Origin of the sequence: Natronococcus roseus (assembly GCF_043677095.1) — an archaeon.
In the GTDB taxonomy this organism is placed as follows: domain Archaea; phylum Halobacteriota; class Halobacteria; order Halobacteriales; family Natrialbaceae; genus Natronococcus; species Natronococcus roseus.
The window spans coordinates 1-439,375 of the sequence record NZ_JBHLJR010000006.1 but is presented as its reverse complement, the minus strand read 5'-3'; the positions used below and the strand labels follow the sequence as shown (position 1 = coordinate 439,375).

The following is a 439,375-nucleotide window of genomic DNA, read 5'->3' as shown; positions in this document are numbered from 1 at the left end:
GTTCCATCCGAATCCCCGTATGTACTTAAGGCCGTCGGATCGGCCCGTCCGGAACTCGCATCCGGAAACTCGACCGACCGTAGCCATCGAAGTCAACTACCGCCCCCGTATGGGGACGGTCGGAACGGGATGGAGCGCCTGCCTCCGCGCCGGGATTCGGCCGGAGGGAACGCGGCGGGTGCGCCACGTCGTTCGCATTACTGACGAGTGCCCGGCGTATATATAAGGCCGTCGTCTCGGCCGGCGAGTGAGCCACGTTGGTCGTTCCCGAACGAGCGAATCACGAAGGGTGAGATCATCCTACGCTCGAGCGAGCGAGTGGTTCGATCGCGCTCCGGAAGGGGAGTAAGCGAAACGCGCACGAGACGGCAAGATCGACTCGAGACTAGCCCGATCCCGATCTCGAGCTAGACACCCACCGGGTCCGAGGTCGTCCGTTCCGTCCCCCCTAACAGCGATCGGTACGATTTAGCGGTAACGGGCTGTAGGGTCGCGTATGGATCGTTCGGGGTTCGTTAGACTCGCCCTCGTCGCGCTCGGACTCGTCGTCCTGAGTTTCTTCGTTCGCGGGTTCAGTCAACTTCTGTTCGGTCGTGGCGTCGCGGAGGTGCTCCAGGCGCCGTTCGCCGTGGGCGGGTTCGCGTTGCTGGTCTATCTCTTCCTTAGAGCGACTCTCGACGCGACCGGAATCTGGCCGATCGAACGCTCGGAGTCGTGATGGAAACGGTTTTTCGAACGCCGCGCAAAGGGCGGGATATGACAGTCGAGATGCGGGAGATCGCCGATCTCGGACCAAACGACCGGGTCGCGTTCTTCGAGCGCGACGCCGGTATCGAGGCCGTCAGAGGCGACGTCCGAGAGATCGTCGACAGAGTACGGGAGGAGGGTGACGTCGCCGTTCGGGAGTTCACGAGCGAGTTCGACGGCGTCGAGGTCGGCAACCTCGAGATCACCGACGATTGCGAGCGCGCCCTCGAGGCGGTCGACGACGACCTGCTCGAGGCCATCGAGACGGCCGCAGCGAACGTCCGGGAGTTCCACGAGGCCCAGCTCCCCGAAGACTGGCGCGAGGAGTTCGGCGACGGACGGGAACTGGGACGGCGATTCCGTCCGCTCGAGCGGGTCGGCGTCTACGTCCCCGGCGGCTCGGCGGCCTACCCCTCGAGTGCGATCATGGGCGTCGTTCCGGCGGTCGTTGCGGGCGTCGACCACGTCGTCGTCGTCACCCCGCCCGCGGAGGAACTCAGTCCGGCGACCCTGGCGGCGATCCACGTCGCGGGCGCGGACGAGGTTTTCAGCGTCGGCGGCGCGCAGGCCGTCGCGGGGCTGGCGTACGGAACCGAGACGATCACGAACGTCCAGAAGGTCGTCGGACCCGGAAACAAGTGGGTCACGGCGGCCAAAGCCGAGGTTCGAGGTGACGTCGAGATCGACTTTCTCGCGGGTCCGAGCGAGGTCGTCGTCATCGCCGACGGCACGGCCGACCCGGAACTCGTCGCGAGCGAGCTGGTCGCCCAGGCCGAGCACGACCCGAACGCGTCGGTCGTAGCCGTCACCGACGACGAGGCGACCGCGGCGGCCGTCGCCGACGCCGTCGACGAGCAGGCGAGCGCACGCGAGCGCGAAGACGTGATCAGAGACGCGCTCTCGAACGACGCCAGCGGCGTCCTGCGTGCCCGCTCGATGAGCGAGGCGATCCTCTTCACCGAATCGTACGCGCCAGAGCACCTGTCGATCGTTGCAGAGGACGACGAGTCGATCCTCGAGCGAATCGACAGCGCGGGTAGCGTCTTCCTCGGCCCGGAGACGCCGGTCGCAGCGGGTGACTACGCCAGCGGAACGAATCACGTGCTGCCGACGAACGGTTCCGCCCGGATCACCGGGGGGCTCTCGGTCGAGACGTTCCTGCGGTCGACGACCGTCCAGCGCCTCTCCGCCGGGGCTCTCGCTGACCTCGGGGAGACGGTGACGACCCTCGCCGACGCGGAGGGACTCGAGGCCCACGCCGAGAGCGTTCGGCGTCGACTCGACCGGAACCGGGACACGTAGCCCGATCCTACGCGCGGTAGGCACTGTCGATACACATCACTAATCTGTAATTGGATTTACGTAGCTGCGGAAAAGAGTACCAGAGGAAATGGAGCCGTGTCAGGTCGATCCGACCGATGCACGCGTCCTCGAGCGAAACTACGATTACGCACAGAAGAACGTTCGACTGCTCTCGATGTGGTACGAGTGCGAACTCGAACGGATAATCGAACTGCTCGCAGAGAACGACATCGAACTCTCGGCGAACGACGAACGGCTGTTCGGGACGTACTATCGGTCGGTTCAGCAGCGCCCGCGCGTGTAGGGCAAAAACGGGGTATCGATGGTTGAGGACGGGTTCGGAGCCGTGCGAACAGCGAGTCAACTCGATCTCGAGGGTCGGGAATTCGGCGTCAAGGTTAACACCGTTGCGCGGGAAGGGACGTACATGAGCACCGATAGCGTGGACGGCGCGAGCGCGGAGACGCGTCCAGAGATCGAGGTAACCGAGTCGGCAGCCGAGCAGGCGCTGTCCCTGCTCGAGAGCGAGGGGCTCGACGCCGGGGTGGCCGGCCTTCGGCTGTTCGTCCAGCAGGGCGGCTGTGCAGGACTGTCCTACGGGATGCGGTTCGACGACGCGCCCGACGAGGACGACACGATCTACGAACACCACGAGCTACGGGTGTTCGTCGATCCGGCGAGTCTGAAGTACATCGAGGGAAGCATCCTCGACTACGAGAGCGGGCTGCAGGCCGAAGGGTTCCACGTCGAGAACCCGAACGTCGTCAGCGAGTGTGGCTGTGGCGAGTCGTTCCGGACGTAGTTAGTCCTCGAGTTCGAACGCGACCGTTACTTCCGCCTGGTACTCCCGGTTCTCGGCGCTTGCGATCTCGACGCCGAGTTCGTCGACCTCGACCCAGTAGACGTTCTGGAGGGTGTTCTCCGCGCGATCGATCGCGTCGTCCGCGGCGTCGTCGAAGCTCTCCGTACTCGTGCCGATCAGCGTGATCTTCTTGAATACCATCGCCCGTAATCGTACACCGCTGCGGGTATTCAATGTATGGTCGGTGATAGCAAGACGCCGGTGGACGAGACGGTCTCCGCTGCCCCACAGACGGTTCGTCAACGCTTTTGGCGTCCCCACCGCAGTACGGGATATGAACGGCTTCGACGACTCGATCGACGTCACCGAGGTCGGTGAACTGACCCCACCGAACCGGACGCTGATGGGACCGGGTCCCAGCGACGTCCACCCCCGTGTGTTGCGAGCGATGAGCACCCCGCTCGTCGGCCATCTCGACCCCTCGTTCGTCGAGATCATGAACGAGGTACAGGAGCTGCTGCGATACACGTTCCGGACCGACAACCGGTGGACGATCCCGGTCTCGGGGACCGGCTCGGCCGCGATGGAGGCGGCGATCGGCAACGTCGTCGAACCCGGCAATACGATGCTGGTGCCGACGAACGGCTACTTCGGCGGCCGGATGGCCTCGATGGCTCGCCGCGCCGGCGGCGACGTCGTCGAGGTCGACGCGCCGTGGGGCGAACCGCTCGAGCCGGCGGCCGTCTCGGACGCGCTGGCCGAACACGATCCCGACGTCTTCGGCTTCGTTCACGCCGAGACGAGTACGGGCGTGCTCCAGCCCGACGTTGCCGAACTCACGGCAGCGGCTCACGACCACGACGCGCTGGTGATCGCCGACACCGTCACCTCGCTGGGCGGGGTCGAACTCCGCGTCGACGAGTGGGACATCGACGTCGCCTACTCCGGCCCCCAGAAGTGTCTCTCCTGTCCGCCCGGCGCGAGCCCGCTGACGCTGTCCGAGACGGCGATGGAGAAGGTCCTCTCCCGCGAGGAGGAACCCCGGTCGTGGTACCTCGACCTCTCCCTGCTCGAGGGCTACTGGGGCGACGAGCGCGCGTACCACCACACCGCACCCGTCACGAACGTCTACGCGCTGCGGGAGGCGCTCCGACTGGTTGCCGAGGAGGAAATCGAACAGCGCTGGGAGCGCCACGAGCACCTCGCCGGCGCGCTGAAAGCCGGCGTCGAGGGGATGGGACTGGAGATGAACGCCCCCGACGAGTACTGGCTCCCGAGTCTGAACGCCGTCCGAGTTCCCGACGGTGTTAACGACGGCGAGGTCTGTACCGAACTGCTCGAGCGCTACGACCTCGAGGTCGCGAACGGACTCGGCGATCTGGAGGGTGAGATCTTCCGCGTCGGCTGTATGGGCTACTCCGCGCGACCCCAGAACGTGATCTACGCGGTGACGGCGTTGGGTGACGTCCTCGAGTCGATGGGGGCGGACGTCGACCCGGGCGCCGGTGTAACTGCGACGCGCGGGGCGCTGGAATAACGTTGCTCGGAGAAGGGAACGCGGGTATCAGGCGGAGACGGGCGGTCCGGACGGAACGCGTTCGACCTGATAGTCGTCGCCGTCGACGACGATGATCGCCCACTCGTAGCTCGGATTCGTGCGCTCGAGTTCGCGCTCGAGTGAGTCGGCGTCCTCCGGTCGGGCGACGAAACAGTGGAACTGTCCGGCCGCGGACGGAAGCGTTCCGGGCTCGAGGACGGGATTGACGTGGACGACCTTCCACTTTCGTTCGGCGCGAAACACGGGGCCAGTACCTTCGACGGTGTAACCCAGGTCGGCGAAAATCGACTTGGCCTGTTCGACGAGACGCATGTTAACAGGTCCCATTCAATACAGAGTATGTGACCCACCCTCATAAATCTAGGTCTGGCACATGCATTCGGCTCGGGAGCAAAAAATCGCGAACTAATATCGACGATCGGACAACGACTACAAGCCGACTGTCCGTCCGAACGACAGTAAGCCACGATTGTCGTCGGTAGTCGCCGAACGTGGCACGTCGCCGTTCGGGTCAATCGCGGTTACTCGTGGGCGGCGTCCCACTCGGTCGGCTTCCGGAAGTTCCCGCATTGGTTACACTGGATGCGCCCCATCGAGTCCATCGCGTTGTCGAAGCTCTCGCAGTTGGTACAGAACCAGCCGTACCGTCGCCGCGCCTCGGGCGACTCGTAGGCGACGAGAAACGGTCCCTTGGATCCTCTATCCCCGTTGGTCTCGGAGACGTAGACGGTGTCGCCGTCGGCAGTCGACCTCGTTTCCATACCCACCGCTAGTATCGCTCGGAGTAAAGGACTGTCTCTCCGAATCCGTGCGAGTTAGTTTCTCCCGTGTGAAAAATTGGCGTGTAGAACTGTCCCAACTGAAAGGTTTACCCGGGCGGCTATCGTTCGATTGTGTGATGACGCTGGTCGTGGTCCCCGTCCGATACCCCCTGTCGAAACACTCCAGACGAACCCTCGAGCGGGCGATCGAGGTCGCTCGCGAGCGCGACGCGGAGCTGACGATTCTGCACGTCGATCTCTACCAGAACGGGAAGAAAGTGAGCCGCATCGACCTCAAGGATGCCGTCGAGTCGACGTTCGGTCGGATCGAGAACGCCCGGTACGTCGTCCGAACGGGCTTTCTCGTCGAGGAGAGCATTCTCGACGAGGTCGCCGCCGAGGAGGCCGACGCCGTCGTTATCGGAACCAAACAGGCGAGCCGGCTTCGCCGCCTCTTCCGTCGGTTTACCGACAACCCCGACATCGACGGCTACCTGCGAACGCACCTCGACTGTGAGGTCATCACCGTCGAGGGAGCCCGCGCGAGGTAACGACTACCCGTCCGGGTTGGCGGCGTCGCCGTCGGCGTCGACGGAGGGACCGACGTCCGGACGGACCGACCGGGGATCGTCGACGACCACTCTCGCGGTTCCGCTGTCGCCGTCGAAGACGTGGTGACGGTGGGGGTAGGCGAACTCGATATCTGCGTCGGCGAAGCGTTCGCGGACCGCCGTCCGCACCGCCGACCGGGCGACCGCCTGCTTGTACGGGTGTTGAACCCAGAAGAACAGCTCCAGCACGATGCCGTTGTCGGCGTAGTCGCGGACGTTACAGATCGGGGCGGCGGCGTAGCGCGCGCTTCCGATCCGGATATCGGGCCCGCCGGTGATGACGACGTCGACCGACCGCGCCGCCCGCTTGGCGTGGCTGCGGGCGGCTTCGAGGTCGCTCTCGTAGGTGATCTCGAACTCGAGGGAGAGCCGCGTTCGCTCGTCCTCCGCCGAGTAGTTGATCACGTCCCGCTGCTGGATCTCGGAGTTTGGAATGACGATGAAGGTGTTCTGGACGGTGAAGATCTTCGTGTACCTGATCGTGATGTCCTCGACGAACCCGGTGTGGCCCTCGTCGACGATCTCGATCATGTCGCCGATCTCGTAGGGTCTGTCCGCGAGGACGAACAGCCCGTTGACGAAGCTACTAACCAGCGGCGCGAGCACGACCGCGACCACCGCGGAGATGACGGTCACCGAGAGGAGGATCTGCGTGTCGCCGACGCCGAGGATGCCGGCGACGACGACGAGCGTCATGACCAGGACCGAGAACCTGACGGCTCGCAGGGCCGTTCGGGTGACGCTCGGCCGTTCGATGCGGCGCGCGACGGTCCGACCCGTGAGTCGAACGACGAGCTTCGAGAGGTACCAGCCGACGACGAACACGATCGCCGCGAGGAGCAGCTGGCCGACGATTTCGGGGATCACCTCGGGAAGTATCTCGTTGGTCCGCTCGAGGGCGTCCTCCTCCGGCGCCTGTGCGACCGCCAGCATGGCAACACACTCATGGCCGGCGTGGTTAAGGGTTCTGACCGTCATCGACGCCGAACGGTGACTCGATTTCCGAATCCGGTAGTACTCGCGTTGTAATAAATCATTTATCCGTCCGAATCCTGCCATCGGGTATGGCACCAGACGAACTTCGCTCGACCGTCGAGCGAGTCGGGGATCGGTTCAACCTCGGCGAGTACGAGATCGACGCCTACCTGACCGTCCTCGAGCAGGGACAGCTGACCGCAAGCGAGATCGCGGATCGAACCGAGATTCCTCAGCCCCGCGTCTACGACACCGTTCGTAGCCTGAGCGATCGGGGGCTGGTCGAGCTGCGCGAGTCCCGACCGATGAAGGTCGTCGCGATCGATCCAGCCGACGCCTTCGACGAGGTCCAACACTCCCTCGAACAGATGATCGACGAACTCGAGGCTCGGTACACGGCGCCCGCGCGAGACACGGAGGCGGTGTCGCTCGTCAAGTCCCGCTCGACGATCCTGCGCTATCTCGAGGAGATCATCGTCGACGCCGAGTACGAGCTCTCACTGTCGCTGACGCCCGATCTCCTCACCCGATTCGAGGACGAACTTTCGGGGGCGCTTGACCGGGGCGTGAGTATCGATCTAATCGTGACCCCGGCCGCAGAGGCGCCCGCACCGGACGATTTCGACTACACCGCTATCGCGACGACGACGCGTGCCCGACGCGGGATCACGACGCCGGTGCTCGCCGTCGCCGACGGTAACTACTCCATCTACGCGACACAGGACGCGCTCCGGGACGACAAGGACCGCTACGGCGTTATCTTCAACCGCTCTGCGCTCGGGTTTCTGGTGTCGGGCTTCTTCGGTACCGTGCTCTGGACGACCGCCGAGGAGACGCTCGGCGAGGACGCGGATCCTCGAAGCTACCCGCGAAAGTACGCCTCGATCCGACGCTGCGTGAAGGACGTCATCGAGGAGGGGGGAGAGTTCTACGCGACGATCGTCGGCCAGGACGTCGCCGTCGGCGGTCAGCGGGTCGTCCGCGGCCAGATCATCGACGTCTCCTTCGAGGTCAGCGAGGAGGTCGCCGCGATCACCCTCGAGAACGAGGACGGCTCGGAGGTGACGGTCGGCGGCCGGGTCGCCGCCCTCGAGGACGTCGAGGCTCACGAGATCCACATCGGCCGGCACCGACCGCCCGAACTCGAGGAGTAGTCGCTCGAGTGTGATCTTCTCGGAGAGGTTGAATCTCCGATCGTAACGGTATTCAACGATTACGCGGTCCGTTCGTGGAGATTTTCAGTACATTGTGACCTTTATACGCCAACGATTAAGGTTCTGAGCGTGGTCCCGAACAGGGATGGTGCAAGACAGGTGTGAGCATACAACACCCACCAGCGTCTCTCGCCGATCGTTCGTCGCGGCGGCCTCGGTGGCCGGCGCCGGATCGGTCGGGATAGCGGGATGTCTCGGCCGCGGTGCGGAGGAGGGAGCTGTCGTCGTCTACGGCGACACCGACTTCCAGGACATCATGGATCCGGAGGGGGAGCTCCATCGGGCGCTCTGGGACGCGGGTCTCGACGAGGCCATCACTGTCGCGGTCCGCACCGGACCGGACGAGACCGAGCAGCGCAGATCCGCCGCACAGTCCGCGCTCCAGGCGGGGCGATCCGAACCGGACATCTTCATGATGGACAGCGGGTGGACGATCCCGTTTATTCTGCGCGGCCAGACGGTCGACCTCGAGGATCGGCTCTCGAGTGACACCCTCGGCCTGATCGAGAACGACTACCTCGAGGCCGCAGTCGAGACCGCTCGCCACCCCGAGAGCGGAGAACTGCACGCACTGCCGCTGTTTCCCGACTTCGGAACGATGCAGTTTCGACGGGATCTCGCCGAGGACGCGGGCTACGACACCGACGACTGGGGGACCGAGCCGATGTCCTGGCAGGAGTTCTCCGAGGTCGCGGCCGACGTTCGCACCGACGCCGGTGTCGACTTCGGGTTCACCACGCAGGCGGCCGCCTACGAGGGGCTGGCCTGCTGTACGTTCAACGAGGTGATGAGCACCTGGGGCGGCGCGTACTTCGGCGGCCTCGACGAGCTGTTCGAGGCGGGTAACCGCGAGGTTACGGTCGACGAGGAGCCGGTCCTCGACGCCATTCGGATGATGCGGACGTTCGTTCGCGGCGCCGATGACGAGTACGCCCTCGAGGGGTACGAGCAGATCGCCCCGACCGCGATCGCCCAGTACACCGAGGAGGACGCCCGCGGTCCCTTCGCGGCCGGCAACGTCGTGATGCATCGCAACTGGCCGTACTCGATCGCGATCGCTCACGACGACGGGATGGGCGACCAGGTCGGGATGATGCCGATGCCCTACGGCGTCGAGGAGGACGAGGCCGCCTACGACGGGGTCGGAGGGACCGCCGCTGCACTCGGTGGCTGGCACCTGACGCTGAACCCCGCAAGCGAGAATCAGGAGGAGGCGCTCCAGGTGCTGGACGCGTTCGCGACCGAGGAGGTCATGCTCACGATCTTTGCGATCCAGGGCTGGATCCCGCCGATCGTCGAGCTGCTCGAGGAGGTCGATCCCGAGGAGACCGGGCCCGTCGCGGAGTACGCCGAAACCATTCAAATTGCGGGTGAGAACGCCGTTCCGCGACCCGTAACCGACATCTGGCCGGAGCAGTCGGCCCACATCTACCAGGAGGTGAACAGGGCCTACCGGGGCGTGAAGTCACCCGAGGAGGCGATGACCGACCTGGCGGACCGACTCGAGGCCAGCGAGGCCGACGTAGGTGAGCAAGATGTCGAGTGATACTGGAATCGGCAGCGAGACCCCCGAACGCGAACGAACTGGCAACGCCGTCGTCAACTGGATGGAGGGGCTGAGCGAGGCGGCCTACGCCTACCTCCTGTTGATTCCGTCGTTCCTGTTGCTCGCCTTCATCGCCTTCTACCCCCTGTTGATGACGTTCGTCATGTCGCTGCGGGAGGATCGAACGCGGGGTGCGGAGACCCTGGGCGGGTTCGTCGGCGTCGAGAACTACGTCGACGTGCTCACGGGCGACGTCAGGCTGGCCCAGCAGTTCCTGGACGTGTCGCTGTCGGCGTCGTTTCCCTTCGTCGACTTCGGCGTGCCACTCCTCCAGCAGGCGCTGTTCGTCACCCTCGGCTTCGCCGTCATCAGCGTCTTTTTCGAGACGGTCTTCGGCTTCGGGCAGGCGCTGATCCTCGACCAGGAGTTCCGCGGCCGGCGCTGGGTCAGGGTCGCGATCATCCTCCCGTGGGCCGTCCCGATCGTTATTCAGGGGATGATCTTCTTCCTGCTGTTCCAGCCGGAGGTCGGCTTCGGGACGGACCTGATGCAGTGGCTCGGCCTGTTCGGGCCGAACCCGCTCGCGGACAGCGGGGACGCGTTCGTCATCGTCCTCGTCGCCGACATCTGGAAGTCAACGGCGTTCATGGCGCTGCTGATCCTCGCGGGGCTCCAGAGCGTCGATCGGAGCCTCTACGACGTCGCGCGCGTCGCGGGCGCCTCCCCCTGGCAGCGGTTCAAGCTGATCACGCTGCCGCTGATTCTGCCCGCCCTGCTGGTCGCAATGTTGTTCCGGACGATGGACGCGATGCGCGTGTACGGGCTGATCGAGTCGAGCGTCGGCTGTACGACGGTGCCGTCGCTGACCTGCATGGTCGTCGAGGCGATGTTCGGCGGCACGCGCATCTTCGGGACCGCGGCGGCCGTGGCGTTCATGACGGCGCTGGTGATCGGACTGTTCATCTCGGTGTACATCGCCCTGTTCCGGGACACGGAGGCGGGATTCTACTGATGAGCCCGAACGACCGCAGACGGAACGATGACGGAACCGATCCTAGAGAGGGCGACCGCGTCCCCGGACCCTGCCGAGACGGGAGGAGATCCGACCGATACCGTCCGGACGGGGTCCCTCGAACCCGGCTCGCCGACGGTGGCGCGACACTCGGGGCCGGCGGCGACGCCGAACTCGATCGCGGCCCGTTCTCGCGGTGGGTCGACCGCTCGATTCAGGATCCCCAGCGCGTCTACCGGGCGATGTTCTACGTTGCGGCGATCTTCTTCCTGTTTACGACGCTGTTTCCCTTCTACTGGCTCCTGATGGTCGCGCTCACGCCCGAGGGGCAGCTTCAGGACATCGTCTTCACGCCGAACGGGTTCAACCCGGGCGCGTTCGTCGAGGTGTTCCAGACCCTGCCGTTCCACTGGTACATGTTCAACAGCTTCGTTATCGCGACGGCCTCGACGGTGCTGGTGCTGGTCGTCGCGAGCCTGGCCGGCTACGCCTTCGGTCGGCTCGAATTCCCGGGGAAGACGCCGCTGATGCTGCTCGTGTTGGTCGTATCGTTCTTCCCGCCGGCGGCGTTTTTCATCCCGCTGAACGACCTGTTCAACACCCCCGTCGAGATCCTCGAGCCTGTCATGAGCGATGGGACGCTGTACAACACGCCGGGCGCGATGGTGATGCCGATCTCGGCGATCTTCATGCCGCTGGCGATCTTCATCCTCACGACGTTCTACGCCCAGATCCCCGACGGGCTCGAGGACGCCGCGAGGGTCGAGGGAACCACCCGATTAGGCGCGCTGTTTCGGGTCATCATCCCGCTGTCGGCGCCCGGGGTCGCGACCGCCGGCGTGTTGACGTTCATCGCGGTGTACAACGAGTTCTTCTTTTCGTATCTGATGACCGACGGCGAACCGGCGAACTGGGCGCCGATCCTCGAGGGCATTCTTGGCTACCAGGGCCAGTACGAGATCCTGTTCAACCTGATGGCCGCCGCGAGCATCATCGGCGTGCTCCCGGTCGCGATCCTCGTGATCGTGGCCCAGGAGAAGATCGTCAGCGGGCTCACCGCGGGCGCGCTCAAGGAGTAAGACACTATGGCACGAGTACGACTCGAACACGTTACGAAACGCTACGACGACGTCGTCGCGGTCGACGATATGAACGTCGAGATCGAGGACGGGGAGTTCGTCTGCCTCGTGGGCCCCTCCGGCTGCGGGAAGTCGACCACGATGGAGATCATCGCCGGGTTGACTCGTCCCTCGGAGGGAACGGTGTACATCGGCGACACCGACGTCACGAACCTCGCACCCAAGGATCGGGGCGTCGCGATGGTCTTCCAGAACATCGCGCTGTTTCCACACATGGACGTCTTCGACAACGTCTCCTTCGGCCTCCGCTTGCGGACGTTCGACGACGAGGAGGTCGAACGTCGCGTCGAGGAGGCCGCCGACATCGTCCAGCTCGAGGGAATGCTCGATCGGATGCCCGACGAGATGTCCGGCGGCCAGCGCCAGCGGGTCGCGATCGCCCGGGCGATCGTCCGCAACCCGGACGTCTTCCTGATGGACGAGCCGCTCGCGAACCTGGACGCCAAACTCCGGGTTCACATGCGAACCGAACTCCAGCGACTCCACCGCGAACTGGAGACGACGATCATCTACGTCACGCACGATCAGGCCGAGGCGATGACGATGTCCGATCGGATCGCCGTCATCAACGCGGGCGAACTCCAGCAGATCGATCCGCCCCTGGTCTGTTACAACGAGCCCGCGAACCTGTTCGTCGCCGGCTTCATCGGCTCGCCGTCGATGAACTTCGTCCAGGGCGGGGTCGTCGCCGACGGCCTCGAGACGAAGAACTTCACGCTCGAGTTCGACCCCGCGGGAGTGGCCGGCGTCGGCGTCGGCGACGACGTGACACTCGGGGTCCGGCCCGAGGACGTCCACCTCTCGAGGGACGCCGACGATCTCTCCCGACCGACGAAGGGGATCGAGGTGACGACCGACGTGCTCGAGCCGATGGGCGACGAGATCTTCGTCTACCTCGTGCTCGACGAGGGGGCCGAACGGACGATGGAGGAGGACCCGCTTGACTCCCCGGATCAGCTCCTGATGAGCGTCTCGCCGGACACCGACATTCGAGAGGACGAGACCCTCGAGGTCGTTCTGGACGGGTCGAAGATCCACCTGTTCGACACCGCGAGCGGCGAGGCGCTCGTTCACGGGATCGCCGATCAGTCGGGATCGGAGCCGGGAACGGCGCCGACGGAAGCCGAAGACTGAGTTTCGTTTCGTTACCGATCCGATGGTTTCGACCGCAACCGGACGGCAGCGGCGGGCCGATAGACTCACCTACATCGAGGATAGCTATCAGTAGACACAGCGAAACGCGTTCGTGCCACGGGAGGCGTCAGTGAACGAACGACGGAACAAAGGAAATCGAATACAAAGCTCCGCACGAATCCCGGATTCGAACCGCCGAGCGAACCACCACACCCCCAACGCATACCACATGACAACACCACGAGGCGACATCAGAACCGGTATCGTCGGACTCGGGAACATCGGGCGCTACCACGCCGAACGCCTCCTCGAGCTCGACGTTCCGCTGGTCGGCGGGATGGACGTCGCGGCCGACGCACGAACCCGTTTCGCCCGTCGATACGACGTCGACGTCTACGACGATCACCACGAACTGTACGACGCCGTCGACGCCGTCATCATCACGACGCCGAACAAGTACCACGAGGAGTACGCGGTCGACGCCTTCGACCGGGGCCTGCACGTCCTCCTCGAGAAGCCGCTCGCTCACTCCCTCGAGAGCGCCGAACGGATCGCGAGCGCTGCGGCCGACAGCGACGGCTACTGCATGGTCGGGTTCAACAATCGGTTCGCGAACACGGTTCGGATCGTCAGAAACCGGATCGAACGGGGCGAGCTCGGCGACGTGTCACACGTCGAGGCGAACTACGTGCGCCGACGGGGAATACCGGGACGCGGGTCGTGGTTCACCCGGCGCCAGATCGCGGGCGGCGGCGCACTGATCGACCTCGGCGTTCACGCCATCGACCTCTCGCTGTACCTGCTCGGCGACCCTCCCATCGCGGAGGTAACCGGCGTCACCCGCGGCGAGTTCGGCTCTCGAGAGGAGTACGCCTACCTGGACATGTGGGGCGACGACGCCGGGCCGGCCGGCTTCGACGTCGACGACTCCGCCAGCGCGTTCATTCGGACCGACGACGACCGAACGATCTCGCTCGAGGTCGCCTGGGCGACCAACCGCCCGGAGAACAACGAGTTCGTCGTCCGCGGAACCGAGTCCGCCGCGGTGTTCGATCTCCTCGACGGCGATCTCTCCGTTCACTCCGCGAGCACCGCCGGCCCGGACCACCTCGAGGATACCTCGATCGAGACCAGACAGAACGACACCCACACCGAGGAGCAGCGATCGTTCTTCGATTCGATCGCAGCCGGCGAGGTCGGCGACGAGAGCATCCAGCAGGCGCTTACCGTTCAGCGGGTGATCGACGGGATCTACCGCTCGAGCGAGACGGGACGGACGGTCGCGATCGGCGAGCAGGAGTAAGGCTCACTCGCGAAAGCGGTCGGCGATCGTCTTCCCCGTCGACGGATCGGTCACGTCGACCCTGCCGTTACCGGAGACGGTGACGTCGTATCCGGCGTACTCGAAGGAGAGTGAGAGCTCGGTCGATGGATCGCTCCGGAACAGTGCGTCGAGCGCCTCGGGATCAACGACGGCGTACAGCGGTTCGTAGGCCGGCGGCTCGATCGCCGTCACGTCGACCACCTCGTGTTCGGCGACTGCCTCGATGATCGCCCGCGTCGGACGGTCCGCTCCGTCGGCCGCCGACGGATCGCTCGGAGCGGTCATACGAGCAGTACCAGACACCTGCGAATAAGGGTAGTGGTCCGTGTACGTTTCTGACAACCGTCCAGTACGGTCCGCCTACTCCTCGTCGCGGGCGTCCTCGAACGTCGCGATCGCCTCCTCCCGCCTGTTCGCGTGGTCGACGATCGGCTCGGGGTAGTCGGGGGCGAGTTCGGCTCGTTCCTCGGTGTCGAGGTCGGGCCACTCGTGGATCCGATCAGCCGGGACGTCCTCGAGTTCGGGGACGTGTTCCCGGATGTAAGCAGCGTCGGGGTCGTACTCTCGACCCTGTTTCGTCGGATTGAACACCCGAAAGTACGGCTGAGCGTCCGCTCCGGTCGAAGCCGCCCACTGCCAGCCGGCGACGTCGCTCGAGGTCTCGTGATCAGCGAGGTAGTGCCGGTACCAGTCGTACCCCTCGCGCCAGTCGACCAGCAGATCCTTCGTCAGAAACGAGGCGACGAGCATCCGGACCCGGTTGTGGACCCATCCCTCGGACCGAAGCTGGCGCATTCCGGCGTCGACGATCGGGTACCCGGTCTCACCAGCCCGCCAGGCTGCCAGTTCGTCCGGATCGTTTCGCCACTCGAGGTCGCTCTCGTAGCCGCTGAAATCCTCCGTGACGGTCTCGGGGTTGAACGCCAGCAGGTGAACGTAGAACTCCCGGAACGCTAGCTGCCGGCGAAACGCGACGACGCTCTCACGGGCGTCCTCGTCGGGCGCGTCCTCGAGCGCCCGTTCGGTTTCGACGGACACCTCCCGGGGGCCGATCGTTCCCCACTTGAGGTGCGTCGACAGGCGGGAGGTCGTCCCGGCCGCGGGAACGTCCCGTTCGTCCGCGTAGCGGTAGATCGCGTCCGAGCAGAACGTCTCGAGGCGTTCCCGCGCCGCGTCGCGGCTTACTGTTGGGGGGTCGGCGTCGGGCTCGTCGAACCCGAGTTCCGAGAGTGACGGGATTGGGTTGGCCTCGCTCTCGCTTGCGTCCTCGAGGTCGGCGAGCTCGTCGGCTGTCGGCGCCGGCGCGGGATCGGCCTTCTCCCGGTCGCGCCACTTCTTCCAGAAGTAGGAAAACACCGAGTAGTGGTCGCCCTCGTTCGGCGAGATCGATCCTGGCTCGTGGTGAAGGCCGTCCGTGACCGAGTCGTGATCGATCCCCTCCTCCTCGAGGGCCGCCCGGACCGCCTCGTCGCGCTCGGCGGCGAGTCCGCTGTAGTCCTCGTTCCAGACCACTCGAGCGGCGTCGCGCTCGGCTGCGAGTGAGGGAATCACCTCCCTCGCGTTCCCGCGGACGACGAGGAGATCGGAGCCGCGGTCGCGGTACCACGCCCGGAGGTCGGCGAGCGCCTCGAGGAGACAGGCGACGCGGATCGGCGAGGCGTACTCGAGAATCGTCGGGTCGAGAACGAACACGGGGACGACCCGATCGGCTCGGGCAGCCCGGGCGAGGGCGCGGTTGTCGACGCCCCGCAGGTCCTTGCGGTGCCAGTGAACGATCATATTCGGTGCGACACGGCTAGGGGGCAAAGTTTTGGACCCTTACTCGATTGGGACTCACTCGCTCCCTGGCTTCCCGAGCCGATCGAATCGTCTGGCGAGGTATCGGCGGCCGGTGGAGACGATCCCGTCGACGGTGTAGTTGACGCCGATGTAGACGCTGACCAGGGCAAGGACGGTCCCCGCGACGACGTCTAGGAACCAGTGAATACCTAAATACATCGTCGACAGCGCGACGCTGACGGCGAGAAAGCCCGACAGCGGAACCCACAGCGGGTACCGGTCGCGAGTCAACCAAGCTAGGAAGAACACCGTCATCGATAACGACGTGTGCAGCGAGGGGAAGACGTTCGTGTTCTGGTTGACCTGATTGGTGAGCGTCCGCGACTGCGGGAAGGCGTCGTACAGCAGCGGTTCGAACACCAGCGGATCGAAGTTCCGGGGACCGTAGGCGATAAAGAGCATGTAACAGACCAGGCCGATCCCGTAGTTGGCCGTAAACGCGAGCAACAGCGTCGACAGCTCCTCCATCTCCTCGAGCGCGAAGTAGGCGACGATCGGGAACAGCAACAGGAACGCGTAGCCGTAGATGTAGATGAAGACGAAGAACTCCGTCAGCGCCTCGGTCTGGATCGACTGGAGGAGGACGACCGGCGTCTCGCCGAGCAGTCGCTGCTCCAGTGCGAACAGCGTGTGAGTGATGTTGTGTCCGACCACCCGACGCTCGAGACGCAGGACGACGTCCCGGGTGGACCACCGCAACGCGAGCACGACTCCGAGCGCGGCGATCGGCAGCAGGCAGGCCTCCAGTCGCCATCGATAGCCCCGAACCGCGGCGACGAGACGGCGGGGCCCGACGAACACGAGCGTCGCCGTGACGAGCATCGTCGTCACGACGAGCGCGAGCTCGAGGACGACCTGGGCGAGGGTCATACGGGATACGTACGTCGCGGGAGACATTAATACGGCCCGGTCGGATCATCGCCGACTCGTACGGGCGACTGGACATCGCCGTCGGAGCGAGCGCGAGCCGTGCGACGGTCGTTCCGGCTACTCGGGACGGCAGACCGTCCGGGTACTCGGGACGATAGACGGTCTCACTCGAGCAGAGCGCCGTCCTCGTACCGATAGTTTTCGGCCTCGAAGAGCGATCGTGCCTCCTCCGCGTCGACCTCGCCGTCCGAGCCCGGAAACGCGGTGAGTTCGGTCTCCTCGTCGGTCAGTTCGCTTTCGCGAACCCCGAACAGCGAACTCAGCGATCGGGCCGGCTCCGCGAATCCGTCGAGCAACTCGGCAGCGGCGTGATCCCGGTCGAGCAATCGCGAGAGAAGCCGGCGGAAGTTGGGGTTGCCGAGCTGTTCGTGGTGGCTGTTGTAGCCGATCATGTAGAACTCGTCGGTCTGTTCGGTTAGCACGGACCGACCCGGAAGATCGCTGACCCGTCCGGTCTCGTCGGCCGGAAGCGGGGTCCCCGTGAGGTCGATCTCCTCCTCCTCGAGCAGGTCGACGACTGCCCCCGAGTTCGGCGCGACGACGAACCTAATCCCGTCGAACTGCGGAAACTCCTCGAGGACCGAGGGCCGATCGTCCGCGTCGTAGAAGACGTGATCGGTAAACGGAACCAGCTCCACCTCGGTGTCGTCGGTGACTGCCTCGAGTTCGAACAGTCCAGAACCGATCGGTTCCTCGTTGTCGTGGACGAGCGCCTCGGTCTGGCGTTCGCCGACGACGGTCGACCGGGGTTCCCAGACGTGAGCGGGCAACACCGGAATCTGAAGCGCACGGATCGCCGTCTCTCGGTTCGTGGTCCGAAGCGAGAACTCGACCGTCCGGGAGTCGACCGCCTCGACGCTCTCGACGAGACTCTGCTGGCCCCGATACTGGGGTGCGGGGACGCCGCTCTCGGTCTCGCCGAGGGACGTATCTCGAAGGAACCGATGGGTGAACGCGACGTCCTCGGCATCGAGAGACTCCCCGTCGTGCCAGCGCTGGTCGTCTCGCAGGGTGACTCTCGCCTCGAGCAGCGAGCCGCCATCCCACTCGACGTCCTCGGCCAGCCAGGGGATCGCCCCGTCGTCGGTTCGATACACGAGCGGGTCGTAGAGCAGCGCCAACAGCGCGGGAATCTGGTTGGAGTCGACGACGATCGGGTTCAGTCGGCTGGTGAGCGCCTCGCCGAAGACGCCGACCTCGAGCGGGCGGTCCTGTGGCCCCTCGTCGGGAGGCTCCGAGAGAATCTCGAGGTAGTCGATCGGTTGGTACGGCGGGCCCGAAACGGTCTCCGACAGCGTCGCTCCGACGGCGCCGATTCGGGACGGAAAGGCGACGGTCGTGTACGGGACCGTCTCGGTGAGGTGGTCGAACAGCTCCGAAATCACCCGGTCGCGGTCCTCGTCCGCGGTGGTAAGCTGGGTCTCGAGCAGATCGTCGGCGGTAACGTCCGAGAACTGAAACGGGTTCTGCCAGCCCGCTTCGGTGGCGTACCGAGAGTGCAACAGCCCGCGAAGCGCGTCGTACTCGTCGATCCCGTCGTGTCTGGTGACGAAGACGTCGTAATCGCCCTCCAGCAGAACGTTGCGGTGTAACTCCGCTTTGGCGATCGGCTCGAACGTCGCGTCGATTCCGGCAGTCTCGAAATTCTCCCGGAGCTGGCTCGCGATCTTCGCGGCGATGATGTCGTCGTCCGCGGGGACCGCCTTGATCGTCAGCGAGACCTGGTCCGGACCGGGACTCTCGGCGCGGGACCAGAGCCTCTCGGTGCAGCCGGCGAGCGAGCCGGCGATACCGGTGGCGGTCCCCGCGAGTACTCTCCGACGCGTCGTCGGAGAACCGACGTCCTCCATATACGGAACGGTATGGTACCGCGGTGTATAGGACTTACTCTCGAAGCGACAACTCGTATATCCACTGTATGAGGGATCTACCGCGCCATATCACGACCTGGAGCAGCTCTGCTAGGCGGAGGAAACGTTAAGAGAGTTGATTGTGTACGTCAGATCCGTCTCCCGTCGCGACTCCTGACTGGGACCGATCGGTCCGCGATCGAACGCGTCGGAGGCCGACAGCGTGATTCCGATGACAGACAGAAGCCTTCACCTTCCGGTCGCAGCACAGCCCTCGGTTGACTCGCTCGTCGAACTCGCGGCGCTCGGCGAGTCCCACGGCTACGAGTACGCCTGGCTCCCCGAGACGTGGGGCCGGGACGCGGTCACCGTCCTGACCGCGATGGCTCGAGAGACCGACGAGATCGGGCTCGGCCCGAGCATCGTCAACGTCTACTCCCGATCGCCAGCGTTGCTCGGCCAGACGATGACGACCCTCCAGGAGGTCGCCGACGGACGGCTTCGGGCCGGAATTGCGCCGAGCGGCCCCGCCGTCATCGAGGGCTGGCACGGCGTCGAGTTCGACCGCCCCCTCCGGCGGACCCGCGAGTACCTTGAAATCATGCGCGCGGTGATGAGCGGAGAGACGGTCAACTACGACGGTGACATCTTCTCGCTGGCGGGGTTTCGACTGCGCTGTGAGCCCCCGTCCGAACCCGTCCCGATCGACGCCGCGGGAATGGGACCAAAATCTGTCGAGCTCGCCGGACGGTTCGCCGACGGCTGGCACGCCATCGTCTTCACCCCCGACGGGCTCGCGGACCGTCTCGAGGATCTCCGGCGCGGGATGGAACTCGGCGACCGCGATCCCGGCGACGTTCGGGTCACGCTTTCGGTGACGGCGTGTGCGCTCGAGGACGGCGACCGCGCTCGCGATCTCGCACGCCGGCATCTGGCGTTTTACGTCGGTGCGATGGGAACATACTATCGGGAGTCACTCGCCCGTCAGGGGTACGAGGAGGCGGCCAACGAGATCGCCGCCGCGTGGGCCAGCGGCGAACAGGACCGTGCCGTCGATCGGATCCCCGGTGCGCTGCTCGACGACCTCGGCGCCGCGGGAACGCCGGAGCGCGCCCGCGAGGAACTCGAGAAGTTCGCGGCTATCGACGGCGTCGACGATCTCGCGATCGGGTTTCCCCGCGGCGCCGACCGCGACGAGATCGAGGCGACGATCGAAGCGCTCGCACCCGACCACTGAAAGGGCGGACGAGTGCCGTCGCTACGGGGAGAGCGAGGGCAGGGACGGACCCGTAGCCGACACGAGGAGCTGCAAAACGGAGCGGAAATCCCTCGGTGCAGAGGTCGATCGCTGCAAGCATCGGGTGCCGGTCCTGTTACCGTGACGAGATCCCGTAATCGACGTGTACTTCGGGTGTGCTCGCCGAGTCGGACATCTCGACGCCGTTCCAGTCGACGACGTAAACGTTGGCCATCTGGCCCGAGAAGCGAAACCGCTGGACGCCGACCTCGATCGTTCCTTCCGCGACGCCACCCGAGACGACCGTCCCTTCCGCAACGGGATCGTCCGCGAGCATCTCGATCTCGCCGTCGACCGCGATCTCGAAGTTCGACGGCACCCCGCGGCCGACGATCGTAACCAGATTCGGAAGCCGATCGTCCCGGCTTCCGGAAGCGTCGTTCTGCACCGAAGTGTCTGATGACATAATTCCATAAGTTGAGCATTCCGGCATAAGCTTTCTTGTGCAATAAAAAGTAGCTCAAAATTAAATACAACGTTTCGAACGGAACGGCCCCGGAAACCACCAGTCGTGGTTACTTCGTCCGCTGGACCGTGTGTCCGCTGCTATCGAAAGAGTGTTCATCGTACACCATAATAAGGATTTCTGATACTGTACTGCGGGTGAGGCGTCCGCGGTGTCACGTTGCCGACCGATGGTGGGTCGTCTCGAGGGGTGAACACGGCAAGCTCATTCGATCGGGAGCGGGGTCGTCTCGATGCTCCCTCGCCGTCCGTCTAGCACGTCGAACCGCTCCCCCCGCCGGCGCTCGAGCCAGTGCAGCAGTCGCTCGGCCCACTCGAGTTTGCGGGCTTTCGTCGGGCCGACGGACGGGTCGTCGAACGTCCAGCCGACGAACCGGAGCCGGGCGGCCCCCAGGTGATCCGCGAGAAAGGCGGCCCGGTCGCCGTCGGTAAAGCCGCCGAGATTCCGAACCGGACCGCGAGGCGCGACCTGCGTCGTCGGCAGGAGCCACTCGCCGCGACAGCCGGGAACGACTGCCCGAAGCTGCGCCACGTTGTCGCCGTGAGCGTGAACCGCAACAGGCGTCTCCCGCTCGGTCAGTCGCCTGACGGTGTCGGGGTTCTTGTCGAGATCGGTGACCATGCAGTCGACGCCGACGCCGGCTTCGAGAAGGGTGTCGGCGGCCGTCGAGGCGGCGAAGACGACGTCAGCCTCGCGGGCGTCGTCGAGTTCGTCCGACAGGTTCGGGCCGGCCCCCGCGATCGCGACGGTCGCTCCGTCGGCCGCGTCGAGTCGCTCGAGGTCGAACGGCTCCGTGAGTGAGGCCAGGACGTCCCGTGCGCGCTCGTCGCCGTCGCGGTCGTAGCCGAAATCACGGCGGATCGCCTCGTACACCGGTTCCCACTCGTCGAACTCCATACGCGTACTTTACCCTGCTGGCGTATGTGTCTGTGCGTTCCACTGATGGCGTGTGTGTCTGTGCGTTTCGCTGCCAGTATCTGTATCCGTGCGTTCGGCGGAGATCGGCGTCGTCACTGGTCGACGTAACGCCACAATAATTCCGTGTTGTGGGCCGGGCGTCGCCTCCAAAGTACCCCTACCCGGGAGACCGCCCGGCGTCCATCACGTCCTTTCGGAGCCTCCGACATAAGCTTTCTCTTGACTTACCAGTTCGATTGAACGGCTCGGAGCGGACCGATACTGCTCGCTCTCCGCGTAAATGGCGTCGAGGACGCAGATCGCCGAGCGGTCTGCGTTCCTCAGTCGGTCCGCCCGCCGAACGCGTCGGCGATCACGGCCGCGTCCCGCGTCTCCGCCACGTCGTGAGTCCGGACGACGTCGGCGCCGCGTTCGATCACCATTGCCGTTGCCGCCAGGCTCGCCGGGAGGCGGTCCTCGGTCTCCCGGCCGACGAGATCGCCGAGGAAGTTCTTCCGGTTGATCGAGACCAGGATCGGTCGCTCGAGGGCCCGAAACTCCGCCAGCCGACGGAACGTTTCCCGGTCGTCGTCGACGGTCTGGGCCTCGCTCCAGCCGCCGAAGGCGGGGTCGACGATCGTCCTGTCGGTGAGACCGTTCTGTTTCAGCGCCTCGTACACCTGATCGACGTAGTCGGCCTCGGCGGCCCAGTCCGGCGACTTCCGGGTGGCCCAGTCGGTTTCCTCGACCGCACCGGGTCGCTCGAGATCCGGTGGACTGGCCATCTTCGCGACGACGGCGTCGTGGGCCTTACAGACGGCCGGCATCTGTGGATCCGCGAATCCGCAGATGTCGTTGACCATGTCGAACCCCCGCTCGAGGGCCGCGTCGGCGACCTCGTGGTATCGGGTTTCGATCGAGAAGACCGCCTCGCCCTCGACGCGGTCGATCGTTTCGCAGGCGACGTGGAGCCGCTCGAGTTCCTCCTCGGCCGACAGCACCTCGAAGCGCTTGTTCGCCGACTCGAGGCCGACGTCGACGATGTCGGCACCCTCGCCGATCAGTTCCTCGTCTACGTACCGGGCCGCCTCGCCGGGGTCGTCGTAGACGCTCGGGTCGTACGGCGACTCCTCGCTGACGTTCAACACACCCATGATTCGGGTCGGATGGCCGTCACCGATCCCAAGTCCGGCCGCGTCGACGCTGTACATACCGCCACTGAGGAGGCGAGGTAAAAAGCTACCGCGGTCCCGGCGAACGGCGAGCGCAAACCGTATCGCGAACGGCCAGCAGTACTCGATCGGCTACGAGTCGCTCTCGAGCGGAGCCAGCCGGGAGTCCCGGAGGAGGACCTTCTTGACAATGGCGGGGTTCTCGAGCAGGCGGTGTTTCGCATGGGCGCCACGACCCCGTCCCCGACCCTCGCGTTCGGACTGGATGACGTTCAGGAAGTTCTGCTCCTGAAGGATCTCCTGAACCCGTCGCTCCGAGAGGACGTCGAAGTCGAGCCGGCGGGCGACCTCCTTGTACTGGTTGTAGATGATCTTCGTCGGGAACTCCTTCTCGGAGCTGTTCTCGGTCAACAGCGTTAGCGAGTAGAGGATCGCTTTCGCCTGCTGGGGCGAGCCCTCGATCAGCTCGTTGAACCGGTCGGCCTCGGTCTTCTCCTTGGCGTCGCGAACGTGGTCGGCAGTGACGCGGTCGGCGTTCTGTTTCTTCGCGATGCGACCCGCGTTTCGAAGGATGTCGATCGCCTTGCGCGCGTCGCCGTGTTCCTGGGCTGCCAGCGCGGCCGTCAGCGGGATGACGTCGCCCGAAAGCACCTCGTCGTGGAAGGCGTCGCGGCGTTTTTCCAGGATCTCGACGAGCTGGTTGGCGTCGTACGGCGAGAAGACGAGTTCGTCCCGCGAGAGGCTGGACTTGACCCGCTCGGAGAGATGGTCGGGGAAGTCGATCTTGTTCGAGATGCCGATGATCCCGATGCTCGAGTCCGAGATTCGGCGGTTCTCGCCCGCTCGCGAGAGCTTTCGCAGCACCTCGTCGTTCTCGAGCATGTCGATCTCGTCTAAGATGACGATAGTGACGTCCGTACAGCGATCGACGGCCTGCCAGAGCCGCTTGTAGTAGTCACCGGTCCCCAGCCCGCGGTCGGGAACGGTGATTCCGCTCTGTTCGGGGTCGTTGACTAACTGGGCGATCGTTTTGACGATCGACGCCTCGGTGTTCTGTTCGCCACAGTCGATGAAGGCGTAGTTGACCGTAACGTCGTCGCGCTTTGCCTCCGATATTACCCGCTTGGTCACCGACCTCGAAATCAGGGACTTGCCGGTTCCGGTCTTCCCGAAGATAAACAAGTGGTTCGGCTCACTGCCGAAGATAGCGGGGTTCAAGGCGTCCGCAACGCGTTGCATCTGCTCGTCGCGACCGACGATCCGGTCCGGACCGGGCAGGTGCGTGATCTCGAGCAGCCGCTCGTCGGCGAAGATCGGATCGTCGTATCGGAAGAGCGGATCACGGTCGTCGTTCGCGGACATTGCAGTACCCCGTCCCTTCCAACCGGACTAAAATAAAGGTATGGAGATCACTCGCGGATGTAAACCAAACGCGTGAGGGGCGCTATACCGCATCCAAAGGCCGTCCACTCGGTCCAGCCGATATCGCCGGCCTCGCGCTTGTGAACGGGGCGGACGCGTGGGAACCTCCGACGGGCACCCCCCTCGCGGATGTAACGGGTTCCGAGCCCCGCTACCCTACGGGAACCTCCGGCCACCTTCCCGACCCGGAAGGGAGGAGGAATCCGGGAGATCAGTATTGACCGTATGAGAGGTCGAAGGCAGCGTTATTACCGGTTCCTGTTCGTGTCAACCGATCCGCGGGAGGACACACACCCCCGTCGCGGATGTAACGCCGAACGGGCGGGGGGTCTCGAGCTAAGAGCCGAAATTCGACGGATTCTGTCGCTGAAAGTATACATTTACAACCGCGACGGAGGTGTGTAGCCGATCAGAACCTCCCCACACCTGTACGGCGTTACAAACGCGAAGGGGGTGTGTCCCCTCGGAACGGAACGCTCGACCCGGGTGGACCGCCTCGAGAAGGTCGAAACCGTCGAAGAAGGGAAGAAGTGAACGGACGGAGGGAGTTCTCTCACGGCCGAGAGCGATCAGGGACGGCGATTAGCAGTAGATACGGGAAGTCGAACGACGCTTCGGGAGTTGGCCTCAACGTACTACTACTAGACTAGTTCTTCTTACTAGACTAGTTCTCTCTTCCTCTCCACCCACCTATCCACCTATTGCAGCTATTGGACCCATTATACCCATCACATAATCTCTACAACTCACACCTATCTATTCTATCGTAGAAACCTGCAATTCCCTTCTATTCACCGCGACGAGGAGGTCGCTTACCGAGAGAGACACCTTCTCGTGACGACGACGCCAGCCCGGATCACTCTCGCTACCGATCGAGGGGGAGCGCTCCCTCTCGAGTCAGCTTCCGGCTCGAGACGCGTCCGGGACCAGTCGACTTTTGCGAGCGGCCTCGCTACCGACGGTATGAACTGCCGACTCCAGTCTCTTCCTCGAGTCGACGCTCGCACTCGAGTACGCCGAAATAGCTTCCGCCAGCGACGGCCGAACCATGACTGAACCGACCGAAGCAACCACGGACGACCCGAACGCGACCGCCGCCGACCGAACGCCGCCATCGGTCGCCATCGTCGACGCGAAGACGCCGGGCAACGTCGGCACCATCGCCCGCGCGATGAAGAACTTCGGATTCGAGGACCTCCTGCTCGTCGATCCCCCGGAGCTCGACCCCGACGGCGAGGCGTACGGATTCGCCGGGCAGGCTCGAGAGGATATCCTCCCGAACGCGACCGAACTCTCGTTCGACGAGCTCGCCGAGAGCTACCATACGATCGGCTGTACCGCGGTCACGAACGAAGACGACCGCAGCCACATGCGCTATCCCTACTCGACGCCAGCCGATTTAGCCGAGCGACTGCCAACCGTCGAGGCACCGACGGCGGTGGTCTTCGGCCGCGAACGGGTCGGACTCACCAACGAGGAGCTCGCGCGGATCGACGAGATCTGTGCGATCCCCGCGAGCGAGGACTACCCCGTACTGAACCTCGGCCAGGCCGCGACGGTGACGCTGTACGAGCTTCGCACCCTCACGCTCCCTGCCGACGGAACGCAGCTGCCCGACCTCGAGCGCACCCGGGCGCCGGAGCCGACCCTCGATCGGCTCTACGACCAGTGGGGCGCCCTGCTCGAGGAACTCAACCATCCCGACGAGAAACGCGACAAGACGATGCGGATGCTCCGGCGGGTGTTCGGCCGCGCGGATCTGACCGAACGCGAGGCGAACACGCTGCTCGGGGTTCTCCGCAGAGCGACGGAGCGCCCCGCCGAGGACTGAGATCCGTTCGGTGTCCGAAGACGAACCCCTTCCCTATCTAATCTCGAACCCCTTCCCTATTCGAAGACGAACCACGCTCCTCTCGAAAAACGGATCGTCGAGCGTGAACGATCGACGCTTCGCAGTTCTACAAATTCGGAGTTTGGCGGCTCTATCGATCCGGAACCGCACGGACGGGTTTCCGATCGGAGACGCGTTCGACCGACGTCCGCGTGTAGCCGCCGTCCTCGGCGATCGTCCCGATCCACCCGCAGTCCGGACAGGTCACCAGTCCCTGTCCGTCGACGAGCCGTTCACCGCAGTCGGGACAGCCATCCGATCGCGGCGACGGTGCCGACTCGGCGCCGGTGTCATCGCGCTCGAGACCGTTCGCCTCCACGTCGCTACCGATCGGATCCGCCGATACGAGATCCTCGCCACACCGGATGCGGGCGATCACGTCCTCGGTCGTGATCGTCTCTTCGTCCGTCGAGTGTGGGTAGACGGCGACCAGTTCGTCGTCGGCGTAACACTCGAGACACAGCAGCGGGGTCACGAGGACCTCGCGACGCTCGTCGGTCACCTGCGAGGTCGCCGTCCGGGTTCGGAACGGCGGCCGGATCGAGACGTTTCGTCGGTCGGCCCACTGCTCGAATCGATCGTAGGTCTCGAGGACCTCCTGGTAGGGACTGTTCTCGGACAGTCGCACCTCCTTCGGCCAGCTCCGCACCAGCAGTTCATCGATCGTTCCCTCCTCCTCGCAGGCGCGCAGGCTCTCGACCTGACTGTCGACGGGCTCAAGCAGCAACGGTGCCCGCACGTGGCACACTACGGTTAGCGTTCGTGTCTGTTTCATACTGGATCCCCTCCGTCGTGTGAGCTAGCCGACATTATTTTGTATAAACCTTTGTGAGAGTATTTCTCGAGGCATTCGGTACCAGTTACCGTGAGACGTGTCTCGTCGTCGGTTCCGAGCCCTCAGTCGGCTCTCGACTCGGGACTGACCGCCTCGGTGTCGCGAGGGACACCGCCGTCGGTTCTGGCCTCGGCGGTGGGCGAGCGACGAGTTTCGGTCGAATTTCGCAGCGTCCGAATCGCGGCGGTCGGGCGTCGGAGCATCTCGGGTCGACGCTCGAGGACGCGAGCGAGCCGTCGGCGCTTGATGACGGCGAAGCCGGCGAGGATCGTCACCAGCCCCAGTATCGTCAGCGAGTCGACGACGTATCCCAGTAGAACCCAGCTCACGCCGATCGCGACGGCGGGCTCGGCGTACCCCACCAGCGCGACCTGGGTCGGCCCGGCCCGGTCGAGCAGCTGGAAGTACAGCAGGAAGGCGAACACGCTCGAGACGAGCGTCAGGTAGGTAAACGAGAGCAGCGCCGTCGGCGTTACGTCGATCGCGGCGACCGACTCGCCCCGGAGCGGGGCGCCGACCAGCAACACTGCCGCGCCGACGAGCATCGCCCAGGCCTGCAGCGTCTCGAGGGGGAGCCCGGCGTCGAGCGGCCGCGCGAGGACGGTCCCGACCGCGAACGCAATCGCGGCGCCGAAGACGAGCCCCGCACCCAGCAGGAGCTCGGTGTCGAGCCCCGCCGGCGAGGGTCGAACGACGGCGACGACCCCGATCAGGCCGAGCACGAGCCCGACGACCCCCGCGGACGAGAGTCGCTCGCGCGGCAGGATCGCCCCGGCGAACGCCGCGGTGAGGATCGGCGCGGTGCTGGCGACCGTCGCCGCGATCGCACCCGGAACGTACAGTTCGCCGACGTACAACAGCGCGTGGTAGAACGCGATGAGGAAGATTCCGGCGACGCCGACCGAGAGCCACTCGGCCCGGTCGACGGGTCGGAGCCGATCGGTCACGACGGCGGCGTAGCCGAAGACGATCAGTCCCGCGACCCCATAACGGAGCCCGGCGAACAAGAGCGGCGGCACGTACTCGAGACCGATCTCGATCGCGACGAAGGAGGTTCCCCAGCAGATCGCGAGAATCGAGAACAACACTAAATCTCCGTATCCAGACCGAAAGAGCGCGCGTCGAATCATAGAACGTTCGAAATCAGTCGACGTACTTAGACCCTTCTACAATAACACTCACGAGATCGGATGCAGAATTACACATATGAATTCGATCCGAGCCAGTCCCCGAAAAGAGGGGTTACTATTAGAGAAATATCCAACCTCGAGCGTCTGAGTCGAAAGGCCGATCACGTCATCGCTCGAACTCGCGGTATGGATGAACGCGACGTGCGCCTGCTGAAGGCAATCTCCGAGCGCGAGACGGGCAGCCCCGAAGCGCTCCACGAGGCGACGGGAATTCCAGTGTCGACGATCCACTACCGGCTCAACAACCTCCGCGAGGAGGGGATCATCGCGAACGACCGCTACGAGATCGACCTCGAGGAGCTCGGCCTCGACGTCACCGTCATCGTCGAGATCCACGCCGACTACAGGGGTTCCTACGAGGAGTTCGCGGACCGCCTGCTGACCGTCGAGGGCGTGACGAACGTCTACTTCACGATGGGCGAGACCGACTTCATCGTCGTCGCCCGCCTCAGCGAGAGCGGGATGGTCGAACGGCTGATCGCCGAGTTCGAACAGCTCGAGGGCGTCGACCGCACCGACTCGACGTTCGTCATCTCGGCGATCGAGGAGCGGGAGGCCTTACAGAGCTACGAGTTGGAAACGTTGCTCGAGGAACTGGTCGACTAAGCGGATCGATAGCGCCTTCGAACTTGATCATCGTCGCCGTGGTTCCGAGGACCGGTACGTAGCGAGTATGCACTGAACGGATGGGGCCACTCAAATCTATGTTTGATCTTGAAGAAGGTACTTAGTGAAATCTTATTAAGATCTAACAGTAATCGTCGCAGGCTCCCTGTTGGTGCTGGAGCGTACATAACTACCGTTGTAGATTCGACATTCTCTAAAATATCTTCAGATAGGGAGACTGCGTTAAATATCCTATAACGATGCAGGGTTGTACGAACTATACCCAGAAATAAAGTACAATAGCCCAATTCCGGTTGGTCAAGATTGATATTCGTAGAGTCTAACACGGTATCTGATGAAGGAAGAACTGGAAAGAAAGGCGATCAAAGGTGGATCGACAAATGACAAGGGGGTCGAGGCCTCAGCTCGCAGCTCGCCCCTTGGCCGACGGTCCGTACTGAAAGCCGCGGGCGTGGCCGGCGCCGGGAGCTTGGTGGCCAGCACCGCTGCCATGGGAACATCGGCATCCGAGTCGTTCGACCTGCTCGAGACGACCGTCGCGGAGGTACACGCGGCCTTCGAAGGCGGCGAACTGACTGCGCGGGAACTCACCGAACGCTACGTCGAGCGAATCGACGCCTACGACGACGAGCTCAATTCGGTCATTACGCTCAACGAGGGCGCGATCGACCGGGCCGAGGAACTCGACGAGGCGTTCGCGGAGTCGGGGCCAGTTGGCCCGCTCCACGGCATCCCCCTGATGGTCAAGGACATCTTTAATACAGCTGACCTACCGACGTCGGGCGGGAACGTGCTGTTCGAAGACACTGTCCCGCCCGCGGACGCCTTCGTCGTCGAGCGCCTTCGTGAGGCCGGTGCGGTCGTCCTCGCGAAGGTGAACACAGGGGAGTTTGCCTCCGGGTCGTTGAGTTCGCTCGGCGGCCAGACGTACAACCCCTACGACACGGAGCGGAACCCGTCGGGCTCGAGCGCGGGGACGGGGGCGTCGGTCGCGGCGAACCTCGGGACAATCGGCATCGGGACAGAAACGAGCGGGTCGATACTAGGTCCAGCGACGTCGAACTCGCTGGTCGGGATTCAGCCGACGACGGGGCTGATCAGTCGTGACGGGATCATCCCGCTCAGCAGCACGCTCGACACCGCCGGACCGATGACCCGAACCGTCGCCGACGCCGCGCGGCTACTCGACGTCATGGTCGGCTACGATCCGGCGGATTCCGTCACCGCCGAAGGGGTCGATAACATTCCTGAGGATCCTTACACGTCGTTCCTCGAACCCGGCGGGCTCGAGGGCGTCCGAGTCGGCGTCCCTCGTGAGCTCATTCCCGACGACCCCGAAGCGACCGGAATCGATGTCGGACAGCCCGCACAGGTCGTCGAGCGCTTCGAGTCAGGTCTCGAGACGATCGAAGCCTGCGGTGCAACAGTCGTTGATCCCGTCGAGATCCCCGAGGAGCTCCAAGAGATTGCGAGCGGGCTGGCCGGCGACCTCATCACCTACGAGTATCGCCGCGAGTTCAACGCCTATCTTGAGAGTCTCGGCGACGCGGCGCCGGTCGACTCGATGCAGGAGGTCCTCGACTCCGAGACGATCGAAGGCTCGATCCTCGGACTGTTCGAAGCCGCCCTCGAGGTCGACCCGGAGGGGCTCGACGAGAACGTCGATTATCTGGGGGCGCTGCGCGACCAGCAAACGCTCCGTGAGGGGATGTTCGCCGTGCTGGCCGACGACGACCTCGACGCGCTCGTCTACCCCACGGACAACCGCACGCCGGCGGTCGTCGGTGAGGATCGGGAGATTCCCGACGACATAAGCCCCTCTATGCGAACGTTCAGTCCTGCGGCCAACTTCCCCAGTATCACCGTCCCCGCGGGGTACACTTCCGATCCCGCGCTTCCGGTCGGGCTCTCGTTTCTCTCGCGGCCGTTCAGCGAACCGGACCTGATCGGGATGGCCTCAGCCTACGAACGGGCCTCGGCCCTGCGCCGTCCACCCCAGGGGTTCGGCGCGCTGTAGGCGGCCCGGTTCCCGTCCGATAGGTCTACCTGTCCGTAAAGTAGGTGTAGTGGAGTGGTTTACGAGCCGACAATCCGACGGTCAACGACGCGGTTCGGTGGATACTCGACGACGATCACTCGAATCCCACGAAAATCCGATGAATGGCGACGTTATCGTCGGGGTAGTTAGAACTCGCTGCTTCAGCAGATAGAGACCCTCTACATTTTTTATGCTGAGAAGCAATCCGTTGCATGAAGATGGGAGACGCTCCTTCTTTGTCGAGTTTGCTCCCATTGCTCGCCCACCACTCTCTGCTCACGGACGCGTAGCCTCATTCACGGCTCACTCGGTTCCTTGTTCACATCGCGGTTTTCGCTTACTGCGTTCTTTCCGAACCGCACACCGTTCGTACGGTATGCGAGGGCTTTGGTTTCGTACTATTCGCGTGGTCAGTGGGACGGGCGGTCCCACTCGACTCTAAAAAGCTACGTTAAAAGGCCGCTCGCTCCCGATGGTCTCCCGCGGGTGCTACGATTGCTGCTCTTTCACAGTAGTACCGTCTCTGCCTATGCGGAACGAGTTGCCGTCTCGAGCACACTACGACCCTCTACGTAGATCACCGATTCCGCTGGAACTTTGATCCGGTACCGTTCCACTCTGTACCATGGCACAGGAGCAAGCCGAGGTCGCCGGCCCGCTCGACGCGTTTCGGCAGTTCTTCTCGCTACAGCGGGACGTGCTGGTGCTGTCGCTGGCGATGTTCGCGTTCAGCCTGGGCTTTCAGATGACGAACCGCTTTCTTCCGGACTACCTCGTGTACCTCGGCGCGGGCGGGTTCGTCGTCGGGCTGTTCGCCACGCTCGGCAACGTCATCGGTGCCGTCTACCCCTACTACGGCGGGATCGTCTCCGATCGGGTGGGCTCGCGGTACGCCCTGACGGTCTTCGGCTTTCTCTCGACGTTCGGCTTCGCGATCTGGCTCGGCTCCGCGTACGTCCCGGCGATCGATCTCGGCGTCGTCGTCCTCGAGCCGTGGGTGTGGGTGTTCGTCGGCCTCCTGCTCGCCCAGTGCTGGAAATCGTTCGGCATCGGCGGCCACTACGCGATCGTCAAGCAGGCGACCGAGCCGAGCCGGCTGGCCCGCGGGTTCGCTAGCACGGAGACGTTCCGCCGGACGGCGTTCCTGATCGCCCCGCTGATCGTCGCAGCCCTGGTCGCCGACGAACTCATGCCCGGCTTCCTCTGGGTGCTCGTAATCGCGATCGTCTTCGCCGTCCTCGGGACGATCGTCCAGCACTTGCTGTACGAAGCCGACGCCGACTCCGTTGGCAAGGAGTTCGAGGGGGTCGGCCAGATCGTCGACGACCTGCAGGCGCTGCCGGACCCGCTGCGACCGCTGCTCGTGGCAGACACGTTCGTCCGCTTCGCCAACGGAATGGTCTACGCCTTCTTCATCCTCGTGATCACCCAGCTGCTCGAGATCGGACTGACGCTCTCCTTGCCTCTTGTGGGGACGATCGACCTCTCGCCCGCGGCCTTCTTCGGCGTCCTCCTGGGAGTCGAGATGTTCGTCGCGCTGTTGACGATGGCACCGACGGCCAAGGTCGCCGAGTACGTCGGCCTCAAACCGGTCGTCGGGCTCGGATTCTTCGTCTACGCGATCTTTCCCGTCCTGCTGATCTTCGGCCCCCAGTACGTCGCCGGGAACGAAGCCTGGCTCCTGATCGCGCTATTTGCCTTCTCGGGACTGCGCTTTGCGGGCCTCCCCGCACACAAGGCGCTGGTCGTCGGCCCGGCCGAACAGGGGGCCGGCGGCCGCGTGACGGGTTCGTACTACCTGATCCGCGGCGCGATCGTGATCCCCAGCGGCGCGCTGGGCGGGTTCCTCTGGCAGTTCGTCAGCCCCGAACTCTCCTTTACGATCGCCACGGTCGTCGGGATGATCGGCGTCGTCTACTTCGCACTCTTCGGCCAGGAGTTCGAGGCCTACCAGTAATTCGTCCGTTTTCGCTCGATCCCGTCCTCTCGCTCGGTGAACGCGAACCGAGGATCCCAGCTGTTCGGTTCTACACGCCAAGCGCACGGACGGTCCGTCCGAGAATATCCGGCCGATCGGCCAGCCGATGATCGAGCGACCACTCGCCGGGGCCGACGATCAGGACGAACACCGACGTGACGAACATCGTGAAGTCGAGTCGCCACGCGTACAGGAAGCCCCACAGGCCGGTGAATTCCTGGCTCACGCCGACGAACGGACCGATCGGCGTCCCGAGCAGTACCGGGATCTTGGTGAGCAGTATCGCGTGCAACGCGGCGATCGCGAGCAGGAGCGCCGCGAGCCGACTCAGCAATCCGACCAGGAGCAACGCGCCGCCGACGATCTCGAGGACGGCGACCGACCCCGCGACGAGCTCGGGGGCGGGAAAGCCGAGGTCCGCGAACCGGCCCGCACCGCGTTCGCCCGGATTGACGAACTTGTTGAGACCCTCGGTGAGAAAGACGAACCCGACGGCCAGTCGAACGAGCACGAACCACGGCGAGTTCTCCGACTCGACGAGATCTGCGATACGCACGTATTTTGCGTGACGACACAGGCTGGTAGTAGCCGTCCCCTGTTCCCGGAACGTAGGAACTCGAGTAGGACGTATCCGCGGACGGCCTCGGCTGTAGTCGCCGTTTCCCCACCGGCTTCGGCCCGCCAGCGTGTCAGCCGACCGGCTCGAGGGACGCTCCCGGAGAGGGTGGCCGTTCCGGTTGCGACCGATCTCGCTTCCAGTCGGGTCGGGACCGGGACACGAGCGCCCGGACAGTCCGGCTCAGGCCCGCTGCTGGATCTCCTCGCGCAGCAGTCGACTGACGAGGTCGCCGTCGGCCTTCCCGCGAAGCGTGCCCATACACTCGCCCATGAGTCCGGAGAACGCCTGCATCCCCTCCGCTTCGACCTGATCTTCGTTTCGCTCGACGACCTCGACGACGGCCTCGCGGACCTCGCTTTCGTCCGCGCCGCCGAGACCTTCCGCCTCGGCGGCCTCCTCGGCCGTGCGATCGGGCTCCTCGGCGAGCGCCGCGAGCAGGTCACCCACACCCTCGTTGGGGAGGTCACCGCTGTCGGCCATCTCGAGCACCGCCTCGAGGTGCTCGCGCTCGAGGTTCTCGACGGGGACGTCGTCCCGCCGCAGCTCGGTCAGCGTCGACTCGAGGGTCGAGGCCGCGAGCGTCGGGTCGATCCCGTCGGCGACGATATCCTCGAACAGCGACATCCGACGACCGTAGGCGACCTGCTCGGCCAGCCCCTCGCCGAGGTCGAACTCCGCCTGATAGCGCTCGACCTTCTCGGTCAGAAGCTCGGGCTCGGGCACCTCGCTCGGATCCGGCTCGACGGGCGGGACGTCCGTCTCGGGATACATCCGCGCCGCGCCGGGCAGCGGACGCAGGTAGCGGGTCGTTCCGTCGTCGTTCGCGCCGCGAGTCTCCTCGGGGACGCCCTCGAGGGCCGTCCGGGCGCGCTCGGCGACCGCCTCGATCGCCGACTCGGCGGTCGCGGTGTCGTCGGCGACGACGGCGACGGCGTCCTCCGGCTCCGCACCGACGGCTTCCCGGAGCTCGGCGACCTCCTCGTCGGTGACGCCGTAGGCGGGCAGCTCGTCGGTGTGGAAGATCCCGCCCGCACCGTGGCGCTTCGCGTGGTCCGAGAACTCGGTACCGAGACGGCGGTCGGGGGCGATCTCGCGACCCACGAGACCGTCGAACCCCTCGAGGAGAACCGCCATCACGGACCCGCCGGAGCTCAGGGCACCGCCGATGACGCCGCTGTCGGTATCCTCGAAGACGTCGCTCGTATCCTGGATCGCGCCTACGGACGCCTCCCGGTCCGCGAGTTCGCCGCGGATCTCGACGAGTTCGACCTGGCGGGCGACCTCGTTGCGAACGATGTCGTCAATGTCGTCCAGACTCTGAACGCCCTTGATCTCGACGCGAGCGCCCTCGGCGATCGAGACGTTGACGTCCTGGCGGATCGTCCCCAGACCGCGCTTGACCTTCCCCGTCGAGCGAAGCAGCATCCCGATCCGCTCGGCGGCCTCGAGGGCCTGCTCCGGCGACGAGATGTCCGGACTGGTGCCGATCTCGACCAGCGGGATGCCGAGGCGATCGAGGCTGTATCGAACCCCGTCGTCGGTCTCCTCGACGCGCTGGGCGCTCTCCTCCTCGAGCAGCAGGTCCTCGATCCCCACTGGACCGTCGCCGGTCTCGATCTCACCGCCGGTGGCGATCAGCGTCGAGCGCTGGAACCCCGACGTGTTCGAGCCGTCGACGACCAGCTTTCGCATGACGTGGGCCTGATCGACCGGGTCCATCTCCATCAGCTGGGCCACCTCGAGGGTCGTCTCGAGAGCCTCGTCGTCGAGCTCGTGGGGCGGCTCGTCGTCCTCCTCGACGAGACAGGTCGAGTCGTACGCGAGGTACTCGAACTCGCGGTCGACCTTGCTCTCCTCTAAGGCCGCGTCGTCGATCTCGCCCAGCTCGCTGCGAGTGGGGTGAAGATAGCGCGTGAACCGCCGCGTCGATTCCTCGGGTTCGCGCAGTTCGGTCGGACACTGGCAGAACAGCTTCGTCGCCGTGTCGAGTTGCTGGTGGATCTCCAGCCCGGCGACGAGTCCGAGCTCGTCGTAGTCGTACTCGGTCATTGACGGCCACTCTGGCGCGCGAGGGTAAAAAACCGTTCAGTCCGGCCCGCGGGTCGAGACGCCAGCAGTGGCGAGACCGGGTCGGTCGTTTTCGTCGTGGTGGTGATCTCCGTTATCGTGCTGTGGACCGCGGCGATCCTCGTCACGATCGCGTCTCCGAGAGCGATCGAACCCGCCGTTTAACTCGACGTCGCCGCGCATCGAGTCGGGGTGGAATCCGCAGTAGTACTCGTCGATCTCGTCCGACGCCTCGACGGTCATCGACACTGCCTCGCCCGCCGTCTCCGTTGCGTCCGAGACCGCGAACTCCTCGCCGTCCTCGGACTCGAGAACCAGGTCGTGCTCGGCTCCGTCGAGGTTGATCCAGACGAGTTCGTACGCCTCGCCGTCCGCAAACTCGAGGGTCGGATTCTCCTCGCCCTCGATCGCCTCGGGAGCAACGCCGTACCAGTACTCCGACCGGGCGCCGAGAACGATTGGGAGCCGATCGGTGTCGTCGTCCGCTCCCTCGTCGTCGTCCTCTTGTGCCGCGACGGTACCCACTCCCCCGGCCGACGCCGCCGCAGCGGCGGCGATTTGCAGCACCGTCCTGCGCGTGTGGCTGCTCTCGATCATGGATCGACTCCCCACGCCGGCGAGCAAAAACCCGGAGCTTCGTTCCTCCGAGCAGACCTCGGTTAGCTCGCTGAAATAGCCCGTTAGGTGGATCCAACGGGCTGTTGTCCGTCCCTCCCTCCAGATGGACTTGCTGTCCGTCCGTTACAGTGGACCGACGAGTCCACGGCTCCGCCTCTCGCGTGTCGTGCTCAATCGTCCGTTGAGGTGACCGCATCCGTCGACTGCGACCGGGCGCGTTCGCTCGCTTCCCCGATCGCCTCGAGGACCCGATCTACCGAACTCGTCGTTCCGCGTCGCCGGCAGCGCTCGTACAGCGCCCGCGCCCGGTCGCCCGCGTGGTTTCGCTCGGCGAACGGACGGTCCTCGACGACGACGAGCGACTCTCGATCGGCGAGTTCCTCGAGTAACAGCTGGTTTCCGGCGCCGACCTCGAGGTCGGCGACGACCGTCACGCCGGCGGCCTCGATCGCTCCGCGGACCGCCTCCCGGTCGTCGTCCGAGAGCGGGGCGAACGGCTCGACCGAGATCGTCTCGAACCCCTGTCCGCGGGCGAGCTCGGCGACGGCGTCGCCGCCCGCGACCGGGCCGACCGTACACGTACAGTCGGCCGCGGCGAGTTCGGCGACGACGCTCGCGGCGGTCGAGCTACCGCCGACGACGTGGACCCGATCGGGAACGGTCGCCTCGGCGTCGGTCGCCCGAAGCGCGCTCACCGTCGGCGTCCTCGTCACCGGGCTCTCGGTTACGACGGCATTCGCGTCGAACGCCGCGGCGAGGACGTCCCGGTTCAGCACCGACTCCGGTGGGCCCGACTCGAGGACGGCCCCATCAGAAAGGATGACGAGTCGATCGCAGTACCGCGCGGCCAGGTTCAGGTCGTGGATCGCGGCGACGGCGGTGCGGCCCTCCGCGACGAACCCGCGAACGAGTTCGAGGGTTTCGATCTGGTGGTTGACGTCGAGGCTCGCCGTCGGCTCGTCGAGCAGGAGAACGGGGGTCTGCTGGGCGATCGCCCGCGCGAGGACGACCCGCTGGCGCTCCCCGCCGCTGACCTCGTCGATCGGTCGGTCGGCGAACTGCGCCGTGCGAGTGCGCTCGAGGGCGCGATCGACCGCCGCCCGATCGGCCTCGCCGGGCGGCGAGAAGCGCGAGCGGTGGGGGTACCGTCCCATCTCCACGACGGTCCGGACGTCGAACGAAAACGAGAGGCGGGTGTTCTGGGGGACGACCGCGACCAGCCGGCTCGCGGCCTTCGAGGACCGCTCGCGCAGCGGCGCGCCGTCGACGGCCACCGCTCCGCGATCGGGCTCGAGCGCGCCGCTCATCGCTCGAAGCAGCGTCGTCTTCCCCGCGCCATTGGGGCCGACCAGGCCGACGAACTCGCCGGGTTCGACCGACAGCGAGACGGACTCGAGGACGTCGGTGTCGCCGAGCGAGACCGCGACGTCCTCGAGTTCGATCTGTGCGCCGTCGGTCGCGGCGAGAGACCGCGCGTCGTCGCTCACAGCGCGTGCACCTCCCGGCTCGTCAGCAGATAGAGGAAGAAGGGCGCGCCGACGGTCGCGGTGACGATACCGACGGGGACGATGGGGAGGCCGAAGGCGCCGACGCGGGCGACGGTGTCGGCGATCACGAGGAAGGAGGCTCCCGCGAGCGCGCTGGTCGGCAACAGGATGCGGTGATCGGGGCCGACAATCAGGCGCATCATGTGGGGGACGACGAGACCGACGAAGCCGATGACGCCGGCGACGGCGACCCCCGCGGCGGTGACGAGACTCGCCAGCGCGAGCAACAGGAGCTTGGTTCGTTCGACGCTCACGCCGAGGTTCTGGGCGTCCTCCTCGCCGAGCAGGAGGACGTTCATCTCCCGGGTGTAGGCGCCGAGCACGAGAACACCGACGACGGTGACTGGGAGCGCGAAGCCGACGTCGCCCCAGCTGCTTCGATGGAGGTGGCCCATCATCCAGATGACGGCCTCCCGGAGGTTCTCGCCGCTGTGGACGACCATAAACGAGATCACCGCGCCGAGAAACGCCTGGATCGCGACCCCCGCGAGCAACAGCGTCGCGACCGGCGTCCGCCCGCCCTCGGTCGCGATGGCGTAGACGAGGAAGGCGGTGACGAGCGCGCCGACGAACGCGGGCAGGTGGACGCTCCCGATCGGCACCAGCGCCGGAAACGCGATGGCGGCGACGGCGCCGACCGCGGCGCCCGAGGAGACGCCGATGATCGACGGATCCGCGAGTGGGTTTCTGAAAAAGCCCTGCATGACCGTTCCCGCGGCCGCCAGCGCGAAGCCGACCGTCGCGGCCAGCAGGATGCGGGGCAGCCTGACGTCCGCGACGATCGTCTGGTGGGTCGCCGGCACCTCGTGGACGCCGACGCCCGCGAGGTTGAGGATCGCCCGCGAGACGGTCAGCGGATCGATCCGAACTGGTCCGAGCGCGGCGCTCCCGACGACGACGCCGACCAGCAGCGCCGAGAGCGCGACCGACCACGAGACGAGACGACCCGGACGAAACACGGCTGAAACCTCGCTTGCAGTAGGCAAATATTTGTTGGAGTAGGTGCCACGATTCGATCGATGCGCAATTCAGTGATCGTTTTCGTCGCCGTACTCACGGCGCTGGCCGCGTTTGCTCCCGCCGCCGCGGCGGGAGGGGGGGTAGCCGACGTCGCACAGGAGGAACCGACCTGCGAGTTTCCGTTCGAAGGAGAGGACGCCACCGGGGAGGCGGTAACCGTCGATGAGGAGCCCGACTCGGTCGTCGCCCTGCAGCCCAGTGACGCACAGGTGATACACGAGATCGGGGCCGAGGAGAAGCTCTCGGGCATGCCGGTCGGCGAGTACACCGACTACCTCGAGGCCGACGAGGAGCTCGACATCACCGAGGACGACGGCGTCACGCCCGTCACCGAGGAGATCATCGACCGCGATCCCGACGTCGTCCTCGCGGCGAACGCCCTCGAGGGCGACGACGTGATCGACCAGCTCCGGGACGCCGGACTCGACGTCTACGTCTTCCCGACCGAGGAGTCCCTCGACGGCGTCGCCGAGAACGTCCGCCTGACCGGCGAGATCGTCGGCGAGTGCGACGGTGCCGAGGACACCCTCGAGGAGTTCGAGGAGCGCCTCGAGACCATCGAGGCGACCGTCGAGGACGAGGAGCACCCGCTCGCGTACTACGAGATGGGCGACGGGTTCACCGCCGGTGAAGGCACCTTCCAGGACGAGATCATCACCACCGCTGGCGTCGAGAACCTCGGCGCGGAGGCCGGCATCGAGGGCTGGGCCGAGATCAGCGACGAGGTCGTCGTCGAGGAGGATCCCGAGTGGATTATCTACGGCGAATCCTGGGGTGACGAGCCTCCGGTTAGCGAGGCCGCGATGGGCACGACCGCCTACCAGGACGAGCAGTTCGTCGCGGTCGACGACCAGTTCATGAGCCAGCCCGGCCCGCTCGTCGTCGAGGCGATCGAGGAGATCGTCGCCGAGGTCCACCCCGAGGCGTACGCCGAAGCGACCGACGAAGCCGAGGACGAGACCGACGATGCAGACGACGAGGCGGACGCTGACGAGGCGGATGCCGACGACGCGGTCGACGAACCCGCGGACGACGCAGCCGAGGACGACGACTCGATCCCCGGCTTCGGCGTTCCCGCGGTCGTCGCCGCGCTGATCGCCGTCCTCGCCGTTCTCGCTCGTCGTCGGTAACGCCGATTCGCTCGCCGCCGCCGACCGACCACCCGCGCTTGAGGGATCGACTCGAGCGCGGACCCGACGCTTTTGAAAAGTGTTTACCCGGAGGCCTCCCGAGTCGGGAGTATGGTCGAGAACGTCATCTGGCCCGCCTATCTCGATGCCGACCTCTCCCGGGCCGAGGGACGACGCGTCGCCGAGGAGCTGGCCGTCGAGGAGCCGACGGTCGACGAGATCGCAAAGGCCGTCCAGCAGATCGGCTACGACGCCACGATCGAGCGGGACAAATCCTACTCCCGAGAGCACTGGGCCGACCGCGGCCGGGTCGTCGTCCGGGGTTCCGACGACTCGAAGAACGACCTCGTCCAGGCCGTCGCGGCGTACGTCGTCGCGATGCGGGACTGATGCGCCGGGTCGGACAGGTTGTCCGAACCGCCCAGGGGCTCGCAATCTTGCGGGCGAACGCGGACGCCGACGACGATCGACTCCGCGAGGAGATCGGGACGATGGTGCTCGACGACTCCCTGGAGTCGGTCGGCCGCGTCGTCGACGTCTTCGGCCCCGTCGACGGTCCCTACCTGGCGGTGACCCCGGACGACGACGTCCACCTCCCGTCGCTGGTCGGGTCGGCGCTGTACGCGCGCTGATCCCTGACGAGGGCTCGAGGGGGTAACGAAAAGCACCAAGAGGAGCGGGTGCGAACGCCGCGCCATGGACCATCGGACCCGGGTGCTCGCGGCCGTCGGCGCGACCGTGGCGCTGTTTCTGGCCGTGCAACTCGGCGCGCTGGCGCTGATCGAGCCGTTCCACGACGCCGACCGGCAGGCCGTCGAGGATCCGGAGAACCCGACCAACAGCCTGGTCTACTTCGCGGTGATCCTCGTCGCGACCGGCTTTATGCTCGCGACCTTCCGGTACGACCTCGAGTGGGTCATCAGGGCGCTGGTCATCGGCGTGAGCGTCTTCCTCGCCTGGTTCGTGCTCACTGAACTCGTTCCGCCGGTGGTTACGGCAGGGCCGATCAACGTCGTCGCCGTCGGCGCAGCCCTCGGCGTCGGCGCCGCGCTCCTGTTGTACCCGGAGTGGTACGTCATCGATCTCACCGGCGTTCTGATGGGGGCCGGCGCCGCGGCGCTGTTCGGGATCAGCTTCGGCCTCCTGCCCGCGATCTTGCTGCTCTCGGCGCTGGCGATCTACGACGCCATCAGCGTCTACCAGACCGAACACATGCTCGACCTCGCCGAGGGCGTGATGGACCTGAAGATTCCCGTCGTGCTGGTCGTTCCGACGACGCTGTCGTACTCCTACCTCACCGACGGCTCCGAGGCGTCGCTCGAGGACGACCGGGGAGACGGGGAGTCGACTCTCGAGGGGTCGGACTCGAGTCGGGCCGACGAGGGACCGACCGACGGGACGCCGACCGTGGGAAGCGAACCCGACTCCGCCGACGACGAGGTGCCGGCCGACGCCGGCCGCGACGCGCTGTTCATCGGGCTGGGCGACGCCATCATCCCGACGATCCTGGTCGCCAGCGCGGCCTACTTCCTTGAGGCGGGCACCCTCGATGTGCCCGGCATCGCGCTGAACGTGCCCGCGCTGGGGGCGATCCTCGGCACGCTGGCCGGGCTGCTCGTGCTCATGGGAATGGTTCTGAAGGGGCGACCTCACGCCGGACTCCCCCTGCTCAACGGCGGTGCGATCGGGGGGTACCTGCTGGGTGCGCTCGCGAGCGGCGTCTCGATCGCGACCGCGCTCGGCCTCTAATCGGAGAGCGGCTCTTCTTCCTCGCTGGTTTCGACGATCTCCGCGTCGACGTCGTCGTCGTGCTCAAGCCCCTGGACCATCGCGTCGATCCGATCGCGCTCGGAGTCGATCGGGAAGTCCTCGAGGTCGGGGTAGACGCCGACGATCACGAGGTAGTCGTCGTCGTGTTCGAGCTGGGCGATATCGAGCAGGATGTCGATCCCGTGTTCGCCGTGTAACACCGCCTCGCCCTCGAAGGTCTCGAGCGTGATCGTCTCCTCGAGCGCGCTCACCGATCGCTCCCCGACGGACTCCTCGATCCGCAGCTCCTCGTACTGGGTCTGGATCTCCTGAACGAGCTCCTCGTTTTCCATCTCGCCGACGGGATTGAACTCCTCGCCGGCGACGCTGACCTGCGGCGTCGAGATGACGGCGAACACGCCGGCCTCGATCTCGCCGCCGAAGATGTCGAGCGGGAGGTCGATCGGCCGGGTGTACTCGGAGCCGTAGCTGGTCACCTCGATCTCCTGGCCGGCGACGGATTCAGTGGAGACGATCTCCTCGGTCCCCTGGTACTCGTAGCCGGTGTCGTCGGTCGCGCTCTCGGCGACGACCGCCGGCGTGGCCGAAAACGTCGTCGCGTCCTCGAGGAACTCGTCCAGACATCCGGCCGAGAGACCGACGCCGCCGACTGCACCCGCGGCGACGAACTGTCGTCGATTCATTTAGTCTGAAAGAACCGCCTGGTGGCCATAAGTGGCGCGGCCGACTCGAGGCGTCCGTTTCGTGATCAGCAGTTCGGCAGAAGAAATTCACCAATTCTCCTCACCGGTGACTGTTCTACGTCCCGACATGAGTAGTATGGACCGTCCGGCGTTGTGTCTGCAGTGCGAATGGAACGGCCGGCATTGGTCTGCAACCCTGACGGACCACCGCTGGGCGGGACTGAAAGGGGCTGGCGTTCGCGGTAATACCGACAGAAGCAGACTCTGCTCGCACGAACACAGGGGATCGCCACGCCCTCCCCAGCCGATTCACTCACTTCCTGCGGTCGTTCGCTCAGCCACTGGCAGAGCACGCTCTGCCAAGCCATTCGCTCGTGCTATCTGCTCACGGGTCACTCCGTTCCCCGTTCGCTCTTTCGAGGCGCTCCCTGCGGTCGCGCCTCGCCGACAGCGCGCGCCACCGCAGAAGAAAGGGGCAGACCGAGCTGAGACGTCGTTCACCTATACTCAGCACCCTCCTCTTGACAGCTATCGGATGAGTTGGTTGCTGCGTGAAAATGTCATAGAATCGGTTGCACATCTCCGCTCTGAATGGTGAGTACGGGCGATATGTTGCCCCTTAAATCCGATATGCTCCCGTCTGCACCGTCACAAACAATGTGTGGCTTTATAGTAACAACTGAAACTGTTTGCACACCAATCGCACAGCCGTCGTGCGGTCGGGTGCGCACTGACTTTCAGTGGCTACTATAGCTTACAATACCCTCACTCAATAGTGAGGTCACCGGTATCGGTTCCGTTTTCGTCCCACTCCAATTCGAACTCGAGTTCAATCTCCGGCGAACCCCCCGACGTCGATGTCTCGCGTTCGACCTCAACCTCGAACTCAACGCGTCCCGGTGGAGCGAGTGTTACCGACTCACTACCGGATTCAAGAGTGAATTCGTCGCCCGATTCGAGATGTTCTGCGACCGTTCGAAGGTACTGTGCGACTTCGGTTGTGTCCATATCCCGCTCGGACTCAAACAGTGTTTCTTCGGGCATCCCTCTGGTTACGAGGCCCAGGCTATTAATTTGGAAGGGGTGATAAAACGCCATCAAGACGCTACGCGTCTGAGGCCGAGTCCACGTACGAACACGCGTGTTCCTTGTACTGAGTCTACGCCTCGTCATTGCAACCACAGACTCTGAACGTGGGGAGACCATCGGTCGAGTTTCGATATAACAGGATGCGGTTTACGCGACGCAGAGTGGACAGTCCGAGGACGACCGTCGATCTCATCACTCGAGAAGTTCACCGAACGAGAGAGGCGCGAAACCGATCCGACCGGAAAAGAGGTCTCGACCGCTACTCGCCGGAGGGGAGCCGATAGCTCGCCCCCTCGTCGGTGTCCTGGACTTCGACGCCGAGCCCCTCGAGCTCGTCGCGGAGCTCGTCGGCCCGCTCGTAGTTCCCCGCCTCGCGCTCGTGCTCGCGCACGTCGAGCACGAGTTCGACGACGTCGCCGGCCAGCTCCGCGCTGCCGTCGGTCTCGCCGGTAAAGGAGAGCCCGAGTACGCTGCCGAGTTCCTCGAGGGTCTCGACGGCCTGGCGCAGTCCGCGGTAGTCGGCCTGCTCGCCCTCGCCGACCTCGAGGTGGCGGTTGATCGCCGCCGCGATCTCGAGCAGGGCCGACTGGGCCTCGCGGGTGTTGAAGTCGTCGTTCATCGCCTCGGTAAAGGCCTCGCGAGCGTTCGAAACGCTCTCGCGGAGTTCGTCGTCGGCGACCTTCGACCCCGCTTCCGGGGAGTCGATCGCCGCGGTCGCTGCCTCGTAGGCGCGCTCGAGGCGGTCCCACCGTTCCTCGGCCTCGGCGATCGTCTCGTCGGAGTACAGCTGCTGGCTGTTGTACGAGCCCGCGGTGAGAAACGTTCGGACGACGTTCGCTCCCCAGCGGTCGACCGCCTCGTCGACGGTGACGAAGTTCCCCAGGCTCGAGGACATCTTCTCCTCGTCCATCTGGAACAGCTCGCAGTGAAGCCAGTACTTTGCGAACTGCTGGTCGGTCGCCGCCTCGGACTGGGCGATCTCGTTTTCGTGGTGGGGAAAGACCAGATCGCGGCCGCCGACGTGGATATCGAGGGTGTCCCCGAGGTGGGTCGTGCTCATCGCCGAGCACTCGATGTGCCAGCCGGGTCGTCCCTCGCCCCACGGCGACTCCCAGGTCAGGGCGGTCTCGCAGGCCTCCTCGGCCGGCGCGGCTCCCTCGTGGCGGTGTTCCGCGATCGCGTCGGCGTCGACGCCGTCGGCCTTCCAGAGCGCGAAGTCCGCGGGGTTTCGCTTCTCGGAGCGCTCGTCGGGGTCGCCCTGGGATTCGATCTCCTCGAGGGCCTGGTTCGACAGCTTGCCGTACTCCTCGAAGCTGGTGACGTCGAAGTAGACCGAGCCGTTCGCCTCGTAGGCGTACCCCTTCTCCAGAAGGGTTTCGACGAGGGCGACGATTTCGGGGACGTGCTCGGAGACTCGCGGGTAGACCTCCGCCCGCAGGAGGTTCAGCGAGCGCATGTCCGCGAGGGTTCGATCGATGTAGGTCTCCGCGACCTCGCTTTCGTCGTCGCCGAGGTCGTCCTCGCCGACGCGGGCGACGATCTTCTCGTTGACGTCGGTGAAGTTCTCGACGTGGCGGACGCCGTAGCCGAGCCGTTCGAGCCAGCGGTGCATGACGTCGACGTGGACCCACGAGCGGGCGTGGCCCAGGTGGGGCGGGTCCGAAACCGTCAGGCCGCAGTAGTAGAGCAGAACGTCGTCGGGGTCCTCCGGCTCGAACGGCTCCGTCTCGCCCGTCAACGTGTTCGTCACGTACAGGGTCATTACCCTGATTTTTCCCGGACGGCAGTTAAGCGGCACGGTGCCCGCCGAATCCGCCATCGGCCGACCGACGCCCGCTCACTCGTCGGCTCGCTCGTCGAGAAATGCGGCGGCCCGCCGCTCGCCCTCCGCGACGAGCTCCTCGAGGAACTGCGGATCGCGATCGAGCTTCGTCGTCTGATCGTATCCCGAGAGCTCGATGCGCCTGATCGTCGTCGTCGTGTAGTCGGGGTGCTCGAGGTGGCCGCCCTCGATCCACTCGTTGACCCGTTCGATCGTCCGGAGCTCGTTGTTCAGCGAGATATTCCCCGCGAGTTCGTTCCGACGATCGGCGATCTCCGGGAGCGAGGTCGGGGTTCCGGGTCGGGTCTGCGGGTTGATCTGGACGACCCACAGTTCGTCGGGAGTGCGTTCCCCCGGAACCGAGATCAGATCCTTGACCGGCGGATTTTGGGAGAGCAGCCCATCCCAGTAGCGGCGACTCTCACCGTCGGTCGTTGATCGATCGGTCGAGGGACACCTCTCCGCCGGAATTTCGACGGCCTCGAACAGCTCCGGCACCGCGGCCGACGCGAGCACGGCGTCGACGGTCACGGCCTCGTTGGTGAACGTCACGAACTCGCCCGCGTTGATGTCGACCGCGCCGACGACGAGTTTCGGGACGTCGGCCGCACAGAGTTCGGGGATCGCATCGAAGTCGACGTGGCGCTCGAGGAGGCGACCGAGGTGCCGCTGGCTCAGTCTGGCGGCCGGCGAGTAGTACGGGCTCACTTCCGGCAGCCCGACGCCGGTGCTCGCAATGCGGGCGTACGTCGTCACCCAGCTGTTGAGTAGCCGATCGGCGGCGTCGCTGGCCGCGATGTCGTCCCACAGGGCGTCCAGCGTCGCGATCGCCGTCTCCTCGTCACCGGTGACCGCACCGTACCAGACTGCCAACGCGTTGAATGCACCCCCAGAGCTGCCGCTGATCCCGACCAGCTCGAACTCCTCCTCGCGAGCCGGCCACTGCGAGAGCAGCTCCCGGAGCACGCCGGCAGTAAAGGCCGTGTGACTGCCGCCACCCTGGCAGGCGATCGAGACTTGCGTTCGATCGTCGGCCGCAGGTCGAGCGTCGCTCATCCGGCGTTTCCCCCACGCTCGGCAGAAACGAGCGTTCCTCTCGGCGATCGGCTACTGAGCACGGATCGGAACGGTCTCGAACGTGGCATCGGGCTACGTCCATCGAGCGGACAAAAATAGGTTTCCGGCCCTCGGCTACGACTCGGGAACGGCCTCGAGGGCGTCCTCGACCGTCCGAAGGGCGTCGGCTCCCGCGACCCCTTCCACGACGAGCATCATCGCCCCTTCCCCGACGCCGGCGGCAATCGGCTCGATCCCCTCGATCTCGAGTCGTCCCAGCGTCGTCCCGAGCGCGACCGCGTCGACGTCGCCCGTCGCGACGATCGCCGTCAGGTCGCCGCTGTCGGACCTGAACGACGTCCCGCCGATCGCGAACAGCGCCGTCTCGGGCTGGGAGCCGTCGATCGCGGCCGGTGTGATTCCGCGTTCCATCCTGACCCGGACCTCTCGCGCGTCGGTCCCGTAGGCCGGAAGCTCCTCGGCGTAGCGGCGGATCGCCGTCGCGACCGCGTCGATCTCGCCGTCGACGTCGAGATACCGGGCTGCCGCGGTGTAGTTGACGACTCCGGCCCGCAGTGCGTCGACGAGAAACGGGTTCCCGTCGACGGCTCGGCGCGTTTCGCTCGCGAGCGACATAGGTGTACAGCTGTGACACACAACCGTGAAGGGATAAGCCTCGTGGTCGGCGGCGACCGCGGCGCTTTTGCCGCGAGCGCTCCATCGATCGAGTATGAAACCCGACGACGTCGAAGCCGTGATCGAGTCCGAACTCGAGGGCGCCGAGGCAACCGTCACGCACGCACGTGACAAACACGATGACGATCACCTCGCCGCGACGGTCGTCTCGCCGACGTTCGAGGGTGAGTCGCTCGTCGGCCAACACCAGCAGGTGTACGACGCCCTCGAGGACCACATGACGACCGATATCCACGCCCTCGAGCTGTCGACGTACACGCCCGAGGAGTACGACGACCTCGAGTAGCCGGCGTCGGTCGGCCCTCCGACCCGCCTTCCGATCCGTCTCCACCGACGGTCGAACCGCAGGATACTCGTGTTCGCTCGCGAGAACGTTCGTATGGAGTCGCTTCACCCGCGAATCAGGCTGTTGTGGATCGCACAGACGGCGATCCTGGCGGCCGTGCTCGGCGCCGTCCTCGTCGCCGTCGACCGATGGCTCGTTCCCGTGCCGACGGCCGGACTGGTCGGGATCGTTGCCGTCGCGGCGGTCCTGGGTATCGCCTACGCTGTCCGACTCTACCAGATCTGGCAGTTCGAACTGCAGGGCGACGCCCTCTATCTCGAGCGCGGCGTCATCACGTTCGTCGAGACGGCCGTCCCGTTCGTTCGGGTCCAACACGTCGACACGCAGTTCGGCCCGATCGAACGAACGCTCGGGCTCTCGAGCGTCGTCGTCTACACGGCCGGCTCGCGAAACGCCGACGTCCGGATCCCCGGTCTGACGCCGGATCGCGCCCGGAAGCTACAGGATACGCTCCGAGAGCTCGCCGTCGAGAGCGAGGCCGACGACGCCGTATGAATCGGCTCCACCCCTTCAGCGCGGTCGTCTACGCGCTCCGGTACGGCCTGCTGTGGCTGTGGGTTCCGTTCTTCCTCGTCACCGCCCTCGCGGGGACCGTCGCGGCCGTCAGCATCGCCTGGCTGCCGGTGGTCACGGCGCTCGGTTTCCTCTTTGGCGCCGCGTACGGTATCGTCTACTACTACCGGTTCGAGTACGGAATCACGCCGGACACGTTCGACGTCGCCTCCGGGGTCGTCGCGCGTCGCTCCCGCGAGATTCCCTACCGGCGGATCCAGAACGTCGACGTCCGCCAGGGCGTGTTACAGCGCGTCCTCGGGCTCGCGGTCGTCACCGTCGAAACCGCCGGCGGCGGCAACAGCGAGGCCGCGCTCCAGCTCGTGAGCAAGTCGGAGGCCGACCGCCTCCAGCACCAGATCCGCCGCCGAACCGCCGGCGTCGACGCCGACGACCACGACCGATCCGCCTCCGAGGCATCCGAAGACAGTCGACCGGTCGGCGATGAACCGCTCGACGAGCAGCCGCCTCGAGTCGATGGGGCCGCCGATGCGCCGCCAGCTCCCGAGACGCGACCCCGGCGCGAGCCGACCGAACCGAGCCGAAAACGGCTGTTCGCCCTCGGCTCTCGGGAACTCCTCCTCTACTCGCTGACGACGCTGCGACCGGCCGCCCTCGCCGCCGTTGGGTTCCTGTTTTTCTTCGCGACCGATACGATTCTCGACTTCCTCGTGACCCTCTCGCAGCCGTTCGGCGGCCCGCAGGACCTCCAGACGGGCGACACGCAGAGCTACGGCGTCCTGACCGCCGTCTCGATGGTCAACGGGATCGTCATCACCTACCTCGTCAGCGTCGCCTACACGTTCGCGACGTACTACGACTTCCGGCTCGGCCGGGTCGACGAGGACTTCGTCTACGAGCGGGGGCTGCTCCAGCGCTACAGCGGCTCGATCCCGGCAGAGAAGGTGCAGTCGGTCACGATCACCGACAACCCGCTCCAGCGGCTGATCGACTACGCCGGGCTGTGGGTCGAGACGGCCGGCTACGGCCCCGACAGCAGCGGCGGCAGCCAGTCGGCCGTTCCCATGGCCCGCGCGGCTCACGTCCACCGGTTCGCGGAGAACCTCACGCACGTCGAGACCCCCGCGTTCGCGAGTCCGCCGCCGATCGCCCGCCGTCGATACCTCGTTCGCTACTCCCTGATCGGCGCCGTCGTCGTCGCCGGCGCCCTCGCACTCGCGCAGGTAACGCCCCTCGAGCGGTGGTATCTCGCCGCGGTCGTCTTCGCGGCGGTCCCACCCGCGGCCCACCTGCGGTACGTCCATCTTGGCTACTACGTCGGCGAGGACCACCTGGTGATCCGCCGTGGATTCTGGCGCCGCCGGACGACGGTTATTCCGTACTTCCGGATCCAGACCGTCTCCACCCGACGATCGATCTTCCAGCGCCGGCTCGGCATCGCCTCGCTGGTCGTCGACACCGCCAGTTCGCGAACGCTGTTCTGGGACACACCGACGATCTACGACGTCGATCTCGAGGACGCCCGCGGCGTCCACCGCACCGGCCGGAAACGCCTCCAGTCGGCTCTGCGAGAGCGGGCTCGTGCCGACGACGCCGGCTTTTCGGTGGATTTTACCTAACCGCTCTCGAGGTGTCGGGTATGACACGCGACGACGAGTTCCGCACCGAGGAGGACAGTCTCGGCGAGATGCAGGTGCCGGCCGACGCCTACTGGGGCGCCCAAACCCAGCGCGCGATCCAGAACTTCCCGATCTCCGGGATCTCGTTCAGCCGCCGGTTCGTCCGCGGGCTCGGCGTCGTCAAGAAGGCCGCCGCACAGGCCAACCGCGACCTCGACCTGATCGAGGACGACGTTGCCGAGGCGATCGTCGAGGCCGCAGACGAGGTCATCGCCGGCGAGCACGACGACCAGTTCCCGGTCGACGTCTTCCAGACCGGCTCCGGGACCTCCTCGAACATGAACGCCAACGAGGTCATCGCCAACCGCGCCGCCGAGCTCATGGGCGCGGAGATCGGCGACCGCGTCGTCCACCCCAACGACCACGTCAACTACGGCCAGTCGAGCAACGACGTGATCCCGACCGCGATGCACGTCGCTTCCCTCGAGGCCGTCGAGAAGGACGTCATTCCCGCACTCGACACGCTTCGAGAGGCCCTCGAGCGCAAAGAGGAGGAGTTCGACGACGTCGTCAAGACGGGTCGAACCCATCTCCAGGACGCGACGCCGGTGACGCTCGGCCAGGAGTTCGGCGGCTACCGAACTCAGGTCGAGAAGGGACTCGACCGCGTCGACAAGGTTCGGAACCACCTCGCGGAGCTCGCGCTGGGCGGGACCGCCGTCGGGACGGGCCTGAACACCCACGAGGAGTTCCCCGGACGTGCAGCGGAGTACATCACGAAGGAGACGGGGGTCCAGTTCCGCGAAGCCGACAACCACTTCGAGGCTCAGGCCGCTCACGACGCGATGTCCGAGGCTCACGGTGCGCTCCGCGTCGTCGCGGGCTCGCTGAACAAGATCGCCAACGATCTTCGACTACTGGCCTCCGGCCCGCGTAACGGACTGGGTGAGATCGAACAGCCCGAGAACCAGCCCGGCTCCTCGATCATGCCCGGCAAGATCAATCCCGTCGTCGCCGAGGCGGTCAACCAGGTTCACAAGCAGGTCGTCGGTAACGACGCCGCCGTCTCCGCCGGTGCCGCCGAGGGCCAGATCGACCTGAATCTCTACAAGCCCGTCCTCGCCCACAACTTCCTCGAGTCCGCGGAGCTGATCGCGAACTCGAGTCAGATCTTCGCCGAGCGGTTCGTCGATCCGCTCGAGGCAAATCGCGAACACTGCGAGGAGCGCGTCGAACAGTCGATGGCGATGGCCACCTCGCTGAACGTTCACATCGGCTACGACAAGGCCAGCGAGGTCGCAAAGACCGCACTCAAGGAGGACAAGACGGTCCGCGAGGTCGTCCTCGAGAAGGGCTACCTCGACGAGGACGAAGCCGACGAGGTGCTGGATCCCCGGAAGATGACCGAGCGGGGCATCCTGGGCCGCGAGGAGTGACCCCGCCGTTCCGAACGGGCGTTTCGTAGCTCACCTCCAGATCGATTCGAGTATCGTCTCATCCGTCACAATCCTGTCATAGGTTGACAGGGGTCAACCGCTCGAGGGCGAGTTCTCGGGAACGTCTCGCGAAACGAAGCACACGGACTCGAGTACTATCGACGGCTGATCGTTCTTTCTTGTCTGTCGGTCGAAGTCAAACCGACCGAATGAGGCCGAATCAAGCGTGATACGGACGCAAGAAAAGAACCCAAGCAGTTTTTACGGATGCTCGCGTCAGACGAAATATGCACACCTGTCGTAACTGCAACCAGTCGTTCCAGACCGAACTCGCCCTCGAACTCCACCGGGATACCTGCGAGAAAGCCCAACTGTTCTGTCAGGTATGCGGCGACCGATTCCGCGAGCGGGACGCGACCGAAGACGGGTGGCACTACGAGTGTCCGAGCGAAGACTGCAACGGAGAGGGGCTCCGAGAGGACCTCTATCAGGTCGACGACGTCCGAGCGGCGACACACTGACCACTCCGCCCGGTTTTCGACTCTCTTTCGACTCGACGTTCTCTCTGCTCCTCGCTCCCGCTCGATCCCGAGATCCGACTTTTTATTCGCGCCCCCTCCCTTCGGTTCCTCATGGAGCGACTCAATCCCCGGGTCCGCGTCGTCTGGCTGTTCTTGGCGGTGTTTCGGGCCGGAATCGTCGGCGGATTTCTCGTCGGCGCCGCGCTGGTACTCTCGGAGACAGGGCTGTGGGCGAACTCGCCGGATCTACTGGTTCCGGGCGCGATCGGTCTCGCGGTCACCCTCGGACTCGTCCGCGTCGTCGTCGCCTGGCGACGCTACGCCGTCTGGCGCTTCGAGGTACAGGACGACGGCCTCTACATCGAGCGGGGCGTCTTCACCCGGATCAAGACCGTCGTCCCCTACGTCCGCGTCCAGCACGTCGACTCGAGGCGGTCGCCGATCGAACGGACGACCGGGCTGGCGACCGTCGTCGTCTACACCGCGGGCTCGCGGAGCGCCGACGTCGCGATCCCCGGACTGACCCCCGAGCGGGCCGAGCGACTCCGCGAGGACCTGCGCCGGCTCGCGATCGAGAGCGAGGGTGAGGACGCGGTATGAGAAAACTTCACCCGCTCTCGATCGCGGTCCGATCGATCTCGCGCAGCGTCAACGTCGGGCTCCTCTTTTTTATCGCCGGCGTCTTCGCCTCGCCCGGCGGTGCCGGAGGGACGCTCCTCTCCGTCGCCGGGATGGTGTTGCTCGGAATCGTCGTCGCGGTCGTCTACGAGGTCGCCTACTACGAACGATTCCGGTACGAACTCACGGCGGACACGTTCGACGTCGCCTCCGGCGTCCTCGCGAGGCGCGACCGGGAGGTCCCCCTGCGACGAATCCAGAACGTCGACGTCCGTCAGCCGGTTCTCAGCCGACTGTTCGGGCTCTCAGCCGTCCACATCGAGACCGCCGGCGGCGGCCAGACCGAGGTCTCCCTGCAGTACGTCGACGAGGAGGAAGCTCGACGGCTCAGGCGCCAGCTTCGCCGCGGCGCGCGAGCCGAACGCGACGAGGACGACGAGTCGGCGTCGGAGACTCGAGACGCGGGCGACGAGGACGAGGAGGAACTCCTCTTCGAGATCCAGCCTCGCGAACTCGCGATCCTCAGCGTGTTCACGATAGACCCCGGAGCCAGCCTGCTGGGCGGAATCGCGCTGTCCTTTCTCAGCGGGTTCGATCCGACGAGGCTGATCCCGGCCGACCTGGTCGACGGACTACCCGGCGCCGAGGGCGGACTCGTCGCCCTCGCGTGGCTCGTCGTCCTGTTCTTGCTCGCGGCCTGGGTCGTCAGCGCCGTCCTCACGTTCAACCGCTACTACGGGTTCCGACTCACCCGCGTCGGCGACGAACTCCACTACGAGCGGGGGCTCGTCCAACGCTACAGCGGAACGATCCCCCTCGAGAAGGTCCAGACGCTGACGATCACCGAACGGGTGCCGTTCCGGTGGTTCGGCTACGGTGCGCTAGCGGTCGAAACCGCCGGCTACGCGCCCGGGCAGGGCTCTCGAGGGACGGAGTCGGCGATCCCGCTTGCCGGCTACGACCGCGTCGTCGGGTTGGCCCGATCGATCGAGCCCTTCGGCGAGGTCGACCTCGAGGTCCCACCCAAGCGCGCACGGGAACGGTACGGCGTTCGGTACCTGCTGGTCGTCGGTGCGGTAGTCGGCGCCGGCTACCTGCTCACGACCGCGACGGCACTCGAGCGGTGGTACCTCCCCGCTGTCCTGATCGTTTTCGTCCCCGTCGCCGCCCACCTGAAGTGGCGCAATCGGGGCCACCAGCTCGGCGACCGCTACGTCTTCGCCCGAACCGGGTTCTGGAACCGGACGACGAAGGTCGTCCCCTACTACCGCGTGCAGGCCGTCGTCCACACCCAGTCGATCTTCCAGCGACGGCGCCACCTGGCGAGCGTCACCGCCGACACCGCCAGCTCGGCCTCGCTGCTCGGCCGTGCAGCGACCGCCTACGACGTCGATGAGGAGCGGGGGCTCGAGATGCAACTCGAGATCGAGGAGCGACTGCAGGAACGACTTCGCGCGCGAAAGCGAGAGCGGACGGTCGGGGAGTGGTTTCAACACGACCTCTCGAACGACGAGCCAGCCGGTGACGAGTCGGCGTAGCCCACACCCGCCGTCCGCCGAACTCGAGCCCAACGTTTTCGGGTACGAACCGAAGACCCGACTCGATTGGATATATCGAAATAGAGTTTAGATGATGGCCGTCCACCATCTGATACGCGAAAACATCAGTTCGAATGAGTGTGATGCTGGAACCCTCCGTCAGTGTGAGCCGTCGAGTCAGACGGGTGACGAACGAATAGGTGCGAGACGTCTCGCTCGGTCCGAACGGGAACGGCTGGAATCGAGCGCTACGGACCGACCGGAAACGAGCGTGTGAACTGCGATTCGTCCGGACGCCTCGAGGCCCCTAACCTCGTTGCTATCGAAGCTGGCGAAACTACCGATTCAAATCTCGTCGCGCTCTGTTACACCTGTCGGCCCGCCTCACAACCAACACCTCTCACCCCACCGAAGTTCGGGACCGCCTTCGCAACGCAGCCGTCCCGTAACCCGTATCTGGTGACCTCACACAGCTACTACGGAGTCGTTACTGAGGAATCTACGACTCGAAACTCGCCGGGTGTGCGGTATCGCGAAGAGCGGTCAAACGGGATAGATATTGCCGTTTTCGCCCCGCTCCGGTCTCTCCTGAAACTGTTTACATACTGATCCCGCGGCTCGCGGGTCACTCCGTTTCTCGTTCGCTATTCTGTGGTCCTCGCTCACGCTGTTCGTTTCGAACTGCGCCTCCGTCCTGCGATCGATGTAAACAGTTTCAGTTGTTACTATACTATCGTTCCCCAAGAGAGGGGACGCGACCACCACCACTCGCATCCCGACGTCCGTACGAAGTCGAAACGCAGCTCGTTGGATATCAGTAGCGGTACAGCGCGGAAGCCTCGGCTGTAGCCGTCCGCAGAACGCTACACGTTCCGCAGTCGAGACGAATCGAAGATTCGCCGAGCTTCGGGGAACAAAACTCTCCAAACGGCTCCACGAGACCGGGGGCCTGCGAACGTGGGAGAAAGTGCGGAAGCACTAGTCGAGTTCGGATGCTACCGGAGGGGAACGTCCTACAGACCCAGAGCTAGCCGGTGGGACGAAACTCTCTCTCGAAATTCGGATGGCTGACTGTACCGTTCCGACTTCCGTGCTGAAGCCTTCTGAGAAGACCCTCGAGTGAAGTACCACGGGCGCGGTGGCCCGTGGCTTCGCCGTGGTTTCTGGCACGAAGCCAGCGGAACGGCCGATGGCGAATTTAATTCCGTCCACTCTGGCTCCTGCAGAAAATTGCGCTGCTTTTGTTTAGAACACCGGGGACGTAGCGCTTTCGTGAGGGGGTGAAAAGTACGGGAGTTCGCTCCCAAGCCCACGAACTCGTACGGTTTACTGTCGCCATTTCCGGCGCAACCGCGACCCGGGCGGCAGTTGCGCCGGGACATCGGTACAGCAATCCGGATCACTCGTGGGAGCCGACCGAATCCGTCCCGTCCCGATAGCTGACGGATTCGAGGGTTTTCCTCGGAACCGGAAGTCAGTGGGTGGCCAATTCCCCAGGCCATTCTGCCCCGCAGTGGCCGAGAGCGTCGGTGAGTGTTACGGCTCGGTGAATACCCTTGTATCGCGTCCCGTACTGCGAGGTCTCTCGCCCGACGATAAGGGACCGAACGATTCGGACCGAGACTCCGGATGCATGGCCGGAGCGATCTTTCATCGGAGCGGTTGGTCCAGTAGGAGGCGTCGAATCACCCTCGAGCGTCGTTGTTCGCGAGAGCCTTCGATCACTTCCGAACAGCAACTCGGTGGCCCGTTGGCGATTCGGTTCGGCTCGAGCGTTCGACGACCGAACGGCAGCGTAGCTAACCGCCGCTTGGCTGTTCGTGTCTTCCGTAGTCGTTCTCGATCGAAGCGACTACCGTTCTCGGAAGAACCGAGATTCGTTCACGTCCCCTTCCTCGCCCTCTAGCTATATCTTGATCTTTGGTCTCATCCGTAATCTAATTGTATACGGAATTGCAGGCCCACTACTATCTAAATACGAACTCGTGACCAAAATATTCCGCGATAACTAAGTCACGAACTCGAGATAAGGATCGTTATCCCGAAGTACAACAAGATTAAAGGTCGGCGCGTCTGATAGTCGTGTATGGCTGACTCGACGGAGACGTCTAAATCGTCTGTCAGAACGTACGTTCCTACCTACCAGAAAGAAGCGTGGCAGTCTCACGCCGACGACCTCGGAATGAGTCAAAGCGAGTTCGTTCGGACGATGGTCCAGGCCGGACGACGCGGGTTCGAGGGCGATCGCGAGGAACCCGGTTCTCCGGACGCAGACCCTGGGGGTAACGCCCTCGAAACACGTCTCCTCGAGTTACTGTCCGCTGACACCTACACGTGGGAGGAACTCCTCGAGGCGGTCAGCGACGACATCGAGTCCCGCCTCGACGAGACCCTCGAGGAGCTCCAGGCCGAGAACCGGGTTCGCTACAGCGGGCGCCACGGCGGGTACACGATCGTGGGTGACGATGGCGAGTAGCGCCGACGCCCCCGACGCGATCGAGGATCCGATCGCGTACTTCCTGGACGACCAGCGCTACCACGGCAAGAGCGAGCGCACGCTCGAGGCCTACCAGCGAGTCCTCCGACAGTTCGAGAGGTTCGTCCGCGAGCGCTTCGACGCCGAAGACGTATCTTCGGTCGGTCGTCGGGAGTGTATGGCCTGGGTCCACTCGCTTCGCGAGCGCTTCGAATCGAGCACGATTGCAACCTACGCCTCCTACCTCAACCGCTTCTACGAGTATATGAATCGTGTCGGCGCGTTCGAGGAAAATCCCATGGTGCTCGTGATGGAGGAGTTGTCCGAATCGATCGACGCGAACCCCACCCGACGGGATATCTCGGTCCCGGAGATGCGCGAGTTCGTCTGCTCGATCGCTCACCCTCTCGAGCGCGCCGCGGTCGTCACCCTCCTGAAGACGGGGATGCGGGTGGGCGAACTCTGTAACCTCGATTTACGGGACTGTCACCTCGCGATTCCGGAGCTCGATCTCGAGTGGACGCCGCGGGTGGAACTCGAACGACGCCCGGCCTCGCTGTTCGTCGACTCCGAGCCGGCTCGGGGCCGGACGGTAAACGGCGAGGAGCGCACGGCCTCGAACAAACGAAAGCGAGAGACGGTGATTCCCGTCGACGACGAACTTCGCCGAGCGCTGCTCGAGTGGCTGGCGATCCGACCGGATCCGGTGTCGCCGGCCGATCCTCTCTTTCTCGACACCCGCGACAGCTGGGGCGAGCGACTCGAGCCCGCGGACGTCCGGTACGTCGTCGAGAAACACGCCCGGGATAGGGGCTGGTACCGAACGGGCGGCGGTGCGACGGAGAACGTGACGCCCCATTACTTCCGGCACTTCTTCACGACCCACTTGCGGGATCGGACGGGCGATCGGGGGATCGTCAAGTACCTCCGCGGGGACGTCGCAAGCGACGTGATCGACACCTACACCCACAACTGGGGCGATCAGGTCCGGACGGTATACGAGCGGAATATCTATTCACTGTGCTGAGCGTCCGGCGATCGAATCCGGGTCGACCCTCGAGCGAGGGGGTCGGGGGACTGCGGGAGACGCTCGAGAGCGGTGGCCGTCGATCGATCTCCTCGAGGTACGTACTCCCGACCGCGATCTCGGTTCGGTTGCCGTCGACTCGCCGGAAGCCGGGGGTACCTAAAGTCACTGCCGGAAGGCATGGGGTCGTAAACGTCCGACGTGAGAGCCACTGGGATGCCGTCGGTCGGCTACCTTGATCGGCCCGAATTACTCCCTCGGGTGAGGATCGGCGAATCGCTCGGGTCGACGGGCACTGGAAGGGGTTTCGCCGGCACATCTACAGACCGGACTCGCGGTCGCGGACGGTCTCGGTATCACCCAGACCACGGATCGGTTGTCCGCTTCCCGTTGGCCGATGGTGTACCGGGGGGCAGTCGGTACCGAAGACCGAGCAGGGTCGTCGTCACCTCGGGGATCGTCGGTCGGGAACTCCAGCCCTCGAGAGACGTCCGTTGCGCCGAACCCTGGGACGTCGTTCACTTCCGACGGCGACCACGGCTGTTCTCTGTGAATTAGTTCCTCCAAATCCGAACGATCTCCTTCGGACAGGTAAATCACATACCGATATACCAAATTCGGCGGTCGATCTCAGTAATAGAGGTTTGAGATTCGGCCGGAGCAGACGCTCTCGAGCCGGGTGTCGGGCAAGTAAGAACCAGAGAGTTAGTTCGGGAGCGCGAGTTCGGTCTCGGGGGCACCGCTCGTGAGCGCCGATCGCACCGCGGCGACGGCGTCGGTTACCTCCGACCCGTTCTCGAGCAACACCGTCTCGCTGGGGAACAGCTGTTCCCCGAGTACGAGTCCGTGCTCGCGGGCGGTCGAACCGGTGACCGTCAGGTAGACGCCAAGCCCCGCGTCGGCGATCGCGGCCTCCTCCTCGCGGCCCTCTGTGGGGTAGCGAAAGTCGACGCCGTCGAGCGTCTTCGTTCCTAGCACGGCCTGTACCAACCGTTCGTACCGGGGCTCGATACAGAGCGGTCCCTCGTAGCCCTCGAGGAAGTCGCGGTCGATCGGCGCCTGCTGGGGCGCCGTCTCCGGGGTCGCCATCAGCGTGTGATAGACGGTGTCGCCGAGTCCCGTGACGACGCGGACGTCGGTGTCGACGGGATTGATCCGGGCGTTGACGTCGGCGATCCGGTTCAGCGGTTCGGGACGGAGTTCGACGACCTCCTCGAGCACCAGGTCGGCGCTGTCGAACCCGAGTGCGAACTCGTGGGTCCGCAGCGCACGGAACGGCTCCTCGCGGCCGACGAGCTGGATCTCGGTGCCGTTCCCGTCCTCGAGAGGAATCGTGACGCTGTCGAAGACGATCCGTCTGGGCTTGCCGGCCCGGTCGTCCCGCAAGAGGGTGTACTCGGGCTCGGTCGGATCGTTGACGGTGCTGTAGGTGGCGAGGCGATGGTAGACGTCCGCCTCGGCGTCGAGGCGTCCTTTGGTGAGGGCCTTTTCGTGGCGGAGCGTCGAGGTAACGTCGTCCGCGAGGGCCGGCACGTCGAGGCGCGCAGCGATGCGATCGAGCACGCACTCGAGCGGGCGGCCCTTTCGCGGAACGGCAATCGGAATCGTCTCGCCCATCGACCGGTTCTCGGCCATCGAGCGGTAAACGAGTTGCGTTTCAGGAAGGAATGTTACAGATCGACACGATCGCCGATCTCGACGAGCTCGAGCCGATTCGGATACTCGAAGCTCTTGGCGTGGTGGTGGAGCACCTTCGGATCGGACGTCAGGCCGCGCCACATGTCCCAGTGACTAGGCAGCAGGGCTTCGAGCTCGAGATCGGTGGCGGCCTCGACGATCTGGTTCTCGTCGTTGTACCACCGCGTCCGCTTCGGTTCGCCGGTTTCTTTGTCGGGAATCCGCCCGACGGTTCCGAACGCGAGCGCGCCGAGGTCGATGTCGTACGCCGAACCGATCCGCTCGAATTCCTCGGACGGTTTGGTGTCGCCGCCGTGAAAGAAGGTGCCGGCCTCGTGGTCGACGACGTAGCTGACGGGGTGGGTCGCGTCGGGATCGTTGGCGTCCTCGACGTGGACCGTGAACTCGCCGATATCGATCGTCTCGCCCTCCGCTACCTCGACGAGTTGGTCGTCCGCGACGTCGTACTCCTCGGTCCAGGACTCCTCCTCGCGGGCGACGGTCAGGCTGTCGTCGGGCGCGTAGAACGTCGCGCCCGCGTTCTCGAGGACCGGCGCCTGGCTCGGTCCGTGGACGTGGTCGGTGTGTTCGTGCGTCGCGAGGACGGCGTCGGCCTCGCCGACGTCCTCGGGGTCGAACGGCACGGGAATCATTCGGACGGTTCGAGGCGGATCGCCAAGCCCGACGTACGGATCGATGAAGATCGTCGTCCCGTCGCTACCCTTGAGCACGAACCCGTTACAGCCGAGATACCAGACCGCGACGCCCTCGGGGGCGGCGTCCTCGATCTCGCGGACCAGCCAGTCGTCCCAGTCGCTGGATGTCATACTCGAGGATGTGCGAACCGGCTGGGTAAGTGTTGTGTCTCCCTGCTCGGCTACCGGTCGACGGCTCGCTCGAGCCTCGCCTGACCGACGATTGATTCAACCGCAGTTCGTTATTAGTTGCGGACTTTCGACTGCCGGGTGAATCTTGATGCGAAGCCGTACTGGTGTGTCTCACACATGTCGAACGATTCGATCCTCCCGACCGGACAGCGACGAGACGTCCTCCAGACCGTCGGCGGGCTCGCCGGATTCGCGCTCATCGGCTCGACGTCGGCGGCCGGTGTCGGCGACGACGGTGACGTAGAGGGGGACGGTGCGACCGAGAACGGACGGTACGCGCTTCCCGAACTCCCCTACGAGTACGACGCCCTCGAGCCCCACATCGACGAACGTATCATGGAGCTCCACCACAGCGTCCACCACCAGGGGTACGTCGACGGCGCGAACGCCGCCCTCGATACGTTCGAGGAGATGCGCTCGGAGAGCGACTACGAGGACGTTAAGGCCGCAAAGCGGGACTACTCGTTCAACCTCTCGGGGCACATCAACCACACCATTTTCTGGCAGAACATGAGCCCCGACGGCGGCGGCGAGCCGGACGGCGAACTCGGGGCCGCGATCGACGAGCAGTTCGGCTCGTTCGAGGCGTTCCGCGAGGAGTTCACCGCCGCGGCCGAGAACGTCGAGAGCAACGGATGGGCGATGCTGTTTTACGAACCGGTCGCCGACCTGCTGGTGATCGGGCAGGTCGAATCGCAGAACGGGCTGGCCCACCAGGGGTCGATCCCGATTCTGACGCTGGACGTCTGGGAACACGCCTACTACCTCCAGTACGAGAACGAGCGCGGAAGCTACGTCGAGGAGTGGTGGAACGTCGTCGACTGGGACGACGTCTGCAATCGCTACGAGTTCCTGACCCAGACTCGAGCCGACGAGGTGTCGGAGGGAAAGGCGAACGAGGACAAGGACACAGATTACGAGGAGTAACCGACTTCGGGAGCCGCCTTCACGGATAGTCAGCAGGACACCGCGGACGACTGCGAGTTCGGGGTCGGTTCTCGAGGTCCCGGACGCCGACCCTACCAGGTGCCGTGGAACGTGTCGAAGGAGAGGTCCTCGAGCGGTTTGTTGCCGACGGCGATCTCGTACTCGCCGGGGGTGAGCATCGGCTTGTGGAACTGCGGACCGTCGTCGGTCGTGATCCGCGGACAGCCGGTGTTGACGAACGCGTCCATATCGAAGTTCCGCAGGCGGTCCGGCGTCACCTCGTCCATCGTGATGAGGTAGGCGTCGTCGTTGTCCGCGAGGATCTCCTGGGCCTGATCCCAGCGACCCTGTCCGATCTTCGTACAGAAGATGACGCCCCACTTCTGGGCGTCCATCGCCTTGTGAACCGAGGCGTAGCGCTGTTTCAGGAACTTTTCCGTATCGGCGACCGTGACGACGTTGTTGACGGGGTCGGCGATGACGACGTGTTTCTCGGGGTGTTCCATCGCTAGCCCGAGCGGGTGGAACTTCCCGCCGCCGACGTACAGCACCTGATCGGCGGGGACGTCCGCGCTGGCGTAGTTACAGCCGAGCACCTGCCCCTCGTGGGTGAGTCGTTCGTCGCCGCGCCGACTCTGTACCTCGTACCCTCGCTCTTCCAGGAACTCGGTCATCTCCTCGTAGCGGTTCATGTGCTGGGCGGTGGTGACGAGGCCGACGCCCTCCGTTTCGTCGGGATCCTCGAGCGTGTCGAGGGCCTCCTCCATGATCGGTTGGACCTCGACGTTCGAGAACAGCGGCACGTAGATCACCTTGTCCGTGTCCTTCATCGGTGAGTGGCCGAAGTGAACGAACACGTCGGTGCGTTTCATCAGGTAGGTGTCGAGGTCGCAGGCGCCGTAGCAGGGCTGGCCCGAGAGCATGAACGTCACGTCGTCGCCGGCCAGCTCCCGGAGGTCGTCGGCCACTTTCGGGCCGCGGCGTTTCAGTCCCTCCGGGAACTGCAGGCCGACGGTCTCGGCGTCTCGTTCCTCGATCGCCTCGATGATTCGCTCGAGTTCGTAGTCCCACTCTCGGTCGTGCTTGAGGCTCATCCCCACGTTTCTGAGGTCTCCCTCGCTGTACTCCGACTCCTGGCTCATTGTCTCCGGTTACGGCCACGGACGTATAACGGCGGCGCTTCCCGGACGACTGCCGACTACTCCGATGAGAACACACTCATCATTTTATATATTATCAAACCAAAAAGTCATGGTGATGGAGTTAAAATCAGGGAGGCATGACAACGGAACAGTCCCCTGACGGCTACCTCCTCGAGCTCTACCGGCGGTACGTCGGCGAGCCAGAGGGGTACACCGACGTTTACGTCGGGTTCGGCCTCTTCTTCGGCGGAATCGGCATCGGAGCGACGGCTCTCCTGCTGTTCCTCTGGGGAAGCACCCACGAGGCACGGACCCTCGAGAGCGCCTACTACGACCTGCTCCAGCCGGCGTACGCGCTGGGGCTGCTGTCGCTACCGGCGACGATGCTCGGCGTGGTTGTCCTGTTGCCCTCCGATCGGCGAACGCTGTACGCCGCGGCCGGCGGTGCGACGATCACGGCTCTCGCCGTTGCCGGCTTCGTGTACGCGTACCCGTATCACTGGTACTTCGTCGGCGACGTCGACTACACGGTAGAGATCGTCACCGCGTACGCGGTCGGTCTCACCGGACTCGTCGCCTCGACTGGCGCCGCGCTGGTCGGCCACTATCTCGAGCTGGCACGCCGGGCGGAGTCGGCCGAAGCCGACGAGGACGACGAGGCCGACGACGGGCTCACGATGGCGGACATCCGCGAGGACATCGATGCAGCGATGGCTAGCGTCGACCTCTCCTGGGGCGGCGTCGAGAAGACCGACCACAAGCGCCTCGAGTTCGACGACGACGGGTTCGACGACGTCTCGATGGATCCCGGACAGGGGACGACGACGACCCGTTCGTCGGGGGTCGACGACGCCGTCGCGGGCCTGAAGGGGCTTCAGGGCCGGGAGACGAAGACGACGGCCTCGAGCTCGACCGTCGACGACCAGACGGCGAAGCTGACCGAACTCCGCGAGCGAAAGCGGGAGGAGCGAAACCGAGCGGATGCCGGCTCGAACGGCGTCCTCGGCCGGGTAGTCGCTCGCGTCCGCGCGCTGCTCGAGCGATCGTAGTCCGCCGCTTCTTCCCACACAGTTCATAAATCAATATATTCTCGCCATTAAACTTATAACCTGATAGGTACGTTTCCCGGTATGGCCAAAGGCCTAGACGTCGGCACGATGAACATCCTGTCGGCACAGCAGGACGGAAACGACACGGTGTTCGTACAGCAACGCAACTCCTTCGTGGAGATCGGCTACTCGGATATGGCCGAACAGATGCTCGCCCGGAGCGAGGTGTTGCACATCCGCAAGGACGACAAGGTGTACGTCGTCGGCGACGACGCCCTGAACTTCGCGAACATCTTCAACAAGGAAACCCGCCGCCCGATGAAACACGGGATCCTCTCGAACGACGAGCAAAGTGCGATCCCGATGATGAAACTCATCATCCAGCAGGTCGTCGGCGAGCCCGACCGCCCCGGCGAGAAGGTGTACTTCTCGACGCCCGCGGATCCGATCGACTCGGAGCTCTCGACGCTGTACCACCAGAAGACGATCGAGTCGTTCCTCGACGATATGGGGTACGACGCCGAACCCATCAACGAGGGGATGTCGGTCATCTACAGCGAGCTCGCGGACAACAACTTCACCGGGCTGGGGATCAGCTTCGGCGCCGGGATGACGAACGTCTGCCTGGCGTACTACGCGGTACCGGTGATGAAGTTCTCGGTCGCCCGCGGGGGCGACTGGGTCGACGAGCAGGCCGCCCGCGCGACCGGGACACCGGTCGACAAGGTCACCTCGATCAAGGAGGACGACTTCGAACTCGACTTCACGACCGACGTCGGCGGGGTCGAGGGCGCACTGTCGATCTACTACGAGAACCTGCTCGACTACGTCATCGAGAACATCGTCAGCGAGGTCGACGAGGAGGACATCGAGGAGGGACTCGACATCCCGGTCGTCGTCACGGGCGGAACCTCGAGCCCGCTCGGGTTCGAGAAGCTGTTCCGCGACCACCTCCGCGAGGCGAGCATCCCGTTCTCGATCAGCGGCGTCTCCCACGCCAGCGAACCGCTGTACAGCGTCGCTCGAGGGGGACTGGTCGCCGCCCGCTCCGACGAGGACGTCGATCACGAGGAGTCCGAACCCGAACCGGAGCCGGAAGCGGAACCGGCGCCGCCGAGCGAGTGAAGCGCTGCGGGCTGTCTTTGCACTGAACGTTTTCTCGAGCCAGCCCGTTCGTGCTCCGGGCTGGCTCGGTACGCTGTTTTCGACCGAATAACGTCCATTGAGGTCGTTCTCGTCGGTCGATCGCCGTCCCTGAGCCTCGCCGTTCGGCGTCGCTGTATTACTTCTACGCATCAGAAATGTTTTTGTATGCAGGACATGTATGCACTCGCAATGAGCACGACGTCCGGTCCCGAACTCGAGTCGCCGATCGACCGCTGTCGACCCGCAGACGTCACGCCCGTCACGATCGAGGCGACCGCACTGGAATCGACCGCGCCGGAGTACCTCCGGGATCTCAAGCGCGACCTGCACGACGAGGGGCTCTCGCCGACCGAGCTCACCCTCGAGGCCCGTTTCGGCGAGGACTGCTCGCTCGCCACCCAGGACGAGGCCGATCGCATTCGGAGCTACGTCCGCGCCGGCGCGTTCCTCGGCGTCGACGCCGTGACGGTGTCGGCCGACGCCGTCGCGAACGCCGGAAAGGTCCGGCCCGCGCTCGCGGCCTGCGCCGAGCGCGCGGATCGAGAGGGGATCGCGCTCGAACTCGACGCACCCATTACGCTCGAGCGCTGACGCCGGCGTAATGTCCGGTCCCTCCCGGCGCACGCTCGCCCGACGGCTCGAGTCGCTAACCGACTTCGCCGAACCGTCGGCCTCGCTCGAGCAGTACCTGACGCCGCCGGAGATCGCCGCCCACATCTGTCACCTCGCCGGACTCCAGAACGACCTCGAGCGCCGGGTGATCGATCTGGGCACCGGAACGGGGATGCTCGCGATCGGGGCCGCCCTGGCCGGCGCCGATCGCGTCGTCGGCGTCGACGTCGACGCCGGCGCGCTCGCCCTGGCCCGCGAGAACGCCGCGCGGGTCGGCGTCGCCGACCGTATCGACTGGCTCCGCGGGAACGCGACGCGAGCTCCGCTGGTTCCCGCGGAGGCGACCGTCGTCTCGAACCCCCCCTTCGGTGCCCAGCGGGGCAACCGCCACGCCGATCGGGCCTTCCTCGAGACCGCCCGCGAGATCGGGGCCGTCTCCCACACGATCCACAACGAGGGGAGCCAGTCGTTCGTCGAGTCGTTCGTCGCCGACGCCGGCGGCGACGTCACCCACGCGTTTCGCGCCGAGTTCCCGATCGAGCGGCGCTTTGACTTTCACACCGAGAGCGAGCGCACGCTCGAGGCCGAAGTTTTCCGGATCGAGTGGGATTAGTCGTACGTCTCCTCGACCGCGACTGGAACCTCGGTCCCGTTCGAAACCGCGTAGATCGTCCCGTCCTCGCGTTCGAACGCGAGCCCGTCCGCGGTTGCCGACTCGTTTTCATCGGGTACCGGCACGGTCACGGTCTCGCCCTCGTCCGATTCGGCCACCTCGAGCAGGAACTCGCCGTCCTCGGTCGCGACGGTCACGTTTTGGCCGTCGATCCGCGCGTCGGCGGTCGACTCGTTCGACTCGTGGGCGAGCTGGCGGTCCTCGCCGCCGCCCTCGATCCAGACCTGGTAGACCGTCTCGTTGCCGACGGGCTCCCAGCCGGTTCGCTCGACCGTGACGCCCTCCCGCCAGCCCGGCCCGCCGACGTACACCGTCTCCTCGCCGCTGAACGCGAGCTGCTGGCTCGACACCGCGTCGAGCCAGACCTGGTGGCGGTCGTTCGAGACGATCACCCCGCTGGACTCCATCGAGACGGCCTCCTCGAGCGGACCGACAGCGACGGGCGAGACGAGTTGGTTCTGAGCGCCTTCCTCGTAGGTGACGGTGTAGCCCTCGATCTCGACGGCGGCGTCGGCGGTCGTCTCCCCGTCGATCACGAGGAGGTTCGTCGGGACGGCGACCCCCGCCAGCGAGGCGGTGACGAGAAGGACGGCCAGAAACGCCGCCCGCTTGTGGTGTCGACGCCCGGCGTTCGCTCCTCCGCCGGCGATCGCGGCGACGCGCTCGAGGCGGGCCCCGGTCCGGTCCGCACTGTCGCGGGCCAGCTCGAGCGCGCGGTCGGCTGTCGTTCGGTCGACCGATCCCTCGCTTCGGCGGAGGCGACGCGGGAGCAGCGGCGTCGCGGAGCCGGTGACCGCGACCGTGACGACGACCGCGAGGATCGCCACGACGACGATCCCGGGCCCACGCAGCAGGACGAACGTGTTCTCGCCGCCGAACCAGTAGATCGCCCACAGCGACTTGCCGAAGCCGAACAGCAGGACGGCCAGCCAGAGGTGTAACGGGTTCGGCCGTCGGCTTCGTCGCTCGAGTACCAACACACCGAGAACGATGCCGATGAAGAAGCCGAGGCCGTGGCCCTGGATGGCGATCGTCGCCCACGACGGCGGCTCCGGGGGGCTCGCCTCGACGATGTGGACGGTGATCGGGCTCTGGAGGGCCTGCAACACCGTCAGCAGCGCTCCCTGCAGGCCGACCGTCCCGATCAGGGTCGCGATCGGGTAGTGGACGATCGCGAAGCCGGCGAACGCGAAGACGATCCCCGAGAAGCCGATCACCGGGCCGAGCGCGAAGAGGCTGGTCGCCAGTCCGACGGCGACGACGACGAGGGGGAACACGACCAGCGCGCGCACTCGAGGGTCGGCCAGCCGCGAGTCCCGCTCGTCGTCCGGGTAGTGTCCCCAGGCGTACTCGGCGATCGGCGCGACGACCGCGGCCCCGGCCAGGTTCCCCAGCAGGTGGCTCGGGCCGGCGTGGGAAAAGGACGCGGTGAGCATCCCCAGCGGGGCGAAGTACGACCAGGCGCGGTAAGGGATCGTGACGGGATCGGCGAAGTCGGTGATCCCGTCCTGGACGAACAGGTAGCCACAGCAGACGCCGACGAGGACGACGACCGACCCCCAGGGAACGCCCCAGACGAATCGGGCCCGTGCGGCCTCGCCCCAGGGCCGCTCCGGGCGGTAGAGCCGTCTGACGACCGCCACCGAACCCAGCAGCGTCGCCAGCACGACGAGTCCGAAGCCGACCGCGATCGGATCCATATTCTCTGGTTCGACCGAACCCGTATAGGAATTGCTGCCGCGCGGGGGTCGAAAAGGAAAGGTACAAGCGCCCGACGGCCCCACTGGCGGGTATGGAACTGCGGGTCACCGAGAGCAGTGAGAACGAACTCTCGATCGAGATCGCCGGCGAGGACCACACCTTCATGAACGTGCTGAAGGGGACGCTCCTCGAGCGCGAGGACATCGCCGCGGCGACCTACGACGTCAACCCCGAACAGTCGGGCGGCCAGACCGAGCCGATCCTGACGATCAAGACCGAGGGCGGCGTCGACCCCCTCGAGGCGCTCGAGGCGGGCGCGACCGACGTCCGGGAGAAGACGACGGCGTTTCGCGACGCGTTCGAATCGGCCGCGTAGACCGGTTTTCGACTGCTCTCTTCGGTACTGTTTCCGAACGGGGAGCTACGCGTTCGATCAGCAGGCGGCGTAGACGACGTGAATCGTCCCGTCGACGACGTGGACGTCGAGCCCCTCACCAGGTGGCCCGGCCAGGATCGCGTCGCCGTCGTCCGCTCCCGCCAGCGCGGCCGCGACGTCGTCGGCGAGCGCGGCCTCGTCGTCGTAGTCGTCGACCGGAGACTCGAGTGCGAACTGGACGCCGACGAACTCCGCCTCGCAGTCGACCCCGAACTCCCCGGGATCGGCGGGGCTCGGCTCGGCGTCGTCGTACTCGCTCGCGACGAACGCCCGATTCTGGTACTCCGCGAACGCCGCGAGATCGTCGTCGTACGCGCTCGAGCCGTCGGTTCGTTCGGCCTCGAGTCGCTCGTGGACCGCGAGTTCGGTCTCCTCGAGGTCGATCCCGGCCGCCTCGGTACCCTCGCCGGGCGCGTCGGGCGGCGAGGGCGAGCCGATCCCCGGCAGCACCGACGGCGAGATGATCCCCGTCGCAAAGAGCAGGACGACGACGCCGATCACGGCGAACACCGGCAGGTAGGGTTTCGCCACGTCGAGCCAGCCGGGGACGTCGAGATCGCGGTCGACGCCGTCGTAGCGCTGTTCGACTTTCTCGAGGTCGTGACCGTTACAGCGCGAACACGGCGGATTGTTCTTGACGTGGTCCCGACCGCAGTTCTGACAGCGCCAGACGTAGGTCGTTCCGGTGTCGACCGTTTCCGTTCGCGGCGACTCCTCTTCGCCTTCCCGGACGACCGCCTTCTCGAAGCTGTTGTGTCCGCACTCGCGACACGGGGGGTCGTTCGCTTCGTGTGGTTCCCCACACCAGGTACACCGCCACTTCACTGGTAGAAGGGCACGACCGCGACGAGATAAGCGTACTGGATCGCGAGGTCTTCGCTCGGGACCGCCATCGCATCCGTGTGCTCGCAGCGCGGGAACAGCCTTTCGGCGCTCGCCGCCGTCCTCGGCGTATGCAACCGACGGAACGGGCGTTCCTCGAGCGCGCCCGCGTCGGACGGCTGGCGACGGTCGACGACGGGGCCCGACCCCACGTCGTCCCGATCTGTTATGCCCTTCCCGACGGGTCGCGACTCGTCTCCGCGGTCGACGAGAAGCCGAAATCGACCCGAGAGCTCCGTCGCGTTCGAAACGTCAGGTCGAACCCGCGGGTCGCGGTGGTTGTCGACCGGTACGTCGAGGACTGGGCGCGGCTCGGGTGGGTACAGGTCCGGGGCCGAGCGACGGTCCTCGAGTCGGACGCGACGTCTCACGGCGAGGCCGTCCGGGCCCTGACGGAGAAGTACGATCAGTACGCCGACCACGACCTCTCCGGACGACCCGTCCTCGAGATCGAGATCGGTTCGACGGTCTCGTGGGGGAGCCTCGACGGGGTTCCGTAGCTACTCGAGTCGGACCGGAACGCCGCGCTCGTCCAGGTACTCCTTCGTGTCCTCGATCGAGTACTCGTCGAAGTGGAAGATCGAGGCCGCCAGCCCCGCGTCGGCGTCGGCCTCGGTGAACACCTCGTACATGTCCTCGGGGCCGCCACAGCCCGAGGAGGCGATGACGGGGGTGTCGACGGTGTCACAGACGGCCTTCGTCAGCGGCACGTCGTAGCCGTTCTTGGTGCCGTCCTTGTCGATCGAGTTGACGAACAGCTCGCCGGCACCCCGCTCTTCGGCCTCGGCGGCCCACTCGAGGACGTCGATCCCGGTTCCCTCGCGACCGCCCTTTTTCGTACACTCGAACCAGCACGACTCGCCGTCGACCTCGACGTAGTGCTCGCCGTCCTCGTCGAACCGCCGTCTGGCGTCGACGCTGATGACGATACACTGGCTGCCGAAGGCGCGGGCGCCCTCGGTGATGAGTTCCGGTCGCTCGAGGGCGCCGGTGGTGATCGAGACCTTGTCGGCCCCCGCCCGCAGCGTCTCCTTGATGTCGTCGGTCGTGCGGATTCCTCCGCCGACGGTGAGGGGAATGAACACTTCGTCGGCGACGTCGTTGACGACGTCGAGCATCGTCTCGCGGCCCTCCGCCGACGCCGTGATGTCCAGAAAGACGAACTCGTCGGCGCCGGACTCGTTGTACGCCTTGGCCATCTCGACGGGGTCGCCGGTGTACTCGAGGTCCTCGAAGTGGACGCCGGTGTACACCGCCGGGTTCCCGTCCTCGTCGAGGTCGACGTCGATACACGGGATGACGCGTTTGGTCAGGGTCATTCGTTGTGCGAGGGTTGGCACCCCGGGTAGTAAAGCCGTCTGGATCGGGCAGTCACCGCTCTTCGTCGTCGGCGCGTGTAGGTGTCTTTAAGAAGCCGACTCGAGTAAACGCGAGTATGGCAGACGACAGCGAGACAGATCCGGCGGTTGATCACGACTCGGGAGCCGACGTCGGCCACGACCTCGAGGCCGAACGGACCACCGCACCGATGGGTGAGTACACCGCACGCGACGTCGGGATCGGCTTCGTCGTCGCGCTGGTTGGGCTCCTGGTGACGTTCGGGATCCCCCTGCTTGCCTTCTAGAAGACGTACTCGTCGTCGTGGCCCATCATTCCGTCGTCCTCGAGGCCACCGCCCATTCCCTCGTCGTCGTCCTCCATCGGACCGCTCGTCTTGTACGCCTTGATTCCCGTCGACAGGAGGTCCTCGATCGCTTCCTCTCGGTTGACGAACTCTCCCCGCTCGACCATCTGTGCGATCTGCATCTCGAGATGTTCGGGGATGGTGATCTCTACTTTCGGCATCTGATTCGGCTTTCGGCGAGGGGGTATTTAGCTCTGGCGGGGAATCTACGCCGACGTGAAAGAAAAGATCTCTCGGGTGCAACTATTGTTTCCGGCTCCGTAGCGCCGGGAGTCGACACCGGGCGCCGGCTATCGGTTCCGGCAACGGCGCGCCCGCGGCCGTGACGGCTCTCACTTGTTCCCCATCATCGAGTCGATGGCGTTCTTGAGCGTCGTTCCGGGTCGGGTGATCGACTCGAGCTGCCGGCGCATCTTCCGCTGGTTGAAGTAGCTCGCGAACGCGAGGATCGTCGGCGGCCAGAGACCGACGAAGATCCCTCGCTCGTGGTCGCCGCGAACGAAGTAGTAGTACAACGAGAGGCCGACCGATGCGAGGGAGGCCATGAATGCGGGCCCCATCGCCTCTTGCCCGACTGCTTCGACCGACTGTTCGGACATCTCCCGTTCCGTCATCTGTTGTTTGCTTTCCATACGGAAGCCTGGTCCACGAGACTACACTAAGGGGTAGCGAGGGTTTCGCGACGCAGTTCCGGATTACCGGCCTGTTTCGACCGTTTCGTTCCGTTTCGTCGGGTCCACCCTCGGGCGAATCGACGGTTTTGCGCGGCCGTTCTCGTCTCCGGCAACGTCAGACCTACGTCAACGGACGCCCTGCATCCGCATATGAGCGACGCAACCGACGTCACGGATCTTTACCTCGAGTTCGGCGACGAGCGCCTCCCGCCGGGCCAGCGCGAGACGACGGCGTTTCCGGTGCTCTCGAAGAGCGGGACGCCGGAGTTCGACCCCGAGACGTGGGAGTTCACCGTCACCGGGGCGGTCGAGGAGGAACTCGCCCTCTCCTGGGCGGAGTTCCGCGAGCTGCCGACCGTGACCCAGCGTCAGGACTTCCACTGCGTTACCGGCTGGAGCAAGTTCGACTGCGAGTTCACGGGCGTTCCCTTCACGGAGCTGGCCGAGCGCGCCGGGGTTCGAGACGACGCCGTCCACGTCATGTTCTCGGCGCTGGACGATTACACGACCGACCTCCCGCTCGAGGACTGCCTGCGCGAGGAGGTGTTGCTGACCTGGGCGTACGACGGCGAGGAGCTGCCGGCCGACCACGGCGGCCCGCTCCGGGTCGTCACGCCTCACAAGTACGCCTACAAGGGCGCCAAGTGGGTCGATGGGATCGAGTTCCTCACCGATCCCGAGCCGGGGTACTGGGAGCGACGCGGCTACTCCGAGACGGCCGATCCCTGGAACGAGGAGCGATACAGCTAGACTCGTTTCTGGCGAATAGTTAGGCTGAAGGCGGGCCAGTCCTGACGTTCCGTCGATGGACCGAACGTTGGGCGGGCGACAACCGACCGGCGACTCGAGGCCCGCAGACGGGAGCGACGACACCGGGCTAGCGAGTCGGAGTCGCGAACTCGAGGACGTTTCCTTCGGCGCGATCAGCGAGGCCGACGGCGCCTGTCGCGTCCAGTGGGCGACCCCGGAGGGGCTCGAGGTCGTCGGACGCGGCGTCGCGGCTCGGCTTACGGCCCGCGGCCCCGAGCGGTTCGAGACGATCCGCGAGCGGGCTACGTCGGTCTTCGGAGGACTGGACCACACCGGTCCGGACGCCGCTCGCCCGCGCGCGTTCGGGGGGTTTTCGTTTCACGACGGCCACGAGGCGGTCGCTCCCTGGACGGGGTTCGAGGCCGCCTCGTTCGTCGTCCCCGAAATACTGGTGAGTCGGAGCGACGAGGGGACGTGGCTCACCGCGGTTGGTGACGACGCCACGGAAGCGACACGCCGACTCGAGGAGTGGTACGACGGCCTGCTCGAGCTGCCGGCGATGCGTCCGAGCGGAGCGGGGCCGGGCGTCGCCGAGACGCGACGGACCACCCCGATCGAGTCCTGGCGGACTCAGGTCGAGGCCGCCCTCCAACGGATCGACGCCGGCGAGCTCACGAAGGTCGTCCTCGCGCAGGCGCTGTCGGTCGACCTCGAGGGACCGATCGACGTCCCCGCGACCGTCGAGCGGCTGCGTCGGCAGTATCCGAACTGCTACCGGTTCCTGATCGGCGACGGAACCAGCGGCACCTTTTTCGGCGCCCCGCCGGAACGGCTGGTGTCGAAACGCGGCGACCGAGTCGAGACCGAGGCGCTTGCGGGCTCGGTGCCCCGCGGCGAGACTCCCGAGGAGGACGACGACCACCTCGAGCGGATGCTCGACAGCGAGAAGCTCCGCCGCGAGCACGGACTCGTCGTCGAGTCGATCCGCAACCAGCTCGCCCCGCTGGCGAGCGAGCTCGCCGTCGACGATCGAACGGTGCGCCGACTGGCGACGATCCAGCACCTGCAGACGCCGATCGAGGCCACCCTCGAGGCCGATCAACACGTCCTCGAGCTCGTCGAGGCCCTCCACCCCACGCCAGCTGTCGGTGGCGTCCCCCCCGAGACGGCTCTCGAGACGATCCGCGAGACCGAATCGTTCGACCGGGGGTGGTACGCCGCGCCGATCGGCTGGTTCGACGCCGCCGGCGACGGCGAGTTCGCGGTCGGCCTCCGATCGGGCGTCGCGACCGACGAGACCGTGACGCTGTTTGCGGGCAACGGGATCGTCGCCGACAGCGATCCCGACGAGGAGTGGGAGGAAGTACAGCTGAAGTTCCGTCCCATCCTCGACGAGCTGCGATGAGCGCCCCCAACCGCGCGACGCTGTGGGGTCGGACGCTCGTCGACGAGCTCGCGAAGGGCGGGCTCGAGGCGGTCTGCATTTCGCCGGGGAGCCGATCGACGCCCCTGACGGTCGCCTTCGCCGAGAGCGATATCGAGGTCTTCTCGCACTTAGACGAGCGCTCGGGGGCCTACTTCGCCCTCGGTCGGGCCCGGCGCACGGGGAAGCCGACCGCGCTGGTCTGTACCTCCGGCACCGCGGCCGCGAACTTCCACCCCGCCGTCATCGAGGCGAATCAGGCCCGGGTGCCGCTGCTCGTCCTCACCGCCGATCGACCCCACGAACTGCGCGACAGCGGCGCCAACCAGACGATCGACCAGGTCAAGCTGTACGGCGACGCCGTCCGCTGGTACGCCGAGCTTCCCGACCCCGAGGCCGACGAGCGGAAGGTCCGGAGTCTGCGGACGACCGCGGGTCGCGCGCTCGCCGAGACCGTCGGGACCCCCGCGGGCCCGGTCCACCTCAACTGCCCGTTCCGGAAACCCCTCGAGCCGACCGACACCGAGGAGGTCCCCGACTCGTTCGCGGGGACGCTCGCCGGACAGGGACGGGAGAGCGCGTTCGTCGAGACCGCCCGCGGACGGCCGACCCTCGAGGCCTCGAGCGACGCGGTCGGCGGGCTCGCAGAGGCGCTCGCGACGGCCGATCGCCCGCTGTTCGTGGCGGGCCCCGCCGATCCCGTCGACCTCGTCGAGCTCGAGCCCGCGACGGTTCTCACGCTCGCCGACCGCGTCGGCGCCCCGGTGCTCGCCGATCCGCTCTCGGGACTGCGGTTCGGCGAGGACGTCGCCGACGAACCGGTCTACGGCGGCTACGACGCCTACGCCGACGTCCTCCCGGAGCCCGACATCGTCGTCCGGTTCGGCGCCTCGCCGACCTCGAAACCGCTTCGACAGGTCCTCGCGGCGGCCGACGCTGACCAGTACCTGCTCGACCCCGCCGGGGAGTGGCGCGAGGCGTCCTTTACTGCGACCGACCTGCTCGCCGCGACGCCGGAGTCGGTGTTCGAAAGCGTCCGCGAGCGTCTCGAGGAGTCCGGCGAGGACGCCTCCATCGGTGCCGACGACGAGTGGCTCGAGCGTTTCGAGCGGGCCGAACGCGTCCACGGGGAGGTTCTCGAGGGCGCCCTCGAGGCCGAGGCGCTCGAGCGCGATCCGTTCGAGGGGGCCGTCCTCGCGACCGTCTTCGAAGAGGCGCCCGATCCTGCGACGGTAGTCGTCGCCAACAGCATGCCGATTCGAGACGCAGACCGGTTCGCTCGGCCCCGAGAGGCCGATCTCACCGTACTCGGAAACCGCGGCGCCAGCGGGATCGACGGCACCGCGAGCACGGCCCTCGGCGCCGGCAGCGCGACCGACGACCCGCTCGTGCTCGTCACCGGCGACCTCTCCTTCTATCACGACTCGAACGGGCTGCTGGCCGTCGATCGCTGCGGCGTCGACGCGACGATCGTCCTGCTGGACAACGACGGCGGCGGAATCTTCCAGAAGCTGCCGATCGCCGACTTCGAGCCGCCGTTCACCGACCAGTTCGAGACGCCCCACGGCCTCGAGTTCGAGCCCCTCGCGGCGCTGTACGGTCTCGAATTCGAGCGCGTCGAACCCGCCGACTTCGCGACGGCCTACCGACGGTCGCTCGAGCGAGCGGGAACGCAAGTGCTCGCCCTCGAGTTCGATTCGCAGGCGAACCACCGGCGCCGCGAGGAGCTGGAGACGCGGCTCGAGGCCGCGCTCGTGGAGAAGTAGAACGCCGCGACCGCGGTCGAAACGGAACGGATACACCACGTTTCGGTTTACCGAACCGGGTACATTTCGCCACGGACGAGCGTCGGGAGAGCCGATAAAATCCCGCTGTTCGACCGCTTTCAGCCGATCTGCCAGCGAAATCCCGCGGTGCTCTTATCCGTTCGACCGTCCACAGTGTGTCCATGGAACAGACGGGAGCGCCCTCGCGGGAACTCGACCACGGTCTCGGCGACCAGCTCGTCACGCCGATTCGCATGGACGAGGTCAGCGACTCCCACGAGCACCTGGCCTCGATCTACCGAACTCGCGACCAGCAGTTCGAGGCCGCGATTCCCTTCGTTCGAACCGGACTCGAGCGGGGCGAACGCTGCCTCTACATCGCGGGCGAGACCGGCCGCGAGGAGGTCCTCGAGGCGATGGCCGGCCGCGGGATCGACGTCGAGCGTGCCCTCGAGAGCGGCGCGCTCTCGATACACACGCCGACGGAGGTCTACGGCGGGACCGAGCGGGAGTTCGACGCCGACGACGTGCTGGCGTTTCTCGAGTCGACGGTCGATTCGGTCACCCGAGAGGGGTACGAGGCGCTGCGGATCACCGCCGAGATGTCCTGGATCCTCGAGGGGTGGGCCGACCTCGATCAGGTGATCGCCTACGAGCGGGCGGTCAACCGCTTCTATACGGACCGCGACGCGATCGCGCTCTGTCAGTACGATCGCCACGCCTTCCCCGACGACTTTCTCACCACCGTCATCGAGAACCACCCGCACATCGTCTACGACGGGACCGTCGGCGGAAACGTGTTCTATGCGCCCCCCGAGGAGTTCGAGCCGACCGGGACGAGCCGCGAGGTCGACAGGAAACTTCAGACGATCGCGTCCCGGGCCGAAACCCGATCCCGACTCGAGCACCGCGACCGAGGGTTGACGAGGCTGACGACGGCTACCCGGAAGCTGATGCGGGCCGACGCGGACGAGATCCACGGGTGTGCGACCGAGGTCGTCCGAGAGGTACTCGGGGTTCCGAGGGCCGACGTCTGGCTGTACGATTCCGAGCTCGGTACCCTGCGACCGGCCGACCGCACCCGCGACCGCTCCGGATCGACGGCGCGCTCGGCGGTCGAGGACCCCCTCTGGGAGGCGTTCGTCGACCGGGAGTGTCGAACCCTCGAGGACGGCGGGGACGACCCGACCGCCGGTGGGTCCGTCGCCGCGCCCCTCGGCAAACACGGTGTGCTCCGCGCGGAAGCCGACACAGCCGGAGCGTTCGACGACGTATCGATGGACCTGCTGCAGACGATCGCCGCGAACGTCGAGGCCGCCTACGACCGCGCCGAGCGCGAGACCCAACTCCGCGAGCAGACCGACCGCCTCGAGCGACTCGAGCGGATCAACGGCGTCATCCGCAGCATCGACCGGGGAGTCGTTCGGGCGAACTCGCGCGACGAGATCGAACGGGTCGTCTGTGCGTCGCTTGCCCGATCGGACGCGTACGCGTTCGCCTGGATCGGCGAGCCGTCGCTCGAGGCCGGGCGCGTCGAACCGCTCGAGTGGGCAGGAGCGGGATCCGACTACCTCAACGAACTCGCGGGCACCGTCGACGACCGGCTCGAAGCCACGCCCGCCGGCCGGGCAGCCGACGCCGGGTCGGTGCGGATCGTCGACGACGTCGTCACCGACCGCTCGTTCGACGCGTGGCGTTCGATCGCGATCGAGCACGGGTTCCGGTCCTGCGTGAGCGTTCCGATCACCTACGAAGATACCCTCTACAGCGTCCTTTCCGTGTACGCGACGGATTCGGCGATGACCGGGCTGGACCAGGAGGTGCTGGCCGAACTCGGCGAGCTCATCGGCGACGCGATCCACAACACCGAGACCGAGACCGCGCTCGGCTCCGCGACCGTCACCGAACTCGACCTGGCGATCGACGGCACCGAAACCGTTCTCTCGCGACTCGCCCGCGAAACGGCCTGCGGGATCGACGTCGAGGGGTACGTTCCGGCGGCCGAGACGGACCGCCTCTTCGTCACCGTCCGAGACGACGACGCCGATCGGATCGCCGACGCGGCTGCGGAACTCGTCGGGGTCGACCGAGTTAGGCGTATCACCTCTCACAACGACGAGTCTCGATTCGAACTCTCGGTAACCGCCCCGTCCGTCGCCGCGGCGGTCGTCGAACGCGGCGGAAAGATCCAGTCGATCGAGATCGACGAAACGGACACCGGCGTCACCGTCGAACTTCCGCCATCGGCCGACGTTCGCGACTTCGTCGACGAGCTACAGCGCGCGTTCCCGGGCACCAGGCTGGTCGCCCGTCGCTCTCGGGAGCGACCGGACCCCGCTTCGGTACGGAACTCCCTCGAGGAGCGACTCACCGACCGACAGCGGGAGGTCCTGCAGACGGCCTACCTGAGCGGGTACTTCGAATCGCCCCGACGGAGCACCGGCCAGGAGGTGACGGAATCGCTCGGGGTCTCCCACCCGACGTTCGCACAGCACCTCCGGGCGGCCCAGCGGAAGCTCTGTGACTCGCTGTTCGAGTAGCGGCGCCGGCGAACGGGTTCACTATCTAGGTATCCCCCGGCGGTACCGTTCAGTAACTAGCTCGTATACGTTTCCCCGGGGGCCGACAGGGAGCAAACGAATGAACTGCGATCGCGATTCGTACTCGCAAGTGGAGGGGTTCGAGGGGCTTCCCGGGGAGGAAACGATACTCGAGGCGCTGGCGGACCCGATACGGTGGGCGACGATGGCGAGCCTGCTCGAGGGGGAGTCACCGCGTCCGGTAGCCGACCTCGCAGACGAGGTGGCGAATCGAGTAACTGCCAGAACGGGCGGCCGAACGCGCTCGGTCGAGCGAGTCCGATCGGAGCTCGTCCACGTCCACGTTCCGACGCTCGCGGGGGCCGATCTCGTCAGCTACGATCGCTCCGACGGCCGAGTGTGGCCGGACGGGGACGCAGACCGGATCGCCGAGCTCGTCCGAGAACGGGACGGGTTTCCCGAGGCGCTGCCCGCGCTCACCGATCCGCGAGGTCGAGCCGCGCTCTCGCTTCTCGCGAGCCGTGACGAACCGCTCTCGCTCGAGCGGCTCGGCCGCCGCCTCCGCGAGGAGCGTGCGGTCGAGGTCCCGCTCGAGACGCTCCTGATCGAACTCCACCACCGACACCTGCCGAAGCTCGCGGCGCGCTCGCTCGTCGAGTACGACGCGGAACGCCGTACGGTACTGCCGCTCGGGAAAGCGAACGAACTCCGCACCGTCGGCGACGAATAGCGGTCCGCGACGAGTCGTCGGCCGTGCAACCTATCGACGCTCGAGGAGCCTCGATGACTGATTTTCTTCCCGATCGGGAGGTCGTAGGTTCCGAAACGGTTTTGCGTACGAGTAGTGAGTGTCCGGATGGCAGAAAAGTCATGTCACGAGATGACAACCCACGGCGAGCGGAGGGACAGACGGGCAAACGGGCGACCTCCTCGAGGCTTCGGCGTCGGGCCTTCCTCTCGAGTGCGGGGGTCGCTGCGGGGGCGCTGGCGTTCGGGACGCCGACGGTCGCGGCCGACGACTACCAGTCGGTTACCGACGTTCCCGGCTTTAGCTGCGACGATCCGCAGTTCACCTGCGGGCGAGAGGTCACCGCAGCGGACGGGATGGTCTCGACGGTCGATCCGATCGCCTCGGGGGTCGCAGCGCAGATCCTCCGGGAGGGCGGGAACGCGATCGACGCGGCCGTCGCGATCCAGTACGTACTGACGGTGACCCAGCCCCACGGGTCGGGGATCGGCGGCGGCGGGTTCATGGTCGTCTACGACGCCGACTCGGACACAGTCGAGTGCGTGAACAGCCGAGAGCGGGCCTCCCAGACCGCCTCGCCGGAGCTGTTTCGACACGACGGCGAGTACGACCAGGACATCGAGACCGGCGAGGCGATGGGGACGCCGGGGACGGTCAAGGGCCTCGAGACGGCCCGCGAGCGGTACGGATCGTGCTCGCGCCGGCGGCTGATCGACCCGGCGATCCGCCTCGCGCGCGACGGGTTCACCGTCGACTGGTTCCTCGCCGAGGAGATCGCCGAAAACACCGACAAGTTCAACGACGCGGCCATCGAGACCTACAGCGACGATCAGGGCAACCTCTACGAGGAGGGCGACACGATGACCAACCCTGACCTCGCCGAGACCCTCGAGTGCATCCAACGGCGAGGGGCCGACGGCTTCTACGAGGGCCCGGTCGCGGCGGACATCGCCGCGACGATTCAGGAGTACGCCCGCGACCCCGACCAGGTCGTCGACGAGGACGACCTCTCGAGGTACGACGTCACGATCGACGACCCGGTCCGCAAGGAGTGGCGCGACGTCGAACTCGTTGGCCAGCCGATGCCCACCTCCGGCCCGACGGTCGTCGCGATGGTCCTGCGGATGCTCGAGTTCCTCGAGGTCGAGGAGTACGACGTCCGCTCGGCGGAGAAGTACCACCTGATCGCCGAGTCGATCTACTCCGCCTGGGCCGATCGGATGGAGTACATGGGCGACGACGAGTTCGTCGACGTTCCCGTCGACGCCCTGCTCGACGACGACTACCTCCAGTCGCGGGCCGACCCCATCGAGTTCGGGGAGACGGTCTTCCCCGACGACGACGAGATGGGGCCGGGCCAGCCCGGCGAGACGACCCACTTCTCGGTCATCGACAAGTGGGGCAACGCCGTCTCCTATACGTCGACGATCGAGCAGTTCATGGGCTCGGGCAAGATGGTGCCCGGACGCGGGTTCCTGCTCAACAACGAGCTCACCGACTTCGACGACGAACCGGGCGGCCCGAACGAGCCCGACGCCTGGAAGCGCCCGCTGAGCAGTATGAGTCCGATGATCGTGATGCGGGACGGGAAGCCGGAGTTTACGGCCGGCTCGCCGGGCGGCTGGGCGATCGTCAGCGCAACCTTCCAGTCGATCCTCCACCGCTACGACTACGGACTGAGTCCGCTCGAGTCGATCACCGAGCCGTCGATCTACACCCACCACATGGGCGGGATCGAGTGGGACGAGGGCGTGCCACAGGAGGCCCGCGACACGCTCGCGGAGTGGGGCCACGAGGTCGACGACGAGCCGAGCGAGATCGGCAACGTCCAGGTCATCGCCAGCGAGGACGGCCTGTTGACGGGTGCGGCAGACCCGAACCGTGACGGGCAGGCCGTCGGCTTCGATCGGGCTCCCGGGCAAGGGAGCGACGACTGACGGACAGGGCGTCCTCGGTCGTGTACCGGACGAGTTGATTCGGAAGCGGATTCGAGCTAGAATCTCCTTCTTTCCGAGTGTGGGACGAGAAGTCCAGTAGCTAGCTTTATTCGGATTGCATGCATTGATGCATACATGAGCACCTCGATCCGTCTTTCGGAGGAGGCGAAGTCGCGGTTAGATCGATTCAAACGGGAGGGCGAGAGCTACAACGACGTGATCCTCCGTCTCACATCGGAGGATAAGTGGGCCGGGTTCGGGATCGCGTCGAGCGATTCGGAGCGGTCGAAGGAGGGAATGGAGGAGATTCGAGAGCAGATGCGAAGCCGCATGGATCACCGAGTCGAGGAGAGCGATCAATGACAGTGCTCGTCTTCGACAACAACCTTCTCAGTGACTATCTCAACGGCGTCGACGACGCGAGATCGTTCCTCGAAGAACACGAACGAGATCCGTGGGGTGTGCCGTCTATCGTTCTCTTCGAAGCCCTCATGGGGAGTCTGTACGGATATATCGACGCGACTCCGGAGGAAATTATCCACTCCGTAACGACATCTATGGAGGTCCTCGAAACCACCCGGGAAACGGCAACCGAAGGCTACGAGCTGCAGCAAGCGCTCCAGAAACGAGGCGCACCCGTGGATCAACTCGATGCGTTGATCGCGGCGTCCGCTCGAGAGCACGGCGGGCGATTTGCAACGGCTGAAAAGCAGTTCTGGACGGACGACGTCCGGGCCGTATTGGACGTCGAGGAGTACGACCCGTACTGACGGAGGGTGTCTCGTTCGAGTACGCTCTCGACCGGCGACGCGAACCTATTTGACGCGACGGCGACCACACTCGAGCGATGGTTTCGGAACTCTTCGACGAGGCGCGCTGGGAGCCGATCGAGGACATTGATCGGGACTTTCGCGACATCACGTACCACCGGGCGGTCGACTCGGGAACGGTCCGGATCGCCTTCGATCGGCCCGACGTTCGCAACGCCTTCCGGCCGGGAACGGTCGACGAGCTGTACGACGCCTTAGAGCACGCCAAGCGCCAGACGGACGTCGGCTGCATCCTGCTGACGGGCAACGGCCCCTCGCCGAAGGACGGCGGCTGGGCGTTCTGTTCGGGCGGGGACCAGACGATTCGCGGGGAGGACGGCTACCAGTATGAAGGGAATGAGGAACGAGCCTCCGAGCAGGGACGACTGCACATCCTCGAGGTCCAGCGGCTGATCCGCCACATCCCGAAGGTCGTGGTCTGTGTCGTCCCCGGCTGGGCCGTCGGCGGCGGCCACTCGCTGCACGTCGTCTGCGACCTCACGCTCGCGAGCGAGGAGCACGCGAAGTTCCTCCAGACCGATCCCGACGTCGCGAGCTACGACGCCGGCTTCGGCTCGGCGTACCTCGCCAAACAGATCGGCCAGAAGAAGGCCCGCGAGGTCTTCTTCCTCGGGAAGACCTACAGCGCCGAGGAGGCCGCGGAGATGGGGATGGTCAACGAGGCCGTCCCCCACGACGAGCTCGAGGAGACCGCCCTCGAGTGGGGCGAGCGCATCAATTCGAAGAGTCCGACGGCGATGCGGATGCTCAAGTACGCGTTCAACATGACCGACGACGGGATGGTCGGCCAGCAGGTGTTCGCCGGCGAGGCCACCCGGCTGGGCTACATGACCGACGAGGCGGCGGAGGGCCGGGACGCCTTCGTCGAGGGCCGCGAGCCCGACTTCGACGACTACCCCTGGCACTACTGACGAAGGATCGTCGGTACCGGCGACGACCGTCCCCATACCGTCGCCGACGGCGGTCGAAATGGACGGCGTGAGAAACCCATATGGCGACCACGCCCCGACAGTGGGGTAGTGTCCCTCCCCGATCGATCCGCGCTCTCCCGCCGCGAGTACGTTCGTGCGCTGGTCGCCACCGGCGGAGCGACGGCGCTGAGCGCCTGTCTGGACCTATCGGACAGCGAGAACGAGGACGAAGACCCAGTTCCCGCGGGCGTTGACGACCCGTCGTCGCTGCCCGAGCGCCAGCACGCCTGGGACGAGTCCCTCCCGGCAGACGGGGACGAGAACGTTCGCCCCGCCGAGCACCACGTCCTGGTCGCGCTGTCGCTGGACGACGGCGTCGCGAACGGAGACGGTGTCGATCCCGACGCCCGGGAGACCGTCGAGAACGCCCTGCGAACGCTCGAGCGGGCCTACGAGGGCAACAGCGACGGCCTGCTGTTTACGATCGGCTACACGCCGGCGTACTTCGCCCGGTTCGAGGAGTCGCTGCCGGAGTCGGTCGACCTCCCCGAGCCCGAGCCGCTCCGCGAGGGTGAGACGCCCGCGTTCGACGAGTTCGACGCCCTCCTACACCTCGCGAGCGATCGGCCCGAGGTCGTCCTCGAGGCCGAGGAGGGGTTGTTCGGCGAGCGGGAGTCGATCAACCGGATCGAACTCGAGGCGGAGCTCTCGGGAGTTTTCGACCGCGAGGACGACCGCCGTCGGACGGGGTTCGTCGGCGACGGACTGCCGGCCGAGCGGACCGACGTCCCCGGCGTTCCCGAGACCGTCCCCGAGGACGCGCCCTTTTTCATGGGGTTTCGCTCGGGGTTCGCCGACAGCCAGGCGAGCGAGGACCGCGTGACGCTCGAGTCGGGCCCGTTCGCGGGCGGGACGACCCAGCAGGTGTCCTCGATGGAGATCAACCTCGAGCAGTGGTTCGACCAGGAGAACCACTACCAGCGCGTCTCGAAGCTGTTCGGCCCCGAACACGCCGACGAGGAGGCCGTCGGCGAGGTCGGGGAGGAACTGGGCGCGACGAACGGGCTGACCGACGAACGCATCGCGGCGACCGAGGACGACGCCCGAGGGCGAGGCGTCGTCGGCCACGCCCAGAAGGCCGCGCGGGCTCGAGAGGACGGCGAGCCCCCGCTCCTGCGGCGGGATTTCAACACCGTCGACGGCGACCGACCCGGCCTCCACTTCCTCTCGCTGCAGCGGGAGATCGCCGACTTCGTCCGGGTTCGCGAGGCGATGAACGGACCCGACCTGGACGTCGCGACGGCGAACAACGGCATCCTGCACTACCTCTTCGTCGACCAGCGCGGGAACTACCTCGTCCCGCCGCGATCGCTGCGGGCGCTCCCGCCGGCCGATCCGAGCGGCGATAGCTGATCACGGTGTGACACATGACTCAGGAACGACACGACACGCGACGAACGATCGATCGCCGGACGCTCGTCCGGCGAACTGGCGCGCTCGCCGGAGCGGTTGCGCTCGCGGGATGCACTGGAACCGACGGAGACGAGACGGACGACGAGAACGGAGCCGACGACGTCGAGGCAGTCCCCGAGATCATCGAGGTCGAAGATCCGCCCGAGGCCGTCTACGTCCCGACCCACCGCGAGCAGATGCGCGTGCTCGAGCCGATCGAGGACGGCGACGTCGCGATCGCGCCGATGCTGTCGTACCCCCACCCGTTCTGGATCGTCGCCGGTGGCGACGAGGACTCGGTCGAGCGCGTCGACCCGGAGGAAGGCCACGGCGTCCACATGATGTTCACCGCCTGGGAGCGGGAGACGGGGACGGTTCTCCCGGTCGACGACGGGGCACAGCTGCGGGTACTCCAGGACGGCGAGCAGGTCGGCTCGCCGCTGTCACCGTGGACGATGCTCTCCCAGGAGATGGGCTTTCACTTCGGCGACAACGTCTCTTTGCCCGGCGACGGCAGCTACACCGTCGAGGTCGAGTTGCCGGCGCTCTCGACCCGGAAGACCGGTGACCTCGAGGACCGGCTGACCGAGGCTGCGAGCGCCAGCTTCGAGTTCGAGTACGACGAGGCGTTCCGCGAGGAAGTCGTCGGCGGGGTCGAGTACTTGGACGAGGAGCTGTGGGGCGAGCGGGGCGCGCTCGAGCCGATGGACCACGGGGATCCCTCGCGGTCGCCGAGGACGCGGAAGCGACGAGCGAGACGGTCGAGGTCGCCGACGCGTCGACGACGCTGGTCACGGACTACCCCCAGGCGTCGTTCGAGTACGACGCGACGATCCACGTCGACGGCGGCGACAGAGACATGGCGGACGACGAGGCCGACGATGCCGAGACCGACGGTGTGACTCTCGCCGAGGACGCGAACGATGACGACGACGCGGGAGCCGACGAGGATAGTCCGGACGACTCGAGCGATGCCGACGGGGCCGACGAGACCGGGACGACCGACGACGCTACGGACGACGCGGAGTCGAGCGCCGACGCCGACTCCGTGCCCGGCTTCGCCGTTCCGGCCGCCGTCGCCGGACTCACGCTCACGATCGCGCTCCTCGTCGCTCGCCGCCGAATCTGAGAGACGAGGCCGCGTCGGGAGCGAGGGCGGTTCGACCGCGAGCTGAACGTCCGGTCGGCGTCAATGCCAACGTTGACACTTCCTCGAGTCGGAGTACTCGGACAATGAGTACGGCGGAGTTCGACATTTCGCGGACGAAGGCGTGGGTGATGGCCGCGCGCCCGCAGACGTTGCCCGCGGCGGCGGCGCCGGTCATCGTCGGGGTCGGGATCGCGATCCACGAGGGCGTGTTCGCCCCGCTGCCGGCGCTGATGGCCTTCGTCGGCGCGGCGCTGATCCAGATCGGCACCAACTTCGCGAACGACTACTACGACGCGATCAAGGGAGCCGACACGGAGGATCGTGAGGGGTTCACTCGAGTCACTCAGTCGGGGCTGATCCCGGCCGAGCGGGTCAAGCTGGCGACGGTCGTCACCTTCGGGCTGGCGATCCTCTCGGGGACCTACCTCGTCTACGTCGGGGGCGTGCCGATCCTCGTGATCGGCCTCGTCAGCGTTCTCTGTGGCTGGGCCTACACGGGCGGTCCCTACCCGCTGGGGTATCACGGTCTCGGGGATCTGTTCGTGTTCGTCTTCTTCGGACTGGTCGCGGTGGTCGGCACGTTCTACGTCCAGGCTGCGGCCCAGCTCGAGCCGTTCATCACGACGCTACCCGAGGGAACGGTCACCCGAGAGGCGATCCTCGCGAGCCTCCCGATCGCGGGGCTCTCGACGGCTATCATCGTCGTCAACAACGTCCGCGACAGGGAGACCGACGCCGAGACCGGGAAGCGGACCCTCGCCGTTCGGCTGGGGTACCGGTGGAGTCGCCTCGAGTATCTCGCCCTGCTCGGGCTGGCGTATCTCGTCCCGCTGTGGTTCTGGTTCGGCGAGGGGTTCGGCCCCGCGGTCCTGGTGCCGTTGGTCACCCTCCCCTACGCTGCGATGGTCGTTCACACGATGCTGACCCGCACCGACGGCGAGGCGCTCAACCCCGCCCTCGAGCAGACCGGAAAGCTGCTCGCGCTGTACGCCGTCCTGTTCGCCGGAGGGCTGGTGCTGGGATGAGCCGATACGACCTCGAGTACCGCTCGTTCTCGCTGTCGTTGGCCGAGCCCCTCGAGACGGCGAGCGGGACGATCGACTCCCGCGACGGGTTCCTCGTCCGCGTGACCCGCGAGGACGGCGCCGTCGGCTACGGCGAGGCGACTCCGCTGTCGGGGTGGACCGAGTCGCTCGCGGACTGCGAGGACGCCCTCGCACGCGCGCAGGCGGCGCTCGACTCCGATGACGAGGACGACGTCCTCGAGGCCGTCGACGAGGCCGTCGCCGCCCGATACGGCGTCTCGCTGGCGCTGGCCGATCTCGAGGCCTCGAGCGAGTCGACCCCGCTGTACCGGTACTACAGCCCGGACGCGCTGGTCGCCCGGGTGCCGGTGAACGCGACCGTCGGCGACGGGTCGACCGAGGAGACCGTCGCGGCCGCACGCGACGCCGCCGAGCGCGGCTTCGGCTGCTGCAAGCTCAAGGTCGGTCGCCGGAGCGTCGGGGCCGACGTCGAGCGGATGCGACGGGTCCGAGAGGCAGTCGGCCCGAAGATCGAACTCCGCGCCGACGCGAACGGCGCCTGGGACTACGAGGAGGCGCTCGAGGCGGTCGAGGCCTTCGACGACCTCGAGGTCTCGCTCGTCGAACAACCCCTTCCCGCGGGCGCCCTCGAGGGCCACGCCGATCTCCGGGGGCGGGGCGTCGGGATCGGTCTCGACGAGGGACTGCTCGAGCACGGCGTCGACGCGATCTGCGAGGCACAGGCCGCCGACGCCGTCGTCCTCAAGCCGATGGCGCTGGGCGGGCTCGACGTCGCCCAGCAGGTCGCGACGTGGGTCGACCAGCTCGGCGTGACGCCGCTGGTGACGACGACGATCGACGGCGTCGTCGCCCGCGCCGGCGCCGTCCACCTCGCGGCGTCGCTGCCCGATCCGCCGGCCTGCGGGCTGGCGACCGGCGACCTGCTCGCCGAGGACCTCGGCCGGGATCCCGTCCTGTTCGAGAACGGCGCGGCGGTCGTCCCCCAGGCCAAGGGGCTGGGCGTCGAGGGGGTGTGGGCGGAGTGACGCCCCTCGAGTGGCCCACCCGCGACCTCGCGAGCCACCGCGTCGCCTCGACGCCCGGGCGGACCGCCGTGATCGACGTCGACGCCGACGAGTCGTGGACGTTTCGCGAACTCGACCGACGGGTCGAGACGGCCGCACGCGAGCTTCAGGAGCTCCTCGGGGACCCCCGCGAGGACCGCCTCGGACTCCTGCTCGATACCCGGCCCGCGTTCGCGACGCTGTTTTTCGCCGCGATGCGACTCGGAACGACCGTCGTCCCGCTGAACGTCCGCGAGACGACCGCCGAACTGGCCGGGAAGGCCCAACGCACCGGGATCGACGCCGTCGTCTGTGAGAGCGGGACGGAGTCGGCCGCACTCGAGCTGGCCGACGCGCTCGAGGGCGCTCCGACTCCGGTTCGCTCGGTCGACGAACCGATGTCGGGTCGGGTGCGGACGCTCGCGGTCGGCGGGGAGCCGACACACGGCGAGTCCCGCCCCGCCGTCGAGCCCGCCGCGCTCGAGCCCGACGACACCCAGCTGATCCTGTTTACCTCCGGCACCTCCGGCGAGCCGAAGGGGGTCAGACTGACCGTCGGCAACCTCGTCGCCAGTGCGACGGCGTCGGCGTTTCGCCTCGGCGTCGACCGCGAGGACCGGTGGTTGTGCTGTCTCCCGATGTACCACATGGGCGGGCTCGCGCCCGTCGTCCGCTCGGCGCTGTACGGCACCCCCGTCGCGATCCAGCGGAAGTTCGGTCCTCGGAGGACGGCCCGAGCCCTCGAGGGCTTCGAGGCCACCGGGATCTCGCTGGTGCCGACGATGTGCACGCGGCTGCTCGAGGCCGGCTGGGAACCCCCGGAACGGCTGCGGTTCGTCCTCCTGGGGGGTGCACCCGCCTCGAACGAGTTGCTCGAGCGCTGCCGCGAGGCCGGCGTTCCCGTCCACCCGACCTACGGGATGACCGAGACCGCCTCACAGATCGCCACCGCGACGCCCGCCGAGACCGCAACCCACGAAGGAACCGCGGGCCAGCCGCTTCTGTTCACCGACGTGACCGTCGTCGACGAGTCGGGCGAGCCGGTTCCCCGGGGTGAGATCGGGGAGTTCGTCGTCTCCGGGCCGACGGTCACCCCGGGCTACCTCGAGGCCGAGCGCACCGAGGCGGCGTTCGGCGACCGGGGACTGCACACAGGGGACGTCGGCTACACGGACGAAGACGGCCGGCTGTGGGTACTCAACCGCCGGAGCGACCGGATCGTCACCGGCGGAGAGAACGTCGATCCGGGCGCGGTCGCCGACGTCCTCCGAACTCACCCCGAGGTGGCGGACGCGGCCGTCGTCGGGCTCGAGGATCCCGAGTGGGGCGAGCGCGTCGCTGCGCTGCTCGCCGCCGAGTCGGAGTCGGTCGACCTCGAGTCCGTCCTCTCCCGCTGTGACGCCCGTCTCGCGGGATTCAAACGGCCGAAGACGATCGCCGTAACGGCGTCGCTGCCCCGCACCCACTCGGGAACCGTCGACCGCGAGGCCGTCAGGACGCGGTTGCTCGAGTCCGGGACGGACGTCTCGGGCTGGTCGCGCTCGGCGTAAGCGAGGCTCGCCGAACGAGTCTTCTTTCGGAGTCACCCGTAGCGCTTGTGGTAGGTGCACGTGATCGGATCTCGTTGAGGCCGGCCGAGCTGTCCGGGATGGCACACGCTGGAGGACGGCGAGCGAAAAGCGAGTCGTCGTTCGATATCGTGCGAGGGATGAGCGAGCGACGCGAGCGTAGCGCGGAACCGCAGGTTCCGCGGACCATGCAAACGGGTACGAAGTGCCCGTGAGCAGAAATCGGCTGGGGAGGACGTGGAGGGTTCCCGTGGCCGGAGGTGGTAGAGCGCTTTGGGTAATTGGAACTCCGCTATAGCAGTAGTTGGTAGTACGGTTTCTTTATTCAGTTATAAGAGTGAAAATCAAGCCGCTTCTAATCACACGTCCTTACTATGAACAACTCACCGAGTACATCTCTAGAGTCAGATAGTTCAATAGCAGTAGATGGAGTACGATTTCTTTGTTCAAGCGCGTACTTGAAACTGAATCGGAGCAGTTCGGTCACTACACGTGCGGACATACTGCTGAGTTACCTTGTCAACAATACCTACACCGAGTGTTTATACTGTGCTAAACACGCATAGCACACATGACCGGGAGTGGCACTGTCGAACAGATTTTTATCGCACCTGAAGCCGAAGCGGAGATGGAAAAACAGACCGATGTTGAAGCAGTTGCCGGAAAAGGTCTTCGAGGTGATCGCTACTTTAGCGAGATTGAGACGGGGACCTTCGTTGAGTGGGAGTCAGATGAAGAACGCCACGATGGGTACGACCTCACGTTGATCGAGCAGGAGGCCGTCACAGCAATCGAACGTGAAGCGGGAATCGAACTCGCACCGGGAGAACACCGACGAAACATCGAAACCCGTGATGTCGCACTCAATCATCTCGTTGGGCAACGATTCCGAGTCGGTGACGTCATCTGTCGAGGGGATCGGCTGTGTGAACCGTGTAATCATCTTCAGCGCATCACTCAGGACGGTGTATTGCAGGCACTCACTCACCGAGGTGGACTCCGAGCGGATATTCTCGAAGATGGGATAATTCACCCCGGAGACGTAATCGAACCGCTCGAATGATTTGCACTCTTTCGTATAGGGACAGTTTGTATCCCTGCTTGCGGATCGGACAGTCGGAGAAAAGGGGAACGTACGCTACGGTAGTGCCTTTTGGAGGTCCTCACAGAGGTCATCAGCGTCTTCGAGGCCAACGGATACCCGGACTAACGTCTCGGGAACCTCCGCTGAATCCTCACTACGACTGAACTCGTCGGGGATCATCAGTGACGGTACCTCGACGAGGCTCTCGGCCCCACCGAGACTGGCTCCCGGCGTGAAGACCTCGAGTCCCTCGATGAACGCCTCAAGCTCGATGAGTGTGCCGTCAAACTCGAAGGACAGCATTCCGCTGTACCCCGACATCTGCTCGCTCGCAAGGTCGTGTTGTGGGTGGCTTTCAAGACCTGGATAGTAGACACGAGCGACCCGGTCGTGGCTTTCGAGGAATCGGGCAACTGCCATCGCGTTCCGCTCGTGATGTTCCATCCGCGCGGGCAGCGTCTTGATGCCTCGCGCAACGAGGTAGCAGTCAAACGGCGAAAGCATATTCCCAAGCCCAACCCGTTGCGAGAACGCCAATTGCTCGTAAACTCCCTCGTCGTCGGTGATAACGGCACCGCCGATCGAGTCAGAGTGCCCGTTGAGGTACTTAGTGGTGCTGTGAACGACAACGTCAGCACCCAGTTCGAGTGGAGCTTGGTAGTACGGACTCGCAAAGGTACTGTCCACGCCGAACAGGGTATCGTGGTCATCGGCGATGTTGGCTATCGTTTGGATATCGCATAACCTAATCAAGGGGTTCGACGGTGTTTCTGCCCAGATCAAGTCAGTGTCTGCGTTGACTGCATCGGCGATGTTGTCGGGGTCACGGGCGTCAACAAAGTCGATGTCAACACCGAGATGTCCGGCCATGTGCTTGGTGAGCAGTTTTTCGCTTCCGCTATAGATGGTGTCCGAGGAAACGACGTGGCCTCCTGGGGGAATCAGCGACAGCATCGTCGTCGATGTAGCGGCCATTCCAGAGGCGAACGTCAACCCATGCTTGCCGCCTTCGAGGCTGGCTAACTGCTCTTCGAGGGCTGCCCGCGTCGGATTGCTCTCGCGCGAATAGTCGTGTTCATTGGCGTCCTCTCCGCTGGCCCACTCAAACGTAGTCGAAAGGTGGATTGGTGGAACAACGTCGTTCGTTCCATCTCTGTGAGGATGCGTCGCGGTTTCAGTTGCACCGACTGCGATGGTTGCGAACCGATTCCTGTCGGACTGGCTATTGTGTCGTGTCATCAGATACTCACTACGGGACCCACTCGGACCCGATCTAGAGGGGTGTTCATAGGAATGTTCTCAGTTGCGAAGGATAGGTGTGAAGTTCCCGGCGAGGGTGGCCAGAAACCCAAACCCAACTTGGGTGTAGATCAGCGAGTTGTCGGTTGCTAACCGTTGTCTGCTCTCAGGGAAAGCGTCTTGTTCGCGTGGACGAGTGAACAGTCCTTACCCTATACTGACCACCAGTTTCACAGACAATTCTGAATAAAGAACCCGTACTTCCAACTACTACAAACTATCATATTTAAGATAGTTATCGGAGTTCCGATTCTGAATCAGTCACTCAATAAGAAAATAGACTGCACATCTATTCTGCTCTATTTCTGAATAAAGAAACCGTACTACTATCTACTGATAGTAACAACTGAAACTGTTGTACATCGATCCCACAGCAGTCGTGCGATCGAGTGCGCACTGACTTTCAGTGGCTACTATCGCTGACCGATGCGGCTCCAGGCGGTATATGATGACTCGATCAACTCGAGTTCGCGGCGACTCGAGAACCGACGCTTCGGCTGCACGGTGTCGAACGCGACGTTAAGGCCCCCGCGTCCCTACCCCTGCCCGTGTGCACGCTTACGCTCGCCTGGCAGGTCTTCGAGGACGCCCCGGTGGCGGTCGCCGCCAACCGCGACGAATCGCTCGAGCGCGAGTCCGTTCCACCCGGCGTCTACCGCGAGGACCCGCGGGTCGTCGCCCCCCACGACGCCGAGGCCGGGGGGACCTGGATCGGCTCCAACGAGCACGGCCTGTTCGTCGGCGTCACGAACCGCTGGGGGACGCCCGAACTCACTGGCGAGCGCTCCCGCGGGTTACTCGTCGCCGACGCCCTCGAGGCCGAGTCGGCGGCCGAGGCGGCCGCACTCGTCGAAGAGGAGACCGCAGCACGGGAGTACGACGGCTTCTACCTCGTCCTCGCCGACGAGCACGACGCCGTCTGCCTGCAGTGGAACGGCGCTCTCGAGCGAACCGACTTCGAACCGGGGGTCCACGTCGTCGTCAACGCCGCGGTCGACGACGACGTTCGGCTTCCGCCCGAGCGAACCGAGGTCGCCCGCGAGCAGGCCGACAACGCCCGCAGGGTGCGCCGGGAGCTGACCGCCGATCCCGGGGAGCGCGTCGACGACTGGCTCGAGCGAGCGGGCGGGGTCCTCGGCGATCACGACTACGGCGTCTGCGTCCACGGCGACGGCTACGGCACCCGCTCGTCGTCGCTGATCGCGCTCGGCGACGAGTCGCGGTACCTGTTCGCCCCGGGACCGCCCTGCGAGACGGTCTACGAGCCCGTCGCCGTCGCGGATCCCGGCGGTGACCGCGAAGGGCACATTTAAGCGGCTCGCTCCACCTGATACAGGTATGCACGCACTTGCGCCCGTAGCGGCGAGCACGGGGTGGTCGCAGTGAGCGTCTCCGAAATCGAGGCCGAGCTCTCCGCGGACGAGCGAGCCGGACTCGAGCTCGTCCGCGACAGCGGCGGGATCCACCAGAGCGACTTCTGGAAGGAGCTCGACGTCTCCTCGCGGAAAGGGAGCCGGATCGTCGAATCGCTCGTCGAGAAGGGGCTGGTCGACCGGGAGGACACGATCTACAACGGGCACAACACCTACTACATCACGCCGATCGCCCGAGACCTCGATTTCACCCTGTTGATGGCCGGGGATATGCTCTCGCCGTTTATCGGCGAGGACGAGGTCGACCCCAACAGCGACGCCTTCTCGCAGTGGATCATGAACCTCGCCTACGAGGAGTGACGGCCCTCGAGGGATCAGCTACCTGTTCCGTTCGAACCGTTCGATAAGCACGAACGGCTCCGTCTCGGAGCCCGACGGCTCGCCGACGATCGCCTCGAGCAGCCGTCGGTGAACGTCTCGAGCCGCCCGCCGTTCGGCGACCTCGAGGCCGTGGCGCTCTCGAATCTCGGCCCAGAACCCCGACTCGAGCCACAGCACCGTCTCGTCGTTTGACCGGTAGCAAACGTCGCGATCCGGGAGCGTGCCATCGATCGCGGACTGCCGGGCGCTGAGCTGGACCCGGGCGAGCACGGCGACGAGCTGGGGGCGCGAGACGGGCGCCTCGAGCGCGACGGCGTCGACGGTCTCGCCGAAGTACGCCGCGACGAGATCGCAGGCTCGAGCGAACTCGTCGAACCGAACCGTCTCGTCTGCCGTGAGTCTCATACTTGACCGGCGACGCACCGATAGGTCACCGGTTGTCAGCGAGTTAGCAAAAAGCTGCGGGCCGATCCCGATCGCTCACTCGAGCGCGCTTGCGGTCCGGATCAGGCGCTCCTCGCCGAAGGCGGGGCCGACCAGTTGGAGCCCGACGGGGAGGCCGTCGGTCTCGCCCGCGGGAACCGAGATCGCCGGCAGGTCGGCGAGGTTGACCGGGACGGTGTTGGCGTCCGCGAGGTACATCTGGAGGGGATCCTCGAGGCTCTCGCCGCGCTCGAACGGGGGAACGGGCATCGTCGGCGAGGCCAGCACGTCCGCCTCCTCGAGGGCCTCGTCGAAGTCCTGCTTGACCCAGGCACGGGCGTCCTGGGCCTTCTTGTAGTACTTGTCGTGGTAGCCGGCCGAGAGGGCGTAGGTGCCGAGCAGGATCCGTCGTTTGACCTCGTCGCCGAACCCCTCCTTGCGGGCCTGTGCGAAGGTCTCGTTCCAGTTGCCCTCGCTCTCGACGTCGTGGCCGTACCGCACCCCGTCGAACCGGGCGAGGTTCGAGGACGCCTCCGACATCGCGATCACGTAGTAGGCCTCGACGGCGTGTTCGACCGACGGCAGCGAAACCTCGCGGTACTCCGCTCCCTGCGACTCGAGGTCGGCAATCGCGTCCCAGAACGTCTCGACGACGCCCTCGTCGGCGCCCTCGAGCAGCTCCGTGGGGACGCCGATCGTGAGTCCGTCGACGTCGCCAGTCGCGGCCTCGGCGTAGCTCTCGCCCTCGAGTTGCGGCTCGCGCGTGGTCGCGTCCCGGTCGTCCGATCCCGCGACGACGTCCAGCAGCGCGGCGGCGTCCTCGACGGCGTTCGCGAACGGACCGATCTGCTCGAGACTGTTGCCGTAGGCGACGAGCCCGTACCGCGAGACCAGTCCGTAGGTCGGCTTGATTCCGACGACGCCGCAGAAGGCGGCGGGACAGCGGATCGAGCCGCCCGTATCGGAGCCCAGCGCGAGGTCGGCCTCGCCGGCGGCGACGGCGGCGGCGGAGCCACCGGAGGAGCCGCCGGGAACCCGTCCCGGCGCGGCCGGGTTCTTGGTCGCGCCGAAGTGCGACGTTTCGGTCGTCGACCCCATCCCGAACTCGTCCATGTTGGCCTTGCCGACGATCGTCGCCCCCGCGTCCTTCAGGCGGGAGACGACCGTTGCGTCGTACGGCGGGACGTACTCCTCGAGCATCCGCGAGCCGCAGGTCGTCCGTACCCCCGCGGTGGAGATGTTGTCCTTGACGGCGACGGTCTGCCCGGAGAGGGGGCCGTCGTCGTCGCTCTCGATCGTCTCCTCGGTAATAAAGATGTTCTCGCTCATGAGACGTTCGGCCCCTTGAAGTAGCCGTCCTCGGTCTCGGGCGCGTTCCGCAGCGCCTCGGCCCGATCGAGGGAGTCGCGTTCCTCATCGGGTCGCATCACGTTCGTGAGGTCGGCCTCGCGGTCGACCTCGGGCACCTCGTCGAGGCTGTCGAAGTACTCGAGGACGTCCGCGAACTGTCGGGTGAACTGGTCGACCTCCTCGTCGGTCAGGTCGACGCGAGCCAGCTCCGCGACGTGGCGGACCTCCTCGGCACTGACGGCGTCGTCGGTCATACCAGATCCCACCGGCCTCCGGAGAGTAAGGGTTTCGATACCGCGGGAACGGCGATCGGTGTCCCCCACCCATCGTAATCACGGATTACCGTTCGGGCGCGGCGGAGACGATCGGAGTACTTAACTCCGTCGAATCCTTGGAACGGGAACGGAACGGTCTCCGGTCGGCACACCGGCCGGATTCTCCCACGATGACAGACTCACGAATCCGATCCCGGAGCGACGAGCGACGCTCGAGCGAGCGTGAGGAGTCGTCCGAACAGGACGAACGCGAGCGGTGTCCCGAATGCGGCGGCCGACTGCGCTCCGATAGCGAACACGCCGAGACGGTGTGTCAGGACTGCGGGCTCGTCGTCGACGAGGGCGAGATCGACCGCGGCCCCGAGTGGCGCGCCTTCGACTCGAGCGAGAAAGACGAGAAGAGCCGCGTCGGCGCCCCGACGACGAACATGATGCACGACCAGGGGCTCTCGACGAACATCGGCTGGCAGGACAAGGACGCCTACGGCCGCTCGCTCTCGAGCCGCCAGCGCCAGAAGATGCAGCGTCTGCGCACCTGGAACGAGCGCTTTCGCACCCGCGACTCCAAGGAGCGTAATTTGAAGCAGGCCCTCGGTGAGATCGACCGCATGGCGTCGGCGCTCGGCCTTCCCGAAAACGTCCGCGAAACTGCGAGCGTGATCTACCGTCGCGCCCTCGAGGAGGACCTTCTGCCAGGGCGCTCGATCGAGGGCGTCGCGACCTCGGCGCTGTACGCCGCGGCTCGCCAGGCCGGTACTCCTCGGAGTCTGGACGAGATCGCTGCGGTGTCGCGGGTCGAGAAGGACGAGATCGCCCGCACCTACCGCTACGTGATCCGCGAACTCGGGCTCGAGGTCCAGCCCGCCGACCCCGAGAGCTACGTGCCGCGGTTCGCCAGCGAGCTCGAGCTCTCCGACGAGACCGAACGGCGAGCCCGACAGCTCCTCCAGACGGCCAAGGAGGAGGGCGTCCACTCGGGGAAGTCGCCCGTCGGGCTCGCGGCCGCCGCCGTCTACGCTGCCGCCCTGCTTACCAACGAGAAGGTCACACAGAACGACGTCAGCGAGGTCGCCAGCATCTCCGAAGTGACGATTCGGAACCGATACCACGAGCTGCTCGAGGCCGAGGGCGGCGCCCCCGTCTGAAGGTGCTCCGTGGGATCGGGACGGGCCGTCGAGTGCGTCGAGGCGCTCGAGGGTAGTTCGACGCTCGGTGACCGTTTCCGCGACCAGTACGTAAATCAGCCGTCGGCTCGCATCGTCGCTCGTGCAGACGACACCATCGCCCCTCGAGACGGACGCCTCGCTGCTCGCGTTCGACGGCGCGCGATCGACCTCGCGGGTCGTCAACGGACTCAGAGAACACGTCGTCGTCGCCGGCGAGGCGGACGATCCGCTGGTCGTCCTGTTACACGGGTTCCCGGAGTTCTGGTACGAGTGGCGCGAGCAGATCGAGCCGCTGGTCGAGGCGGGCTACCGAGTCGTGGTGCCCGACCAGCGGGGGTACAACCTGAGCGAGAAACCCCGAAAGGCTCGGGCGTATCAGCTCCGGGATCTCTCGCGGGACGTCGCCGATCTGATCGCGAGCGAGGGACGGGAGCGCGCTCACGTCGTCGGCCACGACTGGGGCGGGGTCGTCGCCTGGGACCTCGCGCGTCGCTACCCCGACCGGGTCGACCGCCTCGGGATCATCAACGCACCCCATCCGACCGCCTACCGCCGACAGCTCCGGTCGAACCTCGAGCAGCTCCGCCGGAGCTGGTACGCGATGGCGTTTCAGCTCCCGTGGCTGCCCGAACGACTCTGCCGGTACGACGACTTTCGCCTCCTCGAGCGCGCCCTCCGGGACACCGCGGCTGAGGGGACGTTCACCGAGCGGGAGCTGACCCACTACCGGCGAGCCTGGGCCCGCAAGGGCGCGCTGACGGGCTCGCTGAACTGGTACCGGGCGATGGCGCGACATCCGCCCGAGGCGTCCCGGGATCGAGTCGAGCAGCCGACGCTGGTGATCTGGGGCGAGGCCGACGACGCGCTCGTACCGGAGCTCGGTCCGGCGAGCGTCCGGTTCTGTGATCGGGGACGTCTCGAGCGCCTGCCGGAGACGAGCCACTGGGTGCCCCACGAACGGCCGGCCCGGACGACCGAGCTGCTGTGTGATCACCTCGGCGAGAGCGAGGACTGAGCTCGACAGCCGTCGGAACCGATCGTACTCCACGATATGTGGCTCGAAAACGCCCGTACGTTCCATTCCCACGCGATAGGAATCGTAGGGGATATCTTGCTTTCGTGTCCCATAGGTTCTACCCGAACTGGTTCGCATGGCCCAGGCAACACTCACCATCACGCTGCCCGAACAGGTCTGGATCCAGCAGGTGTCGACGGCGTACCCGGAGGCGACGTTCCGTGTACTCGCCGCCGTTCCCGGCAACGAATCCGGGTTCGCACTCGTTCGCCTCGCGGGATCGGCGGTTCCCGAGATGATCGACGAGATCGAGGCCCACCCGCAGGTCCTCGAGATCACGGTCGTCCAGCGGAGCGAACGGGAGGCGACGATCCACTTCGAGACGACGGCGCCCCTGCTGTTGTTCTCCTCGCAGGAGTCCGGCATCCCGATCGAACTCCCCGTCGAGATCCGGGGCGGCGAGGCGACCATCGAGGTCACCGGCTCGCGCGAGCGTCTCGCGGAGCTGGCCGAGCAGCTCGAGCAGTTCGGGCTTCAGTACCGCATCGAACGGGTCCAGGAGCGACTCCACCAGAGCCAGCTCCTCTCCGAGCGCCAGCTCGAGGTCGTCGCCGCCGCCGTCGACGAGGGGTACTACGACACGCCGCGGCGCTGTTCGCTGACCGAGCTGGCCGGCCACCTCGGGATCGCCAAATCGACCTGTAGCGAGACGCTCCATCGGGCGGAGGAGGCAATTGTCAAACACTTCGTCGAGGACCTCCCGGCGCTCCACGACGACGACGACGAGATGATCGAGAGACCGCTCGCGGGAGACTGACCGAGATCGCCTTCCAACCCCGGATCCGCACCCGAGTTCGATCCGTCCAGCGAACGCCGTCGCGAATCTCGATACCGAACCGAACGGGTGGTAAAGGGTTTCGGTCCCAGTCAGTAATATACTGTCGAACATGTTCGTACTCGTTCTCAGAAGTTGGAAATCGCCTCGATGGTTCAACACCATCTAGTTGCGAGTGCGGGATAGAGGCTACAGATATGGCTGTATTCAACTTCGTACCGACGTGTAATCGAACGGTTCCGACGAGAGGTGTTCTCGGGGAATGAGTGCGGACGACGAGTCGTTCCACCCGCTCGGCGAGGAGTGGGAGAACGACCTGGAGGGGATGCTCGACGACACCGAGTACGACACCGATCTCGGGATGGCGATGGCAGAGGACGCCATGCGGGTCACTCGCGGCGAACTCTCGGAGGCCGACTTCCACGAGAAGTACCACGAGGACGTTCTCGAGGAGTTCGGCGAGGACAACCGCCCGACCCAAGAGGCCTACGAGAAGGCCCAGGAGGAAGCGAAGGGAACCGTCGGCAGGATGCTCTCTCGCTTCGACGGCGACGGCGAGGAACCCCGCCGCGACGTAATGAAGAAGATGGGTGCCGGCGCGGCCGCAGTCGGTCTCGGCGCCTGGGCGACCGTCGACGACGGCGAGCAGCAAGCGGCCGCCGCCCAGGACGACGAGGACGAGTCCGGCGCGCCCGAGGGCGGCGAGGGCGACGTCCAGTGGGGAATGGCCATCGACCTCGAGCGCTGTGACGGCTGTCTCTCCTGTGTGACCGCCTGCTCCTCGGAAAACAACCTCGACCAGGGTGTCAACTGGATGTACGTCCTCGAGTTCGAGGACCCCGGCGCGTCGAGTTCGACGAGCCGGAACCGACTCGTCCGACCGTGTCAACACTGCACCGACGCGCCGTGTGAGAAGGTCTGTCCGACGACGGCCCGCCACACGCGGGACTCGGACGGCCTCGTGCTGACCGACTACGACGTCTGTATCGGCTGTCGGTACTGCCAGGTCGCCTGTCCCTACGGCGTCAACTACTTCCAGTGGGACGAGCCCGACATCTCGACCGACGAGATCGCGGAGTTCCACGAGGACATGGACGGCGATCACATGACGACCGACGACGGCTACGGCAGCGAGCGCTGGGTCGACAGCCGCGCGCCGCGAGGCGTCATGAGCAAGTGTACCATGTGTCCGACCCGTCAGGACGGCCAGATGGGCGACGAGATGGTCGGGACGACCGCCTGCGAGGAGGCCTGTCCGCCGGACGCGATCCAGTTCGGCAACATGCACGACGAGACGAGCGACCCGCAGGCGTACGCCGCCAACCCGGCTCGAGGTCGGACCCTCGCACAGATCAACCCGCCGTCGGCCGACGAACTCGAGGAGGACCTCGAGGGCGCCGACGACGACCTCGAATCGGTCCTCGAGGCGGCCGACCTCGACGAGGAGGAACTCGGTCTGATGATCGCGGTACAGCTCACCGGCGGCGACGAGATGGGCGACGGCGACGGCGACGTCGCAGAGCTCGAAAACGACGTCACCGAGGCGCTGGCAGCGATCGAAGACCACGGTCTCGGCCTCGCGAACCAGGAGGTCCTCGCGGAGCTCGACCTCGCCGACGAACCCGACCTCGACGAGCCGGCCGACGGCGACGAGGAGGGTGTCGACGTCGACGAGGAAGACGCCGACGCCGACGACGAAGCGGAGGAAGAAGAGGGCGAAGACGACGAGGAAGAAAACGACGACGAGGACGACGACGAAGACGACAACGGGTTCGAGCCGGACGAGGAAGCCGCGCAGTTCCTGCTCGAGCAGTTCGCCGGCACGCCGGCCTCGAACTTCAAGCTCCTCGAGGAGCAGGGAACGAACCCCAACATCATCTACCTCGGCAACGAGCCCGGCCCGCAGGCCGAACAGACCGAGCCGACGGGATCGGGCGTCAACTACGAGGACATCAGCTACGAGCGCGCCGACGGCGAGTCCGTCGAAGCCGTCGACAACCGCAAGGACGTCCTCGACGAGGGCACCGTCGGTGACGCCGGGGTGTCCCTATGAGCACCAAGTCGCCGACCGAGGCGGACATCCTGCGTCCGATCCAGAACGTTTCGAAGACGTACTTCATCATGTTCGCCGTCGCCGCGCTGGCGCTCGGCGCGTTCCTGGTCGGCTGGGCCTACCAGCTTCAGCAGGGACTCGTCGTCACCGGCCTCTCCGACTGGGGGAGCGGTGGCGGCGTCACCTGGGGACTGTACATCGGCGCGTTCATCTGGTGGGTCGGGATCGCCCACGGGGGGATCATCCTCTCCGCGGCGGTCAGACTCCTCGGGATGGACCGCTACATGCCCGTCGCCCGCCTCGCCGAACTGCTGACGCTGGCCGGTCTCTCGGCGGCCGGCTTCTACATCCTGGTCCACATGGGCCGCCCGGACCGGATGGTCACGAGCGTGCTCGGTCACTACCACATCACGGTCAACAACTCGCCGCTGGTGTGGGACGTTACCGTCATCACCGCCTACTTCGTGCTGACGGCGACCTACCTCGCGCTGACGATCCGCTACGACGTCACGCGGCTGCGCGACCAGCTGCCGGACCGCTTCGATCCGATCTACGACGGGCTGACCCTCGGCTACTCCGAGAAGGAGGATCAGATCATCGATCGGATGGTCTGGTGGGTCGCCCTCGCGATCATCATTATGGCCCCGCTCCTGCTTCACGGCGGTGTTATCCCGTGGCTGTTCGCAGTGCTGCCGAACTACCCCGGCTGGTTCGGCGCGGTGCAGGGCCCGCAGTTCCTCACCATCGCGTTGACCTCCGCGATCAGCGGCGTGATCCTACTGTCGGCGGCCTTCCGACGCGCCTACGACTGGGACCACATCATCACTGACGACATCTTCCGCGGCCTCCTGCTGTGGCTCGGCTTTTTCTGCCTGCTGTTCCTCTGGCTCCAGCTCCAGCAGCTCACCGCCGGGAGCTTCCACCCGACGGTCGACCACGGCGCGGCGACCGCCTCGAAGTTCACGCACCCGCTGTACGTCATCCCGATTCTGGGCGTCCTCGGCGTGCTGGGCTTTATCTTCGCGACGACGGTCCGTCCCGCGCTGTTTACGAAGCTCCGAGCGATGATCGCCAGCGTGATCGTGCTGACGGCGACGCTGGCCGAGAAGCTCTACTTCGTCCTCTCGGGCTTCTGGTACCCGACCTTCAGTATCTACGAGGCGACGCCCGGCGACTACTTCCCGAGCGCGATCGAACTCTCCTCGCTGCTCGGCACGATCGGACTGGTCGTGTTGTTCTTCCTGGTGGTCGCGAAGGTGATCCCCGTGGTCGAACTCCACGCGATCGAACACCTTCGTGGCGATCACGGACACGGTCACGAACACGAGCACGAACCGGTAGAGGAAAGTACGAAGCAGCCGGAGGTTGAAGCATGATCTCGGCACCGGCTGTCGCAAACGCCCTCTCCCATATCATGTACCACGGGTACGACGGCACCGAGGGTCTCACCGGGTTCCCCAACATCGGGACCTACCTGATCTTCGGGGTCGTCCTCGTGCCGGTCTACGTGATGGTCGCCGCGTGGTTCCTCGGCGAACCCCGCGATACGAGCACCGGACTGCTCGGCGTCGGCTACCTCGTCGGAATCACGGCCCAGATGTGGATCGGGATGTTCATCCTGACCATGATCATCGGGGTCGTGTTCTACGGCGGACTGCCGGAACCGCTCGCGTCGCCGGGTCCGTAACCCGGTCGATCGAGCCGACCGAACCGACGTTCCTTTCTTTGCGGCGATACCGACCGAGCCCCGCGTTCGCCCCCGCTGGTCGTCCTCAGCCACCGTTTCGCCCGCCGAACCATCACACGTATCCCGTTGCACACCCTACCGATCGTCGAACACGCCTCCACCCAGTATGAGCATCACAGAATACGAACTCAAGATCGAACTCGAGGGCATCGAGGACCCGGACATCGACGAGGACATCGTCACGCTCGGCCTGGTCAACGACGTCACGATCGACGACGAGACCGCCCGGATCTCGCTCGCGTTCAACACGCCCTACGCTCCCGCCGAGATGGAGATCGGCAACCGGATCCGCGAGGTCGTCCAGGAGGCCGGCCTCGAGCCCGACCTGCGCGCCCACGCCGGCGCCGAGCACGGGTTCGACGACGAGGTCCTGCCGCGGGTTCGTAACGTCATCGCGGTCTCCTCGGGGAAAGGCGGCGTCGGCAAGACGACCGTCGCGGCCAACCTCGCGGCGGGCCTCGAGAAGCGCGGCGCGATGGTCGGCATCTTAGACGCGGACATCCACGGGCCGAACATCCCCCGCATCCTGCCCGTCGAGAGCGACCCCGGCGTCACGCCCAACGAGGACATCGTCCCGCCGCGTTCGGACGGCGTCCGCGTGATCAGCATGGGCTTCATGATGGAAGAGGAGGACGACCCGGCGATCCTCCGGGGACCGATGGTCAACAAGTTCATGATGAAGTTCTTGGACGGCGTCGAGTGGGGCCGGCTCGACTACCTCATCGTCGACCTCCCGCCGGGCACCGGCGACGCCACGCTGAACCTGTTGCAGTCGATGCCCGTCACGGGAGCCGTCGTCGTCACCACGCCCCAGGAGATGGCCCTGGACGACACCCGAAAGGGGATCCAGATGTTCAACAAACACGACACGCCCGTCCTCGGCGTCGTCGAGAACATGAGCACGTTCATCGCCCCGGACACCGGCAAGGAGTACAGCCTCTTTGGCACCGACGGCGCCCAGCAGATCGTCGACAAGTACGACGTCCCGCTGATCGGCCAGATCCCGATCCACCCCGACTTCGGCGCGGACGGCAGCAAGGGAACCCTCGTCAAGGACGACGACAGCGAGGTCCAGGAGACCCTCGAGGAGCTGGTCGCCAACGTCGCCGACCGCGTCAGCGAGTCCAACCGACGGACCGTCTCGGAGAACACCTCCGATACGCCCGACGACGCCCTGCCGACCGAACTCGAGGACTAGACGGACTGTCGGAACGATTTCTCCGGGTTACTGCTCGTCGCCGGCGTCAGGCTCGTCGATCGCAGTCGCCGGAAGCGCGAACCGCCCGGCGTCGGTGAACTCGCCGCCGAAGAACGACTGCAGGGTGAGGATCGCGACGCGCGGGCTCTTGCCACCAGTCTTGACCCGTTCCGTGCCGAGTCATGACCGACACTTTTGGCCGCGGGGACCGAATCCGAACCCGATGACACTCGATAGCTACACCGACGCGGTCGCCGACCTCGAGCCAGCGGACGGCGAGGTCGAGAGCACGGAACTGGTCGTCGAGGACGACGTCCTCGTCAAGGCGTTCGCCCTCGGGCCGGGCGCCACCCTCGAGCCCCACGAGCACGGCGACAGCACGAACGTCTTTCACGTCCTCGAGGGGACGGTGACGGTGCTGCGGGACGACGAGCGCGAGGAGATCGAGGCGCCGGGCGTGGTGCTCAACGAACGCGGCGTCGAACACGGCGCGGAGAACGAGACCGACGAGACGGTAATCTTCACCGCGAGTCTCTGCCCGCTGCCGTCCTGACGGACGCTACTTGGGATTCGGTCGCGACGCTCCTCGAGAGGACAGTTTTGTCGGCCGAACGGTCGTCGCTGCCGACAGCGCTGGCTGTCGTCTGTGAGTTCTCAAAAAACGAATCGCCGTTCACCGTTTCACAACGGAGAGAAGCGAGCTTAGTTGCGGACGACGTTCGTCGCGCGGGGGCCCTTGGGGGCCTGGTCGATGTCGAATTCGATCTCTTCGCCTTCCTCGAGGTCCGGGCCGCCGACGTCTTCCATGTGGAAGAAAACGTCCTCGTCCGCGTCGTCCGTGGAAATGAAACCGTAGCCGCCTGTGTCGTTGAAGAAGTCAACGTTACCTTTCGCCATTACAAACAACTGTAGGGTCAGTTCCCGGATAAGGGTTCCGAGGGTCGCGGTATCACGACTGCCGCCTGCGCTTCGTACGTTCTCAGGCCTCGAGCAGCGACTCGACGTACTTCGTCACGTGGTCGTCCATCCGCCGTTTGTACCCCGCCTGGCGGGCCAGCCGATCGAGTTCGCGGGCGACGAGGCTGCCGTACTGGACGGCCTTCTTGTCTCGCATCGCCACCGCCTCGGGCAGGTACTCGCCCGCCACCCGTCGGAAGCCGCGCTTTCTGACCGCCTCGTCGGCGAGCAGTTCGTCGGGTAAGCGGAGCGCGGCGTCGACGACGCCGTCGTACAGCAGGGGGGCGACGGGCTCGAGGCCGGCCGCCTCGACGGCGCGGACGTCTCGGGGAAGCTGCTCGGGAAGGCTGTAGATTCCCTCGCGGACCGCCCCCCGGGTGGTCTCGGCTTCGACTCTGTGGTCGAGGCGGACGACCTTCTCGTAGCCGCCGAACAGCTCGTCGGCGCCCTGGCCGACCGCGAGCGCGTCGAAGCCGTCCGCGGCGACGCGCTCGCCGACCAGGTACAGCGGGAGCGCGATCTGAACGTCCATCGCGTTCGTCCGTCCGATCGCCCGCGCGACCTCGGGAACGGCTCGCTCGAGGTCGGCGGGCTCGAGCTCGACGACGGTGAGCTCGCGGCCCATCGCGTCGGCCGCCGTGCGGGCGGCCTCGACGTCGTGGCTGTCCGGGAAGCCGACGACGTAGATCGGAGCGTCGAGGAGTTCGGCGACTAACGCGGAGTCGACGCCGCCGGAGAAGGCGACCCCGATCTCGAGGTCACGCTCGCGGACGCGGTCGATCGCCGTCCGAAGCGCGCGGTCGAGGTCCTCGAGGGCCGTCTCGGGCTCGTCGGGCGTCGGCTCGGGAAGCGACCAGACGCCCGAGGGCGCCTCGCCGGGAGCCGCGACCGAGCCCGCGGGGAAGAGCGCGGGGTCCTCGAGGACGTCGGGTTCGAAGGCCCACGCGTCGGCCGCGCGGTCGGCGCCTCGCTCGACGAACAGCGGAAACCGTCCGAGGACGTCCCGGACGAGTCGGCCGTCGACCTCGCCCGCGAAGCCGAACGTCCCCGGCAGCGACTCTCCGGTCTCGAGGGCCTCGCGAACGGTGTCGGGATCGGTCCCGCGAAGGGTCATCTGAGGAGCCCGAGGGCGGCGTTTCTGATGCGTCGCGTGACGCCCCCGCCGAACTGGCGGAAGCTGATGTGCCACGGCGTGCGTTTCCCCTCGACCGACGTCTTGCCCTCGCGGATCGCCTCGAGGATCGCCGCGGCCGAGCGCTCGTCGGCGTCGACGCGGGTGACCGCCTGGCCGACCATCTCGCTGATGTGGGCGTCGCTTCCCGCGGTCATCGGCATCCCGTGGTCCCGGGCGAACCGCCTGGCCTGGCGGTTGGCTCGCCCGGTCAGCAGCCGCGAGTTGTACACCTCGATCGCGTCCGCCTTCGTGAGCTCCGCGGACGCGATACGGGCGGTCACGCCGTGGCGCGACTGCTGGAACGGGTGTGGGATCACCGCCAGCCCGCCCTGCTCGCGAATTCGCTCGAGGGTCGTCTCGTAGGACAGCCCCGGCGGCACGGCCTCCTCGATGCCCAGCCCGAGGACGTGTCCGGCCGCACTCGAGATCTCGATCGCCGGAACGCCGACGAGTCCGTACTCGGGAGCACGTTCTGCGGCTTCGAGGCTCGCGTCGATCTCGTCGTGATCCGTGATGGCGATCGCGTCGAGGCCGACGGCCTCCGCTTGCTCGAGGATGAGCTCGACGGAGTCCCGGCCGTCGTAGGACAGTGACGAGTGGGCGTGAAGTTCGACCGACAGCACGAGTAGGTCTTTCCGCCGGTCGGTCAAAAACACCCCGATCGGCGGCTCGAGTCCGTCGGCCGAAGCGACGCACGACGGGCACCGATCGGCCACGAATCCAGGACTCACCTCGAGCGGGATCGGCTTTGCCGATCCAAAGAGGGGTACGAGTGGGCGTCCTGGACCGTCGGTCCGCCTCACTGATAAAAACGCAAACGAAGGCGTAAACGAAACCGAAAACAAAACCGCTCTTGCGACGTTCGTCGCGAAGCGGCAAGGGAGAGCCCCTTCGACCCACTCGGTGACCACGAACGTGCATATAGAAACCCATATACTGCCCGACTTTCACCACCTAGATGAATGAGCCTTGCCGATTCGGACCGCGAACTCGTCGTCGAGGAGCTCGGACGGGAGCCGACGCCGGCCGAGGCGGCGCTGTTCGAGAACCTCTGGAGCGAGCACTGCGCGTACCGCTCCTCGAGACCCCTGCTGTCGGCGTTCGACAGCGAGGGCGAGCGGGTCGTCGTCGGGCCGGGCGACGACGCGGCGGTCGTCGCGCTGCCGGACCCCGAGACGGGCGAGAACAGTGACACCTACGTCACGCTGGGGATCGAGAGCCACAACCACCCCTCCTACGTCGACCCGTTCGACGGCGCCGCGACGGGCGTCGGCGGGATCGTCCGGGACACGCTCTCGATGGGCGCGTACCCGATCGCGCTCGCGGACTCGCTGTACTTCGGGAGCTTCGACCGCGAGCACTCGAAGTACCTGCTCGAGGGCGTCGTCGAGGGAATCAGCCACTACGGCAACTGCATCGGCGTCCCAACCGTCGCGGGTAGCGTCGACTTCCACCCCGACTACGAGGGGAATCCGCTGGTAAACGTCGCCTGCGTCGGACTGACCGACGAGGACCGCCTCGTCACAGCCGTCGCCCAGGAGCCGGGTAACAAGCTGGTTCTCGTGGGTAACGCAACCGGACGTGACGGCCTGGGCGGCGCGAGCTTCGCCAGCGAGGACTTGGCGGAGGACGCCGAGACGGAGGACCGACCCGCCGTCCAGGTCGGCGACCCCTACGCGGAGAAGCTGCTGATCGAGGCCAACGAGGTCCTCGTCGAGGAGAACCTGGTCGAATCGGCACGAGACCTCGGCGCAGCCGGACTGGGCGGCGCCTCGAGCGAACTCGTCGCCAAGGGCGGCCTCGGCGCCGAGATCGACCTCGAGCGGGTTCACCAGCGCGAGCCGAACATGAACGCCTTAGAGATCCTGCTCGCGGAGTCCCAGGAGCGGATGTGTTACGAGGTCACGCCGGAGAACGTCGACCGGGTCCGCGAGATCGCGAAACGGTTCGATCTGGGCTGTTCGGTCATCGGCGAGGTCACCGACGGGAACTACACCTGTACCTTTAACGGGGACACGGTCGTCGACGTCGGCGCCGAGTTCCTCGGCGAAGGCGCGCCGATGAACGACCTGCCCGCCGAGGAGCCCACCCAGCCCGAGACTGACCTGCCCGACGTCGCCCTCGAGGACGCCCTCGAGACCGTCGTCTCGAGCCCGAACACGGCCTCCAAGCGGTGGGTCTATCGTCAGTACGACCACGAGGTCGGCGTCCGGACGGCCGTCGGACCGGGCGACGACGCGGCGATCATCGCGATCAGGGAGGCAAGCGCGGAGCGTGGCTCCGCGGACGAGTCGAGCGGTGGTAACCGCGAGACCGAAACGGGACTCGCGATCTCCTCGGGCGCCGCTCCGAACTGGACGAGCACCGCGCCCTACGAGGGCGCTCGAGCGATCGCCCTCGAGAACGCGACGAACGTCGCGGCCAAGGGTGCGACCCCGCTCGCGGCGGTCAACTGTCTCAACGGCGGCAACCCCGAGAAGCCCGACGTCTACGGCGGCTTTACGGGGATCGTCGACGGTCTCGCCGAGATGTGCGCCGAGCTGTCGACCCCCGTGGTCGGCGGAAACGTCTCGCTGTACAACGACTCCGTCGCGGGGCCGATCCCGCCGACGCCGACGCTGGCGCTCGTCGGCACGAAGGCGGGGTACGACGCCCCGCCGCTGTCCGTCGAGTCCGAGGGCGATCTCCTGCTCGTCGGCGACCGGGGCCTCGAGGGCGACGAGTTCCGCCTCGGCGGTTCGGAGTACCTCGCACGGTTCGACGGCAGCGACCGATTCCCCGCCCTGCCCGAGGAGCCGGCGGCCCTCGTCGAGACGCTCGCCGACGTCGCGAACGCCGACTCGACGCTCGCGGTTCACGACGTCAGCCACGGCGGACTCGTCGTTTCGCTCGCGGAGATGATCACGGAGACGGCGGGCCTCGAGGTCACCGTCCCCGGCGACGATCCGACCGGCGCGCTGTTCCACGAGCAGCCGGGTCGCGCGCTGATCCAGACCGACGATCCGGACGCCGTCCGCGAGGCGTTCGACGGCGTCGCCCCGGTCCGCAAACTCGGCACCGCGACGACCGACGGGAGACTCTCCGTTCGGGACGCCGACGACGAACTGTTCGAAGTCGGCGCGGCCGCGGTCGCCGACTGGCGGGCGACGATCGAGCGCGAACTCCACTGACCACCTCCCGCGACTGAAGCCGTGAAGGAGCGCGCTGCATCCGCGTACCGCTCGGCGGACGGGCCCGGTATCTTGATATACGATCGGGCCGAAAGCTACGACAAACTGATAGCTTCAGGTGCGTTCATCAGATGGATACCGACACCCCCTCCGTGCTGATCGTCGAGGCCGAGCCCGACCTCGCCGAGCTGTACGCCTCCTGGCTCGAGGATTCTTACTACGTCGAAACAGTCCGCGACGAGTCGGCGGTCGACGCGGTCGTCGACGGGGGGTTCGATGTCGTCGTCGTCGACCGTCGCCGACTGCCGGACGGGCCGAGCGGCGAACTGCGCGATGCGATCGGCGCCGAAGCACTCGACAGCAAAGTCGTGGCCGTCACGGGGGCCGAACCCGCCGTCGACTCCGACGACGCGGCGTTCGACGACTACCTCCTCAAACCGGTCTCGCGGGGCGATCTCCGGCGCAGCGTCGAGAACCTGCTGTTGCGACGCACCTACGACGAGCAGCTCGGCGCGTACTTCGAACTCGTCTCGAAGAAGGCGGCGCTCGACGGACGGCTCAGCGAGGCCGAACTCCAGTCGAGCCAGGAGTACGCCGAGCTCGAGGATCGGATCGCGGTTCTTCGCACCAGGGTCAACGAGACGCGCTCGCAGCTCCTCGAGCGCGACCGCAATCGGCGGCTCTATCGGGACGTCTCGTCGGCCCCCGACTGACCGCCCTCCTCGCTACACTCGAGGGTCGCGATCCCAGCGAGTTCGATCCGTCTTCGGCCTCGCTCGTCGCGATCGATCGCGGGTCGCCAGCCGTGAGCGCGGGCGATCGCCTCGAGGACCGCCAGCTCGAGCCCGCGGGCGTCGCCGACCCGGTCTTCGGGATCGGCCGCGTCGTCGCGAACGACGAGTCCGCGCGATTCGGACTCGAGCAGTCCGATCTCGACGGTCACGTCCGCGCCGTCGGCTCGCGTCGCGATCTCGTCGAACGCCGACTCGAGGAGGTGGCCGAACCGCTCGCGGTCGGCCCGGAGCGTCGCCGACTCCTCGAGGACGACCGCGTCGGCTTCGAGCCGCGAGGACGCGACCGCCGACTCGATCGCGGTCCCCAGATCGATCCGGGAGCGCGCGCCGACGGCGGAGGCCTCGCGGGCGAGTTCGCGAACGTCGTCGACGAGCCGATCGGTTCGCTCGAGGGAGGCCTCGATCTCGGATTCGGCCAGCGGGAGCTCCCGCCCGTCGTCAGCGTCGAGGATCGAGGCCACCTGCTCGAGCTGGTACTGCAGATCCCCCGAGAGGGTCCGGGCGATCTCCTCGAGACGTTCGGTCTGCCGTTCGATCCGCTCGGTTCGCTCGCGGAGGACCCGTTCCCTGTCGGTTCGGTCGAGTGCAGCCCGGGTGTTTTCGACCAGCGTCGAGAGCAGCTCGACGTCGGTCTCGTCGAACGCCCTCGGCTCGAACGATCCCGTCATGAGGACGCCGTGGGTGCCGATCGGCGCGATGATCTCCGAGCGCAGCGGCGTGTCGGGGTTGTACAGATCGTCGACGGTTCGGAGGTCGTCGAAGCGCTCGATCCCGCCGTCCTCGAACACGTCCCAGACGATCCCCTCGCCCGGCCGAAACCGGGGGAACCCGCCGAACTCGTCGTACGCCTCGGCGGTCCCGGCGACCGGCTCGAGGTAGCCTTGCTCCTCCTCGAGCAGCCAGACGCCGCTGATCGGCAGGTCGAGCAGGTCGCTGCCGGCGCGGACGGCGACGGCGCAGATCTCCTCGGGGTCGTCGGCCTCGAGGAGCCACCGGGTCACCTCGTGGAGGGATTCGACGACCCGTTCGTACTCGCGGCGATCGGTGACGTCCCTGACGACCGCCGCGGCGGTCGCAGTTCCGTCCCGAACCGGGACGATCTGCAGTTCGCCGATTCGTTCGCTCCCGTCGCAGTCGGTGATCGGGAGCTCGAACCGGCGCTGTCGGGCCAGCCCCGACTCGACGTCGCTGATCCCTCGGCGGATCGCCTCGCAGTCGTCCTCGCTGACCCCGGCGAGCTCGGCCAGCGTCTCGACGCGTTCACCGACGAGCGAGCCGCGGTCGGCGTCCAGGAACTCGGTCATCGCCTCGTTGACGGCGACGATCCGCCGGCTGCCGTCGATCGTCACGACGCCGTCGTCGATCGCCTCGAGGACTGCGGCGTGGTGGTCGACGCTTCGCCGTCGGTCGTCGAGTTCGAGCACGAACGCGGAGAGCCCCTCCTCGGAAGGGTACGCTCGCAGCTCGAACCGCGCCTCGCGCTCGTGGTGATAGAACTCGAACGTCGTCGGAAGCTCGTCGTCGATCGTCCGGTAGAACGCCTCGGGGAACTGACTCTCGAGGGTCGCGGGAACTCCCTCCCGAACGGAACGGCCCAGCAGCTCCTCGCTCGAGGCGTCAAACAGCGCCGCCGCCTCGTCGTTGAGATACGTGAATCGGAACGACGCGTCGAGCGCGAAGACGCCGTCGGCGATCCGATCGGCGAACGGGACCGAGCGAACCGTCACGGCCGTTCCCCCCGCTCGTCTCGTCTTCGGCCGTCACCTCGAGTCGAACGGGTTCGGATTCCGATCATCGATACAAAAAACCGTTCGGGACGGGGGGATTTGAGTTCCGCGGCCGCACCTGCCACGTCGGGCCTACAGCGGGTTCTCGGTCCCGAGGTCGGCCTCGAGCGACCGATCGTAGACGAACCCCGCCGTCGCGGCGTCGAGCACCGCGGAGCCGACGCTGGCGGCCACGACGACGTCGTCGGCTGACTCCCGACCGAACTCCCCCGCGAGGACCCCGCCGAGGGGCACCAGTTCTCGATCGCCGTGCTCGCGCAGATCGCCCGTCTCGGCGGCCTCCTCGGGGACGTCGGCCACGATCGTCGCCGCACGGTCGACCGTCGTCGCGTCCAGCTCTCGCATCTCGGGCGTGTAGGCCCCGACCGCGACGACCAGCGTCCCCGCCGAAAGCGCCTCCCCCGGGAACACCGGTTCGGTGCTCGTCGTCGCCGTCACGACGACCGACGCCGCCGAGACGGCCTCGCGGGCCGTCCCAACCGCGCTCGCCGAAACGCCGAGTTCGGCCTCGAGCTCCTCGGCGCAGGCGACCTTCGAGTCGCTCGGCGAGTACACCCGGATCGACTCGAGCCGGGAGCCAATCGCGGCCGCGATCGCTCGCGTCTGCCAGCGGGCCTGCGTCCCCGCGCCGATCACGCCCAGTTCGATCGGTCCCGACGGCGCCAGCTCCCGGGCGGCGAGCCCGCCGATACAGCCCGTCCGGGCGCTGGTGATCCGGTTCGCGGCCATGTACGACAGGGGCTGCCCGGTCTCGGCGTCGGTGAGTGCGAGCTGGGCCGTGACCGTCGGCAGTCCGCGGTCGCGGTTGTCCGGACAGACCGTCGCCAGCTTCGTGGCGGCGTAGGGCTCGCCGTGGATGTACGCGGGCATGCACAGCCCCGTGCCGGTGGGCTCCGTCGGCGCGTCGGGATCGAGCCCCGTCCCGATCGGGTAGTGGGGCCGCTCCGGCCGCTCGACTTCCTCCGCGTACTGTTTCTCGAAGGCCCCGGCGAGAACCGGAAGCAGCTCCTCGAGCTCGAGCACCGACGCCACGTCCGAATTGGAGAGTACGCGTACCATATGCCGACTATCGTCGGCCCCCCACTTCAGTGGCGCGAGCGCGGCGGGAAACGACTGTATTCCCGGCCCCCGAAGGGAGCGTATGCACACCGTCATCGTCGGCGGCGGGATCGTCGGCACCGCGATCGCCGCCCGCCTCGGCCCGACCGACCGCGAGGTCACCGTCCTCGAGCGATCCGAAATCGGCGAGGCGACGACGGCCGCTTCCGCCGGACTGCTGATGCGGACCGTCGTCGATCCCGACCCCTTCGACCTGCGGTTTCGGGAGCGGGCCCACGAGCGCTACCGGGAGCTCCGCGAGGACGGCCTCGAGGCCGATCGGATCGGCATCGTCTACGTCGCCGAAACTGCGGCGTTCGCCGAGCGTCTCACCGACTCCTCGAGGGCGCTTCGCGAGGCCGGAGTCGACGCTTCGTTTCTCGAGTCCGACGAACTCGTCGGACTGGGGATCGAGCCTGACGGCCTTGAAGGCGGGCTTTACACGCCCGAGGATCGGGTCTGCGATCCCGCCGCCGTGGCGACCCTGTTCGCCGAGAGTGCGCGCTCGGCAGGCGTCGACGTCCGGACCGGAATCTCGGTCTCCGATGTCGAGACCCGCGACGGCGCCGTCGCGGCCGTCGAGACGAGCGAGGGTCGGATCGCGGCCGATCGGGTGATCAACGCGACCGGTCCGTGGGCGCCGCAGCTGAACGAAGCGGTCGGGATCGAGCTCCCGCTGTGTCACACCCGCGGTCCGATGCTCGCGGTCGAGACGAGCGAGCCCCTCGAGGGACCCACCGCTATCTTCGAGTCCAAGCGGTACGTCCGGCCCACCGAAATGGGCGCTTGGCTCGGCGCCTACCGGACCGACTACGTCGAGGGCCAGCGCTACGACCTCGCGGACCGCTCGCTCTCCGCGTCGTTTCGCGACTCCGCGCGGGAGCTCGAGGCGTTCCTCCCCGGCCTCGAGGACGCGACGGTCGTCGACGACTGGGTCGGCTACCGGACCGTCACGCCCGACGGCCGCCCGCTGGTCGGCGAGACCGAGGTCGGGGGCTACCTCGTCGCGGTCGGGCTGAGCGGCCAGGGGATTACGCTTGCGCCCGCGGTCGCCGACGTCGTCCACGGGCTCCTCGAGGGCGACGTCGACCCCGAGTACCGCCGTCGGCTCTCGCCGACCAGGTTCTGAGACGGACGACGAACGCTTATCCCGTCCCGTGCCAACGTACCCCGTATGCACACCGTCGTCGTCGGTGGCGGGATCGTGGGGCTCGCGAGCGCGCTCGAGCTCGCCGAGCGCGGGCTCGAGGTCGTCGTCTGCGAGAAAGGTTCGATCGGGAGCGGCAGCACGGAGCGGGCCGCGGGCGGGATCCGGGCGCAGTTCTCGACGCCGACGAACGTCGAGCTCTCGGTCGCGAGCATGGCCGTCTGGAGCGAGTTCGAGGAGCGGTTCGGGACCGACGTCGACTACCGGACGAACGGCTACCTGTTTCTCGCGCGAACGGCCGAAACCGCCGCGGCCCTCGAGACGGCCGTCGAGATGCAGAACGAACGCGGCGTTCCCAGCGAGCTGCTCGAGCCCGAGGCTGCCCGCGAGCGCTGTCCGGGAATCGATCCCGAGAGGTTCGTCGCCGCGACGTACTCACCGACCGACGGCTTCGCGGATCCACATCTCGCGCTGCAGGGCTACGCCCGAGCTGCCGCCGACGCCGGGGTCGACATTAGGACGGGAACGCCCGTCACCGACGTTCTGCGCGAGGACGACGGAACCGAATCGGGCGGCCGCGTCACCGGCGTCGAGACGCCCGACGGCCGCCTCGAGGCCGAGTACGTCGTCAACGCCGCGGGGCCGTGGGCGCGTCGGGTCGCCGCGATGGCCAGCGTTGACTTGCCGATCGCGCCCAAGCGCCGCCAGATGATGGTTGTCGACCCCGAGACGTCCGTTCCCGAGACCGACCCGCTGACGGTCGACCTTGAGACGGGCACCTACTTTCGACCCGAGCGCGACGGCGAGGCGCTGGTCGGGGGCCACCTCGACGGTCCGGATCCCGACCGGGACCCCGACGGCTACGACCGCGGGATCGACTTCGACTGGGCCGCCGACGTCCTCGAGACCGCCTCCGAGTGGGCGACGTACTTCGGGCCGGAGTCCCGGATCAAACGGGGGTGGGCGGGGCTGTACGCCGTCACTCCCGACGACAACGCCGTCCTCGAGGAGACGGTCCCCGGCCTGATCACGGCCGCGGGCTTTTCGGGCCACGGCTTCCAGCACGCCCCCGCGACGGGGCGGATCGTCGCCGAACTGATCGCCGACGGCGAGGCCTCGCTGGTCGACATCGGGGCGCTCTCGAGCGATCGGTTCGGGACCGAGCGCGAACGACTCGAGCGGAACGTCGTCTAGATCCCGCTTTCGAGCCGTGCCGGGCTGAAGACGGGAAGCGAACCTGTAGCGGGTGCGTGCCGACTTTGCTATCCGATCTCGCGAGGGAGCACCTCACTCCACGTGCTTGTCGAGGCTGAAGAGCGCGTATTCGGCAGACAGTTCCCGTTGAAGACCGAGGCAGTACCGAGAGGTCGTCCTCTCGAGGGTCACTTCCGTAGTTGGTTCACCCACGCCGCTGAACAGCCGTTACGAGTTGGCTTTTTGGGAGCCACTCGTCGGCGAGGCGGGGGGCATCGTCCCGGTTTTCGAACGTTTGTCGGGTGTCGCGAAGGCGGTCCTCCAACCACTCCTGGCGGTCGGTGTCGGCCTCGGTAGTTTCGAGCCCGTTTTCGAGCGAGTGAATCCTGTGTGCGAGTTGCAGTAGCGGCCGGGCCGCTGCTGACTCCTTGAAGAGGATCGCGTCCTCCGTTTCCCGGGAGATCCGCCCGACGAACAGTGTCGGTGTGGCTCCATCCGTGAAACCGATCTTCTCGTCGGTTAACCACTCCGGAAGCTGAACGAGAAGAGTATTCTCCTCGAGGAGGCCCAACAATTGCCACAATTGTCGGGTCTCCTGTTCGTTGAGGAAACCGCGCTCCCGGGCTTCTTCGAGAGAGACGTCACGGTCGGTGAGGGTCTCCGAATGCAGCTCGCGGGCGAACACGTCATAGTCGGCGTATTCGGTAATCAGGTCAGTCACTCCATCACAGTAGGACGTTGCGAACACATTAACTCCTCGTCCCGTTACTGACCAGCGGGCGCAGCGACTGGAAAGTGCACCACTCCACGGGAGACCGAGTTTCGCACCGCTACCGCATCGGCCGGTACAGTTCGCGAGTCGTTCCGCGACCGTTCTCAAAAGTGGTGGCCGAGGTAGACGTCGTCCTCGGGATAGAGTCCCGAAAGCACCGTCGCGGTCTCGGCGTCGGCCTCGAGCCGCCCCGTGGACGCGAGCGCGCTCGCCGACCGCGCGCCGACCGCGAGCTGCGAGAGGGCGCCGACGTCGAGGGCCGCGTCGGGGCCGCCGTCCGTGCCGTCGCCGGCTCGCTCGCAGGTTGCGGTTCCGTCGGTCGTCTCGAGGACGAACCGATCGTCGTTCCAGTCGACGAGCGGGTCCTCGACCTCGATCTCGAGTGCGGCGTCGGCCTCGCCCGCCGTCAGCGCGGGAAGCCCCTCGGCGACGTCGACGAGCCGGACCATCGGTCCGTTCTCGAGGGAGGTATCGATCTCGTCTGGATCACGCGCAAGTTCCCGGACGGGAACGGTCTCGGAAACCCGCAACTCCACGCGGTCGACCTGGGAGTCGTGGTCGGCACAGAACGCAAACAGCGCGAGCAGCGCCTCGCGGTCGACCGCCGCCAGCTCCGAGACGCCCATCGTTCGGGTGCCCTCCTCCCGTTCGATCCGGTAGACGAGATAGCCCGCGGGCTCGCCGTCGCGCTCGTAGACGTAGACGAACGGGTCGGTGTCGTGGCCTCCGAAGATCCGATGGCGCCACCACCGTTCGTCGCGCTCGAGCGCCAGGCCCTCGCTCGCGGCGTTGTAGACGGGCTCGAGGACATCGTACTCGTCGGCCCCGAGGGAGCGAAACGAGCCCTCGTCGGCGCCTCTGGCGAACGCGAAAACGTCTGGCGACGCGGCGTGGGTGACGATCCGGTTGGCGGTGTCCCAGCCGTACTTGCGGTAGAAGCGGTACTGGAACGGCCAGAGGATCGAGAGGCGATCGCCCCGGTCGCGGTACTCCTCGAGCGAGCCCGCCAGCAGCTCGCGGACGTTGCCCTCGCGGCGGAACTCGGGAGGTGTTGCGACCGACGCCAGCCCAGCCACCGGATAGGTGTCGCCACGGACGCGGGCCTCGAGCCAGTAGTGACGGCAGACGGTTCGCGGTCGGTCGTCGCCCTCGGCGAAGATGCCACGACGGTCGCCCCGTGCGTCCCGAACCGTCTCGTGCTCGTCGGGATCGTACGCGGGAACGCCCTCCTCGGGTCTGAAGGCGTAGCTGCGGTACTCGTGGAAGATCTCCCGGTCGTCCGGGATCGGGCGGTAGTCAGCCATACGAACGACCGCGTCGGCGGCGGAAAAGAAGGTTCTGGAGCTTAGACGTTGTTCTCGACGAACGCCTCGATGCGGGCCAGCGCCTTCCGGAGATCCTCGAGGCCCGTCGCGTACGAGATCCGCAGGTGGCCCTCCCCGCCGGGCCCGAAGACGTCGCCGGGGACGACGGCGACGCCCTCCTCGCGGAGGACTCCCTCGGCGAACTCCTCGGCGGTCCAGCCCTCGGGCACCTCGGGGAAGCAGTAGAACGCGCCCTTGGCCTCGAAGACGTCCATTCCGATCTCGCGAAAGCGCGAGAGCACGAACCGTCGTCGTCGGTCGTACTGGTCGACCATGTCGCGGACGTCGCTCTCGCAGGACTCGAGGGCCTCGAGCGCGGCGTGCTGGGCCGTCGTCGGCGCCGACAGCATCGTGTACTGGTGGATCTTGTTCATCGCGCCGATCGCCTCGCTCGGGCCGAGCGCGTAGCCCAGCCGGAGCCCGGTCATGGCGTGGGCCTTCGAGAACCCGTTGAAGACGATCGTTCGCTCGCGCATCCCGGGTAGGGTCGCGATCGACGTGTGGTCGACGCCGTCCTCGCCGTCGCCGCCGTAGGTCAACTCGGCGTAGATCTCGTCGGACAGGACCGTCATGTCGTGCTCGCGGACGAATTCGGCGATCGGTTCGAGATCCTCCTCGCGCATGATCGCCCCCGTCGGGTTGTTCGGGTAACAGAGCACGAGGACGTCGGCCTCGTCGGCGCCGGCCGCCTCGAGGGCATCGACGGTGAGCCGGAAATCGTCCTCCTCTTTCGTCGGCACCGACAGCACCTCGCCGCCGGCGAAGATCACGCCGGGCTCGTAGGAGATGTAGGAGGGCTGGGCGACGGCGACGGTGTCGCCGGGATCGACGAACGCGCGGAACGCCAGATCGACGGCCTCGCTCGCGCCCGCGGTGACGAGGATCTCCTCGGCCGGGTCGTACTCGAGGTCGAACCGATCGCCGACGTACTCGCCGATGGCTTCGCGGAGCTCCCTCGTCCCGCGGTTTGCGGTGTAGGAAGTCCGCCCCCGCTCGAGGGAGGCGATCGCGGCGTCGCGGGCGGCCCACGGCGTCGAGAAGTCGGGCTCGCCGACGCCCAGCGAGATGACGTCGTCGCGTTCCTCGGCGATCTCGAAGAACCGCCGGATACCCGAGGGTGGCACCTCCTGGACCCGCTCGGAGAGTTCGAACGTCATGGCGAGAACGAGAGCCGGTCGTCCTCCTCGCCGTCGCCGAACTCGATTCCGTTCTCCTTGTAAGAGGTCATCACGTAGTGGGTGACCGTCTGCGTGATCTCGGGGACGGGAGCGACCTTCTCGCTGACGAACTGCGAGACCTCCCGGATCGAGTCGCCCTCGACCTCCATGTCGAAGTCGTAGTCCCCGCTGACCAGCCGCAGGGCGGTTACCTCTGGGAATCGTGCAAGGCGCTCGGCGATCTCCCCGTAGCCGGTCTCGCGGTCGAGGTGGACGTTGAGTTCGACCTCCGCTCGGACGCGTTCGTCCTCGAGTTCGTCCCAGTCGACGACGGCCTGGTAGCCACGAACTACGCCCGCCGCCTCGAGCTCCTGGATGGTCTCCTGGACCTCGCGCTCGTCGAGATCGGTCATTCGGGCGATGTCGTCGGCCGAGTACCGCGCGTTCTCACGGAGCAACTCGAGCACCTCGCGTTCGCTCATATCCCTCCCAAGCGCGAGGGCGAAGTAAAACGTTGTCCATCCCCGGTTTTTTGCGTTCGGCGGGTCGCGGACTGTTCGGCCGGCTCGTCCCTACCGGTAGTTCTTGAACAGCAGCGCGCGAACGTCGTCTTTCGTCTGGACCGTCTCGACTGAGCCGTCCGGGAGCGTGACGGCGTACCTCGCGTCGCCCGACGACGCCTCCTCCCACTTGTCCTCGTGGGTCCGGAGGAGGTTCATCATCTCGTCTAACATCTCGTCGTCGTCGGCGACGCCGTCCGTGCCGTCCCCGACCGGTTCGGGGTCGTCGTCACTGTCCGTGCCGTCCTCGAGTGGTTCGGAGTCGTCGCCAGGATCGCCGTCGGCCGGCACGCCGGGCGTTCCCGCGAGCCCCTCGTCGGAGGGTGTGGCCGTGCCGTCGGCGTCCTCGCCGACGACCGGCTCCGCATTCGATCCGTCGCCGTCGATCGGTTCGTCGGAGTCGACGGCGGAGGCATTCCGGTTCTCGACGGGTTCGGCGTCGCGTTCCTCGTCGACCGACTCCGTCTCGTCGTACGAGACCGTCTGCAGGTCCGTGCCATCGTCGGCGGCGACGTCCTCGCCGACCTCGACGTCGTCGCCCGCGGTTCCGGGTTCAAGCTCGAGCTCGTCGTGGAGATTGTCGATCAGGAACTGCACGGCGTCGCGTTCCCGGACGTGGCCGTACTTGCCGACGACGTGATCGCCGATCTCCTCGCGTAGCTGCTGGATGATCGCGTACTGGTCGTCGGTTACCTCGAGTGTCTGCATACCGAACCAGTCATCCTGCTGGTACAAATATATTCCTGGAGCCTCAGTGCAGAATACTATAACGTGAGTGAGCGGGGCGTCGCCAGGGGACGGTCGGTCCCGACGCGGCGACGGCGACTCGACGGCCGACGGCGTATCCTATAAGGGCGAATGGCTGTTACGTGCGGGTATGGCACTCCAGTCCGATTCCGAACTCGAGGCCGGTGACGCCGCCCCCGACTTCGAACTCGAGGGCGCGGATGGCGAGACGCACACGCTCGAGGAGTTCGCCGACAGCGAGGCGCTGCTCGTGGTCTTCACCTGCAACCACTGTCCGTACGCGGAGGCGAAGTTCGACCTGCTGAACGAGCTAGCCGACGAGTACGACGACGTGTCGGTCGTCGGGATCAATCCCAACGACGCCGAGGAGTACCCCGAAGACTCCCTCGAGAAGATGCGCGAGTACGTCGACGACGGGACGATCCGATACGACGCCTACCTCCGGGACGAGAGCCAGGACGTCGCTCGAGCCTATGGCGCAGTCTGTACGCCGGATCCGTTCCTGTTCAGTCGCGAGGACGGTACGTTCCGGCTGGTCTACCAGGGCCGACTCGACGACGCGTTGAATCCCGAAGACGAGCCGACCCGATTCCACATCCGCGAGGCCATCGAAAGCGTCCTCGCCGACGAGGACGTCGACCTCGAGTGGCAGCCCTCTCAGGGCTGTTCGATCAAGTGGGCCGACGACGAGTAGCGTCGACGGCGTCGGCGAGCCGGTGGAGCGATCCGCCCGCCGTCGGACCGCAAGAGCTTCATTTGCGGACCCCCGTTCGTCTGACAAGTTCCGCTTTCATGGCCGTCGATCCCTCCACCCTCCCGTCGTCGCTCCCGCTCGAGCTGGTGCTCCAGCCCGACGCTGTCGAGTGGATTCAGGAGACGTACCTCGACACGCTCGGTCCGAAGCTACTCGCAACGACCCTGCTTGTCATCCTGATCCTGTTCGGCGCCGCAAGCGCCTCTCGAGTTTACGACGCGCTCCACCGTCGGTATGGGCCGAAACTCGGCGAGGTAGTGTCGCTTCTCATTCTGGGACTCGTCGTCGCGGTCGTCGTCTACAGCTTCAGCGCGATCTGGGAGGTGCTATTCGTCCTTGAGTTCACCCTTCAGTCGGCGACGATCGACCGGTGGGAGGCCGCCCAGCAGATCACCACGCTCGGGATCGCCGCCACCGCGTACCTGGCGATCCGCTTTGTCAACCGGTCGATCGATACGCTCGCCGAGACGCGAGCGCTCACGAAACACCAGAGCGAGGTCGCCCACCACGTCGCCGACGTCGCGATCATCGCCGCCGCGGCGACGGTAGTCCTCTCGCTGTGGGGGATCAACCTCACGAACATCTTCCTCGGCGCGGGGGCGATTACGGCGATCGTCGCGCTGACCGCCCGCGAGACGCTGGCGGCGATGCTCGCGGGCTTCGTCCTGCTGTTCTCCCGGCCGTTCCACGTCGGCGACTGGATCGAGGTCAACGAAACCAACGGGATCGTTACCGACGTCACCATCTTCACGACCAAGATCCAGACATTCGACGATAAACACGTCCTCGTCCCCAACGACGAGGTGACGAGCAGTCAGCTGACGAACTACTCGCGGAACAACCAGCTCCGCGTCGAGGTCGAAGTCGGCGTCGACTACGACGCCGACGTCTCGCAGGCTCGAGCGATCATCGTCGAGGCGGTCGACGACCTCGAGATAATCAAGAGTTCGCCGAACCCCCAGGTCGTCACGAAGGCGTTCGGCGACTCCTCGATCCTGCTCGAGTGTCACGTCTGGATCGGGAACCCGACGAAGCGCCGCACCCACGACGCCCGCACCGCGGTCATCGAGGCCGTTGCGGACGCGTTCGACCGAGAGGGGATCTCGATCCCCTACCCCCATCGCGTTCACTCGCCGCGCGGGGACGGGTTCCGGATCGAGAGCGGGACTCGCGAGGAGGCGGGAATCTCGACGACCGACGACTGAGGTCCGTGTCGGTCGCCGTCACGAGCCGTTCGGCGTCGCGTGCCGGTCGATTCGTCTCGAGGTTCGATCGGATAACCACCCCATCCGGTCGGAAAAGCGCTACTCGACGCGGATCTCGCCTTCCATGCTGCCGTGGGGTCGACACCGGTAGGCGGCCATTTCCTCGGTGGCCGTGATCGTGAGGATCTGGTCGTCGCCGGGGTCGTCGGTGAGGTCGGTCTCGTAATCGTCGACGACGTCGCCGTCCTCGTCCCAGATCTCGATGTTGTGCCGGACGCCGTCTCCCTCCGGCCAGCCGACTTCGTACTCTTCTCCCTCCTCGAGGATCAGCGTCGGGTTCTGCTCGTCCTCGATCGCTTCGGGCTCGATACCGACCCAGCCGCTCGTCCGCCCCTCGAAGTGGATCGTCGTTCCGGGCTCGATCTCGTAGCCGTCCTCGGTCTCCTCGGCGCCGCCGTCGTCGTCGCCGTTGCTGGAACAGCCGGCGGCCGCCGTCACGAGGAGAGTAGCACCTACACCCTTTAGCACCGTTCGTCGCGTCGGTCGCGTCATACCCACCCTTGGTATCGAGGAGCCAGAACGTTATCGATGACTCCCGGAAAGCGGGAGCGGTTCGACCGCGATCCGAGTTCGACTCGAGTACTCGAGCCGGCCCGAGCTACTCGACGGCGCGTCGGTACTGGATCGGCCAGGACTCGGGCTCATCCGCCAGTTCGTCGGCGGCCCGGAGCCCGAAGTACGGGTTACGCAGGAACTCTCGTCCGACGAGGACGAGATCCGCGCGGCCGTTCCGAACGATCGCGTCGGCCTGCTCGGGTTCGGTGATTCCGCCGACCGCGCCGACGGCGATCCCGGTCTCCGCCCGGATCCGCTCGGCCAGGGGGACCTGGAAGTTCGGTCCGCCGGGCGGGTTCTGGTCGGGGTGGAGCCCGCCCGAACTGACGTCGATCAGGTCGGCGCCGAGCTCCTCGAGCTCCCCGGCCAGTCGAACGGACTGCTCGATGTCCCACGAGGGGCGGTCGTCGAGCCAGTCGGTGCCCGAGATCCGCACGAACACGGGTTTGTCGTCGGGCCAGACCTCCCGGACGGCCTCGGTCACCTCGCGGACGAGCCGCGTGCGGTTCTCGAAGCTCCCGCCGTACTCGTCCTCGCGGCGGTTCGTCGCCGGCGAGAGGAACTCGTGGAGCAGGTAGCCGTGGGCCGCGTGGACCTCGGCGATCTCGAAGCCGGCCGACAGCGAGCGCTCGGCCGCGGTCCGGTAGGCGTCGATCACGCCCTCGATATCGTCGTGAGTCGCCTTCCGGATCGAGGGGTCGTCACCGTCGAACGGCGGGTAGCCCGCTGGCGAAGGCGAGAGCACCTCCCAGGCCTCGTCGTCCTCCTCGGGTCGGATCGGGACGTTTCCATCCCACGGACGGGTCTTGCTGGCCTTGTGGCCCGCGTGAGCGAGCTGGATCGCGGGGACGCCGCCCTGCTCGCGGACGAACTCGGCGATCGGCTCGAGCGCCTTGGCGTGCTCGTCGCTCCAGATCCCCAGGTCGGCGGGCGTGATCCGCCCGCGGGGTTCGACGGCCGTCGCCTCGGTCATCACGATCCCGGCGCCGCCGACGGCGCGGCTGCCGAGGTGGACCCGGTGCCACTCCGTCGCCAGCCCGTCTGGCTCACAGGAGTACTGGCACATCGGCGAGACGGCGAGCCGGTTCGGTACCTCCAGATCGCGCAGCGACAGCGTCGAGAACAGCTCTGACATCAGTCGTCGTTACGGCTCTCGAGGGTTAACCACCCCGGAGGCCGACGCGTTTGCCGGTGTGAGACGGGAGAACGGACCGCTTATTCGGGTCGCGGGAACAGTGCCGGTATGACCAGGGACTTCCTCGAGCGCTTCGACGCCTCCCGTCCCGTTATCGGAATGGTACACCTTCCCCCGCTCCCCGGCGCGCCGGGGTACGACGTGGACGACGGTCGGGAGGCGATCCGCGAGCGAGCTCTCAAGGACGCCCGTCGGCTCGAGGCCGGCGGGATCGACGGGATCGTCGTCGAGAACTTCGGGGACGCACCGTTCTACCCCGAGGACGTGCCGACCCACACCGTCGCGGAGCTGACCGCTATCGCAGCCGAACTGACCGACGCGGTCGACGTCCCGGTGGGAGTCAACGTCCTCCGCAACGACGCCGAGGCCGCGCTGTCGGTCGCCGCCGCCGTTGGCGCCGACTTCGTCCGGGTCAACGTCCACGTCGGAACCGCCGCCACGGATCAGGGCGTCCTCGAGGGCCGGGCCCACGAGACCGTGCGCCTCCGCGAGCGGATCGCTGCCGACGTCGCGATCCTTGCAGACGTCCACGTCAAGCACGCGGCGCCCGTCGGCGAGGACGATATCGGACTGGCGGCCCTCGAGACCGCAGAGCGGGGCTGTGCCGACGGCGTGATCGTCTCGGGGCCCGGAACGGGCGCGGAGACGGCCCTCGAGGACGTCGAACGCGTCGCCGAGACGCTTTCAGAACACGGGCTCGAGGTGCCGGTGCTCGTCGGCAGCGGCGTGACGAGCGAGACGCTCGGGGACTGTCTCGCAGCCGGCGCCGACGGCGTCGTCGTCGGCACGGCACTCAAGGAGGGCGGCGAGACGACGAATCCAGTCTCGAGCGAACGGGTCGAGGAGCTCGTCGCGGCTCGAGGAACAGCGGGATCGTGAGACGGGGCGGACGTCACTCCCAGTTGTGCAGTGCGTCCCGGAAGATGTCGGCGGCGTCCTCCTTGGTCACGGGTCGAGGGTTACACCGCAACAGCCGCTGCTGGGTCTCGACCGTCTGATTCGCGAGCCAGTCGACGTCCTCCTCGTCGACGTCGGCGAGTTCGGCGAGCCCGCTCGGGATGACGTTCAGGTCCTGCTGGAGCCGGACGTACTCCGACCTGGCCAGGTCGGCCGCCGCCCGCGTTCCGACGCCGTCGGTGTCGGCGCCGAGCATCTCGGCGACCTCGGCGAACCGTTCGGGGTCGCTCGCGGTGACGAGGTTCCAGACCGGGATCTCATCGTAGTCGAGGTCCGGGTTCGGCTCGTCGTGACTGGCGAGCGTCTGTCCCTCGATCATGTAGTTCTGGTCGCACTCGAGTCCGCCGCGGTACAGGACGTCGATAGTAGCGTCAACCATGGATGCTCGAGTCGTGCGACACCATTCCTAACTATTAATAATTTGCATACGCGGAAACGTATCCGGCTGACGGGTCGATGCTACGTCGCACCGCAACTGACCGTTAGACGCCGAGCATCAGCGGCCCGATCAGCACCCCCATCAGGTGGACCCGTCTGGCCCGGAGCCGAACCGGAACCATCCCGATCGCCGCCGCGACGACGAAGACCAGGATCCCGAGAAGGCCGGTGAAGAGATAGGAGAGGACGACCAGCAGACCGAGAACCGCCGCCGAGATCTTCCAGTACTCCGTCCGGCCGACGAGTTCGAGGTAGGCGTCCCCCGCGGTAATCACGACGACGAAGCCGACGACGCCGGCGATGAGCACGCCCGACAGCAGGACGGGAAGCTCGAGGGGTGCGCCGACGTTCTCGAAGGCGACCATCACCCCGGTTCGGGGCTGACCGATCGCGAGCAGGGCGAACAGCGCGAATATGGTATTCGCCGTGTCGACCCCGCTGGTGGCGACGATGTACCCCCGATCGCCCGCGTCGCCAGGGACGAACACGAGCACCGCGACGGCGGCGATCGCAGCGGAGATCCCCGGCAGGTAGCCGACGACCGCGCCCGCGACGGCGCCGGCGAGCGCGGTCGCGCCGACGAGCCAGCGCGGCATCGCGATCGTCGCCGACTCCTGGGACGGGATCCCGCTGCCCCGGATCGCGTCGATCAGCACGGGCGCGCCGAACAGCCCCGCGAACAGCGGTGCGAGGGTGCCTCCGGCCTCGAGGGGCGCGTCAGGTGAGAGATCGAGCGTCGCCGCGCCGAGGATCGCCGCGAGCCCGAAGGAGAGCGCTCCGCCGGCTCGGCCGCGCCAGGTCCGCTCGGAGGCGATCAACGCGACAACGATCGCCGCGAGCAACAGCGAGAGGTTGCTCCTGATCGTCGGATACGCCGCGGTCACGCCCCAGGTGATCGGCACCGCGAGCGGGATCGCGACGAGGACGGCGAGCAGACTGCCGAGCGCCGAGAGGCGGATCGCCTCGTACCCTCTCCCCGCGAGCACCATCCGGTGGCCCGGCAAGGCGGTGACGGCCATCTCGGCGTCGGGAACGCCGAGCGCCATCGCGGGCACGGCGTTCAGAAAGGTGTGGACGACGCCGGCCGCGAGCATTCCCGCGCCGACGAACAGCGGCGGCCCGGGAACCGCGGGGGCGACCCCGGCGAGCAACAGCGCGAAGTTGTTGGCGTGGAGCCCCGGTACGAGCCCGCTCAGCGTACCCAGTGCCGAGCCCGCGAGGATCCAGGCGAGCAGGTGTAGCGCCAGCCCCGGATCTCCGACGAGCTCGACCATCGCCGTCGTTGGCCCCGGCTTCGGATTTAAACTCGAGCACCGATCCGTTGCGCGGCGCTACCGCTGAAACGTAGCAGCTCGAAAAATACGGGATCAGTCGAAATCGTCGCGTCGCGACTTAGCCGAAGAGTTCGCCGAGGCCCTCGCCGCCGGCCTCCTCGTCTTCGTCGTCGTCGTCGTCTTCTTCTTCCGCTTCGGCCTCGCCGGCCTCGTCGGCTTCCTCGTCGGCTGCGCCCTCGTCGGCTGCAGCGCCACCCGCGGCGGCGCCGCCAGCGGCGGCACCGCCAGCGGGGACGGCGGCGGCTTCCGAGACCGCGTCGTCGATGTCGACGTCCTCGAGCGCGGCGACGAGCGCCTTGACGCGGGACTCCTCGACGTCGACGCCGGCGGCGTCGAGCACGTTCGTCAGGTTGTCTTCGTTGATCTCTTCGTCCGTCTCGTTCAGGATGAGTGCAGCGTAAACGTATTCCATTGTAGTTACCTCGAGTTAGTTATCCGAACATCGCACCGAGCCCTTCGCCGCCACCGCCGTCCTCGTCGTCGTCGTCATCGTCGGTGTCGGCCTCGTCGGCCTCGGCTTCCTGGTCGTCTGCCGATTCGTCGTCCTCGTCCGCGTCGTCAGCCGACGCGGACTCGGCGGGTGCCTCGACGCCCTGCAGTTCCTCGGGCAGGGCCTCCTCGTCGTCGATCTGGGCCGCGAGCGCGCGAAGCTGCGCGTCGGCCTTGCCGACGAGGTCGGGCATGAGCGCCTCGTCCTCGATCGCGGCCTGCAGGCCGAGGCTCTTGGCCTCGCCCGTGGCCTTGGCGATGAGGGTCGGCGCCGTCGCCTCGGTCGGGTAGCTCGCGTTGATCGAGAGGTTCCGGGCGCCGGCGGCCGCCGCCTGGATGTCGCTCTCGTAGGCCTCGACGTCGATGTCGAGATCCTCGGGGTCGAAGAGGGTCCCTTCGGCCACGACGGCGCGAAGGTCGAGCCCGACTTCCTTGGGCTCAATACCCAGCTCGTTGAGGACGTTCGCGAGGTCGGCGGTAACCTCCTCGCCGGCCTCGAGGACCGTCGAGTCCTCCATGACCTTGATCGAGCCGTCCTGAATCCGAGCGTTGGCGCCGATGCTCTGGAGCTCACCGACGAACGGCCCCGGGTCGACACCGGTGTCCCCTTCGGGGATCACGATGTCGTTGGGCGCCACCTCGCCCTCGTTGATCGGGGCGGGGGTCTTCGACGCCTCGAGCTCCTTGTAGAGCGCGAACGGGTTGTCGTTCGTACCGACGAGCCCGACCTGTCCCTCGATCTGTTCGACGAGGTCGTCGAGGTCGGCCTCCTCGAGCGCACGGACCTGCAGGGTGTTACGGCTAACTCGCAGCTCGGCGCTGCCGTGCAGGTCGCGACGCATGTCCTGGAGCTGTTTGCTCGGAATGCCGGCGATGCCGACGATGCCGACGCTCTCGTAGCTCTCGATGAGTTCGCTGAGCTCGTCGACCTCCTCTTTCTTCCACTGGGGAAGGTTCTGGGTCTTGCGCTCGGCCTCTGCGCTCATCTCAGGCCACCTCCACGGACGGGCCCATCGTCGTCTTCACGTAGACGGTATCGATGTTCTGGGGCCCCTTCTCGAGGTCGGCGTGCAGGCGCCGGAGGATCACGTCGATGTTGTCCGAGATGTCCTCGGCGTCCATGTCCTCGGCACCGACGCGCGTGTGGAACGTGCGGCGGTCCCGGGAGCGGATTTGCACGGTGTTTTTGAGCCGGTTGACGGTCTCGACGACGTCGTCGTCGGGACCGAGCGGGTCCGGCATCTTCCCTCGAGGACCCAGGACGGTACCCAGGTATCGAGCGATATCTTGCATCATCGCCTCCTCGGCGATGAAGAACTGAGTCTCGTCCGCGAGGTCTTTGGCCTCGTCGTCGTCCAGATCGGCCACGTCGCTCTCCGAGAGTACCTCGTCCGCGACCTCTTCGGCGCGGACTGCGGTCTCGCCCTCGGCGATGACGACGATCTTGGTCTCTTGGCCGGTTCCGGACGGCAGGACGACCGACTCATCGACACGGTTCGACGGTTCGTTCAGGTCGAGATCGCGCAGGTTAATCGCGAGGTCGACCGTCTCGGTGAAGTTCCGATCGGGTGCGTCCTCGAGTGCGCGAGTGACTGCTGTTTGAATATCCGAATCTGCCATCGTTCACCTCCGTAGTACGCAGGAGTGCTCCTACGGGTCAGTGAAACAGGCTGCGCCTGTCTCTGTTGAACGAAGTGGGATGCCGGACTTAAACCCGTCGAACTGTCCTGCCCGTGTGTCTCCGGCCCGTAGCCGGGCGACGAGCCCGCGCGCCGAAAGGCGTTTTTCCCCGCCTCCGGTACGTTCGGTATGGCCGACCCCGCCGCCGACCTCGAGTTCGAGTCGCTCACGCCGACCCACTGGGCGGCGATCGGGCTGGCGGCGGTGACCGCCGCGGTCCACCTGCTCCTCGGACTCTCCTTTCTGCCCCACTGGATGGGCGGCGCCTTCCTGGTCGCGACCGCGGGGTTCCTGCTCGGACTCTGGTTCGTCCTCACCGACCGCCGACGCCGTCTCGTCTATCTCGTCGGCATTCCCTTTACCGGCGCCCAGATCGTCCTCTGGTACGTCGTCAACGAGCCGACGGGAATCGCCGACGTCACGGCCGCCGGCGCGGTCGACAAGGTCGCACAGACGCTGTTGATCGTCGCGCTCGTCGTTCTGCTGGCCCGTGGGGAGCGAGAGCCGTGACGACCGATCCCCTCGAGCGACGACGCCCGACGGTCCCCCAGTGGGGACGGGCCACGGCGGGCTGTGTCACGGCCGCGCTCCTCGCGCTGTTCGCCCTCGAGATGATCTGGCCAAATGGACCGACGATCACCTTTCTGGGGATCGTCGCGGGCGTTCTCGTCCTCGAATCCGTGCTGTTGTTCCGAACGATCGATCGCGCCAGCACCCGACCGCTTACATCCGCGACGTGGGTGACCCTCGCACGCGGTGGAGCGGTCGCGGTTCTGGCCGGCTTCCTCGTCGTCCCGACGCCCGACGGCCCGGCCGCGTGGGCGCCGGCGGTTCTGTTCGCGCTCGCGGCCGGGCTCGACGCCGTCGACGGCCTCCTCGCGCGGGCGACCGATTCGACGACCGAACTCGGGGCGCGACTCGACGTCGAGATGGACGGACTGGTCGTCCTCGTCGGCTCGGTCGTCGCCGTCGTCGCCGACGCGGTCCCGCTCGCGTTCCTTGCCGTGGGTGCGGCGCGGTACCTGTTCGTGCTGGGCTCGTGGTGGCGACGGCGACGCGGCCGGCCCGTCCTCGAGTTGCCGCCCAGCCGGGTGCGGCGCCCGCTCGGCGCGCTGGCGATGGCCGCCGTCTGGCTCGCGCTGGCGCCGGTCCCCGGACGGTCGATCTCCTACGCGGTCGCCGCGGTCGTCACGGTGCCGTTCCTCGCGAACTTCTGTCGGGACTGGCTCGCCGTCTGTGGCTACGACCTACCGTAGCACGGACAACGACCAAGTATCTCCCCGCGGAACCGTCCCGTACCGTGATTGCTCCCCACCACGAACCGGACGCCTCCGCTGACGTCGACGCCGACCCCGGGAGGGGCGGATGAACGCGCGTCGACTCTCCTTTACCGCCCCCGGCTCGGTAGCCGTTCGGACCGCCCCGGTTCCGGGACCCGGCCCCGACGAGGTGCGGGTCCGAACGGCCGTCTCGGCGATCAGCGCCGGTACAGAAGGACTGCTCTACCGGGGCGAGGCACCCGCCGATCTCGAAGCCGACGCCGAACTCGACGCTCTCAACGGGGATCTGTCCTACCCACTTTCGTACGGCTACGCGGCCGTCGGCACCGTCACCGCGGTCGGCGACCGGGTCGACGGTGACTGGCTCGAGCGCCAGGTGTTCGCGTACAACCCCCACGAGAGCCACTTCTGTCGCTCCCCCGACGAACTGCTTCCGATTCCGGAGACCGTCGACCCCCGCGAGGCCGCGCTCTTTGCGACCCTCGAGACGGCGGCCACGTTCGTCCTCGATGGCCGTCCGCTGCTGGGCGAACGGGTAGCCGTGTTCGGACAGGGCGTCGTCGGCCTCCTGACGACGGCGCTGCTCGCCCGCTTCCCCCTCGAGGAACTCGTCGTCTTCGACCGGTACGAGCGGCGCCGCGAACTCGCAGCGACGTTCGGCGCGGATCGGGCGCTCGATCCCGAGGGAGGCGACGCCGCCGAGCGGTTCGACGAGGTCGCCGGCGGACGGGCGGATCTCACCTACGAGCTGTCGGGCAACCCCGACGCGCTCGACGACGCGATCTCGACGACGGGGTTCGACGGTCGGGTCCTCGTCGGCTCGTGGTACGGGACGAAGCCGGCGACGGTCGACCTCGGCGGTCGCTTCCACCGCAATCGGATCGACGTCCGGAGCAGCCAGGTGAGCACCATCGCGCCCGACCTCTCCGGGCGGTGGGATCGAGACCGCCGTCACGAGACGACCTGGGATCGACTTCGGGAGCTCGAGCTCCCCGGACTGATAACCCACGAGTTCCCGCTCGAGGACGCCGACGAGGCCTACGAGCGCCTCGAGAACCGGCCCGAGTCGACGATCCAGGTGCTGTTGACGTACGACTGACGGTCGCCGACCGCGACGACGATCGACACGAGCTCCGACGGCACGCGGAGGCGTTCCGGCACAGCAGTTTACGGGATCCGCCTCGTAGGCTCTCGCATGTACGCCGTCTCGGTCGACCGGTCGCTCGTCGCCCAACACTACCTGACCGTTCCCGATCCGGGCCCGGAGGGAGCGCCCCACTCCCATCACTTTGCCGTCGAGGCGACCTTCCGGGGGCCGGAGCTGAACCGCTTCGAGTACCTGGTCGACATCGACGCGGTGACGGCCGCGATGGACGCCGTCGCCGACCGCTACCGGGATCGGCTGCTCAACGACCTGCCGGAGTTCGAGGACGCGAACCCGAGCGCCGAGCGGTTCGCCCGCGCGTTCGGCGACCGGCTGCTCGACGAACTCGAGCCCGACGGTGCGACCGAGCTCCGGATCGAAATCGCCGAGGACGATGTCGCCCGCGTCGCCCACGAGCGGGACCTGTAGATGGAGGTCGGACTCGTCGTTCCCGACGACCTCGAGACGACCTCGGGGGGGTACCGGTACGATCGCCGGCTCGTCGCCGAACTCCGGGCCCGGGGAGACGACCTCGAGGTGATCGTCCTCTCGGAGACGACCGGGGACGACCTCCGCTCCCGACTCGATCGTCGGTTCGACGTCCTCTTGCAGGACGAACTCTGCTACGACCGCCTCGCCGCCCACAATCCGAACCTCGAGTCGCCCGAGCTCGTCGTCTCGCTCGTCCACAACCTCCAGTCCGACGACCCCTCGCTCGCGAACCGAAAGCGAGAGCGGCTCCGCGACCGCGAGCGACGCTACCTCGGGACCGTCGACGCGGCCGTCTGCACGAGTGCCCATACCCGCAGCCGGATCGGATCACTGGTCGACCTGCCGACGGTGGTCGCTCCCCCCGCAGGTCGCCACGAGACAGTCCCAGTCGACCGCTCGGCGGTCGTCGCCCGCGCGCGAGAGAGCCCGCTGCGGATCGCGTTCGTCGGGAACCTCGTTCCCCGAAAGGGTCTCGAGGCGCTGCTCGAGGCGGCTTCCCGGCTCGAGGGCGACTGGGAGCTGACGGTCGCCGGAAGCCCCGACGCAGACCCTGCGTACGCGACACGGATGCGCGAGCGAGCCCGAACGCTCGAGGTCGCCGATCGGATCGAGTTCGCGGGCCGCGTTCCGGACGACGCCCTCGAGTCGATCTACGAACGGAGCCACGTGCTCGCGGTCCCCTCCCGACACGAGGCGTTCGGCATGGTCTACCTCGAAGGAATGGAGTACGGCGCCGTCCCGATCGCCAGCCGGAACGGGGGTGCGAGCGAGTTCGTCGCCGACGGCGAGAACGGCTTTCTCGTCGCACCCGAAGCCTCCGATCGCATCGCGGCCCGTCTCGAGGAACTCGTCGCCGACCGGGACCGGCTGGCGAGCCTCGGTGTCCGAGCGCTCGAGACCGCGACCGCCCACCCCTGGTGGGCCGAGACCGCGACGACGGTTCGGTCGTTCCTGCAACGCGGGCTCGAGAGTGAATTCGAGTCACACGGCGCCGAGAGTGAGGAGGCGAGCCCGTGACCGACCAGCGAACGTACCTCGAGGTAAAGCGAACCGTCGACGACCGGGCGCTGAATCGTCGAGTGCTCGAACGCTTCGTCGCAGAACTCGACGGACGCTCGAGTCCGGTGCGGATCGTCGAGATCGGCGCCGGGATCGGCACGATGATCGCCCGACTGGCGGCGTGGGACTGCCTTCCGGAGGAGGTCGCCTACCGGGCCGTCGACCGGGACGCCGAAAGCGTTCGATACGCACGCGAGCGCGTCCCCGACTGGCTCGAGGACGCGGGCTACGCGGTCGAACGACTCGAGGACGAGCGGGGAGAGACGACGCTGCTCGCCCGCTCCGACACTACTCGGATCGAGGTCACGCTCGAGGTCGCAGACGGGTTCGGGATCGAGGACCGGGCCGACGCCGTGATCGCATCGGCGGTGCTGGATATCGTCGACTTCGAGCGGGCGATCCCGGCGATCGAGGGATTGCTCGAGCCCGACGGCCTGCTGTACGCCCCGATCACGTTCGACGGCGGGACGACGTTCGCGCCGCGGGACCCGGCCGACGACCGGATCGAACGCCGCTATCACCACCACATGGATGCAGTGCGATCGGCGGGCGGAAGTCGGGTCGGTCGCGAGTTGCTGTGTCGACTTCCGGACGCCGGCTGGTCGGTGCTCGAGGCCGGCGGCTCGGACTGGGTGGTCCGGCCCCGCGCCGAGGGGACGGAAACGGAGACAGAGATGGGGTATCCCGGCAGGGAACGAACGTTCCTCGAGGGCCTGCTCGAGACGATCGACGGCGCGCTCGCCGAACTCGAGACCGACGAACGCGACTCCGGGATTGCGGACCTCGAGCCCGCCGAGCGACGACGCTGGCTCGAGCGGCGACGGAACGAGCTCGAACGCGAGGAGCTGGTGTTCGTCGCGCACAACTTGGACCTCCTCGCTCGTCGGCCGGGGTGAACGGCCTCGTGGCGAACCCACAGGTAGCCGTCGCGACGGCTGGCGCTCGAGGGCGAGCGGAAAGCCGCAAAACGAAAGAGCCGCGTTACGCCGACAGCGCGTCGTCGTACTCGCCGGCGTCGACCTTCTCCTTGAACTCGCGGGCGTCCTCGCCCTCGATGGTGACGCCCATCGAGGCGCAGGTGCCGACGACCTCCTTCGCGGCGTTTCGCGTGTCGTAGGCGAGCAGGTCGGGATGTTTCTGCTCGGCGATCGTCTTCACCTGATCGATCGAGAGGTCGGCGACGAAGTCCTTCTGGGGTTCGCCGCTGCCGGTGTCGAAGCCGGCTTCGTCCTTGACCAGTGCGGCCGTCGGCGGGACGCCGACGTCGATCTCGAAGGAGCCGTCGTCGTCGTAGTCGACGGTGACGGGCACTTCAGTGCCGTCGAACGCTTCGGTCTGGTCGTTGATCTCCTGTACGACCGCCTGCACGTCGACGGGGGTCGGTCCGAGCTCGGGACCGAGCGGTGGGCCAGGGTTGGCCTGGCCACCCGGAACGAGCACTTCGATGGTTCCAGCCATACCCGTCACAACCCGTGCGCGAGTTTTAAGGATTGCTTTTTCGGGTAGTCGAGCCTGTCACCGACTGGCGCACGCTACTCGACGCTGTCGGCGCGCCACTGGGCGAACGACTCGAGGACGTGCGCCTCGTCGAACCGCTCGATACAGGGGACGTCGTAGGGATGCAGCTCCCGAACGCGATCGACGAGCTCGTCGTAGGCGTCGTCGGTCGTCTTGGCGAGCAACACTACTTCTTCGTCGCGGTGGATCTCCCCTTCCCACCGGTAGGTCGACGTCGTCGATAACTCGTTGACGCAGGCTGCCAGTCGTTCCTCGAGCAGCGTTTCGGCGATCCGTTCGGCCGCCTCGGGCGGCGCCGTGACGTAGACGGTCGGCATGCTCGCGAGTACGTCGGTGACGGACAAAAGCGTGGTCGATCGGCGATTCGGCCGGTCGAGACGCGCTCAGCTGTCGCCGTTTCCGACGACCGGATTGAACGTCCCGGTGATATCCCACTCGTGAATACAGTGGGGGTTGCCGACCCGTTTCTCCCCGTCCTCGAGAACCAGCTGCCACGCTCCGAGGTCTTCGTCCCATCGTTCTGCTCGTTCGCACTCCTCGCATACTCGCATCGTCGGTTTCCGTACCTGTGCGTTCATTACCAGGTGTGCGAACTCGACGCACATAACGGTGTCTCTGCGCGGCAATTGCTGCCACTTGCTTCGAACTCGGACGGTATCGACGCCGTGACGGTACGAGCCCCGTAACTATACGATTGGGACGAGTCAACACGGGGCAGTGCGGGCGGGTCGCGAACAGCCGCGGCTCGAGGTCGCAGTTATCGAAAAATTGTAATTCGAGCGTCGTCAGCAGGCGGTGGCTGCCTTCTCGTCGTTCGCGTTAACGGGCTCCTCGACGGCGTCGTTCTCGTCAATCGGCTCCTCGACGGCGTCGTCATCCGCCGGTTCCTCTGCGGGCTCTTCCTCAACCGGTTCTTCCTCTACAGGCTCTTCTTCAACCGGCTCCTCCTCTACAGGTTCTTCCTCAACCGGCTCCTCCTCTACAGGTTCTTCCTCAACCGGCTCCTCCTCGAGTTCGCCGGCGTCGACGATCATGACGAAGATGGTCGCCTCTTCGATCGTCACCTGTAGCACGTCCTCGTCGGGTGCATCGACGGGTTCGTCATCGACATCGTTCTCGTCGGTCGGTTCCTCTACAGGCTCTTCATCCGCCGGTTCCTCCGGGTCGACCGGTTCTTCGGGCTCAGCCGGTTCCTCTACGGGCTCTTCGTCAGCTTCGTCGTTGTCGTAGTCGTCAGCTTCGTCGTTGTCGTAGTCGTCGGCTTCGTCGTTGTCGTAGTCGTCGGCCTCGTCGTCCTCGTAGTCGTCAGCTTCGTCGACCGGTTCATCCTCGACCGGTGCGTCCTGGTGGACGCCGAGGTCGACGATGGTCGCCTGTTCGATGGTTACCTCGATCGTTCCCTGGTAGACGTACATGCCGTCGTCCTCGTCGACGCCGTTGTCGTCGACGGGTTCGTCGTCAGCGTAGTCGTCCTCGACGCCGTTGTCCTCGAGTTCGTCGTCTTCAACGTCGTTTTCGTCGGCGTAGTCGTCCTCGGCGTCGTTGTCATCGATCTCGTCGTCTTCGACATCGTTCTCGTCGGCGTAGTCGTTCTCGATGTCGTTCTCGTCGATCTCGTCGGGGAGGTCGTCGACGTCTTCGACGATAACGAAGATGGTCGCCTGATCGATCGTCACCTGCTGGTCGTCAGGTGCCTCGGCAGGGTCGTCCTCGAGTTCGTCTTCTTCGTCGACACCGTTCTCGTAGTCGTCGGCCTCGTCGTCCTCGTAGTCGTCGGCCTCGTCGTCCTCGTAGTCGTCAGCCTCGTCGTTGTCGTAGTCGTCGGCCTCGTCGTCCTCGTAGTCGTCGACCTCGTCAGCCGGTTCGTCCTCGAGTTCGTCCTCCTCATCGACCGGTTCCTCGCCAACCGGTTCCTCATCGACCGGATCCATGGCCGGCTCCTCCTCGAGGAGGACGAGCGCGGTCGCCTGGCCGATCGAGATCTCCTGGGCGTCGTCGATGTCGTTCTCGTCGACGCCGTTCTCTTCGAGATCGTTCTCGTCGATACCGTTGTCTTCGAGGTCGTTCTCGTCGATAGCATCGTCTTCATCGACCTCGTCGTCGTCCGCGTAGTCGTCCTCGAGTTCGTCGTCTTCTTCGTCGACGGCGTCGTTCTCTTCGTCGGTCTCGTCGACGTCCTCATCGAGTTCATCTTCCTCGTCAACCGGCTCCTCCTCGAGTTCGTCGGCGTCCTCGATCAGGACGAAAACGGTCGCTTGTTCGATCGTCACCTGTAACGCTCCGTCGTCAGGCGCATCTGTCGGTTCCTCGTCGGCTTCGTCGTTCTCGTAGTCGTCGACGCTGGTTACAGCGGGGCCCGCTGCAACGGCTGCGGCTCCGCCCGAGCCCAGCACCATCAGCGCGACAACTACGACGAGTATGTTACGTACGCTCATGTCCCGCGTTCGTGATACGGGGAGTCGTGGCGCTTAAACTGGGACTGCCATTTCAGTGATAAATATCCCGTTCCGCCGGGTAACCCGGGCGCTATTGGCCACTGGCCACAGAAAATGCCAATTACGTTTACCTTTCTCACCCGGCAGATTTCGGGCGACAGTACGGTGATGAGCCGTCGAACGATATCCCTAGTATCTCTTTCCCGACTACTCGAGTACGCCTCTCAGATCCCGTTTCCTTCATCGACTCACGTCGATCAGTATCGATACGGATACCGAATCCTGAACGACGGTTCGACGCTCAGTACACCGACTCGAGGATCTCCTCGCGGAGCTCGTCGAACTGTGCGAGATACTCCCGGCGTTCCCGTCGTAGCTCCGCCAGGGCCGCGTCGTAGTCGTCGACGTAGTCGGGGACGTAGTAGTCCTCGACGTCGATGCCGGGAACCGATTCGGGAATCGTTAGCCCGGTCGCGTCGTCGTCGGTCCACTCGACGGTTCCGCGAGCGGTCTCAGTGAGGATCGTCACCGACTCGGTGACCCCGACGTCCTTCGCGTCGTCGCCGAGATACCCCGTGTTGAGCAGGTAGCAGTCGACCCCGAGCGCCTCGATGAGGTCCTTGAACAGGTTCCCCTCCTCGCCCTCGGGACCGACGATGAAGGGGTTCGTCCCGACGACGCGGATCGACTCGCCGGCCCGCGATGGATCGCCGGCGCTGGTTTCGATCGACTCGCCGAGCATGAACGCCGCGGCGGCCTGGGCGGTCGAGAGCTTCGAGACAGGCGGCATCAGCGGGTTCCGCGTGATGAAGAAGACCTGGTCGACCCGGTCGAGGTCGATCTCGTCGGCCGCACTCGAGAGCTCGTCGCGCTGGACGGTCGCGCGCGCGTTGGTCGTGTACCGGGGCTCGTCGAAGTCGACCGTCCCGTCGTCGTCGACGGCGACGTTCTCGAGGATCGCCGACTCGTCGGTCGCGGCCTCGTACAGCGCGGGCTGTTCGTCCTCGCCGAGTCCGATCGTCTTGATGAACAGTCCCTTCCCCTCGCTGCCGGGCACCGTTCCGTCGGGTAACAGGGCGCAGACGTCGTCCTGGAGCATGGTCGCGCCCTCCTCGTCCTCGAGCCAGCAGCCGTGGGCGGTCAGCGTCGACTTGCCGGTCGCCGACAGTCCCATAAAGAGCTGGCCGACGTCTCGCAGGTCGCCGTTGGCGTCGCGAACGCGGACGCGTTTGCTTCCGGCGTGGAGCCCGAGCCCACCCTGCTGTTTGATCCGGTACATGAACAGCCGGAGGAACGACTTCTTGGCCTCGCCGGTGTAGTCGCTACCCAGCACCGCGGTGAACCCCTCGTCGGGGAGGATCCGGATCGCGGTCTCGTCGTGGTCGGGCAGCTGTACGGTCTGGAGGTCCGGCTCGCGGCCGTCGCTGGGTTCGAACAGGCTCGCCCAGGCGAACGCGATCCGGGCGTGTTCGACGGGAACGTAGAGCCGACAGCAGAAGGTCGCTTCCGGGTGACGTCCCATCAGGCGGTCCACACAGAGCAGCTCGCGGGTTTCGGTAGCGTCGACCGCGGTCTCGACCAGGTCGTGGTCGCGCTCGCCGAACGCGTGATCGACGGCGTTTTTCGTTCGATCGGAACTCCGCGAGCGAACGTCGCTGACGTACGACGGCGAGCCGAACTCCGTCGTCGTCTCCTCGTGTTCGGCGAGCTCGCGCAGCTCCTCAAGCGACGGATCGTACCGGACGTTCGATGCGGTCGCTGGGTCGGGAAGCGCTCGGCTCGGCGGACGCGGCTCCGCCCCGGTTTCGGACATACGGTTCGGTCATCATCTTCCTTATGTATAAACATGGTGGCCTTTGATTCGAGCGTGTCAGTTTCTATCGCACGACTAAGAGAGATAGGCTAATCCTACGTATTACTGGCCGAACTACCGAATACCGCACGGTCGGATAGTAGTCAAACATCAGATAACAATGGAAGTGAACTCGACTCAGAAGTAATTCTAATTCGGTTTCGAACGAGGGTACTCTCGTCTCTACGAGAGTGACAGCTTAGCGAAATAGCGATCGAAGAAGTTCGTCAGTCGGCGATCCAGTTCCAGTTCGTTGCCGTCCGGCTACTCCTCGAGGATGCCGTCGTCCTCGACGTTCGGCGCGCCGACGACGAGCACGCGGCTCTCCTCGGCGGCTCTGAGCTGTCGCCACGACTCCGGCGGGACGACGAGCACCTCGCCGGGGGTGAGTTTGACGACGTCGCGTCGGTCCTCGCGTTCGATCGTAACGTCGACGGTCCCCTCGAGGACGACGTACAGCTCCTCCTGTTCGTCCTGGCGGTGGTAGGCGTTCTCCTCGCCTTTCCGGTAGTGCCAGACGCTCGGTCGCATCCGTTCGGCGTCGAGGTCGGAGCCGATATCGAGCAGCGTCGGCGCCTCTCCGTCGAACTCGCGAGTGTCGGCGTTCTCGGGATCGATCAACGAGTACATGGTCGCCGGTTCGAGGACCGAACGCAAAAAACCGATGCCGGCGGGGACGCGTCCCCGTGTCGCCCGTCCGGCGTCGTCCTGTAGAGAGGGGTTGACGTCCGAACTCGAGTAGCGGCCACGTTACCAATATCCTCTCGGGTCGAAGGTCGAGTATGGACCCGTACTTCCCCAGTCCGAACCCACCCTGCGCCCCGAAACCCTGCCAGCGGTGTGAGACGCGCGTCGACGGCGACGAGACTGAGGGGTGGTGGCTCGAGCGCCGACAGTGGCAGGGGCCGAACTACTACCAGCTGCTGTGTCTGTCCTGCTGTGTCGCCGTGATGAACGAGGAGCCGATCCACCCGGACGTCGCCCACGAGGCCGACGTCCGTGACGTCCTCTACGACTGACCGGGAAGGGGGAACCGGGAAGTGACGGGGGAGCCAACGGCTGCGTATGGGTTTTCACACGTTTCCGCTCGAACGCGCCGACGAACTCGAGGATCCCTCGCGGTACCGGTACTGCTCGCGCGAGGAACTGCTCGAGTTGCTCGCGCCGACCGCCGAGGAGGCCGTCGCCGATCTGGGTTCGGGAACCGGGTTCTACACCGACGACGTCGCGCCGTTCGCCGGAACGGTGTACGCGGTCGACGTCCAGTCGGCGATGCACGACCGGTACCGGGAGAAGGGGGCGCCCGAGAACGTCGAGTTCGTGACCAGCGGGGTGTCGACGCTGCCGTTCGCCGAGGACGAACTCGACGGGGCGTTCTCGACGATGACCCACCACGAGTACGCGACGCCGCCCGGATCCGACTCGTCGGACGGCGCGCTCGAGGAACTCGCGCGGGTCCTCCGGCCCGGCGGTCGGCTCGTTACCGTCGACTGGTCCGGCGATGGGGACGGCGAGGACGGGCCCGCCCTCGAGGAGCGGTTCTCGCTCGAGGAGGCCGTCGACGGGCTCGAGGCGGCCGGCTTCGAGGTCGAGACCGCTCGAGACCGACCCGAGACGTTCGCGCTGGTTGCAGTCCGGTAGCTCGGACGCTGTCACTGTCGGCATCTGGACGATCCTCCAGAATTAAAGGATATTCCTCCGATAACAGTGTTCGTATATCGCATTCGTGTGTTCATACGAAACAGATTTTCGTGTCATCTACTGCCATGATCGTATGGTCGTCGATCCGTACACCCCGAACGAACCGCGCTACGAATGTGCCGGCTGTGGCTACAGGGGTAGCCCCGACTCGAGCGAGCTGTGTCCCGACTGCGGCGGCCAGCTCAGAAACATTGCGGTCGCCCGGGAGTAGCGCGGCTCAGTCGAAGTCCGGCAGGTCCTCGGGGGGTTCGTACTCGGCCTCCCAGTCGATGTACTCCTCCTTGAGGATCACCGAGACGATCTGGCCGAACTCGGTCAGCTCGGCGTTGATCGCCGAGACGGTGCCCCAGGTGTCAAGTTCGGGGTGGTACTCCCGCTCCTGCCAGTCCTCGGGGATGCCGGGAGCGTGGTAGCCGACCCGGTCGGCGAAGTCGTCCCAGAAGAAGTCGAACTCGGCGAAGAGATCGAGATCCCGGGCGATCCCGTACTCGTCGTCGTCGAGGTCAGTGTCCTCACGCCACTCCGCGAACGCCTCGTCCCAGGCGCCCTCGCGGAGAAACCCCTGTAGCTCCTCCCGTCGGTAATCGATCTCGGTCGGATCCTCGGCGCTGATCGTCGCGTCGTCGTACTCGTTCGGATCGACGAACGACAGCTCCGGCGGCTCCGGCGGATCGACCTCGAGTGCCATAACCGCCCGTACGGCCGGTCGTCGGATAAGGATTCCCACAGAGATCGTACGGACTCGCGTACTCGCTTCCCTAGCAACTTCGAGACGGCTCACGGTCGCTCCGAAAACCGGTACAGGGTACCATATCAGACGATTCCGAGCGCGGAGAAGCCGGCGACCGAGGTGACCGTCAGCACGACGGTCCAGACGGCGATTCCGGCAGTCATCCAGGTCGCGACGAGCCGACCCCGGCTGCCGGCGAGCAGGGCCACCAGGGCGGCGATGTGGACGCCGGTCATCACCGGACCAGCGAGAGAGACGCCCGGAAGCCCGTACTGATCCCAGAGCCGACGGGCTCGTGCGTAGCGGTCGCTGGGCTCGTCGCTCCCGGTACGGCTCTGCCACCACGCCAGCAGCCGTCGATAGCTCAGGATCAGCGCGTACACCGAGCCGACGTTGCCGATGAAGGCGACGACGGCCGTCATCACCGGGTTCAGCCCGAGTCCGATCGCGACCGGAACGACGACGAGGATCTCGACCACCGGAATCGCCGCGAACAGGAACACGAGCGCGTACTGGACGATACCCGTCGATTCCTCGAGGGCTGTCCCGACGTCGACGAGCAGCGGTGCAATCATCATTCGAACGCCTCTTCTCGGAGGTACGCCCCGTTTCGGTCAAGTACCTGCCGTTGTAGTACCAACCGAAACGGTTCACACCACCGACTTTTCGCGACTCCGATAGCTCGCGGATCCGAACACTCAACCGCGCTCTTCCCGTACGTCCGGTGATGACAGGCTACGAGGCGGCGATCCTCGACGTCGACGGGACGATCGTTCGGGGGGAGGCGCTCCTTCCGGGCGCGACCGACGGGCTGACGGCCCTCGACCGGGCCGGCTGCGACCGATTGCTTTTCTCGAATAACCCGACGCGGGGCAGCGCCCACTACCGGGAGAAACTCGAGCCCCACGGAATCGCGGTCGAGCCCGAAAAGGTCCTGACGTCGGCGACGGTCTCGGCGGAGTACCTCGCCGCGACCCACCCCGACGCGACGGTGTACCTGGTCGGCGACGATCGCCTCGAGTCGATCCTGGCCGACGCGAACGTCGCGCTCGCCGACGACCCCGAGGCGGCCGACGTCGTCGTGGGCTCGTTCGACAGCGACTTCTCCTACGGGACGCTGTGGGAGTCGCTGCGGGCGCTCGAGAACGGGACCGAGTTCTACGGAACCGACCCCGACACCACGATCCCGGTCGACGACGGGCTGATGCCGGGCTCGGGGGCGATCCTCGCGGCGATGGGCGCCGTCGCCGGCCGCGAACCCGACGCGATCCTGGGCAAGCCCTCGAGCGTCGCGGCCGAGGCGGCGATCGATCGGCTCGGCGCAGACCCGGCGGACGTCCTCGTCGTCGGCGACCGCCTCGACACAGATATCGCGCTGGGCGAGCGCGCCGGAATGGAGACCGCGCTCGTGCTCACCGGAATCACCGACGAGGCGACCCTCGAGTCGGCGAGCGTCGAGCCCGACCACGTCCTCGAGTCGCTGGCCGAGGTCGAGCGGCTACTGTAGCCTACTCCTCCGGCGTCTCGAGGAGCTTCGCGACCGTCACGAACGCATCGAACTCGGGGGGCGAGCCGTTGATCTGGACGGCGTTGCGGTCCGGATCGTACTGGATGAACTCCACCTCCGCGGATTTCGGCAGGTGGACGTGCTGGAGTTCCAGGGCGATCTCGTCGAAGGAGTCGCCCTCTGGATCCCCGTCGGGGGCGTCGTCTTCCCACTCCTCGACCGTCTCGACGACGTTTTCGACCGCGACGGGGCCGTTCCGCTCGTAGAGGTAGTACAGCGCGTACCTGCGGCGTTCGTCGCTCAGAAGCTCGAAGACCGTCTCCAGCTCGACCATGGGAACGGTTGGCGCAGTAGCGGTTTAGCTCTTGTCGCTATTTCCGTCGGTTTCTCCGTCGAGAGCGTCCCGCCGGAGCCGTTCTCCCGTCTCGCTGTCGACGGTTAGCTCCGGGACGGTCGTCGGTCGGTTCTCGTCGTCGATCGCGACGTAGACGAAGTACGATTCGGTGGTCTTCTCGCGCTCGCGGGTTCGGAGATCCTCGCGCTCGGTGACCAGACGAACCTTCACGCTCGAGGTCCCGGCATCGTATACGTAGGCGGTGATGTAGGCCGTGTCGCCGACGGGGATCGGGCGCTCGAAGTCCATCCGGTCGACCCGGGCGGTGACGCAGGTCTCGCCGGAAAAGCGCATCGCCGACATCGCGCCGACCTCGTCCATCCACTTCATCACGTTCCCCCCGTGAGCGACCTCGAGCATGTTCGCGTGGTTGGGCTGGACCATCTCGCGGTTCTCGATCAGCGTCTCTAGCAGGTCGGTCATCGACAGGAGTTTCCCGCCTCGGAAGTTAGGGCTGCCGGGAGCGCGTCGTCGGCTGTGAACAGATCTCATTCGGGCCTTCGATACTGGTAAAAGTCGGCGACGAGTTGGCACTCCTAATGAGTGATGCAGGCGACGCCGACGTTCCGGAGCCCCCTACCCCGGATGAGGGGCGGGGCTCCGTCGACGTCCTCGGGACCGCCCACGTCTCGAAGGCGAGCGTCGACGAGGTCCACGAGACCGTCGACGAGCGGGAGCCGGACGTCGTTGCCGTCGAACTGGACGAGAACCGATACCGCCAGATGCAGGGCGGCGCCCCGGACGATATCGAGGCGAAGGATCTGCTCTCGGGTAACACCGTCTTTCAGTTTCTGGCTTACTGGATGCTCTCGTACGTCCAGTCGCGGCTCGGCAGCCGGTTCGACATCGAGCCCGGCGCGGACATGCGGGCCGCGATCGAGGCCGCCGAGCGAAACGGCAGCGGCGTCGCGCTGGTCGATCGGGACATCCAGATCACGATCCAGCGGTTCTGGACGCGGCTGTCGTTCGCCGAGAAGCTCAAGATGGTCGGCGGGCTCGCGCTCGGCGTCACCGACCCGCGGACGATCGGGCTCACCTTCGGCGCGGCGCTCGGCGCGTTCTTCGGGCTCGTCTTCGGCGCCTTTCTCGCACCGGCGTTCGGCCTCGGCGACCTGCTCGCCCTGGGGATCACCGATCCCGCGACCCTGCAGTACGTCGGCGCGGGCGGAGTCGGGATCGTCGGCGGACTGCTCGTCGGGCTGATCTTCCTGCCTTCCCTCGAGTCGGCCGGTCGCTCCGCCGGCGGACTCGTCAGCGGCTTCTCGCTGCGCTTGCTCGCGGGAGCCGTCCTCGGGGTCGTCGGCTGTCTCGCGCTGGTCGCGACCGGAACCGGGATCGGCCCGCTCTCCCCGGGGAGCTTCGAGAACTGGGGCGGCTACGCCGTTCGCGGCGGCGTCGGCGCGGTTGCGGGACTCGGGATCGGCGTCTCCCTCGGCGCCGTCGTCGGCTTCGTCCTCGACGGGCTCGCCGAAGACACCGAGGAGTTAGACGAGATCGACATCGAGGAGATGACCGACGGCGACGTCGTCGCCGCGATGATGGAGGAGTTCCGCCGGTTCAGCCCCCGCGGGGCCGAGGCCCTGATCGACGAACGCGACGCCTACATCGCCCACAAGCTCCACGGACTCCGCGAGCAGGGGTACCACGTCGTCGCCGTCGTGGGCGCGGGCCACAAGGCCGGTATCGAGCGCTACCTCGAGAATCCACAGGAACTGCCGCCGATGGAGTCGCTGACCGGCACCGCGTCGGGGCGGCGGTTCTCGCCGGTGAAGATCGTCGGCTACCTGGTGATGTTCGCCTTCGTCGGCTTCTTCTTCCTGCTGATCATGGCGGGGGTCCAGAACACGTTCCTCCTGCAGCTGTTCCTGGCGTGGTTCGCGTTCAACGGGATCTTCGCGTTCGCGCTGGCCCGGCTGGCCGGCGCCCGCTGGATCAGCGCCGGCGTCGGGGGGTCGGTCGCCTGGCTCACGAGCATCAACCCGCTGCTGGCGCCGGGCTGGTTCGCCGGCTACGTCGAGCTCAAGTACCGCCCGGTCAACGTCCGGGACGTCCAGCAGCTCAACGAGATCATCGGCGACGCCGACCGCCCGATGGGCGAGGCGATCGAGGAGATGTTCGACGTCCCGCTGTTCCGGCTGATCATGATCGTCGCGCTGACGAACATCGGAAGCATGATCGCCACGTTCCTCTTTTTCATCGTCGTCATCCCGTGGCTCGCACCCGAGATCGGCGGCGTCGACGCGCTGATGAGCGAGCTGATTCGGGGCGCCGAGAACAGCCTCGAGCTCATCCGCGGGGTGGTGGCGTGAGTTACTCGAGTCGAACGTCGGAGCTGACGTTCAGCGACAAGGAGCTGTTCGACCTCGCCGTGGCGTGGGTCGCCCTGAGCGTCGCGTTCGCGCTGTTGCTGGCGCCGATCCACCGCTTCGACATCGAACTCGGTTGGTTCCTCACGATGATCGGGCTGAGCTTCGTCACCGTCGGCGTCGCCTTCCTGCTCCACGAGCTCGCCCACAAGGTCGTCGCGATCGAACACGGCCAGACCGCGGAGTTTCGCGCCGACTACCAGATGCTATTTTTAGCGATCATGAGTGCCCTGATCGGCTTCCTCTTCGCCGCGCCGGGTGCGGTCTACCACCGGGGCCGGATCACGGTCCGGGAGAACGGCCTGATCGCGCTCGCGGGACCGGTGACCAACCACCTGCTCGCGCTGCTGTTCCTCCCGCTGATGCTGTTTCCAGGCATTATCGGACTCGTCGGCCATCTCGGCGTGTTGATCAACCTCTTCCTGGCCGCGTTCAACATGATCCCGTTCGGTCCGCTCGACGGGAAGTCGGTCCTCGAGTGGAACAAACCGATCTTCGGGGCCGTCTTCGGGCTGAGCCTGTTGCTGTTGGCGGGCTTTTACGTCGTCTTCGGCTTTCCGGCGCTGTTCGGATGAGGTCGTTCCCTTCCGGGGACCGGTGATCTTTTGCTCGCCCCACGCAGTCGTTGAGCCATGACGGACCACGACGAGGACGGGAGCGAGGGGGACGAACTCACCTACGCCGACACCGGCGTCGATATCGAGGCCAGCGAGGATGCGACGGCGGCCTTGCTCGAGGCGTTCGGCAGCGACCTGACGACCGAGTACGCCGGTCTGCTCGACATCGGCGATCGGTACCTCGCGCTGGCGACCGACGGCGTCGGCACCAAGCTGCTCGTCGCCGAGGCGATCGAGGACTTCTCGACGATCGGAATCGACTGCATCGCGATGAACGTCAACGATCTGGTCGCGGCGGGGGTCGAGCCCGTCGCCTTCGTCGACTACCTCGCGATCGACGAGCCCGACGACGACCTCACGAACGAGATCGGCGAGGGGCTCGCGGTGGGCCTCGAGGAGGCTGACCTCACGCTGCTCGGCGGCGAAACGGCCGTGATGCCCGAGGTCGTCACGGGCTTTGACCTCGCGGGGACCTGCGCCGGCCTCACCGGGAAAGACGAGATCCTCGAGGGCGAAGCGGCGGTCGGCGACGCGCTCGTCGGCTTCCCCTCGAACGGGATCCACTCGAACGGGCTGACGCTGGCTCGGGAGGCCGTCACCCGCGACCACGAGTACGCGGATTCGTTCCCGCTGAACCCCGAGGTGTCGATCGGCGAGGAGCTGCTGCGACCGACCCGGATCTACACCGACCTGCTCGAGCCGATGCGCGACCACGACGTCCGCGCGGCGGCCCACGTCACCGGCGGCGGCTGGACCAACCTCTCGCGGATGGGCGAGCGCCGGTACGTGATCGACGATCCGCTGCCGGCTCAGCCGATCTTCGAGTTCGTTCAGGAGGAGGGCGACGTCTCCGACGAGGAGATGCACCGCACGTTCAACATGGGGACGGGGTTCGTCGTCGCGCTCCCGGCGGATCGAACCGAGTCGCTGGTGGCCGAAACCGACGGGCAGGTTATCGGCCGCGTCGGGGAGGGCAACGCGGTCGAGATCCGCGACCTGACGCTGTGATTACGGCGTCGTGACTACCGATCGGCCTCGCTCTCGTCTTGCTGCGATTCGGCCGCCTCCACGGTCGCCGCCCGGATCGCGTCGTACTCCTCGTCGCTGTAGCCGATGAGTCGAACGTCCTCGAGCGACCCGGGATCGTAGCCGTCGATCTCCTCGCCGATGATCCCGACGCCGTCCTCGAGGTCGAACCCGGCGACGCCGCAGCCGAGCGCCGGCAGCACGAGCGACCGACAGCCCAGCTCGTCGGCCGTCTCGAGGGCGTTGCGGGTCGCGTCGCGGATGCTCTCTTCGCTCGCCCGTCCTTCACCGTAGTGGGGCATCGCCGCGGCGTGAACGACGTACTCGGCGTCAAGGTCGTAGGCGTCGGTCGCGACCGCCTCCCCGAGATCGATTGGCCCTTTCTCGGTGGCCGCCTCGTTGAGTTCCTCGCCGGCCCCGCGCCGGAGCGCGCCGGCGACGCCCGAGCCCATCTCGAGGCTCGTGCCGGCGGCGTTGACGAGCGCGTCGGCGGACTGTTCGGCGATGTCACCCTGAACGACGTCGAACTCCATACGCGCGATTACGACGGTATCAGGCTTGAAAGTACGCCCGACCGGGAGAACGCGTCTCGAGATGTTGTCGTTCCCACGGTCTTAGGCCGACCAAAACCTTTTATATTTAGGTCTACCTAATCCCTCGTAATGGACGTACCCGCCCGCAGGGAGGAGACGGACACCGAGGAACCGACCGAAGAGCCGGCCGCAGTCGTTTCCAGTCACGAACCCCGCCCAGGCAAGCTCGTAATCACCGAACGCGACAACAAAGAGGGCTGGATCGCGACCGACTGCGCCGTCGACCTCGAACCGTAACGGCCCCGGCACTCTCGTCGCTCGAGCTGTCGAGAGCGGGCTCTCTCCTTCTGACGGGCGCAAAAAACGCGAGTGCGAGTACCGTCGCCGTACCGTCGGTCGACCGTTACTTCGTCGCCTCTTCGAGGACGAGCGTGTCGTCCTCGAGGTAGTGCTCGAAGTGGTGGCCGTCGTCCTCCAGGGTCACGAGAATCTCGCGGAGGATCTCGGCGGTCGCGTAGTCGCCGAGGTTCTCGGCGAGTTCGATGCTGTCGCGCATCGACTCGATGATGTCGCCGTACATCTCGAGGTCGTTCTGGAACATCGTTCGGACGTCGTAGACGTCCTCCCCTTCGAACTCGACAGTCGCGCGGGCCTCCTGGTTCGACGGACCGGAGACGGGAACGCCGCCCAGCGCCTGGGCGCGCTCGGCGATGACGTCGGCGCCCTCCTCGACGTGTTCGTAGGCCTCCTCGAGGAACTTGTGAAGCGGGAGGAACTCCGCACCCTCGACGACCCAGTGGTGTTTCTTGAGCTGGTGGTACAGTACGTACGCGTTCGCCAGCTCCGTGTTCAGCGCCTCGACGACCTGCTCGGCCTTCTCCTGGTCGAGCCGAAGCTCGTTCTCCTCGACGACGTCTGCCTGCTGACGGACGGTCTTCTGGGTGCTCATCGTACTACACGATACAGGCGCCTCGTTCTTAAACCTTCCCCATGCAAAAATATTTTTTGCGAATCTGGAAAGATAACTTCTCAGTTCCCCCTCCATACGGAGGGTCCGGCGGAGCAAATCGAGTCGGCGAGGGTGCTTCGACCCCTACGTCCACCGCGGGCGGTCAGTGCAAGCGGGTGATCTTTCACCCCTCGAGCGAATTCGTACCGTATGTCCAGCGACACCCAGGGTGCCGTCCCGTTCGCGAAATCGGTCGTGGCGGGAATCCAGGAGAAGAACGTTCCGTTCATGGCTGCGAGCATCGCATACCACGCGTTCATCTCGTTGATTCCGCTGCTCGTCCTCCTGTTCTTTCTCGTCTCGTTGCTCGGCGACGAACAGCTTGCGGCCGACGTCGCCGCGACGACCGAGGGAGTCCTCCCCGAGAGCGGCCAGATCATGCTCGAGGACGCCCTCACGGAGTCACCGGCGACGGCAGGGGCGTCGATCATCGGGCTCGTCACGCTCGTCTGGGGGTCGTTGAAAATCTTCCGCGGGCTCGACACCGCGTTCTCCGAGATCTACGGGACGACCGCGGAGAGCTCCCTGCTCGGCGAGGTTCGTGACGGAATCATCGTCCTCGGCGCGATCACCCTGGCGCTGGTGGCCGCGTCGGCGGCGACGATCGCCTTCGCGATCCTGCCGGACGTGCCGTTTCTCGGCCTGATAAACCCGCTCCTGTTGATCGTGGGGCTCTCGATCGCGTTCATGCCGATGTACTACTTCTTCCCCAAGATGGAGGTTACCGTCCGCGAGATCCTCCCCGGGGTCGCCGTCGCCGCGGTCGGCTGGGCCGCGCTCCAGTCGCTGTTCCAGGTGTACGTCTCGCTGGCGGCCGACTCCGAGTCGGGGGGAGCGATCGGCGCCATCCTGCTGTTGCTCACCTGGCTGTACTTCGGCGGCATGATCCTGCTCGTGGGCGCCGTCGTCAACGCGACCCGATCGAACGAGGTCACCCTCGCCGAAGACGACGACGAGGTCACCGTCCAGAAACGGAAGTTCGACCGGAGCCGACGCACTAATGAGCGGCTCCGAGCGGAACTCGAGGAGCTCCGTCGCGAACGAAACAAGCTTCGCCAGGACCTCGAGGCCCACCGGAGCCGACGGTACGACCTCGAGGACCGCGTCGACGACCTCGAGCACCGGACCCGAACCCTCGAGGACGAGAACGAGCGGCTCCGGGCGGACCTCGAGGTGCGCGAGGAGCCCAAGTGGAAGCAGGCGGTTCGGGAGGCGGCGTCCCGGATCGAGACGATCAACGTCGGAACGGTTCGCGAGCGACGACGGTAGCACGCGAAAGTCGTGAGAGCTTAGTGGGAGCCCGTGGCAGTGACGGTCGTGTCTCACCCCGTCCGGGCGACCCGACGCCGGATCCAGCGCGAGTGGGGAGCCGTCGTCGAAGGCGTCGACGACTGTGCGGATCTGGTCGCCGAACCCTGGGATACCTCCCGGACGACAAACGCCGAGCGGGTCGTCGTTCCGCTGCGAGCCGCCCTCGAGTCAGCCGGGCTGCTCGAGCAGCTGTCGGCCCTGCTGGTCGACGCCGTCGACGCGGCCGGCTGCGAACTCGGAGCGAGCCCGGTTCCCGCCCCGCCCTATGTCACCGTCACCAGTCGGGGACCGATCCTCCGGGCGACGATCGATCCCGGACGCCTCGTGATCCGGTTCGACGCGTTCGAGGTCGTCCGCGACCCGGGTCCCGCCTACCGACGGCTCGACGGCGTCCGCCTCGACGTCTCGCTCGAGTAGCAGGTTTCCGTCCGACGACTTTTTGGCGTGCGTCTCGGTGGTGTAGCGCATGCATCCGCGCGCAGCGACGTTCGCCGAACGGGCTCGCGAGGCCTACGAGTTCGAGCCCGATGTCGAGGAGTTTCCGGAAGGGACGAAGACTGCGGAGGACGCGGCCGACGCCGTCGGCTGTGACGTCGGCCAGATCGCCAGCTCGCTGGCTTTCGACGTCGACGGCTCGCTGGTCGTCTGCGTCACCAGCGGCGCGAACCGTGTCGCCGAGTCGGCCCTCGGCGCCGCCTTCGACGCGTCGGCCGAGGACGTCGAGATGGCCGACCCCGATCGGATCAGGGAAACCCTCGGCTGGTCGATCGGCGGCGTTCCGCCCTTTTGTCACGACCGGGAGGTTCCCGTCGTGATCGACGAAACGCTGCTCGAGTTCGACACCGTCTGGGCGGCAGCGGGGACGCCGACGGCGGTCTTCCCGATCGATCCCGACCGACTGCGCCGGTACGCCGACGCCGAGCCGGCCGCCGTCGCCGACTGAGCCGTCGATCGGTCGACTCCGGCGGCTTTCGAACCTACCGCGCCCAAAAGCATTTTATTCTGTGTAGTTCAGAAATCTAGTAATGTATCTAGATTCGTCGTTCGCTGATCGTCCTCTCGATCGCCCGCTTCGGGACGCCTCGAGCGATGGCGACTGAACGGACCCGGCGAGCGGTGCTCGCGACGTCCGGCTCCCTCGCGACGCTCGGCCTCGCCGGCTGTTTCGGCGACGACGACGAGGAGTCCGAAGAGTACGTGACCGTCGAGGCGTTCGCCCTCACGGATCCCGAAACGGGGGAGTCGCTCACAACGGTCGACGGGGACGGGTGGGAGGTCGGGCCGCTCCACGTTCCGCTCGAGGGACGACTCTTGGTCGGCGCTCAGGTCGAGGACGCCGAGGGCGAGCTGCCACTCGGCGAGGACGGGAGCTACCACGTCGGTGCCGTCGCCGTCGAGGAGGGTGACGAGACCGTCGCGATCGAACCCGGCGGCGACCAGGTCGGTCTGGTCGGTCGGTCGGCGGGGACCACCGAGATCGCCGTCGAGCTCTGGGACGGCGATCGGTTCGGGTGGGACTCCCCTCCGCTCGAGGTCGAGGTCGTCGACGATTTCGATGGACCCGTGGACCACACCGGCGACTAGCGGTTCGACTCGTCGGCGCCGTCTCCCTCTCGAGACGGACCGGGGAGCGCTCCGTCGTCGTCCCGGTCGGTATCCGTGTACGAGCGCACTCCGCGCGCTACGGAACTGCGAGGAGAAATCCCCGCGCTTCAGGGCGGGGAGGATGTCAAGTCATTTGCTACGCGCTACCAGTATCATTCGGTCGTCGCCGCAGCGATTAATAATATCGTCAGGTTCATTATCAACTACTCTCACTTTACGAGTGGTATCTAACAATGACGATCGATCGCACCAGCCCGACCCGTCGAAAGCTGCTCGCTGCGTCCGGTTCCCTCGCGGTACTCGGTCTCGCCGGCTGTGTCGGCGACGACGACGAGGACGACGGAGCAGGCGCTGATGACGGCGACGACGATCAGGACGATCACGACGACGATCATGATGACGACGATCACCACATGGAGGTCGAGGAGTTCGAGCTGCTCGACCACGAGTCCGGCGAGCAGCTCGCGTACGTCCACGACGACCACTGGGATCACGGCCCGCTGTACGTCCCGCTCGAGGACGCCGTCGCCGTCGAGGCCCACGTCGAGGACGCCGACGGCGAAGAGATCGCCTTCGGCGAGGACGAGGAGTACCAGCTCGAGGCCGAGATCGTCGAGGGCGCCGAGGAGAACGTCGAGATCGAGTCCCACGGTGACCACGTCGAGCTAACCGGCGAGGAGGAGGGGATCACCGAGCTCGTCTTCCAGATCTGGCACGACGACCACTCCGACTGGGATTCGCCGGAGCTCGAGGTCGAGGTCGTCGAGGAGTTCGATGCCGACGAGAACCACGCCGACGACGACCACCACGACGACGATCCCGACCACGACCACGACGACCACGCCGACGACGACCACGCCGACGACGACCACCACGACGACGATCATCACGACGACGACCACTAGCGACTCGGCTCCGCCCTCCCGTACCCGTAACCGACTTTCGTGTCTCCCCGTTCCGCCCGCCGACGGTCCCCCTCTTGTCCGCCGCGCTCGAGACCCTCGTTCGTTGTTATCACACAGCCGATCGCTGCAACGGGTTATTAACTAACTACGACCACATAATAACACTTTTATCCACCCGCTCGTATCTCCCTGTATGACACGGTCACGCCGCGCAGTGTTGCGCTCGAGCGCCGGTGCGCTCTCCCTCGGCGTTCTCGCGGGCTGTCTGAGCGAGCCCGACGGCGAGGGCGGAGACGCGGACGAGGGGTACGCCGCCTTCTTTGCACTCGCCGACTGGACGGAACACGTCGTCGGCGACGAGCTGCCGATCGAGAACCCGATCGAAACCGGAGAGATGGGCCACGGCTGGGAGCCGCCGGTCGACCTCCAGCGCGAGATCGCGGAGTCGGCGTTTTTCGTCTACCTCGATACGCCCGAGTTCGCCTGGGCCCAGGACACCGCGGCCGACCTCGAGTCCGAGGACGTCGCACTGATCGACGCCCTCGAGGCCGTCGAGAGCCAGCTGATCCCGATGGACCGCGAGACCGACGACGATCGAGACCCCGTCGAGGAGTACGACGACGATCCGGACGCCGTCGAGGTCGCGGAGTTCGAACTCTACGACGGGCGCACCGGCGAAGAGGTCGCCTACTGGCACGACAACCACTGGCACGGTGGCGTTCCCGACGTCCCGCTCGACGGACGGATCGCGATCGAGACCGTCTTCGAGGACGCGGAGGGACGCGTCCTCCCGCTGGGTGAGGACAAACCGTTCGCGCTCGAGGCCACGGTTCCCGACGGCGCCGATGCCGACGCGATCGAGATCGAATCGCAGGGCGATCGCGTCGAATTCCACGGCCTCGAGGAGGGTCGAACGATGGTCGTCTTCGAACTCGTCGCCGACGACGAAGTCGTCTGGGACACGAGCGCGGACAACCTCTCGGTCGCGGTCGCCGAGGACGACGACGAGGAAGCGACGGAGTTCGCCGACCCCCACGTCTGGGTCGACCCCGTCCTCGCCCAGGAGATGGTCGAGACGATCGCCGCCGAGCTGGGCGAGATCGATCCGGACAACGCCGACACCTACGAGGAGAACGCCGCCGACTACACCGATCGGATGGACGACGTCCACCGGGAGCTCGAGGAGGTCGCCGAGAACGCGAGCCGGGACGTCGCGGTTCTGGCGGGCCACGACTCGTTCGGCTATCTCGAGGAGCGTTACGACTTCGAGATCCAAACCCCCGTCGGCGTCTCGCCCGACGCCGTCGAATCGAGCGAGGACGTCTCCGAGCTGATCGAGGCGATCGAGGACGAGGACATCGATACGGTCCTCTACGATCCCTTTGAGAGCACCGACGGCGACGTTCCGCAGATGGTCGAGGTGCTGCTCGACGAGACCGACGCGACGGACGCCGAACCGATCACGCCCGCGGAGGGAACGACCGAGGAGTGGAACGAACAGGGGTACGGCTGGATCGAGCAGCTAGAGGAAATCACCGTACCGTCGCTCGCGAAAGCACTCGGCGCCGAGTAGAACGCCGAAATGGAAGACATAAGCATATCCGCGTTCGATACGCGAGTGAGAGTTCCGTGAGTTCGATCGTCGACATGGAGCACGTGACGTTTTCCTACGGCGAGACCGTCGCCATCAGAGACGTCTCGCTGACGATCGAGGCGGGCGACTTCCTCGGACTGGTCGGCCCGAACGGCTCGGGGAAGACCACCCTATTGCACCTAATGCTCGGCCTGCACAGCCCCGACAGCGGACGGATCGAGCTCTTCGGCCAGCCCGTCGACGAGTTCGACCAGGGCGGACGCATCGGCTACGTCTCCCAGAAGGCCACCAGCCGGGGCGGAACGATGCCCGTCACCGTCCGCGAGGCGGTGACAATGGGGCGGTTCGCCCACGCCGGCCACTCGCGGCTAACCGACGACGACCGCGAAATCGTCGACGACGCCCTCGAGACGGTCGGCATCACCGATCTCTCGGACCGACGGATCAACGAGCTCTCGGGCGGCCAACGCCAGCGCGCCTACATCGCGCGGGCGCTGGCCTCCGAGGCCGACCTCCTGGCACTGGACGAACCCACCGTCGGGGTCGACGCCGAGTCCCGTGACGCGTTCTACAAGCTGCTGGACTCGCTCAACGACGCCGGAATCACGATCGTCCTGATCGAACACGACATCGGTGTCGTCACCGATCGCGCGGATCGGGTCGCCTGCATCAACACGGAGCTGTTCCACCACGGGGATACGGAATCGTTCGTCGAAAGCGACGCCTTGGAGCAGGCGTACGGATCGACCGGACAGGTCGTCCACCACCACCACTGATGGAGCGGACAACCAGACGCCACCTCGAGCGGGTCGGAATCGCCCTCACGGGGGCGTTCGCGGTCGTAATGATGGTGTTTCTGGCCCTCGAGTGGCTCCAGGAATACCCCTACGCGGGGACGCTGTACGACCAGTACACGGTCGCCGGGATGTGGCTCGACTACTACCTCGGGACGAGCGTCTTCGGCTACTCGTTTATGCTGCGGTCGATCGCGACGGGCGTGCTCGTCGGGATCGCCGCCCCGCTGGTCGGCACCTACCTCGTCCACCGAGAGATGGCCCTGATCGGGGAGACGCTCGCCCACACCGCGTTCGCGGGGGTCGCCATCGGACTGCTCTTTAGCGCGACGACCGACTGGGACGGCTCCCTGCTCGCCTCAGCGCTCGTCGTCGCCGTGATCGGCGCCCTGCTCGTCCAGTTTCTGTCCGAACGGACGAACACCTACGGCGACGTGCCGATCGCGATCATGCTCACCGGCAGCTTCGCCGTCGGGACGCTGATCATCAGCTACGGCCGCGGCGGCTTCTCGGGGGTGAGCATCGAGGATTACCTGTTCGGGAGCGCGGCCGTCATCCCCGCCGAGGGCGCGCGGCTGGTCGCGATCCTCACGATCGCCGTCGTCGGCGTCGTCGCGCTCACCTACAAGCAGCTGCTCTTCATTACGTTCGACGAGCAGGCCGCCCGCGTCGCTCGACTCAACGTCACCTGGTACAACACGCTGCTTATCGTCATGACCGCCGTCGTCGTCGTCGGCGCCATGCAGATCATGGGGGTGATCCTCGTCGCCGCGATGCTCGTCATCCCGGTCGCGGCCGCCTCCCAGGTCGCTCACGGCTTTCGCGAGACGCTCTCGCTGTCGATCCTGTTCGGCCAGCTGTCGGTGCTCGGCGGCTTTGGCTTCGCGATCTCGCAGGGGCTGCCCCCCGGCGGCTCGATCGTCGTCGTCGCGATCGCGATCTACGGGCTGGCGATCCTCGCTTCGAGCCGGGCCGGCAGCGCGATCTCGATGCATTAGGTTCCCGGACTGCGGGAGCACGCTACACGTTTAACCCGCTGCCCGGCGAACACTCGAGCGATGGGACGGTTATCCGACCTCTTTGCACCCGAGACCGTCGCCGTGGTCGGCGCCACCGATCGCGAGGGCGCCGTCGGTCGGGCGATCCTCGAGAACCTGCGAGACGAGTTCGCAGGCGAGGTGATCCCGATCAACCCCAACCGCGACGAGGTCCTCGGGCTCGAGTGTTACCGCGACGTACAGGCCGCGCCGCCGATCGACTTGGCGGTGGTCGTCGTTCCGCCGACGGTCGTGATCGACGCCATCGAGGACGTCGCCGAGGCGGGCACCGACGACGTCGTCGTCATCACCGCCGGCTTCTCGGAGACCGGGGGCGAGGGCGCCGAGCGCGAACGGCGCCTCCGCGAACTCGCCGCGAAGCACGATCTCAACGTCGTCGGTCCGAACAGCCTCGGCGTGATGTCGACCCCGAACGGGATGAACGCGACCTTCGGCCCCGAGAACGCCCTCGAGGGCTCGATCTCCTTTATGAGCCAGTCGGGGGCGTTCATCACGGCCGTGCTCGACTGGGCCAACGAGCAGGGGATCGGCTTCCAGGACGTCGTCTCGCTCGGCAACAAGACTGTGCTCGACGAGACCGACTTCGTCCGCGAGTGGGGCAAGGACCCTGACACGGACGTCATCATCGGCTATCTCGAGGACATCGACGACGGACAGGAGTTCGTCCGGGCGGCCCGCGAGGTGACCGACGACACCCCGATCGTGCTCGTCAAGTCCGGCCGCACTGACGCCGGCGCGCAGGCCGCCTCCTCGCATACGGGGGCGATCGCCGGCAGCGAGCGCGCCTACGAGGCCGGCCTCGAGCAGGCGGGCGTCGTGCGGGCGACGTCGGTCCAGCAGCTGTTCGACTACGCCCGGGCGCTGTCGGGGCTGCCCGTACCCGAAACTGACGGCGTCGCCGTCGTCACCAACGCCGGCGGCCCCGGCGTGCTCACGACCGACGCTGTCGGGGACTCCTCGCTCCGGATGGCCGACTTCACCGACGAGACGATCGGCGCGCTCGCCGAGGCGATGCCCGACGAGGCCAACGTCTACAACCCGATCGACGCCATCGGCGACGCCGACATCGAGCGCTTCCGCGAGGCGCTGGACATCGCGCTCGAGGATCCGAACGTCGGGAGTGCGGTCGTCGTCAGCGCGCCGACCGCCGTATTGCAGTACGACAAGCTCGCCGAGGTCGTCATCGAGAAACGCGAGGAGTACGGCACGCCGGTCGTCACCTGCCTGATGGGCGGTGACCGCGCACGGGCCGCCGAGGAGGTGCTCCGGGAGTTCGGCATCCCGAACTACTTCGATCCCTCCCGCGCGGTTGCGGGACTCGACGCGCTCGCGCGCCACCGGGACATCAGTGACCGGGTGATCGACGAGCCGACCGAGTTCGACGTCGACCGCGACCGGGCCCGAGAGATCCTGGAGCGGGCCCGCGACCGCGACGACAACCGCCTCGGCGTCGAGTCGATGGATCTACTCGAAGCCTACGGCATCCCGACGCCGGAGGGGGAGATCGTCGACGACCCCGACCGGGCCCGGGACGTCGCCGAATCGATCGAGGGCGACGTCGTGATGAAGATCGTCAGCCCCGACATCTCCCACAAGAGCGACATCGGCGGCGTCAAGGTCGGAGTCAGCGACGAGGACGTCTACGACGCCTACGAGGACGTCGTCGCGCGGGCGCGCAACTACCAGCCCGACGCGACGATTCTCGGGGTGCAGGTCCAGGAGTTGCTCGATCTCGAGGAGTCGACCGAAACGATCGTCGGCATGAACCGCGACCCGCAGTTCGGCCCCCTGCTGCTGTTCGGCCTGGGGGGAATCTTCGTCGAGATCCTGGAGGACACCTCGGTCCGGGTCGCCCCGATCGGCGACGGTCAGGCCCGGGAGATGGTCGACGAGATTCGGGCGGCGCCGCTGTTGCGCGGCGCCCGCGGGCGCGAGCCGGCCGACGTCGACGGCGTCGTCGAGACGATCCAGCGGCTCTCCCAGCTCGTGACAGAGTTCCCGTCGATCCTCGAACTCGACGTGAACCCGCTCGTGGCCGGCCCCGATGGCGTACAGGCGATCGACCTCCGACTCACCGTCGACACCGACGAACTATGACTGACACCGACACCGACACCGACACGGACAGCGAACCGACCGCCGACAGCTCACAGCAACCGATCCTCGTCGCCTCGCTCGAGGAGAGCACCGGGAAGACGGCGATCGCGCTGGCGCTCGCCAGCCTCGCCCGCGAGCGCGGCGAGAGCGTCGGCTACATGAAACCCAAAGGCACCCGCCTGCAGAGCAACGTCGGGAAAACCTTGGACGAGGATCCGATGCTCGCCAAGGAGCTGCTCGAGCTCGAGGCCGGGATCCACGACCTCGAACCCGTGGTCTACTCGCCGACGTTCGTCGAGCAGGCGGTCCGCGGCCGCGAACAGCCCGCGGAGATCCGCGAGCGCGTCCGGGAGGCGTTCGACGCGCTCGCGGCCGACCACGACCGGATGATCCTCGAGGGCGGCGGCAGCTACGATGTGGGCGAGATCGTCGAACTCGCCGACGCCGACCTCGCGGAGCTGCTCGACGCCCGAGTGTTGCTGGTCGCATCCTACGAGGTCCCCGGCGACGCCGACGACGTGCTCGCGGCGGCCCGGACGTTCGGCGACCGACTGGCGGGCGTCGTCTTCAACGACGTTTCCGACGCGGCCTACGACGGGCTCGAGACCGACGTCGTCCCCTTCCTCGAGGGCCGGGGAATCGACGTTCACGGCGTGATCCCGCGCGAGCGGACGCTCGCGGGCGTCACCGTCGCCGAGCTGGCGAACGAACTCGGCGCGTCGACGCTCGTCGACGCGGGCGACGACGCCTACGTCGAGCGCTTTACCGTCGGGGCGATGGGCGCCGACAGCGCCTTGCGACACTTCCGCCGGACGAAAGACGCCGCGGTCATCACCGGCGGCGACCGCGCCGAGATCCACACGGCCGCCCTCGAGGCGCCCGGCGTCCGCTGTCTCATCCTCACGGGCGGGCACCGCCCTTCGGGCGCGATCGTCGGTCAGGCGACCGAGAAGGGGATGCCGATCCTCTCGGTCCAGACGGACACCCTGACGACGGTCGAACGAGCCGAGGACGTCGTCAGGAGCGGGCGCACCCGCGACGCCGGGACGGTCGAGCGGATGGCGGAACTGCTGGCCGATCACGCGACCGTCGACGAACTCCTCGAGGAGTAAGGCCCCCGATCGGCGCCACTCAACTCGTCTGACCAAGAGTTAAGAGTCACCCCTGCATGCCACCTACCATGGACGACACGCACCAGGAGGTCACCTCGCTCGTCGGCCGCGAGGTGTACTCGAACAACGGCGTTTTCGTCGGCGAGGTCGAGGATCTCCAACTCAACATCAGCGAGGAGACGATCGAAGGACTCGCGCTCGGCCAGCTGAACGAGGAGCTGTTCCCGGAGGAGTCTCGCGCCAGAAAGGGCGTCATCGTTCCCTACCGATGGGTCCGGTCGGTCGGCGACGTCATCCTGATCAACGACGTCGTCGAGCGCGTCCGCGACCCCGACGACGAGGAAGAGGACGAGATCGTCGCCTGATCAGTTTCCGTTCGATCCTTCGCTCCCGTCGACGCCCATCGCGTCGAACAGCGTCCGCTTGACGGCCTCCTCCGTGAGCTGAAGCAGGGTGTCTCGAGTGCCCTCCGAAATCTCGATCCCGGTGAAGATGCCCAGCGGGATCTCCGCGCTGGCCTGCGTGGAGTGGCCCGCGGTCTCGCCCATCTCGCCGTAGGCGTCGTCGAGGACCTTTCCGATGTTGATGCGGATGTCCTTCGAGCGACCCGCGAGGAAGATCGTCTCGTCGGCGATGCCGAAGACGGCGGTCGTCGTCACGCCCTCGAGATCGAGCAGGTGGCCCGCGGCCTGGGTCAGCGCCTCGCGGTCCCGGACGAAGCCGGCGTTCGAGACGAGGTGGCTCCCCTGGACGTCCCGGTTAGTGATCGCCTCGGCGAGGACGTCCAGCGTCTCGGGGGACATCGACGGCGATTCGACCTGCTCTAAGGTGTCGTGGTTCGCGAAGGGATAGAGATAGGCGGCAGCGGTGAGGTCGGCGGGGGTCGTGTCGCGTTTGAAATCCAGGGTCTCCGCGCGGATCCCGTACAGCAAGGCAGTAGCGACCTCCTCGGAGACGTTCATATCGAACTCCTGGATGTACTTCGTCATGATCGTCGACGTCGAGGACATGTTCGGGCGGATGTCGACGAACTCGGGGTCGTAGGTCTCCTCGCCCTCGTGGTGGTCGATGACGATGTCGATATCGAGGTTCATCTCGGAGGAGGTCGCGTGATCGACCAGCGCGACCGTGTCGTACACTCCGGTGTCGTCGATCTCGTCCCACTGGACCAGATCGATCCCCAGCAGGTTGACGAACGCCCTGTTCTCCTGGTGGCCGACGTCGCCGAGATAGACGATGTCGGCCTCGACCTCGAGGTGGTCGGCGATCGCCTGCAGGGCGGCGGCGCTGGCGATCGAGTCCGGATCCGGGCTGTCCTGCGTGAGTATCGCCATCCGCGAGTCGGTCTCCTCGACCAGCCGGGCGAGTTTCCCCGCGTTGTACTCGAGTTCGCCCGACTCGAGCGCCCGCAGGGCGGACTCGGCGATCACCGACGAGGGATTGATGACGATATCGGCACCGAGCTCGGAGAGCTCGTCGCCCGAGACGGGGTCGCTCGCGCGTGCGACGAGGAACTGACTCTCGTCGTTTTTCGTGCGAATGTGCTCGACGGCGGCCTTGTTCGCTTCGACGTCGGAGGCGAGAATCAGGACGACGTCTCGCTCGGCGACGAGGTCGGCGGCCTCGGGTTCGCGGATGTCGGCGGTGCGGGCATCCAGATCCTGGTCGCGCAGGGATTCGACACGGCTCTCGTCGCGATCGATGATCACGACGTCTTTCCCCTGCTCGACGAGTTCTTCGGCGACGGCGTAGCCGACGCTCCCGCAGCCGAGAATCGCATAGTCCGAGATCGACGAGATAGTAACCCCCGTGCTCATGTGAGAGTGTGGTCGAACCGACCGTACTTAACGGTCCCGAAGATTGGAACGTCGGCGCACGCTCGAGGAGAAGTCGTTTGGAGACGCCTGACACGGCGCCTCCCAAGGGAAACGTATATTTATCCAGGTCCGAAAATCGGAGGTACAGGGCCGGTAGCTCAGTCCGGCAGAGCGTCTGACTCTTAATCAGACGGTCGCGTGTTCAAATCGCGCCCGGCCCGCTTTTGCGACGAACAACTTCGTGAGGAGCAAAGCGGCCCCGCTATTTGAAGTAGACGAGTCGCAGCCCGCGCAACGAAGTGAGCAGGAACGTCTCGGCGTAGTTCACAATCGCGCCCGGCCCGCTACCCTCAAGCAAACTCGCACGTGGCTCCGAAATTCGAACGAAGCCGGAATCACACGGTGCAACGAGCAGCTCCGGTCGGACTTTTCGACCGCGTCCGGCCCGCCTTCCTCGAGAACCACCCCCTCGAGCGCTCCGCAAGAGCGATATCGGTTCCGGCGGAGTAACGGACGAATGAGTCTCATCGCGGAGTTCACCGTCCCGTCCTCGGAGTTCGTCTTCGGCGACGTCTTCACCGAGGCGCCGGACACCACCATCGAACTCGAGCGCATCGTCCCGGCGACGGGGTCGATGATGCCGTACTTCTGGGTTCGGTGTGACGACCCGAAGGAGGTCGAACGGGCGATCCGAAGGCATCCGGCGGTCCACGATCTGACGCGGCTGGATTCGGTCGACGACTACGCGCTCTACCGGGCGACCTGGGACGGCGACGTCCACGACCTGCTGTACGGGATCGGCGAGGCCGACGGGGTGATCCTCGAGGCCTACAGCACCGACAGCTGGTTCTTTCGGCTGCGGTTTCCGAACCACGACGCGCTCGCGGGCTTTTACAACTTCTGTACGGATCACGAGATCTCGGTTCACCTCGAACGAGTGTACTCGCTGTCCGAACACGTCAACTCGGGGCGACAGCTGGGGCTGACGCCCGAACAGCGCACGGCGCTCGTGCTCGCGCTCAATCGGGGGTACTTCGACACGCCGAGCGAGGCCTCCCTGTCGGAGCTCGGCGCCGAACTCGGCATCACCCAGCAGGCGATGTCCAAACGGATCCGGGGTGGGACCAAGCAGGTCCTCACGACGGTGTTGCTCGATTCGGTCGATCGGGCCCCGAGATAGCCTCCCGGTTATAGTTCCGTTGTTCGGACTACCCCTCGTACTATTTCGGTTTGTGCCGGACGCGTTCGTACGGAATGAGTGGTACCCACCCCGCCGATGTCGGCGTCGAACCGCCCGTCTCCCACCCTCGCCGACGGATACTCCGACTCCTTCGCTCGAGGGACGAGCCGCTATCCGTGACCGATCTCGCAACGCGTCTCGCCACGAAGGACCCGTCGCAGGAACTCGAGGACGGGACGTGCGAGCGGATGCGAGTCGCCCTCGTTCACGTTCACCTCCCGAAGCTGGCGGATTCCGGGCTCGTCGACTGGGATCGCGAGCGTCGGGTGGTCCGGGCGGCTGACGGTCGAGAGTGTGACGACGATACCGGACACGACACGGATCGAGACCACGGGCAGTCCTGCGACGAGCGTCGGCTCGGGGCGTGGCTGTGCTGTCCGAACTGCGGCCGCCGCGACGTGACTCGCGTTCGCGCCGGAGCCGACCTCGAACTCGAGTGTCACGACTGCGGACGCGGTGAGACGCTCTCGCTCGAGCGACGGCCCGAGGGACAGTTCGGCGATTCCGAGCCGAACCCGTCCACGGGTGGCGACAAGAACGCTCGCGAGCGGGCGCTCGAGGCGTCGAACAAGCGCTTAGAGCAGTTCGCCTACGCCGCCAGTCACGACCTCCAGGAGCCGCTGCGGATGGTCTCGGGGTACCTGCAGCTGATCGAGGGGCGCTACGGGGGCGAACTCGACGCCGACGGCGAGGAGTTTCTGGCGTACGCGGTCGACGGCGCCGATCGGATGCGCGAGATGATCGACGGCCTGCTCGCGTACTCGAGGATCGAGACGCAGGGAACCGCGTTCGAACCGGTCGCGCTCGAGGCGGTGCTCGAGGACGTGCGCAAGGATCTGGAGGTCCGAATCGAGGAGACCGACGCGGACGTGACGATCGGATCGCTGCCCCGCGTCGAGGGCGACGAGACGCAGCTGCGCCAGCTCTTTCAGAACCTCCTCTCGAACGCCCTCGAGTACAGCGGCGACGACCGACCGATCGTTCGGGTCGAGGCCGACCGCGACGGCTCCGAGTGGCTCGTCGCCGTCCGCGACGAGGGAATCGGGATCGAACCGACGAACCAGGAGCCGATCTTCGACGTCTTCGAGCGGCTTCACGGCTACCACGAACGGCGGGGGACGGGCATCGGGCTCGCGATCTGCGAACGGATCGCCGAGCGCCACGGCGGCGAGATTCGGGTCGACTCCGAGCCCGGCGAGGGATCGGCGTTCGTACTGACGCTGCCGGCACCCGGGTGTCGCCCGTGATCGTCTCCTCGACCGAACCACGATCGAGAGGATCGAACCCGAACGGCTATTGTCGAACGGTGACCACGTCCGCGCGTGAACGCTGTAGCCCACGAACGACTCCCACCGAGGAGACGGCTATGAGAGTCGTCTCTCTCACGGGACCGAGCGACTCGGGGAAGACGACGCTCGTCGAGAAGCTCGTTCCACGACTGGCCGAGGGAGGTCGAGTCGCGACCGTCAAGTCGATCCACCACGATATCGAGATCGACACCGCGGGTGCCGACACCCACCGCCATCGAACCGCGGGCGCCGAGACGGTCGTCGGCGTGACGCCCGAGCTCACCTTCGATATCACCGCTCGAGGGAAACGCGACCCGCCCGACGAACCCGGCGAGGAGTTCTTCCGGACGGACGACCCCGAACTCCGGGCGCTCTCGAGTACCCTCGGCCGACTCGAGCGCCGCGGCTACGACATCGTCGTCGTCGAGGGGTTCTCGGCGGCGCCGCTGCCGACGATCCTCGTCGGCGATCGGGATCCCGAAGCGGTCGGCGGTGAGGTTGTCGGTAGGGGAAGCGAGGATCTCGCCGATCTCGTCGAGACGATACTGGGACTCGAACCCCTCGCGACGCGTGTGGAGTCCTCGGACGCGGACGAGTCCTGATTCGCCGAGTCGTCGATGCCGAAGATGGTACTGTAACACGTCCCAACGACGCTGTTGGCTTTCGCGGACCGCCATGCTCGCAGCCATCGTCGACCGGCTTCGTTCGTTCTGTCCTGCAATGTATAGACAAGCCAGACTGTTATTTTTAATTGATTTTCAATTCTACAGATGCTGATAAATTTGGAAGTGCGGTTATTGTGTTTCCTCCTGTATTCGTGAGTGAGAACAATGACATCCATTGCGGACCTCGAGATTCCGGGCGACGGAACCGGACTGGCCGAGCTGTTCGACGCCGTCCCATCGCTCACCTGCGAGATGGAGCAGGTCATCGCCTCGAGCGGTCACGGACTGTGGCTGTCCGGCCCGTCGAAGGCGGAGATCGAAGCCGCGATGGCGGACGCCGCGGCGATCGAGAACTACTCGCTGATCAGCAGCGACGACGACCGCTGGCTGTACGACATCGAGTTCGACCCTGAAACGGTCGACCCCCTGGAGCTCGTCCTCGAGGAGGACGGCACCGTCCTCAGCGCGTCGGCCTCGGGCGGCTCCTGGCTCCTGAGCGTCCGCGTCCTCGAGCGCGAGGACGTGAGCTCGCTGTACGACCGCCTCGTCGACAACGACGTGACGCCGACGATCGTCCGCCTGTTCGACGTCGCCGACGAGAGCCACTCCCAGTGTGGCCTCACCCAGCGCCAGTACGAGACGCTGGTCGCGGCGATCGACCACGGCTACTTCGAGATCCCCCGCGAGGTCTCGATGCAGGAGCTCTCCGAGGAGCTCGGCATCTCCCACCAGGCGCTCTCCGAGCGCCTGCGCCGGGCCTACCGAGCGCTGGTCACCTCCGAACTCAACGTCGCCGAGGAGGAGGCGACCGCCCCGCCGGTCCCGTCCGACTGACGACAGCACCGTCCCCGGCCCGCTCTCGAGTTCTGCTCCTCGCGTTTTGCCGTAACGGCCGCGCAACTGACCACGCCGCGTACGAACCGACCACACCGCGTACTGTTATTAGCCGTCCGCGACGTGTTGGCGTATGCACGTCGATACCGACGACGGCGTCCTCGAGATCAGGTTCGATCGACCCGGCGTCCTCAACGCGATGAGTCAGGCGGTCGCCACGGAACTGGCCGAAACGATCGAGCGGGCAGATCCCGACGACCACCACGCGATCGTCATCTCAGGAGAGGGCGACGCGTTCAGCGCCGGCGGGGACATCGAGGCGATGGCCGAACCGCCCAGCCCACCTCGTGAGTCCTACGAGGAGGTCACCGAGACGTTCGGCCGAGTCGTCGAGGCGATGCTCGAGTCGCCGGTGCCGATCGTCGCGAAGGTAAACGGCGACGCCATCGGGGCGGGGCTGGCCGTCGTCGCCCTCTCGGATATCGCCTACGCCAGCGCGGACGCCACCTTCTCCTGTGCGTTCGTCAGGGTCGGGCTCATCCCCGACACCGGCGGCACGTTCATGCTCCCCCACATCGTCGGCCTGCGGGCCGCCAAGAAGCTCGCGTTCACCGGGGAGTTCTTCGACGCCGAGCGGGCGGCCGACCTCGAGCTGGTCAACGAGGCCGTTCCCGCGGACGAGCTCGACGACCGAGTCCGAGAGACGGTCGAGCGACTCGGGCGCCGGCCGACCGACGTAATCGGGATGACCAAGCAGGCGCTCCACGAGAACATGGCCCGCCACTGGCGGGAGGCCGCCGACTACGAGAACACGCTGCAGGTCCAGGCCCGGGGCTCGGACTCCCACGAGGAGGGCGTCGCGGCCTTCCTCGAGGGGCGTGAACCGGAGTTCGACGAGTAGTTGACGGACGTCCGATTTCGCCCGCGAGAACACTCGAGTCGCAAGCCACCGCAAGCAACACCATTGTACGGTTCTTCGTCGTGTTTCAAATCGCAATGTCCCCAGAGTTTACCGACGACGACATCGGAAAGACAGTGATCAACGCCGACGGCGAGGAGGTCGGTCTCGTCGCCGACGTCGAACACGGCACCGCGCACGTAGAACCGGATCCCGGAATCACGGACACGATCAAGGCGAAACTCGGCTGGGGTGACTCCGACGGGGACGCCTACCCCCTGCAGGAGCCCGCAGTCGCCGAGGTAACCGACGACGAGATTCACCTCGAGCGCGACCTCGACTCCAGTCCCGGAGCGGACACCGGCGCAGCCGGTGCCGGGACGACGGCGGGTGCCGAATCGGCGACCGGCGCCACCGACACGGCGGATCGAGGCGACGACGATGACCTGATCGGCGACGACGACGACGAGTTCGTCGACGACGATGACGACGACCTCATCGGTGACGACGACGATGATGACCTCATCGGTGACGACGATGACGACGACCTCATCGGTGACGACGACGATGATGACCTCATCGGTGACGACGATGACGACGACCTCATCGGCGACGACGACGATGATGACCTCATCGGTGACGACGATGACGACGACCTCATCGGTGACGACGACGATGATGACCTCATCGGCGACGACGATGACGACGACCTCATCGGCGACGACGATGATCGTCGCGACACGCGATAACGTCGCAGCTACGATCCTCGTCCGAGCGAAGCACGCCTTCCCGATCTATCGCCGTTCGGATGACCGATCAGTACCACAGGGGACGTTTCGAACTCGAGAACCGCGTTCCGAGGACGGAGGGCCGTCTCACGTCTCGAGACGGTGTCGAACCGTCAACACCGGAACGTCCGAGAGCCGAACGACTTTCTCGGTGACACTACCGACCAGATACCGGTCCAACCCCGTTCGACCGTGCGTTCCCATCACGATCAGGTCGACGTCGTGGTTCTCCGCGTAGGAGAGAATGCCGTCGTGGGGGCGGCCGTGGACGACCGTGCCGACGGTCCGTTCGTGGCCCCGCTCGCGAAGTCGCTCGACGAGGTTCTCGACGGTCGCCGATCCGGTTCGCTCGGCCTGCTCGAGCGCGGGTCCGGTTTCGACGTTCGCGGCGACCCTCGTCGTGTCGACGACGGTGAGGACGCGGAGCTCCGCGTCGTAGCGCTCGGCGAGGTCGAGCGCGGCCTCGAGCGCCCGCTCCGGAGGGTCGCCGACGTCGGTCGGAAACAGCACGCGCTCGTACACGAACTTGGGTTCGACCCCGAGGACCAAAAGCTGTGTGTCAGCTGTCACCACTGTGCGACGGTGGAACCGAACGTCGGTTACCGACGCCGGGCGGCACTCCGCACTCGATCCCCTTCAGGCGCCGTCGGGATCCCCGTGGGTGACGCCGTCGCGCTCGTCCGCGCTGCGGCGGCGCAGCGCGGCCCGGGCGTTCGACGCCTGGTAGCCGAAGAAGACGTTCGTCCCGTAGGCTTCCGCGACCTCCGTCGCGTGGATCAGGTTGTCGACGTCGACGTCGACGGCGTACAGCTCGATGCTAAACGGCGTCTCGAGCGCGCTCTCGAACCCCTTGGCGATCGTCTCGAGCCAGTAGGTCGTCTCGTAGGCGGTATCGTACAGGGGGACGACGAACTCGTCGACGTACTCTTCGAGGGCCTCGAGGTCGATCCCGGCGCGCTCGTAGAGATGGCCGGGGTACGGATCGGGATACAGCGTCATGTAGACTCGGCCGGGGATGTGCTCGACGGCCTCCGCGACGAACTCGGTGATGACGCTGGCGCGCCACTCGAGGCGATCGTCGTACTCGCTCTGCTGAAAGTTCTGTTCGCAGACGCCACAGCGACAGTACTCCTCCCGGGGAAAGCCGATATCGTCCAACCGCACGTCCTCGTTGGCCGCGGCGCAGTCGTCGATGATCTCGAACAATCCCTCGCGGTAGTCCTCGCGGGAGGGACAGACGTACGCCCAGTCGAAGTACTTGCGATCCCGCGTGGCGGGCCGACCCAGGTCGTCGACCGGGACCAGCGACGGGTCGGCGTCGGCCGCGGCGTTGTCGCCGAAACAGGAGACCATGTTCACCGCGTCTTCGATCGGTTCGGCGGACCTGCCGGTGACGTCTTTGACCTCGTAGAAGCCGCGGTCGAACTCCGGCCACCGTACCTCCTCCTCGTTTCGGGTGACGACGCCGTGCATACGAACGGTGTACGGCTACGGGGCCGTAAGCCGTTCGGATCGACTACCGCTCCGGTTCGTACTCGTACTCGACGTCCGAGGAGCCGCCGAAGGCGACCTTCCAGACGAGCGCGACGACGAACGTGACGATCAGGATGGTGCGTACGCGGGACATGTTCGTCCGAAGGGTCGAACGGTGCTTACTTATCGATTTCGGGCACGTTCCGCCCGAGGACGTCGAACGTCCCGTACGGGCCGCTGTAGGTCGTTACCGACGCACTCGAGACCCGTCCGGCGTGTGGGCCGATAAACGGTTACAGCACTCCGTCTCAGTGTTCGATCAGCGACGCGATCCCCTCCCGGACGATCGTCCCGCAGTACGAACACCGAACCCCGTCGTCGACGACCTCGAACCGCGAGTCGACGGGTTCCTCGCCGGTCGAGATACAGCCGTCGTTCGGACAGGAGAGGACCCCCACGACGACGTCGGGGCGCTCGACGCGGTGTTTCTCGACGACGTCGTACTCCCGGACGATGTTGATCGTCGCGTCGGGCGCGATCAGCGAGAGCACGTCGACCTCGTCCTGGCTCAGCTCCCGTCCCTCGACCTTGACGATGTCCTTGCGAGCGAGCCGATCGGAGGGGACGTTCATTCCGACCGAGATCTCCTCGCCCTGGCTGCCGTCGATGCCGAGGATCGCGAGGACGTTCAGCGCCTGTCCGCCGTTGATGTGGTCGATGACGGTTCCGTTGTGAATCTTGCTGACTCGCAGTTCGTGCTCGCTGCGGTCGTCACCACCGTTACTCATCGCTCACACCTCCCTCGCTCAGCAGGAGATCGAGCAGCGCCATCCGAACCGGGACCCCGTTGTGGGCCTGCTCGAAGTAGGCCGCGTACTCCGTGTCGTCGACCTCGGGCGCGATCTCGTCGACCCGCGGAAGCGGGTGCATCACCGTCAGGTCGTCGCTCGCGGCCTCGAGCGTCTCCCTGTCGATCTGATACTCGCCCGCAACCTTCCGGTACTCCGATTCGTCGGGGAACCGCTCGCGCTGGATCCGGGTCACGTAGAGGACGTCCAGGTCGCCGAGCACCGCCTCGAGGTGCTCGTGTTCGCGGATTCCCGTCCGGCCGCCCTGTTGCTGGTGGAGGTCGTAGACGACCTCCCGGGGAAGCTGCAGGCTCTCCGGACTGATGAAGTGCTGGCGGGTGTCGAAGTTCGACAGCGCGTAGGCCAGCGAGTGGACGGTTCGGCCGTACTTCAGATCACCCATGATTCCGATCGTGAGGTCGTCGAGGCCGGCGTTCTCCCGGATCGTGTACAGATCGAGTAGGGTCTGTGTCGGGTGCTGTCCGGCCCCGTCGCCGGCGTTCAGCAACGGAACGTCGACGAACTCGCTGGCCATCGTCGCGGCGCCCTCCTTGGGGTGGCGCAGGACGAGCGCGTCTGTGTAGCCTTCGATCACTCGAACGGTGTCGGCGAGGGTTTCGCCCTTCGTGACGCTCGAGGACTCGACCGAACCCATGTCGACGACGTCCCCGCCCAGACGTTTCATCGCCGTCTCGAAGCTCAGCTTCGTTCGCGTGCTCGGCTCGAAAAAGAGCAGGCCGAGCAACGCCCCGGCGTGGCGATCTGCGACGGCCGACGGATCGGCGGCGATCTCGGCCGCTCGGTCGAGAACGGTCTCGACGTCCGCCCGCGAGAGGTGTTTGCTCGTGATCACGTGGTCGTGGCGCATCTCGTTGGATACGGGGCCTGCAACCCCCTTGAATCTCCCTGTTCGCCGAGGGTGGGTTCGTCGACGGATAAAGAGTTATGCCGTGGCTGTGACAACGTCGCCGATCGTATGGCCGATCGGCTTCGGACCGGGATCGACGCGCTGGATCGCAGACTCGAGGGCGGCCTTCCGAGGGGAGCGCTCGTCGCCTACACCGCCGAGCCGGCCAGCCAGTCCGAACGCCTGCTGTACGAACTGACGGCCGCGTGCGAGACGCGGTATCTCTCCACCGAACGGTCGGTTCGGGCCGTCCGATCGTCGCTCGAGGTCGCCCCCGCGGCGGTCGCCGAGACCCGGGTCGAGCGGCTCTCGGCCGAACGACTCGAGGACGCCTCACGGATCGTCGCCGACCTGGACGAGGAGCGGCTCCTGATCGTCGACACGGCCGATCGCCTCGAGCGATCCGATCCGGACGACTACGTCGCCTTTTTGAACGAGCTGAAGGGGGCGCTGCTCGAGGCCGACGGGGTCGCCGTCCTCCACTGTCTGCGCGGCGCGAAACCCCGAAACCGGACCCGAACCCTCCACGCCGCCGACGCGGTCTTCGAGCTTCGTACCGATCGCGCGGGGGGCCGCCTCGAGACCACTCTCGCGATACCGAAGTTTCGCTACGACGGCCAGCCCGCCGAGGCGATCACGCTCGAACTGACCGACGGAGTCGCGATCGACACCAGCCGAGACATCGCCTGACTGCCCGCCGACGCACCCGCTTTGCACTCTCCAGCCAGGGTTCGCGCTCCTCCTCAGGGAGGAGCAGTCGGGTCGAGACGGACGCGGGATCCGTCGGTTCGGAAAACGGTCACGCGTGTACGGTTGTTCAACGAACGAACGTACCTGAAAACGTGGATTTATGGCCCCCCTCGTACAGGCACGGTAACATGGATCGAAGGGTGGTGACTCGACGCACCACACTCGCGGCGATCGGGGGAACTGCAATCGGACTGACAGCCGGCTGTCTCGGCGGAACCGACGACGAGGACGTCCTCGGAGATCCGGAGTACGTGGAGGGGCGTTCGGACCCCGGCGGGGTATCGATGGAGGACCTACCCGACCTGAGCGGCGAGCTGACGGTGTACTCCGGCCGGAGCGAGCCCCGGATCGGCGAACTGATGGAGCACATCGAGTCGGAGTACGACGAGTTCTCACTCGAGGTGCGCTACGACGACACCGCCGACCTCGTCGGTGCGATCGAGGCCGAGGCCGAGACGCCGGCGGACGTCTTCTACGGGAGCGAGAGCCAGTCGATGACCGACCTGAGAGACGACGGCTACACGGTCGAACTCGCCGACGATGTTCTCGATCGCGTCGACGAGGGGTCCCGGGATCCCGACGGCCACTGGATCGGGTTCACGAGACGGTATCGGGCGATTGCGTACAACACAGAGGCGTACGACGCCGACGACCTCCCGGACGACATCTTCGCCTACGCCGAGGACGACCGGTTCGCCGGTGACATCATGTGGCCCCCAGATCAGGGATCGACCCAGGCGTTCCTGACGGCGATGATCGTCATCCACGGCGAGGACGAGACCCGGGAGTGGGTCGAGACGCTGACCGAGGACCAAGACGCCGAGATCTCCCCGGGCGGGGACAGCGGGCTGGCGCAGGCGGTCACCGACGGCGAGGTTAGCGTCGGGCTGACAAACCACTACACGCTTGCCGACAGCCCCGGCGACGCCTACGACATCACGTTCACGAGCGGCGACGCCGGGGCGATGTACAACGTCACCGGCGGAGCCGTCATGGCCGACAGCGACGACCAGTCGACCGCGGAGGCGTTCGTCGAACACCTCGTCTCGGCGGAGGCCCAGGAGTACTTCGCGACGACGACCTGGGAGTACCCGACGGTCGACGGCGTCGAACCGATCGAGGAGGTGCCAGGAACCGACGAGTTCGAACCCCCGGAGTTCGACCTCAACGAGCTGGCCGACCCCGAACCGGCCCAGGAGATCCTGCGGGACGTGGGCGTGCCGTTCTGAGCACCGTCGCCTCCCATGTCCTCGCTTTCCCCCTTCGAGACCGTCGACGACTACCCGGACGAAGAGCACCGGCGACGCGAGGACGGCCCCGACGAGGACGACGACGAGCGGATGCCGGTCGGGCTCACGCTCCTGGCCGGCGCGGTCGCCGCGACGGTCGTGATCCCGGTGGTCTGGATCGGCGTCGTCGCGCTCAGCGTCGACCTCGATCGGGCCGCCTCCATCGTCCTCCGGCGGGGAATGCTCGACGTGTTGCTCAACACGGTCGTCCTGATCGTCGCGGTGACGACGCTGTCGGTGCTGATCGCGGTGCCGCTTGCCTTCCTCACCGTCCTGACCGACCTGCCGTTCAAGCGGTTCTGGATCGTCGCGCTCTCCCTGCCGCTCGTGGTTCCCAGCTTCGTCTCCGCGTTCTCGTTCGTCTCCGTCTGGGGTCCTCAGGGCCGGTTACAGTCAGCGCTCGCGCCCTTCGGCGTCGAATCCCTTCCCGAAATATACGGGATGCCGGGGACCGTGTTCGTCCTCACGCTGTACAACTACCCGTTCGTCTACCTCACGACGATCGCGGGGCTCCGGGCGCTGGACAAGACCTACGTCGACGCCGCCCGGAGCCTCGAAACCGGAATCCGTGGCGTGTTCGTCCGGATCGTCCTCCCGATGGTGAAACCGGCTATCGCGGCCGGCGCATTGCTCACCGCCCTCGAGACCGCCGGCGACTTCGGCGTTCCGGCGATCCTCCGGCTCAGCGTGTTCACCCGACAGATCTACCTCGAGTACAACGCGCTCGCCCACGACTACGCGGCGATGCTTTCCCTACATCTCGTGGCCATTACGCTCGTGATCCTCCTCGTTGAGTCCCAGGTCCGCAGCCACGAGCGGATCCACGGCAGCGCCCGCGGGAACTCGGGCCCGTACACGATCCGGCTCGGCCGCTGGCGCTGGCCCGCGCTGATCGTCCCCGCCGTGATCGTCGCGCTCGCGATTCTCGTTCCGGTCGGGTTTCTGTTCTCCTGGCTGGTCACCGGGCCCGACGCCTACGCCGGCAGCTTCGGGTTCGAGCCCGGGTACGCGATCAACTCCGTCTACGTCTCCGCGCTGGCCGCGGCCGTCGCCGCCTGCCTCGCGCTCCCGGTGGCGTACCTCGCCGCGCGACACCCCGCCCCGCTCTCGGGAACCCTCGAGCGGGCGACCTACGTCGGCTTCGCCGTTCCCGGGGTCGTCATCGGGCTCAGCCTCGTCTACTTCGCCACCCGCTACCTCCCCTCGGTTTACCAGACGGTGCCGCTCGTGGTCTTCGCCTACGTCGTGCTCTACCTGCCGCTGGCCGTCGGCTCGACCCGGGCGGCGATCCTCTACGTCAACCCGCAGTTCGTCGAGGCCGCCCGATCGCTCGGGAACACGCCGTTCCAGGCGTTTCGCCGGATCACGCTCCCGCTCGTGTTTCCGGGGGTGGTCGCCGGCGCGGCGCTGGTCTTCCTGCACGGGATGAAGGAGCTGCCCGCGACGCTGTTGCTTCGCCCGATCGGGTTCGACACGCTCGCGACGTTCATCTGGGCCGCGGAGCGAAACGCCTACTACGGCTACGCCGCCGTGCCGGCGCTGGTGCTCGTGTTCATCTCCGGGCTCTCGATCCTCGGGGTGGTCTCCCGGGAGTATCCCGACGCGCTGGCGGCCCTTCGCAAGTGGCGCCAGAATCGCGGCGACGCCGCGGACGTCGGAGAAGAGCCGTTCCCCGGTCCGGACGGGACGGGTGACCGGGCGGTGATGGACGGCGGGACGACCGTCGACGCCGCGAGAACCGGCTCGAGGGCGGGCAGTACGGACGACGAGGACTCCGGGGAACGGGAGGTCGTCCTCGAGCTCGAGGACGTCCGGAAGCGCTACGACGGCCGTCCCGCGGTCGACGGGATCTCGCTGTCGGTGCGCCGCGGCGAGATCCTCACCCTCCTCGGGCCTTCGGGCTGCGGGAAGACGACGACACTGCGACTGATCGACGGACTCGAGCGCCCCGGCGGCGGGACGATCCGGATCGACGGGGAGACGGTCGCGAACGAAGAGACCTACCGCCCCGCCGAGGAGCGCGACGTCGGCATCGTCTTCCAGGAGTTCGCGCTCTTTCCCCACAAGACCGTCGCCGAGAACGTCGCCTTCGGGCTCGAGGACGACGACGGGGAGCGGGCGAACGCGGTCGCGGAACTGCTCGAGCTGGTCGGCCTCTCGGCGTACCGCGACAGCTACCCCGACGAGCTCTCGGGCGGGCAGAAACAGCGGGTCGCGCTGGCCCGGTCGCTCGCGCCCCGCCCCGAGGTGTTGTTGCTCGACGAGCCGCTCTCGAACCTCGACGCCGGGCTCCGAGCCCGGATGCGAAACAGCGTCCAGCGGATCTTAGAGGAGGTCGACGTCACCGCCGTCTGGGTCACGCACAACCAGGAGGAGGCGCTCTCGGTCGGCGACCGGACGGCCGTGATGAACGCCGGCAGGATCGAACAGCTCGCGTCGCCGCGGGCGCTGTACATGGAGCCCGACTCGCGGATGGTCGCCGACTTCCTCGGTCGGGGTGACTACCTCCCCGGTCGCCTCGAGGGAGGAGTCGTCGAGACGCCCCTCGGGGCGTTCGAGCCCGACCGCGTCTCCCTCCCCGAGACCGAACGGGCGATCGAGGTCCTCGTCCGTCCCGACGACGTCGCGATAGCGCCGTCGTCGACCGGCGACGGACGGATCGTCGGCCGCCAGTTCAACGGGGAGACGGTCCGCTACCGGATCGAACTCGAGGGCGGCGAGCGCGTCTCGAGTCGCCAGTCCCACGACGACTGGTACGACGTGGGAACGTCGGTCGACGTCTCGGTGACGGCGACCCACGCGCTGCCGGCGTTTCCCAGGGCGTAGCCACAGTATCGGACGACCCGATCGGAGAACTGGGGATACTCTCAGTAGTTGGTAATACGTTTCCTTATTTAGTTTGGCCTGTGAACTGAACGGCGAATCGTTACGTAAATGCCGCCTCTTCTATCAACTAATAGGGGTTTTGAGGAAGTCGTGCTGAATACAGCGCGCGTATGGAACGGAGAAGCATACGCCGAGCGAAGCGAGGCGTTTCACCGACTGCGAGCCCCGTGGGCGAGCCGTCGGCCTTTTCTCATCGAAGCTTTTTGCCGGGGGTTGAGGCTGACGCCTTCGGCGTCAGCCGATGTCCTCGGTAAAAAAGTTCGCAGGATTCAGCACGCAGTTTCTGACAGAATCTGAGTAGAACGTTCAGCCTTTGCTGAATACAGAGCGCGTGTCATGTATTTGCGAATGCTGCTCTCTCAATCGACAATGCCTAGCAGTTCGCCGACAGCGACCACCGCTCGCCGACGATAGCGTCCCAGCCTGAGCAATAGAGAATACTCCAACCCGAGCGGAAACTCATACTCCTCGCGGAGCTACGGATCGGCCAACCTTACTGACAGTTTGCGATGGTATCGAGGAGATGGAACCGCTTGCGACAGCTAAAATCGATGACTATGTTCTGTTTGGTGATATCCGATCAAGTATTACAGTACGTTGTATACTCTGCATCGAATTCTCGTGGCGGTGGTTGCTGGAATTGTGAACACATATCCTTCGATCTGTAGGGGTTTTCCAATACGGTCAATAACCCCTCGAACTTGGATAGATCCCCAGTTTCGAGATACTCATCCAGTGCCTCTTCAACTAGGTAGTTGCGGGGGATATACCGTGGGTTGGCTTCCTGCATCAACTCCTCATCTAGGCCGACAGCAGCCAATTTCTTCCTAAGCTGTTCGAATTCTGCAGTTGCAAACACTGGGTCATCAAACGTACCGGGCGTCTCTAATTCGAGGAACGTATTGGTATAGTCTGCGTTCGATTTGCGAAGCCATTCCAGGAACTCATCGACGAGTTCTTCCTCATCATCCGAGCTGATCCCCAGTTTCTTCCGCATCATCGTGTAGTATTGCGCATCAAATCGATCCTCGAATTCGGTTAGTTTGGCTTCGAGTTCGTCATACGTGAGCGCTGATTGTGTACACAGCGGTTGGAGTGCCTCTGCGAACCGTTCAAGATTCCACCGCAAGATGGGGCGCTGGTTTCCGAACGCATACCGCCCGTGCTTATCGATCGAACTGAAGACCGTCTCCTCATCATAGTAATTCATGAACGCACAGGGTCCGTAATCAAACGTTTCTCCGTCGATACTCATGTTGTCCGTATTCATGACGCCGTGGATGAATCCGACACGCAGCCAGTCGACAACCATCTCGATCGACGACTGCATGACTGCATCGAAGAACTCCAGGTATGTGCGATCCTTTGCAGTTAGCTGCGGGTAATGCCTGTCGATAACATAGTCGGTGAATCGCTGTAGTTCGTCGGATGTTTGGCCTGCAACGTACTGGAAGGTCCCGTATCGAATGTGGCTGTTCATCACTCGGACGAGGATGGCTCCAGGTTCTGTCCGTCGTCGGTCGACTGCTTCGTCAGTTTCGACGACCGACAGGGCTCTCGATGTGTTGATGTTTAGATTCTGCATCGCATACGAGTACAGATACTCTCTGAGCATCGAGCTGACAGTTGCCTTGCCATCGCCCCGTCTGGAGTACGGCGTTCGACCAGAGCCTTTCAGTTGAATATCGTATCTATTCCCATCGTGTACGTGTTCGCCGAGTATCATCGCTCTCCCATCGCCCAGGACGGTAAAACTTCCATACTGGTGGCCCGCATATGCCTGGGCGATCGGTTCTTCCAGGAGGTCCTGGCCTGCTAGAATTTCAGCATTGAGCTCCGCGGTATCCAATCCAAGATCAGCACATAGTCCGTCATTAAGAAGCAGAATTTCGGGATCAGCGATACTTTTGGGCGTTACCCTCGAATAAAGGCTTGAGTCTACATTTTTGTAAGTGGTATCAAATGAAAAGGGCATTTAGTTTCATGCGGGATTATCTCGCTTGCGTTATTAATGTTATCTTTGAAAATGCTAAGAGTCGATCGGTTAGAGAGGGTCAAAGGGGCGTGTGCTACATACACGCTCTCTATTCAGCAGGCCCCTCTTGATAGCTATGGGAGAACCCGATTGCTGCTCCGTTGCCTGTTCGACTTGTACGGAACGCGAGTCTCATACCCCACTCTGAATAACGAAATCGTGCTTACTGGTATAGACGGCTCGAGCCGTCCGAAGGGAACGAACAGCGATGTGTCTGGAGGGGGTTTACGAAAACTGCAAAAACGGAACCGTTACTCCTCGGCGCCTTCGAGCTCCTCGACGATCTCGTCGGCGTCGACGTCGGCCTCCTCGAGGGCCTCCTCGATGTCGGCTTCGCCGCCTGCGCCGCCGCCCATACCGCCCATCATGCCGGGCATGCCCATGCCGCCCATGCCGTCGATGACCTCCTGGACGATGACGCGGTCGACGCCCAGCTTGTCGATGACGTCCTGGCCGATCTGCTGTTTGCCCATCATCCACTGCTGGTTCATCGTCATCTGGGGCGTGGCCTCGAGGTAGAGCGTCTCCTTCTCGACGACCTCCGTCTCGAACTCGGGCTCGGCGTCCTCGTCTTCCTCGTCCTCGTCGGACTCGACGGGGACCTCCTCCTCGACCTCGTCGGTCTCGATCCAGAGATCGGGCTCCATCCCGAGGTACATCTCGAACAGGCCGGCGGCCTGCTGTTCGATGTCGTCGACCTCCTCGACGACCTCGTACTCGTACTCGACGTCCTCACCCGCGAGCGGGTGGTTGAAGTCGACGCGGGCGCGGCCGCCGACGATCGTGCTGATGTAGCCCTGCTTGCCGTCGATCTGGACGTTCGCGCCGGGGTAGCGGTCGTCCTCGTCGATCTTCTCGGCGCTGACGGTCTGGACGTCGTCCGGATCGTACTCGCCGAAGGCCTCCGCGGCCTCGATCGTGACGGTGCCGGAGTCGCCGACCTCGCCGCCGATGATCGCGTCCTCGACCTCGTCGAAGATGTGGCCCTCGCCGAGGACGAGCGTTCGCGGCTCGAACTCCTCGGCCTGGTCGGCGACGCCCTCCTCCTCGGCGACCTCGGGGTCGGTCGTGTCGACCAGCTGGTCGTCCTCGGTGGTGTAGGCGGTGTAGGCGAGCGTTACGAAGTCGCCGGCCTGAAGCCCCTCGGCTTCGTTGGCGTCTTCGTTCTCGTCGACGTCATCGGCCTGCGCTTCGGCTTCGGCTTCCTCTTCCTCGGTCATACGTTGTACGTCCGCCCGTCCACATTTAAGTACGACGTTTTCTCCCGAGAGCAACTGTTACTTAGGACCCGTCCACCTTTTCCGACGTATGTACGAGGTTGAGGTCAAAGTGCCCGCCGATCTCGAGGCCGTCCGCGCTCGGCTGGACGAACTCGAGGCGACGCCGACGGGCGCCGTCGTCCAGGCGGACACCTACTACGACGCGCCCCATCGTTCGTTTCCCGAGACCGACGAGGCGCTTCGGATCCGCTCGGAGCGCCCCGAGGACGACCCCGACGAGACCCGCCTCACCTACAAGGGACCCCTCGTCGACGACGCCTCGAAGAGTCGCGAGGAGGTCGAAACCGCCGTTGGCGACGGGGAGAAGGTCGACGCCGTCCTGACGAAGCTCGGCTTCGAGCCCGCCGCGACGGTCCGCAAAGAGCGCGACCGATTCGAACTCGAGGGGTACGCGATCACCCTCGACTCGGTCGACGGCGTCGGCGAGTACGTCGAGGTCGAGACGGAAGTCGACGATGAAGCCGACCTCGAGGACGCCCGCGAGGGCGCCTTCGGCGTCCTCGAGCGACTCGGACTCGATCCCGACGATCAGCTTCGGACGTCGTACCTGGAGCTGTTGCTCGAGTCCGGATAGGCGACTCGCCGAACGTCACGCGGAAGGGACAACCCGTCGCAACCACCAAGATTGGTCATCGATGTACCGTATCCGACAGTATTACCCCTCAGCATTTTCTGGTCGGAATCTGTTTCCGCAAGTTATAGAACCACGCTCGGTCAACTCCCAGTAATGAGTCAGCGGAATATCCGGGTCGAGCCGATCGACCGCCAGGCAGTAGAGGATCAGGAGGTCGAAATCGTCGAGCGAAAGGGGATCGGTCACCCCGACTCGATCTGTGACGGCGTCGCCGAGAGCGTCGCCGGGGCGCTCGCCCGCGAGTACATCGACCGCGTCGGCGAAGTGCTCCACTTCAACACCGACGAAACCCAGCTGGTCGCCGGCGAGGCCGCGCCCGCCTTCGGCGGCGGCGAGGTCGTCGATCCCATCTACCTGCTGATCGTCGGCCGCGCGACCAAGCGCTACGAGGGGCAGGCGATCCCCGCCGAGACGATCGCGCTGCGGGCCGCCCGCGAGTATCTCGAGGAGACGATCCCGCAGCTCACCTACGGCGAGGACATCGTCGTCGACGTCAAGCTCGGCGAGGGCAGCGGCGACCTTCAGGAGGTCTTCGGCGAGGACGAAGTGAGCGTCCCGATGGCCAACGACACCAGCTTCGGCGTCGGCCACGCGCCACTGACCGAAACCGAGCAGATCGTCCTCGAGGCCGAGCGCCGGCTCAACGGCGAGTACGCGAGCACCCACCCCGAACTCGGCCCCGACGTGAAGATTATGGGCAAACGGGAGGGCGATCGGATCGACGTCACCGTCGCCGCGGCGATGGTCGACGAGTACGTTGCCGACATCGACGAGTACGCCGACGCGGTCGAGTCGGTCCGCGAATTCGTCGGCGAGGTCGCGGACGACCACACCGACCGGGAGGTCGACGTTCACGTCAACACCGCCGACGACTACGAGGAGGGGTCGATCTACCTCACCGTGACTGGGACCTCCGCCGAGCAGGGCGACGACGGCTCCGTGGGCCGGGGCAACCGCGCGAACGGCCTCATCACCCCCAACCGGTCGATGTCGATGGAAGCGACCAGCGGGAAAAACCCCGTCAACCACATCGGGAAGATCTACAACCTGCTCTCGACGTCGATCGCCGAGTCGGTCGTCGACGACGTCGACGGGATCCGCGACCTGCGCGTTCGGCTGCTCTCCCAGATCGGTCGCCCGATCGACCAGCCACACGTCGCCGACGTCCACGTCGTCACCGACGAGGGCGTCGCCCTCGAGGACGTCGAGGAAGACGTCGAGACGATCGTCGACGCCGAACTCGGCGACGTCACCGAGATCACCCGCCAGGTGATCGACGGCGAGCTGACCACGTTCTAGCGCTGTTTCGCGTTCGGCCGTCGTTTTCGGCCACCCGGTACCGGCACGATCTCCGTCGTTCGGAATAATCAAGATCGGGTCCGGCCTATCGAGTTACGAATCGAAACACTGGCATGTCCGAAGCGTCCTCCGACTCGAGCGAACCGCTCGACGTCTCCCCCCGGTCGGTCGTCCTCGCCGTCGTCGCGAGCACCTTCTTCGTCGGGTTCGGCGGCGGCGTCATCTTCCCGATCCTGCCGAATCTCGGGGAAGTGCTGGGGATCTCGGCGTTCATGGTCGGGGCGATCCTCGCGGCCAACCGCTGGACCAGACTGGTCGCGAACGCGCCCGCGGGCGTGCTCGTCGATCGGATCGGCACCCGGAAACCGTTCATCGCGGGGCTGGCGATCGAGGGCGTCGCGACGTTCGGCTACGTCGTCGCCCTGCTGGCGGCCCACCCGTCGCTGTGGTTCCTCCCGGACGTCCCCGAGGCCTGGTTCATGGTCGCCCGGGTCCTGTGGGGCGTCGGCAGCGCGCTCGTGTTCGCGACGGCGTACACGATCACGGCCGACGTCAGCGACTCCGGCTCCCGGGGAACGAGCATGGGGATCGTCCGCGCGGGGATCACCTTCGGCTTTCCCGCGGGACTCGTGCTGGGCGGCGTCGTCAGCGAGACCTACGGCAACGCCGAGGCGTTCGTCCTCGCGGCCGCCTTCGCCGGGCTGGCGAGTATCATCGCTTACTTCGTCGTCCCCGAGACCCACGTCGAGGAGCGCGACTCCTCGGTCAAACCGTGGGACCTCGAGCTGACCGTCCCCGCGCTCACCGTCGGGCTGGTCAACTTCGGGCTGTACTTCGCGTACGTCGGCGTCCTGTTCTCGACGCTGGTGATCTACCTGCAGATCGAGGCGCTGACGATCTCGACGACGGTCCTCGGCTACGACCTCGAGTACGGCGCGCAGGGAACGTCCGGGATGCTGATGGCGGTTTCGGTGCTGGCCGGTGCGGTGTTTACGATCGTCGGGGGCGCGCTGAGCGACTCCGTCGGCACACGGGTTCCGATCCTCGTCCTCTTTCTGGTTACGGCCTGCGTCGGCTTCGCGGTTCTGACGGTGGCGCCCTCGCTACCCGCCGTCGTGCTCGCCTGTGCGCTGATCGGTGCCGGTCAGGGCGGCGTCGGCGGCCCGCTGACCGCCTTGCTGGCGGATCTCACCGAGGAGGATCGGATGGGACGGGCGATGGGGACGAACAACGTTCTCGGCGACGTCGGCGGCGGACTCGGGCCGATGATCGCGGTGCCGTTCGCCGAGACGATCGGGTTCGAGGTGATGTACGCGGTGAGCACCGTCGTTCCGCTGCTGGCCGGCGTCGTCCTCGTCGCCGGCGTCTACAGCCATACCGGGAGCCTGAGCCCGACCGTCGAGGAGTCGGCGGCCTGATCGTCCGGGGTATCGCCGCGAGGGCAACGATTTTCACGCGAGCGATACTGCCCCCACCATGGACCTTCACGACGCACTCAGCGGGATCGGCTGTCCGACCATCACGCCGTTCGACGACGGCGAGATCGACGAAGCCGCGCTCGTCGACCTGCTCGCACACCTCCGCGAGGGCGGGGTCGATAGCGTCTTCGCCTGTGGCACCTCCGGGGAGTTTCCGAGTCTCACTCCCGAGGAACGCCGCCGCGTGATCGAACTGACCGTCGACCACGCCGACGGCCCGGTGATCGCCTGCTCGGGCGCGACGAGCGTCGGCGAGGCCGTCGACCACGTCGACAACGCCGCGGACGCCGGCGCGGACGCGGCCGCGCTGGTCCCGCCCTATTTCACCCCGGCGAACGCTCCCAGCGGAAACGAGCGATTCTTCGAGCGGATCGCCGAGGAGACGACCCTGCCGATCGTCCTCTACAACATCCCCCAGTACACGGGCCAGCGAATCGAACCCGAGACGGTCGCGGCTCTCGCCGAACGGGACGAGTTCGTCGGAATCAAGGACTCGAGCGGCGATCTGACCTACTTCCAGTCGCTCGTCCGAGAGACTCCCGAGGCGTTCCGCTGTCTGATGGGGTACGACTCGCTGCTCGTCCCGTCGATTCGGCTGGGCGGGGACGGCGGAATCAACGCGCTGTCGAACGTCGTTCCGCGGACGTTCCGCGAGGCGGTCGACGCGGCCGAAACCGAGCGCGGACAGGATCTCCAGGCCGAGGCCATCGCCCCGCTGTTCGAGACCTGCGGCGCCTACGGCTTCGCCCAGGCGACGAAGACGGGGCTGGTCCACCGCGACGTGATCCCCTCGGACGAGGTCCGCCCGCCACTGGTCTCGACCGACGACGCCGCGGCCGACGAGATCCGGACGGTGCTCGAGGAGAGCCTCGCGGTCGCCGAGCGCTAACGCCCCCGGCTCGTAATCCCCTTATACTCGCACCCGGCTACGATTCGGTATGCACCCGCCGGGAGCCGACACCGTCCTCGTCCGCCACGGGGACATCAACACCAAGAGCAACACCGTCAGGCGGTACATGGAGGGACTCCTCGCTGAGAATCTCGAGGCGATCCTCGACGACCGGTCGGTTCCCGGGGAGGTCGAGCACCGGTGGAGCCGACTCCTGATCCACACGACCGAGGAGGCAGTCGAAGACGCGACGGCCGCAGCGGCCGACACGTTCGGGGTCGTCTCCGCCAGCCCGTGTCTCACGGTCGGCACCGAGCAGGCGGCGATCCTCGAGGCCCTCGAGGAGATCGCACGCGCCCGCTACGACGGCGGCAGCTTCGCCGTCGACGCGCGACGAGCCGACAAGGAGTTGCCCTACGACAGCGAGGACCTCGCCCGAGAGGGTGGATCGACCGTCTGGGATAGCGTCGCCGACGAGTTCGAGCCCGAAGTGGACCTCGACGACCCCGATCTGACCTTCGGCGTCGAGGTTCGCCGGGAGGGAGCCTTCCTCTCCCTCGAGAAGCGGTCCGGCCCGGGCGGGCTTCCGCTCGGCGCCCAGGAACCGGTCATCGCGATGATCAGCGGCGGGATCGATTCGCCCGTCGCGGCCTACGAGATGATGAAACGCGGAAGCCCGATCGTCCCGGTGTACGTCGATCTAGGGCCGTTCGGCGGAATCGACCACGAAGCCCGGGCGATGGAGACCGTCCGCGTCCTCTCGCGGTACGCCCCGAACTTCGACACGCAGGTGTACAAGATTCCCGGCGGGGAGACGATCTCCGTCCTCGTCGAAGAGATGGAGGAAGGACGGATGCTCTCGATGCGACGGTTCTTCTACCGGGCCGCGGAGGTGCTGGCCGAACGCGTCGACGCCCACGGGATCGTCACCGGGGAGGCCGCCGGCCAGAAGTCGAGCCAGACGGTCCAGAACCTCGGCGTCACGAGCCGCGCGACCCGCCTGCCGATCCACCGGCCGCTCCTGACTCGAGACAAGAACGAAATCGTCGCCCAGGCTCGCGAGATCGGAACCTTCGTCGAGTCGACGATCGACGCCGGCTGCAACCGCGTCGCGCCCGACAGGGCCGAGACGAACGCTCGGCTGAAACCCCTGCTCGCGGCCGAGCCGGACGACCTCTTCGAGCGAGCCGAGGCGGCCGCACGGGGCGCTGAACTGGTCGAACCCTGACGCGTCGATCCTCCGCAACCCACGCCGCTATAGCTTTCCGTCCCTTCCGCTCCGGGTGGGACTGAAAGGGGCGTCCCGGCTCGAGTTCGAGGACTCGAGCCGGGACGGGGCTTTCGATAGTCCCCACCGTTCGGCAGTTCAGACCGCCACGACGAGGAGACGAAACGCCCATTACCCAGACATACCCACCACCGAACAGTGACTCGCGTCTGTCTCGTCGGCGATCCCGAGGTGAACCTCCAGTACGAACTGCTCTCGAGGGAGACCTCCCGCGAGGCGCTCGCGACCTACGACCTCGAGCGGCCCTTCGAGAACGCTCTCGCCGTTCGAACCGTCAGCGTCGGCGCGGCGGTCTCGCTGCTGAACGATCTCGACTGGTATCTCACCCGGTTCGTCGACGAGGCGATCGTCCAGGAGCCCTCGGTCAGCGAGACGGAGTGGCTCTCGCGGTCGCTGGCGACCGAGCTTCGAAACGGCGCCCTTGAGGCCGGCGACACCGGGAAGTTCTGCAAGATCTACGGGCTCGAGCGCCCGGAGGAACCAGACGGGGATCAGGACGACGAGACGGCAGACGGTCCCGAGAGCGCCCCGGCAAGACCGCGGCTCGTCGAGCCGCTGTACGTTCGTCGCACCGACGGCGAACTCCCCGAGTACGACCTTCGGGACGTCACGGACACACTGGTCGTCCGACTGACCGAAGCGGAGCACTCGCCGTAGCCGACGGTCTCGGTTCCCGATCGCTCCTCACTCGTCGGCACCGAGGTCGAACTCGTGGGCGTCTCCGGAACGGTCGACGATCGTCGCGGATCCCTCACCGACCGGATCGCTGCCGTCGGAGATCCGGACCAGCCGACCCACCGTCACCTCCTGTTGTGCGCAGCTGTCGGCGTCGTCACCGTCGTCGGCGACCGCCTCGAGTCGGATCGCTCCCGCTTCGAGTGCCGCCGACTCGAGACCGAGTTCGTAACAGAGGTTCGGCCCGCGGGCCTCGAGCGCGACGAGCGAGGCCTCGTCGAACGCGGTCTCCTCGAGAAACGTCTCGGCTTCCTCGTCGACGTCCCGTTCCGCGAGCCACGCGTCGGCGTCCTCCCGGTCGGCCAACAGCGTCGCGGCCGGCTCCGAGCGCGGCTCGGTGGTGGTAAACGCCGCGTCCTCGATCGACGGACTTCCGTCCTCGTCCCCGTCCCCTCCCCCGTCGTCGTCGGTTTCCTCGCCGTCGTCCGCCCCGGTATCTTCGTTCTCGTCGTCGTCCGCACCGTCCTCGCTCTCCCGGTCGTCGTCGGTCGACGTCTCGCCGTCTGTGGTTCCGTCGTCGTTCGTTCCGTCGTCAGCGTCCGACGGGTCGTCGCCGATGCAGCCGGCGAGGAGGGCGATTCCACCAGCCGTCCCGGTCAACAGCTCGCGTCTGGAGCGACGTTTCATACATCCGACTGATGGGGCGTGAGATAAAGAGCGTTCGCCAAGGTGAAAGAGCGACTGTAGCGACCGCTAGTCGAAGAGGCCGGTCGAGAGGTAGCGCTCGCCGCTGTCCCAGAAGACGGTGACGACCAGCGGACAGTCCTCGAGGGTCCCGCCGTCGGTCTCGGGGGCCGTCTGGGGCTGTCGGTCGAAGACGTCCGGAACCTCGGGACAGCCGGCCTCGGGTTCGGCGATCTCCGCGGCGATCAGGTTCGCGACGAGGCTCGTCGCGCCGCTGGACTGGCCGACGAGGATCCCCTCCTCGCGGGCCAGCCGGCGACACTCGTCCTCGGCGTCCTCGAGGCGAACCGTCTCGACGCGGTCGATCAGGTCGACGTCGAGGTTGTCGCTGACGAAGCCCGGCCCCATCCCCTGGAAGTCGTCGTTACCGGGTTTGCCCGTCGAGAGGACGGCGTTCTCGGCCGGCTCGACGGCGACGACATCCATCTCGGGGAACTCCTCGCGGAGTCGTCGCCCCGTCCCGGAGAGGGTGCCGCCGGTGCCGACGCCGGCGACGAAGGCGTCGACCTCGCGGTCGCCGACCTGGTCGAGGATCTCCTCGCCGGTCGTCCGGTAGTGGGCCTGCGGGTTGGCGGGGTTCTCGAACTGGCCGAGCTGGACCGCTCCCTGGGCCTCGAGCTCGTCGGCGCGCTCGCGGGCTTCCGTCATCTCGCCCTCGACGAGCTCGAGCTCGGCGCCGTAGGCGGCCATGATCCGCCGTCGCTCCTCGGATTTCGAGGCCGGCATCACGATCGTCAGATCGTAGCCGCGAGCGGCCGCGACCAGCGCGAGGCCGATCCCGGTGTTGCCGCTGGTAGGCTCGACGAGCCAGTCGCCGGGCTCGATCAGTCCCTCCTGCTCGGCCGTTCGAATCATCTCGAGGGCCGGCCGATCCTTGGCCGACCCTCCGGGGTTGAAGGATTCGACCTTGGCGGCGACGGTCGCTCCCTCCGGCGAGTCGACCTGGACGAGCGGCGAGCCGATCGTGTCCAGGATGCTTCCCTTCATTGCGAGCGCGTAGGAAGCCAAGACGTAAACCCGTACTGGCCCTCGCAGGACGTGCCGGTGTCGGCGGCCGGGAGCGAGCGGGCTCGACGGACTACGGCTGTGGCACCGACTGCGACTCGCCGTCCGCGCCCGCGATCCGCTCCTTGGCGTAAGTCTCGGCCGCCTCGAGGACGGTCGTTCCCTCCTCGTCGGCGCGTTCGATCATCCCGCGCAGCCGTCCCTCGATCGCCTCGGCCTCCGCGTAGGCCTCCTCGTAGCTGCCGCCGAAGTGGTCCTTGGCGACGGTGATCAGGCCGCCGGCGTTGATCACGTAGTCGGGCGCGTACAAGATGCCGCGCTCGCGAAGCGCCTCCGCGTGGCGGCGTTCGGCCAGCACGTTGTTCGCGGCGCCCGCGACGATGTCACACTCCAGCGTGGGGATCGTCTCGTCGTTCAAGATACCGCCGATCGCACACGGCGCGAAGACGTCACAGGACTGGTCGTACACCGCGTCGGGTTCGACGGTGTCGGCGCCGTGCTCGGCCGCGAACGCCTCGAGGGCTTCCCGGTTTACGTCCGAGACCGTCACCGCGGCCCCGGCCTCGAGCAGCTCCTCGGCCAGCGATCGCCCGACCTTGCCGAGTCCCTGGACGACGACCTCGAGGCCCTCCAGATCGTCGTCGCCGTAGACGTGGTCGACGCAGGCCCGAATTCCGCAGAACACGCCGTGTGCAGTCACGCCCGACGGATTCTCTAGCCCGTCGCTCGCGCCGACGACGTGGTCGGTCCGGCGGGCGACGACGTCCATCTCCGCGGCGCTCGAGTTGATGTCGACCGACGTGATGTACCGTCCGCCCAGACGGTCGACCGCGCGGCCGTAGGCCTCGAGGGTCGCCTCGGTTTTGACCTCGTCTGGGTCGCCGAGGACGACCGCTTTCCCGCCCCCCAGCGGGAGGTCGGCCGCGGCCGCCTTGTACGTCATCGCCTGAGAGAGTCGCAGGACGTCCTCGAGGGCCGCCTCCTCGGAGTCGTAGTCGAGGATCCGCGTGCCGCCCAGCGAGGGCCCGAGCGTCGTGTCGTGGATCGCGACGATCGCTCGCAGCCCCGTCTCCGGATCCGTGAAGTACGATACCTGCTCGTGGCCGGCGTCGCCGATCGCGTCGAATACCATACTTAATATCTCTTTCGCTTCCCGTAAAAATGTCATCGGTCCGCTCGCCGAAGCGCGGCGGTTAAGCCCCCGGAGACGGAACTCGAGGGTATGAGCCTCGAGACCATGCGACCGAACCCGACGTGGGACGCCGCCTCCTACGATGACGCCGTCGACACCCTCGCGGCCCACCGTGACGAGGTGACCTACCGGGTCTGGGCCGGCGACTGGTGTAAGGACTGCCGAGCGCTGCTTCCCGACTTCGCCGCGGCGCTCGAGGCAGCCGAGGTCCCCGAGGAGCGAATCGAGGAGATCAGCCTCGACGAAAACAAGGAGGGACCGAAGGTCGACGCCTACGACGTCGAGTACATTCCGACGATCGTCGTCGAGGACGACGACGGCGCGGAGCTCACCCGGTTCGTCGAGGAGGAGCGCGTCCCGCCGGCCGTCTGGATCGCGGGCCAGCTCGAGCAGGAACTCGAGACCGAAACGGTCTGAGCCGTTAGAACGGCACGTCGTCGCCCAGCTCTCCGTCGGCCTCCGACGCCGCGAGCCAGTCGAGGGCCTCGTCGGCGTCGTGGGTCGGCGGCGAGCAGGTTCGATTTCTGCAGACGTACAGCGTCGGCTCGCCGTCGCGAGCCTCGCGGCCGGCCCAGATCGGGGGTGCGTCCTCGAGTCCCAGCGCCGCGAGCCACTCCTCGAGCCCCTCGGCCGTCGGCGGTCGGAGCGCGAACTGTCGATCGGGCAGGTACCGCGAGCCGAACGCCTCGCGCCACTCGTCGGGCAGTTCGTCGGCCGCGACCGTGATCTCGAGGGGTCCCGCTTCGAGGCGATCGGCCGCCAGACACAGCGTCACGTGCTGGAGGGCGTTCGACTCGAGGCGGCCCGCGTGGGTTCGCAGGACCGACGCCGCGATCCCCTCGAACTCGTCGTCCTCGTCGGCAAAGTCCTCGAGCGCGAGCAGGGTCTCGACCGCGACCCCCGCGGCGGCGGGCGTCGACTGGTCGGTCAGCTCCTGGGGCCGGGTGACGAGCGACTCGCCGCTCTCGGGCGTGAAGTACAGCGTCTCGCGCTCGGCGTCGTAGAACTCGGCCTCGATGCCGCGAGCTAGCTCGAGCGCGAAGGCGAGGTGGTCGACCTCGCCGGTGGCCTCGTAGCAGCCGAGCGCCCCGCGGGCGAGGAAGGCGTAGTCCTCGAGGTAGCCATCGACCGCTACGTCTCCATCTTTGAATCGCCGCGAGAGCCGACCCTCCTCGGCGTTCCAGAGCCGGTCGCGAACGAACTCGAGGGCGTCTGTCGCCATCTCGGCGTAGGCGTCCTCGCCCAGTGCGAGGGCGGCCTCGGCGCAGGTCGAGATCATCAGGCCGTTCCACCCCGCGAGCACCTTCTCGTCCCTGTTGGGTCGCGGACGCTCCTCGCGAGCTTCGAACAGTTGTTTGCGTGCGCTCTCGAGACGCTCCTGGACCTCGCGCTCCTCGAGATCGAACCGGTCGGCGAGTTCGGGAATCGAGGCCGCGAGGTTGGGCTGGTTCCGTCCCTCGAAGTTGCCCGACTCCGTGACGTCGTACCGGGCACAGAAGAGGTCGGCGTCGGTTTCGTCCCCGAGGACGGTCCGGACCTCCGCGGGCGTCCAGACGAAGAAGGCGCCCTCCTCGCGCTCGCCGGTTTCGGGATCCTCGCTCTGGGCGTCCAGCGTCGAGAAGAAGCCGCCCTCGTCGTGGGTCAGCTCCCGGGAGACGAACTCGAGGGTCTCCCGGACGGAGTCGGCGTAGCGCTCGTCGCCCGTGAGCCGGTAGCCCGCGAGCAGCGCTCGGGGGATCTCGGCGTTGTCGTACAGCATCTTCTCGAAGTGGGGGACCGTCCAGTCGGCGTCGACGCAGTACCGGTGAAAGCCGCCGCCGACGTGGTCGTACAGTCCCCCCTCGATCATGGCGGTGAGCGAGCCCTCGAGGACCTCGCGATACTCGTCGCGTCCGGTGCGGTCGTACGCCCGGGCGAGGACTCGCAGTCGGGCGGGCTGGGGGAACTTCGGCCCGCCGGAGCCGAAGCCGCCGTTCTGGCGGTCCGCGCCCCGGAGGGCGGCGTCGGCCGCCCGTTCGAGCACGTCGCTGGATGGCGGCTCCGCGGCGCCGATCGAGTCGGGCGTCTCCTCGAGCTGATCGCGGGCGGCCTCGGTCCACTGGTCGGCCCGGTTCTCGATCTCCTCACGGTCGGTCTCCCAGGAGTCCGCCAGCCCCTCGATGAGGTCGAGAAAGCCCGGCTGGCCCCGCTTCGAGCGCTTCGGGAAGTACGTGCCGACGTAGAACGGCTTCCCCTCGGGCGTGAGCCAGGCCGACAGCGGCCAGCCGCCGCCGCCGCTGACCAGCTGGCAGACGGTCATGTAGATGCTGTCGACGTCGGGTCGCTCCTCGCGGTCGACCTTGATGGGGACGAAGCGTTCGTTGAGCAGGTCGGCGACCTCCTCGTCGGCGAAGCTCTCCTCCTCCATGACGTGACACCAGTGACACGCCGAGTAGCCGATCGAGAGGAAGATCGGTTTGTCCTGTTCGCGCGCGGTCTCGAGGGCCTGCTCGTCCCAGGGCTGCCAGTTGACGGGGTTGTCCGCGTGCTGGCGCAGGTAGGGACTCTCCTCCTCGTCGAGCCGATTGCGCTCGGTCGGGGTGGTCATGGGATGACCTACGATCGGACGCCGGAAAAGCCCGACGTACCCGCGAACGCGATCATGGCGTGACGACGCGCTCGAGCCCGCGCTCCTCGCGGCCGGGACGCGGCGCCGCCGTTCAGGTCGGATCCTCGAGTTCGAACTCGATCCGTTCGACGTCCTCGCCCTTCGAGACGTGGTCGGTGACGCGTATCCGCCCGATCTCGCCGAGTCGGGAGACGTGGGTGCCGCCGCAGGGACACAGATCGAACGCCTCGATCTCGACCACGCGGAGCGGGTCGACGGAGTCGGGGATCAGATCCAACAGTGCGCGACCCTCGTCGACCGCGTCCTCGACGGCTGGCCGCGGACGGTTCTCCTTGGTAACTGGGAGGTCGCGCTCGATCGCCTCGTTCGACCGCCGTTCGATGCGTGCGAGATCCGCGTCGTCGAACGACGCGGGCTCGAAGTCGATCCGCGATCGATCCGGGTAGACCTGGTTGCCGGCGGTGCCCGCCCCGTACTCGTCGAGGACGACGCGAGAGACGACGTGTTGGGCGGTGTGCATCCGGCTCAGTTTGCGGCGACGCTCCTCGTCGATCCGACCCTCGACCGTCGTCCCCTCGGTCGGGAGTTCCCCCGCTCGGAGCTCGACGTCGTGGCGCACGTCGCCGTGGTCCTTCCGGACGTCGACCACGTCCGCGCGGCCGCCGTCCCACTCGAGGACGCCGCGGTCGGCGGGCTGGCCGCCGCCCTCGGGATAAAAGTAGGTCCCGTCGAGGAAGACGCCGTCCTCGCTCGTCTCCGTGATCGTCGCGGTGAACGCGGTCACGCCGTCCGCGTCGGGGAGGTATCGCAGGTCGGTCATCGATCGACGTTGCGTGCGGAGCCCCAAAGACGCTGACGCTCGCTCTTCGGCGGGCGTCCCTCTCCCTCGCGCTCGTCGGGTTCGGGCGAGCCGCTAAAAGAATCGGTGTCGGTCGGGATCAGTTCGTCTCTTCTCGCAGCAGCCGCCGCAGCACGAGGTGGAGGACGCCGCCGTTCTCGACGTACTCGACCGCCATCGGCGTGTCGACCTGTGCGGTCACCGCGAACTCCGTCGTCTCGCCGTCGTCGTCGGTGGCGGTGACGGTCAGTTCGGCGTTGGGCTCGAGGCCGTCCTCGAGTCCCTCGATCGCGTAGTGCTCGTCGCCCTCGAGGCCGAGCTCTTCCCAGCCCTCGCCCTCGTCGAACTGCAAGGGCAGGACGCCCATGCCGATGAGGTTGTCGCGGTAGATCCGCTCGTAGCTCTTGCCGATCGTCGCGCGGACCCCGAGCAGGTCCGTGCCTTTCGCAGCCCAGTCACGACTCGAGCCGGTGCCGAGCTCCTCGCCGGCCATGACGATCAGCGGGGTGTCCGCCTCGCGGTAGCGCTCGGAGGCCTCGAAGACGGTGGTCTCCTCCCCGGTCGGGTGGTGAACGGTGTAGCCGCCCTCTTTCCCGTCGAGCAGCTCGTTCTCGATGCGGACGTTCGCGAACGTCCCCCGCATCATGACCTCGTGGTTCCCGCGGCGGGAGCCGTAGGTGTTGAACTCGTGGACCGGCACGCCGCGCTCGCTGAGCCACTGGCCGGCCGGCAGCTCCTCGCCGAACAGTCCCGCGGGGCTGATGTGGTCGGTCGTGACCGTGTCGCCGAGGGTGAGCAGCGCGCGGGCGTCGGAGACGTTGTCGACGCCCGGTTTCTCGAGCGGGAAGTCCTGGAAGAACGGCGGCTCGCGGATGTAGGTCGACTCGTCGTCCCAGTCGTAGACGTCGCCCTCGGGGGCGTTCAGGGCCTCCCAGCGCTCGTCGCCCTCGTAGACGCTGGCGTACTTCTCCGCGAACATCTCGGGGGAGACGGCGTCGTGGATCGTCTCGCGGATCTCTTCGGCGTCCGGCCAGACGTCCTCGAGGAACACCTCCTCGCCGTCGTCGTTCGTGCCGAGCGGCTCGGTCTCGAGGTCGACGTCCATCTTGCCGGCGAGCCCGTAGGCGACGACCAGCGGCGGGCTGGCGAGGTAGTTGGCCCTGATCTTCGGGTGAATTCGGGCCTCGAAGTTCCGATTTCCGGAGAGGACGCTCGTCGTCCAGAGGTCGTGCTCGTCGATGGCGTCCTCGATCGGCTTCGGGAGCGGCCCGGAGTTGCCGATACAGGTCGTACAGCCGTAGCCGACGACGTGGTAGCCCAGCTCCTCTAAGTCGTCGAGCAGGTCCGCCCGCTCGAGGTACTCCGTGACGACGCGGCTGCCGGGCGCGAGGCTCGTCTTGACGTAGTCGGGCACCGCGAGCCCCTGCTCGGCCGCGTTGCGGGCCAGCAGGCCGGCGGCGACCATCACCGACGGGTTCGAGGTGTTCGTACAGGACGTGATCGCGCTGACGAGGACGTCGCCGTGGCCGATCTCGACCTCACGGCCGTCCTCGAGTTCGACGGGCACCTTCTCGTCGAGCGCGAGCCCCGGGCCGGCGTCAGTCGCCTCCGCCGTGGCCGTACCGCTGCCGTCACTAATGGCGGGCTCGCCGCCCGCACCCAGGACGCCCTCCTCCCGGAGCAGGTTCGGGAAGTGCTCGTCGAGGTCTCCCATCGGGATGCGCTGGTGGGGCTTCTTGTGGCCCGCGAGGCTCGGCTCGACGTCGCCGAGGTCGAAGTCGACGGTCTCGGTGTACTCGGGCTCCTGCTCGCCGAACAGGCCCTGGGCCTCGAGGTACTCGCGGACGAGCTCGACGTGATCGGGATCCCGGCCCGTGAGCTCGAGGTACTCGAGGGTCTTCTCGTCGACGGGGAACATACTGATCGTCGACCCCTGTTCGGGGGCCATGTTCGAGATGGTCGCCCGGTCGGCGACCGAAAGTTCGGCGACGCCGGGGCCGTAGAACTCGACGAACTTGTCGACGACGCCGACCTCGCGCAGTTTCTCGGTGATGTGGAGCACGAGGTCCGTCGCCGTTGCCCCCTCGGGGAGTTCGCCCTCGAGGCGGACGCCGACGACCTCCGGCAGGCTCATGTTGATCGGCTGGCCAAGCAAGGCGGCCTCGGCCTCGATGCCGCCGACCCCCCAGCCGACGACGCCGATGCCGCCGATCATGGGGGTGTGGCTGTCGGTGCCGACGAGCGTGTCGGGGACGAGCCACTGCTCCCCGTCTTCCTCGCGCTCGTGGACGACGCGGCCGAGGTGTTCGAGGTTGACCTGGTGGACGATCCCCGTTCCCGGCGGGACGACGTTGAACTTGTCGAACGCCTGCTGGGCCCACTTGATCGCGCGGTAGCGCTCCTCGTTGCGCTCGTACTCGATCTCGACGTTCTTCTCGTAGGCATCGGCGCTGCCGAAGTGGTCGACCTGGACGCTGTGGTCGATCACGAGGTCGCAGGGGACCTCGGGTTCGACGACCGTCGGGTCGACGCCCTTGCGGTCCGCAGCCGAGCGCAGCGCCGCGAGGTCCACTACTGCAGGAACACCGGTCAGGTCCTGCAGGACGACCCGCGACACCGTAAACGGCACCTCGGCGTCCGGCACGTCCGGTTCCCAGGATGCCGCGGCGCGGATCGAGTCGGCGTCGATCTGGCCGCCGTCGGCGTTTCGCAGCACGGACTCGAGCAGGATCCGGATGCTCACCGGCAGCTTCTCGAGGTCGCAGAGTCCCTCCTCCTCCAGCACCGTGAGGTCCGCCATCTTGTACGTCTCGCCGTCGTGTTCGAACTCCCGGATCGCCTCCGAAAACTCATCAACTACCATACTCGAGCTGCGAACCCGTGGTATTTGAATCCCTCGAGAATATTCCCTAGAGAACATATACTCCCTATATTTGGCGGCTCGGAGGACCGTTTCAAACGCTCGAGGTGTCCGACGGGAGCGGGCGGGATCGAGGGTCGCTCGAGGAGTTCGTTCCCCCTTGGTCGGAGTTAGTACCCCAGCCGCTCGAGCGTCGCCTCGAGCCGCCCGGAGTACCGACCGCCGAAGAGGTGGGCGTGGACGAGCAGCGGATAGAGCCGGTAGACGTACCGCCGCCGGTCGAAGAAGCCCGCCTCGATTCCGCGGCGCTCCCGGTAGCGCTCGAAGAAGGGCTCGCCGAAGGTTCCGGTCCAGTCGACGTAGGCGAGTTCGACCTCGGGATGAGCGTAGTACATCGCGGGGTCGAGAAACGCCGTCACCTCGCCGCCCCGAGAGAGCACGTTCGTGGTCCAGACGTCGCCGTGGATCAGCGCGGGCGCCGCGGGCTCGGAGAGCAGCTTCTCGAGCTCCGAGTAGAGTGTCTCGAGCCGTTTCGCGAGCGAGGGCGACAGCGACCCCGACTCGAGCGCCAGGTCGGCGACGTGCGCGAGGCGCCGGTCGCGGTAGAAGTCGATCCAGGAGTCGGTCCGCGGATTCGGCTGCCGAACGGGACCGGTGAGGGTGTCGCGTTCGAACCCGAACGCCTCGGCCTCGACGCCGTGCAGCCGGGCCAGGTGGTCCGCCGCGTCGCGCGCGACGGTAGGACCGTGGTCGGTCGTCCCCGGGACGTGCTCGATCACCAGCAGGTCGGAGTCGGAGTAATACACGCCGGGTACCGGGAGTTCGCTCTCCGCCGCGAGCGCCTCGAGCATGAACGCCTCGACCTCGAGGGGCGTCTCGCCCGTCTTCGCGACCACCGACGAGCCGTCGGCCAGCTCGACGCGGTGAACGGAGCCGATCTGGCCGCCCTCGAGCGTAGCGGTGCCGACGACGTCGGCCCCGAGCGCGCGAGCGACGGCGTCGGCGATCGACCCCTGCATCGGTTACCCCTGGCGGACGTACTCGACGAACGCGAACCCGTCGCGCTCGTCCCGATCGACCTCGGTCCAGTCGTCGGGGTTCCAGTCGGGGAACTCGGTGTCGCCCTCCGGATCGCGGTGGACTTCCGTGACGATCAGGCGATCGAGCGCGGGAAGGAGCTGCTCATACACCGTTGCACCGCCGGCGACGAACGCTGTGTCGGCTCCGTCGTGGCGCTCCTCGGCCGCGCGTTCGGCTTCCTCGAGGGCGTCCTCGAGGCTCCCGGCGACGACGGCGTTCTCGGGGGTCTCGAGCTCCCGGCTCGTCAGCACGACCGTCGTCCGTCCCGGCAGCGGCCCATCCAGTGCCTCGAGGATGCCCTCGTAGGTTACCCGCCCCATGATCACCGGGTGGTTCATCGTGGTCTCCTTGAAGTGTTCCAGGTCCTCCGGGAGGTGCCAGGGCATCTCGCCGTCCCTCCCGATGACGCCGTTGTCGGCGACGGCAACGATGGCGGCGAGTTCGAGCCCGGTCCCGAGTTTTCGCTCCGTCATTCTGCCACCGCAAAGCGGAGCCCCTCGTGGGAGTCGTACCCCCGCAGCTCGAGATCCGCCACCGAGAACTCGTCGATCGAGGCGTCGCCGATCTCGAGGGTCGGCCGCTCGAGCGGCTCTCGAGAGCATTGCTCGAGCAGCCCGGGGACGTGATCGAGGCGTTCGTCGCCGTCGGCCTCGGCGGGGGCTTCGGACTCGAGCCACTCACGGATCTCGCGGTACTCCTCGCGGTCGTCGACGTCGGCGAGCCGGGACTGCAGAGCCTCGAGGTTGTCGGCGTACCACTCGCCGCGTTCGCCGCGACCGCAGTAGACGTGGGCGTCGACGACGGTGTGAGCGAAGGTTCCGGGTTCGAACCCGGTCTGCTGGGCGACGACCTTCGTCAAGAGTGCGTAGGCCGCGATGTTGAACGGGATCCCGAGCGCGACGTCGCCCGAGCGCTGCGTGAGGTGGCAGTTCAGCCGATCGCCCTGAACGTTGAACACGAACGAGTAGTGACACGGCGGCAGCGTCGAGACGGCCGCGTTCGCGGGGTGCCAGGCGTTGACGACGAGCCGTCGGGAGTTCGGCGAGTCCGAGAGCGTGTCGACGACGTACTGGAGCTGATCGAACGTTCTTTGATCACCCTCCTCGGTGACCCAGCGGTGACTCTCGTCGGGCCAGGACTCGCCCTCGAGCTGGCTCTCGTCGTCCGGAACCGGATACCGCCGCCAGAACCGGCCGTAGGCGGTGTCGAGACGCCCCTCGTCGTCGGCCCACGCGTCCCAGATCTTCGTCTCCTCGCGCAGCTCCCGGATGTGCTCCTCGCCCGAGAGGTACCAGGCGACCTCGTGGAGCATCGAGTTCCAGCGGTAGCCGTCCATCTTCTTGGTCGTCAACAGCGGGAACCCCTCCCGTAGGTCGACCTCGTAGTGTTCGCTGAACGACGAGATCGTGTCGACCCCGGTCCGGTTGGGTTTGTGGGTCCCGTCCGAGAGTACCGAGTCGACGAGCTCGAGGTACTGATGCATTGTGTCTGCCTTTTCGATACTCGGTCTTGTGGGTTCCGAGATCCCTCGGTCAGTAAGAGTCGATATCGAGCCCGTCGATGCGCTCGAAGTGTGCGACGTTTCTCGTGAGCACGGGCTCTTCGTGGACGAGCGCCGTCGCTCCGACGATCGTATCGCCGATGCCGATCGCTCGCCCCGCCGAGGCGAGGCGACCATCGATTCTCCCTGCCTTTTTCATCACCGTGCTGTCGGCAGGGTACACCGTCCGCGTATCGAGAACGAGTTCGATCTGTCGACGACGTTCGCCGGCGTTCTCGACGCGCTCGAGGCTGTGATAGAGCTCGAACTGCGACACCGCCGAGATGCGAAGCGGAACGCCGCGTTCCTCGAGGGACGCGATTTTCCGTTTCGCCACATCGCGGTCCTGCATCACGTCGATAAGGACGTCGGTGTCGACGATCACGAGTCGAGGTCGTCGACGAGGCGATCGAGTTCCTCGCGGGACCGGTCGTCGCGTTCGTGGATCGCCTCCCGCATCTCCTCGGCTTCGTTCTCGGAGAGGATTCCCGACAGGTCGAGCAGCGACCGCTCGCCGGCGATTCGCTCGACGGTGTCGGAGAACGACTCGCCCGCTCGCTTGTGGCTCTCGAGCCGCCGGTACGCCTCCTCGGTGAGCCGAACGTTTCGGTACTCCGTGTCGGCCATGTATACACGTGTGTGCAGCCGGCAGTTAACCGTTGCGGCGCCGACCGTCGGCATCGTCCACTTTCACCGCGCTGTCCAAACCCTCTTTGTCCGCCCGCCCGTCTCCCCGGCCGATGACGAGTCATGCCGGGGCCCGCCTGCTCGCCCTACCGCCGTCAGCCGTTCTCGGGCGCCCGGCCGAGATCCTCGCAGACGTGGACGCGACCCTCGAGCCCGACGCGATCTGGCTGCTCGGTCCCGAACGCGAGGCGCGGGCATTCGCGCAGACGCGACAGGCGTTCGACGCGCCGGCGTTTCACCCACCGCTCGAGACGAACGGGGAAGTCGTCTCCCGTCAGCCGATCGGAACGGAACTCGAGGTTGCGGTCGTTCGGAGTCTCCGCGCGCTTCGCGCGTCTCCCGCGGACGTCTCGAGTGTGCTGTCCGACCCGCGTTCGCGTTCGAGTCCGATCGCGGTCGTCTGTGACGACGTGACGACGACGACGCGACCGACGGCGCTCGAGACGGCCCTCGAGGGGGCAGCCGAACTCGCGGCTGCACTGCCGACCGGTCGGGTGACGACCGTCCTGAGCGGCAGCATCCCCGCCGGCTACGACGAGCTGTGGCACCTCGAAGCCGAGACGGGTACGGTTCGGGCCGTCGAGCACGAGCCGCAACTCGAGTGCGAGCCGGCTGGCGACGATTGTGTCTCCGTTCGGGTTCGAGGTATCGGTCCCGTCGAGGGCTACGGCGGCTCGGCGTCGCTGGCCGTCCTCGAAGTCGACGAAACCGGTGTCGCGGCCGTCGACACGTCGGAAACCTCGAACTTCGGCCTCGAAGCGGTCTCCGGCATCGGTCCGAAGACGGCCGAGCGACTCGCCAACGACGAGGTGACGACCAGAGCCGAACTGCTCGAGACGCCGATCGACGAACTCGCAGACTACCCCGGCGTCGGTCGGGACGGCGCTCGCCGGATGCACCGCCACGCGACCGTGCTCGAGACGGGCGAACCCCGGCGGCTCACCGACGAGTCGCTCCCGGCCGAGGGCGGTCGACCGCCGCTGTGTCTCGACATCGAGACCGACGGACTCTCGCCGACGATCCTCTGGCAGATCGGGGTCTACGACCCGGCCGACGACTCCTACCGGGCGTTCGTCGAGTGCGACGAGCCGGACGATCCGGCGCCGGTGCTCGAGGCCCTCTGTGACTGGCTGTTCGCCAGCCACTCCGACAGAGCGCTGCTCACCTGGAACGGCTGGCGCTTCGACTACCGCCACCTCGGGGCGTTCGTCGCGCGCCACGTACCGTACTACGTCGAGGAGTGGGAGTCGGTACCGAAGTTCGATCTCTACGACTGGGCCGTCCGCGAGGGGCACGCGCTCCTCCCGGGTCGGACGAACAAACTCGAGGACGTCGCCGGCGCGCTCGGCTACGAGGGCACGGGAACCGGCCTCGACGGCGCGCGGACGGCGGCGGCCTACCAACGGTTTCTGCGAACCGGCGAGGAGCTCGACTGGGGTCGCCACGAGGCCTACTGCGAGGACGACTGTCGAGCGCTGTGGCACGTTTACGAGCGACTCCGGGACGCGCCGCGGGCGGCGGATCCGAGCGACGCGTCCCCGGCGGAGGCCGAGGGAGCAACCCCGGCCGGAACGACGGGCGGCGAGCAGACCGGACTGGGTGATTTCTGAGCATGGACACGGACGACACCGCGACCGACGGGAGCCGAGAGGACGTGCCGATCACCGGCGACGAGTTGCTCGAGACCTTCCCCCGCTACCGCGACGAGGAAGACGTCTCCGTCCTCGAGATTCCCGGCCGTGAGGCGTCGACGGTGCCGAACGACGAGGTCCTGCGGCCCGAGCTCGCCGGCCCCCTCGAGCACGACCTGTACGCCCACCAGGCCGAGGCGCTCGCGGCGCTCGAGCGCGACGAGAACGTCTGCGTCGCGACGAGCACGTCGTCGGGCAAGACCCGGATCTACGCCCTCGAGATCGCGCGGAACGTCCTCGAGGCGCGCGCACGCGGCGAGCGTTCGACCGCGTACGTCCTGTACCCGACGAAGGCGCTCTCGCGGGATCAGGAGCGGGAGCTGAACGACTTCTTCGACGGACTCGGACTCGATATTTCGGTTCGGGTCTACGACGGCGACACGGACCCCGGCGAGACCCGACGGCAGATCCGCGAGGAGGCCGACGTCATCATCTCGAACTTCGCGGGCGTGAACACGTACCTGCACGATCACGACCGCTGGGCGCGCTTTCTCTCGACCTGCGACCTCGTCGTGGTCGACGAATCCCACACCTACACCGGCGTCCACGGTATGCACGTCGCCTGGGTGATTCGTCGGCTGAAGCGGGTGCTCGAGTACTACGGCGCCGACCCGCAGTTCGCGCTCACGAGCGCGACGATCGGCAACCCAGGCGAGCACTCGAGCGCCCTGATCGCCGAATCTGTTACCGTCGTCGACGAGGACGGCTCTCCGACTGGACCGCGGGAGCTGGTGCTCTGGAACCCGCCGGCTCGAGCGCGAGCGGACGGTACGGACGACGATTCGACGACCACCGGCGGGAGCGAGGACGAAGCTGACGACGCCGTCGTCGACCGCGTTCCCGCGAGCGTCGAGGCGCCGAAGCTCCTCTCACACCTGTGCTATCACGACGCCCAGACGCTGCTGTTTACGCCCTCGAGGAAGCTCGCCGAGCTGTCGATCAGGCGGGCGTCGACCCACCGCCGCGACCGAAGCCGGTACTACGCGAACCCCGATCGGGAGAGCGAAATCGAACCCTACCACGCCGGCCACTCCCGGGCCAACCGCCACGGGACCGAACACCGACTCAAGACGGGCGCGCTCGACGGCGTCGCCTCGACGAACGCCCTCGAGCTGGGGATCAACGTCGGCGAGATGGACGCGACGGTCCAGCTCGGGTATCCGGGCCAGCGCCAGTCGTTCTGGCAGCAGATCGGCCGCGCGGGCCGCGGGACCAAGCGGGCACTGTCGGTGCTCGTGGCGGGGCATCGTACCCTCGATCAGTACGTTGCGACCAACCCCGACTACCTGCTCGAGACCGACGTCGAGGACGCGGTCGTCGACGTCGACAACGACGCGGTGTTCGCCCGGCACCTCCTGTGTGCGGCGGACGAACTCGCCCTCGACGAGCGCGACGTCGGCGCGTTCGCCGACCGCGACCGACTCGAGCGCGCCGTCGAGATGTGGCGTCGCGCGGGCCGGTTGGCGGGCCACCTCGAGACCGGGGTCTCCCACGTCGGCCCGCCCCGCCCCCAGGGGTCGATCTCGCTGTACGCGACGTCGGGCGAGGAGTACGCGGTCGAACTCGCCGACGGCGTCGACGAGCGCCACGATCCCGAGATGGAGCCCCTCGCGGAGGAGCGAGTCCTGCGGGACTTCCACGAGGGCGCGGTCAGGCTCCACGAGGGCCGGCAGTACGAGGTGTGCGCGGTCGACCACGACTCGCCCCGACCCACGGTGACGCTCCGGCCGACGGACGCCGACTGCTACACCCGGACCCGGACCGACGTAACGGTCCTCGACGCCGTTCCGGAGGCGTCTCGCGAGATCGGCGACTTCACGCTCCACTTCGGGCGCGGACGGGTGCTGGTCTACCACGGCACCTACGACCGGGTCGACGTCGACAGCGGCAAGCCCGAAGAGCAGGGGATTCCGACGGAGAACCCGCCGCTGTCGATCGACACGCAGCTCTGCTGGCTCGAGGTACCCGCCGCTCTCGAGCGGGCGCTCGTCGAGCGCTACCGCGAGTTCTCGCTTGAGGACAAGGACGAAATCGCGGCGACGGCCCACCTCGGCTACGCGGGCGGCCTCCACGCCGCCGAGCACGCGACGATCGGCGTCGCACCGCTCGAGCTGATGGTCGACAAGCGCGACCTGGGCGGGCTCGCGACGCTGTCGATCGACTCACACCTCGAGCGGGAACGGGGCGAGGACGGGACGGCGGGCGAGGCTCCGCGCAACGTCGCCGCGGCCGAGGCGACCGTCAGAAAGATCGCGGACGGGCTCGAGCACGAGCCGAAAAGCGGCTGGTTCATCTACGACGGGATCGACGGCGGACTCGGCTTCTCGCGGGCGATCTACGAGAACTTCGAGGCCGTCGCCGAGCGCGCGCGGGAGCTGATCGCGAACTGTGACTGCGGCCGCGTCGACGGCTGTCCGGCCTGCGTGATGGACGACCAGTGTGGCAACGACAACCGACCGTTACACCGCGAGGCCGCCGTCGACGTGCTGGATCGGTTGCTCGGAAACGAGAGTGGAGAGGCGCTCGAGGTCGACGCGGCCGAAAGCGAGTCCGGCAGGGATCGGCGTCCCCCGCTGTTCTACTCTTGATTCGCGGCACAGCACGACGACTACGGTTCGACGTACTCGACCTCGAGTTGCTCGAAGCAAAACGACCAGACGTCGAGTTGCTCCTCGACGACCATCCAGGTCGGCTTGCCTGTCCCGTGGCCGGTGTCGCGGTTCGTCTTACAGAGGAACGGGCCGCCGTCGGCGACGGCCTGCATGCGGGCGGCCATCTTCCAGGCGTGGACCGGGTGAACGCGCGTGTCGCTCTCGGCGGTCTCGAAGAGGACGGCGGGGTACTCGGGGCCACCCTCCTCGGACGGCTCGAGGTTGTGGTACGGCGAGTACTCCTTGATCCACTCGTACGCCTCGGGATCATCCGGCGACCCGTACTCGCTCGTCCAGGACGCGCCGAGCAGGAACGTGTGGAACCGGAGCATGTCGAGTAGGGGGACCTGACAGCAGACCGCCGCCACCAGCTCCGGTCGCTGGGTCAACACGGCGCCGACGGTCAGTCCGCCGTTCGAGCCGCCCCGGATCGCCAGTCGGTCGCTCGAGGTGTACCTTTCCTCGATCAGGTACTCGGCGGCGGCGATCATGTCGTCGAACGTGTTCTGTTTGTCCTCGTGGCGAGCCGCCTCGTGCCACTCCGTGCCGAACTCGCCGCCACCTCGGAGGTTCGCCTGGGCGTAGACCCCACCCGAACGAAGGAACTCCCGTCCGAACGTCTGAAAGGTCGGCGTCAGGCTGTTCTCGAAGCCGCCGTAGCCGTACAGCAGCGTCGGACTGTCGCCGTCGCGCTCGAGGTCGGCGCGGCGGACGACGAACATCGGAACCTCGGTGCCGTCGGCGGACTCGTACCGAACCTGTTCGACGGTTACGTCGAAGCCCAGCGAGACGTCGGGGCGGTCGAGTTCCGCGACGTCGCCCGTCTCGAGATCGTACCGAAATACCGTCGGCGGCTGGTCGAACGACTGGTAGCTGAAGAACGCCTCGGGGGCGTCGCGGTTGCCGCTCAGCCCGGCGACCGTTCCCGCTCCGGGCAGCTCGACGGATCGCAGGTGGTCGCCGTCGAGGTCGAACACCTCGAGGTCGGCGACGGCCGCGCGCTCGTACTGGATCAGCAGGCGGTCGTCCGCGACGGTCGCGCCTTTGACGATCCCGTCGCGTTCGGGAACGACCTCCGGCAGCTCGGCGGGATCGACCTCGCTACCGCCGTCGGAGAGGTCGAGCTCGAGGAATCGGTAGAAGGGTGCCTCGAGGTCGGTTCGCAGGTAGGCCGTCTCGTCGTGGATCAGCGGCGTGTAGAAGTGGTCGGCGTCGGTGATGACGGGCGTCAGCTCCGTGTCGCCGACGGCGGCGTAGAACAGATCGCTTCGCTCCCAGCCGATCGCGAGCGCGACGAGCAGGTGACGCCCGCTCCTGTCGGTAGTGAGGAGCGGCCACGTCGCGGGATCGTCGATTTCGCGGACGAGCTCGTCCGCGTCGAGGGCGTCGCCGTGCTCGTGGTAGCGGATCTCCTTTTCGAGCTGGCTCTCGTCCTCGAGACCCGTGCGACCGTAGTAAAATCCCTCGGGCGTCCACGCGAACATCCCGGGGTTCACCCGGCCGAGGTCGGCGAGCTCCTCGAGAACGGTTCCGTCGGGCACCTCGAGAACCGTCACGTCGTACAGCTCGTCGCCGCCCTCGTGGACGCCGTAGGCGAGTCGCTCGCCGTCGGGAGAGACGGTCCACCAGCCCATCGACTTCGTTCCGTCGTCGCTGAACTCGTTGGGATCGACGAGGACCGCCCGGTCCGACTCGAGGGACTCCCGGAAGTACAGGATCGGCTGATCGTCCTCGGGGCGTTCGACCTCCTGGAAGTACCCCGTCGGCGCAGCCGTGACCGTCCCGTAGTCGGTCGTCCGCGCCAGCGATTCGAAGCGCGGCCGTAGCTCCTCGCGAACGTCGATCGACTCGAGGAACGCGTCGGCGTACTCGTTTTGACGGTCGACCCAGTCGTCGACCGCCTCGCCGCCGTCCTCGAGCCAGAGATAGGGATCGTCTACGAGGTCGCCGTGTCGTTCGTAGCTCGTGTTTTCGCGCTTCGTTGGCGGAGGACCAGCCGAGTTCATACCGACCGTATTCGATGCTGATACCTTGAAGCGACCGGTCGCGGAACCTCGTCTCCGGTCCGGAAGCGACTGTGACGACGCAAGCGCTGCGTCCCGACGCCACACGAATCGATGTGCCGTACGCGGTCCGGGCAACTCACTCGAACCGGGCCAGCCCCTCTCCGGGGGAGCCGACCCCGTTCGACCCGCCGTTTCCGACAGCTGCACCGCTCGAGCTCTCGCCGAAACAGCAGCTGTCGATACCGTATTCGTCGATCGACGGCAGTTTGATAGAAAAAGATGAGTTATACGTCTGGACCGAAGTTGGGCACATAGCGGCCACCATAACAATGTCTGGCAAGTACGACCTCGTTATCGTCGGCGGCGGTATCAGCGGCGCCTCGTTGCTGTACACGACCGCGACGTTCACCGATATCGACTCTATCGCACTGATCGAGAAGGAAGACGAGATCGCGGCGATCAACTCCGATCACACCAACAACTCCCAGACCCTCCACTTCGGGGACATCGAGACCAACTACACCCTCGAGAAGGCTCGGGAGGTAAAGGAGGGCGCGGAGATGCTCGCGGGCTACCTCGAGAACCGCGACCCCGACCGGGAGATGCACGACAAGCGCAGCAAGATGGTGCTGGGCGTGGGTCGCGAGGAGGTCGCGGAGCTCGAGCGACGCTACGAGGGCGACGGCTTCGGTGACCTGTTCCCGAAGCTGCGCTCGATCGGTCGCGAGGAAATCGCCGAGATCGAGCCGAAGGTCGTCGAAGGACGGGATCCTGACACGGAGCTGCGGGCGCTCCAGACACCCGACGGCTACGTCGTCGACTACGGCGCGACGACCCAGTCGTTCGTCGAGCTCGCGCGCGAGGAGGCGGGCGTCGACGTCTACACCGGGACGAAAGTCGAGGACATCACGCCGACGCTCGACGGCTACACGATCGAGACGACCGACGGCCGCTTCGACTGCGAGGCGACCGTCGTCGCCGCCGGCTCCCACAGCCTCCAGATCGCCAAGGAGCTGGGCTACGGAGAGAACAAGATCCTGCTCCCGGTCGCGGGCAGCTTCTTCCTCGGGGACGATCTGCTCAACGGGAAGGTCTACACCCTCCAGATGAAGAAGCTACCCTTCGCCGCGGTCCACGGCGACGCCGACGTTCACGACGCCTCGATCACGCGCTTCGGCCCGACCGCGAAGCTCGTTCCGACCCTCGAGCGGGGACGCATCTCCACCGTCACCGACTTCTTCGACGTCTTCGGGCTCAACGCCGCGGCGTTTCTCAGCTACGCGAACGTCCTCTCGGATCGGATCCTCCTGCCGTACGTGCTCCGAAACCTCCTCTACGACGTTCCGAGCGTCGGCCCGAAGCAGTTCCTGCCCCACGTTCAGAAGGTCGTTCCCAGCGTCGAACTCGACGACATCGAGCGCGCGAAGGGGTACGGCGGCGTTCGCCCCCAGATCGTCGATACCGAGCGGAAGTCCCTCGACATGGGCGAGGCCAAGATCGTCGGCGACGACATCATCTTCAACATCACGCCCTCGCCGGGCGCCTCGACCTGCCTGAAGAACGCGCGCCGGGACACCCTCGAGGTGCTCGAGTTCCTCGAGGGCGAGTACGAGTTCGACGAGGAGGCGTTCCGCGAACGGACGATCGAGCAGTTCCCGCGTCCGGACGGGATCGACGAGGGTGACACCGACGAGGACGCCGGCGCCCCCCTCGAGCCCTCGCCTGCCGGCGACGACTAAAGGTCGAGACCGACCGCGACGGCGGACTTCGACGAAGCATACCCGTACTCGTGCATATTTCTCGCTCGCGCAAAGGGTAACGCTTACAGGTTCGTGCGTTTCGCTATCGAGCATGGCAGAGCACGTGCTCCTGATCGGCGGCGGCGGGCGCGAACACGCGATCGCGCGGGCGCTCGAGAGTAGCGAGGCGCGACGCGCCTCGAGCGGTCGGACGGAGTCCGACGACGGCGAGGTCGACCTCTACGCCTGCGCCGGCAACCGAAACCCCGGCATCGCCCGGCTCGCGACAGAGTTCGAGACCCTCGAGACGACCAACCCCAAGGCCGTCCGCGAGTACGCCGAGGACGTCGGGGCGACGTTGGCGGTCGTCGGCCCCGAGGCGCCCCTCGAGGCCGGCGTCGTCGACGAGCTCGAGGATGCGGGGATCTACGCCTTCGGCCCGAAAGCCGAGGAGGCCCGCATCGAGACGGACAAGGCGTTCCAGCGGCGCTTCATGGCCGAACACGACGTCCCCGGCTGTCCGGAGTTCGAGACGTTCGACGAGATGGACGCGGCCTGCGAGTTCATCGACGAGTACGACGGCGACCTCGCGATCAAGCCCGCCGGACTCACGGGTGGAAAGGGCGTGAAGGTCATCGGCGATCAGGTCTCGGCAGAGGAGGGCAAAGCGTACATCCGCGACTCCGACTACGACCGGATCGTCTTAGAGGAGCGGCTGGTCGGCGAGGAGTTCACCGTCCAGGCGTTCGTCGCCGACGGCGAACTCCGAACCGCACCCGCTGTCCAGGACCACAAACGGGCCTACGAGGGCGACGAGGGGCCGAACACCGGCGGGATGGGATCCTATAGCGATGCCACGTTCGAACTTCCCTTCATGACCGAAGCCGACTACGAGGAGGCCGTCTCGATCATGGAGGCGACCGTCGACGCCCTCGAAGAGTACCGTGGTATCCTCTACGGGCAGTTCATGCTCACCAGCGAGGGCCCGAAGGTGATCGAGTTCAACGCCCGCTTCGGCGATCCCGAGGCGATGAACACACTGCCCGTCCTCGAGACGCCGTTCCTCGACGTCCTCACGGCCGCCCGCGACGGCGACGAGCTACCCGAACTCGAGTTCGCCTCGCAGGCGACCGTCTGTAAGTATGCCGTTCCAGAGGGGTACCCGACGGATCCGAAGGCGGGTGCGAAGGTGCAAGTGGACGAAGAGAGCGCCGGGGACGCCCTGCTGTACTACGCGAGCGTGGACGAGCGCGACGACGGCATCTACACGACGACCTCGCGGGCCTTCGCCGTCGTCGGCGTCGCCGACTCGATCACCGCAGCCGAGGAGATCGCGGAAGAGGCCCTCGAGGTCGCCGGTGAGGAAGGACTCCACGTCCGCCACGATATCGGCAAACCCGAACTCGTCCAGCAGCGGATCGACCACGTCGCGGAGCTGCGAGGGAATCAGTAAACCGGGTTCAGTATTCGAACTCGGAACGGACACTGGAGCACTCCTCCTCGAGATCGGCGTAGAGTTGTATCAATCCACAGCTAGGACAGAGAACCGCGTCGAGAGATGTGCTCTCACCGATACCGAGTCGTTTGAGTATTCCGCCCTCCCGTTCAGTATTGACATAGAGGCCTCCGGTCTCCGCCGTAGTCACGGCAGTTGCCTCCATCTCGACGTCACACTTCGGGCAGTACCGGCAGGTCATAGCACGAACGAGACCGTCCACCCCCTGATAGTTTCCGCCGAACGGGCGATTCCGCATCCGGTTCGCACGCGGACGTCGCGGTGCCGCTGCTATCCGTCGGTAGGTGGCGCCTCATCGGTCGCAAGCGACTCCCGAGTCCGCTCCCGGAACGCCGCCTCGAGCTCCGTTCGCACCGTCGCTCGAACGTCCCGCGAGGACCGACCGATCTCGAGGGCGTACTCGCCCGGATCGACCGTCCACTCGTTTTCGCCGTAGCGAGCGAACGCGAGCTCCTCGAGGTCGACCGCCACCGAGACGCGCTCGCCGGCCGGAATCGAGACGCTCTCGAAGCCCGCGAGTTCGCGAACGGGGCGGTCGACATCCGCGACTGACGGCGGGCGGACGTAAACCTGGACGACCTCTCGGCCGTCTCGATCGGCCGTGTTCTCGACTGTGACGTGGACCGTTCCGCCCTCGAGGTCCAGGTTGGCGTCGACGTACTCGTAGTCGGCGTAGCTGCGGCCGTGGCCGAAGGGGTAGGTCGGCTCCCGCCCGGTCGAATCGAAGTGGCGGTAGCCGACGAAGACGCCCTCGTCGTAGCGGGCCGTTCCGTCGACCCCCGGGTAGCGCTGTTCGTCTGCCGTCGGGTAGGCGTCCTCGGGCGCGAACGTCACCGGCAGCCGCCCGCCCGGATCGGCGTCGCCGTAGAGAACCGACGCAACTGCGTCGCCGTGGGCCTGTCCGGGGTACCAGTTCTCGAGGACGGCCGCGACCTCGTCGCGCCACGGGCACTCGATCGGCCCGCTCGAGTTGACGACGACGACCGTGCGGTCGTTGGCTGCGGCGACCGCCTCGATCAGCTCCTCCTGGCGGTCGGGCAGGCGCAGGTCCTCGCGGTCGATCGCCTCGCTCGCGGTGTCGCGAACGAAGACGACCGCGACGTCGGCCTCGCGTGCGGTCGCCGCGGCGCCCTCGAGGTCGGGCTCCCGGCTCGGGTCCGCGCGGTCGTCCTCGCTGCCGGCGGTGAACTCCTCGAGCATCGACACCGCCTCGATTCGCGGAAGGCCGTACGCGACCGTCACCTCTCCCTCGGCGCGCTCGTCAATTCCGGTTTGCGGATCGGTCTCGACGACGGGCGTCGTCTCCGAAGACCCGCCGCCGCCGAGAACGGGCTCGTCGACGTTCGGGCCGATAACGGCGACGTCGGCGTCGTCCGAGAGCGGGAGGACGCCGTCGTTCTCGAGCAGGACCGTCCCCCGCGTCGCGACGCGTGTCGCGAGCTCGCGGTGAGCGGGCGTATCGACCGCTCCGTCGTCGGATCCCGTCGGGTCGCCCGAGGCGCGTCGCGCCTCGCCGTCCTCGAGCAGGCCGACCCGATCCATCGTTCCGAGCACTCGAGCGACCATGTCGTCGAGTCGTCCCTCCGGGACGGCGCCCGACTCGACGGCCTCGACCAGCGAGTCGGCGAACCGCTCGCAGCTCTCGGGGTCGGGCATTCCCTCGGCGATGGCGTCCGGGAGTTCGCCCGCTTCGCCGTCGCCGTCTCCGTCCGCGGCGTCGGGCGCGTCGGCGTCGTCGCCCGCCATCGCGGACTGCATCTCCGCCATCGTGATTCCGGGCATCTCGACGTCGAGTCCCCCGTTCGCCGCATCGGCAGCCCCCTCGGTGCCGAACCAGTCCGAGACGACGTACCCTTCGAACCCCCACTCGCCTTTCAGCACGTCCCGAACCAGCCGCTCGTGGTCGCTCATGCGCGTCCCGTTGACGTCGTTGTAGGCGGTCATGACCGAGCCCGCGTCGGCCTCGACGGCCGAGCGGAACGATGGGAAATACAGTTCCCGCAGCGGGCGCTCGTCGATCTCGGCGTCGACGGCGGCGCGGGCGGTCTCCTGGCTGTTCGCGACGTAGTGTTTCGGCGTCGCGACGACGTCCTGGGACTGGATCCCCGCGACGACCGCTCCGGCGAACGACGCCGAGAGGACGGGGTCTTCCGCGAAGTACTCGAAGTTTCGCCCGTTGTGGGGGACCCGAACGAGGTTGGCGCCGGGCGCGAGCAGGACGTCCTGGCCCTTGCCTCGGGTCTCCCGTCCGAGCGCCTCTCCGTGCTCGCGCGCGAGAGTCGTATCGAACGTCGCGGCGAGCGCGATCGATGCGGGAAACGCCGTCGCCGACTCGTCCGGGATCCGCACACCGAGGGGGCCGTCGGCCATCCGAAGCGGGGGTATTCCGAGTCTGTCGACACCCGCCACGTAGCCCGTCGCCCGCCCCTCGGGGTCGTTCGCGCCGTAGGTGAGCCGAACCTTCTCCTCGAGCGAGAGCTCCTCGACGAGTCGTCGGATCCGCGGTTCCTGTGACATCTACCGGCGCTTTGCAGCGGCTGCAGGATAGTGTTGCGGTCGTCGGGGCGACCGACCGCGGTCGTTAGTTCGACGCGCTCGAGTCGTCCGGCGAGTCGTCGAGGTCTGAGCCGTCGCTCTCGTCGGTCGGACCCAGTTCGGCCTCGAGGGCCTCGTCGAGGGATTCGGCGTCGGCACCGCCGCTTAGCGCCCGGCGAACGGCGACGTAGCCGGCCACGAAGATGGCGCCGGAGACGATCGCCCCCGGAACCCCGTAGCGTTTGTAGCCGAACAGTAGCATCTTCTTGCCGACGGTGAAAGCACCGATCATCGTACGCGTAGTAGGCGAAGTAGCGGTATGAACGTGGGGCTTTCGTCTGAGTCGCGACCGCTACGTCGAGGCGGCTTCGCTCGCCTCGAGCAGCAGTTCGACGCCGAGGTCGATCTCGCGTTCGGTGACGTCCAGCGGCGGCAGCAGTCGCAGCGACTTGTAGCCACAGCCGAGGGTGAGCAGGCCGCGCTCGAAGGCGGCCTCGACGACGGCCTCCCGTCGCGCTTTGGTGTCGAACTCGACGGCGAGCATCAGGCCGCGTCCGCGGAGGTCGATCGCTCCCGGCAGCTCGGCTCGCTCGAGTCGACTTCGGAGCTGTTCGCCGCGTTCGCGGACGTTCTCGAGCAGGTTTTGTTCGTGGATCGCGTCGATCGTCAGGACGCCCTGCATCGCGGCGATCACGTCGCCCGCACCCCACGTCGAGGAGATCCGGCCCGTCTCCGCGGGAAAGACGCCCGATCGCGAGATCGTCGCGCCGACGCGCAGCCCCTTCGCGCTGGTGATGACGTCCGGCGTCAGCTCGAGGTGGTCGACGCCCCACAGCTCGCCCGTGCGCCCGAGTCCGGTCTGGATCTCGTCGGCGACGATGTTCAGGTCGTAGCGCTCGCGCAACTCCTCGAGGTCCCGGGCGAACGCCGGATGGGCGACGCGGTAGCCGCCCTCGCCCTGGATCGGCTCGAGGATGAGGAAGGCGACCTCGTCGGGATCGATCACGCCCCTGTCGGGGTGGAGCTTGTCGGCGACGACGTTCCCGCCGGGACCGTCGGTCAGCCAGTCGGTCTCGTACGCTTCCTGACTCGAGGGGTAGGGGACGCTGACCACGCCGGGAATCTCGGGATACCCCGTCCGGTGGACGGCCTTCGAGCGGTTGAGCGAGAGCGCCCCCAGGGTGCGGCCGTGGAACGCGCCGTCGAAGGTGAACGCGCGGTGGCCGCCCGAGGCGTAACAGATCTTGATGGCGTTCTCGATAGCTTCAGCGCCGGAGTTCGAGAGGAACACCCGGTCCATATCGTAGTGGTCGGTCATCGCGATCAGTCTGTCCTGAAGCTGAGTCGGGCTGGGGAACTCAGGGTCCTCCGGCGGCCAGCCGCCGCTCGCGTAGAAGTCCTGGCCGGCGATCTTCAGCGGGTCGACGATATCGAACGCCTCGATCTTCTCGCGGACGATGGGGTTGTTGTATCCAAGCGGGGCGGCGGCGACGTGGCTCGTGAAATCGAGCAGGACGTTGCCGTCGACGTCGGTACAGAACGGCCCGACGGCGTCGCCCTGCGTGTCCCAGACGAACTCGTAGACGTACGTACTCGGCGCGGCGTAGCGGTGGTGGTACTCAGCCCAGCGTTTCGCCCGCTCGCCGGGAATCGTCCCTCCCTTCGGTTCGACCGTATCGCGGTCCATGCGGGCGATTGGGATGCCGACGAGTTAAAGAGATACTCCTCGTCTCGCGGGAGACGGAACGATTGACGTCTCGAAGCCACCGGCGAACAGGAGGGCCACGCCGTAGAGCGCGACCCAGTAGTGAAACGGGCGTTCGGGAACGACTCCGCGAGCACGATTTGAGCGACGGCGGCGTCGCGTCGGCTCCATCAGAGCCGCTCGACGCCGTTCACGTGACGCCGCTGCGACGGGTGAACGCAAACGATCTGTCGACGGCGACCCACCTCCGAAGCGCGTCGTCTCGGCGCGAACGCCCGCTCGAGAGTGGCAGTGCTCGGGCGACCGACAGGAGCGAACCGCGATGGGAACTGGCGGAGTAATCGAGATGAAACCGCTAGAGATCGACGTACTGCGCTTCCCACTCCCGGCGGGCCTCGAGTTCCCGGCGGCCCCGGCGAGTGACCGTATAGAAGTTGGTCCGCCGGTCGCGGCTCCCCTTCTCGACGAGCCCCTTGTCGACGAGGGTATCGAGGTTCGGATACAGCCGGCCGTGGTGGATCTCCTTCTCGTAGTACTCCTCGAGTTCCTCCTTGATCGCCAGTCCGTGTGGCTCCTCCTCGCCAGCGATGACGTAGAGTAGATCCCGCTGGAATCCTGTCAGGTCGTACATTGGGAAAGTACCACCGGTACTTACTGTCGAATTTTAATAAGGCTATCGGGTTGTTTCGAGTGAAACAGCCATATTACCATCGAAGATAGCTGTTTCGCCGAGTTTCAAATGATAACGGGAGCGAGGGGATGCCCGGTCGCCGACCGTAACTCCGCTTTCATGTCTCCGATCGTCCAGTTCGAACTGTCGGTTACGTCGGTGTTCGGCTCACCGACCGCTCACGTGGCGGTCGCTCGACGGTAGTAGTAAACAGGAAAGCAAGCCGCGCGACGGAAAACTGTCGCGCGGCCGCTTGCCGCCCTGAATTGGTCCCCGCTGACGCTTCGGCCCTCCAAGCGAAGCGTCACTCGAAAGATTCCGTTCTCCGTACTTAACTCTGTCGCAAGCGGGACGGATAGTGATAGGTTCCGATCCGTGAGACTCCTCAGATGTGTTCTTCCTCGAGGACCCACCCGAGCGCGCGTTTGTAGTAGGTAAACATCTCCCTGACGCCGTCGTGGCGCATCTCCTCGCTCTCGAGGTGCTCTTCGAGGAACTCGTACTGCTCTCGGATTTCTTCCTCGTCTCGCATACCCACAGTTAGCGGAGCGGGCGCAAAAAAGGTCGCGTGGAAACGCTAATTCGCTATTGGAACTCTCCGCGACCGGCGACGCGTCCCGGCGACGGTCCGTTTCACGAATAAGCGGCGGTTTTCCAGCCACTAATCTTCCCCCGTGACTGAAGTCGTGGGCCTTCGCGCTGTAGTCGTCTACCGATGAGCACCCACCGTCGCGGGCGGTGATCCGTGTTTACTCCTCTTCGTCGTCCTCGTCGTCCTCCACCGCGTCTTCGTCGTCCTGCAGCTCGTTGTCGTCTTCGTCCATCCGCGCGTCGCCCTCGTCGGATATCTCGCCGTCCTCGGCGAAGTCCAGCGTGATCTCTTCGTCGTCGCCGTCGATCTCGACCTCGTCTTCGGCTTCCTGGTCCTCGTACTCGGCGGCAACCGTGTACTCCCCGTCGTGGAGGTCCTCGAACTCGACTTCGCCGTCCTCGTCGGTCTCGTCCTCCCAGTCGTCCTCGTCGGCCGTGTCATCCTCCTCGTCGTCCACGACGTCGTCGTCTTCGTCATCCATGGCCTCGTCGTCGTCCTCGAGGTCATCATCTTCGTCGTCCATGATGTCCTCGTCGTCCTCGGCCTCGTCATCGTCCTCGAGGTCGTCGTCTTCCTCGTCCTCGTCATCCATGACGTCCTCGTCGTCCAGACCCTCACCCTCCTCGATGCCCTCGTCCTCGAGGAAAACGGTCGCACCCTCGACCGGTTCGCCGTCGTCCTCGAGGGTTACCGTCAGCGTATACGTCTCATCATCCTCTTCGTCGTCTTCCGGTTCTTCGTCCGCTACGTCGTCCTCGCCGTCCATCGGATCCTCGTCGTCTTCGAGACCGTCGTCCTCGTCGTCTTCGTCTCCGGGACCTTCATCGGCACAGCCGGCCAGGACGAGTGCGCTCGTGGCACCCGCTGCGGCGACGAACTTCCGTCGGTTGAGTCGTTCTTGGGACATACACACCGATAATAGCTTCGCGCTAGTGGTGATGTGGCCTGCAGCTGCCGTACGTTAATGACCTATTAGCAATCGGACACGTTCCAATGACGGTCATCGGTTCCGGAGTATTTTCGGGTTAAAACTACAGCGACGAGAATTAGTTCGGCGGGAGCCAATCGTCTCGGGTCGGCGGTCGACCGGTCGCGCCCCGGATCCGGCACGCGCCGATCCACAACGTAATTGAACACCTGCTGTGATGGTATATTTATGAAACGGCGGATCGTCGTCGGGTTCGTATTCGCCGTCTTCCTTCTGGCAATTCTGGTCTACACTGTCGGTAGCGACGACCTCATCGCGGAGCTGTTCTCGGCTAATCCCGCGATGCTCACGCTCGGAGTCCTTTCGGGAGTTCTCGCGCTGACCTTCCGCGGAGTGGTGTGGGAGCAGTTTCTCTCGCTGGTCGACGAGGGGCTCTCCCGGACCCAGATCGGCGGGCTGTTCCTGACAGCGATGTTTCTCAAGTACATCACTCCGTACGGGCAGATCGCGACGGAACCCCTCGTCGCCTACCTCGTCTCGAAGGACGAGTCGATGGCCTACGAGGACGGCCTCGCGAGCGTCCTCTCGGCCGATCTGTTGAACTACGTCCCGTACTACACGTTCGGGTTCGTCGCGCTCGGGCTGTTGACCGTCGGCGACGCGCTCGGAGACGGGCTGATCGACCAGTTCGTCGCCTTCGGCGCCCTCTTTTTCACCCTCGTCGGAATCGTTTCCCTAGTCGTCTATCGGCCCTCGATCGTCTATGCGGTCGTCGTCAGTCTGACGGGCCTCGTTCGACGACTCGTCGGTCGGTTCAGTAGCCGACTCGACGACCCCCTCGCTCCGGAGTCGGTTCGGGATCGCCTCGACGGCTTCTACCGGACCCTCGAGACGATCTCCGCCGACAGGCAAACGCTGCTGATCGCCGTCGCCGCCGCCCACGTCGGGATGGTGTTTCTCATGCTCCCGGTCTACATCGGGGCGATCGCGCTCGGTTATCAGCTCTCGTTCGCAGTCGTCGCGGTGGCCGTCGCGTTCGGGAAGCTCGGATCCGTCGTCCCCGCTCCCGGGGGCACCGGCGGCGTCGAGGCGATGGTCACCGCGACGCTAACGACCCTGGGCGGGCTCGATCCGGCGGCCGCGTTGACGATCGCACTGATCTACCGGCTCTGTACGTACTGGCTCACGGTGACGATCGGCGGGGCTGCCGCGGGAGTTCTCCTGATGGGGGAGTCGTAGTCGGTCCGGTGGATCTTTTTGCCGCTCCGATCGTAGTCGCCGCGTATGAAGATCAGGGGCGAGCGCGAGTGCACGGAGTGTGGAACTCGGTGGTCGTACTACGAGACGGGAAGCGTCGGCTGTCCGGGCTGCGGAAGCCTGCGCAGCGTCGGTCTCGACGACCGAACCGAGCACACGGATCTCTCCGTCGAGTTCGATCTCACCTCGGTCAGAAACGACATCGACGAGGCCTCGGTCGACGACCTCGCGAAACGCGCGCGCGACCGCGCGAGGGAACACACGAAGCGACGAGGATTTATCAACGCCGGCAACCTCCGCGACCTCGACGATCGCTACCTCGCGGCGGCCGAACTGCGCCACGTCGCCGACGTCGTCGGCCGCAGACGCGATCTCGAGGACCGCGAGGAGCTGTACTTCCTCTCGTTGCTCCGGGGAGCCGACGCGGGGGAACGACCCGCAACCGACGAGGTGCCTCCCACGCTGCGAGGGGCTCGCGGGCTCGCGTACGCGAACGCGGTTCGAGAGTACCGGCGGGACGTTCGAAACTGGACCCAGGACCGGGAGCTGACCGGTGCCGAACGGGGCGCCCTCGAGACGCTGGGCGATCACGTCAAGCGGATCCGGATGCTCGACGGCGACGTCGACCCGGAGACGGCCGAGCGTCTGCTCGAGGCGACTCGCGACCTCGCGAACGGACTCCGGGGGGACGAACTGGCGTTTACGCAGGCCCAAGACCGGCTCGAGGAGCTCGAGCCGGGTGCGTACTGATCGCTCTCGTCAGGGCAGATCGACGTCCACGTCCGCCTGCAGACTCGCGGCCCTGACAGTGTTGTACAGCAACATCGCGCGGGTCATCGGGCCGACACCTCCGGGAACGGGTGTTATCGCGCTCGCGTGCTCCCTCGCGCTCTCGAACTCGACGTCGCCGACGAGCTCGTACCCCTTCTCGGTGTCCGCATCTACTCGGTTGACGCCGACGTCGATTACGACTGTACCCTCGCCGATCATCGAGCCGTCGATCAGTTCGGGAGCACCCGCGGCCGCGACGACGATATCGGCTCGACGGGTTTTCTCCGGGAGGTTCTCGGTTCGCGAGTGACAGACCGTCACCGTGGCGTTGCCGTCGTCGGCCTTCTGGATCAGCAGGTTCGCCAGCGGTTTGCCGACGATATCCGATCGACCGACGATGGTCACGTCGGCGCCCTCGAGATCGACCCCCGCGTGGGCGAGCAGCTTCTGGACGCCGTGGGGGGTACAGGGTCGAAAGCGGGCGTCGCCCGCGACGAGCCGACCGACGTTCTCCGGGTGGAAACCGTCGACGTCCTTCGCGGGGTCGACCCGGCGGATCACCTCGCGGTAGTCGACGTGGTCGGGGACCGGCGCCTGAACGATGTAGCCGTGGATCTCGGGGTCGTCGTTGAGATCGGCGATCGCGTCGTACAGCTCCTCGGCTGGAGCGTCGCCGTCGACGTCGACGTGCGTACTCTCGATGCCGACCTCCTCGCAGTCGCGCTGTTTCATGTTCACGTAGGTCTGGCTCGCGGGATCGTCGCCCATCAACACCGTCGCCAGTCCCGGCCGCGCGTCCGCGTCGGCCAGTCGTTCGATCGCGTCCGTCAGGTCGTCGCGGATCTCGCTCGCGACGGCCTTCCCGTCGATGATCTCGGTCATACTCGAGAGGGCGGCCGCGAGGCTAATCAACGCTCGGATCCATGTCACCGTTCCGTCGCGGGGAAGCTCGATACCTACGACCGTGGACAGCTCGAGGATCAGCGACTCTCGGCTCGAGCCGTCTCGCCCATCGTCGCCATCCGAACGTCGTGCTCGTAGGCGTCCCGGATCCCGTTGGTGACGTACGCGAACGCGAGTCCGTCCTCGGGATCCGCCCAGGAGATGCTGCTGCCGAGCCCGGCATGGCCGTAGGTGGCTGCGGGATCGGGGACGCCGTGGCGGTCCGGGACGGTGCCGCCGAGCTGGAACCCCAGCCCGTACCGCTGTGCGGTGCCGACGCCGCCCTCGGGTCCGACCTCGGCCTGGGGCGCGGCCGCCTCGTCGACCGTTTCCGTCTCGAGCAGCCGGGTTCCCTCGAGCTCGCCGCCGTTGACGTAGCAGGCGTAGAAGCGGGCCAGATCGCTCGCAGTGCCGACCCCGGTCGCACCCGGCACGACGCTTCGCCGGACGTCCTCGCGGTTGAACTCCGCAGCGGCTTCCTCGGTGGTGTAGCCGACGATCGGCTCCGGTTCGCCGACGCGGTCGAACGGCTCGAATCCGACGAGCGTCGCGACGTCGTCGGGCTCGTCCTCGGGGAGTCCGATGTGGGTTCGGTCCATCCCCAGCGGCTCGAACACCTCCTCGCGCGCGAACCGGTCGATCCGTCGACCGTCGATTCGCCGGACGAGCCCGGCGATGATCCACCCGAAGCTGAAGACGTGGTACTGAGCTGTCTCGCCGGGCTCGAAGGCGAGGTCGGCCTCTTCGACCGCGCAGTCGATCTCATGCGGATCATCCCACAGCTCTGGCGTTTCGTCGACGTCGACCGCCGGGATTCCGGCCTGGTGGCTCAGGACGTGTCGGATCGTCGTCTCGGCTTTCGGCGACCCCGACTCGGCGTACTCGGGCCAGTAATCGACCACGCGATCGTCGAAACCGATCTCCCCGCGGTCGGCAAGGATGTGGAGACACGCCGCGGCGTACGGTTTCGTACACGAGAACAGCAGAAACCGGGAGTCGTCGGTTACCTCGTCGCCATCAGGACCGTCGACGCCCCCTGCGAGATCGGCGACGAGTTCGCCGTCCTCCCACACCGAGAGCTGCGCACCGTGGTGCAGCCCTAGCTCGAGGTGGTACTCGAAGGTCCGATCGATCCGTTCGACACCGTCGGGAACGATCGCCGGTTCGTCGCTTCCCGCTCCGGACTCGTCACCGCGAGCCAGCGATCCTCGCGTCGCTCCGCCCCTTCCGGTGAGGCCGGCGATTCCTGCGGTCCCCACGGCCGAGAGCACTGTTCGACGACCGACAGCCGTTCGATCGAATGGCATATGTTCCCGACCATCACGCTCTTCTATAAGTCATCTGCATGCAACGACTCGCCGAATCGCTCGAGGCCCACTCGAGCGGGCGGCTACGAGACTAATCGGTACCGTATTCGTTCCATGATCACCACCAGCCTCGAATATAATGAGACACTTGTGGGAAGATCTCCCGTGAAATCGACTATTCCGAGACCGGTAACCGGATAGTCGAAGTAGTCGCCGATCCGTCACCGACCAATACCTCCCATCGAAGTTGACGGGGGACTCTCATAGCAGAGCCAACCAGTATTCGTTACCAGCACGTACTCTGAACAGTATCAGGCTAACTCGCTTCCACCCTTCCGATCTCCACTAGTAGTTGGCGTATAAACAACAATGTTAATATCTGACTGCTTGGTATTGACTTGCATACTATCGATGTCTGAGGACGAGTTCAAGCTGATCAACGAGCGGGTCGGCCCGATCGCCGCAGTAGCGTTGCTCATCGGGACGGCGGTGGGAATGAGCATCTTCATCGTACCGACACAGATGGCGGTCGTCGCGGGGCCGAGCATCGTCGTCGCGATCCTGCTATCGGTGATCCCGATGATCCTGGGAATCCTCCTGCTGTTGCAACTCGGCGGGGCGATCCCGGTCGCCGGGGGTACGTACGTCTACGCCTCGCGGCTGGTCGGTCCGTACTGGGGGTTCCTGGGAGTCGCGGTTCCGGTGATGGCGGTCTGGGCGTATCTGCTGTTCGCCGCGCTCGGATTCGCCGAGTACGTCCCCGTGTTCGTCGAACTCCCGACGCTGGTCTCGGTCTACTTGCTGTTGGGTGTCTTCCTGACGTTCAACTACGTCGGCGTGCGACTGGCCGCTGGCGTCCAGATCCTGCTGGTCTGTCTTCTGATGGCAGCGATGGTAACGTTCATCGCCGGCGGACTCACCTCCTTCGAGGCGTCGAACGTCACGCCGCTGTTTCCGGCGGGCGAGGGCGAACCGTTCGCCGACGGCTACGCACCCTTCTTCCTGGCTGCCGTGACGCTGTATATCCCCTTTCAGGGCTTCGCCATGATCATCGAGATCGGCGAGGAACTCGAGAACCCGGCGAAGAACATCCCGCGCGTGCTGGCCGTCGGGATGGCGCTCGTCGCCGTCCTGACGATCGGAACCGTCGTGGCGCTCGTCGGTGCGGTTCCGTGGGAGTCGATCGTCGGTGAGGACGGACAGGCCGTCGAGGGCGGTCTCGCGGCCGTTGCAGACGGCATCATGCCCGGGTGGGCGATCGCGTTCGTCGCGCTCGGCGCACTCGTCGCCGCGGCGACGACGACCAATACGCTGTACACCTCCTACTCGCGAACGATCATGCGTGCGGCCCGCGACGACGTCGTCCCCGGCTTCTTCGCGGGGATCCACGATCGGTACAATACGCCCCATCGCGCGCTCCTGTTGCTCAGCCTCCCGCCGCTGCTCGCCGCGCCGCTGATGGGACCCCTAGACGGAATCCTCGCGGTCGACGTCCTCGACTGGCTCGTCACCGTGACGGTCACCGGCATCTTTATCAGCTTCATGATCAGCGCCGTCGCGCTGTGGAACCTGCCGAAGACGTTCCCCCAGCGCTACCAGTACTCGTTCTACAAGCTCCCGCCGTGGCTGCTGAAGGTCGTCGCCGTCGGCAACGTCGTCGTCTCGGGCGCGTTCATGATCTTCGTCGCCCTCGGTGCTCCGTCGGCGCTCGTACTACAGGCCGTCTGGATCGGATTGGTGTCGCTGTTGTACGTCTATCGTGTGCGAACCTACGGCGAGGAAGGCGAAGACCTCCGCGAGAGGATGACCTTGCTCCACAAACACGAGGCCATCGACGAAAACAGCGGTGGCAACGACGACTAGGACGCCACGCGTGCCACATGTGACCGTGCCAGGTGCACATTCGGACACGAGTCACCGGTGGAAACGAACGCGACAAGCCGAACGCAATCGGTCCGAATCGGGCCGACTACTCGTACAGCGGGTTCTCCGTACACAGCGCCTCGACGTCCTCACGGACCTCGGCGATGACGTCCTCGTCGTCGGGGGCATCGACGACGCGAGCGATCAGGTCCGCGACCTCGCGGCAGTCGTCCTCGTCGAACCCTCGGGTCGTCAGTCCGGCCGTGCCGGCGCGGATCCCCGAGGGGTCGAACGGCGAGCGGGTCTCGCCGGGAACCGTATTCCCGTTGAGGACGATGCCGGCGTCCTCGAGGGCCTCCTCTGCGTCGCCGCCGGAGGTGTCGGGATGGCTCTCACGGAGGTCGACCAGCACGAGGTGGTTGTCGGTTCCGCCCGAGACCAGCGAGAAGCCGTGCTCCGAGAGTCCCTCGCCGAGCGCCTTCGCGTTGGCGACGGTCTGAGAGGCGTACTCCTCGAACTCGGGCTCGAGGGCCTCCTTGAAGCCGACGGCCTTGCCGGCGATATTGTGCATCAGCGGGCCACCCTGTCCGCCGGGGAAGACGGCGGCGTCGATGTCGTCGGCGTACTCCTCGTCGCACATGACGATGCCGCCCCGTCCCGAGCGGATCGTCTTGTGGGTGCTGCCGGTGACGAAGTCGGCGACGCCGACGGGCGAGGCGTGAACGTCGGCGGCGACCAGTCCCGTAATATGGGCGATGTCCGCAAGGTGGTAGGCGCCGACCTCGTCGGCGGCCTCCTGAATGCGCTCCCACTCGACCTCCCGGGGGTACGCCGAGTACCCCGAGACGATGACGTCGGGTTCGAACTCGGCGGCGTGGTCGGCCAGCCCCTCGTAGTCGAGGTAGCCGGTTTCGGGGTCGACCTCGTACTGCTCGACGTCGTAGAGCTGACCGACGAAGTTCGCGGGGTGGCCGTGGCTCAGGTGGCCGCCGTGGTTCAGATCGAGCGAGAGGATCTTATCGCCGGGCTCGAGCATCGCGAAGTAGACGGCCTGGTTGGCCTGGGTGCCCGAGTGGGGCTGGACGTTGACGTGCTCGGCGCCGAACAGCTCCGTGGCGCGGTCGATCGCCAGCTCCTCGACGTCGTCGGCGTACTCGCAGCCGCCGTAGTAGCGCTCGCCGGGGTAGCCCTCGGCGTACTTGTTCGTCAGGGCGCTCCCCTGGGCGTCGATGACGGCGCGACTGACGTGGTTTTCGCTGGCGATCATCTGGAGCGACTCCCGCTGTCGATCGACCTCTCCCTCGAGTGCGTCGGCGACGGCGGGGTCGACGTCCCGGACGTGCTCGTGATCCATATCTGGTGTGCGGTCCGGTGGGCGCATAAGTGTACCCGTCTACGGCAAGTCGAGCCAGTAGCTCTCGTCCGGCGAAACGTTCCGGATCGGAGGACACGTCCGATACACCTAACTAATCGGGCGGGTATTGAGCATACCGAATGATCGAGTGGGCGACGGCCGGGGAAACGCTCCACGTGATGGACACGGATAACGCCGAACTCACCGTCGTCGGGAGCGACCTCTCCGTCGTTGGCTCCGGTCGGGAGATACCGCGCCCGGTCGACGAGACGATCACCGTCACGACCGAGGAGCTTCGGTTCCCGAACGCCGTCGTCTACGCGTTCGCGCTCGGCTCGAGCGCGCGGTACGAGCTCGATCCGGGCGGCGAACCCCTCTCCCTGCCGCCCGACGAGTACGTGATCGACGTGGACACGGAGATCAAGAGCTACCTCCGCTTTTCCGGACGCGCGACGATCCGGAAGACCGACGACTTCGAGTCGATCGTGGTCTCCTTTCCGGAGCCGATCCGTGTCATCGTCGGCCTTCGAAGTCGTCACGAGCGCCCCGCCGGAACGATCACCGTCCCCGACTCCCCGTCCGAAATCGCGACGGCTATCTCCCATCTCGCATCGTCGTACAAGACCACCAGCCCCGACCGCACGTATCCGACGCTGCGCGGTCATCCGCCGCTGATCGAGTTCGGCGACGAACTGGAGATCCCCGATGGGATCCGATCCGAGCACCGAGAGAGCGGCATCGAGTTCGTCGTCCCGCCCAACTACGAGTCGCTGTACGCTACCGCGTCGCTCGCGTACTACCTCCAGGCGACGGTGCGAACGACGACCAGCGACGACATCGTCGGAACGCGTCCGCGGCTTCGCGTTCCCGACCGGGGCGTCGAACGGGAGCTGTCGCCCATGCCCGGCCTCGAGCGAGACGTCGAACGGCTCCTCCGGAAGACGTTCTTTCTGGACTGTCTGGCCCGCAACGTCGGCCCGTACGGGACTCAACTCGCCGAGTCCAGCCTGCTCGACGTCCTCGAACTCGACGCCGAACGGCTCTACGATGCGACGCCCGCGACGCGGCTCGCGACCTACCTCGACGTTCCCTACGAGGCGGTCGAGCACCGTCTTCCGGAGTGGCACCTCGCGACGTACGTCGCTCCCGAGTACGAAACCGTCGAGACGCTGCCGTTCCTGCTCGACCGAATGAGCCTGCTGTACACGCCCCGCACCTCCGAGCTCGAGGGCCAGGAGCTGATCGAACGCTCGCTGACCGACTTCTATCGCGGCGGAAACGGCTCACCGGGGGGAGCTCACTCCGGACAGGTCGCGTCGGTCGACATCGTCAAACCCGATCTCCGGGACGCACGGGTTCACGGCTGGCTCGCCGACGGCGTCCCGATCGACGTTTTCAAATCGACGGCGGCCGCCTACCACAACCGACTGGAGTACCTCGAGCGCTCGAGCGAGTCGACCTCGATCTGCGTCGTCCTGAACGATCCCGAGATGGCCGGGGAACACGACGACGTCGCCGAGATATACCGGCGACGATCGAACGAGGTTCGCATGGACATCACCGTCGAGGAGGGACTGACGAGGGCCGAACTCGCGACGGTGTTCGAGAGCGAGTACGACTTCGTCCACTACATCGGCCACTGCGAGACCGACGGCCTCCGCTGTACCGACGGGACGCTCTCGGCATCGAGCCTCGAGCAGTGTTCCGCACAGACGTTCTTCCTCAACGCCTGTGGCTCCTACTACGAGGGCATGGAGCTGATCGAGAAGGGAAGCGTCGCGGGCGCGGTCACGTTCCGGAAGGTGTTGAACGATCACGCCATCAAGGTCGGATCGACGTTCGCCAAACTCCTCGTCCGGGGGTTCAGTATCGAGCGCGCGCTTCGACTCGCCCGCCGCCGGATCATGATGGGCAAGGACTACGCCGTCGTCGGCGACGGAACCCACTCGCTCACCCAGAGCGACAGCCGGCTCCCGACGACGATTACCCTCGAGGAACTCGAGAGCGACCGGTATCTGGTGACGTTCGACTGCTACTCAACGCGTGCGACGGGATCGTACTACGTGCCACACACGACCGGCAGCGAGTACGCCTACCTCTGTGGCAACGAATCCAGTTTCACGTTGGATCGATCGGAACTTTTGTCACTGCTCAAGGATACGGAGTCGTCGGTCATCTACGACGGCGATATCTACTGGTCCGGAGAACTGTGGTCGCGGTTAGTCTGAACCGCTACGGGCCGCTGTACGTGCTGACGCCGCTCGCTCGGAGGAGCGAGCGGTCGTCGCCGCTAGTTCGTACTCGTCGTTCGACACCCATCTGCACCGCCTCGATTAGGTTACCAAATGCACCCATGCAACCCTACAATAACAGAAGGTGAACATAAGTTTTGTCGTAATTTCAAATATAAATATAGATGTAGGGAGATATAATACTAATTTACTGTCACTAAATATAGACATAAATAAGCGGTCGGACGAGCCTCGGACGGCCTGATTCGACGGTGGTCTCGCGATCCCCCTGTCTCGCCACAGCGGAAACCGTCGGTTCTGCCGGGAAAAACGGCCACCAAAATTAAGTAACTGTACCTCGTTTACTTCTGTATTGGCATGACCTCGAATTTACTCAATCACCAGATTGACGATATCCTCGAATCGGTACTCGAAGACGCGAGCGGCGACGTGTACATGGTAAACCCCTCCCGGGATGCCATCGAACAGTTCGTCTCCGTGGCGACCGCCTTCGAGGGCGACCTCCCGTCGGTACACATGCTCGCCGACGAGCGGACACTCAAAGACGTCATGGACGACTTCATCGTCGCCTCGAACGCAGCCGACCTCGTCAGCCAGGGCGCGCTCTCGCTGCGCTCGCTCGAGGAGGCCCCCGAGAACTCCCTGCTGGTCACCGAGGACAGCGTCGTCGCCATCGTCCACGCTAACGACCGCGTCGGCGGACTCGTCACCGACGACGAGAGCTTCGTCGAGGACACCCACGACGCCTACGCGACCCGCTGGGAGGACGCCTCGCAGTTCAACCTCCGGACGCCGCCGATCTCGGACGTCCAGAACACGCTCTCCGAGGAGATCAGCCCCGACGCACAGGAGGACTTCAGCGCGATCCTCGACTCGCTCGAGACCGCCCGCGGCGACGGCGACGGACTCGACGAGGTCACGATCTCGCTACTCGTCGCCGCGAAAAACGAGGCGCTGCTGTACGACATCAGCAAGTGGGGCGAGGACGTCGGCATCGCCAGCAAGGCGACGTTCAGCCGAACGAAGACCAAGCTCGAGGACATGGGCCTGATCGACACCGAGAAGGTTCCCATCGACGTCGGTCGTCCGCGCCTGCGCCTGAAGATCGGCGACGAGCGACTCACCGAGGCCGACAACGGCCAGCTCGCAACTGTGGCGCAGTCGATTCTCAACTAACAACCTTTTACTCTGCGGTCTTGCACGCTGACGGCAGCAGAGCTGCCGCCAGCGCGCTGTCCCTCGGTAAAAGGTTGATCAAAAGCACTCCTCCCTCCGTTCTCTCACTCCTTCCAGTCGTTCGTTCACATCGGTCGTCGGCCCGCTCGCTCACCCACCGGGTTCGCTCGCGGTCGGTTGCGGTGTGATCGCCTGCCCTTCCCCGTTGAGCGAACGCTGCGCGTTCGCGATGCTCGGAAGAACTTGCTCTTCCGTTGAGTCGCGCGCTCGCCGAATTCGGCGAGCGCGCTCCCGGCCGTAATCCGTTGCTCGATGATCTGTTGCTCGAGGGAGTCGGGTGAGCGCGTGACGCAAACCCCAAGTCGCGGCCCCGAGAGCATTCGAGTATGTACGAGGCCGTCCGCGCCCACCCCGAGGGACAGAGCACGGTCGCCAGGCTCGCGAAGCGGGCGGCCGACTACGGCTACGAGGGCGTGGTCGTGCGCAACCACTCCGGCGCTCGAGCCGACTACGACGCCGACGCGATCGCCGACGAGTACGGGATCGACGTCGTCGACGGCGTCGAGATCCGGGCCGACGACCCGGAGCAGGCGAGCGGCTCCGTCGGCAACTTCCGTCCCTCGCATACGATCCTCGCGCTCGAGGGCGGGACCGACGCCCTGAACCGGTTCGCCGTCGAGCAGGCGAAGGTCGACGTGCTGGCGGGCCCGATGGCCGGCGACGGCGACGTCAACCACGTGCTGGCGAAGGCGGCCGTCGAGAACGGCGTCCGCATCGAGTTCGATCTCTCGGGGGTCCTTCGAGCAAGCGGCGGCCGGAGAGTGCGGTCGATCCAGTCGCTGCGGAAACTCGAGGAGATCGTCGACTACTACGACGCGCCCTACGTCGTCAGCGCCGACCCGGCGTCGCACCTCGAGCTGCGCGCACCCCGCGAACTGCGGGCGCTGGGCGAGGAGGTCGGCCTCTCGAGCGACTTTATCGAAGACGGGCTCGCCGAGTGGGGACGACTCGCCGAGCGCAATCGCCGGATCGACTCCGAGTCGTTCATTGAGCCGGGGGTTGAATGGGGACAGTACGAGGCCGACGATAGCTGACAGTTCTGAGATTACTCGAATAGCGGCACGCGATCCATCGGGAGCCACGGCGGACGGCCCGCTCGCAAATCGAGTGCGAGTCTGGCGACTACGTAGGTGGCTCCGAGGAAAACGAAACTCGCGGCAATCCCCTCTAATCCTGCCTGATAGACCGTATAGGTCACGAATGCCCAGAGTCCGATGACCGTCAGTTTCGCGGCAACCACACCGATGATACTACCACGCCGAATCGATGGTGATTTGTCAAATTCCGTTGCGATGACTCGCCGAGTCGGCATCCATGGCCGTCGTCCCTTCCGCCAGTCGGCTACCGCCTCGACGAGGAGATAGAGCCCGCCACCGATGCCGAAACTGAGGGCCAACCATTCGAGTCCAGCCTGGTAAACCGCAAGCGTCACCCAAACGCCGTACACAACGAGTCCAATTTTGAGGGCGGCTGTTCCGGCGATAATCCACTGTCGGTACCGCTCGAGTGAGTTATTGTCCGTGCTCATATACGTTCTCCAACCCGTTCTTTCCGATAGCACTATTCGACTGTAGAAGTTTCACATAAATCCTTATCGTAGATGGCATTTTGTTATATCAAATCGTTAATCACAAATACCTGCTCCGACGCAGATCGTCCCGGGAGCGGCAGTGCAGGTGAGCGTCGTAGCGTTTTGAACGACGTAGAGGCAAAACGCCGCCGCAGCACCGCCCGCCCACGGATTGAATGCGCCAGCCGATACTGCGGCCTTCGCACAGGATGTTTGGGTGATACGAGAAGAGCCTACACAGGCGGTCGCAATGATCGTAGTACACATCTCACAACCGACGGAACCGTGAATCGATTGTGTCGAAACGGAATCCTCACGCGCTGGTGTGTCTGCCGTGGTTTCAAGGAGCCCTAATCCAGACGTTTCGTTTTCGCCGAATACCTTCATTTCGACCGACACTTCTGTCCCGTCGGATGATTGAGTGCTAATTTTGTCTTCGGTTTCTTCTCTCGTGATCCCCATCGCCTGAATCGGGACACGATCGTCTCCGTGGTCAACGACCAAGGCCATGAGGACGCCACCATTATCAACAGTGTATTCTTCATCGTCCGAAGCAAGCGGCAAGTGAAGGATAGCGGGATTACGATTATTCACCGACGGATCGGACGTTACCAACTCAATAGCGATGAACGCGTCGTCGCTGAGGCCAAAGTTCGTACTACTGTTGATTTCATCACTCAATTCAGTTACCGTCTCATCATCTAACACAGCGTGTGCATCCTTATGTGCCTCCGAGTGGGATTTGGCTGCTGAGTCTAGTATCTCCAAATCCGTCTTCGGGCCGTTTCCATTGTTCTTCGCGCCAGGATTGCCTGAGGCGGACCCCATCGCAATTGGAACGCTGCCTGCTGTGACACCTTTCAGGATTGTTCGCCGTGATGGTGTTTGGTCTACCACAACCTGTACCTATTATGCCTTTGCTTATATCTAATGGTTATCGCCCATACACTCGCACTTAAATTCGATAGAAGTGTATAAGATACGTAATTGATGGGAACAAGGGGAACCCCATACGGCACCTCATTCGCATCGTTCATTGAGCCGGGGATCGAACGGAGCAAGTATGAAGAAGAGTCCTGAGGAACACGCCGCTCGCTTCGACGAGAAAGCGGGCGAGTACGACGAGTCGAAATCCGACGAGTACCGCGCCTGCGCGAACCTGGTGATCGAACACGCCGCGCCCGACGCCGAGGACGTCGTCCTCGATCTGGGAACCGGAACCGGCGCCATCGCGCTCGCGCTCGCGCCCGACGCCGAGCGGGTCGTCGGCCGGGACATCAGCGAGGGGATGATGGACGAGGCGAGAACGAAGGCCCGGGATGAGCGTCTCGAGAACGTGGAACTCGACCGCGGCACTTTCCGCGAACCCGAGTACGACGGCCCCGTCGACATCGTCACGTCGAACTTCGCCATGCACCACCTCTCGGACGAGGAGAAACGGGAGGCGATCGAGGTGATCGCCGGCCTCGAGCCCCGAACGTTCGTCCTCGGCGACGTGATGTTCTTCGGCGAGCCCGACCCCGAGGCGCCGTTTTACTCGCCCGACGTCGACGACCCGGCGACCGTCGGCACCCTCGCGGACGCGTTCACGAGCGCGGGCTTCTCGCTGACGGCCGTCGAGCGGGTCCACGACCAGGTCGGCGTACTGGTCGCCGAGCGGAGTCCGGTCGCCGAGGCCGAGACTCCCGACGCGGACTCGGGCGAATGAAACACCTCCCGAAACACCTCCAGCCCCGGTGGCGCTACCTCGCCCTCGAGCTCGAGGGCTGGCCCGACGCCGAGATCGGCCGGCGAGCCTTCCAGCGGGAGTGTTGGTACGCGGGACAGAACCTGCTCGGCGATCCGGGCAGCGCCGCGGCCGATCTGACCGTCGTTCGCTTCGAGTTCGAGGACGGAACCGGTTCCGCGATCGTCCGGGTCCGTCGGGGCGAGACCGAACCCGCCAGAGCGGCAATCGCCTGTATCGACGAGATCGACGGCGCTGCGGTCGGGATTCGGGTCCGCGGTATCAGTGGCACGATCCGTGCCGGTGAAGAAAACTATTTAGGACGCCGCCGGCAAGAATCGAAGGAGAGAAACGTCGTGTTCCGGAACGAGGAGCGAGTCGCCGTCGTGCGCGACGGGTCTGCAGACGTGCGACTCGATGACGCGTTCGTGGGCGCGACAGACCTCGATTGCAGTTTCGCGTGATACTATGCAGGGACAACAACAACAGCAGGCGTACGACCGCGGCATCACGATCTTCTCGCCCGACGGCCGACTGTACCAGGTCGAGTACGCTCGCGAGGCGGTCAAGCGAGGCACAGCAAGCATCGGCGTGCGAACCAGCGACGGCGTCGTGCTCGCCGTCGACAAGCGAGTTCCCTCCCCGCTGCTGGAGGACTCGAGCGTCGAGAAGATTCACAAGGCCGACGACCACGTCGGCATCGCGAGCGCCGGCCACGTGGCCGACGCCCGCCAGCTGATCGACTTCGCCCGTCGGCAGGCGCAGGTCAACCATCTCCGCTACGGCGAGCCGATCGGCGTCGAGACGCTAACGAAGGAGGTCACCGACCACATCCAGCAGTACACCCAGGTCGGCGGGGCGCGGCCGTTCGGCGTCGCCCTGATCGTCGGCGGTATCGACAACGGCGAGCCGAGACTGTTCGAGACCGATCCCTCGGGGACGCCCTACGAGTGGAAGGCCCTGGCGGTCGGCTCGGACCGCGGCGAACTCCAGGAGTATCTCGAGGAGAACTACGACGACGAGGCCGACCTCGACGGCGGCATCGCCCTCGCGCTCGACGCGCTCGCGTCGGTCAACGACGGCTCCTTGCTGCCCAACGAGGTCGGACTCGCCACGATCGACGTCGAGAGCGAGTCCTTCGAGCAGTTCGACCACGACAAGATCGAGACCCACCTCGAGGAGAACGAGCTGCTCGACGACGGCGAGGACGAGGAAACCGACGAGTAGTCGCCGAAACGCCGGCAGGAAAAGCTCTTTTACCCGGCCGGAGGTATGCTCCGGTATGATATCGCTCGACGAGGCGGTGACGGCGCGACTCGAGTCACACGGGGCGCGTTTCGAAGTGCTTGTCGATCCGGACGCAGCGCTGGCGATCAAACGCGGCGACTTCGAGGGCGACCTCGAGGACGTCATCGCCGCCGAGGACGTCTTCGAGAACGCCTCCCGCGGGGACCGCCCCGCCGAGGACGACCTCGAGAAGGTGTTCGACACGACCGATCCGATGGAGATCATCCCCGAGGTCATCAGGGAGGGAGAGATCCAGATCACGGCCGACCAGCGCCGCGAGATGCAGGAGCGAAAGCGCAAGCAGCTGATCGACACGATCACGCGAAACGCGGTCAACCCGCAGATGGACAACGCCCCCCATCCGCCCGAGCGGATCGACAACGCCCTCGAGGAGGCCGGCTTCACCGTCGACCCGATGGAACCCGCCCAGCAGCAGGTCGACGACGCGCTCGACGACCTGCGGCCCGTAATCCCGATCCGGTTCGAGGAGGTGACGATGGCAGTCCAGATCCCCGCCGAGCACGCCGGCAGCGCGCAGTCGAAGATCCGCGAGTTCGGCGACCTCGAGCGCGAGGAGTGGCAGGCCGACGGCTCCTGGATCGGCGTGCTCACCTTCCCCGCGGGACTGCAGAACGAGTTCTACGACACCGTCAACGAACACTCGAGCGGCGAGGCCGAGACGGAACTCATCAAGGACAAGGACGACCTCAACACGCGGTAGGCCGCGTCGTCGGTTCTTCCGCGGAGGCCGGCTCCGTCGACGGTTCTCCGTCGTGCACTGGATTCAAGACGATCCACCGCGTACGCAGGGGTATGCTCCGCGACCGTTCAACGGAGGTGTTCGACCGCCATCAGTAGCGTCTCCGGACGCGCGCGTCGTCGCTCGAGCGACGGCCCCGGGACGACTGCGGCCGACCGCACCGACGACGAGCGCCCCGCCTCGAGCGACCACCGCCCGACCTACACACGAGTATCCGCATGAACGCGATTATCGCCAAACGAGTCGACTCCGGCACGCCAGACACGACCGAGATCCGTGAGCTCGCGGCGGCGGCCGGCTACACCGTCGTCGGCGAAGTGACCCAGTCTCGAACCGCCGACGCGGCGCTTCAGCTCGGCGAGGGGAAAGCCGAGGAGCTCGCCGACGTCGCCGACCGATCCGAGGCGACGACGGTGATCTTCGACAACCGGCTCGGTCCCTACCAGACGTACAACCTGGGCCAGCTGCTGCCCGAGGGCGTCGAGGTCATCGACCGCTTCACCCTGATCCTCGAGATCTTCGGCCAGCGCGCCCAGACCCGGAAGGCCCAGCTCCAGGTCGAACTCGCCGAACTCCGCTACGAGCTCCCGCGAGCCGAGGCCAAGACGAGCCTCGCCAAGCGCGAGGAACACCCCGGGTTCATGGGGCTCGGCGAGTACGACGAGAGCCGCGAGCGGGACATCAAGGCCCAGATCAGCCGCATCAAGGACGAGCTCGAGCAGATCGAGCAGACAGAGGAACACCGCCGCGAGCGCCGACGCGACTCCGGGTTCGATCTGGTTGCGCTCGCCGGTTACACCAACGCCGGAAAGTCGACACTGCTGCGCCGGCTCGCGACCGACCTCGAGGTCGAGGAGAACGAGGATCTCCACCCGGATCTGGACGCGACCGCCGAGTCCCAGGACCGGCTGTTCACGACGCTGGGAACGACGACCCGAAAGGCCGACATCGAACCGCGGGACGTGCTGGTCACCGACACCGTCGGCTTCATCAGCGACCTCCCTCACTGGCTGGTCGAGTCGTTCAAGTCGACGCTTGACTCGGTCTACCGGGCGGACCTGGTCTTGCTCGTCGTCGACGTCAGCGAGGACGTCGACGAGATCCACGAGAAGCTCGTGACCAGCCACGACACCCTCTACGAGCGCAACGAGGCGCCGATCGTCACGGTGTTGAACAAGATCGATCAGGTGAGCGAGGAGGAACTCGCCGAGAAACGCGAGGCGCTGGCCGCGCTCGCGCCGAACCCGGTCACCGTCAGCGCGAAGGAGGGAGTGAACGTCGACGGCCTGCTCGAGCGCATCGACCGGGAGCTTCCCGACTGGGAGGAAGAACGGCTCGTCCTGCCGATGACCGACGACACGATGAGCGTAGTCTCCTGGCTCCACGACAACGCCCACGTCGAGGACGTCACCTACGGCGACGAGGACGTCCTGGTCGCCTTCGAGGCCCGGCCCGCGGTCATCTCGCAGGCCCGTTCTCGAGCGAGCGACTTGCAGACGGCCGCGGCGGAGTCGGCGTAACTCGCTTTCCGAGCCCGTTACGCCGAGAAAACACTTATTCTCGCGGTAGAGACGAACCGTATGAACAAGCGAACGAGACGCGGCTGGCTCGCGACGGTCGGTGCGATCGGCGTCGCGGGGTGTTCGTCGGCGAGCAACGGCTCGGAGTCGGACGATGGCGAGCCAACGATCGACACGACGTCTCCGGACGGGTGGCCGGTGGCCGGTCACGACGTAACGAACACGAGACACTCGCCGGCCGACGGACCGAAGAGCGGCGTCGAACCACGGTGGACGTTCGACGGCGTGTCACTCGAGTTCGACGATCCGGCACTCGCCGTCGCCGACGGAGCCGTCTACGTCGGGACCGAGAGTGGCCAGGTCCGAGAGCTGGATTCCGAAACCGGCGACGGGTCGACGCTCGCGGATCTGGACGACAGCGAGCACCGATCCGACGACGTTCCGGTCCGGGCGGTGACGGCAGCTGGCGATCGGCTGTACCTCGTCAGCGACGGCGTGTACGCGGTGGACGCAGCGACGGGCGAGGAGCTGTGGACGTTCGAGGAAACGGCACTGGAGTCCGGATCCGGGATCGAGACGCCGGCGGTGGTCGCCGACGGGACGGTGTACGCCGGCGGCTACGGCCTCTACGCGATCGACGCCGAAAGCGGTGAGGAGCGGTGGCACTTCGAGACCGAGACGCTTCCCGAAACGGCCGACGGGTTCGACGGCTCCGTCGGCTGGCTGGTCTCGAGTGCGCCGGCGGTCGCTCGAGGGACGGTCGTCTGCAATACGGCGCTGTCGATTCTCTACGCGATCGACGTCGAGACCGGCGAGGAGGTGTGGTCCCTCGAGAGGGCGGATCGGCTCCGTGGAACTCCCGCCGTCGACGACGACGTAATCTATCAGGCCGAAGACGGCGGCGTCTCCGCTATCGACCTCGAAACCGGGGAGACGCACTGGCGGACCGAGACGTCGGAGCTATCCGTCCAGGGGTCGCCCGCGGTCGCCGACGATACCGTCTACCTCGCCGGCGGGCCGCTGGTCGGGTTCGACGCCGAAACCGGCGATGAGCGCTGGCGCGTCGACCTCGACTCGGAGTACGAGCGAACGGTGACCGTTGGTCGAACGAGTCCGATCGCGACCGACGAGGCCGTGTACGTCGCCGAGGACGATCGGAGCGCGGTATTTGCGGTGTCGATTGCTGACGAGGCCGTCCGCTGGAGTACCGAGCCGACCGACAGGATCGGAACGCACGGCGGGCTGGCGCTCGCGGACGGTCCCGTCTACGCGCTCCGTGCCGACGGCACCCTGGTCGCACTCGAGGGGGAGTGAGCCGACGGCAAACGCCTACTCGAAGCCACCGACGGCCGACGAACGCTGCCGCAATCCCTCCAATATAAATCATTGACTTGAGTCGGGTAGGGTATGGAACGCGTTGCAATCATCGGCGCTTCGATGACCAAGTTCGGGCAACGCGAGGAGTGGGTTCAGGAGCTCCTCGCCGAGGCCGGGCTCGACTGTCTCGAGGACGCGGGCGTCGACGCCGAAACGGTCGAACACCTGTACGTCTCGAACATGGCCAGCGGCGAGTTCGAGGGACAGACCGGCGTGATGAACGGGCTGGCCCACGACATCGGTGCGATCCCGGCCTACACCCAGCGTATCGATCAGACCAGCTCGAGCGGCGGGGCGGGAATCTACGCCGCCTGGCAGTCGGTGGCAAGCGGGGCCAGCGAGATGACGCTGCTCGTCGGCGGCGAAAAGATGACCCATCGGACGACGGGCGAAGCGACCGACGTCATCGCCTCGCTCACCCACCCCGTCGAGTACAAAACTGGCGTGACGCTGCCCTCCTTTGCCGGGATGACCGCGCGTCACTACCTCGAGCGCTTCGACGCGCCTCGAGAAAGTTTGGCGAAGGTCGCCTCGAAGAACCACAAAAACGGCGTCGACAACCCCCACGCGCAGTTCCAGAAGGAGGTCGACGTCGACACCGTCCTCGAGTCGCCGATCGTGGCGGACCCGCTGCGGCTGTACGATTTCTGTCCGATCACCGACGGCTCGGCCGCGCTGATGTTGTGTCCCGAGTCGGTCGCCCAGGAGTACACGGACGAGTACGTCGTCATCTCGGGGATCGACGGCGCCACCGATACACACGTCGTCCACGAACGCGAGGATCCGACGGTGATGGGCGGGGTCGTCGAGAGCGGCAAGGGCGCCTACGAGATGAGCGGACGCGACCCCGACGATATCGACGTCGCCGAGCTCCACGACATGTTCACCATCCTCGAGTTCCTGCAGATGGAGGGGTTAGGGTTCGCCGAGCAAGGCGAGGCCTGGGAGTTAGTCGAGGAGGGGTACACCGAACGGGATACGGGCGAGCTACCGGTCAACACCTCCGGCGGACTCAAGTCGAAGGGCCATCCGCTCGGCGCGAGCGGCGTCGCCCAGGGCGTCGAGATCTACGAACAGCTGATGGGCGAGGCCGGCGACCGCCAGGTCGACGCGGAGGTCGGGCTGTGCTGTAACGTCGGCGGCTTCGGCAACTGCGTTATTACGACCATTATGGAGGCACGACAATGACGATGGAAGCGACCCGGTACGACGACGGCACGATCAGCTACCCCGGTCACCCGCGCAGCAGAAACGGTGCGGAACCGGTCGAGACGATCGATCTAAGCGAGTACACTGCCGAGATCGTGACGTGGACGACAAGCACCGCGACGCCGCCGGGGGTCCGGGAACCCAACCACCTCGCGATCGTCGAGTTCGACGTTAGCGAGGTCGTCGAGACCTCGGAAGGCGATGCGATCGGCGACGGTGAAGACGGCGAGACGTCGGTCCGCGCACTCGTACAGCTCACGGACGGGGATGCGGAAACCGGCGACGAGGTCGAACCCGTCTACACGGAGGAACTCCGCGAGCCCGGCGCCGGCATCAGGGAACCCGACAGTCAGGACTGGGACGGCTACCGGTTCGAACCGGTCTGAGGATCGTCGTCTCCGGAGTCGTCGGTTTCTTCTTCGCCGGTTTCGTTACCGCCTTCGTCGTCGTTACTCTCGGGTTCCTCCGAATACCGATCCTTGAGCGTCTCGAGCTCCGCGTCTACGTCGACGCTCGAGTCAGGGTCGTCGCCGTCCTCGTCCGCCTCCGTCGTTCCGTCGGGCTGATCGATGTCGATCCGGATGGGCCCGTCCTCGTCGGATTCGCCGCGGCCCTCGACGGCGCGTCGCAGTCGCCCGTCGACCTCGTCGCGGAGCTCGCGGGCCTCGACGAGCAGCTCTCGGGCGTCCTCGTCGGCGGGCAGCGAACCGTCGGAGGCCGCCCGCTGGAGCTCCGCGAGGACGGTGTCGAGCTGCGAGAGCGTCGCCCGGCGCACCTCGTTCGCGCGCGCTCCGGCGCGGTCGGTGCTCTCGTCGACGCGGTCGCGGACCTCCCGTTCCGTGCGGACGATCTCGAGGCCGCGCTGGAGGGCCTCGAGGGTTCGGACGCTCGACTCGAGCGTCGCCAGCAGCGCCGGGATCGCGACCTCGTCGGCCACGCGGAGCAGCTCTCGAGGGGTCGGCGGGCGGGGCGCGGGAAACCGGGGACCGCGGCGGGAGGATCCCTCGAGTTCGGTTTGGAGCTCCTCGATCGTCCGGGTGAGCTCACGGATCGCGGCCGCGAGGTCGTCGTCGTGGTCGGGATCGGTCATACTCCTCCTACGGAGGCCGGGACCAAAAGCCGGGCGTTCGGACCGGTCGGGAGAGCGATCGCTCGCTCGCGCGGAACCAAGCGCTTTTGACCGACTGGTTCCCCTACACTGGTGTGCGAATCGAGAACAGCTTCATCCCGGTTCGTGGCGTCGGAGAGACCACCGAGCGCCGGCTCTGGGAGAACGGGGTTACCCACTGGGAGGAGTTCGACGGCAGCGTCGTCGGCGACACGCTCGCCGACCGGATCGAGACGTTCATCGACGAGGGGTGGACCCACCTCGAGCGCGGCGACGTCTCGACGTTCGCCGAGGCGCTGCCGGCCGTGAGCCGGTGGCGCCTCTACGAGAACGTCCGCGAGGAGACCGCCTTTCTGGACATCGAGACGACGGGTCTGAGCGCCGATCGCAACGACGTGACGACGGTGTCGATCCACCGCGGCGACGAGACGAAGACGTTCGTCCAGGGACGGGACCTGACCGCCCGGCGCCTCGAGGCCGAACTCGAGGAGTCGGCGCTGCTGGTGACGTTCAACGGGCAGCGCTTCGACGTTCCGTTCCTCGAGACGTGCTACGACCTCGACGTGACGGTCCCTCACGTCGATCTCATGTACCCCTGCAAGAAAGTAGGACTCGACGGCGGGCTGAAGGCGATCGAACGCGAGCTGGGGATCGGTCGCGACATGCCCGACCTCAGCGGTCGGGACGCGGTTCGGCTCTGGCACGAGTACGAGAGCGGCGACGACGCCGCTCTCGAGCGCCTCGTCGAGTACAACCGCGCCGACACGGAGAACATGAAGCCGCTACTGGAGACGGTCGCCGGTCGACTCCACGAGTCGGTGTTCGAGACCGCCTGTCGGGACGCGTGACCTCCTCCCACGACTTCAGTCGTGGGTTTTCTCCTGTCTTCCCTGTAACCGTCGCTCCTCGTCAACCGACGGCGTGGCGAAAACAGTCGTCTCGGTTCGAACGGCTCGGTCTACTCGAGTTCCCTGACGTCGACGTCGCCCTCGCTGGTTACGACGACGTGGTAGCCACAGTAGTCGAACTCGATCCGTCCGCTGGCCCGATGCATCCCGTTCTCTCGGGGGGCAAACAGCGAGTCGAGCGCCTCGGGGTTGATGACCTCGTAGAGTGCGTCGTACTTCGGCGGTTCGATGTCAGTCGGTTCGACACCCTCTCGGTCGGCGACAGCGGCGACGACTTCGTAGCTCAACGACGCGGCAGAGGCTGTGTCGGAACGGTCGACTGAGAGTAGCATTAGCCGGAGTCTTTCCGTCATCGTATATAAGCTCTCTGTCCTCTACTCGACCTGAGCGTACAACGTAGGACACTATACGACAAATACGTTCTATAGAGAATATATTCGCACACCACATACGGATCGAATCTGAGACGCTCTTTTTTCCGAGAATTCCACCGGAGGAAGTACCGTGTGCTATCCAGACGATCCGTACGATCCGACACTGACGGTGTCGGTACCCAAACAAAAGAACGAACCACCCTTCGATCGATATCCGTTCTCGATCCCTTCCCTTAGCTCGAGTTATCGACGGTCGTCGACACCGTCGGGGAACTCGTTGTTCTCCATGGTGACCGAACTCGAACCACTCTGGATGCGTACCGAGTTGCCGCCGTCGGCGGCCTCTGCGGTGGTGTTTTCGATGGTGACGTCGCTCGCGTTGTGGACGGTGAGCGGAACGTGGCTCGTCTCGAACTCGCTGTCCGCGATGAGGTAGTCGCTACCGCGAACTTCGAGTCCGCGTCGGCGACCGTCGCCGAGTTGTTCGACCGAGAGCCCTTCGAACTGGCAGTTGTTTCGCTCACAGAAGATCGCCGGCTGGATCGGGGATCCGCTGGCGCTCCCGAGGATGTTGACGTCCTCGAGCGAAACGGCACCGGGGCTGTCACCGAGGAGACGGAAGGCGTAGGAGCTGCCGTTGATTTCGACTTCGGAGTTCACGAAGTCGACCTCACCAGCACCGCTGTCGACGCGGACGGCCGCGCTCTGGCCCTCGACGGAAACTCGAGTGTTGGAGATCGTGGTCGACTCGGCGCCTTGCATAATGCGGATCGCTTCGCCGTTTTGCTGTGGAACGTCGACGGTGACGTTCGAGACGGTGAACTGATCTGCCTGGTCGAGACGAATCGCGTGCTGTCCCTCCGCCTGAACGCTGTTCTCGTCGACGGCAATGATCGCATCCTCGATCGAACCCTCGTTTCCGCTGAGGCGGATCGACGCGGTGGCGCTGTTCTCGTACCAGCCACCCTCGACGTCGATTCGACCGTTGTCGCCGGACGCGTATAGACCGTTGTCGGGGAATCCGCCGAGTATGCAGTCCTTGAACCGGATATCTCCCTGGTGGTTGTCGTTGAGGATAATCCCCGTTGCACCGCGCCATCGACCGCCGTTCGGCGTATCGTCGACGTGTACCGCGCCGTCGAACGCGTGGAAGCAGTCGACGATGCCGGAGCCGTCGGAATCCGTGATGTTGAACAGCGCAGGACCCCAGGTGCCGCTATCGTGGACGCCGTGGACGAAAATGTCTCGGACGACGAGTTCGTCCGTGACCTCGGCGCTGATCACGCGGATACCAGTGTCAGATGCAGTCTGGTCGACCTCGAACCCCTCGAACCAGACCGATCCACCGGGACTATCGCTCGTCCCGAGTCGGAACAGTCGGGCCCGCGAGCTACCGAACGTGTGGTAGTCCGCCGGAACCAGCGTCGCGCCGTTTCCGACGATCCCAACGTTGTTGAACCCGGTGAACCGCACCTGGTCGTCCATGTAGTACTCCCCTTCGGGGAACCTCAGGAGCGTGTCCTCTGCGATGTTCTCCCGAATAACGGGGGTGACCGATTCGTTGCCGTTCGGATCGGCGCCCGCTTCAACCATGTCGACTACGTTGCTGTAGTCGCTTTCGCTCGCACTCGCGTCCGTGGATGCGGACGCCATTCCGGCTACGGAAAGCGTTCCGAGTCCCGCAAGACATCCCTTCAAATACGTTCGTCGACCTGTCAGCCAGTTACCAGAGTCGTTCGACATTACGACTTTCCGTACAAACGGGTCGGTTATACATATACTCGAAGTAATTTGACTTGAAAGTATCTCAGCTCGCGAACGACCCCGCTCAACAGTTTCAAGCCCGACGAAGCGGGTCGAGACGTTCCCAGCGAGTGGAACGAGAAATCCGAGGTTATCGCGGAAATAAGCGCGTCAGACCGTGTGAATCGTGGCGAAGAACAGTTTCGAGAGAGATCGGGCCGAGTACTTATACGGACTAAGAAGTTGTGCGTATTGAAACAGTCCTCCTACGGGTTTTTCACCCGGTTCAGCGGGTCGATTGCGGAACTATATCCGATCGACCCCGAATTAGTCCGCCATGAATCGGCACGGTTTGGAGCCGTACGCGCGTTCGAGACGATTCGGTGATCGACCAATAGCTGAATCACTCGAAGAAAATGAAAGTCGGCTCGAGCGGTACGCTATCTCGAGATGGACAGACCTGTGTGTCAGGTAACCAAAGCCGAACCGATCGGTGAGAGCTCGATTCGCGCTCGCGACGCCAAGCCAGGGGTGGGATTTGAACAACGGTCACGGCGAAACCGTTCTCTTCTCCAAACCCACGTGGCTGTTCGTCGCTCGCGGGATTGCTCGCGACGCCAAGCCAGGGGTGGGATTTGAACCCACGAAGTCTCGATTACAAGTCGAGTGCATGAACCGCCCATGCTCCCCTGGCGCAGCAGTGAGTTACCGTTCCTCCTTTGAGTGTGTATCGTTTTCCGATCGGTCCTCGAGCGACCGTCGCATCGACACTCTGTAGGGTTCGTACGCGCGATCCTCGTAGAACCGTCTCGCGGCCTCGTTGTCCGACAGCACCTCGAGGATCACGACCTCGGCACCCCGGTCGGCGAGTGCGTCCTCGGCGGCCTCGAGCAGCGCGGTTCCGACCCCGCGGTCGCGGTAGGCGGGTGCAACGTAGATGTTCGAGAGCAGCCCCCGTGTCGCGTCGAGCTCGAGGGACCCTCGCTCGAGCGAGTAGGTGACGAAGCCGACGATCGACTCCCCCTCGCGTGCGACGAGGAGCCCGTCGGTGTGGAGGTGTCCGGCGAGCGTCTCCCGCATCGTCTTCCGGTTTTCCTCGCCGCGGACGAACGAGCCGTGGTCGCGCTGATCGCGAGCCAGCCGCACCCACAGCTCGGTGATCGCCGGCAGATCTCCCTGTGTCGCGGGCTCGACGACCGGTGAGTCCGGAGTCATTGTCCTCCGGTCGATAGCTGCGTCCAAAAGCTCTTCTTATCTCTCGCCGTCGCGCCCGGAACGGGCTTTCGGCGGTGAGCTCAAACCGATCGACAGTCCGAACAGACCAACCGACCGTTGGCATCCCACAGCGAGTCGGCGAGCGACCCGCAGGCCTCGCAGACGCCCTGCGTGGAGAACTCGTCGCCGCCGTTTGGCAACAGTTCGGTCTCGAGCTCGTCGCCGGGACGCGAGGATCGGGACTGCTCGAGGGGGCGTTCCGACTCGAGGGAGGTGTCGGGGCTGCTGCTCGCCGCCCCCTGGAAGGAGCCGGCGGCGGTGATGACGTCCCGCTGGGTGAGCACGCCGACGACCTCGTCGTCGTTCTCGACGACCAGGTTCCGGATGTTCTGTCGGCTCATCGTCGTCGCGGCGTCGGCCAGCGACCAGCCCGCGTTGATCGAGATTACCGGGCTGGTCATGACCTCCCCGACGGTCGTTTCGGCCGGATCGTCCTCTTCGGCGACGAGGCCGAGCACGTCCCACTCGGTCACGATTCCGACCGGCTCCGAGCCGCGAACCACGAGGGCACAGCCCGCCCGTTCTTCGCGCATCAGCCGAACGGTACCCAAGACGGGATCCGACTCGCTGACGCCGACGTATTCGGTCGTCAGGACCTCCCTGACGGACAGTTCCGGTTCCATATGTGTACACATCCCACGGACTGGCTAAAAACTATCTCCGGCACGGTTAAGTGAACGCGTGACAAACGTATGAGGTTCGACAGTGCCTGCGAAGATTCGCAAGAACGGACGCGAGTGCGACCGCGAGCCGCCTCACCAGCCCAGTTCGATTCTGGTTCCGTCGGCACGGCAGTCCTCGAGGGCGTGTTTGGCGGCGATGCCCGCCTCGTGGGCGCTTCTCCCTCGGCCGGCGCCGACCTGAAGTTCGACGTCGACGTCCTCCTGGACGTGATAGATCGCCTCCTCGTACTGGGCTTCGTCGAGGTCCGGACAGACGACGATGACGTTGTCGCCGCCGACGAAGAAGGCGAGGCTCTCGTGGGCCCGTCGCATGTGGCGCATGAGCGAGGCGTACCCCTGCTCGATCTCGATGAACGTATCGAAGGCGTTGAGCTCGTCGGTATACTCGCCCGTCGCGTCGATAACGTCGAAGTGTGCGATCTGGACGTCCTCGCCGGTACGGTGGGCGTCGTCGATGGTTCGGCCCTCGAGACACTCGCGTCGGTTCTTGTCCTGTGCGCTGCCGGCCTCCTGGATCAGCGCGGTCGCGTCCGAAAGTGCCTGTACCGGGGTTGTCCCGGTCGCGACGCCGAGGCTGACCGTCACCGGGTACCGGTTGCCGACGGACTCCTGGAGGAGCGCGTGGTCCTCGCGTGAAAGTCCGTTCGTGACGGCGATCATGTTGTCGAAACGGGTGAAAAAGACGTAGCCGTCGCGGTTGCCGACAAACTGGGAGACGTCGGCGTACAGCCGCGACTGGAGCGTCTGGAGATCGGCTTCCCGGCGCGGTTCGGGCGTTACGGTCCAGGGACCGTAGTTGTCGATCTGGAGGAGCGTAACCTGCGTGTTCGTCACGGTACCCGAAGGTTTCGATCGGCGTCGTATAAGTGGTACGTAATCCAGATCCGTGACGGCTCAGGCGGGCTTTTTCTCCGGGTCGCTCCCCTTCGGGTGGTACTCCCAGAAGTCGCCTGCCCGCATCGCCGCACCGACGGCCTTGTGCATGTCGAGTATCGTCTCGAACTCCTCGACCTCGACGTACTCGAAGATCTCGCGCATCGGGACGACGCGCTGGTAGTTGATCCGGATCGGATCGTCGCCGTGCTCGGCGACGAACTCGTCGCGGTTCATCGGGAAGTCCTCCTCCTCGTCGACCTTGTCGGCGATGATCCGCATGTCGAACTTCCGCATTCCCTCGCTGCCCTGTTCCCCGTCGGGGTCGAATGGCCAGTCCATACTCCGAGGTGTGTGTGGGGACCGCAAAAGGATTACTCTCCGATCCGAGCGCGCCGCGAGGCGGCTCCGCGGGGAGCTGTCCCCCTCGTCGCCGATCAGTCGTCCGCAGCCGTTTCGGCGTCGGTTCGCTCGAGTTCGCCGTCCTCGAGCAGTTCCTCGCGGTGTTCGTCGAGCAGCGGCGCCCGTCCGCCGGGTTCGGGCGGCGTCTCGGTCATCTTGATCGGGGAACCCGCGATCTCGACGGTCTCGTCGGTGCCCGGCTGTTCGACCGGCACGAGCATCTCCCGATCGCGGACGTGGGGATCCTCGAAGATCTCGTCGGTGCTCTGGACCGGTGCGACCGGAACCCGTCCCTCGAGGGTCTCGACGAGGTCGGCGGTCTCGAGTCCGGCGGCCCAGTCGGCGATCTCCTCGCGAAGTTCCTCGCGGTGCTCGAGGCGATCTGCGGCGGTGGGGTACTCCGCGGCGAGCTCCTTCCGGCCCATTGCCTCGCAGACCTCGTTCCAGTGGTTCGTGCCGAAGGCGGCGATCACGGCGTGGCCGTCGCGAGTCTCGAAGGCGTCGTAGGGGAACAGCGTCGGGTGGGAGTTGCCCCGCCTCGAGGGCGCCTCGCCGGTGTAGGAGTGCTGGTAGACCGCTCGCTCGGTCATGCTGAGCATCGCGTCGTACATCGCGGTGTCGACGTACTGGCCCTCGCCGGTTCGGTGGCGGTGGTTGACGGCGGCGAGGATGCCGATACAGTTCAGCGTCGCGGTAAAGAGGTCGCCGATTCCGGGGCCGACCTTCGTCGGCGGGCCCTCTTCCTGTCCGGTGATCTCCATCACACCGCCTAACGCCTGCGCGATGAGGTCGAAGGAGGGCTGGCCCTGTCGGTGGGTCTCGCCCGTGCGCGGATCGCCGAAGCCGCGAATCGAGGAGTAGATTAGCTCCGGGTTGCGCTCTTTGAGGGTCTCGTATCCCAGGTCGTACTTCTCCATCGTCCCCGAGCGGTAGTTCTCGACGACGACGTCGGCCTCCTCGACCAGCGAGAGGAAGTCCTCGCGATCGTCGGGGTCGTTGAAATCGAGCTCGAGGCTGCGCTTACCTCGGTTGACGCTCTGAAAGTACCCGCCGTAGGCCTCCGCCTCGGCGTCGGCGACGAACGGCGGGTTCGACCTGATCAGGTCACCGCCCGGGCGCTCGATCTTTACGACGTCGGCGCCCATATCCGCGAGCAACATCGTACAGTACGGGCCGGCCAGCACCTGCGTCAGGTCGATCACGCGCAGGTTCGACAGTGCGCCCATGGAGGCGACTGTCTGCGGACAGGCGCAAAAACCTTTGCAATAGATCATGAAGGTGTGGTTGTCTCTCAAGGGGGTGGTGCTAGGCTGTATAAGGAGTATTATCATGATCAACCATTAACTTTATACGGCAATTCATCATGGTTCTGAACACGATGTCCCGAACGGTCGTCCTCGGCGTGATCGGCTCCGACGCCCACGTCGTTGGCATCACGATCCTAGAGCAGGCCCTGAGTGCAGCTGGCTTCGACGTCGTCAACCTCGGCGTCCAGACCTCCCAGGAGGACTTTGCGGAGGCAGCGGTAGCCCACTCGGCGGAGGCGGTACTCGTCTCCTCGCTCTACGGTCACGCCGAGCAGGACTGTCAGGGGTTCCACGAGGTCCTCGAGGAGGCCGACGTCGACGCGATGACCTACATCGGCGGCAACCTCGCCGTCGGGCAGGACGACTTCGATCAGACGCGGGCCACCTTCGAGGAGCTCGGGTTCGATCGGGTCTTCGACTCCGAGACCGACCCCGAGGAGGCCATCGCCGCCCTCGAGCGGGACCTCCACGTTACGACCACGGAATCCGAACGGGTTACCGTCAGCAGCTAACCGGTGCTCGATGATACGAGACGAACGCATTCCATCCGACGAGCTACGGCGTATCGACGACGAGATCCGGTCCGGCTGGTCCACCGGCGAGGCCGTCGACTTCGAGGAGGCGATTGCCTACCACGAGTCGCTGCCGGCGAGCAAACGCTTCGCCGACGTCCTCGAGTCGGCCGACAGCCCCCTCCTGCAACCCCGTGCGGGCGTCCCGCGACTCGGCGATCAGATCGAGCTGCTCGAGTACCTCCATGGCGAGGGGAAAGCAGACCTCTTGCCGACGACGATCGACTCCTACACGCGCGACAACGAGTACGGGAAGGCCCAGGAGGGTCTCGAGAAGGCCCGCGAGACCGGCGAGGACACCCTCAACGGCTTTCCCGCCGTCAACCACGGGATCGAGGGCTGTCGGGAGCTGATCGAGGCGATCGACGCCCCGATCGAGGTCCGCCACGGCACCCCCGACGCCCGCCTGCTGGCGGCGATCACCTTCGCCGGCGGCTTCCAGAGCTTCGAGGGCGGCCCGATCTCCTACAACATCCCCTACACGAAACGCCACGGGCTCGAGGAGACGATCGAGAAGTGGCAGTTCGTCGACCGACTGGCGGGCGCCTACACCGAGCGGGGCGTGCGGATCAACCGCGAGCCGTTCGGCCCACTGACGGGGACGCTCGTGCCACCGTCGATCGCGATCGCGATCATGATCGTCGAGGGCCAGCTCGCCGCCACCCAGGGCGTGCGCTCGATCACGCTGGGCTACGGCCAGGTCGGTAACGTCGTCCAGGACGTCGCCGCCCTGAACGCCTTACAGAAGCTCGGCGACGAGTACCTCCCCGACGAGGTGTGCGTGACGACGGTCTTCCACGAGTGGATGGGCGGCTTCCCGCCCGACGAGGCCCGCGCAAACGGCGTCATCAGCCTCGGCGGGATGACCGCCGCCATCGCGCAGCCGGACAAGGTCATCACGAAGTCGCCCCAGGAGTTCCAGGGCGTCCCGACGAAGGAGGCAAACGCTTCCGGACTCCGCACGACGCGACAGGTCATCGACATGGCGATCGAGCAGAACATCGACATCGACGGCATCGCGGAGGAACAGGACCTGATCGAGCGCGAGACGCGGTGTCTCATGGACACGATCCTCGGCCACGGCGACGGCGACGTCGTTCAGGGAACGATCAAGGCGTTCGACTCGGGAGCGCTCGACGTCCCCTTCGCGCCGAGCGACAGCGCGAAAGGCGCCGTGTTGCCGGCCCGCGACGACGACGGCCGGGTGCGGATCTTCGAGTGGGCCGACCTCGAGATGGACGACGACATTAAGGAGATCCACAAGGCCCGGCTCTCACAGCGGGCCACCACCGAGGGCCGCGAGGAGTCGTTCCGCATGGTCGCCGACGACGTCGACGCGATCAGCGACGGGAAGCTCATCGGCCGCCCCCAGGACAAGGGAGGTGTCGGCAGTGCGGATTGAGGCGATCCACGCCACGCCGGGGTACAGCGGGTTCTTCTTCGACGACCAGCGCGCGATCAAGGAGGGAGCCGTCCAGGACGGCTTCACCTACGACGGCGATCCCGTCACCGAGGGGTTCGACGAGATCCGTCAAGCCGGCGAGACGCTGATCGTCGACGTCGAACTCGCCGACGGCAGCGTCCACCGCGGCGACTGCGCGGCGGTCCAATACTCAGGCGCGGGCGGGCGCGACCCGCTCTTTCGGGCCGCCGAGTACGCCCCGGTCGTCGAGGGACCCGTCGCCGAGGAACTTGTCGGCCGGGACGCGAGCGACTTTCTCGCGAACGCCGACCTGCTCGAGGACGGCGAGTTCGACGGGGATCGCCTCCACACGGCGATCCGCTACGGTGTCTCCCAGGCGCTGCTGGCGGCGGCAGCCCACGATACCGGAACCACGAGAACCGACGTCCTCGCCGACGAACTCGGCACGGAGCCGGCGACCGAACCCGTGCCCGTCTTCGGCCAGTCCGGCGACGACCGCTACGTCAACACCGAGAAGATGTTCGTCAAGGGCGTCCCCGTCCTGCCCCACGGCCTCATTAACAGCGTCGAGAAGATCGGCGAGGACGGCGAGACCTTACTCGAGTACGTCGAGTGGCTCGCCGAGCGCTCGCAGGCACTCGGTCCCGACGACTACGATCCCCGGTTCCACATCGACGTGTACGGAATGATCGGGGAAATTTTCGGTGCCCCCTACGACCGCGAGGAAGTGGTCGACTACTTCCGGGCGCTCGAGGACGCCGCCGCACCCTATCCGATCCAGATCGAGGGGCCGATGGACGTCGGCGACCGGAAGGGGCAGATCCAGGCGATGGTCGAACTCCGCGAGGGGCTCGCCGACGCCGGCGTCGGCGTCGACATCGTGGCCGACGAGTGGTGTAACACCCTCGAGGACGTGCGGACGTTCGTCGATCGGGGCGCGGCCGACGTCGTCCAGATCAAGACCCCCGACCTCGGCGGGATCCACCGCAGCGGGCAGGCGGTCAGGTACTGCGAGGGTACCGATACCCGCGCCTACCTGGGCGGCACCTGCAACGAGACGGAAACGTCCGCGCGCGCCTGCGCGCACGTCGCGCTCGCGACCGACGCCGCGCAGGTGCTCGCAAAGCCCGGGATGGGGTTCGACGAGGGATACATGATCGTGGAAAACGAGATGCGCCGAACCGTCGCCAGACGAAACAGAGAGCAGCGACCGACGAACGCAGACGAGGTGGCCGCAGATGACTAGGGAGTCGCAAGGCGACTCCGGAACAGAGAGCGGCGAGCGAAGCGAGCCGCGATCGATCGACTGGACCGACACCGAGACGTTCGCCCGCGCGCTCGAGCGCGCCGACACCCGCGAGAAGGGAAACTTCTTCGAAGCGTTCGCAGAGGGCGACCTGATCGAACACGATCCCGGACTCACGCTCACGCGGTGGGGTAACGAGGCCTGGATGAGCCAGACGCTGAACCACGATCCGGCCTACTGGCGAACCGACGCCGCCCGCGAGCGGGGGTTCGAGGAGCCACCGATCCACCCCGACTACCTCACCGCCGCGACGCTCGGCATCACCGTCGAGGACTTAAGCGAGAAGGGCGGCTACTTCCTCGGGCGCACCGACGTCCGATTTCCCGGCGCCCCCGTCTACGCCGACACCGAACTGCGCGTCGAGAGCGAGGTCGTCTCGACCGCGACCTCGAGCTCCCGGCCCGAGTACGGGATCGTCACCTGGCGCACCCGCGGGCGGGATGCCGAGACCGACGAGGTACTGTGTTCCTACGAGCGGACGAACATGATCCCGCGACGCGAGCCGGTGGCAACCGACGGCAGTGGCGGGAGCGCTGCGGCGGCCGAAGAGCCCGACGAGCCCGCACTTCCGAGCGAGTTCGTCACTCCCGACGGCGGCACCTTCGAGGACTTCGTCGAGGCCCTCGAGCGCGCCGACGACCGGGACGCCGCGGTCGCCTACCGCCACGAACGCGGTCGTACCCAGGACGACCTGACCGTCGCCGGGCTACCGCTTACGACGCTGAACACCGCCAAGCAGCACCACAACGCCGACGTGATGGCCGACTCGCCGTCTGGCGACATCGTCACCTACGGCGACGTCACCCGATCGACGGCGCTGGGCCACGCTCGCTCCGACGAGCGAACGTTCCGTGAAGTCGGGTTCGACGACGAGACGTTCCACACGTTCGTCACCCCCGGCGATACCGTCTACGCGTTCACGCGCGTGCTCGAAGCGACGGACGACTCCGACCGCGACGAGGCGGGAACCGTTCGCTTCGAGCACATCGCGTTCAACCAGGACGAGGAACCGGTGTACTCCGGCACCCGAATCGCGGAGATCCGCAAACGCTCGAGCTGAACCGCCCGCCGACTAGCAGTTCCCGATCACAGCAGACACATCCACACGCATGACCGACGACACCGAGATCCGACTCTGTCGCACGTTCCAGACCGCACCCGCCGCCGTTCCCAAAGACGAGACGGCGAAATACCTCGTCTCCGCCCTCGAGGCGGAGGGGTTCCAGGCGCCCGACTGGCTCGTCCCCGACCTCGAGGACGGCACCGCGCCCGATATGAAAGCCGAGGGGCTCGAGAACACGATCGATCGAGTACCGGAGTACGAGTTCCCCGGCGAGATCCACCCGCGCGTCGAGTGGGCCTACGACGACGACCGATTCCGGAAGAAGGGCCGCGAGCAGATCGACCGACTGGTCGCCGAGATCGGCGACGAGATCGACGGCGTGGTCGTCCCGAAGGTCGGTCGCCTCGAGGACGTCGAGCGCGCCGCCGGCGTCGTCGCGGAGGCCGAGCGCGAGCACGGCTACCCCGACGGCTCGATCGACCTTTCGATCATCGTCGAAACCGGACGCGCCCGCTCGGACCTCCGCGAGATCGCGAAGTTCGGCGCCGACTCTCGGCTCACCGCCCTGATCTTCGGGCCCGTCGACTACGCGGCCGAGCTGGGCGGCCGCGACCTCGGCGACGGAATGCCCCGCTGGGACGGCCTGCTCGAGGCGCTGTCGAACGAGGCCAGCGCGGGCGGGCTGCTCGCGATCGGCGGTCCGTTCGACGACCTGTTCAAAGAGCGGGCGGGGCTGACCTACTACAACGCGGATGCGTACGCCGACCAGGTCGAACGCGAGGCCCAGGTCGGCCTCGACGGCTCCTGGTCGCTGTACCCCAAACAGACGATCCAGGCGAACACGATCCACATGCCCACCCCCGAGGAGCTCGAGCGCGACGTCCACAAGATCGAGCGCTTCAACGAGGCCAAACGCGAGGGCACCGGCGCCGTGACGATCGACGGCCAGATGGTCGACGAGGCGACGTTCAAGAACTTTCGCAACACCGTGCGGACGGTGCGGGCGATCCACGACCGCCGGCCGGACCAGACCGACGAGCGCTACGACGGCGAGCTGTTGAGCCGAGCGCTCGACCTCGAGCTCTCCTATCGGTAGTCGCTGAGTCGTCGTCCCGACTTTCGTTCGATCTCCGGTTCGAGCCAAGCGAATTAGCGGGTAGCGCACTCGAGGATCGCTATCTGGCGTTCGATACCGCAGTCCGTTCTCGAGGGTGTTCTCCCACTTGGTCTCGAGCGAGTTTGATCTCCCACAAGACACACATACATTCACTCGTTCTTACTGTTCTATGCCCGCAGCCGTGATAAATAGCGACACCATGTGCAGCCCGAACGATTTCCGTTCCGCCCCCCTCCCTCGAGACGGGTTGGCATGACGGACTCGAAACTACCGGCGGGCAACATCCGGTGGGGGTGGCGGTGTCCGCGGTGCGATACGGACGTCGCGGTCGCGCGGAACCCGCAGACGGGGACGTTCAGCTGGGTGTGCGAGGAGCCGGAGTGCGTCGCGGTCGGATTCGGGTTCCGCTCGCGGCGCCGCGCCCGGCTCGGCGTGCTCGAGTACCGCGAGCGCTATCGGAGCGTCTACCGCTAATCACACCGCGCTTCGGTCGAATTGCGGGCCGCTACGCGTCGGCCCAAAGATACTTGTCGTTCTGTCTAAAATTCAGAACCAATGACCGACGAGGACGTCCTCCTTCGGCTGAACGTTATCATCGGACTCCTGGTCATCCTCCTCGCGATTCAGCTGTTTGCTATCTTCCCGTTCGGAGTCCTGCCGTTCGTGATCGCGCTGGCGATCCTGTTCGCACCGGGGCTGTTCTTGCTGTTGCGCCACTCCGAATCGGCGCCCTCGGTGCGGTGAGTCGGACGACACATCCGACCCGTCCATACCGGCGTCCTCGCTTCGTTCGTCGTCGATTGCAGAAAGAGACGGTGTGGATGGGATTCGAACCACGGTCGTTCCGCTCGCCGTGCTCGCTCCACTCCCTGATTCAAATCCATCGTCCACGCTTTGCTCCTCACGTATTGTTCGTCGCAAAAGCGGTGGGGATGGGATTTGAACCCATGAGGCTTGACAGCCACCTGCTCTCAAGGCAGGCGCGTTAGGCCGCTCTGCCACCCCACCTCACTCCCCCGTTCACCACCCGTTCAAAAAGGGTTATCGGTCTACTCGCGCTCGAGGGACTCCCCCTCGCCGACGCCCACCCCGATCTCGTCGACGACCGCCGTCGTCGTCGCCCCTTGGGAGCGGTCGGCGACCGCTCGAGCCCGGCCGCCCGCGATCGTCGCACAGAGGCCGGATTCGGTCGCGATCGTCGGTACCGTCGGGGCGAACCCGACGCCCAGTCCGGCGTCGTCGGCTCGCTCGGCGAGCGTCGCCAGTTCGGGCACCGCGTCGGAATCCGTGAAGTCGATCGGCTCGCCGAATCCGGCGAAGTACGTTCGGCCGCCCGAGGAGGGGCCGAGGACGACGTCGTGGCGCCGCAGCGACATCGCCGCGCCGTCGATCTCGGTGCGGCCGATCAGCGGCGCCGTCGGCTCGAGGACGCCGACGCTGGTGGCGTCTTCCTGCTCGAGCAGGTGGGTCACCGTGTTCCCGATCCGCGCGGCCCGCGTCGAGCCGACCTGGCGCTCGAACCGGACGTCCTCGAGGTCGCCGAGCGCCGCGGTGGCGAGCTCCCGAATCTCGGCCTCGGGATCTCCCGAGAACGAGTCCGGCAGGGTCTCCTCGACGCGGTAGTTTACGAGCAGGTCACCGCCGCTCGCCGCGACCGAGCGGAGGGTGTCGACGACGGCGGCCTCGTAGAGTTCGACGGCCTCCGGCTCGGTCAGAACCGTTCGATCGACGAGCGACGACAGCACGAGTCCCTCGCGGGGCGGGGAGGCGGGAACGACGACGATCATACCCGGTCTCGGGTGCGGCGGGCCTTGAACGCGACGGCTCCCGCTCGAGGCGCCATCGGCGACGTAGAGTTATGTGGATGGCGCCCGCTCGTCCGGTATGGACGCGCGCTCGAGCACCGGTCTTGTCGGAACGCTCGTAATCGCCCTGCTGGTCGGGATCGGCGTCGGCGGCTTCCTCGCCGGCTACGTCATCGACTCGCCCGGCGAGTGGCTCGTACCGACGGTCGGTTCGCTGGCCGTCGCCGCCGTCGTCGTCGGTGCGCTGATCGCGCTCGGGTCGGGATCGACGCGACGGCTAAAGAGCCCGTACTGGTAGCCCAACTGCCGTTAACGTTCCTGCCGGCCTTTCGTCTGCCTGTAGTCCGAGGCCATCAGTTCGACGAAGCGCTCGAGCCACGCCTGGGTCTGCTCGTCGGTCTGCTCACGGGGTTCGACCATGGGAACGAGCTCGAAGCCCCGACCGCGGATCGTCCTCGCGTGATCGGCCTCAAGTTCGAGCTCCTCGACGGGCGTCGTCGTGTACTCGACGCCGATCTCCGAGAGCGCGCGCTCGCCGACGGGGACGATGATCTCGGGGTTGATCATCCGAATCTCGGCGTTCAGATACGGTTCGCAGTTGCCGATCTCCTCGTCGGTCGGCTTCCGATCGGGGTCGCGACACCGGGTGAGGTTCGTCAGGTAGACGTTCTCGAGTTCGGGTCGGTCGTCGGGCGAGGTCGAATCACAGAGCGCCAGCCGCTCGAGGATTCGGCGCAGGGAGGTTCCCCCCTCGTCATCGTTCGACCCGCCTTCGGCGAGAAACGGCACCCCGATCTCGTCGGCCCTGGCGGTCGGTCGCTCGCCGACGAACAGAAAGTCGGCTCCAACGTCGCCGTAGCCGTGGACGACCTGGGTCCGGGTCTCACAGAGCGCCGGGCAGTTCCGGCAGTCCTCGTCCATGCCGTACGGGTTCGCGCGGGTTCGCTGGTTCGCGTCCACAGTTGTCTCTCGTGGCAGGGAACCAAAAGCCACGCGTCTGTTTGTCGTGTCGAAACGAAGCGGACTGTCGCGATCAGCGCTCGAGTCCGCCGCGCTCGGTGACCTCGAGGATGAACTTCACGTTACGGACGATCTCCTCGGGCGAGGTGTCCTCGCTTTCGTCGTAGAGGTCGCTGGTCCGGTAGAGGATGTTCGCGAGCTGTTTGCGCTCGCTGCTCTCGCCGCGGATCTCGTCGGCGATCTCTCGGAGCGCGGCGACCCGTTCGGGGTCGGGTTCGAACTCGGGATCCTCGGCGTCGGTCATCGCTCCGAGACGCGGGTTCCCGTCCCGCTCGGCTGCGAGGCGCCGCGTCGGTGGACGATCCCCGTGTTGTTCGCGACGTTCTCGGTGATCGTTCGGAACGCGTCCCCGGTTTCGCCGTCGTCGGAGACGACGGTCGGCTTTCCGCCGTCGCCGCCCTCGCGGACGGTCGGATCGAGCGGAATCGACCCCAAGAATGGCATGCTGTGGGTTTCGGCGAACTCCTCGCCGCCGCCCGAGCCGAAGATGTCGTGTTCCCCGCCGCAGTCGGGACAGGCGAACGTCGACATGTTCTCGGCGATGCCGAGCACGACGGTGTCGTGTTTGGCGAACATCTCGAGTCCCTTCCGGGCGTCGTCGAGCGCGACGTCCTGTGGCGTCGTGACGATCACCGCACCCGTGACGGGCATCGTCTGAAGCATCGTCAGCTGAGTGTCGCCGGTGCCCGGCGGCAGGTCGACGATCAGGTAATCCAGGTTCCCCCACTCGACGTCCTCGGTGAGCTGGGTGATGACCTTGTGGACCATCGGTCCCCGCCAGATGACGGGATCGTCCTCGCCTGTAAGGAAGGCCATGCTCATCAGCTTCACGCCGTACTTTTCGGGCGGAACGAGGGTCTCGTCCTCGGTGGCCATCGGCGGCTCGTCGGCGTCGAACATCCGCGGGACGTTCGGTCCGTAGACGTCGGCGTCGAACAGGCCGACCTGGGCACCCAGTTGCGAGAGGCCGGCCGCGAGGTTCGTCGCGACGGTCGACTTGCCGACCCCACCCTTTCCGGAGGCGACGGCGATGACGTTCTTCACTCCCGGGAGCACCTGTTCGTCCCCCCCGCTATCCCGGTCGGGAATGCTCGCCGAGAGGTTCGGTTCCAGCCCCTCCTCGAGGAGGAGCTCCCGGATCTCGCCGGCGATGTCGGTCTCGGTCGGGGAGTAGGGTGCCCCGAGCGCGAGATCGATATCGACCTCGTCGCCCTCGACCGAGAGCTCGTTGACGAGCCCGAGCGAGACGATATCCTCGCCCAGTTCCGGATCCTCGACCGTCCGAAGGCGGTCGCGAACGGCGTCTTCGTCCATGCTCGAAGGGTGTGGCCCACCGTCGAAAAGGGTTGTGTTCGGATACCGAAGCGCCGTGGGAGCGACGAAATCGAGCTACTTCCCGAGCGATTCCAGCCGCTGTGCCGTCGGGAGGCTCCAGTCGTAGGTCACCGCGACCAGCCGAGTCACGACCGTCACCCCCGCACACGCCGCGGCAGCGGTTCCTCCGGTCGCTCCGAGGGTTCCGACGAGCCAGTAGGCGCTCCCGCCCAGGACCGCACAGCTCGCGTAGAAGTCCTCGAGGAGGATGAACGGCGATCGATCGAGGAGGATATCGGCGACCGCACCGCCCCCTGCCGCGTTGATCGTCGCGATCGCAACGACGCCGAACGCCGAGACGCCCGTCTCAGTCGCGACGATAGCGCCCGTCGTGGCGAAGGCCGCGAGCCCGATCGCGTCCGAAACGAGCGTGATCGGGTGATCGTCCGGCGAGCGCAACACGACGCTCAGGACGATCGCCAGGCTCACGCCGAGCAGTCCGAGCGCGATCTCGATCGGCGACTGCAACGCCAACGGGACGCGGGCCACGAAGATATCCCGCGTCACGCCGCCGGCAAAGGCCATCGCCAGTCCGACCACGGCGATCCCGAACACGTCGAACCGCTCCCGGATCGCCTTGGTCGAGCCGACGAGTGCGAAGGCGACCAGCCCGATCGTGTTCATGACAGCGAACGGGTCGCCGAACAACACCGCGATGAGATCCTGGGGCACTGCCCGCGGCTACGAGCAAAGACGCCTTGAACGCTACGTATACGAGAATTGTTGCGGTTTCGCTCGGGGGCTCGAGCGTGGTTACCGGCGATCGGCTCGAGCCTCGAGGTGTCCGTGTTGCAGAGAGATGGCCACGTACCGCTTTCCACCTCGAGATTCCTCGCTGCGTTCGGACCGCGGGACGTGAGGCTTAACCGCCGCCCGCGACTACCGATTCGTATGTCGACCGTTACGCTCATCGGCTCCCGCCTGGCCGAGCCGGGGACCGAGTTCGTCTACCACGGCGAGGCCGACGGCTGTGCGGGCTGTCCGTACCGCAGCCAGTGTCTCAACCTCTCGCCCGATACGAAGTACCGCGTCACCTCGGTCCGCGAGAACGCCCAGACCCTCGAGTGCGCCATGCACGACGGCGGCGTTCGCGCGGTCGAGGTCGAACCGGTCCCCGTACGGGCGAACATCCCGACGAAGGGCGCCTTCGCCGGCAGCAAGGCGAGTCTCCAGGGTCCCTGTCCGTACGTCGAGTGTCCGAGCCACGAGTACTGCGAGCCCGACGGCGTCGAGTTCGACGAGGAGTACCGCATCCGAAAGATCGTCGGCGATCCGCCACACGACGTCTGTCACCTGGATCGCTCGCTCCAGCTGGTCGAGGTCGAAGCGAACGACTGAGCGCTGGATACGGGTCGGTGAGGTGACAGGCAGACACCCAAACGGTTCCTCGAAGACGGTGGCGACGAACTCGAGACGCGTCCGGCGGGCGTAGACGAGTCGTCGAACGGCGAGTGGAACGCGGCCGTCGAACCGGCGTGGCTGCACTACCGGGAGGCGGCGGCGTTCGCCGACGCGGTCCCGGCGACGCTGGCGCTCGTGACGGCGTGATCACCGCCGGAGAATCGGTCCCGTCGCTATCCGTCGATCTCGAGCGTCTCGCCCTCGAGCCAGCTGTCGGCCCAGCAGGAGATCTCCTCGAAGACCGGCTCGAGGGACTCTCCCTTCTCGGTGAGGCTGTAGTAGGTCGCGATCGGGGCGTCCTCCTCGAGGCGGCGCTCGACGAACCCCATTTCGCCGAGGTCGTCAAGCACCCGCGAGAGGGTGCGGGCGTTGGCGCCCGTCTCCCGTTTGAGCTCGTTGAATCGGTGTTCGTCCTCGAGCAGCGTGTGAAGAACGGCGAGTCGCCACTGGGAGCCGATCTGTTCGATCGATTCGACGACCGGGCAGGCCTCCTCCTGGCGCTCGGCCGAGTTCTGCGATTGCGGGGTTGCCATTACCCGGTCGTAGGACAGCCCGCCGTATAGCAGTTCGGATGCGAACCAGCTAACCGAGAGATACCGCGATACGACGCTACGGCGTTGCGACCTCGTCCTCGAGTAACGACTCGATGCGCTCGAGTGCGCGCAGACAGACCGGTGCGTAGCCCGCTCCGCTCGGCGGGAGTTCGAAGACGACCCGACAGCGGTCCGGGCCGAGTTCGTCGACCCGGTGGCCGGTCGCGGAGATCCGAGCTACGCGCCACGTCCACCGCCGATCCGCACAGTCAGTTACCTCGAACGGCAGCCAGGCGCCGGGGATCCGCACCTGTCCCGTCGTTCCCGCTCGAACGCGGGCGTCGGTCGCGTCGACGCCGCTGATCAGTGGCGACCACTCCGGCCACCGCCTGGTGTCGACGAGCAGTTCCCAGGCCGACGCCGGCGGGACCGCGAGGACGTGGGAGGCCTCGAGCCGACGGCCGTCCGGCGTCGACACGAACTGGAGCCGTGTCATACCCGAACGACGCGAGCCAGCGACAAGGACGTTCTGCCCGGGGAACCGTTCGAAGTCCGATTCGGCAACCTGGTGGCGGCGCCGTCTGATTTCGACGCTGACAGTTATGGCGATGGCGCCGAATCGTGAACCAGTGCCATCCTCCACCACGCGCCGCGGTCTCCTCGCCGGCGCCCTCGCCGCCGGCGTCGGCGGACTCACGCTGACCGGCGCTCGAGAGCTGCTCGGCCAGTTCGCACCGCTCTCGGGAACCGCCTGGGATGCGGCCGACAGGTCGCTCTCCGAGCGCGTTGCGAGCCCCTACGGCGAGGCGACCGTTCGCTACGACGAGTACGGAGTGCCGAGCATCGAGGCCGACGAAGATCCCGCAGCCTACTTCGCCGTCGGCTACGTCCAAGCGTTCGACCGGCTCGCCCAGCTCGACCTGCAACGGCGGGTCATGCGAGGGCAGGTGTCGGAGCTGGCCGGCGAGGGAACCCTCGAGGACGACGAGTTCCACATCGCGATGGACTTCGCGGGCGCGGCCGAGGCGACCTGGGAACGCGTCACCGAGACGCCCGCGGGACCGCTCGTCGAGGCCTACGCCGACGGCGTCAACGCGGCCATCGAGGGCGAGGGGTTGCCCCTCGAGTTCGAGCTCCTGGGGTACGAACCCGAGCCCTGGACGCCCGTCGATTCGATGCTGATGGAAAAACAGATCTCCTGGGACCTGACCGGAAACTTCGGCGAACTCCGGCGCGCGCTGATCGCCGACCGACTCGGCGAGGACGTCCTCGAGGAGCTGTTCCCCGAGCGACTGGATCACGACGTGCCGATCCTGCGCGAGTCGGTCGAGGCGGAGACCCTCGAGGAGAGGGCAGTCGTCGGCTCCGTCTCGGGCGGAGACGCTCTCGACCCGGCACTGACCGACTGGCTCTCGCAGTTCGAGTCCCCTACGGGTGTCGGCTCGAACAGCTGGGTCGTTTCCGGCGAGCACACCGAGAGCGGCCGCCCGATCGTCGCCTACGACCCCCACCTGACGCTGATGACGCCGCCGCTGTGGTACGAACAGCACGTCGAAACCCCCGAGACCTCCGTTCGGGGCGCGACGTTTCCGGGCGTCCCCTTCGCCATCGCCGGCGCGAACGACCGCGGGACGTGGTCCTTTACGAACGTCGGCGCGGACGTCCTCGATTGCTACACCTACGAGATCGACGACGACGGCGAGCGCTACCGCTACGACGGGGAGTGGCGCGAGTTCGACCGCGAGGAGCGAGAGATCGCCGTCGCGGGCGGCGACGATCGGACCCTCGAGGTCAGGAAAACCGTCCACGGACCGGTCCTCGAGCGGGAGGGTCGAACCGTCGGCGTCGCCTGGACCGGCCATACGGCCACGCGGACGACGGAGGCGATCTACGAGTACGAACGCAGCGACGGCCTCGAGGAGCTGCTCGAGGCCACGCGAAAGTTCGACCTGCCGACCCAGAACCTCGTCTACGCCGACGCCGACGGGCGGACGCTGTACTACGCGACGGGGCAGCTCCCGATCCGGGAGGTCGACGGGGAGGTCGTCTCGGGGAATCGCATCTTCGACGGCTCCGCGGGCGAGGGCGAGTGGGACGGGTTCGAACCGTTCGGGGAGTCGTCCTGGGAGGGGTTCGTTCCCTTCGAGGAGAAACCCCACGCGATCGATCCCGACGTTCTCGCGACGGCCAACCAGCGGGTCGTCGACGAGCCGAACTACTACGTCGGGGTCGACTACGCCACCCCCTACCGGGGCGCCCGGATCTACGACCGTCTCGACGACGCCGTCGAGTCCGGCGAGCCGACCGACCTCGAGTTCCACCGGGAGCTACAGAACGACGTCTACGACGGCCGGGCCGAACAGCTGGTGCCCGAACTGCTCGAGGCGCTCGAGGAGCGACTCGAGAACGAGGACGAACCCGAAAGCGGGAACGGGCTCGAGGACGCTCGCGAGACCCTCGGGGACTGGAACTACGGGATGGACGCCGACTCTCGCGGCGCGCTCCTCTTCGCCCGCTGGATGGACCGCTTTCGGCGACTGGTCGTCGAACCGGAGTTCGAGGAGGCCGACCTCGACGAGTCGTACTACCCCGACGACTGGGTAATCGCGACGCTTCCCGCCGACAGCCGGTTCTTCGATGACCGTTCGCGGGACGAGACGATGGTCGCCGCGCTCGAGGACGCCCTCGCCGAGATCGACGAGGCGGGGTGGGAGACCTACGGCGACTGGAACTCGACGCGGGTCATCGAACACCCCTTCGGCGCGGAGGCGCCGTTCCTGAACTATCCGGAACTGCCCGCAGACGGCTCGCGGGCGACGGTGAAAAACTACCGCGTTGGCTCGGCGATCGGCGCGAGCTGGCGGATGGTCGTCGAGCCCGGGGGCGACGCAACCGCGGTCCTGCCGGGCGGGAACTCGGGCGACTACTTCTCCGACCACTACCATGACCAGCTCGAGAGCTGGCTCGCCAACGACCAGACGCCGATGGATCGAACGCTCGACGACGAGGACGACCCCGACGTCGTCTTCGAGGAGGGAGCGTCGTGACCGCGACCGATCGGAGCGACGGAGACGCGGGCGGCGACCGCGAGCGGACGATCGACGCCGCGCTCGAGCGCGTCCGCACCGAACCGCGATCGCACTGGCTCGCCGTCCTCGTCGTCGTCCCGGTCGGCCTCTTCCTCGCGTGGCTCCACTGGCTCGGTCTCGTCGTCGCCGGGGCGCTCGTGGGGTTCATCTCGCCGACGGTCTGGCACGGGCTCGCCGGCTCCCTCGGGTTCGGCGTCCTCGTTCTGGTGGCCTTCGCGATCGGACTCGGCGATTCGGCCTGGCGCGTCCTCGAGATGACGCCCGCCGTCTACGTCACGGTCGCGAGCGCGCTTGGGCTACCCGCGCTGGGTGCGCTGTTCCGGGGCGTCGTCTGATCTCAACGGTTGTCGGTAGCTAGTCGGACGCTTTCTTCACGCAACGGTGCAGTCACGGCGAGTGCGGCTTCACGCACGAGGACAACCGTGATGGTGACGAGTTCGAGTGCCAGAAGTGTAGAAAGAAATTGCACGCCGACTATAATGCCGCCCGGAATATCGGGTGGCGTCTTGTCCAGCACTGGCTCAAGTCTGGTGCTGGACGGGCCACCAGTCAACTGGCCCTCAAGTCAGGGACGCTGAACGCGAATGGCGATTACACGCCTTCCGCCTTGTGCGGGTAGAGCGGGAGTCCACTGACAAGCCTCGGGGTCGTTCGGAAGATCTTCGATCTTCCGTGACTGAGCGGAGCTTCGCTCCGCGATGTCCGCGAGACCTTCGGTCTCGCTTGATGACGAGACGCCAAAGGCGTCTCGAACCACTTGACCCCGAGGCGGTTGACTTGGTCGTGAAACCTGTGGTCAGTTCGAGCGAAGGTGTATCGGGGCGGCTATCGGTCTCTCCGAAATATACTGGATATCTCCTGCATCCGTACTTCTCGTGTAGATCAGTTCGTATCCTCGCTCGCGGCTGCCACAGCTCGTTGGCAATCGACCCGCTCGTGGACCGGGACGGTCGTGGTGAAAGGGGAACGCTCGCCTACGGTAGCGCCTTCCGGAGGTCCTCGCGGAGGTCCTCGGCGTCTTCGAGGCCGACGGATACCCGGACCAACGTCTCGGGGATCTCCGCTGAATCCTCGCTCCGACTGAACTCGTCGGGGAGCATTAGTGACGGGACCTCGACGAGGCTCTCGACCCCGCCGAGACTGGCTCCCGGCGTGAATATCTCAAGTCCGTCGATGAACGCCTCGAGTTCGATGAGTGTGCCGTCAAACTCGAAGGACAACATTCCGCTGTACCCCGACATCTGCTCACTCGCGAGATCGTGTTGCGGGTGGCTCTCGAGACCCGGATAGTAGACACGAGCCACACGGTCGTGGCTTTCGAGGAACCGGGCAACTGCCGTCGCGTTCTTCTCGTGGTGTTCCATCCGCGCGGGCAGCGTCTTGATGCCCCGTGCAACGAGGTAGCAGTCGAACGGCGAAAGCATATTTCCGAGCCCGACCCGCTGTGCGAACGCTAACTGCTCGAAAACCTCACCGTCGTCGGTGATAACGGCACCGCCGATCGAGTCGGAGTGCCCGTTGAGATACTTGGTGGTGCTGTGGACGACGACGTCGGCACCCAGCTCGAGTGGGGATTGGTAGTACGGACTCGCAAAGGTACTGTCCACGCCGAACAGGGTATCGTGGTCGTGGGCAACGTCGGCTATCGCCTGGATATCGCACAACCTTATTAAGGGGTTCGACGGTGTTTCCGCCCAGATCAAGTCGGTATCCGCGTTGACCGCATCGGCGACGTTGTCGGGGTCACGGGCGTCGACGAAGTCGATGTCAACGTCGAGATGTCCGGCCACGTGCTCCGTGAGCAGTTTTTCGGTTCCACTGTAGATGGTGTCCGAGGAGACGACGTGGCCGCCCGGAGGGACCAGCGACAGCATCGTCGTCGATGTGGCGGCCATTCCGGAGGCGAACGCCAACCCGTGCTCGCCGCCTTCGAGGCGGGCTAACTGCTCCTCGAGGGCTGCCCGCGTCGGATTGCTCTCGCGCGAATAGTCGTGTTCGTTGGCGTCCTCCCCGCTGACCCACTCGAACGTCGTCGAAAGGTGGATCGGCGGGACGACGTCGTTCGTTCCATCCCTGTAAGGATGCGGTTCGGTTTCAGCTGCGCCGACTGCGATAGTTGCGAATCGCTTCTTGTCGGATCGGCTGTCGTGCCGTGTCATAGGAATAAGCTCAGTTGCGAAAAGGTAGGTGTGAAGTTCCCGGCGAGGGTGGCCAGAACCCCAAACCCGACTCGGACGTGGGTCAGCGAGTCGTCGGTTGCTACCCGTCGTCTGCTGTAAGGGGAAGCGTCTTGTTCGTGTGGACGAGTGAATCGGCTTGATGTATTTTGTCACGTTCCGCCTCGCTCCGGGTGAGTAAGATGCGGAAGTCGTTGGACGCAGTCGAATCGTTTGGAGCGGACGCGGACCACAAACGCGCGAAACAGCGGTGGACGGAGTGGTACGATGCGTACGAAGTCACCGTTACGGAAGTTGTTGAGACGTATGGGAGCGGGTTCGGTGACGACGCGACCCCACTCGTGTAGGGGGATCACCGACTGGTTTGATTGACTACTGTGGCATCCGGAAAGGAGTAGGCGGAAGACCGCGGTCAATCGCGGTCGAACACGTTCTTGATTCGCGAGACGATGCCATCGTCGTCGTCATTCCGGTTCGTCTCCCGATCGTTGTGTTCGTCCGCCATAGCCATCGTGTCAGTACACGATGATCGAACTAAAAAATGACGGCGGGACGGGACGTCGTCGTTTGCCGATCCACGTACTGTTTTGCCGTCCCGTCGAGTACGGGCCGCCATGGAGTACACCACCCTCGGTTCGACCGGGATGGAGGTCAGTCGGCTCTGTCTGGGCTGTATGAGCTTCGGCTCGAGCGACTGGCGCGAGTGGGTCTTGGAGGAAGAGGAGAGCCACGAGATCATCGACCGCGCGATCGACCTCGGGATCAACTTCTTCGACACGGCCAACCTCTACTCGAAGGGCGAGTCCGAGCGAATCCTCGGGAACGCGCTCGAGGGCCGCCGGGAGGAATCCGTCGTCGCGACGAAGGGGTACTTCCGGATGCGCGAGGACGACCCGAACTCGGGCGGGCTATCCCGAAAGGGGATCGAACAGGAACTCGCGGCCAGCCGCGAGCGGCTGGGGATGGACACGATCGACCTCTACCAGATCCACCGCTGGGACGACGACACGCCGATCGAGACGACGATGCGGGCTCTCGACGACGCCGTCCGCCGCGGCCACGCCCGCTACGTCGGCGCCTCGTCGATGTGGACTCATCAGTTCGCCGACGCCCTCCACACCAGCGACCGGCTGGGACTCGAGCGCTTCGCGACGATGCAGAACCACTACAACCTCGTGTATCGGGAGGAGGAACGCGAGATGTTGCCCTTCTGCGACCAGGAGGACGTCGGCGTGATGCCGTGGTCGCCGCTCGCGCGGGGCTACCTCACGCGTCCCCACGAGGAGATCGACGCGACGACCCGCGGCGAGACGGAGGAACACATGTACGAGCACCCCTACCGCGAGGGCGGCGGCCAGGAGGTAAACGAGCGCGTCGCCGAGATCGCGGCCCAGGAAGGGGCGACGATGGCCCAGATCGCGCTCGCGTGGCTGTTGCACAAGGAGTGGGTCGACGCCCCGATCATCGGAACCACGAGCGTCGAACACTTAGAACAGGCCGTCGAGGCCCTCGAGATCTCGCTGTCGGCGTCGGACATCGCCTACCTCGAGGAGCCCTACGAGCCGGTGCCGGTGTCGGGGCACAACTAACCGCGGGCCCGAGAGTGAGCCGTCGTTCGGCAGCTACGCCTCGCCCACGTCCCACGGTCTCCCGGAACTGGCCGTTCTGGGCGAGGATCGGTGCTCCCGCCTCCAAGCGGCGAGCACCGATTACCGTCGGCCGATGGTACTGTCCTGTGGTCTAACTGAGTCGCAGGCGGGTGGAACGGTCGGTGGTTCCGCGCGGAACGGCGCTAGCTCATAAAGAGTCGCCGTCCCGCACGTTCGTGGCGCATCCCCATGATTTCGGCTAACGGCGCGAACGAGGACATCGCCGCGATCTCGTCCTCGAGGTGGTGCTCGCAGATCGTCTCGACCACCGGCTGGAGATCCTCGAGCGCGGCCTGGATCTCCGTGTGGCCGAACCGCCCGAGTCGCTGGGCGGCACCCAGCAGCCCCGTCACGAACGAGTAGGCGTGAGCGAGGCAGGCCTCGAGTCGCGAGAGACCACGACGCTGTGCGACGACGCCGAAGACGACGGGGTAGTGACCGGGGGTCGAGCCGTCCTCGATCGCCTCGGCAAGGGTCGACGGGAGTTCGTCGACGTCCGTCTCCGCCGTTTCCGCAAGCAGCAGCTCGCAAAGTTTCGCCCCAGCCTTCGTCGAACTCTCGCGGAACTCCGCGGGCATCGTCACCGCGTGGAGTCGTTCGTCGACCGCGAGCAACCGCTCGGCGTCGCCGTCGGCGCTCGCGGCGTGGGTGTTCGCGACCGCGACCGTTTCGCAGGGCCCGACGAGCCGCCGCAGGTAGGCCGCGATCAGCGCCCGGAGGTCCTCGCCGTCCTCGATCCGATCCTCGTTGATGTACTGCTCGAGGCCGTAGGAGGCGGTGTAGCTCCCAACCGGGAGAAACGAGTCCGAGAGCCGCAGCGCGGAGAGAAAGGCGTCGGCGTCAGTGCTCATGGTGGTCGTGGGCGTGATCGGACGCGTGGCTGTGATCGTGGTCGTTGCCGTGGGTGTGTCCGTGATCAGTATCGTGAGCGCGGTCGGGATCCCCGCCGTGGCTGTGGTCGTGCTCGCGGTCCACACCACCCTCGAGCTCCGTCACGAACAGATCGGCCTCGACAGTCGTCTCTCGGACCTCGGCGCCGGGAACGACGTCGGCGACCACCCGCTCGACGATGTGGCAGTCGGCCTCGAGGGGGACGTAGACGACGCCGTCCTCGACCGCCAGATCCCAGTGCTGGTTGCCGACCCGGTGGCCGAGTTCGACCGCGGCCTCCATTGCGTCAGCGGTCGGATCCGGCAGCTCGACCGCCAGCGCGTCGCGGGGCTCGAACGAGACGAGGACCATGCGCTCGTCGTCGACGAGCAGGACGTCCCCGACCGAGACGGCGGGCCGATCGAGGACGACGCCGACGTCGGTCCCCGCGTCGGTGGTCGCCCGGAACCGCGACCGCCGACGGTCGCCGGCGTCGATCACGACCCGCTCGAGCGTGCCGTTGGCGGCGTGGTCGTCCCGCAGCGCGGCGAGTTCGTCGTCGGCGTGGACGTTGCCGACGACGCCGTCGATCCGCTCCATCAGTACCGGCGGTCGGCTGGCGCGCCGACCCCCAGGAGCTCCCGTCTCGTCTCGTCCCACGCCGCCCGGAGCGCGCCCGTGACGTCGGCCTCGCGGTGGCCGAGCAGGCGGACGACGGCGCCCGCCTCGCAGGGCAGCGCCGAGACGCCGGTGTGAACGCCTCGGTCACACTCGTCCTCGAACTCCGCGAGGCACTCGCGAACTGAGGCGACGAGCGTCGCCGTCTCGACGCTCGCGGGTCCGTCGGCGCCGTCCGTGCCATCCCCATCCGCCCCGTCGCTCGGAGCGAAGACGTACAGCGAGCCGACGACGCCGTACTCGCCGACGCTGGCCGGATCCCGCGGATCGCGTTCCGCGGGCCGCAGGTCGACCGCGTCCGCACAGACCAGCCGATCGCCGCGGCGGGCCTCGACCCGCGAGTGGTAGTGGTCGAAGCTAAAGGACTCGTGGTCGCTCAAGCCGTCGGGGACGAGGACGTCCGCGACGATCGCGACCGCGCCGTCGGCGAGTTCGACCGACACCGTCTGCAGGCAGCGGGCGTCCTCGTTGACGATCGTCGGCCCGGGGACGTACTCGAGGAGGCTCCCCGCCTCGACGCTCAATGCGGCGTCGAGATGGGCGTAGTTGGCGTCCATGCTGTGGACCTTCGTCGCGCTCTGAGTCGTCACGTGCGCGCGAGCGCCCGACCGCGCCTCGAGGAGCATTCGGTGGCGATCGCCCTGTGCGACCCCGCCGGTGGGTTCCTGGGCGACCAGCGTCGCCAGGCCGGGCACGGGATCGGTGTCGAGGGTGCCGGTGTGGTGGTAGGGCACCTCGGCGCGGTCGCGGACGAGCCGCGTCGGTCCCTCGCCCGTGCGGGCGAACGTCGCCTCGAGCAGCCCGTTCTTGCCCGGTCCCGCCGCCGGCGCCTGGGCGAGCGGTTCGTCCGCGTAGGTTTCGAACGCCGGCGGGAGCCGGGCGGTCTCGGTTCCGTCCGCCGCGCTCACGCGAACAGCACCTCCCGCTCGACGTGCTCGAGCACCTCGTCGACGCCGGTGCCGTCCTTGCAGTTGGTGAAGACGAACGGGTCGTCGCCGCGCACGTCGCCCGCGTCGGCCTCGATCACCTCGAGGTCGGCGTCGACGTGGGGCGCGAGGTCGGTCTTGTTGACGACTAGCAGGTCGGCCTGAGTGACTCCGGGACCACGTTTGCGGGGGATGTCCTCCCCCTCAGCGACGGAGATGATAAACAGGAAGTAGTCCGCCAGCTCGGGGTTGAAGGTGGCTGCGAGATTGTCGCCGCCGCTCTCGACGAGGACGACGTCGAGCTCGGGGTGGCGCTCGGTGAACTCGTCGATCGCCGCGAGGTTCATCGAGGGATCCTCGCGGATCCCCGTGTGCGGGCAGGCGCCGGTTTCGACGCCCTCCACGAGGTCTTCGGGGAGGAGGTCGGCGAACGACTCCCGGAAGACGTCGGCGTCCTCCTGGGTCATGATGTCGTTGGCGATGACGCCGACCTCGTACCCCTCCGCGACGAGTTCGGGGACCAGACGCTTGACCAGGGCCGTCTTCCCGGAGCCGACGGGACCGCCGAGGCCGACCTTCGCGACGTCGCGGTACCCCATCAGTCGTCACCCTCCGTGGGTTCCGGTCCGCCGCCGGTCTCGTGGGCCTCGCTGCCCTCGCTCTCGCCCGGCTTGCCCGCCTCGCCGACCGCGAGCTCCTCGCCCGGCCCGGGGTCGACCGTCTCGAGCTGCTCCCGGCTGTCGGCCCGGATCGGGTCGTGGACCGTCACGAGCTTGGTGCCGTCGGGGAAGACGGGCTCGACCTGGATCATCTCGACCAGCTCGGGCACGCCGTCCATCACGTCCTCGCGGGTGAGCAGCTGGGTCGCCTCCGACCGAATCCGCGAGACCGACTTCCCCTCGCGGGCGGCCTCGCAACACCAGTCGGAGACGTACGCGACCGTCTCGGGGTGGTTGAGCTTCACGCCCCGCTCCTTTCGCCGTCGGGCGAGCTCGGCGGCCATGAAGACTGTCAGCCGCTCCATCTCCTTTGGCGAGAGATTCACGTGGGGTTCACCCTACATTCGTCGGTCGGGTTCGGTTCTCGAGTCGGTTCGGCGCGGATCGTCGGCGTCGTGTCGCGTTCGTGCATGGGTTCAAAGCAGGTATCGCTGTGCGAGCGGGACCTCGTCGGCCGGCTCGCAGGTGACGTGTTCGCCGTCCACTTCGACTTCGAACGTCTGGGCGTCGATCTCGATGTCGTCGGGACAGTGGTCGTTGTGCAGCATATCCGACTTTCTGACGGAGCGCGTGCCGCTGACGGGACGGACGGGCGTCCGCAGGTCGTAGGCGTCGCCGACCTCGTTCTCGTAGGCTGCCTCGCTGACGAACGAGACCGAGAGGCCGTGTTTCGCTCGACCCTGCGCCCCGGCCCGTTCCCGTCCGATGACCGGTTCGCAGGTCATCAGCGAGCCGTTGGCTTCGCCCATCTGGGACCAGACCGGGAAGCCGCCCTTGATGACGGCCTTCGGTTTGACGCCGAAGAACGCGGGGTCCCACAGCGCGATGTCGGCGAGCTTGCCCGGCTCGAGCGAGCCGACGTAGTCGTCGATCCCCGCCGTGATCGCCGGGTTGATCGTGTACTTGGCGACGTAGCGCTCGATGCGGGCGTTGTCCGCGTCGGTCCCCTCGTCGGCCTCGAGCGGTCCGCGCTGGGCCTTCATCTTGTGGGCCGTCTGCCAGGTGCGGGAGACGAGTTCGGCCATCCGCCCCATCGCCTGGGAGTCCGTCGTCATCATCGAGATGGCGCCCGTGTCGTGGAGGACGTCCTCGGCGCCGAGCGTCTCAGCGCGGATGCGCGACTCGGCGAAGGCGACGTCCTCGGGGACGTCGGGATTGAGGTGGTGACAGACCATCACCATATCCAGGTGCTCGTCGAACGTGTTCTCCGTGTAGGGCATCGAGGGGTTCGTCGACGAGGGCAGCATGTGCTCGTGGCCGATCAGCTCGAGGACGTCGGGCGCGTGGCCGCCGCCGGCGCCCTCGATGTGGAAGGTGTGGATCGCCCGCCCGTCGATGGCCTCGAACGTGTCCTCGACGAAACCCGACTCGTTCAGGGTGTCCGTGTGGATACAGACCTGGACGTCTTCGTCGTCGGCGACGTCGAGGCAGGTGTCGATCGCCGCGGGGGTCGAACCCCAGTCCTCGTGGAGTTTGAGGCCGCAGGCGCCGGCCTCGATCTGCTCGCACAGTCCCTCGGGCTGGCTGGCGTTCCCCTTCCCGTAGAAGCCGACGTTGACGGGCCAGTCCTCGGCAGCCTGCAGGAATCGCTTGACGTTCTCCGGCCCGGGGGTACAGGTCGTCGCCCCGCCGCCGAACCCCCCTCCGAGCATCGTCGTGACGCCCGAGCCGAGCGCGTGGTCGACCAGCTGCGGGCTGTTGAAGTGGACGTGGATGTCCAGCGCCCCGGGCGTCGCGATCAGGCCGTCGGCGGGGATGGTGTCGGTGCTCGGCCCGATCACCATGTCGACGCCGTCCATCGCGTCGGGGTTGCCGGCCTTGCCGACGCCGACGATTTTCCCGTTTCGGACCCCGATGTCGCCCTTACAGACGCCGAGCACGGGGTCGACGATCACGACGTTCGTGAAGGCCCAGTCGAGGGCGCCCTCGGCCTGCGTCGTCCCCGGCTGCATCCCCATCCCGTCGCGCATCGTCTTCCCGCCGCCGAAGACGGCTTCCTCGCCGAGCGTCCCGTAGTCGGTCTCGATCCTCGCCAGCAGGTTCGTATCGCCCAGCCGGACGCGATCGCCCTCGGTCGCCCCGAACAGATCCGTGTACTCGCGTCGTGAGAGTTCGCGGCTCATGGCTCGTCGTTCCCCGCCACCGAATCCTCTGCGTCGATCCCGAGGAATCCCCGTTCCCGAGCCCGCTCGAGCGCGCGCTCCCGAACGTCCTCGTCGTCCAGCGGTCCGTCGACCAGCCCGCTCATCCCGCGGACGATCCGGTCGCCGCCGATCGCGACGAGTTCGACCTCCCGCTCCCGGCCCGGTTCGAATCGAACCGCCGTTCCGGCCGGCACGTTCAGCCGGAACCCGTACGACCGTTCCCGGTCGAACCGCAGTCCCGGGTTGACCTCGAAGAAGTGAAAGTGCGAGCCGACCTGTACCGGTCGATCCCCGGTGTTCTCGGCCGTGACGGTCGTCGTCTCCCGACCTTCGTTGATTCGAACCGGCTCGTCGGCCGGCAACAACTCGCCGGGGACGATCCCGCTCATCGATCGATCACCGCGACGCTCGAGCGTTCGTTCATTACGCCGCCCTTCGAAAGGCGGGGACCTAATGGACGCTGTTACAACAATATTTGCAGCACCAACCTGCTTGGCCAGAATTTCGAATAATATTAAACCGTTTGACCATCTGTGCGCCGACTACTGAGAGAAAACTGGACAGTTCCGAACGGGGTCGAGCGCCGTCGGTCACTCCGCGCCGAGAGCCGTCTCGAACGCGGGGAGATTGATCTCGCGCATCTGGCCGAGGTAGTCGCCGTACCCGGCTTCCTGCCAGTCCTCGATGGTGCTCTCGGCGGGCGAAACCATCAGGGTGTCCTCGACGCTGTCGGCCTCCTCGGCGATCGTCTCGGCGAGGCGGTCGCCGTCGAAGTAGTCCCAGAGGACGTACTCGATCCCCTCGGCCTCGAGGAAGGCGACGGTGTCGGCGATCTCCTCGCTCGAGGGTTCGGCGTCGGGCGAGAGCCCCACCGGAGTCCGGATCTCGAAGCCGTAGCGCTCGCCGAGGTACTGAAACGAGTCGTGGCCGGCGAGCACGACGGCGTCGTGTTCGCGCTCCGAGAGGCGTTCGTTGTACGCCTCGTGGAGCTCCTCGAGTTCCTCGACGTAGGCCGCTGCGTTCTCCTCGTAGGTCGCCTCGTTGTCGGGATCGAGATGGGTGAGTCCGTCGCGGACGTTCTCGACGCCGCGCTGGGCGAGGACGGGGTCGGCGAAGAACTTGGCGTCGTACTCGCCGTGGCTGTGATCGTGGCCGTGGCCGTCGTCGTCCGCGTGGTCGCCGTGATCGTGGTGGTGCTCGCCAACCTCGGTCTTGAGCGTCGGCGGCTCGTAGACGACCTCGTCGTCTTCGCGCACCTCAAAGATGAGTTCGGCGAAACCGTCGTCGGCGCCTCGAAGGATCACCGAATCGCCGTCGACGTCGTACTCGAGGAACGCGTCGACGTCGTCACCTTCGGCCCGGACGCCGAGGGTGTACTCGTCGCCGAGGGGAATCTCCTCGCCGTCGTCGTCCTCGACGAGTGCGGTCAGCGCCCGCTCCTCGTCGAGCGGGAGCGCCAACGGATCGTGGTGCCAGTGGCCGCCGTGGGCGTACGCGACCGTCCCGCCGTCCTCGAGCAGGGTGAACTCGCCGACGCCGAGTTCTTCGACGCGGTCGTCCTCGCCGTGACCGTGGCCGTGGTCGTGATCGTCGTCGTACTCGAGCAGGTCGATCCCCGCGAGGGCGTCGATCAGCGCGAGGCCGGACTCGGCCTCGAGTTCGGGGACGGCGTCGTCGACCCAGTGCTGGAACCCCTCGGCGTCGAGGTAGACGAAGGCGTCGGCCTCAGCGATCTCGGGGACGAGCGTCGACGGCGGCTCCCAGCCGTGGCCGTGTTCGCCGTCGGGGACGGCGTTCTCGACCGTCGCTCCGTCGCCGGCGACCGCGGCGGTGAACTCCGCGAGTGTAAAGAACGACGCGTACAGGTCGTCGTCCGGCGCGTCGTCGTCGCCTGCCGGTTCGTCCAGACAGCCGGCGAGAGCGGCCGAACAGCACCCACCCGCCGCACCCAGCACGTCGCGTCGTCCGTAGTTCATCGATACCCTTGCTCGCCACCGGTTCCTCATAGATCCCTCGTCTCGGGTAATACTGCTCAAAACGGCCGTTGGACTGGGTTTCGATGGCGGTAGTCGTATTCGATGTTCGTCCAGAACTCGCTGAAGCCGACGGCTCGAACGTCGGCAGCGTTCGGTACAGAGTTTCGCCTCGTCGAGGGCTCTCTCTGCTGCTCGGAGGAACCCGACGGAAATCCTGAATCCGGACGAGCCCGCGTCCAAAATTTGATGGTCGTAGCCTGATTGCCACTCAAGATAACGTCTGTCCAATGTTATATCATCATTACCGACGACTACCCATCGGGGGAGACGTTGTACTGTTGGCAGGGAACGTTTTTATATCAGTAGCGGAGTCCGACGAACAGAGATGTTATCTGGACAAATGTCACCCGAATTCGGTTTTTTGGTTGATGGACTAGCATATTTGGCAAGCCAGGATGCGTGTTCGGAGGAGTGTTCGTGACCGAACGGTCGCTTACCCGACGCTCGATGCTCGCGGCCAGCTCGGCCGGTGCACTGGCGGCCACCGCTGGCTGCGTCGGCGAGGGCGCCGTCCTGGGGATGCAAGACGGCGGCACGAACCCGACAGCGGCCGTTCTCGAGGACCGATCCGGAACGTTCGCGCTGACGGGCACGGCGAAGTACCGGACGACGAAGCTCGCGATCGAGGAGATCAACCGCGACGGGGGGATCCTCGGCGAGGAGCTCGAGGTCTTCGCGCCCGATCCGCAGTCGGACAACATGCGCTACCAGGATTTGGCCCGTCACGCGATTTACCAGGAGGACGCCGACGTGTTGTGGGCGGGCTACTCGAGCGCGACCCGAGAGGCGATCCGGCCACTGATCAACGAACACGAGCAGCTGTACTTCTACACCACCCAGTACGAGGGCGGGGTCTGCGACAAGACCGTCTTCCCGCTGGGTGCGACGGCCCGCCAACAGCTCGGCGCCGTCGTCCCCCACATGATCGAGACGTACGGCGACGAGATCTACACGGTCGCCGCGGACTACAACTTCGGCCAGCTCTCGGGGGACTGGGTGAAGATCATCGCCGAGGAACACGGCGCCGAGGTCGTCGGCGAGGAGTACATCCCGCTCGAGGAGTCCCAGTTCGGCTCGACGATCAACAACATCCAGTCGGCGGAGCCGGACTTCGTGATGTCGATGCTCGTCGGCCAGGATCACTCGGCGTTCTACGAGCAGCGCCTGGCCAGCGGGCTCACCGACGTCCCGATCGGCACCTCGACGAACATGGCCCAGGAGCGCGAACACCTGCGGATCGATCCGCCCGCCCTGGAGGACGTCTACGCCGGCGTCAACTACATGGAGGAGCTGCCGACCGACCGCAACGAGGACTTCGTCGAGCGCTACTACGAACGGTGGGACGACGCGGAGTACATCAACCAGGAAGCCCAGAACAACTACTTCTCGGTCTACCTCTACAAGGAGGCCGTCGAACGCGCGGGGACGTTCGAGCAGGCGGCCGTGATCGAGGCTCTCGAGTCGGGGCTCGAGGTCGAAGCCCCGGAAGGCGAGATCAGACTCGACCCCGAGACACACCACGTGGAACACAACATGCGCGTCGCACACGCCGACGAGAATCACGACATCAGCTTCGACGAACCGCGAACAATCGAGCCGGTCTTCCTTCAGGAGGTCGGCTGCGATCTGACGAGCGAGGCGGAACAGACCCAGTACGAACCCGACGCGTTCTACGAGGAGGCCTGAGATGGCGGGCGCAGGACTGCTGAACTTCGGCTTCGAGTTCGTCGAGATCTTCGCGTTCATCGTGCTGGCGACGGTTGGACTGGCGGTGATCTTCGGCATGATGGGGATCATCAACCTCGCCCACGGCGAGTTCATCCTCGTCGGCGCGTACGCGACGACGTTCGCGTTCGCCGCCGGCGTTCCGCTGCCGCTTGCGATGCTCACCGGCGTCGCCCTGACGGCGATCTACGGGCTCGTCCTCGAGCGCCTGATCATCCGCCACCTCTACGGGCGGCTGCTCGACTCGATGGTCGTCACCTGGGGGATCAGCCTCGTGATGATCCAGCTCACGCGGATCGTCTTCGGCAACACCGCACCGGGGATCGGGATTCCGTTCGGTCAGCTGCCGATCGTCGACGGTCCCGTCTACTACCTCGTCCTCGCGGTCGTCGCGGTCGGGGTGCTCGGCGGGCTGTACGCGCTGTTCATGTGGACCGACTTCGGGATCCGCGCCCGCGCGACGATGCAGGACGAGGCGACCGCGCGCAGCATGGGCGTCGACACCGACCGGATGTACATGTCGACGTTCGCCGTCGGCTCCGGACTGGCGGGCCTCGCGGGGGCGCTGTACGCGCCCGTGATGACGATCACGCCCGAGTACGGCACCGGCTTCCTGATCGAGGCGTTCGTCGCGGTCGTCGTCGGCGGCGCCTCCGTTCTCGTGGGAACCGTCCTCGCCAGCGGCCTCCTCGGGACGGTCAACGCCGCGGTGACGAACGTCGCCGGCACCTTCATGGGACAGGTCGCGATGCTGATCGCCGCAATCGTCGCCATCCGCCTGATGCCCGACGGAATCACGGGACTGCTCGCCGACTGGCGGGAGAACCGAGGTGAGAGCCAGTGAGCGTCGGGTCGGGCGACGGTCCCTTCGCCGCGCTCCGCCGACCGTTCGAGGGGCCGAACACGATGGGCAACTCTCCGGCGTTCTGGCTCGGCCTCGCAGTCGCCGTCGCGGTCCTCGCAGCGATGCCCGTTCTCTTCGGGCTCTACGCCGCGGAGGTCGGCGCGGTGTTTCTCGCCTACGCCCTGCTCGGGATGAGCCTCGCGTTCATCTGGGGCTACTGCGGCATCCTCAGTTTCGGACAAGTCGCCTTCTTCGGCGTCGCTGGCTACGCGTTCGGGATCGTCGCGATCAACGCCGCGACGCTGACCGGGCTGACGGTCGCCCTCATCGCGTCGATCGCCGTCTCGACGGTTTTCGCGGCGGCCCTCGGTTACTTCATGTTCTACGGCGGGGTGCGGGACGTCTACGTGACGATCCTCACGCTCGTCGTCGCGCTGGTGTTGTACACGTTCATGGGTCAGACCGCGGGCGGCGAGTGGGCGATCGGCGACGCCCGGCTGGGCGGGTTCAACGGGATGAGCGGCGTTCCGGATCTCGCCGTCGGCGTCGGCTCGACCGGGGTCGAGATCGGACTGCTCGGCCACTACTACGTGACGCTGGGAGCGCTCGTGGCGACCTACCTCGGGCTGCGCGCGCTCGTCAACAGCCAGTTCGGCTACGCGATGGTCGCGACCCGCGAGGACGAGGATCGGACGGCGATGTTCGGGTACGACACGACGTTCATCAAGCTCGTCGTCTTCACGATCGGCGGAGCGATCGCCGGGCTCGGCGGCGTGCTGTTTACCACGCAGAACAACTACGTCGACCCGAGCGTTTTCGGTATCACCGCGGCCGCACTGCCGGTCGTCTGGGCCAGCGTCGGCGGCCGAACCTCGCTGCTCGGCACCGTTGGCGCCGCGCTCGCGATCCAGTTCGTCGACTACCGACTCGCGCTCTCGGGCAGCGAGTGGGCGCTGGTGCTGATCGGCTCGCTACTGGTGTTCGTCGTCCTCCTCATGCCGGAGGGGGTCGCCCCGCGGCTCCACGAGTACGTCCTCGAGTACCGCGAGGACGCCGATCCGTCACCCGTTCCGCGGGAGCCGCCCGCTGCCACCGAGGAGGTGAGCGACTGATGGCGACGAGCGATCCCAGCGTCAAAACCACGCCGGCGGTCGACGAAACCGGCGCGGACTCCTCGCGGATCCTCCGGACGCGCGGGCTGCGCAAGGAGTTCGGCGGACTCACCGCGACCGACGATGTCGACTTCGCCCTCGAGGCGGGTGAGTTGCGCTGTCTCATCGGTCCCAACGGTGCCGGCAAGAGCACGTTCCTCAACCTGCTCACGGGCCAGCTCGATCCCACGGCCGGTGAGATCTACTACGACGGCGCCGACATCACGGGGCTCCCATCCCACGAGCGGGTCGGACGCGGAATCAGCATGAAGTTCCAGGTTCCGAGCGTCTACGAGGGGCTGACCGTGGCCCAGAACCTGCGGATCCCGCTCCAGCAGGTCGTCGAACCCGACGCGTTCGACGCCCGCACGCGCGAGATCCTCGAGCGCTTCGACCTGTTCGACCAGTGGGAGACCGTCGCCGGAGAGCTCTCTCACGGCCAGCAACAACGCCTCGAGATCGGGATGGCGATGGCGATGGAGCCGAAACTCATGCTGCTCGACGAGCCCGTTGCCGGGCTCTCCGTCGAGGAGACCGCGGATATCGCCGAGCTCCTCCGAGAGATCGCCGACGACGACGGCGTCGCCCTGATCGTCATCGAACACGACATCGACTTCGTCGAAACGATCGCGGATCGCGTCACGGTCCTCGATGGGGGCTCGATCTTCCGGGAGGGCCCCATCGAGGAGATCAAGGCCGATCCCGAAGTGAAGCGGATCTACCTGGGGGAGGATCACTGATGCTCGAACTTACCGACCTGCACGCGTCGTACGGCAAGACACCGATTCTCCGCGGCGTCGACGTCGGTGTCGACGAAGGAGAGATCGTCGGGATCATGGGGAAAAACGGCGTCGGCAAGACGACGCTCGTCAAGGCCGTCATGGGCCTGCTCGATGTCGACGAGGGACGCATCCGCTTCGACGGGGCCGACGTCACCGACGAGCCGGCCGACGTCCGGGCTCGTCGCGGGATGGGCTACATCCCGCAGGGACGGGACGTCTTCCCGGAGCTGACCGTCGCTGAGAACCTGCGGATCGGCGAGACGATCAACGAAGGCGACGACCGACTGCAGTACGAGGCCGTCTACGACTACTTCCCGATCCTCGAGGAGCGCCGCGACCAGGCGGCCGGGACGATGAGCGGCGGTCAGCGACAGATGCTCGCGATCGGGCGCGCGCTCGTCGGGAACCCCGATCTCCTCCTGCTCGACGAACCCTCCGAGGGGGTCCAGCCCTCGATCGTCCAGGACGTCACGCGGGACCTGAAACGGGTCAACGAGGAGCTCGGGACGACGATCCTCTTCGTCGAACAGAACCTCCACGTCGTTCAGAACCTCGCCGAACGCTGCTACGCCATCGACAAGGGGACGATCGTCGACGAGCTCGAGGGCGACCGGCTCGAGTCGAGGGAAGCGGTGACGGAGTACCTCGCGGTCTGAGTCGTTTTCCCCGTCGAGGATGCGATCGCGAGGTCGATATGAACACCGTTTGTAAAGACGCGAGCGACACCGTCCGAGTTCCGTCCGAACTCGAGGGAGATCGGCTCGGATGCTCGAGGACGGGCTACTCACAGAGGAGGACGGGGTGGGCTGTACGCGCCCGAAAAGTTGGAGTGAGCGTTAGCAGTCTTCCTCGTCCGTGGGCTCCGGTTCTTCCTCGGGACAGTCCTCGTCGTCGGACCTCGTCTCTTCGGTCTTCGCCTCGGTCCCGTCCTCGTCATCCGGACAGTCGTCGTCCTGCTTGACGTCCTTCTCGTCGTCGCGATCCTTCTCGTCCTCGTCATCCGGCTCCGCTTTTTCGGGATCGTCGTCCCGTTCTTCTTCCTCTGGCTCTTCGTCTTCCGGCTCTTCTTCTGCGGGATCGTCGTCAGGCTCGTCTTCGTCTTCGCCGTCTTCAGGATCCTCGTCTTCCCCGTCGTAGTCTCGAACAATGGTTACCATCGCGGAAACTACACCTTGCGCCGGATCCTCCTCGGGGCACTCGTGCATCGGCAACCTCACGGTGACCGTTTCTCCCGGCGCGAGCAGGCCCGTAGAATCGACCGAACCAACGCCTTCTACGGTAGCTGCGTAGTATACGTTGATCTCCTCGTCGTCGGTCAGGTTTTCGGCCTCGACCTCGACGAAGCAGTGGTCCCGGTCGTCTTCGCGCGTTGCTCTGTAGTACTCAGCCGACGACAGCTCGAGCTTGGATTCGAGGTCCACGTCATCTCTGTCGTGGAGTTCGGCTACGTACTCGTACTCGAACTCGACGTCCTGAGACACCGGTTCGTCGTCCTCGTCCTCCGCCGGGTCCGCCTCGTCGTATTCGCCGGAATCGTAGGCGGGATCGTCGGCGACCGTATCGTCGGTCCGATCGACGACGTCCCCGCTCGGTGCGACTAGCCCCAGCGTGTTCGGTTCTTCTGCATTGATACGACCGTTGTCGTGATCCGCGATCTGAACGTCGGCCTCGACGTCGTCGATCTGCGTCGACTGGAACCCCGTCCAGACCGACAGCTGTTGTTCCGGCGCGATCGTGGTCCCCGAATCGAACCTATCGATCTGATCCTGGTCGAGGTTCATCCCCCAGTGCATCTCGTACGCACCGAGGTCGACCGCTTCCTCGCCGACGTTCTCGAGGATGACGACGTCCTCGATCGGATACACGTTGGCGATCTCGACCGGAATCGAGTCATCTGCACCTACTGTCGAGCTCAGTCCTGCGGCCCCCAGGACTGCCCCCGTACCCGCCACGAATTTTCGTCGGTTTAGCTCCATGTCCGTTCCCAAGGCTGTCTCCAACTATTGTATTAATTGTGTAAAATAAGCACACTGAACGGTGTTTATCCCGATTGGGAAATAAATATACAAATAAGAGTGTTATATCCTCACAGCTAGACGGACTCGGGCGCGTCCGGAAGGTATCGGGGCTCGCCCGCCGCTTCGACGAGACCCCCTGGTATCGCCACCGTCCGGTCTTCGGAGCCGTGAGACGCGTTCCTTCGGTGATCCAGGTTCGTCGTTCCGTCGACCTCGAGGCGTCGTAGCGAGGCTCCGCCCTCGAGCCGAAATCCGTTTCGTCAGGAGAACCGCGCGGCGACGTCGGCCTCGGTGATGATCCCGACCGTCTCGCCGGCCTCGGTGATCATCACCGCCTTGTAGTGCTCGAGCAGGTTGCTGATCTCGTCTAACGTCGCGTCCTTCGAGACGGTCGGGAAGCTCTCGCTCATGTGCTGTTCGATCGGCTCGTCGCGGGCTTCGGAGTCGAGGTGGACGAGATCGCTCTGGCTGATCGACCCGACCGGAATGCCGTCCTGGATCACCGCGAGCTGGGAGTAGGCCTCCTCCTCCATCTTGCGGGCGGCTTCGGCGACCGCCTCGTCGGGGGCGACGCTGACGACCGCCTCGTTCATCAGATCCTCGGCGCGGACGACGTCGCTCTCGGCCGTCTCGAGGGCGTTGACGATTCGCCGAAGCGTCGAGAGGCGGGGATCGACGTCGCCGCCCTCGATCCGAGCGATCAGCGGCTGGGAGACCTCGGCGGTCTCGGCGAGTTCGCTCTGGGTCAACCCGAGTTCGGTGCGGCGCTGGCGCAGGTCCGCTGGCGTCGGCAGCTCCATACGACCCAATAACTACGGGTTATAGAAAGGTGTTTGGGTGGGCCGGCTCGCTACTCGTCCTCGGCCGTCTCGACGATCTCGACGACCGACAGCGGAACGTCACGCAGGGCGCCGCCGACCTCGCTCTTTGCGATCCGGGAGGCGTGTTCCTCGCTATCGGCGTTGTACACTTCCATCTCGAGGGCCAGTCCGACGAGCGCGGTGTCGGCTGCAACGAACGCCGAGTCGAACGGTTCGCCACAGGCCGGACAGCCCGTCGCGCCGACCTCGACCTCGACGTACTCGAGGCCCTCGCTGTTGAGCCGCTTTCCGGCTTCGCTGACCGCGACGCCGATCGCGTCGTCGATCTCGTCGACGTCACGAACCAACCACGCTGCTTCCATCCCGACGAGGTAGTTTCCCATACCGGATGGTCGGCCCGGGGGGTTTCCTGCTTTGCGATTCCGACCGCGGCGCGCACGCGAAGCCGATAATGCGCATAAGTTACGAGAAACGACCGGGTCGATTCGAACCTGGATAGTCGAATCTCGGTCGGGAGACAGCCGAAGTTGCTCCAGGCACAAGCTAGCTTTAATCGCAAGACAGCGTCGACCTCGTTCTACACTACCGATCGTTACACTCTCTTCCGAGCAAGAACACTTATATACTCCCTCGATCTCCCAACGCGTGAACGTCGATGAAATCCCGCGCGTACCACGCGACGCTGTTCGCACTGTACCAGCTCTGCATTGTCGTCGGCATCCTCGCGATGCCGCTCGCAATGGCGACCCGACAGGTCGGCTACACCCTCCCGCTGCACCGGCTGATCGAGAACGTCGGCGAGGCGTACGACGACGTCCGCCAGGAGTGAACTGAGAGCTCGTTTTCCGCCCATCCGCGACGACCCGACCCGCTCTCGAGCGACGGCGCCGTACGGACCGTCGGTAGCGGAAACGAGGGTTGTTACCGCCGATGTTTTATATGGTCCCGGCCGTAACCTTCGGTCAATGCGTACGCCTACTCACGACTCGGACTTTTCCCGAACGAGCAGTCAGCTGTCGGCCGAGATGAACCCATACGAGCCCGAACTCGGCTCGCTGCCACAGAACGACATCTCGGCGTCCGATCTCGACAACGTCAACAAGACCGGAACGACGACGATCGGCATCACGACCGCCGACGGCGTCGTCATCGCGACGGACATGCGCGCCAGCCTCGGCGGCCGGTTCGTCTCGAACAAGAACGTCCAGAAGGTCGAACAGATCCACCCGACCGCCGCGCTGACGATGGTCGGCAGCGTCGGGGGCGCCCAGTCGTTCATCAAGAGCCTCCGCGCCGAGGTCAACCTCAACGAGGCCCGTCGCGGCGAGGTCATGAGCATCGACGCGCTCGCGACGCTCGCGGGGAACTTCGCCCGCGGCGGTCCGTTCTTCGCCATCCACCCGATCCTGGGCGGCGTCGACGAGGAGGGCAGCCACGTCTACAGCATCGACCCCGCAGGCGGCGTCATGGAGGACGACTACACGGTCACCGGCTCCGGGATGCAGCTGGCCTACGGTCACCTAGAGCAGGCCTACGACGACGACATGTCCAACGAGGAGGCCAAGACGGTCGCCGCCCGCGGCATCAAGTCCGCTGCAGAGCGCGACACCGGATCCGGGAACGGCGTCTTCCTCTGTGAGATCACCGACGAGGGCGTCGAGATCGAGGGCCACCACGACTTCGACGAAGTCATATAACGCGGCCGCCGTTCCGTTCTTTCGCTCTTTTCGGCCGCAAGCGTCGCGTCTATCGCGTCCGTCGAACCCTCGGTCGGGACGGCCGATGCAGTTCCGGAGGCTGCGACCGTCCTCGAATCCGACCGTCAACACGGGCGGTCACCAGGCCGACGACGTTCCCGGCGAGACGATCGACTCCTCGGAAGGATAGCAGACGTGCCGGGTCTCGCGTTGGCGAGGTACTGTCCGTGGACGCGTCTCTGTGGGAGACAGTGCTCCGCGAGGAACCGCCGAAAACGACGGCCGAAGCGATTCGACGCACCGAGTTTCAGGACGCTACTGATCGGGCGAAAACGACGTTGCGCAGTCTACCGGTTTAATCCGTCTGTTGAGTCGCCTCGACCTCGGCGCCGGCCGCCTCACGCTCCGCGAGGCCGACGGTTTCGATGCGCTGTGCCCGCCCGGTCTCGCTCGAGCGGTAGATCGCGTCGATCACGCGCTGGACGATCAGTGCCTCCTCGATCGTATTCGTCTCGGGTTCGACGCCCGCAGCGATCGTCTCGAGGAACCGGGCGTCCTGTTCCTGGTGGCCCGTCAGCGAGGCGTCGCCGGTGAGATCGACGTCGGCGTAGTGGTCGCAGCCGGCCGTACCGGCCTCGAGGATCTCCATGTCGGTCGAACCGATATCGAACTGGGCACCCGCGTCGGTGCCCCGAACCCGGAAGTCCATGCTCGGCTCGCGGTTCGTCGCCCAGGCGGCCTCGAGCGAGATCGTTCGGCCGTCCTTGCAGCGAACGAAGGCGCTGACCGAGTCGTCGACCTCGTAGGTCTCGGCGGTTCCGTCCCAGGCGTCGCCGAACCCGTCGGGGTCGGCGTAGTCGTCGTCCATCCCGAACGTCGAGCGGGCGACGCCGCTGACCTCGACGACCTCGGGAAAGTCCATCGCGTATAGCGCGAGGTCGATCGCGTGGACGCCGATGTCGAGCAGGGAGCCGCCCCCGGCCAGGTCGGGGTCGGTGAACCACGAGCCGGGGCCCGGAACGCCGCGCCGTCGAACGTAGTTCGCCTCGACGTGGGTGAGCTCGCCGAAGCGGTCGCGTTGCTCGTCGAACATCGCCATCGAGGCGGCGTGGCGGTTGTGGAAGCCGACCATGCAGATCCCGTCCGCCTCGAGTGCGGCATCGGCGATTCGCTCGGCGCTCTCGAGGGTGTGAGCGAGGGGTTTCTCGACGAGAACGTGGTTGTCGGCCTCGAGCGCGTCGACCGTGATCGGCTCGTGAAACCGGTTGGGGGTCGTCACGATAACCGCGTCGACGTCCTCGTCGACGACCAACCCCTCGTGGGTTTCGTACGTCGTCGCCCCGAACTCGGCGGCGAACGCCTCGCGCTGGTTCTCGACGAGGTCGGCACCGGCGACGACGTCGGCGCCGAATTCCTCGACGTTGCGAGCGTGGAGCTGCCCCATCCCGCCGAGGCCGACGATCCCGACGCCGATCTCGGCGTCGATCACTTGGAAACCCCCCGTTTCTCACCCGTCGATTCCGTTTCTTCCTCGAAAACCCCAAATTTCGCTGTCGTTTGCGTGCGATCCCGGTTCATATCGGAACGCGGGCAGCGATCGAGATAAGTATTGTGTCCCGAAAATGTGTACAACACGGAGTCATATACGTTTCGCTACAGTATTCGGCCGTGTGACCACCGACGAATACGAAAAGAACACCGAGATTACCGCCGTCGGTGTCGCGGCTTCGAGAAGAAACCGCCTGTTGTCACCCGTTGTCATGGCAACGAATCGGGGCTGATCGGTCCAGCTAAGGACGTCGGGACGGGAGGTTCCGCCGATGGTCGCAGTCACGATCTGGAACGAGTTCCGACACGAGCGGGAGGACGAGGACGCCGCCGCGGTCTACCCCGACGGGATCCACGAGGTCCTCGCGGGCGTCCTCGAGGACGACCACGAGGTGCGGACGGCCACCCTCGACGAGCCCGAACACGGGCTCACCGAGGACGTCCTCGAGTCAACCGACGTCCTGTTCTGGTGGGGCCACATCGCCCACGACGAGGTCGACGACGAGATCGTCGACCGCGTCCAGGAGCGCGTACTCGAGGGGATGGGGTTGATCGTTCTCCACTCCGGGCACTTCTCGAAGGTCTTCAAGCGGCTCATGGGGACGACCTGTAATCTCCAGTGGCGCGAGGACGGCGGTCGCGAGCGGCTGTGGGTCGTCGACCCCGGCCACCCGATCGCCGACGGGCTCGGGGAGTCGATCGAGCTCCCGACGACGGAGATGTACGGCGAACCCTTCGACGTCCCCGAACCCGACCGCCTCGTCTTCACGAGCTGGTTCGAGGGCGGCGAGGTGTTCCGCAGCGGCTGCTGCTACCGGCGCGGGAACGGCCGGATCTTCTACTTCCGACCGGGCCACGAGACGTACCCGATCTACGAGAACGAGGAGATCCAGCGGGTCCTCCGAAACGCGGTCGACTGGGCGAGCCCGACGGCGGGCTCGCCGCGGACGTTCGGCGAGCGCGAGTGAGGGCGCCGATGCTGGATCGAATCGGCTCGAAGCGGACTACAGCTCCTGTCGACCCTCGTCGGTGATCACGCTCTCGAGCAACCCGATCGGCGTCGCGTCGTAGGAGGGGTTCTCGATCGCGAACCCCTCGGCCGGCTCGGACATGACCTCGCTTCCCGGTCGGTACTCGTTCTCGAAGACGAACCCCTCCTCGACGATCTTCGAGGCCGAGCCGACGACGGTGACCGGAACATCGAGCTGGGCCGCCGTCGCGGCGATGGGGAAGGTTCCGACCCGGTTGTACAGCGTCTCGTCGACGATACAGTCCATCCCGACGAGCACCCGGTCGCAGTCCTCGAGGTAGAGCCCGTGGGCGCTGTCGGTGATCAGCGTTGCGTCGACACCCTCGAGATCAGCGAGCGTCCGGGCGGTCTTCCGGCCGATGTAGCGCGGGCGGGCCTCGGTGATGTAGACGTCGAACTCCTTGCCGGCCTCGACGGCCCGCTCTAAGGCCTCGAGCACCGTCGAGGAGTAGTCGTGGGTCAACAGTGTGGCGCCGTCGGCGAGGTGGGAAACGGCGTTCTCGGCGGCCAGATCCTTGCCGGCCTCGACCTTGGTGACGACGTCGTCGATCCGCTCCTGGGTAAGTCGCTTCGCTTCGTCGACGGTGTCGACGTCCGCTTCGGTGACGTCGCCGACGACCTCGCGAACGGCGTTCTGTAGCGAGGCGTGAGAGGGGTTCGCCCGACGAAGCACCGACCCGTTCTGCTCGAGGGCGCGCTCGTACTCCTCGAGCGTGGCGAACTCCCGCTCGAGGAGCTCCTCGAGCGCTCGCGTCGCGTTTACGGCAACCACCGAGGAGCTGTGCGTCTGCAGGTCCTTGATCTCCTCGACCGTCTCGTCGATCATACCTCTACGGATTCCCGTAACCGCAAAAGGTGTTCCGGGTGTCTCGCGGGCCGACGGCGGGACGGAGTGGCCGCTCGTCAGTCGAACTCGAAGATCCGAACCAGTTCGTCCGCGATCCGCTCGCGGAACTCCTCGAGGACGGCGTCGAACTGCTCGGGGTCGCCGACCGCCGCCCGAACCGTCTCGACGCGCTCCTCGGGGAGGTCGATCCGAAACTTCCCCTCGCCGAGGTAGACGGGCTCGCTCTCGCTCAGGACCTTTCGATCGATCGCACGGAGGATTTCGGAGTCGTATCGGCCGTGGAGCTGGTTGTACCCGTTCGAGTACGCCGTCTCGAGCTCCTCGAAGTAGTGGACGTACTTCTCGTCGAACTTCTCGGGGTCGAACTCGGTCATATCCCCTCGTCGGGCAGCGAGTCGGTAAACGGTTCGGAAGACCGCTTCGACGTCGATCCCGTGAGCCCGTCCCGTAGGCTTACGTCTTCGAACTCCCTAGAGCCGTCGATGAGCGTCACCGTCCGCTACACCTGTCCCCACTGCGACGCGGTCCACAGCCTCGAGCGGCCGCCGGATCTCGCCGACCGCTCGGTTACGAAACTCGCACAGCCGGGCTGGGAGTACGCCGACCCCGACGATCCCGACCGAGAGGCCGCCGACGGGATCGCCTTCGTCTGCGGCGAGGACGGCCCGACGACGGATCTCGAGGGCGAACCGGTCGAGGGCTGTGGCCGGCCGTTTTACCTCAACTTCGTTCGGTACGAACACGGGGTCGAACTCGAGCCCGATCCGCCGACGTACGGCGGCCCGCGGTTCGATTTCAACGCGTAGACTGTCCGACAGAACTGTTACGTACAGCGAACTTTTTTACCGAGGGCATCGGCTGACGCCGAGGCGTCAGCCTCAACCCCCGGCAAAAAACTTCGATGAAAAAAGGCCGACGGCTCGCCCACGGGGCTCGCCGTCGGTGAAACGCCTCGCTTCGCTCGGCGTATTCCTCTCCGTTCCATACGCACGCTCTGTATAACGCGACGAACTCGGAGTCACGACTCGGTTGCGTTCGATCCGGTAAGGTCGTCGAGTCGGTCGAAGTACGCCTCTCGAGGGACCTGGTACAGCGCTCGGTAGTCGATCTCGCCGTCGTCGAACTGGCAGGCGAGTTCCACGGTCCGCTCGAGTCCCTCGGCGCGCGTCTCGAACCGGTTCGTCTCGTTCAGCGAGACGTCCGGCTCGAGGTAGAAGGTGACGAACCAGTCCTGCTCGAGCGTTCGGTCGGTGGGGTTGGTTCCGGGTCTGCGCGTTCGCTTCCCGTGAGTCAGGTACAGCGTCGGCAGACAGGCCGCGGGGAACTCCTCGCCGTCGAAGACGTCCGGGCGGTACGCGAGCACGACTCGCCCGTCGTCCTCGACCGACCAGACCGACCAGGCTTCGGGAAGGGACTCGAGGTCGCTCATGGTCGGTCGTAGGCGCGACCGTCCTAAATGGGCGTCGCCCGCCGACCGTCCGTTTCGGCGACGTATTTAACGACTCGACCGCCGCGCACCGATCGTCCCGTGCGCTGCAAGCAGATGAATTATATCGCTGAACGCTTGCTATGGTATGGAAGCACTACCCACCCAAGTATATTTCTCCGAATGTAGTATGAAAGTATGTACTGGTAAATACCTTTTGGGGCTAACTTTAAGTAGATGGATTACTCACTCATTAAATACTATCGGTATCCGTTCGCCGGACCGATCCACTTCGCGCCCGTCCCCGGCGCACCTGTCGACCGAGCCCGGTACCCCGGCGCCCGGCGACGAAAGTGGTACTCGATCACACATGGCACGACACGATGCCGCCCGCACCGGTTCGCGCGCCCCGCGAGCAGTTCGCGGTGTACACCGAACGTGGTGTTCGTGTCGAGTCGTCCGAGACGACGGATCGCGACGGTCCGGCCGTGCGACGGGTCAGGCTGGTCGAGCGACGTTCCGATACAACGGGGGAGACCGAAACTGGCAATGATACCATGAACGGTGACATCGAGACGCTCGAGAAGCTCAGTACGGATTACAAGGAATCGATGCCCGCGGACCTGCGGGAGACCAAGTCCTTCGACTGGTACCTAGAGGAGTGTTACGAGGACCCGAAGATCACCCGCAACGCCCACCAGCGGGTGGCGGACATGTTCGACTACTACGGCACCAGCTACGACGAGACCGAGGGGGTCGTGGAGTACGAACTCGCCTCCGAGGACCCGCTGGGCGACGGCGAGAATACCTTCTACGGGAGGGTGATCCACCAGTCGATCCACGAGTTCGTCAACAAGGTGAAATCGGGCGCTCGCAGGCTCGGCCCCGAGCGGCGGATCAAGCTCCTGCTCGGTCCGGTGGGGTCGGGGAAGTCCCACTTCGACAAGCAGGTCCGGAAGTACTTCGAGGACTACACCCTCCGCGAGGAGGGGCGGATGTACACCTTCCGGTGGATCAACCTCTGTGACGTCATCCAGGATCAGGATCCGGCCGACGACGTCGTCCGTTCGCCGATGAACCAGGATCCGCTCGTCCTCCTGCCGCTGGAGCAGCGCCAGCGGGTGATCGACGACCTGAACGAGGTCATCGATGCGCCCTACACGATCCAGAACGAGCAGGCGCTGGACCCCGAGAGCGAGTTCTACATGGACAAGCTGCTCGCCTACTACGAGGACGACCTCCAGCAGGTCTTGGAGAACCACGTCGAGATCATCCGGCTGGTCGCCGACGAGAACAAGCGCCAGGCCCTCGAGACGTTCGAACCCAAGGACAAGAAGAACCAGGATGAGACCGAACTGACCGGCGACGTCAACTACTCGAAGATCGCCATCTACGGCGAGAGCGATCCGCGCGCGTTCGACTACTCCGGGGCGTTCTGTAACGCAAATCGGGGCGTGTTCTCCGGCGAGGAGCTGCTCAAGCTCCAGCGGGAGTTCCTCTACGACTTCCTGCACGCGACCCAGGAACAGACGATCAAGCCCAAGAGCAACCCGCGGATCGACATCGACCAGGTGATCGTCGGGCGGACGAACATGCCCGAGTACAAGGACAAGAAGGGCGACGAGAAGATGGAGGCGTTCAACGACCGCACCAAGCGGATCGACTTCCCGTACGTGCTGTCCTACGAGGACGAGGCGCTCATCTACGACAAGATGCTGAACAACGCCGACGTCCCCGACATCAACGTCGAGCCCCACACCCTGGAAATGGCGGGGCTCTTTGGCGTGTTGACTCGCATCGAGGAGCCCGACACCGAGACCGTCGACCTGCTCTCGAAGGCGAAGGCGTACAACGGCGAGATCGACGAGGGCGACGATATCGACACGAAGAAGCTTCGTGAAGAGGCCGCCGAGAAGGCCGAGATCGGCGAGGGGATGGTCGGCGTCTCGCCGCGGTTCATCGGCGACGAGATCGCCGAGGCGATCATGGACTCGAAACACCGCTCCCGGGGCTTCCTCTCGCCGCTGACAGTGTTCAACTTCTTCGAGGAGAACCTCGAGCACCACGGCTCCATCCCGGAGGACAACTTCGAGAAGTACTACCGCTACCTCGAGACGGTCCGCGAGGAGTACCGCGAGCGGGCCATCGAGGACGTCCGCCACGCGCTGGCCTACGACATCGACGAGATCCAGCGCCAGGGCGAGAAGTACATGGACCACGTGATGGCCTACATCGACGACGACACGATCGAGGACGAGCTCACGGGCCGCGAGCAGGAGCCCGACGAGACGTTCCTGCGGTCGGTCGAAGAGAAACTCGACATCCCCGAGGACCGCAAGGAGTCGTTCCGCCAGGAGGTCTCGAACTGGGTCTCCCGCCGGGCCCGCGAGGGCGAGGCGTTCAACCCCCAGGACAACGAGCGGCTGCGCCGCGCCCTGGAGCGCAAGCTCTGGGAGGACAAGAAGCACAACATCAACTTCTCCGCGCTCGTGAGCGCCAACGAGTTCGACGACGACGAGCGTTCGTCGTGGATCGACGCGCTGATCGAACAGGGCTACTCCGAGGAGGGAGCCAAGGAAGTGCTCGAGTTCGCCGGCGCGGAGGTCGCCAAAGCCGAGATGGAAGACTAACATGACCGAACGCGACTACGTCGGCGAGGCCGACCGCACGCTCGAGGAGACGTACGAGGAGCCGATGAGCCTCGCGACCTACGTCGAGCGGGTGTTCGAGAACCCGACGATCGCCTCCCACGCCTCGAAGTACCTGCTCGAGGCGATCGAGGCCGCCGGCACCCGCACCGTCGTCGAGGAAGGCGAGGAGAAGGAGCGCTACCGCTTCTTCGACGACCCGCACAACGACGGCGAGCACGCGATTCTGGGCAACACCGAGGTGCTCAACAGGTTCGTCGACGACCTCAGATCGATCGCCGCGGGGCGGGCGAAAGACGAGAAGATCATCTGGTTCGAGGGACCCACGGCGACGGGCAAGTCCGAACTCAAGCGCTGTCTGGTCAACGGACTGCGCGAGTACTCGAAAACGCCCGAGGGACGCCGATACACCGTCGAGTGGAACGTTACGACGGCCGATGTCGAGGAACGAGGGCTGAGCTACGGCGCGGATCCGGCGACCGTCGACGACACCCACTGGTACGAGAGTCCGGTTCAGGCCCACCCGCTGTCGGTGTTTCCAGACGCGGTCCGCGAGGAGCTACTCGAGGAGCTGAACGACGATCTCGAGGACCACGTCCCGGTTCGGGTCGACGCCGCGCTGGACCCGTTCTCTCGGGAGGCGTACGGCTACCTCGAGGAACACTACCGCCGCGAGGGGAAGGAGGCGCTGTTCTCGGCGATCGCCGACGACCAGCACCTCCGCGTGAAGAACTACGTCGTCGACATCGGTCAGGGCGTCGGCGTCCTCCACAGCGAGGACGACGGCCGGCCCAAGGAACGCCTCGTCGGCTCCTGGATGCACGGGATGCTCCAGGAGCTGGACTCGCGGGGACGGAAGAACCCGCAGGCGTTTAGCTACGACGGCGTCCTCTCCCAAGGCAACGGTGTCCTCTCGATCGTCGAGGACGCGGCCCAACACGCCGACCTGCTGCAGAAGCTGTTGAACGTCCCCGACGAGCAGTCGGTGAAACTCGACCAGGGGATCGGGATGGATATCGACACGCAGATGCTGATCATCTCGAACCCCGACCTCGAGGCGCAGCTCAACCAGCACTCCGACCGCAACGGAATGGACCCACTGAAGGCGCTCAAGCGCCGTCTCGACCGCCACCAGTTCGGCTATCTGACGAACCTGAGCCTCGAGACCGAACTCATCCGGCGGGAGCTGACGAACGAGACGACGGTCTGGGAGGCCGACCATTACCTCGTCCTCGCCGATCGCATCCGCGAGCCGGTGACGGTGACGGTCAAGGATCGGGACGGCGAGCCAAGCCGCCAGGAGTTCGCCCCCCACGCGCTCGAGGCCGCGGCGCTGTACGCCGTCGTCACCCGCCTCGATCAGGAGGACCTGCCCAACGGACTGGATCTCGTCGACAAGGCGATGATCTACGATCAGGGCTACCTCCAGGAAGGTGACAGCCGCCGCGAAAAGGACGAGTTCGACTTCGACGGCGACGGCCGCGACGGCGACGGCGGGATCCCCGTTACCTACACCAGGGATACCCTCGCCGAGTTGCTTCAGACCGACCGGGAACGCCACCACTCGGAGCTGGCGGTCGAGAACGTCGTCATGCCACGCGACGTGCTGAACGCGATGGCCGAGGGGCTCTCCGAGGCGCCCGTGTTCTCGACGGGCGAACGCTCGGAGTTCGAGAACCGGGTCGTTCCCGTGAAGAACTACGTCTTCGACCAGCAGGAAAGCGACGTCATCGAGGCGATCATGCACGAAAAGCGCGTCGACGAGGAGACCGTCGCGGAGTACGTCGAACACGTCTACGCCTGGGAGACCGACGAGCCGCTTCACAACGACCGCGGCGAGCGCGTCGAACCCGACCCGCTCAAGATGAAGCTGTTCGAGGTCGAACACCTCGGGCGCTTCTCGGAGGCCGAGTACGAGGGCAACCTCCCCAGAGAGAGCGTGCGGAACTTCCGTCGGGAGAAGGTGATCACGTCGCTGAACCGCCACGCGTGGGAACACCGCGACGAGGACTTCTCGGTCCAGGACGTCGACCTCACCGCGATTCCGGTGATCAAGTCCGTCCTCGAGAGCCACGACTGGGACGACGTCGAGCGCACGTTCGAGGACTTCGACCCCCGCCAGTGGGACGATCCGCCGAGCGGGACCGAGACGGAGACCGTCAAGGAACGGACGATCGAGACGATGGTCGAGCAGTTCGACTACACCGAGGCGTCGGCCGAACTGACCAGCAGACACGTCATGGGACAGGTGTGTTACAGATGGGACTGAGAGACGACCTCGAGCGATTCCGCGAAGTGGGCGAACAGCGCCGCGAGGATCTGGCCGACTTCATCAAGTACGGCGACCTCGGTGGCGGCCGGCCCGATCAGATCCAGATCCCGGTCAAGATCATTTCGCTGCCGGAGTTCGAGTACGACCGACGGGACCAGGGCGGCGTCGGCCAGGGCGACGGCGGCACCCCCGACGTCGGCCAGCCGGTCGGCCAGCCCCAACCCCAGCCGGGCGACGGCGACGACGACGGCGACGGCGACGAGCCCGGCGAGGAGGGCGGCGACCACGAGTACTACGAGATGGACCCCGAGGAGTTCGCCCAGGAACTCGACGAGGAGCTCGGACTCGACTTAGAGCCGAAGGGCAAGAAGGTCGTCGAGGAGAAGGAGGGCCCCTTCACCGACCTCACTCGGACGGGGCCCGACAGCACGCTCGACTTCGAGCGGATGTTCAAGGAGGGGCTCAAGCGCAAGCTCGCGATGGACTTCGACGAGGAGTTCCTGCGGGAGGTCTGCAAGGTCGAAGGCTTCGGCCCACGGGACGTCTTCGAGTGGGCCCGCGGCGAGAGCATCCCGGTGTCGATGGCCTGGATCGAGGACGCGTACGACGACGTTCCGCCCGAGGAACGCGGCGCGTGGACCTCCATCGAGGAGCTCGAGGCGAACGTCGAACGCCAGAGCGTCCAGCAGAAGATCCGCCGCGAGGGGATCAAACACGTCCCGTTCCGCCGGGAGGACGAGCGCTACCGCCACCCCGAGATCATCGAGGAGAAAGAGAAGAACGTCGTCGTGGTCAACATCCGCGACGTCTCGGGCTCGATGCGCGAGAAGAAACGCGAGCTCGTCGAGCGCACGTTCACGCCGCTGGACTGGTATCTGACCGGGAAGTACGACAACGCCGAGTTCGTCTACATCGCCCACGACGCCGAGGCCTGGGCGGTCGAACGCGAGGAGTTCTTCGGCATTCGTAGCGGCGGCGGGACGAAGATCTCGAGCGCGTACGAACTCGCCGACGAGTTGCTCGAAGAGTACCCCTGGAGTGACTGGAACCGCTACGTCTTCGCCGCGGGTGACTCGGAGAACTCCTCGAACGACACCGAGGAGCGGGTGATCCCGCTGATGGAGTCGATCCCGGCGAATCTCCACGCCTACGTCGAGACCCAGCCCAGCGGCAACGCGATCAACGCCACCCACGCCGAGGAGCTCGAGCGCCACTTCGGGCGCGACGCCGAGGACGTCGCGGTGGCCTACGTCAACGGCGCCGACGACGTGACCGACGCGATCTACGACATCCTCAGCACCGAAGGTGATACCGATGAGTAAAATGAACTCAAACGCCGATAGGTTCCGCAAACAGGCGATCGCGACCGACCTCGAGGAACCGGTCCGAGAGGCGCGCAACCTCGCCGAGAAGCTGGGTCTCGATCCCTACCCCGTCAAGTACTGGATCGTCGACTACGACGAGATGAACGAACTCATCGCCTACGGCGGGTTCCAGTCGCGGTACCCCCACTGGCGGTGGGGGATGCAGTACGACCGCCAGCAGAAACAGGGCCAGTACGGCGGCGGGAAGGCTTTCGAGATCGTCAACAACGACAACCCGGCCCACGCCTTCCTCCAGGAGTCGAACACGCTGGCCGACCAGAAGGCCGTCATCACCCACGTCGAGGCCCACTCCGATTTCTTCGCGAAAAACGAGTGGTTCGGTCTCTTCACGAGCGGTCAGTCCGACGAGGGGCAGGTCAACGCCGCCGCGATGCTCGAGCGCCACGCTCGGGCGATCGACGAGTACATGTCCGATCCCGAGATCGACCGTGCCGAGGTCGAGAAGTGGATCGACCACTGTCTGAGCCTCGAGGACAACATCGACCAGCACCAGGTGTTCAGTCGCCGGCTCGAGACCGACGGCCCCGCCGATGAGATCGACGAGGACCTGGCGGCGAAACTCGACGAGCTCGGGCTCTCCGAGGAGATCAAGGGCGAGGTGTTCGACGACGAGTGGCTCGAGAAGCTCGAGGGTGAGGACGGTCCCGTCAACTTCCCCGAAAAGCCCGAGAAGGACGTACTGTCGTTCGTCCGCGAACACGGCAAACGGTACGACGAGGAGGCGGGGCGGGCCGTCGAGATGGAGCCCTGGCAGCGCGACGTCCTCGATATGATGCGCGCGGAGGCGTACTACTTCGCCGCCCAGAAGATGACGAAGGTGATGAACGAGGGGTGGGCCGCCTACTGGGAGTCGACGATGATGACCGACGAGCGCTTCGCCGGCGACGACGAGTTCCTCAACTACGCCGACCACATGGCGAAAGTCCTGGCGTCGAGCGGTCTCAACCCCTACAGCCTCGGGATGGAGCTGTGGGAGTACGTCGAGAACACCACCAATCGCCGCGAGGTCTTAGAACGGTTGCTGCGCGTCGAGGGAATCTCCTGGCGCAACCTGGCCGATGTCGTCGACTTCGATTCGGTGCTCGAGACCCTCGAGCCGCCGGACGCGCTCGCGAGCGTCGACGCCGCTGAACTCGAGGATCTCGCCGGGTTGCCCGACGAGTGGATCGACCGCGAGGCGCTCGAGCGCGCCCGCGACGGCGAGATCGACCTCAAGCGCTACCCTTGGAAGGCCCTCACCTACGAGGGGCTGGCTCGCCGACACTACTCGCTGGTCAAACGCCAGCACCGCGGCTTCCTCTCCCGCGTGAACCAGAACGAACTCGAGCGGATCGGCCGGTACCTCTTCGACGACGAGCGCTACGCCTCGGTCGAGGAGGCCCTCGAAGACGTCGACTTCGCCGCGGGCTGGGATCGGATGTACGACGTCCGGGAGAGCCACAACGACGTCACCTTCCTCGACGAGTTCCTCACCCAAGAGTTCATCACGGAGAACAACTACTTCACCTACGAACACTCCCAGGCGACGGGACAGTTCCACGTCGCCAGCGACGCCGCCGAGGACGTCAAGAAGAAGCTCCTGTTGCAGTTCACCAACTTCGGGAAGCCGACGATCGCGGTCTACGACGGCAACTACAACAACGCCAACGAGCTCCTGTTGGGCCACCAGTACAACGGCGTCATGCTCGATCTGGGACAGGCCCGCGAGACGCTGAAGCGGATCTTCGAGCTCTGGGGGCGGCCGGTGAACCTGCTGACGATCGTCAAGGAGGTCGACGAACACGACATCGAGGTCGCAAAGCGGCGCAACCGCGAGCCCGAGCCCGAGGAGCGAGGCAAGCTCATCCGCTACGACGGCACCGAGGTGACGACCGAGAGCGTTTCCTGGGAGGAGGTCGACCACCTCGCTGCCGACGACGTCGACTACGACACCAAGCCCGAGGAGTGGCTCGCCTAACTGGTACTCTCGAGTGGCGGACAGTCGTAACGCTTTTATTGATTTTCAGACATAGGGTAGACGAGATGGACTGGGATGGGGGCCAAACGGTCGAGCAGCAACAGCGATCCGAGTCGGTAGATCTACCGTTAGTACTCGCCGGACTCGACGCGACTGATTCGACGACCAGGCAGGAGGCCGTTCGGACCGTCCGCGACGGGGTCGAGAGCGAGCCCGGAACGTACGTGCCGACCGTTCCGAAGCTCCGCGAACTCCTCCGGGAACCGGCGTTCGAACTTCGGGAGGCGGTCGCCTTCTCCCTGGCGGAGCTGGCGGTCGAAGCCCCTTCCGACGTCGCCCCGTCGGCCGACGCGCTCGTCGCGGTCGCAGCCGAGAACCCGGACACGGCGGCGACGGGAGAGCTCCTCCGGTGTCTCGCCGCCGTGGCCGCCGAACGTCCGACCGCGCTCGCGGATCACGTTCCCGAACTGGTCGACGTCACCGAGGCTCGGGACGGCGACGAGTGGGGGATCCGGACGCTGGCACACGTTTCCCGGTCACGTCCGGAAGCCCTCGAGCCCGCCCTCGGGCTGCTGACCGAGACCTTGGCGTCGGCACCGGGCGACGACGCCGTCCCGGCGCTGTCCGTGCTCGGTCGGCTCGCCCGCTCGGAGGCGGAGCTCTCCTCGCTCGCGTTCGTCGAACACGCTATCGCCCTCCTCGACTGTGACGACGGGGAGCTCCGGCGCAACGCGATCGGCTGTCTGGCCGACGTCGCCCACCGCCGACCCGAGGCTGTCGAGCCGGCCTGTTCGCAGGTCCGGACGGCCCTCGAGAGCGGCGATCCCAAAACGCGGGCCAACGCCGCGGTGACGATCGGCCGCGTCGCCGCCGCCGACCCGTCCGTCGTCGAGCCGGTGCGAGCGCGGCTACTGGAGTTACTGGAGGACGACCACCAGTACGTTCGGGCGAACGCCTGCATCGCGCTCGGTCGCGGAGAGGTCGCCGAAGCGCGCGACCGTCTCTCGACGCTCGCGGCCGGAGATCCGGAACCGTCGGTCCGCGACCGAGCGGCGTGGGCCTGTAGCGAACTCTCCTAGTACCCCTCGAGTTGAATCGGGCGATCCGCCGAGATACAGTCGACCCCCCACAGCCCGAGCAGCCGCGCCGTCGTCCACCGCTCGATCGCCCAGGCGTGAATTTCGAGGTCGACCCGCTTCGCCCGTTCGACGAGTTGCGTCGTCAGACACCGCCAGTAGTTCGCGCCGATGACGTCGCAGTCGAGTTCGACCGCCGTCGTCACCGGGGTCTTGAGCCGGCGACTGACGAGCAGTCCGGTCGGCTGTTCCCGGTCGAGTTCCCGTATCGCGCGTAGCTCGGGCAGCAGGAAGGAGGTGACGACGACCCGGTTCTCGACCCCCTCGAGGGCCTCGAGGACGTCCGCGGCGATCCCCTCGGCTTTCATTTCGAGGTTGATTTCGAGGTGGTCGGGGACGGCCGCGAGCATCTCCTCGAGGGTCGGGATCCGTTCCCCGGAGTCGAGCACCGACAACGAGCGCAGCTCCTCGAGCGGGGTGTCGGCGACCGACCCCTCGACGCCCGTGACGCGATCGGTCGTCTCGTCGTGAAAGACGACGAGTTCGCCCGACCCGCAGCGCCGGACGTCGAACTCGACCGCGTCGGCGTGTATTGCGGCGGACTGGACAGCGGCGATCGTGTTCTCCGGTGCCGTCGCGGCGAACCCCCGGTGGGCGATCAGGCGCATTCGAGTGACGGCTAGGTCGCGGATAATAAATAGACCGTGGATCTTCGGGTCTTCGGACTCGGTGTGAACCGATCGGACACCGAAAGCTGCCCGCAGAGCCGAACCGAGGCTCACGCAATAGTATTCGGAAAATAGACTTTGTTAAATACATAATATTCAGACGGCAAACAAGCTTATATAGGATTGATATACATATAATTATCAGAGACTGAAACTATGGAAAGTAAGAAGTTCTCGACTCCGGACGTCTCGGCGCTGGGGCGGTCGCAGCACGAGACCGGGTCCGAAGACCGCGTCCGGCTGTTGCTGATCGAGAACGACCCGGACGACGCGCGACGGGCCCGAGAGGCGTTCGAGACGGTCACGACGGAAACCGAAATCGAGGCGGCGACGGACGGCACAGAGGCCCTCGAGTTCCTGCGCGAACGGGTCGAGGAGTCGGAGCCGATTCCGGATCTCGTTCTACTGGCGCTCGATCTGCCGGAAGTCGACGGGTTCGAGTTCCTCGAGACCGTTCGAGATGATGAGGACCTCGTTCAGTTGCCGGTGCTCGTCCTGGCGGATTCGAGCGCCTCCGGCGACGTCAACGACAGCTACGAGCGGGCCGCGAACGCCTACCTCGCGAAGCCGTCCGATCCCGAGGAGTTCGAGACGGTCGCGGGCGCCATCGAGCGCTTCTGGTTTCAGCGGGTTTCGCTTCCGCCACACGGATTCTAACTGCCGAGTTGCCGTTCTGCGACGGGCGCTCCGCCCCGAGATTGATCTATATGGCCCTCGAGGGGACTGGTATGAGCCCACAGACAACGTTCGACGTGGAGTTTACGGATACCGTCGCGGTCGTCACAGGTGCGAGCGGCGCGCTCGGCAGCGCGGTCGCCGACCGTTTCCGAGCCGCCGGCGCGACCGTCTGTGCCGTCGACGTCGTCGGACCCGACGACGAGGACAGCCTGCTCGAGGTCGACGATCGAACCGACTTCTACGAGGCAGACCTCACCGACGAGAGCGAGGTCTCGGCCCTCGTCGAGGACGTCGTCGACGATCACGGCCGGATCGACCACCTCTGTAACGTCGCCGGCACCTGGCGCGGCGGCCAGCCCATCGAGGAGACCGACCTCGAGGAGTTCGACATGCTCGTCGACGTCAACCTGAAGACGTCCTTCCTGGCCTCGAAACACGCCTTACCTCACCTCCAGGAGTCGGAAGGGGCGATCGTCAGCATCAGCGCCCGCTCGTCGCTCGAGGGCGGCGAGGGCGACGGCCCCTACCGGATCACGAAGGCCGGTATCCGACTGCTGACCGAGACGCTGGCCGAGGAGAACGAGGGGGTCGTCCGGGCGAACTGCGTGATGCCGAGCGTGATCGACACGCCGATGAACCGCGAGATGATGTCAGACGCCGACCACGAGAAGTGGGTCGATCCCGCCGATATCGCGAACGTGGTGGCGTTTCTCTGTAGCGACGGCGCGGCGGTGACCAGCGGGGCGGCCGTCCCGGTGTACGGCGAGGCGTAGGCGCGAGCGGTCGGCAAAGGCTGGCGAGCCCCCTCCACTCGGAAGCCCGTGTTCATCGGTGACGAGTGGCGTGAACTATATACTCCGGGACGTAATCACTCAACGTGATATGGGTGTTGGTAACACAGGTAAGGGGGTTTCGGAGCTCGCCGACGAGGTGAGAGATCGGCTCTCGTCGCCGTCCGGCCAGGAGCTGTTCGCGCTACTGATCGTTCTCGGTATCGTCGTCCTCGCACTCGACCTCGTCCGGCGGCTCGCCACCGGCGAGATGGCGTTCGGCCGGCTGTGGCGGTACACCTGGAACGGACTGGTCGACTCGCTGTACATCGCGCTGGCGGCGATCGGCCTCTCGATGACCTACAGCATCCTCCGGTTTGCCAACTTCTCGCACGGCGACCTGGTCACGACGGGCGCGTTCTCGGGGTGGGCGGTCGCGTGGCTGATCGGCGGCTGGGGGGTCTACGGCGTCGGCGAACTCGTTCTGTTCAGTCCGACCGCAGCGGGACCGACGGGTGGCGAACTGGGAATGAACGTGCTAGCCTCGCCCGTCGCGATCCTGGTCGGACTCGTGGCGGCCGCGCTGTTGACCGTCGGTATCGCCCTCGCCATCGACCGTCTCGTCTACAGGCGAATGCGGAACGCAAGCGGCATCTCGTTGCTCATCGCGAGCGTCGGCGTCGCGCTCGCGCTCCGGTACATCATCGGGGTGTTCTGGACCGTCGAGTCCCACTCGGCGACGGCGAGCGCGCCGATCCTCGAGGAGATCCCGGCGTGGCTGCCCTTCGAGCGGCTCAACCTCCACGAACTGACCCTCGTCGTGACGGCGGTCGGATTGATCGTCGGGCTCCACCTCCTGCTCCAGTACACGAAGCTGGGGAAGGCGATGCGAGCGATGGCCGACAACAAGGATCTCGCGCTGATTACCGGCATCCCGACCGAACGGGTGATCTTCGCCACCTGGACGATCGGCGCGGGGCTGGCCGGTGTCGCGGGCTATCTCATCGTCCTCGATCGCGGCCAGTTCTCGATCAACATCGGCTGGTTCCTGTTACTGTTGATCTTCGCGGCGGTGATTCTGGGGGGGATCGGCTCGATCTACGGCGCGCTGGTCGGCTCGCTCGTGATCGGGCTCACGATCAACGTCTCGCTGGTCTGGATTCCGGCCGACCTGAACGAGATCGCGGCGTTTACGCTGATGATCCTGATACTGATCGTCAAACCCGACGGACTGCTCGGGGGTGTTGAGACGGCATGAGCGGCGCCGATCCCGACGGCGACCCCGAAACAGATACCGCGGGGGTGCCCGGAGACGAGGAGCCGGACGAGCCGGAAGAGTCGTCCGCCGTGATCCGCCCGGAGTGGCGTTCCGATCTCCTGTTGGTCGCGAAGGTCGTGCTCGCGACGTACGTCGGCTTCTTCGTCGTCGGCGTGCTCTCCGGCGCGGGCGTCAACGCGACGGTCGGCACGATTCAGTCGATCACCTTCTTCGGGGCGATCTTCGCGCTGGGCGCGCTGGCGCTGAACCTCCACTGGGGGTACACCGGGATGTTCAACATCGGTATCGCCGGCTTCATGGCCATCGGTGCCTATACGCTGTCGATCGCCGTCGCCTCGCCGGACGGCTCTCCGGCCGGCTTCGGGCTCCCGATCCCGGTCGGCATCGTGCTGGGAACGATCGCCGCCGGCCTCGCCGGACTCGTGCTGGTGATCCCGACGCTTCGGGTTCGGGCGGACTACTTCGCGATCGTCACGCTCGGCTTCTCGGAGATCGTCCGACTCTCTGTGCAGTCCCGGAGCCTCCGAGAGATCGGCGACACGGCCTACGGCACCGGCGGCGGGCAGGGGATCCGGGCGACGCCGGTCGACAGCGTCGTCGGCTGGCTGTTCGACCAGCCGATCGTCGGCGACGTGGGCGGCGTTCTCATCGTGCTCGGCGAGACCGTCGGCATCGCGTCGTCGGTTCTGGAGCGAGGGATCTACACGCTCGTCCTGATCCTGTTCGTGGTCGCCTTCTACGTCCTGTTGACCCGGATCGCCCACTCCCCGTTCGGCCGAGTACTGAAAGCGATCCGCGAGGACGAACTCGCGGCGAAGTCGCTGGGCAAGCGCACCGATCGCGCCAAGATCGCGGCGTTCGCGCTCGGCTGTGCGCTGATGGGGCTCGTGGGGACGCTGTGGATGGGAAGTCGAACCCACATCAGCCCGGACAACTTCATGCCGCTGATCACGTTCTACGTCTTCGTCGCGCTGATCGTCGGCGGCGCGGGCTCGAACACCGGCAGCGTCATCGGCGGGTTCGTCTTCGCCGCGTTCATCTTCGAGGGACCGCGGTTCGTCCGGACGATGGTCCGGGCGAACCTCGGGACCGACTTCCCACGGACTGCCCACGGCGCGTTCGCCGAACTCGGCACCGGCGATCCGTCGGCCCTGATCGGCTACGTGTTCTATCAGCAGGCCGACGAGGTCCGATACATCGTCCTCGGCGTCGTGCTCATCGTCCTGATGATCAAGCGCCCCGACGGACTGCTGGGCCACCGCAAGGAGATCTCGGCCGGCGTCGATCTGAGCCGGCGCGGCGCGGTCGCAGACGGCGGACGACCTGCCGTCGGAAGCGACGACCGTGCGGGTGCGGCAGGCGAGACGGACGAGCCGGCCGCGACGAACGGGGGTGACCGCGATGAGTGACCTCGAGCGAGACCCCGATACGGGAGCCGCCCGCAGCGAGGGCGACGCGGACGACCGAACGGATCGCGCCGTCGAGGACGCGGTGCTGGAAGTCGAGGACTTGGAGAAGCGCTTCGGCGGCATCGTCGCGGTCGACGGCGCGAGCTTCGCGGTCGAGCGGGGATCGATCACGGGACTGATCGGTCCGAACGGGGCCGGCAAGTCGACGACGTTCAACTGCATCGCCGGCGTCCACCGGCCCAACGGCGGGCGAGTCGCGTTCGACGGGGAGGAGATCACCGGTGACGAGCCCCACCAGGTCGCGAACCGCGGGCTGGTGCGGACGTTCCAGATCGCCCGCGAACTCCCGGAAATGACCGTCCTCGAGAACATGATGCTCGCGCCGAAGGGCCAGCGCGGCGAGTCGTTGTGGCGGTCCGTGTTGCCGTACTTCCGGGAGGAGGTGCTCGACCAGGAGCGCGAGCTTCGCGAGCGGGCCTGGGAGACCCTCGAGTTCTTCGAGATCGACCACCTGGCCGAGGAGTACGCGAAGAACCTCTCGGGGGGCCAGCGGAAGCTGCTCGAACTGGCGCGGGCCCTGCAGACGGATCCGGAGATGCTCATGCTCGACGAACCGATGGCCGGGGTCAACCCGACCCTCGAGAAGAAGCTGCTCGAGCACATCCACCAGCTCCGCGAGCAGGGGTACAGCTTTCTCATCGTCGAACACGACATGGACGTCATCATGAACAACTGCGAGCGCGTGATCGTCATGCACCAGGGTGCTGTTCTCGATCGAGGATCGCCGGCGGAGATCAAATCGAACGAGCAAGTGATCGAGGCGTACCTCGGGGGTGAGGTCTGATGGCCGTACTCGAGGTCGCCGGGCTAGACGCCGGCTACGGCGACCTCCAGATCATCGACGACGTCGCCCTCGCCGTCGGCGAGGGCGAGTACGTCACCATCGTCGGCCCCAACGGCGCCGGCAAGTCGACGGTGATGAAGTCCGTCTTCGGGCTGACCGTCCACATGGGCGGCTCGATCGAGTTCGCCGGCGAGGAGATCAGCGGCTACCGACCCGAGCAGATCATCACGACCGGAATCGGCTACGTCCCCCAGAACGACAACGTCTTCCCGTCGCTGTCGGTGCTCGAGAACCTCGAGATGGGCGCGTACATTTTAGACGACGTTCCACAGGACCGACTCGAGCGGATCTTCGATCGGTTCCCGATCCTCGAGGAGCGCCGCTCGCAGGCGGCCGGCGACCTGAGCGGGGGCCAGCGCCAGATGCTGGCGATGGGCCGGGCGCTAATGCTCGATCCCGATCTCCTCCTGCTCGACGAGCCGAGCGCCGGGCTCGCACCCGACCTCGTCGAGGAGATGTTCGACCGGATCGATCAGATCAACGCGGACGGCACCGGCGTCCTGCTGGTCGAGCAGAACGCCAAGGAGGCGCTCAGACGGTGCGATCGAGGCTACGTCCTGGTCCAGGGACAGAACCGGTACGTCGACAGCGGCGAGGCGCTGCTCGCGAACGAACAGGTTCGCCAGGACTTCCTGGGCGGGTAGCCGGGGATCGACTCGAGCGGGCTGGTCGTCGCTCGAGTCGTACTCGCGGCACCGAAAAGAATCGCCGTCCCGACTAGGCCTCGTACTCGACGGTATCCTCGACGTCGTAGCCGTCCTCGTGGTAGCGACCGACCTCGTAGGTGACCGCCACCTGGTCGCCGGCGTCGTCGAACTCGACGGGACCGGACGCGCCGCGGTACTGGATCTCGTCGCCGTTGGCCGCCATCTCGAGGCCGTCGGCCAGGTTCTCGGGCGTAACCTCCTCGCCGTCGGGGTTGGCAACCTCCCGGACCTGTTCGGCGATAGCCGCGCCGTCGAGTTCGCCCGCTGCGAGGGTGGCGAGGATGAGTACCGCCGTCGCGTCGTAGGCCTGGGCGTTGAACACGCCCGGCGAGCTGTCGTACTCGTTTTCGTACAGTTCGTTGAAGTGGTCCGCGCCGTCGCCGCCGGCGCCGGGTGCGGTCCCCATCACGTTCTCCATCGGGTTGTCGACCTGACCGGGCAGCGAGGGGTCGATGAGGCCGTCCGGCACCAGAATCGTCGTTCCGTCGTCGAAGTCGCTGTAGAAGTCCCGGAAGATGACCTGACCGCTCTCCGGGTAGCCGACGACCATCAGCAGGTCCGGCCCCTCCCCGACCGTGCTCTCGAGTTCGGAGTCGTAGGAGGCCTGCTCGGGCTCGAAGGGTACCTCCTCGAGGACCTCGGCGCCGCGGTCCTCACAGCCCGCGACGAACACGTCGTTGAGCCCCTGACCGTAGTCGTTGTTCAGGTACATCGTGGCGACCGACTCGGCGCCCTCCTGCTCGACGGCGATCTCGGCCATCGCGTCGCCCTGCCACTCGTCGCTCGGCGCAGTCCGTAGCAGGTAGTCGCCGGGCATGTCCGTGATGTCGGGCGAGGTGCTCGCCGGCGAGATCGCCACGACCTCGTTGTCGTACCAGACGTCCTCCGCGCAGGTAATCGTCACGTCCGATGCGGCCGCGCCCGTCACCGCCGGATACCCCGCGTCGAGCAGCGCCTCGGCGCGGCTGACCCCGACGTCGGGCGTCGTCTCGGTGTCCTCGCGCCGGATGTCGATCTCGAAGTCGACGCCCTCGTCCGCGAGCTGGATCGCCGGCAGCTCGGCCGCGTCGGCGATCGGCGTCCCCAGATCGCCGAGGTCTCCGGACTCGGGCTGCAGGACGCCGACCATCGCGTCGGCGTCACCGTTCTCGTCCGCGTCCGCCTCGCCGTTGCCCGCGCCGAGCGCGTCCAGACAACCCGCGAGCGAGAACGTTCCCGTTACACCGATTCCCCCCAGTACTTGCCGCCGGTTGAGCTCCCCAACCATGTGGTACGTTGCCACGTTCCGATATAAAGAGTTTCTGTGAACGATAACGCGTATTTTCTCGAGAAAGAAAGTCCGATGGCAGAATCGATGAGCGAGCCGTCGCGGTGGTCGACGCCCAGTCGGTCGTTTCGTGTGGGCTATGACCGACACACCCGCTCGAGGAACGGGTGAACGCCGAAAAAGCCGAACGGCGGTCGGTTAGAGGTTCGCGTCGATCCACTCGGCGAACGGTCCGGTGAGGAACTCGACGTAGTCGACGACGCCGAGGTACAGCGAGATGACGAGCACGATGAGGATCGGAACGCGGATCGCCCAGATCCAGGCCTGGCCGAGGCCGTCGAGGGGACCGATCCCCTTCTCGAGTTCGTCGATCGCCGCCTTCGGCGCGATCCAGCCGACGAGGATCGTCAGCATCAACGCGCCGAAGACCAGCAAGATTGCGTCGGCGAACAGGTCGAGCAGGTCGAGGAAGATCAGGTCGTACGTGACCGGCACCCCGAGCAGGTAGATGACCCCGCCCATCCCGACGGCGGCCTGCCATCGCTCGACCCCCTTCTCGTCGATCACGTAGGAGGTGACGACCTCAAGCAGCGAGATCGCACTCGAGAGCGCGGCGAGCGAGACCGTCGCGAAGAACAGCAGTCCGAGGAACTGGCCGCCCGCGATGTCCGCGAACGCCTGTGTCATCGCGACGAAGATCTCGCCGGGACCGCCCTCACCCGGATCGGTCATGTCGCCGGCCCACATGATCGGGAAGACGACGAGTCCGGTGAGGAACGCGATCCCGGTGTCGAAGCCGATGATCGCGGTTCCGTCGGACGCGAGGTTCCGGTCCTCACCCAGGTAGGAAGCGTAGGTGATCATCACACCCATCCCCAGCGAGAGGGTGAAAAAGGCCTGTCCGGCCGCAGCCGGCAGAAGTTCGGCCCAGTTGTCGGCGATGACGCCGAACTCGGGCGACAGATAGTAGGCGTAGCCGCCGCTCGCCTCGGGAAGCGTAAACGCCCAGACGGCGAGCCCCATCAACAGGAGGATGATCGCCGGAACCATCACTTTTACCGCGAGCTCGATCCCGCGACGGATCCCCAGGGCGACGATGCCGACCGTCAGCACCATGAAAACGGTGTGGAGGATAAACGCGTCGAGTCCCGTCGAGAGCGCGCCGAACATGATCTCCGGATCGCCCTCGTAGGCGGCGATGCGATCGGCGTAGCTTCCCCGAAGTCCCTCGAGGGTGTAGCGGATGAACCAGCCGGCGATGACGCTGTAGTACGAGAGGATGACGAATCCGGTGACGATGAAGATCCCGCCGACGTACGTCCAGATTCCCCCACCGTACTCCTTCAGCGCGCCGACGGGGTTGCGCTTGGTCTTCCGCCCGACGACGAACTCCGCGAGAATTGCGGGAAACCCAACCAGGGCGATGAACAGGAGGTAGACGAAGAGGAACGCCGCACCGCCACCTTCACCCGTGACGAACGGAAAGCGCCAGATGTTCCCCAATCCTACCGCGCTCCCAACCGCGGCGAGGATGAACCCTGTCCTCGTGGCCCATGTTTCACGTTGAACCATATCTCCGTATTTAAAAGGCGCCTATTTATAACTTTTCGTGGTCGTCCTCGCGCGACGAGTTGACGTTCCCGATAATTGTGGCAGGTTACGGAATTCTTTTCCTGTTGGTCATCACACAACGGCGTATGCGTCCCACGGCGGTGATCTCGGCATGACGATGGAGGATCGCATCGAGGAACTCGAGGAATTCCGGGAAGAAGCGCGACTGGGCGGCGGTGAGGACCGAATCGAGAAACAACACGACAAGGGGAAGATGACCGCCCGCGAGCGGATCGACTACTTCCTCGACGAGGACACGTTCACGGAGTTCGACCAGCTCCGAACCCACCAGACGAGCCAGTTCGGGATGGAAGAGAAGAAGATCCCGGGCGACGGCGTCGTCACGGGCTATGGCGAGGTCAACGGCCGGACCGTCTTCGTCTTCGCGCACGACTTCACCGTCTTCGGCGGCTCGCTGGGTGAGGTCTTCGCCGAAAAGATCTGCAAGGTTATGGACATGGCGATGGAGGTCGGCGCCCCCATCGTCGGGCTCAACGACTCCGCCGGTGCGCGCATCCAGGAGGGGGTCAAGAGCCTCGCGGGCTTTACGGAGATCTTCCGGCGCAACCAGCGTGCGAGCGGTGTCGTCCCCCAGATCTCGGGGATCATGGGTCCCTGTGCGGGCGGCGCGGTCTACTCCCCCTCGATTACCGACTTCATCTTCATGGTGAAGGACACGAGCCACATGTACATCACCGGTCCCGGCGTCACCAAGACCGTCACCGGCGAGGACGTCACCCACGAGGAACTCGGGGGAGCGATGACCCACGCCGACAAGACCGGTGTCGCCGAGTTCGCCTGCGAGAGCGAGGAGCAGGCCTTGGACGACATGAAGCAGTTGCTCTCCTACCTCCCGCAGAACAACGTCGAGGACCCGCCGCGGGTCGACCCCTGGGACGATCGGGACCGACGCGACGAGGCCCTCGAGTCGATCGTCCCCGACAGCCCGCAGAAGCCCTACGATATGACCAACGTCATCGACAGCGTGGTCGACGAGGGTTCCTTTTTCGAGGTCGCCGAGAACTTCGCGAAGAACATCGTCGTCGGCTTCGGTCGCCTCGACGGCCGCTCCGTGGGTCTGGTCGCGAACCAGCCACGGGTCAACGCCGGCACGCTTACCGTCGACGCCTCGATGAAGGGGTCGCGGTTCGTCCGCTTCTGTGACGCGTTCAACATCCCGATCGTCACCTTCGTCGACGTCCCCGGCTACATGCCCGGAACCGACCAGGAACACCGCGGGATCATCCGCCACGGTGCCAAGCTACTCTACGCCTACTCGGAGGCGTCGGTGCCGCTGCTGACGGTCATCACCCGCAAGGCCTACGGCGGCGCCTACTGCGTGATGGCCTCGAAGAACCTCGGCGCCGACGTCAACTACGCCTGGCCGACCGCCGAGATCGCCGTCATGGGCCCCCAGGGCGCGGTCAACATCCTCTACCGCCAGGAGCTCGCCGAGGCCGAGAACCCCGACGAGCTCCGAGACGAACTCATCGAGGAGTACCGCGAGGAGTTCGCCAACCCCTACACCGCGACGGACAAGGGCTTCCTCGACGACGTCATCCTTCCGACCGAGACCCGCCCCCGGCTGATCGACGACCTCGAGATGCTCGAGACGAAACGCGAGGACAACCCCGACAAGAAACACGGCAACATTCCGCTCTGAGATGACCGCACAGCACCAGTCGAACGTCGACGCCGGCACCGACGCCGTCGATCTGCTGGGTGGGCTCCCGGAGGGCGTCGAACTCGAGCTCCCCGACGACGCCGACAGCGAGGAGGCCGCGGCCATCGTCGCCGCCATCGGCGCCCACCTCCACGATCAGGCGCTCGCCGCCGCGGCCGCCGCTGCCGACGAGGAGGAGACCTGGCAGGACCGCCGCTGGGCCTTTGCCGGTCGCATCCGAGCGCAACAACAGCGCGACGTCCGCGTGCCGATCGACGCGCCGACCGATCCCTGGTCGGCCGCCGGGCGAACCGACCGGTTCTGAGCGGGGCTCGAGCCGCCGATCTCTCGTTTTTCGCGCGCTCGTCTCGAAGCGGTAGGGAGTGAAAACGGTCCTCTCGACGGTAGAACTATACTCCCGGCTCGAAAACCGTCCGACAGACGAGATGTCAGTCGGTAGGACTCATCACGCAGGGCGAATCGGATCGACGGGACGAGGCGACCCGAACCGAGTCGGCGTCGAGTGAGGGGGCGGCTCGCGCTGCTCGCGGTCGCGCTCGTCGTGCTGACCGCGGGCTGTGGCGGACTCATCGGTGACGCCGAGGACGGCGACGACAACGGTGGCGACCGCGAGCTGGCGCCCGGGCTCACCGAGTCGGGCGTGACGGACTCCAACCTGCTGGTCAACGAACACCGCAGCCAGCTCGAGGACCGGGCCTACCGGGCGGAACTCGAGCGAACGGCCGTCGACGACGGGACGGTCGTCGGAGCAGAACACGTCTCACAGACCGTCGCACCTGGTGGCTCGCCGGCCCGCGAGCGCACGGTGCTGGAGGACGACACCGGGACGATCGAGTACGACCGGTGGATCGACGCCGAGACGCCGCTCGTGCGACACAACGAGTCCGGCTCGGTCGCCTACGACGTCGGCGGTCACCAGTCGGTCGATCCGTCGCCGCCGATCCCGCTGGACGACGCCTACGACGCCGTCGACTCGGTCGCAGTCGAGGAGGACTCGAGCGAGCGGTACGTCCTCGAGGGCACCACCGAAGCCCTCGGGAGCTACGAGTCGGTGTCGTTCACGCTCGTCCTCGCCGAGGAGGGCTCTCTCGAGGCGTACGCACTCGAGGGTATCCTGCCGGACGACGAGGAGTCGGTCCTCGCGACGGATCGGACGGCCGTCGAGGAGGAGTTCGCCCTGGAGCCGACCGAGACCGGACCCGAGGAGCCGGCGTGGCTCGAGGAGGCTCGCCAGGAAATCGCCGCCGAGCACGACGGCTAACGGCGCGTGCGGTCGCTTCGATCAGGAGGTGTCAACTGGAAGTGGTTCTCCGGTTGACCGATTCGTTGCGAAAAAGTAAGGTAGGCGCCCCGTGACGGTTCTGACAGCAATGTTCAGGAAGGTTCTCGTCGCGAACCGCGGGGAGATCGCCGTTCGGGTGATGCGGGCCTGCGAGGAGTTGAACGTCGGAACCGTCGCGATCTACTCGGAGGCCGACAAGGACTCGGGCCACGTCCGGTACGCCGACGAGGCGTACAACGTCGGGCCGGCCCGCGCGGCCGACTCCTATCTCGATCACGAGGCCGTCATCGAGGCCGCGCGCAAGGCCGACGCCGACGCGATCCACCCCGGCTACGGGTTCCTCGCGGAGAACGCCGAGTTCGCGGCGAAGGTCGAGGACGCCGACGGGATCACCTGGGTCGGCCCCTCGAGTTCGGCGATGGAGTCGCTGGGCGAGAAGACCAAGGCCCGGAAGATCATGAGCGAGGCCGACGTCCCGATCGTTCCCGGCACCACGGATCCCGTCACCGACCCCGAGGAGGTCAAAGCGTTCGGCGAGGAACACGGGTACCCGATCGCCATCAAGGCCGAAGGTGGCGGCGGCGGCCGCGGGATGAAGGTCGTCTGGGACGAAAGCGAGGTCGAGGAGCAACTCGAGAGCGCAAAGCGGGAGGGCGAGGCGTACTTCGACAACGACTCCGTGTATCTGGAGCGCTACCTCGAGAACCCGCGTCACATCGAGGTCCAGATCCTCGCCGACGGCGAGGGCAACGTCCGCCACCTGGGCGAGCGGGACTGCTCGCTCCAGCGCCGTCACCAGAAGGTCATCGAGGAAGGACCGTCCGCGGCGCTGACCGACGAGCTCCGCGAACGGATCGGCGAGGCCGCCCGTCGCGGAGTTGCCACGGCCGACTACACCAACGCCGGCACCGTCGAGTTCCTCGTCGAGGAGGACCTCGGCCGGGACGGCCTGCTGGGGCCGGACACCAACTTCTACTTCCTCGAGGTCAACACGCGGATCCAGGTCGAACACACCGTCACCGAGGAGATCACGGGCATCGACATCGTTAAACGCCAGATCAGGATCGCGGCGGGCGAGACGGTCGATTTCGCCCAGGACGACGTCGATATCGACGGCCACGCCATCGAGTTCCGCATCAACGCCGAGAACGCCGCGAACGATTTCGCGCCCGCGACTGGCGGCGAGCTGACGACCTACGACCCGCCGGGCGGGATCGGCGTTCGCCTCGACGACGCGCTCAAGCAGGGCGACGAGCTCGTGACCGACTACGACTCGATGATCGCGAAGCTGGTCGTCTGGGGCGCCGACCGCGAGGAGTGTCTCGAGCGCTCGCTGCGGGCCCTTCGGGAGTACGAGATCGAGGGAATCCCGACGATCATCCCGTTCCACCGGCTGATGCTCTCGGACGAGCGGTTCGTCGAGAGCACCCACACGACGAAGTATCTCGACGAGGAGCTCGACGAGAGCCGGATCGAGGAGGCCCAGGCTCAGTGGGGGTCCGAGAGCGCCGATACGGACGACGACGAGGAGGCCGTCGAACGGGAGTTCACCGTCGAAGTCAACGGGAAACGGTTCGAGGTCAACCTCGAGGAACACGGCGCGCCGGCAATCCCGGCGGGTAACGGTGGGGCCCAGTCTCAGGCCGGCGGCCCGCCCGAGCCGGCCGGCGGTTCCAGCGAGGCCGAGACAGAGATCGACGCCGACGGCGAGACCGTCGACGCCGAGATGCAGGGGACGATCCTCGGCGTCGAGGTCGAGGTCGGCGACGAGGTCGAAGCCGGCGACGTGCTGGTCGTCCTCGAGGCGATGAAGATGGAAAACGACATCGTCGCCTCTCGAGGCGGTACCGTCTCCCAGATCGCCGTCGAGGAGGGCGAGAGCGCCGACATGGGCGACACCCTGGTCGTCCTCGAGTAGTCGTACTGCCCGTCCGCTCGCCCCATTGCGAAACCATCGCAATATATACTGCCGCGAACGAATAGCGAAATAGAGTACACGAATGACCGCCCTCCGTTCGACTGCTTCGACGCTGTACGTGGTTCGCAGCGAGGTCGATCCCGACTGCGAGTACCACTGCGACGCGCTGGCATCGCGGTTTCCCGACGCCACCGAGATCGACTTCGTCGCGGGCGAGCGGCCCCCGCTCGAGGACGCCGACGGCCTCGTGCTGACGGGGAGTACGGCGGCCGTCTACGAGGCCGACCGTCGGCCGTGGATCGCCGACCAGGAGGCGCTGGTCCGCGACCTCGTCGATCGAGAGATCCCGACGCTGGGGGTCTGTTTCGGCCACCAGGTAGCCAACGCGGCGCTCGGGGGAGCCGTCGAGAACGTCGGCACGACCGCGACGCTCGTCGAGGCCGATCTCGCCGACGATCCGCTGTTCGAGGGCGTCGACTCCGTCGTCCCCGCGGTCCACGGCGACGCCGTCACCGAGTCGGGCGAGAACATGGACCTGATCGCCGCGGCCGACCACGCCCCCGTGTTCGGCACGCGCCATCGGTCGGCCCCGCTGTGGACCGTCCAGTTCCACCCCGAGATCACCGCCGCCGTCCGCGACCGCCTCGTCGAGGACTTCGGCTGGGAGTCGAAGTCGTTTTCGTTCGACGACGTCTCGGCCGAGCGCGTCTTCGAGAACTTCCGGGCGCTCGTCGACGAGCGACGGGAGTGATCGGGAGGCTGCGGTCAGGAATCGAGATTCAGCAGTGAGCCGACAGCGTCGGCCACGTCGTCCATTGCGGCGTCGGCGCGGTCGACCTCGTCGGTGAGACTCAGGTACCCGTGAGCGAGCGACGGAGAGTGGCAGTGACGCGTCTCGACCCCGGCGGCTCGCAGTCGGTCGGCGTAGGCGCCCCCCTCCGACCGGAGCACGTCGTGGCCCGCGGTCGCGACCACCGCGGGCGGACAGCCCGCGAGCGAGTGGGCTCGCAGCGGGGCCGCGAGCGGGTCCTCGGCGTCGGCCGGCTTCGCGAGGTACTGCTCCCAGAACCACGCCACGTCCGAACGGGAGAGCAACGGCGCCTCCGCGTGGTCGCGGTACGAGGACCGCTCGAGGTCACGATCGAGCATCGGGTAACAGAGAAGCTGTACGGCGAGGGGCAGGTCCCGCTCGCGGGCCCGGAGCGCGAGCGCGGCGGCAAGCGCCCCTCCGGCGCTGGTTCCGGCCACGCCCAGGCGATCGGGGTCGACGCCGATCCGGTCGGCCTCGTCCCGGGTCCACTCGAGGGCGATCCAGGCGTCCTCGAGGGCGGCCGGAAACGGGTGCTCGGGCGCCAGCCGGTAGTCGACCGAGACCACTACGGCGCCGATCCGTGCCGCGAACTCCCGACAGAGGTCGTCGGCCGAATCGAGCGTGCCGAGGACCCAGCCGCCGCCGTGGCAGAAGATCAGCGCCGGGGGCGGGCTCCGCTCGGCCCGCGGACCGGGGCGATAGATCCGCACCGGAACGTCGCCGTCGGGTCCCTCGAGACGGCGGTCTCGAACCCGCTCGAGCGTCGGCCCGTCCCCCGCGGCGAAGACCTCGTCCTCGAGGCGTCGCGCCTCCGAGACGGACAGCTCGTGCCACGCGGGGAGGTCGGCCACCCGGCCGCTTTGAAGGAGTTCCGCGAGCTGGGGGTCGAGTTCCGCAGTCGCCTCGTCGTCCATACGCCGACTGAGTCCCGGAGGATAGTAGCGGTACCGCCGAGCCGTCGGATCGTGCGGTCACGACCGCGACTGCGGCGCGGTGCCGAAACCTTCCAGTGGACACTCCCCAACTGTCCGGCATGGACCCCGGCTTCGACCCGGATCGACCCGACGGCGCAGCCGACCCCCGCGAACGGGACGCGAACGACCCCCTCGCCGAGTTCCGGGAGCGGTTCGACGTCCCCGGCGAACTCTACCTGGACGGCAACTCGCTCGGCCCGGTCTCGGACGCCGCCGAGCGATCGCTCGAGCGCGCCCTCGAGGAGTGGCGCGAGCTCGGCATCGAGGCGTGGACCGAGGCCGAGCGCCCCTGGTTCCGGTACGGCGAGTCCCTCGGCGACGAGCTCGCGGCGCTGGTCGGCGCCGACGGCGAGGAGGTCGTCGTCGCCAACTCGACGACCGTCAACATCCACACGCTCGTCGGTACGTTTCTGGACGCGCGGGGAGATCGCCCGCCCGGAGTCCTGGTCAACGAACTCGACTTCCCGACCGACCACTACGCGATCCGGTCCCAGCTTCGCCAGCGCGGGCACGATCCGGACGACAACCTCCACGTCGTCGAGAGCCGGGACGGCCGAACGATCGCGGAGGAGGACGTCGTCGCGGCCCTAGAGGACCGCGAGGTCGGCATCGTGTTCATGCCCTCGGTGCTCTACCGGAGCGGGCAGCTGCTCGATATCGAGCGCATTACCGAGGCGGCCCACGAACAGGACGCGCTCGCGGGCTTCGATCTCGCACACTCGGTCGGCGTCGTTCCCCACCAGCTCTCCGCCCACGACGTCGACTTCGCGGTCTGGTGTAGCTACAAGTACCTCAACGCCGGCCCGGGGGCGATCGCCGGGCTCTACGTCGACGAACGTCACTTCGGCGAGACGCCGGGGCTCGCGGGCTGGTGGGGCCACGAGAAGGAGACGCAGTTCGAGCTCCGCGAGCGGTTCACGCCGGCGGATTCGGCGGGCGCGTGGCAGATCGGGACGGTTCCGGTGCTCGCCGCCGCCCCGCTTGCTGGCTCGCTCGAGCTCGTTCACGAGGCGGGTATCGATCGGATCCGGGAGAAGTCCCTCGCGCTGACGGGGACGCTCATCCGGCTCGTCGAGGAGACGCTCGCCGAGTACGGCTGTACGGTCGGGACGCCGCGGGCGTCGGAGGATCGAGGCGGCCACGTGGCGATCGAACACCCCGAGGCCGAACGAGTCAGCGAGGCGTTGCGCGAGCGCGGCGTCGTCGTCGACTTCCGCCCGCCGAACGTGATCCGTGTCTGTCCGGCGCCGCTGTACACCGGCTTCGTCGACGTCCACGAGTTCGTCGCCCAGCTCCGGAACGTCCTCGAGACGGGCGCCTACGAGGACGTCGATCCCGCCGAGAGCGTGAGCTAAGTGCCGACGACGTCCTCGTCGGTCGGCCCCTGACCGTCGAACTCCTCGACGAGCGCGTCGAGACGCTCGGGATCGTCTGCACCGGTGAGCCGTCGGGTCGCGGTCTCGCAGTCGGCGTCGACGCCGAGGTCCGCACAGGCCAGGTCGGCCGTCGCCTCGGCCATTCGCCGGTAGGTCGTCAGCTTCCCGCCGACGATCGTCGCGAAGTTGGCGACGTTCTCATCGGCGTGGTCGAGCAGGTGAAAACCCCGCGAGATGCCCCGCGCGTCGAGGGCCGCCTCCTCGGGTTCGTAGAGGGGACGGACACCCCACCACGTCCGCAGGTGGGCGGCGTCGGCGACCGCGGGCAGCATCTTCGCACACTCCTCGACGGAGCGCTCGACCTCCCAGTCGGCTCGCTCGTACTCCTCGGGGTCGTCGACGGGGACGCTGGTCGTCCCGAGGACGACCTCGTCGTCGTGGGGGACGATTATGTCGCCGTCGTCGGGATCCCGACAGCGGTTGAGAACCGGCTCGAGCCGGTCGTAGTCGACCGAGATCATCACGCCCCGCGTCGGGCGGAGGTCGACCGTCCCTCCGGCCAGTGCGGCGACGTCGCCGGCGTAGGGGCCGGCGGCGTTGACGACGTACGTCGGCTCGATCGTCTCGCCGACCTCGCCGCCGAGATCGACCTCGGTAACGCGGCCGTCCTTGCGGCGCATGTCGGTGACCGGTGCGTGGGTCAGAATCTCCGCGCCGTGTTCGCGGGCGTCGGCCGCGTTCGCCGCGACCAGCCGCGAGGGGAGGACGACGCCGTCGGGGACGCGCATCGCCCGCTCGACGTCGTCGCTCAGGTCGGAAATCTCGTCGCGTGCGGTATCGCCGTCGACGACCTCCGTCGGGATGCCGACCTCCTCACAGGCCTCGCGTTTCGTCTCGAAGTAGGCGGGGTCGTCCCCGTCCAGCTGGACGAAGAGCCCGCCCGTCTCCCTGACGCAAGCGCCTGCGATCTCGGCGAGCGTGCGGCTCTCCTCGAGACAGGCCCGGGCTTCGGGGCCGTCGGCCTCGGCGTACCGGGCGCCGCTGTGGAGCAGGCCGTGAGAGCGCCCCGAGGTACCCGCCGAGAGCCCGCCGCGCTCGGCGAGGGTGACGTCGACGCCCCGAAGCGCGAGGTCTCTGGCGATTCCAGTGCCGGTGGCGCCGCCGCCGACGACGAGGACGTCGGTTCGGTTGTTCATGTTCCGTCCCAGGGACCGCGGAGGGACATGCCTTTCACCTCACGCAGTAGGGCTCGAGGATTCCCACGGGAGGGGGCCGTCGTACCCCGGTGGAACGTACGGACAGAGCGGGTCGCTCGCGAGGGGGTCTCCGGTGTGGGCGTACGCCCGCGAGCGGCTCCCGCCGCAGATCGTCCGGTAGGGGCAGGCGCCGCACTTCCCCTCGAGGGCGTCCCGATCCCGGAGCTCGCGGAACAGGGGTGCCTCGCGGTACAGCTCGTGGACGGGCTGTTCACGGACTGAGCCGACCGACTGCGGGAGAAAGCCCGAGGGGTAGACCTCGCCCGTGTGGCTGACGAACGCGAAGCCGTCGCCCGCGATAACCCCGGTTCGGCCACCTTTGCTCCCGTCCCCGCCCGCGTCCGACGCCTCGTTCGCGCTGCGCTGGGCGACCACGCGACGGTAGTGGGGCGCCTCGGTGGTCTTGAGCCCGAACGGCTCCTCATCGGCGACGGCCGCGAGCCACCGCATCACGGCGTCGGCCTCGGCGGGGTCGATCGCCTCGAGGACCCGCCCGCGACCGATCGGGACCAGGAAGAACACGCTCCACAGGACGGCGCCGAGCTCGCTCACCAGCGAACGGATCGCGGGGAGTTCGCCGACGGTCTCCCGGCAGACGGTCGTGTTGACCTGGACGGGGATCCCGGCGTCTCGCGCGTCCTCGACGGCTCGGATCGTCTCGGCGAAACTGCCCGTCTCTCCGCGGAAGGCGTCGTGGCTCTCGGCGGCGGCCCCGTCGAGACTGACGGCGATCCGCTTGAGCCCCGCGTCGGCGAGGGCCTCGATCCGCTCGGTCGACAGCGAACGGGTTCCGCTTGGCGTCATCGTCATCCGTAGTCCCAGTCCGTCGCCGTAGGCCACCAGCTCCGCGATATCGTCCCGGACGAGCGGATCCCCGCCCGAGAGGACCACGAGCTGTCCCTCCCCGAACGCGGCCGCGTCCTCGAGCAGCCGTTTCCCCTCCGCGGTCGAGAGCTCGTCAGGGTGACGGTCGGGCTGGGCGTCGGCCCGGCAGTGGTCACAGGAGAGGCCGCAGGCCTGGGTGACCTCCCAGATGAGCACGACCGGTTGCTCGGACGTATCGACGTGGTACATCGGTTCGAAACTGGTCGCGGCGGGGACAAAACCGGACCTCGCGTTCTCGAGGCCCGGGAACGGGCGGGAAGATGTTCGCCACAACCGACTTCGGGGAGGCGTCGACTCGACGTCCGTATGGTCGAGAAGACGGTGCGCTCGAGGGTCGACGGCCAGTCTTTGGGGTCGAGCCCCCGCTGGGAGGTGTTCGTTCGAGACGAGGCGTCCGATCCGCTGACCTACGCGGGTAGCGTGGTCGCAGCTGACGGCGAGACGGCCCACGAGCACGCCTCGCGGCTGTTCGGCTGGTACGCCGTCGAGGTGTGGGTCTGTCCGGCAGACGACGTCGAGCGGTACTCGTCGCGAGAGAACGAACCCGATGACGGGAGTCGAGCTCCCGGAGACGGGACGGAGCCCCGCGTCTACGAGGAGACCGAGGGAACGCCTCGAGCGCGCGAGCGCTGATGCGGATTGCTGTAACGATTTACCGGCACAATCGCCGCCCAGGTCGCGGTTGCGCCGGAAATGACTTACAGTAAACCGTATGAACGACGGCGCGACTCAGCAACAGAACATGAACGGATAGATCAGCGCTACCCGGTCACTCTCCTCGAGTTCGGTCTCGAACCCCTCGAAGTGCTCGTTGAACCGCCCGTTGATACAGACGCGAGCGTAGGGACGGGTCTGGTCGCCCTCGGGGTTCTTCCGCCACGTTCCGGGGAGCTCGTCGGGAACCGGCGCCCAGCCCCTGGCCGTCGCGTCGGCTTCGGTCTCGGCGATGAGCAGCTCCTCGACGTCGTACTCCTCGAAGAACGCCTCGAGGAACTCCCGCAGGGTCGTCCCCTCGAAGGTGAACTCGAGGTCGTGGTCGCCGACGGCGTCTCGGACGTGGCCCGTACACCGAACGTCGACGGTCGTCGTTCGCGCCTGCTGGTCGACCGCAGCGGTCGTCTCCGTTGTCATACCCGAGACGACGGGCCGAGCAACCAAACGGATGGCTCCGAACATGTTCGTCGGTCCCGGAGCCGCATCGACCGCATCGGCCCTCGGTACGACGGTTTCCCGAATCGGTTGGCGATGACTATTTTTGGGGATCGGCGGAACTTCAGACAACATTTAGTAAGAAATAAACAGTATTTCAGCCTAGGCGAAGGAAGAAAAAGATTATGTGTCGTTGATTGCTGCGTTTGAGTGCAGACGATGTCCCTCCAAACAGACCACCTACCGCGTTCCGCCGACGACGGGCAAGACTCGAGCGCGGAGACGGTGTCGCTCGACGACGACGACGTCTTCCACATTCTCCAGACGAACCGCCGTCGTGACGCGATCCGCTACCTCCTCGAGCACGACGAACCGGTCAGGATGCGCGACGTCGCCGAGTACGTCGCCGCCATAGAAAACGACACGACCGTCGCGGAGCTGAACTCGACGGAGCGCCAGCGCGTCTACATCCCGCTGTACCAGTCCCACCTCCCGAAACTCGACTCGGAGGGGATCATCGAGTACAACAAGTCCCGCGGGATCGTCCGCCCGACCGAGACGCTCGAGCTGTTCCGCCCGTACCTCGAGTTGCCCGGCGCCGACGGCGAGGCCGACGCCAACACCGACGTCGGCGGCTGGCTCGAGCGCCGCGAGACCGTCCTCGCCGTCACGAGCGCGAGCCTGCTACTGTCCTCGGCGATCGGCGTCTACGCCGCCGTCAACGCCGCCGCGACGAGTTTCGCGCTCGCGGCCGTCATCGGCGCGATCGCGATCCCCGGACTGGCGGTCGGGACGATCGCCACCGCGGCGTTCGCGCTGCTGGTTGGGACGAACTACAAACCGTCGTTCGGTCCGTTCTCGGAGTAGGGACTCGAGAACGAAAGGGTGGTGTCTGTTACTCCGTTTCTGCTATTCGAGCCGTTCCCGTAACCGCGTCGACGTCGATCGCGACGAGTCCACGGTCGGTCTCGAGCGTAACCGTCCAGGTTCCGCTGGTCCGGTAGGGTTGTTCCCGAAGCGAGAGCTCGGCGTACCCCTCGTCGGTCGCCTTCGTGCGGGCGATGCGCTCGGCCGCCTCGGGCGCTTCGATCTCGATCTCGTCGGTGAGCCGAACGCTGACGACCGGAACGTCCGACAGCCGGACGACCCGCTCGGCGACGCTCCCGACCAGCACGCGGTCGAGTCCCGTCCGTCCCTGCGTTCCCATGACGACCATGTCGATCCCCGCCTCGTCGATGTAGTCGAGGATCTCCTCGTGGGGAACGCCGCTTTCGACCGCGGTCGTGACCGCGACTCCGTCGCGGACGGCTTCGGTCTCGACCCGTTCGACCGCTCGTCGTGCGCCCGCGGTTACGTCCGCCCGATCCTCGAGGGTACCGAGCGGCCCCTCGGGAACGACCGACAGCGCGTGGACCGTCGCGTCGAAGCGGTCCGCGATCGTCAGCGCGTGCGTGATCGCTCGTCGGGTCCCGTCGCTCCCGTCCGTCGGCACGAGGACGTTCTGGTACATCGGACCGAAGGTTAGCGTGGCGGGGATAAATAGCCCGTGCCGGCGGCCGGTAGTACCGACTCGTCCGTCGGCAGGCGTTATTTCCGGTAGCCGATTCACCGAACGTCTCGAACAGTGTGAACGCTTTTCATCGTACGCGAAGACGTTGTCGTGGAACATGGCAAATCTTGTCAATCACGTCGCGAAGACCGTCCGCCAGCATGGCGAGAACGCTGCGATCGGGTTCCAGGGGAGCGAGACGAGCTACGAGGAGTTTTGGGGTCAGACCGGCGCCTTCGCCGCCGCGCTCGAGGCACGCGGAATCGGCGAGGACGACCGGGTCGCGATCTACCTGCCGAACGTGCCGCCGTTCGTCATCGCCTTCCACGGCACGCTGCGGGCAGCCGGGGTCGTCGTCCCGATGAACCCCCAGTACAAGGCCCGCGAGATCGGTCACCTGCTCGCCGACAGCGGAGCGACGGTCGTCGTTACGCTGGCCGATCTCGTTCCGTTCGTCGAGGAGGTCCGCGACGAGACCGACGTCGAACACGTCGTCGCAGTCGGCGGCGAGGCAGACGGCGCGACGCCTTTCGAGGAGTTCCTCGAGCCCGGCACACCGGACGTCGTCGAGCGTGACGACGACGACGTCGCCGTCCAGCCCTACACCAGCGGGACGACGGGCCGTCCCAAGGGCGTCCAGCTCACCCACCGCAACCTCGAGTCCAACACCCGGATGGCCAACGAACTCATTCCGGAGGGGATCCGCCCGGACGACAAACAGCTCGGCGTCCTTCCGCTGTTCCATATCTACGGGATGACCGTCGTGATGAACGCGACGCTGTTCGGGGGCGGTACCTACTACGCGGTGCCGGAGTGGGACGCCCAGGAGGCCGTCTCGATCGTCGAGGACCAGGAGCTGACGCTGATGCACGGCGTGCCGGCGATGTACAACGACGTCATCAACCAGCCCGACGCCGAGTCGTTCGATCTCTCCTCGCTGCGGCTCTGTGGTGTCGGCGGCTCGGGCATCCCCGTCGAAGTCCTCCGTCGGTTCGAAGAGCTGTACGACGTGCAGCTCTACGAGGGGTACGGACTGACCGAGACCAGCCCGATTACCCACTTCAACAGTCCCGTCGACGGGCGACGCGTCGGCAGTATCGGGCGGACCGTTCCTAGGGTAGAGGCTCGAGTCGTCGACGGGAACTTCGAGGAACTCGCCCCGATCGCCGAGGGGCCCGTCGACGAAGCGAAGACGGATATCGACGAGATCGCCGGCGAAATCGTCGTCTCCGGGCCGAACGTGATGAAGGGCTACTACGGCCTCCCCGAGGCCGACGAGAGGGCGTTCACCGAAAGCGACGGCAAGCGGTGGTTCCACACGGGCGATCTCGGCTACCGCGACGAGGACGACTTCTTCTACGTCGTCGACCGCGAGAAACACATGATCGTCACGGGCGGCTACAACGTCTACCCGCGGGAGGTCGAAGAGTTGCTGTTCGAGCACGAGGCGGTCGCCGACGCCGCGGTCGTCGGGATTCCAGACGAGCGCCGCGGCGAGACTGTGAAGGCGTACGTCGTCCCCGTTCCCGATGCCGACGTCGAACCCGACGGGATCAGGGAGTACTGTCTGACGAACCTCGCGGAGTACAAACACCCTCGCGAAGTCGAGTTCGTCGAGGAACTTCCCCGGACGACCACCGGGAAGGTCCAGAAGTTCAAGCTCCGCGAGCGCGAGGAGGACGCCGCGGAGTAGCGGCCCGAGGAACGGGGTTCGGGCCACGAGACGCCGGGCGAGGTCGGGAGACGAAATCGTCACCCGCGTGCGCCCCGGTGGGGCGTGATATCACGGTTCTCAAAAATCCTTTACTTTAGCATTACGTACCTAAGACGTCGCCTTTCCTGCGGGTGGGCGCGAGGTGCAAATGACGAACACAAGAGATGTACTCCTATTCGGACTGTTAGCTGTCGTGTGGGGATCTGGATTTACCGCGATCGAGGTCGGACTGGACTCGTTGCCGCCGCTCCTGTTCGCGGCGTTTCGTTTCGATACCGCTGCGCTGATTTTCTTCGCGCTCGTCGTCGCGAGCGGTGCCCGGTTGCGCCCGGGGAGCCGTGACGACATCTGGCTGGTCCTGACGACCGGGGTTTTCCTGATCGGAGCCCACTTCGCCCTGCTGTTTCTCGGACAGCGCTACGTCTCGAGCAGCGTCGCGGCGATCGTGCTGAGCTTCGCGCCGATCGTCACCCCCGCAATCGCGCTCGCGGTCCTTCCGTTCCACCGGATTCGAGCGACGGACGGTCTCGGCTTGCTCGTCGGATTCGTCGGCGTCGCCGCCATCGCCGTCGCGGGTGGGTCCCTCGGCGGTCGATTCGCGGGCATCGCGCTCCTGTTCGGCGCGGCCGTCACGTTCGCGTTCGGCTCCGTGCTTACCCAGCGATTCTCCCGGACCCTCCCGCTGGTCTCGCTGCAGGCCTGGTCGATGCTCGTCGGCGCGGCGATCCTTCACGCCGCCAGCATCGTCCACCCGGCGGAGGCGCTCTCGGGAGTCGACTGGAACGGCGGGGCGCTCGCGGCGATCGCCTACCTCGGCGTCGTCTCCACCGTCGGCGGCTTCCTGCTGTACTTCGCGCTGCTCGAGGGCGTCGGGCCGACCAACGCGAGCCTCGTCAGCTACGCGACCCCAATCGTTGCGGCGGTGTTCGGCGCGGCGATGCTGGCCGAACCGATCACGGCCGCGATGGTGGTCGGCTTCGGGCTCATCGCCGTCGGGTTCGCGCTCTGTCAGGTTCGGCCCCTCTGGCGGCTCGTTCGCGGCCTTCGGGGCTCGCGACGGGTCCCCGCCGAGGGCGGCACGGTTCGGGTGCGCGGCAACGAGTACGTCCTCGAGGAGCCGACCCTCGAGCGCTCCCGTGTCAGCATGGGTCAGGGGTACGGTCCCTCCAACGGCCGGAACGGAACCGCCCAACCGGTAGCTGACGACTGAGCTGCTCGTATCGAAAACGAACGCGAATCGTCCGGTCGCCTTCTCTGGGTCCATCCGATCGTGGGGAGGTACCGGCGGATCGGGCCTGACGCCCGACTCCCTCGCCGTCGAGGCGAGTTCCAGTCACTCCGCCTCGAGATGACACACGTCCGCCGACGGGTCCGAGGTCGTCGACCGACACCGCGCGAACCACGTCCTCGTCTCGTCGTACGCCAACAGGTCGGCGACAGCGGCGTAACAGTCGATCGCTCGATCGTCTTCGCGGTCGTCCGGCCGTTCACCGTCGTCGGCGTCCCTGGCCGACTCCGTCTCGAACACCTGGATCGACGCCGTTTCGTGGCCGTCGAATCGAACGTCGACGCGGTACCGTCCCGGTTCGGCCGGCCAGCCGCAGTCGACGTCCGCCCCCGGGACGACTCCCGCTTCGTCGTCGTACGCCGCGACCGTCTCGGTCGTCGAGAAGACACGCTCGTCGTCCCGGTAAACGTCGACGTGAGCGGTTCGCTCGCGCTGGGTCTGGTTCGTGAGGATGATTCGGCCGAGATGGACATCCTCGCCCCGGTTACCGAGGGCGGCGACACAGACCGCGGCGCCACCGATCGACGCCGAACTGAGCGAAGCGAGGACGCCCCGTCGATGCATAGCTGACGAGTCTCCCATCGGAGTAAGTATCTTCGGGCCCACGATCACCGTCGTGTTCGTCGGCGGTCCGTGGCGGCGGTCGGACGGCCCCGGTCAGCCACGTTTCGCGGCTGTGTATTCGCTCGGCCTCGCTGCGCTCGAGCGAGGCCAGTTTTCCCCGATCGGTAAGGAAAGGGAGAGGGAACTGAGCTGACCGCTGAGTTCGAACGGCAGGTGCAGCCGCCGGCTGTCCCTGGGGCTGGACCCGCTAGCGCTACTGGCTTTCAGCCCGATTTTTCCCGGGTGTCCCGCCCCCGACGGGAGAGAGCGTCGAGACGCGAGCGTTCTCCTTGATCTCGATCCCGCCGTCGGGAACCGAAAGCGGGAGCAGCGGGAGGTGGGAACTGACCTGGACGGTCGGGTGAGACCCTCCGCGGGCGAGCAGCTCGTTGTTCGGCTGGAGGAGCAGCGGCTCCTCGAGGTCGGTGAGGAACTCGTTGTGCTGGAGGACGTACCGGCCGCCCTCGAGGGACCACCAGCCGTACTCGTCGTCGGGGTCGCGCCGGCTGGTTTCGACCGGCTCGAGGTCGGCGTCTGCCAGTTCGTCGCCGCCGAAGTCGAGGCTTCCCGGGGCGGCGACCTCGTAGATCGCGCTCACCGTCAGGTCGATCCCGCGGTCGTGGACTTGTACCGGTTCGTACACGAGGTTGTCGACGGCGTCGGCGATCGGGTGGTCGTCGCTCATATCGGTCGAACCGACGGTCCCGAGCGGCAAAAAATGTGCCGCCCGGAGAGAGCGAAACGGTATCGTACCGTCGGTCGGAACGGCGACGCATGGACGTTAATCGGCAGCGACTCCGCAGGGATATCGAGGAGAACGCCGCGTTCGGCGCGACCGACGCCGAGAGTGGACGGGGCCGGACCGTTCTCGCGGGAACCGAGGCCAACCGGGAGGCACGGGATCGGTTCGTCGACCGCTGTACGGACGCGGGACTCGAGGTCTCGGTCGACGCCGTCGGCAACGTTGCTGCGACCTGGTTTCCCGAGAACGCCGATCCCGAGGCTGCCCCGGTCGCAACGGGCAGCCACCTCGACTCGGTCCCCGAGGGCGGGATCTTCGACGGACCGCTGGGCGTCTACGGCGCGCTCGAGGCCGTCCGGACGCTACAGGAGAGCGATCTCGAACGGAGTCTCGAGCGTCCGGTTACGGTCGTCTCGTTCACCGAGGAGGAGGGGACCCGCTTCGGCGGGGGGATGTTCGGCTCGTCGGTCGCCACGGGTCGCCGGAGCGTCGACGACGCGCTCGCCGCGACCGACGGCGACGGGATCGCCGTCGAGGACGCCCTCGAGTCGATCGGCTACCGGGGCGAGGGCATCCTCGACGCGGGCGCATGGGACGCCTTCCTCGAGTTGCACGTCGAGCAGGACACCCGCCTCGAGGAGCGGGGGGTTCCGGTCGGAATCGTGACGACGATCACCGGGATCGCCCACGCGACCGCCGAGTTCGTCGGCGAGGCGAACCACGCCGGAGCGACGGGGATGGACGAGCGAACGGACGCCCTCGCGGCGGCCAGCGAGTTCGTGCTCGACCTCGAGACCAGGGGCCGCGAGCACGCCGCGGCCGGCGAGGGGACGGCCGTCGCGACCGTCGGCAAGAGCCGGGTTCACCCGAACGCGACGAACGTCGTTCCCGGCAGGGTCGAACTCGGCGTCGACGTACGGGACGTCGAGTACGACACGATGGAGGCGATCCTCGAGACCGCGACGACGAGCCTCGAGCGACTCGAGGCCGAACGTAGCGTCGAGACGGGTTTCGAACGCGAGATCGACGTCGAGCCGGCGCCGATGGACCGTCGGTGTCGGAACGCCCTCGAGCGGGCTGGCGCCGAGGCGGGGATCGACACCCTCGAGCTGCACTCGGGGGCGGCCCACGACGCGATGCGGGTCTCGCGAGTGACCGACGCGGGGATGCTGTTTGCACCCTCCGAGGACGGGCTCTCGCACACGCCGCTCGAGTGGACCGACTGGGAGGACTGTGCGACGGCGACGCGGGTACTTGCGGGAGCGCTCGCGAACCTCGCGGTCGCCGACGAGAGCTAACCGGTTCCCCGAACGCTTTGGTAGACCCTCCCGCAAGGGGAGGTATGACCGACGTTCTCAGCGAGGAGATGGCGAGGTTCGTTCGCGCGGTCGGCCCCGAGCCCGACGAGACCCTGCGCGAGATGGACGAGTACGCCGACTCGGCTGGCTTCCCCCACGTCGGACCCGAGGTGGGCGGCTTCCTGCGTTTTCTCGCCCGCGTTGTCGGCGCCGAGCGGGTCTTCGAGTTCGGCTCGGGCTACGGCTACTCGGCGTACTGGTTCGCGGACGCACTCTCGGAGACGGGCGAGGTTGTCCTCACCGAGGTCGACGAGGACGAACTCGAGCTGGCCCGCGAGTACATGGCCGCGGGCGGCTACGACGACCGCGCGCGCTACGAGCTCGGCGACGCTCTCGAGACGATCGAGGAGTACGCGGGACCGTTCGACGTCGCGCTGATCGACCACCAGAAACACCGCTACGTCGACGCTTTCGAGGCGATCCGGCCGAAGATTCCCGTCGGCGGGGTCGTCGTCGCGGACAACGCGATCACCGCGGGGCCGATCGAGTTCGAGACGCTGCTCGAGGTCGTCGAAACGAACGACGAGAGCGGAGAGTGGACGATCCCCGAATCGGCCAACGACCACACCCGCGGCATCGCGGCCTACCTCGAGCGTGTGACCGGCGACCAAGCTTTCGAGACCGTCGTCCTTCCGCTAGGCGAGGGGATCGCCGTCAGCTACCGCGTGGAGTAGTCGGGGGCCTCGCCCTCGAGGGCCTGCTCGTCGGCGACGTCCGCGCCCGAGCTCGCGTACTCCCGGAAGCCGAGAAAGACCGTCGTCGAGCAGGGCAACAGCAGCGAGGCCCAGGTCAGCGCCGACAGCGAGTGGACGCCCGCCGTCGTCGACCCGGGTGCGGCTCCCGCGATCGTCTCGAGGCCGACGAGGTGCAGTCCCGCGACGCCGAGGAAGGCGATCCAGAGCCCGAGCGAGAGCCGGGCCAGCGTCGGGCGCGAGACCCGGTTGGCGTACAGCGCCACGCAGTAGACGCCGCCGACCGCCAGCGCGGTTGCACCCACGGTCATCGCGGGACCCACGCCCGCGGCGGTCGCCGCGCCGGCACCGGCGAAGAGGGCGAACGAGACGGCGAGCAAGCGCCGATCGGACTGAGGAACTGTCGGAACCACGTCGAACACCGTTTCCTGGGAGCAACACTCGACCGTACAAATACCTGTTGGCTGCCTCCGTGCGGCGTGGATTCGTCCCGCAGCGAGCGAAATGCGGCGAACGTGAGGAGCGAGCGTCACGCCGCTCGACGTCGGCTTCGAATCGCCGAGTAGGACGACTGCGACGAACCGAGTTCGAGTTAGTACTGGGCACGGCTTTACAATATCCAAAACCCGCGGGGCCCAACCAAAGGGTCTCCAGATAACCCAAAATAATGGGAAAATGGCAAGTCGATCACCTCGAATTATGTGCGATACAAAATTTTTAATCCGATCGAGGCTCGACGTTCGAGTATGAAGCGTACCCGTATCAACTCGGACGACCAGTACGGTGTCGACTACTACCTACCGGGGACGCCCACGGCGTTCGAAACTCCGGACAACCTGATTGGAACCCTCGAGCGGCTGTTCCGTCCGCGTGGACGGATCGGTGCAGAGCGAGAGCGCGAGCGGACGAACCGCTAACACTCGGAGTCCCCGTCCCGCCGCGTCGCGGCTCGAACGACGTTTTCGGCGAGTGCCGCGAGGGTTACCGGACCGACGCCGCCGGGAACGGGCGTGATCGCGCTCGCTCTTTCTGACGCGCTCTCGAACGCCACGTCGCCGACGACCCCGTCGTCTCCACCCGGTTTTCTATTCGCGCTGACGTCGACGACGACGGCACCGCTCGAGAACATGGCGCCGTCGACCACCCCCGGTGTGCCGGCCGCGGTGACGACGATATCGGCTCGGCGCGTGTGCGCGGCGAGGTCGGCCGTCCGCGAGTGGCAGACCGTGATAGTCGCGTTGCCGCACGAACGCTTCTGCAGCAGCCGGTTCGCCAGCGGCTTGCCGATCACGTCGGACCGACCGATGATGACGACGTCGGCTCCCGAAACCGGGACGTCGTACGCCGAGAGCAGCCGACACACCGCGGCCGTCGTCGCCGGAACGAATCGCGGCTCGCCGGCGACGAGCCGTCCCACGTTCTCGAGGTGAAGACAGTCGACGTCCTTCGTCGGCTCGAGTCGCTGCCTGACCCCCGTCAGCGAAACGCCGTCGGGCAGGGGAACCTGGACGAAGACGGCGTCGACGGCCGAGGTTTCGCCCAGTCGTTGGATCTCCCGGTACAGCCGCTCGGCGGGCGCGCTGGGCTCGAGCCGAACATCGCGGGTGGCGATTCCGACGTCGGCGCAGGTCTCGTGTTTTAGCTCCACGAATCGCTCGTCGGCCGGATCGTCGCTCATCAGGACCGTCGCGAGCGTCGGCGTCGTCCCCCTCTCCCGGAGCGTGTTGACCCGGTCGGCGACGCGCTCGCGGATCGGCGCCGCGACCGGCTCGCCGCGAAGCAGTTCCGGTGACACACTCGTGGTTCGTCGACCGGCGCCTTGTAGGGTTCGCCGCCCTCGAGTCGACGGTCCGAAACCGGAACGGTTGGAAAGCATTTGGTCCTCCCGTTCGAGTATCCGACCATGGCATACGAGTACACGGGTGATGCCGCCGCGCGTCTCCTCGAGACGTACGACACCGACGCCGCCACCGGGCCGGAGTCGTCGGCGCCGTTCCCACAGGACCGCAGGCGGCCGGAGCTGAACCTGCTCAGGCGGCTCCTGTTTCCCGGCTGCTGGAACGCCCGGAAGCTGCTCGAGGACGAGTCGGCGGTTCGAAACACGCTCACGGAGCTGGGATCACACTACGAGTCGGGGATCCGAGCCTACTCCGGGTCGGATCCGGCCGGGACGACGACCGACGTCCTCGACCGCCTCCCGGAGCTTCGCCGAACCCTCGAGAAGGACGTCGAGGCCGCCTACAAGGGCGATCCGGCCGCGCGGTCGGTCGTCGAGATCGTCCGTTCCTACCCCGGGCTGCAGGCGATCATGGTCCAGCGGGTCGCCCACTGTATCTACGACACTGGCGTTCCCGAGTACGCGAGGGAACTCACGGAGTACGCCAAGACGGTGACGGGGATCGACATCCATCCGGGGGCACGGATCGGCGACCACTTCTTCATCGACCACGGCACCGGCGTGGTCATCGGCGAAACCGCGACGATCGGCGACTGGGTCCGGCTCTACCAGGACGTCACCCTGGGGGCGCTCCACTTCGAGGAGGAGGAAGACGACGAGAAGGCCCTCAAGAAGGGGTACAAGCGCCACCCCGACATCGGCGACAACGTCGTGATCGGGGCCGGAACGAAGGTGCTGGGCGCGATCACCGTCGGCGATCACGTCAGCATCGGCGCCAACTCCTGGGTGACCGAGGACATCCCGGATCACACGAGCGTGTTCGTCTCCGAACACCCCGAACAGGAGCGAAAACGAAACGGGTAGTCAGCGGTGCTTCTCGAGCGTCTCGGCTCGCCAGGACTCGAGGTCGGGTACCTGGTTGAACGCGTAGATGTGAACGCCTCGGATGTCGTACCGGGGGTCGGTCGCGTACGGTGCGAGCCCCTCGAGCAACGTGTCGGGCGAGTAGGTCCCCCTGGAGCCGACGAGCTGGCGGACGAAGCCGACGATCCCGCTGGTCTTTTTGAGAAAGCGGACGGAGTCGCCGACGCCGACCTTCTTCGAGATGCCGAGCAGCCGCTGGTATTTCATCACGCCTGGAACGCCGACCTCGACGGGAAGCTCGACGCCGCGGTCGCGGATCTCCTCGATCCACTCGATGACCGCATCGGGATCGTAACACAGCTGCGTGACGATGTAGGTCGCGTAGGGCTCCTTCTCGGCCATCGACTCGGCCAGCGTCTCCTCGTCGATGAAGGCGTGGCCCTCCGGATACCCCGTGATCCCGACCTCCGCGAACGAGTAGGGGACCTCCTCGAGGGCGACCAGCAGCTCCAGTGCGGACTCGAACTCGCCGGCCGGCTCCTCGCGATCCCCGCCGGGGACGAAGATATCCGTCACCCCGGCCTCGGTGAGTCGACGGGCGATCTCCTCGAGGTGGTCTCGATCCTCGACGTAGCGGGCCGCGACGTGAGGGACGATCTCGTAGCCGCGCTCGCTGGCCCGCTCGCTCCACTCGATCGTCGCCTCGAGACCCAGGGTTGGGGAGGTGGTGATAGCGATCTCCGAGCCTTCGGGAAGGTGACCGAGCTGTTCGTCGATGCTCTCGAACGGCATCAGCTCGAAACGAGGCTCCTCGAGGAGTTCGACCATCCCCTCGGCAGTCGGGACGGACTGAATCTCTCCGGACACTATTCGGAAGCCTCCTCGCGAGCGCTCAGTTTCGCCTGTTCGCGCGCGCTCGGGTTGACCGAGGGCTTGAACGGAACCTCGGAGACCTTGGCGTACACCGGCTCGCCGGGCTCCTCGGCGTACTCGTCGGGGAGATGAACCTGGAACTCCGTCTCGATGTCGCCGTCGTACACCTCCCTGACGTCGCCGTCGAGCTTCTCGGCGGGGACGAACCCGAGCGCGAGGTTCGTCTCGAGTTCGGGGTTGTACCACGGTGAGGTGACGTAGCCACACTCATCGCCCGTCTCGGGATCGGAGATGAGCCAGAAGTCGGGCGCGTAGTCCCGGATCGGCTCGCCGGCCAGCTTCAGCCCGACCATCTTGTGGACGAACGGGTACTCGCCGTCCTCGATCAGTTCCTGCTGGCGCTCGAGTTCCTCCTTGCCGACGTAGTCGGCCGTCTTGTCCTCGGGGACCTGGTAGGCGAGGTTGACCTGGAACGGCGACGTCTCGTGGTCCATATCCTGGCCCCACGAGAGGATGCCAGCGGCGATGCGACGGTGGTGGGCCGGGGCGACCTGCATCCCGCCGTGGTCGACGACGGCCTCGTAGACGGGATCCCAGACGGCCTCGGCGTATTTCGTCGCGTCGCGGACGTAGATCTCGAACCCCTTCTCGCCGGAGAAGCCGGTCTGGCTCACCAGCACCGAGACGCCGTTGATTTCGGCCTCCATCAGCCCGTAGTAGGGAATTTCTTTGACCTCCTCGCCGACGACATCGACCATCACGTCGACCGACTTCGGTCCCTGAACCTGCATCGGCGCGACGTCGATCTCGTCGATCTCGACGTCGAAGTTCTTCCCGACGTTGACCCCCTGGAGCCACTGCATCAGCGTCGAATCGGAGATCGAGAACCAGAACTCGTCCTCGGCCGGGCGCAACAGGACGGGATCGTTCAGAATGCCGCCGTCCTCGTTACAGAGGATGACGTACTTCCCGTGCATCGGCTCGATCTCGGTCGCGTCCCGCGTGATGACGTAGTTCGTGAGCGCCTCCGCATCGGGTCCCTTGACACGAATCTGGCGTTCGACCGCGACGTCCCACAGGGTTACGTGGTTGACGAGCGCGTCGTACTCCTCCATCATCCCCCCTTCTTCGGGTTTCAGCATCCCGCGTGGGTGGTAGATCCGGTTGTAGACCGTTGCTCGCCAGGCGCCGTTCTCGACGAAAGACTTGTGGAAGAACGGCGACTTCCGGACGCGCGTCGAGACGAGCATCTCGATCCCCGGGTCGCCGGACTGGCGGAGGTTCCGGGGGAGGGTTCGATCGGACTGGTCGACTGTCGGGTAGTTCGGGTGGCTCTCGGTCCGTCCTGCTTCCTTGTCAGACATTACCATATACGTGTCTTCGGGAGCACATAAATGTGGGAGTTGAGGCCGGAAACGGGCGCTCTGGAAACTCTACGTTACAGCGTTCCGGACTGTTGTGGTTCGCCCTCGAGGAACGGCCCTCATCCCGACCGAGACTCCGACCGACGCCGGATCAGCCTCCAGCGCCGGACTCGAGCGACCTATCGACGGGAGCCGCGTCTTTTTGTCGCTTCGGCGAGACCAGTACGCTATGGTTCCGTTCACGGGTGGCGTTCCGCACTGTAACCGCTGCGGGTGCGAACTCGAGGGGGACGAGGAAGGCTGTCCTCGATGTGGGTTCAACCCCCGGCAGATGGGGTTGCGCGTCTCGATGGGGTTCCTGTTGATCGTCGTCTGTTCGATGACGGCGATCGTGCTCTCGATCCCCGTCTGGACCGGGCTTGCACCGATTCTAACCGGACTCGCGGCCGTCTCGTTCGGACTCGCCGTGGTAACGTTTTTCGTCTCGTTTCTCGCTACCCCGTCCCGGCTCGGATTCCTGTTCACTCGATTCTGACAGCCACGCCAGCGGTCGCGAGAGCTGTAGGTCGAAAGGACTATCAGACGGTGTGATCCTCTGACAACTACACGGATAGTTACCAAAGCTATATACCTGACAGCAGGGAATCGGTATAATGGGATTGGTAGTACATGTCACTCGAGACGTGTTCGCACGGTAGCGCCCTGACGGCGGCTCGAGCAATCGGAGTCGGCAGGTCGGATCGAGCGGTTCGATCGGAGTGTCACGAACTACCGCTTCGAACGGGCTCGGCGTGCGGTTTCGGGCAGCACAACTACGGCAGCACGAACACTGAGGGAAACTATGGCAGACGAAGATAAGCGCGGAATACAGGAAAATCTCTTCCACGCGGAGACGGACCGAGAACCGGGCGACAGGAACTGGCAGGGGTTCGGATTCGACATCAACCCGCCGGTCTTCCTCATCGCAGGTGGGTTGATCGTCCTCTTTATCGTCCTCTCGCTCGTGTTCCCGGACCAGGCGGGGACCGTGTACCAGGACACCCGAGTCGCGGTTTCGGATTATTTCGACTGGCTGTTCATCCTGGCGGCGAACACCTTCATCATCTTCATGGTCTATCTCGCCATCAGCAAGTACGGCTCGATCCGGCTTGGCGGGGTCGACGGCGAAAAGGAGTTCAGCGACATCTCCTGGGTCGCGATGCTGTTCAGCGCGGGGATGGGGATCGGCCTCATGTTCTTCGGCGTTGCCGAACCGGTGTTTCACCTCTTCGACCCGCATCTCGGTGCGGAGGCGGGGACCGAGGGTGCCGGCGAAGTAGCGCTTGCGGTGTCGCTGTTCCACTGGGGGTTTCACCCGTGGGCGATCTACGCGCTGGTCGCGCTCGGACTCGCCTTCTTCTCGTTCAACCGCGGGCTCCCGCTGACCTTTCGGTCGGTGTTCTACCCCGTTCTCGGCGACCGAATCTACGGCTGGCCCGGACACCTCATCGACATCTTCACCATCTTCGCGACGCTGTTCGGTCTCGTCACCTCGCTGGGGCTGGGGGCGTTACAGATCAACGCCGGGCTGACGTTCGTCGGCGACGAGGTCGGAGCGTTTCCGGCCATCCCCGACTCGGTCTGGGTTGCCGTCGCCATCGTTGGGGTCGTTACCGGCCTGGCGATCATCTCGGTCTACCTCGGTCTCGACAAGGGGATCCGACGGCTCAGCAATCTGAACCTCACGCTGATGGTGCTCCTGCTCGGATCGGTGTTCGTCCTCGGACCGACGCTGTTTATCCTCGGCGCGCTCCCGCAGGCGATCGGGGGCTACCTCGGGAACTTCTTCGAGCTCTCGTTCTTCGGGAACACCTTCGACAACCACTACTTCCAGGGCTCGGAGTTCTACGGTCCGGGCGGCGAGGGCGAAGGTAACTTCCTCGTCGACTGGACGGTGTTCTACTGGGCCTGGTGGATCTCCTGGTCGCCGTTCGTCGGAATGTTCATCGCACGAATCTCGAAGGGACGGTCGATCCGGGAGTTCGTCGGTGGCGTGCTCCTGATCCCCGTCATCTTCTCGTTTGCCTGGTTCTCGGCGATGGGCGGAACCGCCCTGAACTTCGAGCTGAGCGAGGCGACCGAGGGCGCGATCAGCGGCCCGGTCTTCGAGGTCGGCGAGGAGCTCGCGATGTTCGCAATGTTCGACCTGATGCCGGGCACGCTGATCCTGTCGGTGCTCGCGATCATCCTCGTCACGACGTTCTTCGTGACTTCCTCGGACTCCGGGTCGCTCGTCCTCGAGCACCTGAGCACCGGCGGGAAACACGAGACTCCGCCGGCCGGCCGGGTTTTCTGGGCCGCCTCGGAGGGGCTGGTCGCCTCGGCACTGCTGATCGCCGGCGGCGACGCCGCGGTCGAGGCGTTGCAGGCGGCTGCCATCGCTAGCGGACTTCCGTTTACGTTCATCCTGCTGTTCATGATGTACGCCGTTCTGGTCGGTCTCAGACGGGAGTACAGGACCCTCCAGTCCGACGAGTTCGCCGAGCTGATAGACGACCTCGAGGAGGACGACGAGATCGTCGTTACGAGCCAGACTGGCGACCTCGTTACGCACGTCAGAACCAGGGACGGAACCGTCGTCGACGTCGGCGACGACTGAGACGGACTGCCGTAACGGGTTACCGGTGCAACCGAAGACGGCCGGGTTGCACCGGAAACGACGTACAAGAGACCGGACGACGACCTCGAGGTCGTCTCAGGAGCGGATGACGGTGACCGGCTGCGGACACAGCTGAACGACCTTCTCGACGTTGGTGCCGAGGTACTTCTCGAGGGTCCCTCGACCGCGTTCGGCCATGACGACGGTATCGATCTCGGCCGTCTCGACGTACTCGAGGATCTGCTGTGCGACCTTGCCGGATTCGACCACGCCGACGCCGTCGAGTCCTCGCTCCTCGGCCCGATCGACGACCTCGCCGACAATCTCCTCGCCGTACTGGCGGTACTCCTCGAGCCCTTCCTCGCTCGCGCCGATGCTGAGGATGTACGACGCCTTCGTCTCGACGACGTAGATCACGTGGACCTCGGCGCCGAACGTCTCCGCGAGATCCAGTCCGTGGTCGATCGCTGCAGCCGCTTTCCGGCTTCCGTCCGTCGCGATCAGTATCCTGTCGAACATCCTCCTACAGCCGTCCTTTCGAAGGACTCGCGCAAATAGTTTGGGTCGAGAGCGGGAACGGAGAGGCGTGGCAAGCGATGGGCGACTCACTCGAGGTTGATCTCGCGAAGGTAGATCGAGAACGCCACGAACGTCAGCAGCGTTCCGGCAATGAAGTGTCGACCCGCCAGCAACAACAGCAGACTCGCGACTGCCAGCACCACCGCGAGGATCGTTGCGGCGATCGCGACGAATCTGGACATACCGAGGCCACTGTCCGGACGCGACTTATGCGTGTCGTCAGTCCGAGACGTCCCGCCACTCGGCGACGAGACCGATTCCGCCCAGGGCCGCGCCGGCGGCGCCGAGGAGGATCTCGAGGAGTTCGCCGGCGAGGAGCCCGCTACCCAACAGGAGGAGGCCGCCGCCGAGCAGGAACAGTCGCAGGTAGGTCCGCGGAGTCCAGCGCATGCGTTCGGAGTCGCTTCGGTCGGAAACGGCTCAAAGCTGACGGTTCGAGGACGAGAGGTCGCGAGACGCGTCGGCATCGGTCAATACCTGCGAGAGCCACGCGTCGCTGACGCGACGGTGGCTCTCGCCCCATCGAGGGAGCTCGAAGGACAAACTCACGCAGTACCTCAGAGCGTTTCAGCTACGGCGGGAACTACACAGAAAACCAGGGAGAGATCGCTCAAACACGCTATCCGAGCTACGCTCTGAAATCAACAATGTGCTACGTAAGAGCGAACTACGAACTCCCTCGTGGTTCGCTCCAAGATCGGAAAAGTATCAACGATTGCCACAGACCGTGAGCGCCTACGTGCGGACTCTCTCAGACCGGCTGGGGACCCCCTCGAACTTCTCAGGGAGTGGGAACTACGGAGACGGTTTAGAACGATGCTGCCCCATTCCCGAATATCATGGCGACCGCTAACGACCCGCCGCAACCGTTCGCAGAGATCGAGCTTCCGGACGGGACCGATCCGATCGAGAAGGGCATCATTAGACGGGTACGGACGAATAACGAGGGAACGGTCACGGTCGACGTCACCATCGACGGCCTCGGTGACGATCTGGCGGGGCGAATCATCGAGCAGCTCCGAGGAGCGGCGCTGACGCTCCCCGAGGCGGATCACGTTCGAATCCTCCCAGTAGACGACGATTCGGGTGTCGAACTGCCCGAGATGGATCACGTTATCGCCGTCGCCAGTGCGAAAGGTGGCGTCGGCAAGACGACCGTCTCGGTCGCGCTTGCACGAACGCTCGCTGCGAAGGGATTGGACGTGGGGCTGTTCGACGCAGACATCTACGGACCGAACGTCCCAACGCTGTTCCCGGAAACAGAGGGGCCGATCTTGACCAACGAGAACGGCCAGCCGGTCCCGCTGGAGACTGACGGTATCCAGTTTCTCAGCCCCGGCGACGCGGGCGGCGACCCCCCGACGGCCCGACGGGGGGCAATCGCTTACGGTGCCGTCGAGAACCTCTTGGCGCAGGGTGCCTGGGAGGACCGGGACGTCCTGTTGATCGACATGCCAGCGGGTTCGGACGACGTCGTGGGGGCCGCGCTCGAGCACGTCCCGGTCGACGGCGGAGTCTTCGTGACGACGCCGTTCGACGCCAGCGTCGAAGATACGCGGCGGACGCTCGAACTGTTCGAGGAGAACGGCATCTCGACGATCGCAGGGGTCGTGAACATGACCACTTTCGAGTGCGAGTGCTGTGGCGAGGAGAACGACCTCTTTGAGGGGGCCGTCGACATCGACGTGCCCGAGGTTCACGAGCTACCGTTCGACCACGACCTCCAGCACGGCCCTGGCAGCGAGCGAAGCCACGATGCGCTGGAGGGCCTTGGCGACGCCGTCGAGACGTTCCTCACGGACGTCCTCGACGATGTGCCCGAGGACGCGCTCGATCTCCGGGAGCTGCCCCTAGAGAGCCAGGTTAGCCAGCTGAGCACCGAACTCGCGCGTGCGGGCTCGGGAGCACGCGTCCGCGCTGTCGTTGACGATCCGTCTTTCGCCGCTGCGCAGGTTCGCGACGACGCAGCGGATCTGCTCGACGACGTCACTCACCGGCAGACGGGGACGACCGGCGCAATGCTCGAACTCCACCGGGCGTGAGTAATACTGCTGGACACATGTACGTGAATCGCCTCGGGGTCAAGCCCCACCCTCAAGGAGCGAACCGCGTCAGCGGTGAGCGAGTAGGGTGGGGTGGAAGTCACACACTGATCGCATCGCTGTCCTGCGATCAGGTCTGCACCGACTTTCAGTGGCTACGGTAATCGCGGCGACGATCACGCAGCGTTTTCCGGCCGCTCAAGAAGTCCGCTTTTCGCCCGCATTCGAGGTCGATCGGAGTGGATTCTGTCGGCACCCCAACGGGTCGACGACCAGTCCATCTCCTTCGCACCACGTACTCACCGTCACGTCTGTGGATTTGGGGGGCCGTTAATAAACCACCTGGATATGGTGGTGGTTGGGGCGGCCGTTCCAATTTCCCGGGAACGCAAACTGGATGTATAAGATTACGACCCCCAGTCTCTCGTGTAGACAATGCCAGTACACCAAACCGGTCACGAACTGACGGCCGAACAGTCCGGAACGTGGGGGTGGTATCATGTCTGATGCGGAGGATCCCGACGTTTCGGCCGATAGTGGTGACGGCGTCGAGATCGGCGGGCGGACGTTCTCGCGCCGCCAGGTCCTCGGCGCGAGTGCCGCCGGTGCAGCGGGTGCGGCAGGCGCCGGATTATTCGGGTTCCAACGGTTGACGGCGGACGAAGCGCAGGAACAGGATGGGATCAACCCGCTCGAGGAGTATCCCAACGAAGAGTGGGACCAAAAGTACCGCGACGTGTGGGACGTCGACGACACGTTCATGATGACGTGTACGCCCAACGACACCCACAACTGCTACCTCGAGGCCAACGTCAAGAACGGCGTCATCACGCGCCTCGGCCCGTCGATGAACTACGGCGAGGCGACGGACCTCCAGGGCAACCAGGCCTCCCAGCGGTGGGATCCCCGGATCTGCCAGAAGGGGCTGGCGATGGTTGAGCGGTTCTACGGCGACATGCGCGTCAAGGAGCCGATGGTCCGCGAAGGCTTCAAGCAGTGGGTCGAGGACGGCTTCCCGCGGGACGACGACGGCTCGATGCCCGAAGAGTACGCCCAGCGGGGCGAGGACGACTGGGAGACCGTCGACTTCGACGAAGCGTACGACCTCGCCGCCGAGGCGATGATCGAGGTCGCCGAACACTACAGCGATATCGACCACGACGACCGCGACGGGCCCACCGGTACCGAGGCGCTTCTCGAACAGGACTACGACGAGCGGGTCGTCGAGGAGACGGGCGGCGTCGGAACGCAAGCGATGAAGCTTCGCGGCGGGATGCCCTTCCTCGGTATGATCCGCCTGCAGGGGATGTACCGCGTGGCCAACCAGATGGCGCTGGTCGACCACCACGTCCGCGACGTCGACGAGGACGACGCCGTCGGCGGCGTCGGTCTGGACAACTACTCGTGGCACACCGACCTGCCGCCGGGCCACACGATGGTCACGGGCCAGCAGACGGTCGACTTCGACCTCGCGAACGTCGAGTACGCCGACCAGATCGTGATGGCGGGGATGAACTGGATCTGTACGAAGATGGCCGACTCCCACTGGTTGACCGAGGCCCGTATGAAGGGCGCTGAGGTCACGGGCATCTTCACCGACTACAACGCCACCGCCTCGAAGTGCGACGAGGTCGTTACGGTACGGCCCGGCACTGACTCCGCGTTGTTCCTCGGTGCCGCGAGCGTCATCGTTCAGGACGGACTCTACGACGAGGAGTTCGTCCGATCGTACACCGACCTGCCGCTGCTCGTGCGAACGGAGGATAAGGAACTGCTTCGCGCCAGCGACGTAATCGACGACTACGAGCCTGCGGACCTCGAGAAGACCGAACTTGTCGAGGAGGACGACTACCCAAGTCAGGCGACGACTGACATCTGGGAGAACGTTCTCTCGGAGGACCTCCGGAACGAGTGGGGTGACTTCGTCGTGCGCGACGACGAAACCGGCGATCTCGTCCCCGTGACCCGAGACGAGATCGGCGACGACTTCGACGTTCCCGCCTCACTGGAGGGGACCTTCGAGGTCGAGACTACTGACGGCGAAACCGTCGAGGTCCGCACGGTCTTCGACCTGATCAGGGAACACCTCGAGGAGACCTACGACCCCGAATCGACGGCAGAGGTCACGGGCACGGCTCCCGAGGCGGTCGAGAACCTGGCCCGGAAGATGGCCGACAATCAGGAGCAGACGCTCCTTATCAAGGGAATGGGGCCGAACCACTACACCAATCAGGACCAGAAGGACCGCGCCGGATTCCTGTTGGCCTCGTTGACCAAGAACGTCGGCCGGTTCGGCGGGAACATCGGCAGTTACGCCGGTAACTACCGCGGAGCCCTGTTCAACGGTCGCCAGCAGTGGTCCTCCGAGGACCCCTTCGATATCGAACTCGATCCCGACGCGCACGCTCGAGAAGATACCCGGTACACGATGCAGTCTGCCCACTGGTACTCCCACGGCGACCGGCCGCTGAGGGTCGGCGACGAGTACTACATGGGCGACTCGCACATGCCCACGCCGACGAAATTCCTGTGGACCACCGGTTCGAACTCGATCCTCGGCAACGCGAAGGGATCCTACGACATCGTCGAGAACATGCTTCGGACGGGGGACATCGAGGCCCTGTTCACCAACGAGTGGTGGTTCACCAAGACCTGCGAGTACTCCGATATCGTCTTCCCCGCCGACTCGTGGGCCGAACACCACATGAACGACATCACGGCAAGCGTCACCAACCCGTTCGTGATGGCGATGAACACGACGGGCCTCGACGAGCGGATCTACAACACCCGCAACGACGCTGAGATCTTCAGGGGCGTCGCCCAGCAGCTCGGCGAGAAACTCGACGACGACCGGTTCGAGGACTACTGGGAATTCATCGACGAGGAACACGAGGCGCGGCCCTACCTCCAGCGGATCATCGACCACTCGAACTCGGTCAAAGGCTACGACATCGACGATCTCCTGGACAAAGCCGAGGACGGTACTCCCCGGCTCATCATGACCGGGACCTACCCCAAGTTCATCGGTAGCCGTCAGACCCAGGAGGACGATCCGTGGTACACCAAGACCGGCCGGATGGAGTTCTTCCGCGAGGAAGACATGTTCACCGAGGCCGGGGAAAACATCCCGCTCCACCGCGAGCCGATGGACGGGACGTTCTACGAGCCCAACGCGATCGTCGACGCGAGCGACAGCCCGGTCATCGATCCCGAGACGCCGGCCGACCGCGGCTGGGACGATGATGAGTCTGCACGCGACGGCATCGTCAGACAGGTTCGGAACACGATCTACACGCCGGAGGAACTCACCGATACGACCCACCCACTACAGGATATCGACGAGGACTACAAGTACTCGTACATGACCCCGAAGTACCGCCACGGCACCCACACGTTCGCCAATGCGCTGCCGAACGTGGCGGTCTGGTGGGGGAACTACGGCGACATGGAACGCGACGACGAGCGCAAGCCCTACGTCGGTGAGGGGTACATCGAGATGAATCCCGAGGACGCTCAAGAGGAGGGCTTCGAGGACGGCGACTACGTGTGGGTTGACGCCGACCCCGAGGACCGGCCGTACCGCGGTTGGGACGAGGACGACGATGGCTACGACGTCGCACGGGCGATGATGCGTGTACGCTATCAGCCCGCGATTCCCCAGGGCGTCACGCGCAGCTGGATGAATCTCAACCAGGCAACCCACGGCACAGTCGAGGCCCACGAGCGCTCCGCGGAGGAGTGGGAAGACGTCGAGATGGAGACGCACGACGAGGAGCGCGCCTCGGAGCACACGCCCGACCCCGAGGAGGGACTGGCGAAGAACGAACAGACCGGCTACCAGTCGCTGTACCGCTACGGCGGCCACCAGAGCGCGACCCGGACCTGGTTCCGGCCGACGCTTCTCACGGACGACATGGCGCGCAAGGATTACGGCGGACAGAACGTCCAGACTGGATTTGCCGCGGACATCCACTGTGCCAACGGTGCGCCCAAGGAGTCGTTCGTAAAGATCGAGAAGGCCGAGGACGGCGGCCGCGACGGCGAGGGCCGCTGGCAGCCCGACGAGGGCTTCAGCGACGTCCTCAGCATTCGACCGACCTACGAAAACGAGGCGATGGAGCGCTACATCGCCGGCGAATACGTCGATACAGGAGGTGACGACTAATGTCTCAAGTAGAAAACTGGCAGATTGGCCGCGAGATGGACTATCCGTACGAGGAGGCTCGTCCGGACGACCAGTGGGCGGCCATGTTCGACCTGAACAAGTGTATCGAGTGTCAGACGTGTACCCTGGCCTGCAAGACGACGTGGACCCACGAAGAGGGCCAGGAGCACATGTTCTGGAACAACGTCGAGACCAAGCCCTACGGCTCCCATCCCGTCGGCTGGGACGGTCGAGTCCTCGAGGAGATGGACTCGATGGAGTGGGACGGCGACACCTACGAGGGTGACACCCTCTTCGAGGCCAAGGGCGCCGACTGGGAGGATCCCGAGAACCACCCGACCGAGGACATGCAGAACGCCGAGAACATGGCGGGCTTTATGCCCGACGACGACGACTGGCGGTACCCCAACCTCGGCGAGGACGAACCCGCTGGTGAACGGATGGAGGCGGATACCCACTTCGACGACCAGACACATCCAATCTGGTTCTTCTACCTGCCGCGGATCTGCAACCACTGCACGTACGCGGCGTGTGCAGGGTCGTGCCCCGCCCAGGCCATCTACAAGCGCCAGGAGGATGGCGTCGTCCTCATCGACGAGGAAGAGTGCGAGGCCCTGTTGCAGTGTAACGAGGCCTGCCCCTACAAGAAGGCGATCTTCAACCAGTCGGAGGGCGTCTCGCAGAAGTGTATCGGCTGCTTCCCCAAGACCGAGCAGGGGAAGGCACCCCAGTGTTTCGAGAACTGTCTCGGGAAGATCCGCCTCCACGGATACATCAACACGCCTGACGATGCGGCCATCGGCGACCCGACTCAGGAACCGGTCAACCCGATGGACTACGTCGTCCACGAGAAGGAAATTGCGCTCCCGCTGTACCCGCAGTTCGGCCTCGAGCCCAACGTCTACTACGTCCCGCCGATCAACGCGCCGGTCGACTACCTCACTCAGATGTTCGGCCCCGGCGTCGAGGACGCCATCGACACGTACAACGCGATGCGCGACGGCGAGGAGCCCGCACTCGAGGGGCTGTTCAACCTCATGGGGTCGACCGAGTGGTCGATCACCGAGTTCGAGGTCGACGACGACGAGGCGATCGGCTACTACGAGGGCGACGAGGTTGGACGCGTCCCGATCACTGAACCGCAGGCCGAACGCGACCGCGAGGAGGAGGTTGACGGTGAGACCGTCTACCGCCTCGACGTGACATAACAGAACCATGACCAACAACACTATTATCCGCGGCCCACCGAGCGAGCAGTCCGCCCCGGAACCCGACTCCGAGGAGGCGCCTTCCTCGGCCGACGAGCTGCCGGGCACGATCGACGACGCGTTCCACCGTAGCCGGTGTTACAGCCTGCTGGCGCTGGGACTCGAGCGACCTGGCGAGGAATTCGACCACGCGGTCGAGGCTCGCGCTTTCCGCGAAGACCTGGTCGAGTCAGTAACACAACTGGACGAGGACCTCGGCGAGCCCGCCCGCGTCCTCGCCGAGCACGTCGCGCCGAGCGACCACCTTCACAGCGATTGGGCCTCGCTGTTCGGCGTCGAGGAGGGCCTCTCCGTCTCGCCATACGAACTGACGTACTTGCCCGGACCGCTGATGACCAACGTTCGGCAGTTAGCCGACATCAGCGGATTCTACGGGGCGTTCGGCCTCTCGGCCGCCGACGGTGCTAACGACCGGCGAGACCACATCTGCTTCGAGCTCGAGTTCCTCGGGCACCTGGCACTGCGGGAGGCGAGCCTCCGCGATGCGGGCGACGACGAGGGCGTCGGCGTCGTGGTCGACGCCCAGCAGCAGTTCCTCGAGGATCACCTCGGGCGCTGGTACTGGCGGTTTGCCGACGAAGTGAGCAAGCGTAACGACGACTACTACGCCGCGCTCGCGGACCTACTGGCCGCGCTGGTCGAGCGCGAACTCGACCGGCTCGAGGTCGATCCCAACCTCGTTCCGGACCATCCCGACGTCACCGAGTGGAACGAGGGCGTCTTCGGTGACGACGTGGGACGGAACTGTGGCGGTTGTGGGATGAACCAGGAGGGGATCAACACCGGGACCGACGCTCTCGATGGAATGGATCTGGATCCGTCCGGTCCGTCTGCCGATTCCGGAGCCGACGACGGGAGCTGACCGGGGCGGACAGCACCACACCCGTTGCGAATTCGCGACTGATCCTCTCGATCGGATCGCTGCAGGCTCGTGAGCCCGTATTGATCGTAGTGTCGTCACACGGCGTCCAGTCGATGTCTTTTGCACGTTCGCTCTTGTGTAGCACACAATCAAGCAGACGAGCAACGCACCGGGATCACCAATCTCCTACAGGAGAGCGTTAGCTGTAATTGAGAGCACGAAGCCTCCTTTTTCAGCGATCAGGGAGGGGATACAGCACCCATACGTCTTGTTTTCGTGCGAATCGGCATCGTTACTACCTCGGTGGTCAAAGAGGGTAGTAAGATGTTCACCACGCTTCCGGCGTTGTTCGAACGTGGTTCGAAACGGGTGCGCCGTTTCGTCATCACGAAAGAACAGAGGTCTTCGCGAGCGCGGTAGGGCAGAGTAGTTCACGCCGTCCACTGTGCGCCCGCGACGATCGTCACCGGCGTGTCGGTCATCCGGATGACCTTCTCGGAGGTGCTTCCGAGGTGTCTATCGATCGCTCCGTGGCCCTGTTTTCCCATCAGGACGAGGTCGACGTCGTTCTCGTTGGCGTACTCGACGATCTCCTCGGCCGGTCGACCGGTTCTGATCACGCCCTCGCCGCTGAGACCGCGTTCGGAGACGCGCTCGATCACCTCGCCGACGATCTCTTCGCCGTACTTTCGGTAGGATCGAAGCTCGTCGTCGGAGATACCGACCGTCAGGATGTAGCTCGCCTTCGTCTCGACCACGTACAGCACGTGTACTTTCGCACCCACTCGCTCCGCGACATCGAGTCCGTGTTCGACACACCCCTCGGCCTCGTCGCTGCCGTCCGTCGCGATCAGAACGTTGTCGTACATGTGTATTCGTCCTCGTACTCGTCTGAAACATCGAGGGTCACTCACATAGTACTTGCTTCCGTTACCACACAACACGACTTCGGCGAGGGTTCGGCAGGATCGATGCACCGACCGAGGGCCAGGGAAGACATCAAATAGCTCGTCCCCGTTACAGCTAGAGGATGGGGACCGATACCCCGGACCCGTCGGAACCCGCACTCGAGCGGTTGTTCTACCGCTCCGAGAGGGTACGGTTCGTCCACTGGGAGGAGTTCTCCGGCGCGAACGCGGTGGTGTGGCTGACCGAGTTCGTCGCAATCCTCTCGTTTGTCACCGGATTATCGAACCTCAGCCAGCCGGACCCGGCCTTCGACGGGCCGCTGGCGGGGGCGCTTCCGGCTGAGCCCGTCTTCCTGCAGTTCACCGGTGTCTTGCTCGCGTTCGTCCTCATGCTCCTCGTTTTCGGCCTCCGGCGTCGGAAACGGATCGCGTGGTACCTCACGCTCGCTGTCCTTCCGCTAGCTACGGTGTTGCCCCTGACGACGCTTCGGCCAATGGACGTTCCGCTCTTGCTTGCGATTCTCGTGACGCTCCCGCTCTTGCTCGTCAATCGGTCGGCGTTTGACCGGCGACTCGAACTCTCCTCGCTGCAGATCGCCGCGCTGTCTTCGATTATCGGCGTCGGCCTGTACGGAACGGTCGGCTCGTACGCGCTCCGGGACCAGTTCGGTGGCCTCGAGACCTGGAGCGACTCGGTCTACTACGTCATCGTCACGGTCGCGACCGTCGGCTACGGCGATATCACGCCGCTGACGACCGAGGCGAAGTGGTTCTCGCTCTCGGTCATCGTCTTCGGAACCGGCGCGTTCACCGTGGCGATCGGAGCGCTGATCGTCCCGGCCATCGAGAAGCGAATAGCCACCGCATTCGGAACCATGACCCCGACGGAACTCACACTGCTCGAGGACCACGTGCTGGTTCTCGGCCACGACGACATCACGGAACCGCTGCTCGACGAACTCGGCACCGAGGTCGACGTCGTGGTCGTCGCGTCCGACGCCGACGATACCGCCGAGTTCGACGACCGAAACGTCACCGTCGTCACCGGCGACCCGACCCTCGCCGAAACGCTCGACGAGGCCAGGATCGACGAGGCCGCGGGCGTGGTCGTCGCGACCCGGGACGACGCCACGGACGTCCTGACGGTCCTCGCGGCGCGGGAGGCGAACCGGGCGGTCCGCATCGTCGCCGCCGCGAACGACCGAGAGCACGTCGACAAACTCGAGGCGGTCGGCGCTGACGAGGTTATCAGCCCGATGGAGATCGGCGGTCGGTTCCTCGGCCGCTCCGTCCTCGATCGAACGTCGGCCGACTCGCTATTCGGCGACGCTGACGGCGACACGGAGTGAGGACGTCGCGGGTTGTCGACCAGGATTCCGCCGAGACCTGTGGGGGAAGGACTAACGGATGCCGCGTGTAAATTGTTGACATGGGGCTTCAGGGAGTCGGGCCGGTCGAACGGGTGCTCCGGACGCTACTGGGGCCGCTCTGTCTCCTTTCGGGGGCCGTCGTTACGGCGGGTTTTTTCTTCCCCGATCCCGTCGTGGAAGCGGTCTCCGGGCCGACGTGGCTTCTCCTCTCGCTCGTATTCTTCGGCTCCGGACTGGCCTATCTCGCCGTGTTGCCGGCCGAATCCGACGAGGACGCCGGCGCGTTCGATCCGGAGTCCCTGCTCCGAGTGCGACGGCTCGGACTGGCCGACACCCTCGAGAAGTTTCTCTCCCGACAGGATCCGATCGCGTTCGGGATCCCGGTCGTCGCGTTCGTCCTCTTTTTTATTGGGCAGTTGCTGGTGCCCGCCGAAACGATCCGTGCCGTCGACGCCGCACAGCGGACCGTCACGATCTACGGCGGCTGGCTGTTCGCCGCCGTGATGACGATTTCGGTACTGGTCTCGCTGTACCTCCTGGTAGGGCCGTGGGGAACGGTGAAACTCGGTGGCCCGGACGCCGAGCCGGCCTACACCTACCCCGTCTACTTCGCGATGTTCTTTACGGCCGGGATCGCCGCCGGGATCGTCTTCTGGGGGCCGGCCGAGGCGCTGTTTCACTACGAGACGCCACCGCCCTACTTCGGCGTCGAGCCGCAGTCTGAGGCGGCCGTCGGGGCGGCGTTGACCTACACGCTGTTTCACTGGGGGATCTCCGCCTGGAGCGCGTACGTCGCCGTCGGCGTCCCGATCGCGTACTACGTCTACCAGCGGGGGGCGCCGCTGCGCGTCTCGACGATCCTGGCGCCGTTTCTCGGCGTCGAAAACCTCGATTCGATCTGGTGTCGGCTCGTCGATCTGCTCGCGGTGTTCGCGACGATCGGCGGGATCGCCACCTCGATCGCGCTCGTCGGGGACCAGTTCCTCGCGGGAATCGACTTCCAGTGGGGCGTCGCGTCCGACACCGTCGGCTCGGTGCTGTTCGTCACCGGCCTGACGTTCGTCTTCGTCGTCTCGGCACAGAGCGGCGTCCACCGGGGAATCAGGCGGATCGCCGCCGTTACCCTCGTCCTGTTCGGGCTGTTCGCGGCGCTGTTCGTCGCCGTTGCCCCGCGAACGGCCGTTCTCGAGTACTCCTCGCAAGCAGTCGGAAGCTCCGCGGTTCACGCGATCCCGATGAGCATCTATCTGGGGAACGGCCCGATCGCCAGCGCGTGGGTGGCCGACTGGACGATCTGGAACTGGGCATGGTGGTTCTCCTGGGCCCCGTTCGCAGGTCTCTTTCTGGCTGCGCTGTCCCGCGGACGGCGGATCCGGACGGTCGTCCTGACGGGCGTGATCGCGCCCTCGCTGGCGACGATGGCCTGGTTTCTCCTCCTGGGATCGACCTCGCTGCACCTCCAGCAGACGGGCGTCGTGGACGTCCTCGGCACGATCGACGCCGCGGGCGGTTCCGAGGCCGTCGCCGGCTTCCCGGTCCTCGAGAGCCTCGCGATCGGCCAGTTCCTCGTGTTCGGCTTCCTGGCGTTGATCGTCGTCTTCATGGCCAGCTCCGCGGACACCTCGACGCTCGCCGTCGCCGTGCTGGCGACGAAACGGGAGTTCGCCCCGACGACCGGTGCGATCGTCTTCTGGGGGATCGTACAGGGACTCGTCGCCGTCTCGGTCCTCGTCACCGACAGCGCCGAGGTGTTGCAGGCGACGGCCGTGCTGACCGGTGCCCCGTTCGCCCTGCTCGTTCTGATTTCACTGGTCGGGCTCGTCGTGGCGTTCCGTCGGCACGAACGCGGTCGGCAGTCGATCGTCGGCGCGGCGTGGGCGAAGCTCGGCGGGGATACCGGGGACGAAGACGGCTGAAACGCGCGGACTCGCCAGTCCCTCGAGCGCCGGGTGAAAAAACGGTGGAGTCGGCAGTCGTCAGTCGTCCGCCGGCGCCTCCGAGTCGGCCGGCTCGATACCGACCTCGATCTCGGCCGCGGCGGCCTTGTACTCCGGAATCTTCGCGCGTTCGTCTAAGACGTCGTTGGTCAGTTTGTTCGCCGAGGCGGCCGCGAAGTGCGGCGTCGTCCACACCGACCCCTCCTTGATCGCGTCGGTGACCTGGGCCTCGACGGTGATCTCGCCCCGTCGGGACTTGAGGCGGATCTGCTGGCCGTCTTCGATCCCGTATCGCTCGGCGTCGTTCGGATGGACGTCGACGAAGTTCTCGGGGGTCTGGCGGTTCAGCGTCGGCGAGCGACGGCTCATCGTCCCCGTGTTGTAGTGCTCCTCGAGCCGGGCGGTCGTCAGGATCAGCGGGTACTCGTCGTCGGGGGTCTCCTTGGGCGGCTGGTGGGTGACGCCCTCGATCCGCCCGAGACCGTTGTCGGTGTCGAAGCTGTCCTCGTAGAGGAACCGGTCGCCCTCGTCGCCGAGTTCGTAACAGGGCCACTGGATCCCCTCCTCGCCGAGGATGTCGTAGGTCATCCCGTAGTAGCTCGGACAGACCTGCCGCAGCTCCTCGAAGACGGCCTCCTCGTCCTCGAAGCGGAACTCGTCCTCGCTGAACAGTCTGCTGCCGACTTCCATGATGATCTCGAGGTCGTGTTTCGTGTTCTCGTGAACCTTATCGACGCCGCGCATCCGCTGGACCCGGCGGTCGGTGTTGGTGACGGTGCCGCCGCGCTCGGCCCAGGTCGTCGCCGGAAGGACGACGTCGGCGTACTCGGCCGTCTCGGTCATGAAGATGTCCTGTGCGACCATGAACTCGAGATCCTGAATGCGTTCGATGACCCGGTTGGCGTCGGGTTCGCTCACGACCGGGTTCTCACCCATCACGTACAATCCCTTCACCGAGTTGCCGAACTCGTGGGAGAGCTCGACGTTCGTCAGTCCGGGCTCGTCGGGCACCTCGAACCCCCAGACCTCTTCGACGGACTGGCGAGCCTCTTCGTCGTCGACCAGCTGGTAGCCCGGCAGGACGTTCGGCATCGCACCGACGTCACAGGTCCCCTGGACGTTATTCTGGCCGCGGAGCGGGTTGACGCCCGTCCCCGGTTTGCCGAGGTTGCCCGTGATCAGCGCGAGGTTGATCTCGTTTTGCACGTTGTCGACGCCGCAGGTGTGCTGGCTCATCCCCATCCCGGTGAAGATGGCCGCGTTGTTCGCCATCGCGTACTTCTCGGCGGCCATCTCGATATCCTCGAGGGGGACGCCGCACTGCTCGGCGGCCTCCTCCTTGTCGAAGTCCTCGAGGGTCTCTTTCAGGTGGTCGAACCCCTCCGTTCGCTCCTCGATGAACGCTTCGTCGATCCAGCCCGCGTCGGGCTCTTCCTCGTGGTTCTCGAGGATCGTCTTGATAACGATGTTCAACAGCGGGATGTCGGTTCCCGGCTCGAGCTGGAGGTGCTGGTGGCGATCGGTGTCGTCGATCTGGAACGACTTCGTCGTCTTGTTGGCGTGGGGATCGACCTGGATCACCGTCGCGCCCTCGAGGACGGCCTGGCGGAAGTACTGGCTGTTGGCGATCGGGTGTTGCTCGCCGGGGTTGGCCCCCTGGATCCAGAAGATGTCGGCCGACTCCTCCAGATCGGCCATGCTGTTGGTCATCGCGCCGGCGCCCAGGCTCGTCCGCAGCGCCCACACCGTCGAGGCGTGACACATCCGGGTGCAGTTGTCGACGTTGTTGGTGCCGTACCGTCGCGCGAGCTTCTGGAGGAGGTAGTTCTCCTCGTTCATCGTCTTCGAGGAGCCAAAAAAGCCCACCGCGTCGGGCTCGTGCTCCTCACGGATGCGCTCGAGCTCGTCGACGATGCGGTCGTAGGCCTCCTCCCAGGTGGCCTCGCGGAACTCGCCGTCTTCCTTGATTAGCGGCTCGGTGAGTCGGTCCTCGTGGTCGACGACCTCCGTCGCCGCGCCGCCCTTGATGCAGATCCGGCCCTCGTTGACCGGGGCGTCGCCCCACGGCATGAACTGGACGTCGCCGGGCTCTTCGCCCTGGTTGACCTGGATACCGCAACCGACGCCGCAGTACGGACAGATCGTCTTGACGGGCTCGGATTCCTCAGTCGCCATCGGAACCACCTGTGCGGGAGCCACTCGTGACTGTGTGGAAGCTACTCATGATCTAGTGTACCGTTTCCCTCGACGAGGTATGAAAGTTTCTCCCTCCCGCTGCGAGCACCGCGAGGGAAACGTTCACACTGTCGGGCGGATAACCGACGGACGATGGCTCTCTCTCCGGAGACGGTCGCAGCACTCGCCGACGAGTACCCGGACGAACAGCCGCTCGCGACCGTCGAGGACGAACACCGCGAGCTGTTGCCCGCGACCCTGGCCGAGGGATCCTACGGCTGGCGCGACGTCGAGTGGATCGTCCAGTGGTACTTCCGGCGCTTCCTCGGTCGGTACCCCGACGCGGAGCGGCGGGCCGCCGAGGAGCGCTTCGGCGATAACGAGTACGAGGACCTCGAGACGGCGATCGGAGGCGCCCTCGCGGCCGAGACGACGCACGCGAAACTCGAGGCGCTGACGGCCCTCGAGGGGGTCGACGTCCCGATCGGAACGGCGTTCCTGCAGTTCCTCGAGCCGGAGCGGTACCTGGCGATGAGCGCCCGCGAGTGGGCGGTGCTTCGCGAGCACGGGGAACTCGAGGAACCGTACCCCGAGGCGCCCGACGCCGAGGACTACGAGCGCTACCTCGAGTGGTGTCGAACGATCGCTGACCGCTGTAACTGTGAACTCTGGGACTGCTACCGGGCGTTGTGGCTGCTCGGCCACCGATCGGAAAACGGGGAGTAGGCGGTCAGAAGAGGCCGTCGATGCTCCCGTCCGAGTGGAGTTCCATGTTCGCGGCCGCCGGCTCCTCGGGGAGGCCGGGGAGGGTGAGCACGTCTGCGGTCAACACCACGAGGAATCCGGCCCCTGCGGAGGGATAGATCTCGTTGACCTCGAGCGTCCAGTCCTCGGGGACGCCCTTGCGGCTCGCGTCGTCGCTCAGCGAGTGGAACGTCTTCGAGATGCAGATGGGCACGTCGTCGAACCCGTGTTCGGTGAGCCGTTCGATATCCTTCTCGGCGTCGCTGTGGTACTCGACGTCGTCGGCGCCGTAGATCTCGGTTGCGACGGTCTCGATCTTCTCCTCGATCGACATGTCGAGGTCGTACAGCGGCTCGAACGACGACTCCGCTTCGGCGGCGTTGACGAGATTCTCGGCGAGGTCGACGCCGCCCTCGCCGCCGTCGCTGAACACCGTCGACTCCGCCGCCCGTACCTCGAGGTCCTCGCGGCAGTGCTCGAGGACGGCCTCGACCTCCGCGTTGGCGTCGTCGGGGAACCGGTTGAGCGCGACGACGACGGGAACGCCGAACTTCCGGAGGTTCGCGACGTGTTTGTCGAGGTTCTCGAGCCCGCGTTCGACGGCCTCGACGTTCTCGTCTTCTAACTGCTCGAGGTTCGGCGGCCACATGTCCTGGCCGTGGTACTTCAGCGCCCGAACCGACGCGACGAGCGTGACGGCGTCGGGCTCCATCTCGCCGAACCGACAGACGATGTTCATGAACTTCTCGGCGCCCAGATCGGAGCCGAAGCCGGCCTCGGTGACGAGGTACTCCGAGAGGTGGGCGGCGATCTCGTCGGCGATCAGCGAGTTGGTGCCGTGGGCGATGTTCGCGAACGGACCGCCGTGGACGAACGCGGGCGTTCCCTCGATCGTCTGGACCACGTTGGGTTTGAGCGCGTCCTTCAGCAGGATGGCGGCTGAATCGGTCGCGCCGATATCGTCGACCGTGATCGGCTCGCCGTCCTCCGCGTAGGCGACGATGATCCGTCCGATCCGAGCCTTGAGGTCCTCGAGCCCGTCGGCGAGACAGAGCACGGCCATCATCTCGGAGGCCGCCGTGAGGATGAACCCGTCCTCCCGGGGGACGCCGGTGACCTCGCCGCCCAGGCCGATCACGGTCTCCCGGAGGACTCGGTCGTTCATGTCGATCGCGCGGGGCCAGTTGACCCAGTTGACCGCGATGTCGAGCTCGTTGCCCTGCTTGATGTGGTTGTCGAGCATCGTCGAGATCAGGTTGTGCGCCGAGGTCAGCGCGTGCAGGTCGCCCGTGAAGTGGAGGTTGATGTCCTCCATCGGGAGCACCTGCGAGTACCCCCCTCCCGCGGCGCCGCCCTTGACGCCGAAGACCGGCCCAAGCGAGGGCTCCCGGATCGCGATCAGGGCGTCCCGATCGATGTGATTGAACGCCTGGCCGAGTCCGACCGTCGTCACCGTCTTCCCCTCGCCCAGCGGCGTCGGCGTCATCCCCGTGACGAGGATCAGCTTCCCGTCGTCCGATCGCTCCTCTCGGAGCCGTTCGATCGCCTCGAGCGAGACCTTCGCCTTGTAGTCGCCGATCGGCTCGAGGTCGTCGTCCGCGAGCCCGAACGGTTCGACGACCTCGGTGATCGGACGTTTCTCGGCGCGCTGTGCGATCTCGTAGTCGGTCGGGATCGCCCCGTCCTGGTTCGAATCCGTCATCTAGAGTACGTTTTCTCGAATCAGTGATAAGTGTTAGCTCACGTATAGCGTTCCGGATACGACGAGGAGTTCGCCGTGATCGCGCTCGGCTGGCGCCAGAGGTCCACCGTGCCGGTATTTAATGACGGGGGAGTCACCCGAACCGGTTCGCCCTCGTTCGGCCGCGTCCTCGCCGCTCCTGCGGAAATTTAATATCCTGGATGCCGTTGCTACGAAACTGGAACGTAGTATGAGAGTCAACAACAGACACGACCCGGGCGGTCGGAACTCACACGAAACATGGACGGATACGCTCGAGCGGGGCGATCTCGGATGAGCGACGCGTTCCCCTCGAGCGCGGATACCGTGATTATCGGTGCGGGGATCGTCGGCAACAGCCTCGCGTACCATCTCGCGGATCGGGGCCGAGAGGACATCCTGCTGCTCGACAAGGGACCGCTGCCGGATCCGGGCGGCTCGACGGGGCACGCGTCGAACTTCCTGATGCCGGTCGAACACTCCAAGGAGATAACCCACCTCACCCGCCGGAGCATCGAGCAGTACGAGGACATGGACACCTTCACCAACAGCGGCGGGCTCGAGGTCGCCCGAACGGAAGAGCGGATGGCAGAGCTCGAGCGGCGCGTCCAGTCGGCGACGGCCTGGGGCGAGCCCGGGCGGCTGCTCTCGGTCGAAGAGATCGAGGAGATGGTTCCCTATCTCAACACCGACATCATCAAAGGCGGCTTCTACAGCCCGGGTGCGGGGACCTGCGACCCGCTGCGGGCCGGCGAGGTGATGCGGGCACGCGCCGACGAGTACACCGACGGCGGGCTGACGGTGTCGCCGAACACGACGGTGCTGGATCTCCACGTCGAGGACGGCGCGATCAGCGCGGTCGAAACCGACCGGGGGACCGTCGAGGCCGACGAGGTCGCCATCGCCTGCGGGCTCTGGAGCCCGAAGATCGCCGCGATGGCCGGCGCCGAGATCCCGCTGACTCCGGCGGTCCACCAGATGGTCAGCGTCGGTCCGATCTCCTTTTTCGAGGAGTACGAGGGCGAGATCTCCTTCCCCGTCGTCCGGGACATGGACACCCAGATGTACGAGCGCCAGCACGGCAACGACCTCGAGGTCGGCTCCTACCAGCACCGCCCGATCCTCTGGGACGTCGACGAGATCCCCTCGATCGACGAGGCGCCGCTCTCGCCGACCCAGCCGCCGCTGACCGACGACGCGTTCGAGCAGTCGATGCACGACGCCCTCGAGATCGTTCCGGAGCTGCTGGACGATCCCGAGGCCGGCGTCCGCCACGAGATCGACGGGCTGCTGTCGGTGACGCCCGACGGCGCACCCTTGCTGGGCCCGCTACAGGACGTCGAGGGACTGTGGTCCTGCGCCGCGGTCTGGATCAAGGAGGCGCCCGCCGTCGGCGAAGCAGTCGCCCAGTGGATGACCCGCGGCTGGTCCGACATCGACCTCCACGGCTCGGATATCAACCGGTTCTACGAGTACGGCAACTCCAGACGGTTCGTCAAGAACCGCGCACACGAGGGGTTCCAGAAGATCTACGGCATCGTCCACCCCCACGAGCAGTGGCAGAGTTCGCGTCCCCTGCGCACGAGTCCGTTCTACGACCGCCAGGACGAACTCGACGCGCGATTCTTCGAGGCCGCGGGCTGGGAACGGCCCCAGTGGTACGAGTCCAACGAGGACCTCCTCGAGCGCTACGCCGACGAGCTCGAGGGGCTCGAGCGACCGAACGAGTGGGACTCGCGGTGGTGGTCGCCGATTACTCTGGCCGAACACCTCCACATGCGCGACGAGGTCGCGATGGTCGGCGATATGGGCTTTGGCATCTTCGATTTCGTCGGCGAGGACGCCTGCGAGTTCCTCGAGGGGATGGCCGTCGGCCGGATCGACGTCGACGTCGGCAAGACGGTGTACACGCCGATTCTGGCCGAAAACGGCGGCTTCGTCTCGGACCTGACGATCGTCCGGCTCGGCCCGGACCACTTCCGGCTGATCACGGGCGGGGCGGCCGCGGGCTCCGATCGGGCCTGGTTCGGGAGTCACATCCCCGAGGACGCCGACGTCACGATGATCGACAACTCCGAGTCGCTGTGCACGCTCGGCGTCTGGGGGCCGTCAGCCCGCGAGGTCGTCCAGTCGGTCGCCGAGGAGGACGTCTCCCACGAGGCCTTTCCTCCCTATACCGCCCAGGAGGTCACCGTCGGCGAGGTCGACGCCTGGGCGATGCGGCTCTCCTACGTCGGCGAGCGCGGCTGGGAGCTCTACGCGCCGATGGGCCAGGGCCGGCGGCTCTGGGAGGTCGTCGAGGAGGCCGGCGAGGACCACGACGTTCGCCCGGTCGGAATGGGCGTCTACGGCACTACGGGCCGCCTGGAGAAGGGGTATCGCCTCTACGGCCACGAACTCGAGCTCGAGTACGACCCCTCGGAGGCCGGCCTCTCGTTCCACGGCGTCAAGGACGCCGACTTCGTCGGGAAGGAGGCCTACGCGGAGGCCCTCGAGATCGAGGACGCGGCGACCCTGTGTACCCTCTCCGTAGCCGACCACGCGCCCGAGGGCGGCGAACCCCGGTTCATGCTCGGCGGCGAGCCGATCCTCGACGACGACGGCGAGGTGATCGTCGACGAGGAAGGACGGGAGTCCTACGTTACCAGTGCGGGAACCGGTCCATCGGTCGGCAAACATCTCCTGATGGCGTACCTCCCGCCGGAGTACGCCGAGGAGGGCCGAGCGCTCGCGGTCGAGTACATGGGCCAACGGTACCCCGTCGAGGTCGAGATCGTCGGCAGCGAGCCGCTGTTCGACCCCGAGAACGACCGCATCCGGAGCTAACCATGAAGGTACTCGCCTGTCTCAAACGCGTCCCGAACACGGGCGCCAAGATCGTCCTCACCGAGGACGAGCAGCGAATCGACACGAGCGGGCTGGGCTTTACCATGAGCCCCCACGAGGAGTGTGCGATCGAGGGGGCCGTCGCGCAGGTCGAGACCCACGGCGGCTCCGCTCACCTACTCACACTCGGCCCGCCCGAAGCGGACGAACAGCTCCGGACCGGGCTGGCCATGCAGGCCGACGAGGCGACCCTGCTCGAGACCGACGACGAGGAGTGGTCCCCGCGGGCGACCGCGGACGCGATCGCCGACGGGATCGATCGGCTCGACGACGACGAGGGGTTCGACCTGCTGCTGTTCGGCAACGAGTCGGCCGACGCGGCCAACTACCAGGTCGGCGTCCGCGTCGCGAACGCGCTCGGCTACCCCTGCGTCACCGGGATCAAGGACCTCGAGATCGAGGACGGTACCGCGATCGCGAGACGCGAGATCTCCGGCGGCGAGGAGGTGTACGAGATCGACCTCCCGGCCGTCGTGACGGTCAAGGAGGGGCTCAACGAGCCCCGCTACGCCTCGATGCGGGCCAAGATGCAGGCCCGCCGCCAGGAGATCGAGAGCGTGGATCCCCGGGCCGAGACGAGGGCGGGCGGACTCGAGAAGGTTCGTCTCGAGGCGCCCGAGACCGACGACTCGCCCGCGGAGATCCTGGGTGAGGGACCGGAAGCGGTCCCGGATATCGTCGAGATCCTCGTCGAGGAGGTGGAGGTCGTATGATCCTCGCACTCGTCGAACACGACGGCGGCGCGCCCGAAGAGACGTCCCTGGAGGGGCTCGCGATGGCCCGCGAGCTGGCCGCCGCAGAGGGACAGCCGCTCGAGGCCGTCGCCGTCGGCGACGAGGCCGACGCGCTCGGCGACGAACTCGGCGAACACGGCGTCGAGGCGGTCCACTGCGTCGCTCACGACCGCCTCGAGCGCTACGCGCCAGACGCGTGGGCCGAGAGCGTCATCCAGCTCGCGTCCGAGCGCGAGGCGGAGACGATCACGGCCCCGGGAACCGACCGCGGCCGCGAGGTGCTGGCTCGCGTCGGCGCCTCCCTCGACGCGCCGATGGCGACGAACTGCCTCGCGGTCGACGTCGCCGACGACGGCGCCTACGAACTGCGGCGCAACCGCTGGGGCGGCAGCCTGATCGAGCACGCCCGCCTCGAGGGCGAACACAAACTGTTGACAGCGGCGGAACACGAGTTTCCGATCGAACCCGCCGCATCGCCGACGGAGCCGTCGGTCTCGACGTTCGAGCCCGACCTCGAGGACGACCTGTTCGCGGTACAGGTCGATCGCGTCGAGACGGGCGACGAGGAGGGGATCCCGCTGGGCGAGGCCCGGGTCGTCGTCGGCGGCGGCCGGGGCGTCGGCAGCGCCGAGGACTACGACCAGCTCGAGGACCTGGCGGAGCTGCTCGGCGGAACCGTAGGCGCCTCTCGAGCCGCGGTCAACGAGGGGTGGCGCCCCCACGACGACCAGGTCGGCCAGACGGGCGCGAAGATTAGCCCGGATATCTACATCGCCTGCGGGATCAGCGGCGCGGTCCAGCACATGGTCGGCTGCAAGGGCGCGGACACGCTGCTCGCGATCAACACGGATCCCGAGGCGGCGATCGTCCAGAAGGCCGACTGGGCCGTGATCGGCGACCTCCACGAGGTCGTGCCAGAGCTGAACGAGGCCCTGCGCGACGCGGCCTGAACGAGTCGAACCGTCGGTCGGAATCCGACCTCTCCCCGTTCCGAGCGGAGCAGTCGCTCCCGGTGCCGTCCCGCCCGGATCCACGATCTATCTGATATCTAATTATTCCTGTTTGATTGTTCTGTTATTACGCATGTACGTTCGTAATTAAACACATATACCAATCATCTCTAACTAAAACATTCAGTAGCTATTCGCGATATATATTCGGCAAGTCATCGACAGTCTCGTCGCCAAGAGTAGCTGTTCTCGCGCGAAAGCTGTCCTTCACGGCCAATAGCGGAAAGAAGGCCATAGATACGGATATACGACATTCAAATACCGGGACGATATCTCCGACCAAACTATATTCTATCTTTCTGGTCGATCCGTAGAACCATATAATAGCAAATCAATAGCTTATTCAGAATGTTTTCTGGGATAATATACTAAGACGACAGCACTCGAGAGGATCGGTTCGGAACTCGGGACCGCCGAGTTCGTGCCGAACGGCGCAACTATCAGGGAAAAAGATGCGTGAGGCAAGGCTTCGGGATGCTCCCGGGGTTTTTACGCTACGGTCCGTACGATCCTGCGATGACACTGCATAACAGGACCGTGCGTCGGGACGTTCGCGAACTCGGGGCGCTTCTGGGAGACGTCCTCGAGGACCAGACCTCGCGACGGGCGTTCGAGACCGTCGAATCCTGCCGGACGACCGCGATCGACTACCGCGCGGGCGACCTCGAGTCGCGGGACCCGCTCGCGACCGAGCTCAACAACCTCTCGCCCCACCAACAGCGGGTCGTCGCCAGGGCGTTCACCACGTACTTCGAACTCATCAACCTCGCCGAGGAACGCGAGCGGGTGCGCTCGATCCGAACCGGTTCCCAGGAGGGGACCCTCGAGGACAGCCTGGAGACGGCCGCGGCCGAACTCGCCGAGACCGACGTGGAGACGGTCCAGCAGGTCCTCGACGACGTGCTGATCGAACCGACGTTCACCGCTCACCCGACGGAGGCCCGGCGCAAGACGGTCAAATCCAAGCTGCGGGCGATCGCGACCCACCTCGAGACCCTCGACGAGCGACTGTTGACCGACAAGGAGCGCGATCAGGTCTGGCGCGATATCGACGCCGAGGTGACCAGCCTCTGGCAGACCCCGCAGGTCCGCAAGCGCCAGCCGGAGGTCGCCGACGAGGCCCGTAACGTCCAGTGGTACTTAGAGAACACGCTGTTCGACGTCGTCGGCGAGGTGTACGACGAACTCGACGACGCTATCGACGAGGAGATCGGCCACAGCCTCGAGATTCCCAAACTGTTCGAGTTCCGCTCGTGGGCCGGCAGTGACCGTGACGGCAACCCCTACGTGACCCCGGAGGTGACCGCGAACACCCTCGAGCGTCAACGGGGGGTCGTCCTCGAGCAGTATCGCACCCAGCTCAAGCGCCTGTCGGGCGTGTTGAGCCAGGACGGGAGCCGGATCGACGTCGGGCCGGAGTTCGAGGCCAGCCTCGAGGACGACCGGGAGCTGCTGCCCGGTAGCGCCCGCACCGCACAGGACCGATACCCGGGCGAACCGTACCGTCAGAAACTCAAGCTGATGCGCGAGCGCCTGGCGCGGATCGGCGACGTCCGCCCGGGCGGCTACGAGGAGGTCGACGGGCTGCTCGACGATCTCGAGGTCGTCGCGAAGAGTCTGCGAAACAACGGCGCCGAGAGCGTCGTCGACGCCCACGTCGATCCGATCCGGCGGCGGGTCGCCACGTTCGGCTTCTCGCTCGCCAGCATGGACCTGCGGGACCACCAGCAGAAACACACCGACGCCATCGCGGCGGCGCTGGAGCGGGAGGGAATCGACTACCACGGACTCGACGAGGACGAGCGCGTCGAACTCCTGACCGACGCCGTCCTGCAGGACGATCCCGTGATCGATCTCACCGATACCGAGGGGCTCTCGGAGGACTCCGAACGAGTGCTGACGCTGTTCGACGAGCTCGGCGACTGGCAGACCGAGTACGGCGTCCACGCGATCGACACCTACGCCATCTCGATGACCGAGGAGCCCAGCCACGTCCTCGAGGTGCTCTTCCTCGCCGACCAGGCGGGTGTCGTCTCCCTACCCGAACACTGCGGACTCGACATCGTCCCGCTGCTCGAGACCGAGTACGCCCTCTCGGGCGCACGCCGGATCATGGGGACGCTGTTCGAGAACGAGGCCTACGTCCAGGCCCTCGAGGCTCGCGGCGACACCCAGGAGATCATGCTGGGCTACTCCGACTCGAACAAGGAGAACGGGTTCCTCGCGGCGAACTGGTCGCTGTACAAGAACCAGCGCCGCCTGGGCGAGATCTGCGACGACCACGACGTGACGATGCGACTGTTCCACGGCCGCGGCGGCTCGATCTCGCGGGGCGGTGGCCCGATGAACGAGGCGCTGCTCGCGCTGCCGAACTCCACCGTGACGGGCCAGGTGAAGTTCACCGAACAGGGCGAGGCGATCGCCGAGAAGTACGGCAACCCCCGAATCGCCGAGCGCAACATCGAGCAGATGTTGAACGCCCAGCTTCGGGCCCGCCTCTACGCCGAGCAACAGCCCGAGGAGCGGGTCGACGAGGAGTGGATCGACGCGATGGAGACGATGGCCGACGCCGCCCGCCAGGAGTACCGCGACCTCCTCGAGAGCGAGGGGTTCGTCCGATACTTCGAGCAGGCGACGCCGATCACCGTCATCGAGGACCTCGACCTCGGTTCCCGGCCGGCCTCGCGATCCGGCGAGCGCACCGTCGAGGACCTGCGGGCGATCCCGTGGGTGTTCTCCTGGACCCAGTCGCGGTGTATTCTGCCGGGCTGGTACGCCCTCGCGAGCGGGATCGACGCCTACCTCGAGGACGGCGGCTCCGAGGAAACCCTCCAGGAGATGTACGACGAGTGGGCGTTCTTCCGATCGACGCTGGACAACGCCGCGCTCTCGCTGTCCCGAACGGAACTCGAGATCGCCGAGACCTACGCGGGGATGGCCGACGCCGACCTGCGCGAGCGGTTCTTCCCGCGGGTCAGCGAGGAGTACGAGCGCGCTGCGGAGCTCGTCAAGACGATCGGCGAGCGCGAGGAGCTCCACACCCGCGACTGGCTCGGCGAGAACCTCGAGCGACGCAACCCCTACGTCGACCCGCTGAACCTGCTGCAGGTCTACCTGCTCGATCGCACCCACCGGACCGACATCGAAGAGCGAACCCTGCGACTGACGGTGAAGGGAATCGCTGCCGGGATGAAGAACACGGGGTAAGCCCGCTCACGGAGCCAACAGCTATCGTCGCTCCGACGAACGACGTCACATGGCGAACGATACCGTCGAGGCGGGCGACGACACCGATGGCACCGACGGAGCCGAACTGGGCGTTGGAATCGCCATCGGGATCGCACTGGGGACCGCGATCGGCGTCGCGACCGACGACCTCGGACTATGGCTCCCGATGGGCGTCGCGATCGGCGTCGCACTCGGCTTGGCGATGGGAAACCGGTAACTCCCTGCACCGAAGCAGTTTCCCGAGCGAGCTCCCCCTCCACCGACGGCCTACTCGACTGTCGGCACCGGAACGCTCTCGAGAACGCTCTCGACGATCGCGGCCTTCTCGACCCGGTTGACCGTCGCGTCGGGCGTCAACACGAGTCGGTGGGCGAGGACGGGCTCGGCGACTCGCTTGATGTCGTCGGGCGTGACGTACTCCCGACCGACCAGCGCCGCGTACGCGCGGGCGGCCTCGAACAGCCGCTGGGTGCCCCGCGGGGAGACGCCGACTTCGACGCGGCCGTCGCCGCGGGTCTCGCGGGCGACGGTAGCGACGTACTCGAGCAGGTCCGCCTCGACCCGGACCGTCTCGGGAACCTGCCGGAGCGCGTCGATCTCTTCGGGCTCGAGGACCGTCGAGACGGTCGGACTTCCCTCTTCGCGGCTCGCGCGCCGTCGCAGCAGTTCGACCTCGCCCTCGGCGTCGGGGTAGCCCATCGACGTCTTGACGAGGAAGCGATCGACCTGCGCCTCGGGCAGCGGGAAGGTGCCCTCCTGCTCGACGGGGTTTTGCGTCGCGATGACGAAGAAGGGGTCCGGCAGCGGGCGCGTCTCGCCGTCGACGGTGACCTGGCCCTCCTCCATGGCCTCGAGCAGGGCGGCCTGGGTCTTCGGCGGCGCGCGGTTGATCTCGTCGGCCAGCACGATGTTGGCGAACAACGGTCCCTCGTTGAACTCGAAGCTCCGATCGCGCTCGTCGAAGACGTGCGTGCCCGTGACGTCGGTCGGCAGCAGATCGGGCGTGAACTGGATCCGAGAGAAGGAGAGCCCGAGCGCGGTGGCGACGCTCCGGGCCGTCAACGTCTTGCCGGTTCCGGGGACGTCCTCGAGGAGGACGTGGCCCCGTCCGACGACGCCGACGAGGATCTCCTCGAGGAAGGACCGATCGCAGACGACGGCGTCGCCGATCTCCTCGAGGACGGTCGAACACTCGCGGCTGGCCTGGGTGACGTCCATGGCGTCGACCTCGGAGGCTCGCGTGAAACGTCTTTCGTCCGACTGTCACGTTCGGACGTCAGCGGTTCCCAGACGGCGCGACGATTCGAAACGGATAAAAACGTCACCGCGGTAGATAGGGGTGAGCCGAGATAGCCTAGCCCGGCCAAGGCGGCAGATTCGAAATCTGCTGTCCTCACGGACTCGGGAGTTCAAATCTCCCTCTCGGCGCTTTTTCGCGAACCATACCGTCGAGCACCGCGTAGCGTGTGCTCGACATCCGTGAGCGGAAAACGACGACGGGATTTGAACGAGAGAAGACGCAGCATCCGACCGAAGCGAGGATGATCGTCTTCGCGTGGTTCAAATCTCCCTCTCGGCGCTTTTCAGCAGCACAACATGACGAGCATAGCGAGTCGTCTGTGCTGCTGAAAACGATACAGCGGAGTTTGAGCCAGGGAGTGACGCGAGCGGAATTTCTGCGGTTCAACTCGCGCTAACGTCTGAAACGGTGACGGTCAAACTGAGCGTGAGGGCTCGTATCAACAAAAATGAATGTGCACTGGTACTCCAGCATACTGATTACGCTAACACACAAAGTACGTCATTGCCCGTGAGTATCGGCGAGTTCGAATCCGGAGACCTACCACAGGGCCCGAGCGTACCGGAAGCGGTGGTCACGTACCTGTACGGACAGCGGGACAAAGCCTTCACTCGAGCCGAAATCGCGGCAGCGATCGATGCCGATCCAAACACCGTCGGAACCGCTCTCTCGAGACTCAAAGAACGGAACCTCGTGCGACACAAGGGCGAGTACTGGGCCCTCACGGAGGACGAGGACCGAGTTGCCGCAGCATACGATCTCCGTACTGCGAGCGCTCGCCTCGATGAGGACGATGGCGGTATCGATCCCGAAAAGTGGGATGCGGCCGCTCCCGATGCACCACATCCGAGCGAGGACTCCTAATCGATGCGGCCCGAACGAGGTGATGTCGTTCGAAGCCGAGATCCGTTCAAACTCGGTAGTGAGAAACAGCGGCCGTGGCTGATCGTTAGCAACCGGAAGCATCCGTTCAGCGAGGAACAGTATCTTGCAGTCGCGATCTCGACCAAGGAGTACGATCACTCCATCGCGCTTCGGCCAGCGGTTTGGGAGACGGGTGGTGTCCCGCGAGAGTCCTTTGCCTCTCCGTGGGCGGTACACTCTCCGCGTCGTGAGGAGCTCGTTGCGTGGCAAGGCCGTCTCACCGGGAGCTGCACCGAGCGTATCGTGGACGTAGTTCAGAGCTCTCTCCGTTAGGAGCGATCTTTGCTCCCGTTTCGAGTCGTCAGCGCCGCGAGGAAGACCGTGAAGCGGCGGTCACGGATACGTAGCGGGTTGTCGCTCTTCAGTAAGCAGTCCTCGACGATTCGTTCGCCGCACAGAGGGGAGTCTTCACAGGAGTCTAGGAGCGAAGTAGCTGTCCGACTGCTGTGCCTCCGAATGGTGCGCGCCGTGTCGACTACGGATCTCGATCCGAAATCCACCGAGCGGTCCGCTCGAGCCGTCCACCGACCGTTCGGCATCCGTACTGCTCTCCACCCTCGTCATGAGTTCCCATCCCTCGCAGGGAACCGCTTTATTTGCGCAGGTATGGGAGGGAGTTCCGAACGAACCCAATGTCAGAAACCAGTAACTTCCCGACGGCGAGACGAGGTGAGCGGACGCGATGAGCTCCGACGAGGAGAGCGGCCTCGGGGACGACCCGTTCCATCCACTCGGGGACGCCGCCGAGGAGGACTTTCGGGCCATGCTCGAGGAGACCGAGTACGACGCCGATCTCGGAATGGCGATGGCCGAGGACGCGATGCGGGTCACGAAGGGCGAACTCTCGGAGGCGAAGTTCCACGAGCGCTACCACGAGGACGTCCTCGAGGAGTTCGGCGAGGACGAGCGGCCGACGAAGGAAGCCTACGAGAACGCCAAAGCGGAGGCGAAGGGAACGCTCTCGGGGATGCTCTCCCGCTTCGAAGGCGACGGCGAGGAGTCCCGTCGCGACACGATGAAGAAGATGGGCGCCGGCGCGGCCGCCGTCGGTCTGGGCGCCTGGGGAACGGCCGAGAACGGTGACGGGTCGGAAGCCGATATCGTCGCGGCCCAGGAGGACGGCGAGGACGACGGCGACGGTGACGGCGTTCAGTGGGGGATGGCGCTCGACCTCGAGACCTGCGATGGCTGTCTCTCCTGTGTCGTCGCGTGCAACCAGGAGCACAACTGGGACGAGGGGGCGAACTGGATGTACATCATCGCCTACGGGGACGGGACCGTCGAGTCGCCCGACGCCGACGACTTCGAGGGGACGCGGGATTTTAACTACCTGATCCGGCCCTGCCAGCACTGTACTGACGCCCCCTGCGAGAAGGTGTGTCCGACGACGGCCCGTCACACCCGCGACGAGGGCGGGCTCGTGCTCACCGACTACGACGTCTGCATCGGCTGTCGGTACTGTCAGGTCGCCTGTCCCTACGGCGTCAACTACTTCCAGTGGGGCGAGCCCGAGGTCGACGCCCCCTCCGAGGAGCTCGAGGAGGACATGATGTACGACCAGCGCGACCGCTGGGTCAGCGGTCGGGGTCCTCGCGGCGTCATGGAAAAGTGCGTCTTCGATCCGGCCCGTCAGGACGGCAACATGGGCGACGAGATGGTCGGCACGACGGCCTGCGAGGAGGCCTGTCCGCCGGGAGCGATCCAGTTCGGCGACATGAACGACCCCGACAGCGACCCCCAGCGATACGTCGACAACGTCCCGCTCGCTCGAGCCATCGAACACGACCCGGACGACGAGGAGCTGCAGGACGCCATCGCCGTCCTCGAGGGCGAGGAGGAACCCGCCGAGGAGGACGACGAGGACGGGCTGACCGAGGAGGAGGCCGAGCGGCTCCTGCGGGGCGAGTACGGCGAGCCCGACTCGACGTTCCGGCTCCTCCAGGAGTACAACACCGATCCGAACGTCCTCTACCTCGGCAACGAGCCGGGGCCGGACGCCGAGCAGGTTCCGGGCCCCGTCGCCTACGACGACGTCGGGCAGGTCGACAACCGCAAGGACATCCTCGACGAGGGAACCGTCGGCGACACGGATCTCTCGCTGTGAGGGCGGCCTTCGAGAGCTTCATGTCGCTCGAGGGGAACCCCTCGGTATGGAACTCCGCCAGCGCGTCGCGGTCGGAACGCTGTGGATCGCCGTCGCGGCGTTGATCGCGTACATGCTGTACCCGGTGACGGCGTTCGGGATCGACGCGGTGCTCCAGCTGTTCGTGCTCGTCTTCACACTCTTTCTCGCGGGCGTCTACCTGTTCAACCCCTGGGGCGTGCTCGATCGCCAGCCCTTCCACTAAAAATCGAGTCGTGCCGATGTTGAAACGGAGTACTGTCCCTCAGCCCAGAAGCCCGCGAGCCGTCGCGCGGTCGTGCCGGGAGATCGAAACAGCAGCCCGTCTCAGTCGTCGGCGGGTGCGAGCGGTTGCGTGTCCTGGCCGAGCAGCCGATCGAGCGCGTCGACCATCGCCTCGACGCTCGCCCGCGTGATGTCGGCCTCGCTACGGGCGACGGTCACGGAGCGGTCGTCCCGAACCATCGTCACCTCGACGGTGACGACGGCGTCGGTCCCGCCGGTGACGGCGTCGACGTGGTAGGACTCGAGTTCGGCGTCGGCCATCGAACCCAGTGCCTCCCGGACCGCGGAGACGGCGGCGTCGACGGGTCCGGAGCCGGTGCCGCTTGCGACCCGTTCCTCGCCGTCGACCTCGAGCCGGATGCTCGCGGTGGGAACCGCGCCACCGCTGGTCGCGGTGAGGTCGAGCAGTTCGACGACGCGCTCGCGGTCGTCGCCGGTGACGTCCTCGGCGATCGCGAGCAGGTCGGCGTCGGTGACGCGACGACCGCGGTCGCCGAGTTCGGTGACGCGGGTAGCGATCTCGGCGACCTCGTCGCCGCTGGCCTCGACGCCGTGTTCCTCGAGCGTCGCCGCGACGCCGGCCCGGCCGGTATGTTTACCCAGCGCGAGCCGTCGCTCGCGCCCGACGGTCTCGGGCGCGTAGGGCTCGTACATTTTGTCGTCTTTGAGCGTGCCGTCGGTGTGGATCCCGCTCTCGTGGGTGAAGGCGTTCTCACCGACGACGGCCTTGTTCGGCGGTAGCGGGACGCCGGTCACCCGCGAGACGCGCTGTGCGAGGTCGTACAGCTCCTCGAGTTCGACCGTCTCGACGCCGTAGACGTGTGCCAGCGCGATCGCGACCTCCTCTAAGGCGACGTTGCCGGCTCGCTCGCCGAGTCCGTTGACGGTACAGTGAACCAGATCCGCACCCGCGGAGACCGCCGAGATCGCGTTCGCGACGCCCAGGCCCAGATCGTCGTGGGTGTGGGCGCTGACGGGACCCAGTTCGGCCAGACGGGAGACGGCCTCGGCGGTGCGCTCGGGACCCGTGTGGCCGACGGTGTCGGCGAAGCAGGTCCGATCGGCGCCCGCATCGAGGGCCGTTCCCATCAGCTCCTCGAGGTAGTCCAGATCGGCCCGGGAGCCGTCCTCGCCGATGACCTCGACCCAGAGGTCGTGGTCGGTGGCGTACTCGACGAGATCGGCCGTCTTCGCGAGGTTGTCCTCGCGGGAGGTGCCGACCTTCCCCTCGACGTGGCGGTCGCTGGCGGGAACGACGATGTGGACGCCGTCGACGTCACAGTCGAGCGCGAGGTCGACGTCGCCGGCCATCCCGCGACAGAAACTCGTGACCGTCGCCTCGAGGTCGAGGTCGGTCACCCGCGAGATCGCCTGTCGCTCGCCCGCGCCGGTACAGGCGCTGCCGGCCTCGACGACCGAGACGCCGGCTCGCTCGAGCCCGCGGGCGATCTCGACTTTTTCGTCGGGGGAAAGCGAGACACCCGGGGCTTGTTCGCCGTCGCGAAGCGTCGTATCGAGAAGGCGCACTGTACGGTCGGCTGCGATCGTCTGCTCCGGAGTCGTAGTCACGAAGGAAGGGTTATTTCCGTCCTGGAATTTCGCGCCCAGCCGGGTTGCCCCGACTTCCTCTATCCTCGGACTCCGGCGTTGAGAACGAATCTCGTGCCATCGTATCCCGACCTATTCGGTCGGGGTGACTTAACCTCGCCGGTCACGGCACCATCTGCATCCGTCGACGCACCGTCGGATCGACGTCGGCGTTCGACGCGGGGACCCCAACGACCATCGGGGACCCCGGCGTAGTCCACGGCATGGACCCCACGCTGGAGCCGCTCGCGCGGTCGCTTCGCGCTGCGCCGATCGTCGACCGCGACGGCTACGATTACTTCGTCCACGGCGTCACCGACGGGATTCCGATCGTCGAGCCCGAGGTCCTCGAGGCCGTCGTCGCCGGCTTCCGCGAGCGGATCGACCTCGCGGACGTCGACGCTCTCGTCGCGCCCGAGGCGATGGGAATCCACCACGCGACGGCGCTCTCGGCGGCGACGGGCGTCCCCTTCGTCGTCGTCCGCAAGCGCTCTTACGGCTTCCCGGATGAGGTTGCGATCCACCAGGAGACCGGCTACGGCGAGAGCGAACTGTTCCTGAACGGGGTCGAGGCCGGCGATCGGGTCGTTCTCGTCGACGACGTCCTCTCGACGGGACATACCATCGAGGCCGTCTGTGCGGCCCTCGAGGACGTGGGCGCGGAGCTCGTCGACGTCGCGGTCGTCCTCCGACGCGTCGACCGCGACCGCGAGGGGTTCGACAGGTCGGTGACGGGCCTGTTCGACGTCCGAGTCATCGACGGCGCGCTCGAGATCGTCGAGTAATCAGGTCGGCTCGAGGACCAGCTCGTCGCCGGGCTCGACGCCGTCGGCCGCCCCCGCGGGCAGCTCGAGGAGCAGGTCGGCCTCGCTGCGGGCGATCTCCCGCCAGGGCCGGAGTCGTTCGACGCGCTCGACGACGCCGTCGACGACCCAGATCACGTCCAGCGGGACGAACACGAACAGCATGTGGACGTCGCGAGGGCTGACCGACCCGAACCGGAACGCCAGCGCGTACCCCTCGGGCAGCGAACGGCGGAACATGAGCCCGCGGAGCTGGCTCAACGCGGAGTCGGCCGTCTCTACAGTCGCGGCCAGCTGGCGGGCGGCACCGGATTTCGGGTGGTGGCGCAGTCGCACGGCCTCGAGTGCCCGCCGGGAGGATAAAAACTTCCCGTGGAACTCGAGCGATGAGTTCGGATCGGCGAGGGGTTGAAACGTCGCGCTCGCCAACGGGACGGCGATGGAGAAAACGCCGCGAGGAACGTCCGTCGGCGTCGACGACCCCTACGCGTTCGCCGGCGTCTGCGACCATTGTACCGACGACGGGCGGTGTCGGTACGCGTTCGAACGGCCCGACGCCGACCCGGCGTTCGCACGGCCCGACGCCGACCCGGCGTTCGCCCGCGAGCGGGCCGCCGAGGAGTACGCCTGCCCCGTCCACGACCCCGATCGCGAGGAGACGCCGGCCGACTGTCCCCACTTCCGGTCGCGAAACCGCGACCGGGAGTGCGTGCGCTGCGGCCTCGAGGAGAAGCGCCTCGCTCACGACGACGAGCGCCCGCTGCTCGAGGAACATCACCTCTCCTACGCCGACGGGAGCGGGTCGGCGAGCGAGGGCGCTGACGCCGAGGCGGAGGCCGACGAACTCTCCCACGAGATCACGGTCTACCTCTGTCGGTGGTGTCACGCGAAGGTCCACAGCTCGTGGGCCCGTATCACCGACGACGTCACACCGGAGCCGGAGGCGGTCGCCGAACTCGAGGGCCGACGCGGACGCGAACAGGAAGAGCTCGGGTTCGAGTCGGCGGCCGAACGATACGACACCGACGAGTAAGCGTTCCGCTGTGAGTCGTCGAACGCAGCTACACGGTCGCACGAGAACGTGCGATCGACGCGATAACGGAACTCAGTTGTTCCCGCGCGGCAGGATGTCGCCGACCCGTCGGGGCTCGCCCTGCAGGTTCGGCTGCTCGGCGACGATCTTGAGCACCTCGTGGTCGGTCACGTCGTAGTAGGACTTCTCGGTGGCTTCCTCGATGAGCTCCCGCTCGAGGCGGAACTCGGTGCCTTCGTACACGACATCGACTCCATCGTCGTCGAACGCAAGCGTCGTCATACTCGACCGTAGGTGATCCCCCGATAAAAACCGGACGCCTGTGGGCGGGGACTCGGACGCTGCCGCGCCCGCCGTCGAATCGCGCGAGATTTATTACCCGGTACTCACATTGGTTGCGAACGTGGCGTTTCGCAGGGATCCGCTCGACGAACTCGTCGTCCCCGACGGGACCGAAGCCAAGGAGGTCGCCCTCGAGACCGACGGGGACGTGCTGGTCGGCGCCCGCTCGACCGTCGAGTTCGGCGTTCGCGGCCGGAACGTTCTCGCGGGCGAGAGCGTCGAGTTCGGCGGGGACATCGAGGCCGAGGCCGACTGTCGACTCGACATGTGGTGTGACGTCGCCGACAACGTCCTGGTCGGTCAGGACGCCTACATCGGCGAGCGAGTCCACATCGGCGGCGAGATGAAGGTCGCCGGCGACCTCGATATCGGCGACGACGTCGAGATCGACGAGGGATTCGAGGCCAACGGCTGGATCGTCATCCGGAACCCGATGCCGACGATCGTCTTCCTCTTTGTCTACCTCAAACAGCTCCTGTTGATCGGCGAGGAGGACGCCGCCCAGCGGCTCGTCTCCCAGCTCGTCGACGGCGATGCGGACGAGGACGCGGAGCCGACCCCCGACCCGCTGATCGTCCCCCGTAACGCGACGGTGAGCGACGACGCCTGGCGCGTCTCGACGCCCGCGACGATCGGTGACGACTGTCGGCTCCACGGCAACATCCGCGCCGAGTCGATCGACGTCGGCGAGGACTGCAATATCTTCGGCAGTCTGCGGGCCCGCGAGGACGTGACCGTCGGCGAGGGGACTCGCATCCACGGCGATCTGACGACCCGCAGCGGCGACGTCGTCGTCGAGCCCGGCGCGCGGATCCTCGGCGACGTCTCCTGTTCGGACCTCGAGCTGGGTCCGGGCGCCGAGGTCGACGGCTCGATCCGGGCCGACGGCGAGATCACGATGGGGACGACCGAGCGCGACCTCGAGTAATCGGGACGCGATCGCGGGCGACGGGGATTCGCTTTCGGAACAGTTCGAGCAGTGAGACCGAGGCCTGGCGTTCTCCACCGGGAGGAACCGGACGACGATCGGTTGGGCCGCTTCTACGGGTGCACCGATCGCGACTCGATCGCTCGAGAACGACGATTCGAGCCGGAATCGGCGAGTTTCAAGCTCTCGACCGAGCGGTTTCGGCGTCTCGGACGCCCGTTCACCCGTTCTCTCTCCCGGCGATTTCGACCCCGCATTCTTAATAGTGTCAGTTGCGTTAGCACGAGTCGAGTATGGTGCGAGAGAGCAGCTACCAAAGAGGGGTGAGATCGTGCGATCGATCGTGTTGACGAAGGGCGTGCCGGACTTCTCGGAGGGCGCGGTCTCCTTCGACGAGGACGGCCACCTGGAACGGGGGAAGACGCCGACGGTGATGAACCCGAACGACGCGTTCGCGCTCGAGGCGGCGCTCCAGACTCGAGTCCGACACGGGGGTCACGTCAGCGGGATGAGCATGGGGCCGCCCGGCTACGCCGAGGTGCTCGAGGGGGCGATGGAGTCAGTGTACACCGACGACAGCTACCTGCTCTCGGACCGGGAGCTCGCGGCCTCCGACACGTGGGCGACGGCGATCACCGTCAGCTCGGGGATCGAGAAGTACCGTGAGGAGGTCGCCGACGTCGACCTCGTCTTCGCGGGGTTCAAAACCGCTGACGGAGAGACCGGCCAGACCGGGCCCCAGACGTGCTGGGCCCTCGAGTGGCCGATCGTCACCCACGTCATCGCGCTGGATATCGACCCCGACGAACGCCGACTTCGGGCGAAGCGACTCGTCGAGGGCGACGTCGACGAAATCGAAACCGTCGAGGCGCCCCTGCCCTGTATGGTCGTCACTGATCCCGAGTTCGAACCGACCTACCGGAAGGCCGCCCACAGGTTGACCCACAAACGGCTTCGGGCGGAGACACAAGAGCGGGCCGCCGAGCACGACGAGCACCTGACGACGTGGGATCACGCCGATCTCAATCTCGATCCAGACTACATCGGGCTCGACGGCTCGCCGACGATCGTCTCCTCGGTGGACCCGATCCCGAAGGCGCCCTCCGAGCGGGAGGCGACGGTGATCGATCCCGACGACGGTGCGGCGATGGAGCCCGTCCTCGAGGAACTACACCCGTTTGCTGGAGGTGACTAATGATGGCACTCGATCCCGACGAGTACACGGCCGACGAACTGGGCGAGGAGCTCGAGACGCTCGACGACGTCGACGAACTGCAGACGGTCCTCGAGGCCGAACAGGCGGGCAAGAACCGCAAGACCGCCCGCGAGGCGATCCACCGCCGGCTCGAGGCGCTCGGCGAAGCGGGCGACGCCGAGGGGCTCGAGGGTGACACCGAGACGGAAGGCGAGTACGAGGAGACGAAAGAAGACGTCGGCGACGAAGCGGAAGGCGAGGAGGTAGAGGAGGTCGACGAAGGAGACGAAGACGCAGGCGCGGACGACGAATCGGCAGCCGAGGGCGAGGAAGAGGACGACGGACTCTCCCACCCGACGCGGGACAAGAGACACGTTCGGGCGCTCGACGGCGGCGAGTACGCCGACATGTGGGTGTTCTGCGAGACCCAGCAGGGAGCGCTGCTCGAGGTCTCCCGGGAGATGCTCGGCAAGGCCCGGGAGCTGATGGACCAGTTCGAGGACGACTACGGAAGCGAGGAGCGCGTCGTCGCCTTCCTGATGGGCGACGACTGCGAGAACTTGGCCGAGGAGTGTATCGCCTACGGCGCCGACGTCGCGGTCTACCACGACGATACTCGTCTCGAACGGTTCCTGCACAAACCCTACACGGAGATCGCGGCCCACATGGCTCGCGGCCAGGGGACGATCGAGAGTACCGACTGGCGCGAGTACGACGAGCCCCGCTACGTCCTATTTCCGGCGACGAACAACGGTCGGGACCTCTCGGCGAAGGTCCAGGCGGAGCTCGACTCCGGGCTCGCCTCGGACTGTTCGGACCTCTACATCGAGGAGAACGAGGTCTCGAATCCGGTGAAGACCGGCGAGCCGGGCGTCAAGAAGACCTTCGAGAAGGTCCTGCACATGAAACGCCCGGACTTCTCGGGGTTCGAGTACTCGACGATTCTCTGTCTCGACAACCCCGGGCGGGACTTCCATCCGCAGGGGGCCTCGATCATTCCGGGCAGCTTCGACCCGATCGAACCCGACTACGATCGGGAGGGACTCGTGATCGAACACGACATGGAGCTCGACGAGGACTGGTTCCGCGTCGAGATCGCCGAACACGATCGGCTCGAGGCCGGGATCGACCTGGCTGGCCACGAGGTGATCGTCTGTCTCGGTCGGGGGATCGCCGACGACCCCACCAGAGGAATGGAACTCGGGCTCGACCTCGTCGACGCTTTCGAGGACGCCGAACTCGGCATCACGCGAGGGATCGTCACCTCGGCCTACCAGTTCGAGGGTCACGTCGAGGAGTACTCGAAGGAAGAACGCCAGATCGGCGAGACCGGTCAGGTCGTCGCCCCCGACCTCTACATCGCCGCGGGCGTCTCCGGGGCGGTCCAGCACAAGGTCGGAATGGACGAGTCCGATACCATCGTCGCGATCAACACCGACCCCGACGCCAGGATCCGGGACTTCAGCGACTACTACGTCGAGGGCGACCTGTTCGAGGTGCTGCCCAGACTCACGGCAGCGGTCGAATCCGGGGAGACGAGGCTCGAGGCCGTCGCCGACGGGAGCGGAGGTGAGGAGCGATGACCGAACGAGAGCACTACGAGGCCGTCGTCGTCGGCTGCGGCCCAGGCGGCGCAGCCGCTGCGGCCAGGCTCGCCGAACACGGCGTCGAGACGCTCGTCCTCGAGCGGGGCGTCAAGGCGGGCTCGAAGAACGTCTCCGGCGGGCTGATCTACGCCGAGGACTCGGCCCCCTACACGATCGACGACCTGTTCGACGGCTTCCGCGAGAAGGCGGCCGAACGCCCCGTCACCGACTACCGGATCCACAACATCGCCGGCGACAAGGTCAAGACCTACGACCTGACCGACCTCCACGAGCACGACACCGACTGGTGTGACGCCGTGCTCCGCCGGAAGATGGACTCCTGGCTCGAGGCCCGAGTCCACGAGAAGACCAGCGAGACGGGCGGCGGCGTGTTGACGAACGTGCGGGTGAACGGCCTCCTCCGAGAAGATAGCGAGGGTCGCGTGCGACCCTCGGAAAAGTCGAGCGGGCGAAGCCCGCGAGACAGTGAAATTATCGGCGTCACCTGTGACGAGCTGGATCCGATCGAGGCCGACCTGATCGTCGCCGCCGACGGCGTCAACTCCGAGCTGGCCCGCGAGGCCGGCCTCATGGACTGGGAGGAGCCCGACGAGTGGTTCCAGGGCGTCAAAGCCGTCGTCGACATGGACCCCGAGGCGGTCAACCACCGGTTCGGAATCGACGACGACGAGGGCGTCGCCCACCTGTTCTCGGGCGACCTCTTCGAGGACGTCCGGGGCGGGGGCTTTCTCTACACGAACGAGGAGTCGCTGTCGATCGGGACCGTCTTCCACCTCGACAGCCTCGTCGCCCAGCGGGCCGAGCCCCACGAGCTGCTCGACGCCCTGCTGACCCACCCCGTGATGGCCCACTGGATCGGCGACGGGTACGACGAGCGGGAGTACGCCGCGAAGCTCGTCCCCGACTCGAAGAAGGTCGCCCACCGCGAACCCTATCGGGATCGCCTGGTGCTGGTCGGGGACGCCGCCGGCCAGATGCAGGCCCAGGGCCCGATCATCAAGGGGATGAACCACGCCGTCACGGCCGGCGCGCTGGCGGCCGACGCCTTCGCGATCACGCGGGGCAACGCCGACCCCGAGGCCGCGGGACGGCGCTACGCGAAGCTGCTCGAGGACTCGGGGACGATGGCCAAGCTTCGCCCGAAACAGTACGACCTCGCTCGAACCGTCGGCGAGCGCGATGCGGTCACGAACGTCGTGGATCGGGTCCTCGAGTCCCCGCTCGGCAGCGTCGCGCTCGGGAACTCGCTCGCCGATCGGGTTCTCGAGCGGGCGTACAACTCGCCGTTTCTGGTGTCGATGCTGCCCGACACCCGGACCGGGTACACGACGGTGCCGACGGTGATCGGCGAGGCCCGCGGCAAGAGCATCCGCTGGAAGAACGATGCCGAGCCGCCGAGCCTCGAGGAACGGATCGGCGACCTCACATACGACACCGACGTCGGCAACCCCCACATCGAGCTGCGCGACGACTCCGCGGAAGCCAGCGGGGCCGCCGTCTACGCCTGCCCCGTCAGCGCCGAGGCGTTCGGCGGGGGGTGTTACCGCACGGAGCAGGTGAAGACGAACGGCGACGAGGAGACCGTCGTCAGCCTCGACACCCAGCCCTGCGTGGAGTGTGGGACCTGCGCGATCGTCGCCGACACCGCCTGGGAGCACCCCCGCGGCGGGAAGGGCGTCGAGTACCGCGAAGGGTAATGAGCCGGTACGGACCCAGGATCGCCGCGCTCGCCCGGCGGGCCGAACGCGACCGGGAACGCCTCGAGACGCACGATTCGGCCGCTGACCCTGAAGCCGCCCGCGAGTACCTCCGCGAAGGGGCGGGGCAGGCGATCTGGTGTTACGTCGAGGCCCGGACGGGAGGACGGCTGGTCGCGTTCTCGGAAGCCGAGTTCGCGGCCATAGAGCGGGCGATGAACGACTGGCTCGAGTGTTACGCGCGGTGTCACGGCGTCGAACTCGAGGCCGAGTTCACGGTCCGCCAGGCCGCCGAGGTGTTGCTCGAGACGCGAAACGTCGTCGACACGGCGCAGCTGCTGACGGGCGTCCCGGAGCGGCGAACCCAATCGTCGAGGGCGAGTCGGTAGTCGTCGGTGCGTCGAGGGTCAAGGGGTTGGATGAGAACGTTCGCTACAGACGCTCCGTCAGCCGAAACAGGTCGCCGCGATAGTCGATCGGTCGACGGTCTCCCCCTTCAAGCGCGCGTACAGGTCGTAGCGAACGCCGGACGGCGGTTCCGAACCGTGCCGCCAGGTGATCGTCGTCTCGGCCTCGGTGACCGCCGTCGCGGCTCGGATGGGTCCGTCCGTCGCTCTGACCTCGACGAGGTCGACCGAGTCGGGATCCGTCTCGAGGACGACGCTGATTCCGAAGTCGGTCTCCGAATCGGCCGTGAGACGTTCGGACCGAACCGTCAGTTGACTGATCGCCTCGGTCTCGAACGGCGTCTCGTTCGGGAACGAACACTCCCTGCTTGACTCGCTGGACGCTCGTCCGAGACAGCCACCGGTTACGGCGGCAGCGACGGTCGCGCCACTGCCGAGGACGTCACGTCGACTAACGGATCGGAGTTCGGTCATCCATGGTTCGAACTGTCTCGTCTCCCGATATGAATTTTCAGTTGAGTACTGTCTTCGGCGAACGGTGCGTGAGACCGAGTCAGTAGATGAGTTCGTCGTCGTTCTCGACCATGTAGAGAGTGCGGGCGGCGATGTTGACCGCGTGGTCGCCGACCCGCTCTAAGTCCCGGATCGTCAACAGCAGCCGCGAGACGTCCTGCAGGATCCGCTCGACTTCGTCGGGAGAGTCGAGCTCCCGCTCGATCAGGTCCCGGACGACGACCCCGCTTGCCCGCTCGGCGAACTGATCGACATCGTCGTCGCGCTCCGCGAGCTCCCGACAGGCGTCGGTGTCCTCCTCGTCGTACGCGAGCATCGCGTCCTCGATCATCTCGAGGGTTAGCTCGCCCATCGCTTGCACGTCGACGTCGGGGAACCGGTCGTGTTCGGCCTCGTGGGTGTACTCGCCGAGGTTGACCGCGAGATCCCCGATCCGCTCCAGGTCGGTGATGATCTTGAAGGTCGAGGCGATAAAGCGCAGGTCGCTGGCGACGGGTTGTTGGAGCGCCAGCAGCTCGATACACTCCTGCTCGAGCTCGAGGTACAGCTCGTTGACCTCGCTGTCGCCCTCCATGACCTGGGTGGCGAGCTCCGTGTCCTTCTGCTCGAGGGCGGACAGTCCCATTCGGAGCCGCTCCATGACGACCTCGCTCATGTAGAGGACGTCCTCTCGGAGCTCCGTGAGTTTCTCCTGATACGACTTTCTTGCCATGGTTCAGGCACCCGTGCGGGCGAAGATATACCTTGTGCTCGGGTGAGCCGGCCGTTCGACGGTTCGCACCGTGCCGCGCTCCTGCTCAGAGTTCGGGCGCGACCTCACGTCCCAGTCGGTCGACCGACTCGCGGATCGCGTCGGTTCCGGCACCGGGACAGTACGACCGGAAGATGAGGTGGACGTCGTCGCCCAACCGCTCCCGGTAGGTCTCGAGCTCCTCGCGGACCTGCTCGGGGGTGCCGACGATCGCGTCCTCCCTGAGCTGCGCCTTCTTCTCCTCGGAGAGGCCGTCGCTGACGTCTTCCTCGCCCATCCACTCGGCGTACTTTCGTTGCTGGTAGAAGTAGCCGTCACGCATCCGCTCCCAGGCCTCGTCCTCGGAGTCGGCGACGAAGCCGTAGCGAATCACGTACGTCGTGAACTCCCCGTCGATCCCCTCCTCCTCGCGGACCTGTCGGATGTCGGCCATCCTGGTCTCGATGTCGTCGAGCGACAGCATCTCGTTCGCACACCAGCCGTCGGCCATCCGGGCCGCGCGCCTGACCGCGGGTTTCGCGAGCCCGCCGAGAACGATCGGGGGCGCCTCGTCGGGCGTCGGCGTCACTTCGGTCCCGGGATCGATCGCGTGGTGGTCGGGGTCGTACTCGAGCGGCCCCGGCTCCCAGGCGTTTCGCAGCACGCGGATCGCGTCCTCGGTTCGGTCCGTCCGTTCGTCCTTTGGCACGCCGAAGTTCTCGAACTCTCGATCCCAGTAACCGATCGAGAGCCCGAGCGTCAACCGCCCGCCCGACAGGGCGTCGATCGTCGCGGCGTCCTCGGCGAGGCGAACCGAGTCGTACAGGGGTGCGAGTCCGACGGCCGACCCGACCGTGATCTCGTCGGTGCGGCCGGCGAGGGCGGCGAGCGTCGGCACGGTCCCCGAGAGGTAGCCGTCGTCGGTGAAGTGGTGCTCCGAGGTCCAGACGCTCTCGAGGCCGGCCTCGTCGGCGGTTTCGACGATCCTCAGAAGGTCTTCGTACACCTCGTTCGTCGACCGGTCGTCGTCGGGGCGCTGCTGGGCGGTGAGCAGTCCGAGTCCGATATCCATACACCGGAGTTAGAAGACGAGACCGAAAAGCGCGATACCTGCATCGCCAGCCGTTCGCGGTGTCGGTCGCGAGCTACCCGAACTTGCCGGTGATGTAGTCCTCGACGCGGTCGCTTTCGGGGTTTTCGAAGATTTTGTTCGTGTCGTCGAACTCGACGAGCCTGCCGCCCGTGAGGAAGACGGCGGTCTTGTCCGAAATTCGGGCCGCCTGCTGCATGTTGTGGGTGACGATCGCGACGGTGTACTCCTGAGCGAGTTCCTCGACTAAGTCCTCGATCTTCGAGGTCGCGACCGGGTCCAGCGCCGAGGCGGGCTCGTCCATCAGGATGACCTCGGGGTCGGTGGCGATCGCGCGGGCGATACAGAGCCGCTGTTGTTGCCCGCCCGAGAGATCGAGTCCGCTCTCGTCTAACTGGTCTTCGACCTCGTCTAACAGGGCGGCGCGCTCGAGTGCCTGGTGAACCTTCTCCTCGATATCGTCGTCTTTCCCCTGGACGCGCAGTCCGTAGGCGACGTTGTCGAAGATCGACTTGGGGAAGGGGTTGGGCTTCTGGAAGACCATGCCGATCTTTCGTCGGAGGGCGACGGGGTCGACGTCGTCGTCGTAGATATTCTTTCCGTGGAAGTGGAGTTCGCCCTCGACGCGAGCGACGTCGATCAGGTCGTTCATCCGGTTGATCGACCGCAGGAAGGTGGACTTCCCGCAGCCCGAGGGGCCGATGAGGGCCGTCACCTGCTTCTCGGGAATGTCCATGTTGATCTCCTGAAGGGCCTGCGTGTCTCCGTAGAAGACGTCGAGATCTCGAGACTCGATGATCGCGTCGTCGACGCGAGGCGAGCCAAGCGGTCTGTCGGCGGCCGACATCTCGGCTCCAGAGTCGGCGCCAGCGTCAGTCGTTCGTTCGGCTGCCGTCGTCTCGGCCGCCTTCGAGCCGCTGTTTGCAGTCATGCCGGTTGTCTCGGCATTGGTGCTGAGCAAGTTACCTATTGCGAAACGCCCGCGGTCGGAGCCGACCGACGCGAGCGTCGACCGTAGCCCGGTTCGTCGATCGCCCGTCTCGTCGCTCATCACGCTTTCGGAGGCGTGGTATCCCTAAATACCATGCTATGACCTCTATATAGTGCTATAGTCTTCACCGACTCTCTGGCGGCTGTCCCCCTCTGTCGCCCGCTCCAAGGGATATTCGGCGATCGACCGAACGGTGCGGAGTATAGAGGCAGTGCGTTACGCCCGCCGGTCGTACTTGTTTCGGATGAGAACGGCGGCCGCGTTCATCAACAGGAGGATCGTCAGGAGCACGACGATCCCCGCGGCGGCGATATGCTGGAACGCCGCGTCGGGCTGGGAGGCCCACTCGAAGATCATCATCGGCATCGCGCTGAACGCACCCGTCGGTGAGGTCAGATCCGGTGGCGTGAACATCGAGACCGCCGCGCCGACCATCAGGATCGGGGCCGTCTCGCCGATCGCGCGGGACAGCGAGAGGATAATCCCCGTCATGATGCCGGGAACCGCCTCCGGGAGCACGACGTTGCGAATCGTCTGCCACTTCGTCGCCCCGGTCCCGTAGGAGGCCTGGCGCATCGAGTCCGGCACCGCTCGGAGCGACTCCTGGGAGGAAACGATGACGATCGGCAGGATGAGCAGCGTCAGCGTCAGCGCACCGGCGATCAGGCTCGCGCCCGTCTGGAGCGCCCGGACGAACATCGCGAGGCCGAGCAGGCCGTAAACGATCGAGGGGACGCCCGCCAGATTCGTGATGTTGGCCTCGATGAACCGCGTGAGGCGGTTATCGGGGGCGTACTCCTCGAGGTAGATCGCCGCGCCCACGCCCAGGAAGAGCGTGAACACCGCCGTCAGCACGATCAGGTAGATCGAGCCGACGATGGCCGGATACATTCCGGCGGGTCCGGTGTCGAGAGCGCCGTAGTTTTCGGGGTCGAAGTGCTCGGCGACCTGCGAGGGCGGGTAGGTAAGGAACTCCCAGGTGAGCCACCCCCACGACTCGTAGATCACGTCTGCAAGCAGGGCGATCAGGGCGACGATGCCGACCATCGCCGCGGAGACGCACAGCCCGAGGAAGACCTTCCCGTAGAGCCGTTTGCGCTCGATGGCCGATCCGTCGAAGTCGAACTCCCCGTCGGTATCCGTGCTCATTGGTACTCCTCCCGGTAGCGCGACCGAACCCACATGCTCAGGACGTTCATCGCGAACGTCATCGCGAACAGCGTCAGCCCGACGGCGAACAGGCTCTGGTACTGGATCGAACCGACCGAAACGTCGCTGATTCCGACCTGAACCATGTACGCCGTCATCGTCTGCATCTCCTCTAAGGGATTCGTGGTGATCTGGGGCAACATCCCCATCGCGAGCGCGACGGCCATCGTCTCGCCGATCGCCCGCGAGAGCCCGAGGACGTAGGCGGCGAGGATCCCCGACAGCGACGCGGGGATGACCACCTGCGTCGACACCTCGAGTTTCGTCGCGCCGAGCCCGTAGGCGGCGTTGCGAAGCGAGTCCGGAACCGCGCTCATCGCGTCCTCCGAGAGCGAGGAGATCATCGGGATGATCATGATCCCGACGACGATCGCGGCCGACGTCGCGTTGAACGTCCCCGTCTGCGGGAAGAAGAACTGGATGATCGGCGTGATAAAGGATAGCGCGAAGAAGCCGTAGACGATCGTCGGGATCCCGGCGAGGATCTCGAGGATCGGCTTGAGCGTGCGTCGCACACCGTCATCGGCGTACTCCGAGAGGTAAATCGCGGTCAGCGTTCCAACGGGGACCGCGATCAGCGCCGAGCCGACGGTGACCACGAGCGTCCCCCAGACCAGCGGGAGCACGCCGTAGCTCGTCGGCTCGATCAGCGGCGACCAGTCGGTCCCGAGCAGGAACTCGGTGACGGTCACCTGGGCCGCGAGTCCCTCACCAATCGCGTCGACGGCGCCGCCGACCGAGCCGGCCGAAACGGCGTCGCCGAGCAGCTCGACCAGGGTCGCCTGCCGGAAGAAGCCGACGGCGCCGTTGATCAACACGAGGATGATCGCGATCGTGGTCAACACGGTGACGAACGCACAGGAGAAAAAGGCGTACCGGGCGACCCGATCACCGAGCGTTCCGACGTCGTTGCCACTTCTCGAGAGGTCCATCCGTTCGGAGCTCATGCGTACCTCTCGATCGCATCCTCGAGTTCCGCGCGCTGTTCTTCGAGGACGTCGTCGGCGATCCCGTAGAAGCCGACGTCGAGGGCCGTCTCCTGGGTGTTATCGAGGTAAAAGCGCATGAATTCCCGGAACTCCTCCCGGGCGAGCTCCGGGAGGTTCACGTAGACGTACATCGGCCGCGACAGCGGCGAGTAGCTGCCGTCCTCGATCGTCGCCTCGGTCGGCTCGATCGGCCCGTCGCCGTCGTCGATGGCGATCAGGTCGACCTCGTCCTCGTTCTCGTAGTAGAAGCCGGCGCCGCCGAAGCCGACGGCGTGTTCGTTGCCCCGCACGCCTCGAACGATCATGTTCGTGTCGGCGGTGCCGGTGTAGTCCGAGCGGATGTTCCCCGACTCGCCGTTGACTGCTTCGGTGAAGTAGTCGAACGTCCCCGAGGCCGAGTCCCGCCCGTAGAAGCTGATCTCCTCGTCGGGCCACTCGTCGTCGAGGTCGCTCCAGGTTTCGATCTCGGAGCCGCTCTCCCAGAGCGCGTTGAGCTCTTCGGTCGTCAGCTCCTCACACCAGTCGTTGTCCGGGTGTTTCATGATCGCGATCCCGTCCATCACGACCTCGAGTTCGAGCCACTCGACGCCGTTGTCGGCACAGAGCTGTTCTTCCTCCTCGTAGATCTCGCGGCTCGCGTCGCTGAGGTGAATCTCGTCGCGACAGAGGCTCTGAAAGCCGGCGCCCGTTCCGGAGCCGCTGACCGAGACGCGAACCTGGTTGTTCTCCCACTGAAACCGCCTCGCGACCGCGGCACTGTTCGGCAATAGCGTGTCCGAGCCGTCGACGACGATCTCGCCCTCGAGACCGCTGTCCTGGCCGCGGACGAGACACCCCGCCAGGCTCGTCAGCCCCGCGCCGGTGGTACCGAGCAGTACGTGGCGACGCGAGAGCGCACCGCCAGAACCGGATCCCGGATCGTTTCCCATCAGTGCACTCCTAGCGGATGGCGTCTAAGTACCCTGCTATGTTTTCTATATATTTCTATGTTCGACATCAGTTCACAGTATCGCGGAAGCCATCGGGACGGGCCAGACGTCACGAACGGCCCCGGTCGACGGTCGAATCCGACAGCTCGGGGCTCTATAGACCGGTGGCGTTTATACGTTCAGCACCTAACCCCGGGGTATGGAAACCCGCAAGGTGCAGGTGACTGGCGGCTCTACGTACACGGTCTCGTTGCCGAAGAGCTGGGCGACCGAAAACGGCGTCAGCGCCGGCACGACCGTCGAGTGTTATCCGGAGGACGACTCGCTGCTGCTGACGCCCGCTAGCGACGTCGACCGCCAGGAGGGGACCCTCGACGTCTCCGATCTCGAGGGCGAGCGCCTCACCCGGGCGGTGATGACGATGTACGTCAGCGGGTTCGACATCATCCGGCTGGAGGCGACCCGAATCACGACAGACCAGCGACGGGCGATCCGCGACGCGACCCAGAGCCTCGTCGGCGTCGAGGTCTTAGAGGAGACGACCGACAGCGTCGTCATCCAGGACTTGCTCGACTCCTCGGAGCTGTCGATCGTCAACGCCGTCTCGCGGATGCGCCTGATCGCGACCTCGATGCTCTCCGACGCGGTCACCGCTCTCGTCGAGAACGACGACGACATCGCCCAGGACGTCATCGAGCGCGACGACGACGTCGACCGTCTCTGGCTGGTCGTCTCGCGGATCTTCCGGGCGACGCTTCGCTCGCCACGGGCCGCCGAGGAGCTTGGCGTTCCCCGCGAGGACTGCTTCGACTTCCACTCGAGCGCCCGACAGCTCGAGCGCGTCGCCGACCACGCCGCCAAGATCTCCAATCTCGCACTCAAGCTCGAGGCGATCCCCGAGGAGGTCGCCGAGGCGCTGATCGCGCTCCGGACGGACGCCGCCGACGTCCTCCAGAAGGCGATGGACGCGCTGTTCGCCGAGGAGACCGAGGAAGCGAACCGGCTCGGCCACGCGGCCCGGGAAGCCGTCCTCGACATCGACGAACACACCCGTTACATCGACGACATCCTTCGGGACCTCGAGCCGGTGCAGGCCCAGTCGCTGGGGCTGATCGTCGACTCGCTGTCCAGAAGCGCCGACTACGGCGGCAACATCGCCGAGACCGCACTGCAGAAGGCGGCGCCGCGCCCCTGAGCTCGAGACACAATCCGATCCGCACCTCACGCTGCTGTCATCGGTACGGACCCGTACTGTCCGAACGTGACGGGTACGGAGGGATCGATACCACAACTAGCAATCGCTTTCTTCCGATCTCGCCACCGAACGGACGTGGCACCAGGTGCCAGACCGACCATGCACGAACCCACAACCTCCGACGACGAACCGACCCGCGAGCGACCGACCGACGCTGCCCCCTCGAGACCGACGACGGAGCGACTCGCGGCGGTCGTCGTCAGCGAGGAGAACCGACGGGATCGGCTAACCGTCTACCCGGCAGACAGCTCGAACGACGTGATGCGAACGGCGTGGCTGACCGCGACCGCGGACGCGTTCGTCGACCTCGAGGCGTGGCGGTGAGGGGTTTCGTCTCGCGGCGCCGTCGCTGGGCGAAGCGAGTATCCGAGAGAACGGTCGTGGAGACTACTCGAGGAGAACGGCGTTGACCTGGCCGGTCTGGCCGGGTCGGGACGTCACGCGGGCCTGGCCCTCGGAGGTCTCGACGACGGCACCCTTCGTGATGATGTTCCGTCGGACGTAGTTCGGGTTGGCGTCGTTCTCGACGACGTCCTCGATCTCCGCGGTGACGGTCTCGCCGCCCTTGTTGACGCTCGCGACGTTCGTCGCGAGGGCGCGGGTCTTCGTGTTGCTACCGCGAACGTCGACGACGCGGAATCGGGGCTCGCCGACCTGGGTCTCGGTCGGGAGGCGACCGAGCTCGTTCTTGCGGCGCTTTCGGACGTTCTTCAGCCGGCCACCGGTTCGCTTGCGCGTGGAGCGTCCCTGGTTTTGCATACCCGGACAACGGCCCGGCGGATACTTGAATCCACGCTTTCGGATCGAGCGCCGATTTCACCCGGCTGACGCTCACTCCTCCGGGACCAGACAGTAGGCGTGGCCCGGTTCCTCGAGGATCGTCTCCTCGTCGTCGTCCCAGTAGTTCGTGAAGACGCCCCGCTCGGCGTAGTAGATCCGACCGTCGTGGGGAACCGGCGCGCTCGTGACGTGGCCGCGGTTCTGTACCCGCCAGCGCCGTTCCCCCGTCTCCTTGTCGAGCGCGTACAGGTACGAGTCGTAGGAGCCGACGAGGATCGTTCCGGCGGTGGCGGTCACCGCGCCAATGATCGAGCCGTCGATATCGGTCGCCCACAGCTCCTCGCCGGTCTCGCAGTCGATCGCGTAGACGTGGTCGTCGTTGCTCCCGGTGTAGACGACGTCCTCCTCGGGATCGAGCGCGGGGTTGGCCATCGATCGGTTCTCGAACTCGAAGGTCCACTCCTCGGTCCCGTCCTCGAGGTCGATGCAGTGGAAGCGCTCGTCCCAGGAGCCGACGTAGCCGTAGCCGTCGTGGGCCGCGATCGTCCCCTTGATTTCGGCGCCGAGGTTGAACTCGCCGTCGGCCTTTTCCTCGCCGTCGGGACCGTCCTCGCCGCCGGTCTGGTACTCCCAGGCGAACTCGAGCGAGGGGAACTCCCAGCAGTAGACGACGCCGTCGTTCGAGCCCGCACAGATCCGGCCCGTCTCGAGGTCGACGGTCGGCGAGGGGTGGGGCTGGCCCCAGATGCGGTCGTCGTGCCAGGTGGGTTCGCCCGTCGCCGCGTCGAACGTCCACAGCGCACCCGAGGAGGGGCTGCCGTACTCGGCAATCACGTACAGCGTTCCGTCGTAGTAGGCGGGACTCGAGCCGATCGCCAGCGTCCCCTCGAGTTCGTGGGCACGAGTACGCCAGACGATCTCGCCCGTCTCGACGTCGATCGCGTACAGGTCGCCGTCGTAGCCGCCGATGTAGGCGGTATCGCCGACGATCGCCGGCGAACCGTGGAATCCGAGGTCGGTCGCACCCGTTTCGGTCAGCCAGCGGGGTTCGCCCGAGGGCTGCACGCCGTGGACGAAACCCGTGTCGCCGGCGATCACGATCGTCTCGCCGTCGGGCGTCGGCAGCGGGCTCGACTTCGCCGCGGTGTGGCCGACGTTGTTGATCGGAAACGACCAGTTGACGCTGACCGAGTTGGGGACGGTCTCGTCGGGGAAGTAGCCGAGCCGTCGCAGGCCGCGACGGAACATCCTCACGTCGTCGTCGGGGTGAGTCGCGTACGACGAGACGTCGTCGGCGACGTCCGGTTCGTCGCCGTTCGCTCCGGGCTCGTCGTCGTCCGTCGGCTCCCACAGGGCACAGCCCGCGAGCCCTGCGGTCGCGGCGACGCCCGCGGTCTGGAGGAAGCGCCTGCGGTGACGCGAGCCGTTCGATTCGGAGCCGGCGACCGGAGACTGGGATCGGTGTGGCATGGCGGGAGGTTGTGTGAAAATTCGAGGTATCGATCCCACAAAAGAATCTCGGTGTCCGGTTCGACTTCGTGAACTCGAGGGGTCGACCCTCGAGACGACTCCCGCTCGCTCGACTACTCGTCCTGCTGGGCGTCGACGACCGCCACGCCCGCCAGGTTCACGATGTCCTTGACCTCGTCGCCCCGCTGGAGGACGTGGACCGGCTCGTCCATCCCGACGAGCATCGGGCCGATCGCCTCCGCGCCGCCCAGGCGCTGGAGCAGCTTGTAGCCGATGTTGCCCGCCTCGAGGTTCGGGAAGACGAGCACGTTCGCGGGCTCCTCGAGTTCGGAGAAGCCGTAGGTGCCCTCGAGGATGTCCTCGACGACGGCGGTGTCGGCCTGCATCTCCCCGTCGACGGGGAAGTCGACCTCGGGGTCGTCCTGGAGCCGAGCCGCAGCCCGACGGGGTTTACGGGTACCCTCGTTGTTGACGCTGCCGAAGTTCGAGTACGACAGCAGGGCCGCGCGGGGCTCGACGTTGAACCGGCGCGCGAGCTTGCCGGTCTGTTTGGTGACCTCCTCGAGGACGTCGGCGTCGGGGTTCTGGTTGACCGTCGCGTCGGCGATAAAGATCACCCGGTTCTTGAACGTCAGCATGTAGACCCCGGCGGCGTAGTCGACGTCGTCGGCGGTGCCAATCACCTGCAGCGGCGGGCGCAGTGCGGAGGGATAGTGGTAGGAGAGCCCGGTCAGCAGGGCGTCGGCGTCGCCCTGTTCGACCATCACGCTGCCGAAGTAGTTCGAGTCGGTCTCGACGAGTTCGCCCGCTTCGGTCCGGGTAATCCCCTTGCGCTGGCGCAGCTCGTGGAGCCGGTTGGCGTACTCCTCGTAGTCGCCGACCGACGGATCCGCGACCTGGGGCTCGAAGTCCAGCCCGAGGTTCGCGGCCGTCTGGCGGATCTCGCTCTCGTCGCCGATGAGGATCGGCATCGCGATCCCCTGCTCCTGGATCTGGTAGGCAGCCCGGATCATCTTCTCGTTTTCACCCTCCGCCAGGGCGACGCGCTTGGGGTCGCTTTTCGCCTTGTTCAGCACGACCCGCATCATCTCGCGGGACTTGCCCAGCCGGGCCTCGAGCTGTTCTTCGTACTCCTCGAGGTCGATCTCGGTGCGGGCGGCGCCGCTTTCCATCGCGGCCTCGGCGACGGCGGGGGCGACGCGGAACAGCACCCGCGGATCGACGGGCTTCGGAATGATGTACTCGGGGCCGTACTGCAGCGGCTCGTCGCCGTAGGCCTTGACGACCGCGTCCGGAACGTCCTCGCGGGCGAGGTCGGCCAGCGCCCTGGCGCAGGCGACTTTCATCTCCTCGTTGATCTCGGTCGCCCGGACGTCGAGCGCGCCGCGGAAGATAAAGGGGAAGCCGAGCACGTTGTTGACCTGGTTGGGGTAGTCCGAACGGCCGGTGGCCATGATGACGTCGTCCTCGCGTGCGGCCTTGGCCTCCTCGTAGCCGATCTCGGGGTCGGGGTTGGCCATCGCGAAGATGATCGGGTCCTCGGCCATCGTCCGTACCATCTCCTGGGAGACGATCCCGCCGGCCGAGAGGCCGACGAGCACGTCCGCCCCCTCCATCGCGTCCGCGAGGCCGCCCTCGGGCAGGTCCCGGGCGAACTCCCGTTTGTACTCGTTGACGTCGCCCGCCCGAGCGCGCTCCTCGGTGATGATCCCCGAGGAGTCACACATGGTGATGTGCTCCCGTCGGACGCCCAGCGAGACGTAGAACCGCGCGGAGGCGATCGCGCTCGCGCCCGCCCCCGAGATAACGACCTCGAGCTCCTCGAGCTCCTTCCCCGCGATATCGGCGGCGTTGACGAGCGCGGCCCCGGAGATGATCGCGGTGCCGTGCTGGTCGTCGTGGAAGACGGGGATGTCCATCTCCTCGCCGAGCCGTTCCTCGATAGTGAAACACTCGGGTGCCTTGATGTCCTCGAGGTTGATCCCGCCGAAGGTCGGCCCCATCATCTTCGTGGCCGTGATGAGCTCCTCGGGGTCGGCCTCGTCGAGTTCGATGTCGAAAACGTCGATATCGGCGAACCGTTTGAACAGCACTCCCTTCCCCTCCATGACCGGCTTCGAGGCCTGGGCGCCGATGTCACCGAGGCCTAACACCGCCGACCCGTTCGAGACGACGCCGACGAGGTTTCCCTTCGCCGTGTAGGAGTAGGCATCCGTCTCGTCGTCGGCGATTTCCATACACGGGGCGGCGACGCCGGGCGAGTACGCCAGCGAGAGATCCCGCTGTGTATTCGTCGGTTTCGTCGTCGATATTTCGATCTTTCCCGGCGGATCCGTCCGGTGATACTCCAGTGAGTCCTCGTCCAGTCCCATACCGGTGGGACTGTGGGGCACTACTAAAAACAATGTGAAAGGCACAATCGACGATCGTCGAACACCGCTCGAGCGCGGCGGGACGAGTGCGTTCTCGGAGTCGACCGTTTTATACGCACCGCTCCAGTGGGTTGGGTATGGACGTCGCGCTTGGTGGGACGTTCGACCCCGTTCACGACGGTCACCGCCGACTGTTCGAGCGGGCGTTCGAACTCGGGGACGTAACCGTCGGACTCACGACTGACGAGCTCGCGCCGAAAACTCGCCACGTCGAACGACACGTCAACTCCTTCGAGGAGCGAAAGCGAACCCTCGAGGACGAGTTCGAACCCCTCGCCGAGGAGCACGACCGGGCGTTCGAGGTCCGGCCCCTCGAGGAGTCGACGGGGATCGCGACCGAACCGCAGTTCGACTACCTCGTCGTCTCGCCCGAGACGATCGAGGGCGGGAAACGGATCAACGAACTCCGCCACGAGCGCGGCCACGACCCCCTCGAGATCGTCGTCGTTCCCCACGCCCTGGCCGACGACGGCGACATCATCTCGAGCACCCGCATCGTCGAGGGCGAGATCGACGAGCACGGTACGGTTCTCGAGGACGGCGCCGAACCGGGGACGCGAGAGCAACACTAACCGGTCTCGATTCGTTCAGCGAAGCCGTCAGCTTCCGTTCGGAAAGCCGACCGTTCAGTCGGGTTTCGGCTCCGTATCGTACACTTACGAGCGACAGGATCGGTGAAACGGTCCTTACCAGCGGGGCGGCTCGAGGCCGGCCTCCTCGAGGAGGTCCTTCCAGCGCGACTGGATCGAGAGCCGGGAGACATCTGCAGCCTCGGCGACGTCGCTCTGGGTTCGGCCGTCGCTGGCGACCAGCGATCCCGCGTAGAGACTCGCCGCCAGCGTCGCTCGCTTCGAGCGATCGGCCTCTGGAACGTCGAGCAAGAACAGCTCCGCCGCACACGATCGGGCTTCACTCGAGAGCTCCAGTCGGTCGGCGGCCTGCTCGAGGTCCTCGAGCCAGGGTTCGTACTCGATGCGATCCCGGGCGCTGTGCATACCCCACAGTTCCCGTCCGCCGGAAATAAACCTACGGCCCCGCGGCGGGCTCGCGACTCGAGCGGTAATCCCGCCCCACCGAATCGGTTCTCGATCCCAATAGCCGGCTAGGTGCAACAACATTCAGCTACGAACGACTCAGCGAGACGGCCGTTCTCCGCGGATTTCACTAGGACGCGACTACTAAAGCCCCGCTCCGCTGAACCCTGGATCGACGTCCGTCGCTCCGACCGGGCCGGCCGTCCGTATCCCCCATGAAAGAACCAACATGCAAGCTGGTGTGTACCGGGTGCGGTCTCGAGATGCCGTACCGGGATCGGTCCCTGGCCGAACAAGCAGCCGAACTTCACCAGCTTCGTGACGCAGAACACGTCACCTTCATCGTTCCGCCGGACTGGTCGCCCGAGGAGCCGGTCAAACACGAGTGAGCCGGATCGACAGCTTCTTACTCGATTCGCGAAAACCAGGGAACGAGCGCGGGTAGCCAAGCTAGGCCAACGGCGCAGCGCTTAGGACGCTGTCCCGTAGGGGTCCGCCGGTTCGAATCCGGTCCCGCGCATTCTCCGCGAACAACGTCGTGAGCGGAGAATGTAGCCAGCGGATTCGAACCAGACGAGTCGCAGCACTCGAGCGAAGCGAGAGTGATCGTCTCGGCGTGGTTCGAATCCGGTCCCGCACGTCTGACTCCCGCTCGAGAAAGCCCTCTCGCTCTCCTTAGAAAACGTCGTCCGTCGTCTCCGCGTCTCTGATCGCTCCGAGCGTCGTGTATCGAAGCCCCTGCGGGTACTTCGACTCGTAGGGTATCGGTTCCTCGAGTTCGGAGAGCGAATCCGGCTCGAACGCGATCACCTTCTTTCCGTCCGCGATCTTCGCTCCGTCCCGGTAGTCCAACGGATCACGCAACAGATCGGCTTCGTCCGGCTCGAGGATCTCGTCGACTCTCGCGAGATACTTCACTTCCCGAACGTCTCCCGTCACGTACATCGCGACGTACTCGAACTCGCTGCCCACCCGAACGAATCCCCAGGCCTCGTTTTCCTTCAGAAACGGCAGTCCCGATTCCCGGGTTGGAAACACCGCAACGGTCGCCGAATCGTCTCCCTCGAGTTCCTCCCGCGACACGGTCCCGGAGACGTGATTCTCGAGCGGTGCGAGTTCGTCGGCACCGTTCGCTGCGACCGATTCTTCTGTTGGAGTCTCTGTTTCGTCCGCATCTACGATCTCGTCGGTCGAACGGTCGGACTCGAAAACCGGAGCCGTAGTCCGACAGTCGGCGTTCGTTCGACATCGTGCCAGACGTTGGCAAGACGAACGTCAGACACTCCACAACGCTTATTCGCGCGGAAACGGCTTGTATGAGCAATGGCCGGGTTAGACGATGTGTTCGGTGATCTTTTCTCGAGCGTCGATGCCGTTGCACTCTTCTCTCCGAGCGGGTCGTACTACGAACGGTTCTCGGAGCTCGAGGACGCGGACGACGATCTCGAGCTGATCGTCGTCGGCACCGAGAACGACGTCGGCGCGGGCACGTTCGTCGAGCTCCCCCTCGAGTTCGACAACATCTCGGATCGGATCCGGTTCGGGCTCGAGGGCGCGCTCGACCAGGACATCATCGACGACGGCGACACGCTGGCGTGTGCAACGAGCGTCTTCGGCGACGACATCGACACCGTCTCCCGCGCTCGCGCCGACGCCGACTCCCGGACCGGGATCTACGACCTGTTCGCCCGCTCGCGGGCGGATCCGGAGGTCGTCAAGGCGGTGCTGGAGCTGGCGATCGAGCTGGGACAGAAGGGACAGAAGGGGAAACCGGTGGGCGCGCTGTTCGTCGTCGGCGACGCGGGGAAGGTGATGAACAAGTCCCGACCGCTGTCGTACAACCCGTTCGAGAAGTCCCACGTCCACGTCGGGGACCCGATCGTGGACGTCATGCTCAAGGAATTCTCGCGGCTCGACGGCGCCTTCGTCATCTCCGACGCGGGCAAGATCGTCTCCGCGTATCGGTACCTCGAGCCCTCCGCCGAGGGCGTCGACATCCCGAAGGGACTGGGCGCCCGGCATATGGCCGGCGGAGCGATCACGCGAGATACGAACGCGATATCGATCGTGCTCTCCGAAAGCGACGGTCTCGTCCGGGCGTTCAAGGCCGGCGAGATCATCCTGGAGGTCGATCCGGAGGCGTACTAACATGGACTGGCAGACGCTCATCGACGAGCCGGCGGTGATAGCGACGGCGGTGTTGATCCTCGGAGTTGTCATCGGCTACCTGGTCGGGCGGCTCAACGAGGAGCTGCTGACGGCCTCCGGCGTGCCCGAAGCCGTCGAGGGGACGCCCTTCGAGCGGACCGCCCAGTCGCTTGGCACCTCGACGGTCGAGATCGTCGCCCGGCTGAGCGCGTGGTTCATCTACGGGATCGCCGTCCTGACCGCGATCCACATCGCACAGTTGCTGGACACCGACGCGTTCTGGCTCCGGGTAACGGAGTTCATCCCGCAGGTGTTCGTCGCGGTGCTCGTGATGATCGTCGGCTTCATCGTCGCGGACAAATCGGAGCTGGTCGTCAGCGAGTACCTCCGTAGCGTCAAACTCCCCGAGGTAGCAGTCATCCCGAAGGTCGTCAAGTACACCGTCCTGTACGTCGCCCTGATTATCGCGCTGGGACAGATCGGGGTCCACATCCTCGCGCTGTTGATTCTGCTCGCCGTGTACGCGACGGGGATCGTCGTCGTCGGCACCTACGCCTTCCAGGACTTCCTCGTCTCGAGTGCGGCCGGGATCTACCTGCTTCTCAACCAGCCCTACGGGATCGGCGATCGGATCCAAATCGGCGAGCAGACCGGGATCGTCCAGGAGGTCGACCTGTTCGTCACGAAGATCGAGGACGACTCCGAGGAGTACATCGTTCCCAACCGGAAGGTCTTCGAGGACGGGATCGTCCGGGTTCGAGAGTAATTCGGGTTCTATGGAGTCTCCCGGGGCGGTTCCCGCGAGTTACCCGACCTCTCGAGCGACGGCGAGTACGTTTCGGAGCGCCGTCCGCGACTCGAGACACATGACGCGAGTAGCGATCCCAGCGCCGATTCGCCGATTCCAATGTAAATAGATAGAGCAGGAATAGAAAACAGTGTTATACATATGCGTATCTTTATCAAACAGTAGCCCGCTACTGGTGTGTAATGTCGAATCACGGTATAATCGACTCCGAGGTCGGGCTCGTCGGGGCGACGGTGCTCATCGTCGGGAACGTCATCGGGGTGAGCGCGTTCGTGTTGCCGGGGCCGCTGGCCGGCGACGCCGGCCCCGGGATCCTCCTCGCGCTCGGGCTCGCGATGATCCCGCTCGGGTTCGGGATCCTCATGTCCTTACAGCTGGGGAGCGCGATCCCGGTCGCCGGCGGTAGCTACGTCTACGCCTCGAGACTGGTCGGTCCGTTCTGGGGCTTTCTGTTGCCCTGGATCACCATTCCGGGCGTCTGGGCGGGAATGTTGTTCATCGGGCTGGGCTTCGCCGAGTACGCGGGCTTCGTCGCCGACAACGTCTCCGGTATCCCAGCGATTCCCGAGCTGGCGCTGATCTACGGCCTGTTGATCCCCTTCATCGCCCTGAACGTGCTCGGGATCACGGTGGTCGCCGTCGTCCAGTTCCTGATGGTCTCGCTGATCGTCGTCGGGATGCTCGCGTTCATCGTGCCCGGCGCGTTCATGATCGACGTCGACAACTACACGCCGCTGTTCCCCTACGGCGGCGGCGAGGTGATCGTCGCCGTCGTCTCGCTGTACTTCCCGCTCCGGGGTTTTCGGCTCGTGGTCGAACTCGGCGAGGAGATGAAGAACCCGGCGAAGAACATCCCCCGCGTGCTGGCGCTGTCGGCCGTCGTCTCGCTGTCCCTGCTCGTCGGTCTGGTCGCCGTCCTCGTCGGGACGACGAACCACGAACTGCTGGGCGGGATGGACGCCGCCGTCGCACAGGTTTCCCTCGAGAACCTCCCCGCGGCGCTGACGGCGCTGGTCCTCGTCGCCGCCGCGATGGGGGCGCTGACCTCGATCAACATGACCTACACCGCCTACTCGCGACTGCTGATGCGAGCTGGCCGGGACGACATCATTCCCGGCGCGATCGCCCGGATCCACGACCGGTACGACTCACCGTACGTCGCCGTCCTCCTGCTCGGCGTGCCGCCGCTGCTCGTCGCGCCGGTTTCGCCCGGAACCGTTACGCTGTCGGTCGCGCTCTCGCTGACGATTCTGTTCGGGCTCGCGGTGTCGGGAATCGCGCTCTGGAACCTGCCGAAGACGTTCCCCGATCGCTACGAGTACTCGCTGTACAAGCTGCCGCCGTGGCTGCTCAAGACCACGGCCGTCGGCGCGGTCACCTCGGCGGCGTTCCTCTGGGTGCTGGTTTCGACGCAGCTCCCCGCGATGGTCGCGGTTCTGGTCGGCTGGATGGCGCTCGGCTACGCCTTCTACCGCGCTCGACTGTGGTACTTCGGCGAGCGCGGGATCGACCTCGAGACCCGGATGCAACGGCTCCACGAGAACGAGCGCGTCGAGAGCTAATCCTCGATCGAGAGGCCGGCGTGCCAGCGGTCGACGCCCGCCTCCCGCTTTGTCTCGTCCATCCTCGCGAGCAGGTGGGTCGCGAGCGTGGCGGTCTCGGCGGCTCGGGACTCGCCCTCGGTGCTGAACTCCCCGCCCTGGCGGTCGGCGTACACCGTACAGACCGCGCCCGCCCGCAGCCCGTAGACGCTCGCGAGCGTCATGATGGCGCTCGCCTCCATCTCGATGTTCTTGACGTTCGCCTCGGCGAGCTGCTCGACCAGATCGGTCGAGCCGGCCGCCTCGAACCCGTCGAATCCGGGTCGACCCTGGCCGGCGTAGAAGGAGTCGGCGCTCATCGTGACGCCGGTGTGGTAATCGTAGCCCAGCCGCTCGGCGGCCGCAACGAGTGCGCTGACGACCTCGTAGTCGGCGACCGCGGGGTAGTCCTCGCGGACGTACTCGTCGCTCGTGCCCTCCTGGCGGAGCCCCCCAGTCGTGATCACGAGGTCGCCGACGTCCATCTCGGGTTGAACCGCACCGCAAGAGCCCACTCGGATGAACGTGTCGCAGCCGACGCGAGCCAGCTCCTCGACCGCGATGGCTGCGGAGGGGCTCCCGATCCCCGTCGAGGTGACCGAGATCGGCGTTCCCTCGTAGCTACCCGTCGCGGTGCGGTACTCGCGGTGGTGGGCCCGGATCTCGTGGTCGTCCCAGTAGTCGACGATGACCTCGAGCCGCTCCGGATTCCCCGGCAGGAGGACGGTGTCGGCGACGTCTTCGGCCGCGACCTCGAGGTGGTACTGTACGTCAGTGTTGGGATCTTCGCTGTCTCCCGGCATTCAGACGCGTCGGTTCGCACCCGCGGTGTATATAAATGCCGGGCTCCCGTAGCGCCGGTATGGCAGACGGCACGCTCGCGGACACCTACGTCGCCGCGATCCAGCACGATCTGGCGGACCTGCCGTCGGGGGCGACCCGGGTCGGCGTCGTCCGGAAGCCGGCGCCGTGGTTCCACGCCGCCGTCGACGAGAACGTCCCCGAGCTGGGACCGCCCGCCGAACTCCTCGAGGAGGTCCGAACCGCCGAGGAGGACCTCAAGATGCAGGGGCTCTGTGAGGAGGGGGCGCACAACGCCGCCTGGGACCGGGCCGACTTCGGCGAGCGGTATCGTGAGCACCTCGAGGAGTCTCCGGAGGCGCAGGCGGCCCTCGAGGAGCTCGCGGACCGACTCGCCGGGGGCGAGTCGGTGGCGCTGGTCTGTTACGAGAACACCGAGAAGAAGCGGTGTCACCGGACGATTCTGCGGGAGCGACTCGAGAGCGCGGCGGGCGATTAGCGACGCGATCGGACGACCCGGGTTCCAGCGGTGAGGTCGCCGATCCGCTGGCGGTCGTCGGTGACGAGCATCACCACCAGTCCGACCGCGTAACTCAGGATGCCGTCGACGATCCGGAGCACGTTTCGCACGAGCGCCTGGCCGACCGATATCGGCGTTCCGTCGGGATTGACGACGGCGACGCCCGCAATATATTTTCCGACAGTCTGTCCGACCGCGGCCTCGAGTGCGACGAAGTAGCCGAGGTAGGCGACCGCGCCGAAGAAGTAGACGCCGGCAGTCGTCTCCGGCCCCGTCGCGAGCAACAGCCCGACGATGAGGAACACCGTGAGGACGTGATCGATGAGGAAGCCGGCGACCCGGGGCAGAATAACGTCCCCTTCGGTCCCCGCGTATCCGCGTTTCGTCGTCTCCATGCGCCCTCTCCCGGAGCGGTTCTAATAAGTTTTCTGACTATTTCGGGAACGCGCCGACTCGGGTCGGCCCGGCGTCACTCGAGCGTCTCCTGGCTGATCGTGTTCGGCAGCAGCTCCTCGAGGGTGTACTTGCTCGGGGCCTCGTCTTCGCCTTCGTCGCAGAAAACGGCGAGGTCGCCGTCGCAGAACTCCGAGAGGGTCTGGCGGCACATTCCGCAGGGGGTGACGCCGTCCCGACGGTCGGAGCTGACCGCGAGCCGGGAGAACTCTCGGTGGCCGTTCTTGACGGCCTCGGCGATCGCGACCTCCTCGGCGTGGAGGCTGTTGCTGAAGTTGGCGTTCTCGAGGTTGCAGCCGACGAACACCTCGCCGTCCTCGGTCTCGAGGGCGGCGCCGACGGGGTACTCGGAGTAGGGAACGTGTGCGTCCGCCTGGATCTCGCGGGCGGCGTCGATCAGGTCGTCCATACGGGCGCTACTGCGAGGGAGTCAAAGAAGGCACCGACCCGAAGGCGATCAGTCCTCGTCGCCGTCGTAGGCCTCGCCCGCGGCCTCCGGCAGCCGGGTCTTGCCGACGAAGACGAGGACGACGACCACCGTTGCGTAGGGGATCGTCCGGATGAGCTCCGTCGGGACGGCGTAGCCGAGGTTCTGGAGCTGGAACTGCATCGCCTCGAGCCCCGCGAAGAGGAACGAGCCCAGCAGCGCGCCGATCGGGTGGTAGTTCGCGAAGAGGTAGGTCGCGATGGCGATGAACCCCCGACCGCCGATCGCGGTCTCGCCGCCGCCGGCGAACGTGCCGAGCTGGCCGAGCGCGAAGCCCGCCCCGCCGAGACCGGCGAAGATCCCCGAGAGCAGAACCGCGGTGTACCGAACCCGACGGACGTCGACGCCCGCCGTATCGAGCGCCTTCGGGTTCTCGCCGCTGGCGACGACCCAGCGGCCGAACGCGGTTCGGTTGAGCAGGTACCAGCCCGCGACCGCGGCCGCGAGCATGATGTACACCTGCGGGGGCGTGTCGAACAGCAGGTAGCCGAGCAGCGGGATCTCCGACAGCACCGGGATCGTGACGTTCTGGAAGTAGCCGACGCCCGCGGTGTTGGGGCTGTCGAAGACGATCCGGGAGACGAACGGCGCGAGCCCGAGCGCGATCAGCCAGACCGCCAGTCCCGCGATGATCTGGTCGGCCTTGAAGTCGATACAGACGACCGCGAACAGCAGAGCAAACAGCGTGCTGACGAGGACGCCAACGGCGAAGCCCCACCAGTGGTGGGAGAGGGCGAGCGTGGACTCGCCCGACCCGAGCCAGAACGTGACGATGATTGCCGAGAACGCCGAGACGATCAGCAGTCCCTCGATCCCGATGTTGATGACGCCGCTCTTCTCGGCGAAGATGCCGCCGATCGCGGCCAGTGCGATCGGCACCGCCAATCGGAGCATCGTCGTGTGCGTGCTCGGGTTGGCCGCGATCGAGAGCAACACGCCGGCCCACGAGTCGGGGAAGACGAGCCCGAGGACGATCCACACCGCGGTGATCGCGCCGAGGCCGACGAGCAGGGTCCGGCGATCGGGCCGAGAGGGGAGCTCAATCATCGGCCTCACCTCCGGTCGACCGCGCCCGTTCGGGGCCGCCGACGTCGGCGTACCGGCGTCCAATCATCCGGAAGAACTCCGGCATCGCGACGAAGAGGATGATCAGCCCCGAGAGGACGCCCACGAGTTCGGGCGGGACGTCGGTCGCGGTGTTGATCGCGTTCGACCCGCTCGAGAGCACGCCGAATAGGAGGGCCGCGGCGCCGACTCCTAACGGGTTGTTCCCCGCGAGGATCGAGACGGCGATCCCGTCGAAGCCGAGCGCGGGGACGTTCTCGAGCCAGCGGCCGTGTTCCATCAGCACCCAGAAGGCGCCGGCGACCCCGCCGAGCGCCCCCGAAAGCGTCATGCTCGCGACGGTCATGCGCTTCTCGTCGACGCCGCCGTAGGCCGCGGCTTTCGGCTGAATGCCGCTCGTTCGGAGCTCGTAGCCGAACGAGGTCCGGGCGAGCAGCCAGGCAATGGCGATCATGAGCGCGACCGCGAAGCCGAGCGCGAGCAGGGAGAAGTCCATCCGACCGCTGAAGCCGACGACCGGAACGTTCGGGATCTCCGCGTACTCCGGGATCGCCCGGGTCTGGGGGTTCGCGCTGTCCGGGTCCTGAAACTGCCAGGACAGCAGCGTCGAGGCGACGCCGGCCGCGATGAAGTTGAGCATGATGGTCGTGATGACCTCGTTCGCGCCCGCGTAGGCCTTGAGAGCGCCGGGGATCGCTCCGTAGAGGCCGCCGCCGACGGCACCCGCGAGCACACCGATCGGAATCAGCAGGATCGTCCCGACGAAGCCGCCGGGGACGTACGACGCGGCGAACAGGACCGTCACCGCGGTCAGCAGGCCGCCGATGACCAGCTGGCCCTGTGTTCCGATATTAAAGAGTCCAGCGCGGAACGCGACGGCCACCGAGAGTCCGGCGAAGATCAGCAGCGTCGTCTGTCGCAGCGTCGTCGCGAGGCTGTAGTTCATCGGACTCCAGTCACCCTCGAGGGGGTGGCCCAGCGAGCCCAGGAACAACTCGTAGTAGACCTGCATCGGGTTGTAACAGAACGTAACCCCTGCGAGGTCGAGGCCGGCCCGACAGGAGGCAAAGCCCCCGGAGACGAAGACGAGCACGCCGCCGACGAGGATCGCGGCGAACAGCGCCGCGACGCTGATGGCGACCCGTTCGGCCACCGAGGCGTGGATCAGCCGCTCGAGCAGCTGCTCGAGATCGTCGCGCATCAGCGATCACCTCCTTCGACGAGGTCGCTCGCTTCCGATTTCGTGGTCTCGCCGGGTCGTTCGCCGGCCATCAACAGACCGAGTTCCTCCTCGGTGACGGTGTCGGGATCGGTGACGTCGACGAACTCGCCCTCGTAGATAACCGCGAGACGATCCGACAGCGACTGGACCTCGTCGAGCGCCGAGGAGACGAGCAACACGGCCTTCCCGTCGCGCCGGAGGTCGAGCAGCCGCTCGTGGATGAACTCGGTCGAGCCGATGTCGACGCCCCGCGTGGGGTGGGTCGCGACCACGAGGTCGGGGTTGCGCTCGAGTTCGCGGCCGACGACGAACTTCTGCTGGTTGCCGCCCGAAAAGGACTCCGCGTCGGCGTCGGCGGTGGGCGGTCTGACGTCGTAGGTCCCGATGACGTCCTCGGCGTGATCCCGAACGTCGGCCCAATCGATGCGGCCCCCGTGGGCGAACCGCGGGGAGCGCTGGCTCCCGAGGACGGCGTTCTCGACGAGATCGAACGGCATGACCAGTCCCTGCTCGTGGCGATCCTCGGGAACGTGTGCCATCCCGGCGTCGATCCGTCGGCGCCGAGACCAGTTCGTGACGTCGTCGCCGTCGAACCGAACCGTCCCCTCGTCGGGCGTTCGCAGCCCCGTGATCGCCTCGATCAGCTCGCTTTGTCCGTTGCCGTCGACGCCGGCGATGCCGAGAATCTCGCCGGCTCGTACCTCGAGGTCGATCCCCGAGACGACCTCGACGCCGCGGTCGTTCTCGACGGTCACGTTCGACGCCGAGAGGATCTCCTCGCCGGTCTCGACCGGGTCGCTGTCGGCCTCGAGCAGGACCTCTCGGCCGACCATGAGTTCGGCGAGATCCTCGCGGGTGGTCGTCGCCGGCGCGACGGTCCCGACCGACTTCCCGTCCCGGAGGACGGTGATCGCGTCGGCCGAGTGCATCGCCTCGCCGAGCTTGTGGGTGATGAAGATGATCGTCTTCCCCTGCTCCGTGAGTTCCTCAAGGACGCCGTAGAGGTCCTCGACCTCCTGGGGCGTGAGGACGGCCGTCGGCTCGTCCAGGATGAGGACGTCCGCGCCGCGGTACAACGCCTTCAGGATCTCGACGCGCTGCTGGGCGCCGACGCTCAGTTCGCCGACCGTGGCGGACGGATCGACGGAAAATCCGTACCGGTCACAGAGGTCGGCGATCTCGCGCTCGATGCGGTCGCGATCGACCGCCAGGCCGCCCCACTTCTTGGGCTCGTTGCCCAGCGCGATGTTCTCGGCGACGGTCATCGTATCGACCAGCATGAAGTGCTGGTGGATCATCCCGACGCCCGCGTCGATCGCGTCGCGGGGTCTGTCGAACTGACGGGGATCGTCGTCGACGACGACCCGTCCCTCAGTGGGTTCGTAGAGCCCGTAGAGGACGTTCATCAGCGTCGTCTTCCCCGCCCCGTTCTCGCCCAGCAGCGCGTGGACGCTCCCTCGCTCGACCCGGAGGTCGACGTCGTCGTTCGCGACGACGCCGGGGAACCGTTTCGTGATTCCCTCGAGGTGGACAGCGAGGTCCTCGCTCGGTCCCGCGCCCCCACCGGTGGCCGTACCAGGCTCGCTCATCACGTTACAACTCGTCGGGAACGTCGATCTCGCCGTCGATGAGCTCCTGGCGCGTCTCGTCGACCTCGTCGCGGATCTCCTCGGGGATCTCGTCGCCGATCGACTGCCCGTAGACCGCCTCGACGCCGTTGTCCTCGAGGCCGATCTCCTCGGTCTCGCCGCCCTCGAACGCCTCGTCGACGACGGAGCCGATCGCGTCGAACACCGCCTCGTCGACGCGCTTGACCATGCTCGCGAGGATGACGTCGGCGTAATCCTCCTGGCTCACCGACTGGTCGTCGTCGACGCCGATCGCGAACCGGCCCTCGTCCTCGGCCGCCTGGAAGACGCCGATCCCGGTACGACCGGCCGCGTGAAACACGATATCTGCGCCCGACTCGTACATCGTTCGGGCCGCTTCCTGTCCGGTCGCCGTGTCGTTGAAGTCGCCGACGTAGCTCGAGAACACCTCCGCGTCCGGGTTGGTGTGTTCGACGCCGGCCTCGAAGCCGGCGTGAAACGACTCGATCAGCGGCGACTCCTCGCCGCCGACGAAGCCGACGGCGGACTCGTCGGGGTTCGTCTCGCCGTCGCCGGCCGCGAACTCCTCGTCGGTCAGCAGCCCGGCCAGGGTGCCGACCAGGAACGAGCCCGCTGGTTCGTCGAACAGGTAGCTGCGGACGTTGTCGGCCTCGACGACCGTATCGACGATGATGAAGTCCTGGTCGGGGTACTCCTCGGCGTTGCCCTCGAGGGCTTCCTCCTGGGCGAAACCGATGCAGTTGACAAGGTCGTAGTTGTCCGACTCGGCGAAACTCCGCTGTGCGTCGTCGAACTCCCCGACCGACTCGGGTTCGGCCTCGTCGAAGGAGATGCCGTACTCCTCCTCGGCCTGGACGGCCCCCTGCTGTGCCATGTCGTTGAACGAGTCGTCGCCGAGCCCGCCCGTAGCGTAGACCATTCCGACCTCTACGTTCTCGCCGTCCCCCTCGTCGCCGAACCCGCCGACGCAGCCGGCCGCCGCCACGAGGCCGGCTGCGCCTGCACCGCACAAGAACTGCCGCCTGTTGGATACCATGATACTCGATAGTGCGCGAGGCCAGGTTAAATGGTGCGGATTCTGCCGGCTAATTGGACGAACATGCATCGAGATAGACAGTAACTAGCCCGATTCGTCACCCGCATCTGGCGTCGAGTTCTTCATCACAGCCGCGCTCGAGACCGCGTCACCACCGTTCGATCACCGCCTCACCGGACCGCTTCGATCGCGTGCTCGATAACCGTCCGTCCCTCCGCGACGAGTTCGTCGACCTCGTCGCTCTCGGCGTAGAGTCGGACGTAGGGTTCGGTTCCGCTCGGGCGGACGAGCAGCCACGAGGCGTCCGCGAACTCGAGGCGCACGCCGTAGCTCGTGTCGACGCTCGACTCGGGGAACGCCTCGGGCAGATCGGACTCGAGGCGGGCCATCGCGTCGGCCTTGAGACGATCGGGGCAGTCGACGCTGACCTTCCGGTAGGGGCGTTCGGTGACCGGCTCCCGCAGCGTAGCGACGCTCCCGGCGTCGGCGACGAGTGCGGCCACGACGCCGGCGCTCGCGACGCCGTCGATCCAGCCGCCGAAGCTCGTGTGGATGTGTTTCCAGGGCTCGGCGGCGAAGACGACCTCGGCGTCGTCACCGGCCTGGTCGCGCTCTCGCGCGATCCCCTCGTGGAGGGCACCCAGGCGGACTCGTTCGACGCGTCCGCCCGCGTCCCGAACCCGCTCGTCGATTCGGGCCGAGGCGTTCGGCGTCGTGACGACGACGGGATCGGCGGCGTCGCTCGTCTCCGTGTAGTGGGCCGCGGCGAGCGCGAGGATGGTGTCCTCGTGGACGACCGCCCCGTCGGGCTCGAGGACGACGAGCCGGTCGGCGTCGCCGTCGTGAGCCAGGCCGAGGTCGAACGAGCCCTCGGCGAGGAAGTCGCTGAACTCCGTCAGGGTCTCGGGGGTCGGTTTGCTGTCCCGACCGGAGAAGTGGCCGTCGACGTTCGCGTTGACGCCGACGACGTCGGCGCCGAGCTCGTCGAGCACCTGCGGCGTCGCCAGCGCGCCGACGCCGTTCCCGCAGTCGACGGCGATCGACAGCCCCGCGAGCGGCGACTCGTCGCCGAACTGGGTGCGCACGTAGTCGGCGACGGCGTCGCGGTAGCGGCCGAGGACGTCGGCCCGTTCGGACCGTCCCCACTCCTCCCAGGAAGCAAGCCCGGGGTCGGCAGCACCGACCTGCTCGTCGATCAACGCCTCCGCGTCGCTGTCGTACTCGACGCCGTCGACGAACAGCTTGATTCCGTTGTCGGTCGGCGGGTTGTGACTCGCGGTGAGCATCACGCCGCGTCGATCTCGAGAGGCGAACGCGAGCGCCGGCGTCGGCAGGCGACCGACGCGACGGACGTCGGCGCCGGCGCTCTCGAGGCCGGCCTCCATCGCCGCGGCCAGGGCCGGTCCCGTCTCCCGTCCGTCCCGGCCCACGACGAACGTCGTTCCGGGCTCGCCCGCGGCCTGACCGACCGAGAGCGCGAGCGATGGTGAGACGGTCTCGACTGGCCCGCGGATCCCTGCGGTCCCGAACAGTGTCATGGTGGCCCGTTCCGCGAGGAACTACTTATACTGTCTGTCCTCGAGCGGAGCGAGAACTCGAGCGCGCCCTCCAGGAGGACGGTTTCGGCGTGGTCTTGAGATATTGTTGGTCTACGAGAAAAGACACGGCAGCCCGTCTCGTACGAACCGCTATCCGTCGTTTTCCGGCACGGCCGAGAGCCGTACTTCGGTTGTGCCTGTAGATCGGGATAGCAATCCGTCTCAGGCGTCGGGCATCTCGTCGATGAGGACGACGGCCTCGCCGTCGACGACCGTCGCGTCGTCGTCCTCGTCGCGGACGACCGTCTCGAGGCGGTACTGGTTGTTGCCGAGGTCCTCGACGATCTCGACGCGGGCGGAGACCCGGTCGCCGATTCCGACGGGGCCGGCGAACTCGAGGTCCTGGGAGAGGTAGATCGTCAGTCCCGGAAGCCGGGCCAGCGCGGCGCTGATCAGGCCCGAGACGAGGGTGCCGTGGACGATGCGCTCGCCGAATCGGCTGTCGGCGGCGAACCCGTCGTCGAGGTGAAGGCGGTTCGTGTCGCCGCTGATCTCGGCGAACGCCCGCACGTCCTCGTCGGAGAGCTCCTTCTCGAAGGTGACCTGATCGCCCGGACCGAGCGCCGTCGGATCCTCGACGGTTCGTTCGAAGCTCCAGTCGGCGTCGGCGTACTCGAGGGAGGGGATCGAGGCGTCGGTGTGGTTGCCGTTCGGTTCCGCCTGAGTCGAATCCATCGCGGCGACGGCGGCGCGGTTGGCCGCGGTCGCGCTCCGGAGGACGGATCGGGTTGCAGTGGACCAGGCGTTGGCCAGGGCGCCAAACCCGTTCTCGCCGGCGTTCTGGTGGGACATCTACTCTCGCTATAGGGACGAGCCCGTTATACGTCTTTGGCTGCACAATGCGCGGTTATCCGTGCCCGCGACGGCGTGGTAACGGACGCTTTCGAGTCCCCGATGCGGGCTCGAGGCGGAAAATCGCACTACGGGGCGATGACGACCTCCGAAATGTACTTGAAACCATTCAATGGCACTCGATGGTAGAAATCGGAAACCCTTATTAGTACGGAGCGCATTGACTGTATTGATGACGGACGACTCCGACCAATCGCCCTGGTTCCCGCCGACGATGTTCGCCGAGCAGATGCAGAACGCGGGCGAGCAGGTCGCCGAATCCCAGCAGGAGATGCTGAAACAGCTGATGGAGGCAAGCTCCGCGAACCCGCTCGAGAACGCCTCGAGCTTCGGTCCGATGAACATGGGAACGGCGACGTTCAAGGCGCGGGTCCAGAGCGGCGGTCGGATCAGTATTCCCGAACCCGAACGGGAAGCCCTCGACATCAAGGAGGGGGATATCGTCCAGACGATCGTCGTTCCCGTCAAGCGAAACCGAGAGGAAGACCAATGACACAGAACCCATTCACCGCCATGTTTACCGCACAGCGCACCGCCATCGAACAGAGCCAGCAGCTCACCCACGACGCCCTCGAGGCCCAGAAGACCTCCTTCGGCGCCTTCGTCGACGCCGTCGAGTCCTCGAGCTCGGCCGTCGAAACCAACGCCGAGTTCACCAAGGGCGCCGTCGCGGCGTACTTCGACGCCGTCGAAGCGTCGATGCCCGAGGACGGCGTCGACCTCGAGGAGTTCCGCGCGCAGTTCGAGGAGAACGTCGACGCGATGACCGACGCCCAGCAGGAGTCGATCTCCGCCGTCGCCGAGGCCCTCCACGAGTCCGAGGCCGCCTACGACGAGTTCTCCGCCAGCTACGCCGAGGTCGTCGACACGAGCTTCGACGCCATGCTCGAGGCCCACGAGCAGGCCGAGGAGAACGTGTCGGCCGTCACCGAGAACGTCGACTCCGTCGCAGAGGAGTTCGACGTTTCGGCGTAACGACCATAGCCTTTTGTTTACACGAACCAATTTTCCCCCACAATGACAGACACACCACCACAAGCGCAGAACTGGAACGCGTTCGCAGAGCAGTGGAACGAGCAGTTCCTCGAGGCCTTCGAGAACAACGTCGAAGCCCAGGCCCAATTCGTCGAGAGCTGGGCCGAGACCGTCGGCGAGATGAGCGACGACGCCGAGCTCTCCGAGGGTGTCGAGGGCTACGCCCGCGCCTACGAGGCCTGGATGAACGCCTCCCAGCAGATGGTCGAGCGAGCGAACGACCAACTCGAGGGCGAGGACGTCGAACTCGATGAGTTCCGCGACGTCTGGCTCAACACGGCAAACGAGGCGTTCAAGGAGGTCATGTCGACGACCGCCTTCGCGAAGATGACCGGCGAGACCGTCGGCGACGTCCTCGAGCTCCAGCAGGAGGCCGACGAGGCCGCCGAGGAAACGCTGCACTCGCTCGGCTTCCCGACCGAAAGCGACGTCGTCGAGGTCGGCGACCGCCTCGTCGAGCTCGAGCGCCGCCAGCACGCCGTCGAGGAGAAACTCGACCGCGTTCTCGAGCACATAGAGGAGCAATGAAGAACCCGTACGCGACCGCCCTGGAGATGCAACGCCAGGCCTGGGAGGGTGCCGCCGGCCTCGCCGAGAAGAGCCAGGTCGCACCCGACCGGACCGAGACGCTCGAGAACGTCGAGGTCGGTCAGACCCCGAGCGAGGTCGTCTACGAGGAGAACAAGCTCCGCCTCCTCCACTACGAGCCCAAGACCGAGGAGCAACACGATATTCCGATCGTCATCGTGTACGCGCTGATCAACAAGCCGTACATCCTCGACCTGCAGCCGGATCGGTCGGTCGTGCAGACGCTGCTCGAGGCCGGCTTCGACGTCTACCTGATCGACTGGGGCGAGCCCTCGAAGCTCGACCGCCAGCTCGGCCTCGACGACTACGTCAACCGCTACATCGACAACTGCGTCGACGAGGTCCGCGATCGATCGGGCCAGGACGCAATCAACGTGCTCGGTTACTGCATGGGCGGAACGATGTCGGCCATGTACGCCGCCCAACACCCCGACAAAGTCGAGAACCTCGCGCTGATGGCCGCCGGCCTCTGCTTTGCGGGTGACGGAGGCGTCCTCGAGCTGTGGGGCGCCGAGGACTACTACGACCCCGAGAAGGTCACCGAGACGTTCGACAACGTCCCCGCGGAGTTCTTAGACGTCGGGTTCGCGCTGATGGATCCGGTCGCGAACAACGTGACGAAGTACGTCCGCTTCTACGACAACATGGAAGACGAGGACTTCGTCGAGAACTTCGGCCGAATGGAGCGGTGGCTCGACGAGGGGATCGACGTCGCCGGCAAGGCCTACGAGGAGTTCATCCGCGACATCTACCAGGAGAACAAGCTCGTCGCGAACGAACTCGAACTGGGCGGCGAGGAGGTCGACGTCTCGAACATCGACATGCCCGTCCTGCAGATCGTCGCGGAGTACGACCACCTCATCCCGCCGGGTGCCTCGAAGCCGTTCAACGAGGCCGTCGCCTCCGACGACACCGAGGTCATGGAGTTCGCGACCGGCCACATCGGGATGTCGGTCTCCTCCCGGAGCCACGCCGAGCTCTGGCCCGACGTCTGCGACTGGTTCGAGGCCCGCTCGACGGTCGAGACCGACGCCGAGCCCGAGACGCCCGAGCCCGACGAACCCGACGCAGCCCTCGCGGGCGACGTCGAGGGCGACGAGACCGGCCTCGACGAGTTCTCCGACGAGGCCCTCGAGGAGACCGAGGTCGACGATCTCACCGAGATCGACGGCGTCGGCCAGTCCTACGCGAACGACCTCGCCGCGGTCGGCATCGCGAGCTTCGACGACCTCGCGGACGCCGACGCCGAGGAGCTCGCCGACGAGACCGAGATCGCCGTCGCCCGCCTCGAGGACTGGATCGACCAGGCCGGCGAGCGATAACACCCGCTGACGTCTCGACGCGACCCTCCCGACGCCGACTCGGACCCTGCCGACCTTTTATTCACTGTGTTAGGATGCGAAACCCAACAGGTCGTTATATAACCATCGGTGGTGCAGTGTACACTAACGATGCCTATGGAGGGACGCACCTGTGTCATCACAGGCTCGGCACGTGGGATCGGGCGTGGAATCGCGGAACACCTCGGCGAGAAGGGGGCGAACGTCGTTATCAACTACCGATCGTCGGAGGGGGCCGCACACGAGGCCGTCGAGGCGATCGAGGACGCCGGCGGACAAGCGATTACGGCCCAGGCCGACGTCTCGATTCCTGAAGAGGTCGAACACATGCGCGACGTCTGCCACGAGGCGTTCGGGCCGGCCGACGTCCTCGTCAACAACGCCGGCATCACCGCCGACAAGCAGTTTACCGAGATGTCCCGCGCGGAGTGGGACCGGGTGATGGACGTCAACCTCGGCGGGATGTTCAACTGCACCCAGACGTTCTACGACGACATCTGGAACGCCGACGAGGGACGGCTCATCAACATCTCGAGCGTCGTCGGCAAACAGGGGAACTTCGGCCAGGCCAACTACGCAACCGCGAAAAGCGGTATGTTCGGGTTCACCCGGACGATCGCCCTCGAGTTCGCCCAGGGCGGCTCGACGGCCAACTGCGTCGCGCCCGGCTTTACCCGGACCGACATGGTCGAGAGCGTTCCCGACCACGTCCTCGAGCGGATCATCTCGGGGATCCCCCTCGAGCGGCTGGCGGAGGTGGAGGACATCGCCGCCGTCGTCCGCTTTCTCGCCAGCGAGGACTCCTCGTACATCACCGGCGAGGTGATCGACGTCAACGGCGGGATGGACCTCTAGCACCGGTTCGATTCGCTTTTTGGTCGAAGTCGGCCTCGAGTTTCGCATATCGTTTGCGGTTTCGTTTGCGTTTACGTATTCGGTTGCTCACGAGTGACCGAGCTATTGCTCCGCAAGGGGGCCCGAAAACGGGATCGCTGCTCGATACCGCATACGGTCCGCCGTGCGCCGTTCCCGGAAATCACGGAAGGGGTCCCGATCGCTCCGATAAACAGGTCCAGCAAACCGCCTCGCTTGAGCCCGCTCAGTCCGTTCGCTTCTCCTTTGCGAGGACCCGAACGTTCTCGATTCCCGTGTCGGGATACTGCCCCTCGTCGTCCTTCTCGACGGCCTTGACCATGTCCCAGACGACGTTCAAGCCCGTCGTGACGCCCTCGAGGGCCTCCATCTCACAGCCCGTCTTTCCGGTAGTCTCGACGGCCACCTCGCACTCGACCCGGTCCTTGCCGAGTTCGAACGCGGTGTCGACGTTCGTAATCGGGATCTGGTGGCACATCGGTATCGTCTCCCAGGTGTGTTTGACGGCCTGGACGGCGCCGATCCGGGCCGTCGCGAGCACGTCGCCCTTCCCGATCTCGTCGTCGCGGATCGCCTCGATCGTCGAGGGCTGCAGGCGAATCTCGCCCGCGGCGACCGCCCGTCGTTCGCTGTCGGGTTTGTCGCCGACGTCGACCATCTGCACCTCGCCCTCGTCGGTAGTGTGCGTGAGTTCCTCGGCGCCGGAATCGTCGCCGCTCCGCGGATCCGGGTTCGTTCCCTCGGCGGGGGACGGATCGTCACTCATCGTCACCACCCCACAGCACCGCGGGAAGCTCCTCGAGTAGCTCCGACGCCAGGTAGCCGTGCTCGTGGCGCTCGGCGAGGCGTTCGCCGGCGAGCCCGTTGACCTGGGCGCCCGCCGCGGCGGCGTCCATCGGCTCGGCGTGCTCGAGCAACGCGGCGACGATCCCGGCGAGCGTGTCGCCGGTGCCGCCGACCTTCATGCCGACCGTCCCCGAGCGACTGATCCGCGTTCGCTCGCCGTCGGTGATCACGTCGTTTTCGCCTTTCGCGAGGACGAGATGGCCGAGCTCCGCGGCGAAGCTCTCGATCTCGTCGGCGACCGCGGCCAGGTCGTCGGTGTCGGGTCCGCCCATCCGCGCGAGTTCGCCTCGGTTCGGCGTACAGACCAGCGTCGCGTCGGTCTCGATCTCCGGGACGACCTCGAGGGCGTCCGCGTCGACGACCGCCGTCCCCGAGTACGACGAGAGGAACTCCGTCGTTGCCTCGAGGGTTTCCTCGTCGGTACCGAGCCCGGGACCGATGACGACGACGTTGTCGTACTCCGCGGCGGTCTCGAGGAGGTCCTCCGCTACGCCGGGCGTGAGGATCTCGTTCTCGTAGGGCTGGACGATGAGGTCCTCGGCATACCCCTGGATCTCGCCGGCGACGGACTCGGGCGCGGCGACGAAGGCGAGTTCGGCGCCCGCCCGCAGTGCGGCCTGGGAAGCGAGGGCGGGCGCACCGGTGTAGGGACCGCCGCCGATGACGTACGGTCGACCTTCGCGGCCGTCGGGCCGAGCGAGGGAGATATCGCCCGGACCGACGTCCCGCTCGGCCGCAGCGGGGATGCCGATGTCGGCGACCGCGAGCTCACAGTCGAGCTCGGCGAGACCGGGTTTCGCGTCGTGGAAGGTGACGACCTGATCCGCCTCGACGGCGTTGTCGGCGACCTCGCCGGCGTCGGCGTCGAACCCCGAAGGGACGTCGACGGCGACGACGGTCGCGTCGACCGCGTTGATCGCTTCGGCCGCGGTCGCGGCGGGTTCTCGGAGGTCGCCGCTGATCCCCGTCCCGAGCATCGCGTCGACGACGACGTCGCAGTCGGGGAGGTCGAACCCGCTCGAGTCCGTGATCTCTCGGGTATCGTAGCCCGCGTTCTGCAGGGCGTCCCAGTTCTCGCGAGCGATTTCGGTCCCGATATTTTCGGCCGGTCCGAGCAGGAGCGTCGTCACGTCGTAACTCTCGAGAAAGCGGGCCGCGACGAACGCGTCCCCGCCGTTGTTCCCCCGCCCGGCGACGACGGCGACGCTCGAGCCCGGCTCGGCGACCTCGCGGACCGCTCTCGCGACCGCGTTCCCGCTCGACTCCATCAGCTGCTTCTGCGAGACGCCCAGCGCTGCGGCGTTCTCGTCGACGGCGGCCATCCGTTCGCCCGTGATCATGATCCTCGATTCGAGGGGGCCGCCGTTGAAGATTGCGGACGAAACGCTCAATCGGGTCGCGTCCCAACCCCGGTCGTGAACGTCTTCTGGCTCGACGAGGACCCCCGGCTCGCGGCGCGGTACCACTGCGACGAACACGTCAACAAGCTACTGCTCGAGGCCGCGCAGGTGCTGTGTACCGCGGCCCGCGAGAACGGCCGGGACGACGAGTTTCTGTACGCGGCGACCCACACCGGCCACCCCGTCACCGAGTGGGCGACGGAGTCGCGGGCGAACTGGCTTCGCCTGCGCGACCACGCCGAGGCGCTCAACGCGGAGTTCGTCGAGCGCTACGAGAAGAACGGCGATCACGCCAGCTGGGAAGTTATCGAGCAAATCGACCCCGACGCGATCGAGTTCCCCACCGAGGAGCCGACGCCGCGTCCGCAGGCGATGCCCGACGAGTACAAGCGGTCCGACGACCCCGTCGCGGCCTACCGGGCGTACTACGCGGGCGAGAAGGCCGAGTGGGCCACCTGGGCTCACACCGACGAACCGCCGTGGCTCGCCGAGCACCTCGACGAACTCGGCGCGCAGACCGAGACGCCGTAGTCAGTAGCGGATCTCGAACCCGTCCTCGCCCTGCGGGTCCTCGTACTCGACCTCGGTGTCGTCGACGTCGGCCGCGGGACTACCCTCCTGACAGAACTCGAGCATCGACTCGACCGCGCTCTCGGGACCCTCGAACGCCGCCTCGACCCGGCCGTCCTCGAGGTTTTTGACCCAGCCGTCGACGCCTTCCTCACGGGCCGTGTCGCGAGTCGTCGCGCGGTAGTAAACGCCCTGTACGTTTCCGGAAACGAAGACGTGTGCGCGGGTTCGATCCGTCATACGCGTGGCGTCGTCGGCGACCGGGAAAAATCCAGCCGTCCGGCCCGTCGGTCCTCGCTTCGAACCGATACCGAAAGAACCCTCGAGGGATAACGCACCGCAAATGGGCCCCATCGAACGCTTCGAGGAGGAGTATCTCGACGTCTCGACGAGCCGCGCGACGGTCCGGGAGCTACTCGAGCTGTTCGTCGGCGCCGTACTGTTCGTCCTCGTCGCCGGCGCGCTGACGTGGTACCTGCTGGGCGCGACGATCGCGACGTACGTCGCCGCGGGACTTGCGATCGTGTTCGCGATCACGATCGTTTCGCAGACGTACTGGGCGATTACCGGACGAAACGATTATCGCGAGTGACACTATTCTCGAGTTCGCAGGTGGTGAAAGACGTACGTCTGCGTGTAGCCGGCGTACTCGCCGCCGAACCGTTCGCGGAGCGCTCTCGAGGTCTCGTCGTAAGAGCCCCGGTCGCAGTCGGGATAGTACTCCTCGATCGCGGTCCGAAGCCAGGTGTCGAGCGGCACGGCCTGGTCGAAGTTCAGCGAAAAGAGGAGGACGCAGTCCGCGACCTTGTCGCCGACGCCGACGAACCGTTTCAGCGACTCGCGGGCGGCCTCGTAGGCGAGGTCGCGGGCCTCCTCGGGGTGAGCCTCGCCGTCGGCGACCATCTCCGCGGTGCGAACGACGTACGGCGCGCGATACCCCAGTCCCAACTCGCGTAACTCGTCCTCGGTCGCCGTCGCGAGCCGTTCCGGGGTCGGAAGGGCGTGATAGGTCTCTCCGTCGAACGTGATCGGCTCGCCGTACTCCCGTGCCAGCGTCGACACCATCCCGTGGATCCGGCTCACCCGCATCTGGGCCGAACAGATAAACGAGATCAGGGTGCCGAAGGAGGGGTCGTCGACGAGTCGGAGCCCCCGGTGGGCCTCGTAGGCCTCGTCTAACAGCGGATCGTCTGGTGCGGCTGCAACGATCGCCTCGAGGTCGTCCTCGAGGCGAAGCAGCCGCCGGACGAGCGGGTCGGCGTCGATCGATGACTCCCACTCGAGGACGCCGTTCCGGCTACGAACGCGGACGACGGCGCCGTCGACGACGGTGTAGTACCACTCGTCGGGCGCCGGCTCGCCGCCGTACATCTCGCCGTCGGTGCGCCGCCAGAGGTAGGTCTGCCCGCTCTCGAGCGTGCGGTACAGATCGAGTCCGCCGGATAGCTCCTCGAGTTCGATTTCGCCGGTCTCCATCCGTCGGAGTCTTCGGGAGCGAGGGCTTGGGCCTTTCGGAGCGAAACCGGTCTCGACCGAGATCTACACGGCGAATCGGCGGCCGGGGCGAACCTTGATACTGTAGGCGACAGTACGTTTTCGTATGCACTGCAGGGTTGTCGTCGAGGCTGCCGTTCCGGTGTTCGACGTCGAGACGGAAGACGAGGCGATCCGTATCGCCATCTCGAAGACCGGCGAGATGTTGAACCCTGACCTGAACTACGTGGAGATCAACATGGGCGAGCGAACCTCCCCGGAGGGAGAGGAGCTGCCACCGGCGTTTATCGCAGCCGACGAGGCGCTGGTCGCGCTCGAACTCGAGATGACCGTGTTCAACGTCGAACGCGAGGAGCACGCCTCCCGGATCGCCCGCAAGGAGATCGGCCAGCGCCTCGAGAACATCCCGCTCGAGGTGCTCGAGGTCGAGACGATCGAGGAGGACGACGACGATGCCGACGACGAGGACTCGGAATCGGAGTCGACGGACTCGAACGAGGAGACGGACGAAAGCGACGGCGACGGGAAAGCGGACGAGGACGACGAGGAGATCCTGCCGGAGTTCGAGGACCTCGTCGAGTAAGTCGGGTTTCGGTCGGTTCAGTTCGATTCAGGAGCCCGAACGGAGACGAAACGATAAGAAACGGTCTCACCAGTAGCCGGTAACGATCGAAGGAGACGTCGTGACAACTAGTCTGCAGTGGCGGCGACTGCTTCCTGCTCGTCCTCGCGCATGTTCGTGGTGATTCCGCCCGCAAGCGCAAATACAGCGGCCTTGTGGTCCGTTTTCGACTTGTGGATCGATGTCGGTCGAATACCGCGCGACTCGTACTCCTCGAGGTCGATCTGACAGTTCTCCCACTCCGCACACTGGTTGGATACCTCCGCAAGAAGTCCGTGAAGGTGAATGAGCTCCTGTTTCTTCATAACCATCCATTCCTATCCGCTGCAGGGTTATATTATTATCTTGAGTCTCGTTAGCACGACCCTGGAGCCGAGTTCGGCGCGTATCACGCTCGAGAACGGATTCAACCACCGTAGAACCGCCTGGAAACTCCCGGAAGGGACCGACTACAACGTCACAATTCGCTTCGTAACTGGATATTTCTGTTCACTCTCGTAGGAGTATTTTGTTGATTATTAAACTTTCATCTATTCGTGAACGTTCTGGTGAGGACGGACGGGAGAATCGAGCCGATCGTCGTCGGTTACCCGAGCTGTTTCAACGTCTGCAGGTCACGGTCGGTCCGGGTGAACTCCGCGGTCCGACGGGAGGCATGACAGTTCGGACAGTGGAACATCTCCGCAGGATCTGGGAGCTCGCCGGGGGACACCTGCCAGTCTTTGGCACACTCGGGACACAACAACTGAACGGTCGTTTCGTCCATGACATACCGTTTCACACCGGAGATGAAAAGCTTTGTCGCAGTCGCACTCCGGGTGCGAAATCCGCAGCCGAGAACCCGCTCCCAACGACGACGTCCGTTAGGCTGGGGCCGCCGAGTCGGAGGCCTCGAGCAGCTCCTTGTACCGGTTGCGGATGGTGACCTCGGAGATGCTGGCGACCTCGCTGACGTCGTTCTGGGTGACCTTCTCGTTGGTGAGCAGGGCCGCGGCGTAGACGGCGGCGGCCGCGAGGCCGACCGGCGACTTGCCGCTGTGGACGCCCTCCTGTCGGGCCGACTCGAGCAGATCGCGGGCCATGCGCTCGGTCTCGTCGGAGAGATCGAGGTCGCTGACGAACCGCGGTACGTAGTGTTCGGGGTCGGCGGGCTGGACCTCCAGTCCCAGTTCCCGGATCACGTAGCGGTACGTGCGGGTCAGCTCCATCTTGTCGACGCGGCTGACCGCGGAGATCTCGTCGAGGCTACGGGGGGTGCCGGCCTGGCGAGCCGCGGCGTACAGCGCGGCGGTCGCGACGCCCTCGATCGAGCGGCCGGGGAGGAGGTCCTCCTCGAGGGCCCGCCGGTAGATGACGCTTGCCGTCTCGCGGACGTTCTCGGGAAGGCCGAGCGCAGATGCCATGCGGTCGATCTCACCGAGGGCCTGCTTGAGGTTGCGCTCCTTGGAGTCGCGGGTGCGGAAGCGCTCGTTCCAGGTGCGAAGACGCTGCATCTTCTGGCGCTGGCGACTCGAGAGCGAGCGGCCGTAGGCGTCCTTGTCCTGCCAGCCGATGTTCGTCGACAGTCCCTGGTCGTGCATCATGTTCGTCGTCGGGGCGCCGACCCGGGACTTCTCGTCCTTCTCGGCGGCGTCGAAGGCGCGCCACTCGGGGCCGCGGTCGATCTCGTCTTCCTCGACGACGAGCCCGCAGTCCTGACACACCGTCTCGGCGTGCTCGGTGTCCGAGATGACCCGGCCGCCACACTCCGGGCACTGCTCCTTTTCGCCCTGTTCGGTCTGGGTTTCCTCCTCGGTCGTTGTTTCGTCCTCTCGGGTGTAGGTTCGGATGTTGTCTGTCATAGTTGGGATAGTTACTCGGGGCTACCGGGTGGGGGTGCCAGAAGAAACCCGGCTGCCTCAGTTAACATATAGTAAGACCGTAACCCATATAAAGATTTCGCCTACGTTATAAACTAACCGGTACTTTTGGTATATACGTTTCGGTTACATAGTGATCGATCGTGTACGTTCTCCGAGCTACTCGACGGTAAACAGATGGCCCTCCGTCGGCACCTCGAAGATACCGATCCGAGCGCCCGCATCGAGCCAGGCGTGGCCGTACGAGAACGAGGCGAGCGCGTTGACGGGGTCGTCCCGCTCGCGGAAGTGACGGCCGTCCTCGAGGTAGGACGCGGCCATCCCGTAACAATCCTCTGCAGCGTCGGCCATCGGCGTTCCATCCGGCGGCGCGATCGACGCCGCCTCGAGCGCCTCCGCGAGCAGTTCGCCGTACCGGTCCGTCTTCTCCTCGAGGTCCGCGGTCATGGTCGGGTCTCGTCGCTCGAGACCGTAAGTGCGTCGCCGAGCGTCGGAAACGGAACGATATGCCTTTCCGAATGGCCGAGTGAGGAGTTGGGAATGCGACTTCTCCAGGTGCTCGTTCCCGACGAGAGGCGGAGCGAAGCACTTCGGGTTCTCGACGACGAGGGGCTCGACTACGTTCGAACCAGCGAGTGTAGCGAGGACGTCGACGCCGAACTGATCACGCTGCCGGTTCCGACCCAGGCCGTCGACCACGTGCTGACCTCCCTGCGGGAGGCCGGGATCGAAGACGAGTTCATCGTCGTCTCCGCGATCGAAACCGCCCGCACGCCCCGAATCGAGGAGCTCGAGGAGCGGTTCGTCAACGGCCGCGAGGAGGACGACAGCATCGCCAAAGCGGAGATACGGTCGAAGGCGTTGAACATGACGCCGGGCCCCGTCACCTACTACGCGATGACCCTGCTGAGCGCGATCGTGGCGACCGCAGGCTTGCTGCTCGATTCGCCCGCCGTCGTCGTCGGCTCGATGGTGATCGCGCCACAGATCAGTGCGGCACTGACCGGAACCGTCGGGCTCGTCCTCGACGACCGCCGGATGTTCGTCGACGGGGTGTCGGCGATGGTGATCGGACTGCTCGCGGCGATGCTCGGGGCGTTCGCGTTCGCCTGGTTAGTCCGAACTGGTGGCGTCGTTCCAGGCACTATCGATATCACGGCGATCGAGCAAGTCCAGAACCGAATCTCGCCGGGGCTGCTCGCGCTCGTCGTGGGCGTCTGTGCCGGCGCCGCGGGCGCGTTCGGGCTCGCGACGGCGATCCCGGTCTCGCTGGTCGGCGTGATGATCGCCGCCGCGCTCATTCCGGCGGCCGCGGCAGTCGGCATCGGGCTCGCCTGGGGCGACGTCGGCGTCGCAATCGGCGCGTTCGTCCTGGTCGCGATCAACGCCACGTCGATCCTGCTCGCCGGACTGGTCGTCTTCTGGTATCTCGGCTACCGGCCCGACGGGTGGACCCGCGGTAACCTCCGGGCGAACATCACCAGGGACCGACTCGGCACGGTCGCCGTCATGGCCCTCATTAGTATCGTAGTGTTGGCCGGCGCCGGCGTCGTGCTCGGCCAACACGTCGTCTTCGAAAGCGAGGTCAACGACGAAGTTCGGTCGGCGCTCGACGACGACGAGTACGAGGAGCTCGAACTGGTCGAACTCGAGACGGAGTTCTACGACGGCGGTGCGATCAGCAACGAGACGGGCGTAACCGTCGCCGTTCGACGCCCCGCCGACGTCCCGTATCCCGACCTCGCGACAACCCTCGAGGACCGCCTCGAGGCCGAGACGGATCACGAGATGTCCGTTATCCTGGAGTTCATCGAGGGAGCGGCTGCGGACGGGTAGACCGGTTGTACACCGCGAACGGCGCTGGGAACGCAAGGGGTTTAGGTCCAGTTTCCTAACAACGGTGTATGAGCGAGCAGCCACGCGTCGAGATCTACACCAAGACGCAGTGTCCCTACTGCGACAAGGCGAAGGACCTCTTCGATAGCAAGGGTATCGAGTACGAGACGTACAACGTCACCGGCGACGACGAGCTATTCGAGGAGATGGTCGAGCGCGCCGAGGGCCGCAAGACCGCTCCCGAGGTCTTCATCGACGACGAACTGATCGGTGGCTGGGACGAGACGGCCGCACTCGAGGAAACCGGCGAACTCGACGAGAAGCTCGGGCTCGTCACCGATGGTGGCTCGGAGACCGAACACCGCAAGCTGATCATCGCCGGCACCGGGATCGCCGGCCTCACGGCTGCGATCTACGCCGGTCGGGGCGACAACCAGCCGCTGGTCATCGAGGGCGACGAGCCGGGGGGCCAGCTCACCCTCACCACCGACGTCGCCAACTATCCCGGCTTCCCCGAGGGGATCAGCGGTCCCGACCTGGTCAACAACATGAAAGAGCAGGCCAAGCAGTTCGGCGCCGAGCTCAAAAACGGCATCATCGAATCGGTCGACGCCGACCAGCGGCCGTTCCGCGTCGAACTCACGAACGGCGACGTCTACACCGCTGACGCGATTATCGCCGCCTCGGGCGCCAGCGCCCGCACGCTGGGCATCCCCGGCGAGGACGAGCTGATGGGCTACGGGCTCTCGACGTGTGCGACCTGCGACGGCGCGTTCTTCCGCGACGAGGACATGCTCGTCATCGGCGGGGGCGACGCGGCCATGGAGGAGGCGACGTTCCTCACAAAGTTCGCCGACACCGTCTACATCGCCCACCGACGCGAGGAGTTCCGCGCCGAGCAGTACTGGATCGACCGCGTCCACGAGAAGGTCGAGGACGGCGAGATCGAGATCATGAAAAACACCGAGGTCACGGAGATCCACGGCTCCCAGGCGGAGGGCGTCGACCACGTCACCCTCGTCGAGAACGAGCAGGGTCACCCGACCGACCGCCTCGACGACCCCGAGACCAACGAGTTCGAGTTCGACGTCGGCGCCGTCTTTTTCGCCATCGGCCACACGCCGAACACGGCGTATCTCGAGGACACCGGCGTCACGATGGACGACGAGGGCTACCTCCGCACGCAGGGCGGCGACGGCGGCGGCCAGACCGAGACCGACGTCCCCGGCATCTTCGGCGCCGGCGACGTCGTCGACTACCACTACCAGCAGGCCGTCACCGCCGCGGGGATGGGTTCGAAGGCGGCACTGGACGCCGACGAGTACCTCGAGGACCTCGAGCGCGCCGAGTCGAGCGCCGAGACCGAGGCCGCCGCGGCCGACGACTGAACTCAGTTCTCGCTTTCCCAGCGATCGGCCAGCAGCGCCGCGATCACGACGCCGAACGTGAGCCCCGACGACGCGCCCAACAGGAGGTCGTCGAAGACGGCGACGAACCCGACGGCGATGACGACCCCGCAGGCGAGCCCGACGGCGAGGGCCTTCACGGTTCGTTCCCGATCGGTCATCGCCTCGCCCGTTTCGTTCATTACCGGACGTGGGTTCGACGACGGCTTGAGGGTACTGGTCGGCTCGAGGAAACGCCCGTTCGTCTCAGCGAGAGCGAGTCCGAACTGCGTCGCGTTCGCCACTCGGTCTTCGTTCGGTAACCAATTGCATAGATAAGGAACAGTTCTCTTCTCCGAGACTACCCGGGCCACACTGCGGTGGCGCGCGCTGGCGATCAGGTCGAGCGATAGCGAGAACTGATCGTTAACATCGTGTGAGGGATGAACGAGGGAACGGAGTGACTGAGAGAATCGGCTGGGGAGGGCGTGGCAATCCGCGTGTCCAAAAGTAGCAGAGCGGTATTGTCGGCCATAGTACTCTATTGTCAGCCCCAGGAGTAGTCGAGCCATTACGTCTGCACTCTTCGTCCACCAGGTTTGAACCACGACTCTCCTGTGCCTCGGGATCAAAATCGGAAACTACTGCGAAGCGTCGCCACTTCGGGACGTGACGGTTCAAAAAAGGCGGAGTGCCGCGAATCGCAAGGACCGGACGGAGTCCGGTAGTTAGTCGGCGTTAGTTCTGACGGCGGAGCGCGAGCATCGCGGCGCCGAGCAGTGCGACGATGGCGACGGCGACACCGAAGCCGGGCACGGTCTCGTCGTCGTCAGCGGAGCTGTCGTCAGCACCGTTAGCGTCGTCACCGTTGGCACCGTTCTCGCCGTTCTCACCGTTGGCGCCGTTCTCGCCGTTGGCACCGTTCTCGCCGTTCTCACCGTTCTCCTTCTCCTTGTCGCCGACAGTCAGCGTACCGGAGTCGCTGTCGTCGCCGGTCTCAACGGACCAGTCGATCTCAGCTTCTTCGCTGGTGTCGAAGTCGAAGGACTCGCTCACGGAGTCACCGGCGTCGAGCTCGAGCTCCTCGGTGTACTCCTCGTCACCGACGGTGGCCTCGAGCGTCGCGTTGCCGGCCTCGTCGTTGTTGTTCACAACGTCCACGTCGAGGCTGGCGTTGTCGTCAACGTTGACCTCGGATGGGGCGTCGGCGTCAATCTTGAAGCCGTCCTTCTTCTCCTCGTCGTCGTCAGCGGCGGAGACGAAGACGGCGTCGACGTCGTCGTCGTCAGTCTCAGCGTCGCCGACCGATGCGCTGAGGGTACGGATCTCGTCGTCCTCATCGTGGCTGCTCAGGTCGAAGGTCGTCGCGAGGACGCCATCGTCGTCGACCTCAGCGTCGGACGTGTAGATCTCCGAGCTCGCGCGGAGTCGGATGTCACCGTCCGTGCCCGGCGCGAGGTTCGTCTCGGCCGTGATCTCGGACTCGTTGCTGTTCTCGATCTCGAGCTGACCCTCGTCGTCCTCGTCACCGACGAATTCGACGAAGGATTCCTCGACATCGAACTGCGCTTCAGCGGTTTCCTCGTCGTCGACGTAGTCGTTGTCGTCGCCGACGGTGAACGTGACGTCCCAGGTCTCGTCAGCCTCGAGGTCCGCTTCGTCCTCGACATCAACGACGACGAAGAAGCGGTTCTCGTCTTCATCGACGATGACGTCATCGCCTTCCTCGAGTTCGATCGTGTCAGCGCTGCCGTAGCGCGGCTCGTCGGTATCCTCGAACTTGAGTTCGAGGTCCTCTTCGCCAGTCCACTGACCGTCATCGATACCGTAGCTGTAGATACCGGACGCTTCGACGCCGACAACGAGGAGGTCTTCCTCAGCGACCGAGTCGCTCTCGGTCGAGTCCTCGATGTCCTCGAGTTCGACCTCATCCGCATCGAACTCGTCACCAGGCGCGGTCCAGGTGTTCATGTCGCCGGTCGATCGGTCGTCGAGAACGAGGACCGCAGCGTCGGTCTCGTCCTCAGTTCCGGGGAAGACTTCCAGCTCGTAGTCACCGGGGAGGAGGCGCTCGTCCTCATCCGCGTCGAGGGTAGCGTCCTCATCCTCGTCGAGTGCTTCCGTCACGTCAACATCAACAGGCTCACCTTCGTCATCAGTAACGGTGACGGGGTCACCGTCTTCCTGGCCCGCTTCGTAGGAGTCGAACTCGACCGTCAGGTTGTCAGCATCGCTGACGTCCTCGGCCGTCTCGATCTCAGCGGTGTAGTACTCTTCTTCGTCCGTCACGTTGATCGTGACGTCCTCAGTGCCGTCGTGGTCGACGCCGAACTCTGCGACGTCACCGACGTTCTGTTCGTAGGTGGACTCGTTGAACTGCGCGTCAGCCTCTGGCTCCTCGCCGACCGTGATCTCGGCGGAGTCCTCAGCCGTCGTGTCAACGACGTCGACCGTGAACTCGTAGTCGCCAGTGCTCTGGTCGGAGAAGTCAGCCTCGAGGTCGTTCTCGTGCTCGCCGAGGTCCTCGATGAGAACTTCATCTTCGTTCTGCTCGTCCTCGTCGAAGATCTCCGCGAGGTCGTCCTCGTCAATCGTTTCGTTCTCGTGCTCGCCGCTCACGTAGACGCTAATGTTTTCGCGGTCGTCGTCGTCGACTTCGAGGGTACCGTCCTCGGTCACGACGTCAGCGTCGAAGTCAGCGTCGATCGAGTGCTCGTTGGCCCAGAAGGTACCAAGCTCAGCATCGTCATCGACTTCGGCGGAAAGGTCACCACCAGTGTAGTACAGGTGGTACGGTTCGTCGTCCTCGAGCTCGTCCGTCTCCACGGTCACGATACCGTCATCGTCAGGTCGGAGCGTGTCGAGGGTTTCCGCGTCACCGTCCTCATCCTGGATACCGTCCTTCAGCTGGACAGGCTCTTCGAAGTCACCGTCGACTTCGATTTCCTGTCCGATCCAGATGTCTTCTCCACTGAGGGTCACATCCTCCTCAGTGAGGTCATACTTTACCGGGTCATCGTGACTGCTGGCCGCTGCTGCCCCTGCAAAGGACATGGTCATAGCGACCACAGACATGACCATAAGTGCGGCAAGGAACGCTGCACGTCCCTTTTCGCGGAATGAAGTTTCGCTTGTCATTTGTTGTTGTCTTGTTGGTTGGTTTGCGTGCGATCGAGCGGAGAGCGAGTCAACCATCAGCGGTGTCGCAGCCGACTCGCCCCGGGTAGGGGTAATCGCCTCTTTTGGCAACTGTGTAATAAGCTTTCTGAACGACTACTCTATTTTCTAATATATCTAATTCGGCTCATTAGCTGTAATTCGAGCTGTTTTGGCGCTCTTCGAGTTCTCTATAGCACTATCCTGTAAACTACTGATTAGCTGATTCTACGCCTCTAGCGTACGTATTTCTTAGTTATGAGTATATAGTAGATGCAATCCAAGAGAGAGTTAGAGTTAATCAGATACTGGTATCAATCACAGAGAGTACCCTCGAGCCACCACCTCGAGAACTCCGAACAACCACCGCTAAAACGACAGAATGAACCACGCGCGAAAAGAGCCGACCGCCGACGCCTACCCTCGAGCGCCCCGATACCGATGCAGCGCCCACACCGCGACGGACGCGAGTCCCGCGACCAGCGCGGGCCAGCGGTCGCTGCTCAGGTAGAGTCCGCCCGCGGGCGGACGGTAGTCGAGCAGGGGCCAGAAGACCGCGTAGGCCTGGCCCGACGGCGTGATGAGCGCGACGTCCAGTACGTGGTGGGAGGCGGCGCCGAGCAAGAAGAGCGCGAACGCCTGGCGGCGATACTCGGGCGCGAGCAACAGCGCCGTCAGCAGGCCGAGCAGAATCGTCCCCCCGAGGGTGTGCAGCGGCGCCCAGGAGAAGGGGATCCCCAGCAGGTACTGCATCAGGCCGTCGGGGAGGAAGATCTCGGCTTTCACGAAGTCCGGCGCGAGCGCCCCGACCATGACGATCGTGACGTGGGCCGGCCCCATCCAGTCGTAGCGGAAGGCCAGCACCATCCCCAGCACGTAGCCCGCCAGCACGTGGGTGAGGACGTCAGCCACCGCGATCACCTCCCGCGGGCGCCTCGAGGGCGTCGTCGGTCCGCCCGCGGCTGTCCTCGGCGGCCGAGTCACTGGATTCACCACGCGACCGCGCACGCTCGCGCGGAACGAACGCGAGTCGCTCGAGGTCGAACCGCCAGTCTCGAAGTACGCGGCCGACGACGAGCAGGCCGCCGAGCAACGAGATCAGCATCATGTACCGCGTGTCGCCGGGCTCCTGAACGGTCGCCCGCTCCGCGGCGAGGGTGTCCTCGTCCTCGAGCGTCCCGGAGGCGGTGACCTGGTCGCCGACCTCGAGGGGGTCGTCGGTGTTCTGGACGGCGGCATCGGCCTCAAGCACCGTGAACTGGCCGTAACCACTCGCGCGCGTCGCGATGACCACCGGGTCCGTTTCGACGACCTCGCCGCCGAGGACGACCTCCTCGCCGAGGTAGCCGGTCCGATCGTTAGGTACCTCGGTCTCGTCGGGGAGTTCGCTCTCCATCGGCTCGGCGGGGCTGGCGCCGGCCCAGACGATCAGCCCGGCGAGGGCCACGACGACGAGCCCGATCGCGGCGAGGCGAACGCCCTGCCCGAACGGCTCTCGGCTCGACATTCGGTTCACTCGCGGGGGCGACTCGGCATAGGCGTTGCGCTCTCCTCGCCGAAGCGCGCCCGGAGCCGCCGACGGATCGGGGGCGATTCGAGGGTGCGCCAGCCGACGACGGCGCCGACGGTGCCGACCAGGGAGAGCAGCGCCCGCGTGCTGGCCGCGTCGACGAGAACTGCGAGGACGCCGGTCCCGATCGCCGCGAGAAACGCTCGCCAGGGGTCGCCGCGGGCGAACCAGGCAATCACACCGAGGTATGCGAGGGCGAGGACGACCGACGCGGGGACGTCGACGAGGTAGTGGATCCCGAGTGCGAGGCGGGCGAAGCTGACGACGGTAACCACCGCGCTGGCGGCGAGCAACCGCCGGACGCGGGTGCTGTGGGTCGTCCACAGCGCGAGCGCACCCCAGGTACTTACCGCCGCCATGACGTGGCCGCTGGGAAAGCCGTGCTCGCTCGAGGACACCGCGTGTAGACTGGGGTCGGTTCGGGGGAGCGCGAATGCCCCCTTGACCAGAACGACGAACGCGAGCCCGCCGAGCGTGACCGCGAGGACGTACGCGGTTCGATCGGAACAGAGCGGTCGCCCGTCGGGAACTCCCGCCCGAAGCGTTCGGCCGACGTCCTGAAGGTAGAACGCGCCGAGCACGGGAACGAGCAGCGTCAGCTTCCCGGGGTAGGAGAGCGCGACGAACAGCAGCGTCGTCCACTCGGGGAGAAACTCGCGGAGGAGTTCGGTCGCGCCGACGCTGCGGCTCATACCGCAAGGCGGGACGCCACCGGGTAAACGGTTCGCGTTTCAGTCGCGCGCGGGCGTTCGAGACACAACTCTCGTCGAAAAGTCGATCGACTGGTTAGAACGGGAACAGCGAGTCGGCGTCGGGATCGCGCTCGAGCAGCTCGATCTCGTGGCCGTCGACTGCCACCTTTTTCGTCGCTCGTTCCCGTCGCTTCCGGTGTGAGCGACCGTCTCTCGGTCGAAAATCTGGACCAAAAACGACCTAGAACGGGAACAGCGAGTCGGCGTCGGGATCGCGCTCGAGCAGCTCGATCTCGTGGCCGTCCTGGTCTTTCGTAAAGGCGTACATGTTGTCGTTGCTCTCGGGGTCGCGGTAGTCCGCCGCTTCGCGGGTTATGAGCTGGTCCCAGTCCTCTTCGAGGTCGTCCATGCGGACACAGAGGTGGCCCCAGGCGTCGCCGAAGTCGTAGCTGCGGCCATCGTAGTTGTAGGTGAGTTCGACGGCCATCGCCTCCTCGCCGGCGTCCTCGGGTTTCATGAAGTAGTTCGCGAACGAGTCCGACTCCCAGCGGCCGGTGTGTTCGTACTCGAACTTGCGGGTCCAGAAGCCGAGTGCGTCGTCGGCGTCCTCGACGCGGATCATGGTGTGGTCGAGCGACCAGGTCGCGCCCTGGTCGGGGTCGCGCTGGACGATCTCGACCTCGTGGCCGTCGGGGTCCTTCACGAAGGCGTAGCGGCCGCCACAGGACTCGGGGTCCCGATAGTCGTCGACGCCCTCGTCCATCAGCTGCTCGTAGTGTTCCTCGAGTTCGTCCTCCGGCACTCGCACGGCGATGTGGCCCCAGGCGTCGCCGACCTCGAGGTCGCCCTCGCCCTCGTTGTGAGTGAGCTCGAGCATCGCCTCGTCCTCGTGCATCTCCTCGGGACCGAGGTAGACGATGGTGAAGCCGTCGCCCTCGTGGCGGTCTTTCTCCTCGTACTCGAGGTGGGTCTGGTACCAGTCGAGCGATTCCTCGAGGTCGCCGACGCGAAGCATGACGTGATCGAGCGTGCCCTCCATATCCTGACCAACGCCGGGAAATCTCAAAAGCGTGGCGAAGCCGGCGGTCTACTCGCCGTCGTCGACCGACTCGGTCCCGTGAGCCCCGGCGTCGATGTCGACCGAGGACGCCTTCGGATCGACGCCCTTGCGCTTCGCGTCGAGTTCCGAGAGTCCGTAGACGAGTCCGACGAGGACGACGAATCCGATCGGCAGGAAGATCGCGGGCGAGAGCCCGAGGTAGCCGTACAGCAGGTAACAGAGGACCACGACGACCATGACGGTCGCGGCGTAGTAGAGCTGCGTTCGGACGTGGTCGATCAGGTCCGCCCCGGTGAACGTCGAGGACAGCACCGAGGTATCCGAGATCGGCGAGGTGTGGTCGCCGAAGATCGCCCCCGAGAAGACGGCACCGACGACGACGGGCATGAGATCGAACGAACCGGTCAGCTCGTAGACGACCTGGATCGTGATCGGCGTGACGATTCCCATCGTCGCCCACGACGACCCCATGGTGAACGCGACGAACGCCGCGACGAACAGGACGACGACCGGCAGCAGCTCGAGCGGGATCGCCTCGCCGACGTAGCCGGCGACGAAGTCGCCCGTTCCGAGGGCGTCCGCGACGTCGCTGATCGACCACGCGAGGACGAGGATCGTTACGGCGGTCACCATGAGTCGGAACCCGTCGAGAACGGTGTCGACGCCGTCGCCGAGATCGAAGAGATCGTAGACGACGCCGATCGCAATCGCGGCCGCGACCATGGCGAACGAGCCCCAGACCAGCGCGCCGGCGAAGTCGCCGGCGCCGACGATATCGACGAGCACCTGGAGGAGCCCCGCTTCGTCGGCGGCGGCGCCGATCGTCGTCGGGGCACCCTCCTCGGCCTGCTCGCCGGTCCAGGCCTCGTACCCGGTCCAGAACGCCCCCGCGAGGGTCACCGCGACGAGGACGACGACGGGCGCGAAGAACGTCCGCAGCATCGGGCGGTCGTCGATCGGCTTTCCGAGATCCTTCTCGACCTCCTGGAGCGGGGTGGCGTCCTCGCGGCTGACAAGTCCGTGCTTCCACGAACGGTGTTCGGCGTCGAGCATCTCGCCGAAGTCCCGTCGCGTGTAGACGATGATGCCGACCATCGCGATCGCCAGCAGCGCGTAGGTGTTGTACGGGATCGACCAGACGAACGTCTCGAACGCCGTCGGCGCCTCGCCGTCGACGCCGAGGTCCTCGTAGGCGCCCGCGATCAGCGAGAGCTGGAAGGCGACCCAGCTCGAGAGCCCGATCGTCGCCACGGGCGCAGCCGTCGAGTCGACGATGTAGGAGAGCTTCTCGCGGGAGATCCGGAACTGGTCGGAGATCTCGCGCATCGTGCTGCCGACGATCGCCGTGTTGGCGTAGTCGTCGAAGAACATGAGCAGCCCCAGGACCCAGGTCGTGAGCCCGACCGTGCGCTGGCTCTCCAGTCGTTCGGTCGCCCAGTTGCGAACGGCGGTCGCACCGCCGAGTCGCCAGATCAGCGCGACGCCCGAGCCGAGCAGGATAGTGAACAACAGGATCTGGACGTGGAACCCCTCGTCGGCGATGATCGCGCCGACGATCCAGTCGAACGTCTGTCCGATGCCGAGACTCTCGGTGTAGATGATCGCACCCGACCAGACGCCGAGGAACAGCGAGAGCATCGGCCGCCGCGTGACGACCGCGAGCACGATCGCGAGCAGCGGCGGTAACAACGATAACGCTCCGAACTCAGACATGATCGGACGTACATCGCTGAAGCTGATAATTCTGTTCCATCGAAATCGACAGCTGCCGAGCCACTACCGCCGCAGAATGAGCTTCAGTACGTCCTCGTCCTCGAGAACGTGATCCGTCCCGACCTGCTGTTCGTCGTGGGTCGCGCTGGGGCCGCTGACGCGGGCGAAGCGGAATCGCTCCTCCATCTCGCCGCCGAGCTTCTCGAGGGCCTCGCCGACGGTCGATCCTCCCTCGATCACGAGGGGTTCCTCCCAGTCGACACCCCGTCCCGGTTTGTCCATGTAGACCCGGATCAGCCCGAGGTTCTCCCAGATACGGTCCTTGAGCGCGTCGAGACCGCGTTCGGCCTCCGCGCTGATGAACGTCACTTCCTCCTCGGGGTCGAGCCCGCGCTCGCGCAGTTGCTCGTCGACCTGCTCCTTGTAGTCGGGCTCGATCAGATCGACCTTGTTGACGCAGGTGATCGACGGGATGTACTCCCGGTTCTCCATCAGCCCGTCGATCAGCCGGTCGATGGTGACGTTCTCCTGAAGGTTGAGATCGGCGTTGACGTAGCCCTGGTCGCGGAGCACGTCCGAGATCGTCTCCTCGTCTAAATCCTGGTCGGTGCTCGAGGTGATCTTGATTCCGTCTTTGATCTTCGGGCGCACCGTCACCCGCGGGGGGTCCTGGTCGACGCGGATGTTGATGTCGTACAGCTCCTCCTGGAGTCGGTCGTACTGGTCGATCTCGAACACCGAGAGTACGAAGATGATCAGGTCGGCGTTGCGGACGACCGCCAGCACCTGCTGTCCATCACCCTTCCCGGACGCCGCCCCTTCGATCAGTCCGGGGACGTCGAGCAGTTGGATGTTCGCCCCGCGGTGGTTGAGCATGCCCGGGTTGACGTCGAGCGTCGTGAACTCGTAGGAGCCCGTCTCGCTCTCGGCGTTGGTCAGCGAGTTCAACAGCGACGACTTACCGACGCTCGGAAAGCCGACGAGCGCGACCGTCGCGTCGCCGTGTTTTTCCACGGAGTAGCCGCCGCCACCCCCCGAACCCGACTGCTGGTTCTCGAGTTTCTCCTTCTTCTCGGCGAGCTTGGACTTCAGCCGACCGAGGTGGGCCTCGGTCGACTTGTTGTAGGGCGTGTTGGCGATCTCCTCTTCGATCTCCTCGATATCGTCCTCGAGCCCCATTTGTCTGTACTCAACCGGGCGGACCGAAAAACGCTTTCCATGCGACCCGCACTCCGGCTTCGACCGACCGTCCTCGAAGCTCGTAACCACCGAAATGTACCATCCGGTTTCAGCACGATCGACGATGAAGTTCGACACCCATAAACGGTCGGCAGCGGTAGCGTCGCACAGAGATGCCGGAACCGGCACAGCTGCGAGACAGCACCCAGATCGTGCTTCCCTGCGAAACCCTCGAGGGCCTCGAGTCGCGCCTCGACGAGGAGTTCACCGTCACCGTCGTTTCCGAAGACGACGATCGCTGCCGGATCATCGGGAGTCCCGTTGAGATCACGGACGTAAGCGAGTTCCTCACTCGTCGCGGTGTCGTCGTTCAGTAGCCGACACACCGACGCTCGCAGGACAGCGGAACCTACGCGGGCTATCGCTCGGGGTGTGTCGGCGCGTCGAACCCGCCCCGAACCAGCGGTTTCGCGACGTGGCGGCGCGCACACGGCGGCACCTCGTACCATCCCTCTTCGAGCTCGCGCTCGAGCGCCACTGTCTCCTTCTTCGCCTCGGCGGTCTTGCAGTCGCGGCACCGATACCCCTGATTTCGCCCGGCGCTCTCCATTCGACGCCCGCAGTCGGGGCAGGTCGGCGTGACGCGTTCGGTCTCGACGCGCTCCCGAAGAGCGAACTTCTCGAGCTTGAGGGTCCCTCGTGAAACCTCCCCACAGACCGTGAGCCGGTCGCCGACCCGCAGCGCTCGCACCCGGTCGCGGAACCGCTTCGTCGGCTCGAAGGCGGCGCACTCGAGCGACGGCCGTTCGTCCCGGTCGCGGTCGTCGCCGAGTCCCTCGAGGGTGACGAAGACGTGACCGCCCCGCTTGGTTTCGGGCTCGCTCGCGACCCGTCCGTCGACCCGGTAGGCCCGTCCGTCCCGAACCGATCCGAGCGATCCATCCCGAAGGTGGACGTCCGTTCCCTGATTGGTGACGAACAGCTGACTCGAGGCGACGCGTTCGCTCTCGATTCCCTCGGCGACCCGGCCGATTGCGTCGGGGTCGTCGCCCCGAATGCCGTACAGGATCGGACCGGGCGTGTGAGGAACGCAGACCGTTTCTTCCTCGCCGCGATCGACGGTGTCCCAGACTCTCGGATACTCGCGGTCGGCCGCGACGAAGACGCTCTTCGCGTCGACCTCGCGGGGTGTTCCCCACCGATCCGACTGCCGGTAGGCGATCCGCTCGGAGGTCCACTCCTCGAGTTCGTTCCAGGCGCCGATCGCGGCGAGGGCGCCGATCCGGCCGCGGCCGTTGCCGGCGTGCCACGCGCGGTAGCCGTGGCCGTCGATCAGGGTCGCCGCGTCGGCTCGCTCGAGGTGGCTCCGAATCGCTCGCCGGGTGAACGCGCTCACGTCGTCGGGCGTTTCGCCCGGTGAGTGGTCGGCGACGACCAGCCCGGGATGGGTTCGCTCGTCGGCCGTTTCGGCAAGGCGCTCGAGTTCCTCGCGAGCGATTTCGAACGCAGTTGCAGAAGCGCAGTCGGTGTGAATCGCCGGCGCGGCGTTGCCGCGGGTCTTGTACTCGACGGCGGGGTTGAGCCGAACGAGGACTAGCCGCGACACCGACGCACCCGAGCGTTCCAGTCGCTCGGCGATCGTCTTCGCGACGTACGTCGTACACATTCCGCGCTCGCGGGAGTCGGTATCGTCGAGCCCGACGACGGTCATCAACCGAGGGTAGCCGGGCCACTGAGTAACCGCTTTCGGACCCCGACGCCGAATTCCGATCGTATAAAAGCGTACCTCTCCAATTCCCGGCGAATCGCCACCCTGCGGGCGGGGATCCGCGGGACAACACTGATATAGATGGGCTCACTTACAATCCCCTATGTCCCGCTCGGCACTGGTCGGCAACGTTACCGCGATGCTAGAGGACGCGGGATTCGTGGTCAGCGACCGGTGTGCGATTCGCCCAAAGAGCTTCGACATCGCCGCCCGTCGCGGCGACAACCTGTTGCTCGTCAAAATTCTGGGCAACATCGACGCTTTCAATGAAGAGACCGGTCACGAGATGCGACGCCTGGGTACCTACCTGCAGGCGACGCCGCTGATGATCGGCCTGCGCAGCCGAGACGAGGATCTCAAACCCGACGTCACCTACTTCCGCCACGGCGTCCCCGTCCTCAGCCCCGACACGGCGTACAACCTGTTCATCGAGGACGTTCCCCCGCTGATCTACGCGGCGCCCGGTGGACTGTACGTTAACATCGACGGCGACCTGCTGGCCGACGAACGCGAGGGTCACGAACTAAGCCTCGGACAGCTCGCCAGCCAGCTCGGCGTCTCCCGACGGACGGTCTCGAAGTACGAGGACGGGATGAACGCCTCCGTCGAAATCGCGATGGCACTGGAAGAGCTGTTCGACGCGTCCCTGACCAGCCCCGTCGACGTCCTCGAGGGCGCCGACGAGGTTCACGAGAGCGAGGCGACCCCGGAAGATCCCGACGCCGATCCGACCGACGAACAGGTCGTCGCCGTCCTGACGCGAGCCGGCTACCGAGTCCATCCTACTGTCCGCTCCCCGTTCAAAGCCGTCAGCGAGGACGAGGGCGACAGCGGCGTCGTCCTCACCGGCCACTCGGAGTTCACCGAGGCCGCCGAGAAGCGGGCCCGGATCATGAGTTCGATCGGCCGCGTTACCCGTACACAGTCGGTGTACGTCGTCGACCGCGCGAAACAGGAGTCCGTCGACGGCACCGCCCTCGTCGAACGCGAGGAGCTCGAGGAGCTCCGCGACGCGGACGATCTCCGCGCGGTGATCCGCGAGCGGGCCGAGCGCGAGGAGGCCGTCTGAGAGGCGATCCGGAACGACGGTCGATGTCGCCCGTCGGAGCCGGACTGCACGCTGTCCTCGAGCCGATCGGTCGGAATCCTCACTGTCGTGTACTTTTGTGCTCACCTGGAGACGACTCGAGTTAGATTTCGGAGTCCCGACGACGTCGGCTCGATGGCAGAGACGACGTCTCCGAATTCGCTTGCGTTTACGTAAACGGAAACGTTTCCACAACCGTCGACTGTCGAACCGGACGCTCGAGCGACTCGGAGCGATCAGTTCCGGCGCAGGGAGCCGGCCGAGAAATTCCCGGGATCGATCCGGCGACTCTCGGGTTCGTACTCGATGACACCTGCGTCCGCCAGCCGCGGGAGATGGGCGTGGTGAAGCGTGACTGCGACTTGTTCGACGGACGGTCTCTCCTCGCCGTCGGCCTTGAGTTCGGCTTCGCGGTTCGCGATCGCGACGGCCAGTTCGTCGAGCCCGAACGGCTCGGTGTACTCGGCGAGGATCTCGAGTGCGACCCGACGTCGATCCGACACGAGGAGTTCGTGACGATCGCGTTCGGATAGCTCGACCCTCCCTACACGCCTATCGGCCGCGTCGTTCGAGGTTCGAACCATTTCGTAATCACCTGGGCTTGATTCACTCGACGAGTCGTTCGACCGTAAGGAGGGACTAGAACCACTTAGGGCGAGTTCGGGCGAAAGCCGACGAGAGCTCCGGTTCCGGCTGGGACTTCCCGCCGAACTCGAACGCGTGGCTCCATCGACGGAACATTGATACGTGAAAGCACGGTACACGGAGCGATGCGATCGGAATCGCTAACCGACGCGCTCCGGGAGACGCTCGCGGTTTTCGACGGATCGGGCGAGCCCCGGACGACCCCCGAGGTAGCAGAACGGCTCGAGTTGGGTCGGCGGAGCACGTACGCCAGACTGGAGCGACTCGCCGAGCGGGAGTGCCTCGAGACGAAGAAGGTCGGCGCGAACGCTCGAGTCTGGTGGCGGTCGTCGCCGAGCGACGAGGCGACCCCGACGGAGCCGTCGGCGGAGGAGAGGACGGCGAGCACCGACTCCGACCGGCAGGGTCGACGACGCTGGCGATCGCGATCGACGCTCGAGGAGGAGATCAGGCGGATCAGCGACGGGTTCTTCGCGGTCGACGACGAGTGGCGGCTCACGTACGTCAACGACGTCGCCGCGGCGATGGTCGACGGAACCGAAGCGGAGGCGCTCGGCCAGCGGCTGTGGGACGCGGTTCCGGGACTGGTCGGGACCACGTTCGAGACCGCCTACCGGGAGGCGATGGAAACCCAGCAGGCGAACTCCGTCGAGGCGTACTTCCCGCCTCTCGAGGGCTGGTACCGGGACATCGTCCACCCGTCGCCGTCGGGGCTGTCGATCTACTTTACCGACGTCACCGAACGCAAGGCCCGCGAGCGGACCCTGGAACGATACGAACGCATCGTCGAAACGGTCGGCGACGGAATTTACGTACTCGACGGCGACGATCGGTTCACGTTCGTCAACAACGCGTTCGTCTCGATGACGAGGTACGGCCGCGAGGAACTGCTCGGGAGCTCCGCCGGGCTCGTGTTCGGCGACGAGTTCGAGGAGACTGCGACCGAACTCGAGTCGACGAACCGGAGCGTCGGCGTCCTCGAGGAGCGGCTACACGGCGCCGACGGCGAGTCGTTCGTCGTCGAGAGACGGTTCAGTCGGCTCGAACTCGAGGACGGCGAGCGCGGACGCGTCGGCGTCGTCCGCGACGTCACCGACCGCGTCGAGTACGAGCGGGAGCTCGAACACCAGCGCGAGCAGCTCGCGGCGGTGACCAGCCTCGGCGAGGTCGCACGCGAGATCGTCCACGCCATCATCGGACAGCCGACTCGCGAGGGTATCGAGGAAACGGTCTGTGAGAACCTCGCGAACTCCGATTCGTACCTGTTCGCCTGGATCGGGGAGGTCGACACCGCGACCCGGACCGTGGATCTTCGAGCCGAAGCCGGCGTCGAGGGCTACCTCGACGAGACCACGATCTCGGTCGATCCGAACGACGACCGGAGTCGAGGACCTACCGGACGGGCGTTTCGGTTCGGCGAGGTGCAGACGACGCGGGACGTCGATTCCGATCCACGGTACGAGCCCTGGCAGGACCACATCGAACCCTACGGGGTTCAGTCCTCAGCGGCGATCCCGATCACTCACGAAGGTGCCATCTACGGCGTGTTGAACGTTTACGCGGAGCGTCCGTACGCCTTCGAGGGGCAGGAGGGAAGGCAGATCACGCAGCTCGGCGAGGTCATCGGTCACGCGATCGCCGCCGCCGAGCGCAAGCAGTCGCTGTTGAGCGACGACCTCGTCGAACTCGAGTTTCGAATTCAGAACGTCTTCGCCGGACTCGACAGTCCGAACGAGATGCCGGGACGAATTACGTTCGAACACACGATCCCGATCGGTGAGAACGAGTTTCTCGTCTACGGCACTGCCACGCCGGATGCGATCGACACCGTCCGGAACCTCGGTGAGACACACGATGGGGAGGTGGACGTTACAGTCCACTCGGAGGCAACTCCTCCCGGGTTCGAACTTCGTGTAACCGATCCACCGGTACTCTCTGTCATCGCTGCTCTCAGCGGATACGTCGATAGCGCGTCGATCGAGGACGGTGACTATCGGTTGACGATCCACCTCGCGCCGAGCGTCGACGTTCACCGCGTCGTCGACGCCGTCGAGTCGGCGTACCCGGACGCCGAGCTGCACTGTCACCGTCAGATCACGCGACCGCCGGACGATCCGCGACCCGTGCAACGCCGTCTCGCGGGCGAGCTTACGGATCGGCAACACGCCGTCCTCTCCGCGGCGTACTACGCGGGGTTCTTCGAGTGGCCCCGCGAGAAGTCCGCGGCGGAGCTCGCGGACTCGCTCGACATCGCGTCGCCGACGTTCCATCAGCACCTTCGGAAGGGTGAGCGGAAGGTATTCGACTCGCTGTTTTCGCCGCCGGACGAGCCGGAGGAGCGGTCGTAAACGGCTTGAGGGGCGGGTTGCAGGATGTGCTCTCTCCTCGAGCCACGATCCTTCTGCTCACGACACACCCCGATTTCTTTTCAGGACAGATCAGGTCGTTCCAAACTACCAAGGTATAGAAACTATCCTCTTGGGGATATTTTGATTCCACATGGACAGATATATTAGCTGCATGAGGTGCGATTTCATTCTCCTGGCGTCGAACGCCGAACGGCCACGCCCGGAGAGACATCGCACGTGCCCCGGCTGTGACGGAACCGACTTTCGGTTCGAGAGCGACGGGCTCACGGCTCTAGAGAAGGAGCCCGCCCGCCGAAAATAATCGCAAACGGTTTCGCAAACGCTTCCGGAAACGTTTGCGCAAAGGATGGCCGCTTCCGGTTCCACGGGTCGGCGGATCCGCTCCGGAGAGTCCGACGAAACCAAGGCGTTTCGCTCCTATTCGAACGTATGGGAGGGACAGTCGCGGAGATCGAACTTTCGCCGGCGGAGTTCGTCCTCGAGGAGACGATCAACGCCGTCGAGGGACTCGAGTGCGAGGTCGAACGAGTCGTCGCGAACGTCGACGGGGACGTCATGCCGTTTCTCTGGGTCGACGCGCCCGACCTCGAGGGACTCGAAGACGTGCTCGAGGCCGACGAGACCGTCGACAACGTCCAACTGCTCGCGGACGTCGACGGGGAACAGCTCTACCAGATGGACTGGGTCCGACGCGTCGACGCGCTCGTCCAGGTGCTCGTCGAGGAGGAGGGGACGGTGCTTTCGGCGGTCGGCGACGCCAGCGGCTGGCAGTTCCGGCTCCTGTTTCCCGATCGGGACAGCCTGTCGCGAACGAACGACTACTGCCGATCGAACGGGATCCAGTTCCAGCTCCACGCCGTCTACAGCCTCGAGGAGGGTCGACAGGGTCGGTTCGGTCTCACTGACGACCAGCAGGACACCCTGGAGATGGCCTTCGAGCGCGGCTACTACGAGATTCCTCGCGACGCCGATATGATGGCGCTGGCCGAGGAGATGGATATCTCCCACCAGGCGCTCTCGGAACGCCTCCGTCGAGCCCACCGCAGCCTCGTCCAGAACACCGTCGTGATCGGTCAGGAGGGTGACCCGGACGAGTGAGGAGGCGACTGTTCTGCCGGTCCGACTCGAGGACGTCGGGAGGCTGTCGTCGGCTCCTGTGAGCGCCGACTCGTAGCGGTGCTGTCACGACTGCAGTCGGCGATCGATCGGCAGCGGCTGCAAGAGTTCCACCGGCTGGCGACCCGTCATCGGATAGCTATCTGCCGCTCGAGCCCGTCCCTTCCGTGAGGCTACATTATGGCTACGAACGCGGACGGCGGGATCCGACGTAGGACAGTACTAAAGGCGGGCGTGACGGCGGCAGGAGCGTTCGCGGTGAGCGGTTCCGCAAGCGCGACCGACGACACCGATGACGAGACGACCGACATCGACGAGCCCGACGGGTTCGAGGTGACGGTCCTGGGGGAGCACGCTCCGTTCGTCGACGACGTCGCCGCGACGTTCGAACTCACCTACGCGGACGGCGAGACGGACGAGCCGACCGTCGTCGACCTCGAGGACGCCTCGACGGTCGTCGTCGCGGAGGCGACCTGGGAGGCGGGGGCGAGGTCGGGCTGGCATCGCCACCCGGGAATGTCCGTCGTCCACATGGTCGAGGGCGAGATCGAACACACGATGGAAGACGACTGCGTCCCCCGGACGTACTCGGCCGGGGACGCGTGGATCGATCCCGGCCACGTCCACAGGGCCGACAGCGAGGACGGCGCGTTCGCCTACGTGACGTTCCTCGGCATTCCCGAGGACGAACCGCCGACCGAGTGGGTCGAGCCGGTCGACTGTTGAATGGCCTCGAGCGACCCACCCTCGATCGGTTCGGAGACGGGAGGGCCGGAGCCGTGACCCCCGAGACCGCTCGGCGAGGCGACGGTGACCGAAGCGGACGAGCGATCGTCGTCGGCGCGGGCGTCGCCGGGCTGACTGCGGCCCGCGTCCTCGCGGACTCGTTCGAGTCGGTGACGGTGATCGACCGCGATTCGCTGCCCGACGAGCCCGTCCCCCGACCTGGGGTTCCCCAGGCCAATCAGATACACATCCTCTGGGAAGCCGGTCGGTCGGCCCTCGAGGAGCTGTTTCCGGGGTACACCGAGGAGCTCTGTGCCGCCGGCGGCGTGTCCATCGACGGCCGGCGCGATCTGCATCTGTACAGTCAGGGCGGGTTTCTGGCGTCGGGATCGTCGCCTTTCCCGCTGTACGCCGGGAGCCGACCGCTGTACGAGCAGCTCCTCCGGCGTCGGGTCGCCGAGCTGAAGGGAGTTAGACTTCGGTCACAGTGCCGATTCGTCGACTACGAAACCGACGAAACGAAAACGGCCGTAACCGGCGTTCGCGTTCGCTCTCGAGGTGCCGAGCGGACGGCGCTCCCGGCGGAGCTGGTCGTCGACGCGACCGGCAGGACGAGTCGAACCCCGGCCTGGCTGGCGCGAAACGGCTACGGGCCGCCGCCGACCGAGGAGGTGACGATCGGGCTGGCCTACACGACGATCGCCCTCGAGCGCCCGCCCGACGACTGCCGGATGATCGGGATGCTCGCCGAGCCGCCCCGAACCAGGGGTGGGGCGGTGCTACCCGTCGAGGGCGACCGATGGCTCGTGAACGTCCACGGCGTCCACGGGGATCACCCGCCGGCGGACGTCGACGGAATCGGCGAGTTCGTCGCTCCCCTCCCGACGCCCGTGTTCGACCGGGTGCTCGAGGAGTGTCCGCTGCTGGCGGAGACGGGCCATCACTACCCGTTTCCTTCGAACCGACGCTACCGCTACGAGGCCCTCGAGCGGTTCCCCGACGGGCTGGTGGTGGTCGGCGACGCGGTCGCCAGCTTCAATCCGATCTACGGCCAGGGGATGTCGGTGGCCGCGCTCGAGGCGCTGGCGCTCGGGCGCACGCTCCGAGAGGAGCGAAGCGGGATCCCGACGCGGTTTTTCGACCGAGCGGCGGCGATCGTCGATCCCGCGTGGATGCTGGCGATCGGGGCCGACAGCGCCTTCCCCGAGACGCGGGGTGACGTTCCCCGGGGAACCGCGGTCTTCGACTGGTACCTGTCTCGACTGTTTCGGAGGGCTCACGCCGACGGGACGCTGACCGACGCGTTCCTGCGGGTCCTCTCGATGCAACGGCCTCCGTCCTCGCTGCTCCGCGCCAGCGTCGCGTGGCGCGTGCTCGCTCCGAGATACGGCGGCAACCGATCGGCTCGAGACTCTCCGAACCGACCCCCCTCGGCTCGCGAGAGGAAACCGGATCTCTCCCCTCGGCGATCGAACCGACGCTGACCCGACGGTAGGTTGGAGGGAGGACACCGCCGTTACAGGTTCGGAAGCTCGGTCGCCGGAAGGAACTGTCCGGTCTGCCGGTAGACGCCCCCGAGAAGGACCGCCCCCGCGACCAGCGGAAGCGCCGCACAGGCGAGGTACACGGGCCCGAATCCGACGAGTTCGGTGACCGGAAGCGACACGATCGGGCCGACGCCGCCGCCGACGTCCCCGAGGACGTTGTTCGTTCCAACGGCCCGGCCCATCCGACCATCGTCCGTGAGATCGCCGAGCAGCGCCATCATCGGACCGCTCGTTCCGCCCTGTCCGGCACCGATGAACAGGCAGGCGACGGCGAGCGTCACGGCCGAGTCGGCGGACGCGAGAAGGACGAACCCCACGAACAGGGTCCCGAGAAAGCACAGCAACACCGGGACCCGCGACTGCTGCAGGTCGCTCACGTAGCCGCCGAGGAACATGAACAGTCCCGCGGTGACGACCGTGATCGCCATGAACAGCCCGGAGGTCCCCTGGGCGTCGAACCCGAGCAGTCCGATATCGTTCTCGCCGAGAAAGAGGACCAGCGTCGAGAACAGGACGCCGAAGTAGACGAAGAGCACGGCGAAGTTGATCAGTCCGACCGTCACCGCGGGGACGCTCGTGTCGACGTCCCACGGCTTCACCGACTCGCGAGCGTCGCCCTCGACGTGCGTCTCCGGAATCGTCGCGTACGCCAGACCGCTGGCGACGAACGCGAACACGGTCGCGAGGAGAAACGCCGCGATCTCCCCGCCGATCTCGCTGACGACGCCGCCGACGACCATCCCGGTCGGCGCCCCGAAGAGAACTCCGCCTCTGATGAGCCCCATACTTGTTCCCCTCGAGCCGCCGTCACTGACGTCGGAGGCGATCGTGTAGGCGGTCGCGAACACGAGCGCGCTGCCGACGCCCCACAGGAACCGCGCGGACAGAAACCACGCCTCGGGAGCGGGCGCCGGAATAGCGACGACGTACCCGAGCGTGGCGAATCCCTGGACGAACATTCCGACCACAAAGGGTGTTCGCGTCCCGATCCGATCGACGAGGATTCCGGCGGGCGCGTTCGCGACCAGTCTCGAGAAGCGATTCGCGCTGAGGATCACGCCGACCATGAACGGAGAAATCCCGAGAAGGACCCCTAGATTCGGCAGGATCGGGAAGATCACGCCGCCGCCGAAGCCGATGAAGAACGTGCTGAGTATCACGGCACCGATGACGACGTACCGGTCGTCGCCCGCTCCGCTCAACCGATCGACCGATCGCGCTATCGGACCGCTCATCGGATTTCGCTGCTGCCATCCGGGCGCGTTCGATCCTCACGCCCCGTACGCATCAGTCCGAACTGTTCGTCGGTTCTCATCCTGACTGCCTAGTCAGTTAGCGCTGAAAGTGATTGCGGTCTCGCCTCGAGTACAGGACAGTGTAGCAGAATATGGTTTATCAGAGCGTGGGCCGGGCTCCCGTCGAGCCGGACTCGTCGACATGCGACGAGCACGGGTCGAGACATCGCCGGTACCGGTCGGGCCTATCGCAGCTCGAGGAAGCGTGCAAACGTATCCGAAAACGCAATCGAAACCGCAAAGACTCAGATGTTCTGCTGGGCGTGGCGCCCGACCGCGTCGCTGAGCTGCTCGGTCTTCTCAGGTGTCGCGGTCTCGAGCCCGACGCGGACGGCCAGCCGGACGATCTCGCTGCGATCGAACCCCTCCGAGCGCTCGCGTCCGAGCGCCTCCTCCAAGGCGTTGCCGACCGCGGTCATCTCCGCGTCGTCCTCATCGAGAGTCGCCAGTAGCGCCGCGACGGGCTGATCGCGGACGGCGATCGTCTTCGGTCGCTCCCCGCTGTCGACCGCCTCGATGGCGTCGACGAGTTCGTCGACGAACGCGGAGTCGGCCTCGGTTCTGATCTCGTCGTTCCGGTCGCCGCGCTCGGTCTTCTTGCGCAGTTCCTCGAGCTCGTCGCTCATCGCCGCTCACCCAGTCGCCGCTGGAGGACCGAGGCGCTGTCGAGAAACGCCTCGCGGGCGCGTTCGGCGGTCGTCGAGGGCTCCTCGAGCGCGAACACCGTTCGCCCCTCGTCAGCGGCGTTCCGGATATCCTGGCTCGCGGGGACGTGTTCCGGGGCGATGGCGCCCTCGTACTCCTCGCCGAACCCCTCGAGATACTCGTTTGCGAGCTTCGTGCGGGTGTCGACCTTGTTCGGCAGGATCATCGCGAGGTCGACGTCGACGCCGAACTGGTCGTCGATCTTCGCCAGATCGCGCTCGAGGGCCGTCGCCTGCTCGCTCTCGAAGGGGCCCATCTCGACGGGCGCGACGACGTTTCGGGTCGCCCAGAGCCCGTTGTAGGTGACGTTGTTCGTCAGTCCCGGCAGATCGATGAGAACGGTGTCGTACCGGCCGTCGATGTACTCGTCGAGGAAGCGCTCGAGTCGGGAGTAACGCTCTCGAGCGTCGTCGATGTTGCCGAGGTCGGCGTCGAGCGAGTCGAGTCCAGGGTGGGCGGGGATTAGGTCCACGCCCTCGTCAGTCTCGACGATCAGGCTGTCGACGGCTGCGTCGCCGAGCTTCGAGGCGATCTGATCCCACTCCTCGGCGAACACCGTCGAGATGTTCGGCCAGTCGTCGTCGTTCTCGATGTCCGCCTGGACCTCCGACCAGACGCCGAAGTGTTTCGCCAGGTCGCCCTGTTTGCCGGCGAGGTCGATGAGCAGGACGTCATCGCCCGCTTCGGCGAGCGCGACGCCGAGGTGGGCCGCCGAGGTCGTCTTTCCGGTGCCGCCCTTGTCGAGAAAGGTCGCGGCTCGGTTGGTGCTGACTTCCATTCCGTATCCGTTTACGCAAGCGTTTGCACCTAATATAAAAGCACGTCAGACGCTGACGAAACCACAGGTCGCGTCTAATACTCGGTTGCCGCTGACGTAGACGTATCCCGATACGATGCGGGTCGACAACTTCGATAAATCCGGTAGCGCTATACCGAATCGCGAAACGCATCTCGCTCCGTGCGTCGAATCGGGTCCGATAAGTAGCCGTACACGTTTCGATCGGAACGAGTGGGACCGATTTCGACACGCTGGCGGTACCGGGAGACGGTGCTGGCGCTGTGTACGCTCGCCTTCTTCGTCACCATGGTGGGACGGCTGGCGATCAGCCCGATCATCCCCGACATCGTCGACACGTTCTCCGTCTCGAACGCGGTCGTCGGGCTCTCGCTGAGCGGAATGTGGCTCGCCTACGGCCTCGCGCAGTACCCGAGCGGCGTGCTGGCCGACCGCTACGGCGAGCGGCTGATCATTCTCGTCGCCGTCGGCGGCTCGGCGCTGGCCGCGCTCGCCGTCTCGCTTACCCCCGCGTTCGCGCTGTTCTTCCTCGCGACGATCGGACTCGGCGCCGTCGCCGGGCTCCACTACAGCGTCGCGACGACGCTGCTCGCCCGAACCTACGACAACGTCGGCACCGCCGTCGGCGTCCACAACACGGGAGCGACGATCGCCGGGCTCGTCACGCCGGTCGCCGTCGCCTGGCTGGCCGTTCGGTTCGGGTGGCGGGTAGCCGTCGCCGCCGTCGCCCTGATCGGGATCCCGTCGACGATCCTCTTCGCCTGGAAGGTCCGCCCTACCGAGCCCCGGCGCCCGGAGACGCCGCTCCGGGATCGGTTTCAGGTCGCACCCGTCCTCGAGCTCCTCTCGCGGCCGCCGATCGCGTTCACGCTGTTCGTCGCGATCGTCAGCGAGTTCGCCTGGCAGGGAACCGCCTCGTTCCTGCCGACGTTTCTCATCGAACACCAGGGCGCCTCGACGACGTTCGCGGGGGCGCTGTTCTCGGCGTACTTCGTCGTGCAGGGCGTCGCCCAGATCGGCGTCGGCGCCCTCTCCGATCGGATCGGGCGGGACCGGTCGATCGGTCTCTGTATGCTTGCCGGGGTCGCCGGATTCGGGGTGCTGATCGCGTCCTCGAGCACGCTCCCGATCGTCGCCGGGATCGTGCTCGTCGGGATCGGGATGAGCTTCGGGGCGGCGCTTATGCCCCGGTTCCTCCAGGAGCTCTCGGCCGAGGAACAGAACGCCGGCTTCGGGCTCGTCCGCACCGTCTACATGATCGTCGCCGCGATGGGGTCGGTCGTCGTCGGCGCCCTCGCGGACCTGTTCGGCTGGGCCGTCTCATTCGGCTTTCTCGCCGCGTTGCTCGGTGCGGTCGGGCTGGCGCTCGCGCTCAACTCGCTGCTCGGACTCGAGTACTAACTGAACACGCGTTCTCGCCTGGCGGAACTGCAGTCGGTCGTGGCGGTTTCGTGCAGCGAAGTTAAGAGTCGACGTGCACAATATTGTAGTACATGGGCAACACCAACTTCGAACCGGCGGAGGTCGCCCGCCGAATCGACGAGGACGACGAGGACCTCTTCGTCCTCGACGTGCGAAACGAGGACGACTACGAGGAGTGGCGAATCGAGGAAAGCACGAACATCCCGATCTACGACGAGTTGCTTGATCACGACTACTCGACGCTCGAGGACCACCTCGAGGACCTTCCCGAGGATCGAGAGATCGCCGTGGTCTGTGTCGCCGGGATCACGTCGGCACGAGCCGCCGACTTCCTGCGCGAGCGCGGGTTCGACGCGACGTCGATCGACGACGGGATGAACGGCTGGGGTCGGGTCCATCGCTCCTACGAGGTCGACGGCGCCGACGGCGTCGTCCAGATCGTCCGTCCGGGGACGGGCTGTGTCTCCCACGTCGTCCACGACGGAACGTCCGCCGTCGTCGTCGATCCCAGTCAGTACGTCGACTACTACCTGAGCGAGGCCGACGAACGGGACCTCGAGATCGTCGCCGTCGCGGACACCCACGCCCACGCCGACCACGTCTCGGGTGCGCGGCGACTCGCCGGCGAACTCGACGTTCCCTACTACCTCCACGGGGACGACGCCGGCGAGCTCGAGGGAGTCGCGGAACTCGAGGACGGTGACAGCGTCTCCGTCGGTGACCGATCGCTCGAGACGATCCACACCCCGGGCCACACGCCCGGGAGCGTTTCGTTTACGTTCAGCGACGCCGTTCTCTCCGGGGACACGCTGTTTCTTCGCAGCGTCGGTCGTCCCGACCTTGAAGACGGCGACGAGGACGCGATCCGAACGGCCTCGAGCCGGCTGTTCGACAGCCTCGATCGGCTGCTCGAACTCGAGGGCGACCGGCTCGTGCTCCCCGGGCACTTCAGCGACGAGTCGATCCGCCCGCTGGCGACCGGCCTCGAGGAACTCCGCGAGGAGACGACGAACGAGCTGCTCGGCTACGTCGAGGAGGGCGACGAGGAGGCGTTCGTCGAGACGATCGTCGAGAGTCTCGCCGACGAGCCGGCGAACTACAACGAGATAAAACAGATCAACTGGGGGAAAAGCCAACCCGGCGACGACGTCGAGGAACTCGAACTCGGGCCGAACAACTGCGCGGCGAACTGACGGCGCGCTTCGACTCCGGAGACGGAAATCGAACCGAGCGACCGATCAGGCGTACGTCTCCTCGAGATACTCGACGATGTCGCCGCTCTCGTCCATTCCTTCGACACCCTGGCTCTCGTCGGTGATGACGGGCACGCCGGTCTGGCCGCTGACGCGCTCGACCTCGGTGCGGTCCTCGTGGGATCGGGGAACCTCGATCACGTCGTAGTCGAGTTCGAGTTCGTCGAGTTTGGTTCGAACCTTCGCACAGAACGGACAGCCTGGCAGTTCGTACAGCGTGATGTCGGACATACCTGTTGTAGCCGATAGACACCAAAGAGGCCACCGGTCGGCCGACGAGTTGCCGGAACCCGCGACGCGTTTAGAAGACGACCATGCCGGCCTCGACGGCGAAGTAGACGACGAAGTAGACGATGAACGCGAACGCCAGAATCCACTGGCCGAGCGACACGTCTCGTTGCTCGCCCATCGCCGCCTTGAGCAGGGGGTAGCTGATGATCCCGGCGGCCAGCCCGTTCGCGATCGAGGTCGTTAGCGGCATGATCGTGATCGTCAGTCCGGCACTGATCGCCCACGCGGGATCCTGCCAGTCGATATCGGTGACGCCCTGGAGCATGATGATTCCGACGACGACCAGCGCGAGGTAGGTTGCATACTGGGGGATCGCCTGCATCAGCGGCACGATGAGCAACGCGAGTCCGAACAGCCCGCCGACGACGAGCGCCGTAAAGCCGGTTCGTCCGCCCTCCTCGAGACCCGCCGAGGACTCGATGAACGTCGTCACCGTCGAGGTACCGATCATCGCACCGAACGTGGTGCCGACCGCGTCGGCCATCAGGGGTTTCTCGATCTCGGGCAGATCACCCTGCTCGTCGAGGAACCCGCCGATCTGGGAGACGCCGATGAGCGTTCCCGCGGTGTCGAAGAAGTCGACGAAGAAGAACGTAAAGACGACCAGCGCGAACACGAGCGGGTCGTCGGTGATCATTCCCAGGCCGTCGACGAACCCCCAGAACAGCGGCGTGAAATCGTACTGGACGGAAGCGATCATCGAGCCGAGTCCCTCGTTCGTCACCTCGTCGTACGATCCCTCCGGGGTGAGGACGTCGGGACCGACGACGCCGGCGAGCGTCAACGCCCAGCCGGCGACCGCCGTCGTCACGATTCCGATGATGATCGAGCCACGCAGCCCTCTGGCGTAGAGCAACAGCGTCAGAACCAGGCCCGCGAGCGAGAGCGCGGCGACCGGGCTCTCGAGGACGTTGCCGAGCGTGACCAGCGTCGCGTCGTACGGCACCACGAGTTCGATCTCCTGCAAGCCGAGAAAGAGCAGGAAGACGCCGATCCCGGCGCCGACGGAGAACTTGACGGGTTCCGGAAACAGCTCGATGATGTACCGCCGTGCGCCGACAGCCGTCAGCGCGATGAAGATGATGCCCTCGACGAAGACGGCCGCCAGCGCGAGTTGCCACGGAACGCCGAGGATGACGACGACGGTAAAGGTGAAGAACGCGTTCAGTCCCATCCCCGGGGCGAGTCCGAACGGCCGGTTGGCGTAGAACGCCATCACGAGTATCGCAGCGATCGACGCGAGGATCGTGACGACGGCGAGCATCTGGATGACGTCGCCCTGGCCGTAGACCGTGCCGTTGATCGTCGTTTCGCTCTGGAACTCGCCGGCCTCGTGATCCCAGAGGATCGCCTGGCTGAGGATCGTCGGATTGACGACGATGATGTACGCCATCGCCAGGAACGTCGTGACGCCGGCGATCAGCTCCGTCCGCAAGTCGGTGTCGTGCTCGTCGAACCCGAAGTACGCGCCGATACGATCGAAAGCCCCCATGTTGGATGTTCAGGCATACCCAGACGGATTAGTTAAAGTTCACGTCTTTAGATTCACCTCAACCAGTACACGTCCGTGTATACATTTCTGATGCTCGGATGAGAGATCCGAAACGAATCGTCGCGATGACTCCGAACGAACGTATTTGGTCCCTGGGATCGTATCCGGTTACCATGAGGTTTGTCATCGTGGGGTACGGTCGAGTCGGCTCGCACACCGCGCGCATTCTACACGAGGAGGGCCACGACCTCGTCGTCGTCGACGACGATCCCGATCGGGTCGAACGAGCGGCCAACAACGGGTTCGACACCGTCGAAGGCGACGGTGCCGACGAGGACGTACTGCTCGAGGCAGGGGTCGACGAGGCGGACGCTATCGGCGCCTTCACGCCGGATCTCAACGTCAACTTCGCGGCCTGTATGGTCGGAAACCACCACGGCTGTCGGACCGTGTTGCGCATCGACGAGGACTACCGGGAGGAGATCTACGAGCGCTACGCCGAGGACGTCGACGACATCGTCTACCCCGAGCGCCTCGGTGCGGCAGGTGCGAAGACGGCCATGCTCGGGGGGGACTTCAACGTCGTCGCCGACCTGGCGGCGAACCTCCAGATGACCGTCCTCGAGATTCAGGAGGGATCCCCCGCGGTCGGCAAGCGGATGAGCGAACTCGAGCTTCCGGAGTCGGCCCGGATCTACGCCCACGGCCGCGCTCGCGAGGCGCTGACGATCCCGCTCCCGGGAACCGAACTCGCCGTCGGCGACGAGGTCGCCGTCGTCGCGGAAACCGAACGAATAGACGAGCTTCAAGCGGCGCTGCTACCGGCGTCGGCCTGAACAAAAAACCGGGCGGCGCAGAGAGCCGTGGACGCGCAGTCGAGATGGGATGGGGTATCGTTCGGCGCGTCCGTCGTATCCGTCCACGCTCCGACCAATAAAACCACGTCAGACGGCCGGCTGACGCTACTCGTCTTCGAGGCGGAAGACGAGCACGTTCTGGTGAACCATCGAGGGGACAAAGGAGAACGGGTAGCCGTAGACGTGCAGGTCCTTCGTGGGATCGTACCAGACGAGGTTGGCAGCGAGCGTCAGCGGCGCCGTCGATTCGATCGCTCGCGCCAGCTCCGCCGAGAGGAACTCGTAGGACTGTTCGCGGTACATGTCGCCGATGAAGACGACGACGTGTCCCTCCGGCGTGACCGCGCCGGCGAACCGATCGAACTTGGCGGCCATGTCCTCGAGCCACTCCGCCTTCGTTCCGGAGCCGTCGCCGTTCGCGCTCGTGTCGGCCTCCTCCTCGTCGCCGTCGAACGCTCCCAACTTGCTCTCGCGAGTCTCGTGCTCGTTTCGCGTCTGCTCGAGTTCGTCCATGTGCCAGTAAGGGACGTCGGTAAGCAGCAGGTCGACGCTGTCATCCTCGATTCCGTCGATCAGGTCGGCACAGTCACCACACTGCAGCTCCTGTTCGGCCAGCGGCGGCACCCCGCGGGCCCGTCGCTCCTCGTTCTCGCGCTCGAGGACCTCCGCGTAGAGGTCGACCCAGCGCTCGTTGCGTTCGAACCCGATTGCCTCGCGGAGCCCGGTCCCCTCGTGTTCGCAGAAGCTCGCTCCCAGCAGGGTGCCGCCGACGCCGGCGAAGGGATCGAGGACGGTGTCGCCGGTCTTGCTGAACCGGTCGATCAGCTCAGCACAGAGCCGCGGCGGTTTCTGGCCGCCGTGCTCGCTGCGCAGGTCGTGCTGGACGTCCGGTGGATACCCCTCGTCGATGACCGACTTCGTCGCGTACTTCCACTCCCTGCCGGTGAGGTCGTTGACCCGGTTTCGCTCGTCGTAGACGCCCCGCCCCTCGACGTAGCGCTGGTGATCGGCGAGCTCGTCGGTGTCGATTACCTCACCGTCTTCGATCGGCAGCGACTCCTCCTGGGCACGCTCGGCGTCGAACGTCCCGTCGTCGTCGGTCACGAGTCGGCTCTGTCGGTGACGGTCCCCGTCGTCCATGGCACGTGCTCGACTGTTCGCCAGGACTACTTAAAAGCGCGTTCCGCGGGGTTAGCTGGTGTAGGAACTCTCGCCGACGACCTCGAGGAACTCCCCGCGTCCCGTCGCCGTCGTTCCGTCGAACTCGGTTACTCGAACGCGAACCTGTTTCTCGACCGTTTCCGGCCCCGCACCCTCGACGATCAGATGCGTGTCGCCGATGTAGACGTGTCCTTCGGTCGCACCGTTCGACTCCGCCACGAAGACGTCGACCACGTCGCCTACCTCGAGCGACGGGCTCGTCTCGCGGAACCGCCAGCCCTTGAGATACTTTTTCAGGAAACTCATAGTCGTGCCACCTCCTCGCTTTCGCGGTCGATAACGTACTCGCGACCGAAGCCGGTGATCGCCGCGACCACGAAGACGGCGACCAGCAGCCAGCCCTGGAAGACAAACGGGACGACCTCGATCGGCGTCGCGAGCATGTCGGCCGTCAGCCAGTCGTACTCCCCGGGGAGGTCCTGCATCGCCGTAAATCCGGCGAGAACGCCGCCCGACCACGGGAAGATGTACCCCAGCGCCGCGGTCTGGGCGTCCAGGATGTTCGCCCGACGGTAGCCGTTCAGGTTGAACCGTTCGCCGATCTTCGAGATGTACGGGCCGATCGCGACCTCCGCGGCCGTGTTGATCGTGATGACGGCGTTGATCAGCGCCGCGGAACCGACCATCGTGAGTTCGGCGTTGCGGACGTTCGTCGCGAGGTTCTCGATCGACCAGTCGAGAATCGCCTGGAAGGCGCCCCCGCGGATCATGATCTGGGCCGCGGCGATGATCAACAGGACGAGGATTGCGAGTTCGAAGAAGCCCGCCGCGCCGTTGATCAGGCTGCCGTCGACGTTGACCGCGTCGGGATCCTCGACGATCGTCAGAATCGGGAGGAACTCGAGGGGCTCGGCGAGCGGGGCGTCCTCGGGTGCGTTGAACATGACGATATCTCCGAGCGAGAGCAGTCCGAGCGTGAGCCCCGAGACGGCGGCGACGACGATCCCCCACGAGATCGCCTCGACGATGTGTCGACCCGCGACCGCGGCGCCGATGACGACGCCCATCGAGACGAGGTGGATCAGGCCGATCGGTTCGCTCTCCGCAACGAGCAGTTCCTGGGCGTCGCCGCCGATCTCGAGCCCGCCCATGAACTGGCCGGCGACGAGGTAGCCGACGAACGCGATGACCGCAGCGATGATCACGTACTTGAAGCGGGAAGCGACGACGCCCCCGATATCGGCATCCTGGGTGACGGCGCTGACGATCGTCGTGTCGCTTACGGGTGCGAGGTTGTCGCCGAAGATCGACCCTGAGAGGATCGCGCCGAACAGCAAGATCGGGTTCGCCCCGAGAAGAAGCCCCGCAGGGAAAAACAGCGTGACGAACGCGATCGCGGAGCCGTACCCGGTCCCGATCCCCGTCGTAAACAGCGCCGCGAGGACGAACGTCGCTGCCGGAAACAGCGTCGCGCCGATCCCGCCGACGTCGGCCAGCCAGACCAGGCCGTCAACGAAGCCACCGTCCTGTAACAGCTCGGCGAACATACCGGCCCAGATCCAGGCGACGATCGCCGTCACCGCGACCGGTTGAGTCATCCCCTCGAAGATGGTGTTCGCGTACGTTTTCCAGCTCCCGCGGACGAAGAACATTCCAAAGATCAGCCCGAGCAGGATCCCGACGACCAGCCCGCCCGTATCGGAGATCCGCCAGAGGGCCGTCTGAGCGACCGCCCAGAGGATGAAAAAGGCGATCGGGAACGCGCTCATCCCCCGTCCGCCGTAGAACGAGATCCGCGGCTCGTCGTCTTCGGTACCCTGGGTGAACGACTCGCTCGGGTCGGACTCACCCGGTCCGCCGTTCTCAGTACTCATCGTAACACACGACGGTAGTATCCCAACTCTGGCGGATAAATGTTACCAAATACTGACCGAACGCTACCCGTTGCTGTACACTTTTGTTCTCTCCTCGAGAGAGGGCTGACGTGTCGGTGTCCGTCGAGACCGTCGTCGTCCTGTCCGTCGCGGTACTCGGACTCTGGATCGGTGCGCGCTGGCTCGTCGACGCAGCCTCGGATATCGCGAGCGCGGCCGGGATCTCGCCGCTCGTGATCGGCCTCACGGTCGTCGCGTTCGGGACGTCCGCACCGGAGTTCGCCGTCTCGATCGCCGCTGCCCTCGAGGGCAGCGGCGACGTTTCCGTCGGCAACGTCGTCGGTTCGAACGTGTTCAACCTCGGCGTCGTACTGGGCGCTGTCGCCCTGCTCGCCCCGTTTCGAGCGACCGAGACGATGCTCCGTCGGGACGCCGTCGCGATGGCTGTCGCCACGGCGGTCGCAACGGTCGTTCTCGCGAATCGGGTCGTTTCGCGACCCGAAGGTCTCGTTCTCGTCTCACTCCTGGCGGGGTACCTCGTCGCGCTCGGCATCGTCGCGCGTCGGGAAGCCGACGATACCGGCCGGGTGTCCCCCGAATCAGCGGAGGAGAACGGACTCGAGGCTACTGAACCGGTAATTCGACTCGGACCGGATGCGGGACGGCTCCTCGTCGGACTCGCGCTGGTAGTCGGCGGCGGTCACCTGCTGGTCGATTCGGCGACGACGCTCGGACTCGCCGTCGGCGTCTCCGAGTGGGCGATCGGCGTCACCGTCGTCGCCGCTGGCACGTCCGTCCCGGAGCTCGTAACGTCGATCGTCGCCGCGCGTCGAAACGCCGTCGCGATAGCGGCCGGGAACGTCATCGGTTCGAACGTGTTCAACCTCCTCGGGGTTCTCGGCGTCGCGGCGACGATTCGACCGTTGACTGTCGATCCCGCGGTACCCGCCAGCCTCGTCTGGCTCGGTGCGATCACCGCGGTCACGACGGTCGTGTTGGTGACCGGCAGACGGCTGACCCGACCCGAGGGCGCGGTCTTGCTCGCCGTCGCAGCCGGCTACTGGCTCGCGAGCGCCATCGGCTGGCCGTCCGGGTGACATCGACGTCAGCGCGAGCCTTTGTACCCTCGAGACGTACGACGGGTATGAACATGCTCGTCGACGGCGAGTGGCGGACCGACGCCTACGAAACGACGGACGACGACGGCTCCTTCGACCGTCAGGAGACGACGTTCCGGGACCGGGTCCGGGACGACCCCGACGCCGAGTTCCAACCGGAGGCCGGACGCTACCACCTCTACGTCTCCTACGCCTGTCCGTGGGCCCACCGAACGCTCGTAACGCGCGCGCTGAAGGGCCTCGAGGACGCGATCTCGGTCTCGGTCGTCGACCCGTACCGCGGCGAGGACGGGTGGCAGTTCACTCCCGAAAAGGAGGACTGCACACGCGATCACGTCCACGACGCAGACTCCCTCCGCGAGCTGTACGTCCGCGCCGACCCCGACGTCACCGCTCGCGTGACGGTCCCCGTGCTGTGGGACAAGCGGGAGGACACCATCGTCAACAACGAGTCAAGGGAGGTCATGCGGATGCTCGACACCGAGTTCGACGCGGTTGCCTCCCGGGACGTCGACCTCTACCCCGACGGCTACCGGGAGGAGATCGACCGCGTTATCGACGAGATCTACGAACCCGTCAACAACGGCGTTTACCGGGCCGGCTTTGCGACCAAGCAGGATCCCTACGACGAGGCGATCGACGATCTCTTCGAGGCGCTCGAGCACTGGAACGGCGTCCTCGAGGACCAGCGGTACCTCGCGGGCGACCGACTGACCGAGGCCGACGTCGCGATGTTCACGACGCTGGTTCGGTTCGACAACGTCTACCACACGCACTTCATGTGTAACGTCAACCAGATCCGCGACTACGAGAACCTGTGGCCGTACCTGCGCGATCTGTACCAGACGCCGGGCGTCGCCGACACCGTCGACATGGATCACATCAATGAACACTACTACACGACCCATCCCGACGTGAACCCGCACCGAATCGTCGCCCGCGGACCGGATCTCGCGTTCGACGCCTCGCACGACCGGGACGAGCTTCCCGGCTCACCGCCGACGGCACTCGAGGCCTCGAGTTCGGACGACTGACACGGGTCGGCGCTGCTTCGGTACGGCAGTAATTGCCTTCAGGAGCCACTCGGGGGCTGGCGCGGTTCGCGGTCGCGGCGCCACTGCTCGAACCTGTGTTCTTCCTCTTCGGCGAAAAAGGCCCGCCAGACGAGCCAGCCGAGCGCGAACACGGGCCAGAGCGGAAGCAGAACGAGAGCGATGAGCAACGCGACGATGTATCCGAACAGCGACATCTGGCTGTTCGGTCCGTAGCCCGTCGACTCCGCTACCTTGGTTGACATACGTCGACGTAGAATCGTTCTAGTATTCGGTCTTTCGGTCTCGAGAGCGAGCAGTCAGGCGCTCTCGAGCCCATCCCGCGACGCCTCGTCGTCGTCCAGAACTGCCGCAGCGTCGTCCTGTGGCCGATACTCGAGAGCGAGCATCGTCTCCGAGAGCGAGAGGAACCGCTCGCTGTTATCGGAGATGCCGTGTGCCGTCAGCGGCGTTTCGGGAAGCGTCCGCATCGCCGCCGCGTGGATGACCCGCTGACAGTCGCCCGGACTGAGCCACATCGCGCGGGCGTATCGCTCGCCGGCCCCGTCTCGGTTCGCAACCGCCTCTCTGAGTTCGTCCCGAGTCAGCAGCCAGCCGATTCGGAGGGTGACCACGTCGAGCCCGTGGCGGTTCGCGTAGTACTGCCCCATCGCTTCGCCAAAGACCTTCGTCACGCCGTAGTACGTGTCGGGATCCGGCTCGTCCGTCGGGCGAACGATCTGGGGTTGGCCGTTCGTCGACTCCGGGCGCGTCGGCGAGACGGTGTTTCCCATGTTGACCGCGTGGTTGGAACTCGCGAACACGACCCGCTCGAGGTCGTGTTCGACCGCGGCCGCAAACACGTTGTAGACTCCCTCGACGTTCGGCCCGGAGACCTCGTCCCACGCCGCCCTAGGATCGGGATTCGCCGCGAGGTGGACGACGACGTCCTGTCCCTCGAGGGCGTCGAACACCGCCTCGCGGTCGCTGACCTCGATCGGCGTCGTCTCGAGATCCTCGGACTCGCTGTGGGAAAACAGCGTCAGTTCGGCTTCGGAGAGGGCGTCGATCGCCTCCCTGCCGACGCTTCCGGACGCACCGGTGATCGCGATGTTTGTCACGCTCGAGCGTACCTCGTCCGACAGCAAATAGGTCGGGCTGGCGGGTTCCGGTCTCCTGCTGATCCGCAGTGGTCTCTACTCGAGTGTGCAATAAATATGGAAAGCCCACACAGCGGTTGCTGTGCGGGCTGAAAGGTGAGTATGAGTGGTGGCGGCGAATCGGATTTCCCAGAGGCTCGCGCACTCCAGTACTCCCCGAAACGCAGGCGGGCTTATCTTCCGTGTTCGGGATGGGTACGGGAGGGACCCCGCCGCTGTGGCCGCCTGAACGCCGATTCGCGGAATCGAACCGCGATCATTCCAATATCGGTGGCCTCTCTGAA

At 66.0% G+C, this 439,375-nt stretch carries 427 protein-coding genes, 5 tRNA genes, 1 rRNA gene and 9 pseudogenes; 238 read left to right on the top strand and 204 right to left on the bottom strand.

The window, feature by feature from the left end; translation table 11 throughout:
• The first annotated feature begins 496 nt into the window (after positions 1–496).
• From ACFEMD_RS18430 to ACFEMD_RS18415, 4 genes are all read left to right on the top strand, one after another.
• Positions 497–718 carry a hypothetical protein gene (locus tag ACFEMD_RS18430; protein ID WP_394742747.1) on the top strand — a complete coding sequence of 74 codons (222 nt, stop codon included), beginning with the start codon at positions 497–499 and terminating at the stop codon, positions 716–718.
• A 38-nt stretch (positions 719–756) separates the two neighbouring features.
• The gene (gene hisD / locus ACFEMD_RS18425; RefSeq protein WP_394742746.1) at positions 757–2,049 is read left to right on the top strand and encodes a histidinol dehydrogenase; all 1,293 of its coding nucleotides are present in this window, start codon (positions 757–759) and stop codon (positions 2,047–2,049) included.
• 88 nt (positions 2,050–2,137) lie between these two features.
• Complete coding sequence (locus ACFEMD_RS18420) at positions 2,138–2,353, top strand: hypothetical protein (protein WP_394742745.1); 216 nt, start codon at positions 2,138–2,140, stop codon at positions 2,351–2,353.
• Between the two features lie 123 nt (positions 2,354–2,476).
• Positions 2,477–2,851: a HesB/IscA family protein gene (locus ACFEMD_RS18415; RefSeq protein ID WP_394742744.1), complete on the top strand. Its 375-nt coding sequence runs from the start codon at positions 2,477–2,479 to the stop codon at positions 2,849–2,851.
• Here ACFEMD_RS18415 and ACFEMD_RS18410 read toward each other — a convergent pair whose 3' ends face one another.
• Positions 2,852–3,052, bottom strand: coding sequence for a dodecin (locus ACFEMD_RS18410; RefSeq protein WP_394742743.1), 201 nt, complete (start codon positions 3,050–3,052; stop codon positions 2,852–2,854).
• 133 nt (positions 3,053–3,185) lie between these two features.
• Here ACFEMD_RS18410 and ACFEMD_RS18405 point away from each other — a divergent pair, with 133 nt between their 5' ends.
• Complete coding sequence (locus ACFEMD_RS18405; protein ID WP_394742742.1) at positions 3,186–4,388, top strand: pyridoxal-phosphate-dependent aminotransferase family protein; 1,203 nt, start codon at positions 3,186–3,188, stop codon at positions 4,386–4,388.
• 27 nt (positions 4,389–4,415) lie between these two features.
• Here the strand turns inward: ACFEMD_RS18405 and ACFEMD_RS18400 are convergent, their stop codons facing one another.
• Both ACFEMD_RS18400 and ACFEMD_RS18395 read right to left on the bottom strand, forming a co-directional pair.
• A complete protein-coding gene (locus tag ACFEMD_RS18400; RefSeq protein ID WP_278291680.1) occupies positions 4,416–4,721 on the bottom strand; it encodes a DUF7116 family protein in 306 nt (101 codons plus the stop codon).
• A gap of 209 nt (positions 4,722–4,930) precedes the next feature.
• The gene (locus ACFEMD_RS18395; RefSeq protein WP_394742741.1) at positions 4,931–5,170 is read right to left on the bottom strand and encodes a DUF5816 domain-containing protein; all 240 of its coding nucleotides are present in this window, start codon (positions 5,168–5,170) and stop codon (positions 4,931–4,933) included.
• 137 nt (positions 5,171–5,307) lie between these two features.
• Between ACFEMD_RS18395 and ACFEMD_RS18390 the strand changes: the two genes are divergently transcribed.
• Positions 5,308–5,721 (top strand): universal stress protein, encoded by a 414-nt coding sequence (locus tag ACFEMD_RS18390; protein ID WP_005555213.1) that lies wholly within the window; start codon positions 5,308–5,310, stop codon positions 5,719–5,721.
• Positions 5,722–5,724: 3 nt separating this feature from the next.
• Here the strand turns inward: ACFEMD_RS18390 and ACFEMD_RS18385 are convergent, their stop codons facing one another.
• Positions 5,725–6,714 (bottom strand): mechanosensitive ion channel family protein, encoded by a 990-nt coding sequence (locus tag ACFEMD_RS18385; RefSeq protein ID WP_394742739.1) that lies wholly within the window; start codon positions 6,712–6,714, stop codon positions 5,725–5,727.
• A gap of 131 nt (positions 6,715–6,845) precedes the next feature.
• On the opposite strand from ACFEMD_RS18385, the gene trmB reads away from it, so the two are divergent.
• The 6 genes from trmB (at position 6,846) to ACFEMD_RS18355 (ending at position 14,104) form a co-directional block, all read left to right on the top strand.
• Positions 6,846–7,910, top strand: coding sequence for an HTH-type sugar sensing transcriptional regulator TrmB (gene trmB / locus ACFEMD_RS18380; RefSeq protein WP_394742737.1), 1,065 nt, complete (start codon positions 6,846–6,848; stop codon positions 7,908–7,910).
• 145 nt (positions 7,911–8,055) lie between these two features.
• On the top strand, positions 8,056–9,516 hold the full coding sequence (locus ACFEMD_RS18375) for an extracellular solute-binding protein (protein WP_394742736.1): 1,461 nt from the start codon (positions 8,056–8,058) through the stop codon (positions 9,514–9,516).
• Positions 9,506–10,528 carry a carbohydrate ABC transporter permease gene (locus tag ACFEMD_RS18370; RefSeq protein WP_394742735.1) on the top strand — a complete coding sequence of 341 codons (1,023 nt, stop codon included), beginning with the start codon at positions 9,506–9,508 and terminating at the stop codon, positions 10,526–10,528. The genes ACFEMD_RS18375 and ACFEMD_RS18370 overlap by 11 nt, the downstream gene beginning before the upstream one ends.
• A complete protein-coding gene (locus tag ACFEMD_RS18365) occupies positions 10,528–11,607 on the top strand; it encodes a carbohydrate ABC transporter permease (protein ID WP_394742734.1) in 1,080 nt (359 codons plus the stop codon). The genes ACFEMD_RS18370 and ACFEMD_RS18365 overlap by 1 nt, the downstream gene beginning before the upstream one ends.
• Positions 11,608–11,613: 6 nt before the next feature.
• The gene (locus ACFEMD_RS18360; protein WP_394742732.1) at positions 11,614–12,801 is read left to right on the top strand and encodes an ABC transporter ATP-binding protein; all 1,188 of its coding nucleotides are present in this window, start codon (positions 11,614–11,616) and stop codon (positions 12,799–12,801) included.
• Positions 12,802–13,030: 229 nt separating this feature from the next.
• Positions 13,031–14,104 carry a Gfo/Idh/MocA family protein gene (locus tag ACFEMD_RS18355; protein ID WP_394742730.1) on the top strand — a complete coding sequence of 358 codons (1,074 nt, stop codon included), beginning with the start codon at positions 13,031–13,033 and terminating at the stop codon, positions 14,102–14,104.
• 3 nt (positions 14,105–14,107) lie between these two features.
• On the opposite strand, the gene ACFEMD_RS18350 is transcribed toward ACFEMD_RS18355, so the two are convergent.
• From ACFEMD_RS18350 to ACFEMD_RS18335, 4 genes are all read right to left on the bottom strand, one after another.
• Positions 14,108–14,410, bottom strand: coding sequence for a HalOD1 output domain-containing protein (locus ACFEMD_RS18350; RefSeq protein ID WP_394742729.1), 303 nt, complete (start codon positions 14,408–14,410; stop codon positions 14,108–14,110).
• 75 nt (positions 14,411–14,485) lie between these two features.
• Positions 14,486–15,904 carry a cryptochrome/photolyase family protein gene (locus ACFEMD_RS18345; RefSeq protein ID WP_394742728.1) on the bottom strand — a complete coding sequence of 473 codons (1,419 nt, stop codon included), beginning with the start codon at positions 15,902–15,904 and terminating at the stop codon, positions 14,486–14,488.
• A 54-nt stretch (positions 15,905–15,958) separates the two neighbouring features.
• Positions 15,959–16,834 (bottom strand): phosphatase PAP2 family protein, encoded by an 876-nt coding sequence (locus ACFEMD_RS18340; RefSeq protein ID WP_394742726.1) that lies wholly within the window; start codon positions 16,832–16,834, stop codon positions 15,959–15,961.
• 164 nt (positions 16,835–16,998) lie between these two features.
• Positions 16,999–18,744: an ABC transporter substrate-binding protein gene (locus ACFEMD_RS18335; protein WP_394742725.1), complete on the bottom strand. Its 1,746-nt coding sequence runs from the start codon at positions 18,742–18,744 to the stop codon at positions 16,999–17,001.
• A 232-nt stretch (positions 18,745–18,976) separates the two neighbouring features.
• Between ACFEMD_RS18335 and ACFEMD_RS18330 the strand changes: the two genes are divergently transcribed.
• Positions 18,977–19,981 (top strand): TIGR04024 family LLM class F420-dependent oxidoreductase, encoded by a 1,005-nt coding sequence (locus ACFEMD_RS18330; protein WP_394742724.1) that lies wholly within the window; start codon positions 18,977–18,979, stop codon positions 19,979–19,981.
• A gap of 136 nt (positions 19,982–20,117) precedes the next feature.
• Here ACFEMD_RS18330 and ACFEMD_RS18325 read toward each other — a convergent pair whose 3' ends face one another.
• From ACFEMD_RS18325 to ACFEMD_RS18310, 4 genes and pseudogenes are all read right to left on the bottom strand, one after another.
• On the bottom strand, positions 20,118–20,447 hold the full coding sequence (locus tag ACFEMD_RS18325; protein ID WP_049891639.1) for a hypothetical protein: 330 nt from the start codon (positions 20,445–20,447) through the stop codon (positions 20,118–20,120).
• Between the two features lie 264 nt (positions 20,448–20,711).
• The gene (locus ACFEMD_RS18320) at positions 20,712–21,404 is read right to left on the bottom strand and encodes a 6-hydroxymethylpterin diphosphokinase MptE-like protein (protein WP_394742723.1); all 693 of its coding nucleotides are present in this window, start codon (positions 21,402–21,404) and stop codon (positions 20,712–20,714) included.
• A gap of 350 nt (positions 21,405–21,754) precedes the next feature.
• Positions 21,755–22,615 (bottom strand): annotated as a pseudogene (gene folP / locus ACFEMD_RS18315) (dihydropteroate synthase); the annotation flags it as partial.
• Positions 22,616–22,708: 93 nt separating this feature from the next.
• On the bottom strand, positions 22,709–23,938 hold the full coding sequence (locus tag ACFEMD_RS18310) for a Cdc6/Cdc18 family protein (protein WP_005555237.1): 1,230 nt from the start codon (positions 23,936–23,938) through the stop codon (positions 22,709–22,711).
• Positions 23,939–25,046: 1,108 nt separating this feature from the next.
• On the opposite strand from ACFEMD_RS18310, the gene ACFEMD_RS18305 reads away from it, so the two are divergent.
• Positions 25,047–25,829 (top strand): RNA methyltransferase, encoded by a 783-nt coding sequence (locus tag ACFEMD_RS18305; RefSeq protein WP_394742722.1) that lies wholly within the window; start codon positions 25,047–25,049, stop codon positions 25,827–25,829.
• A 151-nt stretch (positions 25,830–25,980) separates the two neighbouring features.
• Here the strand turns inward: ACFEMD_RS18305 and ACFEMD_RS18300 are convergent, their stop codons facing one another.
• Both ACFEMD_RS18300 and ACFEMD_RS18295 read right to left on the bottom strand, forming a co-directional pair.
• Positions 25,981–26,664 carry an HTH domain-containing protein gene (locus ACFEMD_RS18300; protein WP_394742721.1) on the bottom strand — a complete coding sequence of 228 codons (684 nt, stop codon included), beginning with the start codon at positions 26,662–26,664 and terminating at the stop codon, positions 25,981–25,983.
• Between the two features lie 122 nt (positions 26,665–26,786).
• Positions 26,787–27,854, bottom strand: coding sequence for a DMT family transporter (locus ACFEMD_RS18295; RefSeq protein WP_394742719.1), 1,068 nt, complete (start codon positions 27,852–27,854; stop codon positions 26,787–26,789).
• 186 nt (positions 27,855–28,040) lie between these two features.
• On the opposite strand from ACFEMD_RS18295, the gene ACFEMD_RS18290 reads away from it, so the two are divergent.
• The 3 genes from ACFEMD_RS18290 (at position 28,041) to ACFEMD_RS18280 (ending at position 32,536) form a co-directional block, all read left to right on the top strand.
• Complete coding sequence (locus ACFEMD_RS18290) at positions 28,041–28,520, top strand: Lrp/AsnC family transcriptional regulator (protein ID WP_278291494.1); 480 nt, start codon at positions 28,041–28,043, stop codon at positions 28,518–28,520.
• A 511-nt stretch (positions 28,521–29,031) separates the two neighbouring features.
• A complete protein-coding gene (locus ACFEMD_RS18285) occupies positions 29,032–30,558 on the top strand; it encodes an amidase family protein (protein ID WP_394742717.1) in 1,527 nt (508 codons plus the stop codon).
• 646 nt (positions 30,559–31,204) lie between these two features.
• The gene (locus ACFEMD_RS18280) at positions 31,205–32,536 is read left to right on the top strand and encodes an MFS transporter (RefSeq protein WP_394742715.1); all 1,332 of its coding nucleotides are present in this window, start codon (positions 31,205–31,207) and stop codon (positions 32,534–32,536) included.
• A 70-nt stretch (positions 32,537–32,606) separates the two neighbouring features.
• Here ACFEMD_RS18280 and ACFEMD_RS18275 read toward each other — a convergent pair whose 3' ends face one another.
• From ACFEMD_RS18275 to btuC, 5 genes are all read right to left on the bottom strand, one after another.
• Entirely contained in the window at positions 32,607–33,113 is a 507-nt protein-coding gene (locus ACFEMD_RS18275) for a DoxX family membrane protein (RefSeq protein ID WP_394742713.1), read from the bottom strand.
• A gap of 243 nt (positions 33,114–33,356) precedes the next feature.
• Entirely contained in the window at positions 33,357–35,225 is a 1,869-nt protein-coding gene (gatE, locus tag ACFEMD_RS18270) for a Glu-tRNA(Gln) amidotransferase subunit GatE (RefSeq protein ID WP_394742712.1), read from the bottom strand.
• A 36-nt stretch (positions 35,226–35,261) separates the two neighbouring features.
• Positions 35,262–35,840, bottom strand: a complete 579-nt coding sequence (locus tag ACFEMD_RS18265; RefSeq protein WP_394742711.1) for a cupredoxin domain-containing protein — start codon at positions 35,838–35,840, stop codon at positions 35,262–35,264.
• Between the two features lie 191 nt (positions 35,841–36,031).
• Positions 36,032–37,348 carry a heme ABC transporter ATP-binding protein gene (locus ACFEMD_RS18260; RefSeq protein ID WP_394742709.1) on the bottom strand — a complete coding sequence of 439 codons (1,317 nt, stop codon included), beginning with the start codon at positions 37,346–37,348 and terminating at the stop codon, positions 36,032–36,034.
• Positions 37,345–38,367, bottom strand: a complete 1,023-nt coding sequence (gene btuC, locus ACFEMD_RS18255) for a vitamin B12 ABC transporter permease BtuC (protein WP_394742707.1) — start codon at positions 38,365–38,367, stop codon at positions 37,345–37,347. Before btuC ends, ACFEMD_RS18260 begins: the two co-directional genes overlap by 4 nt.
• 60 nt (positions 38,368–38,427) lie before the next feature.
• Here btuC and ACFEMD_RS18250 point away from each other — a divergent pair, with 60 nt between their 5' ends.
• From ACFEMD_RS18250 to ACFEMD_RS18235, 4 genes are all read left to right on the top strand, one after another.
• Positions 38,428–39,558 (top strand): PGF-CTERM-anchored ABC transporter substrate-binding protein, encoded by a 1,131-nt coding sequence (locus ACFEMD_RS18250; protein WP_394742706.1) that lies wholly within the window; start codon positions 38,428–38,430, stop codon positions 39,556–39,558.
• Positions 39,559–39,669: 111 nt separating this feature from the next.
• Positions 39,670–39,948, top strand: coding sequence for a signal recognition particle subunit SRP19 (srp19, locus tag ACFEMD_RS18245; RefSeq protein WP_293029112.1), 279 nt, complete (start codon positions 39,670–39,672; stop codon positions 39,946–39,948).
• A complete protein-coding gene (locus ACFEMD_RS18240; RefSeq protein ID WP_394742704.1) occupies positions 39,948–40,190 on the top strand; it encodes an H/ACA ribonucleoprotein complex subunit GAR1 in 243 nt (80 codons plus the stop codon). Before srp19 ends, ACFEMD_RS18240 begins: the two co-directional genes overlap by 1 nt.
• Before the next feature lie 64 nt (positions 40,191–40,254).
• Entirely contained in the window at positions 40,255–41,307 is a 1,053-nt protein-coding gene (locus tag ACFEMD_RS18235; RefSeq protein ID WP_394742702.1) for a presenilin family intramembrane aspartyl protease PSH, read from the top strand.
• Here the strand turns inward: ACFEMD_RS18235 and ACFEMD_RS18230 are convergent.
• The 5 genes from ACFEMD_RS18230 to ACFEMD_RS18210 form a co-directional block, all read right to left on the bottom strand.
• On the bottom strand, positions 41,304–42,011 hold the full coding sequence (locus ACFEMD_RS18230) for a DUF6517 family protein (protein WP_394742701.1): 708 nt from the start codon (positions 42,009–42,011) through the stop codon (positions 41,304–41,306). The genes ACFEMD_RS18235 and ACFEMD_RS18230 overlap by 4 nt on opposite strands.
• Positions 42,012–42,776: 765 nt before the next feature.
• A complete protein-coding gene (locus ACFEMD_RS18225) occupies positions 42,777–43,055 on the bottom strand; it encodes an amphi-Trp domain-containing protein (RefSeq protein WP_394742699.1) in 279 nt (92 codons plus the stop codon).
• A gap of 304 nt (positions 43,056–43,359) precedes the next feature.
• Complete coding sequence (gene cysS, locus ACFEMD_RS18220) at positions 43,360–44,862, bottom strand: cysteine--tRNA ligase (RefSeq protein WP_394742698.1); 1,503 nt, start codon at positions 44,860–44,862, stop codon at positions 43,360–43,362.
• A 75-nt stretch (positions 44,863–44,937) separates the two neighbouring features.
• On the bottom strand, positions 44,938–45,978 hold the full coding sequence (locus ACFEMD_RS18215; RefSeq protein WP_394742697.1) for a patatin-like phospholipase family protein: 1,041 nt from the start codon (positions 45,976–45,978) through the stop codon (positions 44,938–44,940).
• A 135-nt stretch (positions 45,979–46,113) separates the two neighbouring features.
• Positions 46,114–46,614, bottom strand: coding sequence for a DUF7523 family protein (locus ACFEMD_RS18210; RefSeq protein WP_394742696.1), 501 nt, complete (start codon positions 46,612–46,614; stop codon positions 46,114–46,116).
• 94 nt (positions 46,615–46,708) lie between these two features.
• Between ACFEMD_RS18210 and ACFEMD_RS18205 the strand changes: the two genes are divergently transcribed.
• The 9 genes from ACFEMD_RS18205 (at position 46,709) to ACFEMD_RS18165 (ending at position 56,768) form a co-directional block, all read left to right on the top strand.
• Positions 46,709–46,960, top strand: a complete 252-nt coding sequence (locus ACFEMD_RS18205) for a BolA family protein (RefSeq protein WP_005555254.1) — start codon at positions 46,709–46,711, stop codon at positions 46,958–46,960.
• 93 nt (positions 46,961–47,053) lie between these two features.
• Positions 47,054–47,515, top strand: a complete 462-nt coding sequence (locus tag ACFEMD_RS18200) for a PH domain-containing protein (RefSeq protein WP_278303919.1) — start codon at positions 47,054–47,056, stop codon at positions 47,513–47,515.
• Entirely contained in the window at positions 47,512–49,152 is a 1,641-nt protein-coding gene (locus tag ACFEMD_RS18195) for a PH domain-containing protein (RefSeq protein WP_394742695.1), read from the top strand. The genes ACFEMD_RS18200 and ACFEMD_RS18195 overlap by 4 nt, the downstream gene beginning before the upstream one ends.
• A gap of 20 nt (positions 49,153–49,172) precedes the next feature.
• Positions 49,173–50,588, top strand: a complete 1,416-nt coding sequence (locus ACFEMD_RS18190; RefSeq protein ID WP_394742694.1) for a class II fumarate hydratase — start codon at positions 49,173–49,175, stop codon at positions 50,586–50,588.
• A gap of 287 nt (positions 50,589–50,875) precedes the next feature.
• Entirely contained in the window at positions 50,876–51,109 is a 234-nt protein-coding gene (locus ACFEMD_RS18185; RefSeq protein ID WP_394742693.1) for a transcriptional regulator, read from the top strand.
• A gap of 111 nt (positions 51,110–51,220) precedes the next feature.
• A complete protein-coding gene (locus ACFEMD_RS18180; RefSeq protein WP_394742691.1) occupies positions 51,221–51,709 on the top strand; it encodes a PH domain-containing protein in 489 nt (162 codons plus the stop codon).
• Entirely contained in the window at positions 51,706–53,265 is a 1,560-nt protein-coding gene (locus tag ACFEMD_RS18175; RefSeq protein WP_394742690.1) for a PH domain-containing protein, read from the top strand. Before ACFEMD_RS18180 ends, ACFEMD_RS18175 begins: the two co-directional genes overlap by 4 nt.
• 2,086 nt (positions 53,266–55,351) lie before the next feature.
• Complete coding sequence (locus tag ACFEMD_RS18170) at positions 55,352–55,741, top strand: DUF5805 domain-containing protein (RefSeq protein ID WP_394742688.1); 390 nt, start codon at positions 55,352–55,354, stop codon at positions 55,739–55,741.
• Entirely contained in the window at positions 55,731–56,768 is a 1,038-nt protein-coding gene (locus ACFEMD_RS18165; protein ID WP_394742686.1) for a tyrosine-type recombinase/integrase, read from the top strand. The genes ACFEMD_RS18170 and ACFEMD_RS18165 overlap by 11 nt, the downstream gene beginning before the upstream one ends.
• Before the next feature lie 705 nt (positions 56,769–57,473).
• Here the strand turns inward: ACFEMD_RS18165 and ACFEMD_RS18160 are convergent.
• The gene (locus tag ACFEMD_RS18160) at positions 57,474–58,385 is read right to left on the bottom strand and encodes a hypothetical protein (RefSeq protein WP_394742762.1); all 912 of its coding nucleotides are present in this window, start codon (positions 58,383–58,385) and stop codon (positions 57,474–57,476) included.
• Between the two features lie 53 nt (positions 58,386–58,438).
• The gene (locus ACFEMD_RS18155; protein WP_394742685.1) at positions 58,439–59,272 is read right to left on the bottom strand and encodes an MBL fold metallo-hydrolase; all 834 of its coding nucleotides are present in this window, start codon (positions 59,270–59,272) and stop codon (positions 58,439–58,441) included.
• 177 nt (positions 59,273–59,449) lie between these two features.
• Here ACFEMD_RS18155 and ACFEMD_RS18150 point away from each other — a divergent pair, with 177 nt between their 5' ends.
• Positions 59,450–60,259, top strand: coding sequence for a superoxide dismutase (locus ACFEMD_RS18150; protein ID WP_394742684.1), 810 nt, complete (start codon positions 59,450–59,452; stop codon positions 60,257–60,259).
• 92 nt (positions 60,260–60,351) lie between these two features.
• Here the strand turns inward: ACFEMD_RS18150 and dph2 are convergent, their stop codons facing one another.
• Positions 60,352–61,401 carry a diphthamide biosynthesis enzyme Dph2 gene (dph2, locus tag ACFEMD_RS18145; RefSeq protein WP_394742683.1) on the bottom strand — a complete coding sequence of 350 codons (1,050 nt, stop codon included), beginning with the start codon at positions 61,399–61,401 and terminating at the stop codon, positions 60,352–60,354.
• A gap of 137 nt (positions 61,402–61,538) precedes the next feature.
• Between dph2 and ACFEMD_RS18140 the strand changes: the two genes are divergently transcribed.
• The 4 genes from ACFEMD_RS18140 to ACFEMD_RS18125 all read left to right on the top strand — a co-directional run bounded on the left by ACFEMD_RS18140 (position 61,539) and on the right by ACFEMD_RS18125 (position 64,821).
• On the top strand, positions 61,539–62,450 hold the full coding sequence (locus tag ACFEMD_RS18140) for a DUF7139 domain-containing protein (protein WP_394742682.1): 912 nt from the start codon (positions 61,539–61,541) through the stop codon (positions 62,448–62,450).
• Between the two features lie 81 nt (positions 62,451–62,531).
• The gene (locus ACFEMD_RS18135) at positions 62,532–63,575 is read left to right on the top strand and encodes a disk-shape morphogenesis protein volactin (RefSeq protein ID WP_394742681.1); all 1,044 of its coding nucleotides are present in this window, start codon (positions 62,532–62,534) and stop codon (positions 63,573–63,575) included.
• A gap of 210 nt (positions 63,576–63,785) precedes the next feature.
• On the top strand, positions 63,786–64,187 hold the full coding sequence (locus ACFEMD_RS18130; RefSeq protein WP_394742680.1) for a hypothetical protein: 402 nt from the start codon (positions 63,786–63,788) through the stop codon (positions 64,185–64,187).
• A 10-nt stretch (positions 64,188–64,197) separates the two neighbouring features.
• Positions 64,198–64,821 carry an METTL5 family protein gene (locus ACFEMD_RS18125; protein WP_394742679.1) on the top strand — a complete coding sequence of 208 codons (624 nt, stop codon included), beginning with the start codon at positions 64,198–64,200 and terminating at the stop codon, positions 64,819–64,821.
• On the opposite strand, the gene ACFEMD_RS18120 is transcribed toward ACFEMD_RS18125, so the two are convergent.
• Positions 64,818–66,581 (bottom strand): rhomboid family intramembrane serine protease, encoded by a 1,764-nt coding sequence (locus ACFEMD_RS18120; protein ID WP_394742678.1) that lies wholly within the window; start codon positions 66,579–66,581, stop codon positions 64,818–64,820. The two genes, ACFEMD_RS18125 and ACFEMD_RS18120, sit on opposite strands and share 4 nt — an antisense overlap.
• Positions 66,582–66,673: 92 nt before the next feature.
• On the opposite strand from ACFEMD_RS18120, the gene ACFEMD_RS18115 reads away from it, so the two are divergent.
• Entirely contained in the window at positions 66,674–66,958 is a 285-nt protein-coding gene (locus ACFEMD_RS18115) for a DNA-directed RNA polymerase subunit L (RefSeq protein WP_005555276.1), read from the top strand.
• 57 nt (positions 66,959–67,015) lie between these two features.
• Here the strand turns inward: ACFEMD_RS18115 and ACFEMD_RS18110 are convergent, their stop codons facing one another.
• Entirely contained in the window at positions 67,016–67,843 is an 828-nt protein-coding gene (locus ACFEMD_RS18110; RefSeq protein ID WP_394742677.1) for a hypothetical protein, read from the bottom strand.
• Between the two features lie 128 nt (positions 67,844–67,971).
• Between ACFEMD_RS18110 and ACFEMD_RS18105 the strand changes: the two genes are divergently transcribed.
• The gene (locus ACFEMD_RS18105; RefSeq protein WP_394742676.1) at positions 67,972–68,400 is read left to right on the top strand and encodes a TIGR03668 family PPOX class F420-dependent oxidoreductase; all 429 of its coding nucleotides are present in this window, start codon (positions 67,972–67,974) and stop codon (positions 68,398–68,400) included.
• On the opposite strand, the gene hisF is transcribed toward ACFEMD_RS18105, so the two are convergent.
• A complete protein-coding gene (gene hisF, locus ACFEMD_RS18100; protein WP_394742675.1) occupies positions 68,401–69,219 on the bottom strand; it encodes an imidazole glycerol phosphate synthase subunit HisF in 819 nt (272 codons plus the stop codon).
• 116 nt (positions 69,220–69,335) lie between these two features.
• On the opposite strand from hisF, the gene ACFEMD_RS18095 reads away from it, so the two are divergent.
• Positions 69,336–69,524: a DUF7550 family protein gene (locus ACFEMD_RS18095; protein ID WP_394742674.1), complete on the top strand. Its 189-nt coding sequence runs from the start codon at positions 69,336–69,338 to the stop codon at positions 69,522–69,524.
• On the opposite strand, the gene ACFEMD_RS18090 is transcribed toward ACFEMD_RS18095, so the two are convergent.
• Both ACFEMD_RS18090 and ACFEMD_RS18085 read right to left on the bottom strand, forming a co-directional pair.
• Entirely contained in the window at positions 69,521–69,745 is a 225-nt protein-coding gene (locus tag ACFEMD_RS18090; RefSeq protein WP_394742673.1) for a ribbon-helix-helix domain-containing protein, read from the bottom strand. The two genes, ACFEMD_RS18095 and ACFEMD_RS18090, sit on opposite strands and share 4 nt — an antisense overlap.
• A 171-nt stretch (positions 69,746–69,916) precedes the next feature.
• Positions 69,917–70,216 carry a hypothetical protein gene (locus ACFEMD_RS18085; RefSeq protein WP_394742672.1) on the bottom strand — a complete coding sequence of 100 codons (300 nt, stop codon included), beginning with the start codon at positions 70,214–70,216 and terminating at the stop codon, positions 69,917–69,919.
• 192 nt (positions 70,217–70,408) lie between these two features.
• On the opposite strand from ACFEMD_RS18085, the gene ACFEMD_RS18080 reads away from it, so the two are divergent.
• From ACFEMD_RS18080 to ACFEMD_RS18005, 16 genes and pseudogenes are all read left to right on the top strand, one after another.
• Positions 70,409–71,008 carry a sulfite oxidase-like oxidoreductase gene (locus ACFEMD_RS18080; RefSeq protein WP_394742671.1) on the top strand — a complete coding sequence of 200 codons (600 nt, stop codon included), beginning with the start codon at positions 70,409–70,411 and terminating at the stop codon, positions 71,006–71,008.
• 55 nt (positions 71,009–71,063) lie between these two features.
• A complete protein-coding gene (locus tag ACFEMD_RS18075) occupies positions 71,064–72,413 on the top strand; it encodes an isochorismate synthase (protein WP_394742670.1) in 1,350 nt (449 codons plus the stop codon).
• Positions 72,410–74,197 carry a 2-succinyl-5-enolpyruvyl-6-hydroxy-3-cyclohexene-1-carboxylic-acid synthase gene (gene menD, locus ACFEMD_RS18070; protein WP_394742669.1) on the top strand — a complete coding sequence of 596 codons (1,788 nt, stop codon included), beginning with the start codon at positions 72,410–72,412 and terminating at the stop codon, positions 74,195–74,197. Before ACFEMD_RS18075 ends, menD begins: the two co-directional genes overlap by 4 nt.
• 182 nt (positions 74,198–74,379) lie before the next feature.
• Positions 74,380–76,737, top strand: a complete 2,358-nt coding sequence (locus ACFEMD_RS18065; protein ID WP_394742668.1) for an MEDS domain-containing protein — start codon at positions 74,380–74,382, stop codon at positions 76,735–76,737.
• A gap of 100 nt (positions 76,738–76,837) precedes the next feature.
• Positions 76,838–77,467 carry a DUF7344 domain-containing protein gene (locus ACFEMD_RS18060; protein ID WP_394742667.1) on the top strand — a complete coding sequence of 210 codons (630 nt, stop codon included), beginning with the start codon at positions 76,838–76,840 and terminating at the stop codon, positions 77,465–77,467.
• Between the two features lie 140 nt (positions 77,468–77,607).
• Positions 77,608–79,422 (top strand): gamma-glutamyltransferase, encoded by a 1,815-nt coding sequence (gene ggt, locus ACFEMD_RS18055; protein WP_394742666.1) that lies wholly within the window; start codon positions 77,608–77,610, stop codon positions 79,420–79,422.
• A 135-nt stretch (positions 79,423–79,557) separates the two neighbouring features.
• Positions 79,558–79,785 (top strand): DUF7557 family protein, encoded by a 228-nt coding sequence (locus tag ACFEMD_RS18050; protein ID WP_394742665.1) that lies wholly within the window; start codon positions 79,558–79,560, stop codon positions 79,783–79,785.
• A complete protein-coding gene (locus tag ACFEMD_RS18045) occupies positions 79,782–80,192 on the top strand; it encodes a PIN domain-containing protein (RefSeq protein WP_394742664.1) in 411 nt (136 codons plus the stop codon). Before ACFEMD_RS18050 ends, ACFEMD_RS18045 begins: the two co-directional genes overlap by 4 nt.
• 77 nt (positions 80,193–80,269) lie before the next feature.
• The gene (locus tag ACFEMD_RS18040; RefSeq protein WP_394742663.1) at positions 80,270–81,163 is read left to right on the top strand and encodes a 1,4-dihydroxy-2-naphthoyl-CoA synthase; all 894 of its coding nucleotides are present in this window, start codon (positions 80,270–80,272) and stop codon (positions 81,161–81,163) included.
• Positions 81,164–81,271: 108 nt separating this feature from the next.
• Entirely contained in the window at positions 81,272–82,576 is a 1,305-nt protein-coding gene (locus ACFEMD_RS18035; RefSeq protein ID WP_394742662.1) for a DUF7405 family protein, read from the top strand.
• Positions 82,577–82,590: 14 nt separating this feature from the next.
• Positions 82,591–83,334: pseudogene (locus ACFEMD_RS18030) on the top strand (hypothetical protein); the annotation flags it as partial.
• A gap of 140 nt (positions 83,335–83,474) precedes the next feature.
• A complete protein-coding gene (locus ACFEMD_RS18025; RefSeq protein ID WP_394742660.1) occupies positions 83,475–83,744 on the top strand; it encodes a hypothetical protein in 270 nt (89 codons plus the stop codon).
• Between the two features lie 104 nt (positions 83,745–83,848).
• A complete protein-coding gene (locus ACFEMD_RS18020; RefSeq protein WP_394742659.1) occupies positions 83,849–84,790 on the top strand; it encodes a 1,4-dihydroxy-2-naphthoate polyprenyltransferase in 942 nt (313 codons plus the stop codon).
• Positions 84,787–85,836 (top strand): mandelate racemase/muconate lactonizing enzyme family protein, encoded by a 1,050-nt coding sequence (locus ACFEMD_RS18015; RefSeq protein ID WP_394742657.1) that lies wholly within the window; start codon positions 84,787–84,789, stop codon positions 85,834–85,836. Before ACFEMD_RS18020 ends, ACFEMD_RS18015 begins: the two co-directional genes overlap by 4 nt.
• Complete coding sequence (locus tag ACFEMD_RS18010; protein ID WP_394742655.1) at positions 85,824–87,404, top strand: class I adenylate-forming enzyme family protein; 1,581 nt, start codon at positions 85,824–85,826, stop codon at positions 87,402–87,404. The genes ACFEMD_RS18015 and ACFEMD_RS18010 overlap by 13 nt, the downstream gene beginning before the upstream one ends.
• Positions 87,405–87,993: 589 nt before the next feature.
• Positions 87,994–88,485, top strand: a complete 492-nt coding sequence (locus ACFEMD_RS18005) for an MOSC domain-containing protein (protein ID WP_394742653.1) — start codon at positions 87,994–87,996, stop codon at positions 88,483–88,485.
• 75 nt (positions 88,486–88,560) lie between these two features.
• Here ACFEMD_RS18005 and ACFEMD_RS18000 read toward each other — a convergent pair whose 3' ends face one another.
• On the bottom strand, positions 88,561–89,745 hold the full coding sequence (locus ACFEMD_RS18000) for a trans-sulfuration enzyme family protein (protein WP_394742652.1): 1,185 nt from the start codon (positions 89,743–89,745) through the stop codon (positions 88,561–88,563).
• Positions 89,746–90,353: 608 nt separating this feature from the next.
• On the opposite strand from ACFEMD_RS18000, the gene ACFEMD_RS17995 reads away from it, so the two are divergent.
• A complete protein-coding gene (locus ACFEMD_RS17995) occupies positions 90,354–91,118 on the top strand; it encodes an NRDE family protein (protein WP_394742651.1) in 765 nt (254 codons plus the stop codon).
• 69 nt (positions 91,119–91,187) lie between these two features.
• Entirely contained in the window at positions 91,188–91,538 is a 351-nt protein-coding gene (locus tag ACFEMD_RS17990) for a helix-turn-helix transcriptional regulator (protein ID WP_005555312.1), read from the top strand.
• Positions 91,539–91,556: 18 nt separating this feature from the next.
• Here ACFEMD_RS17990 and ACFEMD_RS17985 read toward each other — a convergent pair whose 3' ends face one another.
• The 3 genes from ACFEMD_RS17985 to gatC form a co-directional block, all read right to left on the bottom strand.
• Positions 91,557–91,964, bottom strand: coding sequence for a hypothetical protein (locus tag ACFEMD_RS17985; protein ID WP_394742650.1), 408 nt, complete (start codon positions 91,962–91,964; stop codon positions 91,557–91,559).
• Positions 91,965–92,039: 75 nt separating this feature from the next.
• Complete coding sequence (gene gatA / locus ACFEMD_RS17980; protein WP_394742649.1) at positions 92,040–93,311, bottom strand: Asp-tRNA(Asn)/Glu-tRNA(Gln) amidotransferase subunit GatA; 1,272 nt, start codon at positions 93,309–93,311, stop codon at positions 92,040–92,042.
• Positions 93,308–93,586, bottom strand: a complete 279-nt coding sequence (gene gatC / locus ACFEMD_RS17975) for an Asp-tRNA(Asn)/Glu-tRNA(Gln) amidotransferase subunit GatC (RefSeq protein ID WP_005555318.1) — start codon at positions 93,584–93,586, stop codon at positions 93,308–93,310. The genes gatA and gatC overlap by 4 nt, the downstream gene beginning before the upstream one ends.
• A 191-nt stretch (positions 93,587–93,777) precedes the next feature.
• Between gatC and ACFEMD_RS17970 the strand changes: the two genes are divergently transcribed.
• The 8 genes from ACFEMD_RS17970 to ACFEMD_RS17935 all read left to right on the top strand — a co-directional run bounded on the left by ACFEMD_RS17970 (position 93,778) and on the right by ACFEMD_RS17935 (position 102,174).
• Positions 93,778–94,752 (top strand): transcription initiation factor IIB, encoded by a 975-nt coding sequence (locus ACFEMD_RS17970; protein ID WP_394742648.1) that lies wholly within the window; start codon positions 93,778–93,780, stop codon positions 94,750–94,752.
• 121 nt (positions 94,753–94,873) lie between these two features.
• The gene (locus ACFEMD_RS17965; RefSeq protein ID WP_394742647.1) at positions 94,874–95,788 is read left to right on the top strand and encodes an alpha/beta fold hydrolase; all 915 of its coding nucleotides are present in this window, start codon (positions 94,874–94,876) and stop codon (positions 95,786–95,788) included.
• Between the two features lie 136 nt (positions 95,789–95,924).
• Entirely contained in the window at positions 95,925–96,605 is a 681-nt protein-coding gene (locus tag ACFEMD_RS17960; protein ID WP_394742646.1) for a helix-turn-helix domain-containing protein, read from the top strand.
• 280 nt (positions 96,606–96,885) lie between these two features.
• Complete coding sequence (locus tag ACFEMD_RS17955) at positions 96,886–98,676, top strand: 4Fe-4S ferredoxin N-terminal domain-containing protein (protein WP_394742645.1); 1,791 nt, start codon at positions 96,886–96,888, stop codon at positions 98,674–98,676.
• On the top strand, positions 98,673–100,052 hold the full coding sequence (gene nrfD / locus ACFEMD_RS17950) for an NrfD/PsrC family molybdoenzyme membrane anchor subunit (RefSeq protein WP_394742644.1): 1,380 nt from the start codon (positions 98,673–98,675) through the stop codon (positions 100,050–100,052). Before ACFEMD_RS17955 ends, nrfD begins: the two co-directional genes overlap by 4 nt.
• Positions 100,049–100,363, top strand: coding sequence for a hypothetical protein (locus ACFEMD_RS17945; protein ID WP_394742643.1), 315 nt, complete (start codon positions 100,049–100,051; stop codon positions 100,361–100,363). The genes nrfD and ACFEMD_RS17945 overlap by 4 nt, the downstream gene beginning before the upstream one ends.
• A 166-nt stretch (positions 100,364–100,529) precedes the next feature.
• Positions 100,530–101,621 (top strand): Mrp/NBP35 family ATP-binding protein, encoded by a 1,092-nt coding sequence (locus tag ACFEMD_RS17940; RefSeq protein ID WP_005555333.1) that lies wholly within the window; start codon positions 100,530–100,532, stop codon positions 101,619–101,621.
• A gap of 223 nt (positions 101,622–101,844) precedes the next feature.
• Positions 101,845–102,174 (top strand): cupin domain-containing protein, encoded by a 330-nt coding sequence (locus ACFEMD_RS17935; protein WP_394742642.1) that lies wholly within the window; start codon positions 101,845–101,847, stop codon positions 102,172–102,174.
• Between the two features lie 149 nt (positions 102,175–102,323).
• Here ACFEMD_RS17935 and ACFEMD_RS17930 read toward each other — a convergent pair whose 3' ends face one another.
• The 3 genes from ACFEMD_RS17930 to ACFEMD_RS17920 form a co-directional block, all read right to left on the bottom strand.
• Entirely contained in the window at positions 102,324–102,518 is a 195-nt protein-coding gene (locus ACFEMD_RS17930; RefSeq protein ID WP_005555336.1) for a cold-shock protein, read from the bottom strand.
• Between the two features lie 82 nt (positions 102,519–102,600).
• Positions 102,601–103,692 (bottom strand): asparagine synthase-related protein, encoded by a 1,092-nt coding sequence (locus tag ACFEMD_RS17925; protein ID WP_394742641.1) that lies wholly within the window; start codon positions 103,690–103,692, stop codon positions 102,601–102,603.
• The gene (locus tag ACFEMD_RS17920; protein ID WP_394742760.1) at positions 103,689–104,375 is read right to left on the bottom strand and encodes a PHP domain-containing protein; all 687 of its coding nucleotides are present in this window, start codon (positions 104,373–104,375) and stop codon (positions 103,689–103,691) included. Before ACFEMD_RS17920 ends, ACFEMD_RS17925 begins: the two co-directional genes overlap by 4 nt.
• Before the next feature lie 339 nt (positions 104,376–104,714).
• Between ACFEMD_RS17920 and purL the strand changes: the two genes are divergently transcribed.
• Together purL and ACFEMD_RS17910 are read left to right on the top strand one after the other, a co-directional pair.
• Positions 104,715–106,922, top strand: a complete 2,208-nt coding sequence (purL, locus tag ACFEMD_RS17915) for a phosphoribosylformylglycinamidine synthase subunit PurL (RefSeq protein ID WP_394742639.1) — start codon at positions 104,715–104,717, stop codon at positions 106,920–106,922.
• A gap of 131 nt (positions 106,923–107,053) precedes the next feature.
• Positions 107,054–107,635, top strand: a complete 582-nt coding sequence (locus tag ACFEMD_RS17910; RefSeq protein ID WP_394742638.1) for a HalX domain-containing protein — start codon at positions 107,054–107,056, stop codon at positions 107,633–107,635.
• On the opposite strand, the gene ACFEMD_RS17905 is transcribed toward ACFEMD_RS17910, so the two are convergent.
• Both ACFEMD_RS17905 and ACFEMD_RS17900 read right to left on the bottom strand, forming a co-directional pair.
• Positions 107,605–109,443, bottom strand: coding sequence for a PAS domain-containing protein (locus ACFEMD_RS17905; RefSeq protein ID WP_394742636.1), 1,839 nt, complete (start codon positions 109,441–109,443; stop codon positions 107,605–107,607). The genes ACFEMD_RS17910 and ACFEMD_RS17905 overlap by 31 nt on opposite strands.
• Before the next feature lie 132 nt (positions 109,444–109,575).
• The gene (locus ACFEMD_RS17900; protein ID WP_394742635.1) at positions 109,576–110,562 is read right to left on the bottom strand and encodes an ornithine cyclodeaminase family protein; all 987 of its coding nucleotides are present in this window, start codon (positions 110,560–110,562) and stop codon (positions 109,576–109,578) included.
• 82 nt (positions 110,563–110,644) lie between these two features.
• Here ACFEMD_RS17900 and ACFEMD_RS17895 point away from each other — a divergent pair, with 82 nt between their 5' ends.
• Both ACFEMD_RS17895 and ACFEMD_RS17890 read left to right on the top strand, forming a co-directional pair.
• Complete coding sequence (locus ACFEMD_RS17895) at positions 110,645–111,730, top strand: NAD(P)/FAD-dependent oxidoreductase (protein ID WP_394742634.1); 1,086 nt, start codon at positions 110,645–110,647, stop codon at positions 111,728–111,730.
• Positions 111,731–111,775: 45 nt separating this feature from the next.
• Positions 111,776–112,942 (top strand): NAD(P)/FAD-dependent oxidoreductase, encoded by a 1,167-nt coding sequence (locus ACFEMD_RS17890; protein WP_394742633.1) that lies wholly within the window; start codon positions 111,776–111,778, stop codon positions 112,940–112,942.
• A gap of 205 nt (positions 112,943–113,147) precedes the next feature.
• On the opposite strand, the gene ACFEMD_RS17885 is transcribed toward ACFEMD_RS17890, so the two are convergent.
• The 5 genes from ACFEMD_RS17885 to ACFEMD_RS17865 form a co-directional block, all read right to left on the bottom strand.
• The gene (locus ACFEMD_RS17885) at positions 113,148–113,690 is read right to left on the bottom strand and encodes a hypothetical protein (RefSeq protein WP_394742631.1); all 543 of its coding nucleotides are present in this window, start codon (positions 113,688–113,690) and stop codon (positions 113,148–113,150) included.
• 128 nt (positions 113,691–113,818) lie between these two features.
• Positions 113,819–115,018 (bottom strand): GNAT family N-acetyltransferase, encoded by a 1,200-nt coding sequence (locus tag ACFEMD_RS17880; RefSeq protein WP_394742629.1) that lies wholly within the window; start codon positions 115,016–115,018, stop codon positions 113,819–113,821.
• 41 nt (positions 115,019–115,059) lie between these two features.
• Positions 115,060–116,235, bottom strand: a complete 1,176-nt coding sequence (locus ACFEMD_RS17875; protein ID WP_394742628.1) for a pyridoxal phosphate-dependent aminotransferase — start codon at positions 116,233–116,235, stop codon at positions 115,060–115,062.
• Positions 116,232–116,717, bottom strand: a complete 486-nt coding sequence (locus ACFEMD_RS17870) for an Lrp/AsnC family transcriptional regulator (protein ID WP_394742627.1) — start codon at positions 116,715–116,717, stop codon at positions 116,232–116,234. The genes ACFEMD_RS17875 and ACFEMD_RS17870 overlap by 4 nt, the downstream gene beginning before the upstream one ends.
• A 90-nt stretch (positions 116,718–116,807) precedes the next feature.
• Entirely contained in the window at positions 116,808–117,503 is a 696-nt protein-coding gene (locus ACFEMD_RS17865) for an ICP22 family protein (protein WP_394742626.1), read from the bottom strand.
• Positions 117,504–117,672: 169 nt separating this feature from the next.
• Here ACFEMD_RS17865 and ACFEMD_RS17860 point away from each other — a divergent pair, with 169 nt between their 5' ends.
• Positions 117,673–118,236: a thioredoxin family protein gene (locus tag ACFEMD_RS17860; RefSeq protein ID WP_394742625.1), complete on the top strand. Its 564-nt coding sequence runs from the start codon at positions 117,673–117,675 to the stop codon at positions 118,234–118,236.
• A 98-nt stretch (positions 118,237–118,334) separates the two neighbouring features.
• The gene (locus tag ACFEMD_RS17855) at positions 118,335–119,501 is read left to right on the top strand and encodes a mechanosensitive ion channel family protein (RefSeq protein ID WP_394742624.1); all 1,167 of its coding nucleotides are present in this window, start codon (positions 118,335–118,337) and stop codon (positions 119,499–119,501) included.
• A 99-nt stretch (positions 119,502–119,600) separates the two neighbouring features.
• Here the strand turns inward: ACFEMD_RS17855 and ACFEMD_RS17850 are convergent, their stop codons facing one another.
• On the bottom strand, positions 119,601–120,053 hold the full coding sequence (locus ACFEMD_RS17850; protein WP_394742623.1) for a cupredoxin domain-containing protein: 453 nt from the start codon (positions 120,051–120,053) through the stop codon (positions 119,601–119,603).
• 106 nt (positions 120,054–120,159) lie between these two features.
• Positions 120,160–121,251, bottom strand: a complete 1,092-nt coding sequence (locus ACFEMD_RS17845; protein ID WP_394742622.1) for an NADH:flavin oxidoreductase/NADH oxidase — start codon at positions 121,249–121,251, stop codon at positions 120,160–120,162.
• 108 nt (positions 121,252–121,359) lie between these two features.
• Between ACFEMD_RS17845 and ACFEMD_RS17840 the strand changes: the two genes are divergently transcribed.
• Complete coding sequence (locus tag ACFEMD_RS17840) at positions 121,360–122,190, top strand: BtpA/SgcQ family protein (protein WP_394742620.1); 831 nt, start codon at positions 121,360–121,362, stop codon at positions 122,188–122,190.
• A gap of 13 nt (positions 122,191–122,203) precedes the next feature.
• Here the strand turns inward: ACFEMD_RS17840 and ACFEMD_RS17835 are convergent.
• The 6 genes and pseudogenes from ACFEMD_RS17835 to ACFEMD_RS17810 form a co-directional block, all read right to left on the bottom strand.
• Positions 122,204–122,500, bottom strand: a pseudogene (locus ACFEMD_RS17835) (hydroxyacid-oxoacid transhydrogenase); the annotation flags it as partial.
• A 3-nt stretch (positions 122,501–122,503) separates the two neighbouring features.
• Positions 122,504–122,647 (bottom strand): annotated as a pseudogene (locus ACFEMD_RS17830) (N-acyl homoserine lactonase family protein); the annotation flags it as partial.
• Positions 122,648–122,750: 103 nt separating this feature from the next.
• Positions 122,751–123,980 (bottom strand): tripartite tricarboxylate transporter permease, encoded by a 1,230-nt coding sequence (locus tag ACFEMD_RS17825; RefSeq protein ID WP_394742618.1) that lies wholly within the window; start codon positions 123,978–123,980, stop codon positions 122,751–122,753.
• A 118-nt stretch (positions 123,981–124,098) separates the two neighbouring features.
• A complete protein-coding gene (gene rpl12p, locus ACFEMD_RS17820; RefSeq protein ID WP_394742617.1) occupies positions 124,099–124,452 on the bottom strand; it encodes a 50S ribosomal protein P1 in 354 nt (117 codons plus the stop codon).
• Positions 124,453–124,471: 19 nt separating this feature from the next.
• Entirely contained in the window at positions 124,472–125,515 is a 1,044-nt protein-coding gene (locus ACFEMD_RS17815) for a 50S ribosomal protein L10 (RefSeq protein ID WP_394742616.1), read from the bottom strand.
• A 1-nt stretch (position 125,516) separates the two neighbouring features.
• The gene (locus ACFEMD_RS17810) at positions 125,517–126,149 is read right to left on the bottom strand and encodes a 50S ribosomal protein L1 (RefSeq protein WP_394742615.1); all 633 of its coding nucleotides are present in this window, start codon (positions 126,147–126,149) and stop codon (positions 125,517–125,519) included.
• A 189-nt stretch (positions 126,150–126,338) separates the two neighbouring features.
• Between ACFEMD_RS17810 and ACFEMD_RS17805 the strand changes: the two genes are divergently transcribed.
• The 6 genes from ACFEMD_RS17805 (at position 126,339) to ACFEMD_RS17780 (ending at position 131,080) form a co-directional block, all read left to right on the top strand.
• Complete coding sequence (locus tag ACFEMD_RS17805) at positions 126,339–126,719, top strand: hypothetical protein (RefSeq protein WP_394742614.1); 381 nt, start codon at positions 126,339–126,341, stop codon at positions 126,717–126,719.
• Positions 126,716–127,465 (top strand): CDP-alcohol phosphatidyltransferase family protein, encoded by a 750-nt coding sequence (locus ACFEMD_RS17800; RefSeq protein WP_394742613.1) that lies wholly within the window; start codon positions 126,716–126,718, stop codon positions 127,463–127,465. Before ACFEMD_RS17805 ends, ACFEMD_RS17800 begins: the two co-directional genes overlap by 4 nt.
• 109 nt (positions 127,466–127,574) lie before the next feature.
• Positions 127,575–128,588, top strand: coding sequence for a zinc-dependent alcohol dehydrogenase (locus tag ACFEMD_RS17795; RefSeq protein ID WP_394742612.1), 1,014 nt, complete (start codon positions 127,575–127,577; stop codon positions 128,586–128,588).
• A 96-nt stretch (positions 128,589–128,684) separates the two neighbouring features.
• Positions 128,685–129,062, top strand: a complete 378-nt coding sequence (locus tag ACFEMD_RS17790) for a 6-pyruvoyl trahydropterin synthase family protein (protein ID WP_394742611.1) — start codon at positions 128,685–128,687, stop codon at positions 129,060–129,062.
• On the top strand, positions 129,063–130,142 hold the full coding sequence (locus ACFEMD_RS17785) for a glycosyltransferase family 4 protein (RefSeq protein WP_394742610.1): 1,080 nt from the start codon (positions 129,063–129,065) through the stop codon (positions 130,140–130,142).
• Positions 130,139–131,080, top strand: coding sequence for a class I SAM-dependent methyltransferase (locus ACFEMD_RS17780; protein ID WP_394742609.1), 942 nt, complete (start codon positions 130,139–130,141; stop codon positions 131,078–131,080). Before ACFEMD_RS17785 ends, ACFEMD_RS17780 begins: the two co-directional genes overlap by 4 nt.
• 85 nt (positions 131,081–131,165) lie before the next feature.
• Here ACFEMD_RS17780 and ACFEMD_RS17775 read toward each other — a convergent pair whose 3' ends face one another.
• The 6 genes from ACFEMD_RS17775 to ACFEMD_RS17750 all read right to left on the bottom strand — a co-directional run bounded on the left by ACFEMD_RS17775 (position 131,166) and on the right by ACFEMD_RS17750 (position 136,619).
• Positions 131,166–131,642 carry a 50S ribosomal protein L11 gene (locus tag ACFEMD_RS17775; protein ID WP_005555412.1) on the bottom strand — a complete coding sequence of 159 codons (477 nt, stop codon included), beginning with the start codon at positions 131,640–131,642 and terminating at the stop codon, positions 131,166–131,168.
• Positions 131,643–131,716: 74 nt separating this feature from the next.
• Complete coding sequence (gene cutA / locus ACFEMD_RS17770) at positions 131,717–132,019, bottom strand: divalent-cation tolerance protein CutA (protein WP_394742607.1); 303 nt, start codon at positions 132,017–132,019, stop codon at positions 131,717–131,719.
• A 66-nt stretch (positions 132,020–132,085) separates the two neighbouring features.
• Positions 132,086–132,280, bottom strand: a complete 195-nt coding sequence (locus ACFEMD_RS17765) for an HEWD family protein (RefSeq protein WP_005555416.1) — start codon at positions 132,278–132,280, stop codon at positions 132,086–132,088.
• Between the two features lie 207 nt (positions 132,281–132,487).
• A complete protein-coding gene (locus tag ACFEMD_RS17760) occupies positions 132,488–134,137 on the bottom strand; it encodes a hypothetical protein (RefSeq protein ID WP_394742606.1) in 1,650 nt (549 codons plus the stop codon).
• A gap of 301 nt (positions 134,138–134,438) precedes the next feature.
• A complete protein-coding gene (locus tag ACFEMD_RS17755) occupies positions 134,439–135,950 on the bottom strand; it encodes a phosphoenolpyruvate carboxykinase (ATP) (RefSeq protein WP_394742605.1) in 1,512 nt (503 codons plus the stop codon).
• A gap of 303 nt (positions 135,951–136,253) precedes the next feature.
• On the bottom strand, positions 136,254–136,619 hold the full coding sequence (locus ACFEMD_RS17750; RefSeq protein ID WP_394742603.1) for a cupin domain-containing protein: 366 nt from the start codon (positions 136,617–136,619) through the stop codon (positions 136,254–136,256).
• Between the two features lie 152 nt (positions 136,620–136,771).
• On the opposite strand from ACFEMD_RS17750, the gene ACFEMD_RS17745 reads away from it, so the two are divergent.
• The 3 genes from ACFEMD_RS17745 to ACFEMD_RS17735 all read left to right on the top strand — a co-directional run bounded on the left by ACFEMD_RS17745 (position 136,772) and on the right by ACFEMD_RS17735 (position 137,901).
• Positions 136,772–137,008 carry a hypothetical protein gene (locus ACFEMD_RS17745; protein ID WP_394742602.1) on the top strand — a complete coding sequence of 79 codons (237 nt, stop codon included), beginning with the start codon at positions 136,772–136,774 and terminating at the stop codon, positions 137,006–137,008.
• Between the two features lie 46 nt (positions 137,009–137,054).
• Entirely contained in the window at positions 137,055–137,630 is a 576-nt protein-coding gene (locus ACFEMD_RS17740; protein ID WP_394742601.1) for a class I SAM-dependent methyltransferase, read from the top strand.
• Positions 137,631–137,763: 133 nt separating this feature from the next.
• On the top strand, positions 137,764–137,901 hold the full coding sequence (locus ACFEMD_RS17735; protein ID WP_394742600.1) for a rubrerythrin-like domain-containing protein: 138 nt from the start codon (positions 137,764–137,766) through the stop codon (positions 137,899–137,901).
• 6 nt (positions 137,902–137,907) lie between these two features.
• Here the strand turns inward: ACFEMD_RS17735 and ACFEMD_RS17730 are convergent, their stop codons facing one another.
• On the bottom strand, positions 137,908–138,378 hold the full coding sequence (locus tag ACFEMD_RS17730) for a hypothetical protein (RefSeq protein ID WP_394742599.1): 471 nt from the start codon (positions 138,376–138,378) through the stop codon (positions 137,908–137,910).
• Positions 138,379–138,503: 125 nt separating this feature from the next.
• Entirely contained in the window at positions 138,504–138,998 is a 495-nt protein-coding gene (locus ACFEMD_RS17725; RefSeq protein WP_394742597.1) for a small multi-drug export protein, read from the bottom strand.
• A 149-nt stretch (positions 138,999–139,147) separates the two neighbouring features.
• Here ACFEMD_RS17725 and ACFEMD_RS17720 point away from each other — a divergent pair, with 149 nt between their 5' ends.
• The gene (locus ACFEMD_RS17720; protein ID WP_394742596.1) at positions 139,148–139,927 is read left to right on the top strand and encodes an HAD-IIA family hydrolase; all 780 of its coding nucleotides are present in this window, start codon (positions 139,148–139,150) and stop codon (positions 139,925–139,927) included.
• A 1-nt stretch (position 139,928) separates the two neighbouring features.
• Here ACFEMD_RS17720 and ACFEMD_RS17715 read toward each other — a convergent pair whose 3' ends face one another.
• Together ACFEMD_RS17715 and ACFEMD_RS17710 are read right to left on the bottom strand one after the other, a co-directional pair.
• The gene (locus tag ACFEMD_RS17715; protein ID WP_394742595.1) at positions 139,929–140,261 is read right to left on the bottom strand and encodes a DUF7344 domain-containing protein; all 333 of its coding nucleotides are present in this window, start codon (positions 140,259–140,261) and stop codon (positions 139,929–139,931) included.
• Between the two features lie 24 nt (positions 140,262–140,285).
• On the bottom strand, positions 140,286–140,744 hold the full coding sequence (locus tag ACFEMD_RS17710) for an acyl-CoA thioesterase (RefSeq protein WP_394742594.1): 459 nt from the start codon (positions 140,742–140,744) through the stop codon (positions 140,286–140,288).
• 116 nt (positions 140,745–140,860) lie between these two features.
• On the opposite strand from ACFEMD_RS17710, the gene ACFEMD_RS17705 reads away from it, so the two are divergent.
• Genes ACFEMD_RS17705 through purM form a run of 3 tightly spaced genes read left to right on the top strand, consistent with a single transcriptional unit; the run spans position 140,861 to position 144,312 of the window.
• Positions 140,861–142,630: a TraB/GumN family protein gene (locus ACFEMD_RS17705; RefSeq protein WP_394742592.1), complete on the top strand. Its 1,770-nt coding sequence runs from the start codon at positions 140,861–140,863 to the stop codon at positions 142,628–142,630.
• The gene (locus ACFEMD_RS17700; protein ID WP_394742591.1) at positions 142,627–143,262 is read left to right on the top strand and encodes a zinc metalloprotease; all 636 of its coding nucleotides are present in this window, start codon (positions 142,627–142,629) and stop codon (positions 143,260–143,262) included. The genes ACFEMD_RS17705 and ACFEMD_RS17700 overlap by 4 nt, the downstream gene beginning before the upstream one ends.
• 57 nt (positions 143,263–143,319) lie before the next feature.
• Positions 143,320–144,312, top strand: a complete 993-nt coding sequence (gene purM / locus ACFEMD_RS17695) for a phosphoribosylformylglycinamidine cyclo-ligase (RefSeq protein ID WP_394742590.1) — start codon at positions 143,320–143,322, stop codon at positions 144,310–144,312.
• A gap of 14 nt (positions 144,313–144,326) precedes the next feature.
• Here purM and ACFEMD_RS17690 read toward each other — a convergent pair whose 3' ends face one another.
• Entirely contained in the window at positions 144,327–144,863 is a 537-nt protein-coding gene (locus tag ACFEMD_RS17690; protein ID WP_394742589.1) for a macro domain-containing protein, read from the bottom strand.
• Positions 144,864–144,992: 129 nt separating this feature from the next.
• On the opposite strand from ACFEMD_RS17690, the gene ACFEMD_RS17685 reads away from it, so the two are divergent.
• Positions 144,993–145,160, top strand: coding sequence for a hypothetical protein (locus ACFEMD_RS17685; protein WP_005555452.1), 168 nt, complete (start codon positions 144,993–144,995; stop codon positions 145,158–145,160).
• A 106-nt stretch (positions 145,161–145,266) separates the two neighbouring features.
• Here the strand turns inward: ACFEMD_RS17685 and dpsA are convergent, their stop codons facing one another.
• Positions 145,267–145,812: a DNA starvation/stationary phase protection protein DpsA gene (dpsA, locus tag ACFEMD_RS17680; RefSeq protein ID WP_005555455.1), complete on the bottom strand. Its 546-nt coding sequence runs from the start codon at positions 145,810–145,812 to the stop codon at positions 145,267–145,269.
• A 210-nt stretch (positions 145,813–146,022) separates the two neighbouring features.
• Between dpsA and ACFEMD_RS17675 the strand changes: the two genes are divergently transcribed.
• The 11 genes from ACFEMD_RS17675 (at position 146,023) to ACFEMD_RS17625 (ending at position 156,713) form a co-directional block, all read left to right on the top strand.
• Positions 146,023–147,141, top strand: a complete 1,119-nt coding sequence (locus ACFEMD_RS17675) for a YihY/virulence factor BrkB family protein (protein WP_394742587.1) — start codon at positions 146,023–146,025, stop codon at positions 147,139–147,141.
• 48 nt (positions 147,142–147,189) lie between these two features.
• Complete coding sequence (locus ACFEMD_RS17670) at positions 147,190–147,600, top strand: hypothetical protein (RefSeq protein WP_394742586.1); 411 nt, start codon at positions 147,190–147,192, stop codon at positions 147,598–147,600.
• A 49-nt stretch (positions 147,601–147,649) separates the two neighbouring features.
• A complete protein-coding gene (locus tag ACFEMD_RS17665; RefSeq protein WP_394742585.1) occupies positions 147,650–148,126 on the top strand; it encodes a YbaK/EbsC family protein in 477 nt (158 codons plus the stop codon).
• Positions 148,127–148,272: 146 nt separating this feature from the next.
• Positions 148,273–148,767, top strand: coding sequence for a hypothetical protein (locus ACFEMD_RS17660; protein WP_394742583.1), 495 nt, complete (start codon positions 148,273–148,275; stop codon positions 148,765–148,767).
• A gap of 254 nt (positions 148,768–149,021) precedes the next feature.
• On the top strand, positions 149,022–149,693 hold the full coding sequence (locus ACFEMD_RS17655; protein WP_394742582.1) for a hypothetical protein: 672 nt from the start codon (positions 149,022–149,024) through the stop codon (positions 149,691–149,693).
• 193 nt (positions 149,694–149,886) lie between these two features.
• Positions 149,887–151,266 carry a metal ABC transporter solute-binding protein, Zn/Mn family gene (locus ACFEMD_RS17650; RefSeq protein WP_394742581.1) on the top strand — a complete coding sequence of 460 codons (1,380 nt, stop codon included), beginning with the start codon at positions 149,887–149,889 and terminating at the stop codon, positions 151,264–151,266.
• A gap of 56 nt (positions 151,267–151,322) precedes the next feature.
• A complete protein-coding gene (locus tag ACFEMD_RS17645) occupies positions 151,323–152,063 on the top strand; it encodes a metal ABC transporter ATP-binding protein (RefSeq protein WP_394742579.1) in 741 nt (246 codons plus the stop codon).
• Positions 152,063–153,079, top strand: coding sequence for a metal ABC transporter permease (locus ACFEMD_RS17640; RefSeq protein ID WP_394742578.1), 1,017 nt, complete (start codon positions 152,063–152,065; stop codon positions 153,077–153,079). The genes ACFEMD_RS17645 and ACFEMD_RS17640 overlap by 1 nt, the downstream gene beginning before the upstream one ends.
• A gap of 60 nt (positions 153,080–153,139) precedes the next feature.
• Positions 153,140–155,236, top strand: a complete 2,097-nt coding sequence (locus ACFEMD_RS17635; protein WP_394742576.1) for an acetate--CoA ligase family protein — start codon at positions 153,140–153,142, stop codon at positions 155,234–155,236.
• Complete coding sequence (locus tag ACFEMD_RS17630) at positions 155,233–156,348, top strand: phosphotransacetylase family protein (protein WP_394742575.1); 1,116 nt, start codon at positions 155,233–155,235, stop codon at positions 156,346–156,348. Before ACFEMD_RS17635 ends, ACFEMD_RS17630 begins: the two co-directional genes overlap by 4 nt.
• A gap of 68 nt (positions 156,349–156,416) precedes the next feature.
• On the top strand, positions 156,417–156,713 hold the full coding sequence (locus tag ACFEMD_RS17625; RefSeq protein WP_005555479.1) for a PRC-barrel domain-containing protein: 297 nt from the start codon (positions 156,417–156,419) through the stop codon (positions 156,711–156,713).
• Here the strand turns inward: ACFEMD_RS17625 and ACFEMD_RS17620 are convergent, their stop codons facing one another.
• On the bottom strand, positions 156,714–158,165 hold the full coding sequence (locus tag ACFEMD_RS17620) for a DHH family phosphoesterase (RefSeq protein WP_394742574.1): 1,452 nt from the start codon (positions 158,163–158,165) through the stop codon (positions 156,714–156,716).
• Between the two features lie 147 nt (positions 158,166–158,312).
• On the opposite strand from ACFEMD_RS17620, the gene ACFEMD_RS17615 reads away from it, so the two are divergent.
• The 8 genes and pseudogenes from ACFEMD_RS17615 to ACFEMD_RS17585 all read left to right on the top strand — a co-directional run bounded on the left by ACFEMD_RS17615 (position 158,313) and on the right by ACFEMD_RS17585 (position 163,840).
• Positions 158,313–158,386, top strand: a tRNA-Lys gene (locus ACFEMD_RS17615).
• 296 nt (positions 158,387–158,682) lie between these two features.
• A complete protein-coding gene (locus ACFEMD_RS17610) occupies positions 158,683–159,345 on the top strand; it encodes a helix-turn-helix domain-containing protein (RefSeq protein WP_394742573.1) in 663 nt (220 codons plus the stop codon).
• A gap of 74 nt (positions 159,346–159,419) precedes the next feature.
• Positions 159,420–159,668, top strand: a pseudogene (locus ACFEMD_RS22080) (DUF7344 domain-containing protein); the annotation flags it as partial.
• A 291-nt stretch (positions 159,669–159,959) separates the two neighbouring features.
• Positions 159,960–160,652: pseudogene (locus ACFEMD_RS17605) on the top strand (sensor histidine kinase); the annotation flags it as partial.
• A 119-nt stretch (positions 160,653–160,771) separates the two neighbouring features.
• A complete protein-coding gene (gene mobB, locus ACFEMD_RS17600; RefSeq protein ID WP_394742572.1) occupies positions 160,772–161,296 on the top strand; it encodes a molybdopterin-guanine dinucleotide biosynthesis protein B in 525 nt (174 codons plus the stop codon).
• A 228-nt stretch (positions 161,297–161,524) separates the two neighbouring features.
• The gene (locus tag ACFEMD_RS17595) at positions 161,525–162,193 is read left to right on the top strand and encodes a helix-turn-helix domain-containing protein (protein ID WP_394742571.1); all 669 of its coding nucleotides are present in this window, start codon (positions 161,525–161,527) and stop codon (positions 162,191–162,193) included.
• A 133-nt stretch (positions 162,194–162,326) separates the two neighbouring features.
• Positions 162,327–163,094, top strand: coding sequence for an enoyl-CoA hydratase/isomerase family protein (locus tag ACFEMD_RS17590; protein WP_394742570.1), 768 nt, complete (start codon positions 162,327–162,329; stop codon positions 163,092–163,094).
• Between the two features lie 95 nt (positions 163,095–163,189).
• Positions 163,190–163,840 carry a PRC-barrel domain containing protein gene (locus tag ACFEMD_RS17585; RefSeq protein ID WP_394742569.1) on the top strand — a complete coding sequence of 217 codons (651 nt, stop codon included), beginning with the start codon at positions 163,190–163,192 and terminating at the stop codon, positions 163,838–163,840.
• 126 nt (positions 163,841–163,966) lie between these two features.
• Here the strand turns inward: ACFEMD_RS17585 and ACFEMD_RS17580 are convergent, their stop codons facing one another.
• From ACFEMD_RS17580 to pyrB, 4 genes are all read right to left on the bottom strand, one after another.
• The gene (locus ACFEMD_RS17580) at positions 163,967–164,449 is read right to left on the bottom strand and encodes a universal stress protein (RefSeq protein WP_394742568.1); all 483 of its coding nucleotides are present in this window, start codon (positions 164,447–164,449) and stop codon (positions 163,967–163,969) included.
• A 66-nt stretch (positions 164,450–164,515) separates the two neighbouring features.
• Positions 164,516–165,352 carry a hypothetical protein gene (locus ACFEMD_RS17575; protein WP_394742567.1) on the bottom strand — a complete coding sequence of 279 codons (837 nt, stop codon included), beginning with the start codon at positions 165,350–165,352 and terminating at the stop codon, positions 164,516–164,518.
• Between the two features lie 308 nt (positions 165,353–165,660).
• Positions 165,661–166,140 (bottom strand): aspartate carbamoyltransferase regulatory subunit, encoded by a 480-nt coding sequence (pyrI, locus tag ACFEMD_RS17570; RefSeq protein ID WP_394742566.1) that lies wholly within the window; start codon positions 166,138–166,140, stop codon positions 165,661–165,663.
• Entirely contained in the window at positions 166,133–167,068 is a 936-nt protein-coding gene (gene pyrB / locus ACFEMD_RS17565; protein WP_394742565.1) for an aspartate carbamoyltransferase, read from the bottom strand. The genes pyrI and pyrB overlap by 8 nt, the downstream gene beginning before the upstream one ends.
• 108 nt (positions 167,069–167,176) lie before the next feature.
• Here pyrB and ACFEMD_RS17560 point away from each other — a divergent pair, with 108 nt between their 5' ends.
• From ACFEMD_RS17560 to ACFEMD_RS17550, 3 genes are all read left to right on the top strand, one after another.
• Positions 167,177–167,797: an RAD55 family ATPase gene (locus tag ACFEMD_RS17560; protein ID WP_394742564.1), complete on the top strand. Its 621-nt coding sequence runs from the start codon at positions 167,177–167,179 to the stop codon at positions 167,795–167,797.
• Between the two features lie 188 nt (positions 167,798–167,985).
• The gene (locus ACFEMD_RS17555) at positions 167,986–169,086 is read left to right on the top strand and encodes an extracellular solute-binding protein (protein ID WP_394742563.1); all 1,101 of its coding nucleotides are present in this window, start codon (positions 167,986–167,988) and stop codon (positions 169,084–169,086) included.
• 15 nt (positions 169,087–169,101) lie between these two features.
• Complete coding sequence (locus ACFEMD_RS17550) at positions 169,102–171,972, top strand: ATP-binding cassette domain-containing protein (protein WP_394742562.1); 2,871 nt, start codon at positions 169,102–169,104, stop codon at positions 171,970–171,972.
• Positions 171,973–172,612: 640 nt separating this feature from the next.
• On the opposite strand, the gene ACFEMD_RS17545 is transcribed toward ACFEMD_RS17550, so the two are convergent.
• A complete protein-coding gene (locus ACFEMD_RS17545; protein WP_394742560.1) occupies positions 172,613–174,007 on the bottom strand; it encodes a protein adenylyltransferase SelO in 1,395 nt (464 codons plus the stop codon).
• A gap of 311 nt (positions 174,008–174,318) precedes the next feature.
• On the bottom strand, positions 174,319–175,287 hold the full coding sequence (locus tag ACFEMD_RS17540; RefSeq protein WP_394742558.1) for an FKBP-type peptidyl-prolyl cis-trans isomerase: 969 nt from the start codon (positions 175,285–175,287) through the stop codon (positions 174,319–174,321).
• 88 nt (positions 175,288–175,375) lie between these two features.
• Here ACFEMD_RS17540 and cyaB point away from each other — a divergent pair, with 88 nt between their 5' ends.
• The 6 genes from cyaB (at position 175,376) to ACFEMD_RS17510 (ending at position 181,592) form a co-directional block, all read left to right on the top strand.
• Complete coding sequence (gene cyaB / locus ACFEMD_RS17535) at positions 175,376–175,921, top strand: class IV adenylate cyclase (protein ID WP_394742556.1); 546 nt, start codon at positions 175,376–175,378, stop codon at positions 175,919–175,921.
• Between the two features lie 153 nt (positions 175,922–176,074).
• Positions 176,075–177,280 (top strand): methionine adenosyltransferase, encoded by a 1,206-nt coding sequence (locus tag ACFEMD_RS17530; RefSeq protein WP_394742554.1) that lies wholly within the window; start codon positions 176,075–176,077, stop codon positions 177,278–177,280.
• 113 nt (positions 177,281–177,393) lie between these two features.
• Positions 177,394–178,698 (top strand): MFS transporter, encoded by a 1,305-nt coding sequence (locus ACFEMD_RS17525; protein ID WP_394742553.1) that lies wholly within the window; start codon positions 177,394–177,396, stop codon positions 178,696–178,698.
• A gap of 58 nt (positions 178,699–178,756) precedes the next feature.
• Entirely contained in the window at positions 178,757–179,647 is an 891-nt protein-coding gene (locus ACFEMD_RS17520) for a dihydrodipicolinate synthase family protein (protein ID WP_394742552.1), read from the top strand.
• A 49-nt stretch (positions 179,648–179,696) separates the two neighbouring features.
• Entirely contained in the window at positions 179,697–180,875 is a 1,179-nt protein-coding gene (locus ACFEMD_RS17515; protein ID WP_394742550.1) for a tRNA sulfurtransferase, read from the top strand.
• Between the two features lie 198 nt (positions 180,876–181,073).
• Complete coding sequence (locus ACFEMD_RS17510; protein ID WP_394742549.1) at positions 181,074–181,592, top strand: DUF5804 family protein; 519 nt, start codon at positions 181,074–181,076, stop codon at positions 181,590–181,592.
• Between the two features lie 27 nt (positions 181,593–181,619).
• Here ACFEMD_RS17510 and ACFEMD_RS17505 read toward each other — a convergent pair whose 3' ends face one another.
• From ACFEMD_RS17505 to ACFEMD_RS17495, 3 genes are all read right to left on the bottom strand, one after another.
• On the bottom strand, positions 181,620–182,297 hold the full coding sequence (locus ACFEMD_RS17505) for a hypothetical protein (RefSeq protein ID WP_394742548.1): 678 nt from the start codon (positions 182,295–182,297) through the stop codon (positions 181,620–181,622).
• Positions 182,298–182,363: 66 nt separating this feature from the next.
• On the bottom strand, positions 182,364–183,341 hold the full coding sequence (locus ACFEMD_RS17500) for a PLP-dependent cysteine synthase family protein (protein ID WP_394742547.1): 978 nt from the start codon (positions 183,339–183,341) through the stop codon (positions 182,364–182,366).
• 91 nt (positions 183,342–183,432) lie between these two features.
• Positions 183,433–184,491 carry a Leu/Phe/Val dehydrogenase gene (locus ACFEMD_RS17495; RefSeq protein ID WP_394742545.1) on the bottom strand — a complete coding sequence of 353 codons (1,059 nt, stop codon included), beginning with the start codon at positions 184,489–184,491 and terminating at the stop codon, positions 183,433–183,435.
• 90 nt (positions 184,492–184,581) lie between these two features.
• Here ACFEMD_RS17495 and ACFEMD_RS17490 point away from each other — a divergent pair, with 90 nt between their 5' ends.
• A complete protein-coding gene (locus ACFEMD_RS17490) occupies positions 184,582–184,968 on the top strand; it encodes a TlpA family protein disulfide reductase (protein WP_394742544.1) in 387 nt (128 codons plus the stop codon).
• Positions 184,969–184,972: 4 nt separating this feature from the next.
• Here the strand turns inward: ACFEMD_RS17490 and ACFEMD_RS17485 are convergent, their stop codons facing one another.
• The 8 genes from ACFEMD_RS17485 to ACFEMD_RS17450 all read right to left on the bottom strand — a co-directional run bounded on the left by ACFEMD_RS17485 (position 184,973) and on the right by ACFEMD_RS17450 (position 194,104).
• A complete protein-coding gene (locus ACFEMD_RS17485; protein ID WP_394742543.1) occupies positions 184,973–187,138 on the bottom strand; it encodes a thioredoxin domain-containing protein in 2,166 nt (721 codons plus the stop codon).
• Between the two features lie 112 nt (positions 187,139–187,250).
• A complete protein-coding gene (locus ACFEMD_RS17480; protein WP_394742542.1) occupies positions 187,251–187,979 on the bottom strand; it encodes an alanyl-tRNA editing protein in 729 nt (242 codons plus the stop codon).
• A gap of 118 nt (positions 187,980–188,097) precedes the next feature.
• Positions 188,098–190,860, bottom strand: a complete 2,763-nt coding sequence (gene acnA, locus ACFEMD_RS17475; RefSeq protein ID WP_394742540.1) for an aconitate hydratase AcnA — start codon at positions 190,858–190,860, stop codon at positions 188,098–188,100.
• A gap of 167 nt (positions 190,861–191,027) precedes the next feature.
• The gene (locus tag ACFEMD_RS17470; protein WP_394742538.1) at positions 191,028–191,876 is read right to left on the bottom strand and encodes a fructosamine kinase family protein; all 849 of its coding nucleotides are present in this window, start codon (positions 191,874–191,876) and stop codon (positions 191,028–191,030) included.
• A gap of 3 nt (positions 191,877–191,879) precedes the next feature.
• Complete coding sequence (locus ACFEMD_RS17465) at positions 191,880–192,410, bottom strand: dihydrofolate reductase (protein WP_394742537.1); 531 nt, start codon at positions 192,408–192,410, stop codon at positions 191,880–191,882.
• On the bottom strand, positions 192,407–193,420 hold the full coding sequence (gene thyA, locus ACFEMD_RS17460; protein ID WP_394742536.1) for a thymidylate synthase: 1,014 nt from the start codon (positions 193,418–193,420) through the stop codon (positions 192,407–192,409). The genes ACFEMD_RS17465 and thyA overlap by 4 nt, the downstream gene beginning before the upstream one ends.
• A gap of 49 nt (positions 193,421–193,469) precedes the next feature.
• Positions 193,470–193,862: a PIN domain-containing protein gene (locus ACFEMD_RS17455; RefSeq protein WP_394742535.1), complete on the bottom strand. Its 393-nt coding sequence runs from the start codon at positions 193,860–193,862 to the stop codon at positions 193,470–193,472.
• Positions 193,859–194,104, bottom strand: coding sequence for an antitoxin VapB family protein (locus ACFEMD_RS17450; protein WP_394742534.1), 246 nt, complete (start codon positions 194,102–194,104; stop codon positions 193,859–193,861). Before ACFEMD_RS17450 ends, ACFEMD_RS17455 begins: the two co-directional genes overlap by 4 nt.
• 113 nt (positions 194,105–194,217) lie before the next feature.
• Here ACFEMD_RS17450 and ACFEMD_RS17445 point away from each other — a divergent pair, with 113 nt between their 5' ends.
• Together ACFEMD_RS17445 and ACFEMD_RS17440 are read left to right on the top strand one after the other, a co-directional pair.
• On the top strand, positions 194,218–195,774 hold the full coding sequence (locus ACFEMD_RS17445) for a ribonuclease H-like domain-containing protein (RefSeq protein WP_394742533.1): 1,557 nt from the start codon (positions 194,218–194,220) through the stop codon (positions 195,772–195,774).
• Positions 195,775–195,776: 2 nt separating this feature from the next.
• On the top strand, positions 195,777–198,443 hold the full coding sequence (locus ACFEMD_RS17440) for a DEAD/DEAH box helicase (RefSeq protein WP_394742532.1): 2,667 nt from the start codon (positions 195,777–195,779) through the stop codon (positions 198,441–198,443).
• 20 nt (positions 198,444–198,463) lie between these two features.
• Here ACFEMD_RS17440 and ACFEMD_RS17435 read toward each other — a convergent pair whose 3' ends face one another.
• On the bottom strand, positions 198,464–200,512 hold the full coding sequence (locus ACFEMD_RS17435) for a prolyl oligopeptidase family serine peptidase (protein WP_394742531.1): 2,049 nt from the start codon (positions 200,510–200,512) through the stop codon (positions 198,464–198,466).
• A 329-nt stretch (positions 200,513–200,841) separates the two neighbouring features.
• Here ACFEMD_RS17435 and ACFEMD_RS17430 point away from each other — a divergent pair, with 329 nt between their 5' ends.
• Together ACFEMD_RS17430 and purD are read left to right on the top strand one after the other, a co-directional pair.
• Positions 200,842–202,251, top strand: coding sequence for an FAD-dependent oxidoreductase (locus tag ACFEMD_RS17430; protein WP_394742529.1), 1,410 nt, complete (start codon positions 200,842–200,844; stop codon positions 202,249–202,251).
• A gap of 112 nt (positions 202,252–202,363) precedes the next feature.
• Positions 202,364–203,704, top strand: a complete 1,341-nt coding sequence (gene purD, locus ACFEMD_RS17425) for a phosphoribosylamine--glycine ligase (protein ID WP_394742527.1) — start codon at positions 202,364–202,366, stop codon at positions 203,702–203,704.
• A gap of 7 nt (positions 203,705–203,711) precedes the next feature.
• On the opposite strand, the gene ACFEMD_RS17420 is transcribed toward purD, so the two are convergent.
• From ACFEMD_RS17420 to ACFEMD_RS17390, 7 genes are all read right to left on the bottom strand, one after another.
• On the bottom strand, positions 203,712–203,948 hold the full coding sequence (locus ACFEMD_RS17420; RefSeq protein ID WP_394742525.1) for a hypothetical protein: 237 nt from the start codon (positions 203,946–203,948) through the stop codon (positions 203,712–203,714).
• Positions 203,949–204,037: 89 nt separating this feature from the next.
• Positions 204,038–206,284 carry a beta-glucosidase gene (locus ACFEMD_RS17415; RefSeq protein ID WP_394742523.1) on the bottom strand — a complete coding sequence of 749 codons (2,247 nt, stop codon included), beginning with the start codon at positions 206,282–206,284 and terminating at the stop codon, positions 204,038–204,040.
• A 64-nt stretch (positions 206,285–206,348) separates the two neighbouring features.
• Positions 206,349–206,594 carry a hypothetical protein gene (locus ACFEMD_RS17410; RefSeq protein WP_394742521.1) on the bottom strand — a complete coding sequence of 82 codons (246 nt, stop codon included), beginning with the start codon at positions 206,592–206,594 and terminating at the stop codon, positions 206,349–206,351.
• 60 nt (positions 206,595–206,654) lie between these two features.
• Complete coding sequence (locus ACFEMD_RS17405) at positions 206,655–207,989, bottom strand: aminotransferase class III-fold pyridoxal phosphate-dependent enzyme (RefSeq protein ID WP_394742519.1); 1,335 nt, start codon at positions 207,987–207,989, stop codon at positions 206,655–206,657.
• A 373-nt stretch (positions 207,990–208,362) separates the two neighbouring features.
• Positions 208,363–208,638, bottom strand: coding sequence for a PadR family transcriptional regulator (locus ACFEMD_RS17400; protein ID WP_278291670.1), 276 nt, complete (start codon positions 208,636–208,638; stop codon positions 208,363–208,365).
• A 424-nt stretch (positions 208,639–209,062) separates the two neighbouring features.
• Positions 209,063–209,209, bottom strand: coding sequence for a hypothetical protein (locus ACFEMD_RS17395; RefSeq protein WP_005555567.1), 147 nt, complete (start codon positions 209,207–209,209; stop codon positions 209,063–209,065).
• Positions 209,210–209,426: 217 nt separating this feature from the next.
• The gene (locus ACFEMD_RS17390) at positions 209,427–210,176 is read right to left on the bottom strand and encodes a hypothetical protein (RefSeq protein WP_394742516.1); all 750 of its coding nucleotides are present in this window, start codon (positions 210,174–210,176) and stop codon (positions 209,427–209,429) included.
• 249 nt (positions 210,177–210,425) lie between these two features.
• Between ACFEMD_RS17390 and ACFEMD_RS17385 the strand changes: the two genes are divergently transcribed.
• Entirely contained in the window at positions 210,426–211,436 is a 1,011-nt protein-coding gene (locus ACFEMD_RS17385) for a lysylphosphatidylglycerol synthase transmembrane domain-containing protein (protein ID WP_394742514.1), read from the top strand.
• A gap of 45 nt (positions 211,437–211,481) precedes the next feature.
• A complete protein-coding gene (locus ACFEMD_RS17380) occupies positions 211,482–212,204 on the top strand; it encodes a DUF7117 family protein (RefSeq protein WP_394742513.1) in 723 nt (240 codons plus the stop codon).
• A 9-nt stretch (positions 212,205–212,213) separates the two neighbouring features.
• Here ACFEMD_RS17380 and ACFEMD_RS17375 read toward each other — a convergent pair whose 3' ends face one another.
• Both ACFEMD_RS17375 and ACFEMD_RS17370 read right to left on the bottom strand, forming a co-directional pair.
• Complete coding sequence (locus ACFEMD_RS17375) at positions 212,214–213,107, bottom strand: bifunctional methylenetetrahydrofolate dehydrogenase/methenyltetrahydrofolate cyclohydrolase (protein ID WP_394742512.1); 894 nt, start codon at positions 213,105–213,107, stop codon at positions 212,214–212,216.
• Between the two features lie 98 nt (positions 213,108–213,205).
• A complete protein-coding gene (locus tag ACFEMD_RS17370; protein WP_394742510.1) occupies positions 213,206–214,474 on the bottom strand; it encodes a serine hydrolase domain-containing protein in 1,269 nt (422 codons plus the stop codon).
• A gap of 411 nt (positions 214,475–214,885) precedes the next feature.
• Here ACFEMD_RS17370 and ACFEMD_RS17365 point away from each other — a divergent pair, with 411 nt between their 5' ends.
• A complete protein-coding gene (locus ACFEMD_RS17365) occupies positions 214,886–216,337 on the top strand; it encodes an APC family permease (protein ID WP_394742508.1) in 1,452 nt (483 codons plus the stop codon).
• Positions 216,338–216,443: 106 nt separating this feature from the next.
• Here the strand turns inward: ACFEMD_RS17365 and glyA are convergent, their stop codons facing one another.
• Complete coding sequence (glyA, locus tag ACFEMD_RS17360) at positions 216,444–217,691, bottom strand: serine hydroxymethyltransferase (RefSeq protein ID WP_394742506.1); 1,248 nt, start codon at positions 217,689–217,691, stop codon at positions 216,444–216,446.
• 140 nt (positions 217,692–217,831) lie between these two features.
• On the opposite strand from glyA, the gene ACFEMD_RS17355 reads away from it, so the two are divergent.
• The 3 genes from ACFEMD_RS17355 (at position 217,832) to ACFEMD_RS17345 (ending at position 222,213) form a co-directional block, all read left to right on the top strand.
• Positions 217,832–219,919, top strand: a complete 2,088-nt coding sequence (locus tag ACFEMD_RS17355) for a hypothetical protein (protein WP_394742504.1) — start codon at positions 217,832–217,834, stop codon at positions 219,917–219,919.
• Positions 219,920–220,300: 381 nt separating this feature from the next.
• The gene (tbsP, locus tag ACFEMD_RS17350; RefSeq protein ID WP_005555580.1) at positions 220,301–221,119 is read left to right on the top strand and encodes a transcriptional regulator TbsP; all 819 of its coding nucleotides are present in this window, start codon (positions 220,301–220,303) and stop codon (positions 221,117–221,119) included.
• 386 nt (positions 221,120–221,505) lie between these two features.
• Complete coding sequence (locus tag ACFEMD_RS17345; RefSeq protein WP_394742502.1) at positions 221,506–222,213, top strand: RNase P subunit p30 family protein; 708 nt, start codon at positions 221,506–221,508, stop codon at positions 222,211–222,213.
• Positions 222,214–222,224: 11 nt separating this feature from the next.
• Here ACFEMD_RS17345 and ACFEMD_RS17340 read toward each other — a convergent pair whose 3' ends face one another.
• Together ACFEMD_RS17340 and ACFEMD_RS17335 are read right to left on the bottom strand one after the other, a co-directional pair.
• On the bottom strand, positions 222,225–222,707 hold the full coding sequence (locus ACFEMD_RS17340; protein ID WP_394742500.1) for a hypothetical protein: 483 nt from the start codon (positions 222,705–222,707) through the stop codon (positions 222,225–222,227).
• Between the two features lie 96 nt (positions 222,708–222,803).
• Positions 222,804–223,646: a halocin C8-like domain-containing protein gene (locus ACFEMD_RS17335; protein WP_394742498.1), complete on the bottom strand. Its 843-nt coding sequence runs from the start codon at positions 223,644–223,646 to the stop codon at positions 222,804–222,806.
• Between the two features lie 166 nt (positions 223,647–223,812).
• Here ACFEMD_RS17335 and ACFEMD_RS17330 point away from each other — a divergent pair, with 166 nt between their 5' ends.
• The 8 genes from ACFEMD_RS17330 to ACFEMD_RS17295 all read left to right on the top strand — a co-directional run bounded on the left by ACFEMD_RS17330 (position 223,813) and on the right by ACFEMD_RS17295 (position 231,014).
• The gene (locus tag ACFEMD_RS17330) at positions 223,813–224,457 is read left to right on the top strand and encodes a class I SAM-dependent methyltransferase (RefSeq protein WP_394742497.1); all 645 of its coding nucleotides are present in this window, start codon (positions 223,813–223,815) and stop codon (positions 224,455–224,457) included.
• Positions 224,454–224,939: an Rpp14/Pop5 family protein gene (locus ACFEMD_RS17325; protein ID WP_394742496.1), complete on the top strand. Its 486-nt coding sequence runs from the start codon at positions 224,454–224,456 to the stop codon at positions 224,937–224,939. Before ACFEMD_RS17330 ends, ACFEMD_RS17325 begins: the two co-directional genes overlap by 4 nt.
• A 4-nt stretch (positions 224,940–224,943) precedes the next feature.
• Positions 224,944–225,702 (top strand): archaeal proteasome endopeptidase complex subunit alpha, encoded by a 759-nt coding sequence (gene psmA / locus ACFEMD_RS17320; protein WP_394742494.1) that lies wholly within the window; start codon positions 224,944–224,946, stop codon positions 225,700–225,702.
• A gap of 55 nt (positions 225,703–225,757) precedes the next feature.
• Positions 225,758–226,483, top strand: coding sequence for a ribosome assembly factor SBDS (locus ACFEMD_RS17315; RefSeq protein WP_394742493.1), 726 nt, complete (start codon positions 225,758–225,760; stop codon positions 226,481–226,483).
• Positions 226,484–226,740: 257 nt separating this feature from the next.
• Positions 226,741–228,042, top strand: a complete 1,302-nt coding sequence (gene hflX, locus ACFEMD_RS17310; protein WP_005555593.1) for a GTPase HflX — start codon at positions 226,741–226,743, stop codon at positions 228,040–228,042.
• A 60-nt stretch (positions 228,043–228,102) separates the two neighbouring features.
• Positions 228,103–229,356: an outer membrane protein assembly factor BamB family protein gene (locus ACFEMD_RS17305; protein WP_394742492.1), complete on the top strand. Its 1,254-nt coding sequence runs from the start codon at positions 228,103–228,105 to the stop codon at positions 229,354–229,356.
• 93 nt (positions 229,357–229,449) lie between these two features.
• Positions 229,450–230,607 (top strand): thiolase family protein, encoded by a 1,158-nt coding sequence (locus ACFEMD_RS17300; RefSeq protein WP_394742491.1) that lies wholly within the window; start codon positions 229,450–229,452, stop codon positions 230,605–230,607.
• Positions 230,604–231,014 (top strand): nucleic acid-binding protein, encoded by a 411-nt coding sequence (locus tag ACFEMD_RS17295; protein WP_394742490.1) that lies wholly within the window; start codon positions 230,604–230,606, stop codon positions 231,012–231,014. The genes ACFEMD_RS17300 and ACFEMD_RS17295 overlap by 4 nt, the downstream gene beginning before the upstream one ends.
• Here ACFEMD_RS17295 and ACFEMD_RS17290 read toward each other — a convergent pair.
• Positions 230,993–231,718 carry a DUF7547 family protein gene (locus ACFEMD_RS17290; RefSeq protein ID WP_394742489.1) on the bottom strand — a complete coding sequence of 242 codons (726 nt, stop codon included), beginning with the start codon at positions 231,716–231,718 and terminating at the stop codon, positions 230,993–230,995. The two genes, ACFEMD_RS17295 and ACFEMD_RS17290, sit on opposite strands and share 22 nt — an antisense overlap.
• A gap of 113 nt (positions 231,719–231,831) precedes the next feature.
• Here ACFEMD_RS17290 and ACFEMD_RS17285 point away from each other — a divergent pair, with 113 nt between their 5' ends.
• Complete coding sequence (locus tag ACFEMD_RS17285; protein ID WP_394742487.1) at positions 231,832–232,584, top strand: ribonuclease H-like domain-containing protein; 753 nt, start codon at positions 231,832–231,834, stop codon at positions 232,582–232,584.
• Between the two features lie 110 nt (positions 232,585–232,694).
• On the opposite strand, the gene ACFEMD_RS17280 is transcribed toward ACFEMD_RS17285, so the two are convergent.
• From ACFEMD_RS17280 to mct, 8 genes are all read right to left on the bottom strand, one after another.
• Positions 232,695–232,976 (bottom strand): HalOD1 output domain-containing protein, encoded by a 282-nt coding sequence (locus ACFEMD_RS17280; RefSeq protein WP_005555604.1) that lies wholly within the window; start codon positions 232,974–232,976, stop codon positions 232,695–232,697.
• A gap of 285 nt (positions 232,977–233,261) precedes the next feature.
• Entirely contained in the window at positions 233,262–234,671 is a 1,410-nt protein-coding gene (locus ACFEMD_RS17275) for a hypothetical protein (protein ID WP_394742485.1), read from the bottom strand.
• Positions 234,672–235,381: 710 nt separating this feature from the next.
• Positions 235,382–235,455, bottom strand: a tRNA-Thr gene (locus ACFEMD_RS17270).
• Between the two features lie 11 nt (positions 235,456–235,466).
• Entirely contained in the window at positions 235,467–235,976 is a 510-nt protein-coding gene (locus ACFEMD_RS17265) for a GNAT family N-acetyltransferase (RefSeq protein WP_394742484.1), read from the bottom strand.
• Between the two features lie 80 nt (positions 235,977–236,056).
• Entirely contained in the window at positions 236,057–236,659 is a 603-nt protein-coding gene (locus tag ACFEMD_RS17260; RefSeq protein WP_394742483.1) for a CBS domain-containing protein, read from the bottom strand.
• Positions 236,660–236,791: 132 nt separating this feature from the next.
• A complete protein-coding gene (locus ACFEMD_RS17255; RefSeq protein ID WP_394742481.1) occupies positions 236,792–237,553 on the bottom strand; it encodes a GTP cyclohydrolase III in 762 nt (253 codons plus the stop codon).
• 60 nt (positions 237,554–237,613) lie between these two features.
• On the bottom strand, positions 237,614–237,934 hold the full coding sequence (locus tag ACFEMD_RS17250; protein WP_278291695.1) for a DUF5785 family protein: 321 nt from the start codon (positions 237,932–237,934) through the stop codon (positions 237,614–237,616).
• Positions 237,935–238,029: 95 nt separating this feature from the next.
• On the bottom strand, positions 238,030–239,220 hold the full coding sequence (gene mct / locus ACFEMD_RS17245) for a succinyl-CoA:mesaconate CoA-transferase (RefSeq protein WP_394742480.1): 1,191 nt from the start codon (positions 239,218–239,220) through the stop codon (positions 238,030–238,032).
• Between the two features lie 137 nt (positions 239,221–239,357).
• Between mct and glmS the strand changes: the two genes are divergently transcribed.
• The 7 genes from glmS to ACFEMD_RS17210 all read left to right on the top strand — a co-directional run bounded on the left by glmS (position 239,358) and on the right by ACFEMD_RS17210 (position 245,526).
• The gene (gene glmS / locus ACFEMD_RS17240) at positions 239,358–239,813 is read left to right on the top strand and encodes a methylaspartate mutase subunit S (RefSeq protein WP_394742479.1); all 456 of its coding nucleotides are present in this window, start codon (positions 239,358–239,360) and stop codon (positions 239,811–239,813) included.
• Positions 239,814–239,823: 10 nt separating this feature from the next.
• Complete coding sequence (locus ACFEMD_RS17235) at positions 239,824–241,275, top strand: methylaspartate mutase subunit E (protein ID WP_394742478.1); 1,452 nt, start codon at positions 239,824–239,826, stop codon at positions 241,273–241,275.
• Positions 241,265–242,542, top strand: coding sequence for a methylaspartate ammonia-lyase (locus ACFEMD_RS17230; RefSeq protein WP_394742477.1), 1,278 nt, complete (start codon positions 241,265–241,267; stop codon positions 242,540–242,542). Before ACFEMD_RS17235 ends, ACFEMD_RS17230 begins: the two co-directional genes overlap by 11 nt.
• Positions 242,535–243,662 carry a 2-methylfumaryl-CoA hydratase gene (mch, locus tag ACFEMD_RS17225; RefSeq protein ID WP_394742476.1) on the top strand — a complete coding sequence of 376 codons (1,128 nt, stop codon included), beginning with the start codon at positions 242,535–242,537 and terminating at the stop codon, positions 243,660–243,662. The genes ACFEMD_RS17230 and mch overlap by 8 nt, the downstream gene beginning before the upstream one ends.
• A gap of 49 nt (positions 243,663–243,711) precedes the next feature.
• Positions 243,712–244,761, top strand: coding sequence for an L-malyl-CoA/beta-methylmalyl-CoA lyase (citE, locus tag ACFEMD_RS17220; RefSeq protein WP_394742475.1), 1,050 nt, complete (start codon positions 243,712–243,714; stop codon positions 244,759–244,761).
• Between the two features lie 273 nt (positions 244,762–245,034).
• Entirely contained in the window at positions 245,035–245,256 is a 222-nt protein-coding gene (locus ACFEMD_RS17215) for a hypothetical protein (protein WP_394742474.1), read from the top strand.
• An 81-nt stretch (positions 245,257–245,337) separates the two neighbouring features.
• Positions 245,338–245,526, top strand: a complete 189-nt coding sequence (locus ACFEMD_RS17210; RefSeq protein WP_394742473.1) for a hypothetical protein — start codon at positions 245,338–245,340, stop codon at positions 245,524–245,526.
• Positions 245,527–245,706: 180 nt separating this feature from the next.
• On the opposite strand, the gene ACFEMD_RS17205 is transcribed toward ACFEMD_RS17210, so the two are convergent.
• Positions 245,707–245,790 (bottom strand) — tRNA-Ser (locus ACFEMD_RS17205).
• 41 nt (positions 245,791–245,831) lie between these two features.
• Positions 245,832–246,569, bottom strand: a complete 738-nt coding sequence (locus ACFEMD_RS17200; RefSeq protein ID WP_394742472.1) for a hypothetical protein — start codon at positions 246,567–246,569, stop codon at positions 245,832–245,834.
• A 97-nt stretch (positions 246,570–246,666) separates the two neighbouring features.
• Between ACFEMD_RS17200 and ACFEMD_RS17195 the strand changes: the two genes are divergently transcribed.
• A complete protein-coding gene (locus ACFEMD_RS17195) occupies positions 246,667–246,885 on the top strand; it encodes a hypothetical protein (protein ID WP_394742471.1) in 219 nt (72 codons plus the stop codon).
• An 11-nt stretch (positions 246,886–246,896) separates the two neighbouring features.
• Here the strand turns inward: ACFEMD_RS17195 and ACFEMD_RS17190 are convergent, their stop codons facing one another.
• The 4 genes from ACFEMD_RS17190 to ACFEMD_RS17175 all read right to left on the bottom strand — a co-directional run bounded on the left by ACFEMD_RS17190 (position 246,897) and on the right by ACFEMD_RS17175 (position 249,653).
• On the bottom strand, positions 246,897–247,547 hold the full coding sequence (locus ACFEMD_RS17190; RefSeq protein WP_394742470.1) for a uracil-DNA glycosylase: 651 nt from the start codon (positions 247,545–247,547) through the stop codon (positions 246,897–246,899).
• A gap of 73 nt (positions 247,548–247,620) precedes the next feature.
• Complete coding sequence (locus ACFEMD_RS17185) at positions 247,621–247,851, bottom strand: hypothetical protein (protein WP_394742469.1); 231 nt, start codon at positions 247,849–247,851, stop codon at positions 247,621–247,623.
• Positions 247,848–248,921: an Mrp/NBP35 family ATP-binding protein gene (locus tag ACFEMD_RS17180; protein WP_394742468.1), complete on the bottom strand. Its 1,074-nt coding sequence runs from the start codon at positions 248,919–248,921 to the stop codon at positions 247,848–247,850. The genes ACFEMD_RS17185 and ACFEMD_RS17180 overlap by 4 nt, the downstream gene beginning before the upstream one ends.
• Before the next feature lie 75 nt (positions 248,922–248,996).
• Positions 248,997–249,653, bottom strand: a complete 657-nt coding sequence (locus ACFEMD_RS17175; protein ID WP_394742467.1) for a trimeric intracellular cation channel family protein — start codon at positions 249,651–249,653, stop codon at positions 248,997–248,999.
• A 219-nt stretch (positions 249,654–249,872) separates the two neighbouring features.
• Between ACFEMD_RS17175 and ACFEMD_RS17170 the strand changes: the two genes are divergently transcribed.
• A complete protein-coding gene (locus tag ACFEMD_RS17170) occupies positions 249,873–250,319 on the top strand; it encodes a UPF0179 family protein (protein WP_394742466.1) in 447 nt (148 codons plus the stop codon).
• A gap of 236 nt (positions 250,320–250,555) precedes the next feature.
• Here ACFEMD_RS17170 and ACFEMD_RS17165 read toward each other — a convergent pair whose 3' ends face one another.
• A complete protein-coding gene (locus tag ACFEMD_RS17165; protein WP_394742465.1) occupies positions 250,556–250,915 on the bottom strand; it encodes a winged helix-turn-helix transcriptional regulator in 360 nt (119 codons plus the stop codon).
• A 76-nt stretch (positions 250,916–250,991) separates the two neighbouring features.
• The gene (locus ACFEMD_RS17160; RefSeq protein WP_394742464.1) at positions 250,992–251,411 is read right to left on the bottom strand and encodes an SRPBCC family protein; all 420 of its coding nucleotides are present in this window, start codon (positions 251,409–251,411) and stop codon (positions 250,992–250,994) included.
• A gap of 112 nt (positions 251,412–251,523) precedes the next feature.
• Between ACFEMD_RS17160 and ACFEMD_RS17155 the strand changes: the two genes are divergently transcribed.
• The 3 genes and pseudogenes from ACFEMD_RS17155 to ACFEMD_RS17145 form a co-directional block, all read left to right on the top strand.
• A complete protein-coding gene (locus tag ACFEMD_RS17155; RefSeq protein ID WP_394742463.1) occupies positions 251,524–253,962 on the top strand; it encodes a penicillin acylase family protein in 2,439 nt (812 codons plus the stop codon).
• The gene (locus tag ACFEMD_RS17150) at positions 253,959–254,339 is read left to right on the top strand and encodes a hypothetical protein (protein ID WP_394742462.1); all 381 of its coding nucleotides are present in this window, start codon (positions 253,959–253,961) and stop codon (positions 254,337–254,339) included. Before ACFEMD_RS17155 ends, ACFEMD_RS17150 begins: the two co-directional genes overlap by 4 nt.
• A gap of 29 nt (positions 254,340–254,368) precedes the next feature.
• Positions 254,369–254,623, top strand: a pseudogene (locus tag ACFEMD_RS17145) (zinc ribbon domain-containing protein); the annotation flags it as partial.
• A gap of 355 nt (positions 254,624–254,978) precedes the next feature.
• On the opposite strand, the gene ACFEMD_RS17140 reads toward ACFEMD_RS17145, so the two are convergent.
• A complete protein-coding gene (locus tag ACFEMD_RS17140) occupies positions 254,979–256,163 on the bottom strand; it encodes a trans-sulfuration enzyme family protein (RefSeq protein WP_394742758.1) in 1,185 nt (394 codons plus the stop codon).
• 206 nt (positions 256,164–256,369) lie between these two features.
• Between ACFEMD_RS17140 and ACFEMD_RS17135 the strand changes: the two are divergent.
• Both ACFEMD_RS17135 and ACFEMD_RS17130 read left to right on the top strand, forming a co-directional pair.
• Positions 256,370–256,528 (top strand): annotated as a pseudogene (locus ACFEMD_RS17135) (antibiotic biosynthesis monooxygenase); the annotation flags it as partial.
• Between the two features lie 267 nt (positions 256,529–256,795).
• Positions 256,796–257,770: an aldo/keto reductase gene (locus tag ACFEMD_RS17130; protein ID WP_394742460.1), complete on the top strand. Its 975-nt coding sequence runs from the start codon at positions 256,796–256,798 to the stop codon at positions 257,768–257,770.
• A gap of 203 nt (positions 257,771–257,973) precedes the next feature.
• Here the strand turns inward: ACFEMD_RS17130 and ACFEMD_RS17125 are convergent, their stop codons facing one another.
• The 8 genes from ACFEMD_RS17125 to ACFEMD_RS17090 form a co-directional block, all read right to left on the bottom strand.
• Complete coding sequence (locus ACFEMD_RS17125) at positions 257,974–258,681, bottom strand: urease accessory protein UreF (RefSeq protein WP_394742458.1); 708 nt, start codon at positions 258,679–258,681, stop codon at positions 257,974–257,976.
• Positions 258,671–259,300, bottom strand: a complete 630-nt coding sequence (gene ureE, locus ACFEMD_RS17120; protein WP_394742457.1) for an urease accessory protein UreE — start codon at positions 259,298–259,300, stop codon at positions 258,671–258,673. Before ureE ends, ACFEMD_RS17125 begins: the two co-directional genes overlap by 11 nt.
• Entirely contained in the window at positions 259,300–260,286 is a 987-nt protein-coding gene (locus ACFEMD_RS17115) for an urease accessory protein UreD (protein ID WP_394742456.1), read from the bottom strand. Before ACFEMD_RS17115 ends, ureE begins: the two co-directional genes overlap by 1 nt.
• Entirely contained in the window at positions 260,283–260,903 is a 621-nt protein-coding gene (gene ureG / locus ACFEMD_RS17110) for an urease accessory protein UreG (protein WP_394742454.1), read from the bottom strand. The genes ACFEMD_RS17115 and ureG overlap by 4 nt, the downstream gene beginning before the upstream one ends.
• Positions 260,903–261,349, bottom strand: a complete 447-nt coding sequence (locus ACFEMD_RS17105; RefSeq protein ID WP_394742453.1) for an urease subunit gamma — start codon at positions 261,347–261,349, stop codon at positions 260,903–260,905. The genes ureG and ACFEMD_RS17105 overlap by 1 nt, the downstream gene beginning before the upstream one ends.
• Positions 261,350–261,439: 90 nt before the next feature.
• On the bottom strand, positions 261,440–263,146 hold the full coding sequence (ureC, locus tag ACFEMD_RS17100) for an urease subunit alpha (protein ID WP_394742452.1): 1,707 nt from the start codon (positions 263,144–263,146) through the stop codon (positions 261,440–261,442).
• On the bottom strand, positions 263,143–263,556 hold the full coding sequence (locus tag ACFEMD_RS17095) for an urease subunit beta (protein ID WP_394742451.1): 414 nt from the start codon (positions 263,554–263,556) through the stop codon (positions 263,143–263,145). The genes ureC and ACFEMD_RS17095 overlap by 4 nt, the downstream gene beginning before the upstream one ends.
• A 201-nt stretch (positions 263,557–263,757) precedes the next feature.
• Complete coding sequence (locus tag ACFEMD_RS17090; RefSeq protein WP_394742450.1) at positions 263,758–265,143, bottom strand: metal ABC transporter solute-binding protein, Zn/Mn family; 1,386 nt, start codon at positions 265,141–265,143, stop codon at positions 263,758–263,760.
• 507 nt (positions 265,144–265,650) lie between these two features.
• On the opposite strand from ACFEMD_RS17090, the gene ACFEMD_RS17085 reads away from it, so the two are divergent.
• From ACFEMD_RS17085 to ACFEMD_RS17065, 5 genes are read left to right on the top strand one after another with little or no spacing between them, the layout of a single operon-like run.
• The gene (locus ACFEMD_RS17085) at positions 265,651–266,889 is read left to right on the top strand and encodes an urea ABC transporter substrate-binding protein (protein ID WP_394742757.1); all 1,239 of its coding nucleotides are present in this window, start codon (positions 265,651–265,653) and stop codon (positions 266,887–266,889) included.
• Between the two features lies 1 nt (position 266,890).
• A complete protein-coding gene (gene urtB / locus ACFEMD_RS17080; protein ID WP_394742449.1) occupies positions 266,891–267,772 on the top strand; it encodes an urea ABC transporter, permease protein UrtB in 882 nt (293 codons plus the stop codon).
• Positions 267,769–268,884: an ABC transporter permease subunit gene (locus ACFEMD_RS17075; protein ID WP_394742447.1), complete on the top strand. Its 1,116-nt coding sequence runs from the start codon at positions 267,769–267,771 to the stop codon at positions 268,882–268,884. Before urtB ends, ACFEMD_RS17075 begins: the two co-directional genes overlap by 4 nt.
• A complete protein-coding gene (locus tag ACFEMD_RS17070) occupies positions 268,884–269,663 on the top strand; it encodes an ABC transporter ATP-binding protein (protein WP_394742446.1) in 780 nt (259 codons plus the stop codon). Before ACFEMD_RS17075 ends, ACFEMD_RS17070 begins: the two co-directional genes overlap by 1 nt.
• Positions 269,663–270,361, top strand: a complete 699-nt coding sequence (locus ACFEMD_RS17065; protein WP_394742445.1) for an ABC transporter ATP-binding protein — start codon at positions 269,663–269,665, stop codon at positions 270,359–270,361. The genes ACFEMD_RS17070 and ACFEMD_RS17065 overlap by 1 nt, the downstream gene beginning before the upstream one ends.
• A 180-nt stretch (positions 270,362–270,541) precedes the next feature.
• On the opposite strand, the gene ACFEMD_RS17060 is transcribed toward ACFEMD_RS17065, so the two are convergent.
• From ACFEMD_RS17060 to ACFEMD_RS17050, 3 genes are all read right to left on the bottom strand, one after another.
• Complete coding sequence (locus tag ACFEMD_RS17060) at positions 270,542–271,657, bottom strand: hypothetical protein (RefSeq protein WP_394742444.1); 1,116 nt, start codon at positions 271,655–271,657, stop codon at positions 270,542–270,544.
• 326 nt (positions 271,658–271,983) lie between these two features.
• The gene (locus ACFEMD_RS17055) at positions 271,984–272,523 is read right to left on the bottom strand and encodes a CBS domain-containing protein (RefSeq protein WP_005555689.1); all 540 of its coding nucleotides are present in this window, start codon (positions 272,521–272,523) and stop codon (positions 271,984–271,986) included.
• 50 nt (positions 272,524–272,573) lie between these two features.
• On the bottom strand, positions 272,574–272,927 hold the full coding sequence (locus ACFEMD_RS17050) for a DUF555 domain-containing protein (protein ID WP_005555691.1): 354 nt from the start codon (positions 272,925–272,927) through the stop codon (positions 272,574–272,576).
• Between the two features lie 272 nt (positions 272,928–273,199).
• On the opposite strand from ACFEMD_RS17050, the gene ACFEMD_RS17045 reads away from it, so the two are divergent.
• Both ACFEMD_RS17045 and psmB read left to right on the top strand, forming a co-directional pair.
• Positions 273,200–273,373, top strand: a complete 174-nt coding sequence (locus ACFEMD_RS17045) for a hypothetical protein (protein ID WP_394742443.1) — start codon at positions 273,200–273,202, stop codon at positions 273,371–273,373.
• Positions 273,374–273,509: 136 nt separating this feature from the next.
• Positions 273,510–274,241, top strand: coding sequence for an archaeal proteasome endopeptidase complex subunit beta (gene psmB / locus ACFEMD_RS17040; RefSeq protein ID WP_394742442.1), 732 nt, complete (start codon positions 273,510–273,512; stop codon positions 274,239–274,241).
• A gap of 355 nt (positions 274,242–274,596) precedes the next feature.
• Here psmB and ACFEMD_RS17035 read toward each other — a convergent pair whose 3' ends face one another.
• On the bottom strand, positions 274,597–275,730 hold the full coding sequence (locus ACFEMD_RS17035; protein WP_394742440.1) for a Gfo/Idh/MocA family protein: 1,134 nt from the start codon (positions 275,728–275,730) through the stop codon (positions 274,597–274,599).
• 331 nt (positions 275,731–276,061) lie between these two features.
• On the opposite strand from ACFEMD_RS17035, the gene ACFEMD_RS17030 reads away from it, so the two are divergent.
• On the top strand, positions 276,062–276,757 hold the full coding sequence (locus ACFEMD_RS17030) for a ThuA domain-containing protein (RefSeq protein WP_394742439.1): 696 nt from the start codon (positions 276,062–276,064) through the stop codon (positions 276,755–276,757).
• A gap of 36 nt (positions 276,758–276,793) precedes the next feature.
• Here the strand turns inward: ACFEMD_RS17030 and ACFEMD_RS17025 are convergent, their stop codons facing one another.
• Complete coding sequence (locus ACFEMD_RS17025; RefSeq protein WP_394742438.1) at positions 276,794–277,645, bottom strand: translation initiation factor eIF-2B; 852 nt, start codon at positions 277,643–277,645, stop codon at positions 276,794–276,796.
• Positions 277,646–277,722: 77 nt separating this feature from the next.
• On the bottom strand, positions 277,723–278,040 hold the full coding sequence (locus tag ACFEMD_RS17020; RefSeq protein WP_394742437.1) for a DUF5783 family protein: 318 nt from the start codon (positions 278,038–278,040) through the stop codon (positions 277,723–277,725).
• Between the two features lie 108 nt (positions 278,041–278,148).
• Here ACFEMD_RS17020 and ACFEMD_RS17015 point away from each other — a divergent pair, with 108 nt between their 5' ends.
• Entirely contained in the window at positions 278,149–278,472 is a 324-nt protein-coding gene (locus ACFEMD_RS17015) for a hypothetical protein (protein ID WP_394742436.1), read from the top strand.
• Positions 278,473–278,684: 212 nt separating this feature from the next.
• Here the strand turns inward: ACFEMD_RS17015 and ACFEMD_RS17010 are convergent, their stop codons facing one another.
• Positions 278,685–279,095 (bottom strand): DUF5820 family protein, encoded by a 411-nt coding sequence (locus ACFEMD_RS17010; RefSeq protein ID WP_394742435.1) that lies wholly within the window; start codon positions 279,093–279,095, stop codon positions 278,685–278,687.
• A 554-nt stretch (positions 279,096–279,649) separates the two neighbouring features.
• On the opposite strand from ACFEMD_RS17010, the gene ACFEMD_RS17005 reads away from it, so the two are divergent.
• The 5 genes from ACFEMD_RS17005 (at position 279,650) to ACFEMD_RS16985 (ending at position 288,433) form a co-directional block, all read left to right on the top strand.
• Entirely contained in the window at positions 279,650–281,722 is a 2,073-nt protein-coding gene (locus tag ACFEMD_RS17005) for a PrkA family serine protein kinase (RefSeq protein ID WP_394742434.1), read from the top strand.
• A 1-nt stretch (position 281,723) separates the two neighbouring features.
• The gene (locus tag ACFEMD_RS17000; protein WP_394742432.1) at positions 281,724–284,009 is read left to right on the top strand and encodes a PrkA family serine protein kinase; all 2,286 of its coding nucleotides are present in this window, start codon (positions 281,724–281,726) and stop codon (positions 284,007–284,009) included.
• Positions 284,000–285,334: a YeaH/YhbH family protein gene (locus ACFEMD_RS16995; RefSeq protein ID WP_394742431.1), complete on the top strand. Its 1,335-nt coding sequence runs from the start codon at positions 284,000–284,002 to the stop codon at positions 285,332–285,334. Before ACFEMD_RS17000 ends, ACFEMD_RS16995 begins: the two co-directional genes overlap by 10 nt.
• On the top strand, positions 285,327–287,354 hold the full coding sequence (locus tag ACFEMD_RS16990; RefSeq protein ID WP_394742429.1) for a SpoVR family protein: 2,028 nt from the start codon (positions 285,327–285,329) through the stop codon (positions 287,352–287,354). Before ACFEMD_RS16995 ends, ACFEMD_RS16990 begins: the two co-directional genes overlap by 8 nt.
• Positions 287,355–287,419: 65 nt before the next feature.
• Complete coding sequence (locus ACFEMD_RS16985; RefSeq protein WP_394742428.1) at positions 287,420–288,433, top strand: HEAT repeat domain-containing protein; 1,014 nt, start codon at positions 287,420–287,422, stop codon at positions 288,431–288,433.
• On the opposite strand, the gene ACFEMD_RS16980 is transcribed toward ACFEMD_RS16985, so the two are convergent.
• A complete protein-coding gene (locus ACFEMD_RS16980; protein ID WP_394742427.1) occupies positions 288,430–289,098 on the bottom strand; it encodes a glycerophosphodiester phosphodiesterase in 669 nt (222 codons plus the stop codon). The two genes, ACFEMD_RS16985 and ACFEMD_RS16980, sit on opposite strands and share 4 nt — an antisense overlap.
• A 216-nt stretch (positions 289,099–289,314) precedes the next feature.
• On the opposite strand from ACFEMD_RS16980, the gene ACFEMD_RS16975 reads away from it, so the two are divergent.
• From ACFEMD_RS16975 to ACFEMD_RS16950, 6 genes are all read left to right on the top strand, one after another.
• The gene (locus ACFEMD_RS16975) at positions 289,315–289,815 is read left to right on the top strand and encodes a response regulator (RefSeq protein WP_394742426.1); all 501 of its coding nucleotides are present in this window, start codon (positions 289,315–289,317) and stop codon (positions 289,813–289,815) included.
• Between the two features lie 71 nt (positions 289,816–289,886).
• Entirely contained in the window at positions 289,887–290,609 is a 723-nt protein-coding gene (locus tag ACFEMD_RS16970) for an SDR family oxidoreductase (protein WP_394742425.1), read from the top strand.
• 109 nt (positions 290,610–290,718) lie between these two features.
• A complete protein-coding gene (locus ACFEMD_RS16965) occupies positions 290,719–291,864 on the top strand; it encodes a branched-chain amino acid ABC transporter permease (RefSeq protein ID WP_394742424.1) in 1,146 nt (381 codons plus the stop codon).
• Entirely contained in the window at positions 291,861–293,294 is a 1,434-nt protein-coding gene (locus ACFEMD_RS16960) for a branched-chain amino acid ABC transporter permease (protein WP_394742423.1), read from the top strand. The genes ACFEMD_RS16965 and ACFEMD_RS16960 overlap by 4 nt, the downstream gene beginning before the upstream one ends.
• The gene (locus ACFEMD_RS16955; protein WP_394742422.1) at positions 293,287–294,138 is read left to right on the top strand and encodes an ABC transporter ATP-binding protein; all 852 of its coding nucleotides are present in this window, start codon (positions 293,287–293,289) and stop codon (positions 294,136–294,138) included. Before ACFEMD_RS16960 ends, ACFEMD_RS16955 begins: the two co-directional genes overlap by 8 nt.
• Entirely contained in the window at positions 294,138–294,842 is a 705-nt protein-coding gene (locus tag ACFEMD_RS16950; protein WP_394742421.1) for an ABC transporter ATP-binding protein, read from the top strand. The genes ACFEMD_RS16955 and ACFEMD_RS16950 overlap by 1 nt, the downstream gene beginning before the upstream one ends.
• Positions 294,843–294,915: 73 nt before the next feature.
• Here the strand turns inward: ACFEMD_RS16950 and ACFEMD_RS16945 are convergent, their stop codons facing one another.
• Complete coding sequence (locus tag ACFEMD_RS16945) at positions 294,916–296,172, bottom strand: ABC transporter substrate-binding protein (protein ID WP_394742419.1); 1,257 nt, start codon at positions 296,170–296,172, stop codon at positions 294,916–294,918.
• A gap of 198 nt (positions 296,173–296,370) precedes the next feature.
• Positions 296,371–297,744 carry a sodium-dependent transporter gene (locus ACFEMD_RS16940; RefSeq protein WP_394742418.1) on the bottom strand — a complete coding sequence of 458 codons (1,374 nt, stop codon included), beginning with the start codon at positions 297,742–297,744 and terminating at the stop codon, positions 296,371–296,373.
• Positions 297,745–297,901: 157 nt separating this feature from the next.
• On the opposite strand from ACFEMD_RS16940, the gene ACFEMD_RS16935 reads away from it, so the two are divergent.
• The 5 genes from ACFEMD_RS16935 (at position 297,902) to ACFEMD_RS16915 (ending at position 303,418) form a co-directional block, all read left to right on the top strand.
• Positions 297,902–299,446 carry an acyl-CoA carboxylase subunit beta gene (locus tag ACFEMD_RS16935; RefSeq protein ID WP_394742755.1) on the top strand — a complete coding sequence of 515 codons (1,545 nt, stop codon included), beginning with the start codon at positions 297,902–297,904 and terminating at the stop codon, positions 299,444–299,446.
• Between the two features lies 1 nt (position 299,447).
• A complete protein-coding gene (locus ACFEMD_RS16930) occupies positions 299,448–299,771 on the top strand; it encodes a hypothetical protein (protein ID WP_394742416.1) in 324 nt (107 codons plus the stop codon).
• 198 nt (positions 299,772–299,969) lie between these two features.
• Entirely contained in the window at positions 299,970–300,728 is a 759-nt protein-coding gene (locus ACFEMD_RS16925) for a hypothetical protein (RefSeq protein WP_394742415.1), read from the top strand.
• A gap of 109 nt (positions 300,729–300,837) precedes the next feature.
• Positions 300,838–302,667: an acetyl-CoA carboxylase biotin carboxylase subunit gene (locus ACFEMD_RS16920; RefSeq protein ID WP_394742414.1), complete on the top strand. Its 1,830-nt coding sequence runs from the start codon at positions 300,838–300,840 to the stop codon at positions 302,665–302,667.
• An 82-nt stretch (positions 302,668–302,749) separates the two neighbouring features.
• On the top strand, positions 302,750–303,418 hold the full coding sequence (locus ACFEMD_RS16915; protein WP_394742412.1) for a type 1 glutamine amidotransferase: 669 nt from the start codon (positions 302,750–302,752) through the stop codon (positions 303,416–303,418).
• A 14-nt stretch (positions 303,419–303,432) separates the two neighbouring features.
• Here ACFEMD_RS16915 and ACFEMD_RS16910 read toward each other — a convergent pair whose 3' ends face one another.
• The gene (locus tag ACFEMD_RS16910) at positions 303,433–304,392 is read right to left on the bottom strand and encodes an alpha/beta hydrolase (RefSeq protein WP_394742411.1); all 960 of its coding nucleotides are present in this window, start codon (positions 304,390–304,392) and stop codon (positions 303,433–303,435) included.
• A 119-nt stretch (positions 304,393–304,511) separates the two neighbouring features.
• Between ACFEMD_RS16910 and kynU the strand changes: the two genes are divergently transcribed.
• Positions 304,512–305,807, top strand: coding sequence for a kynureninase (gene kynU / locus ACFEMD_RS16905; protein WP_394742754.1), 1,296 nt, complete (start codon positions 304,512–304,514; stop codon positions 305,805–305,807).
• Here kynU and ACFEMD_RS16900 read toward each other — a convergent pair.
• Together ACFEMD_RS16900 and ACFEMD_RS16895 are read right to left on the bottom strand one after the other, a co-directional pair.
• A complete protein-coding gene (locus ACFEMD_RS16900) occupies positions 305,804–307,024 on the bottom strand; it encodes an FAD-dependent oxidoreductase (protein ID WP_394742410.1) in 1,221 nt (406 codons plus the stop codon). The genes kynU and ACFEMD_RS16900 overlap by 4 nt on opposite strands.
• A 39-nt stretch (positions 307,025–307,063) precedes the next feature.
• Positions 307,064–308,158, bottom strand: coding sequence for a radical SAM protein (locus tag ACFEMD_RS16895; RefSeq protein ID WP_394742408.1), 1,095 nt, complete (start codon positions 308,156–308,158; stop codon positions 307,064–307,066).
• 117 nt (positions 308,159–308,275) lie between these two features.
• Between ACFEMD_RS16895 and ACFEMD_RS16890 the strand changes: the two genes are divergently transcribed.
• A complete protein-coding gene (locus ACFEMD_RS16890) occupies positions 308,276–308,602 on the top strand; it encodes an Htur_1727 family rSAM-partnered candidate RiPP (RefSeq protein WP_394742407.1) in 327 nt (108 codons plus the stop codon).
• 96 nt (positions 308,603–308,698) lie between these two features.
• Here ACFEMD_RS16890 and ACFEMD_RS16885 read toward each other — a convergent pair whose 3' ends face one another.
• The gene (locus ACFEMD_RS16885) at positions 308,699–309,100 is read right to left on the bottom strand and encodes a ubiquitin family protein (protein WP_394742406.1); all 402 of its coding nucleotides are present in this window, start codon (positions 309,098–309,100) and stop codon (positions 308,699–308,701) included.
• A gap of 237 nt (positions 309,101–309,337) precedes the next feature.
• Between ACFEMD_RS16885 and ACFEMD_RS16880 the strand changes: the two genes are divergently transcribed.
• Positions 309,338–309,985 carry a DUF7344 domain-containing protein gene (locus tag ACFEMD_RS16880; RefSeq protein WP_394742405.1) on the top strand — a complete coding sequence of 216 codons (648 nt, stop codon included), beginning with the start codon at positions 309,338–309,340 and terminating at the stop codon, positions 309,983–309,985.
• Positions 309,986–310,013: 28 nt separating this feature from the next.
• Here the strand turns inward: ACFEMD_RS16880 and ACFEMD_RS16875 are convergent, their stop codons facing one another.
• Positions 310,014–310,628 (bottom strand): universal stress protein, encoded by a 615-nt coding sequence (locus ACFEMD_RS16875; protein WP_394742403.1) that lies wholly within the window; start codon positions 310,626–310,628, stop codon positions 310,014–310,016.
• 157 nt (positions 310,629–310,785) lie between these two features.
• Between ACFEMD_RS16875 and ACFEMD_RS16870 the strand changes: the two genes are divergently transcribed.
• Together ACFEMD_RS16870 and ACFEMD_RS16865 are read left to right on the top strand one after the other, a co-directional pair.
• Complete coding sequence (locus tag ACFEMD_RS16870) at positions 310,786–312,360, top strand: long-chain-fatty-acid--CoA ligase (RefSeq protein ID WP_394742402.1); 1,575 nt, start codon at positions 310,786–310,788, stop codon at positions 312,358–312,360.
• A gap of 169 nt (positions 312,361–312,529) precedes the next feature.
• Positions 312,530–313,591 (top strand): DMT family transporter, encoded by a 1,062-nt coding sequence (locus ACFEMD_RS16865; RefSeq protein ID WP_394742401.1) that lies wholly within the window; start codon positions 312,530–312,532, stop codon positions 313,589–313,591.
• Positions 313,592–313,714: 123 nt separating this feature from the next.
• Here ACFEMD_RS16865 and ACFEMD_RS16860 read toward each other — a convergent pair whose 3' ends face one another.
• Complete coding sequence (locus tag ACFEMD_RS16860; protein WP_394742400.1) at positions 313,715–314,233, bottom strand: hypothetical protein; 519 nt, start codon at positions 314,231–314,233, stop codon at positions 313,715–313,717.
• Positions 314,234–314,486: 253 nt separating this feature from the next.
• Positions 314,487–314,957, bottom strand: a complete 471-nt coding sequence (locus ACFEMD_RS16855; RefSeq protein ID WP_394742398.1) for a dCTP deaminase/dUTPase family protein — start codon at positions 314,955–314,957, stop codon at positions 314,487–314,489.
• A gap of 89 nt (positions 314,958–315,046) precedes the next feature.
• On the opposite strand from ACFEMD_RS16855, the gene ACFEMD_RS16850 reads away from it, so the two are divergent.
• The gene (locus tag ACFEMD_RS16850; RefSeq protein WP_394742397.1) at positions 315,047–316,312 is read left to right on the top strand and encodes a Zn-dependent hydrolase; all 1,266 of its coding nucleotides are present in this window, start codon (positions 315,047–315,049) and stop codon (positions 316,310–316,312) included.
• Between the two features lie 44 nt (positions 316,313–316,356).
• A complete protein-coding gene (locus tag ACFEMD_RS16845) occupies positions 316,357–317,046 on the top strand; it encodes an O-methyltransferase (RefSeq protein WP_394742396.1) in 690 nt (229 codons plus the stop codon).
• On the opposite strand, the gene ACFEMD_RS16840 is transcribed toward ACFEMD_RS16845, so the two are convergent.
• Complete coding sequence (locus tag ACFEMD_RS16840) at positions 317,031–317,486, bottom strand: hypothetical protein (protein ID WP_394742395.1); 456 nt, start codon at positions 317,484–317,486, stop codon at positions 317,031–317,033. The two genes, ACFEMD_RS16845 and ACFEMD_RS16840, sit on opposite strands and share 16 nt — an antisense overlap.
• 324 nt (positions 317,487–317,810) lie before the next feature.
• Here ACFEMD_RS16840 and ACFEMD_RS16835 point away from each other — a divergent pair, with 324 nt between their 5' ends.
• Positions 317,811–317,981 (top strand): hypothetical protein, encoded by a 171-nt coding sequence (locus ACFEMD_RS16835; RefSeq protein WP_394742394.1) that lies wholly within the window; start codon positions 317,811–317,813, stop codon positions 317,979–317,981.
• Here ACFEMD_RS16835 and ACFEMD_RS16830 read toward each other — a convergent pair.
• Positions 317,978–318,859, bottom strand: a complete 882-nt coding sequence (locus ACFEMD_RS16830; protein ID WP_394742392.1) for a bifunctional 5,10-methylenetetrahydrofolate dehydrogenase/5,10-methenyltetrahydrofolate cyclohydrolase — start codon at positions 318,857–318,859, stop codon at positions 317,978–317,980. The two genes, ACFEMD_RS16835 and ACFEMD_RS16830, sit on opposite strands and share 4 nt — an antisense overlap.
• A gap of 108 nt (positions 318,860–318,967) precedes the next feature.
• Between ACFEMD_RS16830 and epsC the strand changes: the two genes are divergently transcribed.
• Entirely contained in the window at positions 318,968–319,825 is an 858-nt protein-coding gene (gene epsC, locus ACFEMD_RS16825; protein ID WP_394742390.1) for a serine O-acetyltransferase EpsC, read from the top strand.
• Here the strand turns inward: epsC and ACFEMD_RS16820 are convergent, their stop codons facing one another.
• Together ACFEMD_RS16820 and ACFEMD_RS16815 are read right to left on the bottom strand one after the other, a co-directional pair.
• Positions 319,826–320,653: a methylenetetrahydrofolate reductase gene (locus tag ACFEMD_RS16820; RefSeq protein WP_394742752.1), complete on the bottom strand. Its 828-nt coding sequence runs from the start codon at positions 320,651–320,653 to the stop codon at positions 319,826–319,828.
• Between the two features lie 38 nt (positions 320,654–320,691).
• Positions 320,692–322,062: an aminomethyltransferase family protein gene (locus tag ACFEMD_RS16815; protein WP_394742389.1), complete on the bottom strand. Its 1,371-nt coding sequence runs from the start codon at positions 322,060–322,062 to the stop codon at positions 320,692–320,694.
• A gap of 229 nt (positions 322,063–322,291) precedes the next feature.
• Between ACFEMD_RS16815 and ACFEMD_RS16810 the strand changes: the two genes are divergently transcribed.
• Both ACFEMD_RS16810 and ACFEMD_RS16805 read left to right on the top strand, forming a co-directional pair.
• Entirely contained in the window at positions 322,292–322,597 is a 306-nt protein-coding gene (locus ACFEMD_RS16810; RefSeq protein WP_049891707.1) for a hypothetical protein, read from the top strand.
• A 306-nt stretch (positions 322,598–322,903) separates the two neighbouring features.
• Positions 322,904–324,700 carry a BCCT family transporter gene (locus ACFEMD_RS16805; RefSeq protein ID WP_394742388.1) on the top strand — a complete coding sequence of 599 codons (1,797 nt, stop codon included), beginning with the start codon at positions 322,904–322,906 and terminating at the stop codon, positions 324,698–324,700.
• 96 nt (positions 324,701–324,796) lie between these two features.
• Here ACFEMD_RS16805 and ACFEMD_RS16800 read toward each other — a convergent pair whose 3' ends face one another.
• The 3 genes from ACFEMD_RS16800 to ACFEMD_RS16790 all read right to left on the bottom strand — a co-directional run bounded on the left by ACFEMD_RS16800 (position 324,797) and on the right by ACFEMD_RS16790 (position 325,669).
• Complete coding sequence (locus ACFEMD_RS16800; protein ID WP_394742387.1) at positions 324,797–325,219, bottom strand: universal stress protein; 423 nt, start codon at positions 325,217–325,219, stop codon at positions 324,797–324,799.
• A gap of 86 nt (positions 325,220–325,305) precedes the next feature.
• On the bottom strand, positions 325,306–325,461 hold the full coding sequence (locus ACFEMD_RS16795) for a hypothetical protein (protein WP_169331733.1): 156 nt from the start codon (positions 325,459–325,461) through the stop codon (positions 325,306–325,308).
• Between the two features lie 37 nt (positions 325,462–325,498).
• Positions 325,499–325,669 carry a hypothetical protein gene (locus ACFEMD_RS16790; protein ID WP_160167149.1) on the bottom strand — a complete coding sequence of 57 codons (171 nt, stop codon included), beginning with the start codon at positions 325,667–325,669 and terminating at the stop codon, positions 325,499–325,501.
• A gap of 73 nt (positions 325,670–325,742) precedes the next feature.
• Here ACFEMD_RS16790 and ACFEMD_RS16785 point away from each other — a divergent pair.
• The 5 genes and pseudogenes from ACFEMD_RS16785 to ACFEMD_RS16765 form a co-directional block, all read left to right on the top strand.
• Positions 325,743–325,918, top strand: a pseudogene (locus tag ACFEMD_RS16785) (IS1595 family transposase); the annotation flags it as partial.
• Positions 325,919–326,118: 200 nt separating this feature from the next.
• On the top strand, positions 326,119–327,321 hold the full coding sequence (locus ACFEMD_RS16780; protein WP_394742385.1) for an Mrp/NBP35 family ATP-binding protein: 1,203 nt from the start codon (positions 326,119–326,121) through the stop codon (positions 327,319–327,321).
• 499 nt (positions 327,322–327,820) lie between these two features.
• On the top strand, positions 327,821–331,486 hold the full coding sequence (locus ACFEMD_RS16775) for a molybdopterin-dependent oxidoreductase (RefSeq protein ID WP_394742383.1): 3,666 nt from the start codon (positions 327,821–327,823) through the stop codon (positions 331,484–331,486).
• Positions 331,486–332,694, top strand: a complete 1,209-nt coding sequence (locus ACFEMD_RS16770) for a 4Fe-4S dicluster domain-containing protein (RefSeq protein ID WP_394742381.1) — start codon at positions 331,486–331,488, stop codon at positions 332,692–332,694. The genes ACFEMD_RS16775 and ACFEMD_RS16770 overlap by 1 nt, the downstream gene beginning before the upstream one ends.
• Before the next feature lie 7 nt (positions 332,695–332,701).
• Entirely contained in the window at positions 332,702–333,616 is a 915-nt protein-coding gene (locus tag ACFEMD_RS16765) for a TorD/DmsD family molecular chaperone (RefSeq protein WP_394742380.1), read from the top strand.
• 431 nt (positions 333,617–334,047) lie between these two features.
• Here the strand turns inward: ACFEMD_RS16765 and ACFEMD_RS16760 are convergent, their stop codons facing one another.
• On the bottom strand, positions 334,048–334,485 hold the full coding sequence (locus tag ACFEMD_RS16760) for a universal stress protein (protein ID WP_394742378.1): 438 nt from the start codon (positions 334,483–334,485) through the stop codon (positions 334,048–334,050).
• Positions 334,486–334,646: 161 nt separating this feature from the next.
• Between ACFEMD_RS16760 and ACFEMD_RS16755 the strand changes: the two genes are divergently transcribed.
• Both ACFEMD_RS16755 and ACFEMD_RS16750 read left to right on the top strand, forming a co-directional pair.
• On the top strand, positions 334,647–335,873 hold the full coding sequence (locus ACFEMD_RS16755; RefSeq protein WP_394742377.1) for an NAD-binding protein: 1,227 nt from the start codon (positions 334,647–334,649) through the stop codon (positions 335,871–335,873).
• 80 nt (positions 335,874–335,953) lie between these two features.
• Positions 335,954–337,810, top strand: coding sequence for a BCCT family transporter (locus tag ACFEMD_RS16750; RefSeq protein ID WP_394742376.1), 1,857 nt, complete (start codon positions 335,954–335,956; stop codon positions 337,808–337,810).
• Between the two features lie 60 nt (positions 337,811–337,870).
• Here the strand turns inward: ACFEMD_RS16750 and fdhF are convergent, their stop codons facing one another.
• Positions 337,871–340,006: a formate dehydrogenase subunit alpha gene (gene fdhF, locus ACFEMD_RS16745; protein WP_394742374.1), complete on the bottom strand. Its 2,136-nt coding sequence runs from the start codon at positions 340,004–340,006 to the stop codon at positions 337,871–337,873.
• Between the two features lie 153 nt (positions 340,007–340,159).
• On the opposite strand from fdhF, the gene ACFEMD_RS16740 reads away from it, so the two are divergent.
• Positions 340,160–340,732: a hypothetical protein gene (locus tag ACFEMD_RS16740; RefSeq protein ID WP_394742373.1), complete on the top strand. Its 573-nt coding sequence runs from the start codon at positions 340,160–340,162 to the stop codon at positions 340,730–340,732.
• A gap of 4 nt (positions 340,733–340,736) precedes the next feature.
• On the opposite strand, the gene ACFEMD_RS16735 is transcribed toward ACFEMD_RS16740, so the two are convergent.
• Complete coding sequence (locus ACFEMD_RS16735) at positions 340,737–342,452, bottom strand: formate--tetrahydrofolate ligase (protein WP_394742372.1); 1,716 nt, start codon at positions 342,450–342,452, stop codon at positions 340,737–340,739.
• Positions 342,453–342,764: 312 nt separating this feature from the next.
• Here ACFEMD_RS16735 and ACFEMD_RS16730 point away from each other — a divergent pair, with 312 nt between their 5' ends.
• The 5 genes from ACFEMD_RS16730 (at position 342,765) to ACFEMD_RS16710 (ending at position 350,545) form a co-directional block, all read left to right on the top strand.
• Entirely contained in the window at positions 342,765–345,296 is a 2,532-nt protein-coding gene (locus tag ACFEMD_RS16730; protein ID WP_394742370.1) for a GcvT family protein, read from the top strand.
• A 2-nt stretch (positions 345,297–345,298) separates the two neighbouring features.
• Positions 345,299–346,069 (top strand): electron transfer flavoprotein subunit beta/FixA family protein, encoded by a 771-nt coding sequence (locus tag ACFEMD_RS16725; protein WP_394742369.1) that lies wholly within the window; start codon positions 345,299–345,301, stop codon positions 346,067–346,069.
• Positions 346,066–347,040, top strand: coding sequence for an electron transfer flavoprotein subunit alpha/FixB family protein (locus ACFEMD_RS16720; protein ID WP_394742367.1), 975 nt, complete (start codon positions 346,066–346,068; stop codon positions 347,038–347,040). The genes ACFEMD_RS16725 and ACFEMD_RS16720 overlap by 4 nt, the downstream gene beginning before the upstream one ends.
• Positions 347,041–347,616: 576 nt before the next feature.
• The gene (ppc, locus tag ACFEMD_RS16715) at positions 347,617–350,307 is read left to right on the top strand and encodes a phosphoenolpyruvate carboxylase (protein ID WP_394742366.1); all 2,691 of its coding nucleotides are present in this window, start codon (positions 347,617–347,619) and stop codon (positions 350,305–350,307) included.
• A 49-nt stretch (positions 350,308–350,356) separates the two neighbouring features.
• Complete coding sequence (locus tag ACFEMD_RS16710; protein WP_394742365.1) at positions 350,357–350,545, top strand: hypothetical protein; 189 nt, start codon at positions 350,357–350,359, stop codon at positions 350,543–350,545.
• A 50-nt stretch (positions 350,546–350,595) separates the two neighbouring features.
• Here the strand turns inward: ACFEMD_RS16710 and ACFEMD_RS16705 are convergent, their stop codons facing one another.
• A complete protein-coding gene (locus ACFEMD_RS16705; protein WP_394742364.1) occupies positions 350,596–351,546 on the bottom strand; it encodes an AAA family ATPase in 951 nt (316 codons plus the stop codon).
• A 125-nt stretch (positions 351,547–351,671) separates the two neighbouring features.
• On the opposite strand from ACFEMD_RS16705, the gene ACFEMD_RS16700 reads away from it, so the two are divergent.
• From ACFEMD_RS16700 to ACFEMD_RS16680, 5 genes are all read left to right on the top strand, one after another.
• Positions 351,672–351,756: transfer RNA gene (locus tag ACFEMD_RS16700), tRNA-Ser, on the top strand.
• Positions 351,757–352,132: 376 nt separating this feature from the next.
• Positions 352,133–352,492 (top strand): hypothetical protein, encoded by a 360-nt coding sequence (locus tag ACFEMD_RS16695; protein WP_394742751.1) that lies wholly within the window; start codon positions 352,133–352,135, stop codon positions 352,490–352,492.
• Between the two features lie 3 nt (positions 352,493–352,495).
• On the top strand, positions 352,496–352,825 hold the full coding sequence (locus ACFEMD_RS16690; RefSeq protein WP_394742363.1) for a hypothetical protein: 330 nt from the start codon (positions 352,496–352,498) through the stop codon (positions 352,823–352,825).
• A gap of 409 nt (positions 352,826–353,234) precedes the next feature.
• Positions 353,235–354,656: a 4Fe-4S ferredoxin N-terminal domain-containing protein gene (locus ACFEMD_RS16685; protein ID WP_394742362.1), complete on the top strand. Its 1,422-nt coding sequence runs from the start codon at positions 353,235–353,237 to the stop codon at positions 354,654–354,656.
• A gap of 46 nt (positions 354,657–354,702) precedes the next feature.
• Entirely contained in the window at positions 354,703–354,900 is a 198-nt protein-coding gene (locus tag ACFEMD_RS16680) for a hypothetical protein (RefSeq protein ID WP_394742360.1), read from the top strand.
• 101 nt (positions 354,901–355,001) lie between these two features.
• Here the strand turns inward: ACFEMD_RS16680 and ACFEMD_RS16675 are convergent, their stop codons facing one another.
• Positions 355,002–356,528 carry a (R)-citramalate synthase gene (locus ACFEMD_RS16675; RefSeq protein ID WP_394742358.1) on the bottom strand — a complete coding sequence of 509 codons (1,527 nt, stop codon included), beginning with the start codon at positions 356,526–356,528 and terminating at the stop codon, positions 355,002–355,004.
• 242 nt (positions 356,529–356,770) lie between these two features.
• On the opposite strand from ACFEMD_RS16675, the gene hpt reads away from it, so the two are divergent.
• Complete coding sequence (hpt, locus tag ACFEMD_RS16670) at positions 356,771–357,331, top strand: hypoxanthine/guanine phosphoribosyltransferase (protein ID WP_394742357.1); 561 nt, start codon at positions 356,771–356,773, stop codon at positions 357,329–357,331.
• Here the strand turns inward: hpt and ACFEMD_RS16665 are convergent, their stop codons facing one another.
• On the bottom strand, positions 357,332–357,685 hold the full coding sequence (locus ACFEMD_RS16665; protein ID WP_394742356.1) for a DUF192 domain-containing protein: 354 nt from the start codon (positions 357,683–357,685) through the stop codon (positions 357,332–357,334).
• Positions 357,686–357,788: 103 nt separating this feature from the next.
• Between ACFEMD_RS16665 and ACFEMD_RS16660 the strand changes: the two genes are divergently transcribed.
• On the top strand, positions 357,789–358,382 hold the full coding sequence (locus tag ACFEMD_RS16660; RefSeq protein WP_394742355.1) for a DUF7097 family protein: 594 nt from the start codon (positions 357,789–357,791) through the stop codon (positions 358,380–358,382).
• A gap of 72 nt (positions 358,383–358,454) precedes the next feature.
• On the opposite strand, the gene ACFEMD_RS16655 is transcribed toward ACFEMD_RS16660, so the two are convergent.
• Positions 358,455–358,664 (bottom strand): DUF5800 family protein, encoded by a 210-nt coding sequence (locus ACFEMD_RS16655; protein WP_005555805.1) that lies wholly within the window; start codon positions 358,662–358,664, stop codon positions 358,455–358,457.
• A gap of 121 nt (positions 358,665–358,785) precedes the next feature.
• Here ACFEMD_RS16655 and ACFEMD_RS16650 point away from each other — a divergent pair, with 121 nt between their 5' ends.
• From ACFEMD_RS16650 to ACFEMD_RS16630, 5 genes are all read left to right on the top strand, one after another.
• Entirely contained in the window at positions 358,786–359,652 is an 867-nt protein-coding gene (locus ACFEMD_RS16650; protein ID WP_394742354.1) for a polymer-forming cytoskeletal protein, read from the top strand.
• 331 nt (positions 359,653–359,983) lie between these two features.
• A complete protein-coding gene (locus ACFEMD_RS16645; RefSeq protein ID WP_394742353.1) occupies positions 359,984–360,847 on the top strand; it encodes an electron transfer flavoprotein subunit beta/FixA family protein in 864 nt (287 codons plus the stop codon).
• Positions 360,848–360,849: 2 nt separating this feature from the next.
• Positions 360,850–362,430 (top strand): electron transfer flavoprotein subunit alpha/FixB family protein, encoded by a 1,581-nt coding sequence (locus ACFEMD_RS16640; RefSeq protein WP_394742351.1) that lies wholly within the window; start codon positions 360,850–360,852, stop codon positions 362,428–362,430.
• On the top strand, positions 362,427–364,151 hold the full coding sequence (locus tag ACFEMD_RS16635) for an FAD-dependent monooxygenase (RefSeq protein WP_394742350.1): 1,725 nt from the start codon (positions 362,427–362,429) through the stop codon (positions 364,149–364,151). The genes ACFEMD_RS16640 and ACFEMD_RS16635 overlap by 4 nt, the downstream gene beginning before the upstream one ends.
• On the top strand, positions 364,151–364,540 hold the full coding sequence (locus ACFEMD_RS16630; protein WP_394742349.1) for a hypothetical protein: 390 nt from the start codon (positions 364,151–364,153) through the stop codon (positions 364,538–364,540). Before ACFEMD_RS16635 ends, ACFEMD_RS16630 begins: the two co-directional genes overlap by 1 nt.
• Positions 364,541–364,597: 57 nt before the next feature.
• Here ACFEMD_RS16630 and ACFEMD_RS16625 read toward each other — a convergent pair whose 3' ends face one another.
• The 7 genes from ACFEMD_RS16625 to ACFEMD_RS16595 form a co-directional block, all read right to left on the bottom strand.
• On the bottom strand, positions 364,598–365,032 hold the full coding sequence (locus ACFEMD_RS16625) for a twin-arginine translocation signal domain-containing protein (RefSeq protein ID WP_394742348.1): 435 nt from the start codon (positions 365,030–365,032) through the stop codon (positions 364,598–364,600).
• Between the two features lie 79 nt (positions 365,033–365,111).
• Positions 365,112–365,783, bottom strand: coding sequence for a phosphate signaling complex protein PhoU (gene phoU, locus ACFEMD_RS16620; RefSeq protein WP_394742346.1), 672 nt, complete (start codon positions 365,781–365,783; stop codon positions 365,112–365,114).
• Between the two features lie 85 nt (positions 365,784–365,868).
• The gene (locus tag ACFEMD_RS16615; protein WP_394742345.1) at positions 365,869–366,873 is read right to left on the bottom strand and encodes an LLM class flavin-dependent oxidoreductase; all 1,005 of its coding nucleotides are present in this window, start codon (positions 366,871–366,873) and stop codon (positions 365,869–365,871) included.
• A 73-nt stretch (positions 366,874–366,946) separates the two neighbouring features.
• Entirely contained in the window at positions 366,947–367,822 is an 876-nt protein-coding gene (gene pstB, locus ACFEMD_RS16610; RefSeq protein ID WP_394742749.1) for a phosphate ABC transporter ATP-binding protein PstB, read from the bottom strand.
• Between the two features lie 276 nt (positions 367,823–368,098).
• Positions 368,099–369,031: a phosphate ABC transporter permease PstA gene (gene pstA, locus ACFEMD_RS16605; RefSeq protein ID WP_394742344.1), complete on the bottom strand. Its 933-nt coding sequence runs from the start codon at positions 369,029–369,031 to the stop codon at positions 368,099–368,101.
• Positions 369,028–370,038: a phosphate ABC transporter permease subunit PstC gene (gene pstC, locus ACFEMD_RS16600; RefSeq protein ID WP_394742343.1), complete on the bottom strand. Its 1,011-nt coding sequence runs from the start codon at positions 370,036–370,038 to the stop codon at positions 369,028–369,030. Before pstC ends, pstA begins: the two co-directional genes overlap by 4 nt.
• Positions 370,035–371,009: a PstS family phosphate ABC transporter substrate-binding protein gene (locus ACFEMD_RS16595; RefSeq protein ID WP_394742342.1), complete on the bottom strand. Its 975-nt coding sequence runs from the start codon at positions 371,007–371,009 to the stop codon at positions 370,035–370,037. The genes pstC and ACFEMD_RS16595 overlap by 4 nt, the downstream gene beginning before the upstream one ends.
• A gap of 199 nt (positions 371,010–371,208) precedes the next feature.
• Between ACFEMD_RS16595 and ACFEMD_RS16590 the strand changes: the two genes are divergently transcribed.
• Positions 371,209–372,204 carry a PhoU domain-containing protein gene (locus tag ACFEMD_RS16590; RefSeq protein WP_394742341.1) on the top strand — a complete coding sequence of 332 codons (996 nt, stop codon included), beginning with the start codon at positions 371,209–371,211 and terminating at the stop codon, positions 372,202–372,204.
• 159 nt (positions 372,205–372,363) lie between these two features.
• Positions 372,364–372,588: a DUF7511 domain-containing protein gene (locus tag ACFEMD_RS16585; protein WP_394742340.1), complete on the top strand. Its 225-nt coding sequence runs from the start codon at positions 372,364–372,366 to the stop codon at positions 372,586–372,588.
• 63 nt (positions 372,589–372,651) lie between these two features.
• Here the strand turns inward: ACFEMD_RS16585 and ACFEMD_RS16580 are convergent, their stop codons facing one another.
• From ACFEMD_RS16580 to ACFEMD_RS16570, 3 genes are all read right to left on the bottom strand, one after another.
• Positions 372,652–373,023, bottom strand: a complete 372-nt coding sequence (locus tag ACFEMD_RS16580) for a 30S ribosomal protein S8e (RefSeq protein WP_278304660.1) — start codon at positions 373,021–373,023, stop codon at positions 372,652–372,654.
• Positions 373,024–373,095: 72 nt separating this feature from the next.
• Positions 373,096–374,514 carry an outer membrane protein assembly factor BamB family protein gene (locus tag ACFEMD_RS16575; RefSeq protein WP_394742339.1) on the bottom strand — a complete coding sequence of 473 codons (1,419 nt, stop codon included), beginning with the start codon at positions 374,512–374,514 and terminating at the stop codon, positions 373,096–373,098.
• Positions 374,515–374,627: 113 nt separating this feature from the next.
• Positions 374,628–376,886, bottom strand: coding sequence for an NADP-dependent malic enzyme (locus tag ACFEMD_RS16570; protein ID WP_394742337.1), 2,259 nt, complete (start codon positions 376,884–376,886; stop codon positions 374,628–374,630).
• A 137-nt stretch (positions 376,887–377,023) separates the two neighbouring features.
• Between ACFEMD_RS16570 and ACFEMD_RS16565 the strand changes: the two genes are divergently transcribed.
• Entirely contained in the window at positions 377,024–377,518 is a 495-nt protein-coding gene (locus ACFEMD_RS16565; protein WP_278304663.1) for a phosphopantetheine adenylyltransferase, read from the top strand.
• A 114-nt stretch (positions 377,519–377,632) separates the two neighbouring features.
• On the opposite strand, the gene ACFEMD_RS16560 is transcribed toward ACFEMD_RS16565, so the two are convergent.
• A complete protein-coding gene (locus ACFEMD_RS16560; protein WP_278291820.1) occupies positions 377,633–377,941 on the bottom strand; it encodes a transcription initiation factor IIB family protein in 309 nt (102 codons plus the stop codon).
• A 254-nt stretch (positions 377,942–378,195) separates the two neighbouring features.
• Here ACFEMD_RS16560 and ACFEMD_RS16555 point away from each other — a divergent pair, with 254 nt between their 5' ends.
• On the top strand, positions 378,196–378,369 hold the full coding sequence (locus ACFEMD_RS16555; protein ID WP_169330925.1) for a hypothetical protein: 174 nt from the start codon (positions 378,196–378,198) through the stop codon (positions 378,367–378,369).
• A 46-nt stretch (positions 378,370–378,415) separates the two neighbouring features.
• Positions 378,416–378,500 (top strand) — tRNA-Leu (locus ACFEMD_RS16550).
• 155 nt (positions 378,501–378,655) lie between these two features.
• Here the strand turns inward: ACFEMD_RS16550 and ACFEMD_RS16545 are convergent.
• On the bottom strand, positions 378,656–379,063 hold the full coding sequence (locus ACFEMD_RS16545; protein WP_394742336.1) for a hypothetical protein: 408 nt from the start codon (positions 379,061–379,063) through the stop codon (positions 378,656–378,658).
• Positions 379,064–379,303: 240 nt separating this feature from the next.
• Here ACFEMD_RS16545 and dacZ point away from each other — a divergent pair, with 240 nt between their 5' ends.
• The 3 genes from dacZ to ACFEMD_RS16530 all read left to right on the top strand — a co-directional run bounded on the left by dacZ (position 379,304) and on the right by ACFEMD_RS16530 (position 382,498).
• Positions 379,304–380,128 (top strand): diadenylate cyclase DacZ, encoded by an 825-nt coding sequence (gene dacZ, locus ACFEMD_RS16540; RefSeq protein WP_394742335.1) that lies wholly within the window; start codon positions 379,304–379,306, stop codon positions 380,126–380,128.
• Between the two features lies 1 nt (position 380,129).
• On the top strand, positions 380,130–380,894 hold the full coding sequence (locus ACFEMD_RS16535; protein WP_394742334.1) for a mechanosensitive ion channel domain-containing protein: 765 nt from the start codon (positions 380,130–380,132) through the stop codon (positions 380,892–380,894).
• Positions 380,895–381,118: 224 nt separating this feature from the next.
• Entirely contained in the window at positions 381,119–382,498 is a 1,380-nt protein-coding gene (locus ACFEMD_RS16530) for an APC family permease (RefSeq protein WP_394742332.1), read from the top strand.
• Here the strand turns inward: ACFEMD_RS16530 and ACFEMD_RS16525 are convergent.
• Positions 382,495–383,319: a nucleoside phosphorylase gene (locus tag ACFEMD_RS16525; RefSeq protein WP_394742331.1), complete on the bottom strand. Its 825-nt coding sequence runs from the start codon at positions 383,317–383,319 to the stop codon at positions 382,495–382,497. The genes ACFEMD_RS16530 and ACFEMD_RS16525 overlap by 4 nt on opposite strands.
• 59 nt (positions 383,320–383,378) lie before the next feature.
• Here ACFEMD_RS16525 and ACFEMD_RS16520 point away from each other — a divergent pair, with 59 nt between their 5' ends.
• Positions 383,379–383,816 (top strand): DUF488 domain-containing protein, encoded by a 438-nt coding sequence (locus ACFEMD_RS16520; protein WP_394742330.1) that lies wholly within the window; start codon positions 383,379–383,381, stop codon positions 383,814–383,816.
• Here the strand turns inward: ACFEMD_RS16520 and ACFEMD_RS16515 are convergent.
• The 8 genes from ACFEMD_RS16515 to ACFEMD_RS16480 form a co-directional block, all read right to left on the bottom strand.
• Entirely contained in the window at positions 383,813–384,232 is a 420-nt protein-coding gene (locus ACFEMD_RS16515) for an RDD family protein (RefSeq protein ID WP_394742328.1), read from the bottom strand. The two genes, ACFEMD_RS16520 and ACFEMD_RS16515, sit on opposite strands and share 4 nt — an antisense overlap.
• Before the next feature lie 74 nt (positions 384,233–384,306).
• Positions 384,307–384,699: a cytidine deaminase gene (gene cdd, locus ACFEMD_RS16510; RefSeq protein ID WP_394742326.1), complete on the bottom strand. Its 393-nt coding sequence runs from the start codon at positions 384,697–384,699 to the stop codon at positions 384,307–384,309.
• A 48-nt stretch (positions 384,700–384,747) separates the two neighbouring features.
• Complete coding sequence (locus tag ACFEMD_RS16505) at positions 384,748–385,824, bottom strand: ABC transporter permease (protein WP_394742325.1); 1,077 nt, start codon at positions 385,822–385,824, stop codon at positions 384,748–384,750.
• Positions 385,817–387,043, bottom strand: coding sequence for an ABC transporter permease (locus ACFEMD_RS16500; protein ID WP_394742323.1), 1,227 nt, complete (start codon positions 387,041–387,043; stop codon positions 385,817–385,819). Before ACFEMD_RS16500 ends, ACFEMD_RS16505 begins: the two co-directional genes overlap by 8 nt.
• On the bottom strand, positions 387,043–388,653 hold the full coding sequence (locus tag ACFEMD_RS16495; RefSeq protein ID WP_394742321.1) for an ABC transporter ATP-binding protein: 1,611 nt from the start codon (positions 388,651–388,653) through the stop codon (positions 387,043–387,045). The genes ACFEMD_RS16500 and ACFEMD_RS16495 overlap by 1 nt, the downstream gene beginning before the upstream one ends.
• A gap of 4 nt (positions 388,654–388,657) precedes the next feature.
• Complete coding sequence (locus ACFEMD_RS16490) at positions 388,658–389,710, bottom strand: BMP family lipoprotein (RefSeq protein ID WP_394742319.1); 1,053 nt, start codon at positions 389,708–389,710, stop codon at positions 388,658–388,660.
• Between the two features lie 170 nt (positions 389,711–389,880).
• Positions 389,881–391,248, bottom strand: a complete 1,368-nt coding sequence (locus ACFEMD_RS16485) for a phosphohexomutase domain-containing protein (protein WP_394742318.1) — start codon at positions 391,246–391,248, stop codon at positions 389,881–389,883.
• A 222-nt stretch (positions 391,249–391,470) separates the two neighbouring features.
• Positions 391,471–392,100, bottom strand: coding sequence for a MaoC family dehydratase (locus ACFEMD_RS16480; RefSeq protein WP_394742316.1), 630 nt, complete (start codon positions 392,098–392,100; stop codon positions 391,471–391,473).
• A gap of 232 nt (positions 392,101–392,332) precedes the next feature.
• Between ACFEMD_RS16480 and ACFEMD_RS16475 the strand changes: the two genes are divergently transcribed.
• The 5 genes from ACFEMD_RS16475 (at position 392,333) to ACFEMD_RS16455 (ending at position 395,978) form a co-directional block, all read left to right on the top strand.
• The gene (locus ACFEMD_RS16475; protein ID WP_394742315.1) at positions 392,333–392,653 is read left to right on the top strand and encodes an AbrB/MazE/SpoVT family DNA-binding domain-containing protein; all 321 of its coding nucleotides are present in this window, start codon (positions 392,333–392,335) and stop codon (positions 392,651–392,653) included.
• Positions 392,650–393,135 carry a hypothetical protein gene (locus tag ACFEMD_RS16470; RefSeq protein ID WP_394742314.1) on the top strand — a complete coding sequence of 162 codons (486 nt, stop codon included), beginning with the start codon at positions 392,650–392,652 and terminating at the stop codon, positions 393,133–393,135. Before ACFEMD_RS16475 ends, ACFEMD_RS16470 begins: the two co-directional genes overlap by 4 nt.
• A 42-nt stretch (positions 393,136–393,177) precedes the next feature.
• Positions 393,178–393,723, top strand: coding sequence for a poly(R)-hydroxyalkanoic acid synthase subunit PhaE (locus tag ACFEMD_RS16465; RefSeq protein WP_394742312.1), 546 nt, complete (start codon positions 393,178–393,180; stop codon positions 393,721–393,723).
• A complete protein-coding gene (phaC, locus tag ACFEMD_RS16460) occupies positions 393,720–395,105 on the top strand; it encodes a class III poly(R)-hydroxyalkanoic acid synthase subunit PhaC (RefSeq protein WP_394742311.1) in 1,386 nt (461 codons plus the stop codon). The genes ACFEMD_RS16465 and phaC overlap by 4 nt, the downstream gene beginning before the upstream one ends.
• Positions 395,106–395,234: 129 nt before the next feature.
• Positions 395,235–395,978 carry a beta-ketoacyl-ACP reductase gene (locus ACFEMD_RS16455; RefSeq protein WP_394742310.1) on the top strand — a complete coding sequence of 248 codons (744 nt, stop codon included), beginning with the start codon at positions 395,235–395,237 and terminating at the stop codon, positions 395,976–395,978.
• A 244-nt stretch (positions 395,979–396,222) separates the two neighbouring features.
• Here ACFEMD_RS16455 and moaC read toward each other — a convergent pair whose 3' ends face one another.
• Positions 396,223–396,762: a cyclic pyranopterin monophosphate synthase MoaC gene (moaC, locus tag ACFEMD_RS16450; RefSeq protein WP_394742308.1), complete on the bottom strand. Its 540-nt coding sequence runs from the start codon at positions 396,760–396,762 to the stop codon at positions 396,223–396,225.
• Complete coding sequence (locus ACFEMD_RS16445) at positions 396,755–398,182, bottom strand: NAD(P)H-hydrate dehydratase (RefSeq protein WP_394742307.1); 1,428 nt, start codon at positions 398,180–398,182, stop codon at positions 396,755–396,757. The genes moaC and ACFEMD_RS16445 overlap by 8 nt, the downstream gene beginning before the upstream one ends.
• A 75-nt stretch (positions 398,183–398,257) precedes the next feature.
• On the opposite strand from ACFEMD_RS16445, the gene ACFEMD_RS16440 reads away from it, so the two are divergent.
• A complete protein-coding gene (locus ACFEMD_RS16440; protein WP_394742306.1) occupies positions 398,258–398,773 on the top strand; it encodes a hypothetical protein in 516 nt (171 codons plus the stop codon).
• Here the strand turns inward: ACFEMD_RS16440 and ACFEMD_RS16435 are convergent, their stop codons facing one another.
• Positions 398,774–399,052: an acylphosphatase gene (locus ACFEMD_RS16435; protein ID WP_394742305.1), complete on the bottom strand. Its 279-nt coding sequence runs from the start codon at positions 399,050–399,052 to the stop codon at positions 398,774–398,776. It abuts the gene before it with no gap.
• Positions 399,053–399,155: 103 nt separating this feature from the next.
• On the opposite strand from ACFEMD_RS16435, the gene ACFEMD_RS16430 reads away from it, so the two are divergent.
• A complete protein-coding gene (locus ACFEMD_RS16430; protein ID WP_394742304.1) occupies positions 399,156–399,404 on the top strand; it encodes a hypothetical protein in 249 nt (82 codons plus the stop codon).
• Positions 399,405–399,406: 2 nt separating this feature from the next.
• On the opposite strand, the gene ACFEMD_RS16425 is transcribed toward ACFEMD_RS16430, so the two are convergent.
• Positions 399,407–400,288, bottom strand: coding sequence for a DNA-3-methyladenine glycosylase family protein (locus ACFEMD_RS16425; RefSeq protein ID WP_394742303.1), 882 nt, complete (start codon positions 400,286–400,288; stop codon positions 399,407–399,409).
• 124 nt (positions 400,289–400,412) lie between these two features.
• On the opposite strand from ACFEMD_RS16425, the gene ACFEMD_RS16420 reads away from it, so the two are divergent.
• Entirely contained in the window at positions 400,413–400,889 is a 477-nt protein-coding gene (locus tag ACFEMD_RS16420; protein WP_394742302.1) for a DUF555 domain-containing protein, read from the top strand.
• Between the two features lie 107 nt (positions 400,890–400,996).
• Here ACFEMD_RS16420 and ACFEMD_RS16415 read toward each other — a convergent pair whose 3' ends face one another.
• The 4 genes from ACFEMD_RS16415 to ACFEMD_RS16400 all read right to left on the bottom strand — a co-directional run bounded on the left by ACFEMD_RS16415 (position 400,997) and on the right by ACFEMD_RS16400 (position 403,234).
• On the bottom strand, positions 400,997–401,233 hold the full coding sequence (locus tag ACFEMD_RS16415; RefSeq protein WP_005555888.1) for a UPF0058 family protein: 237 nt from the start codon (positions 401,231–401,233) through the stop codon (positions 400,997–400,999).
• Positions 401,234–401,514: 281 nt separating this feature from the next.
• A complete protein-coding gene (locus tag ACFEMD_RS16410) occupies positions 401,515–401,694 on the bottom strand; it encodes a DUF7836 family putative zinc-binding protein (RefSeq protein WP_005555889.1) in 180 nt (59 codons plus the stop codon).
• A 97-nt stretch (positions 401,695–401,791) separates the two neighbouring features.
• Positions 401,792–402,769, bottom strand: coding sequence for a transcription initiation factor IIB (locus ACFEMD_RS16405; RefSeq protein ID WP_394742301.1), 978 nt, complete (start codon positions 402,767–402,769; stop codon positions 401,792–401,794).
• Between the two features lie 177 nt (positions 402,770–402,946).
• Entirely contained in the window at positions 402,947–403,234 is a 288-nt protein-coding gene (locus ACFEMD_RS16400) for a DUF357 domain-containing protein (protein WP_394742300.1), read from the bottom strand.
• A 93-nt stretch (positions 403,235–403,327) separates the two neighbouring features.
• Here ACFEMD_RS16400 and ACFEMD_RS16395 point away from each other — a divergent pair, with 93 nt between their 5' ends.
• Both ACFEMD_RS16395 and ACFEMD_RS16390 read left to right on the top strand, forming a co-directional pair.
• Positions 403,328–404,623: a TIGR00341 family protein gene (locus tag ACFEMD_RS16395; RefSeq protein ID WP_394742298.1), complete on the top strand. Its 1,296-nt coding sequence runs from the start codon at positions 403,328–403,330 to the stop codon at positions 404,621–404,623.
• 68 nt (positions 404,624–404,691) lie between these two features.
• Entirely contained in the window at positions 404,692–406,011 is a 1,320-nt protein-coding gene (locus ACFEMD_RS16390; protein ID WP_394742297.1) for an FAD-dependent oxidoreductase, read from the top strand.
• Between the two features lie 2 nt (positions 406,012–406,013).
• On the opposite strand, the gene ACFEMD_RS16385 is transcribed toward ACFEMD_RS16390, so the two are convergent.
• The 8 genes from ACFEMD_RS16385 to ACFEMD_RS16350 form a co-directional block, all read right to left on the bottom strand.
• Positions 406,014–406,211 (bottom strand): hypothetical protein, encoded by a 198-nt coding sequence (locus tag ACFEMD_RS16385; RefSeq protein WP_278291852.1) that lies wholly within the window; start codon positions 406,209–406,211, stop codon positions 406,014–406,016.
• 535 nt (positions 406,212–406,746) lie between these two features.
• Positions 406,747–409,083 carry a BGTF surface domain-containing protein gene (locus ACFEMD_RS16380; RefSeq protein ID WP_449560126.1) on the bottom strand — a complete coding sequence of 779 codons (2,337 nt, stop codon included), beginning with the start codon at positions 409,081–409,083 and terminating at the stop codon, positions 406,747–406,749.
• Positions 409,084–409,581: 498 nt separating this feature from the next.
• Positions 409,582–410,085, bottom strand: a complete 504-nt coding sequence (locus ACFEMD_RS16375) for a metal-dependent hydrolase (RefSeq protein WP_394742294.1) — start codon at positions 410,083–410,085, stop codon at positions 409,582–409,584.
• Positions 410,069–410,671, bottom strand: coding sequence for a hypothetical protein (locus tag ACFEMD_RS16370; protein WP_394742292.1), 603 nt, complete (start codon positions 410,669–410,671; stop codon positions 410,069–410,071). The genes ACFEMD_RS16375 and ACFEMD_RS16370 overlap by 17 nt, the downstream gene beginning before the upstream one ends.
• 5 nt (positions 410,672–410,676) lie before the next feature.
• Positions 410,677–411,426 carry a phosphatase PAP2 family protein gene (locus ACFEMD_RS16365; protein ID WP_394742291.1) on the bottom strand — a complete coding sequence of 250 codons (750 nt, stop codon included), beginning with the start codon at positions 411,424–411,426 and terminating at the stop codon, positions 410,677–410,679.
• A gap of 241 nt (positions 411,427–411,667) precedes the next feature.
• Positions 411,668–412,465, bottom strand: a complete 798-nt coding sequence (locus ACFEMD_RS16360; RefSeq protein ID WP_394742289.1) for a VOC family protein — start codon at positions 412,463–412,465, stop codon at positions 411,668–411,670.
• Positions 412,466–412,513: 48 nt separating this feature from the next.
• The gene (locus ACFEMD_RS16355) at positions 412,514–414,199 is read right to left on the bottom strand and encodes a Na+/H+ antiporter NhaC family protein (RefSeq protein WP_394742288.1); all 1,686 of its coding nucleotides are present in this window, start codon (positions 414,197–414,199) and stop codon (positions 412,514–412,516) included.
• Between the two features lie 63 nt (positions 414,200–414,262).
• Positions 414,263–415,378: an OBG GTPase family GTP-binding protein gene (locus tag ACFEMD_RS16350; RefSeq protein WP_394742287.1), complete on the bottom strand. Its 1,116-nt coding sequence runs from the start codon at positions 415,376–415,378 to the stop codon at positions 414,263–414,265.
• A gap of 173 nt (positions 415,379–415,551) precedes the next feature.
• On the opposite strand from ACFEMD_RS16350, the gene ACFEMD_RS16345 reads away from it, so the two are divergent.
• Positions 415,552–415,755 (top strand): VNG_1110C family protein, encoded by a 204-nt coding sequence (locus ACFEMD_RS16345; protein ID WP_394742285.1) that lies wholly within the window; start codon positions 415,552–415,554, stop codon positions 415,753–415,755.
• 41 nt (positions 415,756–415,796) lie between these two features.
• On the opposite strand, the gene ACFEMD_RS16340 is transcribed toward ACFEMD_RS16345, so the two are convergent.
• Positions 415,797–417,089: a TiaS agmantine-binding domain-containing protein gene (locus ACFEMD_RS16340; RefSeq protein WP_394742284.1), complete on the bottom strand. Its 1,293-nt coding sequence runs from the start codon at positions 417,087–417,089 to the stop codon at positions 415,797–415,799.
• A gap of 160 nt (positions 417,090–417,249) precedes the next feature.
• Here ACFEMD_RS16340 and ACFEMD_RS16335 point away from each other — a divergent pair, with 160 nt between their 5' ends.
• Positions 417,250–418,215 carry a transcriptional regulator gene (locus ACFEMD_RS16335; RefSeq protein WP_394742283.1) on the top strand — a complete coding sequence of 322 codons (966 nt, stop codon included), beginning with the start codon at positions 417,250–417,252 and terminating at the stop codon, positions 418,213–418,215.
• Between the two features lie 254 nt (positions 418,216–418,469).
• On the opposite strand, the gene ACFEMD_RS16330 is transcribed toward ACFEMD_RS16335, so the two are convergent.
• Positions 418,470–418,736, bottom strand: a complete 267-nt coding sequence (locus ACFEMD_RS16330) for a DUF7344 domain-containing protein (RefSeq protein ID WP_394742282.1) — start codon at positions 418,734–418,736, stop codon at positions 418,470–418,472.
• Positions 418,737–419,003: 267 nt separating this feature from the next.
• Here ACFEMD_RS16330 and ACFEMD_RS16325 point away from each other — a divergent pair, with 267 nt between their 5' ends.
• The 4 genes from ACFEMD_RS16325 to ACFEMD_RS16310 all read left to right on the top strand — a co-directional run bounded on the left by ACFEMD_RS16325 (position 419,004) and on the right by ACFEMD_RS16310 (position 424,573).
• Positions 419,004–421,226 (top strand): bacterio-opsin activator domain-containing protein, encoded by a 2,223-nt coding sequence (locus tag ACFEMD_RS16325; RefSeq protein ID WP_394742281.1) that lies wholly within the window; start codon positions 419,004–419,006, stop codon positions 421,224–421,226.
• A gap of 450 nt (positions 421,227–421,676) precedes the next feature.
• Positions 421,677–422,345: a helix-turn-helix domain-containing protein gene (locus ACFEMD_RS16320; RefSeq protein ID WP_394742279.1), complete on the top strand. Its 669-nt coding sequence runs from the start codon at positions 421,677–421,679 to the stop codon at positions 422,343–422,345.
• Positions 422,346–422,621: 276 nt separating this feature from the next.
• Positions 422,622–423,089, top strand: coding sequence for a cupin domain-containing protein (locus ACFEMD_RS16315; RefSeq protein WP_394742278.1), 468 nt, complete (start codon positions 422,622–422,624; stop codon positions 423,087–423,089).
• Between the two features lie 53 nt (positions 423,090–423,142).
• Positions 423,143–424,573 carry an FAD-dependent oxidoreductase gene (locus tag ACFEMD_RS16310; protein ID WP_394742277.1) on the top strand — a complete coding sequence of 477 codons (1,431 nt, stop codon included), beginning with the start codon at positions 423,143–423,145 and terminating at the stop codon, positions 424,571–424,573.
• Between the two features lie 32 nt (positions 424,574–424,605).
• Here the strand turns inward: ACFEMD_RS16310 and ACFEMD_RS16305 are convergent, their stop codons facing one another.
• The 3 genes from ACFEMD_RS16305 to ACFEMD_RS16295 all read right to left on the bottom strand — a co-directional run bounded on the left by ACFEMD_RS16305 (position 424,606) and on the right by ACFEMD_RS16295 (position 427,414).
• Entirely contained in the window at positions 424,606–425,871 is a 1,266-nt protein-coding gene (locus ACFEMD_RS16305) for an MFS transporter (protein WP_394742276.1), read from the bottom strand.
• A 305-nt stretch (positions 425,872–426,176) separates the two neighbouring features.
• Positions 426,177–426,557 (bottom strand): hypothetical protein, encoded by a 381-nt coding sequence (locus tag ACFEMD_RS16300; RefSeq protein WP_394742274.1) that lies wholly within the window; start codon positions 426,555–426,557, stop codon positions 426,177–426,179.
• Positions 426,554–427,414, bottom strand: coding sequence for a ParA family protein (locus ACFEMD_RS16295; protein WP_394742273.1), 861 nt, complete (start codon positions 427,412–427,414; stop codon positions 426,554–426,556). Before ACFEMD_RS16295 ends, ACFEMD_RS16300 begins: the two co-directional genes overlap by 4 nt.
• Before the next feature lie 231 nt (positions 427,415–427,645).
• Between ACFEMD_RS16295 and ACFEMD_RS16290 the strand changes: the two genes are divergently transcribed.
• Together ACFEMD_RS16290 and ACFEMD_RS16285 are read left to right on the top strand one after the other, a co-directional pair.
• Positions 427,646–428,833 carry an MFS transporter gene (locus ACFEMD_RS16290; protein ID WP_394742272.1) on the top strand — a complete coding sequence of 396 codons (1,188 nt, stop codon included), beginning with the start codon at positions 427,646–427,648 and terminating at the stop codon, positions 428,831–428,833.
• A 92-nt stretch (positions 428,834–428,925) separates the two neighbouring features.
• The gene (locus ACFEMD_RS16285) at positions 428,926–430,047 is read left to right on the top strand and encodes an MBL fold metallo-hydrolase (protein WP_394742271.1); all 1,122 of its coding nucleotides are present in this window, start codon (positions 428,926–428,928) and stop codon (positions 430,045–430,047) included.
• 45 nt (positions 430,048–430,092) lie between these two features.
• Here the strand turns inward: ACFEMD_RS16285 and ACFEMD_RS16280 are convergent, their stop codons facing one another.
• Positions 430,093–430,338 carry a glutathione S-transferase N-terminal domain-containing protein gene (locus tag ACFEMD_RS16280; protein WP_394742269.1) on the bottom strand — a complete coding sequence of 82 codons (246 nt, stop codon included), beginning with the start codon at positions 430,336–430,338 and terminating at the stop codon, positions 430,093–430,095.
• Positions 430,339–430,408: 70 nt separating this feature from the next.
• On the bottom strand, positions 430,409–431,890 hold the full coding sequence (locus ACFEMD_RS16275; RefSeq protein ID WP_005555928.1) for an NCS2 family permease: 1,482 nt from the start codon (positions 431,888–431,890) through the stop codon (positions 430,409–430,411).
• A 173-nt stretch (positions 431,891–432,063) separates the two neighbouring features.
• On the opposite strand from ACFEMD_RS16275, the gene ACFEMD_RS16270 reads away from it, so the two are divergent.
• Positions 432,064–432,726: a potassium channel family protein gene (locus tag ACFEMD_RS16270; protein ID WP_394742268.1), complete on the top strand. Its 663-nt coding sequence runs from the start codon at positions 432,064–432,066 to the stop codon at positions 432,724–432,726.
• Between the two features lie 126 nt (positions 432,727–432,852).
• Here the strand turns inward: ACFEMD_RS16270 and ACFEMD_RS16265 are convergent, their stop codons facing one another.
• The 3 genes from ACFEMD_RS16265 to ACFEMD_RS16255 are packed head-to-tail and all read right to left on the bottom strand — an operon-like array spanning position 432,853 to position 435,782.
• A complete protein-coding gene (locus ACFEMD_RS16265) occupies positions 432,853–433,887 on the bottom strand; it encodes a DNA methyltransferase (protein WP_394742267.1) in 1,035 nt (344 codons plus the stop codon).
• Between the two features lie 51 nt (positions 433,888–433,938).
• Positions 433,939–434,214, bottom strand: coding sequence for a DUF7513 family protein (locus tag ACFEMD_RS16260; protein ID WP_005555934.1), 276 nt, complete (start codon positions 434,212–434,214; stop codon positions 433,939–433,941).
• On the bottom strand, positions 434,211–435,782 hold the full coding sequence (locus ACFEMD_RS16255) for a Na+/H+ antiporter NhaC family protein (RefSeq protein WP_394742266.1): 1,572 nt from the start codon (positions 435,780–435,782) through the stop codon (positions 434,211–434,213). The genes ACFEMD_RS16260 and ACFEMD_RS16255 overlap by 4 nt, the downstream gene beginning before the upstream one ends.
• A gap of 110 nt (positions 435,783–435,892) precedes the next feature.
• Here ACFEMD_RS16255 and ACFEMD_RS16250 point away from each other — a divergent pair, with 110 nt between their 5' ends.
• A complete protein-coding gene (locus ACFEMD_RS16250) occupies positions 435,893–436,879 on the top strand; it encodes a calcium/sodium antiporter (protein ID WP_394742265.1) in 987 nt (328 codons plus the stop codon).
• 47 nt (positions 436,880–436,926) lie between these two features.
• Complete coding sequence (locus ACFEMD_RS16245; protein WP_394742263.1) at positions 436,927–437,934, top strand: glutathione S-transferase family protein; 1,008 nt, start codon at positions 436,927–436,929, stop codon at positions 437,932–437,934.
• 38 nt (positions 437,935–437,972) lie between these two features.
• On the opposite strand, the gene ACFEMD_RS16240 is transcribed toward ACFEMD_RS16245, so the two are convergent.
• The 3 genes from ACFEMD_RS16240 to rrf all read right to left on the bottom strand — a co-directional run bounded on the left by ACFEMD_RS16240 (position 437,973) and on the right by rrf (position 439,320).
• A complete protein-coding gene (locus tag ACFEMD_RS16240) occupies positions 437,973–438,197 on the bottom strand; it encodes a DUF7535 family protein (protein ID WP_278291879.1) in 225 nt (74 codons plus the stop codon).
• Between the two features lie 54 nt (positions 438,198–438,251).
• Complete coding sequence (locus ACFEMD_RS16235) at positions 438,252–439,052, bottom strand: NAD-dependent epimerase/dehydratase family protein (RefSeq protein WP_394742262.1); 801 nt, start codon at positions 439,050–439,052, stop codon at positions 438,252–438,254.
• Positions 439,053–439,198: 146 nt separating this feature from the next.
• Positions 439,199–439,320, bottom strand: a 5S ribosomal RNA gene (gene rrf, locus ACFEMD_RS16230).
• Between the last annotated feature and the right edge of the window lie 55 nt (positions 439,321–439,375).

What these genes read in the sequence shown, in the direction of transcription:
- ACFEMD_RS18430 (WP_394742747.1), top strand. Translation starts at nt 497, where the DNA reads ATGGATCGTTCGGGGTTCGTTAGACTCGCCCTCGTCGCGCTCGGACTC.
- hisD (WP_394742746.1), top strand. Translation starts at nt 757, where the DNA reads ATGACAGTCGAGATGCGGGAGATCGCCGATCTCGGACCAAACGACCGG.
- ACFEMD_RS18420 (WP_394742745.1), top strand. Translation starts at nt 2,138, where the DNA reads ATGGAGCCGTGTCAGGTCGATCCGACCGATGCACGCGTCCTCGAGCGA.
- ACFEMD_RS18415 (WP_394742744.1), top strand. Translation starts at nt 2,477, where the DNA reads ATGAGCACCGATAGCGTGGACGGCGCGAGCGCGGAGACGCGTCCAGAG.
- ACFEMD_RS18410 (WP_394742743.1), bottom strand. Translation starts at nt 3,052, where the DNA reads ATGGTATTCAAGAAGATCACGCTGATCGGCACGAGTACGGAGAGCTTC.
- ACFEMD_RS18405 (WP_394742742.1), top strand. Translation starts at nt 3,186, where the DNA reads ATGAACGGCTTCGACGACTCGATCGACGTCACCGAGGTCGGTGAACTG.
- ACFEMD_RS18400 (WP_278291680.1), bottom strand. Translation starts at nt 4,721, where the DNA reads ATGCGTCTCGTCGAACAGGCCAAGTCGATTTTCGCCGACCTGGGTTAC.
- ACFEMD_RS18395 (WP_394742741.1), bottom strand. Translation starts at nt 5,170, where the DNA reads ATGGAAACGAGGTCGACTGCCGACGGCGACACCGTCTACGTCTCCGAG.
- ACFEMD_RS18390 (WP_005555213.1), top strand. Translation starts at nt 5,308, where the DNA reads ATGACGCTGGTCGTGGTCCCCGTCCGATACCCCCTGTCGAAACACTCC.
- ACFEMD_RS18385 (WP_394742739.1), bottom strand. Translation starts at nt 6,714, where the DNA reads ATGCTGGCGGTCGCACAGGCGCCGGAGGAGGACGCCCTCGAGCGGACC.
- trmB (WP_394742737.1), top strand. Translation starts at nt 6,846, where the DNA reads ATGGCACCAGACGAACTTCGCTCGACCGTCGAGCGAGTCGGGGATCGG.
- ACFEMD_RS18375 (WP_394742736.1), top strand. Translation starts at nt 8,056, where the DNA reads ATGGTGCAAGACAGGTGTGAGCATACAACACCCACCAGCGTCTCTCGC.
- ACFEMD_RS18370 (WP_394742735.1), top strand. Translation starts at nt 9,506, where the DNA reads ATGTCGAGTGATACTGGAATCGGCAGCGAGACCCCCGAACGCGAACGA.
- ACFEMD_RS18365 (WP_394742734.1), top strand. Translation starts at nt 10,528, where the DNA reads ATGAGCCCGAACGACCGCAGACGGAACGATGACGGAACCGATCCTAGA.
- ACFEMD_RS18360 (WP_394742732.1), top strand. Translation starts at nt 11,614, where the DNA reads ATGGCACGAGTACGACTCGAACACGTTACGAAACGCTACGACGACGTC.
- ACFEMD_RS18355 (WP_394742730.1), top strand. Translation starts at nt 13,031, where the DNA reads ATGACAACACCACGAGGCGACATCAGAACCGGTATCGTCGGACTCGGG.
- ACFEMD_RS18350 (WP_394742729.1), bottom strand. Translation starts at nt 14,410, where the DNA reads ATGACCGCTCCGAGCGATCCGTCGGCGGCCGACGGAGCGGACCGTCCG.
- ACFEMD_RS18345 (WP_394742728.1), bottom strand. Translation starts at nt 15,904, where the DNA reads ATGATCGTTCACTGGCACCGCAAGGACCTGCGGGGCGTCGACAACCGC.
- ACFEMD_RS18340 (WP_394742726.1), bottom strand. Translation starts at nt 16,834, where the DNA reads ATGACCCTCGCCCAGGTCGTCCTCGAGCTCGCGCTCGTCGTGACGACG.
- ACFEMD_RS18335 (WP_394742725.1), bottom strand. Translation starts at nt 18,744, where the DNA reads ATGGAGGACGTCGGTTCTCCGACGACGCGTCGGAGAGTACTCGCGGGG.
- ACFEMD_RS18330 (WP_394742724.1), top strand. Translation starts at nt 18,977, where the DNA reads ATGACAGACAGAAGCCTTCACCTTCCGGTCGCAGCACAGCCCTCGGTT.
- ACFEMD_RS18325 (WP_049891639.1), bottom strand. Translation starts at nt 20,447, where the DNA reads ATGTCATCAGACACTTCGGTGCAGAACGACGCTTCCGGAAGCCGGGAC.
- ACFEMD_RS18320 (WP_394742723.1), bottom strand. Translation starts at nt 21,404, where the DNA reads ATGGAGTTCGACGAGTGGGAACCGGTGTACGAGGCGATCCGCCGTGAT.
- ACFEMD_RS18310 (WP_005555237.1), bottom strand. Translation starts at nt 23,938, where the DNA reads ATGTCCGCGAACGACGACCGTGATCCGCTCTTCCGATACGACGATCCG.
- ACFEMD_RS18305 (WP_394742722.1), top strand. Translation starts at nt 25,047, where the DNA reads ATGACTGAACCGACCGAAGCAACCACGGACGACCCGAACGCGACCGCC.
- ACFEMD_RS18300 (WP_394742721.1), bottom strand. Translation starts at nt 26,664, where the DNA reads ATGAAACAGACACGAACGCTAACCGTAGTGTGCCACGTGCGGGCACCG.
- ACFEMD_RS18295 (WP_394742719.1), bottom strand. Translation starts at nt 27,854, where the DNA reads ATGATTCGACGCGCGCTCTTTCGGTCTGGATACGGAGATTTAGTGTTG.
- ACFEMD_RS18290 (WP_278291494.1), top strand. Translation starts at nt 28,041, where the DNA reads ATGGATGAACGCGACGTGCGCCTGCTGAAGGCAATCTCCGAGCGCGAG.
- ACFEMD_RS18285 (WP_394742717.1), top strand. Translation starts at nt 29,032, where the DNA reads ATGGGAACATCGGCATCCGAGTCGTTCGACCTGCTCGAGACGACCGTC.
- ACFEMD_RS18280 (WP_394742715.1), top strand. Translation starts at nt 31,205, where the DNA reads ATGGCACAGGAGCAAGCCGAGGTCGCCGGCCCGCTCGACGCGTTTCGG.
- gatE (WP_394742712.1), bottom strand. Translation starts at nt 35,225, where the DNA reads ATGACCGAGTACGACTACGACGAGCTCGGACTCGTCGCCGGGCTGGAG.
- ACFEMD_RS18265 (WP_394742711.1), bottom strand. Translation starts at nt 35,840, where the DNA reads ATGATCGAGAGCAGCCACACGCGCAGGACGGTGCTGCAAATCGCCGCC.
- ACFEMD_RS18250 (WP_394742706.1), top strand. Translation starts at nt 38,428, where the DNA reads ATGCGCAATTCAGTGATCGTTTTCGTCGCCGTACTCACGGCGCTGGCC.
- srp19 (WP_293029112.1), top strand. Translation starts at nt 39,670, where the DNA reads ATGGTCGAGAACGTCATCTGGCCCGCCTATCTCGATGCCGACCTCTCC.
- ACFEMD_RS18240 (WP_394742704.1), top strand. Translation starts at nt 39,948, where the DNA reads ATGCGCCGGGTCGGACAGGTTGTCCGAACCGCCCAGGGGCTCGCAATC.
- ACFEMD_RS18235 (WP_394742702.1), top strand. Translation starts at nt 40,255, where the DNA reads ATGGACCATCGGACCCGGGTGCTCGCGGCCGTCGGCGCGACCGTGGCG.
- ACFEMD_RS18230 (WP_394742701.1), bottom strand. Translation starts at nt 42,011, where the DNA reads ATGAATCGACGACAGTTCGTCGCCGCGGGTGCAGTCGGCGGCGTCGGT.
- ACFEMD_RS18225 (WP_394742699.1), bottom strand. Translation starts at nt 43,055, where the DNA reads ATGCCCGAAGAAACACTGTTTGAGTCCGAGCGGGATATGGACACAACC.
- cysS (WP_394742698.1), bottom strand. Translation starts at nt 44,862, where the DNA reads ATGACCCTGTACGTGACGAACACGTTGACGGGCGAGACGGAGCCGTTC.
- ACFEMD_RS18215 (WP_394742697.1), bottom strand. Translation starts at nt 45,978, where the DNA reads ATGAGCGACGCTCGACCTGCGGCCGACGATCGAACGCAAGTCTCGATC.
- ACFEMD_RS18210 (WP_394742696.1), bottom strand. Translation starts at nt 46,614, where the DNA reads ATGTCGCTCGCGAGCGAAACGCGCCGAGCCGTCGACGGGAACCCGTTT.
- ACFEMD_RS18205 (WP_005555254.1), top strand. Translation starts at nt 46,709, where the DNA reads ATGAAACCCGACGACGTCGAAGCCGTGATCGAGTCCGAACTCGAGGGC.
- ACFEMD_RS18200 (WP_278303919.1), top strand. Translation starts at nt 47,054, where the DNA reads ATGGAGTCGCTTCACCCGCGAATCAGGCTGTTGTGGATCGCACAGACG.
- ACFEMD_RS18195 (WP_394742695.1), top strand. Translation starts at nt 47,512, where the DNA reads ATGAATCGGCTCCACCCCTTCAGCGCGGTCGTCTACGCGCTCCGGTAC.
- ACFEMD_RS18190 (WP_394742694.1), top strand. Translation starts at nt 49,173, where the DNA reads ATGACACGCGACGACGAGTTCCGCACCGAGGAGGACAGTCTCGGCGAG.
- ACFEMD_RS18185 (WP_394742693.1), top strand. Translation starts at nt 50,876, where the DNA reads ATGCACACCTGTCGTAACTGCAACCAGTCGTTCCAGACCGAACTCGCC.
- ACFEMD_RS18180 (WP_394742691.1), top strand. Translation starts at nt 51,221, where the DNA reads ATGGAGCGACTCAATCCCCGGGTCCGCGTCGTCTGGCTGTTCTTGGCG.
- ACFEMD_RS18175 (WP_394742690.1), top strand. Translation starts at nt 51,706, where the DNA reads ATGAGAAAACTTCACCCGCTCTCGATCGCGGTCCGATCGATCTCGCGC.
- ACFEMD_RS18170 (WP_394742688.1), top strand. Translation starts at nt 55,352, where the DNA reads ATGGCTGACTCGACGGAGACGTCTAAATCGTCTGTCAGAACGTACGTT.
- ACFEMD_RS18165 (WP_394742686.1), top strand. Translation starts at nt 55,731, where the DNA reads ATGGCGAGTAGCGCCGACGCCCCCGACGCGATCGAGGATCCGATCGCG.
- ACFEMD_RS18160 (WP_394742762.1), bottom strand. Translation starts at nt 58,385, where the DNA reads ATGGGCGAGACGATTCCGATTGCCGTTCCGCGAAAGGGCCGCCCGCTC.
- ACFEMD_RS18155 (WP_394742685.1), bottom strand. Translation starts at nt 59,272, where the DNA reads ATGACATCCAGCGACTGGGACGACTGGCTGGTCCGCGAGATCGAGGAC.
- ACFEMD_RS18150 (WP_394742684.1), top strand. Translation starts at nt 59,450, where the DNA reads ATGTCGAACGATTCGATCCTCCCGACCGGACAGCGACGAGACGTCCTC.
- dph2 (WP_394742683.1), bottom strand. Translation starts at nt 61,401, where the DNA reads ATGAGCCAGGAGTCGGAGTACAGCGAGGGAGACCTCAGAAACGTGGGG.
- ACFEMD_RS18140 (WP_394742682.1), top strand. Translation starts at nt 61,539, where the DNA reads ATGACAACGGAACAGTCCCCTGACGGCTACCTCCTCGAGCTCTACCGG.
- ACFEMD_RS18135 (WP_394742681.1), top strand. Translation starts at nt 62,532, where the DNA reads ATGGCCAAAGGCCTAGACGTCGGCACGATGAACATCCTGTCGGCACAG.
- ACFEMD_RS18130 (WP_394742680.1), top strand. Translation starts at nt 63,786, where the DNA reads ATGAGCACGACGTCCGGTCCCGAACTCGAGTCGCCGATCGACCGCTGT.
- ACFEMD_RS18125 (WP_394742679.1), top strand. Translation starts at nt 64,198, where the DNA reads ATGTCCGGTCCCTCCCGGCGCACGCTCGCCCGACGGCTCGAGTCGCTA.
- ACFEMD_RS18120 (WP_394742678.1), bottom strand. Translation starts at nt 66,581, where the DNA reads ATGGATCCGATCGCGGTCGGCTTCGGACTCGTCGTGCTGGCGACGCTG.
- ACFEMD_RS18115 (WP_005555276.1), top strand. Translation starts at nt 66,674, where the DNA reads ATGGAACTGCGGGTCACCGAGAGCAGTGAGAACGAACTCTCGATCGAG.
- ACFEMD_RS18105 (WP_394742676.1), top strand. Translation starts at nt 67,972, where the DNA reads ATGCAACCGACGGAACGGGCGTTCCTCGAGCGCGCCCGCGTCGGACGG.
- hisF (WP_394742675.1), bottom strand. Translation starts at nt 69,219, where the DNA reads ATGACCCTGACCAAACGCGTCATCCCGTGTATCGACGTCGACCTCGAC.
- ACFEMD_RS18095 (WP_394742674.1), top strand. Translation starts at nt 69,336, where the DNA reads ATGGCAGACGACAGCGAGACAGATCCGGCGGTTGATCACGACTCGGGA.
- ACFEMD_RS18090 (WP_394742673.1), bottom strand. Translation starts at nt 69,745, where the DNA reads ATGCCGAAAGTAGAGATCACCATCCCCGAACATCTCGAGATGCAGATC.
- ACFEMD_RS18085 (WP_394742672.1), bottom strand. Translation starts at nt 70,216, where the DNA reads ATGGAAAGCAAACAACAGATGACGGAACGGGAGATGTCCGAACAGTCG.
- ACFEMD_RS18080 (WP_394742671.1), top strand. Translation starts at nt 70,409, where the DNA reads ATGAGCGACGCAACCGACGTCACGGATCTTTACCTCGAGTTCGGCGAC.
- ACFEMD_RS18075 (WP_394742670.1), top strand. Translation starts at nt 71,064, where the DNA reads ATGGACCGAACGTTGGGCGGGCGACAACCGACCGGCGACTCGAGGCCC.
- menD (WP_394742669.1), top strand. Translation starts at nt 72,410, where the DNA reads ATGAGCGCCCCCAACCGCGCGACGCTGTGGGGTCGGACGCTCGTCGAC.
- ACFEMD_RS18065 (WP_394742668.1), top strand. Translation starts at nt 74,380, where the DNA reads ATGGAACAGACGGGAGCGCCCTCGCGGGAACTCGACCACGGTCTCGGC.
- ACFEMD_RS18060 (WP_394742667.1), top strand. Translation starts at nt 76,838, where the DNA reads ATGAACTGCGATCGCGATTCGTACTCGCAAGTGGAGGGGTTCGAGGGG.
- ggt (WP_394742666.1), top strand. Translation starts at nt 77,608, where the DNA reads ATGTCACGAGATGACAACCCACGGCGAGCGGAGGGACAGACGGGCAAA.
- ACFEMD_RS18050 (WP_394742665.1), top strand. Translation starts at nt 79,558, where the DNA reads ATGAGCACCTCGATCCGTCTTTCGGAGGAGGCGAAGTCGCGGTTAGAT.
- ACFEMD_RS18045 (WP_394742664.1), top strand. Translation starts at nt 79,782, where the DNA reads ATGACAGTGCTCGTCTTCGACAACAACCTTCTCAGTGACTATCTCAAC.
- ACFEMD_RS18040 (WP_394742663.1), top strand. Translation starts at nt 80,270, where the DNA reads ATGGTTTCGGAACTCTTCGACGAGGCGCGCTGGGAGCCGATCGAGGAC.
- ACFEMD_RS18025 (WP_394742660.1), top strand. Translation starts at nt 83,475, where the DNA reads ATGGCGGACGACGAGGCCGACGATGCCGAGACCGACGGTGTGACTCTC.
- ACFEMD_RS18020 (WP_394742659.1), top strand. Translation starts at nt 83,849, where the DNA reads ATGAGTACGGCGGAGTTCGACATTTCGCGGACGAAGGCGTGGGTGATG.
- ACFEMD_RS18015 (WP_394742657.1), top strand. Translation starts at nt 84,787, where the DNA reads ATGAGCCGATACGACCTCGAGTACCGCTCGTTCTCGCTGTCGTTGGCC.
- ACFEMD_RS18005 (WP_394742653.1), top strand. Translation starts at nt 87,994, where the DNA reads ATGACCGGGAGTGGCACTGTCGAACAGATTTTTATCGCACCTGAAGCC.
- ACFEMD_RS18000 (WP_394742652.1), bottom strand. Translation starts at nt 89,745, where the DNA reads ATGACACGACACAATAGCCAGTCCGACAGGAATCGGTTCGCAACCATC.
- ACFEMD_RS17985 (WP_394742650.1), bottom strand. Translation starts at nt 91,964, where the DNA reads ATGAGACTCACGGCAGACGAGACGGTTCGGTTCGACGAGTTCGCTCGA.
- gatA (WP_394742649.1), bottom strand. Translation starts at nt 93,311, where the DNA reads ATGAGCGAGAACATCTTTATTACCGAGGAGACGATCGAGAGCGACGAC.
- gatC (WP_005555318.1), bottom strand. Translation starts at nt 93,586, where the DNA reads ATGACCGACGACGCCGTCAGTGCCGAGGAGGTCCGCCACGTCGCGGAG.
- ACFEMD_RS17970 (WP_394742648.1), top strand. Translation starts at nt 93,778, where the DNA reads ATGACAGACTCACGAATCCGATCCCGGAGCGACGAGCGACGCTCGAGC.
- ACFEMD_RS17960 (WP_394742646.1), top strand. Translation starts at nt 95,925, where the DNA reads ATGGCCCAGGCAACACTCACCATCACGCTGCCCGAACAGGTCTGGATC.
- ACFEMD_RS17955 (WP_394742645.1), top strand. Translation starts at nt 96,886, where the DNA reads ATGAGTGCGGACGACGAGTCGTTCCACCCGCTCGGCGAGGAGTGGGAG.
- nrfD (WP_394742644.1), top strand. Translation starts at nt 98,673, where the DNA reads ATGAGCACCAAGTCGCCGACCGAGGCGGACATCCTGCGTCCGATCCAG.
- ACFEMD_RS17945 (WP_394742643.1), top strand. Translation starts at nt 100,049, where the DNA reads ATGATCTCGGCACCGGCTGTCGCAAACGCCCTCTCCCATATCATGTAC.
- ACFEMD_RS17940 (WP_005555333.1), top strand. Translation starts at nt 100,530, where the DNA reads ATGAGCATCACAGAATACGAACTCAAGATCGAACTCGAGGGCATCGAG.
- ACFEMD_RS17935 (WP_394742642.1), top strand. Translation starts at nt 101,845, where the DNA reads ATGACACTCGATAGCTACACCGACGCGGTCGCCGACCTCGAGCCAGCG.
- ACFEMD_RS17930 (WP_005555336.1), bottom strand. Translation starts at nt 102,518, where the DNA reads ATGGCGAAAGGTAACGTTGACTTCTTCAACGACACAGGCGGCTACGGT.
- ACFEMD_RS17925 (WP_394742641.1), bottom strand. Translation starts at nt 103,692, where the DNA reads ATGACCCTTCGCGGGACCGATCCCGACACCGTTCGCGAGGCCCTCGAG.
- purL (WP_394742639.1), top strand. Translation starts at nt 104,715, where the DNA reads ATGAGCCTTGCCGATTCGGACCGCGAACTCGTCGTCGAGGAGCTCGGA.
- ACFEMD_RS17910 (WP_394742638.1), top strand. Translation starts at nt 107,054, where the DNA reads ATGGATACCGACACCCCCTCCGTGCTGATCGTCGAGGCCGAGCCCGAC.
- ACFEMD_RS17900 (WP_394742635.1), bottom strand. Translation starts at nt 110,562, where the DNA reads ATGGTACGCGTACTCTCCAATTCGGACGTGGCGTCGGTGCTCGAGCTC.
- ACFEMD_RS17895 (WP_394742634.1), top strand. Translation starts at nt 110,645, where the DNA reads ATGCACACCGTCATCGTCGGCGGCGGGATCGTCGGCACCGCGATCGCC.
- ACFEMD_RS17890 (WP_394742633.1), top strand. Translation starts at nt 111,776, where the DNA reads ATGCACACCGTCGTCGTCGGTGGCGGGATCGTGGGGCTCGCGAGCGCG.
- ACFEMD_RS17880 (WP_394742629.1), bottom strand. Translation starts at nt 115,018, where the DNA reads ATGGCTGACTACCGCCCGATCCCGGACGACCGGGAGATCTTCCACGAG.
- ACFEMD_RS17875 (WP_394742628.1), bottom strand. Translation starts at nt 116,235, where the DNA reads ATGACGTTCGAACTCTCCGAGCGGGTCCAGGAGGTGCCACCCTCGGGT.
- ACFEMD_RS17870 (WP_394742627.1), bottom strand. Translation starts at nt 116,717, where the DNA reads ATGAGCGAACGCGAGGTGCTCGAGTTGCTCCGTGAGAACGCGCGGTAC.
- ACFEMD_RS17865 (WP_394742626.1), bottom strand. Translation starts at nt 117,503, where the DNA reads ATGCAGACACTCGAGGTAACCGACGACCAGTACGCGATCATCCAGCAG.
- ACFEMD_RS17860 (WP_394742625.1), top strand. Translation starts at nt 117,673, where the DNA reads ATGGCACTCCAGTCCGATTCCGAACTCGAGGCCGGTGACGCCGCCCCC.
- ACFEMD_RS17855 (WP_394742624.1), top strand. Translation starts at nt 118,335, where the DNA reads ATGGCCGTCGATCCCTCCACCCTCCCGTCGTCGCTCCCGCTCGAGCTG.
- ACFEMD_RS17850 (WP_394742623.1), bottom strand. Translation starts at nt 120,053, where the DNA reads ATGACGCGACCGACGCGACGAACGGTGCTAAAGGGTGTAGGTGCTACT.
- ACFEMD_RS17845 (WP_394742622.1), bottom strand. Translation starts at nt 121,251, where the DNA reads ATGTCAGAGCTGTTCTCGACGCTGTCGCTGCGCGATCTGGAGGTACCG.
- ACFEMD_RS17840 (WP_394742620.1), top strand. Translation starts at nt 121,360, where the DNA reads ATGACCAGGGACTTCCTCGAGCGCTTCGACGCCTCCCGTCCCGTTATC.
- ACFEMD_RS17825 (WP_394742618.1), bottom strand. Translation starts at nt 123,980, where the DNA reads ATGGTCGAGCTCGTCGGAGATCCGGGGCTGGCGCTACACCTGCTCGCC.
- rpl12p (WP_394742617.1), bottom strand. Translation starts at nt 124,452, where the DNA reads ATGGAATACGTTTACGCTGCACTCATCCTGAACGAGACGGACGAAGAG.
- ACFEMD_RS17815 (WP_394742616.1), bottom strand. Translation starts at nt 125,515, where the DNA reads ATGAGCGCAGAGGCCGAGCGCAAGACCCAGAACCTTCCCCAGTGGAAG.
- ACFEMD_RS17810 (WP_394742615.1), bottom strand. Translation starts at nt 126,149, where the DNA reads ATGGCAGATTCGGATATTCAAACAGCAGTCACTCGCGCACTCGAGGAC.
- ACFEMD_RS17805 (WP_394742614.1), top strand. Translation starts at nt 126,339, where the DNA reads ATGGCCGACCCCGCCGCCGACCTCGAGTTCGAGTCGCTCACGCCGACC.
- ACFEMD_RS17795 (WP_394742612.1), top strand. Translation starts at nt 127,575, where the DNA reads ATGAACGCGCGTCGACTCTCCTTTACCGCCCCCGGCTCGGTAGCCGTT.
- ACFEMD_RS17790 (WP_394742611.1), top strand. Translation starts at nt 128,685, where the DNA reads ATGTACGCCGTCTCGGTCGACCGGTCGCTCGTCGCCCAACACTACCTG.
- ACFEMD_RS17785 (WP_394742610.1), top strand. Translation starts at nt 129,063, where the DNA reads ATGGAGGTCGGACTCGTCGTTCCCGACGACCTCGAGACGACCTCGGGG.
- ACFEMD_RS17775 (WP_005555412.1), bottom strand. Translation starts at nt 131,642, where the DNA reads ATGGCTGGAACCATCGAAGTGCTCGTTCCGGGTGGCCAGGCCAACCCT.
- cutA (WP_394742607.1), bottom strand. Translation starts at nt 132,019, where the DNA reads ATGCCGACCGTCTACGTCACGGCGCCGCCCGAGGCGGCCGAACGGATC.
- ACFEMD_RS17765 (WP_005555416.1), bottom strand. Translation starts at nt 132,280, where the DNA reads ATGAACGCACAGGTACGGAAACCGACGATGCGAGTATGCGAGGAGTGC.
- ACFEMD_RS17760 (WP_394742606.1), bottom strand. Translation starts at nt 134,137, where the DNA reads ATGAGCGTACGTAACATACTCGTCGTAGTTGTCGCGCTGATGGTGCTG.
- ACFEMD_RS17755 (WP_394742605.1), bottom strand. Translation starts at nt 135,950, where the DNA reads ATGTCCGAAACCGGGGCGGAGCCGCGTCCGCCGAGCCGAGCGCTTCCC.
- ACFEMD_RS17750 (WP_394742603.1), bottom strand. Translation starts at nt 136,619, where the DNA reads ATGTACTCGTTGATCGATCCCGAGAACGCCGACACTCGCGAGTTCGAC.
- ACFEMD_RS17745 (WP_394742602.1), top strand. Translation starts at nt 136,772, where the DNA reads ATGGACCCGTACTTCCCCAGTCCGAACCCACCCTGCGCCCCGAAACCC.
- ACFEMD_RS17740 (WP_394742601.1), top strand. Translation starts at nt 137,055, where the DNA reads ATGGGTTTTCACACGTTTCCGCTCGAACGCGCCGACGAACTCGAGGAT.
- ACFEMD_RS17735 (WP_394742600.1), top strand. Translation starts at nt 137,764, where the DNA reads ATGGTCGTCGATCCGTACACCCCGAACGAACCGCGCTACGAATGTGCC.
- ACFEMD_RS17730 (WP_394742599.1), bottom strand. Translation starts at nt 138,378, where the DNA reads ATGGCACTCGAGGTCGATCCGCCGGAGCCGCCGGAGCTGTCGTTCGTC.
- ACFEMD_RS17725 (WP_394742597.1), bottom strand. Translation starts at nt 138,998, where the DNA reads ATGATGATTGCACCGCTGCTCGTCGACGTCGGGACAGCCCTCGAGGAA.
- ACFEMD_RS17720 (WP_394742596.1), top strand. Translation starts at nt 139,148, where the DNA reads ATGACAGGCTACGAGGCGGCGATCCTCGACGTCGACGGGACGATCGTT.
- ACFEMD_RS17715 (WP_394742595.1), bottom strand. Translation starts at nt 140,261, where the DNA reads ATGGTCGAGCTGGAGACGGTCTTCGAGCTTCTGAGCGACGAACGCCGC.
- ACFEMD_RS17710 (WP_394742594.1), bottom strand. Translation starts at nt 140,744, where the DNA reads ATGACCGACCTGCTAGAGACGCTGATCGAGAACCGCGAGATGGTCCAG.
- ACFEMD_RS17705 (WP_394742592.1), top strand. Translation starts at nt 140,861, where the DNA reads ATGAGTGATGCAGGCGACGCCGACGTTCCGGAGCCCCCTACCCCGGAT.
- purM (WP_394742590.1), top strand. Translation starts at nt 143,320, where the DNA reads ATGACGGACCACGACGAGGACGGGAGCGAGGGGGACGAACTCACCTAC.
- ACFEMD_RS17690 (WP_394742589.1), bottom strand. Translation starts at nt 144,863, where the DNA reads ATGGAGTTCGACGTCGTTCAGGGTGACATCGCCGAACAGTCCGCCGAC.
- ACFEMD_RS17685 (WP_005555452.1), top strand. Translation starts at nt 144,993, where the DNA reads ATGGACGTACCCGCCCGCAGGGAGGAGACGGACACCGAGGAACCGACC.
- dpsA (WP_005555455.1), bottom strand. Translation starts at nt 145,812, where the DNA reads ATGAGCACCCAGAAGACCGTCCGTCAGCAGGCAGACGTCGTCGAGGAG.
- ACFEMD_RS17675 (WP_394742587.1), top strand. Translation starts at nt 146,023, where the DNA reads ATGTCCAGCGACACCCAGGGTGCCGTCCCGTTCGCGAAATCGGTCGTG.
- ACFEMD_RS17665 (WP_394742585.1), top strand. Translation starts at nt 147,650, where the DNA reads ATGCATCCGCGCGCAGCGACGTTCGCCGAACGGGCTCGCGAGGCCTAC.
- ACFEMD_RS17660 (WP_394742583.1), top strand. Translation starts at nt 148,273, where the DNA reads ATGGCGACTGAACGGACCCGGCGAGCGGTGCTCGCGACGTCCGGCTCC.
- ACFEMD_RS17655 (WP_394742582.1), top strand. Translation starts at nt 149,022, where the DNA reads ATGACGATCGATCGCACCAGCCCGACCCGTCGAAAGCTGCTCGCTGCG.
- ACFEMD_RS17650 (WP_394742581.1), top strand. Translation starts at nt 149,887, where the DNA reads ATGACACGGTCACGCCGCGCAGTGTTGCGCTCGAGCGCCGGTGCGCTC.
- ACFEMD_RS17640 (WP_394742578.1), top strand. Translation starts at nt 152,063, where the DNA reads ATGGAGCGGACAACCAGACGCCACCTCGAGCGGGTCGGAATCGCCCTC.
- ACFEMD_RS17635 (WP_394742576.1), top strand. Translation starts at nt 153,140, where the DNA reads ATGGGACGGTTATCCGACCTCTTTGCACCCGAGACCGTCGCCGTGGTC.
- ACFEMD_RS17630 (WP_394742575.1), top strand. Translation starts at nt 155,233, where the DNA reads ATGACTGACACCGACACCGACACCGACACGGACAGCGAACCGACCGCC.
- ACFEMD_RS17625 (WP_005555479.1), top strand. Translation starts at nt 156,417, where the DNA reads ATGGACGACACGCACCAGGAGGTCACCTCGCTCGTCGGCCGCGAGGTG.
- ACFEMD_RS17620 (WP_394742574.1), bottom strand. Translation starts at nt 158,165, where the DNA reads ATGAGCACGGGGGTTACTATCTCGTCGATCTCGGACTATGCGATTCTC.
- ACFEMD_RS17610 (WP_394742573.1), top strand. Translation starts at nt 158,683, where the DNA reads ATGAGTCTCATCGCGGAGTTCACCGTCCCGTCCTCGGAGTTCGTCTTC.
- mobB (WP_394742572.1), top strand. Translation starts at nt 160,772, where the DNA reads ATGAGAGTCGTCTCTCTCACGGGACCGAGCGACTCGGGGAAGACGACG.
- ACFEMD_RS17595 (WP_394742571.1), top strand. Translation starts at nt 161,525, where the DNA reads ATGACATCCATTGCGGACCTCGAGATTCCGGGCGACGGAACCGGACTG.
- ACFEMD_RS17590 (WP_394742570.1), top strand. Translation starts at nt 162,327, where the DNA reads ATGCACGTCGATACCGACGACGGCGTCCTCGAGATCAGGTTCGATCGA.
- ACFEMD_RS17585 (WP_394742569.1), top strand. Translation starts at nt 163,190, where the DNA reads ATGTCCCCAGAGTTTACCGACGACGACATCGGAAAGACAGTGATCAAC.
- ACFEMD_RS17575 (WP_394742567.1), bottom strand. Translation starts at nt 165,352, where the DNA reads ATGCACGGCGTCGTCACCCGAAACGAGGAGGAGGTACGGTGGCCGGAG.
- pyrI (WP_394742566.1), bottom strand. Translation starts at nt 166,140, where the DNA reads ATGAGTAACGGTGGTGACGACCGCAGCGAGCACGAACTGCGAGTCAGC.
- pyrB (WP_394742565.1), bottom strand. Translation starts at nt 167,068, where the DNA reads ATGCGCCACGACCACGTGATCACGAGCAAACACCTCTCGCGGGCGGAC.
- ACFEMD_RS17560 (WP_394742564.1), top strand. Translation starts at nt 167,177, where the DNA reads ATGGCCGATCGGCTTCGGACCGGGATCGACGCGCTGGATCGCAGACTC.
- ACFEMD_RS17555 (WP_394742563.1), top strand. Translation starts at nt 167,986, where the DNA reads ATGGATCGAAGGGTGGTGACTCGACGCACCACACTCGCGGCGATCGGG.
- ACFEMD_RS17550 (WP_394742562.1), top strand. Translation starts at nt 169,102, where the DNA reads ATGTCCTCGCTTTCCCCCTTCGAGACCGTCGACGACTACCCGGACGAA.
- ACFEMD_RS17545 (WP_394742560.1), bottom strand. Translation starts at nt 174,007, where the DNA reads ATGCCCTTTTCATTTGATACCACTTACAAAAATGTAGACTCAAGCCTT.
- ACFEMD_RS17540 (WP_394742558.1), bottom strand. Translation starts at nt 175,287, where the DNA reads ATGACCGAGGAAGAGGAAGCCGAAGCCGAAGCGCAGGCCGATGACGTC.
- cyaB (WP_394742556.1), top strand. Translation starts at nt 175,376, where the DNA reads ATGTACGAGGTTGAGGTCAAAGTGCCCGCCGATCTCGAGGCCGTCCGC.
- ACFEMD_RS17530 (WP_394742554.1), top strand. Translation starts at nt 176,075, where the DNA reads ATGAGTCAGCGGAATATCCGGGTCGAGCCGATCGACCGCCAGGCAGTA.
- ACFEMD_RS17525 (WP_394742553.1), top strand. Translation starts at nt 177,394, where the DNA reads ATGTCCGAAGCGTCCTCCGACTCGAGCGAACCGCTCGACGTCTCCCCC.
- ACFEMD_RS17520 (WP_394742552.1), top strand. Translation starts at nt 178,757, where the DNA reads ATGGACCTTCACGACGCACTCAGCGGGATCGGCTGTCCGACCATCACG.
- ACFEMD_RS17515 (WP_394742550.1), top strand. Translation starts at nt 179,697, where the DNA reads ATGCACCCGCCGGGAGCCGACACCGTCCTCGTCCGCCACGGGGACATC.
- ACFEMD_RS17505 (WP_394742548.1), bottom strand. Translation starts at nt 182,297, where the DNA reads ATGAAACGTCGCTCCAGACGCGAGCTGTTGACCGGGACGGCTGGTGGA.
- ACFEMD_RS17500 (WP_394742547.1), bottom strand. Translation starts at nt 183,341, where the DNA reads ATGAAGGGAAGCATCCTGGACACGATCGGCTCGCCGCTCGTCCAGGTC.
- ACFEMD_RS17495 (WP_394742545.1), bottom strand. Translation starts at nt 184,491, where the DNA reads ATGGTATTCGACGCGATCGGCGACGCCGGCCACGAGCAGGTATCGTAC.
- ACFEMD_RS17490 (WP_394742544.1), top strand. Translation starts at nt 184,582, where the DNA reads ATGAGCCTCGAGACCATGCGACCGAACCCGACGTGGGACGCCGCCTCC.
- ACFEMD_RS17485 (WP_394742543.1), bottom strand. Translation starts at nt 187,138, where the DNA reads ATGACCACCCCGACCGAGCGCAATCGGCTCGACGAGGAGGAGAGTCCC.
- ACFEMD_RS17480 (WP_394742542.1), bottom strand. Translation starts at nt 187,979, where the DNA reads ATGACCGACCTGCGATACCTCCCCGACGCGGACGGCGTGACCGCGTTC.
- acnA (WP_394742540.1), bottom strand. Translation starts at nt 190,860, where the DNA reads ATGGTAGTTGATGAGTTTTCGGAGGCGATCCGGGAGTTCGAACACGAC.
- ACFEMD_RS17470 (WP_394742538.1), bottom strand. Translation starts at nt 191,876, where the DNA reads ATGCAGGGGTCGATCGCCGACGCCGTCGCTCGCGCGCTCGGGGCCGAC.
- ACFEMD_RS17465 (WP_394742537.1), bottom strand. Translation starts at nt 192,410, where the DNA reads ATGACGGAGCGAAAACTCGGGACCGGGCTCGAACTCGCCGCCATCGTT.
- thyA (WP_394742536.1), bottom strand. Translation starts at nt 193,420, where the DNA reads ATGCATCAGTACCTCGAGCTCGTCGACTCGGTACTCTCGGACGGGACC.
- ACFEMD_RS17450 (WP_394742534.1), bottom strand. Translation starts at nt 194,104, where the DNA reads ATGGCCGACACGGAGTACCGAAACGTTCGGCTCACCGAGGAGGCGTAC.
- ACFEMD_RS17445 (WP_394742533.1), top strand. Translation starts at nt 194,218, where the DNA reads ATGACGAGTCATGCCGGGGCCCGCCTGCTCGCCCTACCGCCGTCAGCC.
- ACFEMD_RS17440 (WP_394742532.1), top strand. Translation starts at nt 195,777, where the DNA reads ATGGACACGGACGACACCGCGACCGACGGGAGCCGAGAGGACGTGCCG.
- ACFEMD_RS17435 (WP_394742531.1), bottom strand. Translation starts at nt 200,512, where the DNA reads ATGAACTCGGCTGGTCCTCCGCCAACGAAGCGCGAAAACACGAGCTAC.
- ACFEMD_RS17430 (WP_394742529.1), top strand. Translation starts at nt 200,842, where the DNA reads ATGTCTGGCAAGTACGACCTCGTTATCGTCGGCGGCGGTATCAGCGGC.
- purD (WP_394742527.1), top strand. Translation starts at nt 202,364, where the DNA reads ATGGCAGAGCACGTGCTCCTGATCGGCGGCGGCGGGCGCGAACACGCG.
- ACFEMD_RS17420 (WP_394742525.1), bottom strand. Translation starts at nt 203,948, where the DNA reads ATGACCTGCCGGTACTGCCCGAAGTGTGACGTCGAGATGGAGGCAACT.
- ACFEMD_RS17415 (WP_394742523.1), bottom strand. Translation starts at nt 206,284, where the DNA reads ATGTCACAGGAACCGCGGATCCGACGACTCGTCGAGGAGCTCTCGCTC.
- ACFEMD_RS17410 (WP_394742521.1), bottom strand. Translation starts at nt 206,594, where the DNA reads ATGATCGGTGCTTTCACCGTCGGCAAGAAGATGCTACTGTTCGGCTAC.
- ACFEMD_RS17405 (WP_394742519.1), bottom strand. Translation starts at nt 207,989, where the DNA reads ATGGACCGCGATACGGTCGAACCGAAGGGAGGGACGATTCCCGGCGAG.
- ACFEMD_RS17400 (WP_278291670.1), bottom strand. Translation starts at nt 208,638, where the DNA reads ATGTACGACCTGACAGGATTCCAGCGGGATCTACTCTACGTCATCGCT.
- ACFEMD_RS17395 (WP_005555567.1), bottom strand. Translation starts at nt 209,209, where the DNA reads ATGCGAGACGAGGAAGAAATCCGAGAGCAGTACGAGTTCCTCGAAGAG.
- ACFEMD_RS17390 (WP_394742516.1), bottom strand. Translation starts at nt 210,176, where the DNA reads ATGTCCCAAGAACGACTCAACCGACGGAAGTTCGTCGCCGCAGCGGGT.
- ACFEMD_RS17385 (WP_394742514.1), top strand. Translation starts at nt 210,426, where the DNA reads ATGAAACGGCGGATCGTCGTCGGGTTCGTATTCGCCGTCTTCCTTCTG.
- ACFEMD_RS17380 (WP_394742513.1), top strand. Translation starts at nt 211,482, where the DNA reads ATGAAGATCAGGGGCGAGCGCGAGTGCACGGAGTGTGGAACTCGGTGG.
- ACFEMD_RS17375 (WP_394742512.1), bottom strand. Translation starts at nt 213,107, where the DNA reads ATGACCGAGATCATCGACGGGAAGGCCGTCGCGAGCGAGATCCGCGAC.
- ACFEMD_RS17370 (WP_394742510.1), bottom strand. Translation starts at nt 214,474, where the DNA reads ATGCCATTCGATCGAACGGCTGTCGGTCGTCGAACAGTGCTCTCGGCC.
- ACFEMD_RS17365 (WP_394742508.1), top strand. Translation starts at nt 214,886, where the DNA reads ATGTCTGAGGACGAGTTCAAGCTGATCAACGAGCGGGTCGGCCCGATC.
- glyA (WP_394742506.1), bottom strand. Translation starts at nt 217,691, where the DNA reads ATGGATCACGAGCACGTCCGGGACGTCGACCCCGCCGTCGCCGACGCA.
- ACFEMD_RS17355 (WP_394742504.1), top strand. Translation starts at nt 217,832, where the DNA reads ATGATCGAGTGGGCGACGGCCGGGGAAACGCTCCACGTGATGGACACG.
- tbsP (WP_005555580.1), top strand. Translation starts at nt 220,301, where the DNA reads ATGACCTCGAATTTACTCAATCACCAGATTGACGATATCCTCGAATCG.
- ACFEMD_RS17345 (WP_394742502.1), top strand. Translation starts at nt 221,506, where the DNA reads ATGTACGAGGCCGTCCGCGCCCACCCCGAGGGACAGAGCACGGTCGCC.
- ACFEMD_RS17340 (WP_394742500.1), bottom strand. Translation starts at nt 222,707, where the DNA reads ATGAGCACGGACAATAACTCACTCGAGCGGTACCGACAGTGGATTATC.
- ACFEMD_RS17330 (WP_394742497.1), top strand. Translation starts at nt 223,813, where the DNA reads ATGAAGAAGAGTCCTGAGGAACACGCCGCTCGCTTCGACGAGAAAGCG.
- ACFEMD_RS17325 (WP_394742496.1), top strand. Translation starts at nt 224,454, where the DNA reads ATGAAACACCTCCCGAAACACCTCCAGCCCCGGTGGCGCTACCTCGCC.
- psmA (WP_394742494.1), top strand. Translation starts at nt 224,944, where the DNA reads ATGCAGGGACAACAACAACAGCAGGCGTACGACCGCGGCATCACGATC.
- ACFEMD_RS17315 (WP_394742493.1), top strand. Translation starts at nt 225,758, where the DNA reads ATGATATCGCTCGACGAGGCGGTGACGGCGCGACTCGAGTCACACGGG.
- hflX (WP_005555593.1), top strand. Translation starts at nt 226,741, where the DNA reads ATGAACGCGATTATCGCCAAACGAGTCGACTCCGGCACGCCAGACACG.
- ACFEMD_RS17305 (WP_394742492.1), top strand. Translation starts at nt 228,103, where the DNA reads ATGAACAAGCGAACGAGACGCGGCTGGCTCGCGACGGTCGGTGCGATC.
- ACFEMD_RS17300 (WP_394742491.1), top strand. Translation starts at nt 229,450, where the DNA reads ATGGAACGCGTTGCAATCATCGGCGCTTCGATGACCAAGTTCGGGCAA.
- ACFEMD_RS17295 (WP_394742490.1), top strand. Translation starts at nt 230,604, where the DNA reads ATGACGATGGAAGCGACCCGGTACGACGACGGCACGATCAGCTACCCC.
- ACFEMD_RS17290 (WP_394742489.1), bottom strand. Translation starts at nt 231,718, where the DNA reads ATGACCGATCCCGACCACGACGACGACCTCGCGGCCGCGATCCGTGAG.
- ACFEMD_RS17280 (WP_005555604.1), bottom strand. Translation starts at nt 232,976, where the DNA reads ATGCTACTCTCAGTCGACCGTTCCGACACAGCCTCTGCCGCGTCGTTG.
- ACFEMD_RS17275 (WP_394742485.1), bottom strand. Translation starts at nt 234,671, where the DNA reads ATGGCGTCCGCATCCACGGACGCGAGTGCGAGCGAAAGCGACTACAGC.
- ACFEMD_RS17265 (WP_394742484.1), bottom strand. Translation starts at nt 235,976, where the DNA reads ATGACTCCGGACTCACCGGTCGTCGAGCCCGCGACACAGGGAGATCTG.
- ACFEMD_RS17260 (WP_394742483.1), bottom strand. Translation starts at nt 236,659, where the DNA reads ATGGAACCGGAACTGTCCGTCAGGGAGGTCCTGACGACCGAATACGTC.
- ACFEMD_RS17250 (WP_278291695.1), bottom strand. Translation starts at nt 237,934, where the DNA reads ATGGACTGGCCATTCGACCCCGACGGGGAACAGGGCAGCGAGGGAATG.
- mct (WP_394742480.1), bottom strand. Translation starts at nt 239,220, where the DNA reads ATGGGCGCACTGTCGAACCTGCGCGTGATCGACCTGACGCAGGTGCTG.
- glmS (WP_394742479.1), top strand. Translation starts at nt 239,358, where the DNA reads ATGGTTCTGAACACGATGTCCCGAACGGTCGTCCTCGGCGTGATCGGC.
- ACFEMD_RS17235 (WP_394742478.1), top strand. Translation starts at nt 239,824, where the DNA reads ATGATACGAGACGAACGCATTCCATCCGACGAGCTACGGCGTATCGAC.
- mch (WP_394742476.1), top strand. Translation starts at nt 242,535, where the DNA reads ATGACTAGGGAGTCGCAAGGCGACTCCGGAACAGAGAGCGGCGAGCGA.
- citE (WP_394742475.1), top strand. Translation starts at nt 243,712, where the DNA reads ATGACCGACGACACCGAGATCCGACTCTGTCGCACGTTCCAGACCGCA.
- ACFEMD_RS17215 (WP_394742474.1), top strand. Translation starts at nt 245,035, where the DNA reads ATGACGGACTCGAAACTACCGGCGGGCAACATCCGGTGGGGGTGGCGG.
- ACFEMD_RS17210 (WP_394742473.1), top strand. Translation starts at nt 245,338, where the DNA reads ATGACCGACGAGGACGTCCTCCTTCGGCTGAACGTTATCATCGGACTC.
- ACFEMD_RS17200 (WP_394742472.1), bottom strand. Translation starts at nt 246,569, where the DNA reads ATGATCGTCGTCGTTCCCGCCTCCCCGCCCCGCGAGGGACTCGTGCTG.
- ACFEMD_RS17195 (WP_394742471.1), top strand. Translation starts at nt 246,667, where the DNA reads ATGGACGCGCGCTCGAGCACCGGTCTTGTCGGAACGCTCGTAATCGCC.
- ACFEMD_RS17185 (WP_394742469.1), bottom strand. Translation starts at nt 247,851, where the DNA reads ATGACCGACGCCGAGGATCCCGAGTTCGAACCCGACCCCGAACGGGTC.
- ACFEMD_RS17180 (WP_394742468.1), bottom strand. Translation starts at nt 248,921, where the DNA reads ATGGACGAAGACGCCGTTCGCGACCGCCTTCGGACGGTCGAGGATCCG.
- ACFEMD_RS17170 (WP_394742466.1), top strand. Translation starts at nt 249,873, where the DNA reads ATGTCGACCGTTACGCTCATCGGCTCCCGCCTGGCCGAGCCGGGGACC.
- ACFEMD_RS17165 (WP_394742465.1), bottom strand. Translation starts at nt 250,915, where the DNA reads ATGGCAACCCCGCAATCGCAGAACTCGGCCGAGCGCCAGGAGGAGGCC.
- ACFEMD_RS17160 (WP_394742464.1), bottom strand. Translation starts at nt 251,411, where the DNA reads ATGACACGGCTCCAGTTCGTGTCGACGCCGGACGGCCGTCGGCTCGAG.
- ACFEMD_RS17155 (WP_394742463.1), top strand. Translation starts at nt 251,524, where the DNA reads ATGGCGCCGAATCGTGAACCAGTGCCATCCTCCACCACGCGCCGCGGT.
- ACFEMD_RS17140 (WP_394742758.1), bottom strand. Translation starts at nt 256,163, where the DNA reads ATGACACGGCACGACAGCCGATCCGACAAGAAGCGATTCGCAACTATC.
- ACFEMD_RS17130 (WP_394742460.1), top strand. Translation starts at nt 256,796, where the DNA reads ATGGAGTACACCACCCTCGGTTCGACCGGGATGGAGGTCAGTCGGCTC.
- ACFEMD_RS17125 (WP_394742458.1), bottom strand. Translation starts at nt 258,681, where the DNA reads ATGAGCACTGACGCCGACGCCTTTCTCTCCGCGCTGCGGCTCTCGGAC.
- ureE (WP_394742457.1), bottom strand. Translation starts at nt 259,300, where the DNA reads ATGGAGCGGATCGACGGCGTCGTCGGCAACGTCCACGCCGACGACGAA.
- ureG (WP_394742454.1), bottom strand. Translation starts at nt 260,903, where the DNA reads ATGGGGTACCGCGACGTCGCGAAGGTCGGCCTCGGCGGTCCCGTCGGC.
- ureC (WP_394742452.1), bottom strand. Translation starts at nt 263,146, where the DNA reads ATGAGCCGCGAACTCTCACGACGCGAGTACACGGATCTGTTCGGGGCG.
- ACFEMD_RS17095 (WP_394742451.1), bottom strand. Translation starts at nt 263,556, where the DNA reads ATGAGCGGGATCGTCCCCGGCGAGTTGTTGCCGGCCGACGAGCCGGTT.
- ACFEMD_RS17090 (WP_394742450.1), bottom strand. Translation starts at nt 265,143, where the DNA reads ATGAACTACGGACGACGCGACGTGCTGGGTGCGGCGGGTGGGTGCTGT.
- ACFEMD_RS17085 (WP_394742757.1), top strand. Translation starts at nt 265,651, where the DNA reads ATGCTCGCGGCCAGCTCGGCCGGTGCACTGGCGGCCACCGCTGGCTGC.
- urtB (WP_394742449.1), top strand. Translation starts at nt 266,891, where the DNA reads ATGGCGGGCGCAGGACTGCTGAACTTCGGCTTCGAGTTCGTCGAGATC.
- ACFEMD_RS17070 (WP_394742446.1), top strand. Translation starts at nt 268,884, where the DNA reads ATGGCGACGAGCGATCCCAGCGTCAAAACCACGCCGGCGGTCGACGAA.
- ACFEMD_RS17065 (WP_394742445.1), top strand. Translation starts at nt 269,663, where the DNA reads ATGCTCGAACTTACCGACCTGCACGCGTCGTACGGCAAGACACCGATT.
- ACFEMD_RS17055 (WP_005555689.1), bottom strand. Translation starts at nt 272,523, where the DNA reads ATGGAGCTGCCGACGCCAGCGGACCTGCGCCAGCGCCGCACCGAACTC.
- ACFEMD_RS17050 (WP_005555691.1), bottom strand. Translation starts at nt 272,927, where the DNA reads ATGGGAAACTACCTCGTCGGGATGGAAGCAGCGTGGTTGGTTCGTGAC.
- ACFEMD_RS17045 (WP_394742443.1), top strand. Translation starts at nt 273,200, where the DNA reads ATGAAATCCCGCGCGTACCACGCGACGCTGTTCGCACTGTACCAGCTC.
- psmB (WP_394742442.1), top strand. Translation starts at nt 273,510, where the DNA reads ATGCGTACGCCTACTCACGACTCGGACTTTTCCCGAACGAGCAGTCAG.
- ACFEMD_RS17030 (WP_394742439.1), top strand. Translation starts at nt 276,062, where the DNA reads ATGGTCGCAGTCACGATCTGGAACGAGTTCCGACACGAGCGGGAGGAC.
- ACFEMD_RS17025 (WP_394742438.1), bottom strand. Translation starts at nt 277,645, where the DNA reads ATGATCGACGAGACGGTCGAGGAGATCAAGGACCTGCAGACGCACAGC.
- ACFEMD_RS17020 (WP_394742437.1), bottom strand. Translation starts at nt 278,040, where the DNA reads ATGACCGAGTTCGACCCCGAGAAGTTCGACGAGAAGTACGTCCACTAC.
- ACFEMD_RS17015 (WP_394742436.1), top strand. Translation starts at nt 278,149, where the DNA reads ATGAGCGTCACCGTCCGCTACACCTGTCCCCACTGCGACGCGGTCCAC.
- ACFEMD_RS17010 (WP_394742435.1), bottom strand. Translation starts at nt 279,095, where the DNA reads ATGAGCGACCTCGAGTCCCTTCCCGAAGCCTGGTCGGTCTGGTCGGTC.
- ACFEMD_RS17005 (WP_394742434.1), top strand. Translation starts at nt 279,650, where the DNA reads ATGAACGGTGACATCGAGACGCTCGAGAAGCTCAGTACGGATTACAAG.
- ACFEMD_RS17000 (WP_394742432.1), top strand. Translation starts at nt 281,724, where the DNA reads ATGACCGAACGCGACTACGTCGGCGAGGCCGACCGCACGCTCGAGGAG.
- ACFEMD_RS16995 (WP_394742431.1), top strand. Translation starts at nt 284,000, where the DNA reads ATGGGACTGAGAGACGACCTCGAGCGATTCCGCGAAGTGGGCGAACAG.
- ACFEMD_RS16990 (WP_394742429.1), top strand. Translation starts at nt 285,327, where the DNA reads ATGAGTAAAATGAACTCAAACGCCGATAGGTTCCGCAAACAGGCGATC.
- ACFEMD_RS16985 (WP_394742428.1), top strand. Translation starts at nt 287,420, where the DNA reads ATGGACTGGGATGGGGGCCAAACGGTCGAGCAGCAACAGCGATCCGAG.
- ACFEMD_RS16980 (WP_394742427.1), bottom strand. Translation starts at nt 289,098, where the DNA reads ATGCGCCTGATCGCCCACCGGGGGTTCGCCGCGACGGCACCGGAGAAC.
- ACFEMD_RS16975 (WP_394742426.1), top strand. Translation starts at nt 289,315, where the DNA reads ATGGAAAGTAAGAAGTTCTCGACTCCGGACGTCTCGGCGCTGGGGCGG.
- ACFEMD_RS16970 (WP_394742425.1), top strand. Translation starts at nt 289,887, where the DNA reads ATGAGCCCACAGACAACGTTCGACGTGGAGTTTACGGATACCGTCGCG.
- ACFEMD_RS16965 (WP_394742424.1), top strand. Translation starts at nt 290,719, where the DNA reads ATGGGTGTTGGTAACACAGGTAAGGGGGTTTCGGAGCTCGCCGACGAG.
- ACFEMD_RS16960 (WP_394742423.1), top strand. Translation starts at nt 291,861, where the DNA reads ATGAGCGGCGCCGATCCCGACGGCGACCCCGAAACAGATACCGCGGGG.
- ACFEMD_RS16955 (WP_394742422.1), top strand. Translation starts at nt 293,287, where the DNA reads ATGAGTGACCTCGAGCGAGACCCCGATACGGGAGCCGCCCGCAGCGAG.
- ACFEMD_RS16950 (WP_394742421.1), top strand. Translation starts at nt 294,138, where the DNA reads ATGGCCGTACTCGAGGTCGCCGGGCTAGACGCCGGCTACGGCGACCTC.
- ACFEMD_RS16945 (WP_394742419.1), bottom strand. Translation starts at nt 296,172, where the DNA reads ATGGTTGGGGAGCTCAACCGGCGGCAAGTACTGGGGGGAATCGGTGTA.
- ACFEMD_RS16940 (WP_394742418.1), bottom strand. Translation starts at nt 297,744, where the DNA reads ATGGTTCAACGTGAAACATGGGCCACGAGGACAGGGTTCATCCTCGCC.
- ACFEMD_RS16935 (WP_394742755.1), top strand. Translation starts at nt 297,902, where the DNA reads ATGGAGGATCGCATCGAGGAACTCGAGGAATTCCGGGAAGAAGCGCGA.
- ACFEMD_RS16930 (WP_394742416.1), top strand. Translation starts at nt 299,448, where the DNA reads ATGACCGCACAGCACCAGTCGAACGTCGACGCCGGCACCGACGCCGTC.
- ACFEMD_RS16920 (WP_394742414.1), top strand. Translation starts at nt 300,838, where the DNA reads ATGTTCAGGAAGGTTCTCGTCGCGAACCGCGGGGAGATCGCCGTTCGG.
- ACFEMD_RS16915 (WP_394742412.1), top strand. Translation starts at nt 302,750, where the DNA reads ATGACCGCCCTCCGTTCGACTGCTTCGACGCTGTACGTGGTTCGCAGC.
- ACFEMD_RS16910 (WP_394742411.1), bottom strand. Translation starts at nt 304,392, where the DNA reads ATGGACGACGAGGCGACTGCGGAACTCGACCCCCAGCTCGCGGAACTC.
- kynU (WP_394742754.1), top strand. Translation starts at nt 304,512, where the DNA reads ATGGACCCCGGCTTCGACCCGGATCGACCCGACGGCGCAGCCGACCCC.
- ACFEMD_RS16900 (WP_394742410.1), bottom strand. Translation starts at nt 307,024, where the DNA reads ATGAACAACCGAACCGACGTCCTCGTCGTCGGCGGCGGCGCCACCGGC.
- ACFEMD_RS16895 (WP_394742408.1), bottom strand. Translation starts at nt 308,158, where the DNA reads ATGTACCACGTCGATACGTCCGAGCAACCGGTCGTGCTCATCTGGGAG.
- ACFEMD_RS16890 (WP_394742407.1), top strand. Translation starts at nt 308,276, where the DNA reads ATGGTCGAGAAGACGGTGCGCTCGAGGGTCGACGGCCAGTCTTTGGGG.
- ACFEMD_RS16885 (WP_394742406.1), bottom strand. Translation starts at nt 309,100, where the DNA reads ATGACAACGGAGACGACCGCTGCGGTCGACCAGCAGGCGCGAACGACG.
- ACFEMD_RS16880 (WP_394742405.1), top strand. Translation starts at nt 309,338, where the DNA reads ATGTCCCTCCAAACAGACCACCTACCGCGTTCCGCCGACGACGGGCAA.
- ACFEMD_RS16875 (WP_394742403.1), bottom strand. Translation starts at nt 310,628, where the DNA reads ATGTACCAGAACGTCCTCGTGCCGACGGACGGGAGCGACGGGACCCGA.
- ACFEMD_RS16870 (WP_394742402.1), top strand. Translation starts at nt 310,786, where the DNA reads ATGGCAAATCTTGTCAATCACGTCGCGAAGACCGTCCGCCAGCATGGC.
- ACFEMD_RS16865 (WP_394742401.1), top strand. Translation starts at nt 312,530, where the DNA reads ATGACGAACACAAGAGATGTACTCCTATTCGGACTGTTAGCTGTCGTG.
- ACFEMD_RS16860 (WP_394742400.1), bottom strand. Translation starts at nt 314,233, where the DNA reads ATGCATCGACGGGGCGTCCTCGCTTCGCTCAGTTCGGCGTCGATCGGT.
- ACFEMD_RS16855 (WP_394742398.1), bottom strand. Translation starts at nt 314,957, where the DNA reads ATGAGCGACGACCACCCGATCGCCGACGCCGTCGACAACCTCGTGTAC.
- ACFEMD_RS16850 (WP_394742397.1), top strand. Translation starts at nt 315,047, where the DNA reads ATGGACGTTAATCGGCAGCGACTCCGCAGGGATATCGAGGAGAACGCC.
- ACFEMD_RS16845 (WP_394742396.1), top strand. Translation starts at nt 316,357, where the DNA reads ATGACCGACGTTCTCAGCGAGGAGATGGCGAGGTTCGTTCGCGCGGTC.
- ACFEMD_RS16835 (WP_394742394.1), top strand. Translation starts at nt 317,811, where the DNA reads ATGAAGCGTACCCGTATCAACTCGGACGACCAGTACGGTGTCGACTAC.
- epsC (WP_394742390.1), top strand. Translation starts at nt 318,968, where the DNA reads ATGGCATACGAGTACACGGGTGATGCCGCCGCGCGTCTCCTCGAGACG.
- ACFEMD_RS16820 (WP_394742752.1), bottom strand. Translation starts at nt 320,653, where the DNA reads ATGGTCGAACTCCTCGAGGAGCCTCGTTTCGAGCTGATGCCGTTCGAG.
- ACFEMD_RS16815 (WP_394742389.1), bottom strand. Translation starts at nt 322,062, where the DNA reads ATGTCTGACAAGGAAGCAGGACGGACCGAGAGCCACCCGAACTACCCG.
- ACFEMD_RS16810 (WP_049891707.1), top strand. Translation starts at nt 322,292, where the DNA reads ATGGTTCCGTTCACGGGTGGCGTTCCGCACTGTAACCGCTGCGGGTGC.
- ACFEMD_RS16805 (WP_394742388.1), top strand. Translation starts at nt 322,904, where the DNA reads ATGGCAGACGAAGATAAGCGCGGAATACAGGAAAATCTCTTCCACGCG.
- ACFEMD_RS16800 (WP_394742387.1), bottom strand. Translation starts at nt 325,219, where the DNA reads ATGTTCGACAGGATACTGATCGCGACGGACGGAAGCCGGAAAGCGGCT.
- ACFEMD_RS16795 (WP_169331733.1), bottom strand. Translation starts at nt 325,461, where the DNA reads ATGTCCAGATTCGTCGCGATCGCCGCAACGATCCTCGCGGTGGTGCTG.
- ACFEMD_RS16790 (WP_160167149.1), bottom strand. Translation starts at nt 325,669, where the DNA reads ATGCGCTGGACTCCGCGGACCTACCTGCGACTGTTCCTGCTCGGCGGC.
- ACFEMD_RS16780 (WP_394742385.1), top strand. Translation starts at nt 326,119, where the DNA reads ATGGCGACCGCTAACGACCCGCCGCAACCGTTCGCAGAGATCGAGCTT.
- ACFEMD_RS16775 (WP_394742383.1), top strand. Translation starts at nt 327,821, where the DNA reads ATGTCTGATGCGGAGGATCCCGACGTTTCGGCCGATAGTGGTGACGGC.
- ACFEMD_RS16770 (WP_394742381.1), top strand. Translation starts at nt 331,486, where the DNA reads ATGTCTCAAGTAGAAAACTGGCAGATTGGCCGCGAGATGGACTATCCG.
- ACFEMD_RS16765 (WP_394742380.1), top strand. Translation starts at nt 332,702, where the DNA reads ATGACCAACAACACTATTATCCGCGGCCCACCGAGCGAGCAGTCCGCC.
- ACFEMD_RS16760 (WP_394742378.1), bottom strand. Translation starts at nt 334,485, where the DNA reads ATGTACGACAACGTTCTGATCGCGACGGACGGCAGCGACGAGGCCGAG.
- ACFEMD_RS16755 (WP_394742377.1), top strand. Translation starts at nt 334,647, where the DNA reads ATGGGGACCGATACCCCGGACCCGTCGGAACCCGCACTCGAGCGGTTG.
- ACFEMD_RS16750 (WP_394742376.1), top strand. Translation starts at nt 335,954, where the DNA reads ATGGGGCTTCAGGGAGTCGGGCCGGTCGAACGGGTGCTCCGGACGCTA.
- fdhF (WP_394742374.1), bottom strand. Translation starts at nt 340,006, where the DNA reads ATGGCGACTGAGGAATCCGAGCCCGTCAAGACGATCTGTCCGTACTGC.
- ACFEMD_RS16740 (WP_394742373.1), top strand. Translation starts at nt 340,160, where the DNA reads ATGGCTCTCTCTCCGGAGACGGTCGCAGCACTCGCCGACGAGTACCCG.
- ACFEMD_RS16735 (WP_394742372.1), bottom strand. Translation starts at nt 342,452, where the DNA reads ATGACGGATTCGAACCAGGACGGGGCGATCCCGACCGACTACGAGATC.
- ACFEMD_RS16730 (WP_394742370.1), top strand. Translation starts at nt 342,765, where the DNA reads ATGAGCGACGCGTTCCCCTCGAGCGCGGATACCGTGATTATCGGTGCG.
- ACFEMD_RS16725 (WP_394742369.1), top strand. Translation starts at nt 345,299, where the DNA reads ATGAAGGTACTCGCCTGTCTCAAACGCGTCCCGAACACGGGCGCCAAG.
- ACFEMD_RS16720 (WP_394742367.1), top strand. Translation starts at nt 346,066, where the DNA reads ATGATCCTCGCACTCGTCGAACACGACGGCGGCGCGCCCGAAGAGACG.
- ppc (WP_394742366.1), top strand. Translation starts at nt 347,617, where the DNA reads ATGACACTGCATAACAGGACCGTGCGTCGGGACGTTCGCGAACTCGGG.
- ACFEMD_RS16710 (WP_394742365.1), top strand. Translation starts at nt 350,357, where the DNA reads ATGGCGAACGATACCGTCGAGGCGGGCGACGACACCGATGGCACCGAC.
- ACFEMD_RS16705 (WP_394742364.1), bottom strand. Translation starts at nt 351,546, where the DNA reads ATGGACGTCACCCAGGCCAGCCGCGAGTGTTCGACCGTCCTCGAGGAG.
- ACFEMD_RS16690 (WP_394742363.1), top strand. Translation starts at nt 352,496, where the DNA reads ATGCGGCCCGAACGAGGTGATGTCGTTCGAAGCCGAGATCCGTTCAAA.
- ACFEMD_RS16685 (WP_394742362.1), top strand. Translation starts at nt 353,235, where the DNA reads ATGAGCTCCGACGAGGAGAGCGGCCTCGGGGACGACCCGTTCCATCCA.
- ACFEMD_RS16680 (WP_394742360.1), top strand. Translation starts at nt 354,703, where the DNA reads ATGGAACTCCGCCAGCGCGTCGCGGTCGGAACGCTGTGGATCGCCGTC.
- hpt (WP_394742357.1), top strand. Translation starts at nt 356,771, where the DNA reads ATGGACCCCACGCTGGAGCCGCTCGCGCGGTCGCTTCGCGCTGCGCCG.
- ACFEMD_RS16660 (WP_394742355.1), top strand. Translation starts at nt 357,789, where the DNA reads ATGGAGAAAACGCCGCGAGGAACGTCCGTCGGCGTCGACGACCCCTAC.
- ACFEMD_RS16655 (WP_005555805.1), bottom strand. Translation starts at nt 358,664, where the DNA reads ATGACGACGCTTGCGTTCGACGACGATGGAGTCGATGTCGTGTACGAA.
- ACFEMD_RS16640 (WP_394742351.1), top strand. Translation starts at nt 360,850, where the DNA reads ATGGCACTCGATCCCGACGAGTACACGGCCGACGAACTGGGCGAGGAG.
- ACFEMD_RS16635 (WP_394742350.1), top strand. Translation starts at nt 362,427, where the DNA reads ATGACCGAACGAGAGCACTACGAGGCCGTCGTCGTCGGCTGCGGCCCA.
- ACFEMD_RS16630 (WP_394742349.1), top strand. Translation starts at nt 364,151, where the DNA reads ATGAGCCGGTACGGACCCAGGATCGCCGCGCTCGCCCGGCGGGCCGAA.
- ACFEMD_RS16625 (WP_394742348.1), bottom strand. Translation starts at nt 365,032, where the DNA reads ATGACCGAACTCCGATCCGTTAGTCGACGTGACGTCCTCGGCAGTGGC.
- phoU (WP_394742346.1), bottom strand. Translation starts at nt 365,783, where the DNA reads ATGGCAAGAAAGTCGTATCAGGAGAAACTCACGGAGCTCCGAGAGGAC.
- ACFEMD_RS16615 (WP_394742345.1), bottom strand. Translation starts at nt 366,873, where the DNA reads ATGGATATCGGACTCGGACTGCTCACCGCCCAGCAGCGCCCCGACGAC.
- pstB (WP_394742749.1), bottom strand. Translation starts at nt 367,822, where the DNA reads ATGACTGCAAACAGCGGCTCGAAGGCGGCCGAGACGACGGCAGCCGAA.
- pstA (WP_394742344.1), bottom strand. Translation starts at nt 369,031, where the DNA reads ATGAGCACGGATACCGACGGGGAGTTCGACTTCGACGGATCGGCCATC.
- pstC (WP_394742343.1), bottom strand. Translation starts at nt 370,038, where the DNA reads ATGAGCTCCGAACGGATGGACCTCTCGAGAAGTGGCAACGACGTCGGA.
- ACFEMD_RS16595 (WP_394742342.1), bottom strand. Translation starts at nt 371,009, where the DNA reads ATGGGAAACGATCCGGGATCCGGTTCTGGCGGTGCGCTCTCGCGTCGC.
- ACFEMD_RS16590 (WP_394742341.1), top strand. Translation starts at nt 371,209, where the DNA reads ATGGAAACCCGCAAGGTGCAGGTGACTGGCGGCTCTACGTACACGGTC.
- ACFEMD_RS16585 (WP_394742340.1), top strand. Translation starts at nt 372,364, where the DNA reads ATGCACGAACCCACAACCTCCGACGACGAACCGACCCGCGAGCGACCG.
- ACFEMD_RS16580 (WP_278304660.1), bottom strand. Translation starts at nt 373,023, where the DNA reads ATGCAAAACCAGGGACGCTCCACGCGCAAGCGAACCGGTGGCCGGCTG.
- ACFEMD_RS16575 (WP_394742339.1), bottom strand. Translation starts at nt 374,514, where the DNA reads ATGCCACACCGATCCCAGTCTCCGGTCGCCGGCTCCGAATCGAACGGC.
- ACFEMD_RS16570 (WP_394742337.1), bottom strand. Translation starts at nt 376,886, where the DNA reads ATGGGACTGGACGAGGACTCACTGGAGTATCACCGGACGGATCCGCCG.
- ACFEMD_RS16565 (WP_278304663.1), top strand. Translation starts at nt 377,024, where the DNA reads ATGGACGTCGCGCTTGGTGGGACGTTCGACCCCGTTCACGACGGTCAC.
- ACFEMD_RS16560 (WP_278291820.1), bottom strand. Translation starts at nt 377,941, where the DNA reads ATGCACAGCGCCCGGGATCGCATCGAGTACGAACCCTGGCTCGAGGAC.
- ACFEMD_RS16555 (WP_169330925.1), top strand. Translation starts at nt 378,196, where the DNA reads ATGAAAGAACCAACATGCAAGCTGGTGTGTACCGGGTGCGGTCTCGAG.
- dacZ (WP_394742335.1), top strand. Translation starts at nt 379,304, where the DNA reads ATGGCCGGGTTAGACGATGTGTTCGGTGATCTTTTCTCGAGCGTCGAT.
- ACFEMD_RS16535 (WP_394742334.1), top strand. Translation starts at nt 380,130, where the DNA reads ATGGACTGGCAGACGCTCATCGACGAGCCGGCGGTGATAGCGACGGCG.
- ACFEMD_RS16530 (WP_394742332.1), top strand. Translation starts at nt 381,119, where the DNA reads ATGTCGAATCACGGTATAATCGACTCCGAGGTCGGGCTCGTCGGGGCG.
- ACFEMD_RS16525 (WP_394742331.1), bottom strand. Translation starts at nt 383,319, where the DNA reads ATGCCGGGAGACAGCGAAGATCCCAACACTGACGTACAGTACCACCTC.
- ACFEMD_RS16520 (WP_394742330.1), top strand. Translation starts at nt 383,379, where the DNA reads ATGGCAGACGGCACGCTCGCGGACACCTACGTCGCCGCGATCCAGCAC.
- ACFEMD_RS16515 (WP_394742328.1), bottom strand. Translation starts at nt 384,232, where the DNA reads ATGGAGACGACGAAACGCGGATACGCGGGGACCGAAGGGGACGTTATT.
- cdd (WP_394742326.1), bottom strand. Translation starts at nt 384,699, where the DNA reads ATGGACGACCTGATCGACGCCGCCCGCGAGATCCAGGCGGACGCACAC.
- ACFEMD_RS16505 (WP_394742325.1), bottom strand. Translation starts at nt 385,824, where the DNA reads ATGATTGAGCTCCCCTCTCGGCCCGATCGCCGGACCCTGCTCGTCGGC.
- ACFEMD_RS16500 (WP_394742323.1), bottom strand. Translation starts at nt 387,043, where the DNA reads ATGCGCGACGATCTCGAGCAGCTGCTCGAGCGGCTGATCCACGCCTCG.
- ACFEMD_RS16495 (WP_394742321.1), bottom strand. Translation starts at nt 388,653, where the DNA reads ATGAGCGAGCCTGGTACGGCCACCGGTGGGGGCGCGGGACCGAGCGAG.
- ACFEMD_RS16490 (WP_394742319.1), bottom strand. Translation starts at nt 389,710, where the DNA reads ATGGTATCCAACAGGCGGCAGTTCTTGTGCGGTGCAGGCGCAGCCGGC.
- ACFEMD_RS16485 (WP_394742318.1), bottom strand. Translation starts at nt 391,248, where the DNA reads ATGACACTGTTCGGGACCGCAGGGATCCGCGGGCCAGTCGAGACCGTC.
- ACFEMD_RS16480 (WP_394742316.1), bottom strand. Translation starts at nt 392,100, where the DNA reads ATGTCCCACCAGAACGCCGGCGAGAACGGGTTTGGCGCCCTGGCCAAC.
- ACFEMD_RS16475 (WP_394742315.1), top strand. Translation starts at nt 392,333, where the DNA reads ATGACGGACGACTCCGACCAATCGCCCTGGTTCCCGCCGACGATGTTC.
- ACFEMD_RS16470 (WP_394742314.1), top strand. Translation starts at nt 392,650, where the DNA reads ATGACACAGAACCCATTCACCGCCATGTTTACCGCACAGCGCACCGCC.
- ACFEMD_RS16465 (WP_394742312.1), top strand. Translation starts at nt 393,178, where the DNA reads ATGACAGACACACCACCACAAGCGCAGAACTGGAACGCGTTCGCAGAG.
- phaC (WP_394742311.1), top strand. Translation starts at nt 393,720, where the DNA reads ATGAAGAACCCGTACGCGACCGCCCTGGAGATGCAACGCCAGGCCTGG.
- ACFEMD_RS16455 (WP_394742310.1), top strand. Translation starts at nt 395,235, where the DNA reads ATGCCTATGGAGGGACGCACCTGTGTCATCACAGGCTCGGCACGTGGG.
- moaC (WP_394742308.1), bottom strand. Translation starts at nt 396,762, where the DNA reads ATGAGTGACGATCCGTCCCCCGCCGAGGGAACGAACCCGGATCCGCGG.
- ACFEMD_RS16445 (WP_394742307.1), bottom strand. Translation starts at nt 398,182, where the DNA reads ATGATCACGGGCGAACGGATGGCCGCCGTCGACGAGAACGCCGCAGCG.
- ACFEMD_RS16435 (WP_394742305.1), bottom strand. Translation starts at nt 399,052, where the DNA reads ATGACGGATCGAACCCGCGCACACGTCTTCGTTTCCGGAAACGTACAG.
- ACFEMD_RS16430 (WP_394742304.1), top strand. Translation starts at nt 399,156, where the DNA reads ATGGGCCCCATCGAACGCTTCGAGGAGGAGTATCTCGACGTCTCGACG.
- ACFEMD_RS16425 (WP_394742303.1), bottom strand. Translation starts at nt 400,288, where the DNA reads ATGGAGACCGGCGAAATCGAACTCGAGGAGCTATCCGGCGGACTCGAT.
- ACFEMD_RS16420 (WP_394742302.1), top strand. Translation starts at nt 400,413, where the DNA reads ATGCACTGCAGGGTTGTCGTCGAGGCTGCCGTTCCGGTGTTCGACGTC.
- ACFEMD_RS16415 (WP_005555888.1), bottom strand. Translation starts at nt 401,233, where the DNA reads ATGAAGAAACAGGAGCTCATTCACCTTCACGGACTTCTTGCGGAGGTA.
- ACFEMD_RS16410 (WP_005555889.1), bottom strand. Translation starts at nt 401,694, where the DNA reads ATGGACGAAACGACCGTTCAGTTGTTGTGTCCCGAGTGTGCCAAAGAC.
- ACFEMD_RS16405 (WP_394742301.1), bottom strand. Translation starts at nt 402,769, where the DNA reads ATGACAGACAACATCCGAACCTACACCCGAGAGGACGAAACAACGACC.
- ACFEMD_RS16400 (WP_394742300.1), bottom strand. Translation starts at nt 403,234, where the DNA reads ATGACCGCGGACCTCGAGGAGAAGACGGACCGGTACGGCGAACTGCTC.
- ACFEMD_RS16395 (WP_394742298.1), top strand. Translation starts at nt 403,328, where the DNA reads ATGCGACTTCTCCAGGTGCTCGTTCCCGACGAGAGGCGGAGCGAAGCA.
- ACFEMD_RS16390 (WP_394742297.1), top strand. Translation starts at nt 404,692, where the DNA reads ATGAGCGAGCAGCCACGCGTCGAGATCTACACCAAGACGCAGTGTCCC.
- ACFEMD_RS16385 (WP_278291852.1), bottom strand. Translation starts at nt 406,211, where the DNA reads ATGAACGAAACGGGCGAGGCGATGACCGATCGGGAACGAACCGTGAAG.
- ACFEMD_RS16380 (WP_449560126.1), bottom strand. Translation starts at nt 409,083, where the DNA reads ATGTCTGTGGTCGCTATGACCATGTCCTTTGCAGGGGCAGCAGCGGCC.
- ACFEMD_RS16370 (WP_394742292.1), bottom strand. Translation starts at nt 410,671, where the DNA reads ATGTCGAGCCGAGAGCCGTTCGGGCAGGGCGTTCGCCTCGCCGCGATC.
- ACFEMD_RS16365 (WP_394742291.1), bottom strand. Translation starts at nt 411,426, where the DNA reads ATGAGCCGCAGCGTCGGCGCGACCGAACTCCTCCGCGAGTTTCTCCCC.
- ACFEMD_RS16360 (WP_394742289.1), bottom strand. Translation starts at nt 412,465, where the DNA reads ATGGAGGGCACGCTCGATCACGTCATGCTTCGCGTCGGCGACCTCGAG.
- ACFEMD_RS16355 (WP_394742288.1), bottom strand. Translation starts at nt 414,199, where the DNA reads ATGTCTGAGTTCGGAGCGTTATCGTTGTTACCGCCGCTGCTCGCGATC.
- ACFEMD_RS16350 (WP_394742287.1), bottom strand. Translation starts at nt 415,378, where the DNA reads ATGGGGCTCGAGGACGATATCGAGGAGATCGAAGAGGAGATCGCCAAC.
- ACFEMD_RS16345 (WP_394742285.1), top strand. Translation starts at nt 415,552, where the DNA reads ATGCCGGAACCGGCACAGCTGCGAGACAGCACCCAGATCGTGCTTCCC.
- ACFEMD_RS16340 (WP_394742284.1), bottom strand. Translation starts at nt 417,089, where the DNA reads ATGACCGTCGTCGGGCTCGACGATACCGACTCCCGCGAGCGCGGAATG.
- ACFEMD_RS16335 (WP_394742283.1), top strand. Translation starts at nt 417,250, where the DNA reads ATGTCCCGCTCGGCACTGGTCGGCAACGTTACCGCGATGCTAGAGGAC.
- ACFEMD_RS16325 (WP_394742281.1), top strand. Translation starts at nt 419,004, where the DNA reads ATGCGATCGGAATCGCTAACCGACGCGCTCCGGGAGACGCTCGCGGTT.
- ACFEMD_RS16320 (WP_394742279.1), top strand. Translation starts at nt 421,677, where the DNA reads ATGGGAGGGACAGTCGCGGAGATCGAACTTTCGCCGGCGGAGTTCGTC.
- ACFEMD_RS16305 (WP_394742276.1), bottom strand. Translation starts at nt 425,871, where the DNA reads ATGAGCGGTCCGATAGCGCGATCGGTCGATCGGTTGAGCGGAGCGGGC.
- ACFEMD_RS16300 (WP_394742274.1), bottom strand. Translation starts at nt 426,557, where the DNA reads ATGAGCGACGAGCTCGAGGAACTGCGCAAGAAGACCGAGCGCGGCGAC.
- ACFEMD_RS16295 (WP_394742273.1), bottom strand. Translation starts at nt 427,414, where the DNA reads ATGGAAGTCAGCACCAACCGAGCCGCGACCTTTCTCGACAAGGGCGGC.
- ACFEMD_RS16285 (WP_394742271.1), top strand. Translation starts at nt 428,926, where the DNA reads ATGGGCAACACCAACTTCGAACCGGCGGAGGTCGCCCGCCGAATCGAC.
- ACFEMD_RS16280 (WP_394742269.1), bottom strand. Translation starts at nt 430,338, where the DNA reads ATGTCCGACATCACGCTGTACGAACTGCCAGGCTGTCCGTTCTGTGCG.
- ACFEMD_RS16275 (WP_005555928.1), bottom strand. Translation starts at nt 431,890, where the DNA reads ATGGGGGCTTTCGATCGTATCGGCGCGTACTTCGGGTTCGACGAGCAC.
- ACFEMD_RS16270 (WP_394742268.1), top strand. Translation starts at nt 432,064, where the DNA reads ATGAGGTTTGTCATCGTGGGGTACGGTCGAGTCGGCTCGCACACCGCG.
- ACFEMD_RS16265 (WP_394742267.1), bottom strand. Translation starts at nt 433,887, where the DNA reads ATGGACGACGGGGACCGTCACCGACAGAGCCGACTCGTGACCGACGAC.
- ACFEMD_RS16260 (WP_005555934.1), bottom strand. Translation starts at nt 434,214, where the DNA reads ATGAGTTTCCTGAAAAAGTATCTCAAGGGCTGGCGGTTCCGCGAGACG.
- ACFEMD_RS16255 (WP_394742266.1), bottom strand. Translation starts at nt 435,782, where the DNA reads ATGAGTACTGAGAACGGCGGACCGGGTGAGTCCGACCCGAGCGAGTCG.
- ACFEMD_RS16245 (WP_394742263.1), top strand. Translation starts at nt 436,927, where the DNA reads ATGAACATGCTCGTCGACGGCGAGTGGCGGACCGACGCCTACGAAACG.
- ACFEMD_RS16240 (WP_278291879.1), bottom strand. Translation starts at nt 438,197, where the DNA reads ATGTCAACCAAGGTAGCGGAGTCGACGGGCTACGGACCGAACAGCCAG.